Here is a 440,183-nt window from a genome sequence, read left to right on the forward strand (position 1 = left end):
TGATCCATTGCTGCCCGAAGGCAAGGTGCCGATGTTCATCGGTCACCCGGTGGCGATCCTGATCTGGAACGATTTCGAGCGTTTCCGTCGGGCCAAGAACCAACTCAAATTCAATGACAAAGCGATTCGTTACGGCGCCAAAGTGCCGTTCTACGAAGGTGATCCCTACGGCAGCTTCCGCTATGTGCGCGTCGGTGGCGCGACCTCGGCGGATGAAGACGAGTTCGCCAGCCTCAAGGATTCGATTCTGTTCCCGATGCTGAAGAACCGCCGTCCAGTGTGGAATGCATCGCCGAACCTGCATGGCAACCTCACCGAGCGCGGCCTGTTCTACGCTGACCGCATGAAGCAGGAGATCGACACGCCGCCAGACAACTGGCTGGTGTTCGATGAGCGCTACAAGACGCCGTCGATCGAACCGGCCGCCCTTGAGCCGGACAACGGCAACGGCTGGTACGACCCGAAAACCAAAACCCTGCATTTCGTCGTGGCGACGCAGTGCCCGCTGGAAGTCGCGACCGAGACTGCGAAGATGATCGGGCCGTCGCGTTTCGGCCTGGCCAACCTGAACATGCACCCGGGCTACACCGTCGGGTATGGCTCCAAAGACCACAACATTTTTGTCTACTACGCAGCCCTGGCCGCGCTGTACGGCGCCGGTGTGCCGGTGCGTCTGGCCAACGACCGCTATGAGCAATTCCAGAGCGGTATCAAGCGTCACCCGTTCGACATCCGCTACCAGTTGGCCGTGGACAAGAACGACTACACCTTCAAGATTTTCCGTGCAGAAATGAGCGTCGACGGCGGCGGTCGGGTCAACTACAGCCCATCGGTGGCAGCGGTTGGCGCCACGGCTGCGCAGTCGATCTACTACATGCCGCAGAACGATCTGCAGGTCACCGCCTATCACTCGCGCGCAGTCGAAGCGGGTTCGATGCGCGGTTACGGCACCCTGCAAAGCATGGCGGCGACCGAAATGATGGTCGACGAAATCGCTAATCGTCTGGGTGTCGACGCCATCGATTTGCGCCGCAGGAATGCACTGCGGTCCGGCATGAAAAACACCCAGGGCGCAATCCCGGCCGGTGCACTGCGCCTGCACGAAATTCTCGACAAGGCCTCGGTGCACGAAGTCTGGAAAAACCGTGACACGATCAAGCAACAACGTGAAGCGGCAGACCCGGATAACTGGTACGGCGTCGGTTTCGCCATTTGCCAGAAAGACTTCGGTACCGGCTCCGAAGCACCGATGGCCAGCATCGAATTCACCGCTGACGGGCGCATCACCCTGCGCCATATCGGTATCGAAATCGGCACCGGCATGTCCACTTCGCAAGCCTTGGTCGTCGCCGATTTCCTCGGCAGCCCGGCGCATGATGTGAAGACCGGAGAAACCGAGTGGCAGGAAATGCAGCTGATCACCAGCGGCAACCCGTACATCATGAGTCAGGCCGAGCAGGATAATCTGCTGCGCAACCCGCGCTGGGTCGGCAAGCTGGCGTCGGCGTCTTCGGCGACCAACTCCGCCTATTACTTCAGCCATGCAACCCGTGAGGCCGCGCGCGTGCTGTTCAACCATGGTTTGTGGCCCGCGGCGCTGGAGATATGGCGTCAGGGGCCGTACGGCGGCCAGGCCAACCCTTACGTGGTGCGTCGCGAAGATGCGCATTGGGTCGACGGCAAGCTGACCGCCAACGGCATGCAGCCGCTGAGTTTCGAAGAGCTGGCCAAGCGCGCCCACGAACGCGGGCTGGTGACGGGCGCCACGGTGCACGGTTTCAACCGTTGGAGCTGGGCCGAAGCCGAATACAGCATCGACGGCGTGCGCGAGCGCCTGCCGCTCGACGGTCTGGCGGTGAAATACGGCGATGGCGCGCCGCAAGCGAAGAAAGCGCAGATGAACAGCGCCGGTTTCCACTTGCTTGATCGGCAGAACGTCAACTACCCGGTAGTGCAGTTGAACAACGCTGCCGTGACCTATTACAGCCCGGTCGCCACGTTGGTCGAGCTGAAGGTCAACAAAGGCTCGGCGGAGGTTCAGGTGCTCAACCACCATTCTTGGATCGAGTGCGGGCGCGTGTTGGTTGAAGAGTTGGTCAAGGGCCAGCTCGAAGGCGGTATCGCCATGGGTATTGGTCATGCGCTGATGGAAGAAATGCCGTTGTACGAAGGCGGGCCGGGGGAGGGTGACTGGAACTTCAACCGTTATCGTCTGCCGATGGCCCGTCACGTTGCCGTGTGGAAGCAGACTGCGGAGATTCTGCCGCCGCTGTCGCCGAGCGATCCGTCCAAGGGCATCGCCGAAGTGGTGATGATCCCGATTGTCGGTGCCATCGGTAACGCCGTGGCGCATGCCATCGGCAAACGTGTTCGCGACCTGCCCATCACTGCTGCGCGCATCAAGGAGGCCCTCAATGGCTAACCGTCCGCTTCAACTGACCCTCAATGGTCAATCCGTCGGCCCGGTGGACATCCCTGATGACCTGCCGATGATCGACTATCTGCACGAATACAAAAACCTCACCGGCTCGCGGCTGGGCTGCGGTCAGGGGATCTGCCACGCCTGCGTGGTGATCGTCGATAACCCCGACGGTACCAGCGAAGAAGTGCGCACCTGCATCACCGGCGCGCACTACTTCGAGGGCAAGAAAGTCCGCACCATCGAAGGCCACGCCACTCGCGACGAGCAGGGCCAGGTCACTGAGCTCAATCCGATCCAGCAGCGCTTTGTCGACGAGTTTGCCTTCCAGTGCAGCTACTGCGCGCCAGGCTTCGTCAACGCCGCGACGGTGTTGGTCGAGAAGCTGCAGCGCCAGCCGATCGTCAAAAGTCAGCTGGAACAGGTGATCGAGGACAGCCTCGGCCATCACGTCTGCCGCTGCACCGGGTACGTGCGTTATTACAACGCCACGCGCAACGTGCTGACCGATCTTGGTCTGGTCAAGGAGGGTTGAGCATGAAGCGTTTACTGACCCGCCTGACTTTTGCGGTCGGACTGGCTGCGCCGTTTTTGGCGGTCCACGCCGATGATCAGGTCAAGCGCGGCGAATACCTCGCCCGCGCCGCTGACTGCATGGCCTGCCACACCGCACCGGGTGGCGCGCCCTATGCCGGCGGCCTGCCGATCGTGTCGCCGTTCGGCACGATCTACGGCACCAACATCACCCCGAGCAAAGAGCACGGCATCGGTCTGTACAACGATGACGAGTTCTTCGCTGCGCTGACCGAAGGCAAACGGCGCGACGGTGCGAATCTGTATCCGGCGATGCCGTACACCTCGTATCACCTGATGCCGCGCGCCGATTCCGATGCGATTCACGCGTATCTGAAAACCATCGAGCCGATCGAACGCGCCGCGCCGGTGACCAGCCTGAGCTTTCCGTTCAATGTGCGTCTGGGCCTGACCGGCTGGAACATGCTCTACGGCAAAGACGTCAAGCTGGAGCCCGCCGAAGGCAAAAGTGCGGCGTGGAAGCGTGGCCAGTATATGGTCGACGTCCTCGGCCATTGCGGTGAATGCCATACGCCACGCGGCCTGCCCGGCGCGATGCAAATGGACAAGCGCATGACCGGCGGCATCCTCAATGGTTATCTGGCGCCGAGCCTGCTGGCCACCGACCTGGCCGCGCGCGGCTGGAATCAGCAGGATCTGAGCACGTTTCTGAAGCATGGCATGAGCGCGCAAGGAACGATGTTCAACGAAATGTTCCCGGTGTTTCACAACAGCACTCAAGGTCTGAGCGATGCTGATCTGGCGGCAATGGCGACGTTCCTGCTTGGCGAGCAACCGCCACCAGCCAAAGAGCTCGTCGAAGTACCGCTGGACAAGCTCAGCGCGAGTGCTCAGCGCGGCCGTCAGGAATATCTGAACGTCTGCGCCGGTTGTCACGCGGCTGGCGGTGAAGGCAAACCGCACATCGCAGTGGCCATGCGCGGCAACACGACGTTGCGTCTGGAAGATCCGCGCAACCTGTTGCGAGTGATCGATGACGGCATCGGCGAACAGAAGTTCTCCGGGTTCGAGCACATGCAGCCGATGCCGGGTTTTGCTGAAAAGCTCAGTCCTGAGCAATTGACCGATCTGCTCAACTACCTGCGTCAGGGTTGGGGCGGCCAGAGCGCTGAGCTGGCAGTAAGTGAAGTGCAGAAGCTGCAAGCCGACGCGCCGAGCGTCGAGCACAAGGCCCACTGATATGCAGCATCTCGATCTGCAAGTGGTGCGTAAGGCGCTGGAATGGTCGGTGGCCGGGCAGCGAATCTGGCTGTGCACGGTGCTGACCACTTACGGCTCGGCACCGCGCGCGCCGGGTTCGCTGCTGGCGGTGAACGAAGGCGGGCAGTGGATCGGCTCGCTGTCAGGCGGTTGCGTTGAGGAGGATTTTCTTCAGCGCGTTGCCGAAGGTGCGTTTCTCGAAGCAGTAAGCGTCGTGCGTTACGGCGAAGGCGATGATCCGCGCTCGCGGGTCAGTCTGCCTTGCGGTGGCATTCTCGATGTGTTGGTGGAAAAACTTGACGCCGACTGCGCGGTGCAGGCGCATCTGCGTGAACTGGAATCAGCGCTGCTGGGTCAGCGTCGTCTGCTTCGCGAAGTTGATCTGGCCAGCGGTGCGCGCACTCTATTCGCTGACCGCGAGCAGGGTGCGCGGATCGAGCGTGAGATTGATCGGGTGCGCATTCGTATCGGTGCAGCACAGCGCTTGTTGCTCGCCGGCTACTCCAGTGTGGCGCAGGCCTGTGCCGAGTTCGCGGTAGGACTTGGCTTCGAAGTGATTCTCTGCGATCGGCGCGACGAGGTGCTGGAAGGTGTGGTGCTCAATGGCGTGGAAATTCGTCGACAGTTGCCTTCGGTGTTTATTGCCGACGGTGGTTGTCATCGCGATACGGCGGTAGTGGCGTTGACCCACGATCCGCGTATCGATGATCTGGCGATGATGGAGGCGGTGCGCACCAAGGCGTTTTACATCGGTGTGATGGGATCGCTGCAGACGTCGCAAAAACGCTTTGAGCGCTTACGTCGCATTGGTGGTTTGAGCGAGGCGGAGCTGGCGCGGATTCATGCGCCGATCGGCCTCAACCTCGGCAGCAAGACACCGGCGGAAATTGCGCTGGCGGTGCTGGCGGATATCCTGCGGATTCGCAGCGGGATCGCTCGGGATCAGCTCTGATCCTAAGCCTTGCTGAATCTACTGTGGCGAGGGGATTTATCCCCGGTTGGACTGCGCAGCAGTCCCCTCCTGCTCAAGAGGGGGCGCTTCGCACCCCCTACGGGGATAAATCCCTCGCCACAATGGTGTTTATAGACCGTACTTATCGCGCAGCCCGTAATACCAGGCCCCCAGCGCGGCAAACGGTGTGCGCAGCAATTGCCCGCCGGGGAAGGGGTAGTGGGGCAGGTCGGCAAAGGCATCGAAGCGCTCGGCCTGACCGCGCAACGCTTCGGCGAGGACTTTGCCAGCCAGGTGCGTGTAGGTGACGCCGTGGCCGCTGCAGCCCTGCGAGTAATAGATGTTGTCGCCCAGGCGCCCGACCTGCGGTAAGCGCGAAAGGGTCAGCAGGAAGTTGCCGGTCCAGGCGTAGTCGATCTTCACGTCCTTGAGTTGCGGGAAAGCTTTGAGCATCTTCGGGCGAATGATCGCTTCGATGTTCGCCGGATCGCGAGCGCCATAGACTACACCGCCGCCGAAGATCAGGCGTTTGTCGGCGGTCAGGCGATAGTAGTCGAGTAGATAGTTGCAATCCTCCACGCAGTAATCCTGCGGCAGCAATGCTTTCGCCAGCTCATCACCCAAGGGCTCGGTGGTGATCACCTGAGTGCCGCACGGCATCGATTTGGCCGCCAGTTCGGGCACCAGATTACCAAGATAGGCGTTGCCGGCGACGATGATGAACCTGGCCCTGACCTTGCCTTGCGGTGTATGCACAACCGGATTGGCCCCGCGCTCGATGCGCACGGCAGGTGATTGCTCATAGATGGTGCCGCCGAGAGACTCGACTGCCGCCGCTTCACCGAGTGCCAGATTCAGCGGATGGATGTGGCCGCCGCTCATATCGAGCATGCCACCGACGTATTGATCGCAACCCACCACTTCACGGATGCGGCGTTGGTCCATCAGTTCCAGCTGAGTGTGACCAAAGCGTTCCCACAACCGTTTCTGCGATTCAAGGTGGCCCATTTGTTTGGCGGAAAGGGCGGCGAATACACCACCGTCTTTCAGGTCGCACTGGATGTTGTATCTGGCCACGCGCTCGCGAATGATCCGGCCGCCTTCAAAGGCCATTTCGCCGAGCAATTGCGCCTGCTTGGGGCCGACGGTGCGTTCGATGACGTCAATGTCGCGGCTATAACTATTAACGATCTGCCCGCCGTTACGCCCCGAAGCGCCGAAACCGACCTTGGCCGCTTCCAGCACGGTTACACGAAATCCGTGCTCCAGCAGAAACAGAGCGGACGACAGCCCGGTATACCCGGCGCCGATCACACAGACGTCCGTCTCCACATCATCCTGCAGCACAGGGCGTGGTGGTACGGCATTGGCCGACGCAGCGTAATAAGACTCTGGGTATTGGGTGTTCGCCATCCTGCCGCCTCTGTTTAATATATTTTACGAGTGCGTCGATCCTACCCGAGTTGAAAAACCTCCGCCAGCCACCGGAAAATCTTCGTCGCTGAGGCGAAATTAAATATTTTGCATATTCATAGGGTTAGGTGAAAAAAAGGTGTTGACACCCCTCCGGAATTCCGTAGAATGCCGCCTCACAGCAGGCACGTAGCTCAGTTGGTTAGAGCACCACCTTGACATGGTGGGGGTCGTTGGTTCGAGTCCAATCGCGCCTACCAAACAAAATCCGCTCTGCTGGGCGGTCTAGAAGGGCTCACCGAAAGGTGGGCCCTTTTTTGTTGTCTGCGATTTGCAAAACTTTTGCAAAACTTTTGCAAAACCCCCACCTCAGAACGCCAGTTCGGCGCTCACCTCAACATAGTCGATCGTCTTGTCGCCGTGTCCCTCCTGGTAGTGCTTCGTCATCTTCTCATCCGCGTGGCCCAGCAGCGCCTGGATGTATTCCTGTGGGAAGTTTTGCTGCTCGTACAGCCATGCACCTAAAGCGCGGATCTCGTGAAAAGTGGGGCGCTCACCGGCCGGCACGTGGTCATAGGCGTGCGCGGCGTCGCGGGCCTTGCTGAACTCCTTGGTCAGATAATCCGGCGTTACCGAGGTCCAGTGGTCCTTCGCGTCGATTTGTTCACGGCGCCGCGCCTTCGGTTTGTAGTGGATCAGATAAGGCGACACCAACGGCGATCGCAGGCACTCGCCGACGACTTCACGCAGCGCGGCGCCCATGGTGATCTTCAGGTGAACGGGATTGTCGTAGCCCTGCGTCTTGCCCGGCGACACGGTCAGCGTGTTCTTGTCCATGTCGACCGCCGACTTCAGCCAGGTCACGATATCTTCGCGGCGCTGGAGGCTGGCCAGTGCTAGGCGGATTGCCCGCTTCAGCCAGGGCGGCGTGGTCGCCGCGCCGATGATCGTCTGTAGTCCTTCCAGCGTGTGCCGCTGGCGCTTCTTCTCGGCTTCCTTCTTGACCAGCGTCAGCTCGGCGCAATTGCGCTCGGCCAACCCCTTGGCCACGGCGAAAGCGAAGATCTGCACCCACAGCCCGCGATGCTTTGTGTAGGCGTTGTTGCTGAACTGGTCCAGGTATTCAGCCATGGCCAGCACGTCCATCTGCCCGATCAGGCGATCGCCGAGATCTTGCCGGTACCGCTCGAGCTTGAATTTGATCTCTTCCAGTGTCCGCGCCGCATAACCCTTGTCCACCAGCCATTCGTCATTGAACCGCTGCAGCAGGTTGCTCACCGTTGGCAACCGGTCGCCGGTCAGCAGGGTGAGCAGCGCCCCGTCATCGACGACCAGCGCCGCGACCTTGAGGTTTGCTGCGTGCGCGAGCTTGATTGCTTCCTCAAGTGGGCGGTTGATGCTGGTCATCAAGCCGGTAATGGGGTTCCGGTACCGAAAATATTTACCGTTCGGGTAAAGATTTGGCGGTAGCTTCCTGTTTTTGAGCGTGCGCGGCCGGGCAGCCATCAGCCTATCTCCAACATCTTGGCCAGCAGGGGATCATCTGACCCCATCACGGCCGCCTGCACATCCACGAAATACATCCCGCCTTTTACTTCTCCTACCACTTCGCCTTCCTCAATCCATTTTTTCAACTGCTGCAAACTCGGCTTGCCGCCGACGTAGCGGAGCTTTCTGTATTCGCCTGCCTCCATAAGGCGCGGCAACTTGACCGTGATCTGGGCCAGAATTTTTGCCATTGTGATGCTCCATGCCGCGCGTGGCGGCAGAAGGTGGTGATGGGTTACGCGGCTGGCGCTGAATCGTGAAACACGTCCATCTGCGCCGCACCGTCGAGCCAGGCAGCCGAGATCCGGCGTTCAGCCATGGCGGCATAGTCTGGGTTGAGTTCGCAGAGAATCGACTTGCGGCCCTCCTGCATGGCGACCACCGCTGTGGTACCGGCGCCGCCGAATGGGTCAAGCACCACACCACCGCGGGGAGCCCCGGCCAAAACGCATGGCCGGATCAGGTCGGGCGGGAAGGTGGCGAAGTGGGCGTCCTTGAAGCTATGGGTCGCCACAGTCCACACGCTGCGCTTGTTCCTCGTTGCCGTGTCCCAAGTGCTTTCCTTTCGGTCTGGTCGGTGCGTGCCTTTGTTCTGCCCCGGGATCACCTGCTCTCGCTTCGAATCCTCTCGCTTGAAACTATCGCGCCGTGCTCGCTCCGCACCTTCCTTGTGAAAAGCTCCGTGGCCACCGGCGCCAGTTGAGGTATCCCAGCCGGTCGGCACCGTTGCCCGCGGCTTCGTCACTGCGTCGAACCCGTGACCGAAACCGACGCCGGTTGGCGTGGCGCCATAAATCGCCGGCTCGCGTATCGCCTCCATGTCGCAGTGGTACCGGCGGGACTTGCTGAGCAGGAAGATGTATTCGTGGGCTTTGGTGCAACGATCGCGCGTCGACTCCGGCATCGGGTTCGGCTTGTGCCAGATGATGTCCTGACGCAGATACCAGCCATCGTCCTGCAGCGCGAAGGCCATTCGCCACGGCATGCCCATCAGATCTTTCGGCTTGAGGCCGGTGGCGGGAGTTCGGCGCCGATTCTTCACCACGGCCGCCATTGTTCCCTTGCCAATTGAAGGGCAAGACGTCGTGCCGCGAGAGCCGGTTTCGTCATAGCCGCCGGCGTTGCTGGCATAGCTGTCGCCCATATTCACCCAGGCCGTACCGTCGTCGCGGAGTACTCGACGCACTTCGCGGAACACTTCGACCAGTCGGGCAATGAACTCGCCCGGGGTTTCCTCCAGGCCGATCTGCCCGTCTACGCCGTAATCGCGCAGGCCGAAGTAAGGCGGGCTGGTAACGCAGGTGTGAACTGACTTATCCGGCAGGGTCCGCATCATGTCGATGCAGTCGCCGACCAGAATGCGGTGTTGTTCTGTCATCGCCACGGCCCCTTGTAGATTAGGTAGGCCATGTAGAGCGGGGCGAAGATCATGGCTGCTCTCCTCGATAAGCTCGAACGCTGGCGGAGATTGTTTCCCCGAAAATCAACCAGACTACGAACACCCCGAAGACGGCAAGCCACGCCCAGTCAGGTAGGAGATTCAGCAAAAGGATAATTGGCACCGCAACGACCGCGACCATCAGGCTGAATATCATCATTACGACGAATATTCCGGCTTCGCGCTTCGCGGATTGCCGAGCTGCTGACAATGCAGCTTTGATTTTGTTTTTCATCCGATCACCGCCTTTATGGTCAGTACCAATGGAAGCCAGAAGAAGAGGGTGCAGCCGAGTAAGCACTTGGTCACCATGGGGCAGCCTTCCTTACGTCCTCGACGGTGACGGTGTGGGGGATGACGTCCTTGATGGTGAAGAATTCAGGTTGGCAGTGCTTCCGCGCCCATGCCATGAGCGGCCGCATCGCCTGCACCAAGTCAGCCTTCGCGGCGGCGTCGAGCGTTGGGTAATTGTCGACCCACTCGCCGGCGTCGCTTTCGTAGGCGCGGTCGCACATGTGTTCGAGCAAATCGTCTTGGTCTGGCAGAAAGCTCGCCGGGTCGTCTTTACACTCGGTGCCGCGATAGACCGTATCGCCCTCGTATAGGCCGGGCCTGAAGCTGGCCGGGTGCCCGTCGCCGCAGCTGTCATGGCCGTAGTTGTCTTTGAGCAAGTCGGTCAGGCTGTCGTAATCCCACGAACCGTTCTCGCCGGTGAGCGACCACTTCTCGCCAGTTGCCGGAGCTTCATAGTCTGGAATCGAGTTCGCCGCAGCGATCGGTAGGGCCGCCCTGAACTGTTCGAGATATTCGGCTGGCTTCGATCCCCAGCGATTAAGCAGGCACTCGTCATCAACCGGCGCGCCTTCGTCTTCTGGCTCTCCTGACGGTTCGCCCGGCACCATGAAGAACTCACGCTCGACAGCCTGGAGAAGGTCGGAGAAGTGTTTGGTGTTTTCGATGTTGACCAACAGCGTCGACAGTTCGTGGTTGGAGCTGAGGCCGAACAGGTTGTAGATCCGGGCCAGCTCTGGCTTATGCTTGGGCATGACTTCGTCCTTGCCGCTATAGCGGCTAAAATATGTACAAGGGAATTGGAGCTGTAGAGGTATTGAAACCAGCCGTCCGTAACCGCTTCGGCGCCGTTGCGCTTCGTTCGATCAGGTCTATCTTTGGAGGAGTTTTAAGCCCCTATCAAGGAACAGGCAGGAGGGCGGTATGAGGCTTCGCGGCGACATTTTCTGGGCTTGGGCAGATCCCGAGATCCACAACCGAACACATGATGAAACTCTCAGTAATGGAACTCACATCGACGTGCAGGTCAGGCTATCTCGTACCGGCGAAACTCAAATGTTCATCGGTGTTTATGCTTCCGGTGGCATGGCGTTGCATGAAGAAACCGTTAACCCAAGTCCGGGTGAATCAATGACCAGAGCTATGGCTTGGGGCGTAAGCCGAGCTCGTCAGTTGGCTGCTGCTGGAAGTGCGAGTCCTAAGTCAGCGTCCTCGAAATAGCGGCTGACTTTGAAGGGGGAGGGAGTAATGTGGAGGGTGGAGTACGGATGTACTCCTATCGGGCAGTGGCGGACTTTTCCGCTTTCTTCTGCTGGCGAGCCCGGTGACGTTCGATTGGCCCATCAGGCAGAGCAGCGATTGCGTTGGCCGCCTTGATGAGCAAATTGCCTTGCTGCTCCAGCGCCTTTGGCGCGAAGTGTTTGAAGCGAGAGCCGGCCGGGTAATAGGTGTCGTACGCCATGCGGCTGCACACAGTGGATGCCTCATGGAGGCCATTATTGCGACCGTAGGCAATCAGGCTTTCGCGCTCTTGGGTCAGCTCATCAATCCGCTGATCCGCTGCGTTCAGGCGCTGCTGCAGGGACTCGATCTTTTCCCGGCCCGCCGCTTCACGCGCCAGAAAGATCGAGTAAGCCTCCTGCGAAACGCGCACCGAGCGCCCGTCGATCCCGAAGTCGACGCCACTGTCCGCCGCTTGCGAAGCTGGAAGCGTGGCCGGCACGGGAGTTGGCGCTTTGCCCGCGCCCAACCGACCAGGGCAATCAGGGGCATGACGTTCTGGCGCAGCTGAAAACCCAGCCGGGCAATCACAAAAGTTGAATCGGCTCATCCTGCAATCTCCATCGATACCAGATCATGGGCATTCACAACCTTCATGCCGAGCTCGCGGGCAATGTGCACTTCGAGCCGGGCGCCTTTCGAGTTCTCCCAGCCGGGCAGCACCGCGACCTGGCCGCAAAGTCCGAGGCGGGTCAGGTCGTAGGCCATGTAGTCGGCCCAGTCCGCACCGTCGACGACGCCGTGCTCTGCCGGGTTCTCGACGACGTAGCCCCGGGCGCGCAGCTCGGCGGCCATCTTGTTGAAGGCGGGGAAGTTGAAGTCTTCGAAGCCAGTCATCGGCCCGGCCAGGTACAAGCGGCTGGCGCGGCTGGACTGGAGCGTTACGACTAGCTCACCTGGCTGACTTCTACCGCTGAATGCCCATGCGGTAGGCCCCTGACACATCTCGCAAGCGAGGTTTCGCGTGATTTCGTCAATCGCTTCGCGATCAAGCTTCTTGCCGTAATGGTTTACCAACTCGTTGGCGATGGTGTGAACCATGGTGCCGAGACGGGTGGATTGTGGATCGAGACTGTCTTTGGTAGGCATACGCGTCCTATGCCGGGGCATGCCCGGGCGGTGGAGGGTGGTGGGTTGTTTCCCGGTAGGCTCTGCAGTTCGGCATAATCGCGACTCAACTCGGAGGATGCGGTCGTGATCAAGGACAAGGTGGTATGGGGTGGGTGTGTTGGTCTTTTTCTGACTGGCGCCTTGTTCGCTTATGGCTTCTCGGGAGAGAAAGCTGAAAGCTTCAAAATCGTTGACCTGTTCGCGATCATTTCTGCTGTCGCAACGGCCTTCGCCGCCTTCGCAGCATGGAGCGCAGCAAGCGCTGCTCAGAAGCAGTCTTTTGACGCCTCCATCTCAATACGACGCCAAACATACAGGATGCATTTTGAGTCATTTAACGAGTGGCTGGACGGGGTCGAGTCTTCGCTCAATATTGAGTTTTATCGCAGATACGAACTGTACGACACGATCTTCCCAGACAACCGAAATCCATCGCTGGGATTCAGCGAGGTCGGCGATCCCGAACTTGTTTCATGGCAGAAGGCTTTTAAACGTCTCGCCGATCTCGCATGCAAACCAATTCAACCAAGCAGGCGGGAGGTATCGACTTGGCTCGGCGATTTCGCGTCCCTTTCAGGGCACATGCATTACACGTTTCTAGAATCTGACAAGCTTCAGATATACCTTGGCGGCCATGTTCCATCCGGTATTTCGCCAGAGAACTTGAAGCGAGCACTACCTGTTATGGGTATGGTGTTGAGCGCGATTACGAAGTTTTCATACATCGAAGGCGATTCGTCTGCTCGAGGAATGTCGCTTGAGTTCGAGTACGGTTTCAATGAATTTATGGAAGCGATCATGGAAACCTCATGGCATCAGCATGAGTATAAAATGATGCCTATTTGAAGTCGGGCGCATTGTGCGAAGCTAGGTAAGCTAAGCTCGTTCGCCAAGATCCAAGCCGATCTGACTCACCCGATCGACACATGCCGTGCTCAGCCAGACGCACTCTGTTCGACTTGCAGTGCCGCGGCTGGCGCTGATCCGCGCCGAGGTGCTGTAGCACGCCCAGCCCGGCAGCATTTCTTCATACAGGTCGCTCGGGTATCCCGAAAGCACGACCATTCCTTCCAGCTCGAGCAAAACGCCAAGCAGTTCGCGGTGCGCCGCATCGTCCATTTCGTGCTTATAGTAACGGCCGCTCGATGCGCCTTTGTATCGGGTGTCATGCACGTAGGGCGGGTCGACGTAGTGCAATGTCTGCGACCCGTCGTGCGCCCTGATCACCTCGATCGCCGGACGGTTCTCAATCAGCACACCGCTCAGGCGCAGGCCAACTTCTGCCAACTGCTCAGGGTAGGTTGCCCAAAGTGATTGGGCTGTGCCGTATTGACGCTTCGTGTCGATGCGGAACCCCGAAACGCCCTTCGTTGCGCCGGCCGACCCGAACCCCATCTGGGCGCGGATGATTGTGCGCCTGGCTCGCTCGACTGGCTCGGCACTCGGCTCCCACGAAAGTTCGAACTCCTCGCGGGAGTAGGGCGTGAAGACCAAGCGCTCGGTGAGTCCCGATCGCGTAACCGGATCCTGCAAGACGCGGAACAGGTTGACGATGTCGCCGTCCAGGTCGTTGTAGACCTCAGCATACGATCGAGGTTTTTGCATCAGCACGCCGGCCGCGCCGCCAAACGATTCGACGTAGCAGGTGTGCGGTGGAAAATGTTGCAGCACCCACGGCGCAAGCCGGAACTTGGCACCGTGGTAGCGGATGACCGGTGCGGTGATGGTCATGAGTTATCTCCAGTCAGGCGCCGCCCTCCGTGACCGGTGGTGGCAATTTGGTTTGGGTTGGGGTATTACGGATGACCGGCATGGAGCCGGATCAAGGAGCGAAAATGCCAATTACGATCACATTCGATATTGAGAACGCGTCTGTCACCGACTCTAACGACCGCAACAGGATTTACGCAGCGTTTGAGAGGCTTGGCTGGGAAAATACTGGCGGATCAGCTTGGAGATACCCTGCGCTTGGTAGTGATAACCCTTCGGAAGACTGGTTTAACCATGTTGTGCCAGCCCTAATGTATTTCAGAAGTATGGTTGAACACGCTGGTTTGAATGTGACCACGTTTACAGTTGACGCGCATTCGGAAGCCGGTTTCCGAGGCAAACAACAGCCCACTATTGGCGCGCGGATCTTGCCGGCGACCCAAATTGAAATGTACGACACCACCGCAGACAAGCTATCGGAAGAGAGATTGAAGCGTTTTATATCCGATGCGGCTAACAGTCTTGCTTAGCGCTGTATAAGAGGCGGGATGACCTCATCGCCATGGTCGCCAGCCAGTTCAGCCATGCTCTCCTCATAAAACGAGCGCGACACCTTTTCTGATATCTCATAAGGTGTCGTGACACACTTGAGCATTTGGGCTTGGGTATCGAAGTCGGCGGCGATCAGGTTCATCAGCAGCAGCTGGTAAACCTCCCGCTGGTTGTTGATGCCATGCGCTGCCATGACCCGCTTGAGGTCTGGCTTGAACACGCCGGCCACCTCAACCGTAAACTTCTCGACGCCCAATGCAGCGTCCTTTGCTGCTGCCTTCTCGCGCTTCCTGCGCTGCTTCTTGGCTTCCTCCGTCAGTTCCTTTTCCTCGGCCATGGCCTACCTCTTCAATTCCGCTGGCCGGCAAGTCCAGCCAGGTCTGTTTGCGGCGCTGCTGCACCTGTTTGCTGATGCGCTTCATTTTTCGGCGAACGTAATGCCGTTCTCCTGGGCGATCAGCTTCACGCGGCTGATGCGCATGTCGAGCGCGATCGCGGCCATGGATGCGGTCTTGCCGGCTTCGGCCTGAGCCTTGACCTTCGGCGCGTCTTTGTCGCGCAGTGCACGCAGCTTCTTGCTGTGGGGCGTGGCACCGAACATTGGCACTTCAGCGCTGACGCCGGCCGGGATCTGTTGGGCGTGTTTTCCAGCGCCGAAGAAGTCCTCCAGCGCCCGGTTGATCTTTGCGGTTACCTCGTCGCGCGGATCAGGAAGTGGAACACCGATCACTGCACACCTCCCGCCGGCCGGTTGGCCTTCTCTTCGAATTGCATTGCGATGTCATACGCCGCCTTGAAGGTTTCACGGAAGGCGCGAGTCTTGCCGCTGCGCAGGTCAATGACCCGATACATCCCACCGCTTTCGCCGGACACTTGGAAGCGGACCTTCTTTGGCGGCATGACCTGGTCAACGCGTTTGAAGAACTCAAGCCGCGCGGCGTGGGTTTTCTGGAGCAGCACACCGAGTTCGTCGATGCGCTCTTGAAATGATGGATGCATGGCAGATGCCTCGGTGTGGGTTGCGTGTATTCGTCAGCACTCTGTGCCGCCTGCTCGTTGCCGTTGGGCGCAGGGGAGAGTGGTGACGGATAAAGGCGGGCGTAAAAAAGCCCGAGTCGCCCCGGGCTTTCGGTGGTGCCACGAAGACCTCCCTACGTGACAGCCTCCCAGGCTCGCTACTGGCGACAGCCTGGGTTTCAATCATCAGCGGTGACCTTGAGCTTGGGGTGGCCTACCGATTGCTCGGCCAGTGCGCGGTGACACCGACGGCCCAGATGTCCGCTGCCTGCTCATGGATTCTCGAGCGAATATGCAGGCTTTCTTCGCTACCCAATGTGAAACGTTCATCTATTTCATGATGGTTATCCTCCAGTGCGCGCCGTTGGCATCTTGGCGGGCGCTCGCCGTTCGCAGAGTGCTACTCTTGACACTCCTAAATTGAGCATCACAGAGGATGTGTATGAGTCAGGAGCGAAGCGGTACAGTAGAATCGATCGACACAGCAAGAGCGGTTGCAAACAAGCTCGCCCTGCATGGCGACTCAAAAGATGTGAAGGATGCTGCTACGGCAATCTTCTCTCTCTGCAACGTTGTAACAGTGCTTCTTGGCAGAATCGAAAAATTGGAAGCTGAGAAGTAAGGCAGCACCCTCGCCGCAGCGCTCGTGCTTCGGCGAGGAACTTGGTCATCGGCGCGTCGGCATATCCCGCTGAGGTCCGCCATTAATCGGTCCAGCTACTTCAGCAGCGCTTACGCCGGGACCGAGAATCTTGATTCGCCCTTCATCGAACCACTCGGACTTCATCACCTCGTTGGCATCCTTCCGGATTGGCGGAGCCAGGCAGTACTGGTCACATCCGGTGAGGTATTGCGCGCGGGCGGTGATCGTTCCGTAGAAGCCGGTGATTTTGTCTTCTGCCTTTTGTCCGAGTTCGATCATGGTTTTTCCTTCAGTGGTTATGCCGCGCGCTCAAGTGTTTCGGCGCGGCGTGTGATTCGTGTCTGGGCCATTCGAACGCTTGGTGGCCGGCGATCACGGCGGGCCGGTTCGACTGACTGGGTGTTGCTCACGGCGTTCACCGTCATCAGCGTTGCCAAGACGAAGCACATCGGCGATATGATCTGGCGCCGCATTGCTTCGGCGACCAGCGCCGCCCGCCGCGTAACGCCAAGCTTGAACATTGCGTTGGTGAGGCGTTTCGCGACGGTGGCGGGTGAGATGCCAGCTTCCCGAGCGATTTCCTTCGCGGTCAGGCCGAGGGCTACCGACAGCAGGAACTGAAGTTCTCGCGGTGCCAGTCCGCGTCCGAGGTGACCCTTCCATGCGCCGTTGACGATTTCGGATTCCATCGTTGTGACTCCCGGTTGTTTTCCCAATGCACCCGGCCAACCAGGTGCATCAGTGAAAATGTCCGTGTCCCTTCGGCGCTGCTGGCGCGGTACGGGCTCATTCAAATTGTTCACCTGGTCGCGGCTCAGCCCACCAGAACACTTTTTTTGATCGCTTTACGCTGCGCGCCTTGGGTAGTGGCCACCCATCTGAACCGTTGAGGCCGGCTCATCGCTGCCTTTCCATCTGGCCGGGTGTTATCCGGCGATGGGCAAAATATAGGGCAGCCTTTATTCTGCGTCAACAGGTATGCCTTTATTATTTAATTTTAGAGATGAAAAAAGTTGAGGCCCGCGGAATCATCGCTTTGGCGCGCAAAAAAAAGCCCAGCTTAAGCTGGGCTTTCGTCTGTGATGGACGACCTATTGGGTTGTGGAATCGCCGACCTTTTCAACTTTTGAAAATTTGAACAAGAAGTCAGGAGCAGTCATTTTCCCTCGCTCTGTCATGTTCTTCGGCTTGCCGATAGCCCCTGAGAACATGACAACGTTGCCCTCAGCCATCTCTGAAATCTGATCGTAGAGAGGTGTGCCGTTCTTTATGAGCGTGTTAGATCCTGAGTCTGACAAGCTGTTGTTCCACGTGCTGAATGTGATGTTGTCCACAAGGAGCTTGATTGTTATAAAGGCGTCGCCATCGCCGTTGGTGCCCAACTTTTCGATCGTGCCGTACCAGCCACTGATTTTTCTCGGGTCACCTTTAAGCTTTGACAGTGCGTCAAGGCGCTTCCTTGCAACTGTCGATTTCTTCAAGTCGTTAGGTGCCGCCTCGTACTGCGCGGAGTAATCCTGCACAGTCTCGATGAATCCCTTTTGAAAATCGCTGACCGTGACGGTCTTTGTTTCAGCGCTTGCCATGTTGCTGGCGGCCAGGAGAAGCAGGAGGCCTGCGATCTTCTTCATAATCATCTTCCATGTGGATGGTTCTGTGGGTGTCGCCTTACCAAAGTGCTGAAGACCAAAAGACTTTGCCTAAGACCACGATCTCTTTCTGAAGCATCTCTTGAATTGTGTACTCTTCATCCGGATGCTCATCACGGTTGAAGCTCCGCATGCGGATTCCCCCGCCAGCTAACCGATATAGAGTCTTCACCCTTAGTTGGCCGCCATGATCTAACGCGTACATTTTGCCGTCAGTAATATTTGTGCAGCCCCTGTCGACACCTACCGTGCTCCCGTGCGGAAGCACAGGCTCCATGCTATTTCCGGATACGCTCACGCAAACGGCATCTGATGGCTGTACACCTTGTCGACGCAATGTTGCTTTGCCAAATCTGAGCTTCTGTTTTGGAGACTGTTCAACGGCAGTGATTCCCGCGCCTGCGGACAGCTCTACTTCCTTGAGAAACGGCACGTACACCTCGTCGTCATCCAGCGGTGTGTCATCGTCCCACACATCCAATGGGCCGAGTAGTACCGCGTTTGATTCGATAGTCGAAGGCGCAATGCTGGCGTGAGGAGGGCGGTTGCCTTCTGGCGTGCCGGTCCCATCTGCAAGCCAGACAGGGTCAACCCCACAGATCTGGGCAAGCTTGATCAGGTGCCCTGATGTCCGAGTAAGACCGCGCTCGATCTCCGATACGGAGGCTTGTTTGATGCCTGCGCGCTCCGCCAATTCGACCTGGGTAAGGCCAGCGTTCTTGCGTGCGCGTTTCAATCTGTCTTTGAGTTCCATGCCCGACAATTTATAGGCCAGCCTTTAGAGTTGCAAAAAGGTATTCCTTTCCCTAATATAAAGGCATCCCTTTATCTGGGCGGAACATTGATGAACACCAATTTCAAAAAGCTCGTAGAGCATTTCGGTTCGCAGTCGGCGACCGCTGCCGCCCTGAACGTTAAACAAGGGTCAGTAAGCGGCTGGGTCAGAGGCCTTCACGGCTGCTCCGCTGAAGTCGCACTGCGCGCGGAGATCGTTACAGGAGGAAAAATTCGGGCTCGTGATTTGAGGCCGACTCTTCCGGACCAGGCTGCCTAACTGTCGAGCCAATTATCAGCTCATCGATGGGCAACGGCAGCACTCCGCGTTTAGCTGTTGATTCATCCAGTACATAAATGACAGACGCAAAAAAGCCGGTGGCTAGACCGGCTTCTTTAAAACGCACAACACTTGAGGGGCCATTATGAACACGAATATCACCCCCGGCAACACCCCCAGTGTCGCGACACATTTCAGTAACTCGCAAAACGTGTCGCGACACATGTCATCGCGTGAGATCGCCGAGGTTATCGGTAGCTCTCACGACAACGTGCTGAAAACCATCCGCTCGCTGGTTGCAAGGGGTGTCGTTTCTTCAAACGACACCCCCTATATCCATCCACAGAACGGTCAGGTCTATCGCGAGTTCCTGCTGTCTCAGCGTGACACTCTGGTTGTTGTATCCGGCTACAGCGTTGAGCTGCGCGCTCGCATTATCGACCGCTGGCAAGCGCTGGAAGCCCAGGCCGGCCAGTTCCAGATTCCGGCCACCTATGCCGAGGCGTTGCAAGCAGCAGCTGATCAGGCGAAGGACAACCAGACACTCCGACTGGTCATTCTCGATCAGGCGCCGAAGGTTGCGGCAATCAATCGCCTTGCAGCTGCCAGCGGTGCGATCTGCATCACCGACGCCGCAAAACATCTTCAGATCCAGCCTTCGAAGCTGTTCGCGTGGATGGAGCAGAACCGGTGGATCTTTCGCCGCCAAGGCTCGGGACGCTGGACTGCTTACCAGCCACGTATCACATCAGGTTGCATGGTCCACAAGGTGACTGCGCTGAAACCTAACCCAGAAACCGGCGTGGAACGCGCCGCTTTCGATCCTCTCGTTACCCCGAAGGGCCTTGCCCGTCTGGCCGAATTCAATATCGGAGCTTCGCTGTGAGCGTTCAAGCAATGTCATGGGCGCTCGGTTTGCCCACTCAAGTTCTCAAAGACTCCAGCGCTCGGCACGTGCTGCTGTGCCTGGCCAACTATGCCGGCTCGAACGGCACTGGTGCTTTCCCATCCGCTACCACCCTGGCCGACGACACCGGTCTGTCTGAGCGCACTGTGCGTTACAAACTGGACGATCTGGAGAAGTCCGGGCTGATCAAGAAGGGTAATCAGGCCATCGCCGCCGTACACATCGACCGTCATGACCGCCGCCCAGTCGTTTACGACCTTCAACTATCTCGGGGTGCAAATCCTGCACCCCGTTCTGATCGGGGTGCAAATGACGCAACGGGGTGCAACTCACAACAGAACGGGGTGCAGCCTGAGACAGAACGGGGTGCAGCGGCTGCACCCAATACGTCACTTAACCATCAGGTAACCGAAGAGCAGCTGCAGCAGCGCGAGATCGATTCCGCTGTCGTCGAGCAAGACCGGGCCGCCGTCGACTCGCAAGACGACCGCCAACGCTTCGCCATGTTCGCCACCTGGGCTCCGAACGAGAAGGCGCTGTCGGATCAGATCGCAATCGCCGGACTTCCTGCCGATGCGGTTCCTGACGCGGCGATCCGGGCGTTCATGGGGTTCTTCGTTGCCAAGCCATCGACCGTTGATACCTCGCCGGGCTGGTGCTACCGGCTGGTGCAGTGGGTCAAGCGCGAACGCGTCAAGGCTTCAGGTCAGGGCAAGACGCCTGACTTCGATGACACCAGCTGGGCGAACGATCTGGGGGACCTGTGATGGAAAACAACAAGCCACGCAGCACCGAACAACTGCTCAGCACGATGGGAAATTTGCCGCCGGTAGCGCTCGTTCAGCCGAAGCAGTTGCCGCCGGGCACCGCCGAGGTCGTGAACGCGCTGTTCAAGGAATTGCAGGCGATTTTCCCGGCTTGGAAACAGGCTTGGCCGGACGATGAAGCGCTGAAGGCTGCAAAACGCAGCTGGATCAAGGCATTCCTTGTGGCCGGGATCAATCAGCTGGAACAGATCCGCTACGGCCTGCAGAACTGCCGGCAGATCGGCGGCGACTTCGCCCCAAGCGTCGGCAAGTTCATCAAGTGGTGCCAGCCCACCCCCGAGATGCTCGGCATTCCATCGCATGACAAGGCGTTTCGCGAAGCGCTGGAGAATTCTCACCCGAGTCGTTTCGGCGCGCGCACCTGGTCCCACGCTGCGGTGCGCCATGCTGCGCTCCAGTGCGAGATGCACAACCTCGGGGATCTGATTCCGGAGAAGGCCAGCAAGGTTTTCGACCGCGCTTACGACATCACCATCCGCCGTCTCGTCCAAGGTCTGCCGCTCGAGGATATCGCCGTTGGCATTGGCCACGACGGCAGCAAGCCGCCGATCGAGCGGGCAAACGAACTCACCGAGCGAGTAGCGCAGGCGCAGGTGGCGCGAATGGGCATTCCGGCCAACGGCCAGGCTGCACGCGAGCAACTGCTTCGCCGTCTCGGTCTCACGCCATCGGATCGGGTCGTTGGGGGTGCTGCCAATGGCTGATTCCCGCCTTGCGCCGGTTGATCCTTCGGATTACCGCTACGCCGTCCACAGTTGCGGCTACAAGTGGGACCTGACGTGCCTGCCTGACCGCGCCGTCGCGCTGTTCGCTGATTCGGCCGCCGCCCTCCGGTTCGGTCAGTCGATGTGGCCATCCACTAGCGAAGTGATCGACATCACAACGGGGGAGCGGGTATGCGCGTGACCTCGAAGAAACTTCGCGCTTCGGCGAATGGGCAGGACTGCACGCTGCGCATGCCCGGTGTCTGCAACCACAACCCGGAAACCACCGTGCTCGCGCATCTGCCTTGCGGGCAGAAGGGCATGGGCATGAAGGGCTTCGACACAGTGGCGGTGTACGCGTGCAGCGCCTGCCATGACGTGATCGACGGCCGCGCCGCCGGACAGATCGATTGGCGGGACGTGCCGCGCGCGATCGCCGAAACCCATGAAGCCCTGATCAGGGCTGGAATTCTCACCGTGAAGGGGGCCGCATGATCGCCTTTCTGGAAAACAATCTGCTCCAATTCTATTTCGGTTCGCTTCTGATTCTGTTCGTCGCCTGCCTGTGGGGCATTTGGCGGTTGACCCGACGTGCACGCATGGTGCGTGGTGAGCGCGCATGAAGCCTGCTTCCATGAGGTTGTTCAAGACCAAGCCTGTGCGGGCCAAGCGGGTCGACCGTGAAGGTTTGGAGCAGGCCGCGCTGATCTCCGAGCTCCGCATTCGGATGCCGGAAATCGCCGACCTGATCTATCACGTTCCCAACGGTGGGCATCGCCTGAAGAAGGTGGCGGCTGATTTAAAAGGGCAGGGCGTCGCCGCGGGCGTTCCTGACCTAGTGCTGACCATGGCGCGGGGCGGCTACTTCGGCCTGTACATCGAATTCAAGGCGACACCGCCGAATGCCGCGCCCGTCTCCGACAGTCAGCACAAGTGGATTCGCAAACTGAACGATCAGGGATATCTCGCCATCGTCTGCCTTGGGCACTTCGACGCGATGGAGCAGATCCGCGCCTATCTTCGACTGGCACCTACAGTGGTGGCTGCATGAAGCTCGTTGACAATCAGCAGATTCAATCCGAAGCCCTCAAGCGGATTGGTTTTCCCAAAACCATGGATGCAGCCAGCCTGACAACCGCGAACTTCGACCGGTTGCTGCGGCAAATGGACGACCTGAAGGCTTCGGCCGGCCCGTTCCAAAATGTAGTGATCTGCGTGGATTGCCTGAAGATCCATGACTGCCCATTTGACGCCGAGTTTGAAAACTCGTTTTCCCATCGCCGGGTATGTGGACATTGCGGAAGTCGCGCCGGCTTTCGAGATGTTCTCGGGCGCTGGATATCGTTTGCGAGACCTTGGGCATTTTGGACTTGGGGTAGCGGCTGCTGGACGTTTGATTTCTGCACAGAGGTGAAACCATGAGCACCGCGGCTGTGAAGATCACCGAAGCCGAGATTAAACGCCAGGCCGCCGGCGGCGTGCATGACGTGCGCGACCTCGAAAACAAGGGCCTGTATCTGCGCTTCAACAAGGCCCGCACCGGTGGCTCGTGGTACCTGGTGTTGAAAGGCGAGTGGAACCAGATCGGCACCTTCCCCGAGCTGGCGCACAAGCAGGTGGTTGCCGCGCTACCGTCGATTCGCCTGCGTCTGGCGGCCGGCGAAGGCGCGAGCCTGTCGAAGTGGATCACCGTGGGCGAGCTGCTGGAGTGGTTCGCGGATCGCATGTCGCGCGATCGCAATCTGTCGACCAAACGCAAGAACACCGGCGCATCGATCATCAAGTGCCACCTGAAACCGCGCCTCGGTGAACTGCCGCTGATCGGCATCGACAAAGCTGCGCTCGACACCCTGTTGATGTGGCCGCTGCAGGAGACGGTTTCCATTGACTACGTGCGTTCGGCCTTCCAGTTGCTGGCCCTGGCATTCCGGCAGGCGGCCAAGCTGGGGATGATCACGTCCAACCCGATGGCCGCGATCCGGTTCAATGACTTCTCCAAGGCAAAGGTCGGCATCAAACCGTCCCGGCTGCGCGGTGTCCAGCTGGAAGGTCTGCTCGCGCAGTTGGCCGAGGTCATGGACAAGGCGCCGCTGGATTCGATGCTCGCGCTGATGATGCTTTGCCATGGCACGCGGATCGGCGAAACCCGGATGGCCCGCTGGTCGCACATCAGCCTGGCCGAACGTGAGTGGTTCATCCCGGCTGAGAACACGAAAACGGGTGTCGAGCATCACCTGCCCCTGACCGAGCAAGTGTGCGCGCTGCTGACCCGGTACCGCGAAGGCCAGTTCGCCCGAGGCTATGAGGGTCAATGCCTGTTCCCGGCGCGCAACGGTAAGGCGCTGGGTGAGGCTCAAGGTTGCGCTGTGTTCAGACGGCTGGGACAAGGCGAGTGGACCAGCCACGACCTGCGCAAGGTGGCGCGCACCGGTTGGGCAGACCTTGGCATCGATCACCTGATTGGTGAGCTGCTGATCAATCACGCGATGGGCCACAACGTGAAGGTGTACATCCAGTCGGACGTGATGAGCCGCAAGCGTGATGCCCTCGAGCAGTGGCACGCGCATCTAGATCAGAAAGGCTTTACGGCTATTCACGGATTGACCGGCTTTAGATTTGAAGATTCTGGTAATCCGCTGCAAGCCACAGAACATAAGGCCTGCAAGGCCATTGAAGAAACAACCATAGGCGAGGTTTAAAAATGGATAAAAAGCAGCATGGCCCCGCCTTTGTGCGCCGCCAGATCCCGCTCACCGACTGCCCGTCCTGTGCCGGGAAGGGGTTCGTCAAGGGCGTGTTTCATCAGCTCGACTGTATCGGCTGCCACGCTTCCGGCATGGTCCACGCTGAGACGTTGGAGCCGCTTCCGGTGGATGACCTGGTCGTTCAGCTCGGCATGCTGATCCGGCAAGAGCGCCACGTTGCGACGTTGCCGCGTGAGCCAATGACCATGGCGGATCTGTACCAGCAAACCAACCATCGCGGGCCTGGAGGCTCGGCCATTAAGGGGGATTGAGCATGCGAACCGCAGAACTGACAGAACACGAAGCGAAGGTCGCGCAGATGCTCGGCGATGCTTGGAACGAATACTTGAAGTTGCCCGTCGAGCATCCGATGGAGCGCCAAGAGTTTTGCACTGCTATTCACGCATGCCAGGACAAAGTTCTCGGGCGGGCTGGTCGCCATGCTTTTCATTCGGTGGCTTCTGCCGCCAAAGGGGATTGAGCCATGGCCTTCACACCGACATTTAAAGAACGTACCGCCGAGGATCTGCTGGAACATTGGGGCCGCTGGGTCGTGCTGGGCTCTGGCGTGTCCTGCTGCGCATCCCGCGAGAACACGATCCTGTCGCCGATGATCACCGATGACGACGCGCTCATGATTGACGGGCTGATGGGGCGCCTGCTGAAACGCTACCCAGAATGCGGTCAGGTGTTGATGCGCTATTACACCAGTCGTGACACCTCGCTGATGGAGGTGGGCAAGAAAATGAAGTTCGGCGAAGAGAAAACGCGTCAGCTCTGGAAGGCGGGTGTTGCGTGGATCGATGGGGCTTTAGATATTCGTCGCGAAGCCGCTTGACAGGGCCGGGGTCGATCTATAAATTTCAGTTACTTTGCGGTTTTTCCGCGTGCAAAGCCCGTCTCAGCGATGGGCTTTTTGCTTTCTAGAATTCACAGAGCCTCGGCATTTGCCGGGGCTTTTTCGTTTTCGGCTCCACCACACCCATTGCTCCGAGCTGGGAGTGCTGTTGGAGCTGACTTATTTCGCACGGTACCGCCAATGACTGAAGTCTCGCGCATTGCAGACAGCACCACGTTCAAGGTTGCTGTCCCAATACTGCAAACGATCCTGTCGGCTGGTGCCATTGGTGCGTTTGTCTATGTTGTTGGCTCACTTGGATCGCTTCAAGTGCAGCTTGCCGCTTATCAAACCAATCAGGCCTTGATCGGGCAGCGGGTTGACTCGTTGGAGCGATCGAGGGAGTCGAACGACAAGCTCGTCGACTCCCTTCGCGTCAGTACCCAGCGTCAGGAGTTCAAGATCGACCAAGTAGGGGAGAGCCTGAAGGCCCTCGTCCAAACAGGTAGACCCAAGTGAATCGCCTGCTGATCGTCCTCATTCTGCTCACAGGCTGTGCGCACAAGGAAACGATCCGCGAACCCCTGAAGGTTCAACGCACAACCGTGTATCGATACGTCAGCGAACAATGCCAGCCAGGCCAAGACGAGCGCCTACGTGAGGCCCTGAAAAGTGCCAAAGAGTGGAAGCGCTATGCCGAAAGCCTCGAAAAACTGCCAGCAGCGAAGTCAACCCATGAAATTAATCCCTGAATGGCGAAAGTTCTGGCGCATGACCAGTGTGCAGTTGGCAATCGCAGGCGCAGTGCTGAATGCCGCTGCGGCCGGTTGGTCTGTGTTTCAAGGCGCGGTGGACCCTCTGATTTTCGCCGTGGTGAATATGGGTTTAAGTATCGCCGTCGCTGTGGCCAGAGTGGTGCAGCAGTCAAAGCTGCATCAGCCAAGTGACGATCCAGCTCAGCCAGAATAGGTGAAGAGCAATGGTCAAAATCGATGCCAGCACCAATTTGGAAGAACTGTCGAAAGCTCTGCGTACATTGGGCGCAAAACAGCTGCCTTTTGCATATGCGCTGATGGCTACTCGACTGGCAGTGTTGGTGAAGAAAGGCGAACTCTCTGTCATGCGGCAGCGGCTGGATCGGCCGACCACAACCACCATGAATAGCCTCTATGTCCAGGTCGCCAAGAAGGGCAAGCCTGAGGCGAGGACCTTCTTCAAGGATGCGTGGACTACTGGCGTTCCCGCTGACACGTACCTTCAACAGGCAGTGAAGGGTGGTCGCCGACCACACAAACGTTTCGAGAAAGCTCTAATCGCGAAAGGCCTGATGAAGCCAGGTCAGTACGCAATACCGGCACCTTCAGCGCTCAACCAGTTCGGCAACGTCCCGCGCGGCACAATCATGAAGATTCTGTCCGGTCTTGGTGCAGCTGAGACAGTCAGCGGCGTGACGGCCAACGCCACGGGCAGTAAGCGCAGCAAGCGCAAGGGCAACGCGGACAAGTATTTCGCCGGCGATGTCGATGGAACGCAGGGTATCTGGGAGAAGCGGAAGACCGCGTTCGGTGATGCCGTCCGCCCTGTCTTTGTCTTCAGTGACAGCGAGCCGGGGTATCGAGTGATCATTCCGTTCTACAAGATCGCAGACAACATCGTGAAGGCGAACCGAGAGCGAGAGTTTGCCAGCGCGATGGATCAGGCGCTGTCGTCAGCCCGGGGCTGACCGGCAGGGCAAGGGGGTACCCCCCTTTGGGTCCTTCCCGGGCCCCCAACCCCATGCGGGTAATTCGGGCCCCGCCCATCAAATATGTATGACCTTTTTTCAGGGGTTGGTTGTTGTTTAATCATGGCCAAAAACGAAACAACCAAACAGCGCGGGTGGTTGAACAAATCCGAGATGGCTTCGAGCCTCGGGATTTCCCCGCAAGCCTTTGACAAATGGGGAGTTGCGCCCGTCGCACGCATAGGTCGCGAGGCGTTTTATACCGTGCAAAACGTGGTCGAAAACCGCGTTGAACACGCGCAACGGAAACAACAACCGGCGGGTGAGGGAACCGAAGGTGTCGATCCGATGATCGAGTACAAGCTGCTCGAAGAGCGCCGCGGTCTCACCGCCGCGCAGCGAATCGCCCAGGAGAAGAAGAACCTGGTCCTGGACAAGCAACTCGTTCCGGTCCCATTCGCCACATTCGCCCTCGCCAAAATTGCCGCACAGATCGGCTCGAAACTGGACACCGTCGGCAAGACCGTCACTCGGCGTCACCCGGAGGTTGACCCTCGGGTCATCGAGTCGGTCGAGCGGGAGATCGCGCTTGCTCGAAATATTGCCGCCAGCTTCGGTGAGCAACTTCCGGAATTATTAGATGAGTACGTTGAGTCCATGGCTGAATGATCTTCGCAAGTCGATCAAGCTAGGACTCCAGGCGCTCTACAAAGAACCACCGCAAACCGCCGTCGAATGGGCGGATACAAATTTCTACATGTCCGCCGAGTCCTCCTACAACGAGGGCAAATGGACGACCGAGCCGTTTCAAGTTGCGATCCTGAACAGCATGGGCAACGACCTGATCAACGTCGTCAACTTCATCAAGTCGGCGCGGATCGGTTACACCAAGCTGTTGATGGCGAACATCGGCTACAAGATCCAGCACAAGCGCCGCAACGTCATGATGTGGAGCCCGACGGATCCGGACGCCGAGGACATCAGCAAGAGCCACGTCAACGGCATGATCCGCGACGTGCCGGTGCTGGGCGACCTCGCTCCGTGGTTCGGTCGCAAGCACAGCGACAACACGCTCGACCAGAAGATCTTCGCGAACCGCCGGACGCTGTGGATCCGTGGCGGCAAGGCCTCGCGTAACTACCGTGAGAAATCCGCCGACGAGGTGATCTACGACGAGCTCTCCAACTTCGACGAAAGCGTTGAAGGCGAGGGCGCACCGATCACCTTGGGAGACAAGCGACTCAACGGCGCGATCTACCCGAAATCGATTCGAGGCTCGACACCGAAACGAGCTGGCTCCTGCCAGATCACCAAGGCCGTCGAAGAGTCGCCCTATTTGCTCAAGTTCCACATTAACTGCCCGCATTGCCGGCAGGAGCAGACACTCAAGTGGGGCGGCAAGGATTGCGAGTTCGGCCTGAAGTGGGAAAAGAACGCGCTCGGTGAGGCCGAAAAAGCCTGGTACGTGTGCGAGCACACTGCCTGCGTCATCTGGCACAACGAAATGGTTGAGGCATCGAAGACCGGCCGATGGATCTGCGAGCACACCGGTATCTGGACCCGCGACGGCATGGACTGGTTTGGTGTCGATGACGAAATCATCCGTACCCCGCGCTCGGTCAGCTTCAGTATCTGGGCGATCTACAGCACCTGGAGTACGTGGCTCAGCCTGGCTGAAGAATGGCTGAAGGTGAAAGGCGACGTCTCGAAGCTGATCACGTTCATCAACACCACGCGCGGCGAAACGTGGGACGACGATCAAGGCGAGAAGCTCGACTCCGAGGTCCTCTACGGTCGCCGCGAAGTTTATCCGCAGGTGCCGGCTCTCGGTTTGGTGCTTGTCGGCGGCATCGATACACAGGACGACCGCTTCGAGGGTCGCGTCTGGGCATTCGGTCCGGGCGAGGAGGCGTGGCTTGTTCACCGTTTCATCCTGATGGGCGATCCCGCAAGCGAAGAGCTGCGCCGCAAGGTTGGGCTGGAGCTGCACCGGCAGTTCACGCGAGTTGACGGCACCATCATGAAGGTGGAGCGCTGGACGTGGGACGCCGGCGGCCACTACGCCGACGAAGTTTATGCCGAGAGCCGCAAGCATGGAGTGCACTGGGTTGTTCCGATCCGTGGTGCGACCGTCTACGGCAAGCCGATCGCGAACTTCCCACGCACGAAGAACAAGGTACACAAGGTGTTCCTCACCGAGGTGGGTACCGACAACGCCAAAGAGTTGCTCTACAGCCGCATGGGTCTGCCGGTCGATACGGCCGCCTCTCAGGCGGGCGTGTCTCAGCCGGGCGTTGTTCACCTGCCAGCCAATGACGTGATCTGCGACGAATCGGAGGTCAAGCAACTCACCTCCGAAAAGAAAAAGGCAGCTATCTCCAAAGGCAAGCGCGTTATGCGCTGGGACAGCGGTGGCCGCCGAAACGAGGCGCTGGACTGCTTCGTTTACGCGCTCGCTGCGCTGCGGATCTGCCAGCAGAGGTTCGGGCTTGATCTCGATCTGTTGGTAGCTGCTGTCACTGGTGGCAATGAACCGGACATCAAAGAGCGGCCGCGCAAGAAATCAACCTTCTGGTAGCGAGACTTATGGCTTTCACAATCGAGCAGTATCAGGCCTTGCAGGCGGCCATCGCCGAAGGCGCGCTGTCCGTCCGCTACGCCGACAAAAGCGTCACCTACCGATCACTCGACGAGATGATTCGAATCCTCAAACTGATGGCGACCGAGCTCGGGCTGAATGCCTGCAACGATGGTGGTCGCCGATATACCTCCTTCTCTAAAGGACATTACCCATGAGCATGCTCGACAGCCTGTTTCCTGGGTACGCCGCCAAGCGATCAGATGCACGCCTTAAAAAGCTTCGCACTGAAATGACCATGGAGGTGATCAAGCGCCGCTTCGAGGGAGCGGCGGGCGGTCGACGAAATGACGGGTGGCGCGCCACCGGCACAGATGCCAATACCGAGAACGCGCCCGCGCTGGCGAAGCTTCGCAATCGCGCGCGGGATCAGCGTCGCAATAACCCGTTCGCCGAACGCGCCATCACAGGTATCGCTGACAACGTCGTGGGCGCGGGGATCGTCCCGCTGCCCTTGGCCAAGCGTGATCGAGACGGCGTGAGGTTGATGGACCTTTGGCAGGCGTGGGCTGAGACCACCGCCTGCGATGCTGACGGCCTGGAAGATTTCTACGGTCTGCAGCACATGATCATGGAGGCAGTCGCTGAGAGTGGTGAGTGCCTGATCCGTCGTCGACGCCGATTCAGCTCAGACGGGCTTCCTGTTCCAGTCCAGCTTCAGGTGCTCGAGGCTGATTTCCTTGACGAGTCAAAGGCAGCCATCGTCGGGCTCAACCGAATTATTCAAGGTATCGAGTTTGACGCCCTGGGCAAGCGGGTCGCCTATTGGTTGTTCGATGAACACCCCGGGGCAAACGTTGCGTGGGGGTCGCTTCAATCACGCCGCGTTCCCGCCGAAGACGTGATCCATGTGTTCTTCCGCAAGAGACCAGGGCAAGCCCGGGGCTACACGTGGCTGGCTCCGGTTATCCAGCGGATGCGCAACTTCGACGAAATGGAAGACGCCGTGATGGAGCAGGCAAAGATAGCTGCCTGTTTCGCTGGATTTATCACCAAGGATGCGGACAACGGCCCCCAGGGGCCCGCGAAAACTCCACCGCTGATTGAACGCATGGAACCTGGAATGCTTCAGGAACTGTCGATCGGGGAGGAGGTGAGTTTCGGTACTCCGCCGACATTCAACGGCTACGCGCCATATTCATTGCAGGCACTTCACGCAATCGCTGTGGGTCTTGGTGTTCCTTACGAGCTGCTCACCGGTGACCTTAAGGGAGTCAACTTTTCCAGCGGCCGGATGGGCTGGCTGAACTTCGCCCGCCGCGTCGATGTATGGCAGTGGCGAATGCTGATTCCCCAGCTTTGCGATCAGGTCTGGCGTTGGTTCATGGAGGCACAGGTGCTCCTGCCCGGCGGTGTAAACGACGACGTCAAGGCGTATTGGGTGCCGCCACGCCGCGACATGGTCGATCCCAAATCAGAAACAGAAAACGTCATAACCCGCGTGCGTAACGGCCTGACAACTTGGCCGGATGCTTTGCGCGAGCTCGGCATCACTGACCCAAAACGGCACGCCGAGCAGATCAAAAAAGCAAACGAAATGATCGACGAATACGGGTTGGTGCTGGATTGCGACCCGCGCCGAGTTGCGGCTGCCGGTTCTCCGAGCCAGCCACCAGCCACCGAAGAGAAACCAGACGATGCCAAAGCCGAATCAGGTGATGACGAGAAAGACGCATGAAACACCGGCGTTTAGCCTGCGCGCCGCAGTTCGACCGGAATCTGTCGACATTGAAAATCGCACCGTCGAGCTGACTTGGACGACAGGTGCGAAAGGCCGCCGATGGTCATGGGACGTCGGCAGTTACATGGAAGAACTCGAGGTCAGCGATAAAGCAGTACGCCTCGCCCGATTGAACAACGGCGCTCCATTGCTCGGCGTTCACAATCAATACGAGCTTCGCGCAGTGCTGGCTGTGGTGGAGCGAGCTTGGCTTGCTGACGGCGAGGGTCATGCACTGGTGCGCTTCAGTAAGCGTGAAGATGCCGACGTTGTGTTCAAGGATGTCGTTGACGGGATTCTGCGAAACGTCAGCGTCGGCTACGCCGTCCACCAGTACCAGCTGACAGAAGAGGAAGACGACAAGCTTCCGACCTACCGGGCTGTCGACTGGGAACCGCTGGAGATTTCGCTGGTTCCGATCGGCTTCGACGACGGCGCGAAAGTCCGAAGCGCCAAAACACCCGCCGAATATACCGGCGACCGTTTCAAAACCATTTTCGAAGTTCGGTCGGCCGTTGAGCCATCCGAAGAACCGGCCGCCGTGCCTACTATCCAAGAGGAAGATGCAATGACCGAAGAAGAGAAGCGCGCGGCCGAGGAAACACTTCGCCGTGAAGCGGCTGAAGGCGAGCGCCTGCGCAGTCTCACCATCCGCACCATGGCGCGCAAGGTGAAACTCGATGACGAGGTGTTCATCGAAGACCTGATCGCGCGAGGTGTTCCGGTGGCGGAAGCAAGCGCCGCTTTGATCGACAAGGTTGCCGAACGACAAGAGAGCACTCAGCCCAACACTCGCAACAGTCAACAGACTGTAGTGACCGGCGGCCAAGATCTCAGCGTTTTGAATGCCAAGCGCTCTGCCATGCAGAACGCACTGCTGCATCGTTGTGACTCGAACATCAAGCTGGAAGAAACCGGCCGTGAGTTTCGCGGTATGCGCCTGGTGGACATGGCTCGCGAGTTCGTCGAGATGGCTGGCGGTACCGCCCGCGGCATGACCCCGCAGGAGCTGGCACGTGCTGCACTGGGCTGCGATCGCCAAGCTGTCCGCGCCGCCGGCATGCACTCGACCAGCGATTTCCCGCTATTGCTGGGCAGCACTGTCAATCGCACCCTGCGCGATGCGTACACCAACGCTCCGCAGACCTGGCGTCCTCTGGGCCGCCAGACCACTGTGCCGGATTTCCGCGCAGTGACTCGCGCCGCGCTGGGCGACATCGCTGCGCTGGAGCAGGTCAAAGAACACGGTGAATACAAGTACGGCACCCTTTCCGAGGATGGTGCGCCGATCAAGGTCGCCAAGTTCGGCAAGATCATCGCCATCACCTGGGAAACCATCGTTAACGATGACCTGGGTGCGTTGACCCGCATCCCCGCTGCACTGGGTAATGCCGCTGCTGCCACCGAGTCGAATGTGGTGTGGGCGCTGCTGCTGGGCAACCCTAACTTCACCGATGGTGTGCCGTTCTACGACGCGAGTCACGGCAACGTGGCAGCAAGCGGCGGTGCGATCAACACCACCACCCTGGCCGCCGCGCGCTCTGCGCTGCGCAAACAGAAGTCCAAGGCCGGCGAGTTCCTCAACCTGTCGCCGGAGTTTCTGGTGGTGGGGCCGGACAAAGAGTTGGAAGCCTACCAGTTCACCAGCTCCAACTACGTGCCGGCCAAGAACGCTGACATCAACGACGTTCGCAACGCCTCGCTCACCGTCATCGTTGATGCGCGGATTACAGGCAATCAGTGGTACCTGTTCGCCGCGCCGGGCTCGATCGACACTTTCGAATACGCGTACCTCGAGGGTGAGCAGGGCGTGTTTACCGAAACCCGCGAAGGCTTCGAAGTCGACGGCATGGAAATCAAGGCGCGCCTGGTGTTCGGCGCGGGCTGGATCGACTACCGCGGTGCTTACAAAAACCCAGGCGCGTAATCCGTCTGCTCGACCAGAACCCAAAAGGACGCCGTGTGGCGTCCTTTTTGTTTTCCAGTTCCAGTCTCTGAAGGGGACCATGCATGAAAACTTTCATCCAGCACGGCGATTGCCTCACTGTTCCGGCTCCCGCGGGCGGCACCATCTCGGGCCAACTGTACAAGGTCGGCGCCATCGTCGGCGTAGCGGCCACCACTGAAGCCGCAGGTGACCCCGTTGTGCTTAAGCTCGAGGGTGTGTTCGGCCTGACCAAAACCAGCGCACAAGCGTGGGCTGTCGGTGATCTGTTGTACATGAACACCACCAGCCGCTCGCTGAGCAACGTTTCTACCACCGGCCTCGTGCTGGTAGGAATGGCTACCGAAGTGGCAGCCAACCCGTCCGCTACAGGCGCATGCCGCCTGAACGGTATCTCCGCGCCGGCGCCGGTGTAATGGGCTGGGCCTCAATGGCCCAGCGCATGCTCGGCGTGTCCATCCGAACCTTCAGCGAACCCACCGCCGCCGATGATCCTGACGGTGCGGTGTATTGGCTGACTGATGGTGTTACGCCGGGCGTGGCTCTGGCCCAGGCGGTGTTCGATACCGCGCACGTTTCGGTTGATCCTGAAACTGGCGCGCCGGTATCGACAAACAAACCGGTTCTCGGTGTGCGCCTGATCGATCTGCCGAACGAGCCGACCAACCGCGATCGCGTACGGGCCCGAGGCGTCTTGTACAAGATCAATGACGTGCAGCCCGACGGCGTCGCCGGCGTAACCATCATCCTTCAGAAGGCATGAGCATGGCTCACCCAAGAGAACTTATCCGCAAGCAGGCCGTTGCGGTCTTGATGGGTGCGACCGATGCGGGCGCAAGCGTTTATGCCAGCCGGGTAGCACCGCTGATTTCCAACGGATGGCAGAGCGAGTTGCCGGCGATCATCGTTTACACGATGGACGAAACGGGCGAAATCTTTAATCAGGCGCCGCGCGAATACCGGCGCCGCGTGGAGTTGGTAGTGGAGATCCATGCCGAAGGTAACGAGGCATTGGACGACACGCTCGATACGTTCGCTCGCCAAGTCGAGCGGCTGCTGCTGATGGACGACACGCTAGGCGCCACCGTCAACGACTTGCAATACGTGCGCTCGCGGATGGTGCTTCTTGATCAATCGGAGCATCTGACCGGCGCGTGCCGCCTGATTTTTGAAGCCGAATATTTTGACCGACACCCCGACGACCTCTTCAACGAAAGCCTGCCGAACCTGAACACGGTCACGACCGAGTACAGCCTAAACAATGCGCAGCCGGATTCAGCTGACCGCGCCAAAACCATCATCGAGGACCTGAACCAATGACCACGCGTGTGCTCGTGAAGCCGGCCGAGGGCCGCCTGGTGCGACATCCAGACACCTACGAACAGATCGAGCCAGCAGGCAAGACTGTAGAACTCAATAGTTACTGGCTGCGCAAGGAAAAAGCCGGTGACGTCTTTATCGAAAAGGCTGCAGTACCGGCCGAAACCAAGGGTGAAAAACAATGACCATTGGAATGGATACGATCCCTGGCGCCGGCGCCCTTCGCAAGCCTGGTGCCTACAGCGAGATCGATAACAGTAAGGCAGTTCGCGGGCCTCAGCCGGTCAGCTATCGCCGTTTGCTGATTGGCCAAAAGCTCGCTGGTGGTCTGGCCGCCGCCAATACCCTGATCCGCATCACCAGCAAGGACCAGGCAGATATTCAATTTGGCAAGGGTTCGATGTTGGCTGGCATGGTCCGCGCCGTGATGGCCATCGACACCTACACCGAACTGCAAGTGCTGCCGGTGATCGATAATCCCGCCGGCGTTGCTGCCGCTGCCACCGTGGCTTTCACCGGTCCAGCAACTGCATCGGGAACCATTGAGCTGATGATTGCCGGCCGCCGGGTGTCTGTTGGCGTGATCAGTGGCGATACTGCGACAGCTATCGCCACAGCCGTGGTCGCGGCAGTCACCGCTGCGGATGACATGCCGGTCACCGCAACCGCTGCGACTGGCACTGTCACACTCACCAGCCGCCACAAGGGCGAGGCCGGCAACAGCTTGAATGCCCGGGTGAACTACTACACCGGTCAGGTCTTGCCAACTGGTGTTGCTGTCACTATCAGCGCCTTCACCGGTGGCTCTGGTAATCCGGATCTGGGGACCGCACTGGCCGCCTTGGGTGATGAGTGGTTCCAGGTATGGGGCCTGCCTTATTCGGACGCTGCAACGCTGGCTACCGTGAAAGCTGAGCTCAACAGTCGATTCGCTTGGGATCGTGAAATCGAAGCGCATGCTTTCACCGCCGCCCGCGGCACTCAAGGCTCGCTCGGCACTCTCGGTGACAGCCATAACAACCAGCACTTGGTCATCATGATGGCCAACGATGAGCCGATGCCGGCTTATGAGAAGGCCGCCGAAACCATGGCAATTGCAGCGCTCTACGCCGCAATCGACCCAGCGCGCCCAATTCAGAACCTGCAGTACGCCTGGTGCTTGGCGCCGGCGGCGGCCGACAAGTTCACCAACCAAGAGCGCAATCTGCTGCTGTTCGATGGCATCGCAACCAGCAAGGTCAACAACGACGGCACGATGGTCGTTGAACGTCTGATCACGACCTACAAGACCAATACCGCAGGTGGCGCGGATATCAGCTACCTGGACAGCGAGACGCTGTTCACGCTGATGTACATCCGCCACGACTGGCGCGACTACATCCTGCGCAAATATGCACGCCACAAGCTGGCCAACGATGGCACCCGCTATGGCATTGGGCAGCCGGTGGTCACCCCTGTTCTGATGAAGGCAGAGGCCGTTTCGAAGTTCCGCGAGTGGGAGCGTTTGGGGTTGGTCGAAAACATGGCCGACTTCAAAGCAAACCTGATCGGCGAGCGAAACGAAAGCGACCCGAACCGGATGGATATGTTGCTACCTCCGGACCTGGTCAATCAATTGCGCATTGTCGCAAACAAAATTCAGTTCCGCCTGTAACGGCGAATCGCCAGGAGATAAACCATGGCAGGCAAAAACCGTATTGGCGGCACTATCGCCTTGAAGGTCAACGGCGACATCTACTTCGCCAAAGGCAACTTCACCTACAACCTCGGCAAGCCGAAACGTGAAGGTGTTATCGGCGCCGACACCGTCCACGGTTACAAGGAAACACCTCAGATCCCCTTCGTTGAGGGCGAGATCACTGACCGCAACGAGCTCAGCCTTGAGGACCTGGTCACGCTCGACGAGGCCACCATCACGCTGGAACTCGCCAACGGCAAGGTCATCGCTCTGAGCGAAGCCTGGTACGCGGGCGAGGGCACCGGCAACACTGAAGAAGGCAACATCGCTTGCCGTTTCGAAGGTATGTCTTGCGAGGAAGTGAAGTAATGGCAAAGGAAAAAGTTTTGACACTGGCCGGCCCGGTCGCGTTCGGCAAAGACACCTTCAGCGAACTGACCGTCACTCGAAAGCTGAAGTACCTGCGCGGCCACGCGCTTCGCGTTACATCCGACGGCAAAGGCAGTGGCGGAGTGGATATCGACTTTTCCACGCTAATTGATCTCGGCGCGAAGATGGTTGGTCAGCCGCCGGCATTCATCGAAGAGCTGAGCGAAGACGATCAGGCTGCCGTCATTCAGGAAGCTCGCGATTTTTTGCTGAAGCACCTCGGGGGTGGCAGTCAGGAGTGACTGTCGTCGTCAAGGTCATGAGCGTTCAGCCTTCGGAAGTCATGGAAATGGATTTCGAGGAATTGAACTGGTGGCTTGAGCGCACCGAGGAATGGGTTGAATGGCAGACAAAGGATACTCCCTAAGCTTAATCATCAAGGCGGTCGACCGAGTCACCGCCCCTTTGCGCGGGATTTTCGGCAAGGTCAAGGCCGCCAGCGCTGGTATTACTGGCGCACTCGATCGCGTCGGTCTGCCAGTCTTCACCAACAGCTTGAAGGGTGTGGGCGGCGCGGTTTCTGGCATTGGCAAGGCTGTTGACTCGAGCGCAAAGCGATTGCTTGCGCTGGGCGCTACGCTCGGTATTACGGGCGCGGCGCTGAACGGTTTCTTTCAGGGGTTCGCCGACGCGACTGGTGCAATTGGCGATACCGCCGAGCGCACCGGTATCAGTCGCGAACGATTCCAGGAACTCGGCTTCGCTGCGAAGCTCACGGGCTCGTCGGCGGAAACGCTGGGAGGTGCCTTACAGAAGATGCAGATCAACGTTGGCGCAGCCACGGCCGGTTCGAAAGAGCTGAAGGAAATGTTCAAAGGGCTGGGCATCAACATCAAGGATGCGTCCGGTAAACTGAAAAGTTCGGACGCGCTGTTCGATACCTTCGTCGATCGCATTTCGAAGATCAAAGACCCATCACTGCAGGCCCAGGCCGCGGTTAAGATCTTCGGGAAAAGCGCCACCGAGTTGCTGCCGCTGATCCGTGGCGGCAGCGCGGGACTCAAAGAAATGTCGGACGAGGCTCGCCGCCTCGGCTTGGTCATTTCCGATGATGCTGTGCGTGAGGGAGAAGCATTCGGCGATACGCTCGACACGATTCATGCAGCACTGACCGGCGTCGGCAATAGCATTGGTAGTGCCCTGATTCCTCAGTTGAACAAGCTCGGGGCTCAACTGATCGAAACCATCGTGAAGTACCGTCCACAGATCGAGGCATTTGCGACCTCGTTCGCAAAGAATCTCCCTGGCAACATCGAGAAGCTTGTCGGTTTTTTTGGTGATCTATACGACGGCGTGAAACCAGTGATCGATATTCTTCAGTCGCTGTCGGACACCTTCGGCGCAGCCAACCTCATCTTCACGGCGCTGGGTCTGTACATCGGAGGTGGCTTACTGATGGCTGTCCTGAATCTCGCGCTCGCCTTGAAAGGTTTAGGTGTGGCAATCGCCCTGACGCCTGTGGGCTGGTTCCTTGCCGCCGTAGTGGCGATCGCGGGCGCGGCCTACATTGTTTACAAGAACTGGGATGCTATTGCGAAGTTCTTCGAAGAGAAATGGGCGCGCGTCAAGGCAGCTTTCTCCGATGGCATAATCAACGGCATCGTGAAAGTTTGGCAAGAATACAACCCCGTCACGCTGATGATGGAGGCCTTCAACGGCCTGATCAAATATCTGACTGGATGGGATCTCGGCGCGATCCTTGGCGAGAAAATTACGGCGGCGGTTTCCGCTATAAAAAACGGCTTACCTGATTGGGCGAAGGAGCTTCTGGGGATTGATGGTGGGAGTGTCACCATCGAACGAGACGGCGCGCCGGGGGACGAAACTGGCAGACCTGGAAGCAATCAGGCGGCGCCCGGTACAGCTGCGGCAAACACAGACCTCGGTCGCCGTGCAGCACAGATCGGGCGCGATGCCGCACAGCAGATCGCAGCCCCGCCGCAGGCAGTCAGGGTGCAGGTCGACCTGAACAATGTGCCGGCAGGATCCAAGGTGAAAACCGAGGGAAGCCAGGGTGCAACGTTCGACACCGATATCGGCTTTTCGATGATGGCCCCATAACCGGAGTTCCCCCATGGCTTGGCGAGACAACTACCGCGCCGCGACTTTTCGCGGCGTGGGCTTTTTTGTGGCCACGGCGGACAGCAGTCATGGCCGGCGCCAGGCGGTACACGAAACAGCACAGCGAGATATTCCCTATACCGAAGACCTCGGTCGCAAGTCGCGGGAGTTCGGGATCACCGGCTATTTGTTGGGCAAGGAATACGATGTCGCCCGGGAAGAGCTGATCAAGGTTTGCGAACAAGCGGGCCCTGGCGTTCTAGTTCACCCGTATCGTGGCGAGCTGACGGTGGTTTGCCGTGGGCTGACAGTGAGCGAGTCGTCGGAAGAAGGCGGCAAGTGCACTCTCTCGATGACGTTCCTCGAGGCGGGCGAAGCATCCTATCCGTCGGCGAAGGTCGACAGCGTCAACGCTATCAGCGAGAAGGGCAATGAGGTCACAGAGGCTGGCAAGGCCAGCTTCGTGTCGGACTTTCTCACCAAGGGCTACCCGTCATTCGTAGCCGACGCGGCCACCACTCAGATCAAGGACCTGAGTGACTTCCTCAGCTCCCCTGAATTCATCGTCTCCAGCGATATACAGGCGGTCTCTGATTATTACGACAAGGTCAAAAGCATCGGCTCAGACGCTTTCGACCTGATCCAGGAGCCTTTCAACTTCGCGAGCCAGGTCGTGGACGCGATCGGCAGTATCCGCTCAGCTTTCGGCAGCAGCGCCTTCGGCATGCTGATCAATCTGTATGACCGCTACTTCCCGAACGACGGCAGTTCGGACAGCGATCCCGTTGGGGCTGCCACACCAAGCCGGCAGCAGGTGGTGAAAAACGCCACAGCTGTCGCAGGCGTGGTGCGCCACGCGGCAATTTCTCAAGCCGCGGTGGCGGCGGTCGTCACGCAGACGACCGAGGATGTTTCGAACGGCGGCACTAAAACTACATCGGCGCCGACGAAATATGACAGTTACGAGTCGGCGATTGTGGTTAGGACCGAGATTGCTGACCGTTTGGACGAAGAAAGCGAAGCGAGCAAAGACGACCTGGTGTACGTGGCGCTCACGGATTTGAGAACCGCCGTGGTACAGGCTGTACCGAATCCAGATCAGGACCTGCCGCGCCTTGCCACGTTCTCACCCCGGCAGACGCTCCCGTCTCTGGTCGTTGCCTATCAACTCTATGGGGACGCCGGGCGCGCCGATGACATCGTGGCGCGCAATGATCCGCGCAGGCCAGGTTTCCTGACTGGCGGCCAGGCGCTTGAGGTTCTTGCAAATGGATGACCTTGAGCTGCTGGTAAACGGCATGAACTACGGCGGCTGGACCCAGATCGGTGTCACCCGGGCGGTTGACGCATCGTCGGGCGCGTTCACTGTGACGCTGACTGAGCGCTGGGAAGGGCAGGACGGATCGGGCGCACAAACAGAGCCATGGCCAATTCTCCCAGGTGACCAGTGCGAAGTGAGGCTGGGCGGAATACCGATGGTGATCGGCTACGTCGACATCTTTAAGCCTTCGTTCAGTGCGACGGACCACTCCATCAACATTCAGGGGCGTGACCGAACGGCTGATCTGATCGATTGCAGCGCCGTGCACACCCCCGATGAGTGGAAGAACATCAACCTTCTGCGCCTTGCTCAGATTCTGGCCAAGCCTTTCGGGGTGGGGGTATCAGCGGACGTGCCGGTGGGCGAAGCCTTCTCGGTGTGCAAGCTGCAGCAGGGTGAAACGGCTTTCGAAGCGATCGAGCGATACGCGCGGCAGCGTCGCCTGTTGCTGATGCCTGACGGCGCCGGCGGCCTGCTGATCACGCGGGCAGGCAACAAGCGGGCGTCGATTGGTCTGGTCCAGGGCGAAAATATCCTCAGTGCATCGGGCAGCATCGACCACAGCCAGCGGTTCCGTAATTACTTGGTCAAGGGCCAGGCCGCATACAACCCGTACAGTGCCGGCGAGACCGAGGCTCACATCGAGGGCGGTGCCAGCGACAGCGGCATCAGGCGGTATCGACCAATGCTGATCGTTGCTGAATCAGGCAGTTCGTCCGGCAGCGCCCAGGAGCGCGCCACGTGGGAGGCCAACAGCCGGCTGGGCAAATCCGCTTCAGCGTCCATCACCGTGCAAGGCTGGCGCCAGAGCCCGGGCGGCCAACTGTGGGAGCCGGGTATGTTGGTGCAGGTCAAGTCGCCGTGGCTGCGCATGGATGGGCAGATGATCATCCGTCAGGCCACGTACGAACGCGGTGAGGGTGGAACCACAACGAAACTCGACATCGTGAGCCCACAGGCATTTTCGCCGGAGCCGCCTGATTCCAAGAAAGAGAAGAAGGGCAAAAAGGGCGGCCGAAACATCTGGGCGGAAACCATTGGGGAAGAGGATAAAAAGGATGGGTAACCTGGTAAGAGATCTCGGCAACCGCGTGATGATGATGTTCGGCCGTGGCGTCCTGCGCGGCGTCAACGATGCCAACGGCCGTCAGCAGCTGCAGGTCGAGTTGCTGAAAGACGAACTGCGCGATGGCGTCGAGCACATGCAGAACTATGGCTTCACCAGCCACCCCACCGGTGGTGATGTGGCAGTGGCGTTCATCGGTGGCAACCGTGAGCAGGGCATTGTCCTGGTGGTCGATGACCGCCGGTACCGTATCCCCTTGGAAGCCGGCGAGGTGGCCATCTACGACGACCAAGGCAACAAGATCGAATTGTTGCGCGACATGGTGAAGGTCACTGCGGTGCAGCACGTCGAAGTGGTGGCCCCGACCATCAAGCTGGTTGGGAATCTGGAGGTGGTCGGCAATATCACCAGCACCGGGACCGTCACCAACAACGGAAAAAACATCAGCAGTACCCACCAGCACAACGGCGTGACCGCCGGCAGTGGCAATTCGGGAGTGCCCATTTGATGGCCGATGCAGCGATGGTAATGACCGAATTTGGCGGCGACCTAGTGCTTTTTGGATTCGACCTTGAGCGTGATGACGGTCTGGAAACTTCTGTCATCATCAGCCTTTTCACCGACCGCCGCGCCAATGCAGAACAAATTCCCCCCGAGTACCAGCAGGACGACCTGCGTGGCTACTGGGGCGATATCACCAACGCATCTGCCTCCGATCAGACAGGTTCACTGCTCTGGCTGCTGGCGCGTGAAAAACAGCTTCCGCAAACCCTGAGTCGCGCCGAGCAGTACTGCCGGGAGGCGCTGGCCTGGATGATCGACGACCTGGTGTCGACGAGGATCGACGTCGCCGCGTCATACATCTCGCAGGGCTGGATGCAGCTGGTGATCGATATCCACCGGCCAACCGGGCAAGCGGTTCGATTCCAATACAACTACGAATGGTCGGCTCAGGCCGGCAAGAGGGCTGCCTGATGCCATTTGCTCGACCCACACTCCCGGAGCTAATCGACCGGGTCACCACCGATATCAGCGGGCGGGTGACCGGCGTTCAAAGCGCCGTGCTTCGCCGCTCACTGCTCGGCGTCCTGGCTCGCTCAGAGGCCGGCGCCGTACATATGCTGTACGGTTTTCTTGAGTGGGCAGCCAGGCAGGCGATCATTGATACATCCGAGAAGGAGTACCTCGAGCGCTGGGCCGCCATCTGGAAGGTGTTTCGCAAGGCCGCCGATTATGCGACGGGCGCGGCACTGCTCAATGGTGCCGTGGGCTCTACCGTGCTGGCCGGGACTATTCTTCAGCGACAGGACGGCGTTCAGTACCGCGTCTTGGCTGATGGGATTTTCGCCGGTTCGACGCTGCAGCCCACAGTTGTTGCCATTGAGGCTGGTGCAGCCGGCGATGCGCCGGCGGGTACCCCACTCTTTCTGCTGTCGCCGGTGGCTGGCGTGCAATCGACGGGATCTGCCGCAACAGATATAGAGGGTGGGCTCGATGTTGAAACTGATCCTCAACTGCTCAGTCGTCTGCTGAAGCGAATTCGACAACCACCGCATGGTGGCGCCGCCGCAGACTACGAGCTCTGGGCGCTCGAGGTACCTGGTGTAACGCGTGTCTGGGTGTATCCGCTGCAGATGGGCGCTGGTACGGTCACCGTGCTGTTTGTGTGCGACGGCGAGTCCAACATCATCCCGACCCCGGCCAAGGTTGCTGAGGTCCAGGACTACATCGATGCGAGGTGCCCTGTGACTGCCGAGGTATACGTAGTCGCTCCGGTAGCGGACGCGCTAAACATGACCGTGAAGCTTTCGCCGAACACTGCCGCCGTACAGGCTGCAGTTCGAGCCGAAGTCGCCGACCTGATCGTTCGAGATGCGAAGCCCGGTGATCCGATCCTTATCAGTCGCCTGCGTGAAGCTGTTTCCATTGCAGCTGGCGAATCAGACAACGCCATCGTGACCCCGACAGCTGACGTTTCGCACGCAGCTGGCCACATGGCGGTCCCTGGAACCATAACCTTCTCCAGCTTTTAAGGAGGCGTAATGCCGACAGCTGCCGACTATCTGGAGCAGCTGAAAACGCTGCTACCCCCCGGTCAGGCATTCCCTAGGGATGCCGGCACCACGCTGCATGACCTGCTGGATGGAATGTCGATCGAACTTGCCAGGGTTGATGCCCGCGGCGAGACACTCCCGATCGAGGCGAACCCAGCAACGACCAATGAGTTATTGAGCGATTGGGAGCGGGTTGCCGGCCTGCCAGACAAATGCTCTGGCGCTCTCGAAGAGACACAGCAGGGCCGTAAGAACGCGCTTCTCACCAAGCTCACAAGCACGGGCGGGCAATCTGTGGCGTACTTCATCGAGTTGGCCAGCGCGCTCGGGTACACCGTAACCATTGAAACGTTCCGACCCTTCCGCGCTGGCGCATCGCGTGCCGGGGATTTGCTCACCAATGGGGCCTGGGTCTTCACCTGGCTCATTCGTGCGCCAGAAACCTCAGTGATTTCGTTCAGAGCCGGTCGATCTACCGCAGGTGAGCGCCTGCGGACATGGGGTAACGACACCCTAGAATGCAAAATTAATCAATTGAAACCGGCGCACACGATCGCGCTCTTCGCCTACGGAGATTGAAGCATGCACAGAATTGACGGGCCTGGCGCCACGCTCGACAACAAGTTCACTGATGGCGATCCAGTGGGAGGCGTTCAGGCGACGCTTGTCACTGAAGATTGGCTGAATGACGTTCAGGAGGAAATAATTAGCGTTCTCGCCGATCAGTCGATCGCTCCGCTCAAAGGGGTTCAAACTCAGCTTCTTGCTGCAATTAAGTCAATTGCAGCAAATATTGTGCAAGCGACCGAGAGTATTCTGGGCGGCGCCAAGGTTTCAACGCAGTCGCAAATCAATGCCGGCACGGACGACGCGACTTTCGTAACCCCCAAGAAGCTTCGTGCAGGGTTTGCCAGCAACTTGGCGGCAACGGGATACATTGCTTTTCCTACCTGGCTGGGCGGATTTATAATTCAGTGGGGCGGGGCAACATTTCAGGTTGGAACGTCCATTACCCAAAGTAGTGGGATGCTTCCGATCGCTTTTCCCAATGCGCCATTTAGAATTTTTGGATATAGAACGTCCGAATTGCAGGCTTCAAATAGCCCCACGACAGATCACTATTTCACCGTAAATGGTACGTCATGGTTTGTAAACCACGTTCGAGCAGCCGGAAGTGTGTCGGTTCCTTTCGCTTATATTGCCATTGGTTGGTGAGGAGATTTTATCTATGATGTATTTCAATAATGGAACTGGTGGTTTTTACAATGATAAATTGGGAGGCGTTCCAGTTGGTTCCGTGAAGTTAACTGATGATGACTATCAGGAACTACTGTTGCTGGTAGAGGCAGGTAAGAAAATCACAATTGATAGTAATGGCTCGATCATTGGTGTTGACCCAGAACCGCCAGCGCCTCCTACGAGAGAAGAGGTCGAAGCTATGCGGCTCCGCGCATATGCCGATGCTGTAACTGGTTCCGATCGTTACTTTTCCGAGGCAGCGAGGATGCAAATAATGGGGGACGAGGGGTGGGAGCAGGTTCGTGACCAAGGCATTAGTCGGTACGCTGAGATCCAAAATGATCTCGCATGGCCGCAATAGATACTTAGGCTAAATATCGGTTGCTAGACAAGACAAATTCTCTTTATGTCGATAGGATGCGGAACAAAAATTTTTGAAGGGCAAGGAATGACCGTTAAAGAGAGAGATTTTTCCGTTGGAATCGACGTCGCAAGAGCGCTAGCGTGCCTCCTAGTGGTAGTGGTTCACATTTCTGCTACGGATTTTTACGCTTTCGGGCCTAGATGGTGGCCTGCTAATTTCTTCGATTCAATCGCTAGGATCGCGGTACCAGTCTTTTTCCTCATATCTGGTGCGCTAGTTCTCGTACCTGAGGAGCCTATTGGAACGTTCTATAAAAAGCGAATCGGTAGGGTGCTCCCGCCGTTGATTGTGTGGTCGGTTGTTTACGCAGCAGTGTATCGAACCCCAGGTGTCACTCCGATTGACTCGTTGCTCAACATAATTAAAGGGCTTTCCTCCGGACATCTCTGGTATTTTTACGCAATCATAGGGTTGTATTTGAGTGCGCCTTTCTTGGGGAAAATTTATAGGGCTTCCAGTCTTCTTGAAAAGCGACTGTTTTTGTTGTTCTGGGTTTTTGTGAATTGCGGTGTTCCATTGTTTCGCCCATTGCTGGACTCTTATTATGATCCGAGAGCGCCTTACCATCTTCAGATGTTTATAGGGTATTTTGGGTTTTTGTTTATGGGTGCCTATTTGTCTGAGAGGTCCGTTCAAAAGTCGTCGAGTTTAGAGGTTGCTAGTTATTTGTTCTTGTTTGTGTTTGGTTGTGCTATGACAATGTGGCTAACCTATACGTTTTCATTTAGGGTAGGTCAGCCTGTTCAAACTTTCTATGGGTACTTGTCATTGTTCGTTGTTGTTGCAGCGGCGGCATTCTTCAAGTTGTCTCTCATGATAATGGCACTTCCAAAAAATATTGGCAAGATTATAGCCTTGGTGTCAAGTTGCTCGTTAGGCGTATACTGTATCCATCCGCTTGTAATTGACGGTATTGAGAGCTTATTTGCGCTAGAGCATAGAATTAGTTCTACTTGGTTCAAGATACCAATTGTTGCGTTTATTGTGTTTGTGGTTTCAGTTGTAATAGTGTATTTCGCTAGGAAGATGGCGTTCATGCGGCGAATTATTTGAAGTCACAATTTGTTTTTTAAGACCCCGGATATCCGGGGTTTTTTTTGTCCTGGAGAAAAGCACATGCCTGTAACTGAAAAAGATCGCGACATTCTCGCGCGCACTATTTGGGGTGAGGCACGGGGCGAGGGAACAGCAGGGCAGATTGCTGTGGCCTGGACCATCCGCAACCGCGTGTTTGATGGAAAGGAAAAGTCGTGGTGGGGAGAGGGCTACGCCGGCGTCTGCCAGAAGCCTTACCAGTTCAGCTGCTGGAACAAGACCGATCCGAACTATCAGTTCCTGATCGGCGTGAAGCAGATCCCGTTCCGCGAACTGGCTCAATGCCGTATCGCTGCTGACCAGGTGATCGACGGAAAGGTGCCAGACCCGACTGGTGGTGCCACGCATTACTACGCGACCAGCATCAAGGCGCCGGCCTGGGCGTCGAAGGCCAAGCAGACACTGAAGCTCGGGCACCACGTATTCTTCAAGGACGTCCCGTGACAATCGCCGCGTGGCGCTTGATTGGCGTGATGGCGTTGGCGCTCGCCGGCTTCGGCAGCGCCTGGCAGTTTCAGGACTGGCGCTACGGCCGGCAGTTGGCCGAGCAGGCCAGACTGCACGGCGAGACGCTGAACCGACTTGCAATGGCCGGCGCACACGCGCAGAAGGCCGAGCAGGACAAGCGCCTGGCGCTCGAGCAGAGGCTGGCGGCCAGTGAGAAAACCCACTTCGAGAAAATGACCAATGCACAAAAAGATCAGGCTCGCTTGCGCGATCGCCTTGCCACTGCTGATCTGCGGCTGTCAGTCCTCATCGACGCGGATTCAGCCGGTAGCTGTGACGTGCCAAAAGCCACCGGCGCCGGCGGCGTGGATCATGCAGCCGTACGAGCCCGACTTGACCCAGCGCATGCTCAACGAATTATCGCCATCACCGACACCGGTGACCGCGGACTGATCGCGCTGCAGGCGTGCCAGGACTATGTGCGAAACTTGCAACATTGATGGCCCTCCGCCACGCTTGCAGGGCCTTTGGTCTTGAACCATCATTCCTTTTTGATGATGGCGATATGTACGTGGACAAGCGACTCGCAGGGCTTTCGTTTTTGATGACCCTCGTTTGGGTTACGGTCGTCCTGGCGGTGATGTATTGGATGTCGCAGTGAATACAAAGGGTGAATCGTTGTGGAAGGCGTAGTGATGGGCGACAAAATGCAGCGAGAGGCTGATCGCCTGCTGGCGCAGATCGTCCGGACGGATTCGATGATCACGGCGGTAAAGGCGGGAGCACGGGCAGAAGGCTTCGTGCTTGGGCTGGAAACCGCCGGCGCCCTGCGCGCTGGCGATGCTGAAAGGCTCTATATCATTTTCGAATCTGCGCTGGTGGAGCACCTGAAGACACTTTCTCAGCATTAAATCATTCAGCTTTTTCATCAATCGGATTGATCAATCCGCTTTGTTGATTGCGTACATTGCCCACGGCGCGATCGACCTTGAACCATTCGAAAGCCTCTGATGGCTCGCCCTCATGCAGCACCATCTGTTCGGCGCGCTCTTTGGGCGTGGCTGGGTCCAACCATTCCCGCGCGAGCTCTGGCGGAAGAGCGACCGGGCGGCGGTCGTGGATGTCGACCATGCCGCCGGCGCTGTCGGCGGTGATGATTACAAAGCCGTCGTGCTCGCCGGGGCCGTGCTCTTCGTTCGGGTACTGGCCGATCGCGGCGCAGAGGATCGGGGACTGGTCGCGATGCCTGATCAGGTAGGGCTGCTTCTTCGGCCCACCTTCGTCTACCCACTCGAACCAGTTGTTGATCGCGATGATTGCCCGGTGCGGCCAGATCGCGCGAAAGAAAGGGCCATGGGCGACTTTCTCGACGCGTGCATTGATTGGCGCGGCTCGGTCTTTTGCCCAATGCGGTCGCCATCCCCAGCGGACCATATCTGCATGCAGAAACTCGCCTTCCTGATGGAAGAGGGCGAGCTGAGTGGTTGGCGCGGCGTTGTACCGCTCAAAGGGTTGCTCGCCGGTCGAGTTGATGAGCGCGTTCGGCATGCTGAGCGCCGCCACGAAGTCGTGAATGCCGCTGTACTGGGAAAGTCGTCCGCACATTGCCATACCCTCGGCTGGATCTGATTCAGCGTAGACCCATAAGGGAAGGCTTCGTCACAAACCTTTTTCGGCGCAGCATTCGCAATGACCTGCGAATTCCCCCCGATCTCGAGCTTCTCTGAAAAGGCGCTGGTTTTCATTTAACAGATGGTTCCTGTTTGTGCTCGACGTCGGCGAATCGTCGCCTCTCGCTTAGCAAAGCCCCTTCGGCGTGCTGAAGCTTGGCCTTGAGAGAGTTTCTCTCCTCCGTGAGGGCGTCATTGTCTCTGACCAGTCCTTCGATATTCGCCAGCGCGCGAGCGAGCTTTAGGATGAGAGCCTCGAATTCGTTTTCATACATCCTGAGCTGGTGTCGGCAGGTTTCAAGCGGGGTCGGGTTGCCGAGCCAATCGTCGGTGTCTTCTATATAGAGGGGGTCCACGTGAGTGCCTTACTGGATACTGGTTGCATATACAGTAATCGAGAGGCGGAACATAGGCGAGGCTGCGGCGACGAACTGTCAGTCCGGCGCCATCAAAACAGCCAACGTCATTTTGATGAATTCTTCATTTCGATCGATCGCGGCGAGAGAGCTTCGGACGTTTTCGGCGACATCGGCGGATCCGCGCTGCTCGACCCATAAAGTGAGCTCCATGATGGCGGCTTCAAGGGCGAGCTGGTTTTCGTTGATTTTGAACAGTAGGGAAGGGAGCAGATCAGAGTTTGGCATTGGTTTCCTCCTTGGACGAAACCAGAATAGCAGAGAGAAATTTGATCGGCAGAACGCCGGAGAAGGGTAGAGCACTGTAGGAAAATACAGCGCTAAGTTGTTGATTCTTATAGCGGGTAAGGTCAGTTTTTGACCCTGCAAATTTCGGTGTGTTTCCTTTATGCATCAATGGGTTGCGTGTGTTTCGGGGTCACCTTGACATGGTGGGGGTCGTTGGTTCGAGTCCAATCGCGCCTACCAAACAAAATCCGCTCTGCTGGGCGGTCTAGAAGGGCTCACCGAAAGGTGGGCCCTTTTTTGTTGTCTGCGATTTGCGCAACGCCTGTTACCGGTCATTTCCGCTTCGCTCTGATCAGCTCTCCATTCATTACGGTTTGCGCAAAATGATCAAGCGCCATTTTGGTGCATTCTTCTTCCATTCTGTTGTTGAAAACACCTGAATATCCAAAGGCTTACAGCTTTTTTTCTCCAACCGGTTATCGAAAAAGCCTTGTTGCATGTTGGGAATTTAAGTAACATCCGTTCCGCGTTCACCACCACGGTTTATGCATTTTTAAATCCCAAGCTTCCATCAGCTGCTTGGGATTTTTTTTGCCTGCGATTTGGCGTTTGAGCGCCTGTCCCTCCATCACCTCCAAGCGAGGCGCGGTTTTTTCGTCTACTACTGACTGGCCGATTTTCAACTCTTTATAAGGGAGTGCGTCGATGCTGAGTCAGTGGTTCCTTGCCGCTATTCATCTATTCGCGTTTGCCTTGGCTTTCTGGGCGGCGCTGACGCGCGGCACAGCGCTCAGCCAGCTCGCGGCGGGTGCGGGAGAGGTCAAGCGCGTGCTGCTCGCGGATAACCTCTGGGGGCTTTCAGCTTTGACGCTGCTTATCACCGGAGCGATGCGCGCATTTGGTGGTTACGAGAAAGGCTCTGACTATTACCTGCATCAGCCGCTGTTTCATCTGAAGATGACGTTGTTAGTGCTGATCCTGCTGGTAGAACTTGCACCCATGATCACGCTGATCAAATGGCGCATCGCATCCTCGCGCGGGGTGGCGCTTGATAGCGGACGTGCGAAGTTGTACGCGCGAATCAGTCATCTTGAAGCGCTGCTGCTGATCCTGATGATGGTCGCGGCGACAGGCATGGCGCGTGGCGTGATATTCGCTTAGAAGGCGAAATTCGCCGTGCTCTATCGGAAACGTCCGACAGCCAGCTCCAGGAGTGAAAGGTAATATCGGCGCAAGAAAGGAGGGAGGGGCAAGTGAAAGGAGTCAGCATGCTTCAGGCGCCGTGCCCAGCGGGGTGAAATGCGGATGGCTAAACGGCGCGTGAATCTTTAGCCAGTCTTGCGCGACGGCAATAGGACTGGCTGCGTAATGCAAAGTGGCTCAGGGCGTTTGCGGCTTGTCCGGAGCGGTCAGGCCGGCCTGGATGCGTTGGTAAATTTCTTCACGGTGCACTGCCACGTTTTTCGGAGCGTTGATACCGATGCGGACTTGTTGGCCGCTGACTCCGAGGATGGTGATCGTGATGTCATCACCAATGTTTATGCTTTCACCGACTTTGCGGGTGAGTATCAGCATGGTCTTCTCCTTGATTGCTTTGTAGGGCACCTGATTCAGACAGTGCAGAGGTCGGTGGTATCTATAGATTAGTGCGAAGTCTCACGGTTTGGGTGCCTCTTTCTGACGCGCAGAAGCGGCATTAATTCCCAGGGCGTAACTATACAGAGGCTGCAATCATCATTCTCGTTGTTTTGTGCCCATTTTGCGGGGCTCGCGAAGTATTTTTGAATGATAAGATCGCCGCTTTACGAATTCCGAGGGAAGCGTTGTGCGCAAATTGGTTTGGCTGGTAGCGGCACTGGCATTGGCAGGCTGCGGTGAAGGCAAGAATGTAGATGCGCCGAAGCCTGAGACGAAGGTCGCGGCAGCGCCGGCGGCCGCCGCGCCACAGTGGGATCTGGAAGTGCGTGGCGAGACTCCTCAGGCCGTCAGTGACCTGAGCGGCTGGTTGATCGAGCATGCTTTCGTTCCGACGGTCGTGAAGGACGGCAACGGTAAAACACGAATTCTGATCGGTCCGTTCAACTCCCAGGCCGAGGCTGAGGCGCGCAAGGTGCAGGTGGATGCGGCGTTGGTAAAAGCCAAGAAACAAAATATCGGGTCGGTGGTGATTGAGCATCCGCTCACGCCATAAGCGAAGCGCCTTCAACACAGATTGAACGCCAGACATGAAAAAGGCCTCGAGCATAACGCTCGAGGCCTTTTTTTTGTGCTGCGATCAGCCGCAGGCTTTCAGATTTACCGAGCCGACAAACTCGTTGCCACGCCCCATCACGCACGCCATGCTCTGGTTGCGCTGACGTTCCCAGTCCTGCACTGGATAGGTCTTGTCCCACGCTTCGTACAACTGCCGATCTTGCTTCGACAGCCGCAGTCCGTATTGTTTGCTCATGTAAAAATACGTGCGGGCGATCATGCCGCGGATCGAAGGGCGGGGCATGACCTTCTTGGCCTTGAAGTCGACCTGCGTCAGGCAGGATCCATACTGACCGGACTGCACCGGCAACCAGCCGTAGCTGAAGTTGCTGCGATCACCGTTGACCTCACCGATGCTCGGTACCAGGTTGTGCAGGTCAGCTTCGGCCTTTTGATAAACCGGATCGTAACGCGTGCAATTCTTGCGTCCGCCTTGCTGCCAGCACTGCCGCTGATGCCCGATCTGCCACGCTGGCACGATGTGCTCCCACTCGATCCTCGATGCACGCTTGGCGTTCTTGCGCGGCACATAGCCGCAAGCCTTGAGATCGACGCGGTTGCCGGTGTACTTGCAGCCGCAGTAAAACTCCGTGGACTGCGGCGCATAAAGTTTCCATGCAGCTTTCTTGGCTTCGGAAAATGTACGTGGGGCGCCAGCCTGGGCGCCCACGGCGAAAAACAACAACAGCAAAGCAACACAGCGGACACTCATTGAATCAATCTTCCTTCGGCACAACCCAAAAAATCTGCACGCCACCGTCATCGCGATAGGCGAGGGTGACGTTATCGTTCTCGTCGATTTCCTCGAGCAAGCGCTCCCAGTCGTCCATCGGCTCATCCGGCAGACGGAAAATCAGTGCGGCTTTGGCTTTTTGTGCGGTGGGGGAATTGATGATTTTCTGAACGCGCATACCCATGCGTTCATAAGCGTCAGGAGCAGCAGGAGAGGTGGCCACGAGGTTATCCTTATTAAGCTGTACGTGCATACAGTATTTAACTGTAAGCGATTTCGCAACTGCTTAAAATTCAAGAAAATCCTCTGACAGCGGGTTTCCGATTTTGGTGTAGGACTTGTCGAGATTTTTGTGGGAAAAGTATTGGAAGGGTGTAAGCGGGGCACCACCTGTCAAGCTGACAGGTGATGCGCAATTGCCCGATCGAGAAGTGATCAGGCGATGTTCAATCAGTATTCCCAGAAACATCCGTTGCAGCTCTTTGCTGTCGTTGGTCTTGGTCAGTGCAACCATCGCCAGGATGCGGGCTTTCTGAGGGTTCAGGTCGTGAGCGACAACCCAGTCGTATTTGTCGTCGGGCTGTTCGGCGTTACGCAGGACAAAGCCGCCGGCGTTGACGTGGGACGAGCGAATGATCTGCACGCCATCCTTGCGCAGCGCTTGCAGGGATGGAACCACGCGGGAAGATACCGAACCGTTGCCAGTGCCGGCGTGGATGATGGCTTTGGCGCCGGCTTGAGCCAGTGCCTTGTAGGCGGTATCGCTGACGTTGCCGTAGGAGTAGGCAATTTCTACGTCAGGCAGGCTCTTGATGTCCTTGATGTCGAATTCCGAATCCATGGTGTGACGCTTGGCCGGCAGGCGGAACCAGTAGGATTTGCCTTCGACCACCATGCCCAGCGGACCCCAGGCGCTTTTGAATGCTTCGGTCTTGATGTTGATCATTTTGCTGACGTCGCGACCGGACTGGATCTCGTCGTTCATGGTCACCAGCACACCTTTGCCGCGTGCTTCTTTGCTGCTCGCCACGGCGACGGCGTTGTACAGGTTGAGCATGCCGTCTGCCGACATGGCAGTGCCCGGACGCATCGAACCTACGACGATGATCGGCTTGTCGGTCTTCTCGACAAGGTTCAGGAAGTAAGCGGTTTCTTCGAGGGTGTCGGTGCCGTGGGTGATAACGATGCCGTCCACGTCCTTGCTGTCAGCCAGTTCGGAAACGCGACGACCCAATTGCAGCAGGTTGTCGTTGGTGATGCTTTCCGAAGCGATCTGCATGACTTGTTCGCCACGCACGTTAGCCAGTTTGCTCAACTCGGGAATGCCGGCAATCAGTTGTTCGATGCCGACTTTTGCTGCCTGATAAGTGGCGCTGTTGGCCGCACTGGCGCCGGCGCCAGCGATGGTGCCGCCTGTGGCAAGGACGACGACGTTGGCCAGTTTCGTCTGGGTTTCGGCTTCTTTTGCCTGAAGGGCAGCAGGCAGGAGCAGGAGTAGGGCCAATGCGCCCGGAATCAAGGTATTGAAAGCAGATTTCATTATTTTTCTCTCTAGTCGTGAGACGGTGCTGATGCAGGTTCATCTAGATGCGCCCCAAGCCGATCTGAATGCTCGAGGTGCAAGGACGGGAGCAGGATTCATACCATGCGTAATGTGCTGGCGGAAAATGTTTAACCCAATGATTTAAATCAATATTTGTCGAGGGCTGGAGCATCGTTGAGGATCCATCCATCCGGGATTCCGAACGATAGGCGGATTCGTGTTCGGCTCGCCGATAGGCAATCTCTGAAAAGCCAGGCGGGTGACAAATCCTCGCTAAAGAAATGTGCTCTCAGGCCGATGCGTCCTCAAGGAAACCAAATCTTAGGAGTTCACATGTCACTGACGGTCGGTTTTGCCAATCCCGCTGCAGTCACCATTGGCGGTAAAACTGCAGCGACGATCAACAGCCTGAACGATGCGACCAATGAGACTTCGGCGCAGGCGCTGGGTACCGAAAAGACTGAGAAGAATCAGGTCAGAACCGGTGGCGGGCCTGTGCAGGAAAACAGTGAAACCGAGGCTGACAGCAATCTCAGCATCACCGTCAAGACGTTGCTCAAGCGGATGAAGGAATTGCAGAAGCAACTTCAGGAGCAGCAACAGCAACTGGCTGCGGCTCAGGCTGCAAGCTATCCGACTCCCGAAGCGAAGTCCCAGGCAGTGATGTCGATTCAGGGCCAGATCGCGCAAACCAGCGCCGCACTGGCAGAAGTGGCGGGTGCGTTGGTCAAGGAGATGTCGAAAAGCGCTACCAGCGGTGGCCTGGTCAACACGACCGCCTGAAGCGTCTGATGGCCGACTCAGCGATTCGGCCTACAACAAAAGACGATTTCTGATTGTTGACAAATGTCAGCGGGATTCTCATAGTTCGGTCTACGCAAACGTTTGCGCGACTTGGAAGGGCATCTGCTCCCGGAGTCGTGACGTAGCTTACGTCAGCGCAAACGTTGCTCACAATAATCATAAGATCGGAGTGAACCCATGAAGCTGCCATTCGCCGCACGTCTTCTTGCTGTCGCTATGCTGGCTGCCACAGCCGCCGCACTACCTGTCTCCTCGGCGTTCGCCGAATCTGCAGAAAAGCCCAAAGTCGCGCTGGTCATGAAATCCTTGGCCAACGAATTCTTCCTGACCATGGAAGACGGCGCCAAGGCCTACCAGAAAGAACACTCCGCCGATTTCGATCTGATCTCCAACGGTATCAAGGACGAAACCGACACTGCCGGCCAGACTCGCATCGTCGAACAGATGATCCTGGCCAAGGTGAATGCACTGGTGATCGCGCCTTCTGACTCCAAGGCCATGGTGCCTGTGATCAAGAAGGCCGTAGACGCCGGTATCACGGTGATCAACATCGACAACCAGCTTGATCCCGCCGTGGTCAAAAGCAAGAACATCAACGTGCCGTTCGTAGGTCCGGACAACCGTAAGGGTGCACGTCTGGTTGGCGAATATCTGGCCAAGCAACTGAAGGCGGGCGACGAGGTCGGCATCATCGAAGGCGTGTCCACCACCACCAACGCGCAGGCGCGCACGGCCGGTTTCAAGGACGCGATGGAAGCCGCGCAGATCAAAGTGGTCTCGCTGCAGTCCGGTGACTGGGAAATCGACAAGGGCAACAAGGTTGCGGCTTCGATCCTCAGTGAATACCCGGATGTCAAAGCACTGCTGGCCGGTAACGACAGCATGGCGGTCGGTGCCGTTTCCGCAGTCCGTGCCGCTGGTAAGGCAGGGCAGGTGAAAGTCGTCGGTTACGACAATATCAACGCGATCAAGCCAATGCTCAAGGACGGCCGCGTGCTGGCGACGGCTGACCAGTTTGCAGCCAAGCAGGCCGTGTTCGGCATCGAAACCGCGCTGAAGATCATCAAAGGCGAGAAAGTCGACAGCGGTGCCAACGGCGTGATCGAAACACCGGTCGAGCTGGTCACCCAGTAAGTCATCTGGCGACACAACGGCGCTCGTCCGTCCGGGCGAGCGCATGGAGATTTCTATGTCAGTTTCCGCCCCGAACGCTGTCCTCTCGGTCAGCGGTATCGGCAAGACCTATGCGCAACCGGTGCTCACCGGCATCGATCTGACGCTGATGCGCGGTGAAGTACTGGCGCTGACCGGCGAAAATGGTGCCGGCAAAAGTACCCTGTCGAAGATCATTGGTGGTTTGGTCACACCCACTACCGGCCAGATGCAATTCCACGGCAAGGACTATCGTCCGGGCAGCCGTACCCAGGCTGAAGAGCTTGGCGTGCGCATGGTCATGCAAGAACTCAATCTGTTGCCGACGCTGTCGGTGGCGGAAAACCTCTTTCTGGATAATCTGCCGAGCAGCGCGGGCTGGATCAGCCGCAAGCAGTTGCGCAAGGCCGCGATAGAAGCCATGGCGCAAGTCGGCCTCGATGCGATCGATCCGGACACGCTGGTCGGCGAACTCGGTATCGGCCATCAGCAGATGGTTGAAATCGCGCGCAACCTGATCGGCGACTGCCATGTGCTGATCCTTGATGAGCCGACCGCGATGCTCACGGCGCGCGAAGTCGAAATGCTCTTCGAGCAGATCAGCCGATTGCAGGCCCGCGGCGTTTCCATCATCTATATCTCTCACCGCCTCGAAGAACTGGCGCGGGTGGCGCAGCGTATTGCCGTGCTGCGTGACGGCAATCTGGTCTGCGTCGAGCCGATGGCCAACTACAACAGCGAGCAACTGGTCACCTTGATGGTCGGTCGCGAACTGGGCGAACACATCGACATGGGGCCGCGCAAGATCGGCGCTCCGGCGTTGACGGTCAAAGGGCTGACCCGCTCTGACAAAGTCCGCGACGTCTCTTTTGAGGTGCGTGCCGGGGAGATCTTCGGTATTTCCGGATTGATCGGGGCAGGGCGCACGGAATTGCTGCGGCTGATATTCGGTGCCGATGCTGCCGACAGCGGCACCATCGCGCTCGGCTCCCCGGCCAAGGTCGTGAGTGTTCGCTCGCCAGTCGATGCCGTACGCAATGGCATCGCGTTGATCACCGAAGATCGCAAGGGCGAAGGGCTGCTGCTCAGTCAGTCGATCAGCGCCAACATCGCCCTGGGTAACATGCCGGAAATCTCCAGTGGCGGTTTCGTTAACAACGGCGACGAAATCTCCCTGGCGCAGCGTCAGATCGAGGCCATGCGCATCCGCAGTTCGAGCCCGACGCAGTTGGTTTCGGAACTGTCCGGCGGCAATCAGCAGAAGGTCGTGATCGGTCGCTGGCTGGAACGTGACTGTTCGGTGCTGCTGTTCGATGAGCCTACTCGTGGAATCGATGTCGGTGCCAAGTTCGATATTTACGGTTTGCTCGGTGAGTTGACCCGCCAGGGCAAGGCATTGGTCGTGGTGTCCAGTGACTTGCGTGAGTTGATGCTGATCTGCGACCGGATCGGCGTGCTCTCGGCGGGACGTCTCATCGACACCTTCGAGCGCGACAGCTGGACCCAGGATGATTTGCTTGCCGCCGCATTCGCCGGCTACCAAAAACGTGATGCGTTGCTCAATGAGGCAGCGCCTAGGGATCTCCCATGAAAACTGCATCTTCTGCCAGTAAACGTAGTGGCAATTTCTTCGGCCTGGGCACATATCTGGGCCTGGCCGGTGCCTTGCTGGCGATGATTGCGCTGTTCTCGGTTCTGAGCAGCCATTTCCTCTCGTACAACACTTTCAGCACCCTGGCCAACCAGATTCCCGACTTGATGGTGCTGGCGGTGGGCATGACCTTTGTGCTGATCATCGGCGGCATCGATTTGTCCGTCGGCTCGGTGCTGGCGTTGGCCGCATCGACGGTCAGCGTTGCGATTCTCGGCTGGGGCTGGAGCGTTTTGCCAGCGGCGCTGCTCGGCATGGCGGTGGCGGCGCTAGCCGGGACCATCACTGGCTCGATCACCGTGGCCTGGCGGATTCCGTCGTTCATCGTCTCCCTCGGCGTGCTGGAAATGGCCCGTGGTGTGGCGTATCAGATGACCGGGTCGCGCACTGCCTACATTGGCGATGCGTTCGCCTGGCTGTCGAATCCGATCGCGTTCGGCATTTCCCCGTCGTTCATCATCGCTTTGCTGGTGATCTTCATCGCGCAGGCAGTTTTGACCCGCACTGTTTTCGGCCGCTACCTGATCGGCATCGGTACTAACGAAGAAGCCGTGCGACTTGCCGGGATCAATCCCAAGCCCTACAAGATTCTGGTGTTCAGCCTGATGGGGCTGCTGGCGGGCATCGCTGCGCTGTTTCAGATTTCGCGTCTGGAAGCGGCTGACCCGAACGCAGGTTCCGGCCTGGAACTGCAAGTGATCGCAGCGGTAGTAATCGGCGGCACCAGCCTGATGGGCGGGCGCGGTTCGGTGATCAGCACTTTCTTTGGTGTGCTGATCATTTCCGTGCTCGCGGCGGGTCTCGCGCAGATTGGTGCGACGGAGCCGACCAAGCGCATCATCACCGGTGCGGTAATCGTTATCGCTGTGGTGCTCGACACCTATCGCAGTCAACGCGCCAGTCGCCGGGGCTGAACCATGGCAACGATCAAGGATGTAGCGGCGCTTGCGGGTATTTCCTACACGACCGTGTCGCACGTGGTGAACAACACCCGCCCGGTGAGTCAAGAAGTGCGGCGCAAAGTCGAGGCGGCGATCAAGAGCCTCGACTACGTTCCCAGTGCCGTGGCGCGCTCGCTGAAAGCCAAAACCACGGCGACCATCGGCCTGCTGGTGCCTAACAGCCTCAACCCGTACTTCGCTGAATTGGCGCGCGGAATCGAGGATTACTGCGAGCGCAACGGTTACTGCGTGATCCTCTGTAACTCCGACGACAATCCGGACAAGCAGCGCAGTTATCTGCGCGTGTTGCTGGAAAAACGCATCGACGGTTTGATCGTCGCCTCCGCCGGCGGTGACAGTGGTCTGGCGCAAGGGCTGGCGGGCGTGAAGACGCCGATGGTCATCGTTGACCGGGGTCTGGAAGGTGTGAATGCCGATCTGGTGCGTATCGATCACGAATATGGCGCTTATCTGGCAACCCGTCACCTGCTCGAGTTGGGGCATCGCGACATCGCCACCATCGGCGGTCCGGCCAGTACCAGCGTGGCGCAAATGCGTCAGGCCGGTTATTGCCGAGCGCTGCGAGAAGCGGGAATCGAGGTGCGCGAGGAGCGTATGCTCGAAAGCGACTTCACCAGCACCGGCGGTTACAACGCCGCTGCCCGGCTGCTCGAAAGCAATCCCCCGAGCGCGATTTTTGCCGGTAACGACATGATTGGCATCGGTGTGCTGCGTGCGGCGGCTGAACGTAATGTCCGTGTGCCGGCCGAGCTGTCGGTGATCGGCTTCGATGACATTCAGATGAGCCGTTATGTCTATCCGGCGCTGACCACGGTCGGCCAGTCGATCCTGCAACTGGGCGAGATGGCCGCCGAAGTGCTGTTGCGCAGAATTGCTGCGCCCGATTCGGGCACCGATCAACGCATCGTGACCCCGAGCATTGTCCTGCGCGAATCGACCGCGCCGCTGTCCGGCGTGTTCACCGAATATCGCTGAAACCGAATTGATGAGTAGTGATGTATGCCAGCAAATGTAGTGGTAATAGGCAGCCTGAACATGGACCTGGTCACCCGGGCGCCACGGCTGCCACGCGGCGGTGAAACGCTGATTGGTCATTCCTTTGCCACGGTGTCTGGCGGCAAGGGCGCCAATCAGGCGGTTGCTGCTGCGCGCTTGGGCGCTAAGGTGGCAATGATCGGTTGCGTCGGAAATGACGACTACGGTGTGCGATTGCGTGATGCCTTGCTCGCCGAGCACATCGACTGCGAGGCTGTCAGTGTCGTAGAGGATTCCAGTGGCGTAGCGCTGATTGTGGTGGATGACAACAGCCAGAACGCCATCGTGATTGTCGCCGGTGCCAACGGCGCGATGACGCCGGCAGTGATCGACCGTTTTGATGCGGTTTTACAGGCCGCCGATGTAGTGATCTGTCAGCTCGAGATTCCCGATGCGACGGTCGGACATGCGCTCAAGCGTGCGCGTGAGCTGGGCAAAACCGTCATCCTCAACCCGGCGCCGGCCAGCCGTCCTTTGCCGGCTGACTGGTTTGCCGCCATCGACTATCTGATTCCCAACGAAAGCGAAGCCGCCGCATTGAGCGGGCTCGCTGTCGACTCGCTGCAGTCGGCAGAAACGGCTGCCACTCAGTTGATTGCCATGGGCGCGGGCAAAGTCATCGTCACGTTAGGCGCGCAAGGCTCATTGTTCGCCAACGGCAACGGCTTCGAACATTTCCCCGCGCCGACCGTGAAGGCGGTCGATACCACGGCGGCGGGCGACACTTTCGTCGGCGGTTTTGCCGCAGCGCTGGCCGATGGCAAGACTGAGGCCGAGGCGATTCGCTACGGGCAGATCGCCGCTGCACTGTCGGTTACCCGCGCCGGTGCGCAACCGTCGATTCCAACCATGTCCGAAGTACAGGCGTTCAAACCCGCATGAAAAAGACTCCTCTGCTTAACGTCGCGCTGTCGCGACTGATCGCTTCTCTTGGCCACGGTGACATGGTCGTGATTGGCGATGCCGGTTTGCCCGTGCCACCGGGTGTCGAGTTGATTGATCTGGCGCTGACCCATGGCATCCCTGATTTCGTCAGCACGCTGAAAGTTGTACTCAGCGAGATGCAGGTAGAAAGCCATGTGCTGGCCAAAGAGATCTTCGACAAACAACCCACGTCACTGGCCGATCTGGACGCGTTGAACGAAGAGGGCGCGCTGGGCCGTAGGGATCTGCTCACCCACGAGCAGTTCAAGGTGCTTAGCCGACAAGCCAGGGCGATCATTCGTACAGGAGAATGTCAGCCGTACTGCAACATCGTTCTGGTCGCCGGGGTTACATTCTGATTTCCGATATCACCTGCACAAGGAATGCGCTATGCAACGCTATGCTGAAAAACTCCATCAACTGCTTCGGGGTCTGCTGCTTTTGTCTGTGATAACTGCGACCGGCGTTAAGGCCGCTGAAAAAATCGATTTGATCATCGACACCGATCCAGGCGCTGACGACGTTGTCGCTTTGCTCTTCGCGCTGGCGTCGCCGGATGAATTGAATATCCGCGCGTTAACGACTGTCGCCGGCAACGTGCGCCTGGACAAGACTTCGCGTAACGCACGCCTGGCTCGCGAATGGGCAGGGCGCGAAGACGTGCCGGTTTACGCTGGCGCACCGAAGCCGCTGATGCGCACGCCGATCTACGCCGAGAACATTCATGGCAAGGAAGGTTTGTCAGGCGTCACGGTTCACGAACCGAAGAAAGGCTTGGCGAAAGGCAATGCGGTCAATTACCTGATCGACACTCTTAAATCGGCCAAACCGCACAGCATCACCATTGCCATGCTCGGTCCGCAGACCAACCTGGCTCTGGCATTGATCCAGGAGCCGGAAATCGTTCAGGGCATCAAGGAAGTGGTGATCATGGGCGGGGCGCATTTCAACGGTGGCAACATCACCCCTGTGGCTGAATTCAACTTGTTCGCCGATCCGCAGGCTGCCGAGGTGGTGCTCAAGAGCGGGGTGAAGCTCACCTATCTGCCGCTGGACGTGACCCACAAGGTCCTGACCAGCGATGCACGCCTGAAGCAGATCGCCGCGCTGAACAACAATGCGAGCAAGATCGTCGGCGACATTCTCAACGAGTACATCAAGGGCGACATGGAGCACTACGGCATTCCCGGCGGTCCGGTGCATGACGCGACGGTTGTGGCGTATCTGCTCAAGCCTGAGCTGTTCACCGGTCGGGCGGTCAACGTCGTAGTGGATAGCCGAGAAGGACCGACATTCGGCCAGACCATTGTCGACTGGTACGACGGCTTGAAAGCGCCTAAGAATGCATTCTGGGTCGAAAATGGCGACGCCCAGGGATTCTTTGATCTGCTGACCGAGCGCCTGAAACGCCTGAAATAAGTCGTCAACCCGCAGGCGGTTGCCTGCGGGTTTTCACTGCGGCTGTTCGGCCTGACCGATCGGATAGCGTTCGAATACCTGATTGATAAAATGCTGCGCCGCTTCTATCCCCAGCTCCTTGACCAGTAAATCAATGCCGATCAGCGCCAATTCTTCCGTCGTGCCGGGGCTGTAAGAGCTGTGTCCTTCGGCCCATTTGGCGTTGATGGCGGCGTCGATGCTTACACTGGTCATGGGAGGCTCGAAAGGTCAGGATGTCTGTTTTCGAGTTAACCATTTTGTGCGGCATTTGGCACTGCGACTTAGGCATGAGCGGAGCCCTATGCGACACTTGGTCTTTTCTGGCTTGCAAAGGACCCCGCTGTGCAGATTGATCTGAATACCCCTGACGGCCTCACACTCGAAGCAGTTCGCCAATTGCTTGCCTCGGGCAGTGACGACGTGCACAACCAATTGCGCGTGACCAAAGATGGCATTGCCTATCTGTCTACGGTGACCGGTGGGCAGGATATCGAGGGTCTGTTGTTTCGCCTGGAAACCTGGGCGAAGGGGTCGGGCTATGTGGGTAACGTCGCAGCCAGCGATGAAGTCTGGGTGATGCAGATTTTCAACGCACTCAAAGACAACTGGCCGAATCCGCCCTACGACTACATCGACGTTTATTGAGGTCGTTAATATTCAGTCACGAATGTTTGATGAGCCGGACAGGGCGGCTCAGGCACACTCGGCATTTTTCCGCTCGTGGGGCAGGGCATGGCTTGAGCCTTGAAACCAAACGCCGCATTGGCGGTCGCACGATCTCTGCTTAAACATTTGAAAACAAGGAGGCTTCATGCCTTTGAAGTTCGCGACACTGGGTGCACTTATGGCCGCTGCTTTCTTGGCTGGTTGCAGCACAACTTCCAGCGAGTCGGCAAAGGAGCCCGTGGCGGCTGAATCAGGAAATAGCCGCTGCGAAGCATCGGCGGCGCAATTTGCCATCGGCAAGAAGGCATCCCCTGAGTTGCTGGATCAGGCGCGTGCCAAGGCTGGGGCGCAAAATGCGCGCTTCCTCAAGCCGAACGACATGATCACCCTGGAATACCGCTCCGATCGCCTGAACCTGAACACCGACAACAACTTGGTGGTTACCCGCGTCAATTGCGGCTGAACACTTTGTTCAAGACATAAAAAACCCCGTCACTTGGACGGGGTTTTTTTAGTGCGCCGAGAAATTACTCTGGGCGAACCTGTGCAGCTTGCATACCCTTTTGGCCTTTCTCAGCCACGAAAGAGACGGTCTGGCCTTCTTTCAGGCTTTTGAAACCGTCGGATTCGATAGCTTTGAAGTGTACGAACAGGTCGTCACCGCCACCTTGAGGAGTGATGAAGCCGAAGCCTTTTTCATCGTTGAACCATTTAACGGTGCCGGTTTGGCGATTAGACATGGTGTATCTCCAAGAAACATATATTTTCAGTAGTGCTGTGCTGCTCAGGCCAACTGGGCACACCCGGGTATCATAGTCGAAATGTTCGCTTTGGTAGCCCCCCGGACGTGCTGTTTGCCAATCAGTCGTGTTTTCTTTACCACCTGGTTGCGCTGAAAGCCCCGGTTTGAAAGGCTTTCAGCGAAACGTAAAGACGATAAAAAAACCTGTAAAACCTGCATAAATCGTCTGAAAAGCCTCATTTCCAGCACTTTTTTCCGCCTTTCAGCCGATGTTAATGCCCGGTTTTCTTATTTTTTCGGGGCGGTATTTGCCTTGCATTTGGCGATCTGGCCAAGGGCTTTCTGTTGCAATTCAGGAGTCGCCTTGTTGTCCATCAGCGCCTGAATGTCACTGGCCGGATAGGACTTGATGGCGTCAGCTCCGCAAGCGCAGTGGGATTTCGCCGCGGCAGCACCGATTTGCTGGGTTGCAGCCTGAGTGCACTGGGCCATGTACTTCTCGCGCTCGCCTTTTGGCCAGTCGGCATGGGCGCTCAGTGGTAGCAGCAGAACGACGGGGGCGACGAGGGCGAATAAGCTTTTCAGACGCATGCGAGGATGCTCCTTGTGGGTCAATGTCTTGTTATCTGAGGGCGCAAAGGCCGATCAAGTTCAGCACTCTGGCATAAAAACGGACATTTGGCCTTCTGCCAAATCAGGGCGTAAGCGACCGCTCATCTGTGCTAGCATGCCGGGCTCAAGCGTTCTCAGGCTTCGGATGACCTTCAGTCCCGAAGCGGTCGGCGTGCGAATTTTTCCGATTTGAATCCCAGTCACTCTGGTTCGGTTTTCCGGTTGGCCGCAAGGCTCCTGCCGCTGTAAGGCAGGCGTTCGTCATTGAATGGCCTGGATCGGATCTTGTACTGGCTCATCCCAACCCACGTGACCTTTGGTAGGGGTCACCACTAGGAGAGGAGGCGCCATGCCAACTATTACTCTTCCCGACGGCAGTCAACGTTCATTCGATCACCCGGTTTCCGTAGCCGAGGTCGCCGCGTCCATTGGTGCAGGCCTGGCCAAAGCCACGCTCGCGGGCAAGGTCAATGGCCAACTGGTCGACGCCAGCGACATCATCAGCAGCGACGCGACCCTGCAAATCATTACGCCAAAGGATGAAGAGGGGCTGGAGATCATTCGCCACTCTTGCGCGCACCTGGTTGGCCACGCGGTCAAACAGCTGTACCCGACCGCGAAGATGGTCATCGGCCCGGTCATCGACGAAGGCTTCTATTACGACATCGCCTACGAGCGTCCTTTCACGCCGGAAGACATGGCGGCCATCGAGCAGCGCATGCAGCAGCTGATCGAGAAGGATTATGACGTCATCAAGAAAGTCACTCCGCGCGCGGAAGTGATCGAAGTGTTCAAGGCCCGCGGCGAAGATTACAAGCTGCGTCTGGTCGAAGACATGCCGAACGAGCAGGCCATGGGTCTGTACTATCACGAAGAATACGTCGACATGTGCCGCGGTCCGCACGTGCCGAACACGCGTTTCCTGAAATCCTTCAAGCTGACCAAGCTGTCGGGCGCCTACTGGCGTGGCGACGCCAAGAACGAGCAATTGCAGCGCGTCTACGGCACCGCTTGGGCGGACAAGAAACAGCTGGCGGCTTACATTCAGCGCATCGAAGAAGCCGAGAAGCGCGATCACCGCAAGATCGGCAAGCGTCTGGGCCTGTTCCACACTCAGGAAGAGTCGCCGGGCATGGTGTTCTGGCACCCGAATGGATGGACTCTATACCAGGTGCTCGAGCAGTACATGCGCAAGATCCAGCGCGACAACGGCTACCTTGAGATCAAGACTCCTCAAGTCGTCGACCGCAGCCTGTGGGAAAAATCCGGGCACTGGGCCAACTACGCCGACAACATGTTCACCACTCAGTCGGAAAACCGCGACTACGCCATCAAGCCGATGAACTGCCCATGCCACGTGCAGGTGTTCAATCAGGGCCTGAAAAGCTACCGCGAGTTGCCGATGCGTCTGGCCGAGTTCGGTGCTTGCCACCGTAACGAGCCGTCGGGTGCGTTGCATGGCATCATGCGCGTGCGAGCGTTTACTCAGGACGACGCGCATATCTTCTGCACCGAAGAGCAGATGCAGGCCGAGTCCGCTGCGTTCATCAAGCTGACCATGGATGTCTATCGCGATTTCGGCTTTACCGAAGTCGAGATGAAACTGTCCACTCGTCCGGAAAAACGCGTCGGCTCCGATGAGCTGTGGGATCGCGCTGAAGCTGCATTGGCTGCAGCCCTTGATTCTGCTGGCCTGCCGTACGATCTGCAGCCGGGCGAGGGTGCTTTCTACGGGCCGAAGATCGAGTTCTCGCTGAAAGATTGTCTCGGTCGAGTCTGGCAGTGTGGTACCTTGCAGCTCGATTTTAACCTGCCTGTCCGTTTGGGCGCTGAATACGTCTCTGAAGACAACAGCCGCAAACACCCGGTGATGTTGCACCGCGCGATCCTCGGTTCGTTCGAGCGTTTCGTCGGGATTCTGATCGAGCACTACGAAGGTGCTTTGCCTGCGTGGCTCGCGCCGACCCAGGCGGTGATCATGAATATCACTGATAAACAGGCAGATTTTGTTGCAGAGGTTGAAAAAACTCTCAACGAAAGCGGATTTCGTGCCAAGTCCGACTTGAGAAATGAAAAGATCGGCTTTAAAATCCGCGAGCATACTTTGCTCAAGGTTCCCTATCTTTTGGTTATCGGAGATAAGGAAGTCGAGATGCAGACTGTCGCTGTGCGTACTCGTGAAGGTGCTGACCTGGGCTCGATGCCCGTCGCCCAGTTCGCTGAGTTTCTCGCGCAAGCGGTTTCCCGGCGTGGTCGCCCAGATTCGGAGTAATTATTATTAAGCGTGAAATGAGACAAGATAAACGAGCTGCACCGAAAGCCCCGATCAACGAGAATATCTCGGCACGCGAGGTTCGGTTAATTGGCGCTGATGGCGAGCAGATTGGCATCGTCTCGATTGATGAAGCGCTTCGTATCGCTGAAGAAGCAAAGCTTGATCTGGTGGAAATTTCCGCAGATGCAGTCCCGCCTGTTTGCCGGGTGATGGACTACGGCAAATCGATCTTCGAGAAGAAGAAGCAGATTGCCGCGGCGAAGAAAAATCAGAAGCAGATTCAGGTTAAAGAAATCAAGTTTCGTCCAGGGACGGAGGAAGGGGATTACCAGGTAAAACTGCGCAACCTGGTACGTTTCCTGAGTGACGGGGACAGGGCCAAGGTATCCTTGCGATTCCGCGGCCGTGAGATGGCCCACCAGGAGCTGGGGATGGAACTCCTCAAGCGGGTTGAACAAGACCTGCTCGAGTACGGTTCGGTCGAACAGCATCCTAAGATGGAAGGACGCCAGCTGATCATGGTCATCGCCCCGAAAAAGAAGAAGTAATCAACAGGGCACGGCAGGCCTTCTGATTATGTTTATCAACTGAATGCGGAGTATCCGAACATGCCAAAAATGAAAACCAAAAGTGGTGCTGCCAAGCGGTTTCTGAAAACTGCTAACGGCATCAAGCACAAGCACGCTTTCAAGAGCCACATCCTGACTAAAATGTCGACCAAGCGTAAGCGTCAACTGCGCGGTAGCAGCTTGCTGCATCCGTCTGACGTGGCAAAAGTCGAGCGCATGCTGCGCCTTCGTTAATTTAGTCAAGAATAGAGGAAGTAACTCATGGCTCGTGTAAAGCGTGGCGTCATTGCCCGTAAGCGTCACAAAAAAATTCTGAAACTTGCTAAAGGCTACTACGGCGCACGCTCCCGCGTATTCCGTGTTGCCAAGCAAGCGGTAATCAAGGCAGGCCAATACGCCTACCGTGACCGTCGTCAGAAAAAACGTCAGTTCCGCGCTCTGTGGATCGCTCGTATCAACGCTGGTGCTCGTGTTAACGGTCTGTCCTACAGCCGTTTCATCGCTGGCCTGAAAAAAGCGTCCATCGAGATCGACCGTAAGGTTCTGGCTGATCTGGCAGTGAACGAAAAAGCGGCGTTTGCTGCGATTGTCGAGAAAGCTAAAGCCACCTTGGCTTAAGTACCCCCGACAGTCACCCGGCCTCACCTCTGTGGGGCCAGGTGTTAAACGTCATAAATAGGGGAAGAGCCTTCAAGCTCTTCCCCTATTTTGTATCTGGAGTCTGTACATGGAAAACCTGGATGCGCTGGTCTCTCAAGCACTAGAGGCTGTGCAAAGCGCTGAAGATATCAATGCCCTGGAGCAAATCCGGGTTCAATACCTTGGCAAGAAGGGCGAATTGACTCAGGTGATGAAGACCCTGGGGAATCTGCCGGCCGAAGAGCGTCCGCAAGTCGGTGCGCTGATCAACGTTGCCAAGGAACGTGTTACAGGCGTTCTCAATGCGCGCATGGCATTGTTTGAAGAAGCCGAACTGGCTGCCAAACTGTCTGCCGAATCCATCGACGTGACGTTGCCGGGCCGTGGCCAGACCTCTGGCGGTCTGCATCCGGTCACCCGGACTCTGGAGCGCGTCGAGCAGTTCTTCACCCACATTGGCTACGGCATCGCCGAAGGTCCTGAGGTCGAAGACGACTACCACAACTTTGAAGCGCTCAACATCCCAGGCCATCACCCGGCCCGGTCGATGCATGACACCTTCTATTTCAATGCCAACATGTTGCTGCGCACCCATACCTCGCCGGTACAGGTCCGCACCATGGAATCCAAGCAGCCGCCGATCCGCATCGTCTGCCCGGGCCGCGTCTATCGCAGCGACTCCGATATCACCCATTCGCCGATGTTCCACCAGGTCGAAGGCCTGCTGGTTGATCGCGATATCAATTTTGCCGATCTCAAAGGCACCATCGAAGAATTCCTGCGGGTGTTCTTCGAGAAAGAACTGGCCGTGCGTTTCCGTCCTTCGTATTTCCCCTTCACCGAGCCATCCGCTGAAGTCGATATGGAATGCGTGATGTGCAGCGGCAAAGGCTGCCGCGTCTGCAAGCAGACCGGCTGGCTGGAAGTGATGGGCTGCGGCATGGTTCACCCGAACGTGCTGCGCATGTCCGGCATCGATCCGGAAGAGTTCTCCGGATTTGCCTTCGGCATGGGTGTCGAGCGTCTGGCCATGCTCCGTTACGGCGTGAACGACTTGCGTCTGTTCTTCGACAACGACTTGCGGTTCCTCGCGCAATTTCGCTAGTCGTAACGAATTCTTAGGAGAGCAGGATGAAATTCAGTGAACAATGGCTGCGTGGCTGGGTCAGCCCGCAGGTAGATCGCGACGAGCTGGTTGCCCGTCTGTCGATGGCCGGTCTTGAGGTCGATAGCGTTACTCCGGCCGCCGGCGTATTCAGTGGTGTGGTGGTGGGTGAGGTGCTGAGCACCGAGCAGCATCCGGACGCCGATAAGTTGCGCGTATGCCAGGTCAGCAATGGCGCGGAAACCTTCCAGGTCGTGTGCGGAGCGCCAAACGTGCGCCCGGGCCTGAAGATTCCGTTCGCCATGATTGGCGCAGAGCTGCCGGGCGACTTCAAGATCAAGAAGGCCAAGCTGCGTGGCGTCGAGTCCAACGGCATGCTGTGCTCGCAGGCAGAGCTGCAGGTCGGTGAGGGCAACGACGGTCTGATGGAGTTGCCGGCCGATGCGCCGGTGGGCGAAGATTTCCGTGTGTATCTGGATCTGGAAGACGCCAGCATCGAGGTCGACCTGACCCCGAACCGTGGCGACTGCCTGTCCCTGGCCGGTCTGGCTCGTGAAGTCGGCGCGCTGTACGCCGTGCCGGTAACCCGTCCTGTGGTGGCTGCGGTTGCGGCGGTACACGACGAAGTCCGTTCGGTCGAGGTGCTGGCCCCGGCTGCCTGCCCACGTTACCTGGGTCGGGTCATCCGTAACGTCGACCTGTCCAAGCCAACCCCGCTGTGGATGGTTGAGCGTCTGCGTCGCGCCGACGTGCGCAGCATCGACGCTGCCGTCGACATCACCAACTACGTGATGCTCGAGCTCGGCCAGCCGCTGCACGCTTTCGATCTCGCTGAAATCAATGGCGGCATTCGTGTGCGCATGGCTGAAGAGGGCGAGAAGCTGGTTCTGCTTGATGGTCAGGAAGTCAGCCTGCGTAGCGATACGCTGGTCATCGCTGACCACACTCGTGCACTGGCGATCGCCGGCGTCATGGGTGGCGAGCACAGCGGTGTTTCCGCGACCACCCGTGATGTGTTCCTCGAATCTGCGTTCTTTGATCAGATTGCGGTTGCCGGCAAGGCACGTTCTTACGGCTTGCATACCGACGCTTCGCATCGCTACGAGCGTGGCGTTGACTGGCAACTCGCTCGTGAAGCCATGGAGCGCGCCACTGGCCTGCTGCTGGAAATCACTGGCGGCGAAGCTGGTCCGATCATCGAGACCGTCAGCGAACAACATCTGCCATCGATTGCACCGATCACTCTGCGCGCTCAGCGCATCACTCAGATGCTCGGCATGGAGATGGATTCGGCACAGGTCGAGCGCCTGCTCAGTGCCTTGGGCCTGAGCATTGCCGCTGACGGCGAAGGTCAATGGCGAGTTGAAGTGCCAAGCCACCGCTTCGATATCAGCCTGGAAGTCGACCTGATCGAAGAGCTGGCGCGTCTTTACGGTTACAACCGTTTGCCGGTTCGCTACCCGCAAGCGCGTCTGGCGCCGCAAGCCAAGGCCGAAGCGCGTAGTGATCTGCCTGAGCTGCGTCGTCTGCTGGTTGCTCGTGGTTATCAGGAAGCGATCACTTACAGCTTCATCGATCCGCGTCAGTTCGAACTGTTCAATCCAGGTGTCGAGCCGCTGTTGCTGGCCAATCCGATCTCCAACGATATGGCCGCCATGCGCTCGTCGTTGTGGCCAGGTCTGGTCAAGGCGTTGCAGCACAACCTCAACCGTCAGCAGGATCGCGTGCGTCTGTTCGAGAGCGGCCTGCGCTTCGTTGGTCAGCTTGAAGGCTTGAAGCAAGAACCGATGCTGTCCGGGGTTGTGTGCGGGAGTCGCTTGCCGGAAGGCTGGGCGCAGGGTCGGGATACCGTCGACTTCTTCGACGTAAAGGCTGACGTGGAGGCTGTACTGGGTTTTGCCGGTGCCCTGGATTCGTTCACCTTTGCTCCGGGCAAACACCCAGCGCTGCATCCGGGTCAAACCGCGCGCATCGAGCGTGAAGGTCGCGAGGTAGGCTATATCGGTGCAATTCACCCTGAGCTGTCGAAGGCGCTGGGGCTGGATCGTCCGGTGTTCGTCTTTGAGCTGGTTCTGGCGGAAGTGGCGCTCGGTAAAATGCCGAAATTCCACGAGTTGTCGCGCTTTCCTGAAGTGCGTCGTGACCTTGCACTGATCGCGCACAAAGACGTCGCGGCCTCGGCTGTACTGGACGTAATCCGTGAAAATGCAGGCGAATGGCTCACAGAGCTCAGGCTGTTTGACGTGTATCAGGGTAAAGGTATTGATCCTGATAGAAAAAGCCTTGCAGTCGGCTTGACCTGGCAGCATCCATCGCGCACTCTTAATGACGATGAGGTGAATTCGACGACGCAAAATATCCTCACCTCGCTCGAACAAAGGTTGAACGCCACGTTAAGGAAGTGACGTATGGGGGCTTTGACGAAAGCTGAGATGGCGGAACGTCTGTATGAAGAGCTGGGCCTGAACAAGCGGGAAGCCAAGGAATTGGTCGAACTGTTTTTCGAGGAAATCAGGCACGCTCTTGAAGACAACGAGCAGGTCAAATTGTCCGGTTTCGGCAATTTCGACCTTCGGGACAAACGCCAGCGGCCTGGCCGCAACCCGAAAACGGGGGAAGAAATCCCGATCACGGCTCGCCGTGTGGTCACCTTTCGTCCAGGGCAGAAGTTGAAGGCCCGAGTTGAGGCTTATGCTGGAACCAAGTCATAACGACGAACTACCCGTCATCCCGGGCAAACGCTACTTCACCATTGGTGAAGTCAGCGAGCTGTGTGCCGTAAAGCCACACGTGCTGCGCTACTGGGAGCAGGAGTTTCCTCAGCTCAACCCCGTCAAACGCCGCGGGAACCGCCGGTATTATCAGCGCCAGGACGTGCTGATGATCCGGCAGATCCGCGCGCTCCTTTACGATCAGGGTTTCACCATCGGCGGCGCACGTCTGCGTCTGTCCGGCGACGAAGCCAAAGATGACACCACACAGTACAAACAGATGATTCGGCAGATGATTGCTGAATTGGAAGATGTGCTGGTGGTACTCAAGAAATAAAAAGCTGCGTTTGAATACTTCCAGTTTTCAAAAGCTTGCGATATATTCTTGAGCGTTCTTCGAGGTGAAGAACGGGGTGCAACATCAGTCGGGGCGTAGCGCAGTCCGGTAGCGCACTAGCATGGGGTGCTAGGGGTCGAGTGTTCGAATCACTCCGTCCCGACCATATTTTTCAACGACTTAGCCGCTTTCGAGCGGCTTTGTTGTTTCTGCCATAGTGACTTTCTGAGTGACCTTGGCATTTTCGATCATGCTTCCCTCCTTTTCAGAATCGTCAGCGCTGGTGCGCGCGAGTCGGTTGCTGATACCTTATTTGCCGCCGCAATGAGCTGATCCAACTCCGCTGCCGAGTAGTGGCTGGTGATGCTCCCGTTCTTGTGGCCGAGCAGCGCTTTGCGATCCTCCTCAGTCACGCCAGCCGTACGCAGCCTTCTCCCAAAGGTGTGCTTCAAGTCGTGAATTCGGATTCTGGCAAAGCCGTCATGTGCCGGCCGCAAGAATTTCTCCTGCCACTTCTTCGCCGCTCGAATCCGCGCCTTCTTCCAGGCGGAGTCATTCATGCGGTGAACCGTCGTTTCATTCCCTTCACCATCTGGCTTGCCAAACGGGAAGACGTAGAGCGGATGCTTGCCGCGCTGCTTCTCGATCACTGACTTGGCAACGTCATTCGTCACGACCAGACGCTCGTCTCGGTTCTTCACGCCAGACCTGGCGCTCCTTCCCCCAAACCCCGCCGGTATCAAGAACACGCTCGTTCCCAGCTCCGGTACCGCAATCTCCCAATTCCACTGTAGCTTGCAAACTTCCTGCTCCCGGCAACCTGTGTTGACCTTGAACATGGCCATGGTCTGAAGGCGCGCCGGGAGTTCGGCGAACAGGATCGACTGCTCTTCCCATGAAAGCGGGTAGGGCTTTCGGCTGTTCGTCTTCTCGTCCAGCAGGGAAATCATCGGCACCACGTCCAGCAGCGGCCGTCGCTCTTCGTCACGCCACTTTCGCGCGCAAAGGTTCAACACGCGGATAACCCGCTGAAGCGCGATATTCACTGTCCGGTTCGTGACCGGTTTCCCTACCGCTGGATTCAGCTTCGACTGGATGTATGGCGCGAGTGCATCGTCGTCGATGTGGGTCAGCGGCATATCGCCAATGAACGGGTCGAGCTGCTCCATATAAGTGGCCGAGATGTGAATTGAAGCCTGATCCTTCACTTCCAGCAGGAAGCGAGTCGCCGCCTCCCGCCACGTCCTGACTCGCCGGACGCCGTACACCTTCTGCTGGCGCAACTGCTCCAGCTTGTGGATCAGGTACTGCTCTGCTTCGGCGCGGTTACAAGTGCCAGTACTCTCTTGAATTCGTTCTCCTCTGTACTTTTTGTCGATCTTCCAGATGCCGTTCGGCATTTGCTGGAGGCCGGTGATTGCTTTTTGGGCCACGGCGTTGCTCCTTTCTTCTTGCCCTGGCGCTCGCTGCGAGGGCGATTGTTGTCCTGATTGGCGGCCTTTTCAATTGCCATCGACTCGATGTAACGATCGGCCCACTCGTCCAGCTCGAGACGGTCGAAGCCGATGCCCTGTTTCCCGATTGGGAATTCGCGGACGTTTGGGCGCACCGTTTTGTTGAATTCGTCCCGGCACATGCCGAGGTAGCCGTATGCCTCGCCGGCGCGAATGAAGCGCGGGAGGATGGGCGCGACCTGGGCCGCGCTTCGATTTGACATGTGATGCTCCATGCCGCGCGTGGCGGAATTGCTATTGATATATAAGGCCGAGATAATTAATTGACTATATGGTTTTGTGGGCTAACTTTAATGATTCGCCCCACCAAAATCTGGTGGAATTTATGCACTACGTTTGGAGAGCAAAAAATGTCTACTACCGTAGAGCAATGGAAGGCTCAAATCGAAAGTGAAGTCCGTAACAATATTGAGAAATCTATCTCTTTGCCTGAAATTAGTAGTGCGGTTGCTTCTGCTGAATTATCTAGTAAGCCTATGGATTTCAAGACGTTGGGTCGTGACGCGAAATTGACCTTTGCATCTGATGAGGCGATTCAAAAATACCTAGATAATCCCAAAACATTCATGATTGATGGTCTGTGCTGTCTACTATGCATCGATACACCTCTGGTGAAAGCCTGCGCTTCACCTCACATGGGTGGTCCATGCAATATGTGCTAGGGTTGAGTGCGAATCGCGATATGTCTGAGCGTTATTTGTAATGGCGCTCGGACAAAAGCTATTCTTCAATTTCGATATATTAAAGTTGACCATTATTGCAATTAGCATGCCTTGCCTGCGAAGCGTTAAAGGAGTTCTCTACTTATTAATCTTTCTTGGCTCTCTAACTATCATTAAGTGAGAGTGAGGCGTTAAATCTGCGAGCGAGTGCTGCGGGCTTTGACCTAACACTGGACGTACAGCTCGCAGGCGCTCGTTAGGCACTGACCACTGACCATTGGCCATGCCGTGAAGAGGAGGGAAAGGGTGCAGCCGGCAATAATGGTGACGATCATGGCGTCACCCGCTTGAATTCAATGACCCAGACCCATGGATTGGCATCCCAGTTACCGCCGGTAGATCGCCACAGATCAATGAACTGATCGCGTGCGGATTCGCCGTCATCGGAGTAACCGCCATCGCCTGTCATACGCCACGCTCTAAGTCCTTCGGCTTTGGCCTGTTCCTCGCTGATGTCCTGCAGCCGCTCGACGCGCACGTCGGTAATCTCCAGCAGGATGCGGCAGGCCCAGCGAGGCATATGGACGCTTGGCTTCCACGTCGGCTGCTCTTGCTCGTAGGGAGCCAGTCCATCGGCGGCGTACACCAGAGTGCCGTCGTCGCGTGCCTCGCTCACATCCAAGTCGTCCGGTTTGAGATAGGGGCCGCGCATGACCTCGTTGTGATCGCAGTACCACGTTTCGCGCACCCAAAGCCGTTCGCCGATCTGGCCGAACGGGCAAAGCTCATTGGCTGAAAGCGCGACGAACTCCGGCACGAACTCTTCCAGCCATTTCAACGCTGAACCTTTCACCGGTCGCCGCGTTACTGTCTTCCGGCCATCCAGAATGGCGCGCACCATCGGCGCCGAGAATGATATAGGGCGTTGTTTCGTCATGCTACGCTCCATGAAAATACACAAAATGGGTGTGTGGGTATGACCGGCCAAGAAATGACCATTTCGGATTGGGTGATTGTTGCTGCCACGCTGCTGGGTCCCATACTCGCGGTACAAGCTCAGAAATGGATTGAGCGATCCAGAGAGAGTCGGGCAAGGGAACTTCAAGTTTTCCATGCGCTGATGGCAACGCGCGGAGCTCGTCTGTCCGCCGACCATGTCCGCGGGCTGAACATGATCGACCTGTCTTTTTATGGGTATGTGGCCTTCGGACGAAAGTGGACTACTGGGCGAGACCAAAACGTTCTTGATGCGTGGAAGGAGAACCACGATCATCTAAGTGACGTGGTCAATATGAATTCAATGAGCTCTGAAGCGCTCTTCGCTCAACGTGATGAGTTATTTTTGAACCTCCTTTTTGCGATGGGTCGTTCGCTGGGATATCAGTTCGATCGGGTCCAATTGAACAAAAGCTGGTATTCGCCAAATGCGCATGCTCAATACGAAACTCGAATGGAGAATCTTGTTACCGCCGCGACTGGAGTTCTCGAAGGTAGAAGTCCGATTCAAGTTATTCCGGGAGATTTTGACCGCCCCAGAGCCGGAAGTGCAAATGTGCCCCCACCTTGACCTCTATAGCGGCTGACTTTGAAGGGGAGGGTTCCCGCCAAGTAGCGATGTAGCGAAGGCGGTCGGAGTACAGGGCGCTATGCTAAAATATTGAATTTCGCATCTATGACGTCTTGGGGGGGTGGGTTTTATATGTCCAATTGGTTTTCAAATCATCCAATTACGAGCATTCTTGGGCATACATTTATTGTTGCTGCAGGTGTTTGGGCGTTTTCAGTTTTTGTACTTAATGACAATAAGATAAATTTATATAAGGCTCAGGTTGAAAACTCTAAAACAATAGCTGAACAATATATGCAAAAGGTCACAGGTTTAGAATCTGAAATCGCAAAATTGAAAGCGGAGAACGAACGATATTTAACGTGGCTGACATCGGAGCCAAAATCATTCCCTGCTCTTGCTTTGAAAATTAGCAGTCTGGAGCGCGATTTGACCGCGTTGAAACTGTCAAGTCAAATGCAGGAGCCAGGTGAAAAGGTGCCGGCCGTATCTCTTTACGAGTTTTCTAAGGGGTTTTCTAAGGGCGAATCTTTTAAGGATCCGCAGACCAAGGCGGTTATCGGTGTTTCCGATATTAATTCTAATTACACAGCAGTAGGCGTTGTTGCGTTGCCGGATGGTAAAAAAATCGAGATCAAAAATGCCAAGCCCGGGGACAGTTGGGAGTTTAACAAGTCAGGCAAGGAGTATCGGTTAACCCTGGACTCAGTAAACTGGATAAATAATTCTTTAAAAGCATCAGTCTCAGAGACTTCTGAGTAAGTCGCCTTGCGAGTGACGCAATTTACTGTAAAAGCGTTAGGTACAGCGCCACTCGCATCTGTTAAGCGGCCACCGCTTGCCGACCGATAGCGCGCCATGAATCGTTGGCCCGAGCCAGTGCAGCCATCGGTGGAGGGCTGACGCTGTTGCCGCACATATGGACCTGCTGGGTCTTGGTGAATGGCTTTCCGTCGGCGCCGTGGCTGATGATGTAGTCGGCAGGGAAGCCCTGAGCCTTATACAGCTCGGCCGGTTGCAGCATCCGCAGGCAGATGTCGACGATCACGTAGGGCGTGCCCTTGATGGTCACGGTGACCAGGCCCAGCCTATCCTTGGTGGTGATGGTTGGCGCTGGCGCGTCGGCGGCGCTCATGTTCTCGGTGCCGTAGTAGCTGATCAGGAATGCCGCGACTCGCAATGCACCGGCCTCAACCTCTGGCGAGAGCTGCAGCTCGACCAGCGAGCTCTTGCCGCCACCACCCGCCGTAATGGTCGGTGCCGGTTCGTCCACGCCTTGGCCGACGCTGGCGCCGAACTGACGCTCCATGAAGGCAGTGACCAACGCGTGATGCTGCCCGGTTGTGACTGTCGGTACCGGATTCGTCAGATCAGTTGCAGCGTGACCGGTGGTGTTGGTGATCAGCGTCGCCGTCACCAGCTGCTGCTGGCTGCCGGTGTTGGTCACCGTGGTCATCGGATCGTCGACGCTCTTGGCGTCGGTGGTGTTGAACCCGCCGTTCATCTGGGCCATGAATACGGTTGAGATACCCATGGCGTGAGCGGCTCCGGCTGGGCGCTGATAGTTGCCGCCACTGGTGATGGTCGGCAGTGGTTCGTCGAGCGCCTTGCCTTCATCCGAGAACCGGAATTTTACCAGGTGAGCCGCGGCGAGCGCGCGGTGGCCGCGCGTCATCAAGGTGCCGAGAGGCTTGTCCGCCGCTACTGGGTTTCCGGCATATACCGGGCCACCGGCGCCGACGAGCACCGGACTGATCAGCGTCAGCTCGCCGCGATTCGCACAGGTCACCGTCGGCAACGGGGCGTGTGGATCGTTGACACGATCGCTGCCCTGATGGGTTGCTGGCGCAATGATTGGGCTTGCCATGGCGAACGATCCGCCGCGCGGCCAGGACGTCACTGTGCGCAATGGCTCATTTGCAGACTGAACGCTTTCTCCCGACCAGTTCGCGATCGGCACGATGAATGGATCAGCCGCATCGATGACGAACTTCTTCATGCCCTTGGCGATTCGGCGCAGGGTTGCCGGTGCCAGCGGCTTTGCCCGGTCGAAGATGCTTTTGCTTGGGATGGTCCAGTCGATGCACTCGGCGGCGGTGCGCCACTTCTTTTGGCCCTTGGCCGGGTTCTTCGCGTGGGTTGGCTCTGGCCAAACGATCGGCTGGCCATCGCAGCGGGCAATCATAAACAGTCGCTCGCGGCTGGTCGGAGCGCCGAAGTCGCAGGCCTTGATCACCCGCCATTCAACGGCGTAGCCCAGGCGCTTCAGCTCGGCGACGAACACGGCCCATGTTTGCCCGCGACGTTTAGGATCAGGCACCAGGAACTGCTGGTGAACCGGTACGACTTCGCCAGGCTCGGCAATGGCGCCGCCCAACTTCATGACGCGGCCGGTCGATTTGCAGCGCTTGGCGATCAGCGGCCCCCACTGGAGGATCTGTTTCACGTTCTCCAAGCTGATGACGCGAGGTTTCTTCTTGCCGGCCCACTTCAGGCCGATCCACGACAGATTCCGGATCTCGCGCTTGCGCGGCTGTCCGCCGGCGGCTTGGCTGTGGTGCGTGCAGTCCGGTGACATGTGGAACCAGCCCACGGCCTTTCCGCCGCATTCGGTGTCGGGGTCACCATCGAACACATCGGTGGTGTAGTGCACGGCGCCCGGGTGATTCACGGTGTGCATGCTGATCGCTTGGGGGCTATGGTTCTTCGCGACATTCACCGCACGGCCCAGACCCATCTCCAGCCCCGTGCCGGCGCCGCCGCCCCCGCAGAAGAAATCGACAACGATCTCATCGTCCTGAGTGCTGAAGCCGAGTCCGTATTGAGTTTTGAAATCGAAGGGGTGTTTCTTCTGTTGTGCGGACATAGGGGATCCTCGCCGGGTCGGGCGTGTTGTCGAGTTGAGTAGAGTGTTCAGTTATCCCATTGCACCATTCAATCGAAGGGTGAACTTTCCAAGGGGACTCTGTAGAGTCAGGGATCAACGGTTACTATGGCGGAATGGCAATGTACGAAGATGTGTATCGAGCGAGAATCTCTGAGCTAAGATCGATGTTCTCTATTACAAAATCTATTCACCATAATGGGGAGAAGGGCTCTTTAAGAGAAGCTTTTTTAGTAAACCTTATCCAGCTTTTTTTACCGTTCAACTACGGGATAGGCTCTGGTATTGTTATTGACAGGTCCGGCAAACAAAGCGTGCAGGCAGACATAATTATTTACGATAAAAGGGCCATGCCTCCGCTCCTGGAGTCATCGGGTCGCGGCGTTTATCTTATAGACTCGGTAGTGCGGGTTATCGAGGTGAAAAGCAATATCAGGAAATCCTCTCTGGACCAGTTTGCTGAAATGATCGAGTGTTTTAATCCCGCGAATCCACAGGGTTTAAAACTGGCTAGCCACGGCAAGCTGCATGGAGGTGTTGGCTATTATCCGGTTTGTGCAATGTTTGGTTTTCAATCCGACTACCGCGGCTTTGCCGATGAGTGCGCGCGAAACCCTGTGATTGAAAAATCCCAGAGCCTTATATGCATAGATGGCGTGGGGCTCTGGACGCACAATCAAAATTATTCAGCGGAATTTAGTTTGCCTTATGATGGTAGGTATATAACTTTTGAGGATGATACATATGGGTTGCGAATGTTTATCGGGTTGCTCTTTGATCAAATTGATGCAACCGCGGGTTCAAGGACATATCGACCTATAGACTGGCTGTTGTAAAGAGCATTACCTAGACCTTCGTCGCAGGTACTCCTTTACCGGGGTGGCGTGATTTGTGGGTTGGGCTAATTATTTGCACTCAGCAAAAACCAGGCGGTAACTACGATGAGCACGAAAATCGATGTGGAAGCGATACGCCTGATAGGCGATGAGGTTGTCAGGCCGCTTAGCCTTCCCGAAGAAAGCCTTGAAGCCGAGGTGCGCCTGGGGCTCAAACTGATCGTCGACCTGGCACGGTGGCGTGACCTGGCCGGCCTATCGACTGCCGGGCCTGCTGGCACAGTTCGTTGATATGGGTTGTTACGGGCGACCGGCGTGGAGCCGGATCAAGGAGAGAATTATGATCATTGGTGAAAAGTTTATTTTTGAAATTGGCGATCCGGTCGTTGATCAATCCGCGACAGATCGCCGTGTCGGTATTGTCGTTGATATCGAAAGCAACGAGGGTGGAGAGAAAATTCTCGTTGTCGAAACTGACGGACAACCAGGTGAGATTTGGCGGGTTCTGGATGAAAATGCCGTACTCCCTTAGATAGCGATCTCAAGCTGCTTTTCCCGCAGCCAAATAGCTGAACTGTTGTGCGCCTCGATCCGGTCGGCGATCACATTTGCTCGCTGGCCAGCAGTGGGCGGGGCGTACATGCCGAATCGGCTGATGCTTCCGCCATTCACCGCAGCGTTCGTCGAGTCGGCTGATGCGAAAGGTAGGTGTTGGAAAATGGCCGGGTCGAGCATCCGCAACTCGTGCAGCCTGCACATCGGCCGGCCTTGGTCGTCGCAGACAGCGTCCATCGCGGCGCCCATCCGCTTCCACCATGGCCCAGTGCCCGGTGTACCCCATTGCCCAGAACTGCCAATGGCAACCGTTCGCCAACACCTCGCCAGCCGTTGCAGGCGCTCAGTCGATTCGTTTAAGTGCCAGACCGGCACACCGCGAAGCTCCTCTGGCCACTGCCGAATTAGGTCGTCGTTGGCCTCTTCGTCGCCGTCGATGACGTCCGGAATGAGTGCCCAAGTGAATCCTGGGTGCCGATGCCATTCTTCGACCCAACGGGTATAGCCGTCGACGTCTACCTGGCCACCTTTTTTCCAAACCGTGAACGCGCCGTTATCGAAAACAAACGATTTGCACACATCGGCGACAACCCCAAGATCGTCTTTGCGCGGAAACGGCACAAGCGCATGCCGGCCGGCCAGGAACTTTGCCGCATCCTCTCGCTTACCGCCGACAGGCGTGCCGTGGTAATGGATCATCCGCTGAGCCTCACTGTTTCGATCTCGACGCCCTGGTGCGTAGCGATGATGGTTTGATCGCCGCCCAAAAACTCCGACAGGCGATCGGCGATCTGTTCATGCCAGCCTTTTTTAATCAGCGCGGTGGCTGCCCGGATATGCTCGACATGGATCATCGACAAGGATTTCAACTCAAGGCGATAAACAATGGTCTCGCCGTCGGACGGGCAGACCGCAGCGAATGTGTGTCGATACGTGTTCATAGGGGCTCCTCGCCTGCCGGCGTGATTGGATTTAGGTGTCGAGGAAGTGGGGCGCAACAGCCGAGCGCGGTTGGGAGGGCCTGTAATAGCTTCTAGAGCGCCTTCTTGTTGGATAAATCTATTGGACAGATTCGCGATAGTCCGGTGTTCTATGTCGGCCGAAAGGCTTAACCGCTAGCTACTTTCTAAGTCGTTAGCCCGAAAAACAAACAAGTGGTGATGCAATGAATTGGATTACATCGAAAGGTCGGGTAGAAGGGATAGCCCGACAGGTACTGGAAGCAGAAAAGCGGTATGGCGCGGCGAACCCTGAAGTTACGGTGCGCAACTGGAACGATCGGTTCAGCTTCGTGAAAACCGAGGAAGAATTATCGCGCTTGGTTACCGCGGTTGAGTTGCAGATCCCAGTCATCCGTAACGAGAAGAACATTCCGCACGTGAGCAAGACCGCCTACGGAGTGTTCAACGCTGTGGCTCTGGTTGGGAAATTGGACGAAGACATTGAGGGGGTACTGCTCACCTGACTTCAGCATAATCAGGCGTTGGCTTACCTTGTAGGTCTCAACACTTCATCCCCTGGGTCTCGCTTCAGCTCGGCCAAACTCTCATTCCGAAACATCCGCGCCACGTTTTCGCTAATCACGATTTCGTGGCGCGGATAGTTCAAGAAGGCCGCAAGCTCGTCATCGGCCATCAAGTCCATCTTCATGATGGCGATCTGAAGAACCTAGCTTATTATTGGCACCTTGCCGCGCCGCCGGATTCGCTCCATTGCCTGCTCGATGCCGGGCCTTACCTTGTGTCGCAATTCTTCTCGGCGACCGCCAGCCGCTTCTGCGCAGCCTTGGCCGACCGTTCCTGTACTGATTTGGCCATGGCCTACTTCTTCAATTCCGCTGGCCGGCAAGTCCAGCCAGGTCTGTCGTTTGCGTTGTTGGGGGCGAAAACGTCTCACGCTGCGACCTTCACCTGATGCCAGGCGCCGGTGGCGTAGAACAGTTTCGCGGCTTGGGCTTCGTCCATTGATATCTCGTCGGGAATGGCGATCCAGCCTGAGGCAACCAGATGGTTCGGGTTCGCGCTGTTGCGCAGCTCCAGGTAGTAATGCTCGATGGCATCGGTGAGGCGCTCGACCTTGTAGATGCCCTCGGGTGAGATCTCCACCGACTTGATGTACTCGGCCCCGCGCTCGTCTCGACACATGACGGCGATGTAGATCGTCCAGCGGTAGGAGAAGTTGAAGATTGCGTTGGCGATCGCCAGACTGCGGATCTGCTTGCAGCTCTTCCAGTTCGCCATGATCTGGCTGCCGCTGGGATCGATGTTCACTACCGCGACGTGGTTGGTGCGCAGCAGCGCCCGGCAGCTGCGCTCAGCACGGGCGAAACCGTTGTTGGGTTTGCGTTTCGACTTCATAGCGCGTCCGCCATTTTTCGCAGTGCCCTGCGTTCGGCCGCCGATATTGGCTTCGGCCGCCGCTTGAGGACCGTTTCAGAGTCTATTTCTTCGAGCGAGGCGGTGGGAGCGGGTTGCGCGGCGGGCTTTTCAATTGGTCGATCCGCCCGCCGGCGGCCAGGTACTGCGCGATTCGTTCAGCGATCGACTCGGCGTCCGGTCGGTGCTGCTCGGCTGCAACGGAATAAGTGATTTGCCAAATGGATCTCGCAGTTGTATGAGATTTTCATGCCCGCTCGTCGAGCAGATCGCACTCCGAGGCTGCGGATTTTCTCTCATTAATATGCGCAGCCCCTGCGCCACTGACGGGAGAGAATGATGATCGACGACAACAACGGCCCTGAAGCGCCATATCCGGGACCAGACGAACAAACCCCTGATTCTGGCGAGGGTCATGATTCCGGCCTGGAGCAGGCTGATTCTGAGCCGAAGCAGGGCACCGACGAACGACCAGAGGACTGGAATCCGCCACCCGGCAATCCTGGCTCTGATCAGGACGCCCAGACGGGCCGAGATAATGGCGGCGCTAAGTAAGCCCGATCAATTGTAATAGTTCACGAGACCCGGCCATCGCGCCGGGTTTTTATTGCCGCCCAACCCTCTATCGACATCCTTGGGCGCAGACGGTTATTTGGGCGTGGGTGGGCGAAGCCGAGCGGCGCCGGCGGCTGGACGCTTCGATCCAGGCGCCGGCAACAAGCATGTTCACTCTACGATGCAGATCCAGCGATGGTTGTATCGATAGGGTGCGCGGGTGAAATGGACGTCTGAGACCATTTTCATGCCTCGCTCTTGGAGCGCTTCGGTCAGTTGTACGAGTGTCTCTGCCTGGATAGTCATTGCTGTCACCTCGTCAGATTTACTGCGTTCATAATTCTTGACCGAGAGATCAGGCGGCTAATTCATTTTTTCTACAGTCATCATTGAAGTAGTGCGATCAAGAGCGCTGTGCTTCACCTCGTGTCCACTAACTTGCCCCATTCAAGTCCGAACCGCGCCAGGTACTTCCTCAAGCGATCGGCATCATTAGGCTGCGCCTTGGCCTGCCGGGAAATACCGAACAGCTGTCGGCCTGCATCGGACAGGCTATCGGCCTGCCGGCACACCTCAATGACAGCCTTCAACTGCAAGCGATCGAACAAGTCCATGCTCTCGCCATCTCCCGGCAACTCAGTTGATATAGCAGTGGGTTGCGCCAAGCCCCATGCATATCGCAATCGATCGATCTCATCGTCTACCTGCGCTTCATCGATGCGTCCGCTTTCGGCCAAAGTTGCCATCCGGGTAATCGACGCGGACAGTTCGCGAAAGTTGCCCAGCCACGCTGCTTCACGTGAGCTGGCGAAGGCCAGGTAGCGTCGGCGTGCTTCGAGATTGAAGCGCGCGCGTTGCCCATGTTCGCGCGCGTGGCGTTCCAGTTCGAAATCGATGTTTGGCTCGATGTCCTCGCGGCGGCCGGCGAGGCCGGGCAGGTCGAATGTCCAGAGGTTGATCCTTGCGTACAGGTCCTCGCGAAAAAGGCCTTCGGCGACGCGGCTGCGCAGGTCGCGGTGGGTGCCGGCGATTATCAGAAAATCACTCTCGACTTCCTTGTCCGAGCCCAGCGGGAAGAAGCGTTTCTCTTCGATTGCCTTTAACAGCATCGCTTGTTCGTCCGCGCCGAGCTCACCGATTTCATCGAGAAACAGCATGCCGCCGTTTGCGGCGCGTAGCAGGCCATCGCGAGCGTTTTGCGCGCCGGTGAAGGCGCCTTTGACGTGGCCGAACAAGGCCGACATCGCGCCGTCGCCACGCAAGGTTGCACAGTTGACTTCGACAAAGCGTCCCTGCATTTGATGACGGTTACGTTTGAGTTCGTAGATGCGTCGCGCCAGGAAGGATTTGCCGGCGCCGGTCGGGCCGATCAGCAGCATGGGGGCTTTTGAGCGCAGGGCTACGCGCTCTATCTGTTCAATGGAGCGGTTGAAGGCCGGGTTGCGCGTGGCGATGCCGGACTTGAGAAATTCCAGGCCTTCAAGACGTTTGCTGGCGAAGCGTGAGGCAATCCGATCATAGCGCGACAGATCGAGATCGATCAGCGCATGAGTGCCGCAGGCGGGCTCGTTATCGTTCTTGCGCTTGGCGGGGGAGGTTTGGATCAATCGGGCCGGCAGATAGCGCGCCTCGGTGAGCAGAAACCAGCAGATCTGTGCGACGTGGGTGCCGGTGGTGATGTGGACGAGGTAATCCTCGTGCTCGGTGTCAAAATTGTACGCAGTGGTGAAGTCGTGCAGGGCGCCGTACACCTCCTCGAAATCCCAAGGGTTGCGCAGCGACATTGGATGCAGGCGCACTTCGGTGCTCGGAGAAATCTGCTGGATGTCCGCTCGGACACGCTCGGCGAGGCTGACGTCGCGCGCGTCGAGGCCATGAATCAATTCAAGTCGGTGGATAGGGAGGTCTGTTTGTTGGCACAGGCCTACGCTTGGTCGCCAATAATTCCATCGGCTGGCACCTTTGCCGACACGATCCAGGGTGGCTCCGATAAATCCGATGGCGACCGTGCGTTTGTTGGGCATGCTTATCTCATAAGATAAATGACGATATGCAATGATAATTTTGCTGGTCTGATTTGTCTTCCATAGATTATCGAGCCTCGTCCAATCAGAGATAAAAGTTATTAAAATCAAAAACATAGCAGAAACAACCATGGCCGCATCCAAAGCTGGCACAGCGGCTGCAATGCTGATGGAAACGAACATGGACACCAAGATATGAAAGACCAAACCTACCAGCTTCTCGAAGTCGCCAACGGCAAGCCCATCAAACTCTGGACCGAAGGCGTCCCGGTTGAAAACGAAGCCCGCGCACAGTTGATGAACACTGCGAAAATGCCCTTCATCTTCAAGCATCTGGCGGTGATGCCGGATGTGCACCTGGGCAAGGGGTCAACCATCGGCAGCGTTATTCCAACGGTCGGCGCGATCATTCCGGCGGCGGTGGGCGTCGACATCGGTTGTGGAATGATCGCTGCGCGTACATCGCTGATGGCTTCGGATCTGCCGGACAACCTCCAGGGACTGCGTAGCGCCATCGAGCAAGCGGTGCCACATGGCCGCAGTTCGAATCGTTTGCGGCGAGACAAAGGCGCCTGGGACGAGATTCCTCAGCAAGCCGATCAGGCCTGGGCGGGGTTGCAGCCGCGCTTCAAACTGATCACCGACAAGTATCCGAAACTGGCCAACACCAACAACCGTGGGCACTTGGGGACGCTCGGCAGTGGCAACCATTTCATCGAAGTGTGCCTGGACGAGGCCAATCGGGTGTGGTTCATGCTGCACAGCGGTTCGCGTGGCGTCGGCAACGCTATCGGCAACCTGTTCATCCAGATGGCCCAAGCCGATATGCGTCAGCACATTGCCAACCTGCCGGACCGTGACCTGGCCTATTTCGAAGAGGGCAGCCAGCATTTTGATGATTACGTGGAGGCGGTTGGCTGGGCGCAGGACTTCGCCAGACAGAACCGTGAACTGATGATGCGTGCGGTGGTTCAGGCCACGCGGCAGATCATCCGCAAGCCGTTCGAAGTGGCGCTGGAGGCGGTCAACTGCCACCACAATTACGTGCAGAAGGAACGGCATTTCGGTGAAGACGTGCTGATTACCCGCAAAGGCGCGGTGTCAGCGAAGAAGGGCGAGCTGGGGATTATTCCGGGCTCGATGGGCGCCAAGAGTTTCATTGTGCGCGGTCTGGGCAACGCAGAGTCGTTCAGTTCCTGCAGCCACGGCGCCGGCCGCACCATGAGCCGCACCAAGGCCAAGAATACCTTCACCGTCGCCGATCAGATCCGCGCCACTGCCCACGTGGAATGCCGCAAGGACGAAGCGGTGATTGACGAAATTCCGATGGCCTACAAGGACATCGACAAAGTCATGCACGCCCAGCGTGAGCTGGTGGAAGTGCTGCACACCCTGCGTCAGGTGGTGTGCGTCAAAGGATAAGGAGCTACAGCGCTGGCGAGAATTCTGCATCCGGCGCTGCCCCGGTTCATCGCGGCTGAGCTGAAGCGCGAATTATCAATATTGATCGTAACTCAGGAAGACCCACGACGGTTTAACGGTACCTCAGAGACACCGTCGGGCTATACGCGTAAGGATTTGCAATGAAAGAGATAATCGAACTGGACGGCGCCATCGGTGGCGGCCAGGTGTTGCGCAGTGCGTTGAGCTTGTCGATGGTGACAGGTCGGGCGTTTCGCATTAAACAGATTCGCGCCAGACGCAGTCGTCCGGGATTGCTGCGTCAGCATCTGACAGCCGTGATGGCGGCGGCCGAGGTTTGTGGTGCAGAGATATCTGGTGCGCATCTGGGGTCGCAAGGCCTGAGCTTCGAACCGGGCGAAATTCGCGGCGGCGACTTTCAGTTCGCTATCGGCACGGCCGGCAGCTGCACGCTGGTGCTGCAGACGTTGCTGCCAGCCTTGCTGCGGGCATCGAAGGCCAGTCGGGTGACGATCTCCGGTGGCACGCATAATCCGCTGGCGCCGCCGACGGATTTCCTGTCGCGCAGTTGGTTGCCGCTGCTGCGGCGCATGGGCGGCGATGTCGAGTTGGAGTTGCTGCGTCATGGTTTCGTACCGGCTGGCGGTGGCGAAATTGCGGTGAAGGTGCAGCCCTCGCGCCTCACGCGCCTGGACCTGTGTGAGCGCGGCGAGGCAGTCTCACGACGCGCATTGGCGCTGACCGCAGGTCTCGCACCCACTGTCGCTCAGCGAGAGCTGAGTCAGGTGGCCAAGCGTTTGAACTGGCCAGTGGAGGCGCTGCAACCTATGGCGCTTGACCCGGCACGCGGTCCGGGCAATGTGTTATTGCTGGAGTATGTTTTCGAGCATGTCACTGAGGTGTTCAGCGCATTTGGCCAAGTGTCGTTACGCGCCGAGAAGGTGGCCGATGCCGCAATCAATCAGGCCGTCGACTGGTTGTGCAGTAATGCTGCTGTCGCTGAGCATCTGGCCGATCAGTTGCTGTTGCCGATGGCGCTGGCCGGTGGCGGATCGTTCACCACGCCGCGCATGACTGATCATCTGCGCAGCAACATCGAAGTCATTCACCTGTTTTTGCCGGTCCGTATCGATTGCCGAGAGGAGGGCGGCGATCGCTTGCGGGTAGACGTTTTCCAAACCGATTAACAGCGGCCGGCAACCGGAAAGCAGTTGCACAACCTCATCGCAGGTGAGGCTAGCCTTCAGCCATTAGCACATCCGACCTAATTGCCCCCGGTCTGGCTCGACCTTAAAGTCCTTTCGCTTGGCAGGTTATTGCCAGTATTTCTCCGGTATGAAAATCAAAAAGGTCGATCTGCAATGAACTCATCAAGGACTATCCCGGTTCTCGCTTTATTCGCAACAATGGCGCTCGCAGTTACTGGATGCCAGACCGTCAAACCGGGAGAGAGTGATCTCAAGAATCGCGCACAGACCACCATCGGTAAACCCGTGATCAAGGTTTCAAATATCCGCAGCGACTTCAATACAACCTTCTACACCGCTCAAACCGAAAGTGGCGAATATACGTGCGAACTGCCGAGCGGCCCGATGGTTGCCCTGGGTTCCATGGGCATGGGACTGGGCGCTCAGTGCACCAAGCAATGACTAATCAATCTTTTCGAAGCTGAAATAAAAAGGCCAATGTCGATGACATTGGCCTTTTTCTTTAACCAATACTCGGCGCAGATCAGTTGGTTTTCGAGTTCAGCTTGCGCAGTTCTTCGTAGGTGGCCGATTGCACGAACCAGAAGCCAGAGACGATGCACCAGCCCAGGGTGCCGCCTACAAACATGCCGAGACCCGAAAGAAAGCTCTGGCTCATCATGAAGAGGGAAACGATCAGGATGACCGCCAGTGCGATGTAGAGAACGATGTTGTTGACGCCGATGACGAAATCTTTCATTTGCATTCCTTGGATGTATTTTCCTCTGGCCACCTTCTATGGTGGCCAGTGCGCGCATCATATTGATATCACCGTGGATTGCGCTAGTTCGGCGTCGGTATTTCGTTATGAATAGCAAAGTCCGTGGTTACTGAGCGGGTTTTTTCTCAAGATCTTCAGAGTCGCTCGACGTCGCCGCATCCTTCTCCGTCTCGTGCGGTTCTGAGCCCGCATTGGCGCCTGAAGACTCTTCACCTTTCTTGTTGGCCTTCTCATCATGGTCACTAGAGCTTTGTGCATGATTGACACCGGGCAGGGCGGTGGCGGGGGTGGCAGCGCCCGCTGTCGTTTCGGCTGCCCAAGCGTGGAGCGGGCCAATCAAGCACAGACTGAAAAACGACATTGCGAAGATTTTCTTGTTCATCACGTGGGCCTTCTACGCGGTGGTATGTACTGCTTTGGATAAGCCTGTCTGCCAAAGGTGCGCAGTACTGGACGAGCGGCGAAGCCTGATTGTATTCAGCCGGATCAAAAATCTCGCGACAGCAGGCAAATTGCTGGCCCCCATAGGTGTTTCGCACCGGCAAAATCGCCTTTTTTCAAAAGGTTAGGTTGGCTACATGCGCACGATTGTCATCACCGTTGTGACGCTCTCCCTGGCTTTGATCGCCTCGGGAGTGCAGGCAAAAGAGTTGAGCAAGGGCCATCGCTTTGCCTGCACCTGGGGCTCGGATATTGCTGCCGGTGCGCAGCGATCAAAACTGTCCGGGGTTTCGCTGTATGGCGCGCGCAAGCAATTGCAGGTTCGCCGATTCCAGCAACCCTGGATGCGCATGACAGCGATGGGGATTACCGAGCAGACCTACAACAGCAGTTCGAAGCTCAAACCGGCAGCGGTCAAGCAGACCTATTACGAACAATGCGTACGCCATGAGTTGGCTCGGCGCTGATGCCGGTTTCTCAGGACTGATTTACACAGCTCAGGAATCGCGAGAGCCCTTGGCCACTGCCGGCCCGGCAACCCGCGGCGCCGCTTTGGTCTGCATCAGTGCATCCAGAGCCTTGCGATAGCCCTGGCCGCCAAGCGCCATGCTGTTGTTGTGCGTCGCGCCGGGCACGAGCAGCAGGCGTTTGGGCTGCTCTGCGGCATTGAATAGCTGCTCGCTGAAGCGCGGCGGCACGAAGGCATCAGCCAGGCCATGCACCACCAGCAGTGGCATGTGAATGTCGGCGATCTTGTCGATGGAATCGAATTTCTGCGACAGGAGCCAACGCACAGGAAGCGAGGTGTTGGCCACGGCGGCAGCTACGTCGGCGAGAGAAGTGAAGGTAGATTCGATGACCAGACCGCGAACCGGCAGAGGTGTGTTGTTGCGCGCCGCGTTCTGTCCGAGCTCGGCCGCCAGATCAATCGCCACCGCACCGCCGAGAGAGTGGCCGTAGATCAGGCGCTTGTTCGGGTCCGGTTGCAGCAGCTGGAAGCGCTCCCAGGCCACGCGGGCATCTTCATAAACGCTGCTTTCGGATGGTAGAACACCCTTGCTTTGGCCGAACCCGCGATAATCGATGGCCAGCACCGAATAGCCCGCCGCGCGTAGTTGTTCTATGCGGAACAACTGTCCGGTGAGGTTCCAGCGCACGCCATGCAAATAAAGGATTGCCGGGGCATTGGCACGTTCCGCCGGCCACCACCAGGCATGGATGTTCTGCCCGGCCTTGAAACTCTTCGGTTGCAGATCGAGTTCCTGAACGCTGCCGGGCAGACCGCGATACCAGCCGGCGGTGCCCGGCTCGATGCGAAACAACAGTTTGCGCTCGGTGTGTTCCAGCACCGCACAACTCGTCGGCACGCCAATGATCAGCGCGGCCATCATGGCGAATGCCAAGCGGCGGCGTCGCAGGCGGGTCAGGAAGGACAGGAACATTAATCGTTTCACCACAGCGCAGACAAAGAACGCTTTTTACCAGATGCCTCGGTCTGCGCGTGACTGTTTTTCGACCACCGTGCACGCCCAACGATTACAAGATGCTGCAATCGATCACCCCACTTGCAGCACAATCTTGCCGATATGATCGCCGCCCTCCATGCGGGCATGGGCCTGAGCCGCGTCAGCCAGCGGGTAAACCTTGTCGATGATCGGCAGGCAGCGCCCGGCGCTGAGGGCAGGCCAAACGTGTTCTTGCAGTTGATCGGCGATGGCGGCTTTCTCCTCAGCGGTACGCGCGCGCAGCAGCGAGCCGGTGACCACCGCGCGTTTGCCGAGGATCGCCAACAGATCGATGTCGTTGGCGCGGGCGCCGCCGAGAAAGCCGAGCATCACCAGTCGGCCATCCATTGCCAGTGCGCTGATGTTGCCGTTCAGATACGAGCCACCCATGATGTCGAGAATCACGTTCACGCCTTGATCTGCGGTTTTCTGGGCAATGACCTCGGCGAAATCTTCCTCACGATAGTTGATCGGTTGCCCGCCAAGCTGACGGATCGCGTCGCATTTTTCAGCACTGCCTGCGGTAGCAAACGCCTCGATGCCAAATTCACGACAGAGCATCAGCGCGGTGGTACCGATACCGCTGGTGCCGCCGTGAATCAGCACGCGCTGGCCGGCCTTGGCACCGCCGAGGCCGAACAGGTTGGCCCAGACGGTGAAAAACGTTTCCGGAATCGCGGCGGCCTGGACCCAATCGACTCCATCCGGCACAGGCAAAGTCTGGCCGGCTGGTACCGCGCAATACTCGGCGTAACCGCCGCCATTGGTCAGCGCGCATACCCGATCGCCGACCGCGAAACGCGTTACTCCGGCGCCAACCGCGACCACTTCGCCAGCCACTTCCAGGCCGGGAATCGGGTCCATCCCGGGTTTCATCGGATATTTGCCGGCGCGCTGCAAGGCATCCGGACGATTGATGCCGGCAGCGTGAACGCGGATAAGCACTTGGCCTTCGCCAACGGTCGGCAGAGGCACACGCCTGGCTTGCAATACTTCAGGGCCGCCGGGTTCGGTGATTTCAATACGGGTCATTTCGTTGGGCAGTGACATTGTCGATTCCTGTGAAAAAGGTCGTGTAGATGGGAACGCTGGCAGCGCGCAATGATTCCCCTCAGTTCGCCGCGCAGCGCGTTTCATTAGCAGAGGGCAGCCAGCGCATGGCTAGCTCCAGCAGTAGAGCCACGACGATTGCGCCAGCGGCGATCACAAACAGCAGCGTGTGCTGGCCGCCCGAGGCACTGAACAATGCCGAATAGGCAAACCCGGCCAGCGCCTGAAAGGTTGCGAATGACACAGTGGCACGGCTCCAGGCGATCTGCTGACGGTGATGCGACGGCACCAGCTCATGCACGCGGGCCAAAGCCAGAGGCACGATGCCCGGCGGGAACGAGCCGAGAATCACCGCCAGTAAAGCCAGCGCCAGAAACGCATGGGAGACGGCGAGCAAACCGAGGGCAATGGCTTGAACTACCAGCACCACGCGAATGCCAGTGCGTGCACCAAGCTGGTCGGCCAGAAAACCGTACGTCACCGGCCCGACAATCGCTCCCAGGCCATACATCACCCAGACCATTGCGCCGATATGCGCCCCGGCGCCCAGTCCGCGAGCCACGTAATCCACCAGAAACACCATGGCAGGCACCAGCCCGGCGGCCATGAACGCGTATTGAGCAAACAACAGGTAGACGCCCGGCGGTGTCGGCTCATCAGCCGACGTTGCGTGCGCAGCCACGGGGTGCGCGGTATCCGCAGGCCAGCCGAACCAGCTCAACGCGGTCAGCAACAACGCCAGCGCGCCCAGCCCCAGCCATGTTGCCTGCAAGCCAAGAGTCAGCAGTGGCGGCACGATGGTGCCGGAGCCAGCAATCCCCAGGCCGATGCCCAGGAAGATTGCGCCACTGGCCAAGCCTCTGCGCGCCGCCGGAACGTGAGGCAGCACGGTTGCCGCCACCAGCACCATGATCGCGCCACCGGCAATGCCGGACAGCAAACGCCAGCCGAAGAACCAGCTCACCGAGAGCGGATAAGCACAGGCAAAAAATGCTCCCGTGACCGCGAGCATCATCAGGCGCAGGGCGTTGCGGTTACCCAGTCGATGGGCCATGGGCCGACCGAGCAGGGCGCCGATCAAGTAGCCAACCAGATTGGCCGCGCCGAGATAGACGACATCATTGGCGGAAAACCACTGTGCCTGAATCAGCGAAGGGATCAGCGGCGTGTAGGCGAAACGCGCCAGGCCAATGCTGACCAGGCTGGCGCAAAGCCCGGCGAAGATCGGCAGCCAGATGCCGGAGGAATTTGCAGTACGCATGATAGCGATCTCACAAGAGGTGTATGGCGCTCAGCTTATCGGCTATCTTGGCTGCGCATATGCAGCGATTAAGCGGCAGAGTGATGCAAAAATGCTTCGATGAGGATCAGCATGAATTGGGATGATGCGCGGGTTTTTCTGGCGGTCTGTCGCGAGTCCACCTTGCGCGGAGCTGCACGAGTTTTGGGCGTGGACCAGGCCACTGTCGGGCGGCGTATTACCGCGCTGGAAAAGTCTTTGAGCGCGACGCTGTTCCTGCGTACCTCCGATGGCTACGCGCTGACCAGTGTTGGTGAAGCGGCGCGTAAAAGTGTGGAAAAAATGGAACATTCGGCACTGGAACTGGAGCGGCACATCCACGGGCTGGACGATCGTCTGACCGGTAACGTACGGGTCAGCACCACCGACTCGATGGCCATCGACTTCATCATCCCGGCGATGGCGCGCCTGCATGACCAGCACCCCGACGTGCAGATTCAGCTGGATGCGTCGACGCAAATCCTCAGTCTGGCCAAGCGCGAAGCCGATATCGCGGTGCGCAATACTCGGCCGGATAACCCGGATCTCATCGCTCGGCGAATCGCCCGTTGGCCTGTAGGACTTTTCGCAGCACAGGCCTATGTCGAGCGCCATGGACAACCGCAGCCCGGCAACGCTTTCGAGGGCCATGATCTGGTGGTGTATCAGCCGTACTTACAGAGCAAAAAAGACCTAACGCTGGTCTCTGAACCGTTGACCCGCGGACGCATCGTCGCCACGCTCAGCTCCAGCCTTTTGGTGCGTCGAGCCCTTGCCGCAGGCCTCGGGATAGGCGAGATACCGGTATACATGGGCGAACGCGATGGCCTCGTCAGACTTTGGCCGGAGCGGACCCGGCCGCTGCCGTATGAAGTGTGGCTGGTCACCCACGCCGACCTGCGTCACACCGCGCGGGTACGGGCGGTCATCGAGCAGATCGTTGAGGCTTTTGCGCTGGAAAACGAATAAGTGGTTCAGGGTTTTGCCGAGGCTACAACTGCTGACGAAACAGCCTACGTCCGAGACAGAATGGGCCGGCTTGTTGTAGTCCGTGATGAGTTCTATTGTCACTGCAGCTCGATGCAGACCTCAGTGACGCATCGAAACGAAGAGCCAGGGAAGGCCGCGTAGCCGCAGAAAGGTGTCGAATTGAAAATCAGGGAAGTGAATCAATATGCAGTCACGGACAGATCGGACGCGGGGCGGAACAGGCAAATCATGAGCAGCATAAGTCGCGAAGAATTCGATGCCAGGATAGAAACCATCGAGACGAGGATGGATGGCCGCGTGGCAGAAATGCGCGCCGACATTCGCGGGTTCCTGGCTGCTCAGGCAGAGCGGGACAAGGTCTATCTTGAACGGGACAAGGCCCTGCAGGAACGGGACAAGCGTTATGACCTGATGTGGATGGGCGTGCAGAAAATCGCCGACGAATCGCGGGAAGCGATCAGACAGGCATCGACGGTAAAGGCCAATTACTGGGCTGCCACCACTGTGCATTTCCTCGGCGTGGCTTCCTTGCTGGTTGGCGCACATTTTGCCAATCAGGCGGCGGTGTTGACCACGATACAAACCACGCTGGCAGCGATTCAGATTGGCAAAGAGGTATCGTCACCCAAACCTGTCGTACAACCCTCAGCAGTGCCGCCGCAATAAGAAACGGCCTTCAGTGGAAGGCCGTTCTGCATCGCGCCAGATCATGGCATTTCCGGCAACTCCTGAGGCCGCAAGTCGAACACCAGCACTTCGGCATCGACCCCGTTGCTCAAGGTGAGCAGCTGTTCTTCACGAACCCGCACGCCGTCGCCTTCCTGCAAGGCTTGGCCATTGAGTTCGACGCTGCCACGCGCAACGTGCACGTAAGCGTAACGATTGGCCGGCAATTTCAGCGTGGCACTTTCCTCGCCGTCAAATAACCCGGCGTAGACCCGCGCATCCTGACGGACTTTCAGGGAGCCATTGCTACCGTCCGGCGAGATGATCAGTTGCAGGCGACCACGTTTTTTCTGCGCGCTGAAGTGTTCCTGTTGATAGCGCGGCTTGGCGCCGCTGACATCCGGCACGATCCAGATTTGCAGAAAGTGCACGGGCTTGGTGGCCGAGTGGTTGAACTCACTGTGCGCCACGCCGCTGCCGGCACTCATCAATTGCACGTCCCCGGGACGGATCACCGAGCCGGTACCGAGGGTGTCCTTGTGTTCCAGCGCGCCTTCGAGCACATAGGAAAAGATCTCCATGTCGCGGTGCGGGTGCTGGCCAAAGCCTTTGCCGGCGGCGACCCGGTCATCGTTGATCACCAGCAGATCGGAGAAACCCTGTTCACGCGGGTTGCGGTAGCTGGCGAAAGAAAAGGTGTGAAACGACTTCAACCAGCCGTGATTGGCGAGGCCGCGATCGGAGGCTTTGCGAAGAGTCAGCATGATGAAATCTCCTGGCGGGACGTGAATTCGTCCGAGTGAGGAGAAGGTTACTGGTTACCCGGTGAGGCAATAAGTAGATGGAAATTGAAAGACTGTCCGGCTCAGGTTGACAGTTTTGCGTTATGGTTCACCCATTCGATCACGCTCCTGAACACTCGGTCCGCCATAATGCCTTGGCTGAAGCGTGCGTATTGACCCTTGAATATGTGTGAAACCTCCCATGAAAACCGTGGCAATGGTGCTGTTCCCTGACTTTCTGATGCTCGACATGGCGGGGCCGCTGGAGGTGTTTTCAGTCGCCAACCGTTATCTGAAACCTGATCTGCACTATCAATTGACGACTCTCGGGACAGAGCGCGGCTTGCTGAGGGCGTCCAACGGCGTGCAGGTTCAGGCTGACTTGCACATCGACGAAGCGGCCGAGCGCTATGACCTGCTATTGGTGCCAGGCGGACCCGGCGCCTATAACCAGAGATTTCCCGAGCTGTTTGGCTGGTTGAAAAAAGCCGTGCCGCGCGCGGAGCGTTACGGTTCGATTTGCACTGGCGCATTCATCCTCGGCCACGCCTGCCTGCTTGATGGTTATCGCGTCACCACGCATTGGAACTACACCGAACGGCTGATCAAGGCTTTCCCGAAAACCACGGTGACCACCGATCAGATCTACGTCGAGGATCGTAATCTCATCACCTCCGGTGGCGTTACGGCCGGCATCGACCTGGCGCTGGCGGTGGTGGCCAGAGATCACGGCAAGAAAATCGCCCAGGACGTTGCCAAGGTCTTGTTGGTGGTCATGAAGCGCCAGGGCGGGCAAGCGCAGTTCAGCCCGTTGATGGCGGCAGTCTCACCGCAAGAAACGCCCATCACCCGCGCGCAGAATTACGTCCTTGAACATCTGGATGAAGCGTTCACCGTCGAGCGCATGGCCGGATTGGCGAACATGAGCGCACGGCACTTTGCTCGCCTGTTCGCCCGTGACGTCAATATGACGCCGATGGAGTTTTTGCAGAATGCCCGCATTGACTGCGCGCGAAACCTGTTGGAAACCGGCGATCTGCCGCTCAAGACCATCGCCTACAAAAGCGGCTTTGGCAGTGTCCGGCACATGCGCTCGTTGTTCGCCGAAAAGCTCGGTCTTACACCGTTACAATACCGCGAACAGTTCAGCTAGAGCGGTTCTGTCCGTCTGACGCAGTCGGATGTCCGTGCTGCGTCGGCTCTGGCGGTTGTATCGTCACGCGAGAGTGCCAAGATGTTTGGCATGAATAATCACAACGACACAAGCCACGGTTCAGTGCTGCGTTTCGGCCCCTACGCCTTTCATGTGCGCCAACGTCTGGTCCTTGAAGGAGAGCAGCCGTTGCGCATGGGCGGGCGCGCCATGGACATCCTTCAGGCGCTGCTCGAACACGCGGGTGAGGTGGTCAGCAAAGAGCAGTTGATTGCTCGGGTATGGCCGACCTCGGTCGTCGAAGAGATCAACCTGCGGGTGCACATTGCGGCGTTGCGCCGCGCACTGGGTGACGGCGTAAACGGGCAGCGTTTCATCATTCACGTGGCGCACTGCGGCTACAGTTTTGTCGCCCCGGTGGAGCAGGGCACCAGTGATGCGCTGACCATGCCCGCTGCCGCGCTCATGCCCCTGCACAATCTTCCGGCACGACTGACGCCAGTCAGTGGGCGCGACGCCCTGATTGGTAGTCTGGTTCGACAAATGCCGGTATGCCGCTTGATGACGATTACCGGTGCGCCGGGTGTTGGCAAGACCACAGTGGCATTGCGCGTGGCGGAATTGCTCCTGCAATACTTTCGCGATGGCGCCTGGTGGGTCGACCTTGCCAGCCTCGAAGATGACATTCCATTGCTCGAGCGCCTGTTGCACACCCTGAAGACAGACTTTTTCACACTGACCGGCCGGCACGCCTTGTTGATACTGGATAACTGCGACCACCAGCGCGACAGCTGTGCGGCACTGGTGGAAACGCTGTTGCATGCTGCGCCTCGCCTGTCGATTCTGGTCACCGGCCGCGAAGCCTTGCAAGTCGCGCAGGAGACCGTTCATTACGTGCCGCTGTTGGCGATTCCCAAGCGCTCGACATTGAACACCGTCGAAGAAGCCATGGGCTATCCGGCGGTGCAGTTGTTCGTCAATCGCGCGCGGGCACGGCAGCATGGCTTCTGTTTGCGTGAGCAGGATTTGCCAGGTGTGCGCGAGATCTGCCGTCAACTGGACGGTCTGCCGCTGGCGATCGAGCTCGCCGCTGCGCAGATCGACGCGCTGGGCTTGATCGGCTTGCAGGCACAGGTTGAAAACGGCCTGCAGTTGCTTGGCCAAGGCCGGCGCACCGCGGAACCGCGCCATCAGTCGATGGCCGCTGCGATCGATTGGAGCTTCCAGTACCTGACGGAGATGGAACAGCGTGTGCTGCTGCGTCTGTCGGTATTCAGCGCGGGCTTTACCCTGGAGGCCGCACTGAGTGTGATCAGCAGCGCGGATCTGGCGGGTTCCAGACTGTCCGCGATAATCGAAGGGTTGGCGCGCAAATCGTTGCTTGTTCGAGAACCCAACCGTGCGACGGCCCGCTATTGGATGCTCAACACCGTGCGCCGCTATGCTCGTGATCAGTTCGAGCGCAGTGACGACAAGTTCGAACTGAAACAGCGCCATGCGCGCTATCTCAGCAGAACGCGCAACGCTTCAGGCCGGGCACTGCTCGTGGAGGCTGTCGAGTAGCAGGCGGACCTTGCGCAAGTCCGGTGTGGCGTAGCCTTCGGTGAAGCGCTGGTAAATGGGGCTGAGCAAATCCCATGCTTCGCGATGGCGGGACTGGCGCTGCCATAATCGGGCGAGGTCCGTGGCGCTGCGCAGTTCCCAAGCGAGGGCGCCCTGGCTTCTGGCGATGGCCAGAGCTTGTTGCAGGGTTTGTTCGGCTTCTCGGGTTTCAGCGGTGTCTGAGCGGGCCGATTCGCGAGCAGGCTCGCTCCCACAGGATGAACCCTTCAACAATGCCGCCGCCCGCGCCCGCAATATCTCCGCTGCACTCCATCCCGCATCGCCATTGCGCGCGCGCTGCACCAGTGCATCATCGACAAAACGCTCATCCAGCGTAACCATCACTTCCCGAATCAGACCGCTGCTCTGTGCTGGTACGGGCACGGCATTATCCGGATCGATCACCTGCGCATACTGCCGGCCCCAGTTATTGAACAGCAGCACCGAGTGCTTCTGCGATTGTTCCAGCAGCAACTGCAGCAGCGCGCGGGCGTTTACATGGTCGCCGTTGTAATGAGCGATCAGACAACTGGCCAGCGCCAGGGTGTAACAGATCGATGTGCCGTGATTGATCTGCACGGCGATGTCCAGCGCCTGCCGTGCGGCGCGCCAGGCTTGCTCGGGCAGGCCCTGCAACCACAGCACTCGGGCCAGCACTGTCAGCGAAGCGACGCTCTGATCGTATTGCACGCCAAAACCATGGGTGAAACGATTGAGATGGCCGCTGTGGGCCATGCGTTGCAGCACCTGCTCGGCATGTACGCGTGCCTGCGGCTGGTCGCCGGCATAATGCAGGGCCAGCACGCGCAAGCGATGAGTGCTCAGTGACAGCAGCGGTTCGCCGTGCAGGCCGATGCGGTCGAATTGCTCACTCTGGGCCAAAGCCATGCGGTAATGCCCGCAACTCAGATTGACCGCCATGTGCCCCGACACTGCGCGCAGTTGCCCGGCCAGATCGCCGTGTTCCTCGGCCAATTGGCAGGCGTCGACGAAGGCCTGAATGGTTTGTGGCGTGCCGCCCCAGGTGTGATAGCTGGCGCTACCGAGCGCCAGTTTCAAGGCGATTTGCAGGCGAGGGCAGGGCGGTAGCAGCGAGTCTGCTGGCGAAGCCTCCAGCAGACTCAGTGCCCGGCGTACATAGCGGCTGTAATCGCGCAGCAACGACAGCTCCTGCCACAAAGGCGCCGACGCGGCTGCCAGTTGCACCCCCAGCTCATCCGGTCCCGGCCCGTTGAGGCTCCAGTCCAGCGCCGCGCGCAAATCCTCCAGACCCCGGGCATAGCGCTCCATCCACAATACAGTCGGAGTATTGTCCCAATCCGCCTGCGCCTGCTGCATCAGTGTCAGGCAGCGCTCGGCGTGGCGTTGGCGGGTTGCGTTGAGCTCGTCGGCCTGTTCGAGTTTTTCCAGTGCGTAGTGGCGGGTAGTGTCGAGCAAGCGATAGAAAACATCTTCGTCGCCCACTTCGACGCTCAGCAGGGATTTGGCCACCAATTGTGTGACGGCGGTGAACACCGCGCCGGGATCAATCTGTTGGCCGATGACCACCGCTGCCGCCGAGGCGAGGGTGAAGCTGCCGCGGAATATTCCCAGTCGCCGCAGACAGGTTTGCTCGCAGACGTTGAGCAGATTGAAGCTCCAGTCCATCGTTGCGCGCAGGGTCAGGTGGCGTTCGGCGCTGCTGTGGTGTCCGGCCGACAATGGCGGCAAACCCTCGCGCAAGTGCTTGAGCAATCCGTCCATGCCCAATTCGCTGACCTGCGCGGCGGCCAGTTCCAGTGCCAGCGGAATGCCGTCCAGGCGCTGGCAGATTTCGATCGCTTGCGGCAACTCGGCGTGGCTCAGTCGGAAGTTTTCCCTGGCTGCGGTGGCGCGCTCGACAAACAACTGCATCGCAGCAAAGCCCAGTGCTTGGGCCGGCTCCATCGGGGTCGACATGGACGGGCATTCGAGCGATTCCAGACGCTGCACAAATTCGCCCTCCGCGCGCAGGCTCTCGCGGCTGGTCGCCAGGATATGCACCTTTGGTGCCCCCCGCAGAATCTGCTCGCTGAGCGCGGCGACCGCATCAATCAAGTGCTCGCAGTTGTCGATCACCAACAACATTTGCTGTTCTCGCAGGCCGTCGACCAGACCAGCCTGCGCATCGCCTTCAGCTGCGGACAGATCAAGCAGCGTCGCCAGATGCGATCCGATCAGCGCGGGATCGGCGATGGGCGCCAGATCCACCAGGCGGATGCCGTCGCGATACTGGTCGAGCAATTGTTCGGCGACGCGCAGGGCGACGGTGGTCTTGCCAATGCCGCCGGGGCCGACCAGAGTGATGCAGCGTCGGCGCGGCAGTTGCGTAATCAAGTGATCGATCAGGGGTTGGCGACCAATCATCCGCGTACGACGCAGCGGCAGGTTGTGCCGGGGCGCGGCGACCGCAGGCGTTGCTTCGATGCTGTCGAGCACGAATGGTGCAACAAAGCTGTAGCCGCGCTGCGCCACGGTGACGATGTAGCGCTGGCCGTTCTGCCCGTCGCCAAGCGCTTTGCGCAGCGCCGCCATGTGCACGCGCAGGTTGATGTCTTCGACGACGCTGTCTGGCCAGACCCCGGCCATCAATTGCTGTTTGCTCACCACTTCACCGGCATGGGCCAGCAAAATCAGGAGGATGTCCATCGCCCGCCGTCCCAGGCGCAGAGGCTGTTGGCCTTCAAGTAGCAATCGTTGCCCGGGATGAATCCGATAGGGGCCAAACGCAATGGCCTGATTCGGGGAAAAACTCAACAGCGCGCTCCTGCGGTGATGCGGCGGACAGGGCGAATCAGTGCCTGGCGCATGCGCAGGCCGTCTGATCCGGGGTGTCCGGGCATAATCCTCAGGTTTGACCATCAGTGCAACGGGTGGCGTAACGGCAGCAGTCAAAACACCGCAGGCTGCGCTGCGGTGTTTTTCGGTTTATCCATGACTCGACAGCGCCAGGCGAAGGGATTGATGCCCTCGCTGCGGGTGAACATGTGGCAGAAGTGCGCCTGATCGCAGAAGCCGCATTCGAGGCTGATTTGCGTCAGGCTCAAGTCGGTGTGCTGGATCAGCAACTTGGCTCGAGCCAGGCGCTGGGCGCGGATCCAGTCCTGTGGCGACAGGCCGGTGCTGCACTTGAATGCGCGGGAGAAATGACTGCGTGACAGTGCACATGCCCGGGCCAGTTCAGCCACTTCGAGGCTTTCGCCCAAGCGATCCAGGATCAACTGTTTGATCTGGCGTTCGCGCTGCGGACTGAGTCCGCCAGTCGTGTTTTTACGCGGTTCGCTGGCAGGGGCGAGGGCGACGGATTGCTGTAGATAAGCCATGGCCAAGGTCCGTGTCGGTGGGGAAGGCACGGTCGGCGCATTCCCTCAGGTCAAAAAAGCAACGCTGCGCAGAGGGCTTCATTGTTGGGCGATGCCTTGAGACTGACGAGTTAATCGTTGTTAATTTCCTCGCTCAGGCTGGAACTCAGCACATCCTTGCAAGTCAGCGCCCGGCGCTTTGCGCGACGATGTCGACAAAGCACGGCCGCCGTTGGCCAGGTCCAAAGGGGAATGCAATGAAAAGCTTGGTGAAAGCGGCAACGACGCTGGCGGTCGTGCTGGCAATGTCCGGCGCCATGGCGCAGGCACCGCAGGTTGGCACTCAGGCGCCGGGTTATTTCCGGCTGGCTGTCGGCGATTACGAAGTCACCGCGTTGTTCGACGGTTACAACGATTTGTCGCCGAAGTTGTTGCAGGGCATGAGCCAGAGTCAGATTCGCGCGCTGCTTGCGCGCCGTTCGATTGAAACCCCTGGCGTGCAGACGGCGTTCAATGCCTTTCTGGTCAACACTGGCAAACAACTGATTTTGGTCGACACGGGCGCAGGGCAGTGCATCGGCGCCACCGCAGGCCAACTCTCGGCCAACATGCAGGCCGCCGGTTACAAGCCTGAACAGGTCGACACGATTCTGCTGACGCACCTGCACCTCGATCACGTCTGCGGTCTGGTCGACGCCGAAAAGAAACCGGTGTTCGCCAACGCCACCGTGTTTGCAGCCAAAGCCGAGGCCGACTACTGGCTCGATCCGGCAGCGCTGGCCAAGGCCCCGGCGGGCGCAAAAGAGTTTTTCAAGATAGCCCGGGACTCTACGGCGCCCTATGTTGCCGCCGGTCGCTTCAAGACGTTTGCCGCCGGGCAGTCGCCACTGCCGGGACTGGTCGAAGCAACCCTCGAAGCCGGCCACACGCCGGGCAGCACCACATATCGCTTCAATTCGCAGCAGCAGAGCATCGTGTTCATGGGCGATCTGGTGCATAACCTGGCGGTGCAGTTTTTGCACCCGGAAGTGTCGATCGGTTTCGACGTCAACAGTCAGCAAGCGATCAGCAGTCGTCAGGCAGTGTTCAGTGCTGCAGCAGCAAGCAAGACCTGGGTGACGGCAGCGCATCTGCCGTTCCCGGGCATCGGCCACATCAGCGCCGAGGGCAAACATTTCCAATGGGTGCCGGTGGAGTACGGCCCCTACAAACGCGCGGCGAAAGTGCCATTGATCGAGTAAAGTGCCCAACGCCTGTGGCAAAAAGCGTCTGACACCGATAAGGAAACCACACCCATGAACCGTAACGATCTGCGCCGCGTCGACATGAACCTGCTGGTGATTTTCGAAGCGCTGATGTTCGAAAAGAATCTGACCCGTGTGGCGGAAAAACTGTTCATGGGCCAGCCGGCGGTCAGTGCTGCGCTGGGGCGCTTGCGTGATCTGTTCGACGATCCGTTGCTGCTGCGCAACGGTCGCGGCATGGAGCCGACAGCGCGGGCGCTGGCGATCCTCAAGGAATTGCAACCGGCAATGGACGTGATTTCCGGCGCAGTCAGCCGCGCCAAGGAGTTCGAACCGGCCAGCAGTTGCGACGTATTTCGCATCGGTCTGTCGGACGACGCCGAGTTCGGTCTGTTTCCACCGCTGTTGCGCCAGCTTCAGCAGGAGGCGCCGGGGATCGTCGTGGTGGTGCGCCGCGCCAACTATCTGTTGATGCCGGCGCTGTTGGCCTCTGGAGAAATCTCCGTGGGTGTCAGCTACACCACGGATCTGCCGGCCAACGCCAAGCGCAAGAAGCTGCGTGATATTCCGTGCAAAGTGCTGCGCGGCGACGACCGTCCGGGGCCGTTGACCCTGGACGAATATTGCGAGCGTCCGCACGCGATGGTGTCGTTCTCCGGTGACCTGAGCGGCAATATCGATCTGGATCTGGCCAAGATCGGCCGTTGCCGCCGAGTCGTTCTCGGCGTACCGCAGTTCAGCGGTTTGCGCGCCTTGCTCGCCGGTACCGAGATGATCGCGACGGTGCCGGACTACGCCGCCTGTGCCTTGGTTGAAGGCTGCGCCCTGCGTGCCGAAGATCCGCCATTCCCGATCGATGCCGCGCAATTGTCCATGGCCTGGAGCGGGGTGCACGACAACGACCCGGCAGAGAAATGGCTGCGCTCGCGCATTAGCCAGTTCATGGCGGCGCCGCTGGATATTCCGGCGCTTTAACCGCCCTCGATTACACAAGCAGTTCTCCTGTGGCAGCGAGCCTGCTCGCGAAAGCGGTGTGTCAGTTAGTGTGGATGTGACTGGCCTGACGCCTTCGCGAGCAGGCTCGCTCCCACAGAGAAATTCGGGGCTGACCGGGCTTTGTGATTCGGCACATAGACTTGTGGGAGCTGGCTTGCCAGCGATTGCGGTGGGTCCGTCAAAGAAGGTGGTGGATGTGCCGACCAATCGCTGGCAAGCCAGCTCCCACAGGGATACGGGGTGGAATGAACATTGTTGGTCACCACAAAAACCTGTGGGAGCGAGCCTGCTCGCGAAAGCGGTGTGTCAGTCAATGTGGATGTGGCTGACCTGACACCTTCGCGAGCAAGCTCACTCCCACATTGTTTTGTGGCTGGCGGCAGAACATCAAAGACCTGAAAAGCAACTAAGCACACCCATCCAATTTCTCCCGCGCCGGCCTTGGCATGATTCCCGTCAATGACATTCAAAGGGTCGGGTCATGATTGCTACGAGGGATGAACAGGCGCGCGACATCGGGTTGCTGTTCCTGCGGGTCAGCGGCGGGTTGTTTCTGTTGTGGGTGCACGGCTTGCCGAAGTTGCTGGACTTCACCGCGCAGCTGCAACTGATCGAAGACCCGTTCCACCTCGGCGCCCACCTGACCCTGATCCTGGCGATTTTCGCCGAAGTCCTCTGCCCGTTGCTGATCGTCGCCGGTGTGCTGGCGCGATTGGCTTGTTTGCCTATTCTCTTTGTACTGCTCGTGGCGTTGCTGGTCGTGCATCCGCAATGGAGTGTGGCTGAGGGGCAGTTTGGCTGGTTGCTATTGATTCTTTTCACCACCGTCTTGATCGCCGGGCCGGGACGGCTGGCGATTCCTGTTCGTTTGCCCGGAGTGCTGCGTTATGCCTGAAGTCCTCAATTCACAAGCACCGGGGGCCGATGAGACCGTCACGTTGATCATCAAACACTCGGTCAAGGCCGGTTTCGAGTCGGCCTATGAAGCATGGCTGCGCAATATCGTGCGCGTCGCCGGGCAGCGCGAAGGGCATTTGGGTGTCGACGTGGTGCGCGGCAAGCGCGGGCGTCTGGATTTCTACACTTGCGTATTGCGCTTCAGCTCCACCGAAGCGATGCAGGGCTGGCTGGAGTCCTCCGAGCGTCAGGCGCTGGTGGCTGAAGCCGCACCGATGCTGGCCGACGGTGATCAGACCGAAGTCGCACCGGTCAATGAATTCTGGTTCACACCGCTGGCCGAGGCCGGCTCGCCGCCGCCGCGCTGGAAGCAGGCTGTCGTCACACTGTTGGTGATTCTGCCGCACACCCTGCTGGTGCCGCTGATCTGGGGCCCGCTGCTGGCGCTGCATCCGCTTCTGTCCAACTACGTGGTCGCCACGTTCCTGATCACCCTGACCATCGTCCTCTCGGTGGTCTACGTGGTGATGCCGCCGGTCACCCGTTTGTTTACCCCGTGGCTGGAAGCCAGTCAGGCCCACGAACACCTCGATTCCCAAGAAACCTCGCCGCGTTAAGCGGGGTTTGCTTCTTTTCACTTTCGCTTGAGGAACTGCGATGAGCGCCGATCTGATTTTATTCAATGGCCAATTTCATACCGTAGACCGGGAAAAACCACTGGCCAGTGCGGTGGCGATCAAGGATGGCCGCTTCGTCGCCGTCGGTAACGATGCCGAGGCCATGGCCCTCAAGGGCAGCGCCACACAAGTGGTCGACATGAAGGGCCGCTGCGTCATCCCTGGCCTCAACGACTCGCACTTGCACCTGATTCGCGGCGGTCTGAACTACAACCTCGAACTGCGCTGGGAAGGCGTGCCATCGCTCGCCGACGCGCTGCGCATGCTCAAGGATCAGGCCGATCGCACGCCCACCCCGCAGTGGGTGCGCGTGGTCGGTGGCTGGAACGAATTCCAGTTCGCCGAAAAACGCATGCCGACCCTGGAAGAAATCAACCAGGCCGCGCCGGACACCCCGGTGTTCATCCTGCACCTCTACGACCGTGCGCTGCTCAACCGCGCTGCCCTGCGCGTGGCCGGCTACACCCGCGACACGCCAAACCCGCCGGGTGGCGAAATCGTCCGCGACAGCAACGGCAACCCGACCGGCATGCTGGTCGCGCGGCCGAACGCGATGATCCTCTACTCGACACTGGCCAAGGGACCGAAGCTGCCGCTGGAATATCAGGTCAACTCGACCCGCCAGTTCATGCGCGAGCTCAATCGCCTGGGCCTGACCAGTGCAATCGACGCCGGGGGTGGTTTCCAGAATTACCCGGACGATTACCAAGTGATCGAGCAACTGGCCAAAGACGACCAGTTGACCGTACGCATCGCTTACAACTTGTTCACCCAGAAGCCGAAAGAAGAGCTGACCGATTTCCAGAACTGGACCGGCAGCGTCAAGTTGCATCAGGGCGACGACTACCTGCGCCACAACGGTGCTGGCGAAATGCTGGTGTTCTCCGCCGCCGACTTCGAGGATTTCCTCGAGCCGCGTCCAGACCTGCCGCAGACCATGGAACAGGAGCTGGAGCCGGTGGTACGCCACCTCGTTGAGCAGCGCTGGCCGTTCCGTCTGCACGCCACGTACAACGAATCGATCAGCCGTATGCTCGATGTGTTCGAGAAGGTCAACCGCGACATTCCGTTCAACGGTCTGCCGTGGTTCTTCGACCACGCTGAAACCATCACCCCGCAGAACATCGAGCGTGTGAAAGCGCTGGGCGGCGGTATCGCGATTCAGGATCGCATGGCGTTCCAGGGCGAATACTTTGTCGATCGCTATGGCAAACAAGCCGCCGAAGCCACACCACCGATCAAGCGCATGCTCGCCGAGGGCGTACCGGTTGGCGCTGGCACCGACGCCACCCGAGTGTCCAGTTACAACCCTTGGACTTCGCTGTACTGGATGGTCAGCGGCCGTACCGTTGGCGGTCTGGCGCTTTACGAAGAAGGCTTGCCACGCAGCACCGCGCTGGAACTGTTCACCCACGGCAGCGCCTGGTTCTCCTCGGAGCAGGGCAAGAAGGGCCAGATCCGCGTCGGCCAACTGGCAGACCTCGCGGCACTGAGCGCGGACTTCTTCAGCGTTGAGGAAGAAGCGATCAAGTGGATCGAGTCGGTGATGACCGTGGTCGGCGGCAAGATCGTCTACGCCGCCGGCGACTTCGAAGACCTCGGCCCGCGTTCGATTCCGGTGCTGCCGGACTGGTCGCCGGTAGTCAAAGTCCCGGGCCATTGGCGCCCGAACTCGCCACTGCAGGCGCAGGTTCACCAGTGCAGCGGGCCGTGCGCCGTGCACACCCACAGCCATGAAAAAGCGCGGATGTCGAATGCGCCGGTCAGCGATTTCGCCGGTTTCTGGGGCGCGTTCGGCTGTTCCTGCTTCGCGTTCTGAGTTTGAAAAAAGCGCCGGTCATCAGGGCCGGCGCTTCCCGCAACAACCATCCATCCAGGAGTTTTGCCATGAGCGTTCCTTACAAGCGTCTGAACAAAGATGATGCCGTCGTCCTGCTGGTCGATCACCAGACCGGTCTGATCTCGCTGGTGCAGGATTTCTCGCCGAACGAGTTCAAGAACAACGTGCTGGCACTGGGCGACATCGCCAAGTTCTTCAAGCTGCCGACCATTCTGACCACCAGCTTCGACGCCGGTCCCAACGGCCCGATCGTGCCTGAGCTGCTCGAGCAATTCCCTGACGCGCCGTTCATCCAGCGTCCAGGCCAGATCAACGCCTGGGACAACGAAGACTTCGTCAAAGCGATCAAGGCCACCGGCCGCAAGCAACTGATCATCGCCGGTGTAGTGACCGACGTTTGCGTAGCTTTCCCGACCCTGTCGGCGATTGCTGAAGGCTTCGAAGTGTTCGTCGTCACCGACTCGTCGGGTACTTTCAACACCACCGTGCAACAAGCGGCATGGGCGCGGATGTCGGCCGCCGGTGCACACCTGATGAACTGGTTCGCTGTGGCTTGCGAGCTGCAAGGCGACTGGCGCAACGACATGGAAGGTCTGGCGCATCTGCTGTCCGAGCGTCTGCCTAACTATCGCAACCTGATCAACAGCTACACCAAGTTCACTGCCAAGTAAGAAAATCGAAAGATCGCAGCCTTCGGCAGCTCCTGCATGGGAACGCATTCTCCCTGTAGGAGCCGCCGAAGGCTGCGATCTTTTGCTGTTAGCGTTTTTGCAACCAACCCAAGAAACCACCTTTTTTCACCGCCACCGGTTTGGCCATCAACGCGAGGCGACTGTTCTGCTGACGCACCGCCTGCAACTTGTTCAAGGCCCGGCCGACTTCGCTGCGCTTGTCCATGCACTCACGGGTCAACTGTTTGTCGAGACGATAGATGATGCTCGACGTCAGCGCTGTGAACGTCGCCTGCGACGGTGTATCGGCAAGAATGCTCTGTTCGCCCATGACTTCGCTCGGCCCCATGCGCCCGGCCTCGGTCTGGCCATTGCCGTCCGGCACCGTCGCGCTGACCACGCCCGTGGCGATCACGAACAGACTGTCCGGCACCTCGTCCAGATCCAGCACCACCTGACCGGCCGTGTACTGCTGCGCGACCATCGACTCAGCCAGGCGATCACGTTCCTCGCTGCTCAGCGAGCGGAAAATCTTCACCTCATCCAGCAACGCACGGGCGCGGCTCGACGGTTCGATCACGCCGTCGGGATGGCGCGAAATACCCGCCGCTTCGAGATGACGGTGGGCGAGGTCGAACAGTTGATTGCGCACTTCGCTCTTCTTGCCCAGCTCAGCGATGAAACCACTGGCAACGTATTCCGACATGGTTTCGCCGGCCTCTTTGAGTACGGCTTTCGGCGCCGGGCTGAGCAACAGCGAACTGCTGCCCTGCAAGGTGCGGTCAAGGGCATCCAATACCCGACGCGGACGAATGTGGTTCGGCACTTTGATACTGATCGAGACACCGTGCATGTTGCTCGGCCGGCTGAGATTGACGATTTTCGCCTTGGCCGCCACCGAGTTCGGTACTACGGCCATGGTGCCGGCGCTGGTCAGCAGGTGCGTGGCGCGCCAGTCGATATCGAAGACCTTGCCTTCGACGCCGTCGATCATCACCAGATCGTCTACCTGATACGGCTTGGTGGTGTTGAGGACGATGCCGGAAAACACATCGGCGAGGGTGCTTTGCAGCGCCAGACCGACCACGATGGCGACCACCCCGGAGGTGGCGAGCAGACCTTTGACTGGCAGTTCCAGCACGTAACCGGCCGCCGCGACAATCGCGACCAGAAACACCAGCGCGCCGATGACGTCCTGCAGCAAGCGCCCGCTGTGACCGATGCGGCGCATCAGCGCCAGGCCGATCACTTCGGTCAGCACCCGTGCTGCGTACAACCACCAGAGAATCCCCAGCGCCGTCGCCCCCAGTTGTGCCACGCGATCATCAGCGAAAAGCGGCGCCTGCAACGGGCTGACACCGGCGTTGATCACCAGCGCGCTGAACGCCAGAAACAGCGCCAGACGCACGCCGACTCGCGGCGCGCGATGGCTGAAGGGCGAGAAGTGCCAGAGTGCGGCGTCGAGCAGGAGCAGGACGGCGCTCCAGGACAGCAGGTGGGCGTAGAAAAGGGTCATGACCGGTACTCCGCGACGCTAGTGAGAAAAAAGATCGCAGCCTGCGGCAGCTCCTACAGGAAATGGTATTCCAGGGTAGGAGCTGCCGCAGGCTGCGATCTTTCGCTTTTATGGATTCAGATGAGTCTTCAGTTCAGCCGCCGCTTGACGCACCGCTGCTTTGACTTCCGGAATCTGGCTCAGGGGATTGAGCAGGCCGAAGTCATGAATCATCCCGTTGTAACGCACCGAAGTCACCGGCACGCCGGCCGCATCCAGGTGTCGCGCATAGCCTTCACCTTCATCACGCAGCACGTCGAACTCGGCGGTCTGCACCAGCGCAGCGGGCAGGCCCTTGAGCTGTTCGGCGCTGGCGTTAAGCGGCGAGGCATGGATCTGCGCACGCTCGGCCGGGTTGGTGGTGTAGTTGTCCCAGAACCACTGCATCATGCCCTTGGTAAGGAAGTGGCCCTCGGCAAATTGCTGGTACGACCCGTCGTCGAACTGCGCATTGGTCACCGGCCACATCAACAGCTGGAAGCGCAGGGCCGGGGCTTTCTGTTCCTTGGCCATCAAGGCGACGACTGCCGCCATGTTGCCGCCGACGCTGTTGCCGGCCACCGCCAGACGTTTGCCATCGACACCGATGTCCTTGCCGTGCTCGGCCACCCATTTCGTCGCGGCGTACGCCTGGTTGATCGCGGTCGGGTACTGCGCTTCCGGCGACGGCGTGTAATCGACATACACTGCAACGGCGCCAGAGCCGACCACCAGATCACGAATCAGGCGCTGGTGCGTCGGGAAGTCACCCAGCACCCAGCCGCCACCGTGGAAGAACATGAACACCGGCAACTCGCCCTTGACCTTGGCCGGGCGCACCACTTTCAGGTTGATGGTCTGGCCGTCGACCTTGATCGCCTTGTCGCTGACTTCCACGCCGGACAGATCAACCTTTACCGAAGCTTGGGCACCAGTCAGCACTGCACGGGCGTCCTTCGGGCTCAGTTGCTCCAGCGGACGACCACCGCCAGCGGCGAGGGCATCAAGGAACGCTTGGGTGTTGTGTTCGACGCCGGGGCTGCCTGCGGCAAATGCGCTGCTGACGGACAGGGCGAGGAGGGACGCGGCTAGGGTTTTCTTGACGATGTTCATGGTGGAAATCCTTTTAATGATTTTGATTTTTTTGCCTGAGTTGTGGGCTGCTGTGGCACTGGGTTTGCGGCCTCAGCAACACCGTGAGCACAGATTAATGGGCTGCTGAAAAGCGAAAAAGCGGCTATAAAGCGTTTAACTGTCCACCAGAGAGTGACAATGAACCCGTTCGAAGACATGCGTATTTTTTGCCAGGTCATGGACTCCGGCAGCTTCACCGCCGCGGCCGATCAGTTGGGGCTGTCCAAGCAGTTCGTCAGCCGCCGTTTGATGCAACTGGAAGAGCGCCTCGGTGTGCGCTTGTTGAATCGCTCGACCCGCCGCCTCGACGTCACCCCGCTGGGGCAGAGCTATTACGAATCGGCGTTGCGCTTGTTGGGTGAGGTGGAACAGGTCGAGCAGGGCATCGCCGGCGAAACCGCCGAGCCGCGCGGCACGATTCGCCTCAGCGCGCCGTTGTCGTTTGCCGTGGCGCATCTGGGTTGTCTGCTACCGCTATTCCTGCAGCGTTATCGCGAAGTCACCGTCGAAGTGGATCTGAGCGATCGCCCGGTCGACCTGCTCGGCGAAGGTTACGACCTGGCCCTGCGCATCGGCGTGCTGGAGGACTCGACATTGATCGCCCGACGTATCGCCAGCATCGAACGGGTCTACTGCGCCAGCCCGGCCTACCTCGCCGAACGCGGCACACCACTCAAACCCGAAGACCTGCACAGCCACGACTGCCTGCCTTACGGCCACGGGCGCTCGGTGCAATGGCGTTTCAACGAAGCGCCGGGCAAACCGCTACTTATCAACGTCACCGGCCGCATGCGCGTCAACAACGGCGAACTGCTGCGAGACGCGGCGGTGCAGGGGATGGGCATTACCTACCTGCCGACCTTTATCGTCGGCGCGGCACTGAAGGACGGGCGGCTGGTGCCAGTGCTGGATGAGTTGCGCCCGGAGCCACTGACCCTGTCAGCGGTTTATCCGCAGCATCGCCAGGCTTCGCGGCCGGTACAGGCGCTGGTGGAGTTTTTGCGTGAGCGGCTTAACCAGAGTCATGTGAATCTTTGATAGTGGGGCCTGCTGGGCAAACGGCGTGTTATCGATCGGGCGAACGTCCTACCGTTTTTTCCTGCGATGTCTTTATGGATATTCCTGTCGGGTATGCAAAACGCTAAGTATCTCGATTCGATCCGTCACCTCATAAATCACTACGTAGTTAGGATGTACAACGATTTCCCGGGTGCCGGGAGATCGACCTTTACGGTAGAGATGGGGATGAACGGAGAGTGAGGTTGTGGATTCTTCGATGGATTTCGAGAGACTCACTGCGGCTGCAAAGTTTCTCTCGCCAATGTATCTGAGGATGTTCGAAAGATCGGCCTTGGCTTCGGGCCGCCACTCAATCTGCATCGGCCTTTTTTCGCATGGATTCGATCAAGGCATGCATGTCCGCCATCACGTCCTCATGGGGGAGACTCGGATGGGGATCATCTCTGGACGCCTGCACCTTGGCTCGCAACCAGCGATCATGACTGGCAGCCTGCTCGTTGTTTTTAAACCCTGAATCGTCGGGAAAGATTTTGCCGTCCATAGTGCCTCCGGGATCAATGCCTGGCAGTCTATTCGGTACAGGGATTGCTGTCGTCGTTGTCTGGATGAACTGCATCTTGGTCGAGCTCCATGAGTACTTGTAGTTCGACAAATCCTAGACTGAGCGCTTCCGACGGCCAACCGACGGAAGATGTAGGAAAACGGTTGGGGTTTCCCGAGTTCCTTCCTTTTTCTGTAGGACTCGCTGAAGAGGACTGCGCAGTGTGATTACAACATTGGAACAACCGCCACCCCGCGTCTGTTCTACACTCACGCCGCTCAATCACGAGCTTCACCCGGAGTAGCGCCATGGAAGTGCCCAACCCCAAAACCGCCATCGAAAGCAATCGACAGGCGTGGAACGATTCCGCTCGCCATCATCAGGATTCACCGGACTGGCAGGCATTGCTCAGCGATGTTGCGCAGGGGGAGTTTTGCTGCCTCGATGACACCTTGCGCGGCTTGCTGAAAGTCGACGGCAAAGACGTGATTCAACTGGGCTGCAATAACGGTCGGGAGAGCCTGTCGCTGTTTGCGCTGGGTGCGCGCAGTGTCGTCGGCGTCGATCAATCCGCAGCGTTTCTTGAGCAGGCCCGCGAGCTCAACAGCCGCTCGCCGCACAATGCCGAATTCGTCGAGAGCGATATCCACCATCTGCCCGCATCGCTGCATAACCGCTTCGACGTCGCCCTGATCACCATCGGGGTACTCAACTGGATGCCTGACATCGGCGAATTCTTCCGTCATGCCGCGCAGGTGCTCAAGCCGGGCGGCAAACTGGTGATCTACGAAACCCATCCGTTTCTGGAAATGGTTGATCCACGGGCTGAAGATCCCTACCGCCTCGCCAGCTCGTATTTCCGTGCCGAGCCGTTTGTGCAGCAAGAGCCGATCGTTTACGTAGGTAAAGTCGAGCAGCCGGCGGCAAAGTCGTACTGGTTCGTGCATACGCTGGGCGCGATTTTCTGCGGCGCCATTGGAGCGGGGCTGAGCATTGTGGATTTTCAGGAATATGCGCATTCGAACCGGGAAGAGGTGTATGACTGCTACCTGAACCAGCAGGCGCAGCTGCCGATGTGCTTTAGCCTGGTGGCAAGCAAGGCCTGAGAACCTTTTTTGCGACGGCTGGCCTCTTCGCGAGCAGGCTCGCTCCCACAGGGAAACGCATTCCAGTGTGGCAGCGAGCCTGCTCGCGATGGCGGCCTTGCGACCGCCACATTTCACAAGGCCGGATCAAGCCTGCGCCGCGGCACTTACCACCGGCCGGCCCGGTTTGCGCAGCGGATCCAGGCGTGAGCCTTCATAGCGGGTTTCGCGGAAGAATTTCCAGCGGCCGAACAGGCAGTAAACGTGGGTTACCCGACCCTGTTCCTGATAACCCATGCGGATATGCAGTTTAAGCGCCGGGATGTTGTGGGTTTCGCAAACGTCGACCACCTTGGTGCAACCCTGCGCCGCCATCGCTTGCCACAGTGCAACCTGCACGTCCACCGACAGGCTGCTGCCGAAGTAGGCGCGGATCATTTCGCCGCCGAATTCGAAGAACTCGCCGGGTTTGACCGGGAAGGTGCAGCCGTAATAGTGGCGGTCGTGGTAGTCGCGAATGCTGCCCCAGATAAAGCCCACGGCGTGGCCATCGGCGTCCAGGTACATGTGCCCGGTGTGGCCCTCGGCAGCCAGTTCGGCCATGGTGCCGACACGGTCGCCGAAGTGTTTGCTGAACGCCACGGCGTTCTCCGGGGTGATGTCGACTTTGCGCAGGCCTTCATACGGGCGCAGTTTGTGTGGCGGCACCGGGCTGACCAGGTCGCGCTCCATCCACAGCAGTTCCCAGTGGAAGAACACGTAGCGTTTCCACAACGTGCCGACGGTGCGGCCCAGGCCTTTCTGTCTGATGCGATCTTGCACTTTGGTGATGATGCTCATGATGCCCCTCCAGGGTCTTTGCCCGGATGTTGTGGTGAGTGTCGTTACAGCCGTGATTCATTCGAGCGCCGTAGCGCCCTGCGCTTCCTCTCGATTGAGGTCGGCATACGAGACTCGCGCGACGCCTCTCAAACCCTGCTCAAGTACCTCGCTCAAAGAATCGCCGGAGTCGAGATAGGCATCACCGAAATCGACGCCGAGGCGGGTCGGGTGGGCGACGATTTCCAGCACGCCGTCGCTGGGGACGCTGGCATTGCGCAGGTCCACCGGGGTGCAGACGTAATCGGCGGTGACCCGCGCCAGACTCTGCAAACGGCCATTGAGCAAACCCTTGAATAGGCGCTTGGGCAACGTGAGGTTGTGCCCGAGGTTGCGCGCCAGCCGAATCGGTACGCCTTGCTCGGCGGCAAACTTCGCGACGACTTCGCCGATCGGCCAGATGTTGTGTACGTGCTGGTGCGAGTCGATATGGCTCGGGCGCATGCCGTGATCGACGCAGCGTTGCCACTGCGCCTGTAACTCGGCGCGCACCGCGTCACGGTCTGCGCGACTCAGCCACAGGCTGTGGCGGGGCAGGTTGAGGTCGAACACGCCGTTGCCATCGCAAAAGGTCCGCCGCCCCAGGATCGCCTGGCTCAGCGGGCGCCCGTAGGTCAGGTTGAAGTGCAGACCGATCCGACCTTGCAGCGTCGGATGGCGGGCCATGGTGCAGGCGGCTTCAAACGCCGGCATGTTGGCCATGGCCGTGGCCGAGCTGATCAGGCCGGCCTGGAAGGCAGCGAAGATCACTGCGTTTTCGTTGGCGCAGAGACCGAAGTCATCAGCGTTGACTATGACTTGGCGAGGCATGGCCGCCCTCCGGAGTGATTGCGACAGGTTGCACCAGTGCTGCAGATTTTTTGTTGGCGCGCCTGGTGCGCCACTGCTGCACGGCGGGCTTGCAGCGATACCAGATGCGCAGCGCCAGACCCAATGCCAGCCCACTTGGGCGCCACGAATAGAAACTCCAGCGCCAGTGTTCCAATTGCCCGGTCATGCGTTCGTGCAGTTGATGGCTGGAGTTTTCCAGGCTGACCCGCGAGGCATCGATCCAGCGCCAGTGCTCGTCCAGGCCCCAGCGAATCCATTCCTCCAGCAACACCCGGCCACTGCCCAGGTCGGCGTACTGCGGCAGGAAGGCGAGGTTGTAATCGTAGAGCCGGCCCTGTTCGAGCAGGCCGAGGCGATAGCTGATGCAGCGGCCGTTCAGCTCGAGCATCACCACGCGTACCAGGCCTTGGCCGGCGAGGGCGGTGAAGGCGCGTTCGATCCATTGGCGACTGCGCGGTGTGGCGAAAATCCCGACGCCTTCATCGCCTTTCCAGCTCACCGCCTCGACTTCGCTGATGGTCTGCAACAAGGCAGCCATGCTCAGCGCATCCGGGGTAATCCGGCGGATCTGCGCACCGCACGCGGCAATCCGTTTGCGTGCCCGGCGCAGTTTGTAGCGCGGGTCGCCGGAGACTTCCTGATGGTCGGCTTCGCTGATCAGATGCACTGGCACCCGGCAGCTCAGGCGTCGCTCGGCCGTGGAACTGCGCGCCATCCATGCGGTGACGGCACTTTCTTCACCCGCAGGCTCCGACAATTCATTGAGTTGCAGCAGCGCATGGGGCAGGCGCTGGCGAATCAACAGCAGCGCCTCGTGCATGTCCGCGCCGCCGAGCAACGACAGCAGGGCCAGACGATCAGCCAGCGGATAACCCAAGTGATGCAAGACCCGAAACGGCACGCCGGCGAAGCGCTCGCGGCTGGCTACCAGCGGCAGGCACAGGCGTAGTTCTGCGGCTTCCCAACCGAGCAGAATGTGCAGGCGCTGATCCTCACCCAGAGCCTGTTCCGCCGCACATAACCAGCCGAGATTGTTGAACGGCGTATGGTCGGTCACGCCCAGGCGCAGCGTTTCATACGCGGTTGCCGGGAAGTCGGCGGCGCACAGGGACGTGCGCCATTCGAATCGCATCACCATAGGTTCAGGCCGCCGTTGCGTTGACAGGTGGACGGGAAGTTTTACCCAGCGCCGCCAGGCGCGAACCGCTGTAGCGGGTTTCGCGATAGAAGCGCCAGCGGCCGAACAGCGTGTAGATATTCATGATCCGCCGTTGTTCGGTATAGCTCATGCGCAGATGCAGCTTGAGTGCCGGGATGTTGGTCGACTCACAGACATCGACCACTTTTCGGCAGCCCTGGGCGGCCATGGCTTCCCACAGGCGCAATTGCAGGTCCACCGACAGCTCTGTCCCCCAGTAGGCCCGGGCCAGTTCGCCGCCGAACTCGAAGAACTCGCCGGGCTTCACCGGGAATCGGCAGCCGTAGTAGTGCCGATCGAAATAACTGCGCGGCGTGCCCCAGATAAACGCCACGGCATCGCCTTGCTCGTCGACATGCATGTGCCCGGTGTGGCCTTCTTTGGCCAGCTCGGCCATCGTGCCGACACGGTCGCCAAAGTAACGCGCGAAAGCGCTGGCGTTGTCCGCGGTGATCCTGACCACGCGCAGCGGCGGATAGGGTTTGAGCTTGTGCGGCGGCACCGGGCTGACCAGGTCGCGCTCCATCCACAGCAGTTGCTGATGGGAAAAAATGTACAGTTTGCGGATCTTGCCCAAGGTCGCTCGCAGGCCTTTACGACGAATATGTCCGCTGAGTTTTTGCAAAACATCCATGGTCTCTTCTCCTGATGAGGGTGCCATGCGCGGCATCAAGCCCACGCGGCAGAGCATCGAAGGGCGGCTCATGAAGCGCTCCAGCTCAGGGCAAACAGGGTTTGTCCCGGCAGTTCGAAACGCACGCGCCCGTTGTCGCAGGCAAACGGTGCGTCGCGGCTGCGATTGTCGGCGCCGAAGTAACGCAGGGCGCCATGGTTGAGCGGGCATCGGGCGCCGCTCAGATCGACGCGTTGCAGGCGCGTACCTTTGTTCACTCCGAGCAACGTGCGCTGCTCGTCGCCGGCCATCGCCAGCACATCCACCTCAAAGGCATCGTTGTCCAGTTGCAGCACCTGGTGCAGCCAGTGGCGGGCGATGAATTGCTGGGCCAGGCCGACCGGTTTCAGCTCGAAGCGATCGTCGCCCAACACGCGCAACATGCCTTTGGGGTAATGCGGTTCGTCAGCGGCCTGAAACCAGTTGAGCATGCTCAGCAAACCGTCCTGCGAAGCGTTGATCACCACCGAGGCCCACCACAGCGAGGTGTAGTGGGTTTCCTGATCGTAGGGGCTGAGGCTGGAGCCGCTGGACAGGTTGGTCTGATCGAGCAGCAAGGCCTTGCGCGGCTGACCATTGGCGTCGCGGCCGACCAGTTCGGCGGCACGGCGCACGCTGTCGCGGTAGACGCGGGTGGCGAGCAGATCGCGAATCATCCATTCATGCCAGGCCAGTGCATCGACCTGATCGGCTGACTCGCTGAGCAGGCGCCGTGCCCAATCGATTCCGCGCTTGTCCGCCGCGTTATCGGCGAACGGGCCGTTGACCAGTCGCGAACTGGCCGGCATGGCGATGCGCACACCGGCGCGGGCATTCGCCGGGTCGCTGCGCACCTGACGGGCCATGCTGGTGAAAATCGCCTGATATTGCCCGTAGCTGGAATAGTTGAGATTGGGTTCGTCGGCAAAGCCGATGTAATGCGTGCCATTGCCGCCCAGCGCGCGGGTGCTCGCCAGCCAGGCGTCGAGGCCGCTGTTGCTCTGCACGTCGGCGCGCAGATCGGCCTGGCGCTGACTGCCGGCCAGCAGGGTGATGTCGTTGCGAATGCCGAAGCGCTGCTGATAGACCCGGCGGAATGCGTCTTCGAATTGCGGGTTCTGCGCCGTGACGTCGACGAAACTGTAATAGCTCGCCGCCGTCGGCTTCAGCGCATCGAGCAGCGCGTGGCTGGCTGCGGGCGGCATCACGTAGGGCAGGGCAATACCGAGATCCGGCGTGCGCCCGAGGACTTTGTCATGCAGCACCAGCCGGACATCTCCGACGTCTTCGCGCAGCGGTTGCAGTTGCTGCGGATTCTGCGCAAACAGATTAGTCGTGCCATCAAGCCAGAACGCCGCTTTGCCGCTGCCCTGCAGTTGCAGGCGCCAGACCTGCTCGCGGGGGCTGACTGGCAACGCGACCTGATCGAACTGCCAATAGGCGCGATAGGGCTTTAGTGCGAGAGTCAGCGCCTGGTGGTCGCCGATCCGCTGCGCCTGTAGCGCGGTGACGCCGCCGTGAAACTTGCCGGCGAGCACTGCATGCTCACCGGCCGCGAGTTTGAAATACAGCACGTCGCCATTTTTGCTTTCGGCACTGAAGTGCACTTTGGCCGGGGCAAACAGGGCAACGGTGCGTTCATCGTGTTCGATGCGGTAGTGGCGGAAGCTGTAGCCGGGAATTTCCAGTCGATAACTCGCCGCGCCGGGCAGCAGCGGCCAGGTCTGGCTGCCACGGGTTTCGCTGGCCTTGATCAAGCGTTCGCCGAGCAATTTGCCGCGACCGTCGAGCAGGTACAGTTGCTCTTCGTTGGCATCCGCTTGCCACGCCGGGGTCCAGCGCACGGTCACGCTGTCAGGCTGATCGGTTTGCAGAAACAGACTGCCGTCACGAATCTCGCCCCAGCGCATCGACGCCGCCAAAGCGTCCAGCGACAGGCCGAGACCGAACAGCAGGTACCAGCCTTTCATGCGGGTTTCCTCTGCAGCATCGACCACATCGGCAGCACGTCGCGGGGCAGGATGATCAGGGTTTGCCAGAACGGCACAGCGCTCAAACGGCAATACAGCACGAGCATGGCCACGGTCACCGCCAGATAGGCGATCGATGATGCGGCGGCGGCGCCGACGATGCCGTAGGCCGGAATCAGCACCAGGTTCAGCGCCAGATTGAGCAGCGCGCCCAGGCCCATCAACAACGACACCGAGCCGGGGCGATTCTTGCCCAGCAAGTCCAGGCGCAGAATGCTCGCGTAGCACAGACCCAACAGCCCCGGCAGCAACGCCAGCAGCGCCGGGTACGCCGGTTGGTAGGCAGCGCCAAACAGGGTAACGATCAACCACTCGCCGATCACGGCCATGCTCAAACAGGCGCCGAGCATCACCGTCGCGGTCAGGCGCAGCGCCAGCGGAGTGACCTTGTCCATGCCTTCATCCTGTTGCAGCAGGCGTTTCATCAGGGGCGTAGTCACCGCTTCGGGGACGATCAACAGCAATTCGGCAGCAGCGCTGGCCATGGCGTAATGGCCCAGCGCGGTGCTGCCGAGCAGGGCGCCAATGAACAGGTAATCGGAGCGCAAAATCACTTGCTGGAACAGCAGATCGGGATGGCTGCGCGCGCTGTAGCGCAGCAGCTCCTTCTGGCTGGCGCGATCCCATTGCAGCTGCAATGGCTGCGCCCGCTTCAGCCAGACCCAACCGGCGAGCACCACCAGACTGATACCGGCCAGCCAACTGATCAGCGCTGCCTCCAACGCCGCGCTCTGCCACATCCAGAACAGTGCGACGAACAGCAACAGCGGCGCCAGCGATTCGATCAGGCGCAAGACGTTGAACGCGACCACGCCACCCGAGGCGTTGTGCAGGGTCAGCAGGCCGCTTTTCAACACGGTCAACGGCACCGCCAGCAGCAACAGCCAGGCGAGCAGGCCCAGTTGCGTGGTCACGTCCAGTTGCGTGCCGAATTCGCGCACCAGCGCCACCACCAGCAAAGTCAGCAAACCGGCCAGCAAACAACCGAACACCAGCACCTGGCTGAGCAGCAAACCCATCGGCCGCTGCTTGGCCGCCTGATAACCGACCGCCGAATTCAAACCGCCGCTGGTGGCCGCGCTGATCAGGTCAGGCAGGGTGCTGAGCAGGGCGAACAGGCCGCGTTCGCTGGGGCCGAGAATCCGCGCGAGCAGGACGTTGCGCAGCAAACGCAAGGCGATCATCGCCAGCTTGGTGCCCATGCTCAACGCGAGGTGCTTGAGGTAGTTGCCTCGGCTCATGGCCGCGCTCCCCGGTAGATCCGCCACGACAGCAATTGCGGATGGCGCGCGGTGCGCTGGCTGACGCCGAAACGCGGCAGGTTCAGCGGATCGCCGTCGCCGCGATAGATCCCGGTGCCGGTGCCCAGCGCAAACGGGTAATCGTGGTCCGCGACCTGCTGGCGAACGCGATCATCGTTGTCGCCGTTGGGGTAGCAATAGACCGGTAGAGGTCGGTTGCAGCCGTTGTTCAATGCGTCGCGGCTGCGGCGGATTTCTTCGCTCAGGCGCGCATCATCGAGACCGGTGAGGATTGCGTGGCTGGCGCCGTGCGGGCCGAACCGCACCAGACCGGAGGCTTCCATTGCCCGCACCTGATGCCAGTCCAGTGCCTGTGGCAGCGAGTCCTTCGGGCATTCGTCGGTGAGTTCTTCCAGCTCCTGCGGAGCCAGGCTTTTCAGCCCTTGCAGGTAATGCAGCAGCGCCAGGCTGCGGCGCTCGACATCGATGTCATCAAGCAGCACCGGCAGCGGATGTTTGCGCGCATGCAGGCATTCGATCAGGTGCATGCGTGCTTTATCGCCATGGCTGCCCCATAGGGTTTCGCCAAGGCTTTCCCACCAGAAACGCTGGCGGCTGCCGATGAAATCGGTGGAGAGAAAAATGCTCGCCGGCACCTGGTGTTTCTGCAGCAACGGGAAGGCGTTGACGGCGTTGTCACGCCAGCCATCGTCAAAGGTCAGCGCCACCCGTGGGCGCTCGCTGCGCAGGGCGTTGGGCTGGAGAATTTCCATCAGCGGCACGCAGTCGAAATGCTTGCGCAGCCACACCAGCAAATGCTCGAACGCTTTCGGTCCGACGCACAGTTCATTGCGGTGCGGCAGGTCGGCGGCGCGGTCATTCGACAGCACGCGGTGCAGCATCAGAATCACCCCCGCGCCCTGCAACTGCTGACGGCCCACCGGCGAGTTGAGATAGAGCCAGCCACTGGTGCTTTTTATCAGTTGTTTGATCGCCATGGCTTCGGTCCTCTTAACGGTTCTGTTCCGGATTCCACTGGGCATACCGCTGACCGCGCAGGAACTGCCACAGGCCGAGACTCATCCCGGCGAGGGTGACCAGCAGAAACGCGGCGAGGCGGAACGGTTTCGGCAAGCGGTGTTGCGCATCCAGCAGCCCGGCAATTGCCACGCTGTAGCCGAACAGTTGCGCGATCAGGCTCAGGCGATAGAAAGCGTGCTCGTCCCACAGCCAGCAATTGCTCAGCAGCAATGGCAGCAGGAGTACCGGCGCCAGGCGGCGGATCAATTTGTGGCTGATCAACGCCAGGGAATACAGGCCATGCTTGAGCGGGTTGAGCAGCTCGCGGCGCTGGGCCAGGCTTTGCAGGCCGCCGACGGTGACGCGCTGACGGCGGCGAAACTGTTTGTCCGCCTCGTCGACGCCATGGTCGATCACTTGCGCTTCGGGAACGTAGACGATGCGCTTGCCGGCTACCGGCGCGCAGGTGCTGATAAAGAAGTCGTCGTTGACCTCGGCCGGTACGTTCTGGAACAGCTCGCGGCGCAGGGCGAGCAGGGCGCCGTCGGCCGAGACCATGCAACCGGTGCGGTTCTCGACCCGGCGCAACCAGCCTTCGTAATGCCGATAGAGGCTGTCGCCGACACTCAGACCGCCACCGGTGACCGGGATCACCATGTGCCCGGCGCAAGCGCCGACCTGTGGATCGCTCAGCGGCGCGAGCAAGTGACCGAGGGTGTCGCGTGACCATTGGTTGTCGGCATCGGTGAACACCAGAATGTCGCCGCTGCTCAGGGCCGCGCCGGCATTCAGCGTGGCGGCTTTGCCCTGACGCGGCAGGTCAAGCACGGTGATGCGCGGATCAATCACTTTGTGCGCGCAGGCCACGGTGTCATCGGTAGAGCCGTCGCTGGCGAGAATGATCTGCAGCGTTGCCGGTTGATAATCCTGGGCCAGCAGCGTGCGCAACTTGTGCTCGATATGCCGCGCCTCGTTGTGCGCGGCGATGACGATGCTGACGTTCAGCGGCGGCGCCGGCGTGTGTCGCCACGCTGGAAACAGCGGCGCGAGGATCGTCAGCAACAGCGGGTAGCCGACGTAGGCGTAGACGGGCAGCAACAGGCACATCCAGAAAATGAACTCAGCCACGGGCAGGCCTCCTTGCGTTCCATTGACACAGACTCAAAATGAACGCCGCGCCGGCCAGGTGCAGGCGCAGCCAGTGCAGGCCCCACAGTTGCAGGAGCAGAATCGGATCGCGGTGCTTGATGCTCTGGCGAACGCTCAGGACCAGACCGGGGATCACGGTCAGGGTGACCATCACCGCCGCGTGATGGGGAAAGCCGTCTAGCAGTGCGGAAATCGCCAGGAAATCGAGGATCCACACCAACAACGACAATATTGGAAAGCGCAGCAGGCGCATGCTCATGCCATGGGTGCGCAGCAGTTGCAGATGGCTGCCCTGGCGCCACATTTCCTTGCCCATCCATTCGCGCCAGTTCATCTCGTAACCCCAGTGCAGCGCGACCTTGTCATTGACCGACAGCAGACGCGCGCCCTGTTCGTGCAGGCGCAGGGTGAATTCCTTGTCTTCGCCAGTGCGCAGGGCCTCGTTGAAACCGCCGACCTTGTCGAACCAGTCGCGACGCATCAGCAGGTTGGAACTGGGCAGCCAATCGACACTGTGGCTGACGCGGTGCGACGGCTGCGAAGTGCGCCGCTGCCAGGCCGTGGCGAACCATGGCGCCTCGGCCGGCGTATGCAGGTCCAGCCCGAACACATCGGCCTGGCCACTGGCTTGGATGTCGAACAAGGGCTGCAACCAGGTTTCCGGCATTTCCACGTCGGCGTCGATGAAGGCCAGCCATTCCCCGCTGGCGATCGCCGTGCCGCGATTACGCAGCGCGCCGATCAACAGCCCCGGCAAGCTCAGCACGGTTGCGCCGAACTGCCGGGCAATCTGCGGACCCTGATCGGTCGAGCCGTTGTCGACCACGATCAGCTCGCACTCGACATTGGCCGCGTGTGCGGCTTTCTGCGCGGCGAGCAGGGTACGGCCAATGTGCCGCGCCTCGTTGTACATCGGGATGACGATGCTGATCCTCTTCATGCCTGCGTCTCCGGGGTCAGTGGCGCCTGCTCGGCCTTGATGCGCAGGACGCTGGTCAGCGCCAGCATGATCCACACGTATTTCTGGTTCGGCGCGCTGAGGAACATCAGGAACAGGGTCAGCGACAGAAAGCTCACCCCCATGTGGGTCATCATGTCCGCCCGATGTCCATCACCGCGCAGCATCCACGCCGCCCGCGCGCGAATCAGGTTGTACAGACCGAGCCCGAGCATGCCGACGAAGAACAGCCCGGCGGGCACGCCCAGTTCGCTGAAGATTTCCAGATAGGTGTTGTGGGCGCGGCGGTACAGATCGCCGATCTTGCGGTTGGCGGAAAACGCCTTGGCGTAACCGGTGGTCGCGTAATGCAACGGGAAGGTCCCGGGACCGGAGCCGAGCACCGGATGTTCGCGGATCATCTGGCCGCCGACGACGATGTAGGAAGCACGGCGGCCGAGGGATTCGTCCTGCGCCTTGGAGCCGGCGCTGAGGATGCTCAATGACTGGATCCGCGCCATGTAACCGGCCGGCATGGCGTAGATCGCCAGCGGAATCACGATGGCCGCACCGAGCATGACGAAACCCAGGTGCCGTGGGCGGATGTGGGTCAGTTGCGCGCGGTAGTGCCAAATGCCGATGAGCAGGCTCAACGCCAATACCACCAGACCTGAGCGCGATTCGGTCTTGGTCATGCCGCCCAGCAACAGCAGGCAGCAGGTGCCCCAGAACAAGCGGTGCAGCAGGTTCGGGCTGCGGATCACCAGCAGCAGACCCAGAGGAATGGCGAAGGCGATGAGCATAGCGAAGGCGTTGGGGTCTTCGAGCAGGCCGGCGGCGCGGCCCTGATCCTGAAACTTCGCCGAGAACATCGCCATGGCGCAGGTCGCGGTGACGGCGAGGGTCACCAGCCGGGCGAACAGGTCGAGGTTCAGTTCGCGGCCGATCAACAAGGTAATGACAAACAGCACCAGACCAACGCTGAGTTCGCGCAGATGCCCCAGCGACATGCCCATGTCATCGGTATTGAGCAGGCTGAGAAAATACAGAACCATGAAGCCGATCAGGCAGTGCCACAGGTTGCTGCGCAGGCGTTGCGACGGAATCTGGTGCAGCGCCAGTTGCAGCATCACGATTACCGCCAGGGAGGCGCCGAGCAACTTGCTTCCCGACACTGAACTGTCCTTGAAGAACCCTTCGAACGGCACCAGCGCGGCAATGCCGAGCAGGCCCCATGTCGGCTTGCGGTACAGGACGGTGAAACCGACCAGGCCAATCACAGCCCCCGGCGCCAGATACGGCCAGGGACTGGCCAGCAGACCGAGGCTGACCAGGGCGAACAGACTGACGATCGAGAGCGGGAAAATCATGCGCGTGTCTCCCGTGCCGTGTGGATGTACAGCTGCGACCAGCGTTCGGCCAAAGCCTTGAGGTCGTAGCGCTCCTGTTGGGTGCGTCTGGCGTTGTCGCGCAACTGCGCGGCCAGCTTCGGTTCGGCCAGCAAGGTGTCGAGCTGGCGGGCGAGGGCGGCGGTATCCGTCGGCGCCGCGAGCAGGCCGTTGTGACGGTCCTGCAGGACATCGGGAATACCGCCGACCGCGAACGCCACCACCGGCACGCCGGCCTGCATCGCTTCGAGCAGAATCATTGGCGTGCCCTCGGTGCGCGAGCTGATCACCAACGCATCGAGTTGCTGCCACCAGCCTTGCATCGCCGTCTGGTAGCCCGGCAGGCGAATCCGCTGCTGCAACCCGGCAGCATCGATACGCGCCTGAAGGGCCTCGCGTTCCGGTCCGTCACCGAGCATCACCGCGTCCAGTTGCGGATGCTGGTGACACAATGCGATCAGCGCATCGAGGAACAGGTCCGGGCCTTTCTCGCTGCTCAACCGCCCGACGTAACCGGCCAGCCAGCGTTGCCGCTCTGCCAGCGGCGGCGTCGCTGGCGCCGCTGGCAAACCGTTGGGAATCACCTGCAACTTCTCCGCGCGCACGCTGGCCTTCAGATGCAGCGTGGCGATGCTTTGCGCCACGCAAACCACCCGTTTTACCGATGCCGTGCGGCACAGTTGCAGGCTTAGCCAGGTGTAGAACTTCTGCTTGCGACTGCGTGGGGTGAAGCCGTGCTGAGTGATCACCAGCGGCAGGCGCAACAGCGTGGCGCCGACCCAGCCGAACAGCAGGCCTTTGAAGTTGTGGGTGTTGAGCAACGGTTTGTCGCCACGGCGCTGACGCAAGTGCCGCAACAGCTCGCCCGGCCCTGAACAAGCGCGAGCGTCCACCCCAGCCTCGCGAAAGCGCGAGATCAGCTCAGGCGGTGCGTCGAGGAACAGCACCTGGTGCTGCCCCGGCGTGGCCAGGCAATGATCCAGCAACATCCGCTCGGCCCCGTAGAAGCCGCCGCTGCTGAGCAAATGAATGATCGGCAGGGCGACGATTGGGGTGGACACCGCGTTCAATTGCGCACCCAGTGAACCAGGCTCGGCATGGTCCAGTTCTTGTGCGGATTGCCCGGCTGTGACGTTTCTTCGTTGAGTACCAACAAGACCGGCAGACCCAGCTCATGGCTGATTTGCGCCGGATGCTTGAAGCGGTGATCGAAGAACTCACGCACGTAGACGAACGCGATTGCCAGCAGCAGACCGGTGAACAGCCCGAACGGGATGATCAGCAGCGGTTTCGGGAACGCTGCCTCGGTCGGTTCGAACGGCGGGCTGAGTACCCGGGCGTTGGACAGGTCATCGTTGAGCGAGCGCGTTGTGCTGCTTTCGGCAAAACGCTGGGCATAGGTCGAGAACGCTGCGTGCAGCGCATCGATCTCGGTGTCCATCTGGCGCAGTTTGCTCTGGGTCTGCTGCAGGTCGCGGATGCGGTTCTTGAACTCGGCGATGCGCGCGGTTTTCTGCTCGATCACCTGCTTGACCACGGCCAGATCGGCGGTGCGTTCCTGGATGCGGTTGCTCACCACTTTGAGAAACTGCTGACGGGTGCGGGCGATCTGCTCGCGGGTCAACAGCATCGGTTCGCTGCCGGGCTGGAACACCGCCAGATCGTTCATGTAACGGCTGACCTGGCTGGTCAGTTGCTCGCCCATCTGTTTGATTTCCCGGTCCTCGAACGCCACGTTGTCGACGGTGGTGGTGAAGGTGTAGGGGAAGGTGTAGTCGTTGAGCTTGCTACTGCTGGCGGCGGCGAGCGCGGTTTTCAGATATTCGAGCCAGCGCTGGCTTTGCAGCAGGCGGTCCTGATACAGGTTCAGCGCCTGTTCTTCAGTGTTGATGGCGTTGAGGCGGAAGGTGATTTCCTCCTTCGGATCCGCTGCGCCGACATTTTCCAGCAGTGCTTGACGATTACCTTCCAGGCCATCGAGACGCACTTGATACTGGTGCTTTTTGGTCTCGTAGAACGACTGCGGCAAGTCGATCGATTGCAGGGCCTGACGGCTGACCAGATAGTTCTGCAGCAGGGCGCTGACAAACGTCGTGCCTTGCTGCGGATCCGGGAAGCTGTAGGTGATCGAGATCACGTTGGAACCGGGCAGGGTTTCGATTTTCAGGCTGTCGACGGCTTGCTGGGTCAGGGCGTCGAGGGTGGTGTCACGCACCGGATCGGTTTCCATGCCGAGCCCGTTGCGCAGCGGGTTGATGACGTACTCGCGCAGCGGTGTCGAGACGTAGCGCTTGAACGGTTCGCCAAGCAACTTGGCGAACACCCCGGGTGGCGGGCTGTATTCACCGTTGTCGCGCAGTTCGCTGATGGTCTGACGGATCAGTGCTGGCGAGCGGAGGATGTTGCTCTCGGTTTCCATGTCCGCCAGCGACGGCGGAATGAAGGTGGCGTTGTCCACCGTGAGCGACGTGGTGGCGTCGCCCTGAGAGAGTTTTTTCGACTGCACGATGACCTGCGCGGTGATATCGAAGCTCTGTTTGAGCAGCAACGGCAGGAGCAGGGCGATGACTGCAAAGGTCAGGAAGACGCGCTTCACCAACTGCTTGTTGGCGAAGAAAATCCTGAAGAACTCATGCAGGTAGTTTTCCTTTGGGTTCATGTCGGTCACCTGTGAGTTAGTTGTCACTGTCTTTGTTGTCGACGCGGTAGCCGAAGCTGAAACCGACGCCCTGGAACAGCACCACATCAGCCAGTTGGCGGGCGAGTTCGCCGGCGCTGGCCAGTTTGGTTTTTGGCACGTAGAGCATGTCGTCCGGTTGCAGGTAGGCGATTTGCGGGGCGTCGCCGGACAGCGCTTTTTCGACGTCGTAGCGCACGGCTTTCACCTGATTGCCGTTGCGCCGCATGATCACCACCGAATCCAGCCGCGCCTTGACGTTGGTACCGCGCGCCAGGGTCAGCGCCTCGAGGACCGATACCGGCCGGCGGATCGGATACGAGCCCGGTTGTGCGACTTCACCCAGCACGTAGATCTCGTTGCCGGCGGTTGACTTGAGCAACACGTCCACGGTCATGCGGCCCGGCAGTTGCGCGTACTTTTTGTTGAGGAAGGTTTCCAGTTGATTGACGGTCATGCCTTGCAGCGGTACGGCGCCGATTTCCGGAAAACTCGCGTAGCCGTCAGTGCCGACGGTGATCTCGCGGCTCATGCCGGTGGCCGGGTGATTGAGGGCGCTTTTCAGGTTCTGCTCGTTGCTCAGCGGGCTGATGATCTGCACGGTGAGCTGGTTGCGGTTGGGCTGGAACAGCTGTTTGCGCTGATACACGCGCTGGATTTCCTGGCGCGCTTCTTCGCTGGTCAGCCCGGCGATTTTCACCGAGGTGTTGGCGCCCGGCAGTTCGATGGTGCCGTCGGGCAGCACCAGTTGATTGCCGTTGAGCTGGCTGGCGGCGGTGAAATTCAGGCCGATCTGGTCGCCCGATTGCACGCGGTAAGCGTCCGAGCCGCTGGTGCTGATATGGAAGATCACGTCCAGCACATCCTGCGGGCGCAGGGTCTGCTCGATCTTCGGCATATCGGTCGCCTGGGCGTTGGCCGGGGAGGCGGTGAGAATATTCACCGGCATGTTCTGGGTGTCGGAAGTGCTGGAGCAGCCCGCAAGCGGCAGCAACAGCAGGACAAGCATTCTGGCGTTCATGGCGTCATCCTTTGCGTTCGCTTACAGGTTTTTGTAAAGCCATTTGGGCATGTAGTACTTGCGCCGGTTGAACACGCTGCCGACCACTTTCGCCCCGGCCTGAGTCAGGCGTTGCACAGCGGCCTGGGCGACTTCCCAGCGGGTGTCTTCGGCGCGCACGACAAACACCACGCCGTCGACCTGAGTACTGATGACCAGGGTGTCGGCGGCGGAATACACCGCGTCGCCGTCGATCACCACAAAGCGGTACTGGCTGCCCAACTGGTCGAGCAACGGGCTCAGGCGCTCGGCGGTCAGGTGTTCCAGCGTGCGGATCGGCCGGCCGTTGGGCAGCACATGGAAGGGCAGGCTCGAGACCTGCACCACGCAGTCCTGCAACAGCGGCGGGTTGCCCGGGTTGAACAGCAGGTCGCGCAGGCCGCGCTCCTTGCCGAGGTTCATCTGCTGGGTGAGGTTGTTCGCCGACTGGCTGGCGTCGACCAGCAGCACCTGGCCGCTGCTCATCTGCGCCAGCTGACTGGCCAGTGCCAGAGCGCTGGTGGTGGTGCCGGCGCCGGGGTTGGCGGCGGTCAGGAACAGAATGCGCAGATCGAGATCCAGCACGGTCGAAGTCAGATTCGATTCGCTGGGGCTGGCGATGCTCAGGCTTTTATTGGTTGAACCGTCCATTAGCTTGCTCCGTGGCCGCTGAATACTTTGAAGGGGGTTTTCAACAGAATCTTCAGATCAAGCAGAAGGCTCTGCTCGGCGATGTAGCTGAGGTCCAACTCAACGCGCTGGTCGAAGTCGATGTTGCTGCGTCCGGAGATCTGCCACAGACCGGTCATGCCGGGGTAGATCGCCAGACGCGCGAGGTGATTGTCCTTGTAGCGGTAGGCGTTGAACGAGGTCGGACGAGGGCCGACCAGGCGCATGTCGCCGGTCACTACGTTGATCAGATTGGGCAGCTCGTCGAGGCTGGTGCGCCGCAGAAAACTGCCGATGCCGGTGACGCGCGGGTCCTTGTCGATCTTGAAGTCGATGGCGTCAGCCCCGTGTTTGTTCAGGTGGCGCAGCGACTCTTTGAGTTCTTCGGCGTTGCTGACCATGGTGCGGAACTTGAACATGCCGAACTTGCGCCCGCGATAACCGGTGCGTTTCTGCACGAACAGCACCGGCCCCGGGCTGGTGAGCTTGATGGCCAGGGCCAGGCCCAGCAGCACTGGCGAGATCAGCACGAGAATCGTCAGCGCGCCGAGGCAGGCGACCACCCGGTTGGTCCGCGACAGCTGCCATGGGCGGCCGCCATCGCGGCCGCTGAGCCAGCCGCGACCCTGGCGGTGGATCGCTGCGTCGAGGCGCATGCGATGTTCCGGGTCGACGCGCTTGTCAGGGCGCATCTGTGCAATCGACACACTTCTTTCATGTCCAGTCATGGCGTCCTCCGCATTCAATCAGCCGCAAGCGGCGCACGGGCAGTGGGGTAGTAGTCGCGGAACCAGGCGATGAAGCGGCCCAGTCCTTCATCCAGTTCTATCCGGGGCTGGAATCCGGTGGCCTGGGCCAGATCGCTGGCCTCGGCGCAGGTGTTGAGCACGTCGCCCGGTTGCAGCGGCAGCAGCTCGACAATGGCTTGCCGATCGAGATGTTTTTCCATCAGCGCGAGGTAGGTTTTCAGTGCAACCGGCTGCTGCCCGCCAATGTTGAACAGACGCCACGGCGCCATGCTGCTGGCCGGGTCGGGCTGCTCGCGATCCCACTGCGGATTGGCTTGCGGTGGCTGATCGATGAGGCGTGCGATGCTTTCGATGATGTCGTCGATGTAGGTGAAATCGCGCTGGTGCTCGCCGTAATTGAACAGCTTCAGCGGCTCGCCTTCGCTGATCGCCCGGGCGAACTGGATCGGCGACATGTCCGGCCGACCCCAAGGCCCGTACACAGTGAAAAAGCGCAGGCCGGTGCAGGGAATGCCGAACAGATGGCTGTAGCTGTGCGCCATCAGTTCATTGGCTTTCTTGGTCGCGGCGTACAGCGACAGCGGATGGTTGACGCCATCCTTGACCGAGTAAGGCGTGTGTTGATTGGCGCCGTACACCGAACTCGACGAGGCGTAGATCAGGTGCTCGACCGGGTGGTGGCGGCAGCTCTCGAGAATGTTCAGGAAACCGTTGAGGTTGCTGTCCAGATACGCCCGTGGATTGTCCAGCGAATAACGCACCCCGGCCTGCGCAGCCAGATGGATCACCACTTGTGGCTGCTCGCGGGCAAACAGCGCATCGATCGCTGAAGCGTGGGCCAGATCCACCGTCGCCAGCGGAAAATCGCCGACCTGCTCGCGCACCCACTGCACGCGGTCGTGCTTGAGCTGCGGGTCGTAGTAGTGATTGAAATTGTCCAGGCCGACCACCGAATGCCCGTCGCGCAGCAAGCGCAGGACGCAATGGGCACCAATGAAACCGGCGGCACCGGTCACCAGAATTTTCATGGCCGCAGCCCTTCGGGGGCGATGTGGCGCAGGCCGATGCCGCTGTAATGCAGGCCGGCGGCGGCTACTTGTTCCGGGTTGTAGAGATTGCGCCCATCGATGATTACCTTCGAACGCAGCTTCTCGGCGAGCAGTTCGAAATCGACCACGCGGAAGTTTTTCCACTCGGTGCAGATCACCAGCGCGTCGGCGTCTTCAAGGGTGTCGTCGCGGGTCGCGCACAAGTGCAGGTCGTTGCGGTAGCCGTAGATGCGCCGGCACTCGGACATGGCTTCCGGATCATAAGCCTGCACGCTGGCGCCTTCGGCCCACAACGCGTCCATCAGGTAACGGCTGGGGGCTTCGCGCATGTCGTCGGTGTTCGGTTTGAACGCCAGGCCCCAGACGGCGATGGATTTGCCGGCCAGGCCTTGCGGAAACTGCGCGCGCAATTTGCTGAACAGGATGTGCCGTTGGCTGTCATTGACGTCGGTGACGCTGCGCAGCAGTTTCAGCGGCATGCCGTTGTGTTCGGCGGTGTGCAGCAAGGCCCGCAGATCCTTGGGAAAGCACGAGCCACCGAAGCCGCAGCCCGGATAGATGAAGTGATAGCCGATGCGCGGGTCGGAGCCGATGCCTTTGCGCACCGCTTCGATGTCGGCGCCGAGCAGCTCGGTGAGATTGGCCAGTTCGTTCATGAAACTGATGCGGGTGGCGAGCATCGCGTTGGCCGCGTACTTGGTCAGCTCGGCGCTGCGGTTGTCCATGAACATCAGTTTTTCGTGGTTGCGGCAGAACGGCGCGTACAGCTCGCTCATCTGCTCGCGGGCAGCGTCGTCGCGGGTGCCGATGATGATCCGGTCCGGGCGCATGCAGTCGGCGAGGGCGCTGCCTTCCTTGAGAAATTCCGGGTTGGATACCACGCGCACCTGCAGCTCGGTTTTGCCGCGCTGCAGCAATTCGTTGGTGGCCGTGGCCAGAACCTGATCGGCAGTCCCGACCGGCACTGTGGATTTGATGATCAGCGTGCGATCGGCCTCCATCAGGCCGGCGATCTGCCGGGCGACGTTGAGTACATGGCTGAGGTCGGCTGAGCCGTCTTCGTCCGCCGGGGTGCCGACGGCGATGAAAATCAGCTCGGCGTGAGTCACCGCATCACTGGCCTGGGTGCTGAACAACAAGCGCCCGGCCTTGATGTTTTCTTCAAGTGTTGCGGACAGGCCTGGTTCACTGATGGGCGGTACCGCTTGTTGCAGTTGTTTGATCTTGTTCGGATCAATATCAATGCATAAAACCCGATGACCGACATCGGCAAGTGCAGCGGCTTGTATAAGTCCGACATAGCCAGTGCCAAATACGCTCACGTCCATCTGCGCACCTCAATAAAACCAGAAAAGTTAACTACGGAATGAGATTGTTAAAGGGGTATAGCGCAGGGTTTGAAAAGCGTGTCAGCAAAATGACATGTTGCACGGGTATAACACTTGAGGCGTTTTTGGCGATTGGCCATCAAGTCATTGCTGCGATTGAATTTGTTCTTTCTTTGCAGATTTGTTCAGATTCAATTTAACCGACAGACGGTCTAAGTCCCCGAAATTAAAGGCTTTCATCCCCCCGGGTGTGTCAGATTTGAGTCACCGTTTTTTTGACGCTTTACCCGGCTATCAGTCATTTCTTGCGCTTTGATGGCCGGGTGCTAGTGTCAGGTTCTGACCGACAAAGCTTTGACAACCTCCCATTTCGGACGGCCGGTATCGCCATGTTCAAATACGCCAAGGAACTGCTTTTAGTTGCCTACTTATTGCTCTTTTCCGACTACTATCTGGACCGGTTAAATGCTATCGGGTGGGGTTTTAATGTACTTGTTTTTGGCGCGATGTTTTTGGCGCTTACTTTCGCGTTATATCTAACTGCCTATATACGTCAGGCTCTTGTTCGACATGCGTTCGCATTAACGCTGTTTGTGGCGGCGGTTTTTTTCGATGTCTATACCCGGGTCACGGCGGATTACCTGAGGTACAGCGATTTTGTCTCGCTGGTGTACTCCGGCGGCTTCATTCAGGAAGCGGCCTATCAGTACCGCGACGCGATCCTGCGCGCGCTGCTCAGTGGCTTGCTGCTGTTGTTCGGCATCGGGCTCAAGCCGCGTCATGCGCTGTTCATACCCAACACGTTGCGAGTAGCGGCTCCGGTCATCGGCGTGTTGATGCTCAGCGCTTTGCTGTTTTTACGTGCGGGTGAGGGCGCACGTGGTCTGCCGATCATGTACACGCCGCTGGCCTACCTCAACCTGTTTGCTTACGAAGCGTTGCATGACACCGTCGGCCCGCGTGAATCGGTGACGCTTGCGCGCGCCACGCCTGCCGTCGGCCACGATATCGTGCTGATCATCGACGAAAGCATTTCCGGCAATTACCTCGACATCAACGCGCCGTTCGGCGTGCACAGCAACCTCAAGCAAGCGCCGGCCGGGGTCGATGTCTTCAACTTCGGTTATGCCGCGTCCATTGCCAACTGCAGCGCCGACACCAACGTCACCTTGCGCTACGGCGGCACCCGCGCCGATTACAGGCGCATCAACAGCACGTTGCCGTCGATCTGGCAGTACGCGAAGAAGGCCGGGCTCGGCACGGTGTACATCGACGCCCAACGCACGGCCGGCAACCTGCAGAACCTGATGACCGCCGCCGAGAAAAACGACATCGACAGTTTCGTGCAATTCGACCAGACCAGCGTGCGCGACCGCGATATGGCGGCAGCGGCGAAGCTGATCGAATTGCTCAACGACGATCGCCCCGAGCTGATCGTGATCAATAAGGTCGGCGCGCATTTTCCGGTGCATGACAAATACCCGGACGCGTTCATGGCCTACCGGCCAACGCTGCCGCGCGGGCAGTTCACCGAAGTCGCCGACACTGGTGAACGCCCCGGTTTCAATGGCCAGCCAGATGACTGGGTGCTGTATCGCAACGCCTACAAGAACACGCTGTTGTGGAACGTTGGCGAGTTCTTCGCCCGGGTGTTTGCCCAGGCCAATCTGGACAATGCGCTGCTGATCTATACCTCCGATCATGGCCAGGATCTGCATGAGCGTGGCAACCCGGGCTTGAATACCCATTGCGGCGGCGACCCGGTGGAAGAGGAAGGGCTGGTGCCGCTGGTGGTGATTCAGGGCCGTGGATTGCAGGCGCCGGACTGGGCGGCGAATCTGCCGGCAAACAAGGACCGCTCCAGCCACTACAACATCTTTCCGACGCTGTTGCAGGTGATGGGTTATGACCTTGCGGGGATTGAAGCGGTATATGGCAAACCGCTGAGCGTGCCGACGGCGGATGAGTTCACTTTCAACTACCGCTTCAATGCGCGCTTGGGGGCCAAGCCTGAGTGGAAGCATATTGATCTGGGCAGCATCGTCACCCCTGAGCGGGCACCGGCGAGTGTGGCTGCGGGGCAGTGAGTTTTGGGTTGCTCGGGCGGGCCTCTTCGCTGGCAAGCCAGCTCCCACAGGGTTCGAGGTTGTTCACAAATCCTGTGTCAGCACTGGCCTCTGTGGGAGCTGGCTTGCCAGCGATGGGGCCAGCACTGACACCTGCCAATTCAAAGCTTCAGCCACCGCGCCCGATACTCCCCAGGCGCGCACCCCAGCCAGCGCGCGAAAGCCCGGTTGAATCCCTGCACATCGCTGTAACCCAACCGATCAGCCACTTCGACCAGCTCCAGCGCCCCGGATTGCAGCAGGTCCTCGGCACGATAGCGGCGATGCTCATCAAGCAGTTCGCTGAAAGTCCAGCCCAACGCCTTCAAACGCCTTGCCGCCGTGCGCTCAAGCAAATGCTGTGTAACACAGAACTGCTGCCAATCCGCTGTCGCCAGATCTTCGATCAGATAATCGCTGAGCTGTCCGAGCAAGGTCGATTCACTGAGACGTCGGGTCTGTTCCAGCAGATCGACAAGCGTTGTCTCCAATGCCGGATTGCCCAGTGTCAACGGCATCACGAACAGCTGCGGATCCAGATAAATCGCCGCGCATGACTGCTCTGCGCTCACCGGGGCGCGCAATGCCGATTGATGCTGCTTGCGGCTTGCCGATGCCAGTGCCACACCTAGCACCGGATCACGATTCACGCCGCTGGCGAGCAATTTGCGTCGTACCAGGCTGCACAGGCTGACAAGGATGTAATCGGTCAGCGCCGCTGGAGCACCCAGACTGCCGGCTTCGACCAGACGCAGTGTTACGCCGTCATCTTCACGCAGGATTTGCACACGGAAATGTCCGTTGAAAAACGCAAAGTACTCGGCGAAAAACGCACAGGCACGTTCCAGCGACACGGCGACATCGAACAGATAGGTCAGCCCGTTGGTGGCCGTCGAAACGAAACGTTCACCCGCCGCCAGACCGATCAGTGGATCCCCGCTCTGTTCCACGGCAAACGCCCAGAAGCGCCGCGACATCAGCAGCGGCATGCGCGTGAACGGCGTGCGCAGATCGAACAGGCTGCGGCGCAGCTGCGCTTCGATGGCGTCTTGGGTAACGCCGCGCGCGAGCAATTCTTCAATGGCCGGCAGCAGGGTCGGCGCGTAAAAAGCGTTGACGGGTTGCGGATCGATTTTGCTCATGTTGTGCGCGCGTCTCCCGTAGCTCCGTTAGCCGCCAGCAAACGCTGATCGACGCTGAGGATCGCCTCGATCATCGCCCGCGCTGCTGGCGTCAGGGTAAAACCGGCGCGGCTGACGATGCCGTAACCCAGTTGCAGCGCAGGCTCGTCATGGGGGACGTCGACAAAGTCGAGCAGCTCGATCAGGCCTCGATCAAGTTGTTCACGCAAGGCCTCAAGCGTGGCGAGCCCCACCGCGTCTGAACGCAGCACTACGCGCTGGATCGCGTCAAATTGTGCGCACTCGACGCTCGGGGTGAAGTCCTGCTCACCGAGGATATCGGCGAGCACCTTGCGGATCATCGGTGGAATGCGCGTGCCGACGATCGGGTAATCGAGCAGGGCGCGCAATCGCAGGTCTCGTTGCGCGAGGAGCGGATGGCCGGCGCGACAGAAAAACCGTCCCGGCCGCGTGCGCAGCAGGTGTACCTCATACTGCGGATCGCTGACGAAGTGCCGCGCATCGGCGACGAAAAACTCGATCTGCTGCTCGCGCAACCACAGCGTCAATTGCTGCCAGTCGCCCTGATGAAACCGCGTGCGAATCGCCGGATGCGCATCAATGAAGTCGGCCAGCGCTTCCGGCACCAGCACTTGCGCCGGATACGGACCGCAACCGAATTGCAGTTCGCCGCCGGTGAGGCCGTTGTATTGCGTCAATTCGTTGTGCAGCGCCTGACTGCCAGCGAGCAGGCGCCGCGCATGTTGCAGCACCAGTTGGCCTTGCCCGGTCAGGCGAAACTCACGGCTGCTGCGCTCGACCAGCTCGCAGTCAAGGTCACGCTCCAGAGTCTGGATGCTGCGGCTGAACGCCGGTTGGCTGAGGTTGATCGCCTCGGCGGCGCGACCGAAGTTGCGGTAATCAGCGAGGGCGACCAAGTGGCGAAGCTGGCGAAGATCCATCATGCGTCTCCTGCATTTTGTGAATACTTTTAATGCATTGGATCGATAGCACGTCCGCTGGCATAAGTACACGCCTGTTCTTCGATGGCCGCCTTCATGTCTCAGCCTCTGTTCGCCTCCAGCGCGTTCACCCGCACGATTCTCGCGCATGCTCGCCAGTCCGGGCTGTGCCCGCAACGCTTGATGACGCGCATCGGGATCTGCCCGTCTGTGCTCGCCGGGCAGCATCAATTGATCGCCGCACAAGCGCTTGAACGGTTGTGGCGTGAGTGTGAATGGGCCGGGGTAGCGCCGACGTTTGGCTGCGAACTGGCCGACGGGATGGCGACCGATTGCCTGCAAGGACTGAATATTCTGCTCGACTCGGCCGCGACCCTGCGGGCCAGTCTGAAGTGCTTCATCGACTGCTTGCCAAGGGTGATCAATTACGTTGCGGTGGAGTTGGACGAGGCAGGCGATTTCGCTCATTTGCGCCTGCGTTCGCAGCAGGGGCAGTTGCATCATTTCGCTCTGGATGCGGCAGTGATAACGCTGGTGCGCAACATTGCCCGTCGACTCGGCGGGGCGCCTGGAGATTTGTTTGTGAGTGTCAGCCTGCGCCCCGCGCAAATGGCCGGTGGCTGGCTGCGTGGAGTGGGTATCGCGGTCGAGCAGGGCGAGCATCTGTGCCTGACCTTGCCGCGCTCCAGGCTCGATCAGGCCTTGCTGGGCGCCAACCCGTTTCTGCACCAGAGCATGCTGCGCCACTGGCACGCTGCAACTTGCGCGCCTGCGCGTGAGGACAATCTGACGATGGCGCGGCACTGGCTGACGGCGGGCGATCAACCGATCGAGCGGATCGCTGAGCGGCTGGGTTATCGCCAGCCGAGCAACTTTATCCGCGCGTTTCGCAAACAGTTCGGGATTACGCCGAAGCAATTTAGATTGAATCCCGGTCAGGCATGAGGGGCGTTTGGCCTAAGGCGTGACGATATTGAACTGCGGCCCGAACGTATCCAGGCTGCCCATCAATAATCCGAATTTCTGACCATTGCCCTGCAACTTCACCAGCCCTTTTTGCATCGCCGTCGGGAAGTCCAATTGCTTCAGGCTGATCTTCTCCAGCGTATCGCGGCTCAGGCTGACGCTCGCATCCGCCGCCGGATTCAAGCCGGCGCGGTGAGTCAGCACGCCGTTGCGCAGGGTCAGGGTGAAATCCTTTTGCACATCGTCGAACGTCCAGTTCAGCGTCAGGTCATGGGCCACGGCTTTGTCGCTGTCCAGGCGTACCGCGAGGTAATCGAAGAACATTTCCGGACTCATCGCCCGGACCATGTCCACCGATACGGTATTGGCAGACTGCGGTGGTACGCCGTTGCGCAGTTCCATCGCACCGGTCAGGTACATGTTGCGCCAGGTGGCGTTCTCGCTTTGATAACCCAACTGCTCCAGCGTCTCGGCTTGAGCGTTGCGGGCATCCGCGTTGTCCGGATCGGCGAACAGCAACTGGTTGCCCAACTGCGCGGCCCATCGGTAGTCAGCGCTGGCCATCGCACTGCGCATTTTCTCCAGCACCGACGCGGCACCGCCCATGGCCTCGACCGAGCGTTTAGCCGCATCCACCGGCGGCAGCGGATTGAGGTTGGCCGGGTTGCCGTCGTAGAAACCCATGTAGCGCTGATACACCGCGCGCGTATTGAAACTCAGCGAGCCGTAATAACCACGGGTGTACCACTTCTGATCGAGTGAGCCGGGCAGTTTGTTGATTGCTTCGGCAATTTCCAGCGGCGTCAGGCCCTGGTTGAGCAAGTGCAGGGTTCGGTCGTTGATGAAGGCGTACATGTCGCGCTGATCGGCGAGCAAAGTACGAATGCGCTCACCACCCCAAGTCGGCCAGTTGTGTTGGGCGAACAGCACGTCGGCCTTGTCGCCGTAGCGGGCCAGGCTGTCATCGAGGTATTGCGACCAGGCTTTGGCGTCACGCACCTGCGCACCGCGCGGGGTGAGGATGTTGTGCATCATCTGCGTGGCGTTTTCGGCCATGCACAAGGCTTTCAGCTGCGGTAGATAAAGGTTCATTTCCGCGGGCGCTTCGGTGCCTGGGGTCAGCTGGAATTCGACTTGCAGGCCAGCGATGGTGCGGGTTTCCAACGGCTCGGCAATCAGATCGGTAGGCGCGATCAGTGTGACCGTGCCACCGCTGGGCGCGCTCTTGCCGAGGCCAGCGTCGACCTGGCCTTTTTCACTGCGCGGCAACAGGCTGCCGAACTGGTACTGCGCGCGGCGGCTCATGGCATTGCCGGCCATGACGTTCTCGCTCATCACGTGTTCCATGAAGCCCGCTGGCGCATACACCTTGACCTTGCCGGACTTGACATCGGCCTCGTCGATCACCCCGCGCACGCCGCCGAAATGATCGACATGAGTGTGGCTGTAGATCACCGCGACGACGGGTTTGCGCGGGCGATGGGCGTAGTACAGATCCAGCGCCGTCCTGGCGGTTTCGGCCATGGTCAGCGGATCGATGATGATCAGCCCGTCGTCACCTTCGATGATGGTCATGTTGGCGAGGTCGAGACCGCGTACCTGATACAGCTTGGGGCTGACCTCGAACAGACCGGCGTGGGCATTGAGTTGGGCCAGCCGCCACAGGCTCGGATTGACCGATTCCGGCGTCTTGTCTTTGGCGAGGAAATCATAGGCATTGACGTTCCAGATGACTTTGCCGGCGGCATCCTTGATCTGGCCCTTGAACGGTGCGATCAAGCCTTTGCTGACGGATTCGAAATCGGTGCGGTCGCTGAAAGGCAGGGTTTGCAGTACGGCAGCGTTGCTTGCGGCGGTTTGCACGCTCGGCGCCACCGGACCGTCAGCAGCGAGCAACGGCTGGCTCAGGCAAGCGGTGATCAGGCAGGTCAGCAGGCCGCGCGGGCTCAGGATGAAACGGGGCATGGGTGTCTCCGGTTTTATTATCGTTATGGCCGAACAGCCAGCAGCTTAAGGCGCGGCGCTGGGTTGACGATGATCATCAGCGGACAAAAACCATTCAGGGCCGCTATCCTAGGCCCAGGTTCACTGATCGGGTTTGCCCATGCTTGAGGTTCGCGACGTTTTCAAAAGCTATGCCACGCCACAGGGATTGTTGCCGGTGCTGCAAGGCGTCGACCTGACGCTTGAAGCAGGTGGCAGCCTGGCGCTGATGGGCGAATCGGGCAGTGGCAAAAGCACGCTGCTGCACCTGGTGGCGGGGCTGGACAAGGTCGACAGCGGCAGCATCCGCAGCGGTGAACATCGTCTGGAAGCCATGAGCGAAGCGCAACTGGCCAACTGGCGACGTACGGAAATCGGTCTGGTGTTTCAGCAGTTCAACCTGATCGGCAGTCTGCGCGTGGAAGACAATCTGGCCTTTCAGGCGCGCCTGGCCGGGCGCCATGAGCCGCGCTGGCAAGCGCATCTGGTGCAGCGTCTGGGTCTGGGCGATCTGCTCTCGCGGTATCCCGAGCAACTCTCCGGCGGTCAGCAGCAACGAGTCGCTTTGGGCCGAGCATTGGCTTCGCAGCCGAAATTGCTGTTGGCCGATGAACCCACCGGCAGCCTCGATGAAGCGACCAGCGATGAAGTGCTGCGGCTGTTGCTGGAATTGCTCGATGACACGCCGACGACCCTGCTGATGGTCACCCACAGTCAGCGCGTCGCGGCGCGATTGGCCCAGCGTGTGGTGTTGTCGAACGGGCGGGTCGCCTGATGATCTGGCGCCAAACCCTGCGCGCGCTGCTCAGCCACTGGCGGCGCCATCCAGTGCAGTTTTTCAGCGTGCTGACCGGGTTGTGGCTGGCCACCAGTCTGCTCACCGGCGTCGAGGCGCTGAACAGTCAGGCACGTGACAGCTACGCGCGGGCCAGCCAGATGATCGGCGGCGAACCGCAGGCCAGCCTCAGCACGCCGAATGGGGCGCTGTTTCCACAGCGCTGGTTTATCGAATTGCGCCGTCAGGGCTGGCCAGTGTCACCGGTGTTGCAGGGCCGGCTGACGCTCAAGGGCCAGGAAGATCAACGCATTCAAGTGATGGGGATCGAGCCGGTGTCGCTGCCGTCGGATTCGGCAGTAGCCGGGCAGGCGATGCCGATCGAGCGCATCGTCGAGTTTTTCAGCCCGCCGGGCAGCACCTGGATTTCCCCGGACACGATGCAAATGCTCGGCTTACGCGAAGGTGATACACCGCAAACCGTAAACGGCCAAACCCTGCCGCCACTGCTCGCGCAGAAGGACATGGCGCCGGGCCTGTTACTGGTCGACATCGGCGTAGCGCAACGCCTGCTCGAACAACCCGAGCAATTGTCGCGACTGCTGCTACCCAAGGACTTTCATCAAGAATTACCGGCCAGTTTCAATGATCGCTTGCAGCTCAAGAGTAGCGGCGAAGAAAACAACCTCGCGCGGCTGACCGAGAGCTTTCACCTCAATCTCGATGCCCTTGGATTTCTGTCGTTTCTGGTCGGCCTGTTCATCGTCCACGCCGCCATCGGCCTCGCTCTGGAACAGCGCCGAGGTTTGCTGCGCACCTTGCGCGCCTGTGGCGTCAGTGCACGAATGCTCATTGCGTGTCTGGTGGTTGAACTGGGTGTGCTGGCGCTGATCGGCGGATTGTTCGGTGTGATCAGCGGCTATTGGCTGGCCAGCGTGCTGCTGCCGGACGTCGCCGCCAGCCTGCGCGGTCTGTATGGCGCGGAAGTGGCGGGGCAGTTGCGTTTGAGTCCCTGGTGGTGGTTCAGCGGCATAGGGCTGAGCCTGCTCGGCGCGTTGCTGGCCGGGGCCAACAGTCTGCTGCGGGCGGCGCGCCTGCCGTTGCTGGCGGTGGCCGATCCGCAGGCGTGGCATCAACAGTATTCGCGCTGGTTGCGCCGACAGGGTTGGCTGGCGACAGCGCTGCTGACAATTGCGCTGGCAGCGCTGATCTGGGGCGACAGCCTGAGCAGCGGTTTCGTGCTCATGGCCGGGCTGTTGCTCGGTGCCGCTCTGGCCTTGCCGGTGTTGCTCAGCGCGTTGTTGAACCCGTTGCTCGGGCGCAGTCGTTCGGTGCTCGGCCAGTGGTTTCTCGCCGACTGCCGCCAGCAACTGCCAGCCCTGAGTCTGGCGCTGATGGCGCTGCTGTTGGCGCTCGCCGCCAATATCGGCGCCGGTAGCATGACCGCCGGTTTTCGCCAGACCTTCAACGACTGGCTCGAACAACGCCTGAGCGCCGAGTTGTACATCAACCCGGCCAATCCGGCGCAGGCCCGCGAGATGCACAGTTGGCTCAAGCAGCAGCCCGACGTGACCGCTGTGCTGCCCAACTGGCAGGTTTCGGTGACGCTGCAAGGCTGGCCGGCCGATGTCTACGGCATCATCGACCACTCCTACTATCGCCAGCATTGGCCGTTGCTCGACAGCAGTGGCAGCGATCCGTGGGGCAAACTGGCCACGGACGATGCGGTGATGCTCAGCGAACAACTGGCGCGACGCCTGAAAGTGAAGCCGGGCGAGCATCTGAACATTCCCACGCCGAACGGCACATGGTCGCCGCGCATCGTCGGCATCTACGCCGACTACGGCAATCCGAAGGGGCACGTGCTGATCAGCAGTGAGCACCTGCTGCGCGGCTGGCCGCAACTCACGCCGAACCGCTTCAATCTGCGTATCGACCCAGCGCAGATTCCGGCGCTGCTCAACGCCTTGCAGGCGCGGTTTGCGCTGGATGACAACCGCATCGTCGATCAGGCGCGGCTCAAGGGGTGGTCGGTCCAAGTCTTTGAACGCACATTTGCTGCGACAGCAGCTTTGAACAGCCTGACCCTGGCCGTGGCCGGTGTGGCGCTGTTCATCAGTCTGTTGACCCAGAGCCAGAGTCGCCTCAGTCAGCTCGCACCGCTGTGGGCGCTGGGCGTTACACGCAAACAATTGATGCTGCTCAACCTCGGTCAGACCTGGCTGCTTGCCGTATTGACGTTGCTGTTGGCGCTGCCGTTGGGCATCGCTTTGGCGTGGTGCCTCGATGCGGTGATCAACGTGCAGGCGTTCGGCTGGCGACTGCCGCTGCGGGTGTTCCCGTTGCAGTTGTTGCAACTGATGGGCCTGGCCTTGCTCGCGACTTTACTGGCTTCGGCATGGCCGCTGTATTCGCTGTACCGCACACAACCGGCGGACTTGCTGAGGACGTTTGCCCATGAGGACTAAATGGCTCGTGCTGATGATTGCGCTGCTGCTGGCTGGCTGCGATCAGCCTGCACCGGAGGAAAAGGGCTTTGCCGGCATGGGCGATCAGGCGCAATCGTTCACCCCGGTGGTGCCCGGACGGGTATTCTGCTTCCCGGCCGATCATGGCGCGCATGATGGTTTTCGCATTGAGTGGTGGTACGTCACCGCCAACCTCAAGGATCAGCAGGGCAATGATTTCGGCGTGCAATGGACGCTGTTTCGCAGCGCCCTGAAACCCGTCGCCGAGCAGGCCGGTTGGGGCAACCAAACGATCTGGCTGGGCCATGCGGCAGTCACTTCGCGCTCGGTGCATCATGCCGCCGAGCGCTACGCCCGGGGCGGAGTAGGCCAGGCCGGCGTGCGCTTGGCGCCGTTCGAGGCGTGGATCGATGACTGGATGTTTGCCAGTCAGGCGCAGGATCCGTTGAGCGATATGCAACTCAGTGCTCGTGACAAGAATTTCGCTTATCAACTGCGCCTTACCTCCAGCCGACCGCTGGTGCTGCAGGGCGACAACGGTTTCAGCCAAAAATCCGAAGAAGGCCAGGCGTCGTATTACTACAGCCAGCCATTTTTCCAGGCCAGCGGCACGCTGCAGATCGACGGCCAGGCCTACACCGTTAGCGGCCCGGCGTGGCTCGATCGCGAGTGGAGCAGTCAGCCACTCACCGCCAATCAAACTGGCTGGGACTGGTTCTCGCTGCATCTGGACAGCGGCGAACACGTGATGCTTTATCGCATGCGGCAGAAGACCGGCGCGCCTTATCTGACCGGCACCTGGATCGCCGCTGACGGGCAGATTCAGACGTTGCGCAGCGAGCAGATCAGCCTTGTGCCGCAGGACACGGCAAAGGTTGCCGATCGACCGATGCCGGTGAAATGGTCGATCCGCATTCCTGACAAGAAACTCGATATCAGCGTTGACGCGATCAACCGCAATGCGTGGATGGATTTGCGTATCCCGTACTGGGAAGGGCCGGTGAAGATTGATGGCAGCCATCCTGGCCAAGGCTATCTGGAAATGACCGGGTATTAACGGCGGCACCGCTTTCTTCCCTGTGGGAGCGAGCCTGCTCGCGAAAGCGTCAGCGCTGTGACCGCTGAGTTAACTGACTGGAACTCTCGCCAGCGCTCTCCGCTCTACCCAGAAACCCGCCATTTTCGGACTCACCCATGAGCGACGACCTGCAACCCCCAGACCTCGACACCTGGCAGCGCCTGTTCGACGATCAAGCCTACTGGCAGAACTCCCCTGACGCTCACTACCTCGATCTGCAACGCATCGCCGATGACCTGCTCGGCCAAGGCGCAATCGATCTTGAGCAATGGCAGTTGATGCGCGCCAAAGCCGACGATCTGCACAAGCAGTCACCCGAGGTCAACGTCGCCCGCGAACTCGAAGATCCCGAAGCCTGAGGACTCCTGCCATGAATACCACCAACAACCAGAACGACAACCCCGACGAGCCACGCCCGGCCGGCGAAACCGAGCGCGACAATGATGCCCTGCGCCCGACCGATCCCAAGCAGCGGCAGGACAGCGGCAAAGGCACGCCGGATGGCGAATCCACCGCCCAAGAGACTGCCAAGCCACATACCCGTGGGCCACAAACCCAAGTCAAGCCCTGAACAGCGTCTATGCTCACTGGCACGCCTGCTGCTGAAGTCGTTTCGGCGGTGGGCGTCGCCATTTCATCACAGGGAAAGTAATGCATATGAAGCTCGACGCTCTGGCCAAGGCCATCACTCTCGCAACGCTGCTTTCTGCTGCCAGTTTCGGCGCTTTAGCTGCCGACATTCCGTTATCCGCCGTCGTTGAGGCCGATTCCGTTACCACCAAAGTGCTCGCCGTCGACCCGGCCCATCACCAGGTCGTGCTGGAAGGCCCCGAGGGACGTCAGGTCCACGTTCAGCTCAGCGACAAAGCGAAAAATCTTGCCAATCTCAAAGTAGGGGACCTGGTGAAGATCGAGGTGCAGCGATCTGTCGCCGCTTATCTCGATACAGACGTGGATAAAGGTCTGCCAGGCACCACCGAACGTACCGGCGAACTGCGCAAGGCCCCGGGCAGCGATAACCCGGGCGGCGAGGCCTATCGTCAGGTTCAGGTGCAGCTGAAAATCAGCAAAATCGATTTGAAGACCAATCAGGTCACCCTCCAAGATCCGTCCGGACAATCGAAGACGCTCGATGTGAAGAAGCCGGAGATTCAGGCCAAGTTGAAAGATCTGAAAGTAGGGCAGAGCGTTATTGTCACTTACACCGATATCCTGAAAGTGACCAGTCAGCACGATAGTTGAGTATTAACTCTACAAGTTTATTGCTCTTGTATAACTTTATGTATGAGAGCAATCATATAAAGTTTTTTGTAAGACAATTCCCGGGATAAATCGGTAAAACACAGTTTTTAAATTTTCAGTGCAAAAATTTCATGTTTGCCCATGACGACAGGTCCACTTGTTTGAATTAAAATCCTCGGCGTTCGCCCAGTGTCAGGGCTCTTTACCGGTGCAAGGATTGCCAGGCCGTAACACTGGGCGAACTCCACTACTGACGAAAGTTGTATACAGAATCTGCAAACAAAAAGGGCGACTTTGCAGTCGCCCTTTTTTATTGTTTTCGATCAAGTCGAAGCTTGCATACCGGTTTTGCCATGCTGCCCCTGCAAGCGCTTGAGTGTCTGCTGGTACATTTTTGTACGGCGATGATCCTTGCCATATGTGCCTGCCGCCGCGACGGTGCCGGCCTGGATGTGATCCAGATAGCGGAAAATCTTCCGCGGCGAGAGGAACCTGACGCCATAGCCCAACCCGACCATTCGATCCTGAAGCGTGTAACCAGGCACCTCCTCATCCATGCAGAAGTGCAGCCCGAGCGACTTCATCAAACGCGCATTCCACAGCGTACAGAAACTTTTCAGATGCGTTTCTTTATACGGGCGTGGTGGTTTCGAACGCAGGCCGAAATGAACTTTTAGCCGACGAACATGATGTTTGCAGAACCGCGAAGTTAACCGCCAGGTATCACGCAGTAACCCACGATCAAGTTGCTCAACACAACCGACCGCCGCCATGTCCGCACTTTTCGTGCATTCGCGCATCATCATCGCGAACACTTCCATGTCGTAGACAAAGGTATCGGTGTGCAGCAGAAACAAATAATCGGTCTCAACTTTCGCCAAGGCCAGATCCAGCGCCTTGCCATGGGCAATATGCCCCATTTCCTTACCGGGCGACGGCCGCTCGATCAGATTGATCCAGTCCAGCGAACGCAAATAATCGAGGCTGGCATCCGCCGAATCGTTATCCACCACCCATACTGGAATGCCCTGCGCCTGAACATGCTCGCGCAACAGTTCCAGACACATGCGGGTGATGTCCGGGGTTTTGTAATTGACCAGAACAAGACTGAAGTCGGGATGCGGCTGGGTAGGCAGATCGAAGGCTTTCATGTCGGAGGGACTCATCCACGGCTCAAGACGACAGGTTGATGAGCCGGGATGCTAGCGGGGGAAGCTTAGGTGAAGCTTAATTTGCCGATCTGATTGGTTTGTGAAAACAAGCGGGATAATTCAGATCCGACATTGTTTTCCAATAGATGCAGCGACCATTTGGTTTTGTCGCTTGTCCTGAACGGCGGTCCATCCGCAAAACCTGTGGGAGCGAGCCTGCTCGCGAAGGCGTCTTTCCAGTCACATCATCGGCGACTGTTACACCGCTATCGCGAGCAGGCTCACTCCTACAGTAGAGCGGTGCAAAATTCAGGTGAGTTTGATCCGCAGCACTTCGGCACATTCCTCAATCGACCGCCGTTGCGTCTCGGCGTACAACCCCAACTCATCAATGGTCGAACGCTCCAGCGCCTGTTCGAAAGCATGTCGATTGGAGTGTTCGGCGTAATGCGCCTGTGCGGCATCCCCCAGGTTCGACTGAAAAATCCCCGCCGCGCTCACCGGCAGGAAATCTTCGTACACCAGCGGCTCCGCTTTCACGTAGCCATCGCGCAGCAAATCCTCCAGTGACGATTCGCCAAGTCCGTGCGCCGCGATGCCCTTTTCCGTAGCGAAATAACGAAAGTACGCCAGCCCCTGTTCGCGCATGCCCTCGATGCTGTCAGGAAATTCGGCAAAGTGCTGAGTCATCAGCGCGTCGTAGCGTGCGGCATTGGCTTCATTGGGGAAGTCGCCCAGTTCATCGCGAGCGGCATTCAACAAGCGGTCATACAGCGCGCGACCCTTGGGTGTCAGAGCTGCGCCGCGTTGTTCGATTTCGCCGAAGCGCGCGCTGTGGCTGCCACGGGTTTCGGGCTGATCGGTGAAGGCGATCGGCTCGTCCAGCGCCTTGAAACTGGTCTGGCGCAGCAGGATCGGGCAGTTGCGGCGTGGTGGACCTTCGATCACCGCTTTGGGTGTGATGCCATGGGCAGGCATCTGCTCCTGCACGGTGTCGATGTCCAGCGTGCGTGGGGTCAGGTGGTTGATGTGCGGGCCTTTGAACGCAACGACATCGGCGATCAAGCGGTGCTGAGCGCTGAGTTTTTGGTATTGCGCGGCACTGACGGTGGCGCTGTGGTGCCAGCGAAAAGTCTCCAGTGCCTGTCGGACGAATTCTGCGGCTTCGTCGTCATTCAGTCCGCCTGCCGTTTCCGCCTGTTCAATCAGGCGCAACGCCTCTTCAGTAAAAATCGAACGACGGGCCAGTACCGACTCGGCAAACGAACGCAATTCGGCGTCTTCAATCAGCTCCAGGCGCAGCAACGAGGTGAACACGCGAAACGGGCTGACCTGCAGCGCTTCTTCATGCACCGCGCGAAACGCCGTTGAATGCACCGGCACACCGGCCGGGGTCAGGTCGTAATAACCCACTGGTTGCATGCCCATCACCGCGAACAGGCGGGCGAGGGTAGCCAGTTCGCTCGCGGTGCCGACGCGAATGGCGCCGTGGCGTTCCATGTCCAGGCGTTCGATTTCGCCGGTGCGCTTGAGCTGTCCGGCGATGTCAGGCTGACGTGCCAGCACTTCGCGATTGGTTTTCTCCACCAGTTCCATCAGCGCGCCGTACAGCGGCACCTCTTCGCGGTACATGTCGGACATCGCTCGGGAGAAGCGTTGGCGGATCAGGTCGGGGCTGACGAACGGCTGCACGGTCATGAAAAAAATTCCTGCCACGGTGACGAAATGGATGCCGGAAAAGATCGCAGCCTTCGCCCACGCGGGCAAACGAAGAATCCTACGAACTTCATTCTGCCAACGACTGATCCACCAGCTCGATCCAGTGTCTGACCGGCGTGCGCCCGGCGCTCGCCAGATGGCTCTGACAGCCCACATTGGAAGTGACGATCAACTCAGGCCGGCCGCTTTCCAGAGCGTTGAGTCGCTGGTTACGCAGTTGCCGCGCCAGCACCGGTTGGGTCAGCGAGTAAGTGCCCGCCGAGCCGCAGCACAAATGGCCATCCGGTACCTGCGTGAGGTTGAAGCCGAGTCGGGTCAGCACGGCTTCCACGGCGCCGCCGAGTTTCAGTGCGTGCTGCAAAGTGCACGGGCAATGCACGGCGATGCGTCGTTCGCTGGCGGCGCACACTTGCTCCAGCGGTTCCTCGGCGATGATTTGCACCAGATCCCGAGTCATTTCGCTGATCCGGCGTGCTTTCGAGGCGTAGATCGGGTCGTCCGCAAGCAAATGCCCATAATCCTTGATGAACGCGCCACAACCGCTGGCCGTTTGCACGATGGCTTCGGCGCCATTCTGCAAGTGCGGCCACCAGGCGTCGATGTTCTGTCGAGCGCGGTCAAGACCTTTGGCCTGGGCGTCGAGGTGATAGTCGAGCGCACCGCAGCAACCGGCCTCGCTCACCGGAGTGACGCTGATGCCCAGACGATCGAGCACCCGCGCGGTCGCGTCATTGGTGTTCGGCGACAGACCCGGTTGCACGCAACCTTCGAGCAACAACACCCGGCGCGGATGCCGAGGAGCGGGGCGCGACCCCATAACACCCAAGTGTTGCGGCAGTTTGCTTTCCAGCAGGCGCGGCAGCAGCGGTCGAAAGGTCGCGCCCATGCGCAGCAAGCCTTTGAACACAGCCGGATTCGGCGCCAACGCACGCAAGCCTTCGCGCAGCAAGCGCTGAGCGGCCGGGCGCGGCACCGCGCTGTCGACTACCGCACGGCCGATGTCGAGCAGGTTGTGATAATCGACGCCGGACGGGCAGGTGGTTTCGCAGTTGCGACACGACAGGCAGCGGTCCAGATGCAGCTGCGTCTGCTCGGTGGCCGGTGCGCCTTCCAGCACTTGCTTGATCAGATAAATGCGTCCGCGCGGGCCATCGAGTTCATCGCCGAGCAATTGATAGGTCGGGCACGTAGCGTTGCAAAAGCCGCAATGCACGCAGGTGCGCAGGATCTTTTCCGCTTCGCCTGCGCGGGGCAGTTGGCGCGATTGCTCGCTGAGGGTGGTTTGCATGGCTAAACCTCCGCGTACATTCGCCCGGGGTTGAACAGCCCTTGCGGGTCGAGTTGTGCCTTGAGTTGCCGGTGGTAGCGCAACAGGGTTGGCGCCAAGGGTTGAAACGGCGAGTCGGTGGCACCGTGGGTAAAGCACGTTGCATGGCCGCCCAAGGAATGGGCGAGTGCGTGAATCTCAGAGCTTTCGGATTTCACCCAGCGTTGCGCGCCGGCCCAGTCGATCAGTTGCTCGCCGGGCAACTCGAGAGGGCCGAGATTGTTCGGCAATGACAGGCGCCACAGCGGCAAACCTTCGTCGAAAAAACTCAGGCGCTGTTCGTTGAGGTCGCGCCAGAAAACCGAGTCCAACGGCTCACCACCGAGCCGTTGATGCGCCGCCGTTACCGAACCTTCGCCGCCTTCCAGACGCAGATACAGACTCTGGCCATCGTGACATGCCGCGCTGATCGGCAGCGGTTGCTGGCCCCATTCGGCAAGTTTGCTCAAGGCCCGAGCGCAGTCGATATCGAGGCGAATGCTCAGGCACTGGCGCGGTTTCGGCAGGACTTTCAGCGACACTTCGGTGAGCACGCCGAGGCAACCGAAACTGCCGGCCATCAGTCGCGAAAGGTCATAACCGGCGACGTTTTTCATCACTTCGCCACCGAAGCGCAGATGCTGACCGAGGCCGGTGATCACCCGCGTGCCGAGAACGAAGTCGCGTACCGAGCCGGACCACGGCCGGCGAGGTCCGGACAGTCCCGTGGCGACCATGCCGCCGACCGTGGCGCTGTCGGCGAAGGACGGCGGTTCGCAGGGCAACATTTGCCCGGCCTCATCCAGCGCCGCAAGCAGCTCGGACAACGGCGTGCCGGCACGTGCGGTGACCACCAGTTCGGTCGGATCGTATTGAACGATGCCGCGATGAGCACGGGTGTCGAGCACTTCGCCGGCCACCTCGCGACCGAGAAAGGCCTTGCTGTTGCCGCCCTGAATCTTCAGCGGCGTGGCATTGGCCCGCGCGGCGTTGACCTGATCGAGCAGGGCGTTGGCGGCGTCGAAATCAGCCATCAGAATCGCTCCAGCTCGGGGAAGGGCAGTTGCCCGGCGTGAATGTGCATCGCGCCGAACTCGGCGCAGCGGTGCAGGGTCGGAATGTTCTTGCCGGGATTGAGCAGGCCCTGCGGATCGAACGCGGCTTTCACTGCATGAAACAGCAGTAACTCGTCGCTGTTGAACTGCGCGCACATCTGATTGATTTTTTCGCGGCCGACGCCGTGCTCGCCAGTGATGCTGCCGCCTACCTTCACGCACAGTTCGAGGATCTTGCCGCCCAATGCCTCGGCGCGATGCAGCTCCCCGGGCTGGTTGGCGTCGAACAGAATCAGCGGGTGCATATTGCCGTCGCCGGCGTGGAACACGTTGGCCACGCGCAAGCCATATTCCTCGCCGAGGCTGGCGATACCTTGCAGCACAGCGGGCAATTCGCGGCGCGGGATGGTGCCGTCCATGCAGTAATAATCCGGCGACAACCGGCCGATCGCCGGAAACGCATTTTTGCGCCCGGCCCAGAAACGCACGCGCTCGGCTTCGTCCTGGGCCTGGCGCACCTCGGTGGCGCCGGCCGCTGTCATGACTTCCCGTACGCGCTGGCAATCGTCGTGCACGTCGGCTTCGACACCGTCGAGTTCGCACAGCAGAATCGCCTCGGCGTCGACCGGGTAACCGGCGTGGATAAAATCTTCGGCGGCGCGAATGGCCAGGTTGTCCATCATTTCCAGGCCTCCGGGAATGATCCCGGCAGCGATGATTTCGGCAACCGCTCGGCCGGCCTTCTCGACTGAATCGAAACTGCCGAGCAGGACCTTGGCGACTTGCGGTTTGGGCAGCAGTTTCACCGTGACTTCGGTGATGATCCCCAGCAGGCCTTCGGAGCCGGTGAACAAGGCGAGCAGGTCAAAACCGGCTGAATCGAGCGCCTCGGAGCCCAGCGTCAGACGTTCGCCCTCGATGGTCAGTACTTCGATTTTCAACACGTTGTGCACGGTCAGGCCGTACTTGAGGCAATGCACGCCACCAGCGTTTTCCGCGACGTTGCCGCCGATCGAGCAGGCGATCTGCGATGACGGATCCGGTGCGTAATACAAGCCAAATGGGGCCGCCGCCTGGGAGATAGCAAGATTGCGCACCCCCGGCTGAACCCGCGCGATACGTGCAGCGGGGTCGATGTGCAGGATGTTGTTGAACCGCGCCATCACCAGCAGCAGGCCCTTTTCCAGTGGCAGCGCGCCGCCGGACAAGCCCGTACCGGCACCCCGCGCGACGACAGGCACGTTGCTTTGGTGGCAGAGTTTCAGCAGGGTTTGCACTTGTTCGAGTCGACGGGGCAGGGCGACCAGCATCGGCGTGGTGCGGTAGGCGGAGAGACCGTCGCATTCGTAGGGTTTGAGTTCATCTTCGCGCCAGAGGATGTCCAGGTCCGGCAGGGCTTGTTGCAGAGCCTTGAGCAATTCGCCCTTGTTCACCTCGGGCAACGGACCGTCGAGGCGTTCGTCGTAAAGGATGTTCATGGGAACGCCAACCTTCTGTCTCCGCTGATCGTTCCCACGCTCTGCGTGGGAATGTAGCCCGTGACGCTCTGCGTCACTGGACGCAGAGCGTCCCCTGAGGCATTCCCACGCAGAGCATGGGAACGATCAGTTGCGCAACCTGGGGCATTGCGAGTATCCATCTTCATCGCTGTCGTTCCAGAAACTCCCCGTACAGCCGCGCGGTATTTCCCGGCTGTTCGACCATCGGCATGTGCCCGACGTGATCCCACACATCCACTTCGAGATTGGCGATGCCTTTGCTCCACACCGGCACGCTGCTGACGTCGATCAGGCGATCCTTGCGCCCCCACAGCAACAGCGCCGGGCATTGGATCTCGGCCAGTTTCGGCTCCATCGGCGGGCTGGCGCGGAAGTCGCGGAAGATTTCTTCGAGCTCGTCACGTTGTTGCTCATAGCGCTGGGCGACGGCGTCCAGCACCAGCTTCGGCACCCACGGCGGCGACTCCATGGTCATCGCGTAGAAGCGCTGAAATTCTTCGCGGGAGTTGATCAGGAACGGATTGTGCCCGCGCGCCAGATGGCGCTCCATGTCGCTCGGCTCCGGTACGGTGACGCCGGCCGGGTCGATCAAGGCCAGCGAAGCGATTCGCTCCGGATAGGTCGCCGCCAGCCACGCGGCGATATAGCCGCCCATGGAATTGCCGATGACATGGACTTTCTCCACGCCGCAGACATCGAGCAGTTGAATCATGCGTTTGGCCTGAACCGCGATGTCATAACCGCCGCCAGCCTTGAAGCCAGTCTCACCGTGGCCGGCCAGATCCGGAATGATCACCCGATACTGACGGACGAAATGCCGGGCGCAGCGCAGCCAGAGGTTTTTATCGGCGCTGAAGCCGTGCAGCATCAGGATCGCGCTGGACGCCTCGTACGGCCCGCCTTGCCAGGTCGACACGGTCATCTCGGCGATCGGCACTTCGATCTTGTGCAATTTGTACAACCTGGCCTCGCTGGCCATGGCCAGGTTGTACAACCAATGGCCGACCGCCGGGTAACTCAACCAGCTCCAGGCCACGAAAACCGCGAGTGCGACAAACAGCAAAAGCATCGACGTCTTCCTTATACGTGTTCAGGACAAAATATGGTCGGCCGGTTTCAGCGCCCGGGTCAGCAGGTGATAGCTGAAACTGAAGCCGGGAAACATCGCGATCACATGACCGCTCTTGCTCTGGTACCAACTGTGGCAACCACCGGATTTCCACACCGTGCGCTGCATTTCCCGGTGGATCATTGCAGTGTAGGTACGTTCTGCGTCACGGCGCACTTCGATGCTGCTCAGGCCTTTGGCCCGTACGGTGCGGATGCAGTCGAGGATGTAGTTCATCTGCGATTCGATGATGAACAGTGCCGAGGTGTGGCCAATGCCGGTGTTCGGCCCGGTGACGATAAACAGGTTGGGGAAATCCGGCAGGCTGGTGCCGAGGTACGCGCGCGGGTATTCGGCCCAGACATCTCTGAGTTGCACCGCGTTTTTGCCGCTGACCGGGTAGGAAATCACCCCGTCGGTGGCGTCGTAACCGGTCGACCAGACGATCAGATCAACATCGAGATGCTCACCGTCCACGGTGTTGATCCCGCTTTCGTCGATCGAAGCGATGCCGTGCTCGCGACTGTGCAACGTGAGGTTGGCGCGGCTCAGCGCCGGGTAGTACGTGCTGGACACCAGCACCCGTTTGCAGCCGATGGTGAAGTCCGGGGTGAGTTTCTGCCGCAGTACCGGGTCCGGAACCTGGCGTTTGAGAAAACGCAGCGCATGTCGTTGGACCAGATGAATCGCCGGTCTCGAGTATTTGAAGGCGATCACCCGTGTTTCGAATTGCCAGTAGATCAGCCAGCGCAGCAGCTTGTACGCCGGCTTCAGACCGAGCAGCCAGCGCTGGAAACGGCCGAATTTGCGATTGGCACGCGGCAGCACCCAATGCGGCGTGCGCTGGAATACATGCAGGTGTTCGACTTGTGGCGCAATCGCCGGGATCACCTGCGCGGCGCTGGCACCACTGCCGACGATCGCGACGCGTTTACCGCGATAGTCGTAGCTGTGATCCCAATTGTTTGTGTGAAAAGTCTTGCCTTGAAAGCGATCCATCCCAGCAAAGTGCGGGATGACCGGCTGACTCAATGGCCCGGAAGCGTTGATCAAAAACTGCGTGTGAAAGATGCCTTTGGCGCGGGTGTGCACCGTCCAGTGTTTTTCCGCCTCGTCCCACTCGACGCGCTCGACATCCGCCCCCAGCTCCACGCGCTCGCGCAAACCGAACTGCTCGATCAGCTGTTCGGTGTAGCGACGCAATTCCGCCTGTTCGGCGAACATCTGCGACCAGCGGTAGGGCGCGAATGACAGCGAATACAGCGGCGACGGGACGTCCACCGCTGCGCCGGGGTAGGTGTTCTGGCACCAGGTGCCGCCGAAGAAGTCGCGTCGCTCAAGAATGCGAAAATCGTCGATTCCGGCCTTGAGCAGGTTGACCGCCGCGCACTGGCCGCCGAAACCGCTGCCGATGATCAACACAGCGTAGGTATGCATGTGCCCCCTTTTTATAGTTGTTTTTCTATTTCCCCTCTTTCATTTATAGCCAACTCTGGGCCGCGCGTGCGGCGCTGATAGCGCTCTATTCAGGCCGCTGGCCGGTGATGGCTATTTAGCGGCGCCCTGATAGACTCCGGACACATCCTTGTCGGGATGTAACCATGCATCGCGCGGTCGAGGCCCTTATGGGAAATACGCGAGGAAAGGGACTTTCACTGGCCAGGAGGCTGTACAGGTCGCGGGTGTTCGGGCTGCTGCTCGGGCTGATGTGTGTCAGCGTGGCGATGCATGCGCTCGATCCGCCGCTGTGGGTGTGGGGCCTGATGCTGTTCAACGGCCTGGTCTGGCCGCATCTGGCCTTTCAATGGGCGCGAAGCTCGAGCGTGCCGTTTCGCGCCGAACACCGCAATTTGCTGATCGATGCATTCATGGGCGGCTTCTGGGTCGCCGCCATGCAGTTTAATCCCTTGCCCAGCGCTACCACGATTTCGATGATGGCGATGAACAACGTCGCCATCGGTGGCGGGCGTTTTTTGCTGGCGGGCACGGCGGCACAGCTATTCGGTATGGGCGTGGGGCTGGTGGTGTTTGCTCCGGCGTTCATTCCACCGACATCGCCGCTGCAGCTGTACGCCTGTTTGCCGTTGCTGTTGCTGTATCCGCTGGCGCTGGGCTGGATCTGCTTTCGCCAGGCCTCTACCCTCGGTCGGCACAAGCGCGAGCTATTGGCGTTGAGTCGCACGGATAGCCTGACCGGCCTGCTCAATCACGGCGCGTGGAAGGATCAGCTGAACCTCGCGTTCCAGCGCTGCAAACGCCAGCAGCAGGGCGCGGCGATTGCGCTGATCGACATCGACCACTTCAAAGCGATCAATGACACCTATGGGCATGTCGCTGGCGATATCGTCCTGCGCCAGTTGAGCAAACTGCTCAAACAGAATCTGCGCGCCACGGATGTGGCGGGGCGCTATGGCGGGGACGAGTTCTGCGTGATTCTGCCGGAGCTGCCACTGTTCAACGCGGCTCAGGCCATGGAAGCCTTGCGCGAGCGTTTTGCGGTGATGGGCTACGAGCAGAACCCCGCGTTGAAGGTCAGTCTGAGCATTGGCCTGGCCGCGTACGACCCGAGCCATGCCGACGCCACGCGTTGGCTGGATGAGGCCGATCAGGCGTTGTACGAAGCCAAGGCCAGTGGGCGCAATCGGGTGATCTGCAACAGCGACAACAAGCCGAGGCAGGCGCTGCTGGATTCGGTCTGACGGGCGAGCTGATACCTGTGGGAGCGAGCCTGCTCGCGAAAGCGCTGGGTCAGGCGGTATCAATATCGTTTGCCACGACGCCTTCGCGAGCAGGCTCGCTCCCACCGGGGTATGTGTTGTCGGTTAGATCAGTGTCGCATCCGCTATAGAGCCTCGTGCCGATGTCGGTTACGGTTGAATCCCTCCGACACGAAACAAGGACTGCTTCATGACGTTCTCCTTTCCCCGCTCTCTGCTGGCCGCCAGCCTCGGTCTGTCCCTCGCATTCTCGGCCGCAAACGCTGCCGAACCGCACAAACAAGTGCTCGCCGATGCCGAGCAGTATCAGCCCGAAGCCCTGAAAATGTTGGAGCGACTGGTCAATATCGACTCCGGCTCAGGTTATGAGCCGGGCCTGAAACAGGTCAGCGACATGGCCATCGATGAGCTGAAAAAGCTCGGCGCAACTATCGAACTGGTGCCGAACACCCCGGAGAAATCCAACCACGTGCTAGCCACGCTCAAAGGCACGGGCAAAGCGAAAATCCTGCTGATGGCGCACATGGACACGGTGTTCAAGGAAGGCTCCGCCGCCGAGCGGCCTTTCCACATCAAGGACGGCCGCGCCTACGGGCCGGGTGTAATGGACGACAAGGGCGGCATCGTCGCCGGCATCTACGCATTGAAAGTGCTGAAGAACCTCGACTTCAAGGATTACGCGCAGATCACCTTCCTGCTGGATGCCAGCGAAGAAACCGGCTCGGACGTCGCCACCGACCTGATCAAGAAAACCGCCAAACAGCACGACGTCACCCTCAACCTCGAACCGGGGCGCCCGGCCGATGGCCTGGTGGTGTGGCGCAAGGGCAGTGCGACGGCGCTGGTCGAAGTCAAAGGCAAGGCCGCCCACGCCGGCGTCGCGCCAGAGTTGGGACGGAACGCGGCGATGGAAGCGGCGCATCAGATTCTGCAACTGGGCAAGCTCGGTGACGAGGCGAAGAAGACCACCATCAACTTCACCGTGCTCAAGGCCGGCGATCGCACCAACGTGATTCCTGATCAGGCCACGGCCAAGGCGGATGTGCGCGCGGCAGTGCCGGAGGAATTTGATCGCATCGAGAAGGATCTGGCGCGGGTCTCGCAGGACAAGTTGATTGCCGATACCGAAGTGAAAACGTCCTTGCAGCGCGGTTTGCCGCCGATGCCACAGACCGCTGAGTCGGATCGCCTGATGGCCATGGCCCAGGGAATTTACGGCGAGATTGGCCGCAAGCTGACTGAGGAGGGCAGTGGTGGCGCGGCGGATGCCAGTCTGTCCGCAGGCGTAGGGACGCCGACGCTGGATGGCTTCGGCATTGTCGGCGGCAATATTCACACGCCTGAGGAATATGCCGAGGTGGCGAGCGTGGCACCGCGGATTTACCTGTTGTCGCGGATGATAATGGAGTTGGCGAAGCCGCGGTGATGGGATTGGTGGTGTGAATGTTTGGGGCGGGGTGTCAGTTGACTCACCCCTCACCCTAGCCCTCTCCCCCAGGAGAGGGGACTGACCGTGTTGTTTATAGTCAATGCGGCAAGCTTAAGATTTTCTGCTGAATTCAATTTCGCATTCAACACGGTCCACCACGTCGGCGCAGATCCAGAGCATTCCCCAATCAGTCCCCTCTCCCTCTGGGAGAGGGCTAGGGTGAGGGGCTTTTGTGGGAAAAGTGGCAGTCGAGGACGGCGCACAAAAAATACCGAAAAGTCCGACAGAAGCTCTCGTTGCGGCCGTCGGGCGCGGCTCTTATAGTCTCGGTTCGCAGATAACCCTGCGACGATCTTGGCCGGTCGAATACAGAACCTGACCTTTCTGGAGTGAACTCTATGACCGACCAAGTAATGCCGCGCTATCTCCCCATCAATACCCACACTGAACTCAGCGACATGGCCGCCTGTGCGATGCACCGGTTTGTGGTCGTGCGCGATCTGGCCGACACTTTCGCCAGCCTCAACCTCAAGGGCATCTCCGATTGTGATCTGACGCGGGTGACCAGCGCGGTTCATCTGCTGATGCGCGAGGGCTGCGCGATTCTGAATGTGATTCAGGCGCGGGCGGCGCAGCGGTAGGAGGGGTATAAGACGCCGGTTTAGCGGTGCCGCAATAGACGCTTTCGCGAGCAGGCTCGCTCCCACAGGGGACCGCATTTCAACTGTGGGAGCGAGCCTGCTCGCGAAGGGGCCGGTGCAGCGTGTGCATCACTCCTTGACGCTCATGTACTCCTTGGCCCAGAGAATGTATTCCTCCGGCTGGGTATAGGTGTGGGTCAACTCGGTCGCGCTCAGATCGGAGGCCTGGGTGAAGATCTGCCGCTGTTCGCGCAGGCTGTCGTAGGTTGCTTTGATCGCGGCGAAGTAGGCGCCATGGCCGTCGATGGTCACGCGCACACCCAGTTCGGCCAGGCGTTTGTCGTCGCGCAGGGCGGGGTTGCCGTAGGTGACCAGCATCAGCGGCACGGTCAGATGCTCGGCGATCTGTTCCAGCTGATCGAAGTCCTGCACGCCGACCATGCAGATACCGTCAGCGCCCGCCGCCTGATATTGGCGGGTGCGGCTGATGATTTCCTGATTCGGCAGAATGCCGGCGTTGGTGCGGGCGATGATGGCCATCTCGGTGTCGACCCGGGCTTCCAGCGCCGCGCGGATCTTGCCGACGCCTTCGGCCACGGTGATCAGGTCGGTGGATTTGCGCCCGAATTGCGCGGGCAGCAGGGTATCTTCGATGGTCAGTGCAGCGACGCCCGCGCGTTCCAGTTCGACGATGGTGCGCATCACGTTAAGAGCGTTGCCGTAGCCGTGGTCGGCGTCGGCGATCACTGGCAATTGGGCGACGCGGCCAATGCGCGTGGCCTGTTCGGCGAATTCGCTAAGGGTGATCAGGGCGAAGTCCGGCGCGCCAAGCACCTGCAGGGAGGCCACGGAACCGCCGAGAATACCCACTTCAAAACCCAGGTCAGCGGCGATGCGGGCGGACATCGGGTCGAATACCGAAGCCGTGTGGTAGCAGGTGTCGGAGGCCAGCAGCTGACGGAAGTTACGGCGCAAATCTTGATGGGAAAGCCTGGTCATACGAGTTCCACCAATACATAAGGAATGGAAAGGCTTGAGCAAAGGTGTCAACGCCGAAGAGTGAAAAGGCTATCACGCGAATGGGTCAAGAATCATGACGAATTTGCGCGGCAGGACTGGCGGCTGAAAGGTTTAATCTCCCGTGCTGGAAATCAGGCCGCCACGGCATGTTGCTGTTGATGGGGCAGGAGCACTGCGCGCACTGAATTGCCCGGCTGAAGTTGCAGGCGTTTGGCAGTGAGACGATCGACAACCAGGCTGTTGCCCACCAGTCGACCGGGGGCCACGGTGATACGGCAGTTTTCCAGCCGGCGGTTGTGAATCAGCCATAGCGGCGCCTGCTCGTCCGGGGTGCCGAGGCTCAGGGTCAGTTCAAGACTGTCGCGCACCGTGCGGATGCTGCGGATCGGCGCTTCGATGACCGGGCCACCGTCGAAAATGTCGATATAGCCTTTGTGCGTGAAACCCTCGGCTTGAAGAATCTTCAACGCCGGCTGGGTGTTCGGGTGAGTCTGGCCTATCGCCGCCTGCGCCTGTTCGGTGAGCAGGCAGGTGTACAGCGGCTGGCGCGGCATCAGTTCGGCGATAAAGGCTTTGTTGCCCAGGCCGGACAAGTGATCGGCGTGGGTGAAATCCATCTGGAAGAAGTGCCGGCCGAGGCTGTCCCAAAATGGCGAGCAACCGTTTTCATCGGCACTGCCTCGCAGTTCGGCGATCATCTTCTCGCCAAACAGATGCGGAAATTCGGCGACGAACAGCAGACGACCCAGCGACAACAGGCGGCCATTGCTGCCGTTGCGCTGGTCATGGCGCAGGAACAGCGAGCACAGCTCCGATTGCCCGGTCAGTTCGTTGTTGAGGAACAACGTTGGGATCTGCCGCTGAATGCCCAGGTCCGGTGCCGAACTGACGGTCACCCCGAGCCGGTAGTTGTACCAGGGCTCGCGCAGGCCAACGGCGCCGGCCATCGCGCTGACACCGACCACGCGCTGCTCATCATCCTCGAGGACAAACAGGTAATCGGCATCGGCCCGTTCGACCTGTTCGGCGAACGCCCGTTGCGCCCAGCGCACCCGGTGCGCAAGTCGGTCCTCGTTGGCCGGAAGGGTGGTGAAACCTGGCCCGGCCTGTTCGACGAGGGTCATCAAGGCAGGCAGGTCGCTGACTTTTACCGGACGGACAATCATGCTCCAACTCCTTTGGCGTACCGATTCAGGCGCCGATGGCTAACGCGGCTCACAGAGCGACCAGCCGTATCGAGCTGCCTTCGCTGACTTTCAGTGCCGCGCAGATGGCGGGCGTCAGGGGCAGCGGTTGATCAGGGTGATAGTCGAGTTCGGTGACAATCGCGCGGTAGTCATGCAGGGCGTCGTTGCTGAGCAGGTAACGGCCACGGGCGTCGGTCGATACTTGTTGGCGGACAATGGCGGTCTGGCTGCCAGCGATCGAGCGAATGTTTGCGGTACGCGCATACAGGGTCGGGCCGGCGTCGAACAGGTCGATGTAGCTGTTGGTTTCGAAGCCTTCCCGCGCGAGGATGTCGAACGCTTCCTGGCCGTCCGGGTGCACGCGGCCGATGCAATCCTGCGCCGCTTGCGGCAGCATCGGCACGTAGATCGGGTATTGCGGCATCAGTTCGGCGAGAAACGTGCGGCTCTGCAACCCACACAGGCGCTCGGCTTCCGCGTACGGCAGGTCGAAAAAGTGCTTGCCCAGCGCATCCCAGAACGGCGAGTGACCCTGCTCGTCGCTGTAGCCGACGATTTCGGTGATCACCGCTTCGGAGAACCGCTGTGCATGCGCAGCAATGAACAGCAGGCGCGCTCGCGACAACAGTTCGGAAAACGGCGTACGCACCAGCGCGGCGTCAATGTGGAAACCGCGCAGCAAGGTATGCCCGCTGAGGTCATGGCACAGTGACAACGCCGGCACGCCGTGCTCGATGTTCAACTCCCGCGAAGTGCTGGTGAAATGGCGGTTGCGCAGGCTGTAGAACGGCTCCTTGAAGCCGGCGGTGGCAAGGATTTCCGAGCAGCCGACCAATTGCTGGCGTTCGAGATCTTCCAGTACAAAGAAATAGTTTTCCGGCCCCTGGGCTGTGGCGGCGCTGTCGAGAGACGCGCACGACGCGGCGATTTTTTCGCGCAGGTGTTCGCTGTCATCCGGCAGCGAAGTCACGCCGATCAGGCTCTCGCGGGCCAGGCGCTGTAGCTGGGGCAGATCATTCTGCTCGACTGGGCGTAAGACCAGCATGGATGTACTCCTGTATCAAAAGATTCGGCCCATTCGCCGAACCTGACTATCACTGTCGGTTTCCACGCGTTGAATCGGCGGTCGCCTGATTTGTTGTCAGACGCCGCTCTTTTTCTTGTCAGCCTTTGCTCGGATCGGGCAGCGCTGTACTGGCGCCGAGCTTGTTGAGAAAGAACAGGTACACAAGGCCAAGGGCAATCCAGATCAGGCCGAGTTTCTGCGCATCGACGCCCATGTTGTACATGATGGCGGCGACGATGATGAAGCCGATCACCGGGCAGAGCAGATGGCGCACAAACTGCCCCGACTTCTGCCGACGCCAGTAGTGGTTGATCACCGTCAGGTGCAGCAGCATGAAACCGCTGAGGGCGCCGAAGTTGATCAGCGAGGTGAGGATGTCGACCGCGTCGATGAACAGGTAGCAGATCAGCAGCGACAACACGGCCACCAGATAAATGCTCAGGTACGGCGTGTTGTGTTTCGGGTGGACCTTGGCCAGCACCTTCGGCAGCTTGCCGTCGCGGGCCATGCCGAACAGCAGACGCGAGACGGCGGCCTGCGAGGTGATTGCCACGGCCACGCCCCAGGCCAGCGCCGTGGCGACGGCGGTCAGGGTCGCCAGCCAGCTGCCAGCGGCGATTTCAGCGATTTCATAGAACGCGGTGTCGGCGGATTTGAAGCCCATGCCCGCCGCCAGATCGGTGGCAATCCACGTCTGTACGACGAAAATCGTGCCCATCACCGCCAGGGTGATCAGCGCTGCCTTGCCGACGCTGCGGCCCGGATCTTCCTTGATTTCTTCGGCGAGGGTGGAGATCGCGTCGAAGCCGAGGAACGACAGCACGGCGATCGACACCGCTTGCATCAGCAGAGCGAAGTTGAAGGTTTCCGGGTGATACAGCGGCGCCAGCGTCAGCTCACCGTTACCGCCACCGTTGTGCAGGGCGTTCCAGGCGTAGAACAGGAAGATGCCCAGCACGACCAGTTGTGCCAGCAGGAACAGCATGTTCATCCGCGCGGTGAAGGTGATGCCGCGCAGGTTGACGAATGTTGCGCTGACCAGAAACGCCAGGATGAAGCCGACCTTGGGAATGTCCGGGTACAAATGGTTGAGCGCCATCGCCGAATACAGGTACAGCAGCGGCGGAATCAGCAGGTAATCGAGCAGCATCAGCCAGCCAGCGATGAAGCCGACGTGTTGATTAAGGCCGCGTTGCGCGTAGGAATATACAGAGCCGGCAACCGGAAAGGCCTTGGCCATGCTGCCGTAACTCAGCGCGGTGAACAGCATTGCCACCATGCCGATGATGTACGCCAGCGGCACCATCCCCGGTGCTTCGGCGTTGACGTAGCCATACACACCGAACGGGGCGATGGGGATCATGAAGATCATCCCGTACACCACCAGATCGGTCAGCGTCAGGCTACGTTTCAACTCTTGCTTGTAGCCGAATTCTTCAATTTCCATGAAGCGCAACTCCTTGTCAGCCATCGGTCGGTTTATGTTTTATCGGTCCGTCATTTACAGCAAAGGTGCGAGGTAGCCGGCCCAGCGCGACACTGCTTCGGGGCTGCGCAGCAGATCGTTGCGCACCTCGATCAGCACCGCCTCAAGCCCCCGGGCATCGCCGTGCACCGGCACGGTCATGTCGCCCAAGGGATCAATTCTGTACGGCTGGTTGCCCGCCACCTTCAGCGGATGCACTTGCAGCCCGTCGAGCAAACGCAGGGCATAGTCTTTGGCCTGGCCGAACAACACGCCGACTTCCAGCGGTCGCGGCTGGCCGTAATACACCGGGGTGAAACTGTGAATGCCGACCACACGCACCGGCAGACCTTTGGCAATGCGCTCGTCGATCAACATCTGCAAGCGCGCATGAAACGGTTTGAACAGCGTTTGGCGCCGGTATTCGCGGGTCGCCTCATCCAGCTCGCGGTTGCCGGGTATCGGGTAGATCTCGCTCTGCAGCGGGATGCTGTCCGGAGCATGGCGCGGGCGGTTGAGGTCGATCAGCAGCCGTGAGTAATTGGCGCTGAGCAACGTGGCGCCAAGCTGTTCCGACAACTGTTCGGCCAGTTGCAGCGCGCCGATGTCCCAGGCGATATGTTCGCGTGCGGCCGCCTCGTCCAGGCCCAGATTGTTCAGGGCCTCGGGGATGTATCGACTGGCGTGTTCGCACACGAGGATCAACGGATTCGTCGAGTCCTCGCGGCTCAGGGTGTAGACCGGGCGGGTATACAACCCAAGCTCGGCGGATTCAGTACAGGCGTGCATAGTGCTCACACAGGTCAGCGGGCGAGAGCTGTTCCGTCAGCGCCAGTTCCTCGGTTTTCAGGGCGTAATACGTGTCGAGCAACGGCTTGGGCAGCCATTCGTTGAAGGCTGCACTGTCACGCAGGCAATCCAGCGCCTGGGCCAGCGAGGCGGGCAGGGCGACGATGCCCCGGGCCTTGCGTTGCTCGTCGTTGAGTGAATCGGGAATTTCATCGGTGATCGCGTTCAGCGCCAGACGTTGTTCGATGCCCAGCCGCCCGGCAATCAGCAGCGCGGCCATGGCCAGATGCGGCGAGGCGGTGGCGTCCATGGCGCGGAATTCCAGGTTGAACTGCTGCGCAGCTGATTTACCCCCCAAGGTCACGGTCGGGCAGATGCGTAACGCCGCTTCACGATTCTGCTGCCCCAGACACGCATAGGACGCGCTCCAGTGGTGCGGCTGCAACCGCTGGTAGGACAGCGGCGTCGGCGCAGTGAACGCGCACAGCGCCGGTAGAAAATGCAGGACTCCGGCAGCCCAATGCTGGCCGATGCTCGACAGGCCGTTGCTGGTGCCGGCGTCATAGAGCATCGGCTGGCCGGCCAGATCGAGCAGGCTGACGTGCAGGTGCACACCGTTGCACACCGCCTCGGCGGCAGTCTTCGGCGCAAAACTCAGGTCGAGGCCCATTTGCCGGGCGATTTCCCGGGTGATTTCGCGCACGTTGACCGCACGATCCGCCGCCGCTACGCCGAGAGTCGGGCGGCAGGTGATTTCGTATTGGTGCTTGCCGTATTCCGGCAGAAACATTTCCGGCTCGACCCCGCCGGCGCGCAGGGCACTGAGCAGCCAGCCGCCGAATTCGGCGCCCTGGCGCTGCGCTTCGAGAGAGAACGCCGCGTGTTCGGCAATGCCTGCGTGCAGGTTGAATTCATGTTCGAAGGCGGCGTTGACCTGCAACCCCAACTCATCGTGATAGCGCTCGATTTCATCGCGCAGCAATGTGCGTGGGCAGGCGCCCCAGGCCTGGCCGTCGGTCTCGCGAATATCGGCGTGGATGAAATCCAGCACCGGTGCATTGGCGTCCGGGCCGCTGCCGACAGTGACGCGGCTGCTCAGATCCGGAATCAGCCGCAGATCGCCGTACGCGCCCCACGGGCTGCTCGAGGCGATGATGTCCTGCGGCGTCAACGCGCTGTTGGCGGGGACCCAGCCGCAACCCGCCGCCTGGTAATGCTCCAGCTCATCGCTAGGAAACGAGCGGCCCCGGGTGATGCCGATCAGGTCAGTTGTCACCAGCGTGGTCATCGGTAAAGGCGTCAGGCGCGGGCTCATGGCTGCATCTCCCGCAGACGACCGAGCACGGTGTCGGTGTCGGTGATCCAGCAGTAACCCTTGATCGCGTTGAGGCAGGCGTGATGGCGTTCGGCGCTGTAAGTGGCGCAGGCGTCTTCTACCAGCGTCACCAGATAACCACGGTCGGCGGCGTCGCGCACGGCCATGTCCACACATTGGTCGGTGACGATGCCGGCGATGATCAGATGCCGGGTTTGCAGATTGCGCAGCACGTAATCGATGTTGGTCGAGTTGAACACCCCGGAGGAGGTCTTCGGCAGCACGATTTCGTTTTCGGTCGGGGTCAGTTCAGCGATGACCTGAGCCTGCACGCTGCCCTTGGGCAAGTGCATGTCAGACATTTTGTGATCCAGCGAGCGGTCGCGACCGTCGGCGGTCAGGCTTTCGATAATCGTGTGCAGCACGTTCTGCTGCGCCTGGCGAAAGGCGCCAAGCAGCCGTTGCTGATTGGGCACCACCTGGCTGCGCGTGCGCTGGAGAAAATATTCGGCATCCGCCTCGAGCAGGTGTGGGTCGAATTGCGGTTCGAGCCAGGCGCGCTGCATGTCCACCAGCAACAAAGCGGTGTGGTCGGTCGCAAACGGCAGGTCCCGTGGCGAGCGGTGGGGAAGGCTGAACATCCTTATTTGTCCTCCAGCAGGTGAGTCGCAAAATCGTTGCGCAGGGCATCGATGCCTTCCAGGCGATCGGCCGGGTCCGGCACGCGCAAGGTCAGGCAGGCAATCAACGCCTCGACCTGCGCCAGCGCCGGCACCATGGTGTCGAACGGCGACGCCGATTCCACCGGCGCGCTGATGATCAGGTCGGCCAATTCGCGCAGCGGCGAGGCGTAGACATCGGTGAACAACACCACTCGCGCGTTGTTGTTCTTCGCCGCCTGCGCAACGCGCAAAGCCTGGGTCTGGTAGCGCCGGTAGTCGAACACCAGCACCACGTCCTGACGTTGCAGATCGTACAAACGGTCGGGCAGCAGGGCGTTGTCTTCCAGGGCGAAGCAGCCGGGACGCAGCAGACGCAGGTGGTTGAGCAGGTAGTTGGCCAGCAGAATGCTGAAGCGGCCTCCGAAACAGTAGACCTGATGGCGGCTGTCGAGCAGCCATTCCAAGAGGATGCGCACGTCTTCAGGCTGGGTCAGGGCTTGGGTGTCGACCAGTAAACGCTGGCTGTCGGCGAGGTAATGCGCCCAGGCATCGTCCTTGTTCTGCTGCGAGCGCGGCTGCAACAGCGTGCGCGGTGAACGCAGGCGATGGTCCATGTCGCTGAGCAGGGCTTCCTGGAATTCGGCATAACCGCCGAAACCGAGCTTTTTCACCAGACGCACGATGGTCGGATCGCTGACACCGGCATGTTCGGCCAGTCGCGCCATAGGCCCGAGACCGTTGCGTGGATACTGATCAAGCAGGGCGCGAACGACTTTGCGCTCCGACGGCGTCAGGTCCAGGCCGGGATCGGTGATCAGGTCTCTGAGAGGGGGCATCCGGGCTCCTGCTGGATGGGGTGTCGAATTTGTTTCACATTCCGTTAAAAGAGTATTTATGTAATGGGTGCTACATGTCTAGCGAATTTTTGTACAGGTTTTTCGAGCACCAAAAGTGTGCAAGGTGCCCGTGTAATAAGGGCTACGTCGAAGTAACGCGCTGTTGTAGTCCTTTGCCGATTGCTGTGTCAGACATTGCCTATCCCAAGCTCAGCGACTGGCCGGTGACAACCCTGAACGCCGATGTTTTACGGCACAATGCGACGCGTATCGGCTGTGTGCCATTGTTTGTTTTATCTTTCGACCGAGAACCTGCTTGTGCCAAGTAGCCGTTTGACACTGATTTGCCATGCGCGAACCATCGCACAGAAACTGGCGCGTTTTCCTACGGACGAGCCTGTTGAAAATCTGGCTGTTCCGTCCGACGCGTTCAGGGCGCGATTGGCGGTAACACGGCGGCTGGTGTGTGCCCCGGAGTTGAGAACTCAGCAAACGGCAGCGTGGTTTGGCGTCGATGCGCAGATTGATCAAGCCCTGCGCGATTGCGATTGGGGACGCTGGCACGGCCAATCGATCAAGGATCTGCAAGCCAATGAAAACCAGGCTGTGCAAGCCTGGCTGGCCGATCCTGAAGCCGCACCCCATGGCGGCGAATCGGTCAGGCAACTGACGCAGCGGGTCTCAATGTGGCTGGACTCCATCGCCGAAACCCCAGTACATGTAGTGGCAGTCACGCATCCGTTCGTCATTCGCGCGGCGCTGATGCAGGTGCTGCAGGGCGCGGCGTTCCACGCAATCGACGTCGAGCCACTGGCGATGATCGACTTTCGCTTCAATGGCATCTGGCGGCTACGCTTGCCGGGCATGGCCCTTGACGAGGAATTCTGATGAAACAGCTGCTGGTCATCGGCATTGGCGCCGGCAATCCGGACTACATCACGATGCAGGCGGTGAAAGCGCTGAATCGGGTCGATGTGTTCTTTCTGCTGGATAAAGGCCAGAGCAAGCAGACGCTGATCGACCTGCGCCGGGAGATCTGCGAGCGCTACATCACTGACCACGCTTATCGCTTTGTCGAAGCCAGCAGCCCGGAGCGGGAGCGCGGCGATGTCGACTACACAGCGAGCGTCGATGCACTGAACCTCGCCAAGCAGCAGACCTTCGAACGGCTGATCAATGAAGAATTGTCCGACGGCCAGTGCGGCGGATTCCTGATCTGGGGCGATCCGGCGTTGTACGACAGCACACTGCGGATCCTTCAGGCGATTCAGGCATCAGGCCGCTGTGAATTCGACTATGAAGTCATCCCCGGGATTACCAGTGTTCAAGCCCTGGCTGCGCAGCACAAAATACCTTTGAACACGATTGGTCGCTCAGTAGAAATCACCACAGGCCGGCGATTGGCGGCGGGGCAGGTGAGTGAAGCGGACAGTCTGGTGGTAATGCTCGATGCCGAGGATTCGTACCAGCGGGTGGCGGATCGGCAGACCGAGATTTTCTGGGGCGCTTACCTGGGCACACCGGACGAGATTCTCCTCAGCGGCCGGCTGGCGGAAGTGGCCGATGAGATCGAACGGGTGCGCAAGGCGGCGCGAGCGGAGCATGGCTGGATCATGGATACCTATCTGTTGCGCAAGCCTTGAGTGGTTGGCGCCTGATCAAGCGCTTTCGCGAGCAGGCTCGCTCCCACAGGGAAATGCGTTGCAGAATGTGGGAGCGAGCCTGCTCGCGAAGGGGCCAGAACATTCACCACCGATTGTAGACAGGCAAAAAGAAACCCGGTGCAACGCAAATCGCACCGGGTTTTTTGTTGCCAGCCAACAGCGGATGTCGTGGATCCGCCGTCAACCTTGAACTCCGTATCAGCCGCGTTCCAGCGCCAAAGCCACGCCCTGACCGCCGCCGATGCACAAGGTCGCCAGACCTTTTTTCGCATCGCGCTTGAGCATTTCGTGCAGCAATGTCACCAGCACGCGGCAACCTGATGCGCCGATCGGGTGGCCGAGGGCGATGGCGCCGCCGTTGACGTTGACCTTGTCCAGATCCCATTGCAGGTCTTTGGCCACGGCCAGCGATTGCGCAGCGAACGCTTCGTTGGCTTCAATCAGGTCGAGCTGGTCGATGTTCCAGCCGGCCTTGTCCAGGCAGCGGCGGGTCGCCGATACCGGGCCGATGCCCATGATCGCCGGGTCGACGCCAGCGTTGGCGTACGCGGCAATCCTGGCCAGAACCGGCAGGCCCAGCGACTTGGCTTTCTCGGCACTCATCAGAATCACGGCGGCGGCACCGTCGTTCAGCGACGAGGCGTTGCCTGCGGTGACGCTGCCGTCCTTTTTGAACGCCGGACGCAGTTTCGCCAGAGATTGTGCGGTGGTATCGCCGCGTGGCTGCTCGTCGACCTTGAACGCGACCGGATCGCCTTTGCGCTGCGGGATCAGGATCGGCGTGATTTCATCAACGAAGCGCCCGGCCTCGATCGCAGCGGCAGCTTTCTGCTGGGAAGCGGCAGCGAAGGCGTCCTGCTGTTCGCGGCTGATCTGGTATTTGTCGACCAGATTCTCGGCAGTGATGCCCATGTGGTAATCGTTGAACGCATCCCACAGGCCATCGCTGATCATGGTGTCGACGATTTGCGCGTGGCCCATGCGCAGACCGGTGCGCGCACCCGGCATGATGTAGTTGGACAGGCTCATGTTTTCCTGACCGCCGGCGATGATCACCTCGGCGTCGCCGCAACGGATCGCTTGCGCGCCCAGGTGCAGAGCCTTGAGGCCGGAACCGCAAACCTTGTTCAGGGTCATGGCCGGTACGGCGTGGGGCAGGCCAGCCTTGATTGCGGCTTGACGTGCCGGGTTCTGGCCAGCGCCAGCGGTGAGCACCTGGCCCATGATCACTTCATCGACCTGCGCACCGTCGAGGCCGGTCTGCTCGAGCAACTGGCGGATCACCGCCGCGCCCAGGTCTACTGCGGATACATTGGCCAGGGAGCCCTGAAAACTGCCGATCGCAGTACGCGTGGCGGCAACAATGACGACGTCTTGCATTTTCGAATTCCTCACTGGGCAGCGAACTGCATTTCCGGTACGTGATCCGGGACGATCAGTTTACCAGCGGTTTTGGCGACGATTTCCTCAACACTGACGCCAGGTGCGCGTTCCTTGAGGACAAAAGCGCCATTTTCGATTTCCAGATACGCGAGGTCGGTCAGCACGCGCTTGATGCAGCCGGCACCGGTCAGCGGCAGGCTGCATTTGGCCAGCAGCTTGGACTCACCATCCTTCGAGGCGTGGGTCATGATGACAATGATGTTGTCGGCGCCGGCCACCAGATCCATCGCGCCGCCCATGCCCTTGACCAGTTTGCCGGGGATCATCCACGAAGCGATGTTGCCTTCGACGTCGACCTCGAACGCGCCGAGCACGGTCAGGTCGACATGGCCGCCGCGGATCATCGCGAAGGATTCGGCGGAATTGAAGATCGACGCGCCGATCCGCGCAGTCACCGTTTGTTTGCCGGCGTTGATCATGTCGGCATCGATGGTTTCTTCGGTCGGGAACGGGCCCATGCCGAGCAGGCCGTTTTCCGATTGCAGCATGACTTCCATGCCTTCGGGGATGTAGTTGGCGACCAGGGTCGGAATGCCGATGCCGAGGTTCACGTAGTAGCCGTCCTGCATTTCGCGGGCGACGCGCTGAGCCATTTGTTCGCGGGTAAGTGCCATGTTGTTGTTCTCCGAAGGCCTGAATTATTTGCGGATGGTGCGCTGTTCGATGCGTTTTTCGAACGTGCCGCAAATGACTCGATCGACGTAGATACCCGGGGTGTGGATCTGCGTCGGGTCGAGTTCGCCGGGCTCGACGATTTCTTCGACTTCGACCACGGTGATCTTGCCGGCGGTCGCGGCCAGCGGATTGAAGTTCTGCGCAGTGTGGCGGTAAACGACGTTACCGAAATGGTCCGCCTTCCAGCCTTTGACGATGGCGAAATCGCCGGTGATGGATTCTTCCATCAGGTATTTGCGGCCCTTGAACTCGCGCACTTCCTTGCCTTCAGCAACCGGGGTGCCAACGCCAGTGGCGGTGAAGAACGCCGGAATGCCGGCGCCGCCCGCGCGCATTTTTTCGGCGAGGGTGCCTTGCGGGGTAAGGATGACTTCGATATCGCCCTTGAGCAGTTGCTCTTCGAACAGCTTGTTTTCGCCGACGTACGAGGCGATGACTTTGCTGATCTGGCGGTCGGTGAGCAGCACGCCAAGGCCGAAACCATCGACGCCGCAGTTGTTGGAAACCACGGTGAGGTCACGGGTGCCCTTGCGCTTGATCTCGGCGATCAGGTTTTCCGGGATGCCGCACAGACCAAAGCCGCCGGCGATGACTGTCATGCCGTCTTCCAGCCCGGCCATCGCTTCCTCGTAGGAATACACACGCTTGTCGAAACCTGCCATAGGCACCTCTTTTATTATTTGCGGGCGGCTGGCTAGCCGAATGACTGGAGTGTCTCTCTGCTGGATATATTTGTTAAGTTGATTTTTAAGGTGGATTGATTGATAAATCTCACCAATACGCGTTCGGCGATGATCGTTCCCACGCAGGAGCGTGGGAACGATCAGGGCCATCGCATCACGGCTTGCAGCTTGACGCTTGCAGCTTGCAACTGGAGCAAAGCGACCATGACCATCAAACAGATCCGGGCCTTTCTCGCCGTGGCCCATAGCCTGAGCTTCGCTGTGGCCTGCGAGCGTCTGCATTTGTCGCAATCGGCGCTCAGCCTGACCATCAAGGCGCTGGAAGAGGGCCTGGGAGGGCGTCTGTTCAGCCGTAACACGCGTAACGTGGCGTTGACCCCGGAAGGCGAGTCCCTGCTGCCGCTGGCGCGCCGCTTGATCGCCGACTGGGACAATGCCGAAGACGAAATGCGCCAGCGTTTCAGCCTGCAGCGCGGACGCGTGACGCTGGCGGCGATGCCGTCGTTTGCCGGCAATCTGCTGCCGCCGATCCTCAAGAGCTTTCGCGCGCGTTATCCGAACGTCAACGTGACGGTCAACGACGTGATCAACGAGCAAGTGCTGGAAATGGTCCGCGATCGTCAGGTTGAACTCGGTGTGGCGTTCGCGCCGATGCAGAGCACGTCGATGACATTCACGCCTTTGTATGTCGATCGCTTTGTCGCCGTGGTGCCGGCCGATTCAGCGCTGGCCGGTCGCGCCGACATCGATTGGCAGACTTTGCTGCAGGAACCGTTCATCACCCTGCAGCGGCCATCGACCGTGCGGGTCATGCTCGAAGAGCATTTGCAGGCGCGCGGAATGAAGTTGCCGGTGGAGTTCGAGAGTCATCAATTGGCGACCGTTGGCCGAATGGTTGCCAGCGGGCTTGGGGTCAGCGCGGTGCCGGCATTGTGCGCCGGGCAAATGCGCGAGCTCGGTGCGCATTGCCTGACCTTGAATGATTCTGTGGAGCGGGCGATTGGTGTGTTGACCGAGCCGGGCAATGAACTGTCGGCGGCGGCGCAGGCGTTGTTCGAGATTCTCAAGGCTGAAGATTTGCAGCGCCAGTTCGATTTTCCCCTCACCCTGGGAGCGCGGAAACAGAGCGCCGAACGCTGATTCAGTGTGGGAGCGAGCCTGCTCGCGAAGAACGATAACGCGGTCTAAACCTTGGCCACGCGCCACAGATACCAGGCCGCAAGCGTCCGATAAGGTTTCCACGCCTGGCCAATCTCGATCATCTGTTTGCGCGTCGGCTGCACCTCCAGTCCCTTCAAGCGCCGATATCCCTCACGCACGCCAAAATCATCCGCCGGCAGGATGTCCATACGTTCCAGGCTGTAGATCAACAGCATCTCCACGGTCCAGCGGCCGACCCCGCGCAGGCTGGTCAGGCGTTCGATCAGGGTTTCATCGTCCATCGCCCGTGCAGTCGGGTAGTCGGGGACCACGCCGTCCAGCGAAGCCTGGGCGATCCCTTGAATCGTCGCAATCTTGCTCGCCGAAAAACCACAAGCACGCAGGCGCTCGACCTCGGTAGCCAGAATCTGCTGCGGACGCGGAAACGCCTGGCCGGGGAACAACTCCACCAAACGCCCAAGGATCGCATCGCCGGCCTTGGGGTGCAGTTGCTGATAGGCAATCGCCCGTACCAGCGATTCATACGGGTCGCGCGCTGGATGTGGCTGATGCCGACATGGCCCGACGGCGTTGATATGGCGTTGCCAGTCAGTGTCTATCGCGGCCAGAAAAGCGCTGGCCATCTCATACATGTCAGCCATGTTGCGGTGATTCGAACGTACTCATCGAAATCCCTGTTTGCCTGTTGGATCGCATGGCTCAAAAAGCCAATTGTTGAGTCATTTGCAGCGCGGCGTTTTCCAGTCTGAGCAGGAACGCCTTGCGCGGTTGTCCGCCACCATAACCGGTCAGCGAGCCGTCTGCGCCGATCACCCGGTGGCACGGGACCACAATCGACAGGCGATTGTGCCCATTGGCCAGGCCGACGGCACGGCTTGGCGCCGGGTTTGCCCAAGCCTGCCGCGATGGCGCCGTACGTGCTGGTGTGACCGTAGGGAATTTGCAGCAGCGCCGCCCACACCTCACGGGCGAAAGTGCTGCCGGGCAGGTGCAGCGGCACGCTGAACTGAGTGAGTTTGCCGGCGAAATAATCCGCCAGTTGCACCTCGATCTGCTGCAAGTGGGCGTTATGCCCCGGTGCAATCGCGTAGCCATAACGGTTCTGCAGCGCTTCGACTTCGCGGGTCAGCGCCGGTCGATCGAGAAACTCCAACAACACCAGCCCGCGCCGCTCGGCCATGGCGATCATCGGCCCCAACGGCGTGGTCAGGCGGGTGAACAGCAACGGCTCACTGTTGGCCGCACGGCCCGGGGTGATGTGGAAGGACTTCTGAAACGCATCGCGAAAACCGCTGAGCGACTCGTAGCCGGAGTCAAACGCCGCGTGATCGATCGACGTGCCTTGCCTGATCCCGCCCAAGGCCATGCCGAGGCGACGTGTGCGCAGCCAGGCGTGGAACGTCATACCGAAGTGCTGCTTGAACCAGCGTCGCAGTTTCAGCGGTTCGATGCCCTCGGCGAGCAATTGCGCATCGCTCCAGCGCCGTTCGGGATCGGCGTCCACCGCATTGAGCAGGCGCTGCACCCAGTCCGGGGCAATGGCTGCCGCGTCCAGCGGTTTGCAGCGCAGGCAGGCGCGATAACCGGCGCACAGGCACTCGTCGGCGTGGGCGAAGAATTCGACGTTTTCCGGTTTCGGCTTGCGCGCCGTGCAACTGGGGCGGCAAAAGATCCCGGTGGTTTTCACGGCGGTGAAGAACACGCCTTCATAGGCAGTGTCGCGCTCGAGCATGGCGCGAACCATTTCGGCGTGGGGCGGCAGGACAGCGGCTGGTATGTTCATGACGTGAGAGTAAATCCGCTTTGTCGATGGCTCCACCGAAAAATCGACAGTGAATTTTTTCCCTTGTGCAGCACAATGGGCGGGTCGCCGCTTTCGAGGAAGCCAACCCATGCATCCGTTTTCCATTCAGCGCATCGATCACATCGTTCTGCGCGTCGCCGACCTGCAACGCAGCATCGATTTCTACGCCAGGGTGTTCGGCGCCGAAGTGGTCAGGCATAACCAGCCGCTGGGGCTGGTGCACCTGCGGGCCGGTACGTCGATGATCGATCTCGTCGATTTGGCGGGCGAACTCGGGCGCAAGGGCGGTGGCGCGGCGCAGGCGCAGCGACGCAATGTCGACCACTTCTGCCTGCGCATCGAACCGTTCGACGAAGCCGCGCTCATCGCCCATCTGCAATCGTTCGGGCTGACCGTTGCACAAGCCGCCAGGCGTTTTGGCGCCGAGGGTTACGGCTTGTCGCTGTACTGTTTTGACCCGGACGGCAATCAGGTCGAACTCAAAGGCCCGTCCGAGAGCGATCAGCCAGCGGTTTCCTGAAGCAGCAGCTCGGCCACTTGCCCGAGGGCCGAACGGCCGTTTTGCGCTTGTTCAGACGCCAGATTGAACAGCGCCAGTTGCCGATCGGCGCTGGTGCCGCTGTCGATGATCGTCCGCGCACGCTCGAACAACTGCGCCGCGCCCAATACCTGTGCCGTTTCGGCAAAACGCTGCTCGGCCAGTTCCAGCCATTGCGCGAGCGAACAGTCGCCGTCGATGCCTTCGACCAAATAGCGCCCATGAATTCCCAAGCGTTTGGCCCGCCAGCGATTTTCCTCCAGCATCGAACGTGCGGTCTGGTCATAGAGCAATCCTGGCCGCCGCTGCGCACTGGCGTGAGCCACCAGAACGCGAAAGAACGCCGCAAGGGTCAGCGCATCCTCGACCCGAGGGCAAGCGTCAGTCATACGCAGTTCCAGGGTCGGAAAACGCGCTGCCGGGCGCACGCCCCACCAACACTCGCCGGGCTGGCTGATCGCGCCGATACGCATGAGAAACGCCAAGTGTTCGTCGTAATGGCGCTGATCGACAAACAGCGGCGGGATGCCCATGCGTGGCCATTCGTCACTCGCGGTCTGCCGATAGCTCATGAAACCGCTGGCGGCGCCATCCCAGATCGGCGACGAACAACTCAGCGCCAACAGCAGCGGCGTCCACGGCAGGATTTCGTTCATCACGGCGATGCGATCCAGCGGCTCGATCACCTCGACGTGCACATGCAGCCCCGACAACACGCTGCGGCGGACAACATGGCCGTAGCGCTCGAACAGATGATGGAAATGTTCCTCGTCGGTCGGAACCTGCTCGCGCCAGTCGGCCAGCGGATGACTGCCGGCGCTGAGCACGCCCAGAGCAAACGGTTCAAGGGCTGCACCCAAGGGCTGACGGCTGCCACGGAGAAAATCGCCAGCGTGCACAAAGTCGCTGAACACCGGCGAAGCCACTTCGATCTGGCCCTGAAACATCTCCGTGGCAAACCACACACCCAGCGCCGCCCTGCAAGCCTCGATGGCCTGTGGGGGCGGACTGCCGACCATGCGCAGGCTCTGCAGGTCAGTGAGAAAGTACTCTTCCTCAATGCCGAATCGCGGCTGGCTCATGACGGTGCTCGAGCAAGTGGTTCTCTTGAGAACCGTGCGCCGTTGCGGTGGTTCACGCCAGGCGACCAGTGCCCCGCGAATGCACCGTTGGTCTTGTCCATTGCACTTGAGCGGCCGAGGCGTTTCCAAACAAGTCCGATCAACGTGTTCTGGAGGCAGACATGAGCAACCCATCCAGCAACGACAAAGCGCTTGAGCAAACCGTCAATGCCAACGACGACGGCTTCGCCATCGGCACGGCCGGGCGCGATGAAGACCCCAACGCCACCACCGACTGGGATGTCAGCCGCGATAACGAGGATGTCATGACGCCGGACGATACTCGCGGTCTGCCCGGTTATCCCGGCGCCGAAAAAAACAATCCTTCGAAACCCGTTGCCGACAGCAGCGTACCGGCCAACGGCGATCCATCGGTGCAGAACGACGGCGCTGATTGAGGTGGTCAGCAGTGGCAGGATAATGGCGTCGGTCGAACTTTTCTGATCCGGCGCCACTCTGAACCTGTCATAGGGTCGCAGTTCGACAGAAAAAACGCTTCGGCAGGCAGAAAAAGCCGCGTGGCGTGATAAATTCCCCCCACGTCGAGCCCACCCAGAATGGCCCCTGCCGGGTCCCACCAAGAGCGATCTACATGCAAGCAAAGGCCCGTGAGGTTTATGTGCCACCGGTGCTGCAAGATCTGCGGGCCGGCACAGCCGAACTGCACATCGCACTGGAAAAACGCCTTCCTTTTTTTACCGATACCCTCGATACCCCCGCATTCGAGCGCTTGATGGCGGCCTATTACGGTTTTTATCAGCCGCTGGAACGGGCGTTGCTCGCCAGTGGCGCTGTCCCGGATGATTTCGATCTGACGCCTCGTTTGAAGGCCGAGACCTTGCACGCCGACCTGCGCGCGCTGGGCGCGACGACCAATGATTTGCCGCTGTGCGAGGACTTGCCGGTGATCGACTCCAGCGCCGCCAGTCTCGGTGTTTTGTACGTGCTCGAAGGCGCCACTCTCGGCGGGCAGATCCTGCGTCGGGAGATCGCCGCGCGGCTGAATCTGGACGCCGACAATGGCGCTGCCTTCCTCGACGTCTACGGCGCGGCCACCGGGCGGCGCTGGCGTGAGTTCATCGAATACCTGAGCAACCGGCCCATGGCGGCCAGCGAACGCGCGGCCGTGGTCAGCGCAGCACAAACCACATTCAGCTGTTTCGAGCAGTGGCTCGAGCGCCAGGAGGTACTGGCATGAACCCGCAAGACCCACAAGCCTTTGAAGAACTGCTGGCCAACTGTGCCGACGAGCCGATCCGCTTTCCTGGCGCGATCCAGCCCCATGGTTTGCTGCTGACCCTGACCGAGCCTGCGCTGCAGATCATTCAGGTCAGCGCCAACGTCGAAACCCTGCTGGCCCGCGCGCCCGAATCGCTGATCGGCCAGCCGCTGCACAGCCTGATCGGCGCCGAACACACCGCGCACGTGCTTGAAGCCTTGCAGCAGACAGCGTTTTCCGAGGCGGCGCCGCTACGATTCGAGCTCAACGGCACTGAATTCGAAGGTTTGCTGCACCGCCATCAGGGCGTGCTGATTCTCGAGCTGGAAATCCATGTGAAGAATTTCCAGCCGCGCAACGTCGCCGGCGTCAATACCCACCTGGGCCGCATGCTCCAGCGCCTGCAAGCGGCGACCACGCTGCAGGCCCTGTACGACATCAGCGTCAAGGAAATCCAGGCGATGACCGGTTACGACCGGGTGCTGATCTATCGCTTCGAGGAAGAGGGCCACGGTCAGGTCATCGCCGAAGCGTCCGATCCGTCGATGGAAGTGTTCAACGGCCTGTTCTTCCCGGCTTCGGACATTCCCGAGCAGGCGCGCGAGCTGTACCGCACCAATTGGCTGCGGATCATCCCCAACGCCGATTATCAGCCAGTGCCACTGGTGCCGAAGCTGCGCCCGGACACGCAAACGCCGCTGGACCTCAGTTTCGCCACGCTGCGCAGCGTCTCGCCGATTCATTGCCAGTACATGAAGAACATGGGCGTGCTGTCGTCGATGAGCATTTCCCTGCTCAAGGGCGACAAGCTCTGGGGCCTGATCAGCTGCGGCAATCGCCAGCCGCTGCACGTGCCGCATGAATTGCGCATGGCTTGCCAGACCATCGGCCAGGTCCTGTCGTTGCAGATCAGTGCCATGGAAACCCTTGAACTGACCCGCCAGCGTGAAGAGAAGGTCGAAGCGCTGGCGCGGCTCAATCAGGCGATGGTCGATTCGCCGCAAAATGTTTTCGACGGCCTCGCCCAGCAGCCAGCGACGCTGATGGCGCTGGTCAATGCCGGCGGCATCGCGATCATCGAAGACAAGCAGTTGCACCGTTACGGCAACTGCCCGGCGCCGGAAGAAATTCGCGCGCTGCACAAGTGGTTGCAGGCGCGCGGCGAGCCGGTGTTCGCCAGCCATCACCTGTCCAGCGTTTACCCGCCGGCGGCGCAGTATCAGTCTGTGGCCAGCGGTGTGCTCGCCATGAGCCTGCCCAAACCGGTGGACAACGGCGTGCTGTGGTTCCGTCCGGAAGTGAAGGAAAACATCAACTGGAGTGGCGATCCGCGCAAACCGCTGGATCTGGAAACCTCCGATGCCGGGATGCGCCTGCGTCCGCGTACCTCGTTCGAAATCTGGAAAGTCGAGATGGCCGGGATTTCCACCAAGTGGAGCCACGGTGACCGGTTCGCCGCCAATGATCTGCGCCGTTCAGCGCTGGAAAACGATCTGGCCCGTCAGGTACGTCGCGAGCAGGCGGCTGTGCAGGCGCGCGATGATCTGGTGGCGGTGGTTTCCCACGACCTGCGCAACCCGATGACGGTGATTTCGATGCTCTGCGGCATGATGCAGAAAGCCTTCAGCTCGGAAGGCGCGCACACTTCGCGGCGTATCTCCACTGCAATCGACACCATGCAGCAGGCCACGGCGCGGATGAACACGCTGCTGGAGGACCTGCTCGATACCTCGAAAATCGATGCCGGGCGTTACTCGATCACCCCGCAGGCGCTGGAGGTCGGGCACATCTTTGAAGAGGCCCAAGCGTTGCTGTCGCCGCTGGCCCATGACAAGGACATCAGCATTTCCTTCCAGGCCGATCCTGACCTGCGCATCCACGCCGACCCCGAGCGGCTGTTTCAAGTGCTGTCGAACCTGGTGGGCAACGCCATCAAGTTCACCCCGCGCATGGGCACCGTCGGCGTACACGCGAAATCGGTGGGCGACGAGATCGTGTTCATCGTGCGTGACAGTGGTGAAGGCATTCCCAAGGAGCACTTGCCGCATGTGTTTGATCGCTACTGGACGATAAAGGAAGGCAACCCGACCGGCACTGGCCTTGGTTTGTACATCACTCAAGGCATCGTCGAAGCCCACGGCGGCCAGATCGTCGCCGAGAGCGAGCCGGGGCAGGGCAGCGAATTCCGCTTCACCGTGCCGCGCCTGGCCTGAGTGCCCCCTGTAGGTTTTGATCGTTCCCATGCTCTGCGTGGGAATGCCTCTACGGACGCTCTGCGTTCGGCTCTGAATGGGACGCAGAGCGTCCCGGGCTGCATTCCCACGCAGAGCGTGGGAACGATCAGATCAGATTCGCAGCCTCAGGGTCATTTTCTTCAATACCGCAAATCCCCCGCCCGCTACCGTAGCCACCTCGTTCCTCGTTTGAAGCAGGTGTGCAATGAGTCTGATTCTTTCCATGGCGGCGTTTGCCCTCGCCGCATCCATCACCCCCGGGCCGGTCAATATCGTCGCCTTGAGTTCCGGCGCGCAGTACGGTTTCCGCGCCAGCCAGCGGCACGTGGCCGGGGCGACGTTGGGGTTTGTGCTGTTGCTGGTGCTGATGGGGCTGGGCCTGCATGAGGTGCTGCAACTGTGGCCATTCATGACCCGCGTGGTGCAATGGGCCGGGGTGGCGTTTCTGTTGTTCATGGCCTGGAAACTGGCCAGCGATGACGGCCAACTGAACACCAGCGAGTCCGGCCGTGCGCCGTCGATGCTCTATGGCGCGGTGATGCAATGGCTCAACCCCAAGGCCTGGCTGGCATGCGTGGCCGGCATGGGCGCGTTTGTCGCCGACGGCGAGGCGCGGCTGGTCTGGCAGTTTGCGGCGGTGTATCTGGTGATCTGCTATCTGTCGGTGGGCTGCTGGGCGTATGCCGGGACGTTTTTGCGCGGTTATCTGAGCAATGCCGCCGGGATGCGCTGGTTCAATCGGTTGATGGCGTTGTTGCTGGCGGTGAGTGCGCTTTATTTGCTGTTCACTTGATTGACAGGCCCACCACAACCCCCTGTGGGAGCGAGCCTGCTCGCGAACGCGGTGTGTCATTCAACACTTCACTGACTGATCCACCGCATTCGCGAGCAGGCTCGCTCCCACAAGGGGGGCAGTGTTCAACTTTGAGTATGAAGTCAGCCGCGATACTGCCCCGGCGTTGCCGCCAGATGTTGTTTGAACGCTCGCTGAAAATGCGCCTGATCGGCAAACCCGGCCTGGAGCGCGACATCGGCAATCAATTGGCCGCTGCGCAAGCGCTCGCGGGCGAACTGGATGCGCTGGTTGACCACGAACGCATGGGGCGTCATCCCGTAGCGCTGCTTGAACGCGCGAATCAGGTATGACGGCGACAGCTGCGCCGCCGCGCAAATCGCCTCGAGGCTGAGCACTTCGGTGCAATGTCCACGGATGAAATCAGCGGCGCGTTCCAGCTTGAAATTCGGCTCATCGACGGGCTCATCCGCCGGATTGAGGCGGACCTGCAAATCACTGAAAAACTCTACCGCCGCGCTGTGTTTCGCCAGCGCCTCCATTTGGTCGTCGAGCAAAACCTCATACAACCCCATCAATTTGCCGAACAGCTCGGCATCAGCCAGATGCGTGTCGGAAAATCGCCGGAATTCCAGCTCCCCGGCAAACCCCAATTGATGCTGCAAATCCGTCAGCCACGGCGTTTCGACATACAACATCACGTACGACCAAGGCTGATCATCGATCGGATTGCAGGCGTGTACATCGCCGGGATTCATCAGCACCACGGTGCCGGCCGCCACCTCAAATTGCGCCTGCTCATGCACATAGGTACTGCGCCCGGCGGTGATTGCGCCTATGGAAAAGTGCGCATGGGAATGCCGCGCATAACAGACTTCACGCCCATCCGCGATGGCCCGCGCTTCGATGAAGGGCAGGGCGTCGTCGCGCCAGAAGCGCGGGGCTTTCTCGGGGTTTTTCGCTGTGGCGTGTTTCATCGTGATCGTCCCGGCAGGTCAGCGTCCGAGTGTATTAGCTCTGGCCGGCGAATGCCCGTTGCAGTGCGGCAACATTGAGTTCTTTCATCTGAAACATCGTCTGCATTGCAGCGCCGACTGTTATAGGCTCTGGGGGCGTGACACCACGAGCGCGATGGAGATTTCTGCCCGCGCTGTGGCTCGTAAGTGTTCAACCGCAGTGGTGATGAGGTCGAGGTGAACCTCGGCGCGCGGGATGCGCCGGATCAGTTGAAGCCGACCTATGAGAGCTGGATTGTGCGGCGTGAATCGTGGCTGCCGGATTTTCCGCTGGCCAGGCATTACCGTGGTGATCGTGAAGGCGAAGGGCGGGCAGAGGGGTAGGGGATTGATTCAGCCTTCAGCACGCTTGCGATTTCTGTGGGGGCGAGTCTGCTCGCTAAGGCTTTTTGTCAGGCGGTGGTTTTTTTTGAGTGGGTACATATCCATTGCTGCGGTAACGGCTGCTTAGGGTTCCGCCCTTACGGCGGGTCACTTTTTCCAAACGCCGAAAAAGTAACCAAAAAGGCTTGCTCCTGCGTTCGGCCCTCGCAGGCTCGGGTTCCTTCGCTCCGGGACTGATCCGGGCGCAGCGGCTCCGGTTTGCTTCGCTGCACCTCCTTCCGCTGTGTCTGGCTGCGCCAGACGGTCGCTGCGCTCCCACGCCCGGATCAATCCCTCCACTCAGCCTTCCGACGTCGCCGGTGGATCAAGATCAAAAGCAGGCGAGCTGACACTCGGCCTAAGGCGAACGCGGAGACTGTAGGAGCTGCCGAAGGCTGCGATCTTTTGCTCTTGCTCTTGCTCTTGCTCTTGCTCTTGCTCTTGTAGGAGTGAGCCTGCTCGCGATAGCTATCTCAAAGATACGAATGAGCAGCGGACCTGCCCTGATCCCTGTGGGAGCTGGCTTGCCAGCGATGGCGGCCTTGTAGCCGACCAGTCTCTGACGGATATACCCAATCCCAACTGTGGGAGCTGGCTTGCCAGCGATGGCGGCCTTATAGCCGACCAGTCTCTGGCGGATATACCCAATTCCAACTGTGGGAGCTGGCTTGCCAGCGATGGCGGCCTTATAGCCGACCAGTCTCTGGCGGATATACCCAATTCCAACTGTGGGAGCTGGCTTGCCAGCGATGGCGGCCTTATAGCCGACCAGTCTCTGGCGGATATACCCAATTCCAACTGTGGGAGCTGGCTTGCCAGCGATGGCGGCCTTATAGCCGACCAGTCTCTGGCGGATGTACCCAATTCCAACTGTGGGAGCTGGCTTGCCAGCGATGGCGGCCTTGTAGCCGACCAGTCTCTGACGGATATACCCAATCCCAACTGTGGGAGCGAGCCTGCTCGCGAAAGCGGAGTGTCATTCGCAGATAATTGGACTGGAGAGACGCCTCGCGGGCAAGCCCGCTCCCACAGGGGATCAGTGTTTGCCAATTGCAGTAAGCCTGATTGAGGCGGTTACCCGCGAATAAACGCCAACAAATCCGCATTGATGGTTTCAGCCTGCGTGGTCGGCATGCCATGCGGAAATCCTGGGTACGACTTCAGTGTGCCGTTGGGCAGCAGTTTCGCCGATAACGGTGCGGAGTTGGCGTAAGGCACGATCTGGTCATCCTCGCCGTGCATGACCAGCACCGGCACGGTGACTTTTTTCAGGTCTTCGGTGAAGTCGGTCTGCGAGAAGGCGATGATGCCGTCGTAATGCGCCTTGGCCCCGCCGATCATGCCCTGGCGCCACCAGTTGGCGATGATCCCTTCCGCCGACTCGGCGCCCGGGCGGTTGTAGCCGTAGAAAGGTCCGCTCGGCACATCGCGATAGAACTGCGCGCGATTCGCCGCCAACTGCGCCTGAAAGCCATCGAACACCGATTTCGGCAAACCGCCCGGGTTGCTTTCGGTCTGCACCATCAACGGTGGCACGGCGCTGATCAACACCGCTTTGCTGACCTTGTCCTGACCATGCCGGGCGATGTAATGGATCACTTCGCCGCCGCCGGTGGAATGGCCGACGTGGACAACGTCGCGCGTACCCAGATGATTAACCACTGCCAGCACATCGTCGGCGTAGTGATCCATGTCGTGGCCGTCCCAGACCTGGCTTGAGCGGCCATGTCCGCGTCGATCATGAGCAATCACCCGAAAGCCCTGTGCCAGGAAAAACAGCATCTGCGCGTCCCAGTCATCCGAGCTGAGCGGCCAGCCGTGGTGGAAGTGGATCACCGGCGCGTCGCGCGGCCCCCAGTCCTTGTAGAAGATGTCGACGCCGTCTCGAGTGGTGACAAAGCCCATATTCGTTACTCCTGACCTGTGATGGACAACCGCGAGGTTCGCGGACCGGTTGCGCAGAGATACGACGACTCAGTGCGAGCCGTTATCAACTGTAGGAGCAAAGCCGGGGTCTGCATGACCGCTGGTCACAACGTGTGGCTTGCTGCGCAAATTAGGCTTTGCTGAAAGGGATAAGCGCGGGCGTCCGTAGGTTTTTGCGACCACAGCGACGCCCCTTTGCAATACGTGAGTTTGAGGAAATCACCCGATGCTGACCCTGAATATCAATGGCAAGGACCAAGAGCTCGATGTCCCCGCCGACATGCCGCTGCTCTGGGTTCTGCGCGATGTCGCGCACCTGACCGGGACCAAGTTCGGTTGCGGCATGGCCCAGTGCGGCGCCTGCACCGTGCACGTCGACGGCGCGCCATTACGCTCCTGCATTACCCCGGCGACTGCCGTCGCCCATGGGCAGAAAATCCTCACCATCGAGGGCTTGTCCACCGATGGCTCGCACCCGGTGCAGCAGGCCTGGGCCGAGCTGGACGTGGTGCAGTGCGGTTATTGCCAGTCCGGGCAGATCATGTCCGCCGCCGCATTGCTGGCGAAAATTCCCAAGCCCACCGACAGCGATATCGATCAGGCGCTCTCCGGCAATATCTGCCGCTGCGGCACCTATCCGCGCATTCGCGCTGCGGTCAAACGCGCCGCCGAAATCGGCTGAGTCATTCTCTGGGAGAGGAACGATGAACAGTCCTGTATCGCGTCGCGGGTTTCTCAAGGGCAGCGCACTGTTAAGCGGCGGCCTGATGGTGGCGTTTGTGGTGCCCGGGGCCAACCGCTTTGCCCGGGCGGCAGAAAATCAGAACAAGACCTTCGCACCCAACGCGTTTCTGCGCATCGCGGCGGACAACAGCGTCACCGTGCTGCTCGGTCATTCGGAAATGGGCCAGGGCATCTGGACCGGCCTGACCATGCTGATCGCCGAAGAACTGGACGCCGACTGGTCGAAAATCCGCGTCGAGCACTCGCCAGCCTCGGCGGCGGATTACGGGTTGCCGGCATTTGGCGGCATGCAGATCACCGGTGGCTCGACGTCGACCTGGATGGAATTCGACCGCTATCGACTCGCCGGGGCGACGGCGCGGCAGATGCTGGTGGAAGCGGCGGCGAAACGCTTCGACGTCGCCCCGTCGACGATTCGCACGGAGTCCGGCGTGGTCATCGCCGGGGACCAACGCGCGACCTACGGCGAACTGGCCGATGCCGCCGGGCAACTGCCGGTGCCGGACCAGAAAACCATCACTTTCAAGGAAGCCAAGGACTGGAAAGTCATCGGCAAACCGACCAAGCGCCTCGATACCCCGGAGAAGATCACCGGCCGCGCCAAGTTCGGCATGGACGTGCAGTTTGAAGGCCTGATGACCGCGATGGTCGCCCGCGCCCCGGTGTTCGGTGCCACGGTGAAATCCTTCGAAGGCGCCGCAGCGCTGGCCATTCCCGGCGTACACAAGGTTGTGCAGGTGCCCAGCGGCGTAGCGGTGGTGGCCGAGCATTTCTGGGCGGCGAAGCTGGGCCGTGATGCGCTGAAGGTCGATTGGGACCTTGGGCCGTTGGCCGACATGAGCAGTGAAAAGCTGCTGGAGAGTTTCCGCAAACTGGCGGCGACGCCGGGCACCTCGGCCACGCAGGCTGGAGATGCCAAGGCCAATTTCGGCAAAGCCGCGAAAAAAATCGAGGTCGAATACAGCGTGCCGTATCTGGCCCACGCGCCGATGGAACCGCTCAATTGCACGGTGAAAATCAGCGCCGGAAAATGCGAGATCTGGACCGGCACGCAATTTCAGACGCTGGACCAAATGGTCGCCAGCAAGATCACCGGGCTCAAGCCCGAACAGGTCGAAATTCACACGGAATTTCTCGGCGGTGGCTTCGGTCGCCGTGCCAATCCGACTTCGGACTTCGTCGCCGAAGCGGTGCAAGTGGCGAAAGCGGCGGACCTGCCGGTGAAAACCGTGTGGGCGCGCGAAGATGACATTCGCGGCGGCTACTATCGTTCGATGTACCTGCACAAGGCGCAGGTCGGGCTGGGCGCTGATGGTTTGCCGATGAGCTGGCAGCATGTGCTGGTCGGCCAGTCGATCATGGCCGGGACGATGCTCGAGGCAGCGATGGTCAAGAACGGCATCGATGCCACCTCGGTCGAGGGCGTGGCCGACAGTCCGTACATCAAGGATCTGCCTCATCATCAGGTCGAGCTGCATTCGCCGCAGACTGGCATCAATGTGTTGTGGCTGCGTTCGGTGGGCCATACCCACACGGGTTTTGTCATGGAATCGCTGATCGATGAACTGGCGACGGCGGCGGGCAAGGATCCGGTGGAGTACCGACGAACGCTGCTCAAGGCGCACCCGCGCCACCTCGGCGTGCTCAATCTGGCGGTGGAGAAGGCCAACTGGGGCGCGCCGTTGCCGGACGGGCATGCTCTGGGCGTGGCGGTGCACGAGTCGTTCGGCAGCTATGTGGCGCAGGTTGCCGAGGTGTCGCAGGACAATCTGGCGATCCGCGTGCATCGGGTGGTCTGCGCGGTGGACTGCGGCATTGCAGTGAATCCGCAGAGCGTCGCCGCGCAGATGGAATCGTGCATCACCTTCGGTCTCGGCATGGCGTTGCACAGCAAGCTCACCGTCAAGGACGGCGGCGTCGTGCAGTCCAACTATCACGATTATCAGGTGCTGCGGCTCAACGAAATGCCGGTGGTGGAAGTGCACATCGTCCCCAGCAGCGAAAAACCCGGCGGCATTGGCGAACCCGGCGTGCCACCGACCGCGCCGGCCGTGGCCAACGCCGTGTTCGCCTTGACCGGGCAACGCCTGCGCGAACTGCCACTGCAACTGTCGGGGGTCTGAGATGAAACGACATCTTGTGTTGGGCACCGTCGTGTTGCTCGGTCTTGGTGGCTATGCCTCGGACCTGTTTGCCGAGGATCAGGAAGCTCTGAAAGCCTTTGGCACGGTGCAGAAAGTCTTTCAGAGCCCGCGCTGCCAGAACTGCCACATTCCCGGCGATTCGCCGTTGCAGTTCGACGCTGGCATCCCTCACGCGATGAATGTAGTGCGCGGCATGGATGGCAAGGGCGCCGCCGGTTTGCCCTGCGCCACCTGTCACGCTGAAAGCAATCCGCCGGCCAGTTATGGCCCCCATGCGCCGCCGGGTGCGCCGCACTGGAGCCTGCCGCCAGCGGCACACAAAATGGCCTGGATCGGCCTGCCCTCGGACAAGCTCTGCGCGATGATCAAGGACCGCGCGAGCAACGGCGATCGGGATTTTGCCGCGCTGTTAAAACACGTCAGCGAAGACAAACTGGTGCTCTGGGGCTGGAATCCCGGGGCAGGGCGCGCACCGGTGCCAGTGCCGCACGATATCTTCGTCGCGCAATTCAAACTCTGGGCCGATGCCGGCGGGCCGTGTCCGGTGGCGCAAATGTGATGCCCCGACGATTAAGCGCTACGCTGAACGCATGACTGTCTACGGAGTGTGCGCATGCTGGTGCCCGGAAAACCTGCCAATGAAGCTGCACGTATCGACGCGCTGCATGGCCTCAACCTCGACTCGGCCCCTGAAGAGCGTTTCGATCGTCTGACGCGCCTGGCCAAGCGCCTGTTCAACGTGCCGATCGCCCTGGTCACGCTGGTCGACAAGGATCGCCAGTGGTTCAAGTCCTGTGTGGGTCTGGATGTCAGCGAGACGTCCCGCGATGTCTCGTTCTGCGGCCATGCGATTTTGCAAAACGAGCTGATGCTGGTGCCCGATGCGCTGGAAGATTTGCGCTTTCATGACAACCCGTTGGTCACCGGCGCACCGAATATTCGCTTTTACGCCGGTTATCCGCTGACCGTACCGGACGGTAACAAAATGGGCACCTTGTGCCTGATCGATACCAAACCCCGCCATCTCGACGACGAAGAGCGAGCCTTGTTGCGCGACCTCGCGGAGATGGCCGAGCAAGAGCTGACGGCGGTGCAGATGGCAAGCATGGATGAACTGACGCTGCTGTCCAATCGCCGTGGTTTCAAGCAACTGGCCCAGCATGCGCTGGATGCCTGCGCACGTTTGAACCGACCGGCGACGCTGTTGTTTTTCGATCTCAACGACTTCAAGCAGATCAACGATCTGTACGGGCATGCCGAAGGTGACAGTGCGCTGAAGACCTTCGCCGATGTGTTGCGCATTGCCTTTCGCGAGAGCGATGTGGTGGGGCGCTTGGGCGGTGATGAGTTCGTCGCGTTGCTGACCGGCTCGAGCCACGTTGAAACCACGCGGATCATGGCGCGGCTCAAGGAAATCCTCGAAGAGCGCAACGCCACGCTGCACCGTGGTTACGCGATTCGTTTCAGCGTCGGCCAGATCGAATACGACCCCACACGCCACGAAACCGTTGATCGCCTGCTCGCCGATGCGGATGGCGCGATGTATGCGCACAAGCAAGCTCTGAAAGGCTGTTAGTAACGGCCCCATCGCTGGCAAGCCAGCTCCCACAGAGTCCAGTGACGTTAATGAGGTGTGAGTTCACCTTGAATTCCTGTGGGAGCGGGCTTGCCCGCGATGGCGGTGGGTCAGGCAATTTGATGCTGGCTGATGGAATGTCTTTGCGAGCAGGCTCGCTCCCACAGGTCTCGATGGCGCGGAGGATTTTTTCAGTTCAGCACCATCTATGTGGGAGCGAGCCTGCTCGCGAAGGCGTCAGTCGATCTATCGCCGGATTCGCCAGTGCTCAGCGCTTGGGCGGGCTCAGCTTCTGGTAAAACGCCAGCCATTTCTCGTCACTGGCAGCGGCATCCTCGAGTTCGGGCACGCGCAATGCGTCTTGCAAGGCTTGCGCTTTGAAAGCATCGAACAGATGCCTGACGGCAGTGCTGGCGATGGCGTTGACTGTGTTGGAGGCGAAGGTATCGGGCACGGCGGCGCGCTCCTGTTGCGCCAGGGGTGCGCCCTGAATATCGAGGCGAGTAATGAACGCGTTACAAGTGGCATTCAAGCGAGGCTGGGAGCCGTGCCTGTAGGCTTCGGCGTCGACGGGCAGCGATTTCGCCGCATCATTTGCCCCCGATGGTTTGAGTAATGCAAGGTCGATATCGCGACGCAGCACCACTTCATTCCTGCCAGTGAAAATCTCGAAGACTCTGGCTGGACTCCCACGCAGCAGCGCCAAGATGCCGAATGGCGCAGTGCTGGCGTCAGCCAGCTTGTCCGTGGCTGCCGATACTGGCCGCAGGGCGAGCAGTTCCAGCTCGTGGTCTTCGATGTCGATTCGCTGCGCGAACGGCAAGCGACAGAACGCTTCCTTGAGAAATGCGATATGTGCGTCCTTCATTTGCCTCAGGCGTGCGCTCAGTGCCGCATGGAAGTAGGTCGCCACATTGTGCAGTCTGGGCAACGAGGCAAGCATGGGGGCCAGTTGCAACTGTGCATTGCTCGATTGCCATCCCGCCAGCTTCCCTGTCAGCTTGCCGGCGACATGCAATTCGCTCAACGAGTAATGCGCTGAAGAGGTCTTCGGGTTGGCGTCTGCAACAAACAGCGCCTTCTCCGTGAGGTAGGGGGAATCGCTGAACACCTTGCGCAGATCGGCCAGGGCAACCGTGACGGGAGTGGGCGGTGCCGAGAGGAACGCCCGCCGATAAAGATCGTTCAACAGGCGATTGTGGTTGCGGAACAGGACATCGGCCTGCTTCAGCGTCGTGGCGTCATAAACAGTCACCGGAAATTCGGCGTTGCGCTGGATCAGCCCTCTGGCAACCGCCCAGTCAACGACCAGTGAGGCACAGGAATCCTCGCGCAGGAATTTGTAGAAGTGCGTGGGGGCCGGGCCTTTGGTCAGTTGGTTCAGTTGCTCATAGCTCATCAGGCGTGCCACACCCGGCATTTGGCTTTCGATATACAGCACGACCTGCTTCAGCCTGACCCAACGCGAACAGCTCATGTAACAGAGTGATGGCGGAATATGCCGGGTCAGAAACTCCGGCGCTATACCGGACAACAACAGATGGGTGGCCAACGTCTTGTTTTTGACCGATGCAAGAGCGGGCTGCCGATCAATGAAGCGGCGTACCTCGTCATAGCTGTCGCCCCAGAAATCACGCCCCTCCAGACGTTGCACGGCAATACGGTTCAAATCCTCACCCGCGTTCGGCTCCAGGCTGAGAATCAATGCAGCGAGCAACAGGCGATCGCGGTTGGTGGCCAGCAGGCGTTTCTCCTGCGCCGGAGCACCCAGAATCTTCACCAGCAGATTGCCCAGCGTTTGCGCGCGCGGTGTGATCAGAATTCGGCTGATCAGGTAGTCGGCTTTTGCCTGGAGCGTTTTGAGCGGCAGATCGGTATCGACACCCTCACTGAGGTAGTCGATCAACGGCGGCGAGTCTACGGGTAAAAACGCCTGTGTGGTGTCGATGATGCTCTGACGCTGTTGCGCCGTGAACCGTTCGGTTTGTGTCCACGGCTGGCCGAGCAGATACCAGTGATTCATATGCCCGGGGCGGGTGTGCAGATTGATCCTGAACCATTTCACCAGCGCGAGGGCTTGCTCGACAGTATTCGGCAAAAGCAGATTGTAGAAGCGCAGCATTTGCCCAAGGGTGACTTTACCGCTCGAGCGCAGGGCGCCGCCGGCTTTGCTTGCCTTGGCCTTGAGCTGGTCGCGAAAGAGTTTCAGATCAGCCTGTTTTTCCACCTGCGCCGTCAGGGTGACCCAGCCCTTTACGCTGGCAGTACCGACATGACCGGATTCGGTGACGAGCAATTGACTGTCGGCAGGCAGTCCGTGCTGCTGCAGGATGGCTTGAAAATCCTCATCGGCGCTGAGTGTCTGCAATTGACGCTGGCCATACTTCATCCGTCCCGCCAGCGCGGAATCCGGATGGAGCTCGCTGATTTCCTCGTAATCGATCTTGGCCTTGGGCGCTTTGTTCCAGCTCAGCGCTTCAAGGCGTCGCACGATGTGCCGGTTATCTTCCAGAGCGCCAAATTCTTCACGATAACTGCGGATGGGGTCGTTGCTTTGCACGTAATCGCTGACGTAGGGCAGCGCCGGCCAGCTTTGCTGGCGCAGGCGTTGCGCAAGTGCCTTGGCTTCGCGGGCATCTTGCGGCAACGCAAACTCATAGCGGCCCAGAAGCTCGCCCAGTTTGAGGCGCGGCCCTCTGGCGGGTGCAGAAACAGAGGCCGAAGTGAGGGTTACCGGCGTGTCGAGAAAGCCTCGCTGCTCGAAAGGGTCGCTCGCCAGCAACACTTCATCGATTCGATCGGCGATCGCCCGAAAGTCTTCCAGTTGCGCGTTGCGTTCCTTCACTAGCGCCGACGTGCTCTGGCCGTTTTCATCGATGGCCGCCAGCCCGGTTTTCTTCAGCTCGGCGAGGATGACTCGGGCCTGAATCTGGTTTTGCGGTTCCGGGTAACCGTAGAACGCCAGCACCACTTGCCGTGGAAACCGATACAGCGGATTGGCGGATTTACCGCCGATGTAGGGCAGGCCCAGCCCCGCAGGATCGATACGCTGGGAAATCGACAGCAGCATCGGCGCCATCTGCCACCAGCCCGAATCATCTTCCAGCGTGAACGTGCGGACATCGCTGGAGCCGTTCGAGGGTGTCTGCGCTTGCAGGGTATCGCCCTTGATCTGCAGGGTATCCAGATCGATGTTAAAGCCACTGGCCCAATCGAGAAATTCAGGGCGTTCGAGGGCGCTCCAGTAAAGCTCCATCCATTCGCGCAGCCGGCATGCACGGGGAACCTCCAGCGTGCGCGCCGGTGTGGCGGCGCTGACCACCGGTACGGCGGTCAATTCTGCGATGAGATTGTGAATCAGCGTCTGTTCGTGTACCGGTGTGTCGTCCATCTGCGCCTCCCTGGCGGCTGATAAGCATCGAGCGCCGAGTATCAAAGGCAGGGCAGGGTGGTTGGCGGTACATATGTAGTTGGACGAGCTTTTCTGCAGGCATAAAAAAACCCGCCGGATCCGGCGGGTTTTTCTATTGGCTACAGGAAGATCACTCTTCGATGTTGCCCATCGCGGTGGTGTTGAAGCCGCCGTCGACGTACATGATTTCACCGCTGATGCCCGACGCCAGGTCGGAGCACAGGAAGGCGCCGGCGTTGCCGACCTCTTCGATGGTGACGTTGCGGCGCAGCGGAGTCTGCGCTTCGTTGGCGGCCAGCATCTTGCGGAAGTTCTTGATGCCGGATGCGGCCAGGGTGCGGATCGGGCCAGCCGATACGCAGTTGACGCGGGTGCCGTCCGGACCGAGGGAACCGGCCAGGTAACGGACGCCGGCTTCCAGCGAAGCCTTGGCCATGCCCATCACGTTGTAGTTCGGCATGGTGCGCTCGGCGCCCAGGTACGACAGGGTCAGCAGGCTGCCGTTGCGGCCTTTCATCATTTCGCGACCGGCCTTGGCCAGGGCCACGAAGCTGTAGGCGCTGATGTCGTGAGCAATGCGGAAACCTTCACGGGTGGTGGCTTCGGTGAAGTCGCCGTCCAGTTGGTCGCCCGGGGCGAAGCCGACGGAGTGCACGATGCAGTCCAGGCCGTCCCACTTCTTGCTCAGCTCTTCGAAGACCTTGGCGATTTCTTCATCGCTGGCCACGTCGCACGGGAAGCACAGCTCAGGGCTCGAACCCCAGCCTTGTGCGAATTCTTCGACGCGACCCTTGAGTTTGTCGTTCTGATAAGTGAAGGCAAGCTCAGCGCCCTCGCGATGCATGGCGGCAGCGATGCCGGATGCGATGGACAGCTTGCTGGCGACACCGACGATCAGTACGCGCTTACCGGCGAGAAAACCCATGTGTTGCTCCTCTTTCAGGTTATTGCGCAGTGGCTGGTGCCAGAAAAGCGGCCTCCAGCAACTGCTGTGTATACGGATGTTGGGGGGCGGCAAAGATACTTTGCGCGTCTCCCTGTTCGACCACTTGGCCATGCTTGACCACCATCAGCTGGTGGCTCAGCGCTTTGACGACAGCCAGGTCATGGCTGATGAACAAATACGTCAGGTTGTACTTGGCTTGCAGTGAACGCAACAGCTCCACCACTTGCCGCTGCACCGTCCGGTCGAGCGCCGAAGTCGGCTCGTCCAGCAGGATCAGCGCCGGTTTCAGCACCAAGGCCCGGGCAATGGCGATTCGCTGCCGTTGCCCACCGGAAAATTCGTGGGGGTAGCGGTGCCGGGTTTCCGGATCCAGACCTACCTCCTTCAATGCCGCAATGATCGCCGCTTCCTGTTCGGCTGCGGTGCCCATTCTGTGTATCCGCAGGCCTTCGCCAACGATGTCGTTGACGCACATGCGCGGGCTCAGGCTGCCGAACGGGTCCTGAAACACCACCTGCATCTCCCGCCGCAGCGGGCGAATCTCGTTCTGCGTCAGGCATTCTAGCTGCTTGCCTTCAAAGCGGATCGCGCCTTTGCTGCCGATCAGCCGCAAAATCGCCAGACCGAGGGTGGATTTGCCGGAACCGCTTTCGCCGACGATCCCCAGGGTCTGGCCCTGAGGCAGGCTGAAATTGATGCCGTCCACTGCCTTGACGTAATCCACCGTGCGTTTGAGCAGGCCTTTCTTGATCGGGAACCAGACTTTGAGGTCCTCGACTTCGAGCAGCGGCGCGCCGATTTCATTGCTCGCCGGGCCGCCGCTGGGCTCCGCGCCGAGCAATTCCCGAGTGTACGGATGCTGCGGCGAACGGAACAGCTCTGCGCACGATGCCTGTTCGACGATGCAACCGCGCTGCATGACACATACGCGATGCGCAATTCTTCGCACCAGGTTCAAATCGTGACTGATCAGTAGCAGCGACATGCCCAATCGGGCCTGAAGATCCTTGAGCAAATCGAGGATTTTCAGCTGAACGGTCACGTCCAGCGCGGTGGTCGGTTCGTCGGCAATCAGCAATTCCGGCTCGTTGGCCAGGGCCATGGCGATCATCACCCGCTGCCGCTGGCCGCCGGACAATTCATGGGGCAGCGCCTTGAGCCGCTTGTGCGGCTCGGGAATGCCGACCATTTCCAGCAGCTCCAGCGTGCGCCTGGTCGCCACTTTGCCACTCAGGCCCTTGTGGATGCCGAGCACTTCGTTGATCTGCTTCTCGATCGAATGCAGCGGATTGAGCGAAGTCATCGGCTCCTGAAAGATCATGGCGATGCGGTTGCCACGAATATGGCGGATGGTCTTCTCGCTCAAATCCAGCAGGTTCTGCCCGGCGTAATTGATGCTGCCGGCCGGATGCCGCGCCATGGGGTAGGGCAGCAGGCGCAGGATTGAATGCGCCGTTACCGATTTGCCCGAGCCCGATTCGCCGACCAGTGCCAGGGTCTCGCCGCGCTTGATATCGAAGCTCACGCCCTCGACCACACGGTGTACTCGCTCGCCGAAACCGAATTCGACGGCGAGGTCGCGCACTTCGATCAGATTGTCCTGATTCATTTCACTTCCTCGGGTCGAAGGCATCGCGAGCGGACTCGCCGATAAACACCAGCAGGCTCAACATCAGTGCCAGTACGGCAAACGCGCTCATGCCCAGCCATGGCGCCTGCAGGTTGGATTTGCCTTGGGCAACCAGTTCGCCCAGCGACGGACTGCCGGCCGGCAAGCCGAAGCCGAGGAAGTCCAGCGCGGTCAGGGTGCCGATGGCGCCGGTAAGGATGAACGGCATGAAAGTCATGGTCGAGACCATGGCGTTGGGCAAGATGTGGCGGAACATGATCGCGCCGTTCTGCATGCCCAGCGCGCGGGCGGCGCGCACGTATTCCAGATTGCGGCCACGGAGGAACTCGGCGCGCACCACATCGACCAGGCTCATCCACGAGAACAGCAGCATGATGCCCAGCAACCACCAGAAATTCGGCTGGACGAAACTGGCAAGGATGATCAGCAGATACAGCACCGGCAGCCCCGACCAGATCTCGAGAAAACGCTGCCCGGCGAGATCGACCCAGCCGCCATAAAAGCCCTGTAGCGCCCCGGCAATCACGCCGATGATCGAACTCAGCACGGTCAGCGTCAGCGCAAACAACACGGAAATGCGGAAACCGTAGATCACCCGCGCCAACACGTCGCGGCCCTGATCGTCGGTGCCCAGCAGGTTGTCCGCCGAGGGTGGCGCCGGGGCCGGGACTTTCAGGTCGTAGTTGATGCTCTGGTAGCTGTAGGGGATCGGCGCCCACAGAATCCACGCGTCCTTGGCCTTGAGCAGTTCGCGAATGTACGGACTCTTGTAGTTGGCTTCCAGCGGGAATTCGCCGCCGAACGCGGTTTCCGGATAGCGCTTGATCGCCGGGAAATACCAGTTGTTGTCGTAATGCACGACCAGCGGCTTGTCGTTGGCAATCAGCTCGGCGCCCAGGCTCAGGCCGAACAGGATCAGAAACAGCCACAGCGACCACCAGCCACGCTTGTTGGCCTTGAACAGTTCGAAGCGCCGGCGGTTGAGAGGGGACAGGTTCATCTCAATGCTCCCGGCTGGCGAAGTCGATACGCGGATCGACAAAGGTGTAGGTCAGATCGCCGATCAGTTTCACCACCAGCCCGAGCAGGGTGAAGATGAACAGCGTGCCGAACACCACCGGGTAATCGCGATTGATCGCCGCCTCGAAACTCATCAGGCCGAGACCATCGAGAGAGAAGATCACTTCCACCAGCAACGAGCCGGTGAAGAAGATACCGATGAATGCCGACGGGAAACCGGCAATCACCAGCAGCATGGCGTTGCGGAATACATGCCCGTAGAGCACGCGATGGCGAGTCAGGCCTTTGGCCTTGGCGGTGACCACATACTGCTTGTTGATCTCGTCGAGAAAGCTGTTCTTGGTCAACAGAGTCATGGTCGCGAAGTTGCCGATCACCAGCGCGGTGACCGGCAATGCCAGGTGCCAGAAGTAATCGAGGATCTTGCCGCCCAGGCTCAGCTCATCGAAGTTGTTCGAAGTCAGCCCGCGCAGGGGGAACCAGTCCAGATAACTGCCGCCGGCAAATACCACGATCAGCAGGATCGCAAACAGAAACGCCGGGATCGCATAGCCGACGATGATCGCCGAACTGGTCCAGACGTCGAAGTGGCTGCCGTGCCGCGTGGCCTTGGCGATGCCCAGCGGGATCGACACCAGATACATGATCAGCGTGCTCCACAGCCCCAGCGAGATCGACACCGGCATCTTTTCCTTGATCAGGTCGATGACCTTGGCGTCGCGGAAGAAACTGTCGCCGAAATCCAGCTGCGCATAGTTCTTGACCAAGATCCACAGACGTTCCGGGGCCGATTTGTCGAACCCGTACATGTGCTCGATTTCCTTGATCAGCGCCGGATCCAGCCCCTGCGCGCCACGGTAGGACGAGCCGGCTACCGCCACTTCGGCACCGCCGCCGGCAATCCGGCTGGTGGCGCCTTCGAAGCCTTCGAGCTTGGCGATCATCTGCTCGACCGGCCCGCCGGGCGCGGCCTGGATGATCACGAAGTTGATCAGCAGAATGCCGAACAGGGTCGGGATGATCAGCAGCAGTCGCCGAAAGATATACGCCAGCATCTGATTACTCCGTGCCCGCAGGGTCGGCTTGCAGTTGGGTTTCGACTTCTACGGCAGGCTTGGCGTCAGGCTTGACCCACCAGGTATTGATGCCGATGTCGTACTTGGGCGAGGTTTTCGGGTGGCCTATATGATTCCAGTAGGCCACGCGCCAGCTCTTGATGTGCCAGTTGGGCACCACGTAGTAGCCCCATTGCAGAACACGATCCAGCGCACGGGCGTGGGCCACCAGACTCTTGCGCGAGTCGGCGTTGATCAGGCTTTCCACCAGTTGGTCAACGGTCGGATCCTTCAGACCCATGCTGTTGCGGCTGCTCGGCTTGTCGGCGGCGGCGCTCATCCAGTATTCGCGCTGCTCGTTACCCGGCGAATTGGACTGCGGAAAGCTGCCGACCATCATGTCGAAGTCCCGCGAGCGCACGCGGTTGATGTACTGCGAGACGTCGACGCGGCGGATCACCAGATCGATGCCGAGGTCGCTGAGGTTGCGCTTGAACGGCAGCAGCACCCGTTCGAACTCGGTCTGGGCGAGGAGGAATTCGATCACCACCGGTTTGCCGGTGGCGTCGACCATTTTGTCGTCGACGATTTTCCAGCCGGCCTCTTGCAGCAGTTGATACGCCTCGCGCTGCTGGGTGCGGATCATGCCGCTGGCGTCGGTCTTGGGATTTTCGAAGGCTTCGCTGAACACCTGGGCCGGCAGTTTGCTGCGGAACGGTTCGAGGATCGTCCGTTGCTCTGCGTCGGGCAGGCCGGTGGCGGCCATTTCCGAGTTCTCGAAGTAACTGCGGGTGCGCACGTAGGCGCCGTTGAACAATTGCTTGTTGGTCCATTCGAAGTCGAACAGCAGCCCCAGCGCCTGACGCACGCGCACATCCTGGAACACCGGGCGGCGCAGGTTGAAGACGAAGCCCTGCATGCCGGTCGGGTTGCTGTTGGGGATCAGTTCCTTGATCAAACGCCCCTCGGTGACCGCCGGAACGTTATAGGCGCTGGCCCAGTTCTTCGCGGTCATCTCCAGCCAGTAATCGAACTGCCCGGCCTTCAGCGCTTCGAGGGCGACGGTGTTGTCGCGGTAATAGTCGGTGGTCATCGTGTCGAAGTTGTAGAAGCCACGGTTGACCGGCAAGTCCTTGCCCCAGTAATCCTTGACCCGCTCGTAACGTACCGACCGGCCGGCCTTCACTTGGGTGACCTTGTACGGGCCGCTGCCCAGCGGGATTTCCAGATTGCCCTTGTTGAAGTCGCGACTGGCCCACCAGTGTTTCGGCAGGACCGGCAACTGGCCGAGGATCAGCGGCAGCTCGCGGTTGTTGCTGTGCTTGAACTTGAACAAGACTTTCAACGGGTCTTCGGCGATGGCTTCGGCGACGTCGTTGTAGTAGCCGCGAAACATCGGCGAGCCTTCCTTGGTCAACGTCTCGAAGCTGAACACCACGTCTTCGGCGCGCACCGGGTGGCCGTCGTGGAAGCGTGCTTCCGGGCGCAGGTAGAAACGCACCCAACTGTTGTCGTCGGCTTTCTCGATCTTGCTGGCAATCAGGCCGTATTCGGTGAACGGCTCGTCGAGGCTGTGTTTGGTCAGGGTGTCGTAGATCTGGCCGATGTCATCGGCCGGCACGCCTTTGTTGATGAACGGGTTGAGGCTATCGAAGCCGCCGAAACCGGCTTGGCGGAACACGCCGCCCTTGGGCGCATCGGGATTGACGTAGTCGAAGTGCTTGAAATCGGCCGGGTATTTCGGCGGCTCGTTGTACAGGGTCACGGCGTGTTGCGGGGCGGCCCAGGCCAGCCCGGCGAACAGCAAGCCGCCGGCCTGCACGAGCAGGGTGCGAACAGCGTTCATCGATCTTTCTCCGAAGACTTCAGCCACCATGCGCTCAGGCCCAGGGTGTAGGGCGGCGTGGTGACAAAGGCCAACCGGTTGCGGTAGGCCAGACGGTGATAATTGAGGTACCAGTTGGGAATGCTGTAGTGCTGCCAGAGCAGCACGCGGTCGAGCGCTTTGCCGGCGGCGACCTGCTCGTCGCGGGTGCGAGCGGCGAGCAACTGTTCGAGCAGGTGATCGACCACCGGATTGGCGATGCCCGCGTAATTCTTGCTGCCCTTGACGTTCACCTGGCTGGAGTGGAAGTACTGCCACTGCTCAAGGCCCGGGCTCAGGGTCTGGCCCAGTGTCATCGAGATCATGTCGAAATCGAATTGGTCGAGGCGCTGTTTGTACTGGGCGCGATCGACGGTACGCAGGCGCGCGTCGATGCCGATGCTGTTGAGGTTTTCGATGTACGGCTGATAGAGCCGCTCCAGGCTCGGGTTGACCAGCAGCAGTTCGAAGCGCAGCGGTTGGCCGTCTTTGTCTTGCAGGCGCTGGCCGTGGAGCTTCCAACCGGCCTCGGCGAGCAGGGCGAGGGCTTTGCGCATAGTCTCGCGCGGAATGCCACGGCCGTCGGTTTTCGGCAGGGTGAACGGCTCGGTAAACAGCCTGGCCGGCAGTTGCTCCTTGTAGGGTTTGAGCATCAGCCATTCATGGCCGACCGGCAGGCCGGACGCAGTGAATTCGCTGTTGGGGTAGTAGCTGCTGGTGCGTTTATAGGCATCGCTGAACAGCGCGCGGTTGGTCCATTCGAAGTCAAACATCAGACCCAACGCTTCGCGCGTCCTGACATCGGCGAAGGTCGCGCGGCGGCTGTTCATGAACAGGCCCTGAGTCTGGGTCGGGATCTGATGCGGGATCTGCACCTTGATCACTTCGCCACGACGTACAGCAGGGAAGTTGTAGCCGTTGACCCAGTTCTTCGCCTGATGCTCGATGAAGATGTCGAACTCACCGGCCTTGAACGCTTCGAAGGCGACATCGCTGTCGCGGTAGAACTCGACTTCCATGCGATCGAAATTGTACTTGCCGCGATTGACCGGTAGGTCCTTGCCCCAGTAATCCTTGACCCGCTCGAACATCAGCTGCCGCCCCGGCGTGACCGAAGTGATGCGGTAAGGCCCGCTGCCCAGCGGTGGTTCGAAGGTGGTGGCCTTGAAGTCGCGGTCTTTCCAGTAATGCTGCGGCAGCACCGGCAACTCGCCCAGGCGCAGGATCAGCAGCGGATTGCCCGAGCGCTTGAACACAAAGCGAATGCGCTGTTTGTTGAGGATGTCGACCCGCAGCACTTCCTGCAGGGCCGTGCGATACAGCGGATGACCGTCCTTGAGCAGCAGGCGATAGGAGAACGCCACGTCGTAGGCGGTGATCGGTGCGCCGTCATGGAACCGCGCCTCGGGGCGCAAATTGAAGACGACCCAGCTGCGATCTTCGCTGTACTCCACCGATTGTGCGATCAAACCGTAGCTCGACGCCGGCTCGTCTCCGGACGGCGAATACTGTCCGGTACCGACCATCAGCGGCTCGTTGAGCTCGTTGATGCCGTACTGGAGAAAATTGGCGGTGGTAACCGGGCTGGTGCCCTTGAATGTGTACGGATTGACCGTATCGAAGGTGCCGAACGCCATCACCCGCAACGTACCGCCCTTGGGCGCTTGCGGGTTGACCCAATCAAAATGGGTAAATCTGGCCGGGTACTTGAGCGTGCCGAACTGCGCATAACCATGACTTTCGGTAATCGTCGCGCTTGCGGGTGAGCTCAAGGCCAGGCTGATCAGGAGCAGGGAGAGGGCACGCTTCAAGTCAGATCCGATCCAGCGGCTTGGGCTTTGTGGGCCGTACAGTAACAGCTTGTCTGGACAGGAAAAAGATGCGGGTTAATGCCGGGTTAATCGTTTGCGCGAAGAGCCCCTCACCCTAACCCTCTCCCGGAGGGAGAGGGGACTGATCGTGGTGGCTGGGCGAATTGCACCGACGTGCGATACCGAGTCGAAGTCAGTTTCTGAAAAGCCCCCGATCGGCTCCATTTTCCCCTCTCCCCCCTGGGGGAGAGGGCTGGGATGGATCTAAAGCACACCACAAAAACTTCATCCAAAAAAAGCCCCTGAAATATCAGGGGCTCTTCAATCAGTGCGGCTGATAAACCGTAAGCATCTGCCCCGGCTTCAACGCCTTGCCAGCACCCGGATTCCAGCGCTTGAGATGTTGCATCTCAACGTTGAAGCGCTTGGCCACCACGTACAGGGTGTCGCCGCGCTTGACCTTGTACTGGGTCTGCTGCTTGCTCTCGTCCTTGCCTTTGGTCTTGGTATTCGCCGCGACCACGGTGTTGACCCGGCCGGACTTGCGCGCCGGGGCACGCTTGGTGTTGTCCTGCATGACCAGGGTCTGGCCGACCTTGAGATTCTTGCCGGTCAGCTTGTTCCAGCGCTGCAGATCCTTGACTTCGACCTTGTTGGCCTTGGCGATGGAGCCGAGGTTGTCGCCACGCTTGACCCGATAAGCACGTTTGAGCTGCGCCACTTCCGACGGATCGGCGCCTTCGAACACCGGTTTCAGCGAGCGCGGGCTGATCAGTTCGTCCGGGCGCATGGTCTGCAGACTGGCGGTCAGCAGTTGCGCCTTGGACGTCGGCACCAGCAAGTGCTGCGGACCGTCGATGGTGGTGCGCTGTTTGAACGCGGGGTTGAGCTGGAACAGTTCGTCTTCATCGATGTTCGCCACCGCAGCGACCTTGGACAGGTCCATGCGCTGGTTGATTTCGACGACCTGGAAGTACGGTTCGTTGGCGATCGGATTGAGGTTGACGCCATAGGCTTCCGGCGCCAGCACCACTTGCGACAGCGCCAGCAACTTCGGCACATAGGCCTGGGTTTCCGCCGGCAGCGGCAGGTTCCAGTAGTCAGTGGGCAGGCCAAGCTTTTCGTTGCGCTCGATCGCCCGGCTGACCGTGCCTTCACCGGCGTTGTAGGCCGCCAGAGCCAGCAGCCAGTCGCCGTTGAACATGTCGTGCAGGCGGGTCAGATAATCCATCGCGGCCGTGGTCGAGGCTGTAATGTCGCGACGACCATCATAAAAACGCGTCTGGCGCAGGTTGAAGTAACGCCCGGTGGACGGAATGAACTGCCACAGGCCCACCGCATCGGCGCGGGAATAGGCCATCGGGTTGTACGCGCTCTCGATCACCGGCAGCAGGGCCAGTTCCAGCGGCATGTTGCGCTCTTCGAGGCGTTCGACAATGTAATGAATGTAGAGGCTGCCGCGTTCGCCGGCATTCTCGAGAAAAGAGGGGTTACTGGCGAACCACAGGCGCTGTTGCTCGATGCGCGGATTGACGCCAAGGCCTTCCTGCAACTGGAAGCCCTGACGCATGCGTTCCCAGATGTCCTGGGGCGCCACTGGAGTGGGCTTCTCGGTCAGCCAGATCGGCTTCTGCTTGGCTCGCGCAGCAATGTTCGGCGTATGCGTCGCTTCAGTCTGCGGAGCGTGGCTGGAGCAACCCGCCAGCGTGGCGGACACAGCCACCGCGATGGCTTGTGCCAGGCGGGTCAAAGCATCTGAATTGACGGACTTACGTATGGATGACGACATTGGCTGGAAGTAAGTTCCGGGCAAAAATGTCGGGCGATTCTAGAAAGCGCACCCCCTGCGGTCAACCATTGAGAATTTTTGCCCCGGCCGGCGCGCTTGTCAGAACTTGTCTTTCCATGCCCGCAGAGCCGCAAATACCTCGCTCGGCTCCCGGTTTTGAGCGCCTTCCCGTTCGTCCACTTTTTGTGTAACCAATGTTTCAGAAGTGCGTAAAAACGGATTGGTCAGCTTTTCCAGGGCCAAAGTCGACGGCAATGTCATCACGCCGTTCTGCCGTTGCTGCGTGACCTTTTCCAGACGGGCGGCGACTTCCGGGTTGCCCGGCTCGACGGCGGCGGCAAATTTCAGATTGCTCAAGGTGTATTCATGGGTGCAGTAGACCAGCGTATCTTCCGGCAGGGCCGCAAGACGGCTGAGCGAGCGGTACATCTGCTCGGGTGTGCCTTCGAACAGCCGGCCGCAACCGGCGGCGAACAGGGTGTCGCCGCAGAACAGCAGACCATGGTGGTAATAGGCGATGTGCCCCAGGGTGTGACCGGGTACCGCATAGACGTCGAAGTCCCAGCCGAGCACGCTGACGCTGTCGTTGTCCTTGAGCGCTACGTCGCGCGCCGGGATGCTTTCGCTGGCCGGGCCGTAGACCTTGGCGCCGGTCGCGGCTTTCAGGCGCTCGACGCCGCCGACATGGTCATGGTGATGGTGAGTGATCAGAATATCGCTGAGCACCCAGCCCGGATGCGCGTCAAGCCACGCCTGCACCGGGGTGGCGTCGCCCGGATCGACCACCGCGCAACGCTGGGTCTGGTGATCCTGTAACAACCAGATGTAGTTGTCGGTGAACGCGGGCAGGGCACTGATCTGTATCATCGTCGGAATTCGCCAAGCAGAAAACATTGGCGCATCTTAGTAGTTCCTGGCGCGTTGGAGAATGACATGACCGATAAAGCGTTCGCTCAGGCCGATCCCGACTGGCTGGCATTGATCAGCGCCGCCCGCGAATGGCTGTCGGGGCCGCTCGGGCAATTTCTGCTGGATGAAGAGCGGCGCATGCTCGATGACGAGCTCGGCCGCTTCTTCGGCGGTTATCTGGTGCATTACGGGCCGTCCGCCGAAACCCCGCCGGCCGCGCCGCAAGTGCAGCGCAACGTGCGTCTCGGCGCACCGTTGCCCGGGGTCGAGATCGTTTGCGAAGAGCAGGCCTGGCCGTTGAGCGAGCACGCTGCCGACGTGGTGGTGATGCAGCATGGCCTGGATTTCTGCCTGTCGCCCCACGGCTTGCTGCGTGAAGCGGCGAGCAGCGTGCGCCCCGGCGGGCATCTGCTGATCATCGGCATCAACCCCTGGAGCACCTGGGGGCTGCGGCATTTCTTCGCCAATGATGCCCTGCGCAAGGCGCGCTGCATCTCGCCGTCGCGGGTCGCCGACTGGCTCAATCTGCTCGGCTTTGCGCTGGAGAAACGCCGCTTCGGGTGCTATCGTCCGCCGCTCGCGTCACCCAAGTGGCAGAACCGCCTGGCCGGCTGGGAACGCAAGGCCGGTGACTGGCAATTGTCTGGCGGTGGCTTCTATCTGCTGGTGGCGCGCAAGATCGTGGTGGGTCTCAGGCCGTTGCGCCAGGAACGCCGCGAGCCGATGGGCAAGCTGATTCCGCTGCCGATGGCCAAGGTCAACCGCCGCCGCATCGAACCGTAAATCTTCTTTTATTTGTGGCCGGGCTTGTCCCGGCCGCGGTCATTGTCGATCCGTGATTGGCAGGACAGGCATTTTTTCTGGAAAGACTGGCATGAGCGAAAGCGTGGAAAGCGTCGATACCGTAGAACTGTTCACCGACGGCGCCTGCAAGGGCAACCCCGGCCCCGGCGGCTGGGGCGCGCTGCTGGTGTGCAAGGGCGTCGAAAAGGAACTGTGGGGCGGCGAGGCCAACACCACCAACAATCGCATGGAGCTGCTCGGCGCGATTCGTGGCCTCGAAGCGCTCAAGCGCCCCTGCGAAGTGCTGCTGGTCACCGACTCGCAATACGTGATGAAAGGCATCAACGAGTGGATGGCCAACTGGAAGAAGCGCGGCTGGAAAACGGCTGCGAAAGAGCCGGTGAAGAATGCCGATCTGTGGAAAGAGCTGGACGAGCAGGTCAACCGCCACAAAGTCACCTGGAAATGGGTGCGCGGGCACATTGGCCATCACGGTAACGAGCGGGCTGACCAACTGGCCAATCGTGGCGTTGACGAAGTGCGTGGTTACAAGCAGAGCTGATTTCGCTTCTAACCGTGGCGTAGCCATTCGCGAGCAGGCTCGCTCCCACAGGGAAATGTATTCCAGGCCTTGAATTGGAATGCATTCCAATGTGGGAGCGAGCCTGCTCGCGAAGGACCCGGCACGGTCTGACTGAAACACCCCGCCGAGCGTGTTAACATCCGCGCCTTTGCCCGATTGACCCGTTGAGAGCTGAGCACTGATGGCCACCAGATCCGTTGTACTCGATACCGAAACCACCGGCATGCCGGTGACCGATGGTCACCGGATCATTGAAATCGGTTGCGTCGAACTGATCGGTCGGCGCCTGACGGGCCGGCACTTTCACGTTTATCTGCAACCGGATCGCGAGAGCGACGAAGGCGCGATCGGTGTGCACGGCATCACCAACGAATTCCTCGTCGGCAAGCCGCGCTTTGCCGAAGTCGCCGACGAGTTCTTCGAGTTCATCCAGGGCGCGCAGCTGATCATCCACAACGCGGCGTTCGACGTTGGCTTCATCAACAACGAATTTGCCTTGATGGGCCAGCACGATCGCGCCGATATCACCCAGCATTGCACCATCCTCGATACCCTGATGATGGCCCGGGAACGTCACCCGGGGCAGCGCAACAGCCTCGACGCGTTGTGCAAACGTTACGGCGTCGACAACTCCGGCCGTGAACTGCACGGCGCCTTGCTCGACTCGGAGATTCTCGCCGACGTCTACCTGACCATGACCGGCGGCCAGACCAGCCTGTCGCTGGCTGGCAACGCGTCCGACGGCAATGGCACGGGCGAGGGCGCCGACAACTCGGCTACCGAAATCCGCCGCCTGCCGGTCGATCGCCAGCCAGCACGCATCATCCGGGCGACCGAAGAAGAACTGGCGGCGCATCTGGTGCGGCTGGAAATCATCGCCAAATCGGCGGGAGCGCCGGCGTTGTGGACGCAGATTGCCGAGGCTGATGCGCAGGTCTGAAAAATCAAAAGATCAGAAGATCAAAAGATCGCAGCCTTCGGCAGCTCCTACGGGGAATGCATTCCATAGTGGGGACCAGGAAGGCAGCGATTTTTTGCGTTTGGCGACATGGAGCCAAGTTGCCACCCTCGCCACATTCGCCGCAACCCTCTACCCTGAGTGCACTGGTCAGGTGCAAATCTGCCGCCTCAGGACACTGAGCCTCATGTACAAAGAGTTGAAATTTGCGCTGGCAATCATCCATCGCGACGGTAAGGTCGACACCGTCGGCTGCGTCAAGGAATGAGGACTTTTCCCAGTATGCAACCGGTCATGAATCCGAAATACCCAGGGTTGTCGGTGCGTGTAGCCGACGAAGGTTTTGCGCCGTATATCTGGGGCAGCGACTTCAGTTTCGAGGTCGCGGCCTACGGCGCTGCCGTGATCGGCAAACCGGTCGAGCAGTGGCCGGTGACGCCGATCGTGCCGTACCGCAAGTGCTACGGTATTGATCCCGAAGAATTCAGCGCCTTTCACAACGCGCCCGACAGCGCGATTTTCATGGCGTACCTGGACGACGAGCCGGTCGGTCACCTGGTGATCAGCACCAACTGGAACGGCTTTGCCCACATCGATGAGCTGGCGGTGCATGCCCCGGCCCGTCGCCACGGCGTGGCCAAGGCGTTGCTTGATGTCGCGCAGTTCTGGAGTCGCAAGAAGAAGCTGCCGGGCATCATGCTCGAAACCCAAAACAACAATCTCGGCGCCTGTCGTCTGTATGAGCGTTGCGGCTATGTGATCGGCGGCATCGACCAGTTGCGCTATCGCGGCATCGATCCGCATACCGCTGAAGTCGCGTTGTTCTGGTATCGCCTGTTCGATAATCCGCTGGAAAAACCACTCAGCTCGACAACATCGCCTCGGCTTGTTCCGTGACGATCGCCAGCAAGGTCTGAATCGCCGCCGACGGCGCGGCATGTTTGAAGGTCAGGGCGTAGAGGCTGATCGGCACCGCCGGTGACAATGGGCAGACGTCCAGGCCACCGGCGCGGGCGCCCAGAGCGGTGAACGGATCGACGGTGGCCAGACCCTCGCCGGCCTCGACCATGCTGCGCATCATCTGATGGGTCTGCACGCGGGTCTGAATGCTCGGTGCCGGGCGCAAGGCCTGGAGTTTGTTTTCCAGCGCCGGGCTCAGCGGATCCTGACCTTCGAGACCGACCATGGCCTGACCGGCCAGATCCGCGAGGGAAATGTATTTCTGTTTCGGCTGCAGCCAGCCGTGCGGAGCGAGCAATTGCAGCTTGCCCTGGGCCAGCGGCTGGCAGTGGATATCGGGGTGTTCGGGATCGTGCAGGCTCAGGCCCAGATCGCTTTCGCGCAATAACAGGCTGCGGACGATGTCGCGAGTCGGCGCGCTGAGCAGGCTGCACGGTGCGTCGGGCAGGCGTCGACGCAGGGTCGCAAGGCTTTGTGGCAGTAATTGTTGAGCCAGCGGCGGGGTGCCGATGATGCGCAGGGGCGGGGCGAGGTATTGCTTGAGGCTGTTGGCCAGACGCTGCACCGGCTCAAGTGCCTCATAAATGTGCTCGATTTCCGCTTGCAGGGCGCGCGCTTCGGGCGTCGATTGCAGCCGACCGCGAACGCTGGCGAACAACATGAACCCCAACTGACTCTCGGCTTCGCGCAAACGCTCTTCGACCTCGGTCACCGGCAGTTGCAGCCATTCGGCGGCGGTGCCCAGGTGACCGGTCTGCAAGAGCGCCTGAATCACTTCGATGTGGCGTAAACGCATGCGTGAAGTCCATGTTCAGCAGGTGGGGTCAGACGCTGAATCCTACCCCAAGTCCGCTCGCATGACTTCTGCTCATAACGCTAGGTTATTGAGCGACGGTTGGCTCAGGTTCGCGGATCAGGGTAATGCCTGATTGCACCAGGAGAAACTCGCTGTCACTGACCTTGTTGACCCGATCGCCAATGGCGAGTTTGTAAATGGGCTCCGAGCCAGTGGATCCGTCTGCAGACGGGTTCGATTCCTGGAATTCATGCACGGAATAAACGCGGCCTTCCGCATCTCTTGCATGAAACTGACCGACGAGTACTGCTGCCATCTGCTTAGAACCTCTGGAGATAAAACGCTTGATTTGCGGCTTTGTAGACCGTCAGCAAGCTCGGTAAGTTTTCCTACAGGAAAAAAATATTCCTCGCGCAGGAAAAACCAATGACCACTGGTGAAAATGTCACTGGATCATCTATAACTAGCGACTCTTCCCACGGACCATCGAGAGTCATCCATGAGCAATGTCTACAACGTCGCTGTAGTGGTCGGTAGCCTGCGCAAAGCATCGATCAATCGCAAAGTCGCACTGGCCCTCGCCGAACTGGCACCGGCCAATCTCAAGCTCGAGATTGTCGAAATCGGTGAACTGCCGCTGTACAACGAAGACATCGACGGCGATTCTCCGCCGGCAGCCTACAGCACTTTCCGTCAGAAAGTGGCGTCATCCGACGCGGTGCTGTTTGTTACCCCCGAGTACAACCGCTCGATCCCGGCACCGTTGAAGAACGCCATCGACGTCGGTTCGCGCCCTTATGGCCAGAGCGCGTGGAGCGGCAAACCCGGCGCGGTGATCAGCGTATCGCCAGGCGCCATCGGTGGCTTCGGCGCCAACCAGCACCTGCGCCAGACCTTTGTTTTCCTCGATATCCATTGCCTGCAACAGCCGGAAGCCTATCTGGGCGGCGCGGGCAACGCGTTTGATGAAGCGGGCAAGCTGAGCGACTCGGTGAAACCGTTCCTGCAGAAATTCATCGATGCGTACGGCCAGTTCGTCGAGCAACACAAGAAATAAACTTACCGAAACTCACTGTGGGAGCGAGCCTGCTCGCGAAGGCGGACTGTCAGATAACAATTTCTAGTCTGACACACCGCTTTCGCGAGCAGACTCGCTCCCACATTTGTTCGATTTCCACCCGTTTCGCTATTTGAAGGCTTCTGCGAATGCTCGCTGCGTCACTGATTTTCCTGCTGACCATCACCCTCGTCATCTGGCAACCCAAGGGGCTCGGCGTCGGCTGGAGTGCAACGTTGGGCGCCGTGCTGGCGTTGATTTTTGGCGTCGTTCACCTCACGGACATCCCGCTGGTCTGGCAGATCATCTGGAATGCGACCGGCACCTTCGTCGCGCTGATCATCATCAGCCTGTTGCTCGACGAGGCTGGCTTCTTTAATTGGGCAGCGCTGCACGTGGCGCGCTGGGGGCGGGGCAGTGGGCGCAAACTGTTTGCCTTCATGGTGCTGCTCGGCGCGCTGGTCTCGGCGCTGTTCGCCAATGACGGTGCGGCGCTGATTCTCACGCCGATCGTGATTTCAATGCTGCTGGCGCTGCGCTTTTCACCGGCGGCGACGCTGGCCTTCGTCATGGGCGCCGGGTTTATCGCCGATACGGCGAGCCTGCCGCTGGTGGTGTCGAACCTGGTCAACATCGTTTCTGCGGACTTCTTCAATATCGGCTTCAACCGTTATGCAGCGGTCATGGTGCCGGTGAACTTCGTCAGCGTGGCGGCGACGTTGGGCATGTTGCTGTGGTTTTTTCGCCGCGACATCCCGGCCGCTTACGATCCGGAACAGCTGGAAAACCCGCACACCGCGATCCACGACAAAGCGACGTTCTACGCCGGTTGGGCGGTGTTGGTGATCCTGTTGATCGGCTGCTTTGCCCTCGAACCGCTGGGCATTCCGATCAGCGCAATTTCGGCGGTGTGCGCCGCGCTGCTGCTGGGTATTGCCGCGCGCGGCCACAAAATCTCCACGCGCAAAGTGATGAAAGAAGCGCCGTGGCAAATCGTGATTTTCTCGTTGGGCATGTACCTGGTGGTGTACGGCCTGCGCAATGCCGGACTCACCGGTTACCTCGCCGGGTGGCTGGATGTATTCGCCGGCCACGGCGTGTGGGGCGCGGCGATGGGCACCGGGGTGCTGACGGCGCTGCTGTCGTCGATCATGAACAATCTGCCAACGGTACTGATCGGCTTGCTGTCGATCGACGCCAGTCAGGCCAGCGGCGTGATCAAAGAAGCGATGATCTACGCCAACGTGATCGGCAGCGACCTGGGGCCGAAGATCACTCCGATCGGCAGTCTGGCAACGTTGTTGTGGCTGCATGTGCTGGAGCGCAAAGGCATCCATATTGGCTGGGGCTATTACTTCCGTGTCGGGATTGTGTTGACCGTGCCGGTGTTGCTGGTGACGTTGGCGGCACTGGCGGTGCGGCTATCCATATAGACCGAGTTGCTCTTTTCGCGAGCAGGCTCGCTCCCACAGTGATCGCATTCCACATTTGAAATGCATTCTCTGTGGGAGCGAGCCTGCTCGCGAATTGGGTCGGACACTACAAATCTCAGGTTTGGCCGGGGACATTCGGCCAAAGATCCGCCACCAGAAACAACCGCTCCGCCTCTTCCCATTCGCCCTGGGCATTCTCGGTCAGGCGTACCATCAACTGCGCCGGGGCCAGTGCTGGCAGGTCTGCCAGCCACAAACGCAGGTGCTCATCTGTCCAGACCTGATCCGCCGGGTAATGCGCCGGCGCCAGCCACGCATGGCGGGGCAGGGGTTGCCAGCGGCCCGGCGGGCGCTGTGCGACAAACGCCGGCCAGTCCTTCTGATGCAGCCAGCTGCCACGCAGATGTTGTGGATGCGCGCCGTTCGGTGAGTCGGCGTGCCCGGGCCACGGATATAGCAGATAACCGCCCAGCCACAACTGCGCGCTGAAGGTTTCGATATCCAGCGCCGCGAGCACCTCGCGGCTTTCCGGGCGCGCCGAGATCGGCAATTGATGCTCGGCCAGATGTGCCAGTTTGCGATCCAGCCGGTCATGACAACCCGGCCCCAGCCACTGCGCGGGATCGCGGCCATCGCCATCCTGCGGGCCAAGGTAGAGCTTGATCGCCAGTTCCAGATGATGCACGCCGTCGCGGTCACGCAGCAGCATGTCGAGTTCGCCGAGGGTGTGCCCGGCGCGGCGAATCGGCAGGTTGGCGGCGATCAGTTCGATGCCCGGCGCATGCGAGACGGCGAACTGCCAAAGACGCTCGTAATACAGACCCAGACGCCGGGTGCGCGCCTGCGACAGCCATTGCAGCAGGCCGTAACTGTCGCGGTCGAGCTGGTGCAGCCAATGTTCGAGGCGCTGCGGGTCGTGCACCCAGTCGCTGCCGGCAAGCGGATGGCGCTGGGGCCACGGCGTGGCGGCGAGCATCGGCGGCGCGAGGATCACCCACGCCAGGTCCCGCACTTCGGGATGGCGTAATCGATGGGGCAATTGCAACAAGTCGGGGAACAGGATCATCTTGCGAGCATAGCCTTAAACCTGATCGCACCCTTGAGGCTGAAAGGATTTTGTCTATCTGGCGCTTTCGCCCATAATCGGGTTTTCGCGTTTTCGATTGTCCGCAGAGGTCCCATGGAGCAATTTCGTAATATCGGCATCATCGGTCGCCTGGGCAGTTCCCAGGTGCTGGATACCGTCCGCCGACTGAAACGCTTTCTGCTCGACCGTCACCTGCATGTGATCCTCGAAGACACCATCGCTGAAGTCCTGCCCGGCCATGGCCTGCAAACCTCGTCGCGCAAGATGCTCGGCGAAGTTTGTGACATGGTCATCGTCGTCGGCGGTGACGGCAGCCTGCTCGGCGCCGCGCGGGCGCTGGCCAGGCACAATATTCCGGTGCTGGGCATCAACCGCGGGAGCCTTGGCTTCCTCACCGACATTCGCCCCGACGAGCTGGAAATCAAGGTCGCCGAAGTGCTCGACGGCCACTATCTGGTAGAAAACCGCTTCCTGCTGCAAGCCGAAGTGCGTCGCCATGGCGAGGCCATCGGCCAGGGCGATGCGCTCAACGATGTGGTGCTGCACCCGGGCAAATCGACGCGGATGATCGAATTCGAGCTGTACATCGACGGCCAGTTCGTCTGCAGCCAGAAGGCCGACGGCCTGATCGTCGCGACGCCGACCGGCTCCACTGCCTACGCGTTGTCTGCCGGCGGGCCGATCATGCATCCCAAGCTCGACGCTATTGTGATTGTGCCGATGTACCCCCATACCTTGTCGGGACGGCCGATCGTGGTCGATGGCAACAGTGAGCTGAAAATCGTCGTGTCCAAAGATATGCAGATCTACCCGCAGGTGTCCTGCGACGGCCAGAACCACTTCACCTGCGCACCGGGCGACACCATTACCGTGAGCAAGAAAGCGCAGAAGCTGCGCCTGATTCATCCGCTCGATCACAATTACTACGAGGTGTGCCGCACCAAGCTTGGCTGGGGCAGCAAGCTGGGGGGCGGAGGCGACTGATGCTCGATCCCGCGCGCAGTTACGACCTGATCGGTGACGTGCACGGATGCGCCATGACCCTCGAACACTTGCTGGACCGTCTCGGTTATCACAAGCAGGGCGGGGTCTGGCGGCATCCGTCGCGCATGGCAGTGTTCGTCGGCGACATCATCGACCGTGGCCCGCGCATTCGCGAGGCGCTGCACATCGTTCACGACATGGTCGAGGCGAGGCAGGCGCTGTGCATCATGGGCAACCACGAATTCAACGCGCTCGGCTGGGTCACCCCGGCGCCACCGGGTAGCGGCAAGCAGTTCGTGCGCGAACACACCAAGCGCCATGCGCGGCTGTTGCAGGAAACCCTGAGCCAATTCGAGGACCATCCCGGTGACTGGCATGACTTCCAGCAGTGGTTCTACGAGCTGCCGCTGTTCGTCGATGCCGGTCGTTTCCGCGTGGTGCATGCGTGCTGGGACGCCGGGCTGATCGAGCCGCTGCGGGCGTTGTTCCCCAATGGCTGCGTCGATGAACACTTTCTCCAGGCCTCGGCCGTTCCCGGCAGCTTCGCCTGCACTGTGTTCGATCGCTTGCTGCGTGGTACCGACATGCGTCTGCCGGGCGGCCTGACCATGACCAGCGGCGACGGTCTGGTGCGTTCGTTCTTCCGCACCAAGTTCTGGGAAGACGACCCGAAAACCTACGGCGACATCGTGTTCCAGCCCGATGCACTGCCGGAACCTGTCGCGCAGACGCCGCTGACGTCCACTGAAAAGAATTCCTTGCTGCGCTACGGCGTCGACGAGCCGTTGCTGTTCGTCGGCCACTACTGGCGCAGCGGCAAACCGGCGCCGATCCGCCCGAACCTCGCGTGCCTGGATTACAGCGCCGTGCTCTACGGCAAACTGGTGGCCTATCGTCTGGATCAGGAAACGCGCCTGGATCCGCAAAAATTTGTCTGGGTCGATGTCGAGCGGCCGGAGGTGCTGCAATGAGTGCGGTAGCGGTATTGCGCCTGCCGTTGGCGGTGGATCTGAGCGGTTTCGTCAAACTGCTGCAACGCATGCAAGTGCCCCATCGCGTCAGCGAAGAGGCGGGCAAACAGGTGCTGTGGGCACCAGAAGAAATCAGCGAAGACGTGCGTTCCTTGTACGAGCGCTTCCCGGCCGGCGACCCGGATCAGCAACTGGATGTACCCATGGGCCAGACCTTCAAGCGCCCGAGCTTCGCCGAGCAGCTGAAACACGCCAAAGCCACCGGATTGATTCTGCTGTTGAGCCTGATCGTCGGTGGTCTGACCTTCCTCGGCGAAAACCTCGAGACCTTGCGCTGGCTGACCTTCCTCGATTTCCGCGTGATCGGTGAGTACATCCACTTCACGCCGCTGGCCGACAGCCTCGCGGCGGGGCAGTGGTGGCGGCTGGTGACGCCGATGCTGATCCACTTCGGCATCCTCCATCTGGCCATGAACGGTATGTGGTACTGGGAGCTGGGGCGGCGCATCGAGTCGCGCCAGGGCAGCATCAACCTGATCGGCCTGACGCTGTTGTTCAGTCTGGTGTCCAACTACGCCCAGTTCGTCTGGAGCGGCCCGAGCCTGTTCGGCGGTCTGTCTGGTGTGCTTTACGGCTTGCTCGGGCATTGCTGGATCTTCCAGTTGCTGGCGCCGAACCCGGCCTATCGTCTGCCGCGCGGCGTGCTGGTGATGATGCTGGTATGGCTGGTGGTGTGCATGTCCGGGCTGATCTCGCTGATCGGTTTCGGCCAGATCGCCAACGCCGCGCACCTGAGCGGGTTACTCATCGGATGCTTTACCGGTTTGTTGGGCGGTTTGTATAACCGCCGTAAACTGGCCGTCTAACATTTTTGTTTCAGCAAAGAGCACGGAGACCCTGATGTCCTCTTTCAACGACATGATCAACAACATCACCCCGGACATCTACGAAAGCCTGAAACTGGCCGTGGAAATCGGTAAATGGTCCGACGGCAACAAACTCACTGCCGAACAGCGCGAGCTGTCGTTGCAGGCGATGATTGCCTGGGAAATCCAGAACCTGCCGGAAGACCAGCGCACTGGCTACATGGGCCCGCAAGAGTGTGCGTCGAAGTCGATCGAAGTGCCGAACATCCTGTTCAAGTCGGATGCCATCCATTGATCGAGATTGGCCGCGGTGCAATCAGCAAAATGTCGGCGCGTCTGGACGGGTCGAACGTGCAGTACGCGTTTCGTCTGGATGACGTCGAGGTGCCGGTCAATCCGTTGATCGGCAGCACGCTGCGTCTGGAGTTTTTGGGGGCGATTCACTGCACCCATTGCGGGCGCAAAACCAAAACCAGTTTCAGTCAGGGCTATTGCTACCCGTGCATGACCAAACTGGCGCAGTGCGACCTGTGCATCATGAGCCCGGAACGCTGCCACTTCGACGCCGGCACCTGCCGTGATCCGGTGTGGGGCCAGCAGTTCTGCATGACCGACCATGTGGTTTACCTGGCCAATTCGTCAGGCATCAAGGTTGGCATCACCCGTGCTACGCAGTTGCCGACCCGCTGGCTCGACCAGGGTGCGAGTCAAGCCTTGCCAATCATGCGTGTATCGACACGCCAGCAATCGGGGTTTGTCGAGGACCTGTTCCGCAGCCAGGTGGCGGACAAGACCAACTGGCGCGCGCTGCTCAAAGGTGATGCGGCGGCGGTGGATCTGGCGCAGGTGCGCGATCAGTTGTTCGAAAGCTGCGCCGAAGGCCTGCAAGGGTTGCAGGAGCGATTCGGCCTACAGGCGATTCAGACGATTGCCGATGTCGAACCGCTGGAAATCCGCTATCCCGTCGAGCAATACCCGGCGAAAATCGTCAGCTTCAACCTGGACAAGAACCCGATTGCCGAAGGCACGCTGCTGGGGATCAAGGGCCAGTACCTGATCTTCGACACCGGCGTGATCAACATTCGTAAATACACGGCGTACCAGCTCGCCGTGCATCAATAAGGATTCCAGCATGCGCACCGAACAACCGAAGATGATTTACCTCAAGGACTATCAGGCACCCGAGTACCTGATCGACGAAACCCACCTGACCTTCGAGTTGTTCGAGGACCACAGCCTGGTTCACGCGCAACTGGTGATGCGCCGCAACCCGGAACGCGGCGCCGGCCTGCCGCCGCTGGTGCTCGACGGCCAGCAACTGGAGCTGCTGTCGGTGACGCTGGCGGACCAGGAGCTGAGCGCCGCTGACTATCAAGTCTCGGACAGCCACCTGACTCTGCAGCCAACCAGTGAAACCTTCACCCTCGACACCAGCGTGCGCATCCATCCGGAAACCAATACCGCGCTGGAAGGCCTGTACAAGTCCGGCACGATGTTCTGCACTCAGTGCGAGGCCGAAGGATTCCGCAAGATCACCTATTACCTCGACCGCCCGGACGTGATGAGCAAGTTCACCACCACCGTCGTGGCCGAACAGCACAGCTACCCGGTGTTGCTCTCCAACGGTAACCCGATCGCTTCCGGCCCCGGCGAAGACGGCCGGCACTGGGCGACCTGGGAAGATCCGTTCAAGAAACCGGCGTACCTGTTTGCGCTGGTCGCCGGTGATCTGTGGTGCGTCGAAGACACCTTCACCACCATGAGCCAGCGCAATGTCGCGCTGCGCATTTATGTCGAGCCGGAAAACATCGACAAGTGCCAGCACGCGATGAACAGCCTGAAGAAATCCATGCGCTGGGACGAAGAGGTGTACGGTCGCGAGTACGATCTGGACATCTTCATGATCGTCGCCGTCAACGATTTCAACATGGGCGCGATGGAGAACAAGGGCCTAAACATTTTCAACTCCAGCGCCGTGCTGGCCCGCGCTGAAACCGCCACCGACGCCGCGCACCAGCGGGTCGAGGCGATCGTCGCCCACGAATACTTCCACAACTGGTCGGGCAACCGCGTGACCTGCCGTGACTGGTTCCAGTTGTCGCTCAAGGAAGGCTTCACGGTGTTCCGCGATGCCGGTTTCTCCTCGGACATGAACTCGGCGACGGTCAAGCGCATTCAGGACGTGGCGTACCTGCGTACTCACCAGTTCGCCGAAGATGCCGGGCCGATGGCCCACGCCGTGCGTCCGGACAGCTTCATCGAGATTTCCAACTTCTACACCCTGACCGTGTACGAAAAGGGTTCGGAAGTGGTCGGCATGATCCACACCCTGCTGGGCGCCGAAGGCTTCCGTAAGGGCAGCGATCTGTATTTCGAACGCCACGACGGTCAGGCCGTGACCTGCGACGACTTCGTCAAGGCCATGGAAGATGCCAATGGCGTTGATCTCAGCCAGTTCAAACGCTGGTACAGCCAGGCCGGCACACCGCGTCTGGCCGTCAGCGAGTCCTACGACGCTGCGGCGAAAACCTACAGCCTGACCTTCCGCCAGAGCTGCCCGCCGACCCCGGACAAGGTAGAAAAACTGCCGTTCGTGATTCCGGTCGAGCTCGGGCTGCTTGATAGCCAGGGCAACGAAATCGCCCTGCGTCTGGCTGGTGAAGCCTCGGCACAAGGCACCACTCGGGTGATTTCGGTGACCGAAGCCGAGCAGACCTTCACCTTCGTCGACATCAACGAACAGCCGCTGCCATCGCTGCTGCGTGGCTTCTCGGCGCCGGTGAAACTGAGCTTCCCGTACAACCGCGATCAACTGATGTTCCTGATGCAGCACGACAGCGACGGTTTCAATCGCTGGGATGCCGGTCAGCAACTGTCGGTGCAAGTGCTTCAAGAGTTGATCGGCCAGCATCAGAAAGGCGAGAGCCTGAAGCTCGATCCGCGTTTGGTGTCGGCGCTGCGCACGGTGCTGTCCGACGACTCGCTGGATCAGGCGATGGTTGCCGAAATGCTCTCGCTGCCGGGTGAGGCTTATCTCACCGAGATCAGCGAAGTGGCCGACGTCGAGGCGATTCATGTCGCGCGCGAATTCGCCCGCAAGCAACTCGCCGAAGGTTTGTTCGAAGCGCTGTGGCTGCGTTATCAGGCCAACCGCGATCTGTCGAAGAAAACTCCGTACGTGGCTGAGGCCGAGCACTTCGCCCGTCGCGCCTTGCAGAACATCGCCCTGTCGTACCTGATGCTCAGCGGCAAGCCGGAAGTGTTGGCAGCGGCGCTGGAGCAATTCGAGGCTGCCGACAACATGACCGAGCGCCTGACCGCGCTGGCGGTGCTGGTCAACTCGCCGTTCGAAGAGCAGAAGGCCCTGGCACTGGCCAGCTTCGCCGAGCACTTCAAGGACAATCCGCTGGTCATGGACCAGTGGTTCAGCGTGCAGGCCGGCAGCACCTTGCCGGGCGGTTTGGAGCGGGTGAAGGCGTTGATGCAGCACCCGGCGTTCAACATCAAGAACCCGAACAAGGTGCGGGCACTGATCGGCGCGTTCGCCGGGCAGAACCTGATCAACTTCCACGCGGCGGACGGTTCCGGTTATCGCTTCCTTGCCGATCTGGTGATCGAACTGAACGGCTTCAACCCGCAGATCGCCTCGCGCCAACTGGCCCCGCTGACCCGCTGGCGCAAATACGACAGCGCGCGCCAGGCGTTGATGAAGGCTGAACTGGAGCGGATTCTGGCGTCCGGGGCGCTGTCTAGTGATGTGTATGAAGTGGTGAGCAAAAGCCTGGCGTAACGCCGATTAAATGTTGGGGCCTTTAATTGATCGTTCCCATGCTCTGCGTGGGAATGCCTCTCTCCACGCTCTGCATCGGCTTTGGGACGCAGAGCGTCCCACGCGGAGCGTGGGAACGATCAACAAAAAAATGCCGCTCAACGAGCGGCATTTTTATTGGCACAACAAACAGCTATTTACGCAGATCAAACCGATCCAGATTCATCACCTTCGTCCATGCCTTGACGAAATCGTTGACGAACTGCGCCTTCGCGTCGGAACTGGCGTACACCTCGGCCAAGGCGCGCAATTGCGCATTGGAGCCGAACACCAGATCCACCCGCGTCGCCGTCCACTTTGGCGCCCCGGTCTTGCGGTCACGGCCTTCAAACTCATCGGCATCCCGTGACGTTGGGGTCCACTCAACTCCCATGTCCAGCAGGTGGGTGAAAAAGTCATTGCTCAGCGTTTCGGTTTTATCGGTGAACACGCCATGCCGGGTCTGGCCGACATTGGTGTTCAATACCCGCAAACCACCCAGCAGCACGGTCATTTCCGGTGCCGTGAGCGTCAGCAACTGCGCCTTGTCGATCAGCAGCGTTTCCGCCGCAACCGTGTATTTGCCTTTGCTGTAATTGCGGAAACCATCGGCGATCGGTTCGAGGAAGCCGAACGATTCAACATCGGTCTGCTCCTGCGAAGCATCGACGCGGCCTGGCGAGAACGGCACCGACACTGAATGCCCGGCGTTCTGCGCGGCTTTTTCCACTCCGGCATTACCGGCCAGGACGATCAGGTCCGCCAGCGAGATTTTCTTGCCACCGGCGGCGCCGTTGTTGAACTCGCTCTGAATGCTTTCCAGCGTGCTCAGCACTTTGTCCAGTTGTTCGGGCTGGTTGGCCTGCCAGAACTTCTGCGGGGCCAGACGCAAGCGTCCGCCGTTGGCGCCACCGCGCTTGTCCGAACCGCGGAAGGTCGATGCTGCAGCCCACGCGGTCGAAACCAGTTGCGACACTGACAGTCCTGAATTCAGCACCTTGGTTTTCAGCGCCGCAGCGTCGCTGTCGTCAATCAGCGGGTGCGTCACGTCGGGCAGCGGGTCTTGCCAGAGCAGCTCCTCTTGCGGCATTTCCGGGCCGAGGTAGCGAGAGAGCGGACCCATGTCACGATGGATCAGCTTGTACCAGGCGCGGGCGAATGCGTCGGCGAGCTGATCGGGATTGGCCAGGAAACGCCGGGAAATCTGCTCGTATGCAGGATCGAAGCGCAACGCCAGGTCGGAGGTGAGCATGGTCGGCGAGAGCTTCTTGTTCGGATCGTGAGCGTGGGGAACGGTGCCTGCACCCGCGCCGTTTTTCGGTTGCCACTGATTGGCGCCCGCCGGGCTTTTGGTCAGCTCCCACTCGAAGCCGAACAGGTTTTCCAGATAGTTGTTGCTCCACTGCGTTGGCGTGGTGGTCCAGGTCACTTCCAGACCACTGGTGATGGTGTCGGCGCCTTTACCGGTGCCGAAGGCGTTTTTCCAGCCCAGACCCTGTTGCTCCAGACCGGCCGCTTCCGGTTCGGGGCCGACATTGTCAGCCGGGCCGGCGCCATGGGTCTTGCCGAACGCGTGGCCGCCGGCGATCAGCGCCACGGTTTCTTCGTCGTTCATGGCCATGCGGCCGAAGGTTTCGCGAATGTCCTTGGCCGAGGCCACCGGATCCGGGTTGCCTTCCGGGCCTTCAGGGTTGACGTAGATCAGGCCCATCTGCACGGCGGCGAGGGGATTTTCCAGATTGCGTTCGCCCTGATCGGTGCGGCTTTCTTCACGGCCATGCAAATCGGGCTCAGCCACCAGCGTGCCGTCACCGGGCTCTTGCACTGGGCCATTACTCTTGCCGTAACGGTTGTCGCCGCCCAGCCACTCGGTTTCCGAACCCCAGTACACGTCTTCATCCGGTTCCCAGACATCGGCGCGGCCCCCGGAAAAACCGAAGGTCTTGAAGCCCATGGATTCAAGGGCGACGTTGCCGGTGAGCACGATCAGGTCGGCCCAGGAAATGTTGCGGCCGTATTTCTGCTTGATCGGCCACAGCAGACGGCGGGCCTTGTCGAGGCTGACGTTGTCCGGCCAGCTGTTGAGCGGGGCGAAGCGTTGCTGACCGGAGCCGGCGCCGCCACGGCCGTCGGCGGTGCGATAGGTCCCGGCGCTGTGCCAGGCCATGCGCACGAACAGTGGGCCGTAATGGCCGAAATCGGCTGGCCACCAGTCCTGGGAATCAGTCATCAGTGCTTTGATGTCTTGTTTCAGCGCCTGGAAGTCGAGGCTTTTGAAGGCTTTGGCGTAGTCGAAGTCCTGGCCCAGCGGATCGGACTTGGGGGAATGCTGGCTGAGGATTTTTAGATTGAGTTGATTCGGCCACCAGTCACGGTTCGTCGTACCTCCACCGGCGGCGTGGTTGAACGGGCATTTCGATTCGTTTGCCATGTTCGGATCCCTATCAGGTCTGCGGCCGGCTCGTGCCGACTTCGGACTGGTAAGGCTAGACCCGAGTTGGCAAGTCGGCTAATAGCCGCAGTCTTGGCAGGCGATAGGCAGGCTCTTTTGCTACCTCGATATCGTGATGCAAAAGCGGCGTTATTTCGAAGCGATCTTAAAAACTGTCAGCTTTGACAGTGGTTGATACCACGCAATCACAATATGTTGGAGTCAACGCAACGTCACCTTCACCTCAAGGGAATATCGACATGTCTCAGGACGAAACAAGTGACCTTCTGAACAAACGAAATGCTACCGGTAGCTTTGTCGCGTTTCTCGATGACGTTAAATTTTTGGAGAGCAAGTTATGTGTTTATGCAGAGACCGAGACGGAATTTATCATCATCGGAACTGACGATTTTATACACACGGTCGAGTTGTCTGTGCCGAATGCGTTGGAGGGAGATGGTCCTCACACAGTGACTTTTCCAACCATGGGACGGTATTGGAAGGTTGTGATCAATCATTTTGACCAACCTATTATTGAGGGTGAACTCATCGTCACCTTTGCCAATTTTCGCAAAAACGTAGCAGGCACTTTTGCTCTGGATCTGGGAAAAGCCAGGAAAGTGACAGGCAAATTCGATCTTACACTCGATACCCCGAAGCAAAGTGACAGGCGAGTGCAGCCTTTATAAATAAAGACGTCAACTCGATTGCGCGGTGTCGTCCTCGGGCACGTCATCAAGAATGTCATCCTGCCCAGGCAGTTCAGTGATCACGCTGAAGTCCGATACTTCAACCGCGCCATTGCCGTAGCCCAGCAAATGAAACGAGAAGGCTTTGCGCGGCTGCGGGTTTTCAAAGCTGAAATCCATCTCCAGCGGCTGATCCGCCGTGGCGACCATTTCTGCTGGCAGGCCCAGTTGCACGTCCCGTTCAAATTCCTTGGCCTTGAGCTGAATGTACGCCGCCTGCTGCGGATCGACCGAGCGCACGGTCAGGCGCACGCGGGTGTGCGAGCCTTTGGGCATTTCCAGGTATTGCGCGCCGATCAGGTTGTCGGCCCAGTCATCCTTTATCTGCGCTTGCAGAGGGATGATGTTGTTGCTGCCGAACTGGTAGCGATGATTGAGCGGTGTGCGCAGCAAGGACAGGTCCAGCGCATCGGCGCGCGCGGCGATTTGCCGGGCCGGGTGGCCGCTGTAGGTGCCTTTGTATGTGGCACTTTCGGCGATGAAGCCGGTGCTTTGGTAATAGCGGCAGCGGCGCGGCAGATCGCACTCGGAGAAGATGCCCTGACCGTTGTGGTAGCGCAGTTTGCCGTTGGTGAACGACATGATTTCTCGCCCCGAATCGTAGTCGCGAAACAGCGACCGCCCGCTCAGCGCAGTCGGCACCGGCAGGTCGAAATAGTCGAGGATCGAGGTGCTCAGATCGACGTGGCCGTAGACCCCGGCATTCAGACGCGGCAGTTGCGCCTGCTCCGGTGCCAGCGTCAGGTTGAAACCCCACGAGGAGGCCAGCCGCACGCCGTCGATGCCATGGGATTCATCCGAGGTGATCACCACCAGTGTGTCCTTGAGAACGCCCTGGCGCTCCAGCCCTGAAAGAAACTGATCCAGCGCATCGTCGAGATAACCGACGGCAGCCTGCTTGGGCGTCTCATAACGCTGCAGATAATCCTCCGGTGCGGAGTAGGGCTGATGGGTGCCGACCGTCAGCAGAGTCAACATCCACGGCTGCTTTTGCTTTTTCAACTGGCCGACGTAATCCAGCGCACCTTCAAAAAACGCCTTGTCATCCTTGCCCCACGGGAACTCCAGATAGTTGCTGTTGCTGAACCATTCCAGGCCGTGGGTCGCATCGAAACCGATGTGCGGCATGATCTTGTCTTTGGCCATGAAGCGCAGGCCGGCGCCCTGCAAATAATGAGTGCTGAAGCCGTGTTCGCGCAGCTGCGCCGGCAGGCAGGCCTGATTGCGTTCGTTGAGGGTGAGCATTTCCACGCCTTTGGGCGTGCCGTTGTTGAGCTTGTCGTAGTCACCGCACAGCATGGCGTACAGACCGCGAATGGTCTGATGGGTGTGCAGCACGTAATCCGGAGTGTTCATGCCGCGCTCGGCCCAGCGGCTGAGGTTGGGCATCAGGTCTTCCTGGTAATGACTGCCGATCGCTTCGCGGTTGGCGCGGATGTAGGCGCCGGGGATTCCTTCCAGGGCAATGATCAACACATTGCGCGCCTGACCCGGCGCGGCGAGCAGCTTCTGGCCAATGAGATCGACATCGGTGAGCCCGGCCATCGCCGGTGTCGGTTCTTCGACGTCGCCGTCCAGCCACTCCTCGGCCTGGATCTGCAAGTCGGCCACTTCGCTAGCGAGCAATTGATGCGGCAGGTTGTACAGGCGCCAGGCGTCGCCGTCATTCGGCCACAGGTTTAGCGCGCCCCAGTGCGCGGCGAACAAAACGATCGGCGCTGCCCAGGCCGCGCGCGGCAATGCCGGACGAGCCAGACCGCGCCCCACAAATTGGGCCAGCAGCCAGAACACCAACGCACCCAGCAAGGCAATGGCCAGGGCAGGGTGCGCAAGTCCGCCGCCAGTGGAGTTCTCGACGAACTGCGGGTCGATCAGGTAGTGAACATCCGAAGGCGTCGGCAGGCGGCCGACGGCGCTGACCAATTCTGCCGTGGCGATCGCCAGCAGCGCCCAAATCACCAGCACCGGCAAGGCCAGCCACCACGTACGGCGATGCAGCGCTACCACCAGCAGACTACCCACGGCCAGATCCGACAAAAAGCCCAGCGGTGTCGACCAGCCCAACGCTGCACGCAGGCACACCGGCACGATCATTACCAAAACGATTAGAGAAAGAAGGCGGGCATTCGGCCGCCGCAGCCAGTTGAAAAGAGCGCTCACAAAAAAGGCCTGCTTGTCATCAAAGGGTCAAAAAAGTGTGGGTGATGATACCAAGGGCAGGAAGGCTGATCGGCTTTTTAAAACCTGCGGCCGGCGATCCCCGAAACGGCGCGTGCCCATAGCGGGCGTGGGTTGTGGGGCGCAGTGCCATTTTTCCCGAGGGCAGTTTTTTGTTTCAGACTGTTGTAGGTTCATCCACTGCTCCTGAATTCCAGCAGCAGACGTCAAATCGCTCAGTGCTATCGATATGCGATAAGGATATTTAATTTCTATTTTTTATAGCTATAAAGTCAGGCCTTTCAGCCCACCCCCCATGCTGCGAGGTTGTCATGGCCACACCGTTCAAACGTTCTGCGCTGACTCTGTTGGCCGCTACTCTGGCAGCGGGTGCGCTGTTCAGTAGCGGCGCCCAAGCCGAGGGCAGGATCAGCATCGCCCAGCAATTCGGCATTGGTTATCTAATCCTTGATGTCGTGCGCGATCAACAACTGATCGAGAAGCACGGCAAGGCTCAGGGGCTGGACATCAAGGTCGACTGGAACAGCATTTCTGGCGCCACGGCCATGAATGAGGCGCTGCTCACCGGAGCGCTGGACGTCGTCTCGGCCGGCGTGCCGCCTATGCTCACAGTGTGGGACCGCACCAAGGGCAAGCAGAACGTCAAAGCCATCGCCGCGCTGGGGTCGATGCCCAATTACCTGCTGACCAACAACCCGAACATCAAAACCCTCAAGGACTTCAGCGACAAGGACCGTATCGCCGTGCCGGCCGCAGGCGTAGGTTTTCAGTCGCGCACCCTGCAAATTGAAACCGCGAAAGAATTCGGCGACGACCAGTTCAAGAAATTCGACAACATTTCGGTCAGCCTGCCGCACCCTGACGCCACCGCCGCGCTGATCGCCGGCGGCTCGGAAATCAATTCGCATTTCTCCAGCCCACCGTTTCAGTACCAGGCTCTGCAAAACCCCAACGTGCACAAAGTGCTGAGTTCCTACGACATCCTCGGCGGCCCGGCGACGTTCAACGTGCTCTACACCACAGAAAAATTTCACGATGAAAACCCGAAAACCTACAAGGCGTGCTACGACGCACTGGCCGAAGCCGAGCAGATCATCAAGGCCGACAAACCCGCCGCTGCCCAGGCCTATATCCGCGCAGAGCAATCGAAACTGCCCCTGGCTCTGGTCGAGCAAATCGTCAAAGACCCGGAGATCGACTTCACCGTCGTACCGCAACGCACGTTCATCTATGCCGAGAAACTGCAGGAACTGGGTGTGTTGAAAAACAAGGCGGCGAGCTGGAAGGATTACTTCTTTGAAGAAGCGCATGGTGGTGCGGGGAGTTGAGGGAATGGGCATCAGCCGGAACTACTGTAGGAGTGAGCTTGCTCGCGAAAGCGGAGTTTCAGCCACAGATGAGTTGACTGACCTGACGCCTTCGCGAGCAGGCTCGCTCCCACAGGTTTAGCGGCGTAAGCCTTCTTCCGGCCAATAAAAAACGGGGCGGCCCGATCATCGATCAGGCCGCCCCGTTTTTCTGTCAGGCGAACAGTCTTTCCGTCAGCGATCAATGCATCTTGCTGTGATCGTGGCCGCCCATGTTGGTCAGCGCGCGGACTGGTGCCTTGACCTCAATGGTTTCTTTCTCGCCCTTGGCGTTTTCCACTGTCAGGGTCAGCGGCACGCTGTCGCCTTCCTTCAACTGACCGCTCAGGCCCATCAGCATGACGTGGTAGCCGTTCGGGTCGAAGCTCACGGCTTTGCCGGCAGGCAGCTCAACGGACTTCACCGGGCCCATGGTCATCACATCGTTCTTCATGCTCATTTCATGAATCTGAACGTCCTTGGCCACTGGCGAGGCAACGCTGAGCAGCTTGCTGTCGGTGTCGGCAGTGACGGTCATGAACGCGCCGCTGGCGGACTGGGTCGGCACGGTGGCACGGACCCAGGCATCGTCGACTTTGGTCTGCGCCGACACCTGGAAGGCCAGGCCGAGCAGGGACAGTGCACATACGGTGCGTTTGAGGTGATTCAGAACGGGATGCATCAGCAGACCTCCATAACAGTAAGCAAATCTTCCGTGCACTCTTGGGCTGTCAGCGAAGTGGACAGGCCCAGGCGCAACTCACCACGCGAGTCGTAGACGTAGCTGGTGGACGTATGGGAGATGGTGTAGGTGTCGCCGGCCGGGACTTTCTCGTAGAACACGTCGAATTCCTTGGCGGTGGCCTTGGTTTCCTCAAGTGTGCCGTACAGCGCGACGAAGCTCGGATCGAAGGCTTTGACGTAGGCGTCGAGGATCTGCGGTGTGTCGCGCTCAGGGTCGAGGGTGATGAACACCACTTGCAGACGGTCGCCGTCGCGGCCCATGAGTTTCTTGATCTGCGCGGCGCGGGCCAGGGTGGTGGGGCAAACGGCCGGGCATTGGGTGAAGCCGAAGAAGATCATCGGCATCATCCCGCGAAAGCTCGACAGCGACATGGTTTCGCCTTCGGGGTTCTTCAGCTTGAAGGTGCGTCCGAGGATCTTGTCGCTCAGATCCTTGCCGTACTTGTACGACAGTTGGCCACGGGTGTCGCAACCGGCGAGCAGGCCGAGCCCGAGCACGCCCATTCCCGCAAGTACCTTGCGGCGAGTCAACAAAGCCGTCATCTAATACCGCCTTTTGCAGCCCGCGAGTCGGCAGGACTGGCGGGGGGTTAACCGTAAAAGCGCCGCATGATAGCAAACTGAGGCTGATCGCCGGCTGCCGATCGCCGCGCGGTGCGGGATCGGACGACAAAAGGTGTAAGAAGAAATGACGAATAAGCGATGCGTTCGCCGCGACCAAACTTGATTTAAATAGTATGACGATTGGACGCGAGCGCAGAAACACGTACTCTTGCCGCTGCGCTGCAAAGACCAAAACAACAACAGGAGTCTGTAATGCAACCGATTCGTCTCGGCCTGGTGGGCTACGGCAAGATCGCCCAGGATCAACACGTTCCCGCCATCCTCGCCAATCCGGCGTTCCAGTTGGTGGCGGTCGCTACCCAGGGCAAACCTTGCGCCGGGGTGGAGAACTTCCAGTCGCTGGGCGAACTGCTCGAAAACGGCCCGACTGTCGACGCAATTGCGTTCTGCACGCCGCCACAGGGGCGCTTCGCACTGGTGCAACAGGCGTTGGCGGCCGGCAAGCACGTGCTGGTGGAAAAACCGCCCTGTGCGACATTGGGCGAGGCCATGGCCCTGGTCGATCAAGTCGCCGAACAAGGCGTCAGCGCTTTGTTCGCCTGGCACTCGCGCTACGCACCGGGCATCGCCGCCGCCCGCGACTGGCTTGCCAGCCGCACCCTGCAAAGCGTGCAGATCGACTGGAAGGAAGACGTACGCAAGTGGCATCCGGGTCAGGCATGGATCTGGCAACCGGGCGGCCTCGGCGTGTTCGATCCGGGCATCAACGCTTTGTCGATCATCACCCACTTGCTGGCGCTGCCGCTGTTTGTCGAAGCCGCCGAACTGCGCGTGCCGAGCAACTGCCAGTCGCCGATTGCCGCCTCTATCAAAATGTCCGATGCGCGTCGGCTCGACGTGCGTGCCGAGTTCGATTTCGACCATGGCCACGATGAACTGTGGAGCATCGAAATTCGCTGCGTCGAAGGCGTCCTGCGTCTGGACAATGGCGGCGCGGTGCTAAGCATCGACGGCGTGAAGCAAAGCGTGTCGGAGGAGGGCGAGTACGCAGCGGTCTACCGCCACTTCCAGCAATTGATCAGCGACAAGGCCAGCGACCTCGATCTGCAACCGTTGCGCCTGGTGGCGGACAGTTTCTTTGTCGGCAGCCGGGCGTTGGTTGAGCCGTTTTACGATTGAAGTGGATTGTCCGGTTTGAGTGGACGGTGAAACGCTTTTCAGCCGATTTATCCTTTTGCTGTGCGTCAGTAATCTGTACCCAACTTGAACGCAACAACAAAACTCCAAACTTGAAAAGGGACGCACACCATGACCACTCCAACCTACAACCGCCTGAACAAAGACGACGCTATCGTGCTGCTGGTTGATCACCAGACCGGTCTGATCTCGCTGGTGCAGGACTTCTCGCCGAACGAGTTCAAGAACAACGTGCTGGCGCTGGCGGATCTGGCCAAGTTCTTCGACCTGCCGACAATCCTCACCACCAGCTTCGAACAAGGCCCGAACGGCCCGCTGGTACCGGAGTTGAAAGAGATGTTCCCGGACGCGCCGTACATCGCTCGCCCAGGTCAGATCAACGCTTGGGACAACGAAGACTTCGTCAAGGCAATCAAGGCCACCGGGCGCAAGCAGATCATCATTGCCGGTGTCGTGACGGATGTGTGTGTAGCGTTCCCGACCCTGTCGGCGCTGGCGGAAGGTTTTGATGTGTTCGTGGTGACTGATGCGTCCGGCACTTTCAACACCACCGTGCAGCAAGCCGCATGGAGCCGCATGACTCAGGCTGGCGCGCAGATGATGAACTGGTTCTCTGTAGCCTGTGAGCTGCACCGCGACTGGCGCAACGATATTGAAGGTCTGGGTAACCTGCTGTCGCAGCGTATTCCCAACTACCGCAACCTGATGAACAGCTACTCGGCGCTGACGCAGCAGAAGTAAGCCTCCTACACAACGCAAAAGCCTGCTTTAAACAGCAGGTTTTTTGCGTTCAGGGCCGGCCGGCGAGTCACCGTTCGTCCATTGCCGGGCACTTGTCACGCGCCGGCATTTCACACGTTCAGGTATCTATCGCTGAATCACATCGGAGACCGACATGGACATTGATGAAAACGCACCGGGCAACCAGTCGCAACAAGCCGTGACGCGCACCACCGACAACGAGACCGGGCACGATCCCAAGCGGGAAAATCCCGAGGTGCCTTTGCCGCCGGACGATGAGGCACCGGTCGAGGAAGATATGTCAGATGTGGATGCGGCCAACTCGGTGTCAACCGAACATCCGCCGTCACGCTGATCGAGCGATTTAATCGATGCCTCCCACTCTGGAATTAGAGTGAGAGGCTCTCCCGCGGACCCTGATGCAGTTCAGTCACCGACATCGTGAAAACCAGTATCGACCGGCCAGGGTTGGAATATCCGTGCGCTAAATCCCCGGTGGGAGCGAGCCTGCTCGCGAATGCGGCGGCACATTCAACATCTTTGCCGACTGACCCAGCGCATTCGCGAGCAGGCTCGCTCCCACAATGTTCCGTGTTGACCATTGATTTGATTGCGCCACAAAACCCTGTGGGAGCGGGCTTGCCCGCGAAGGCGGCGGCACATTCAACATCTTCGCCGACTGACCCAGCGCTTTCGCGAGCAGGCTCGCTCCCACAGATTCACTCCTGGCCTCAGTAAGGGCTCGCGGTCGGGCGCACGATCAGTTCGCTGACGTCGACATCCGCCGGTTGTTCGACGGCATACGCAATCGCGCGGGCGATGGCTTCGGCGGGGATGGCGATCTTGCGGAATGACTTCATCTCTTCGCGACCGCCTTCATCGGAAATGCTCTCGGCCAGTTCCGATTCGGTCACGCCCGGTGCGATGACGGTGACGCGGATATCGCCGCCCACCTCCTGACGCAAGCCTTCGGAAATCGCCCGTACGGCGTATTTGGTCGCGCAGTACACCGCTGCGGTGGGGCTGACGGCGTAGGCGCCGATCGAGGCGATGTTGATGATCTGCCCGGCGCGCTGGCGCTGCATCAACGGCAGACTGGCGGCGATGCCGTGGAGCACGCCACGGATGTTGACGTCGATCATGCGGTTCCACTCATCGACCTTCAGCGCGTCCAGCCGCGACAACGGCATGACCCCGGCGTTGTTGACCAGCACATCGACACGGCCGTAATGCTCCACGGCAAAATCGACGAAGCGCTGCACATCCTGCTGATCGGTGACGTCCAGTGCGCGGAACTGCGCTTGGCCACCGGCGCCGTTGATCTCTTCGGCAATCACGGCCAGACGCTCGGTGCGCCGTGCGCCCAACACCACTTTGGCGCCACGTTCGGCGAGCAGGCGTGCGGTGGCTTCGCCGATGCCGCTGCTGGCGCCGGTAATCACGATCACTTTGTCTTGAATGTTCAGCATGATGTCGTCCTCTTCAATGTGCCCGTGAGTGGGCTTGGAAGAAGATTAAGTGCTGGGGCTCATGGGTTATTAATCGATTCCTCCACGGGATTTGCCCAATTCTGCTGCATCGCTTTTCGACAGGTTTCAGGCCCCACGTGGCGCATCGCGGTAGGCACTAGGCGTGACGCCGACTTCACGGCGGAACACCTGGGAAAAGTGGCTGGGGCTGGAGTAGCCGACTTCCAGGCCAATGTCGATCACGCTGCGTGCGGTCTCCAGCAACAGATGACGCGCGCGGCTGATGCGCAGGCGGATGAAGTATTGCGAGGGCGATAAACCGGTAGCGCGTTTGAAGGTGCGGCTGAAGTGGTAGTCGCTCAGCCCGGCGATGGCGGCCAGATGACTGAGACTGAAATCCCCCGCCAGATGCGCATTCATGGCTTCGATCACCCGGCGCAGTTTGTAGGCGGGCAGGGCGTTGTCGCGGCGTGGGTTGCTGTCGGGGTCGAGGTAATCACGCAGCAGATGGATCGCCAACGCCTGAGCCAGGCTGTGCACCAGCAGTGCACTGGGCTGGCGCTGTTCGGTCAGTTCGACGCGCAGTTGCTCAAGAATGAAGCTGACCTGCTCGTCACGCGCACCGGACACATCGACAAACGTCACCGCACCGGCCTGTTCGCCGAACGCTTCGCGCGCCGCTTTTTCGATCAGGCCCAGACCGAGGTAGAGGTGCATGACTTCGAAGACCTCGCAACCTTCGGTCTGCCAGCGCATTTCGTAGGGTTCCCGGGTGTTGGTCAGGAAAAAATCGCCCGCCGTGACCTGGCTCGCCTGCCACTCTCCGCCCAACGAACGTTCTTCGACCCGGGCAGTGCCGGCCAGTACCAGCACCAGCAGCGGTTCGGCCACGCACGGCACGCGGATCGGCTCAAGCAGGGTTTGATGGCGGAACAGCTGCACCACCGCATCCTTGATCTGCGGCCGCGGCGTGGTCGTTTCCGCAACACCGGGCAGATGCTCCGGCATGGCTTCGGCGGCGATGCGCGCGGGCTGGCTGATTGTCGGTGTAGCGGGGCTGGAAGAGGGCACAGGACGCTCCATGAAAAGCTTCGGCTGCGAATGATTTTGAAGGTTAGGGCGGGCGAACGAGAAACTCCAGCGCAAAACTCCGACAGTCCCGGCAATCGCCCGAAAGCCCGGCGGCGGCCAGTGCGCGACAGTGAAGCCGTGTTCACGACCGCGCCATCAGGCGCAACACCGATTCGCTATCGAGGAGTTAAAACCATGACTGATTTCAACCACAACCTGCCCCAAGAAGTCGCCGGTAAAGTTGCACTGGTCACTGGCGCGGCCAGTGGTATCGGCAAAGCGATTGCGCTGATGCTGCACGCTCGCGGCGCCAAGGTGATTGCCGAAGACCTCAACCCGGCTGTCGAAGAACTGGCTCGTCCCGATCTGGTGCCGCTGGTGGCGGACATCACCGAGGACGGCGCCGCCGAACGCGCAGTAGGCCTTGCCGTCGAGCAGTTCGGGCGCCTGGATATTCTGGTCAACAACGCCGGGATCATCATCAACAAAGCCGTGATCGACATGAGCCGCGACGACTGGGAAAAGATCCAGGCAGTGAATGCCACGGCAGCCTTCCTGCACTGTCGCGAAGCGGTGAAAGCGATGATCCCGAACAAGTCCGGTGCAATCGTCAATATCGCCTCCTATGCCTCGTACTTTGCCTTCCCGACCATCGCCGCCTACACCGCTTCCAAAGGTGCGCTGGCACAACTGACCCGCACGCTGGCCCTGGAAGTCATCGAGCACGGCATTCGCGTCAACGCGATCGGCGTCGGCGATGTGGTGACCAATATTCTCAACGATGTGGTCGAGGACGGCCCGGGCTTCCTCGCGCAGCACGGCGAAGCAGCGCCAATCGGTCGGGCGGCGCAGCCGGAAGAGATCGCCGAGATAGTGACCTTTCTGGCCTCCGACCGCGCCAGTTTCATGGTCGGCTCGGTAGTCATGGCCGATGGCGGCATGACGGTAACGGCAGGCTGATAGCAGTGCGGCAAACCATGGGCACGTCAGATGATGTGCCCATGGTTTACCCCGATCTGACCGACGCAGAATCAGGCAAATCTGCAGCATCTTTGATCTAGTCGCCGCTGGGTAAAACTGGCTAATCTTCCTGGGCAGTTGACCTACCTTCGTCTGCTTTCGAGGCCCTTTGCATGGATAACCACGACGCTTCCATCCTCCACGACACGGCGGTGTATCGCGCCGAGCTGGTGCGCTTGCTGACTCAGCGCTTCGATGCGCCAGGCACCTACGAAACCGCGATTGCGCCGCTGCACGTGATCCGTCTCGATGGGCCGTCCGAGCTGATCCATGTCGTGCACCGCCCGGCGCTGTGCCTGATCGTGCAGGGCCGCAAGGAAGTCGGGCTGGGCGACGAACGTTTCCTCTACGACCCGTTGAATTACCTGGTGGTGTCGGTGACGTTGCCGGTGTCGGGACGGGTGATTGAAGCCTCACCCGAGGCGCCGTATTTTTGCGTACGGCTGGACTTCGATCCCGCGCAACTGACGCAACTGATTGCCGAGTCGCCGCTGACCGGCATGCCGCAAGACGCCGGGCGCGGCATGTTTCTCGACAAGATCGACGTGACCCTGCTCGACACCATGTTGCGTCTGGTGCGCCTGCTGGATAATCCGCGCGACATCGGCATGCTCGCACCGATGGTGTTGCGTGAGCTGTATTACCGCCTGCTGCGCGGCCAGCACGGGCATCTGCTGTATGAAATCGCCGTCAGCGATTCGCAGACCCATCGGGTCACGCGGGCCATCGACTGGCTGAACAAGAATTTCACTGAACCGCTGCGCATCGACGCGCTGGCGCAGGTGGCCAATCTGAGCAATTCGGCGCTGCATCACCGCTTCAAAGCCGTCACCGCCATGAGCCCGCTGCAATATCAAAAACAGCTGCGCCTGCAAGAGGCGCGGCGGCTGATCATCAATGAAGGGCTGGACGTCTCCAGCGCCTGCTACCGCGTCGGCTACGAAAGCGCTTCGCAGTTCAGCCGCGAATACAACCGCCAGTTCGGCTGCCCGCCGTCCAAGGAACTCAGCCGCCTGCGCCAGACCGGTTGACGCCCTGTTTAGCGCGCGGGTTCCGCCCATTCCTCACGAAACCCCAGCAGAAAATCCACAAATGCCCGCACCCGTTGCGGCACATAGCGGCCGTGCGGGTAGAGCAGGGTGTAGGGGCGCGAACGTCCGGCGTACGGCTGCAGCACTTCAATCAGGCGGCCATCGGCGAGTTCCTGCTCGACGATGAACCGGTAAGTCTGAAACAGCCCGGCGCCGTGCTTGGCCAGCGTCACGCCGCCGAGCACATCGTCGGAACAGGAATAGCCACCGTCGGAAATCACTTCCAGGTCCCGGCCGTTTTCCTGAAACAGCCAGGAAATCCGCCGCCCGCTGCTGGGCAATTCGAACTGGATGCACTCATGCGCAATGAGATCGTCGAGGGTCTGCGGCGTGCCGGCTCTATGCAGATATTCGGGGGCGGCGACCACCACCAGGGCGGCGTCTTCCAGCAAGCGCGCGATCAGGGTCGAGTCCGGTTGCGCGCGTACGCGTATCGCCAGGTCGTAGCCTTCTTCAACGAAGTCGATATTGCGATTGCCCAAGTGCACGTCGACCGTGACCTCGGGGTACAACGCGCGAAATTTCGGCAGCAGCGGCAGGATGCGGTGATGCCCGTACGTGGTCGGCAGGCTGATGCGCAGTCGACCCGACGGCGAAGTCTGTGCGCCCATGACTTCCTGCTGCGCTTCGACCAGTTGCGTCAGCGCCTGGCTGCATTGTTCGAAGAAGCTGCGTCCGGCGTCGGTGAGGCGGATGCTGCGCGTGGTGCGCGCGAACAGTCGCGAACCCAGGCGTTGCTCCAGACGCAGAATCGACCGGCTCACCGCAGCGGGCGTGACCCCGGCCAGTTGCGCGGCGGCGGTGAAGCTGCCGGCTTCGGCGGCCAGGCAGAACAGTTCGATACTGCCTAACTGCAAATCTTCAAAATGGCGTTTCATTGTGGCTCGCACCGAGGATCGACGGACGTTCATCCTCTGTGTACCACAACCAACGACGCCGCCGGTATCCACCGGCGGCGTTGCAGGGTTTCGATCAATGGCCGGCGCTCTGGCCACCGTCGACATGCAGGATCTCGCCAGTGACGAAATTCGCCCCGTCGAGGTAGAGGATCGCTTGCACGATGTCGTCGATTTCCCCCATGTGGCCGACCGGGTGCAGGCTGCCCAGCGCCTGATGGGTTTCCTCGGCGTGCATCGGCGTTTTGATGATGCCCGGCGATACCGCGTTGACCCGAATGCCACGCTTGGCGTACTCGATCGCCAGGGATTTGGTCGCGGCGTTGATGCCACCTTTGGTCAGCGACGCCAATACCGAAGGCACGCCGTCGATTGCATGATCGACCAGGCTGGTGGTCACGCTGACGACGTGGCCGTTGCCGTGTTTTTCCATCTCGGCGATGGCCAGTTGCGAGATGTAGAAGAAGCCGCTCATGTTGGTCGCCACGACCTGGGCATAGTCCGCCTGGCTGTAAGCGGTGAACGGCTTGGCCAGAAAGATCCCGGCATTGTTGACCAGCGTATCGACGCGACCGAAGCGGGCAACGGCGGCACGAATCACGCGCTCGGCGGTTTGCGGATCGGCAATGTCGCCGGCAACGGTCAGGACATCCGGGTCACTCGACTCTTTGATCGAGCGCGAGGTTGCGACCACTTGATGGCCAAGGGCGCGAAAGCCTTCGACCAGACCTGCACCAATGCCTTGCGAGGCGCCGGTGATGACAACTACTTTTTTCGATGTGCTCATGATGATTTCCTCTGTCGCTGGCCCGTCAGGATGGCGGGTGGCTGTTGGAGAGGACTTTAGGAAGTTGCGCGGAGTTGATAAATGGGGGCTGAGGTACATCATTTGTACTTCGGTGTATCTAATCAGAACGGCCTGCACGCGCTTTTTTAGGAGTGAGCCGTTTTCGATTGTCCTGTTCAGGTGGACGGTGAAACGCTTTTCAGCCGATTTATCCCTTTGCTGTGCGTCAGTAATCTGTACCCAACTTGAACGCAACAACAAAACTCCAAACTTGAAAAGGGACGCACACCATGACCACTCCAACCTACAACCGCCTGAACAAAGACGACGCTATCGTGCTGCTGGTTGACCACCAGACCGGTCTGATCTCGCTGGTGCAGGACTTCTCGCCGAACGAGTTCAAGAACAACGTGCTGGCGCTGGCGGATCTGGCCAAGTTCTTCGACCTGCCAACCATCCTCACCACCAGCTTCGAACAAGGCCCGAACGGCCCGCTGGTGCCGGAGCTGAAAGAGATGTTCCCGGACGCGCCATACATCGCTCGTCCAGGCCAGATCAACGCCTGGGACAACGAGGACTTCGTCAAGGCGATCAAGGCCACCGGGCGCAAGCAGATCATCATTGCCGGTGTGGTAACGGATGTGTGCGTAGCGTTCCCGACCCTGTCGGCACTGGCGGAAGGTTTTGATGTGTTCGTGGTCACCGATGCGTCCGGCACCTTCAACACCACCGTGCAGCAAGCCGCATGGAGCCGCATGACTCAGGCTGGCGCGCAGATGATGAACTGGTTCTCTGTAGCCTGTGAGCTGCACCGCGACTGGCGCAACGACATCGAAGGCCTGGGCAATCTGCTGTCGCAGCGCATTCCCAACTACCGCAACCTGATGAACAGCTACTCAGCGCTGACGCAGCAGAAGTAAGTTCACCACCCACGAAAAAGCCTGCTTTTAACAGCAGGCTTTTTTTTTCCGACGGCTGCGGCCAACTTGGTTGCTGTGTAGCTTGCCACACCGCTTTCGCGAGCAGGCTCGCTCCCACAGTTGACCGTGTTCCCTCAGGAGAAATGCAATTTCCTGTGGGAGCGAGCCTGCTCGCGAAGACGGCGGCACAGTCACCCGAGCAATTCACTGATCCACTGCATCTCTTGCTTCAGCGCAAGAATTTTGTCCTCCGGCAACGTCTGTTGCGCTCTCGTAAACTGCCCCAACGTCTTTTGCCGCTGCTTCAGCCTGCGTTGCCATTTGTGCAGAAATGCCGAGCCGCGCGCCTGCAGATGCAGCGGTCCGAAAAACAGTTCCCTGGCATCGTAAGTCACCGGATCAGAACCGCGCTCGGCAACGATAATTTCGTAGTCGAAGCGATTCTCGTGCAGCACCTCTTCACAGACGATGCGGTAGCCGTTATCCATCAACCACTGCCGCAGCGCTTGCTCGCCGCCGTTGGGTTGCAGGATCAAGCGTTCGTGGCCGCTGAGATGGGCTTTACCACTGTCGAAAATATCGCGAATGGTTTCGCCACCCATGCCGCACAGGGTGATGGCGCTGATGGCGTCGCCAGGTTTGATTGCCGCCAGACCATCGGCCAGGCGCACGCTGATCTGGCCGTGCAGGTCGTTGTCATTGACAGTGCGTTGCGCCGCGTGGAACGGCGTCAACGCGACCTCGCCAGCGACCGCTGCTGTTATCAGGCCCCGGCGCAGCAAGGCCACCGGCAGGTAAGCATGATCGGAGCCGATATCGGCCAGTCTCGCGCCAAGCGGCACATGGGCGGCGACGCGCTCAAGACGCATGGACAATGTTTGTTGGTTCAACGCAAACCCCTGTTCACCCTGCGGTGGAAAAAAGGGGTGCGACTCTGGCGAGCAACGCTGGCGCTGTCAATTACGCGATGGAATTACTCGAACCATCGGCAGCACGGCGCTGCCGATGGGCGCTTGCGCTTAGCCGGCGAGCGTTGCGTTGTCGATGACGAAGCGGTATTTCACATCGCCCTTGAGCATGCGCTCGTAGGACTCGTTGATCTGATCGGCGCGGATCAACTCGATGTCGGAGACGATGCCGTGCTCGGCGCAGAAATCCAGCATTTCCTGGGTTTCAGGGATGCCGCCGATCATTGAGCCGGCAATGGTGCGCCGCTTGGTGATCAGGTTGAACACGTTTGGCGACGGATGCGGCGAGGCGGGCGCGCCGACCAGGGTCAACGCGCCGTCGCGCTTGAGCAGGACGAGGAAGGCGTCGAGATCGTGCGGGGCTGCGACGGTATTGAGGATGAAGTCGAAGCTCTTGGTGTGTGCCGCCATTTCCTCGGCATTGCGCGACACCACCACTTCGTCCGCGCCCAGTGCCTTGGCCGCTTCGCGCTTGGATTCGGAGGTGGTGAAGGCGACCACGTGGGCGCCCATGGCGTGGGCCAGTTTGATGCCCATGTGGCCGAGGCCACCGATGCCGACCACGCCGACTTTCTTGCCGGGGCCAGCATGCCACTGACGCAGCGGCGAGTAGGTGGTAATGCCGGCGCAGAGTAGCGGTGCGACGGCGGCCAATTGCGCCTCGGGATGACGGATGCGCAGCACATAGCGCTCGTGCACGACGATATTTTGCGAGTAACCACCGAGGGTCCAGCCCGGTGCGTCCGGGGTCGGGAAATTGTAGGTGCCGATCATGCCGTCGCAGTAATTTTCCAGGCCGGATTCGCAGTCATCGCAGTGCTGGCAGCTGTCGACGATGCAGCCGACACCGACCAGATCGCCGACCTTGTAGTCCTTGACGTGATCGCCGACCGCCGAGACGCGGCCGACGATTTCGTGGCCCGGGACGCAAGGGAATTGCGTGCCGGCCCATTCCGCGCGCACCTGGTGCAGGTCGGAATGGCAGATGCCGCAGAAGGCGATATCGATCTGCACGTCGTGCGCCGCCGGAGCACGGCGGTTGATCTGCATGGGCTCAAGGGGTTTGTCGCCAGCGTGGGCGCCGTAGGCTTGTACGAGCATGTGAGCATCCTCCATGGGGTTGTCGGACGCCCATTGTTGCGCCTGGGTCGGAGCGCGAAGTAGTGCATTTCTGTGAAATGCTTGCCTGATTCTGCTGTTGATTGCGCAACCGAAAGGCAGCCGTATGGCTGCCGTTTCAGGCTCAACGCGGATTGGGCTGGTCGTCCATCTCGGCGTTATCGGTTTCCTGACGTACACGCTCCGGATCCAGGCCGGTACTGTCATCGTCCAGCGGGATTTCGCCTTCATTGTCGGGCAGTTCGTCGATGCCGCGTTCCTTCATCGGATCGACCTCGGTACGCCCCGGACTCAGCGGGTCGGGCGTGGTTGGGAGCGGATCGTCACCTTGCTTGCCTTGATCGTTATTCATCTCACACCTCGTCATGGCCGTTTTCTAAGGCTTGTGCAGGTTGGAGGTGCGGATGATTTTCGCCGTTCGATTTTTTTGCCTGCCTTCGGTCGCCTCGCAAAAATGCGGAATTTCTCCGACGCGCGCGGCTCCATAAACCAACAGCCAGAGGCGAGGACGCAATGATGAGCAGCTCATTCAAAGTCGGCGATGCGGTGCGCTGGAATTCCGAGGCCGGCGAGATTCAAGGCAAAGTGGTCAAGGTGCACACCCGCGATACCGAATTCATGGGCCGCCACCGCCCGGCCTCGAAAGATGCGCCGCAGTACGAGGTCAAGAGCGACAAGACCGGCCACCTGGCCATGCATCACGGCGACGCGCTGAAGCACGTTTAGAAACGCGCCAGTCGGTAGGCGTCGGCATTCGGCAACTCGCCGGCCGCGCCTGAGACCATCTGCCCGATCATCTCCGCCGTCACCGCCGCCTGCGTCAGGCCCAGATGCTGATGACCGAAGGCAAGCAAGACCTTGCCGGCGCAAACCTGATCGATCACCGGCAGCGAATCCGGCAGCGACGGGCGAAAGCCCATCCACGGTGTCGCGCCATCAGCGTTCAGATCCTTGCGAAACAGGCCTTGGCTCAGGCGCTGCAACTGCCAGGCGCGTGCCATGTTTGCTGGCCGCTCCAGCCCGGCGAACTCGACCGTGCCGGCCAGGCGCAGCCCATCGCGCATCGGCGTCATAATGAATTTGCGTTCCAGCGAGGTGACGGGGAAGGGCAGGCGATCATGTTCGTGCGGCAGCATCAGGTGATAGCCACGTTCGGTGTCCAACGGTACCTGCTTGCCGGTCAGAGCGGCGGTGAGTTTTGCCGAATGCGCACCGCAGGCCAGTAACGCTCGAGCGGCTGTCACGCCGCCATTGCCGGTGACTAACAGCACACCGTTTTCCTGCACGTAGCCGCCCTGAACCTGCTGCTGGAGAAAACTCACGCCGCTGCTGCGAGCCGCTTCGACCAGTGCGCAGACCACCCGATAGGGATCAAGGAAATGCCCGGTTCGCGGGAAAAACAGCCCGCCCTGAATTTGCTCGCTGAGCTGCGGCGCCGTTTCGCGGATCGCCCCCGCTTGCCAATAGTCCACCGGCACCTGCTGCTGATGCAGTCGTGCCTGCAAGGCTTCGATGGCCTGACGGGATTCAGGTTTTTCGAAGACTAGTAACGAGCCGTCAACCTTGAGCAGATCCGGGCGCTGGATATCGCTGAGCAAGCGCTGCCACGCGTCGAGGCTGCTTTCATTGAGCGCGCGCAGGCCGGCGACGGTTTCCTGAAAAGGCTCGGGCCGCAGATTCAGCAGCAAGCGGGTGAACCACGGCAGGGCGCGCGGCAGGTATTTCCAGTCCAGACGCAGCGGCCCCATCGGGTCCATGAGCATGGCCGGCAAACGCTTGAGGATCGAAACATCAGCAATCGGAAACACCTGCTCGGTGGCCAGATGTCCGGCGTTGCCGAACGAAGCGCCATGCCCCGGTTCCTGCTGATCGATGACCACCACCCGCAAACCCTGACGCGCCAGGCGCAGTGCGCAAGCTACGCCAATGATTCCGGCGCCGACCACGGCGATGTCGTGCGAAGGATTATTCGCCATGGCGTGTCGCTTCCCGTTGGCCATCGAGCAAGCGCCGAAGGCTGAGCGGATTGGTCTGTTGCAGCGCCGTCGGCAGCAAGCTGTCGGGGAAATCCTGATAGCACACCGGCCGCAGGAAACGCAGGATCGCCGCAGTGCCCACCGAGGTGCTGCGCGCATCCGAGGTTGCCGGGTAAGGCCCGCCATGCACCATTGCATCGCAGACTTCCACGCCGGTCGGCCAGCCATTGACCAGCAAGCGCCCGGCCTTGCGCTCGAGGGTTGGCAACAACGTGCGCGCCAGTGCAAGGTCGGCGTCATCCATGTGCAGGGTCGCGGTCAGTTGGCCTTCCAGATGTTGGCAGACCTGACGGATTTCTTCGTCACTGCTGCATTGCACGATCAGCGCTGTCGCGCCGAAGACCTCGGCTTGCAAGCTTTGATCGGCAAGAAAATCCGCTGCATCGGTGCTGAAGACATGCGTCTGACACTGATTCGGGGCGCCGCCGACTTGGCCAACCGCTACCGCGCGTGCACGGGGATTGCCTTGCAGAGCGGTCACGCCTGCTTGATAGGCGGCGAAGATGCCGGGCGTGAGCATGGTTTGCGCCGCGCTGCGCGGGATCAGTTCCGCTACCGCGCCGAGAAACCCGTCGAGCGCCGGGCCTTTGCGGGCAATCAACAATCCCGGGTTGGTGCAGAACTGCCCGGCGCCCAGTGTCAGCGACGCGACAAATCCTTCGGCCAACGCCTGCGCCCGATTTTCCAGCGCGGCGGGAAACAGCACTACCGGGTTGATCGAGCTCATTTCCGCATACACCGGAATCGGCTCGGGCCGCGCTTGCGCGGCTTTGATCAAGGCCAGTCCACCAGCCCGCGAGCCGGTGAAACCAGCGGCTTTGATGCGCCAGTCGCTGACCAGTGCGATACCCACTTCGTACCCCGAATCGAACAACAAGGAAAACACGCCTTCGGGCAGAGCGCAGGCCCTGACCGCTTGCGCGACTGCGCGGCCGACCAGTTCGCTGGTGCCGGGATGCGCGCTGTGCGCCTTGACGATCACCGGGCAACCAGCCGCCAATGCCGCAGCGGTGTCGCCACCGGCCACGGAAAATGCCAGGGGAAAGTTGCTCGCACCAAACACCGCGACCGGCCCCAAGGCAATCTGCCGCTGGCGCAGGTCGGAGCGCGGCAGTGGCTGGCGTTGCGGTTGCGCACTGTCGACGCGCACATCCAGCCATTCACCCGCGCGCACCGTACGGGCGAACAGGCGCAATTGCGAGCAGGTGCGGCCACGCTCGCCTTGAAGGCGTGCAGGCGGCAGACCAGTTTCGGCGTGGGCGCGTTCGATCAGTTCATCGCCAAGGTTTTCGATGTGCTCGGCAATGCTTTCGAGAAATGCCGCACGGCTGCTCAGGCTGGTTTCGCGATATTCGTCTTGTGCTGCCCAGGCCAGGGCGCAGGCCTGTTCCACCTGTTCGGCTGACGCCCCGGCATACTGCGGTTCAAGTGCCTGGCTGGTCGCCGGATCGATCCCGTGAATGGCCGGACGATGGCCCGTCACGGGTTGTTGGCCGATCAGCATGTTGCCCGTCAGAGTCATGGTGTCTTCCTGTGAAATGAGCGAGGCCTGCCGCGAATCGTGATGACTCGCAGCAGGTGGTGGTCAGGCGAAATTCTGTTCGGCAGACCAGTTTTCATACCAGTGACGGAACAGCGAATACTGCTTCTCGGCATAGCGCCGTTGCGAGTCGCTCAGCGCATCGGTTTCGTTGAAGTGCAGGGTGTATTCCTTGTCGCCGTTGAGCACCATCAAGTGCTTGTAATACAGCACCAGATCACAGCCTTCGTCGAACGATGACAGCACTGCCAATGCCGATTCCAGCTCCCGCGCCTGACGTCGGGCCTTGGCATCGCCTTGCGCGGCCTGCTTGCTCAGCGCGACCAGTTGCAGCACTTCGCGAGGAAGGGCGTTGCCGATACCGGTGATGGCGCCGGTAGCGTTGCAGTTGACGAAACCGTGCACCACTTGCGTGTCGACACCGACCATCAGGGTCACGTCATCGTCCTTGGAGGTGATGTTCTCAGCCGCGTAGCGCAGGTCTGCGCCCCCACCAAATTCCTTGAAGCCGATCAGGTTCGGGTATTCGCGACGCAGTTCGAAAAACAGATCGGCGCGGGTGGCGAAGCCGTAGTAAGGGCTGTTGTAAATCACCGCCGGCAAGTTCGGTGCGGCTTGCAGGATGGCAGCGAAGTGGGCCTTTTGCGCCGTCGCCGAAGCACCACGGGACAGCACGCGCGGAATGACCATCAAGCCTTGCGCGCCGACTTTCGCCGCATGCGCTGCGTGGGAAACCGCTTCACGGGTATTCACCGCACCAGTGCCGACGATGGTCGGCACCCCGGCGGCGACCAGGCGCGCCACACCTTCCTGACGCTCGGCTTCAGTCAGCAGCGGCCAGTCGCCCATCGAGCCGCAATAGACCACGGCGCTCATGCCGATATCAATCAGCTCGCGCCCCTTGCTCACCAGCGCATCGAAGTCCGGTTTGCGCTGGGCGGTGCACGGGGTCATCAGGGCCGGCATGCAACCGGTGAAGATGTTGTCGCTCATGGTTCAACTCCTTGGCATTTCGTTTGATTCGAAGTGAAAAATCGGCGTGGCGGCTCAGATGCCCCACGCGAACGGGTCGCTGTCGTCGATCAGCAAGGTGCTGTCGGCGGTCATGTAGGCGCGGCCGGTGATGAACGGGCGAATGCGTTCACCTTCCCATTCGAAGCGGCCTTCGAACTGGCTGCCGGTGATGCTCGCCTGGATCCACGGTGCGCCCGGTTGCAGCTTGTCGTCGGCTGCCAGGCAGGCAAGTTTGGCGCTGGTGCCGGTGCCGCACGGTGAGCGGTCATAGGCTTTGCCGGGGCACATGACGAAGTTGCGGCTGTCGGCCTGATCGTCATCGGCGAACAATTCGATGTGGTCGATGACCGCACTGTCTTCGCCGAAGATGCCCTGATCTTCCAGCGCCTTGAGCATCGCCCAGGTGTACGCCGTCAGGTGTTCGACGTTGTCCATGGTCAGGGTCTGGCCATGCTCGGAAACCAGAAAAAACCAGTTGCCGCCGTAGGCGATATCACCGACTACGCGACCAAAACCGGGCACGTCCACTGGTACCTGTTTGCGATAACGGTAAGCGGGCACGTTGCCCAGAGTGACCGAGCCATCGTCGTGCAGCGTCGCGCTGACTTGCCCCACCGGTGTGTCGATCTTGTGCACGCCCGGCTGGATTTTCCCCAGATGCTGCAACGAATTGATCAGGCCAATGGTGCCGTGGCCGCACATGCCCAGGTAGCCGGCGTTGTTAAAGAAGATCACTCCGCAGGTGGCATCAGGCGAGACCGGCGGGCAATACAGCGCGCCGACCAGCACATCGTTGCCGCGTGGCTCGAGCAGACAGGCGCGCCGCCACTGGTCATGCTGGTTGCGCAAGGCATCGCGTTTCTCGACCATGCTGTTGCCGGACAACTCGGGGAAGCCGCTCATCACCAGCCGTGTCGGTTCGCCGCCGGTGTGGGAATCAATGACGTGTACTCGTTTCATGGAGAGATCCCGTTGGATGATTTCAGTAGGCGCCGGCAGGGCGGGCGGTGACGGTGGACGAGGGCGTAGGGCTTTCGCTTTCTTCGTCCTCGTCGTCCAGGCGCAGCAGATGGGCAGGCACGCCGGTTGCTGCACCCCAGTAGTAAATGCCGGTGGCGCAAGCAGCGACGACGATCGTGTCGAACGGATGGGCGAGGATGCCCAGGCCACCGAAGGTGCCGAGTTTCGACAGCACGATGGTCACCGCGTAGAAGGCGATCAGCCACGCCGATGAACGCACCTGACGCGCCAGACTCAGATGGGCGGTGGGCACAAAGCGGCCACAGAACAGGTAGATGACAAACATCAGGATCTGCAGGCCGAGCAGCCACGACACGGTGTTCCAGCCCGACCAGTAGACGATCAGCGCGGCGATGATGAACGACACCGGCCCAAGCAGGCCCATGCTCCTGACCCGAAACGGGCGCGGCATGTCCGGCGCATTGCGCCGCAGCGCCGCAACCGATACGGGCGCCACCGCATAGCTCAACACCAGCGCGGCGGACACCACGTTGATCAGCGCTTCCCACGACGGGAATGGCAGGGTCCAGAACACCGACAGGGCGAAAGTCAGCCACAGCGCCGGACGCGGGATGCCGGACTTTTCATCGATGTGGGTGAAGACCTTGAAGAAGGTGCCGGTCTGCGCCCAGCCGTAGATCACTCGCGGCGTGGCGTTCATGTAGATGTTGCCGCAGCCGCTCGGCGAAATGACCGCATCGGCAACCACCAGATACGCCAGCCAGCCGACACCGAGCGCCAGGGCGATGTCGCGATAGGGCAGGGCGAATTCCTTGCTGATACCGGCCCAGCCGTTGGCGAGCATTTCCGTCGGGATGCTGCCGAGAAAAGCCATTTGCAGCAGCACGTAAATCAAGGTCGACAGCAGTACCGAAAGAATCAGCGCGATGGGAATGGTGCGCTGTGGATTCTTCACTTCGCTGGCGACGGAAATGATCGGCGTCAGGCCCAGATAGGCAAAGATGATCCCGCCGGCGGAGACCGCCATCTCCACGCCGGACAGGCCGAATGGAGCGAATCCCTGAACCTGGAAGTTCTCCGGTTTGAAGAAGGTGAACAGCACCGCGATGACCAGCAGCGGCACGATGAATTTGAACACGCTGACCAGATTGTTGGCCTTGGCGAAGGTCTTCACGCTGCGGTAGTTGAGCAGGAAAAATATGCAGAGCAGGCCGAACTGCACCAGCCAGCCGAGGATCGTCGGATCGCCACTGCCAGCCTTGGTCAGACCGGGAAACCATGCCGCCGCGTATTGGCGCGAGGCGACCACTTCGATCGCCACCAGACTGGAAAACGCAATCAGCGTAATGAAACCCATCAGGTAGCCGAGCAGCGGACCGTGGGAATAAACCGGGTAGCGCACCACGCCGCCGGCACGGGGTAATGCGGCGCCCAGTTCGCAGTAGACGATACCCAGCAGCAACACGGCGAAACCGCCCAGCAGCCAGGAAAAAATCCCCGCCGGACCGGCAATCGCCGAGACATGGCTGGCGGCGAACAACCAGCCGGAGCCGAAGATCGCGCCGAGTCCGATAAAGGTGAGGTCGATCAATGAAAGCTGTTTTTTGAACTTGCCTTGGCCTGACATGGCATCGCCTTCTTGTGAGTTATTGGATAGGCAGTTGTGTCACGGGGACGAGCAGACTTTGCACGGGTCGACGGCGGCGGCGATTGATGTTTTATGCAGGGATCGATGACGAATTCAGCACAATGGCGCTGGCGATTGCTGGGCCTCGACAGGGCCGTGACGTTGCTGCACTCTGCTCGCGGACAGCTTTTCTGGCGGTTCATCTCGAGGGGGAAGTGTTTGATGCAGTCAGCGTTTTCGATCCTGTGCCAGGGCACTGACGGCCTGCGTCCGCAGACCCTCGAAGCGATGGTCGCCGGTGCCGCGCAGCTGTTGCCGATACTCGATGTGATCCCCAATGCGGCGATCTTCATCAAGGATCTGCAAGCGCGTTATGTGCTGGCCAACCGTACGCTGGTGCAGCGTTGTGGCTTGAAGGACCTGCGCCCGTTGCTCGGCAAAACCAGTGCGCAGGTGTTCCCGGCGCAGTTGGGGCCGGGTTACACCGAGCAGGATCGCAAAGTGCTGGAGGAAGGTTTCGTGTTGGAGGATCAGCTCGAACTGCACCTGTATGGCAGTCGCGAACCGGGCTGGTGCCTGACCCACAAGCGGCCGATCTACAACCGTGACGGGACGATCATCGGCCTGGTGGGGATCTCGGTGGATCTGCAGTCAGCCAGCGAAACCCATCCGGCTTTCGAGCGCCTGGCGGCGGTCGATGAATACATTCGCGGCAATTTCAACCGGCGGGTGACGCTGGGTGAACTGACGCGGATCGCCGGGATATCCGTGGCGCAACTGGAGCGCTATTGCAAACGCGTTTTCCACCTGACACCACGGCAGATGATTCAGAAAGTCCGCCTGGAACATGCGCATCGATTGCTGCACAGCGACTTGCCGATCACCGAGGTGGCGCTGCAATGCGGTTACACCGATCACAGCGCTTTCACCCGTCAGTTCAAAGCCTCGACCGGGTTTACACCACGCGAATACCGGCAAGCCACCGGGCATTAGACCAACACGGCCAGCCAGGCCGAGAGCAGCAGAAGAAGGGCCAGTGCCGCGTTCATGCGCTTGAACGCTTGCGGTGAGCTGAGCAACCGCGCGCTGCCAACGCCGAGAAGTGCCCAGAGCGTCATGCACGGCAACGACACCAGCAGAAACGCCAGCGACAACACCAACAGGCGCAACGTCTTGTCGCCGCCGCCGACGAATACGCTGACCACCGCCACGGCCATCATCCATACCTTGGGGTTGACCAGTTGCAGCAGCGCCGCGCCGAATACGCTCAAGCTTTGTTCCTGCGATTTCGGGTCCAGGGATGGCGGCGGGCTGCGAAAGATCTGCCCCGCCAGCCAGCTCAACCAGAGCACGCCAGCCCAGGCCATCGCTTGCTGCACGCGCGGAAAGCGCAGCAGGGTTTCACCAGCACCGAGCCCGACCACCAGCACGATCAGCGCCGCCGCCGCGCAGGCGCCGAAAATGATCGGCAGCGTGGCGATCAACCCGCGCCGCGAACTGTGGCTCAACACAAGAATATTGGTCGGCCCCGGCGTGATCGAAGCGACGAAAGCAAACAGCAGAAAGGGCAGTAAAGAAGCCATGGTGAAAATCCTGAAAGTCGAAACAGGGCACCATGATCGTCAGCGGGCGGGTCTCAGTCTGGAAGATTTGAGCAGCGTTTGCGGTAGTCCGCAGGGGTCAATTGATAGGCGCGGCGGAACCAGCGACCGAGATGACTTTGATCGGCAAAACCGAGCACGCTGGCGACCTGCGCTGGCGTCTCGCCGCGTGCGAGCAATTGCCGCGCCTTGGCCAGGCGCAACTGGATCAGGTAAGCGTGCGGTGCCAGACCGAACGCCGCCTTGAACGCGCGTGTCAGGCGAAAGCGATCAACGCCACAGGCTTGCGCTAGGTCGTCGAGGCCGATGTCTTCATAGGTGTGGGCATGCAGATAGTCCCGCGCAACCTGGGCAACCAGTGGCAGGCGCGGATCGAAGTCCTGACGCTTGCGCCAGTCGAGGTGGCGGGTGAGGGACGCCAGCAGGCCATCCAGCGCAGTCTGCCGGACGATGCGCAGATCGCCGTCATGTAACGCGTGGAAGGCTTGCACGATCGCAGTCGACAGGCGCGGATCGTGGCTCAGGGTGTCGGCAAAGCCTGGCTGACTGTCGGCGGGCGCCTCTTCGAACAGCGCGTGCAGTTCGCGCTCCAGCCAGTGCGGATCCAGATACAGCATCGAATAGGTAAAGCCGTCCTCGGTCGGCGCATGGCCATCGTGGATTTCTCCCGGCTCGAGCAGAAACACATGCCCCGGCGTACTGCGATGACGCACCCGGCGACAGTTGAATTGCTGGACGCCTTGCTCGGTAACGCCGACGAGAAAGCTGTCATGCCAGTGCGGATCGTAGGCATGTCCTCGGAAATGCGCACGAATCGACTCGATCCCGGTATCGACATCCTGGGACAGGGAGATCCAGTTGCGTTTGTCCATGGGAGGATTCCATAGGGCGGTTGAGCTTGGGCGTTTTTAAAATACCGCGTGGGGGAGAAGAGTGTTTAGAAGATTTGTGCAGGGGCGCAGGGGGATCGAGTCAGGCAATATGTCCTGGATGGGGTGGGACCAGAAAACGCAGACGAAAAAAAACCGCCTTCGCGGGGCGGTTTTTCAATCCTCGGTTTGGAGCCGAGGCCATGTGCTTCACTAGCCACACCAACATGTCCGCGCATGGTATTGAGTTTCTCCCGTCAGTGCAACGTAGGTTTAGCGTGATGTGCGAGGTTTTTTCGGAACGTCCAACGCATGTAACTGAATTCAGGTCTGTCAATAAACATTGTCAGAAATAAGATTTTACAAAGGTTCAGGCGTAGCCGCAGGATAACCTTGGGTACTCGGGTTTTCTCTTCTGATTTCTGCGTTAAGATGCCTGCGCTCATCTTGTTGGTAGAGCAGTGAGGTTTGGCTGGGGGGCGCAAAAGGTTTCACGCCCTCTGACGCGGATTCGCACCCGCGCCGGAATGTTGTCTCGGAGGGATTTCAACCGGCCGCCTCACTAGCCACACCAGCATGTAGGCTGAAGGCACGCATGGTCCGGTAAGTTTGCTGGAGGTTTGGCCGCCAGCCCTGGAGGCCAAAACGTATGAAGCTTTTGCTGCGTACGCTGAGCCTTGTATGGAGATTGTTGAAAGCTTTGCGCTTTTACGAGTTCCTGCGAGATCACTTTGACGACTTGAAATAAGGGTCGTCTGAGTGGGAAAGACCCGTTTCGGTTTTTATCGATTCGGGTCTTTTTTTTGCTTGCGTAAAGCTGTCAAAAATACGATTGGTCAGTTTTGTGCCTTGGACGTTGTAGGGCGTTTCGTTTGGACCCGTAAGTAACAGCTTAAAGGTTAGATAAGCAGCTACTTTTGCTTAGCTCGATCATTGATTGCGTCAATAACGACCATTAAGTCAATGAAGTTCTCATATCCATAGCGCGGCGTAAGATCGACTCCATACCCAATCACTGCACCTCGGAGCACACCATCATGAAACGCCAGACTATCCTCGGTATCGCTTTCTCGGTTTTTGCACTGAACGCCTTCGCCGCCACCGAAACCGACCCACTGTTCAGCGACGCGGTGGCCGCTACTCAAACTGATCGTCTGTTCAGCGACGCAGTAGCCGCCACCGAAACCGACCCGCTATTCAGCGACGCAGTTGCCGCCACCGAAACCGATCCACTGTTCAGCGATGCAGTGGCCTCTGATGGCTCCGATCATCTGCAAGGCAATCGGGTTGCCGAAGGTGGCGCAGACCGTCTGCTCGAACGTCGCACCGCTTGAGCGCAACCATGAGCATCGATAGCGAATGCCGCCTGAACCACAGGCGGCATTCGTTCTGTTCATGCATTAGAACTCTGCTCTAAACCGCAGTCGGCAACACAGCCTTGTCCCGATCGCGGCCCTTGAACGTCGCCCAGAAACACAGCAGCACCGCCACGGAAAAACCGGCTGGAAATAGCCAGATACTTCTCCAGTCATGGCCCGCACTCGAAGTGAAGTGGTCAGTAATCCGTCCCGCAATCCAGAAGCCAATCAACATGCCCAACCCGTACGTGGCCAAGGTGATCAGACCTTGCGCCGAACTGCGGAAGCGTTCCGGTGCTTTTGCATCGGTGTAGATCTGCCCGGACACGAAGAAGAAGTCATAGCACACGCCGTGCAGGGCAATGCCGATCAGCAGCATGAATGCCTGATCGTCGTTATTGCCGAAGGCAAACAGCACGTAACGCAACGCCCAGGCAGCCATGCCGACCAGCAGGGCGATCTTGATGCCGAAACGATGGATGAACAGCGGCAACAGCAACATGAACAGCACTTCCGAGACCTGACCGATGGCCATCTTCGCTGTCGGGTTGGTCACGCCGATCTCCGCGAGAAACGGGTTGGCATTCTGGTAATAGAAGGCCAGCGGAATGCAGATCAGGATCGAGGCGAGGAAGAACACCAGATAGCTGCGATCCTTGAGCAAACCCCACGCATCGACGCCGAGCATCTGCTTGAGGCTTGATGAGCCCGCTGCGCTTTTCAGCGGCGCAGTGTTCGGCAGACTGAAGCTGTAAAGCCCCAACAACAGCGACGCGACGGCGGACATCAGGAACGTATTGCGCAAGCCTCCCGCCGCGATGCTTTGTTGCGAGTCCCAGGCGAACACGAAGCTGATCACCACACCGGCGACAATCCAGCCCACTGTGCCCCATACGCGGATGCGCGAGAACTCCAGCGCCGGGTCTTTGATCTGGCGGAACGCCACTGCGTTGACCAGCGCCAATGTCGGCATGTAGACCATCATGTAGGCGAGCACATAGGGATAAAACGCGCTGAAGTCTGCGGCGCGATAGAGCTGATAGAGCAGCACCGCGCCCAGCAGATGGAGCACCGCCAGGATGCGTTCGGCATTGAAAAACCGGTCGGCAATCAAGCCAATGACAAACGGCGCCAGAATCGCACCCCATGATTGCGTGGCGAAGGCCATGCCGACTTGGCCGCCGCTGGCAGCGAGCGTGGTGGCCAGAAAAGTGCCGAGGGTGACGAACCAGCCACCCCAGATAAAGAACTGCAAAAACATCATCACGCTGAGTCGCGCATTCATTACGTTCATTTCAGATCACCGTATTGTTTTTATGTCGGTAACGCGGATGAATCAGTCGTCGGTCAGGCCGAGCAGGCGCCGGTTGGAAGCGGCATCGGCGCTGACCCCGGCGAAATCGTCGAAGGCCTTGGCGGTCTTGCGGATCATGTGTCGCTCGATGAACGCCGCGCCTTCCGCCGCGCCCTGTGCAGAGTCTTTCAGGCAGCATTCCCACTCCAGCACGGCCCAGCCGTTGAAGTCGTATTGGCACAGTTTGCTGAAGATCGATTTGAAATCGATCTGGCCGTCGCCCAGCGAGCGGAAGCGCCCGGGACGCTCGACCCAGCCCTGATAGCCGCCGTAGACGCCGGAGCGCGCATCGGGGCGGAACTCGGCATCCTTGACGTGGAACATGCGGATGCGTTGGTGGTAACGGTCGATGAAGCCGAGGTAATCCATTTGCTGCAGCAGCAGGTGGCTCGGGTCATAGAGAATTGCGGCGCGGGGGTGATGATTCACCGCCTCAAGAAACTGCTCGAACGACGCGCCGTCATGCAAGTCTTCGCCGGGATGGATTTCGTAGCACAGATCAACGCCGGCCTCTTCGAAGCAATCGAGGATCGGCAGCCAGCGCTTGCCCAGTTCGGCGAAACCTTGCTCGACCAAACCGGCCGGACGTTGCGGCCATGGATAGACGTAGGGCCAGAGCAGGGCGCCGGAGAAGGTCGCATGGGCCTTGAGTCCGAGACGCTGGCTGGCACGGGCCGCCAGTTTCAACTGCTCGATGGCCCACTCGGTGCGCTCCTGCGGCTTGCCGCGCAGCGCTGGCGGGGCGAAGTCGTCGAACAGACTGTCGAACGCCGGATGCACAGCGACCAATTGCCCTTGCAGGTGCGTCGACAGCTCACTGATCACCACACCGGCGCGGGCGCAGACGGCGATGAGTTCGTCGCAGTAATCCTGGCTTTCAGCGGCGCGCTGCAAATCGATGAACCGCGTGCCGAGGGTCGGTACCTGAATGGCTTTATAGCCTTGCGAGGCTGCCCACTCGGCGATGTTGGCGAGGGAGTCGAAAGGCGCTTCGTCGGCGATGAATTGCGCGAGGAAAATCCCCGGACCTTTCAGGCCAGTCAAATTTTGCTGATCACTGTTCATTGTGCTGGGCTCCTGTCAGTGGGCCGGGTATCTCGCTCCACTTTTCATTGCCAAGGTGATTGGCGATGGCGGTTTCAATGAAGGCCATGCCGCGCAGGCCGGTCTCGATGCCCGGTATGCCCGGGGCCTGATGGCCTTCGACGCCTTGAACAATCGCCTCGGCGAGATCGCCGTACAGGTTGGCCATCGCTTCCAGATAACCCTCGGGATGCCCGGCGGGCAGGCGCATGCGCTGACTGGCAGCGTCACACAACCACGGCTGACCGACTCCGGATCGCAGAATACGCATCGGTTCATTCAACGGTCGATGAATCAGACTGGCCGGCTCTTCCTGACGCCATTCCAGCCCACCCTTGTCACCGTAGACGCGGATCTTCAGCGGGTTTTCCTCACCGGCGCAGACCTGGCTGGCGAGCAATACACCACTTGCGCCGTCGCTCATTTTGAACAGCATCGCCACATCGTCATCCAGTTGCCGACCCTCGACATGCGAACCGAGCATTGCGCTGATGAACTGGATCGACTGGCCGGCAACGAACTCGGCGAGGGAAAACGCATGGGTGCCGATGTCGCCAATGCAGCCGCCGATCCCGGATTGCGCCGGATCGTCGCGCCAGCCGGCCTGCTTGTTGCCTTGCCCGGCGACATCGGTGCTGAGCCAGCCTTGCGGGTACTCGACGATGACTTTGCGCACGTGCCCGAGCACGCCGCTGGCGACCATTTCGCGGGCCTGCCAGACCATCGCGTAACCGAGGTAGGTGTGCGCCAGCCCGTAAATTCGCTGGCTGTTGATCACCACCGAATGCAGCGCCTGCACCTCGGCGAGATTCAGCGCCGCGGGTTTCTCGCTGAACACGTGAAAACCGGCGCTCAATGCCTCACGGGCAATCGGTGCGTGCAGATGATTGGGGGTGACAATGACCAGCAGTTGCATGCGTTGCTCGGCGGGCAGGGCGGCCTCGCGAGCGAGCAGGGTTTGCCAGTCGCCGTAACAACGTTCGGCGGACACTCCCAGGGTCGCAGCGGTGCGCTGATTATTCTCTGAGTCGCGGCTGAACGCGCCACAGACCAGTTCGAAGCGTCCGTCGAGGCCGGCGGCTTGCCGGTGGGCACGGGCAATGAATGAACCTTCACCGCCTCCAACAAAACCCATTCTTATTTTTGCGGCAGCGTACATGGCAGTCGTCTCGGTAGCTGGATGCAATGCTGATGAGTGATGTAACCGGTTACATCGTGGGCGAAATCTAGGCTTGAATTAGCCGGGTGTCAAATGCCAGCGGATGATCGACAGCGTTTCGATCGCTCGTCGCCTGCGGTAAGCTCCGCGCCTGATCGGCATGAAACAACGAGGTGGTTTTGTCCAATATCCGCGAAGTGGCTCGGCTGGCTGGCGTTTCCGTGGCGACGGTTTCGAGGACTTTGAAATCGCCCGAGCGTGTGCTCGCGCCAACCCGTGAGCGCGTCATGGCGGCCGTGGAGCAGGCCGGCTATCGGCCGAACCTGATGGCCGTGCAGTTTCGCTCGCGGCGCACCGGCAATCTGGTGATTCTGGTGCCGACCATCGCCAACACCTTTTTTGCCCGGGTCATCAGCGGCGCGCAGCAAGCGGCGCAGGCGGCTGGCTATCGCTTGCTGCTCTGCGACACTCAGGGCCGGGAAGAACTGGAGCGACAATTCGCCGAGCTGGTGTACGCCTATCAGGCCGACGGGGTGATTCAGTTGCGCGCCTACGATCCTTTCGAAAACGCTCCGGCCGACGCCGATGTGCCGCCGATCGTGAACGCCTGCGAAGTGCTCAAGGCCGGGCGTTATCCAACCATCAGCCTGGACAACGTCGCCGCCGCCAAAGCCATGACCGACCACCTGATCGCATTGGGACACCGACGCATCGGCCTGATCAAGGGCTCGAAAAACAGCCCGCTGACCCTGGATCGACTGGCGGGTTACGAAGCGGCATTGCGCGAAGCCGGGATTGCCATCGATGAAGCACTGATCTGCCATGGCAATTTCAGCCTCGAGGCCGGTTTTGCCGGCGCGCAAAAGATGCTCGCATTGGCCGAGCGACCGAGTGCGCTGTTCTGTGAAAACGATGAAATGGCCATTGGCGCACTCAAGCGCATCCGGCAGGCTGGGCTGCGTGTGCCCGAGGATATTTCAGTGGTGGGTTTCGATGACATTCCCATGGCTGCGTTCTGCGATCCGCCGCTGACCACCATCTCGCAACCAGCCGAGGCCTTCGGGGCCAAGGCGGTCGAGATGCTGATTGCCCTGATCGAAAAGCGGCCGCTGGCAGAAAGGCATGTCGTCCTGCCGTTCGAGCTGACACCACGCAGCAGCACGGCCCGCATCGACAACTCGGGCAAGCGCTAACCTGATCACGCCGCTGGCGGCTTCGCCAGCGCAATCCCCGCCGCGCCCAACCGCTTCAACACTTCAAACAACAAATCGCTCTTGGTCAGCCCGACAATCCTCGGGCTGCCCACATAGCCGGTGACCGTGAGGGTTATGCCGTCCGGCGACAACTTGCTGAAACGCACGAATGGCGCCGGTTTATCGAGGATGGTTTCGTTCTCGTGATATGCATCCAGCAGCAGTTGTTTGACCTCCTCAGGATCGATATCCAGCGGAAACACCAGCTCCAGCGATGCTACGCCCTGAGCGCTGCCGCCGAGGGTAACGTTGCGCAGGTTCTGCGAGATCAGTTGCGAGTTGGGCACGATCACGATCGAGCGGTCGCTGAGCTGGATCTCCGTGGCGCGCACGTTGATCCGGCGGATGTCGCCCTCGACGCCGCTGATGCTGATCAGGTCGCCGACCTTGACCGGGCGCTCGGTGAGCAGAATCAGGCCGGAGACGAAGTTCTTGACGATCTCCTGCAAGCCAAAGCCGATACCCACTGACAGCGCACTGACGATCCACGCCAGATTGGTCCACTGCACGCCCAGCGACGACAGCGTCAGCAAAATCACGAAGGCGTAGCCGATATTGGAAAACAGCGTGCTCAGCGACGCGCACATGCCCGGGTCCATGTCGGTCTTGGGCAGGAATTCGTTGTCGAGCCAGCGGCTCAATGTACGGATCAGCCAGATGCCGATCAGCAGCGCCAACAGCGCATTGAGCAGGTGCCCGGGGACGATATTCAGCTTGCGCAAACCGGCGCCGCCAAGAATCGACATGATGTTGGTGACCAGTTGGCCGAGCGTGGTGCCGATGCCGCCGACAAACAACGAAATCAGCGCCATCAGCATCAGGCCGGCGCGGCTGACGCCGGACAACAGGATCGACGTTTGCTCAAGGCGTCGATCGCTGACCCCGAGCAATTGCTTGAGCGCCTGGCCGCTCGCGTGTTTCGGTGAAAACAGGTGTTCACAGGCGTCCTTGACCAACTGAATGAGCAAATAGAAACCCGACAGCACGACGTAGCTCCACACCAGTTCATAACTGATGAACCGCGCCAGCGAAACATAGCCGGCAAGCAGGGCAATGGCCGTGACAAACATCGAGACGCTGGCGACGCTGTAGATCAGCCCGGCGAACACGCTGTTCGTCGCCGAAGCGTCGTTGGCGGCGACCAAGGCCTTGCGCACTTTGCCCACGCGCACCAGCATCGTGCCGATGATCGCCAGCACCACCATGGAAATCACGCCGCGCCCGGCCATCACGATGTGGCTGCTCATGCCTGTGGCATTGGCGACTTGCACCAGCGTCACCAACACCAGCAACGCGCAGGCGAGGATTCGCGGATAAGGCTTGAGGGCCAGCGCCACTGGATCAGCAATTGCCGGCAGGCGCCACGACGGGTGCTCGGTGGACAGCAATGCACGGCTGAGCCCGGTGATCAGCACGCAGGCATAGACGACTTTTTCGAACTCTTCGGAGAAGGTTTCCAGCACCGGCGGCAGGGCGTCGTGGCGGGTGCAGGCGTAGAACAGCAGCTTCAGGGCGATGGCGGTGGTGATGAATGTCGCTATGGCTGAGGCGAAGGCCAAGGCACTGCGGCGCAGTCGGCCCTCCGCCACGCGATGAATGCAGAACCAGGTCAGCCCGCGCTCAGCCAGACGTCGGCCGAAGGTCCAGATCAGCAGCGCCAGCAGCACCAGTACGCAGGTGTAAAACCGCTCGCCCGGCGCCCAGACCGTGGCCCATACGTCAGCCACCTGCTCGACGAACAGTCGCAGGCGCTGGCGGTCGTCCTCGCTTGGATTGATCAGTGGCGCCCAGAACTGCGGACTCAACACACTGCGCGTGCTCAGGGTCAGTTCGCTTTCCAGTAGCGTGCGGCGGATGCCGGCGATTTGCGTGATCAGGTCGGCGGCATTCTGTTTCAGTGCGGCGAGGCTTTTCAGGGTGCCGTCGACCTTGCTTTTCTGTTCCGCCAGCGCAGCCCGTTGCGCGACGATATCGGCTTGCTCGGCAGCCACCTCAGCGTCTGGAGCGGTGCCGAGCACGCCCAGTTGCACCGCCAGTTGCGCCTGTTGCGGCAACAGCGCTGCCGACAACCGATCGACATCGAGAATGAACGCCTGCACCCGATCCTGCGGGCCTTCGAGCTGGTTGTAATTGTTCGCTGCCGAGATCTGCTGCTTGAGCCCGTCGAGGCGTTGTTGCAGGGCTTGCAGATCGCTTTGCGAAATCACAGGTAGCGGCGCTGCGCCTGAGTTCGCCGGCGCGGCAAGGTCCGCTGCCCACGGCGCAGCGCTGCCCTGCATCAGCAGCAGCAACAGAACCAAAAACAACGACTTGAATGAACAGCGCATGGGGGCGGCGGGCTCGAGTGGATCACACAGTCTATGAGGGTAGGTGATCGTGCCGAACAGGGCGGAAAACTTTCACTGGAAGAGGCGGGTATACGCTCATCCAGTCCAGCGGAATGATCCGCACAGCGAGCGGTCAACCGGCAATAACAGCTTCGAGAGCGTGCCATGTCCATCGCCAAGGAAACGATTGAATACCTGCGCCAACATTCGCTGATCATCACCACCGCCGAATCCTGCACGGCCGGGGAAATCGTCATGTTGCTGTCGGAAGTGCCCGGCAGCGGCGAGCTGATCGAATGCGGCTACGTGGTCTATTCGCCGCAAGCCAAGCAGCGCTTGCTCCACGTCAGCCCGGCGACCATGGAAACCTTCAATCTGACCAGCGTGGAAGTGGCCAGTGAAATGGCCATCGGTGCGTTGCGCGACAGCACGGCCAACGTCGCCGTCGCCACCACCGGCATTCTCGGCCCCGACGATATGGATGGCATCAAGGCCGGCACGGTGTGTTTCGCCTGGGCATTCCAGTTCGATGACCAACATTTTCTGTTCAGCACCCGGCAATGGTTTGCCGGGTCGCGCAGTGAAGTGCAGACCCTGGCCTGTGAATTCGCCTTGCAGCAGTTGCCGGCCTATCACCGTCGCGCCTTGCGCGGCGAGGGAGGGTGGCGCCGATGAAGCCTGACGCTGAGCATCCCGATCTGCAAAGCCGACGATTCCCGGTGCAGGAGGACATGCCCTATCAGTTGAAGGTCTGGCGCTTCGAGCGCATCGGTTGGTATCTACTGGTGCTGTGCATGCTGCTGGGTCTGTTGGGGCTGTTTTCCCGGGGCGTGCTCAGTTCGCAGGACGCCCGCAGCGACGATGGCAAAGTCCAGGTCGAGTACGAGATGTTCCACCGCAACGGCTCGACCAACCCGCTGAAACTCAGCGTGCACGCGACGCCTGAAGCTACCGTCGAATTGGACATCGGCGGCGAGATGCTCGATGGCTTCAGCATCGAAACCATGCAGCCGGCGCTGGTGCGTATGCGCAGCTCAGCGCAGGGCATGCGTTTGTGGTTGCAGGCGGATACGCAGGGCCAGGCAACGCTTTATCTGACCCTGCGCGGCGACGGACTGGGGCTGTTTCGCAGCCATATCCGCGCGCCGGGCTCGAGCGAAGTGAAGCTCATTCAATTCATTTATCCATAGGTGACCCATGGACTCGGTGTTGCGTGCACTCGCGATGTATCTGGCACTGATGGTGCTGTTCAAAATTGCCGGTCGGCGTTCGTTGGCCGAGCTGACGACGTTTGATTTCGTCTTGCTGATGATCATCGGTGAAGCCACCCAGCAAGCGCTGCTTGGTGATGATTTTTCCCTGACCAATGCGTTTCTGGTGATCATCACCCTGATCGCCATCGACGTTGGGTTCTCTTTGCTCAAGCAGCGGTCCAGCTGGATCTCGCGGCTGATCGATGGTGAACCAACGATCATTGTCGAGAACGGCAAGCTGTTGCAGCGGCGTCTGCGCCATGCGCGGCTGGTCGAGGCGGATGTCATGGAGGCGGCGCGCTCCAGTCAGGGCATTGAAACCATCGACCAGATCAAGTTCGCGATCATCGAGCGCAACGGCAAGATTTCCGTGATCCGCCAGGATGCGGAAGGCGGCTGAGCCTTTGGCGCCGCGCACGCGCAATTTTTTTGAACGCTGAAAAAGCCCCGCAGCCCAATGCTTACAAGTCATCGGAGGATTGCGAAATGAACGAGGCAGCGAGTTACTTCTCCATCGCCGTGGCGGTGATCATTCTGCTGGTCGACCTGTGGGCGATTGTCAGCGTGTTTCGCAGCAACAAGAGCGTCGGCGTCAAAGCCGCCTGGGCGATCGGCTTGATCGTCTTCCCGGTGCTCGGCCTGATCGTGTGGGGCATCGCCGGCCCGCGCGGCGTCAAGGAAGGGCCTTCGTCGCCGGAGCACAGTAAGGGCTGAGAGCCCGATGCAGTCCTGCAATGAATTTGCGCACATCCCGGAAGAAGGTAAACGATGCTAGGTCAAGCTTGAACCGGGTAGCAATACCACTGCTGAAAGGAGATTGTCATGAAGAAAATCTGCGTATGTCTGGGGTTCTGCTCAATGTTTCTGTTGAGCGGCTGCTTCGATTCCAACGATGCACCCAACAAGGACGGCGACAAGAGCAAACCGTCGGTGCAGATGCAGACCGAGAAGCCCGAGGACGGCAAGTAACTGCTGGCGAATAATCCCTGTGGGAGCGAGTCTGCTCGCGAAGGCGTCAGGTCAGACAATTCGCTGCTGACTGATGCTTAGTCTTCGCGAGCAGGCTCGCTCCCACATTGGTTCAGTCGTGTGAATATACGTACTCCAGCCACACCCAATACATCAGCGCCACAGCACTGATCCCGCCTCCGAGAAAACACACCGCCACCCAGCCAGAGTGCGCATAGGTATACGTCGCCGCGATGGCGCCCAGACCACTGCCCACCGAGTAAAAACACATATACGCACCGACCAGTCGGCTCTGCGCATCGGGCCGTGCGGCGAAGATCAGGCTTTGGTTGGTGACGTGCACCGCTTGCACGGCGAAGTCGAGGAGGATCACTCCGACGGCCATCGCCAGCAGCGAACTGTCGACAAATGCGATGGGTAGCCAGGACAGCGTCAACAGCGCCAGAGCGATGCCGGTGGTGCGATTGCCCAAGCCGCGATCGGCCAGGCGCCCAGCCCGTGCGGCGGCGAGCGCGCCCGCTACCCCGGCCAGTCCGAACAGGCCGATCTGCGTGTGGGACAACGACAGGGGCGCGGCGCTGAGCGGCAGCACCATCGACGTCCACAACACACTGAACGCGGCGAAAATCAGCAGGGCGAAGATGCCTCTGATGCGCAATACCCGCTCAGTCAAAAAAAGTTGGAACATCGAGCGCAGCAATTGCCGATAGCTGCCCTGTGCGGGCGGTTTTGCCGAGGCGGGCAGGGTGCGCCAAAGCACCAAAGCCATACCGACCATCGTGACTGCCGAGACAAAATACACGCCGCGCCATCCGGCCAGATCAGCCACTACGCCGGAAACGAAACGCGCCAGCAAAATGCCCAGTACCACGCCACTGGTGACGGTGCCCACCGCGGCGCCGCGTTGCTCCGGGCGAGCAAGGCTGGCGGTGCAGGCGACCACCACTTGCACCACCACCGCCAGCAGACCCACCAGCATCATGGCGCCGAGCAACACTCCCCAGCTCTCGGACAGGCCCACGGCACACAGCGCCGTTGCAGACAAAAGCAGTTGGCTCACGATGAGTTTCTTGCGATCGAGCAGATCACCCAGCGGCACAATGAACAGCAGCCCGACCGCATACCCGGCTTGCGTGGCCGTGACCACAACGCCGATTGCACCGGGTGAAACGCCGAGGCTGGCGGCCATCGATTCCAACAATGGCTGTGCGAAATAAACATTGGCCACTGCCATCGCGCAGGTGATTGCAAAGAGAAAAGTCTGCAAACGACTCAGCCCGGTCGTTGCGCTGTCAGCTGCGGCTTGCGCATTGATCAGGGTTTGCGTCTGACACGGCATCCTTGCTTCCTCGTAGTGTGGTTTTGAATTGAAACCGATACGTTGATCTTTATTCATTCGGGTTGTTAAATGCAACCACATTCAATAGCCGATCCATCAGGAATCACATGGCCCGACAACAAACATTGGCGCAGAGCGAATGCCCGGTGGCCCGAACCCTCGAAGCCATTGGCGATCGCTGGGCCTTGATGATCATTCGCGATGCGTTCGATGACGTGCGCCGTTTCAGTGAATTCCAGAAACGTCTGGGCTTGGCCAAGAACATCCTCACGGTCAAACTGAAAATGCTCGTCGAGCTCGGCGTGTTGCAGATTCAGCCCGCGTCCGATGGCAGCGCCTACAAGGAATACGTGCTCACCGACATGGGCCGGGCGGTGTTCCCCATCGTCGTCAGCCTGCGGCAGTGGGGCGAGCGTTTTCTGTTTGTCGAGGGGGAGGAGCACTCGATCCTGCTCGACAACGAACGGGCCGAGCCCGTTGAAACCATTGTCGTACGCTCCAGAGCCGGTGCCGTGCTGAGCCCGGAGGATTGTCACCGACAGGTTGTCAGGCGCGGGCAGTGAAACCGGGCGGATAGCCGTGGCGCGTATCGATAGCCGCGCCTTCTCGTGACATGTCGGGTCGGCGTCTGGCGGGTTTTTGATCTAGGCTGTTTTCGATCCTCGATCAGCAGCGGTGCGCCGTTGCCAGATTGGTTTAATCAACGCGGTTGCCGGAGTGCCTGATGAGTCTTTCGCCTTTCCACCTCGCCATCCCGGTTTACGATCTTGCCGCTTGCCGCCGTTTTTACGGTGAAGTGTTCGGTCTGGACGAGGGCCGATCCAGCGCGCAGTGGGTCGATTTCAATTTTTACGGCCACCAATTGGTCATCCATGAACAGCCGCAGACAGCTGCCCAGGAAAGCGTTCACAGCAACCCGGTCGACGGCCACGACGTACCGGTCCCGCACTTCGGCATCATTTTAGAGTGGCAGCAATGGGAAGCACTGGCCGAGCGACTGAAGTCATTCGGCACGCAATTCGTGATCGAGCCCTACATTCGATTCAAGGGTCAGGTCGGCGAACAGGCGACCATGTTTCTGCTCGACCCCTGCGGTAATGCGCTGGAATTCAAGGCGTTCAAGGACATGGGCCAGGTGTTCGCCAAGTAATCACAGCGTAGTGGTCTGACCGTTGCGATCGCGTTCATAAACCTTGTTGGCCTGGAGCTTTTCCTTAAGCCAGCGCTCGGCCGTCCCTAGTGGCCGTTGGCGTGCCCATAACAGGTCGACGCCGATTTGCCAGTCGGTATGCGGGTACGCCGACAGCTGCAACTCGACCAGTTCGCCATTGCCCAGTTCACGCTGGATCAGCTGGCGCGGCAGGGTCGCCCAGCCGAGGCCGGCGCGGACCATTTCGAGCAGGGCCAGATAGCTTTCCGCTTGCCACAGTTGCGTCGAACGCAGGTATTCACTGCTCGGCAGTTTGCTGGCGTGCGCACTGAACGCCAGGCGCCGATGCACGTGCAAATCGTCGAACGTGACGTTGTCCAGTTGCGCCAGCGGATGATCGGGATGACAGACGTGCAGCATGATCAGTTTGCCCAGTTGCTGGAACGCCAGTTCCCGGGGATAGCCCGGCTGCGAAAACGCCACGCCCAGCACCGCCTCGCCACTGCTGACCAGTTCGCTGACATCGCCGTAGACCGGGTGGCGAATGATCAGATCGACAAACGGAAAGGCCTGCTCGAACGCTTGCAGCACCGGCATGATCGGGCCGTACGGCGTTTCAATCGCCAGGGTCAGGCTCGGTTCGACGCTATCGGAAAGGCAATCGGCGTGGGCCTCGAAGGTCATGCAGCGCTCCAGTACCGCCTCTGCCTGGACCAGCAATTTATGCCCGCTGGCGGTGAGGGCAGGGCTGCGATTGCTGCGGTCGAACAACTCGACGCCAACGTCGGTTTCCAGATTGGCGATCGCCGCGCTGATGGTCGATTGCGTCTTGCCCAGCTTGCGCCCGGCGGCGGAGAACGAGCCGCTTTTCACCACTTGGACGAACATCAGCAACTGATCGAGTGAGAAGCGCACGCGGTGTACTCCGAGGTTGAGCGAGATGGCGATTGTGCCGCGTCTTTGCCATCGAAAAAAGCGATGGTTGCCAATTTGTTTCATCGTTAAAAACATTCAAGGATGACCCCGCGTCTTCGAACGCCGGGGCCGATTCTGTTTGTGCGTCTGTCCCTGAGCGCCCGCGATTACAACCAACGCTGCCCCTTCAGGAGCTTGTGCCATGACTACACAACGCGTTCACCCGGTCGACGAGGTGTTGCCCCTGCGGCAGCTTTTCACCTTCGGTCTGCAGCATGTTCTGGTGATGTATGCGGGAGCGGTGGCGGTGCCGCTGATTCTCGGCAGCGCGATGGGGCTGACGTCGGCTCAGGTGGTTTTACTGATCAACGCCAACCTGCTGACGTCCGGTGTGGCGACGTTGATTCAGACCCTCGGCTTCTGGAAGTTCGGCGCGCGTTTACCATTGATTCAGGGCTGCTCGTTCATTGCGCTGGCGCCGATGATCATGATCGGCAAAGAATTTGGCCTCAGCCAGATCTTCGGGGCGGTGATCGCCGCCGGCTTCCTGACCATCGCACTGGCGCCGGTGTTCAGCCGCTTGCTGCGATTCTTTCCGCCCGTGGTGATTGGCAGCCTGATCACCATCATCGGTATTTCACTGATGCCGGCGGCGGCAATCTGGCTGGGTGGTGGCAATCCCGATTCGCCTGACTTCGGTCGCCCGGCCAATCTGCTGCTGGGCCTGGCCACGGTCAGTGTGACGCTGGTGATTTATGCGAAATTCAGCGGCTTCATCGGTAACCTCAGTGTGCTCATCGGCTTGTTTGTCGGCAGCCTGATCGCTGCCGCCTGCGGCATGACGCACTTCAATCGGGTCAGCGAGGCGGCGTGGTTCGAGTTGAGCGCGCCAATGACGTTCGGTCCGCCGGAATTTTCTCTGGTACCGATTCTGATCATGACCCTGGCGATGCTGGTGATCATGGCCGAGACCACTGGCAACTGCCTGGCCATTGGCAAACTGGTCGGCAAACCCACCACCCAGCAAACCCTTGGCAACGCGTTCCGCGCCGACGGCTTGTCGACCATGCTCGGTGGCTTGTTCAACAGTTTTCCCTATAACGCCTTCACGCAAAACACCGGCCTGATTGCGCTTTCCAGCATCAAGAGCCGCTTCGTCGTTGCGGCCGCTGGCGCGATCATGGTGTTGATGGGCTTGTTCCCCAAGCTCGGCGCGCTGATTGCGGCGGTGCCGACGCCGGTGCTGGGCGGCTGCGCGATCGTCATGTTCGGCATGACCACGGTGGCGGGCATTCAGGAACTGTCACGGGTGCAGTTCGAGGGCACACGCAACGCCATTATTGTTGCGGTGTCGGTCAGCGTCGGCGTCCTGCCAATGTCGTTTCCGGCCCTGTTCGAACATGTCGGCCCGACGCTGAAACTGGTGCTCGACAGCGGCATTTTCCTCGGTGCGATCACCGCCATTCTGCTCAACCTCTTGCTCAACAAACAAAAACCATCGACCGACGCCGTCGGCGCTTCCACGGCCGAACTGGCCGACTGACTTTTGTCTTTTCTCACTGCCCAGGAGTTACCCATGAATCAATTCACTCAGCTTGTTCCGGCCGGCGTCAGCGATCTGGACCTGGCATTGTTGCGCCAGACCATCGCTCTGTCGCAGGCGTCGAAGCAACGGGGCCGGCACCCGTTTGCGGCGCTGGTGGCGGACCGCTTCGGCAACGTCATTGCCGAAGCGGGCAACAATTCGATGCCGCCGGAAGGTGATCCCACCCAGCATGCCGAACTGGTCGCGGTGGCTGCGGCGGCGAAGCGGTTGTCGCCCACGGAGCTGGAGGCGTGCACGCTGTACACCAGCGCCGAACCTTGCTGCATGTGCGCTGGCGCGGTGTATTGGACCGGTGTCGGGCGAGTGGTGTACGCGTTATCGGAACATGCTTTGCTCGGGCTGACCGGCGATCATCCCGAGAACCCGACGTTCTCGTTGCCGTGTCGCGAAGTGTTTGCCAGAGGGCAGCGCACGGTGAGCGTTTTCGGGCCGATGCTGGAGGAAGAGGCGGCTGAGCCGCATAAAGGGTTCTGGTCTTAGTTGTTATTGATCGTTCCCACGCGGAGCGTGAGGAACGATCAGTTTCGCGCGGTCAGGTACTGGTCACTTCACCGGGACGATAACCGCACATTCCCCAGCGGAATGCCCTCCATGGTCTGTTGTGGGTCGCCTGGCTGACGTGCAAGCTCAGCCAGGCGACCCGATTTGCCTAAGCCTCCGTCCAGTCCAGCGCTGCGGTCTCGCGCCACTTCACCTCCGTAATCCCATAGCGCTCGGCCTGGGGTTTGGAAACCACTTTCAACGGTGGTTTACCCGGTTTCGGAATCGGCGCAATACCGGCGTCACAGCTCGCCCAATGCCAAGCGTCGGCGTTGCGCATACTCTTGGCGCGGATGACGAATGATTTTGGCTGGTCGTGATGTTTGTATTCGATGACGAAAATATCGGTGCTACGCATGAGTTCCTCCTTACGCTCATACGTAAATGATTTTGTCCGACAAGAAAAATTCAAAGGATTTTCTGGCCAGATGATCAGCGTCACTCAGCGCTCTGGAACGCGGTTCTTCATGAAGCCGCGCAGGTTCATCAGGAACAGGCAAAGCTGCAGAACGATCAGCGCGTAAGCCCCGGCATGGACGCCCCAGATCACCCACAGCAAATTGCTCAGACTGAAACAAACGAAGCCGCTCATGCGCCGTTGCGGTCGTTGCGAACCGATCAGCCAGGCGGCCAGAACGGTGACCAGCATCGCCGGCCATTGCACCCAATCCAGATATGCCAACACCCTGTCCTCTGCATGGATTTGCCTGATGCAGAAAGGGTACACAGCAACCGATTTCGGGTCACCGCTGAGCCTTGGATCTTGTCCCAAAAAAAACCACTTGGATCAGAAACCCAAGTGGTCGGAAGTATTCGGCGCTGTCATCAAGCCACCGGAATAGGATTTTCCAGCAGCGACAGGTTGAACTGCTCGATCAACCCGTGCTCGTTCGCGCCCTGATTGGCTCGCAGCGGCAGCACTCGGTCGACCAGCACTTCGGTGGTGGCGGTTTCCAGCTTGATCAGGGTTTCCTCGATGAACTCGTCCAGCGGCATGGCGCGCTCGTCGCCGCTCTTGTGGATCAGGTCGGTATCGACCCAAGGTGGCGCGATTTCCAGGACCTTGACGCTGGTGTCGCGCAGCATGAAACGTTGCGACAGCGAGTAGGAATGGATCGCCGCTTTGGTCGCCGAATACAGCGCCGTGGTCGCCAGCGGCAGGTAGGCCAGCACCGAGCTGTTGTTGATGATGTAGGCCTCGGGCTGGCGCTTGAGGTGTTCGACGAACGCGGCGCTGACGCGCACCGGGCCGAGCAGGTTGGTCTGCAACAGACCTACTGCCTGCTCATCGTCGTAGTCGCCGGAACCCGCGTTGTCGAAGGGCATGATCCCGGCGTTGTTGATGATTACGTTCAACGACGGATGGCGGCGGATGACTTCGGCGGCGACGTCGTTGATCTGCTGCGCATCGTTGATGTCCAGCTGCACGGTATCGATGCCCGGGTTGGCCTGGGCAATCTCTGCCAGCAGGGCCTGGCGACGGCCAGCGATGATGACCTTGTTGCCGCGCTGATGCAGGGCCTCGGCCAGTGCGCGGCCGATGCCGGAAGTGCCGCCGGTGATGAAGATCGTGTTGGCTTCAAGTTTCATGAGCTGCGTCCCGCAAGTGGATTGATTGGCATGTGAACCATGATGGAGAAAACCTGCTCCGACCTGAATGACGTATGTGGTAGTGTTTCAGGACATTCAACAAACGGAGCGCGACCATGCATCGAGTCGGCTATCTGCTCACGGAAGGTTTTCAGGTCATGGCGCTGGCGACCCAGTCGGTGTTCGAGTTCGCCAACATCGTCACCGGCAAAGCCGTGTACAAGGTGCAGAACTTTTCCCAGGCCGGCGGCATCGTCAGCTCCTCGCTGGGCTTGCACGTCGATACGTTGCCGCTGACGCAAGCGGGGCTGGCCGACAGTTGGCTGGTGGCGGGAACGCTGACACCGATGACGCCGCCCGATGCTGACGTGCTGCACAGCGTGCGCGGGCTCGCCGACGGCGCACGCCGCGTGGCCGGCATCTGCACCGGCTCGTTCGTACTGGCGCAGGCCGGTGTACTGGATAATCGCCGCGTGACCACGCACTGGGCGTTCGCCCCGGCGCTGCGCAGGATGCATCCCTCGGTGAATGTCGAGGACGACCGGATCTTTATTATCGACGGCCCGGTGTGGACGTCGGCGGGCATGACCGCTGGTGTCGACATGGCGTTGGGCATGGTTGAAAAAGATCTGGGCAGCGACATTGCGCGCTCGGTGGCCCATCGGCTGGTGATGCATCAGCGCCGCTCGGGCGGGCAGTCGCAGCACTCGGAATTGCTGTCGCTGTCACCCAAATCCGATCGCATTCAGAGTGCACTGGATTACGCGCGCAAGCACCTCAATCGCCCGCTGAGTGTCGAAGAACTGGCCGAAGTGGTGCACCTGAGTCCGCGGCAATTCACCCGGGTGTTCACCGCCGAAACCGGCCAGTCTCCGGCCAAGGCGATAGAGAGCCTAAGGCTGGAAGCAGCGCGTTTGCTGATCGAGCAAAGCAGTCACAGTCTGGATGTGGTCGCCAGAGAAACCGGGTTTCGTGACCGCCGGCACATGCGCGAGGTTTTCATGCGCGGGTTTGGCGTGCCGCCGCAGGCAGTACGGCGGGATTCGCGGCGGATGGTATGACGTGACCAGGGTCTACGAAAAAATGTTGACCCCCATTCTGCCGATCAGGAATACGAGCAGAATCAGGAAAAAAACTCTGATGAAACTGCTTCCATACCGTAATGCCAAGAAGACACCGGTCAGTGCACCGGCCATATTGCATAAAGCAACTATGCCGCCAATCGCCCACAAGACATTACCGGAGGGGATAAAAAATATGAGCGCAGCGCTGAACGTCCCCAGATTAACCAGTTTTGCAGAGGCTGATGCATTGAGGAAATCAAAGCCAAAGACCTTGACGAAGATAAACAGCAGCAGGCTGCCACTGCCCGGTCCGAAGACACCATCGTAGAAACCGATCAGGCTGCCGAAGAACACTCCAAGGCAAATGTCTTTCGTTCCGAAGTGGCGGTCTTTGCCTGCCAAACCAAGTTTTTTTTCCATAAACGTGTAGATAGCCATGACTATCAATATGAAAAAGACAACGATCTCCATCAATCTTTTAGGGACAAGGGATACTGAGAGAGCTCCGAGAAAAGAAAATAAAAAAGCGGCGAGCATGGTCGGAAGCATTAAATTCCAGCGGATTTTTATGCGCTTCAGGTAACCCGATATTGATGAAATATTGCCTGCCAGAACGGCCAGTTTGTTGGTGCCGAAAATGGTGGCAAGGCTGTACTGGGGTAGGGCATGTAGAAGTGCCGGCACCTGTACCAGGCCTCCGCCACCGACCGCAGCGTCTATCAGGCCACCACAAAACGCGAAGAAACCCAATGCAAGAACAGCGTGTTCAACATCCATGCGATAGATCCCTGCGGAACGTCATTTGGCCGGAAGGTTCATGAGTCGCTCGTGGTTTGGTTTAAATGTCGTCAAAACATGCCGATCATTCTCCAAGCTCACATTATGAGAGTTCATCGGCATGCTTCGTTAATCAATAGAGATCAACAGGTCATAATCCGATGCATGGCGGAGAATGCATTGCCGACTCTTTCATTGTAATTGAGCATGATGCCCTTGTTGGATAGGAAGTCCGCGAAGTCATTGCATTCAGCAATTTTGAATTGTTCTTCAACCCAGGCTGATGCACCAAAAGCTGCGGTCATGTAGTTGTACATTCCGTTATGGCCCTGATGTCCTAAACCGAAATCATCTTTCGCCACTTCATGCTATGCGCCATGACATTGTGGTAACCCTCACGTCTGTCGGGAGATACCGATATCGCATCCGCCGACAGGCGCATGATGATTTTTGCCGAAACAATGCTGGTGGTTTTATGGGTTTCATTCCACCCATTGAAAAAGCTCAATACCGACGAGTCTATTACTGGCTTTTCGAGGAACGCCCTGAATGCGCTTTCAGCCGCCAGTTGCGCGTCTTGCGTGATGGAATGATTGAGTACCTCAAGCATGGCGTCCTGTACCTCAGCAACGTTCCCGACGCAGGCCAGCAACGGTTGACGCCGTTGGTTTTCTTCTAAGGTACGTCCGGGAATTTTCAAGTTGCGTATGTGCTTGGGCAGGGCCTGGATAAATGTCTCGCCAAATTCTTGCATGGATTTATGTTCAAGCGGTTCCAAACGACTCTGTGGCGATGCTGAGCTCATGATGTGTCCTTCTCCCTAAAGACCTATGAAATGTTTGGTTTTAACGCACTTTCTTGCCTTGCAGCGGCGAAATTAGCCCGATTTGTTGACCTGCGACAAGTGACTTATACTGACCCAATCATTCATTTTTAATGAGCGTTTACATGGAGTTTTCGCAACTGGTCATGTTCAAGGCAGTAGCCGATCTGGGCAGTATCGTCCGTGCCTCGGAGCGATTGCACTGCGTGCCGTCCAACATCACCAACCGCATCAAGCTTCTGGAACGTGAGCTTGGAGTTGACCTGTTTATTAGGAAAGGCAGAGGATTGATCATCAGCCCTTCAGGTCGGCTTTTTCTCGGCTATACCAACAAAATCCTGTCTTTGTGCGAAGAATCGCAACGAGCGCTTGATCCGTCGTCAGCTCCTTCGGGAGAACTCAGGATTGGTGCCATAGAATCATCCGCTACCGGCCGGTTACCCAAAGTGCTATCCAGGTTTCATCAACTTTATCCGGCTGTACAAATGCAATTCAGCACTGGCGATTGGTCACAATTATCCGCAGAAGTGGTCAACTACACGTTGGACGGGGCAATAATTGCCGTCAGGCCAGAACATCCGGACATCGAGAGTCTGGAGATCTATGAAGAGGATCTAGTGGTGATTGCCTCGCCGTCCGTGGGGGTGATAAACCAGCCAGAGGATCTGCGCGGTGTGGATTTATTCATGTGGCCTGAAGGATGTCCCTACAGAAAGGCTTTGTTAACCTGGCTGGAGCGGTACAAAGTTTTCAACCCGATAACAAGCATAGCCAGTTATGGCACCATCCTTGGCTGCGTAAGTTCAGGCGCCGGGATATCGTTGGTGCCGAGAGGCATGTTTGAACAGTTCCGCCAGCTCGGCGGTATTCAAGGATTCTTCTTCAATGACTTAAAGCCTGTGCAGAATTATTTTATCTGGAACAGGCACGTTGAATCTCATCGCGCAAAAGACAAGTTTGCCGATTTGCTCAAGGAAGAGTTCAAGGTTTGAGAAGTGGGCGGCAGTTGGCCCTATCCTGCAAAGTTCGCCTGCACTCGTCATTCAGCACAAGGGACCGAGCGCTTACAGAGACCACTGATAGGCTCTCGCAACCATGGTCATTGGATTGAAATAAATGAATCTGGAAGCGCAACTGCGGGATCTGATTGCTGAAGATCTCGTCCGCATGCACATCTTGCGCATAGTCAGGGATCTCAACTTGCCGGACTGCTGGGTTGCCGCAGGTTTTGTGCGCAGCCTGGTTTGGGATCATCTGCATCAGCGCCAACCTTCGCCGTTGCCCGAGGACATTGATGTCATATGGTTTGACAGAACACGTCCCGGTGATCAAACGGATTTGGCCTTGGAGGTCGAGCTTGCAGCACTGTGCAGTGACTTGAAGTGGTCGGTGAAAAACCAGGCACGCATGCACCAGCGGAACGCCGATGCGCCTTATGGGGCGGCTGCGGATGCAATGACGTTCTGGCCGGAAACTGCTACGGCAGTAGGTGTCAGGCTTGATCGGCATGGTGCGATAGAGGTTTCGGCGCCGTTGGGGCTGGAGGATTTGTTTGCGCTGAAAGTGCGGCCAACCGCCCGATTTGAAAGTGATAAATACGTGGTGTTTCTGGAGCGCCTGCAGTCGAAGAGATGGCTCGAGATCTGGCCGAAATTGACGCTCGTAACGCAGGGTTGATGCCGCCCCGATTGATCGTTTAAACCGATAAGGAAATCTTTATGCATCCCGACCTTTCGTAGAGCGCTCGGGTTTTTGATTGAGGCTTTGAAGTACCAGGGACAACTAGCGGCACACGACCGAGGAGCAAAATGGAGATTGACCCGCTGCTTAAGAAGCGACAGTTGAATGTGCAGGAGCAGAATGCTGTGACTGCCCATCGCCTGATCCCCTTGTAGGAGTGAGCCTGTTCGCGATGACGCCAGCCCATTCACCGCCACATAAACAGAAAACCCTTAGCCCGTTTAAACAGTAAATCAAGCATTAAGCAAACGGCTACAACGCCTTGCGCCATTCCCTACGACTACGCCAGAATCCGCCGGCTTGTGCGTCTGCCGTTCCCTCCGTAACTTGATTCCTGTCACTGCTCATCAGTGATCGGGTCTGCAAGCCCGTCGGAAATCAGTCGCATACCCCTGCCAAAGGACATTCGTTCGTGTCCGCTCAATGGCGGCTTTGTGCGGGAGACCTTCGGGTCTGCCGGGTTCCTGATTTCCCGGTCTTGCAGACCCGCGCACAGCTGCCACCCATCATCTGCAAGTGATGTTGGCAGCTCCAGACGAATAATCAGGAGTTTCACCATGTTCAAGGTCACACCCAATCCCCCAACCACCGACCCCGCATCCCCCTACGAATCAAGTGCATCGAAAAAACTACACGAAGCCGCCGAACGCGCCCTCGATCACTACCTCGGCCCGGCAGACATCCTGGCCAGCACCAACACCCCGGAACAGATGTTCCTCGCCAACCCGAAATACGACACCGAGTCCCTGCTGGCCAACGCCAGCGAATCCATCGGCTCGGCCACCACCATGCTCTACGACTTCGCCGCGCTGCTCGACAACCTGCGCCGCAAGACGCTGCTGGGCATTGCCCAGGTCGCCATGCTCGGCGAAATCGCGGTAAATCAGGCGTTGGATAAAGTCGAAATAGCCAAATAACCCGCAATGCGACGAGCGCAAAACCTCGTCGCAACACCCGGGCGCACCACGGCTGGCAGACGGCCACGGCTTGCACCACCCGGCCTCGACTGTCACCCTTCGGTCCGTTCTTCAAGGATCAGAACAAGGAATCAAGGATTGAGTGGCTACGTTCCAAACCCGCCGAAAAACTACCGCTACGAACAAGCCAAACCCGTCGACCTGCACGCCCAGCACTGGGCCGAATATGAGAAGCACGGGAAAGAGCCCGCGCGCGAGCCTGAGAAGATAGGCATTGCGTTGAGGATCGGGGTTTTCTTTGATGGCACTGGCAACAATGCGAACAACTCTGCTGCGGGGTTGTTGTGTGGTGCTCAGCATCCGATTGCGCCTGAGGATATACCAGCTAGCTGCATGCCTTATATGAGTGACCCGGATAGTAGTTATGGCGCCGGGCCTACGAATATCAAGAAATTGTTTTCTCTGTATAAAAAGACCCAGAAAGCCGAAGGCGATGGCTTTCTTAAGTTCGTCTCAAGCCCAATATATGTCGAAGGTATAGGCACTGAAAGCGATCAGATGGATAGCGCTGTAGGTGCTGGAACGGGGCGAGGTGAGACTGGTGTTACGAGTCGCGTACAAGCGTCCTTCACGCAGATAAAACAAGCTATCGAAGAGGCACTGCAAGAGAACCCCGACAGTGAAATTGCGTCCCTGACGTTCGATACATTTGGCTTCAGTCGTGGGGCTGCTGCTGCACGGCACTTCGCAAATGAAGTGGTGCGGGGTAAGCAAGGAGCTTTAGGAGATCTCCTAAACCGGAACGCCGCAGATTTCAGTCGCACCTTTGATAATAAATACGGAAACGGCATCAAAATGGGTTTCATCGGGCTCTTTGACACGGTGCCCTCAATTGCTGGCTTCACCAATCTTGGCCGGGTGAAAAGTCCTATAGCTCCCGGTGTGAGGCTTTACCTGGACCGTCAATACTTCACGGATGTCGTACATCTCGTAGCGCGTGATGAGTGTCGCGCTAATTTTGCGCTCAGCCGAGTGAAGCCCGCGCACCCTGAGTACACTCTTCCCGGGGTTCATTCGGATATTGGCGGCAGCTATCTTGATGAAGTAGAGGAACGCGTGCTTGTCAGTCCGATGCAAACTCTCGATGTACCTCGGTACGTAGACGTTTCAACGACGTCGATTTATCACGACGCCGCGCGCGTAAAAAGCGAGTGGCTTGCTAAAGGATGGCCTGCGCATCTGCTGGATATTGTCACCCCGGCTGCCTTCGAAATTCCGCAGGAGCATCAAGACAGGCTTTCACCGGGGCAGAAGCGCGTATATGCCGCTCTACAATTGAAACGTCCGGTGAGTGGAAAACTTTCGAGAGTTTATTTAAGAGTCATGTATCAGCTGGCAAAAGAAAAGGGTGTTCAATTCATTGATATACCGGAAGATGACGAATACTCCGTGCCGGCAGAGCTGCAACCTCTTTGTGACCGATTTCTCACCGGAAACTACAGAACAACTGCAGAAGAAGAGGCTTTGCTCAAGCTGAAGTACATTCATACCTCTGCAAACTGGAATCATCCCCTTGGAAGAAGAGACGGGAGCGGTATTGATGCTGTTTACATCAACGCCCCGACGGAAGACGCGATCCGTGTACAACATCCTCACGTAGCTGATTGGAAGCTCTGGTAATGAAGTCTGTAATCGCTCTGCTTGTCGCCTTATTGTTAATAGGCTGCCAGAAAGGAGGTTTCGAAAGTGGAGAAAATGACCCCAAGTCTCCTTGGTGGCAAATAGGATTCGTTGAGCCGAATTACATGAAGATCTGGGTTGAGGACAGCTCGGTGCTGGATATCAATAACAGAATGTTTTTCAGAGTCGGTGGAAAATCCGCTCCCGGAGGCGAACCAGAAGATGGGACGGAGTCTGCCCGTGGTTGGGGAACAGTCGGTGGTTCTGGAGTTTTGGTTACCGGTGCTGACCTTCCTCGAATGATTTTTGTCCGTTGGCAGTCGATATCGGAGCAGAAAACCTATAAAGGCTTCATAGAGATTCCAGAAGAAGCGAGGCAACTGATGGTGCAGTCCACACATCAGCGGTGCCCGAAGACTCCCGAAAGAACCGCACGTTACTCCGCAACGCTGCTTGTGGGGCTCGCCCCGGGGGGAGTGCTTCAAGCGTGGGTCAGGGACTCCTGCCACCGCCCGATAAAAGTCTCCCATGCTCAAGGCGAACTCGAACCTCTCGGCCCGGAGCAGGGCAAGCATGGCGGGCGCTATGCCTATCCCGTGAGTGAGAAGGCCAAGCGTTACATTGATAAGTTCGGCATCCCGTACGGTAGCTGGTAAATGACGTGGATGGAGCAGCATCTACTTTTCAGGCGCCAGACCGTTTCAATTTCGCTGAGTCGAATTAGCGGGGCGGCGTCTTGAGAATAGTAAACGCCGACCGTTTCGATGATGTCGACTACGGCGCAGGCTATGAGTATCGAGGTTTCAATTACCTGATTCTGGATGGTGTCGATGAGTTTCTCGTCAGAATTTACGATGACCAACCCGGTGGCGCGACGGTTGTGCGCCTTGCCATGACCACAAGCACCAGACTCAGGACGCTAGCGGAATTCTTACGAACGGAGCTGGAGGTAACTGCGATTTATCTCTACAAGGGTGAAATAGGAAGCTATGTCCAGGTAGACCTCGAGAGCCTGCAATTCTGCTGATCCGGTATCGAGCCGGGGGCGATAAGCAGGACTCGCCAACCAAGAGTCCCGCCACCACACCCCCTCAAACCTCAGCCTTCACCCCAACCTTCACCGCCGCTTTGCGATACGTCAGCAAAACAATCCCGCTCACTACAATTACTCCACCCACGATCTGCCCTCTGCTGAGCATTTGATCCAGCACAATCCAGCCCATCAACAACGTCGCCAATGGCTCAATGTTCATCACCGGTGCGTTGCGTGGCATGTCCAGCCTGGGCACGGAAATGAACAACACAATGAAGCCGGTCCCATAGAGCACGACAAGCGTGGCAAGGGCCAGCCAGCCGGTTGAGGTGGCGGGGAGGTTGAGTCCGCCGGGGAGGGCGCCGGTCAGGCCGGCCAGGTTGACGCTGCTGAAGACGATGGAGATGGTCAGCAGGCTGCGCACCGAGCCGCGCACTTGCGACAGTTTGTGGTCGGTGATCCACAGCGCGCAGGCGAATACGCTGGCGGCGCAGAAGGCGAGTGCGACGCCCAGTAGCCATTCCGGGCCGACGCTGGCGCTGTCTGACAGACGTCCGGGGACGTCCAGTACGAACACCAATCCCATGAGAATCAAGCCCATCAACATCGCGGTGCGCGCGCTTGGTCGTGGGCCGCCCAGCGCCCAGGTCAGCAAGGCGAGCAGGATCGGAAACACGTTGGCCACCAGCAGGGCCAAAGCGACCGGGACCCGCGCGACAGCGGAGTACAGACATAGGCTCTGCGCGGTGATCAACAGCCCCAACAGTAATTGCCAACGCCAAGCGCCCGCCGGCAGACGCAGACTTTGCCGCTGCCACAGGACGAGAATGGCCAGCACCAGCAAGGTCCCGCCCGAGCGCATCAGAATCGCCAGCAACACGCCCGCGCCATCATCAAAAGCGACCCGTGCCGCGACGTGGTTGCCGGCGAACGCACAACCCATGCACAACAGAATGATCACGGCGAGATAACGGGGGAAGGGCGGCGGTACGGTTGGCGCAAACTCAGGACGGGACATGGCAGATCTCAAAAATGATAGCCACTCGGGGTGGCTCAGGTTTTTATTATGTTGTCGTACAACTGCCAGATTTGTACCGTAATCGAGCGGGGCCGGCAAGCTTGAAAGGCTTGTAAAATCGCTTGGTTGTGGTGCTGCTTAGATCTTAGAGGTCGTATAACTTGCTCGTTAAACCCGAGCATCGAGTCGAATTGCCCACCCATCCTCTCGAGCCTGACCGACCAGAAAATCCACAAAAGCCCGGGTTTTTGCTGGCAATAGTTTCTGGCTGGAAAAGTACAAATAGATCTGCCCTGCATCGACATACCAATCGGGCAAAACCCTTTCCAGCGTACCGTCCTGCAGATACGGCAGCACATCCGGAACCGCCAACAGCGCAACCCCTAATCCCAAGCGCGCGCACTGACACAGCGCCTGCGGATCGTTGACCAACAGGCGCGGCGTCAACTCGAGGGGCGCTCGTTGCCCGTCGGGGCCTTGCAGCATCCAGCTACGCACCTTGCCGGTCTGCACCGAGCGCATGGCCAGGTGATTCAGCGTCGACAGCTCTTCAATGCGCTGGACGCGCGGGCGCCCCGACAGATACTCCCGCGAGGCCACCAGAATCAGATGCGCCGGGGCGATGGCTCTGGCGACCACACCTTGCGCGAGTTCGATGCCGCCGCCGATAGCCGCATCAAAGCCGTCCGCGATGAGATCGACCTGGCGATTGTCGACATGCCATTCGGGGATCACGGCGGGATATCGATTGAGAAATTCCGGCATCAGCGGCAGCAGGAAATCCCTGGCAAAACCCGGTGCCGCACTTAGACGCAGGGTGCCGGAAGGCTCTCCGGCATTGCCGGCCACATCGGCGATCGCCGCTTGAACACTTTCCAGTCCTGAACCGACATTGGCCAGAAAGCGTTCTCCCGCTTCGGTCAGCGTGAGTTTGCGCGTGCTGCGCTGAAACAAGCGTACGCCGAGGTTAGCCTCCAATTGCGCGACATTGCGGCTGACCGCCGCGGGTGTCAGGCCCAGGCGGCGCCCCGCCGCAGAGAAGCTTCCTGCCTCGGCGCTGCGCACGAATGAGAGCAAATTACCCAACGTTTCCATCCGCGCACCTTCAACTAATGATTGAAAGTGATTCTAGTTGTCTTCCACTACTGGTGGAAGATCAAAAAGCGTCTCATAGCCTCATCAACTTCAACCACCCAGAGGCTCGACCATGAACACATCCACGCTTCCACTGACCGGCAAAATCGCCATCGTTACCGGTGGCTCACGCAGCATCGGCGCAGCCATCGCCAAACGGCTCGCGGCAGATGGCGCAACCGTCGCTATCACCTACAACGCATCGCCAGATCGCGCCGCAGCGGTCGTGCAGGAAATCGTTGCGGCGGGCGGCCAGGCTGTGGCGCTGGCGGCCGATGCGGGCAATCCCGAGGCTGTACGTGCAGCGATTGCCGAGGTTGCACAGCGTTTTGGCAAGATCGACATTCTGGTGAACAACGCTGGTATCAGCCTGCTCGGTGCCCCCGAGGACATCGCCTTTGAGGACTTTCAACGCATCCTTGCGGTGAACGTGACCGGCGTCTTCGTCGCCACTCAGCAAGCGCTCAAACACATGGGGCAGGGCGGCCGCATCATTCACATCGGCAGCTCGATGGTGCAATACGCTGCGTTCGCTACCGCCTCCGTCTACACCCTGAGCAAAGGTGCGCTGACCGGTTTCAGTCGTGGACTGGTGCGCGATCTGGGGCCGCGCGGCATCACTGTGAACACCGTCCATCCCGGCCCGACCGACAGCGACATGAACCCGGCCGACGGGCCTATTGCGGACTTCCTACGCCCGAACATCGCCATGGGGCGGTACGGAGAGGGCAAGGATGTCGCCAGTGCGGTGGCGTACCTGGCCAGTGCAGAGGCAGGGTTTGTCACCGGCGCAGAATTAATCGTCGACGGCGGCTTCACCGCGTAAGGAGAGCATCATGACTATCAGCATCATTGGTACAGGCTCCATCGGCACCGCCATCGCTCGGTTGCTCGTCAACGCAGGCCTGCCGGTCAGCCTGGCCAACAGCCGCGGGCCGCAGAGCCTTGCCGGTTTGGTCGACGAATTGGGTCCACTCGCACAAGCGGTGACGGCTCAGCAAGCAAGCCAGGCGGACATCGTTTTTCTGGCGGTGAACTGGTCGAAAATCCCTGACGCGGTGCGCGATCTCGGGCCTTGGGATGGGCGCATCGTGATCGATGCCAACAACCCCATTGAAGCGCCGCTGTTCAAGCCTTTCGATCTGGGCGGCCAGCCGTCTTCGCAAGTGGTGGCGCAGATGCTGCCCGGTGCGCACGTGGTCAAGGCCTTCAACCACCTGCTCGCGGCTCTGCTGAGCGATCCCACCGCCGAGGGCGGCAAGCGTGTGCTGTTTTATTCCGGTGAAGATGCCGCGAGCAAAACCCAAGTTGCAGAGCTGATTGATCAATTGGGTTTTTACGGCATCGATCTCGGCGGTGTGCAGCAGGGAATGCTTGCGCAGTTTCCGGGCGGACCGCTGCCAGCCTTGAACCTGGTCAAACATGGTTAATCGCTGAGCCCGGGCAACCGGGCTTCACACACAAATCGAGGAATCAAAAATGGCTGGCTCAGATTCGCGAAATACTGATGAAGTTGAAAACTACGACGCCTTGCTACGGGCCAATCTGCAGCGGGTGTTCAACCAACGCGATGCACAAAGGCGCTTGGCGGCGGTGCAGGAGCTTTTTGCAGAAGCACCGACGATGTATGAACCGGCTGGCATCGTCACCGGGCAAGCGGCGATTTCGGCAGTGGCCGGTGCGTTGCTGGATCAGTTCGGGCCGGACTTCGCTTTTGTTGCGGAGGGAACTGCAGTTGGGCATCACGGCTTGGGTTATCTGCGCTGGCACGCCGGCCCGGGCGATGGGCAGGTCATCGTCAGCGGCGTCGATGTGGCAGAAATCAGCGAAGGGAAAATCGTGCGGTTGTGGGTGTTGCTGGATGCGCCCCAAGGCTGAGCTGTCCGGCAGGGCGGCAGATCGGGTTCCATTGCCGCCTGTCGCCGACTGTCAATCAGATCGATATCCCGCATTGACATATCGAATAATCTCGATATCCTCGGCGCATGGAACTGATCGAAATCTTCAAAGCCCTCTCGAACCCGACGCGCCTCAAGATCCTTGAAGGCCTGAAGGATCCCGTGAAGAACTTCCCCCCGCAGGATGAGGGTGACGTTCTCGTTGAGGGTGTCTGCGTCAGCAGTATCCAGGAAGGTATCGGCCTGTCGCAGTCGACGGTGTCGAGTTATCTGGCCACTTTGCAGCGGGTGGGGCTGGTGGAAGTGCGGCGCATCGGTCAATGGACCTACTACAAACGCAATGAGGCAGCAATCAGCGCGCTTGCAGAGATCATAGGGAAAGAGCTGTAAATTTTTTTACTCTAGGATATCGAGAAATCTCGATATCCCTCTTTATCGATACGAGGTTTTGCCATGAAAGCGATGATTCTGAAATCCTTCGGCGGTCCTGATTCGTTCGAACTCAGCGAAGTGCCCAAACCGGTTCCGCAAGCGGGCCAAGTGCTGGTCCGAGTGCACGCCACTTCCATCAATCCGCTGGATTACCAGGTTCGGCGCGGTGACTATCCCGACCTGGTGCCGCTGCCAGCCATTACCGGTCACGACGTGTCGGGCGTGGTTGAAGCCATCGGGCCGGGCGTCAGCGCTTTCGAGCCGGGCGACGAAGTCTGGTACACCCCGCAGATATTCGACGGGCAGGGCAGCTATGCCGAGTACCACGTGGCTGCTGAAAGCATCATCGCCAGAAAGCCTGCATCGCTGAGCCACCTTGAGGCGGCCAGTCTGAGTCTGGTCGGCGGTACGGTTTGGGAAGCGCTGACCGTGCGCGCCGTGCTCCGCGTTGGCGAAAGCATTCTGATCCACGGCGGCGCGGGCGGCGTCGGCCATGTGGCGATTCAGGTGGCCAAAGCCATGGGCGCCAAGGTCTTTACGACCGTGCGCGAGGCCAACGCCGATTTCGTCCGCAGCCTGGGCGCTGACGTGGTGATCGATTACACCCAAGAGGACTACGTCGAAGCGATCATGCGCGAAACCGCCGGGCATGGCGTTGATGTGGTGTTCGACACCATCGGCGGCGATACCCTGTCCCGCAGCGCCGACGTGCTCGCTCAGCTTGGCCGCGTGGTCTCGATCGTCGACATCGCGCAGCCACAAAACCTCGTCCAGGCCTGGGGCAAGAACGCCAGCTACCACTTCGTCTTCACCCGGCAGAATCGCGGCAAGCTCGATGAATTGAGCGCGTTGGTCGAGCGCGGCCAGTTGCGGCCACATGTGGGCGCCGTCTATTCGCTCGCCGACATCCCGCTCGCCCACGCTCGACTGGAGAGCGCCAACAACGGTCTGCTGGGAAAAATCGCCATCGCCGTCGAGCCTTCGCTCATCGTCTGAATCTGCTCACTGATTTTGGAGAAGCATCATGGTTTATGAAATCGCAGTCCTGCCCGTTCACCCGCAACAGACTGAAGCCTTTCGACGGGCATTTGCCGAAGTCGAACCGTTGCTGACCCGCGCCAAGGGATACGGCGGCCACTTGCTGGCGCAAGGTATTGAAACTCCCGAGCAGTTCAATCTGATCGTGCGCTGGCAGTCACTTGAGGATCACTCGCCGGGGTTTGAGCAGAGTGAAGACCACCAGCGGTTCATGCTGGGGTTGGAGGATTATTTTTCCGCAGAGCCGAGCGTGTATCACATTGAGGGTGGTGCTTTTCCGGCTGGCGACTTGAGCGTTCCGGACAGTGGCTCAAGTACAGGTAGCTGAGTGTTCTGATGGCTTTCGTCACAAGTGGCTGTTGCCGATTTTCCTCCCGCGTTGAACCAATGCAATGATGTTAGGCTGCACGAGGTCAGCCGTACCTTCTGTACTCCTGAGTTTGTTCTTTTACTGTCTGCGCCGGCGCGCCTGTCGGCGCAGATGGATTTCCCCTGCGGACCACAGCCATGCGCCTGCCAGATTTCATTCTCGAAAACCTAGAGCCGATCCTGCAGGCCTGGGAAGATTTCGCCCGCACCATCGAGACACCAGGTGCGGAACTCGATAACGCTGCGCTGCGCGATCACGCCGAGCAGATGTTGCACGCCATCGTCATCGATCTGCGGAGCAAGCAGACCATCAGCGAGCAAATTGCCAAGGCCCAGGGGCATGCGCCGCGCGACGATGAAGAAACGGCTGCGGAAACCCACGCCGTGACGCGGCTGATGGCCGGTTTCACCATTGATCAGATGGTTTCCGAGTATCGCGCGCTGCGCACCAGCGTGCTGAGCCAGTGGCTGCGTCAGGTCAAGGATGGCAAATCGGTGAATGTCGACGACATGACGCGCTTCCACGAAGCCATCGATCAGGCGCTCGCCGAGTCGATTGCCAGCTACTCGCGCGCCGTCGAGGCGTCGCGCAACGTGTTTCTGGGGATTCTCGGCCATGACTTGCGCACGCCACTGGGGGCGATTCTGCTTGGTGCGGATATGTTGCGGCGTACAGAGACTGCCGACCCGCGCACCAGCAAGGTGGCCCGGCAGATCTACGCCAGCGTGCAGCGCGCCAGCGAGATCGTTGGCGACCTGCTGGATCTGACGCGCTGCCAGATGGGGCCGGGCATTCCGGTGAAAAAATCCCTGATCGATCTCAGCCCTGTATGCGAGCGGGTGATCGAGGAAATCCGCGCCTTTCATCCGCAGGCCAACGTGCGGTTCGATGCGAAGGAAGCGGTGATGGGAGCCTTCGATGGCGCCAGGATGGAACAGGTCTTTTCCAACATCATCAGCAATGCGGTGACCCACGGCGACAATCGGTTTGCGGTGACGGTCGAGTTGCAGGCCCGCGAGGATTGCGCAGTGTTCACGGTGCACAACGGCGGCGAGCCGATTCCTGAAGATGTGTTGCCGTTCATTTTCAACCCAATGGGACGGTTCTCGCAGCGCTCCGTAGTTGATCACGGACCTGTCGCTGGGCTTGGACTCGGCCTGTTTATCGCTTCGGAAATCGTCGCCTCGCATGCCGGCTCGATCGAGGTCAGCTCTGACCTGGAAGGCGGAACCGTGTTTCGCGTAAAGCTTCCGGTTAATGCAGAAAGCCCCGTCACCATCTAGGCCAATCGATGGAGGGCCGGCCCCGGCCCTCCAGCCTGATCACTCCTCCATCACCTCAACCAAACCGCGATCCTCACCGAGGAACCCGCCGCTCTGGTGTTGCCACAGCCGCGCATAGGTGCCGTTCTTCTCGAGCAATTGCGCGTGGGTGCCTTGCTCGATGATGCGGCCTTCGTCCATGACGATCAGCCGGTCCATCGCCGCAATGGTCGACAAGCGGTGGGCGATGGCGATCACGGTTTTGCCCTGCATCATTTCATCGAGGCTTTCCTGGATCGCCACTTCGACTTCCGAGTCCAGTGCGCTGGTGGCTTCGTCGAGCAACAGGATCGGTGCGTTCTTCAGCATCACCCGGGCGATGGCGATGCGTTGGCGCTGGCCGCCGGAGAGCTTGATGCCGCGTTCGCCGACCAGCGTGTCGTAACCGCTGTGGCCCTGCTTGTCGCTCAACTGGCTGATGAAACCATCGGCCTGGGCGTTCACCGCAGCGCGGTGGATGTCTTCGTCGGTGGCGTCCGGGCGTCCGTAGGCAATGTTGTCGCGGATCGAACGGTGCAACAGCGACGTGTCCTGGGTGACCATGCCGATCACGCTGCGCAAGCTGTCCTGGGTGACCTCGGCGATGTTCTGCCCATCGATGCGGATCTCTCCGCGATCAACGTCATAGAAGCGCAGCAGCAGGTTGATCAGCGTCGACTTGCCTGCACCGGAGCGGCCGACCAGGCCGATTTTTTCGCCGGGGCGAATGTGCAGGGTCAAGCCGTCGAGCACTTGGCGTTCGCCGTTGTAGTTGAAGCTGACATTGTCGAAAACCACTTCGCCACCGGCAGGCTCAAGCACCTTGGCATCCGGCGCGTCCTGGACTTTCGGGCCGCTGGTCAGGGTGGCCATGCCGTCCTGCACGGTGCCGATGTTCTCGAACAGCGACGTCATCTGCCACATTATCCAGTGCGACATGCCATTGATGCGCAACGCCATGGCGGTGATCGCCGCAACAGCGCCGGTGCCGACTTCGCCCTGATGCCACAGCCACAATGCATAACCGCCAGCGCCGAGAATCAACGCGACCACCAGCGCCTGATTGACGATTTCGAACTGGCTCACCAGACGCATCTGGCGGAACCCGGTTAGCTTGAAATCTTCCATCGCCGCACGGGCAAAATGCGCTTCACGCTTGGAGTGCGAGAACAGTTTGACCGTGGTGATGTTGGTGTAGGCGTCGGCAATCCGCCCGGTCATCGAGGAGCGTGCATCGGCCTGTTCCTGGCCGACCTTGCCCAGACGCGGGACGAAATACACCATCGCCAGCCCGAACAAAACGATCCACGCCAGGAACGGCAGCATCAACTTCAATGCAAAGCCACCAGCCAGCGCAATGATCGCGATGAAGTACACGCCAATGCCGGGGAGAATTTCGATCAAGGTGAACAGCACCTCGCGCACCGACAACGCAGTCTGCATGACCTTGGTCGTGACCCGGCCGGAGAACTCGTCGGAGAAAAACGACAAGCTTTGCCGCAGCATCAACCGGTGAAAGTCCCAGCGCAGGCGCAGCGGCAGATTGATCGCGAGGATCTGGTGCTGGACCATCGTGCGTAGCGCCACCAGCCCGATGCTGACTACCAGCACAATGCCGATGCCCCACAACACGCGGCTTTCCTCGTCACCAGCAGCGCCGCCAGATTGCCAGGTCGAGAGCAGATCCACCACTTGCCCGAGGAACGAAAACAGCCATGCCTCGTAGATCGACACGCTGGCGCTGAGCAGGGCGAAGGCCAGGATGTAACCGCGCGCGCCCCGGGTGCAGGCCCACAGAAATCGCATCAGGCCGACTGGCGGTGGCGGCGCCTCGTCGGGCGGGAAGGGGTCGAGCCTTTCTTCAAACAGGCGAAGCATTGCGGTCTCCGAAGTGATCAGGGTGTGGGGATTCTGCCATCTATCGGCGGCGTTGAGGGTTTCACTGCCATCATCTGGATGAAACCCCGTGCCTTGTCTTGACCGCAGACCGGCGCAGAAGCTCAACACAATCCTGCCAAGCGCAACCTTTCGTCACTGATCCAGACCTGATGTCGCACGCTCATCAACCTCTTTGAACTCTCGCGCAAGCTGCTCCGTCATCTCCTATGTGGGGGCTCGAGGCAATGTTGCCGTGTAGCTCCGTTTTTGCGTTTTCAGTGAGAAGGCGAGGGGCGACATGAATACTTCAGACAGCAGGTCAGGGTATGAATCAGGTGATCCCAACGGCAAGCCTGAGCAAAGTTTTGATCATTTGAAGGACAACGTCAGCGAAGCACTGGGCGGTGCGCGGCAGCAGGCCGATGCGCAATTCGGCCAGTATCGCGACACGGCGGCCGAGCAGATCGAAGCCTTGGCGCAAGGGGCGAAAAGCTTTGTCTCGGAGCTGCAGGACAAGGACACGCTGGGTATGTCCGACTACCTGACCGACATGGCGGACTCCATGACCGGGCTGGCAGGCAATCTGCGTGGCAAGAGTGCCGAACAGTTGCTGCACGATGCAGCGGATCTGGCGCGCAGCAATCCGGGATTGTTCATCGCCGGCAGCATTGCCATCGGTTTTGGCCTGTCGCGGTTTCTCAAAGCAGGCACCTCTGCAGCAGCGACGGTCAGTGCCGAACACGATCCAGCGGCGGGCTCCACCTCGACGCCACCGCCAGCCGATTACGGCGCGCAGCGGCCCTATGAATCGTCAGTGCCGCCATCGGCCCACGCCAATCCGGGACTGGCCACCGGCATCACCCCGACCTCGCCCAGTGACAGCGATCACCCCTCTGATTTTGCCGCGGCTTCCGTACCGCACGCACCCGACGCCAAAGGAGAACTGTGATGAACAGAGATGAATCTGATCTGAGCGGGGCAAGGCCCCTCGGCCAAACGGATGACGCCTCCGTGGTCGGCCTGTTGCGGCAACTGTCGCGCGAGGTACCGGCCTTGTTCACCAAGGAACTGGCACTGGCAAAAGCCGAACTGCACAACAGCCTCAGCACGCTGAAGGCGGGCATCGCTGCGGTGGCCGGCGGCGCGATCGTGTTCCTCGCCGGCTTCATCATTCTGCTGATGTCGGCGGTGTACGGCCTGAGCATGTTCATGGCGCCATGGCTGGCCGCGCTGATCGTCGGCGTGGTGGTGATGATCATCGGCTTCGCCATGCTGCAATCCGGGAAAAAGCAATTCGAGCCATCTCACTTCAAACCTGATCGCACCCTCGACGCCTTGAACAAGGATCAGGAAGCGCTGCGGAGGAAAGTCTCATGAAAAGCGAACTGGATATCGAAGCGGAAAAAAGCCCGGAGCAAATCGAGCGCGAAATCGATGCGCAGCGCGCCAGCATCGGCAACATCGTCGATCAACTGGAGAGCAAGTTCACCCCCGGGCAGATGATCGATCAGGCCTGGGGGATGATGCAGAGCAACGGCTCGACATTCTTCACCAATCTCGGCACCAGCGTGCGCAATAATCCGGTGCCAGCGGTGCTGACTTCCGTGGGCCTGCTCTGGCTGATGATCAGCCAGAATCGCCCACCGGTGCCGCAGCCGACCTATCGCAGCGGGCCGGACCAAGACAAGGCCGGCGAATGGGCCGATGGTTTGGCCGACGGCATCGACAGTGCGCGCGCGCATTTGCATTCGACCACTGACTCGCTGAAGGACGGCTACCAGTCGCTGAAAGGCAAGGCCAGCCACCTCGGGGAAAACGTCGGTGCGGCGAAGGAAAACCTCAGCCATGCGATGCATGACGCCAGTGATCGACTGTCGCGTAATTCGCAAGTGCTCGGCCAGCAGTTCAGTCACATGCTCAAGGAGCAACCGCTGATGGTGGCTGCCGCTGGGGTTGCGCTCGGCGCATTGCTCGGCGCGGCGTTGCCGACTACCTCCACTGAACAGCGCTACATGGGCCGCACCAGCGCTGGCATGGTCGACAAAGCCAAGCAAAAAGCTCAGGAAGGGTATGAAACCGTGCGTGACACCGTGACCCGAACCACTGAACAAACCGAAGTCGAAACCAAACCGGAACCGGCGCGGCCGTCTTCTTCGGATCTGTCGCAGGGTCTGGGTACATCCTGACGGGGAGAAACGAGGGAGGCCTGCAATGGGCCTCCCTTCGTCGTTGTACGGCGGTGATTCGGTGCGCCGCTGTGGTGAGCCAGCCTGTGAAAACGTAGCCTTGACCCGGATCACTGTGGGAGCGAGCCTACTCACGAAGCGGTGTGTCATTCAATGTGGATGTATCTGATCTGGCGCCTTCGCGAGCAGGCTCGCTCCCACAGGGATTTTGGTTGCGCTGAAGATTGTGGCCTTGCCCCGGACCATTGTGGGAGCGAGCCTGCTCGCGAAAGCGCTGGGTCAGGCGATGATGAGGTTAAATGTGCCGACGCCTTCGCGGGCAAGCCCGCTCCCACAGGGATTTGGCTTGGATTGAAGAGTTGCGTTTGTCAGCGGTTGTATTTCAGTGCTTCGACAAACGCTGCAAACGCTGCCGAGCCTTGGCGCCGGTTCGGGTAGTACAGGTGATAGCCCTGAAACGTCGGGCACCACTCTTCCATGACTTCCACCAGTCGTCCGTCCGCCAGATACGGCGCGACCAATTGCTCGGGCACGTACGCCACGCCGATGCCATCCACGGCGGCATTGAGCACGTGCATGATGCTGTTGAACACCAACTGCCCGTCGACCTTTACGCTGAAATCCTGACCCTTGTGCGCAAACTCCCAGGCGTATATCGCGCCGGCCGGTTGGTGGCGAATGTTGATGCAGGCGTGCTCCGTCAACTGATGTGGCGTGGCGGGTTTCGGGTGGCGAGCGAAGTAATCCGGCGAGGCCACCACGGCCAGGCGCCAGTCCGGGCCGATGCGCACGGCGATCATGTCTTTGCTGATCGACTCACCGAGACGGATACCAGCGTCGAAGCGCTCCTTGACCACATTGGTGAAACCATAATCGACGTAAAACTCCAAGGTGATGTCCGGATAGTCCTGCAAAAACTTTGTAAGCATCGGCCGAATGCACAACTCAATCTGATCGTCCGTGCAGGAAATCCGGATCGTACCGCTGGGCTTGTCGCGCAATTCGCCAAGGGCTTCGAGCTCGGCGCTGATCTGCTCGAACAGCGGCGCAATCGAACGCATCAAGCGTTCGCCAGCCTCGGTCGGCGAGACATTGCGCGTTGTGCGAGCCAGCAAGCGGATACCCAGACGCTGCTCCAGCGCGCGGACCGTATGACTCAACGCAGAAGGCGTGACGCCGAGGCGAGCAGCGGCTTTGGTGAAGCTTTGATCCTGGGCCACCGCCAGAAAGGCCTGCAGGTCATTGACTTTGGCGTTGCTCATTGCTGAATTTTTCTCAAAAGCACATGAAGATTACCGCTACTAATCAAGTTAAGCCCGATCCGTCAAGCTTTGCAGCCTGAGTAACGGGGCAGAAGTGCCTCGACCATTGGTTCCTCCAAACAGGTTTTTGCATGACGGCCCAAGCAATCGACAACCCGACAAACCAGCCCATGGGCGTGTCCACTGCCGGCGAGCAACCGGCGTACTGGAGCGGCGTGTTCGCCATGACCCTGTGTGTCTTCGCGCTGATCGCCTCCGAGTTCATGCCGGTCAGTCTGCTCACGCCCATGGCCACGGACTTGCACATCAGCGAAGGCCTGGCCGGCTACGGCATCGCCATCTCCGGCGCGTTCGCGGTGCTGACCAGCCTGACGATCACCAGGCTTGCCGGTTCGATGGATCGCAAGCGCCTGTTGCTGCTGTTGACGGCGCTGATGTGCGCGTCCGGGCTGGTGGTGGGCCTGGCGCCCAACTACACGGTTTACATGATCGGTCGCGCATTGATCGGCGTGGTGATTGGCGGCTTCTGGTCGATGTCGGCAGCGTTGGCCATGCGTCTGGTGCCCTCCGCCAGCGTGCCCAAGGCATTGGCAATTTTTAACGGCGGCAATGCTTTGGCTACGGTGGTAGCGGCGCCGCTGGGCAGTTATCTCGGCAGTGTGATTGGCTGGCGCGGGGCGTTTTTCTGCCTGATACCGGTGGCGTTGATTGCGCTGCTCTGGCAATGGATCAGCTTGCCCGCGCTCCCCGCCGCGCCACGCAAAGCCAGCGCAGCCAACGGCTTTGCGTTGTTCAAAAGCCGTCGGGTGGCGTTGGGCATGCTCGGCGCAGGTCTGTTCTTCATGGGCCAGTTTGTGCTGTTCACTTACCTGCGACCGTTTCTGGAAACCGTGACCCGGGTCGATGTTTCGGTGCTGTCGATGATTTTACTGGTCATTGGTGTGGCCGGCTTTATCGGCACCGTGGTCATCGGTTCCGTGTTGAAGAAGGGGCTGTATCGCGTGGTGATCGCCATCCCGCTGTTGATGGCGATGATCGCAGTGGCGCTCATTGGGATGGGCAGTTCAGTGGTCGCGACGTTCGTGTTGCTGGGCGTGTGGGGATTGATCGCCACGGCGGCGCCGGTGGGCTGGTGGTCGTGGCTGGCGCGCACGCTGCCCGACGATGCCGAAGCGGGCGGTGGGCTGATGGTGGCGGTGGTGCAGTTGTCGATCGCTTCGGGGTCGACCGTCGGTGGTCTGCTGTTCGACGGCAGTGGCTATCGGCTGACCTTCTTCGCCAGCGCGGCATTGCTGGTGCTGGCGGCGCTGATGACGTGGCTGACGTCGCGGCAGAAAGCCTGACTCAGCTCTCGGTATTTTCCACTGAAGCCTGCGCGGCTTCGGCTTCCAGCTTCAGGCGATTAGCCTTGCAGATGTATTTGGGCTTTTTCGGCGCCAGTTTGGCGTTGGCCTTTTTGGCTTTTTCCTTGAACAACTGCTGCAGCTTCTTTTGACGATTCATGTTTTTTCGATCGCGGGTGGAGAGGGTGGGAATCCTGACGCAAGGCCGAGTGGTCAGCAAGGAGAAATCCACTAAGCTGAGCACATTCCCCCCAACTCAAGCCCCCCCAAACCGAAGGAATCGCACATGAGAAAAGCTCGCAGATTGATTGTCGCGCTGTCTTGCCTCGCGCTTGTAGTCGGCAGCACGACGGCACTGGCCGACCCCGGCAATGGCAAGGGCCAGGGCGGCCAGGGCAACGGCAAGGGCAAACCGCAGAACATGCAGGATCATGGTAAACAGGGTGGGGGCGGTCAGGGCAATGGCAATAAAGGCCAGCAACACTCTGGCAATGGCGGCGGTGCTCCGAGCATTGATCGCGGCAATATTCTCGGCATCGTCGACGGCTATCGCGGCGAATACTGGAATCCGGGGCCAGCGCTGCCGCCTGGCGTTCAGAAGAATTTGGCGCGGGGCAAACCGCTGCCACCAGGCATCGCCAAGAAGCTGGACGGGCGTCTGCTCGGCCATTTGCCTCATTACGACGGCTACGAATGGCAACAGGTTGGCACCGACCTGATCCTCGTCGCGCTGGCTACCGGGCTGATCTACGAGGTGCTCAACGGCGCGTTCGATTGATTCTGCAAAGAGGAGTGGCAGCACCTGCCGCTCCTTTTTTATTCATGCATAGCTGCATCATATGCAGCAATGAACTGCATTCAGGCTGGGTTGTTCGTTGACTACTGAGCTTTCAGACTGAGCTCAACGCTTAACAAATCAATGGAGATGACCATGGCCAACGCAATTCGCTTCACCGCAACCGGCGCACCGGACGTCCTGCAACTGCACACTGTCAGCGAACAGACCCCCGGGGCTGGCGAGGTCTGGCTGGAGCAAGCGGCGGTGGGCGTCAATTACCTCGATGTCAGCCAGCGCAAAGGTGCAGTGCCGGTGGCGTTGCCTTCGGGGTTGGGTCTGGAAGGCGCGGGTCGGGTGGCGGCGGTCGGTGCCGGTGTGAGCAATGTGCGCGTCGGTGATCGGGTCGCTTACGCCACCGGCCCCTTGGGCGGTTATGCCTCGGCGCGGCTGTTTCCGGCAGAGCGCCTGGTGAAGATCCCCGATGAGTTGTCGTTCGAAGATGCGGCGGCGGTGTTGTTCAAAGGCATCACCGCGCAGTATTTGCTGAAGGCGACTTATCCGGTCGGGCCGGGCACGACGATGCTGCTTTACGGCGTCGCGGGTGGTCTGGGGGAAATCATGGTGCCATGGGCCAAACACCTTGGCGCAACGGTGATCGGTGTGGTGTCGAAGCAGGCCAGTGTCGACAAGGCTCGCGCGTCCGGTTGTGACGAAGTACTGGTGTTCGATGCCGAAACCCTCGCAGCCGACGTGTTGCGTATCACCGAGGGGCGCAAGGTCGATGTGGTGTATGACCCGATTGGTCGGGTGTCTTTTCAGGCCTCGCTGGACAGCTTGCGCCCACGCGGGCTGATGGTCTCGTTCGGCGCGCAGACCGGCGCGCCGGCAGCGGTGGAAATAGCCACGCTGAACGCCAAGGGCTCGCTGTTCCTGACCCGTCCATCGCTGGCCGCGCACACTGCCACGACAGCCGAATATCAGGAGCGCGCGCAAGACGTGCTGGCTGCGGTGGCCGCCGGTATCATCACGCCGCAAATTCGCGCGCGTTATTCATTGGCTGACGCGGCACAAGCGCATGCCGATCTCGAGGCAGGCCGATCATCAGGGGCGATCATTTTAAAACCATGATTCTGGATGTTCTGAGCAACCCGCACAGCGATGAAATCGCTGCTTTCCTGGCCGTCGCCGCGCAAGGCTCGTTTGTCGCGGCGGGGCGTTTGTTGCAGCGCCATCCGACCATTGTTTCCAAGCGCCTGGCGGCGATGGAGAAGCGACTGGGCGTGCGATTGGTGGAGCGCTCGACGCGACACGTGCGCATCACCGAGGCCGGCCTGCAACTTGAACAACGCTTGCGCGCGGCCGTCGAGTTGATGAACGAAGCGCAGCAACAAGCGGTGCAGGGCGCCAGCGAAGTGCGCGGCACGTTGCGTCTGGCTTTGCCGGCGGCGATGGGGCGCTTGTGGCTGGGACCGCTGCTGCCGGAGTTTCTCAAGGCTCATCCGCATGTTTCGGTAATCGCCGATTACAGCGAAGGCCTGGTCGACATCATCGAGCAGGGTTTCGACGCGGCTATCCGCATCGGCGAGCTTGAGGACAATCGGCTGATTGCAAAAAAGCTCAGTGACCATCGGCGGATTCTTTGCGCATCACCCACGTACATCGAGGCCCATGGCATGCCGCAGACACCACAGGATCTGCTGCAGCACAATTGCCTGCGCTTCAGTGGGCTGGCGTCGTTCCCGCTGTGGCGCCTGCATCGCGGCAACGAGGTGCAGACCATCACGCCCCACGGCAACCTGACTGCCAGCGACAGCGAATCCCTGCTCGCCGCCGCCCGCGCCGACGCCGGCATACTCGGTGCTGGCGACTGGCTGATGAGCCGCGATCTGGCGGCAGGTCGGTTGATTCACGTGCTGCCCGACTGGCATCTGGATTCGGCGGGCGGCGTTTATCTGGTCAGGCCGTCATCGCGGTTTCCAGCGGCGGCGGTGGTGGTGTTCAAGGAGTGGATTGAAGGGAAATTCGATCCGGCGCCACCTTGGGCGGTTTGATCACAACCTGCATCAAGACCGACACTGACCCTGTGGGAGCGAGCCTGCTCGCGAAAGCGCAGTGTCAGTCATAGATGATCTGGCTGACCTGACGCCTTCGCGAGCAGGCTCGCTCCCACAGGTTTCGTGGCTTGCTCAGGAATTGCCGAACATACGTATATCCAATGTGGGAGCGTGGGCCAGTTTGGGCGCACAAAAAAAGCCCGGCATTGCCGCCGGGCTTCGGTGTCTTCAACACTTCAAGCGGCGATTTTGTTGGCCGCCATTTCCTTTTTGTGGCTCGCCTTCATGGCTTCCATTTGCGCGCCCAGTTCCTCGAGCTTGGCCTTGCCCAGAAGCTTCTGCGCTTTCGGGAACATTTCCTCTTCTTCCTCCTCGATGTGGTGCTCCAGCAGTTCCTTGACCACTTTGACCCGACCGGCAAATTCCGGGCTGCCCGGATCGGTTTCCTTCAAATCAGGCAGCACCAGCGAATCCACGGTGCGGTGCTCTTCCTTGGCTTCGTAGTACATGATGTCTTCTTCCTTGCTACCGGCTTCCTTGAACGCAGGGTAGAGAATCTCTTCTTCGAGGCGGGTGTGGATGGTGATTTCCATTTCCAGTTTGCCCAGCAACTCGACGCGTTTTTTCAGCGCGCGGTCGGTGGATTCACTCAGTTGGCTGAGGATGGCTTTGACTTTTTCATGGTCGGCTTTGAGAAGGTCGATGGCATTCATTTTTTGAGGCCTCTGCTTTTCACGGATTGAACACAGCGTTCTTTTTCGCGCTGCTGTGTATTCAGGAAGAGGCTATCGCAGGACTCATGCCAACTCGCCGATCAAGCGCAACCCTTCTAAATCAAGGGCTGGCATCGAAGCAGGCACAATGCTTTCGTGCAGCCTGCAAGAAATCCGCGTGGCGGGCATTGCATATAACAAGCCCGGCAAAAGCCGGGCTGTGGTGATACTTGAGACGGGCCTGCGCCCGTGGGTCACCGGTTAGCCTGGGAAGGCGAAATGCGACCGACATGCTTGGGTCCCGCCAGTGCCCAGGCGATCAGGCCGAACAGCGGCACGAACACGATCAGCACGATCCACACGCCTTTACTACTGGATTTCCCCTCGCTTTTACGCACCCGGTTAATGGCCCAAAGCTCGATCAGCACAAGAATGACCGCCAATACGATCCACACGGTTTCGATTTGCATAGGCTTAGCTCCTGATGGTCTGTGCGTTAGGCGACGAGAGGGGCGTTGGGTTCATTCTTTTTGCCTTGGACAAGCGGACGGGGTGATACCCGGTTGCAAAATAAATGTCTGATCGCCGCTGCGGCCTATATCCTCTGCGCCATACGTTTAGGCTGGAACAGGGACAGGGCAATGGCATTCAGGGTGATGGTCGTCGGTGGTTACGGCAATTTCGGCAGCATCGTGTGTCGGCATCTGGCGCTCATGCCAGAGATTGAACTGCTGTTGTCGGGCCGCGATGCGCGCAAGTTGCAGGGCAAGGTCGCTGAGCTGCAAGCGCAATCAGGCCGTCCGTGCGATGGCTGGTGCGGCGATGCGCTGGGCGCGGATTTTCAGGCGGCGTTGCGTGAGTTCAATGTTCAGTTGGTGGTGCACACCGGCGGGCCGTTTCAGGGGCAATCCTACGCAGTTGCTGAAAGCTGCATCGGCGCCGGTGTGAATTATTGCGATCTGGCTGACTGCCGCACCTTCGTCAACGGCATTGATGTGCTCGACGCCCGCGCCAGGGAGGCTGGTGTGGCCGTGCTCAGCGGTTGCAGTTCGGTGCCGACCTTGTCTTCGGCGATCATCGATCAGCAGCGCTCACGTTTTGCGCGAATCGACTCGATCGAGCATGGCATTTCCTCCTCGGCGAAGATGCCGGGGCTGTCCACGGTCGAAGGCGTGCTCGCTTATGCCGGCAAACCGATCAGGCAGTTGAAAAACGGCCAGGTTCACGAAGTATTGGGTTGGCTCGACCTAACCCTGCGCAGCATGCCGCAACTGGGCAAGCGGGTGCTGGCCAATATCGATGTACCGGACATGGATATATTTGCCCGCCGCTATGGTGCGCACACACTGCGCTTCAAGGCTGGCGCTGGCCTGAAGCTCGGCGGTGTCGCCAATGCCTTGCTGGCGCAAGCCTTGCGCTTCGGTCTGGTGCGCGATCATGTGCGCTGGGCGGCGCGCCTGCATCGCCTGGGTACGTGGTTCGAACATTTCGGTGATGGCAAGAGCGCGATGTACATCGATGTTCAGGGCATCGGAGTTGACGACCAGCCGCTGAGCCTGACCGCGCAACTCACCGCGCTGAATGACAAAGGCCCGGAAATCCCCAGCTGCGCCGCCGTCGCCCTGGCAATCAAAATGGCGCGGGGTTATGCACCGCAACCTGGCGCGAGGCCGTGTGTTGGCGAAATCAGCGTCGATGAATATCTGGCGGCGATCAACGATCCGGCCAACTTGAGCCTGTCGGTTCAATTCTCCGATGGACAGCGTTGAGATGCTCTATCTCTGCCTGAAGTACCTGCATGTAATCGCGGCGATTTTCCTCTTCGGTTTCGGCATGGGCTCCTACCTCTACCTGATCGCCGCCAGCCGCAGCGGCAACCCGCAAGTGATCGCCCATGTCGCAAGGATGGTGGTGCGTTTCGATACGTGGATCACCACGCCGGCAGGGATTGTGCAGGTCATCACCGGCTATCTGCTGATGCGGCTTTCCGGGCTTTCGATGAGCAGTGAGTGGCTGCTGACGTCGCTGATCATTTTCTTCTGCGTAGGCGCACTGTGGCTGCCTGTACTGGTATTGCAAAAGCGTCTGCAGAAGATGGCGCTGAGCGCGGGCGAGGGCGGCCTGCCTCTGGATGATCGCTTTGCAAGCACTTACCGCTGGTGGTTCTGGATGGGCATCGCCGGGTTCGCCGGGATGTTTGTCATCGTGCTGATGATGGTGACGAAGATGACACCGGTGCAACTGGTCGGGTTAACCGTGGGCTTTTAGAAAGCGGCTTTCATGATCCGCTGTTGGCAGCAGGCAAGTGTCGTACTTGCCGAACAGCCGATAGCGGTTCAGCGCGATTCGATCGTAAGCCCAGTCACGCAGGCGGCGCGGGAAAATCCGCAGCAGTTTCAGCGGCTGCCAGCGCATCGGCAGTTGCCCGACCACTTCAAGGAATGCATCTGATCGCTCCCAATAATTGCGGTCGCGGATCACCGCCATGGTGTCGAACTCATCCAGGGGCAAGCCGGCCCACGCCAGCAAGGCCTGGCCTTCGGGCGATTGCACGGTCGCCAGACGCACATGGCGCTGATGGTCATGGCGAATCAGAAAGCGCGCCCAGCCGTTGCACAGTTTGCACACACCGTCGAACAGCACCACGGTTTCGCCTGGCTTGAGCAATGGCGCGGGGGTAGGGCGGGTTTTCATGGCAGGCATCAGCGGATGTCCCTGGCGGCAATTGTCGCGATCATAACCTTGATCATTGGGCTACAGGAGTGGATCGCGGCGGTATTGGCCCGGCGATATGCCGTGCACGCGGCGGAAGGCCGCGCCAAACGCCGCGTCGGACAGATAGCCCAGTGAAGCAGCAATGGTCGCCACAGTGTCCCGGCCATTGCGCAAGCGAAACGCGGCCACGCGCATCCGCCAGCGCGTGGCATATTCGACCGGCGCTACACCCATACAAGTTTTGAATAACGCGGCGAAACCCGATCGCGACATGCAGGCAATCTCGGCCATTTGCGTCAGGCGCCAAGGTTTTTCCGGGGCACCGTGAACGGCGCGCAAGACGCCGGCAATCGCCGGTTCCCGCAGTCCGCCCAGCCAAGACAATTGTTCGGCATCCGCGCTGTTGATGTGATGGCGCAGCGCATGGATGAAGATCAGTCGCAGCAAGTCGTTGCACATCGCCTGCGAGCCGGCCTGGTGTGATGGCCACTCGCGCTCCAGTTCATCCAGCAGCCAACCGAACGACGAGGCACCTGTGGCCTCGGCGCGAATGATCAGCGAGGTCGGCAGCACGTCGAGCAGTTCGGTTGCGCCGGGTCCCGATAGCGACACGCTGCCGCCCAGCAGCTCGACTTCCTCGCCGACGCCAAAGGTCGCCGAGGCGCCGTCATGGGCAAAAACATCCGCTGCATTCACCGCCTCGACGTCGGCGCCGCTGGCCAGAATGAACGGCGTGCGCGACACCACAAAACAGTCGCCGGCCCGTAGCAACTGCGCCGGCAAGCCCTGCATGCGCAGCCAGCATTCGCCTCGTCGCACCACGTTGAATTTCAGTTCGGTGGGTTGAAATCGCAGCGCCCAGACGCCGCCTGCCTGCAAACGCACCGAGCAGGCTGCTTGCAACTCGGAGAGCGCCAATACGGCAGAAAGCGGATCGCCAGCAGGATTTTGGATGATCACGACAGAAACCTGGATTTATCAGACTGGTTCGTCCCGAGAGCTTAGCCAAGAATGAAGGCCTTCGATAGCTCACTCAGGATTAAGGCTCATGGCTACGTTCCAACAACCTGTGCAATCACCGTTCAACGCCGCCAGCACAGCGGCTGAAGTCATGGCCGGCATCGATCTGCGCGGGCAGCTCGCAGTGGTCACCGGCGGCTATTCCGGCCTGGGTCTGCTGACGGTGAAAAGCCTCGCGGCGGCGGGCGCGCAAGTCCTCGTGCCGGCCAGAGATACGGCGCGGGCAGAGGTGGCATTGGCCGGTGTTGAAGGTGTCCGCGTGACGCCCATGGACCTGATGCAGGCTGAATCGGTGGCGGCGTTCAGCCACAGCGTGGTCAGCGCGGGTCAGCCGGTGTCTTTGCTGATCAACTGCGCCGGAGTCATGGCCGCGCCGTTGCTGCGCGATGCCGATGGCCATGAAAGCCAGTTCGCGACCAATCACTTGGGCCACTATCGCCTGACCTGCGGCCTTTGGCCGGCGCTGGTCAAAGCTGGACAGGCGCGGGTGGTGTCAGTGTCATCGCGCGGGCACCAGATTGCCGGGATCGACTTTGACGACATTGATTTCCTGCAACGGCCGTATGACAAATGGGTCGCGTATGGTCAGTCGAAAACGGCCAATGCCTTGTTCGCCATGGCGCTCGATCGTCGCGGGCGCAGTCATGGCGTTCGTGCGTTCTCATTGCATCCGGGGCAGATTCTGACGGATCTGGCACGGCACCTCAGCACAGCGGAACTTGCCGCATTCGATGCGCTGGATGAGCAGGGCCGGCCACGGCTGGATGCCCACAACGGTCTGAAAACGCTGGAGCAGGGCGCCGCGACGGGATTGTGGTGTGCGACCAGTGCATTGCTTGCGGATTTGGGTGGCGTGTATTGCGAAGACTGCAATGTTGCGCCGATCAATCAACCTGAAGCGGGCCGCAAGGGCGTTGCGCAATGGGCGGCGGATGCTGAGCTGGCTGAGCGACTTTGGGCGGTTTCGGAGCAATGGACGGGGCTCACGGTGGCATAAATCGAGTCAAAGGACAAAAGCCCCTCACCCTAACCCTCTCCCGAAGGGAGAGGGGACTGACCGAGGTGTTTAGTAGAAATTCGCCGACCTGAAATACCGGGTCGAACTCAGTTCTTGAACAGCACCCGAATCGGCTCCCTCTCCCTCGGGAGAGGGCTGGGGTGAGGGGCTGCTCGATAGAGTTACTCTCCCAGCTTCGCCCAGAATTCCTCCGCCGAAGGGCTGATCGGCGCGGTCGGGCGAGTCAGGTGTATTTCCAGTGGAATGTCCCAACTGTCATCCAGCGCCCTGACCAGACGCCCGTCGGCCATTTCCTGTTCGGTCAGGCTTTTCGGCAGCCAGGCGACGCCTTTGCTTTCCAGCGCCATCGACATCAGCACTGCCGCCAGATGGCTGCTGAACAGCGGTTTCAAATGCAGATAATCGGCCTTGCCGTGTAGCCTGTGGGCGACGATTCGGCCCAGGCCGGATTCGTGGGTGTAGGCCAGATAGGGCAGGGTTTCAGGCGACGTGCCGAACTGGGCTGAAGCACTCGCCAGCGGCACAAGTACGTCCTCGCCGACCTTCTTGCCAATGAACTGATCAGGCGCCAGCAACGGCGGAACGTCGGGGTGGCGATGGCACAACAGAAATTGCACCTGACCATGAATCAGCATCTGTTCGCACACGGCCATGCTGTCGGAATGCAGGCGAACTGCATCGATCGGCGCGCCACTTTCGGCACTGCGCAACCAGCGTGGGAAGAAGGTGAATGACAGCGAGTGAGTGGCAGCAAACTGCAAGGTTTTCGCCGCCATGCCAGCCACTTCCTGAGCCTCGGAGCGCATGCGGTACAGGCGTCTGGCCGCTTCCTGAGCGCTGGGCAAAATCTGCCTGCCGGCCTCGGTCAGCGTCGCGCCCTGCGGAGTGCGCACGAACAATTCCACGCCCATCCAGTTCTCCAGTGAACGCACCCGACGACTGAATGCCGGCTGCGTCACATGGCGCGCTTCAGCGGCCCGGACGAAGCTGCCGTATTCGGCCAGCGCTGAAAAATCCTCAAGCCAAACCAGTTCCAAGGGCAATGCCTCCTGTGCATAGGGCGCGGCATTAATAGCATTGGTCGGGTGTCGTCGCAACGCATAACGTTGGCCCACCACAACAAGAGGAACCCGTCATGCGTATCGTCGATATCCGTGAAAAAACCGTCTCCATTGCTTCCCCGATCGCCAATGCCTACATCGACTTTTCGAAGATGACCTGCTCGGTCGTCGCGGTCATTACCGACGTGATCCGCGACGGCAAACCGGTCATCGGTTACGGCTTCAACTCCAACGGTCGCTACGGCCAGGGCGCGTTGATGCGCGATCGTTTTCTGGCGCGGATCACCGAGGCCGATCCGGAAACCCTGATCGATCACGAGAACAATAACCTCGATCCGTTCGCCATCTGGAAAACCCTGATGACCAACGAAAAACCGGGCGGGCATGGCGAGCGTTCAGTAGCGGTCGGCACCATCGATATGGCGGTGTGGGATGCGGTAGCGAAGATCGAAGGCAAGCCGCTGTATCGCCTGCTTGCCGATCGTTATCGCAACGGCGTCGCCGATGACAAAGTCTGGGTGTATGCGGCGGGTGGCTATTACTACCCGGGCAAGGACCAGACCAAGCTCAAGGCCGAAATGCAGAGCTATCTGGATCGTGGCTATGACGTGGTCAAGATGAAGATTGGCGCGGTGCCGCTGGACGAAGATATCCGCCGCATTGAGGCGGTGCTCGAAGTGGTGGGCGACGGCCAGCGCCTGGCGGTCGATGCCAACGGCCGCTTCGATCTGCAGACCGGTATCGCGTACGCCGAAGCGATCAAGAAGTACAACCTGTTCTGGTACGAAGAAGTCGGCGACCCGCTGGATTATGCGCTCCAGGCCGAGCTGGCCAATCACTACGAACTGCCGATGGCCACCGGCGAAAACCTCTTCTCCCATCAGGATGCCCGCAATCTGTTGCGCCACGGCGGCATGCGCCCGGACCGCGACTACCTGCAATTCGACTGCGCGCTGTCCTACGGTCTCGTCGAGTACATGCGCACCCTGAAAGTGATGGAAGAGCTGGGTTGGTCTTCGCGTCGCGTGGTACCGCATGGTGGTCACCAGATGTCGCTGAACATCGCCGCCGGTCTGCACCTGGGCGGCAACGAATCGTACCCGGACGTGTTCCAGCCCTTCGGCGGTTTTGCCGATGGCATCCGCGTAGAAAACGGCTACGTCGGGCTGCCGGAAATTCCGGGCGTCGGCTTCGAAGCCAAATCTGCGCTGTATGCCGTCATGCGCGAACTGGGCGAGGGCTGATTCGGTTTTATCTGCGGCCTCGATTTCCGAGGCCGCACCTTCAGGCGTCATCCTCGACGCCAAAGCCACATGCCCACCACAACAATAAAATGAGGTGCTTCCGTGGAAACTTCAAAATCACGCTGGTACAGCCAGCTCTATGTGCAAGTGCTGATCGGCATCGTCATCGGCGCTGCCATCGGATACTTCGTGCCGGACATCGGCGCCAAGCTGCAGCCGTTTGCCGACGGTTTCATCAAACTGATCAAGATGCTCCTGGCGCCGATCATTTTCGGCACGGTGGTGGTCGGTATCGCCAAGATGGGCAGTATCAAGGAGGTCGGACGGATCGGTGTGAAAGCGCTGATCTACTTCGAGATTCTTTCCACCATCGCTCTGGTGGTCGGCCTGATCGTAGTCAACGTGGTCAAGCCCGGCGCCGGCATGAACATCAACGCCGGCACCCTCGATGGCAGCGCTGTCAACAAGTACAGCCAGGCGGCGAGCGAGCAGGGCGGCCTCGTCGAATTCTTCCTCAATATCATTCCGCATACCTTCCTCGGCGCCTTCTCCAATGGCGTGATGCTGCAGGTGATTCTGTTGTCGGTGCTGATGGGCGTCGCCTTGGTGCAAATGGGCGAAACCAGCAAACCGCTGATCAACACCATCGACCTGTTCCTGCAAGGCCTGTTCAAAATCATCGCGATGGTCATGCGTCTGGCGCCGTTGGGCGCGGGGGCTGGCATGGCATTCACCATCGGCAAATACGGCATCGGCACTCTGCTGTCGCTGGGGCAGTTGCTGGTCGCGCTGTACATCACCACGCTGATCTTCATCGTCGTGGTACTGGGCGCGGTGGCGCGATGGTCGGGCATGCCGCTGATGCAGTTTCTGCGTTATTTCAAAGATGAAATCCTGATCACCCTGGGCACCTGTTCGACCGAAGCGGTACTGCCGCGAATGATGGTCAAACTGGAAAAGCTCGGCTGCAAGAAATCCGTGGTCGGCATGGTCCTGCCGACGGGCTACACCTTCAACGCGGACGGCACCTGCATTTACCTGACCATGGCGGCGATCTTCATCGCCCAGGCGACCAACACGCCGCTGACCTTCATGGATCAGATGATTCTGCTTGGCGTATTTCTACTCACGTCCAAGGGCTCGGCCGGGGTGGCGGGAGCAGGGTTCGTGACCCTGGCGGCCACGCTCACCACCATTCACTCCATACCTCTGGTGGGCCTGGTGTTGCTGTTGGGCATCGACCGCTTCCTCAACGAGGCGCGAGCGGTGACCAACCTGATCGGCAACGGCATCGGCACCATTGCCATTGCCAAGTGGGACAACTCCTTCGATGTCGAAGCGTGCGAGCGGGAAATCGCCGCCATGAAGCAGGACAAGGCAGCGCGCAAGTCGCTGCTTGTGCATAAGTGATTCGGGCAACGTGAGCGCTTGATTGGCCTGCCGACGCGTACAGGTTTCAAGTCAGTTCAAAGGTTATGGACTGGGGGCGGGACGATGAGAATTGGCGCACTGACGAAAACCAGTCGGTGCTGGCACGCCACCAATCCCCAGCCATGCCAAAAAACCTGTGGGAGCGAGCTTGCTCGCGAAGGGGCCAGAACGGTCAACACGGATGGCGACCGGCAGAGCGCTTTCGCGAGCAAGCCAGTTTCCACAGTAGGTTGCGCGATTGCTGTCACAACAGTTGGCGATGTTCTTTCGCACCGGACAGTACAAGCAGTGGATTGCAAAACGTTCGCTATGAACCGTCAGGCCGGACCTGAACCCTCTACGTACGTCTGGATGACCTCATCCCAAGGCGGCGTTGCAGGGAACAACTCAAGCAAAAACGCCGTGAACGCTTTGACATTCGGGCTACCGCGACGGCTCTCCGGCCACAACGCGGTAATGGCGAAGCGTTCGACGGTGAACTGTGGCAGCACCGGGACCAGTTCGCCCCGACGAACATACGCCGCCGCTACGTAGTGCGGCGAAATACCGATGCCGCCGCCGGCAGCCAGCACCGCCGCGACCGCATCGCTGGCATCAACGGTGAAGGCCGCGTCGGGTGCCAGTTCCAACTGTCTGTCACCGGCTAGATACGGCCAGCGCAAACTCTGCCCGGTGCTTTGATAGCGGAAATTCACGCACTCATGCTCGGCGAGATCCTCGGCCGTAAGCGGAGTACCCTTGCGCTGCAGATAGTCCGGTGATGCGAACGCACCGATTCGATGCGGGCCCAGCGGGCGAGAAATCAGTCGCGAATCCGCAAGATTGCCAACCCGAACCGCGACGTCGATGCCTTGTTCGATGAGGTCGGCATACTGATCGCCGAGTCGTAGATCGATCGTCACCTTTGGATATTGCTCGCGAAATCTCGGCAGGGCCGGCGCGAGGATATTCAGTCCAATCGGCAACGGCGCGGTGACCTTCAATACGCCCGATGGCTCAGCGCGTGAAGCAACGGCGGCCTGATCGATGTCTTCGACTTCGCGCAGAATCCGCAGCGCCCGTTCGTATAGATCACGGCCCTCCGGGGTGAGTACCAGCGAGCGCGTGGTGCGAGTAAACAGCATCAGGCCGAAATGCTCTTCGAGCCGTTGCACGCTTTTGCTGATGGCCGACGGCGACACCGACAGTGCCCGAGCGGCAGCCGTGTAGCTGCCCAGCGAAGCCGCCCGTGCAAAGGCGATGAGCCCGGTTAAACGATCCAATCCAATTTGTGCCTTCATGGCACTAGTAAAGCGACTTCTGGCCCAATTATCAATGTGGCTTCCAAAACGTAGTCTTTGCCCATCGAACTCCATTCAGGTGTTCCAGACGGAGACTCAGCATGAACATCAGCCAAACCCTGCCTTCCACACTCACCGACAAAACCGTGGTCATTTTCGGCGGCACCTCCGGCATCGGCCTGGCCGCTGCGGTGCAAGCGAAAGCCGCTGGCGCCAAGGTCATCGTCATCGGCTCGAACGCTGCACGTGCCGAGCAGGCCGCCAGCGAGCACGGGCTCGATGGCTGGCGCGCGGCCGACGTGACCGATAGCCAGGCTCTCGATACTGCACTGGCCGATATCCTTCAGGTCGATCACCTCGTTCTGCTCGCCGGCACGTTTGTCGCTGGCACCGTGCGCGCGGCTGATCTCGATTATCTGCACCGCGCGTTCGACGAACGCATCTGGGCATCGATCAATGCGATTCGGGTCCTTGGCGACAGGCTGGCAAAAGACGGCTCGATCACGTTTATCTCCGGTTCTCTCGCTGATCGCCCGAATGCCTACGGCACCGCCGTACTCGCCGCCGCCTCGGCAGCCATGGAAGCACTGGCTCGCGGTCTGGCCCTTGAGTTGGCACCGGTGCGAGTCAACACGCTTTCGCCCGGCCCGATCAACACCCCGATTCTGGGCAAGGCACTGGGCGAGGGGCGGGATGCATTTGTCGCTTCTCTTGAGCAGGTGCTGCCCCTGCATCGCCTCGGCACAGCTGCAGAAGCGGGCGCGGCAGTGGTTTTCCTGATGAGCAACACCTTCATGAACGGCGCCGTGCTCAACATCGACGGCGGCGCACGCCTGGTTTGATCCTGCCCACCTTTTTGAGAGCCTGAACATGACATCGTTATTTGATTCCGTGCGCCTCGGCGCGCTCGATTTGCCCAACCGCATCCTGATGGCACCGATGACCCGCGCGCGCGGCACTCGCGAGCACGTCCCGACCGAGATGATGGTCGAGTATTACCGCCAGCGCGCCAGTGCCGGCCTGATCATTTCCGAAGCGATCGGCATCAGCCAGCAAGGTCTGGGCTGGCCGTATGCGACAGGCATTTGGTCGGCCGAACAGGTCGCCGGCTGGCGCAAGGTCACCGATGCCGTGCATGGCGCTGGCGGCCGGATCATCGCGCAGCTCTGGCACATGGGCCGGGTCGTGCACCCGAGTTTCCTTGGCGGCGGCCAGCCGGTTTCCGCATCGGTCACCACCGCGCCGGGACAGGCGCATACGTACGCCGGCAAGCAGCCGTATACACCGGCGCGTGCGTTGCCGCTGGAAGAAATTCCCGCACTGCTGGAAGACTTTCGTCAGGCCACTCGCAACGCAATCGAGGCGGGTTTCGATGGCGTGCAGATCCACGCCGCCAACGGCTATCTGCTCGACCAGTTCCTGCGCGACAGCGACAATTTTCGCACCGATGCGTACGGCGGCTCGATCAACAACCGTATCCGCTTGCTCAAGGAAGTGACCGAGGCGGTGGCCGAAGTCATCGGCGCCGACCGCACTGGCGTGCGCTTGACTCCAAGCAGCTACGAGCAGGGCATCCGCGACAGCGATCCCGAAGCGCTGTTCATCCGCGCCGCCGAAGTGCTGTCAGCGATTGGCATCGCTCATCTGGAAGTCCGCGAACCACCGCTGGACGGCACCTTCGGCAAGTCCGAACGCCCGCCACTGGCCGGGATGATTCGCGACGTGTTCAAAGGCGTGCTGATCCTCAATTCGGACTACGGTTTCGCCAGGGCACAAGCGCAACTGGATGCCGGGCTCGCCGATGCGATTGCGTTTGGACGGCCGTTTATAGCCAATCCGGATCTGCCGCTGAGATTCGCTCGGCAGTTGCCATTGGCGGAAAGCGAAATGAGCACTTGGTTCAGCCAGGGTTGGGAAGGGTATGGGGATTATCCGGCGGTGGATGGCGTTTGAATGTAGCGTCGGTGCCAGCCGCCGTGGCAGTGGATGCCCTGACGGGCTGGCCAGAACCCGGAAAAGCACGCTTAAGCCAGTCGCAAGAGACGGTTCACGCCGTTGATAGGAAAAAGTGAGGCCTGTGATCAGGCCTCATTTGCGTTTTACCAACTCACCTGCAACGTTTCAACGCCGCGCCGTGCGCGTGCTCACATCCACCCAGACCGCCAGCACCAGAATGCTGCCCTTGACGATCATCTGCCAGTAACTGTCGACGTCGAGCATCGACATGCCGTTATCCAGGCTGGTGATCACCAGTGCGCCGAGGAGGGCGCCGTAGACGGTGCCGGAGCCGCCGCGCATGGAGGTGCCGCCGATGAAGCAGGCGGCGATGGCGTCGAGTTCGCCCATGCTGCCGGCGGACGGTGAGCCGGCGGCGAGGCGTGCGGTGTTGACCACGCCGGCGAGGGCGCACATCACGCCCATGATGCCGAAGATCCACAGCTTGACCGCTTGCACATTGATGCCCGACAGGCGCGTCGCTTCCATGTTGCTGCCGACCGAATAGACCCGGCGGCCGAACACAGTCTGGCTGGTGACGTAACTGAACACGCCGAGCAGAATCAGCAACAGCAGCACCGGCACGGGAATGCCGTCATAGCTGTTGAGGGTCTGGACGAAACCGGCCAGCACCGCGCCGATCACCAGCACGCGCACAACATCACGCACCAGCGAATGCGCCGCCAGGCCATGCAGGGCGCGGTTGCGTCGTTGTTTCCAGGTCAGAAAAACCGTCAGCACAAACAGCAGCACACCCAGGCCGGTGCCGATCGCGTGAGGCAGATATCCTTGGCCGACGTAGACCAGCTCCGGCGAAACCGGGGCGATGGTGGTGCCGCCGGTGATCCCCAGCAAAATCCCGCGAAACGCCAACATGCCGCCCAGGCCGACAATGAATGAGGGGATGCGCAAGTACGCCGCCATGTAGCCGTTGGCAAGCCCGATGACCAGACCGCACAGGGCAACCAGACTGAGATTCGCCAGCAGCGGAATGTGATAGACCACGTCGAGTATCGCCGCGAGGCCGCCGAGCAGACCGAGTAATGAACCCACCGACAAATCGATCTCGCCGCTGATAATCACCAGCACCATGCCGCAGGCGAGAATTCCGGTGATCGACATCTGCCGCAGCAGGTTGGACAGGTTGCGCGGGGTGAGGAAGCCGCCCTCGGTCTGCCAGCTGAAGAACAGCCAGATCAGCACCACGGCAAATACCAGCGCGAGCATCTTGTAGCGGGTGAACAGTTGTTTGACCTGATTCATTTACGCGGTTTTCCGATCATTATTGTTATGGCTGCCCGGCTGGCTGAGGGCGGCGGCGAGTACCTGTTCCTGGGTCAGCTCATGGTTGACGAAGTCACCGCGCAACTGGCCTTCGCCGATCACCAGCACGCGGTCGGAGACGCCGAGCACTTCGGCCAGTTCCGACGAAACCATGATGATCGACACGCCTTCGGCGGCCAGCGCGCCCATCAATTTGTAGATCTCGTACTTGGCGCCGACGTCCACGCCTCGGGTCGGCTCGTCGAGAATCAGTACGCGCGGTTTGGCCAGCAGCATTTTCGCCAGCACGGCTTTCTGCTGATTGCCGCCCGACAGGCTGGTGATCGGCAGGGACGGACTTGCGGTCTTCAGATGCAGACGGGAGATTTCCCGGTCGATGCAGCCCAGCTCGGCTTCGGCATCGATGCGGGTCATTTTCGAATAGCTCTCGAGCACGGCGAGGGTGATGTTCTGGCCCACGCCGAGGTCGGGAATGATGCCTTGGCGCTTGCGATCTTCAGGCACCAGGCACAGGCCGGCGCGGATCGCTTTCAGCGGCGTGCGCGTGTCGATCGGCTGGCCGTCCAGCCAGACTTCGCCCTCGTGGCGGCCGGGGTAAGCGCCGAACAATGCGGTGACCAGTTCGGTGCGGCCGGCTCCGACCAGCCCGGCAATGCCGAGAATCTCGCCGCGCTTGAGGCTGAAGGAAATGTCGTCAACCCGTTTGCGCTTGTGGTTGTCGACGTCGTAGCAAGTGATGTGGCGCGCCTCGAAAATCACCTCGCCAATCTCGTGCGGCTCGCTGGGGTAGAGGTTGCTCATTTCGCGGCCGACCATCTGCGTGATGATCTGTGGAATGTCCATGTCGGCCATGGCGGTGGTGGCGATGTGTTTGCCGTCGCGGATCACTGAAATCGTGTCGCACACGGCGGCGACTTCATCGAGCTTGTGCGAGATGTAGACGCAGGCGACGCCCTTGGCTTTGAGGTCGCGGATGATGTCCAGCAGCACTTCGATTTCCGAGCGGCTCAGGGCCGAGGAGGGCTCGTCGAGAATCAGCAGGCGCGCCTGTTTGTTCAGGGCCTTGGCGATTTCCACCAGTTGCTGATAGCCGCCGCCGTACTGCGAAACCGGCAGCGAAACATTCATGTCCGGCACTTTCAATTCACGCATCAACGCTTCGGCGCGGTGGATCATCGCCGGGTAGTTCATGCGCCCGCCGGGCAGCGTCAGCTCATGGCCCATGAAGATGTTTTCCGCCACCGACAGATCCGGAACCAGGGTCAGTTCCTGATGGATGATGACGATGCCGGCGGCCTCGGTTTCGCTGATCGATTGCGCCCGGAGCGGTTGCCCGTCCCAGAGGATTTCACCGTCCCAGGTGCCATAGGGATAGACCGCCGAGAGGATCTTCATCAGCGTCGACTTGCCGGCGCCATTCTCGCCGCACAGGCCCACGCATTCACCGGGCCGGACCTTGATGTCGATGCCGTTGAGCGCTTTGACACCGCCGAAGGTTTTGACGATGCCGTTCATTTGCAGCAGATAGTCGGACATGGAAAAGGCTCGTATACCAGGGACTCAAACACCACTGAACCTGTGTGGGAGCGAGCCTGCTCGCGAAGGGGCCTCTTCAGACAGAGCTTTACTGACTGACACTCCGCTTTCGCGAGCAGGCTCGCTCCCACAGGTCTGATCAAGATTTACGACCGGATCACTGCCCGGCAATCTGCGCCTTGGTGTAGAAGCCGTCCTGTTCGAGCAAGTCGATGTTGTCCTTGGTCAACGGCGTTGGCGTGAGCAGGATGGTGTCGACCTTTTTGCTGCCGTTGTCGTACTGCGAGGTGTAGGCCGGTTTTTCGTTGCGTGCCAGTTGCACCGAGAGCTTCGCCGCTTCGGACGCAATGAGTTTCAGCGGTTTGTACACGGTCATGGTTTGCGTGCCGGCGATTACGCGTTTGACTGCTGCGAGGTCAGCGTCCTGGCCGGAAATCGGCACCTTGCCGGCCAGCTGCTGCGCGGCCAGTGCCTGAATGGCGCCGCCAGCGGTGGCGTCGTTGGAGGCGACGATGCCGTCGATTTTGTTGTTGTTACGGGTCAGGGCATTTTCGACAATACTCAGCGCTTCGGTGGGGTTCCATTCCTTGACCCACTGCTGGCCGACGATCTTGATATCGCCCTTGTCGATGGCCGGTTGCAGCACCTTCATCTGGCCTTCACGGAGGATCTTGGCGTTGTTGTCGGTGGGCGCGCCACCCAGCAAGAAGTAATTGCCCTTGGGCGCCGCTTTCAGCACGCCGCCGGCCTGCATCTCGCCGACCTTTTCGTTATCGAAGGAGATATAGGCGTCGACATCGGCGTTGAGAATCAGCCGGTCGTAAGACACCACTTTGATCCCGGCTTTCTTCGCCTCGGCCACGGCGTTGGTCAGCACTGTCGCGTTGAACGGTACGATGACAATCACATCGACGCCGCGAGAGATAAGGTTTTCGATCTGCGAAATCTGCTTCTGCTCGTTGGCGTCCGCCGATTGCACGAAGACTTTGGCGTCCATTTTTTCCGCCGCCGCGACGAAGTAATCGCGGTCGCGCGACCAGCGTTCCAGACGCAGATCGTCAATGGAGAAACCGATTTTCGGGTGGGTTGCGTCGGCCATTACCGGCAGGGCCAACAACGCCAGGGCACTGGCCAACAGCGTACGTTTCAAGTTCTTCATGGTGGTGCGTCCTTTTATTTTTGTTGGAAAGACACGGCCTGACGATGAATCGGGCTGGTAGAACTGTAGAGAATCTGCCGACGCAGCAGGCACAGAATTGTCGTGCAATTGTCACAGCGTCGTTGCGTCGGCAGAGGGTCTCGGCGATCAGCGATAGAGATAGCGGTTGACGATGTTTTCGAGCATTTCCTGACGGCCACTGACGGCTTGCGGGTTCAGTTCGTTGGTGAACGCGTGCTCGGCCAGCGACTCAAGATTGAAGTCGCCCGCCATCACCGCTTGCCCGAACGGCTGACGCCAGCCGGCGTAGCGTTGATCCTTGAGCACTTGCAGTTGATCGTTCTCAACCATCGCAGCGGCGCGTTCCAGCGACAAGGCCAGAACGTCCATGGCGCCGACGTGGCCGTGGAACAGGTCGATCTCGTCGAGGCTCTGCCGGCGCACCTTGGAGTCGAAATTGAACCCGCCATTCTTGAAACCGCCGGCCTTGAGGATTTCATAGGTCGCCAGGGTCATTTCTTCGACGCTGTTGGGGAATTGGTCGGTGTCCCAGCCGTTCTGCGGATCGCCACGGTTGGCATCGATGCTGCCGAAAATCCCCAGCGAGGCAGCCGTGGCAATTTCGTGATGAAAGCTGTGGCCGGCCAGGGTCGCGTGGTTGGCCTCGATGTTGACCTTGATTTCCTTTTCCAGGCCGTACTGCTGGAGAAAGCCGAACACCGTGGCGCTGTCATAATCGTATTGGTGCTTGGTCGGCTCCTGCGGCTTGGGTTCGATCAGCAGGTCGCCGGTGAAACCGATCTTGTGCTTGTGCTCGACCACCATGCGCATGAAGCGCCCGAGTTGTTCGCGCTCACGTTTCAGATCGGTGTTGAGCAGGGTTTCGTAGCCTTCGCGACCGCCCCACAGCACGTAGTTGGAGCCCTTGAGGCGATGGGTTGCGTTTATCGCGCTGAACACTTGCGCGGCGGCGCAGGCGAACACTTCCGGATCGGGATTGCTCGCAGCGCCGGCGGCAAAACGAGGATTGCTGAAGCAGTTGGCGGTGCCCCAGAGCAACTTGATGCCGCTTTGTTCCTGATGCTGTTCGAGGCGGTCGACCATTTGCGCGAAGTGTTCGCGGTACTCCTTCAGCGAGTTGCCTTCGGGGGCGACGTCCGTGTCGTGAAAGCAGTAGTAATCGATGCCCAGTTTGCTGAAGAACTCGAATGCGGCTTGAGCCTTGTCGATGGCCAGTTGCATCGGCTCGCCGCTGCGTTGCCAGGGGCGTTTGAAGGTGCCGGCGCCGAACACATCGGAGCCCGGCCAGACGAAGGTGTGCCAGTAGCAGGCGGCCATGCGCAGGTGTTCGCGCATGGGTTTGCCGAGGATCAGTTTGTCGGCGTCGTAGTGACGAAAAGCGAGGGGCGAATCACTGTTCGGGCCTTCGTAGCGAACCGGCTCGATATTGGGGAAATACTGCATGGACCTTGTCCTTGTTGTTCTTGGCGGTGTCTCGATACTAGCAACGCCCCCGTGCCCGCTGATTATGAAAAGCCTCAACCGTGAGTGCGATTTTGCGTATTGAGCTTCAGCGCTCGCAGGCCTAGTCTGTGTCCATCGTCGCCGCAACATGGCGGCCCGGAACAGTACAAAAACAATTTGAGGCCGCTTTCGCGAGCAGGCTCGCTCCCACATTTGATTCGTGTCGTGCACAAAACCGTGTGGGAGCGAGCCTGCTCGCGAATGGCTTTACGCAAAATCCGGATACTGAATGAAAAGCCTACCGCCCGTGCACCGCATCGCCCTGTTGTTCAACGGCAGCAAGATCTACGACCGTGGAATCATCAGCGGCATCGGCAACTACCTGAGCAGCACCCGCGCTTCCTGGGACCTGTTTCTGGAAGAGGACTTTCTTTGCCGCTTGAAGGGCATCGAGCGTTGGCAGGGTGACGGCATCATTGCTGACTTCGACGATCCGCTGATCGGCGAGGCGCTGGCCGACATTCATTTGCCGGTGGTGGCGGTCGGCGGTTCTTACGAGGATGCTCGCGCTTATCCGAAAGCGATCCCCTACGTTGCCACTGATAACAACGCACTGATCACTCTGGCTTATTCGCATCTGGTCGAGGCGGGGTTGCAGCGCTTTGCCTGTTTCAGCCTGCCGGAAGCGCAGGCCAATCGCTGGGCGCAGGAGCGGGAAAAAGCCTTTCGCAAACTGATGCAACGAGACGGCCTGCACGCCGAGATCTATCGCGGCATGGGCACCAGCGCGCCGCTGTGGGACAGCGCCGTCGAACAACTGATCGCCTGGCTGCACAGCCTGCCGAAACCGATCGGCATCATCGCCGTCAGCGACGCCCGCGCCCGCCAGTTGCTGCAAGCCTGCCTGACCGCCGGCATCGCCGTGCCGGAGCAGGTCGCGCTGATCGGCATCGACAACGACCCGCTGACCCGCAGCCTGACGCGTGTACCGCTGAGTTCGGTGATTCAGGGCACCGAAACCATGGGCCGCACCGCTGCGCAATTGCTGCACCAGATGCTCCACGGCATGCCGTCCACCGGCACGCAAATCCTGATTCCGCCTGATGCGGTCAATGTGCAGGTGTCGAGCCTGCACCAACCGCTGGGCAATCCCTACGTCATGCAAGCGCTGCTGTTCATCCGCCAATATGCCTGTCAGGGCATCAAGACCGCGCAAGTGGCGGCGTATGTCGGCGTGTCGCGCTCATCGCTGGAAGCGCATTTCCGCGCCGAGCGCGGTTGCAGCGTGCATGACGAGATTCTGCGTTTCAAACTGGCGGCGGCTACCAGCGGTTTGAAGAACACCGATGCTGCGATTGCCGACATTGCCCAGGCCTGCGGCTTCAAATCGGCGCAGTACCTGCACACGGTGTTCCGTCGCGAGTTCGGCTGCACGCCCCGCGAGTATCAGCAGGGCGGGGCGTAGCGCTGCGAAGACTTACGCCAGCGCAGCGGCACTGGCTCTGGAGCGCCAGGCGAACGTCAGCACCATCAGCAACCCCAGACCAGCCATCGCCGCGCCGGCCAGGGAAATCGCCGGATAACCCAGCCCGGCATTGATCACCGCGCCACCCAGCGCCGCGCCGATCGCGTTGCCGAAATTGAAGGCACCGATGTTCACCGCCGAAGCCAGATTCGGCGCGTCCTTGGCCGCTTCCATCACGCGCATTTGCAGCGGTGGCACCAGGGCGAAACTGGCGATACCCCAGATCAGAATGGCCACGGCGGCCGGCAGCGGCCAGCGCATCAGCACCGTGAACGCCAGCAACACCACAATCAATGCGCTCAGCGACACGATCAGGGTGCGGTCGATCGAACGGTCGGCAGCCTTGCCACCCCACATGTTGCCCAGCGTCAAACCGATTCCGAACAACACCAGCATGGCGGTGATGAACGCGGCGGAGGCATGGGTCTCGCTGCTGAGGATCGGCGCGATGTAGGTGAATACGGTGAACATCGCACTTGAGCCGACCACGGTCAGGGCCAGCGCGGCCAACACCGGACCGCGGCCCAATACCCGTATTTCTGCCAGCGCACCCGCGCCTTGCTCTGCTTTCAGATTGGGCAGGGCGAACCACAAGGCGATCATGGTCAGCACACCGAGGCCGGTAATGCCCCAGAACGCCGTGCGCCAGCCGAACAGCTCACCGAACCAGGCTGCCAGCGGCACACCGCCAATGGTCGCCAGGGTCAGGCCCATGAACATCGCCGCGACTGCGCCGGCGCGTTTTTCCGGCGCGACCACGCTGGCGGCGACCACAGAGCCCACTCCGAAGAATGCGCCGTGATTGAGCGAGGTGATCACTCGGGCGACCATCAGGCTGGAGTAATCGGTGGCCAGCGCCGACATCAGGTTACCCAGGGTGAAAATCGCCATCAGCCCGATCAGCAGATAGCGCCGGGGGATCTTGCCAGTGGTCAGGGTCATCAGCGGCGCGCCGAGCAGCACGCCCAAGGCGTAGGCACTGACCAGCAACCCCGCAGCGGGAATGGAAACGCCGAGATCGGCGGCGATGCCGGGCAACATGCCCATCGGCGCGAACTCGGTGACGCCGATGCCAAAGGCGCCGACAGCGAGTGCAACAAGTGGTGGATTGATACGCATGGAAAGTCTCCTCATCTATGCCGCCAATGCTACGATCCATGGTTTCCAGGCGGTAGATGGCGATTTTGGCAATCACCTTTGCGCAAGAGGCACGAATGGACTTCAACGGCAGGTCAGGGGAAATGAGCGTGTTCGTCACCGTGGCGCAGGAGGGCAGCCTCTCAGCTGCTGCGCGTGCGCTGGGGCTGACGCCTTCGGCGGTCAGTCGGATCATCGCCCGCGCCGAACAGCGACTCGGCACTCGTCTGTTGCTGCGCACCACCCGCGCGCTGACGTTTACCGCCGAGGGCGAAGCCTTTCTGCGCGGTGCCCGGCGGATTCTCGCCGACATGGATGAAGTGGAAGGGGCCATCACCGATCAAGGCGTACCCAAGGGCCGCTTGCGCGTCAGTGCCGCCCTTGGCCATGGACGGCTGACCATTGTGCCGCTGGTCGCAGCCTTCACCGCCCGTTACCCGAACATCGTGGTCGACCTCAGCCTTGGCGACGAAGTCGTTGACATCCTCGCCGGCCAGGCGGACGTCGCCATCCGCTTCGGCCATCTGCCCGACAGCCCGTTGACCGCACGCCGGCTCGGCCACACCGGCCAAGTGGTCGTGGCATCGCCCGACTATCTGGAACGTCATGGCACGCCTCAGCAACCCGAAGACCTGCTCAAGCACAACTGCCTGCGCTTCAACTTCCGCCGCGCCGAAGCCAACTGGCCGTTCATCCGCGACGGCAAGGAGTTCTCGCTGAAAGTCAGCGGCAACATCGAATGCAGCAGCGGCGAAGCACTGGCCCAGTTCGCCAGACTCGGCGCCGGAATTGCGCGGATTGGCGAGTTCACCGTCAGGGAAGACTTGCAGTGCGGCGCGCTGATCCCGCTGCTGCAAGCGTTCAACCCGGGCGATGAGGAACCGATTCATGCGGTGTTCGTCGGCGGCGCGGCGATGCCGGTGCGGGTGCGCTTGTTTGTGGATTTTTTGCTGGAGCAGCATCGGATGTAGACGTGCTGTGCGGATTCTGCGGGTCGTCCATGACCCGCAGACTGGCGGCTAAATGGTCGGGATGGTGCCGCCGTCGATCACAAATTCACTCCCGGTGATCGACGCTGCTCGCGGCGATGCCAGGAACCCGATCAGCTCAGCCACTTCAACTGGCGTCGACGGGCGGCCGAGCGGGATACCGCCCAGGGCCTGCATGATGATGTCCTTGCCACCTTGATAGTCAGTGCCTGCCTCCTGCGCGAGTCGCTCGGCGAATGCCACCGACGCTTCGGTTTCAACCCAGCCCGGCGATACCCGCACGACGCGAACCCCCTTGGGTGACACTTCTTTCGACAGGCTTTTGCTGTAGGTCGACAGCGCAGCCTTGGCCGCCGCGTACGCCGTCGTTGATTCCGGCAGTGGCAGCCTACTCTGGATGGATGTGACATGGATCACCACGCCATTACGACGCTCGAGCATGTCCGGCAGCAGGGCGCGATCAAGGCGCACCGCCGGCAGCAGATTCAGGTTGAGCTCGCGTTGCCACTGTTCCTCGTCCAGCGCCGCAAAACCACCACCGGGGGCCGACGAGCCACCCAGGACATGGATCACTATGTCGACGCCGCCCAGTTGCTGTTCGACCGCAGCGATGAGTGCGTCACAACCTTCCCGGGTCGAAAGATCAGCCGCGACCAGCAGTGCGCCCGGCATTTGGACGTCCACTTGCCGAGCCGAGGTGATGACTTTCGCGCCCTCGGCTACGAACCAATCCACAACGGCTCTGCCGATTCCCTTGGTGCCGCCGGTGACGAGCACCCGCTTGCCAGTCAATCCTGAATTCAGCATGGCGAGATCTCCAGCGCGAGGAATTGATGGATTGCGTCGGAGATTTTTTTCTCGTCGGTGACCGTGAGATACGTTTGCACGACGTTGGAAAGTTGAAGGTTCATTGCCTGACTCCTGATTGATGGTCTGGAGTCATCTTGCTGCGCTGCAGATAGTTTGTTCAACTGGGACAAATCGTAATGACCCATCCCGGAAAACAGGACAATCCATGGCCCAGGATCGCTTAGCCCTTAATGAACTGGATGCCGTTATAGCGGTGGCACGCAGGGGGTCGTTCCGCCAGGCTGCCATTGATCTCGACGTTTCGACCACCGCGCTGAGCAACACCATTGCGCAACTCGAAGCGCGCCTCGAATCGCGCCTGTTCAACCGCACCACCCGCAGCGTCGCCATCACCGAAGCGGGCAGGGTGTTTCTCGAGCAAGTGGGGCCAGCCTTGCACGACTTGCGCGCCGCACTGGATGCAGTGCGATCGCAGAATGCCGGACCCTCGGGAACGCTGCGCATCAACGCATTCGCCAGCGCTGCTCGTTCGGCGCTGCTCCCACTGGTGATCGAGTTTTTGCAGCAGCATCCGAAAGTCCACATTGACCTTGTGACCGAAGGGCGCCTGGTGGATATCGTGGCTGACGGCTTCGATTTCGGCGTGCGCTCGGCAGGCCTGGTGCCCAACGATGTGATTGTGGTGCCAGTCGGGCCGCCGCAACGGTACGCGGTGGTCGGTTCGCCGGGGTATTTTGCACAACACGACAAACCGCGCTCGCCGTCCGATCTGCCCGGGCATCGATGCATCCGTGTGCGACTGCCGAACGGGGCGATTTTCCCTTGGTATTTCGAGCGCGACGGCGAAGTCATTCGTCTGGATGTGAACGGGCCGCTGACCCTGGATGAATCGAGCGTGGTCAAGGTGGCGGTGCAGGCGGATATGGGGCTGGGCTTTTTCATGGAGCAGGACGTTCGTGACGAAATCCGCAGCGGCGAGTTCGTGCAGGTACTCAAGGACTGGACCCCGCCCCGAGACAGGTTGTGCCTGTACTACCCGAACCGCCGCAATCCCTCTGCGGCCGCCAGGGCATTCATCGAACTGGCTCGCGCCAGGCAGGCTGATCAGGCTTGACCCGGCGCAGGGCTCAGGCGATCAAGCCCAGTGTCAGCCCCTTCAGAGTGGCGGCTGCACGGGTCGAGCATTGCAATTTGCGAAAGATGCTTTCCATGTGCGTGCGTACCGTGCTCGGACTGATATCCAACAGTTGCGCGACTTGTTTGTTGCTGGCGCCACGGCTGATCTCCAGAAGAATGCGGCACTCACGGGCTGTCAGCAGCGAAGGCTTGGGTTGCCGCAGGCGGCGCTCGCCACTGGCGGCGGCAATGACCGCTTCGCAGACATCGTTGTCGAACAGACCACGGCCAGCATCCTGTTTGAGTAGCGTGGCGGCTGCGGCTTCGTCGTGAGCTGTTCGCCATGGCCGGGCTTGCCTCAACGCTACCCAGGCGACCGAGGTGGCGAACAGCCGATGTTCGGCATTCAGTGCATCACCGGCCACGCCGCGAAAATAGCCGCTGCCATCGAGCCGTTCATACGCGTGGGTGGCTATCTCGGCGGGCGCGGCCAGTTCAGGTACCGGTCGGAGCGCCTGTTGCGTCCAGTAAGGCACCAGGCGAATTCGCTCCGCCGCCCCATAGGGCAGCGGCCCTGGGCTATTCCATAGGTGATTGGAAACGGCTGCGCGGCCGAGACCGTAAATGAGTGCAGACTTGCCAATGTTTGCCAAAGCCGGCTCACTCAGCCCCCACAGGCGTGCCGCTTCCACGGCAACATGCGCGACCTGACGCGAATGCCCGGCCAGCCATGGCAGCTTCAAGTCAATGACGTCTCCGACCAAAGTCAGCGAGACACGACGCTGCTCAGGCGCGGGTTCAACTTTTGTGCAAAGCGTTTCCAGATCCGCCAGCCAGGCCTTGGCATTAGCCACCAGCAACGACACCAGCGACGCGGGATAGCGCCGATCCGACTGCTCGTTGATCCAGCGCAACGCCGCGTCCAGGCCGTGAGCGCGAGTGAGAATATCCAGATCACCGGCCATGACCACCTGATAGGCCACCTCCGGGATATGTTCATGCGCCACGCCGAGCGGTCGGCCAGTGCCGTCGTAGGTTTCGAACACCCGACACAGGCCCGCTTCGACGGCGGTTCCGAGCTGGAGGGTTTTGGCGATTGCACCGGACACTTCACAGTGCACCACGGCCAGCGGGGTTGCCTGATGCACCGCGTTCATCTGCTCACTGCCCAAGGTCAGATCGAGCATTGCGCGGCGACCATCGACGTCGTCGCCGAGCAGGTCGGCAAAGCCTTCGGCGTTGGCCGTGCACCCAGACCAGCGCAGCAAGGCAATCTGCTCTGCAACCTGCAGATGCTCACCGGCGCCGTGGCATGCCTGCGCGAGCATCCGCGCCAAAGCGGCAACGCGCCGGGAGTGACCGAGCGGTTGCCCCATGCTGAGGTCACCGACCTGGGCGATGGTTGCCAGTGCGCCGTCCAGTGAGATGTCCAGTTGCAAGCCACTATCCATGAAAAATGCCCCGGGGTCGGATAATTGACCGATGCCCACATCGCAGGCCGGCCAGCACACTCTGAACTCCCGAACAGGAGCTCATCCAATGAAAACAATCAAATCGAAATTCGCCACCGTCGCCTTTGCCCTGGCCAGTACCTTCATGGCCGGCGCCAGCCACGCGCAGGATACAACGCCTTCGGTGGTGATCGTACACGGCGCCTTCGCCGACGGTTCCGACTGGGCCAAAGTGGTGCCACTGCTGCAAGCCAAAGGCGTGGCCGTTACCGTTGTGCAAAACCCGCTCACCTCGCTGGCCGATGACGTTGCCGCCACGCGCCGCGCGCTGAACAACCAGCAGGGCAAGGTGGTGCTGGTCGGTCACTCCTGGGGCGGCACGGTGATCACCGAAGCCGGCAACGACCAGAAAGTGAGCGCTCTGGTGTACGTCGCCGCCTTCGCGCCAGAGGCCGGGCAAACCAGCGGCGAGCAGGGTAAAGGCGCGCCGACGCCGCCGGGCATCAGTCAGATCAAGGCCGACGGTAACGGCTTCCTCTATCTGACCGCTGAAGGCATGGCCAAGGATTTCGCTCAGGATCTGCCGGCCGCGCAGACCGCCGTCATGACCGCCACACAGGGGCCGATCAAGGCCTCGGCTTTCGAAGATAAAACCACCGTTTCGGCCTGGAAAACCAAGCCGTCCTGGTACCTGCTCGCTACCGAAGACCGGATGATTCATCCCGACGTCCAGCGGTCTGCCGCCAAGCGCATCGGTGCGACCCTCGCCGAGGTGAAGTCCAGCCATGTCCCGCAGCAGTCGCAGCCGGCGCAAGTCGCGGCGGTGATTCTCAAAGCCGTGCACAGCGTTGCTGAGCAGTGATCGCGGCATCGAAGGGGAGCGGGCATATGAACCCTCGAAGCGCTCACGACTATGATTTCATTGTCTGTGGTGCCGGCACGTCGGGCTGCGTGGTCGCTGCGCGGCTTGCCGATCAGTCAGGCGCACGGGTTCTGCTGATTGAAGCCGGCGAAGGTTACTCAGGCCCCGAGGTGACCGAACCGGCGCAATGGCCGCTGAACCTCGGCTCCGCGCGCGACTGGGCATTCGAGGGGCAATCCGATCCACGCCTCAACGGTCGACGGCTCCCGCTGAGCATGGGCAAGGGGCTCGGTGGAGGTTCGAGCATCAACGTGATGGTCTGGTCGCGCGGCCATCGCGCCGATTGGGAGCATTTTGCTGCCGAGTCTGGCGACCCGGCCTGGGGCTACGCATCGGTTCTCGATTACTACCGCAGGATCGAAAACTGGCAAGGCAGCCCGGACGCCACTCGGCGTGGTTCAGGTGGGCCGGTACATGTCGAACAGCCGGCCACGCCTCAACCCCTTGCGTGGGCAACGCTGGAGGCGGCCAGCGATCTGGGCATCCCCCGATTCGACAGTCCCAATGGCGAGATGATGGAAGGCGCAGGTGGGATCGCTGTCACCGACCTGCGCATCAAACAGGGCAAGCGCGAATCGGTTTACGACGCCTACATCCAGCCACGCTTGCAATGTCCAAATCTGACGGTGCTGACCGGAGCCTTAGTGACCCGCGTGTTGCTGGTCGGCACCCGGGCCGTCGGTGTCGAAGTGTTGATCGCCGGCGAGCGGCGCTGCTTTCATGCCGCAGCTGAAGTCATCCTGTCCATGGGCGCGGTGCAATCACCGAAAGTGCTCATGCAGTCGGGCATCGGCCCGGCGGATGAACTGCGAAAACACGGCATCGCACCGGTCGTTCATCTACCCGGTGTGGGCGAGAATTTGCAGGATCATCTGGCGTTCGCTTGCACGTGGGAGTATCGACAACCCCAGGCCGTCGCTGGCAGCGGATGCGAAACCACCTTGTACTGGAAAAGCGACAGCCGCCTGGAAGCCCCGGACCTGTTGCAGTGCCAGTTGGCATTCGCGGTACCGTCTCCGCCTGAGGTCGCCATCGAGCCGCCGGAGCATGGCTGGACCATGTTCGCCGGGCTGGCCAGACCGGCCAGTCGTGGGCGCTTGCGGTTGTCGGGTGCTGGGCCGCTGGATGCGCCGATCATTGAGCCGAACTCCCTGAGCGAGCCCGAGGACATGGCCGCAGCCCATGCGTCGATCGAACTGTGCCGCGCACTCGGCAACAGCCAGGCCTTCAATGCGCTGATCAAGCGCGAAGTCGTGCCCGGTCCCAGAGAGCGTCGCGCTATGGAGCAGTTCATCCGCAATTCGGCCGTGACCTACTGGCACCTGTCGTGCACGGCAAAAATGGGCCGCGATGCGCTGTCGGTGGTTGACCACCAATTACGCGTGTACGGGATCGACGGGCTGCGCGTTGCAGATGCCTCGATCATGCCGCGCATTACCGTTGGCAACACGATGGCGCCGTGTGTCGTTATTGGTGAGCGGGCGGCGGATATGCTTCTGGCTGCGTATGGGGTGACGATGGCGAACACAATGCCTTGAAGGTAATGGCCGTGCGGGCGGGGCGGCAAATCCCGGCCTGCCGTCCAGGTGGGACGATGAGTCGAGTCAGTCGATTCAATTCATCGGCACGGCGAACACGGCACTGGCGCGCGCAACCGTTCGCTCACCGACGTGCAGACTGACGCCAGCAAACGCCAGTTGGCGGCCCTTTCTGGAGTGCTCAAGGCGCACTTCGAGCCATTCGTTGATTTGCACTGCACCGAGATAATCCAGGGTCATGCTCGCCGTGATCAACGGCTGCGGCGGATCGCTGGAAAAGGCCATGGCGTAACCCATGCCCACGTCCGCTAGTGTCGCCAATACACCGCCATGCAAAGTGCCACGGCCGTTGGCGTGGCGGGAGTCGGTCAGTAAACCCAATTCCAAGTGCAGCCCCTGACCCCTGGCGTAGATCGGGCCGAGCAGATCCAGCAACGGACTGCTGCGGGTCAATGGAGTGAAACCTTCGGGAATGGCCGTGGTGTTCATGTTCCCATCCTGATGCAGGCGACTGACCTGCATGATTGGGCGAGGAAACGCAGGAGGGGGCAAGCACTATGCGAACGGGGAATTTGCTGCAATAAATGCGCGGAGCGTGGCACTGAAAATCAGTGCGACGACACAAACGGCGAAGCACTCGTCGGTGCCGGCAGCGCATAGGCCGTTTTCATCCACGCCACTTCCGCTAGCGGTGTGCGGCCGAAGAGGCGTTTGAAGTCGCGGCTGAATTGCGAGGCGCTTTCGTAACCGACCAGAAACGCAGATTTTGCCGCGGTCAGGTCGTTACGCAGCATCAGCAATCGCGCCTGGTGCAGCCGCGTCGACTTCAGATACTGCATCGGCGAGGAATCGGTAACCTTGCGAAAGTGCAGATGAAAATTCGGCACACTCATCTGCGCTTCCTCGGCCAGGGTTTCTACGTCGAGATGCTGGTTATAGCAACTGTGGATCTTGTGGATGGCGCGGGTCACTTTGCCGAACTGGCCTTGTTGGGCAATGGCGGCGCGCAGGGTGCCACCTTGTTCGCCGGTGAGGATACGGTAGTAGAGCTCGCGCAGCATCGCCGGGCCGAGGATTTGCGCGTCGGCATCGTTGCTCATCACTTCAAGAAAGCGCAGGGTCGATTGGCGTAGCGGTTCGTCGAGAGGCGAGGCGTACATGCCCATCGGTTGCGCTGTGGGAAATTCCCACCGCTCATCCACTTGCTGAATCAGCTCGCCGGCCAGGGCGAAATCCAGACGTACGTACACCGCGAGCATTGGCTCGGCTTCGCTGGCGTCGGTTTCCATGGTGAAAGGTACCGGCACTGACACCACCAGATAGTGCTGAGCGTCGTAGACGTAGATTTCATCGCCGAGATAGCCGCGTTTGCGCCCCTGACAGAGGATGACGATGCCCGGTTCATACAGCACCGGCGTGCGGGTCAGCGGTCGGTTGGAACGCAGGAAACGTACATCGTCCAGCGGGCTCAGGTTGTAGCCCTCCAGCGGGGCGAGCTGGCTCATTAGCTGGACCATGCGCGCGGTGATTGGGTCTTTCGGTTTCGGCATGGGCTGTGGGTTTCCTTGTGAAAAGGCGCGTTCGAACCTGTCTGGCTGATTGGCGGAGTGTCAGACAGAGCCCTCACCCTAGCCCTCTCCCAGAGGGAGAGGGGACTGACCGTGGTGTTAGATCGGGATCTGCCGACCTGAAATATCGCGCCGAATGCTGACCGCGCTGTTCTAGCGTAATAAGCCCTGCGGAAATCTTCGAGGCAGGCTCAGGAGTTGAATCCACCCGCGATCGGCTCCCTCTCCCAGAGGGAGAGGGGACTGACCGTGGTGTTTGATCGGGATCTGCCGACCTGAAATATCGCGCCGAATGCTGACCGCGCTGTTCTAGCGCAATAAGCCCTGCGGAAATCTTCGAGGCAGGCTCAGGAGTTGAATCCACCCGCGATCGGCTCCCTCTCCCAGAGGGAGAGGGGACTGACCGTGGTGTTTGATCGGGATCTGCCGACCTCAAATATCGCGCCGAATGCTGACCGCGCTGTTCTAGCGTAATAAGCCCTGCGGAAATCTTCGAGGCAGGCTCAGGAGTTGAATCCACCCGCGATCGGCTCCCTCTCCCAGAGGGAGAGGGGACTGACCGTGGTGTTTGATCGGGATCTGCCGACCTGAAATATCGCGCCGAATGCTGACCGCGCTGTTCTAGCGCAATAAGCCCTGCGGAAATCTTCGAGGCAGGCTCAGGAGTTGAATCCACCCGCGATCGGCTCCCTCTCCCAGAGGGAGAGGGGACTGACCGTGGTGTTTGATCGGGATCTGCCGACCTGAAATATCGCGCCGAATGCTGACCGCGCTGTTCTAGCGCAATAAGCCCTGCGGAAATCTTCGAGGCAGGCTCAGGAGTTGAATCCACCCGCGATCGGCTCCCTCTCCCTCCGGGAGAGGGCTGGGGTGAGGGTGCTTTTGATCTTTCAGCCATCCGTCGAACGACTAAGCGCTGCCCATTGCTCAATACTCTCCGCGGTCTGCTGCAACTTGTCACGCACCAGCGCCAGCGCATCACTGCCCAATAGCAGGTGAGCCGGCGGGTTTGGACTGTCGATGATCGTCAGCATGACCCGTGCAGCTTTCTGCGGATCGCCCAACTGATGGCCACTTTTCTCCTCCCGGGCCTTGCGCACCGGATCGAAGCTTGCGTCGTAGTCACTGATGCTACGCCGCGTGCGTTGCATCGAGCGGCCCGCCCAGTCGGTGCGAAATGACCCCGGCGCCACAGCGGTGACAAAAATATTGAAGGGTGCAAGCTCCTTGCTCAAGGTGTCGGAGATGCCCTCAAGCGCAAACTTGCTGCCGCAGTAATACGCGATCCCGGGCATGGTGATATGGCCCCCCATCGACGTGATATTAAGAACATGCCCCGCGCGGCGCTGGCGAAAATACGGGACGAACGCCTTGGCCACCGCCACCGCGCCGAACACGTTGACGTCGAACTGGCGGCGCATTTCCTGCAGCGACGACTCTTCAAAAATCCCCTCGTGGCCATAACCTGCGTTGTTGACCAGCACGTCCACCGGGCCGTGGCGATCCTCCACTGCCGCAACCACCCCATCGATGGCATCGAAATCGGTAACGTCCAGCACCACCCCATGAGCGCGTTCGGGCGACAGCGCTTCGAAGGCTGCCAGCGCGGATTCGCTGCGCACTGTGCCGATGATCTTATGGCCCTGGGCAAGTGCTTCCTTGGCCAGCGCCTGGCCGAAGCCGCTGCTGACACCGGTGATGAAAAGAGTCTTCATGGATTTGTACTCCAGCAGGCAATTGGAGAGGCCATGCTAGGGCGGATAACGCTGGCGGACGATGCCGAATCGGATCGAAGTATTGCCTGTTCCTATCAATTGAGTTTTCGATCAGGTCTTGCCTCAAAAGACGGAAAAGTCCTGCAGGTCTCAAACCCGCAGGACTTGTCCTGTCTCGGCAACACGCGCTTAAGCTGCGCGACGACCCGGTGTGCGGTCCGATCCATCAGCGGCCAGGGCCTCACCCAATGGGGTGCGGTCTGAACCGTCGGCAGCGATGGCCTGGCCTTGTGGGGTCTTGTCATAACCGTCCTCCGCCAGGCCTTTTTCCTCGAGGCGATTGCGGCCGTTTTCAGCCAGAGCCTGACCCTGCGGCGTACGTTCCGAGCCATCGGCAGCAACAGTCTGCTGTGGTTCGTTGACCTGGGTGAAGAAACGATCTTCCTGATTGCTCGGTACGGCGAATGCGCTGGCGCTGAGGGCGAAAGTGGCGACGGCGATCAGTTGGCTTACAGTTTTCATGGCGGTGACTCCGGTCAAGTTGAGATTGAGGTCCGGGTCGTTCAGATCCGTATCTGGTTAACCCGTTGCAGTGGTGTGTTCTGCATGGGTTCAGATTAGGGGGCAGGGCGGTGTCGGCGTTAGGCGGATACTGTTGGCGACTTGCCTGATTCTGCTCGCTGAAGATGATTTACAGGCTAGCGACCTTATGGCTTCACGGCGCCGCGAGCAATCAGGTTCCGCCAGTGAGATAGCTTTGCACTTGCTTGACTACATCCCGGGCGGTGCGGGTTACGCCGATCAATGTGGCAGAAGCGAGCCCCGTCCAGTCGCCATAACCCACCAGCCACAGTTCGGGCATCGCAATGCTTCGGCTTTCGTCCACAATCACTTTGCCATCCCGGCCTACAACGCCCAGGCTGTTCAGGTGGTCGAGCGCCGGAGCAAAACCCGTGCACCAGATGACAGCGTCCACCTTTGTCTCGATCCCCGATGACCACACAACCCCCGTCGAAGTAAAACGCGTGAACGGCCGTACTGCGTTCAGTACACCGCGTTCGCGAGCTTCCTTCACCGGCGGCACCATGACGATGTCGCCCAGCCCTCCAACGGGCTGTTGAGGCTCCACGCCATCCTGCTGCGCCTTCAGTCGAGCAGTAGCGCGTTCGAACAGGACGCGTCCATCCACCTCATCAGGTAAGAACGTTGGGGCCTGTTGCGTGACCCAGGTTGCCTGCGCCACTTTGGAGACCTCGGCGTAAATCTGGGCGCCGGAGTTGCCGCCACCGACGACAAGGACGGTTTTACCCGCAAACCCGTTCGGCCCGACGTAATGAGCGGAATGAAGCTGCCTGCCTGCAAACAACGCCTGGCCGGGATAGTCCGGTACGAACGGGCGGCTCCAGGTGCCTGTCGCACTGATAACCGCTTTGGCGTCCCAGTAATTGTCCTTTGAGATAACACGCAACCCGCCTTCGATTTTCTCGACACCGGTCACCCGCGTGGAGCGGATGATGGGGAAGTCATACCGGCGCTCGTACTGAGTCAGGTATTCGACAACATCGTCTCGCCCGGGCGTCCCCTCGGTTATGGCCGGCATCGGCCAGCCTGCAATCGAGCTCCATGCCGACGGCGAGAAGAGCCGCAGCGAATCCCAGCCATGCCGCCAGGCGCCTCCCGGTCCCGGCTCGGCATCGAGCAGCACGTAAGACAAGCCTGTGCGCTTCAAAAAATAAGCGACAGTCAGCGCGGATTGGCCACCACCAATGACCACAACATCAAGTGTCGAATTCTGACTCACCAGCATCCTCCCGGCGCAAAGGCCTCAACGTGTGAAAAATCGGGGTCCGGCCATACCGTTGTCCCACTCAGGCATCAAATGGAACGCTGGTTGACTCGTCTGGACAGCTCTTCGGCGGATTCCTTGCGCTCGGAATAACGGTCGACCAGGTAATCCTGACGATCGCGCAAGAGCAGCGTGAACTTCATCAATTCTTCCATCACATCCACCAAGCGGTCGTAGTACGAAGAAGGCTTCATGCGACCCGCTTCATCGAACTCGGTGAACGCCTTGGCCACGGAAGACTGGTTCGGGATGGTGAACATCCGCATCCAGCGGCCAAGTACCCGCAACTGATTGACCACGTTGAAGGACTGCGAGCCGCCGCAGACCTGCATCACAGCAAGGGTTTTGCCTTGCGTAGGTCGTACAGCGCCCAGCGCCAGCGGAACCCAGTCGATCTGCGCTTTGAACACGGCACTCATGGAGCCGTGACGCTCAGGAGAGCACCACACCTGACCCTCTGACCATTGCATCAGCTCGCGCAACTCCGCGACTTTGGGATGAGTGTCGGGGGCGTCATCAGGCAGCGGTAGACCCGAGGGGTCGAAAATTTTGGTTTCGGCGCCAAACTCATTCAGCAGGCGTGCCGCTTCTTGCGTGACCAGACGACTGAATGAGCGCTCTCGCGTCGATCCGTATAGCAGCAAAATGCGAGGTTTGTGGGGCGAAGGATTACGCGGAGACAGCTGCTCCAGCGTAGGAATGTCGATCAGGTCGGCGTGTACGTTTGGCAATGTGTCTTGCATATGAACTCCTGCGGCGGCACCTGGAGGGGGGGCGCCTCGGTTGATCTTCAAAGCGAACCGATGCGGTTCAGTTCAGCTTGCAGTTGGTCAGGGCTCATGGTCTTGAGCGGCAGTGCGAGAAACGCACTCACGCGTTCCTGGATTTTGGCCAGTGTGGTTGCAAACGCTGCGGTGATCTCGGCTTCCGACCCGCTAGCCTCAGACGGGTCGGCCAGCCCCCAATGCGCCTTCAAGGCTGGGCCGAAAAAGATCGGGCATGCTTCTCCCGCAGCCCGATCACAGACGGTGATCACGATGTCCGGAGGCGAGCCCTCAAAAGCATCCGAAGCCTTGCTGCTCAAGCCCACTGTGGAAATACCCGCCGCCTCCAGCGTTTGCAGTGCCCGTTGATTCACCCGGCCACTGGGAAAGCTGCCTGAGCTGACAGCGTCTACGCCCTCGGGCGCCAAATGGTTGAAAAGCGCCTCGGACAGGATGCTGCGGCAGCTGTTGTGGGTGCACATGAACAAGATTTTCATCAGACGATTCCTTCATTCAGAAACTGAGGCGCAGTGCCAGGGTGGTTGATCCGGTGAGCGCGAATCAGCTGCACATGGCCTGATTGATCGGTCGGTCGCTCATGCAGCACAGGCGCTTGGCCTCGGTTTCCAGCCATGGCTGATTGGCGTCTGCCACTTCCTTCAGAACTGCTGCCACCCACGCGGGCACATCAGGATTCAGCCGGTAGTACACCCATTGACCCTGGCGACGATCCAGCAGCAAACCGGCGGAGCGCAGCAGCGCCAAGTGGCGAGAAATCTTCGGCTGACTGAGGTCGAGTGCTGCCGTCAGCTCGCATACACACAATTCGCCTTCGCGCACGACAAGCAGGGAAATTTTGGCCCGGGTGTCATCGGCCAGACACTTGAACAAGGTGGTGGGGGTCATGGGTTCTGTCATACGTCCTCCAGAAGCTTGTGTCTTGACCAAAACGAAGAGCCTGATGCGCTTGCGGATGTCGTGACGCGTAGGGTGAAAGGCGGCGGGATGATTGCCGAGCAATGGATACGGATAGCCGAATATACGCATAGTCATATATCTGGTAAAGCGAATATAACAGCGGTTGAACCGTCGAGACTGATAGCAACGGACCGCGCGGATAGTGCCCGCGATTTGTCTGATTCCAACTGATTGAAAATAGCCATTGACTTAGAGCACGCTCAAACCTTTACGGTGATGACATGAATCCAGAACTGACAATTTCACAGTTGGCCAAGCGCCTTGATTTGAGCGCTCACACGATCCGCTATTACGAGCGCATCGGGCTGTTCGACCCGGTTGGGCGCGGTGGCAATGGCCACCGGGTGTACGCCGAGAAGGATGTGCTGTGGGCCGAGTTTCTGCTCCGGTTGAAGGCGACCGGAATGCCGATCCAGCAAATGCTGCGGTATGCCGAACTGCGCCGATCAGGCGACTCGACCCTGGCAGAACGCCGCGAGCTTCTCGAGCAGCATCGCCGGGACGTGCAAGCGCAGATCAGCCAGTTGAGCCAGTCCCTGGAGGTTCTGGATAACAAGATTCAGATCTATCACCAACTCGAGCAAAAGGAGCATCACCATGATCCGTAAACTTCCCGGTTTCAACCGCTTGCTGTCCGCCACATTGATTGGCGCAAGCGTGACCAGTGTGGCAGCGCCCGTGGACATGACTGATCGTCGAGCGCGCGGAGAAGCCGCTCTGACGCAGATTACTGGCGGACCTGGTCAGGCAGTGGTCGATTCATTGAAGGATACTGCTCCAGAGCTTGCAGACTGGATTCTGAGTTTTGCCTATGGCGATGTTTTTGCCCGCCCCGGGCTCGATCACTGCACTCGTGAGCTGGCAACCGTTGCGGCACTGACCGCACTGGGCAATGCACAGCCACAACTGAAAGTGCATATCGGCGGCGCCCTGAACGTCGGGTGCACACCGGAGGCGGTGGTCGATGTGATCTTGCAAATGACCGTATACGCAGGATTTCCCAGCGCCTTGAACGGTATAACGGCTGCGCGTGAAGTCTTTGCTGCTCGCGGGATCAGTGTTAAATCCTAGGTGCGCACGCTGCAGAAACTGCGGGATAAAGCCAGATTCAACCTACCACCCACCCCCCATGCAACTGCACAAACCGCACCTGCAGCCATTCGATAAACACCTGCACCTGCGCCGGCAAATGCGTGCGGCTCGGGTACAAAAGCGTCACTGGCCGAGGCAGCGGGCGCAGCGGTTGCAGAATTTCCACCAGAGCACCGTTAGCCAGATGCTCTGCCACCGCGATACCCGGTGCCTGAATAATGCCGAAGCCCGACACGCCACACTGCACGTAGGCGTTCGACTCGGTGACGGTAATACCTTGGCGGCTGACGTAGGATTTCTGTTTGCCCTCAACTGAAAACTGCCAGGGCAAGGTGCGGTTGTTCTGGCCCGAGAGAAAGTTCACGCCTTGATGGTTCGCCAGATCTCCAAGCGTTTCCGGTGTGCCGTGCTCGCGCAGGTATTCGGGCGCGGCGCAGGTGACCATGGTCGCCAAGGCGATAGGGCGGGCGATCAGGGTTGAGTCGGGCAGCTCGCCGATGCGCAGCGCGCAGTCGATGCCTTCGCCGACCAGATCAACCGCACGATCGGTGACGCCCAGCACCATATCGATGCCGGGGTAGGTGTCGGTGAATTCGCGCAGGCTTTTGATGAATTCCAGCTGCGCGAACGCCGTGGGAATGTCGATGCGCAGGCGGCCGGACAGCGTGGCTCCGGTGCGATCGAACATTGTGGTGGCGGCGGTGATCTCGGCCAGAATTTCCTGGACCCGCTGATAGAAAAGTTCACCCTCGGCGGTGAGTGCGACTTTCCTCGTAGTGCGCTGGAAGAGGCGCACGCCCAGCGATGTTTCCAGTTCCTGAATATAGCGAGTGACCTGCGGCCGGCCGATGTCCAGCGACTCAGCGGCTTTGGTGAAACTGCCCAGCTCCGCCAGTCGGGCGAACAGGCGCATCGATTGCAGTAATTCCATGACTTTTCCGGTGAGTTTCAGTATCTGGATTTGTTGCCTGAGAATAGAACAATCATGTCTGTTTCCAAGCATTTATTGCGCTGATGTAAAAGCCAATCATGGCCCCAAGGCAAGCCCGCTGAGGGTTTGCGGCCAATAATGCATTTGGAGACACATCATGAAAGCGTGGTTACTGAAAGATTTCGGGCTCGACAATCTGCAACTGGGCGAGACGCAAACCCCGCAGCCCAAGGCTGGCGAGCTGCTGGTCAAGGTCGGCGCGGTCTCGCTGAATTTTCGCGACAAGGCCATCGTTGACGGTATCTACGAGCCGCACCTGGTGCCGAAACCGCTGATTCCGGTGAGCGATGCCGCCGGTACCGTAGTTGCAATCGGCGCCGGTGTTACTCGTTTCAAGGTTGGCGACCGCGTCAATTCACATCTGTACTCGCGCTGGTTGGATGGCGAGCCGGGGCCGAGCGAGCCGGATTATTGCTTCGGTTCGCCGCTGCCCGGTGGCCTCGCCGAGTACATGATCATTCATCAGGACAGCGCCGTCGGCGCGCCGGCCAACATGAGCGATGAAGAGGCGGCGACACTGCCGATCGCCGCACTGACTGCGTGGTATGCGCTGGTGGATTTCGGCGCTATTCAACCGGGCCAGACTGTGTTGGTGCAGGGTACCGGCGGCGTATCGATTTTCGCCGTGCAGATCGCCACCGCGCTGGGCGCCAAAGTCATCGCTACCTCAAGCAGCGATGAAAACCTGCACGCGGTAAAACGTCTGGGCGCGGTCGCCGGTATCAACTACCGCAGCACGCCGAACTGGGCGGACGAGGTGCTGAAACTCACCGAGGGCAAGGGTGTGGACCTGCTGCTCGATGTGGCGGGAGGCAATGGCATCAATCAGTCGGTAGCAGCGACCAAGGCCTCGGGGCGGATAGCGCAGATTGGCTTTCTGACAGGGCAGACCGTCGAGCTGAACCTGATGCCGCTGATCTTCCGCCAGACCACCATTCGCGGCATTGCGGTGGCACCGCGTTCATCGTTCGACCGGATGAACGTGTTCCTCGCCGAGCACGACATTCGCCCGGTGATCGACCATGTCTATCCATTCGAACAGGCGCGCGAGGCCTATGAGCATCTGGCGAAAGGAGCGTTTGGCAAGGTTGTGATCAAGGTGGGCTGATCAGCGGAAACGTCAGACAAACCAAGGCCAGTCAGCTCAACTGACTGGCCTTTTCTTACGTCTGTTTTAGCGCAAATCCTCCGGCTGCATCGTCAGAATAATCTTCCCGACATTCTGCGAAGACTCCATCCGCCGATGGGCATCGGCTGCGCGGGACAGCGGGAAGGTGCTGTCCACCACCGGTTCCAGACTCGCAGCGCCGGCGAAGCGTTTCAGCCAGTGGTCGCGAAAGCGCTGGATCATCGCGTGCTTCTCCGGCTGGGTGCGTGACTTCATCACCGTGCCGATGATTTGCAGGTGCCGGTAGAGGATGTGCTCCAGCTCCACGTCGACCTTGCCGCCGCCGCCAAGAATGCCGACCTGCACCAAGCGGCCACCGTGGGCCAGCGAGGCGATGTTGCGGGCGAAGTAGGGCGCGCCAATGAAATCAATGATCACGTCGACCCCGCGACCTTGGGTTTTGTCGGCGATGACTGCGGCGAAATCCTCGTTTTTGTAGTCGATGGCCACGTCGGCGCCCAGGTGTTCGACGCGCGACAGCTTGCTGCCTTCGGTGGTCGCGTACACCGTGGCGCCCGTGGCAAAGGCCAGTTGCACGGCAGCGGAACCGACGCCGCCGGCGGCGGCATGGATCAGCACCGAGTCACCTGACTGGAGTCGGGCCAGGTGCAGCATCGCTTCGTGGGCGGTGACGAACACTTCGGGAATCGCCGCGGCGTGCACATAGTCGAGCTGCGCCGGAATCGGCATGGCCATGCGGTAGTCGATGCGCGCCAGTTCGGCGTAGGCGCCGCCGCCGACGACGCCCATCACCCGGTCGCCGACGGCGAATCCACTCACCTCGCTGCCGGTCTCGATCACTTCCCCGGCAATCTCCAGACCGATGATCAGCGAGTCGCCGAAGTTCGCATGGCCGTAGCCGCCGGTTCGGTGGGTCAGGTCGGCACGGTTCACGCCGGCCGCATAGACACGCACCAGCAGGTCGGTCGCGCGCACTTCAGGGTTGGGCGCTTCACCGAGTTGCAGCACTTCTGCCGAACCGAATGCTTTCAGGTTGATGGCTTTCATCTCAGCGTTGCTCCGTGTCGGCAAGCGTGGCATTGGCGATGGCCGAGGCGGTGATGGCGCCCGGAAAACCGACGTAAAAGGCCAGGTGCGTGATCGCCGCCGCCAACTCTTCATGGCTCACGCCATTGCCGGCGGCACGGCGCAGATGTGCGGGCAATTCTTCGCAGTGGCCTCCGGCAATCAGCGCAGCGACAGTGATCAGGCTGCGCTCGCGGGGTGCCAATGCGGGGTCACTCCAGATCTGCGGGTACAGCGTTGAGTCAACGAATTGCGCCAGTTTCGGGGTGAAGGCGCGGGCGGCTTCGCGTGGGCTGCTGAAATCGATAGTCGACATGGAAATCCCCTTAAACCTGGCTGATGAATTTGTTAGTGAGGTAGTGCTCGATGCCTTCGATGCCGCCTTCGGAACCGTGGCCGCTTTCCTTCATGCCGCCGAAGGGCAGCTCGGTGGCGACGATGCGGTACTGGTTGATGCCGATCATTCCGGCTTCCAGGCCATCGGCGACGTCGATCGCGGTGCGCGCATTGGAAGTGAACGCGTAGGCCGAGAGGCCATAGGGCAGGCGGTTGGCTTCTTGCAGGCCGTCGCTCAGTTCATCGAAAGGCATCAGTATCGCGATGGGGCCAAAGGGTTCTTCGTGCATGATTCGCGCACTCATCGGCACATCGGCCAATACGGTGGGCTGAAAGAAGAAGCCTGCGCCCGGCAACGCTTCACCGCCGGCCAGCACCCGTGCACCTTTCTCCACGGCGTCGGCGATCAGTTGCTCCATCTTCGCCAGTTGCCGTGGGTTCGCCAGAGGGCCGACCTGGGTTTGCGGATCCATGCCGTCGCCGATTTTCAACGCTTGGGTGGCCGCGACGAAGTGCTCGACAAACTCGGCGTAGGCCTCACGCTGGATAAGAAAACGAGTCGATGAAATGCACACCTGGCCGGTGCCGCGAAAGCGATTGGCGACGCCTTCCACAGCAGCCTCTTCGATGTCGGCGTCGGCAAACACCAGCACCGGGCCGTGGCCGCCCAGTTCCAGAGTGATCGGCTTGACGCCTTCGGCAGCGCGGGCCGAGAGCAGCCGACCGATCGGCACCGAACCGGTGAAGGTCACTTTGCGAACGATCGGTGAGGCAATCAAATGGCTGGACACTTGATCCGGCACACCGAACACCACTTGCAGCACGCCTTTGGGCAAGCCGGCATCGTCCAGCGCCCGGGCCAGGGCCAGCGCGGTGGAAGGGCTTTCCTCGCCGGGCTTGAGCACCACGCTGCAACCGGCGGCCAGCGCTGCCGAGAGCTTGCGCGCCGGGGTGATGGCCGGGAAATTCCACGGTGTGAACGCTGCCACAGGGCCGATCGCCTGACGTTTGACCAGTTGCAGTACACCCGGACGATTGGCCGGTACGACACGGCCGTCGATGCGTCGTGCGCTTTCGGCGAACCACTCGAAATATTCCGCCGCACGGGTCACTTCATCGAGGCTTTCGCGCAGTGGCTTGCCTTCTTCCAGCGTCATTTGCGCAGCGATGTGCGGGGCGCGTTCGAGGATCAGGTCGGCGGCGCGCTTGAGGATTTTTGCGCGCTGGTCCGGCACGGTCTGACGCCATTGGTCGAAGCTCAGTCGAGCCACTTCGAGGGCGTGATCCAGGTCTTGGGCGGTGGCGAGTGGCACCTGGCCGATTTCCTCGCCGGTTGCCGGGTTGACCACGGCGGCGGTCGCGCGGTCCTGGGCGGTGAGCCATTGACCACCGATGAAGAGATAGAGCGGATCGTAAGGAGTGTTCATGGATGTCGCCTTCATGGTTGAGGATTCATTCGGCGCCTTGTACGCAGTGGTTCAGGCGTCCCGTGGAATCCAGTCTATGGAAGGCGTGCCGTTTGATTTAGCCGGCCACGAGGGAATCATTGTTGTCCCAGAAGGTAATATCGAGCGCAGGAGCGAGCGTGTAGCATCCGACGTTATCCGCAGTGAGTGGCAGGTCTACAGGACGATCAGGATGGACAAACTTTCAAACATGTCGGTGTACATCAAGGTAGTCGAGATGGGCAGTTTCACTGCCGTGGCCAACCATCTCGACTCCACCGTTGGTAACGTATCGCGTGCGGTTTCGGCGTTGGAAAACGTGCTCGACACCCGCCTTTTGCAGCGCTCGACCCGGCGTCTCTCGGTGACCGACGCGGGCCGGCGGTTTTATGAACGCTGCGTGAAGATTCTCGCTGACCTGGAAAGCGCCGAAGCCGAGGCGAGCAATGCCGCCTTGCAACCACGAGGGACGTTACGGGTGCACTGCGTGCCCGGACTGGCCCGGCAACTGGTGACCGGCGCGGTGCTGGAGTATCGCCAGGCGTTTCCCGAAGTGACCGTCGATTTGATGCTCTCCCAACGCATGCCCAATCTGCTTGAGGATCAGTTGGACGTGTCCATTCTGATCGCGCGAACGCTGCCGGATTCGGCGTATGTCAGCCAGAAGATCGGCGTCAGTCACTGTGTACTGGTGGCCTCCCCGGAATACCTGGCGCGGCATGGCGCACCCGAAACGCCGGAGCAGCTTTGCGATCATCAATGCCTGCTGCTCGGTACCGTGGATTACGTGCGCGATGAATGGCAGCTCAAAAGCAAGGCGGGCGACGCGACGTTCATCCCGAGCGGGCCGAGTTTCAGCGTGAACGATATGGACGCAATGGCCGTGGCCATTCGCGAAGGGGCGGGGATTGGTCTGTTGGCAGGCTTCACGGCGATCGACGATTTGCGTGCCGGCAGGTTGGTGCGGGTGCTGCCCGATTACCACACCTACGAGCGCAATGTTTACGCGGTCTACACGTCTCGCCAGTTTGTCGATGCGAAGATCACGCGATTCATCGATACCTTGAAAACCCGGGTCGGCGCGCAGTTGGCGAGCACTGCTCAGGCGCTTATCGATTGAAGCGGTAAAGGCATTTGCGTCTCAGCGAGCCAACTCTGAGACGCAATGGGTGTGCGAGGTATTGGCCTGATCAACCGTTGCTGCAGCCGCTGCCCATGACCTCGTATTGCAGGATGTGCTGTTTGCCTTGGGAATCCTGATAAGTCATGTGCACCGGCACTACGGCGCAGACATCCGGCACTGGATCTTCCGAGATGATTTTGGCGACGTCGAGGTGACTGGCGTAGGTGTATTGCTCGACGGGTGGCGTGGTAGTCGAGTCCTGAGCCATGACCACCGAGCTGAAGCCGAAGAGTGCGAGGACGAGCATTGAGACTTTCATGGGTATTTTCCTTTGCTGGTTGAGTGTGCTGCTGGAACAAACTCTATGCGGCGGCTGGCGGGGGAAACAGGCGCGGATCGGGTAAAGACTGTTTACGGTTTGAGCCACAATCGGCATGGGGTGAACGATCGCGCAGGGTTCAGCGCAAACAAAAAAAGGCGCCGGTGAAGGCGCCTTTTGTTTGTCTCGTTTCTTTATGGCTCGCCATGCAATCGGCAGCTACGAAAACGCCGGGCTGATTTCGGCGGATTTCACTGAGTAGCTTGCCACTCGCGCCGAAATCCACTTGCGGCTGTAAGCCAGCACATGGTCAGCAGTGGCGGTCGGGAAGTGAATGAAGCCATGCGGACACTCTGGCAGCACGTACATCTCCACCGGCGCCGCTTGCTGCCAGCGCTCAGCGATGAGCCGCGTGTCATCCAGCAGCGGATCGAGGTCGCCGGCAAACAGCAGCGCTGGTGGCAGTCCGCTGAAATCGCCATACAGCGGCGACAGCGGTGGCTGGCGTCGTTGTTCGTCGCGGATATCCGGCGTGAGCAGGCGCAACGCTTCGACCATGCCGGGGCCGTCGAGCACCAAGGTATCGGCTGGCGCGGCGCGCACGCTGGGCGTGCCGGTCAGGTCGTAGACGCCGTAATACAGCAGCGCGCCGCAGATCCGTTGCAGCAGTTGCGGCGAAGATTTGAGGGCGAGCAGGGTGGCCGCCGCCAGATGCCCACCGGCCGATTCACCGACGACGACCACGGGCAGTCCGGCAAATTCGCCATCGTTCAAGATGCCGCGAGTGGCGCGCAGACAGTCTTCCAGCAAGCCCTCGATTGGCGTCGACACCGCCAGCCGATAATCCACCGACAGCACCGCCACGTCGCAAGTGTTGACGATGGCGATGTTGAAGTTGTCGTTCATCTGCGCATTGCCGATCACCCAGCCGCCACCATGGAAATCCAGCACCACGCCTCTGGCTTTGCCCTTGGGACGGATGATGCGTACCGGCACCGTGTCGATGATCTTGCATTCGGCGCTCAGCCCATGCTGGCGCAGCTTGCCAGCGCCGCCGAGCTGACCCGCCCGCAGCAACGCCTGAATCAGCCGTGGGGTGAGGCGATTGCGGATCTTGAAACGCGGCAGCCAGGCGAGCTTTTTGTTAAGCGCGCGAACCTGTGCCAGCTCACGCTCGCCTTGCGGCCATGGAAAATCGCTCACAGGCGATTCTTCATCAGGATCGAGCAGTTCAGCGCCGCCGCAACGCACAGCCACGCCAGGTACGGGAACAGAATCAGCCCGGTGACCACGTCCAGTTGCAGGGCGAGCACGACCATCACCGCGACCACCACCCACAGCACCGCCAGAATCACCAGCGCCGCCAGCACCTGATGCGCGCCGAAGAACACCGGCGTCCACAGCGTGTTCAGGGCGATTTGCGCGGCCCACAAGGCCAGCACCGTTTGGCTGCCGGGGATCAGGCTCAGGCGATAACCGGCCCAGGCCAGCAGCAGGTAGATGATCGTCCACGCTACGGGAAAGGCCCAGTTGGGCGGGGTGAAGGAGGGTTTGGTCAGCGATTCGTACCACGGGCCGGGTTTGAACATCACGCCAGTGGTTGCCGCCGCCGCGCAGGCCAAGAGGAAGATGAAAAAGGTCATTGCCAGTCCTTAGCTGTGATCAGCTGTTGTGGAGAGTTAAGAAGAGGACGCTTCGCTGCGCAAAAAGTTTGTTCGCAAATGCAATTTGGCAGTCAGGTTGAACTAAAAGCTGACCGCTGCGTCAGGATAAACAGTGCCTTTTCCCACCGACGCGGACGACAACATGTACACCTATCACATCGAATACCGTTTCAACGGCGAGCCTCGTACTTATCTGCTCGAACTCAAGGAAGCGCAACTGGCCGAGCACGACGCGGCGATGCATCTGCTCGAACTGCATCTGGGCGATGCCGAAAACAGCCTGGTCATGCCCACGGCGGATTCGACGCCAGAGCAGATTCTCGAGCAGGCTGAGCGGGTAGGGATTACGCATATCCGGGTGGTCAGCCGGACCAATTGACGCCCGCATGCGGCGCAGGCGTTAGCAGAATGTGCTCTGAATTCAGGCCATGCGCCGCAATACCAGCACCATCCCCGCGCCCACGAGGCCCATGCAGGCGATCAGCACGGGAAAGGACATCCACCATGGGACGCCGGACGTCATCATGCTGAACTCCGACATGCCACCGATGCCGGCGATCAGGTTCAAAGGAAGGAATACGACGTTGATCAGTGTCAGCTTGCGCAGGGCCCGGTTCATGCTGTTGTTGGCAAGGTTGCCATGGGATTCGATGAGGTTGGCGAACACCTTGGCGTGAATTCTGGCCTGCTGAAAGCTTTGTTCGTTTTCCACGATCAGATCGTTCAGCGCAGCCAGTTGACTGTCGCTGAAGCCCTGACGCTGGCCGTGGTTGCGCAGCAGCGTCAGCACCGCACCGTTACTTTGAATCGCATTGACGTAGTACACGAGGCTTTCGCTCAGGTTGTACATCTGCGCCAATTGCTGATTGTCCATTGCCCGCGTGAATTGCTGTTGAATCTCCCGGGCGATCTGTTTGACCACGCGCAAATGCCCGAGATAGTGATGAACGCTTTCAGCGAGTAACGCCATCAGCACGTCCAGCGGCCCGGTCATTTGCGCATCGTGCTCAAGACCCGAAAGCAGCGAGTTGCTCGCGCAAATGACCACCAGGCGTTTTTCGCTCAGCACCACTCCGAAGGACGAAACGTTGAATGCGCGCCCGTCGAAGCTTTCCGGACGCTTCCAGATCAGGAACAGGTGATCTGGCTTGACCTCGATGCGGGCCACTTCATCTGGGTCCAGCGACGACTCTATCGCTTGTGCGCCAATGCCCAGGCGTCTGTGCAAATCCAGTTGCTCGGCTGCGTCCGGGGCGACACACAGCCAGACAGTCGCCTGGTCCTCCGATGTCCTGTGCAGGGCGCCGCAATCAATGCAATAGCCTTCAATCATTGCTCACCACGCTTGGCCACGGTGTTTGAGCTCAAGCCTTTGGGTAAAAGCCTGTAATACGCGCCGGTACAATTCGTCGCCCAGCACCGCATCTTCGATGCCGGCGTCGAGGTTGGGGTTGTCGTTCACTTCGATCACCAGTACCCGATCGCCCGCCTGCTTGAGGTCGACGCCGTAGAGGCCGTCGCCGATCAGCCGCGCCGTCTGTACGGCGAGCTGCACGACTGCGGGCGGCGCTTGCTCGACCGGCACCGCCTCGCACATTCCGTTGATCTCGCCGGGCAGCGCCTTGTGGTTGTAAATCTGCCAATGCCCCTTGGACATGAAGTATCGGCAGGCATACAGCGCTTCGCCATTGAGCACCCCGACGCGCCAATCGTATTCGGTGTAGCAATACTCTTGCGCCAGCAGCAACACCGAGTGTTCGAATAACTCCTGCGCGGCCGTGGCCAGCGCTTGTGCATCGGCGACCTTGATCACACCCCGTGAAAAACAGCCATCGGGGATTTTCAATACCAAGGGAAAACCGAGGCGACGCCCTGCGTTTTCGAGTTCCTGCGGACGATCCTTGTAGAGTATTTCCGTTGCCGGCATGCCCAGCCCGCGACGCTTCAGCAAATCGGCCAGATAAACCTTGTTGGTGCAGCGCAGGATGGACGACGGATCGTCAATCACCACAAGGCCTTCGCTTTCAGCCTTTTTCGCGAACCGATAGGTGTGATCATCCACTCGCGTTGTTTCGCGGATGAACAGCGCGTCGAATTCGGCGAGACGTGCGTAGTCCTTTTTCTCGATCAGTTCGACATCGATACCCAGCTGTTCGCCCGCAGCGATGAAACGCTGCAATGCCTCGGGATTAGAAGGCGGCAGGGCTTCGTCAGGATCATGCAGGATGGCCAGGTCGTAGCGGGCCACACGTTTGGAGGCGGGCTGACGCCATGTCCTGCGATTGAACGCGTCCAGTGCATCAGCGAAAACATGCTGCTGTTCATCGCGAAGTTTGTGCAGTGCACCGGCCTTGATGCCTGCGATCTGCCAGCTCTCACCACGCCGGAATTCCACCAGCAGGATAGGGCAGGGGAACGCCTCGAACAACTGACGGCCGATCTCTTGCAGCGGCTCGATCGAGGCCTTGCCGAAGTACAGCGACAGCGTGAAGGCTTCGGTTTCGCCGTATGGATGGTTGGCCAGCGCCCGCTCCAGGGTGCGCTCCAGATCATTCAGCCCGACCCCGTAAAGCGCTTTGCGCGCCAGCTCGCTGACGGTGCGTACCGAGGGGAAAACCTTGTGTCCGCGCGCTTCGGCCAGCAATGAGCAGTAATAGCCCTGACCGAGGTATTTGTAATTGCGGCAGAGGTTTATGACCTGGGTGCGATGAGGAAAATCATCGCTGTGTTCAAGGTAATCCTGAGCCAGCATCAGGCTCTCGCTGGGCAGGTAATCAGCCCAGTCATCCTTGCGTTCGACCAGTATGAGCAATCGACTTCCCGAGGGCTTGATACTGGGAGGTTCCTCGCTGAGGGAGATTGTCGAATGCTCGGTTTTGTCTAATACTTCGTTCACGTTGGCTTGCACCGCTGACATGAGTAATGAATCCCTGTTGAAGAAGACGCCGCTTCAATAAATCACGGGCCTTTCGGTCTGTCCCGGTTCGTTACTCAAACTTTACGGTGCGGTCATGTCTTTTGATTTTCGCTTTGCATCCATGGACGATATCGACGATCTGGTCGAATTGGAGCGGGTGTGTTTTACCCTCGACCGGTTGAATCAGCGCAACTTCAGCTGGATGCTCAGTCGAGCCAATGCCGCGCTGATTGTCGTCACCTCGGGCGCAACACTTTGCGGTTACGCGCTGGTGCTTTTTAACCGTGGCACCTCACTTGGACGCCTGTATTCGATTGCGGTCAGCCCCGCATGGCGCGGACATGAGCTTGGCCAGCGTCTGCTGGAACAGGCCCAGGCCTGCGCATTGGCGCGCAACTGCGCATGGCTGCGCCTGGAGGTGCGCGCTGACAATACCGCTGCCATCCGCCTCTACGAAGCCAATGGCTATCAGCGCTTTGCCAGCGTCGAGGACTACTACGAAGACCACTGCGAGGCGTTGCGCTACGAGAAACGCATCCTGCGCGAAACACCTGCCCCCGCCCGGCAAGTGCCGTATTACCAGCAGACCACCGAGTTCACCTGCGGCGCCGCGTGCCTGCTGATGGCCATGTCTGCCATCGACGCGAGCCGTGCCATGACCCGAGCGGAGGAAATCCAGCTGTGGCGCGAGGCAACCACCATTTTCATGACGGCGGGGCACGGTGGCTGTAGTCCTCAGGGTCTGGCATTGGCGGCCTGGCGGCGCGGCTTCGATGTGCGCCTTGAGGTCAGTCACCCGGGCTCGCTTTTTCTTCACGGCGTACGCAGCACGGAGAAGAAGTCGATCATGAAACTGGTCGAGGACGGGTTTGCCCAGGAACTGGCTGCCACGCAAGTCGAGCAGGTTCTGGGTGATTATCTGCAGATCGGCGCTGCGTTGGCGGCCGGATACAAACCGCTGGTGCTGATCAGCAGCTACCGATTCACCCGCTTGAAAGCGCCGCATTGGGTCATCATCACCGGGTGTGACGAGGACTTCGTCTACTTGCATGATCCTGATGTTGACCACAGCAAACTCAAGCGCGGCCTGGACTGCCAGCACTTGCCGGTCAGTCACCAGGAATTCCTGCGCATGACGGTGTTTGGCGTACAGCGGGTTCGCGCAGCCGTGATGCTGCGCTCCCGTTGAAGAGGGGTGGCTAGGCGCCGAGCACTTCCTCGCCGATACAGTAGCGATCCCTGCCTTTCTGCTTCGCGGCATACAGCATTTTGTCAGCCGACTCGATAAGAGTGGCGGGGCTCACTTCATGTTCGGCCGGTTTGCCAACCGCAATACCTGCACTGGCGGTGACGTGACCCAGCGGATGGGCTCTGTGCTCCATCCGCAAGGATCGAATGGCCTCAAGAATTTCCTCAGCCACAAGCGCCGCCCCGCGAATATCGGTGTTGGGCAGCAACACGGAAAACTCCTCGCCGCCATAGCGCACAGCCAGATCACCCGGTCGCTTTACCGCCTGCGCAATCGCCTGGCCGACTGCGCTCAGGCAATCATCACCTGCCGCGTGCCCGTAGCTGTCGTTGTAGAGCTTGAAGTGATCGACATCGATCATGATCAGTGAGATCGGCGAACCCTGGCGTCTGGCCAGACGAATTTCGTCAATCAAGGCAGTGTCCAGTCGCCGACGGTTGGCCAGCCCGGTCAGGCTGTCGGTCAAGGCCATGTCCTTCATGGCCTGGTGTGCCTTGCGCAAATCCTTTTCCATCACCATCCGTTGGCGCAGTTGCCTCAAGACGATCAGTCCGAAGACCGTGAACGCGGTGATCACCGACATCAACACAAAGCCGGTTTTGATCAGGTCCCAGCGCCACGGCGCAATGATCGATTCGCGGGAAAGTCCGGTTTCGACTACCAACGGATAGGTGCTCAAAGCTCTGTAACCGTACAGACGCTGGGTGCCGTCGACGACGGCTCGGACCTCGGCGATCCCTTGATTGGAAAACGGCAGGTAGTTCTTGAACACCTCGCTGTCGGCGAGGCTCTGACCGATTACCGAAGCGATGAAAGGACGACGCACGAGAATGGTTCCATTGCGCAACGCCAGCACCAGTGCACCCTTGTCGTCGATCTTGAAATCGCCGTAATAGTCGACGAAATAACTGACCTTGATCGTCCCCAGCAGCACGCCGGCGAAGGAGCCGTCCGGGTTATTCAAGCGGCGGGAAATCGGAATGATCAGGTCGTCCGTGGATTTGCTTTTGACGACATCACCGATACGCACGTTTCGATCGGTGTTGGCGCGGTGATACTGGAAGTAGTCGCGGTCGGCGTTGTTCGCCGGGTCCGGGATCATTTCCTTGTCGGTGACGATCCATTTGCCGTCCGGGCCGTAGATAAACAGCCCATGCAACTGCGGCATCAATTTGGCCTGCTGCACCAGCAAGTTGTGGATGCGCGGTACGTCAATGTTCTGCAAACCATCACCTTCGACGCGCTCGCCCAGGGCGGCGGTCAACACATCGACCTGGCGGATGGCGTCTTCAGCGTGTTGTGCGGTTGCCCGCGCGAGGTTGGTGACCGAATCACGCGCCGACGAGAAGGCTGCATGATAGTCACGCCAGGTTCGCCATCCCTCCACGCCGAGAAACGCCAGAATGACCGTCAGCATGAAGATGACTGTCAGGCGAAAAGCGGCGATCTCGCTGGCAGCTTTGATGGGAGCGGTTTGTGCGGCGTCATGCCCCTTGGTTTTGGGCATCTTACGACCGAGCATTTGAGGGTCCTTATGCTTGTCATCTCTCATCTCTTGAAAGATGACCATCCTTTTCCACCTGGAATTCAATTTACTGCCTTGGCCAGGCGGTTGCGATTGGATCGTTCCAAGCCGTGCCGGGTCAACATCTGTAATTGAAGCGCGCCTTGAGGTGAGACTTGTGAGCGAAATCATCACCGCCGGTGACTTGAACATCGACCTGCACAATGCCAGCGAAACCGGCCTGTTCAAATGGCTGCTGGCGAGTTTTCTGATGGGCAAGAGGATTCAGGGCGCCATCGCCGCCAAGGCGTATCAGGTCATAGTAGAGCAGCATCACAACGACACCCCGCAAAAGCTCGCGCAGTGTACGCACCGTCAACTGGTGTCGATGCTGGGGCAGGCGCGTTACGTTCGTTACGATGAAAGCACGGCGTCGCGACTGCTCGCGCTGGCCAACAAGCTCAACAGCGAGTACGCCGGTAAGGTGAGTAACATCGTGGCGGCGAGCGCGGATCGTAAGGCGCTGGAGAAGCGCCTGTCCGAGTTCGAGGGGATAGGGCCGAAGACCGTCGAGATCTTCATGAGGGAAGCTGCGTCGGTACTTTTCTGAACGCCCGGTTCTGCATTGAAGACGGTGGCAACACTCGGCTCACAGAGCAGCAAGTCTTCCCGCCAGTTCGCGGTCAATGGATGGCTGCCACCTCCGATTGCTGGACTGTGGCTTGATCGGCAAAATTATTCGGGAGAAGGGTGCCCAAGCCGAATACATTCACCGCCATGCTGACTTTCAATCCTCGACAGGCCTGTTTGCAGTCCAGCTCAAAACCGGCGTATGCGTGCTCCATCAAACGTTGAAAATGTTCAGAGGTCAGTGCCAGGACTTTGCTGCTTTTCATGTGGTTTTCCTTGAGCAAGTGGCGACCCCGGTCCGGGGCCGCCGGACGGGTTCAGACATCTTTGCCTTGTACATAACCGGAGCCCAGATCAGCACCGGTCACCGGCTCGCTGAGTGGGTCAGAGGCTGTACGAGTCTTCATCGCTTCCAGCACCTGTTCGTCTTCGGCCGGAAGGCTGACGGTCGCCAGACCATCGCCGCCGTCGACCGCAGGCTCTGGGTTTTCCACGTACTCCCACGCACCGCCCTCGTTCCAAGGGCCGCGCACATTAGGCTCGCCAGACATGTTGAAGTACTTGTTGGTGAACTCCGGCATCCCCGGCAGCTTGCCCTGCGGAAAGTTCGGCTGGATCGAATGCAGGGCTTTTTCGAAGGACTGTTGATGGGCGATTTCCCGCGTCATCAAAAAGCCAAGCGCCTCTTTGACGCCCGGATCATCGGTGATGTTGATCAAGCGTTCGTAGAGGATTTTCGCCCGCGCTTCGGCTGCGATGTTCGAACGAAAGTCGGCAGTAGGCTCAGTGATCGAATCCACATACGCCGCCGTCCAAGGTACGCCAGCGGAATTGACCAGAGGCGCGCCTGCGCCGTACAGCAGGCTGGTGATGTGCGAGTCATTACCGGCGCCATTCAGCGCACGGTACAGCTCGCCTTCCTCCTGAACGCCCTCGGCGAGTTGACCCTTGGCACCTCTGTTGAGCATGACGATGATCGAGCCGACCACCTCCAGATGGCTCAATTCTTCGGTGGCAATGTCCAGCAGAAGGTCTTTGCGCCCCGGATCTTCCTCGGCCAAGGCTTGGGTGAAATAGCGCGCTGCTGCGGCCAGTTCGCCATTGGCGCCCCCGAATTGTTCCAACAGCAGATTGGCCAGGCCAGGGTTGGGCTCGGCCACGCGAACGGTGTACTGAAGTCGCTTGTTATGTATGAACATTCAAATTTTCCTCAGACCAGGCTATCGCGCTTTTGCCCTGATGGGCGTTAGCGCATGCATAGTTGTGAGGAGTGGGTGGAGCGGAAATTTCGTTTATTGCAGGCCGGCTGGACGGACGGCAGAGGGCGGAAAGTTCCGGAAACAGGACGGTTGGCTTGACCCTGTTCCACGACCAATGTGGGAGCGAGCCTGCTCGCGAATGCGGTACGTCAGTTACCGATTTGGCGGCTGATCCAGCGCTTTCGCGAGCAGGCTCGCTCCCACAATGGTTCGTTGGCAATCAAGCTATCTTCAACGCCCTCAGCACCACCAGCGTCTGCTCGGCGAAGACCTGCGCCTGTGCGGTCAGCGCGGCGATATTGGCTTCGGCAGTGAGCAGCGGCTGGCCGTTCTCTACCAGCACTTCACCTTGTTCGCTGATCACACTCCACGCCAGTTGCGCCCACTCGGCTGGCTGCTGTTTGCCTTGCTTGATCGAAATCAGGAACAGCTGCTGGAAGCGGCTGACCGTCACGCCACCACCGGTGACCGGGCTGGCCAGGGTCTGGATGTTGGCGCCGTACAGCGAGCGTTTGCACAGTTGCAGATTGAGCGCGGCGCAGCGACCGCTGACCTGCGACTCGGCGGCCTCGCTCTGGCACGGAGCGACCGCGCCCATACCGATCAGCACGGCCAGGGCTTGTTCGAGGTCGTCGTAAGCCAGCGCAGTCTCGGACAGCAATTGGCGCATGGATTTGGCCGCATAGTTTTGCGCCGCCAAGGCATCGAGCACCGGGCCGTAGATTTCCGCTTGCAGGGTCGCTTCGCCGGCAGGACCGGTGACCGAACCCGCGACAGTTTCCCAGGGTTGCAGCAACGCGAAACGGCTGTGCAGCATTCTCGCCCGGCGTTCGGCAGCGGACAGGCGGGTCGCGCCACGTACGTACAGGTCGCGGCGGAAGTGCTGGTTGACGAAGTAGTCCCGCGCTTGCTCGCGCATGATCGGATGTTCGATGGTTTCCAGAAAGTCCATGCCTTCAGCGCTCAGGTTGAGCGGGGCGACCGAATCCAGCGGCACTGCCGTGGTGGCGTAGTCGAGCTTGGCCGGGGCCAGCGCGTCGACCATGTCGGCGAAGTACATGCAGTTCCAGTCGCGGTTGAAATACTCGTGGGCGACGTAGTGACGATCCTGACCCTTGATGCTCTGCAGCCGCGCGCCGAGACTCGGCGCCGCAGCGGCATACTTCGGATTGGCCGCGAGCAGTGCTTCGGAAAATTGCAGCGCGGCGTCGATGCGCTGGTCGGAGCGCGACGAGGCATTGGCAAAGCGGTCATGCAGGCTGAACAGATTGCGCAGCGGCGCCGACGGCGACCAGCCGGGGAAGCAGTTGTAGCTGACGTAGAGCATGCCGCCCGGTTTAAGGTGACGGCGGGCGAATTCGACGATCAGTTTCTGATTGTCGCGGCTGACCCAGGTCCAGATGCCATGCAGGCTGATGCTGTCGAACTGCGGCAGATCATTGCGCGCCAGCAGCTGTTCGAAGCTGTCGTCATACAGACGCGCGCCATTGTTGGCGGCAGTCGCGAGTTCGATGGCATGGGCCGCCATACCCGGGTGAAAGTCCGTACCGACAAACGAACCCGGGTTGGCGGTGGCGTGGATGTTGATCGACACGCCCTGACCGAAGCCCAGTTCGCAGTGCACGCCGTCGTTGCTTTCCAGCGTGGCGAACCCGCGCAACAACAGGCAGTAACGCAGGAACACCGGATTGATCTCCCGGCTATAGCTGTAGGTGTAGCCTTCGTCGGTGAAATAACCTTCGTTCCAGGCGTTGCTCATGAGGGCGGTCTCTTGTTCTTGAAAGTGATGGCAGTCTTATAAGGGGTTGTCGCTGCGCGCGACAAATTGAAAAAACGGATACTTCCCCAAACCCTGTGGGAGCGAGCCTGCTCGCGAAAGCTTTTTTTCAGTTTGAATATAATCGGCTGACACGCCGCTTTCATGAGCAGGCTCGCTGCCACAGGGATCTTCAACACATCCAAGCAGGATTGATGGACCGATCACGCACCCCACGGCCCATTCGCGCAGGCATTTTGTAGCCAGCCGAAACTGTCATATTCCCTCCCACTCGTCTGCCCATAGTGACCAGCCCAACGCTGATTTCATGAGGCTGCACTGTGTTCCAACGTCTTCTGTGTTCGCTGTCCGTTCTGAGCCTGTCCATCGCCGCTGCCCACGCGGCCGAGCCTGTCAGCCTCGACACGCCGCGCTTGAGCGGCATCGACAACTTTCGCGACATCGCCGGCATCACCACCGCGTACTCCACCGCCCACGACGGCGTTATGCGCAGCGGCGTGTTCTACCGTTCCAACGCACTGACGCCGTCGACGGCGGATCTGGCGACACTCAATGGGCTTGGCATCAAAGCCATTTACGACCTGCGCACGCCCAGCGAAATTGCCGCTACGCCCGACACGATGATCACGGGCGCGGCCTATCGCAATATCGACATCATCGGTAGCACCACCTCGGGTGCGGACATCACCAATATCTCCTTCCACAGCGCCGCCGAGGCAGTGGCGATGATGGAGGAAACCAACCGCGCCTTCGTCAGCGATGCCGGCATGCGCGGGCAGTTCGGCCAGTTGTTCAATGAGCTGGCAAGTGTCGACGCCGCGCAGTTGTTTCACTGCACCGCCGGCAAAGACCGCACTGGCTGGACCGCCGCCGTGTTGCAGAGCATCGCTGGTGTCGATGAGGCGACGATCATGGCCAACTACTTGGCGACCAACGACTACACCGCCGCCCGAGTTGCCGCGACCTTGAAAGCCTTGCCGCCGAGCATGGCCGCTGTCTACGAGCCGCTGCTCGGGGTGCAGGCCAGTTATTTGCAGGCCGGTCTCGACCAGGTCGCCGCTGAGTACGGCAGCATGGACAACTACCTCAAGCAGGGCCTCGGTCTGTCCCAGGAAACCATCTATGTGCTGCGCGGAAAATTGGTGGAGTACAACAGCTTGCCGGGTCAGGCCGGGCTGATCGGCAATGCCGCCGCTGGTGCCGAGTTGCTGCGCCAGCTGCAGAACTCCGAGCTGTCCGGCACCTACAGCGCCTACAACTACTACCTGCAATCGGCGATCGACGCCGGCAGTCTGGGCGGTGTCGAATCTCAAGTCGGCGGTCAGGTCCACGCTGATGCGGCCAGCTACCTGCTGCGGCAGAACGCGATGATCGAACAAGCCGCCGCACCGTTTGCCAGCGGCAGCGATTTGAAGGTCGGCCAATACCGCCTCTGGAGTACCGCGCTTGCCGGCTACCTCGGCACTGACGGCTCGACCCATGCCGAGAGCAGCAACGAACACAGCCAGGGCCTGATGCTCGGCATTACCCAGCGCTTCAACGAACAACTCAGCGCGCGCGGCGGCTTTGGCTACAGCAAGGGCAGCGTGGGCGGCGCGGGTGGCGAGGCCAATACAGACTTCACCTTCCTCAACCTCGGCGCGCGTTACGGCCTGACCAGCCTTGAACGCGGCATGTTTGTCGATGCCAACGCCAGCGCCGGATACGTCGACTACGACAGCAAACGCGAGCTTGGCGGTGGTCTCGGCACTGCCAAGGGCGACACTCACGGCAATCTCACCGGCGCGACCGTGGCGTTGGGTTATCGCCTGCCGCTGAGCAGCGTGATTGTCGAACCGAACCTGGGCTTTCGCGTCAGTCATCTCGACTTGCAAGGTTTCAAAGAGAAGGGCAGTGAACTGGCGCTCGACGTCGACGGCATCAAGCAAACCCGCCGCAGCGCGGTGGCTAATCTCGACGTGTCATTCGCCCCAGTGGCCGTGGGTGCGTGGCAGTTGGTCCCGGGCGTTCGCGTGGGCTATGAACGTGCGCTCGGCGATCAGCAAGTCGACAGCGAAGGCCACCTGCTGGGGCTGGATATCGAGCAGCGCGCGGCGTTCGACAATCGCGACCAGTTCAGCGGCGGCATCAACTTGATGGCCAACCTCGGCGCCCTGAGTGTAGGCGCTGAGGTCGGCGCCAACGGTGGCGGTGACAGCCACGGTATCAATGGCGGGCTGAAGGCCAGTTACGCGTTTTGAACACAGCGAGCCCGGCAAATTGCCGGGCTCTTGCGCTCAAGCATGCTGCGCACGCGAAGGTTGCTGTGTGCGTGCCGGTGGCGCGGTGGGTTCGGGCAGCGAGGCGACATGCACGGTGCGCGCCGGGAAGGCGAACGTCGCGTCCAGCTCGGCCACCGCTTCCATGATTGCCAGATTTATGCGTTGCTGCACGTCCATGTAGACGTTGTAGCTGGCGTCCAGAACGATATATACCGTCTCGAATTCCAGCGCGCTCTCACCAAAACTGCGGAAATGGCAGCGGTCGAAGCGCGCCTGTTTTTCGTTCTTGATGATGCTTTCAACGCGTTGAGTGATCTGGCGGATCTGTTCGCTGGTGCACTCGTAAGTCAGACGAAACTCGAACACCACTCGACGTTCTTGCAAGCGTTTGTAGTTCTGAATGGTGCTGCCGATCATGTCGGCGTTGGCCATGACGATCTGCTCACCGCCGAGACTGCGGATGCGTGTGGTCTTCAGGCCGACGTGCTCGACCGTACCGGCCAGCGTGCCGACGACGATGAAATCGCCCACCTCAAACGGCTTGTCGACGGCAATCGACAGCGAGGCGAACACGTCGCCGAGAATGTTCTGCACCGCCAGCGCCACCGCGATACCGCCGACACCCAGGCTGGCGACGAATGCAGTGATGTTGACGCCCAGGTTCGACAGCATCGCCAGCAGAATCACCGCCCACAGCAATACCTTGACGCCCCACAGGCTCAGGGTCGCCAAGGCGCTCGCTTGAAAGGAGCCGGTCGCGTTATGCCGCGAGAAATAGCGATGCAGCCCCAGTGCCAGCGCGCGGTTGGTCCACAGGCCGACCTGCAACGCCGCCACCACGAACCACAAACTGCTGACACGCCCGAGCCAGCGCTCGGGCAAATCCAGCAAACCGATGCCGACCAGAATCGATGCCAACAGCAGCAACGTGGTGCTGGTCGCCGCCAGCACTTCGCTGGCCATGTACGTCAGATGCCCATTGCCGGCAGTGGCCCGCGCCTGCACCTTGCGGAAAACGAAGCGGATCGCCGTGGTGGTCAGCAGATAACTGAGCGTTGCGGCGAGCAACGCCAAGACCCAGTTCGCCAGTGAAATTCCCAGAAGTGTGTGCGTCGTGAAAAAGCCGATGAAATCCTCAGTCATTGAAACCCCCTTGCGAAGCCTGCGACGACGCTGGCGCAGAAGCGCAGCGTCGGCCGCAGCCAGGTAAACGCCGCCTGAATCGGCTATGCCGTCAAGCGACCTGTCTGGGGTTAGTCGCCCTGAGATTCCTGCTGTTCAATCAAATGCAGGTTTCGCCGGACCGAATGGTCAACGCCTGGCCTTCAACTCCGCTGGGCTTACGCCGTAAGCGCTTTGAAAATACTGACAAAAGCGCCCGACATTACTGAAGCCAAAGCTCAACGCCACCTCCGTCACAGAGCCTGCATGCCCGCGCACCAACGCCTCATAGGCGCGCTGCAAACGCACCTGCCGCTGATACGCCACGATCGACATCCCGACAAAACGCCGAAAACCTTCCTGCAAGGCGCGCTGGCTGACATGGCTCAACCGCGCCAGATCCACGCCACTGACCAACTGCTGCGGATGCGCCTGAATAAACTCCATCGCCACCTTCACATGTCGTGGCGCCACACACGGCGCCGGCCCCCGTAATGCCTCGGTGAAATTGTGCGGCCACGCCTCCAGCACCGCATCGATCAACATCTCGCGCAACCGTGACGGCATCAACGTGCCGCTGTTGATCAAGGCATCGAACTCAGTGCCCGTGGCCAGATCGATCAACGCCTTGAGGCCCTGAAATGCCGGGGTATTCAGATCCACGCTTGGCTCAAACACGATCTTCTGCACGACCGGTTTCTCCAGCAGCGCCGACAACCGCTCGGTGAGCTGCTGACGATTGATCGAAATGCCGTGATGCGCGTGATCGTCAACAAAACGCATCGAACGGATATCCGCCTTGTCGATCGCCAGACCGATGTGCGCCATGCCGATGGATTCAGTGACGTGGTTGAAAACGATCTTGCCGGCGGTGGGGATGACGAAGGTGATTTCGTTCTGCGGATCGGGGAGGGCGACGCTGAAGTCGCCGTGGTAATGCATACGCCGAAAACTCACGCCGTCGTGCCGCCCGTAGACACCGCCGATGATGATGCTGGAAGGTGGCGGCGGAGTATCGGCGTAGCGGTTGCCGAAGAGCCTGGAGAACAGGGCGCCGAAGTCGGAAGAGCTGAGGTTGTCGGAGCGCAGGATGATTTTTTGCCGGGATGGGGATGCAGTTGCGATGGGCGGCATTTTGGAATGCGGGCTCTTGGGGCGACGGTGGGGATGGGAAGATTAGTGAATTGGCGTGACTGTCTGGTGACAAGGCTTTGGAGCATCGTTTGCTTTCGACTTCAGCGGTGACTTCTGATGAATCGCCAATTCGGCGCCAGCACTACATGGTTAAGTTGAATGGTGTGAGTTCGCAAAATTGAATGGCGGCGACGCTACCGAACTAAATCGAATTGTGTCCGATTGCTTTACAGTTTGGGGATGGATAGGTGGGAGTGCTATTGGCTTTATAGTAATCGAATATATTGTCGATCCGTTCCGTGTCTAATATAAGTCCGGTACTTCTATAGCGTTTCAATAAGCGAAAAGGTGATAGTTATGAAAAAGCTCCTTTTTTGTGCGCTTGCCATGCTATTTATGATTGGCTGCGCTTCGTCCGGTAATCAAGCTGCGCTCGAAGCCCATGCGGACGCGCCGGCGACCGCAAAGCAGCTAACGGGCAGCGAAATAAAAACTACGGTCATAGGCCGAAAATATTCCAGCGTAACGTCCACTGGTTATCCTTTCTCGCAAGTATTAAGCGCTGACGGAACTGCACAAATTCAAATCTCCAGCGAGTCCATGCAGTCAGGAAGTTGGGTGATTACGGGGGATGTGATCTGCGTTGCCTATCAAAAATACGGTAAGGAATGCAGCAAAGTGTTAACAGATGGGGGCTCGATTTGGTTCGTTGACAGTACGACGAATAAAACCAACAACAAATTTATCGCCAACTAGAGCGGACATCATTTTGAGAGCGGGTAGCGGCTGCTTCACGCCTGGTTCATATCAGGTATTGAAAGAACGACGCCACTGACTGGGCGTAGCCTTTTCCACCTGCCGAAAGGCCCGATAGTAAGAGTTGACGTCGTCATAACCCAGAAGATACGCCACCTCTTTGAGCTCCAGGCTCGTATCAGCCAGCAGCTGCAACCCAACTTGACGCCTCGCCTCGTTGAGCAGTGCGTTGAAGGTCGTGCCCTCGGACGCCAAACGGCGCTGCAAGGTTCGCTCGCTCTGCAACAGTTCTCTGGCGAGGTGTTGCAAACTTGGCCGTCCGTTCGCCAGCGTGCGCTTGAATATTTCAATGACCTGCTCACAGAAGCCAACCGGCGCCTCGATTGCGCGTAATGCGGCATCGAGGCCGGGGCTCATCATGTGCAGCACCTGCGCATTGTGTTGCAGAAACGGCCGGTCAAGATCAGAGGCGCTCAAGATCATCTCGTCATGGCTGGCACCGCAGTTGATGGGACAGGCGAAATAATCCGAATGAGTTTCCAGCGGTGGCTTCGGCCGCCGCAAGCTCAATGACATTGGCGTGATGTGTTTTCCGGTGCCTCGTCGACCGAGCTCCAGTACCAAGGCAAAACACGCCTCCACTGAAAGATAGGGCGCAGGCCCCGTGCCGGATGGCCACTGAATCGTGAATGACACAGTGTTCTGGCGCTCGACCATGGATAATTTGTCGGGACTGCACAGGCGCTGCAAGCGCGCCAACCGCGCAAGTCCGTCGCGATAATCAGCAGCATATAACGCCGTGATGAACGCCATTTTGTGCTTCGCACTGGGCGTGTCGCGAACCATTTTTATCGCAAAAGCCGGATCCGCCGAAAGCGCCTCAATGGCGTTCCAGACAGCGAACAACTGCCGTGTGCTGACAAAGGTCGATTCGTTCAGATGAAGGTCATGGGGCAGTTGAGCATGTTGCTCAATCAACGAGGGATCCAGTCCCAGCTGCGCTATTGATTCCCAGAATACCCTGGGAAATTTACACCGCTCGGTGCTGGTGTGAAGGTGCGGCATTTCCAGACTCCGAACTGCAGGATAGCGGTGATGCGTGATGCAATGCGCCGCAAATGGCGCGTTCTGCAAGTATTCTGGCGGAAGGCGCCCACAGGCTCATACCGCTTCGCTTTTACCATTGTCGTCAACACACTGAGCCAAAAGGAGCTCACGATGACAATGACTTTCTATACCAACCCCAATTCTCGCGGGCGCATGGTGCGCTGGATGCTCGAAGAAATCGGCTGCGCGTATGAGACGGTGATCATGGATTACCAGTCGAGCAGTCAGGCTGACCGTTGGGGCGGTGCTGCGCTGGCAGTGCCAACGATGGCCGATGCTGATGATCGGCGTGTCGGCTTTTTTCGCGACGTGAACCCGATGGGGAAGATCCCGGCCCTGGTGCATAACGGGCAAACCATAACAGAAACTGCCGCCATCTGTGCGTACCTGGCGGAGGCATTTCCCGAAGCCGGGCTGGTCCCGGTGGCAGCGGAGCGCGCCGCTTATTACCGGTGGATGTTTTTCGCTGCGGGGCCGCTGGAGCAGGCGGTCACCAACTACCGCGCCAGTTTCAACCCGACGCCGGATCAGGAGTTTTTCTTTGGCTACGGAAGCTATGAGCGCACGGTCGATCAGCTTGAGCGCGCGGTATTGGCGCATCCGTTTATCGCCGGGGAACGCTTCACCGCTGCAGACGTTTATGTTGGCTCCCACATTGGCTGGGGGTTAGGCTTGCAAACCTTGCCGCCCAGGCCTGCGTTTCTCGCCTATGCCCAGAAGTTGACCAGCCGCGACGCCTACAAACGTGCGGTGGCGAAGGATGAAGCGCTGTTGGGGGCCAGATGACTGATGTGCCTGCCATGATTTTTCGCAAAACTCAGGGAATTTGATAATGCCGCTCAACCGACTCGACTTCACCACACGCTTGCTGATCGATGCGGGCATTGGTGAAGGGATGCGAATCCTGGACGTAGGTTGCGGTTCGGGTGATGTTTCGTTTTTGCTGTGTGATCTCGTGGGAAGAGACGGGGAGATCATCGGCGTTGATCACGATGCCGCTGCCATTGCCGTTGCACGCCAGCGCACCGCAGGACATGCGCCGACCTTTCTTGAGGGAGACCTCTTGGAATTGCCAGACTCTATCGGCAGTTTTGACGCCATCGTCGGCAGGCGCGTTCTGATGTATCAACCGGATGCGGTGGCGACGATCCGAGCGCTGTCGAGATGTCTGCGTCCCGGCGGGATCATGATCTTCCAGGAACACGATACGACGATGGCGCCCGCCAGCGTCGAGCCTTTCCCTTTGCATGAAAAAGCGCAACGCTGGTTACAGCAAATGCTTGCTTGCGAAGGAGCGGATTTGCACATCGGGTTCAACCTGCACGGCATTTTCACCCGGGCAGGCTTGACCGTTGAAAGCGTGCGAGCTGAGTGCCTGGTGCAAACGCCTGATGCGCCCTACAGCCTTGGCGCCATCGTTCGAGCGTGCTTGCCGCGAATCATTGCGTTAGGGGTGGCCAGTACAGAAGAGGTAGAGATTGAAACATTGCAGGAGCGTCTGGATCAGGAGCGTTCAGCTTCTTCGGGCATCTACGTCGGTGATGTGATGTTTGGGAGTTGGGCTCGGAAAAGTTGACGTTTTGAGAGGAGGATATACCGGGGATGCGGTGGGAAAGTGCGACGCTTGGAACGACCCCCTGTGCCCGCTAGTCGTACCTGTCTACGAACATTTTTACAGGTACGGCGCAATGGATAAGACAATCACCGTGGATCAACTGGCAACCACTGATCTTGGCTCAATCAACGAGATATGGCTCGGCGGGACCCATACCCAGTTATGCCTATGGCGTGCTGAACAAGTCTTCACCCACGAAATGCTCAGCGAGGGAACCCATGATCAGAATGTCCGACGCCTGTGCTTGCAGTTGGTTGACCCTGACGATCGAGATGCAGTGGCCCGTGTTGAGGCGGTAGCGCGCGAACGACTCGAAGAAATGGGCAAGCAGGGCGAGTTTTACCCGGCCGAGGAGGCGGACACTCGTCAATAGCCGCTCCGCATCTGATGAAAAGCGCTGCTGCTAGAGCTGCGCCTCAAGCGGGCTCCTCAAGCCTGCGCACATCCCCCAACGAATCACGCTGCATCGACTGCAAATTCTTTTCGATGGTTTCGCACAGCGCTTCCATTTGAATCTGGTGTTCGCTGTGGCGGAACGGACTCTGCAGATCGGTGCCGATACGTTCGATGGCCAGCAGCATGAACCCGACCACGGTCGACGCCAGCGGCGTGAACCAGCCGAGGGATTCCACCAGTCCTATCGGGACGATCAGGCAGAACAGCGAAATGAACAGCCGTGGGAAATATACATAAGGGTAGGGCAGCGGGGTATTGGCGATCCGCTCCATTCCGCCTTGGCTGTTGGACAAGTCCACCAGGGTCGACTCGAGCCGCGCCAGGCGAATACTGTCCAGATGCCCGGCCTTGTATTCGCGAGCGAGCAGAGTCGCCGAGCCGGTGAGGATATCGTTGGCAAAGTTATTGGTCGTGCCGCTGCGGGCAAATTCTTCGGCGGGAATAAACGCTCGCACCTCGTCGGGACATGGCTGGCCCTGTAGGTGCGCGGCGAGGCAATTCACGTAGGCCACGTGGCGGCGCAACAGCGTGGATTTGACCGGGTTCACCTCGCCACCAGCGTCGTCCAGCAGCGTCAGCACCTGCCTGGCGAAGCTGCGGGAATTGTTGATCATCGACCCCCACAGCGTCCGCGCCTCCCACCAGCGGTTGTAAGCGCTGCTGTTGCGAAAACTGATCAACACGATCAACGCCGAACCGAGCAAGGTCAGCGGCATCAACGGCAGGTTCAGCTTGGCGTTGAGAAATAGCATGAAGTCGACGGTGACGGCGATGTCCCAGAGCAGCAACCAGAACAAAGACCAGCCCACGTAACCCAGGGTCTTGATGATCAGACGGTATTTTTTGACGATGGCAGCTTTCAAACGGAAACCTCGTGGCGAGCAGTTTGCTTAAACGCTTAAGCTCGGACGATGCCAGGCACCCGCAGTTCCCTGGTGGGGCGGTCAGCCGTCAGTCAGTCTGCAAAGTCTGGCCCTGTGCAGGGCGAATGCTTTCGAGAAAAATCCTCGTCTCTCGATTCGACCGCGCTACGCTGGGTTTTGCCGCGCTCCCGCCACACTGGCTCGGCGGTCCGCCCGTTCGCCGAGTCGCCATCCCAGCAGACCCCACAGCAGTGCACACAACGCGCCGACCAATGCCGCCATGCCTGCACCTTGGCTGAGTGCGTCCAGCGCGCTTTTCGCCCAGGCACTGATGGCGTCGCCGGCGCGGTAGACCACGGTGTCGATGAAGTTCTTTGCCTTGTACTTGCTTTCGGCATCGAGCGGGGCGAACAGCATCTCCCGGCCTGGGCGCACGAAGGCGTATTCACCGATGCGGCGCACGATCATCAGCGCGGCGATCAGGCCAAAACTGGGCGCGAAGATCAGCCCGATAAAACCCGCGCACATGACCAGCGGCACCATGGCCAACAGCACGCCGACGCCGAGCTTTTGGGCGAGGCGCCCTGTGATGAACAGCTGACAGAGCAGGGCGCCCGCCTGCACGACAAAGTCGATGATGCCGAACACGCGCACCTGCGCCTCGCGGTCCGGGAAGTGTTCGGCGACGACGCGTGCCTGCTCGAAGTAAAGGAAGGTGGAGACTGTCGCCAGCAGCACCACAAAACCGCAGATGCCGAGCAGATAGGGTGATTTCAGAACGGCCGTCATACCGCTGAACGGATTGCCCGGCAACGGCCTGCGAGGGCTTTCGCTCGGCGCGGCATCGGGGCGTCCTGCGCCACCCCTTTCACGCCAGTGCATCAGCTGGCGCTTGAACCACATCGCAGCGCCCAGCAGAACAGCGGCCAGCAGCATCAGGCCGGACTCGCCCAGCGAACCGATCAGCAAGGCGCTCAGCGCAGGGCCACAAAGGCCGCCGACGCTGGCGCCCGCCGCGATGAAAGCGAACAGGCGTTTGGCCTGGGCACTGTCGAATACATCGGCCATCAGGCTCCAGGCGACCGATACGACAAACAGGTTGTAGACCGATATCCACACGTAAAACACGCGCGCCAGCCACGGGCTTTCCTCGCCGAGGAACAAGGCGGCGAACAACAGCAGGTTGGTGCAGAAGAATCCGTATACCCAGTCCACGAAATGCAGGCGCGGTACGTGTGCGCTGAGCCAGGCGAACAGCGGCACGGCCGCCAGCATGACCAGGAAGGTCGCGGTGAACAGCCACTGCAAGTTCTCGACGCCGGCAGTGATGCCCATCGATTCGCGGATCGGACGGAGCATGAAATAGCCGGCGAACAGGCAAACGAACAGCAGAAAACCGTTGAGCGCAGGGCGCAGCTCGTGAGCCTCGGCATTGATGATGGCGCCGGCGCGGTGGGCGAGAAGAGACGTATCCATGTTGCGCTCCTGTGGGAGTGGCGGGGCAATGGCACGGAGCCTGCCCGTGCCAGCGGGCTCAGCGGTAGGTGACGCCGGTCAGTCGCTCGGAGAGTTGCCACAGTGTGGCCGAATTCGAGCGATCGGCAGCGGCCGGCGGCATCTTGGCGAAGCCCAGCGGCCCGCGCTTCTCGTTATCACCGGTGGGGCCGTAGTAGGCGCCGCCCACCGCCTCCAGCGCCGTCGCCGCATACAGCGTGGGCAGCGCGCCCTGCGCTGCGGAATGATACATGTCCCGCTCTACAGCCCATTGTTTGCCGAATTCACTGTCCAGGCCAGGCCCACGGGCGATCAGTTCGGTCACGGCAACGCCGGGGTGAGCGGCGATGCTGCGTATTCCCCAACCGGCGGCATCGCTGCGCTGCTGCAGCTCGATACTCCACTTGAGTATCGCCAGTTTCGATTGGCTGTAGCTGGCAAAAGGGTCGTAACTGCGCTCAGCCTGCAGGTCATCAAAATTAAGGGTCGCGCGCCCGGCGGCGATGCTCGACAGGCTGACCACCCGACCATCGTCGCTTTTGCGTAGCAGGGGCATCAGCAGGCCGGTCAGGGCGAAATGCCCCAGGTAATTGGTCGCCAGTTGCATCTCGTAGCCATCGGCGGAAACGCCTCGAACAGGCGGCGACATGATCGCGGCATTGTTAATCAGCACGTCGAGCCTCGGCAGGTGCCCTTGCAGACGGTTGGCGAGGTCGCGCACCGATTGCAGATTGGCAAGGTCCAGCGTTTCGAATTGCACGCGCGCCTCAGGCACGGCTTGCTTGATGTTTGCGATCGCCTCGCGGCCGCGCTCGGCGTTGCGTGCGGCGATGATCACCTCGGCACCGGCGCGCGTCAGGGCCAGCGCGTCTTCATAGCCCATGCCGCTGGTTCCTCCGGTCACCAGCACGATGCGGCCTTTCTGGCTGGGCATATCGTGGGTTGACCAGTCCGGCTTCGGCTCCGTTCGGGGAGTCGCCTGTGCAGCCAGTGTGCCGGCCATCGCGGAAATGGCGAACAGCATTCGGGCGGCCTTGAGAAGGCGTTGGGTCGCGGTATTGCTCGGCGTAGCGGGTGAATGGCTCATCGGAGAATCTCATTCGCGTGACAGGTTCCCGGTTGGCGGGGCGAGTGAGCAGTATCGGTGTACGAATGCCCGAGGATAAGTCGGGCATTGGTGGATGGCCCGTACGCTATGGCGTACAGTCAGTCGCTTGCGGAGGAAGCGTCCATGCGTAAACCAAACCTTACCGATGTGTCGATATTTGCTGCGGTGGTCGAGGCGGGGGGATTTCGTGCTGCCGCGCAAAAGCGGGGCTTGTCCGCCTCATCGCTGAGCGATTGCATGCGTCGGCTGGAAAGCGACCTGGGTGTGCGCCTGCTCAATCGAACCACGCGCAGCGTCACGCCGACGGCCGCCGGCGAGCGACTGCTCGAGCGCCTGCGCCCGGCCTTGCAAGAAATCGACGCCGCTTTCAACGATCTGGACGACGACGCTCAGCGCCCGGTCGGCACGCTCAAACTCAATGTGCCAGTGCCGGTGGCACGCTTTCTGTTGCCCGACCTGCTGGCGCGTTTTCTGCGCCTTTATCCAGGGATCAGTGTCGAAGTCGTCATGGACAACACCTTTGTCGACGTCAACGCTGGCGGGTATGACGCCGGCGTGCGCTATGAAGAGAGCCTGGCCAAAGACATGATCGCCGTGCCCATCGGCCCGCGTCGCCAACGCTTCGTTGCAGCCGCCGCCCCGCGCTATCTGGCTGAACGAGGGACACCCACTCATCCCGAAGAACTGCCAGGCCATGACCTGCTTGGCCATCGGTTCGAGAGTGGCAAAGTCGGCGTATTCGAGTTCCATCGAGACGGCCGTATCGTGCGTATCCCGCCTCAGGGGCAACTGCTGACGTCGTCGCACGATCTGAAAATTCGCTCGGCCATCAACGGACTGGGCATCGTCTATACCTTCGAGGACTTCCTGCGCGAGCCGCTCTCCGATGGTCGACTGGTGCCGATTCTCGAGGACTGGTGGCAGGACTTCGACGGCCCGTTTCTGTATTACCACGGCCGCCGCCACATGCCTTCGCCGCTGAGGGCGTTTGTGGATTTTTTGCGGGGGGAAGGGCGGGTTGCGGAGAGTTCAAGTGTCTTTAGCATCGTTTCGTAAGGCCAATCAGCCCTCAATCGAACTCTGCTCAAACCCCAATGCCCCAATCTGGGGTACATATGGTTGGCGACCCTTCTTTTATGCCAGAATTCCTCTGATTCTAATTTTACAAGGATGTTAAAGATGTCAGGCAAACCTGCCGCTCGCGTTACCGATCCTACTTCTTGCCCTCTGCCTGGTCATGGCGTTAATCCAATTGCCTCTGGGTCTCCAGACGTTTTCTTCGATGGGTTAGCTGCCGCTCGGCAAACTGATAAGAGCGCATGTGGCAGCCCTATCGTCGGAGATGTAGCTTCGACGGTGCTCATCAATGGATTACCTGCAGCAACCGTTGGTAGCACTGGCGCCCATGGGAATAACGTCATCACTGGCTCCAGTACCGTAATAATTGGTAACTCGCATACTCCAGCGGATTTCACACCTCCTTCCGCAATGCCGCTTTGGGCACTGGTCTTCGATGAGCAGTTTCGTATCGTTGGTACTGATGGTCAGCCATTAGCTAACGTTCCCTACCACATCAAAGATGAGTCAGGAATGGTCTATACCGGGTTTTCAGATGAGTCAGGACGTACTCCGAGAATTGCTACGAGCAAACAAGAAACTCTGGAAATTACTACAGGAGTTGCGGCCCTTGAAAAGTGGGGTGAAGCATGACGGAGTTTTCTTGCAAAGTACCCACAAACAAGGAAGCCGGCTCGGTAAGTAACGTACCTGGCTATGCGATGCCGGCGAATATTCATCTTTTCGTGGCAGTCGATGAAATTGGAAAGGATGGATTTTTAGTTAGAAAAATTTACTCGTCTCCGGACAATCCTCATCTTGTTGCAAAAAATTTACCGGAATTCCAGATGAAACACGAAGTCTGGCCCGAAAAATATGGTATGCGCCCCGTCGCTCCGAACTCAAATGCCACCGTAGCAGAACACGTATTCAGCAGCAGGAAATATCCATCAAGCTATCTTTCAACAAGCTCCGAGTTTCCCGGTGGCTCTCCAAGGTTCGACGGAAAAGTTGTCTATATCGACATTGAGAAAGCGAAGGCGGCTGGAGCAAAGTTAGTTACGACGGAGGAAATTCTTAAGTCGTTGGAAGACTATAAAAAAGTAGCTCCGAAGAACTCGGCGAGAATCGACCAGATTGCTAGCTGGGTGAGAGATATCGACAAAGAAGTACTGGTGAAAGCAGAGAAAGTACCAGCTAATGCGATTTTCACACCAAGGTCTTATCAAGTGACCAATACGCTCATGAAGGGTGCAAGAGTCGTAAGGGTTTTCGCCATTGGATTTACTGCGTATGACCTAAAATTAGCCACAGAAGAATCAATTAAGCAGAAAAGCGTTAAACCTATTTCTGTCGAAGTGGTGAAACAAGCAGGCGGCTGGGGAGGCGCGATGGCCGGTGCAAGGATAGGGTTCGTTGCAGGTGCTGCGGTTGGTATAGAAACCGGACCTGGTGCATTTGTAAGTGGTGCAATCGGTGGAATAATATTTGGCACTGCAGGATACCTGGGCGCGACCTGGCTCGCTGACTACCTACAAGAGTGAAAAAGTATATGAGCTGGTTAGGTCGTATGAAGAAGGTGTTCAAGACTACCCCTGAGGAGCAAATCGTAGGTTATTCGGTTGTAGAGTTAAAATCTATATTTGGAATCACGATCACTGAGGCTGTAGCAGGGCATCGAAATTACCCTGTTTACTCAGCGTTGACTCCTGCAGGAATACAAGCCTATTACTCAAGTTTTGTCATCGACAAAGCTGAGGTGGCTGGTGTTGAGAACCTTATTAACGAACGGTTCTCACCCGTCAATGAAAGAGTGTTCAATGGATTGGTCGTAACCCGCTTTCAACATCGACTGAGTGGTGAGCAGCTTATATTTTCTATTTCATATAAAGAATTCAATAGCGCTACGATTCGGCTGGTCACCAACAGTTCTGAGCTATTGTCCCTGTTAAGCGAAACAAAAATTGCGGCTCCTCCTCCGTGGTTGGTCTTCGATGGATACGAGGCGTCTTGGTGGGGAGGTGACATGCAGGGTGCCCAAGGTTTTTACAACGACAATTATTTCTTTCCGTTTTTCTCATCGCTAAGTCCAGCAGAAAGAACCGCTTATTACGCAAGATACTCCGCATCTGAGGACTGGATCAGGAGCCTAGAGTTGACTCTGGATCTCGAATAGCGATAGAGATAGCTATAGCTCTGCTTCGGCCGAAAGTGGGGTACAGTTCGATGGATGCTTTCTGTCATTCGAGGTTGTTCGGCCTTGCGTGATAAAGGCGACACAGCGACCTTTCGACGTTGCAGCTTACACATCTGCAGACACCTTTCTTCATCAGGATCATTGCCCTTTCAATTAATGTTTCAGGTAGGAGAACAAAGTGAGTCACAAGATTTTCTTGAGTCATAATCATGCGGACAAGCCAATCGTAGAACCTGTCGCCGTTAGATTGGCAGAGATTTTTGGCATTGATCAGGTTTTCTACGACTCATGGTCCATCCGTCCAGGTGACGGGATCATTGACCAGATGAATAAAGGGCTTGAAGCACCAGAGTATGTATTCTTTTTTGTCTCGGCAAAAAGTTTAGCAAGCCAAATGGTCAAGTTGGAGTGGCAAAACGCTTTGCATGCTGCGACACGCGGAAAAACTCGAATGATCCCTATTAGAGTTGACGGTAGCCCGACGCCTGCTTTGCTTACTCAGACGCTATACATTGACATGTTCACCGTCGGCCTCGAAGCGGCAATCGCTCAGATTGTAAGTGTGGCGCAAGGAAGCGCCTCGTTTACACCTCAACATCAGGGATTTTCAAATCTAACTTTCTCAACGGTACCCGGAGCTGATGGATCCATCGCCGTAACAGTCCAAGCATCCCATTTGATGGAGCCAAATCCCAGTTTTCTCCTACTGACTAAAAATTCGGAAGAAGAGATTTCTTGGACCCATGGTAGTAATGAAGCTTTTTTTGGTGGCTACAACAAAAATGCCTTCACGAGCTCCAACGGCGAGTTCATTCACGCCATTCTTTTCAAAACAATGGGCGGGGCGATAACACCTAGACACCCGCTTCAAATCAACCTAAGCAAGCGAACGGATGCGCCTCTAGTATTGCTGGAGGTGAGGCACGAGGCGGGCAAAAATGTCTGGGAGCCGATTCCCTATAAAGCCTGATCAGAGACAGAAAAAGGGGACTGATTTATTTTCTGAGAAACAAATCAGGCCCCTTTTTGCTTTGGCCGAAAGCCGACATCGGGTGACATGTCCACCTGCGCAACATCTTGAGGCCTCCCGCAGGCAGATCCTCAAGTTGATCTTGGCAGGCTTATCTATTCCAAATCTCCCGCTTTAACCGGAATTCGCCTGATAACGTCGTCGTAAGGCACCAGATCGAGAAAGGCTGTGACCTCAACTGCCTGCAGATTTCGCATGCGCATGATCCATACGTAGCTGTTGCGATAAGGCGCGCCGTCGGCTGCGGTGGCGGTGCCGTTCCAGTGCACAACGACGTCATCGCCTTCAGCCCAGATATCCGTCACCGTCGGGCGAACGGGCGAGGCGAGCCGTTTTGCGAAGGGTTGGACTGCGCGTTTCAGGAAGTCATCTCGGCCGCGATAAGTACCCGCCGAAGGGCTCGTTCCCTTGATTGTCCAGATCACATCGGGGGCCAGGACATCTGTGAAGAACGTCCGGTCGCCTTGAGCCCACTGGTTGAACGCTTGCGCAATGAATTGGCGATTGCGTTCCGTAGTTGGTTCGCTGGCCACGGCGGGCGCCGGCCCTGCAATGAGTGTGGTGAGGACCAGTGCTAGCGCTGTAGAGAGGTGTTGAAAAAACGTCATTTCCTGTGCTCCTTGATCTGTCCGACGAGCCCCGTCGAGTTGGGTGGGCCGTTGTTGTTATCTGAGAGCCGCTAGTTGCGTTCCCACACGCCGTTGTTCTATATGAGGCATTGGCAAGAACCGGCGCGGGTTTGGCCGGCAGTACCTCTGGGCTTCATCTGAAGTGTGACTTATGAGCGGAGGAGGGCTGTTGCAGGATCGTCCTGATTTCTTGCTTGATCATCCGATACCAGATGCCTATCCGCCGCATCGTCACGTTATGGAGTTGTGTTTGAATTCCCTTTCAAAGCTTGTCGATATCATTGGTCGTCACGTCCGGGATGACGGCATTCACAGCACCGCGATCCCGGGTATCAGCCTGATTCGCTCGGCTACGCCCACGATGCCTATGCCGGTGGTGTACGAGCCAACACTCTGCCTTGTCGCTCAGGGACGTAAACAAGCGATGCTGGGTACTACCGTCTATGTTTACGATCCGGCCAAGTACCTGATTGCATCGGTAGACCTTCCGGTGATGGGCTCGGTCATCGAGGCGAGTGAGGCTGTTCCCTATCTGTGCCTGGCGCTGGATCTCGATACCGCTGTGTTGAGTGAACTTGCGCTGCGCCATCCGCTAAGAGAAGAGAGCGTCAGTGCACCGCCGGCAGGCATTACGCTCAACGATACGACTCCAGAACTGTTGGATGCAGCGGTTCGACTCGCGGGGCTGCTCGACAGACCGCGGGATATCGAAGCGCTCGCTCCGCTGGTGATCCGCGAAATGCTTTATCGCCTTCTAACCGAAAACGGCAACAGCATCATCAGGCAGATGGCACAAGCAGACAGCCGCTTGAACCAGATCGCCAAGGCTATTGCCTGGCTGCGCAGCCACTACAACGAAGCGTGTCGAATAGATGAACTCGTCGAAATCGCCGGCATGAGCCGTTCTTCTTTTCATACGCATTTCAAGGCGATCACCTCGATGAGCCCGCTGGAATTTCGTAACCAGTTGCGGCTACAGGAAGCACGCCGGCTGATGGTCACTGAAGCAGTGGATGCCGCAGAGGCGGGATATGCAGTCGGTTATGAAAGTCCCTCGCAGTTCAGTCGAGACTACGCCCGTCTGTTCGGCATGCCACCAGCGAAAGACGCCTGGCGGCTGCGCACGGACATTTGTGGAATTTGAATCCAGCACTTTTCTTCGCGCAGAAAAAAACGAGGCCGCATTTGCGGCCTCGTTTTCAATGTGTTCCGGACTACTGTTTGACGCTCAGGTAATCGCCGGTCGTGGCTGGATGACGACTCTTCGCCGTGAGCATGATGGACGTCCTGAGCGATCTCCCAGGCTGGCTGCCCCGAAGTGACTGACAACGAATAGCTATGCCCGACCCAGGCCATGAACATGGCGAGAGCAAGCGCGATTACTGCCGTCGTTGTCAGTGTTTTGCTGTACATGGCGTTAAAGGTTTCAACTCGTCGACAGGGCGCTCAAGCGATTTGCCTAATCCCCCCTGGGGGGATACGATGCCAGCGTAATTCATCGAGCCCTGAGACTCAACTCATGAGTGAGCACGAACACGACCACAGCCATCCCCACACCCACCAAAGTCATGAGGCGATCATCAAACGCCTCAAACGGGCGGACGGGCATTTGCGCGGCATCATCACCATGATCGAAGAAGGGCGTCAGTGTGTGGATATCGCCCAGCAGCTTCATGCGGTAGAGAAAGCGATCTGCCAGGCCAAACGCACGCTCATCCAGGATCACATCGACCACTGCCTCGAAGATACCGTTTCGGCGCTAGGCAATGGCGAGCGCGCACCGCTGGAAGCCTTCAAACAAATCACCAAGTACCTTTAGGTCTGACATGCCCGATTTCGCTGAACTGTTGCAGCAAGGCGGGGCTCACGCCTGGCTGTATTTCCCGAGCGCGATTCTGCTCGGTGCCTTGCATGGGCTTGAACCAGGTCATTCGAAAACCATGATGGCGGCCTTCATCGTGGCCATCCGTGGCTCGGTCAAACAGGCTGTTTTGTTGGGGTTGGCCGCAACGCTTTCGCACACCGCCGTGGTGTGGCTGGTCGCCATCGGCGGCATGTACCTGGGCAAAGGTCTGGACGCTGAAACCACTGAGCCGTATTTCCAGCTTGCGTCTGCTGCACTGATCATCGCGATTGCCCTGTGGATGCTGTGGCGTACCTGGTGCGGTGAGCAGATGTTCAAGTTCGAGCAAAGCGATGATCACCATCACGGCGAACACGACCATGGTCATCATGATGAAACGCACCGAATAGATACCGGCCATGGCCGTGTTGAACTGTCGATCTTCGAGGAAGGCCTGCCACCGCACTGGCGCTTGAAGACCTTGAGCGGACACGCCTGGGCAGCCTCGGATGTTCGCCTGACCACGACGCGTCCGGACGGCAGCAGCCAATCGTTCGCGTTCGTCGAGCGTGAAGGCTTTCTGCAGTCGACGGTGGATATTCCGGAACCGCACGAGTTCAGCGCTCGCTTGAGCCTTGGACATGCCGGGCATTCGCATGATTACGACCTGACGTTCCAGGAGCATGATCACGGGCATGCGCATTCCGAACTCGAAGGCCTGGAGCTGTCGATTGATGGCTATCAGGATGCGCACGAACGTGCTCATGCCAACGACATCCGTAAGCGCTTCACCAACCGCGAAGTGACCACGGGTCAGATCGTCATGTTCGGGCTGACTGGCGGCCTGATTCCCTGTCCGGCTGCCATCACTGTCCTGTTGCTGTGCCTGCAAGTCAAAGAGGTCGCGCTCGGCGGCATGCTCGTCCTGTGTTTCAGCATCGGCCTGGCGCTGACTTTGGTCACTGTCGGTGCCGCAGCAGCCGTTGGCGCCAGACAGGCTTCCAATCGCTGGCCGTGGCTGGGAACCGTAGCGCGCCGCGCTCCTTACCTGTCCAGCGTGCTGATCATTGGCGTTGGCCTGTATGTCGGCTTTCATGGCTGGATTGGCCTGAGCGCATAAGGCGGGAGTGTTGGTGCTTTTCGTTGCGGCACTCAGTCCGCCACCTGCCACCATAACCAGCCCGACAAACGACCCCGTGTGGCTTATGTTCGCGCCCAGTGACCCAGCCATCGTAAGCAATCGACCTTTGATCGAATCCTCGGAGAAGTCGCTTGCTCAATGAAGGCACCTGGCCATACGCTGCTCCGCGTGAGACATCTCACAAAGAATAACAACACGAGCATGGAGCAAGCCCTGATGAAACTGTCCGCCATTCTGATTGCCGCAATATTATCGATTACATCCGTTGCTGCCTTTGCGCACAGCGGTGGCACTGATTCAAAGGGTTGCCATCGCAACCATAAAACCAACGACTACCACTGCCACTAAACGGCAAAAGCCCAGCGCAAGGCTGGGCTTTTGAGACGAGCGCGATAGGGGGCGAGACATTAGCCCACGCCAACGCTCACCGCTGGTCTTTGAAACTTCGTACCTCACCAGCGACAGGGAGTTTGCGCTTACTCCACCGGCACGACGTTATCCAACGCCTGATTAACTGCGAGCTCGCCAAGCATCACCACTTGCGCGATACCTTGCAGTGTCTTGCGCGCAGATCCTTCAACCATCCCGATCACATCACTCAACATCACCGAAGCCGAGCCCAGCGATTCGCTGGCGTTGACCAGCAGTTCTTCAGTGGCGGTTTTCGGGTTGGCGAGGAACATGCTGCTGGTCTGGTAGGGCGTGGTTTTGAGGGTGTCGGTGGGTTTGAGGTAGTGGTCGAGGGCGCGGTCGGCAGCTTCGTGGAGTTTTTTTGAGTCGAGGGATTCGTAGGGGGAGGTTGCGTCCGACGCTGGCGGGTTAGGCGTTACTTTGAACATGGTGAAGCTCCATATGTGACCAAGGGAGCCATCACTCTCGCTACCAAACGAAGGGTGGTGGCCATACGAAGGTTGGTAGACCGGCCCACATGGAAAAACCGGCGCGCTCGAAAACGCCCTGCGCATGGCCACCATAAAACCGATGCGAAAGCATCTGCATAGGATGACGTTATGCGCCATGTGGAAAGCGGGCTACCAAACCCGATCACTGTTTTTCAGTGACCAGCCAACGATAGAACCCCGGCCCGAGGCGCACAAGCCGGCGGATTCTGGCGTAGTCGTAGGCAATGGCGCAAGGCGTTGTAGCTTGCTGGAATAGTCTGGATATCGCTTTTAAACGCGGCGTTTAGGGAATTGGTTTTGGCTGAGGTTTCGTGTTGATCGGGCTGGCGTCTTCGCGAGCAAGCTCGCTCCCACAAGTGACGAGTGGGCAATGTTTATAACGCCGTGCCAAGCGGCCCCATCACACATTTTGAACTTTGCTTTCCGCGCCATTTCCATTGTTTGAGGTGACAACCCTCCAGCTCCTCCACACCTGAATCAAGGAATGACCGTGACGGCTCCCACTCATAAACCTGCTCTGCGCAGAGCAATTACTTTCCCGATGCTGTTTCTGTTTATTCTCGGCGATGTACTCGGCGCGGGTGTTTACGCACTCGCCGGAACGATCGCGGGGGAGGTGGGCGGCGCGATTTGGGTGCCGCTGCTGATCGCATTGTTCTTCGCCATGTTGACGGCGGGTTCCTACGCGGAGCTGGTGACCAAATATCCCCACGCCGGCGCGGCTTCGGTATTCGCGGAAAAAGCCTTCAAGTCACCGCTCATTTCCTTCCTGGTCGGTTTTTGCATGCTGGCGGCTGCAGTCACCAGTGCAGCGGGTTTGTCGCTGGCGTTTGCCGGTGATTACCTCAACGCCTTTGTCGAGGTATCGCCGCAGATTGCAGCGCTGGTGTTTCTTCTGGCAATCGGCCTGCTCAACGCGCGGGGGATCAAGGAGTCGCTTGGGGCAAACCTGGTGATGACCGTGATTGAACTGTCCGGGCTGATTCTGGTGATCGTCGCCGCTGTCTGGTATTTCCGCACAGGCGATGCGGACCTGGGACGGACCCTCACGTTCAAACCGGGCGTCAGTCCCATGCTGGCGGTGTTGGGGGCGGCGTTGCTCGCGTTCTATTCTTTCGTCGGTTTCGAAACTTCGGCCAATCTGGCCGAGGAAATCAAAGACGTGCGCAAGGTCTACCCGCGCGCCTTGTTCGCGGCTTTGCTCACCGCTGGCGTGGTTTACATGGCGGTGGGCGTGGCGGCTTCTTCGGTGTTGCCTACCGAGAAGTTGGTGGCGACGTCAGCGCCTTTGCTCGAAGTTGTCCGCGCATCGACCCTCGCAATCCCGCCGGCGCTGTTCTCTTTTATTGCGCTGATTGCTGTGGCCAACGGTGCGCTATTAACCATGATCATGGCCAGTCGATTGACTTATGGCATGGCCAACCTGGGGCTGTTGCCGGGTGTCTTGGGTGCGGTTCTGCCTGAACGAAAAACTCCATGGGCTGCCATTGTCGCAACCACCGTGGTCGCTATTGCCCTGACACTCACAGGCACGCTGGCAACGCTGGCAGAGACGGTGGTGTTGCTGTTGCTGTTCGTTTTTCTGAGTACCAATGTGGCGGTGCTGGTACTTCGGCGGGACAGGGTAGAGGAAGACCACTTTCGCGTGCCGACCTTCGTTCCGGTGCTTGCAATCGTGTCGTGTCTGGTGCTGCTCAGTCAGCAGGGGTGGGAAACGTGGTTGCGGGCGGGGGCGCTGATCATTGTCGGGATGTTGCTGCATGGCTGTTCTCGCATCAGATTTTCCGCGATCAGTAAGGCCGGGTAGTGCGCCGGTTTGGGGGATTGGTGTCGTTTGGGCGGGTGTCATTTCGAGCAGGCTCGCTCCCACAGTGGATGGGTGGTGGTATTCAAAATGTGTCACACGTTGTCAGTCGGCGGGCGGGTGAGTAAGCTGCCGACATGAATCAGTCCTCAGTTTCCCCATCCTTCCCCGGCCCGCGTGGGCCAGTCGATCACGACATTCGTGATCAGATTGTCGCGGCGGCCAACGAGCATTTCAGCCAGTACGGCTACGCCAAGACCACGGTGTCCGATCTGGCCAAGGCCATCGGTTTCTCCAAGGCGTACATCTACAAATTCTTCGATTCCAAGCAGGCGATTGGCGAAGCCATCTGCGCGAACTGTCTGGGGCAGATCGTTGCGGCGGTCGAGGAGGCGATAAACGAGGAAGAACTAACGCCCACCGAGCGTTTCCGCCGGTTGGTGAAAACTGTGATCGCCACGGGTGTGAATCTGTTCTTCAACGATCGCAAACTCTATGACATTGCCGCGTTTGCAGCGGGTGAGAACTGGCCAAGTGCGCAGCGTTACGATGCGCAGATCAAGCGCTTTATCACCGACATTGTCCGCGAAGGGCGCGAGGCCGGTGAGTTCGAGCGCAGGACGCCGCTGGACGAGACGGTCGAATCGATCCACTTGGCGCTGCGGCCCTTCGTCAATCCACTGATGCTGCAACACAACCTCGACTTTATCGAAGTGGCGCCCACGCTGACTTCGAACCTCATCTTGCGCAGCTTGATGCCTTGACCCTCTGCTGATCCGAATACTCGGATCAGTCGCCCTCTGATCTCGCCTCGCCTGTACAGGGCAGAGGATGAATTGCCCAAGTCGTGACTATTGACTGATATGGTCACTCGGATAACATGGCCGCCGCTGTTCAGGTATTCCATTTCCGAGTCACCCATAGAGTCCACACAATGAAAAAAACAATGCTCAAGCGCCCGGTGGGGCTGGCTGTCGTTCTTGCCTCGTCGAATGTTCTTGCGGGTGGTTTTGCGCTCAATGAGCAAAGCGTCAGCGGCATGGGATCGGGCTTTGCCGGTCGCTCTTCCTCGGCGGAAGACGCCAGCACCGTTTTTGGCAACCCGGCGGGCATGGCGCGGCTCAAGCGCGAGCAGGCGAGCGTGGGGCAGGCGACGCTGTTTGCGAAGTCTGATATCAGCCAGACCCGCAGCACGTTCGGCGGCAAGGAAGACGGCGACATGGTGCCGACCACCACGGTACCGATGGGTTATTACGTCAAACCGATCGACGAGCATTGGGCGTTCGGCGTGGGGTTCTACGTGCCGTTTGGCCTGATCACCGACTACGGCAGTGGTTTCGCTGGCCGCTATTACGCCAACAAAAGCGAAGTCACCACGCTGACGTTCCAGCCGACCATCAGTTATGCCTTCAATGACAAGGTGTCGATCGGCTTCGGCCCGACCATCAACCGCATCAGCGGCGAGCTATCGGGGATGGTCGCCAATCCGCTGAGCCCCGGGCGCAATGACGGCAAAGTCAAAAGCACGGGCGACGATACCGCGCTGGGCTTCAACGCCGGGGTCATGATGCAGGCGACCGAGCAGACCCGCCTGGGCCTGACCTATCACTCAAAAGTCAGTTACCACCTCGACGCGAAAAGCAAACTCAGCGATGGCATCTTCAACGTGCTCGGCGTCAGCGGCCGCAGCTTTGACGCGTCGCTGGACGTCGACACCCCGGAATCGGTGGATTTCTCGGTCACCCATCAACTGAACAACGACTGGACGCTGTATGCCGGCAGCACCTGGACGCGCTGGAGCCGTTTTAAAGAGCTGACCATCGAAAACAGCGGATTGCCGCCACTGCTCGCCGGTCAGTTGGGCACGATCAGCGAAGAACAGAACTGGCATGACACCTGGGCTCACGCCATCGGCGCGGCGTACCGGTTGAACAACCAATGGGTGCTGCGCACCGGGTTCTCGGTTGATCAATCGCCGGCGAACAACACCAATCGCGGGCCGCGTATTCCAACGGGCGATCGCAAGGTGTTCAGCGTCGGCGCCGGTTGGACGCCTGCGGAAAATGTCACCATCGACGTCGCCTATTCCTATCTCTGGGAAGAGAGCGTCGGGATCAACGACACCTCGGCAGGCAAGGGTTCGTACAGCGCGAAATACAAGAACAGCGCCAGCGGCCTAGGCAATTCCGTCAGTTACCGCTTCTGATTCAGCGCGGAAAATCGGGTCGGCGATTTGGTGACGGTTGACGATATCGGTCACAAGACTGAGAATATGATGATCATCCTATTTTCAGTAAAGGCATTCCATGCGCCGGCTCCGACCTTTCCCCCTCGCGGTATGTTTGTTGCCCTTGGCCCTGACGGCGTGCGGGGATTCTTCCACCGCGCAGGATCCGCGTACCTTGGCGCCCTTTGTCAGGTCGGCGGCGGTGCAGCCTGCAGAAGACGGCTCCCGATCGTTCACCGGTGTCGTGGCGGCGCGAGTGCAGGGCGACCTGGGCTTTCGCGTTTCGGGCAAGGTGCTCGAGCGTCTGGTTGATACCGGTCAGACGGTCAAGCGCGGCCAGCCACTGATGCGCCTCGACCCCATCGACCTCGGCCTTCAGGCGCGAGCCCAGCAAGAAGCGGTGAGCGCCGCTCGCGCCCGAGCCATACAGACTGCCGGTGACGAAGCGCGCAATCGCAAACTCGTCGCCGCCGGCGCTATTTCGGCATCGGCCTACGATCAGTTCAAAGCCGCAGCCGACACCGCCAGGGCGCAGCTCAATGCCGCTGTGGCGCAAGCGGACGTAGCGCGCAACGCCTCGGGTTACGCGGTTTTGCTGGCGGACGCTGATGGCGTGGTGGTGGAAACCCTCGCCGAACCCGGGCAAGTCGTCAGCCCGGGACAACCGGTGGTGCGGCTGGCGCGGGCCGGTCAGCGGGAGGCCATCGTCCATCTGCCCGAGACCTTGCGCCCCGCGCCGGGCTCGACCGCTCAGGCAAAATTGTATGGCGATAAGTCGGCTACCGTGAGCGCAAAACTGCGTCTGCTTTCCGACTCGGCCGACCGCACGACTCGCACCTTTGAAGCGCGCTATGTACTTGAAGGCAAACTGGCCAATGCGCCGATCGGTTCGACAGTCACCCTTGATATCGCCCAAGGTTCTGCGCCAAAACAGGCGCTGACGGTGCCCGTCGCCGCGATCTACGACCCGGGCAAAGGCCCCGGCGTGTGGGTCATCGCCGGCACACCGGCGACAGTGAGCTGGCGCCCGGTGGAGGTCCTGGGCTTGAGCGATGACTCGGCCCGTGTCGCTGGCCAGCTCAACGTCGGTGAACCGATTGTCGCGCTGGGCGCGCATCTGCTGCGCGATGGCGAAGAAGTACGCTTGCTTGCCCGCGACGATGGCCAGATTGCCGGGAGTCGTCCATGAGCGAGGGCCGGTTCAACCTTTCAGCTATCGCCGTGCGCCAGCGCGCAATCACGGTGTTTCTGATTTTTCTCATCGCCGTTGCCGGCGTCCTGTCGTTCTTCAAATTGGGCCGGGCGGAAGACCCACCGTTCACGGTCAAGCAGCTAACGGTGATTACTGCGTGGCCGGGGGCGACCGCGCAGGAGATGCAGGATCAGGTTGCCGAACCCCTGGAGAAACGTTTGCAGGAACTGAAGTGGTACGACCGCTCGGAAACCTACACGCGTCCGGGACTGGCATTCACCGTGGTCTCGTTGCTCGACAGCACACCGCCATCGCAGGTGCAGGAAGACTTCTACCAGGCACGCAAGAAGCTCGACGATGAAGCGATCAGGCTGCCGGCGGGTGTCATCGGGCCGATGGTCAACGACGAGTTTTCCGACGTGACCTTCGCGCTGTTCGCCTTGAAAGCCAGGGGCGAGCCACAGCGCTTGCTGGTGCGTGATGCGGAGAGGTTACGCCAGCGGCTGTTGCATGTGCCTGGCGTGAAGAAGGTCAACATCATCGGCGAGCAGGCCGAGCGGATATTCGTTTCGTTTTCCCATGATCGGCTGGCGACGCTGGGCTTGTCGCCGCAGGACATCTTCGCCGCACTGAACAATCAAAACGTGCTGACCCCCGCCGGATCGGTCGAAACCAAAGGGCCGGAGGTATTTTTGCGCGTCGATGGCGCGTTCGACACGTTACAGAAAATCCGTGACACGCCTGTTGTCGCCCAAGGCCGAACACTCAAGCTGTCTGACGTGGCCACGGTCGAGCGCGGCTACGAAGACCCGGCGACCTTCCTGGTGCGCAACGACGGCGAAGAAGCGTTATTGCTCGGCGTGATCATGCGCGAGGGCTGGAACGGTCTCGATCTGGGCAAGGCGCTGGATGCCGAGACGGCCAGGATCAACGGGGAAATGCCGTTGGGCATGACGCTGTCGAAAGTCACCGATCAGGCGGTGAATATCGACTCGGCCGTCGGTGAGTTCATGGTCAAGTTCTTTGTCGCGCTGCTGGTGGTCATGCTGGTGTGTTTTCTCAGCATGGGCTGGCGTGTCGGCGTGGTCGTCGCAGCGGCGGTGCCATTGACCCTGGCGATCGTGTTTGTGGTGATGGCGGCCACCGGCAAGAACTTTGACCGGATCACCCTCGGTTCGCTGATTCTGGCGCTCGGCTTGCTGGTCGATGACGCGATCATCGCCATTGAAATGATGGTGGTGAAGATGGAGGAGGGCTACGACCGCATCAAGGCCTCGGCCTATGCCTGGAGTCATACGGCAGCGCCGATGCTGGCCGGCACGCTGGTCACGGCGATTGGCTTTCTGCCCAACGGATTCGCGCAATCAACGGCGGGCGAATACACCAGCAACATGTTCTGGATTGTCGGCATCGCGCTCATTGCTTCGTGGGTCGTCGCCGTGGCTTTCACGCCGTACCTGGGCGTGAAGCTGTTGCCCGACATCAAGAAAGTCGAAGGCGGGCACGCGGCGATCTACGACACGCCACGCTACAACCGCTTTCGCCGGATTTTGACGTGGGTGATTACCCGGAAATGGCTGGTGGCCGGTGCGGTGGTCGCGCTGTTTGCTGTTGCGATCCCAGGCATGGGGCTGGTGAAGAAGCAGTTCTTTCCAACCTCGGACCGCCCCGAAGTGATGATCGAAGTGCAGATGCCTTACGGCACGTCCATCGAGCAGACCAGCGCGGCGGCGGCCAAAGTCGAAGCCTGGCTGCACAAGCAGGAAGAGGCCAAAATCGTCACCGCCTATATCGGCCAGGGTGCGCCTCGGTTTTTCCTGGCGATGGCGCCGGAGTTACCGGATCCATCGTTCGCCAAAATCGTCGTGCTGACCGACAGCCAGGACGCCCGCGAAACTCTGAAGTTGCGTTTGCGCGAAGCGGTGGCCGAAGGGCTTGCTCCAGAGGCGCGGGTTCGGGCGACGCAGATCGTGTTCGGTCCGTATTCGCCATTCCCGGTGGCCTACCGGGTGATGGGGCCTGATCCGGCGAAGCTGCGCGACATCGCCGAGCAGGTCAGGGCGGTGATGCAGGACAGCCCGATGATGAGAACCGTCAACACTGACTGGGGACCGCTGACGCCCACGCTGCATTTCAACCTGGATCAGGACCGCTTGCAGGCAGTGGGGCTGACGTCCAGCGCAGTCGCCCAGCAGTTGCAATTTCTGCTCAGCGGCGTGCCGATCACGGCGGTGCGCGAAGACATCCGTTCTGTGCAGGTCGTCGGTCGTGCGGCGGGCAATATCCGCCTGAACCCGGCGCAGATCGAAGGCTTCACCCTGGTCGGTGCGGCGGGGCAGCGCATCCCGTTGTCGCAGATCGGCGAGGTCGAAGTGCGCATGGAAGACCCGATCCTGCGGCGCCGCGATCGCACGCCGACCATTACCGTGCGTGGCGACATCGCCGAAGGCTTGCAGCCGCCGGACGTTTCCGGCGCGATCATCCAGCAGTTGCAGCCGATCCTCGAAAACCTGCCTTCCGGCTACCGGATTGAACAGGCGGGCGCCATCGAAGAGTCCGGCAAGGCGGGCAAGGCGATTCTGCCGTTGCTGCCAATCATGATCGCCATGACGCTGCTCATCATCATCGTCCAGGTACGCTCGATTTCGGCGATGATCATGGTCTTTCTCACCTCGCCATTAGGCTTGATCGGTGTGGTGCCGACGCTGCTGATCTTCAACCAGCCTTTCGGCATCAATGCGCTGGTCGGGCTGATTGCGCTGTCGGGGATTCTGATGCGCAACACGCTGATTCTGATCGGGCAGATCCATCACAACGAGCAGGAAGGGCTGGCGCCGTTCCATGCCGTGGTCGAAGCGACAGTGCAACGGGCGCGGCCGGTGTTGTTGACCGCGCTGGCGGCGATTCTCGCGTTCATTCCGCTGACCCACTCGGTGTTCTGGGGCACGCTCGCGTACACGCTGATCGGCGGCACGTTTGTTGGCACCATCATCACGCTGGTGTTTCTGCCGGCGATGTATGCGATCTGGTTCAGGATTCGGCCTGAGCGCTGACATCGAGCACGATTTTTCCCCGGGTGTGTCCGGCCCAGCTTTGTTTAACCGCGTCGACAACTTCTGTCAGCGGTACCACTTGAGCCTCAAGGCTGAGCTTGCCGGATGTGAACAGCGCGGCAATCTCGGCCAATTGGCTGCCATCGGAGCGGGTGGCGAAATTTTTGCCACTCACACGGTGCTCGCTTGCCTTCTGTGCAGAGGGTGCGCTTACGGGGGAAACCAGAACGCCCCCGCGCTTGATCACACTCCATGAGCGGTTCTGAGTTTCGCCGCCGACCAGATCAATGACCGCATCGAGGTCAGCAACGCTGTCTTCGAATTTAGCCGTGGTGTAGTCAATCACCTCATCGGCGCCAAGTGAACGCAGATAGTCGTGGTTCTTCGCAGAGCTGGTCGCGATCACATAAGCACCGGCAAGGCGGGCGAGTTGGATTGCGAAGCTGCCCACGCCACCTGAGCCGCCGTGAATGAGGACTTTTTGACCAGCCTGAATCCCGGCGTGTTCATGCAAGGCTTGCCAAGCAGTCAGTGCTGCCGCCGGCACGCCGCCGGCCTCTTGCAACGACAGGGTTGTCGGCGTGTGGGCCAGACGATCTGGCGTTGAGAGGGCCTGGGTAGCATATCCGCCGGTAATCCCGATAAACCCGAACACCTTGTCGCCAACGACAAAGTCTCTGACATTCCTGCCCACCGCGGCGACTGTGCCTGAGACTTCCACGCCAGGCGTGTAGGGCAGTGGCAGAGGAATGAATTGCTGCATGGCACCGGAGAGGATTTTCCAATCGATTGGATTGATCCCACTACCGGCAACATTGATTAACACCTGATCGTCATTGGGTTTCAGATCCGCAAGTTCTTTGAGCTCCAGCGCTTCTGCCTGGCCGTACTGCGCGACTTGGATCGCTTTCATGATTCTCTCCGTTGTGATGGTCAAGGCTCGTCGGAAGGAATGGACGTGCCGGCGATTCGATTAGTGGCGACGTGCGTCGAGGCTGAAACGCCCTGCGCCGAAAGAAACGATCTGCAAGAGCCCACCGGCCATGGCGATATTCTTGAAGAAGTGAATGAACTGATTCTGGTCCGCCAGGGCGTTATGGAAAATCAGTGCGGTCAGTACGCTGAAAATCGCCAACAGCGCTGCGGTGGTACGTGTGCGATAACCGGCGATCAACGCTACGCCGCCGAGAACCTCGACAGCAATCGCCACGCCCAACGCCAGTTCGGGAAAAGGCAACCCGACAGAGCCGATGTAGCCAATCATCATGGCCGGTGCCGCGATTTTCGACAGGCCCGAAAGAATGAAGATCGCGCTCAGAAGAATCCGCCCGATCAAGGAAACGGTGCTGTTGAGGTTGGAAGACGTTGAAGCAGTGACGCTGGAAATTGTGGCTGCGTGGGACATGACGTGGATTCCGCTGATTTCAGCGCTTCACCATGAAGCGCCGTTGTGGAGCAGATGATGTCATCGCGAGGCTTTGCGCAATAGCCGACAAGTTTCGATGATCAGGTTCGAAAAACTAGAAATGCAGCAGAAATCGAAGTGGGCCTTCCACTGTGGTCAGCGACGTGTGTTGGGGAGCAGGATCAGGCAAATGTCGCGGATTAATCGGATAACAGTGGCGGGGCGGATTCGGTACGTTGGTCTCGAACGCGGTTCAGCCGAATCCTGAACCGCCGCTATCTAGAGGAGTACTGCAATGAACGAGACTAAGGTTTGGTTGGTTACAGGCTGTTCCACCGGGTTCGGTCGCCACATCGCCACGGCGCTGCTGAATGAGGGTGAGCGTGTGGTGGTCACGGCGCGCAACACACAGCAGATCGAGGATCTGGCCGCCCTCGGCGACGCTTTGATTCTGCCTCTGGACGTGACCGATCCGGCGCAGGCGATGCAGGTCGTACAGGCGGCCGAGCATCGCTTCGGGCGAGTGGACGTGCTGATCAATAACGCCGGCGTCGGCTATTTCTCATCGATAGAAGACAGCGACGATGGGGCTGTTCGGCGGATGTTCGAGGTCAACTACTTCGGCACGGCCCATATGATTCGCGCGGTACTGCCTGGCATGCGCAAGCGGCGCACCGGCATGATCGTCAACCTCACATCGGTAGGCGGTCTGGTCGGGTTCGAAGCGGTCGGCCACTACTGCGCGACGAAGTTCGCCGTTGAGGGCCTGTCGGAAAGTCTGCGCGCCGAAGTTGCGCCACTGGGTATCGGCGTGATGACCGTTCAGCCCAGCGCCTTCAGAACCCAATGGGCGGGGTCTTCGGGCGCTGCGCAAACGGTGGCCGAGGATTATCAGGCAACCGCCGGCGCTGCGATGCGCGCGTACCAGCAATCTGTTGGCAATCAAGCTGGCGACCCAGACAGGGCGGCAGCGGCGATCTACGCCGCGGTTACCTGCGCAGCGCCGCCGGCGCGCCTGCTGTTGGGCAATGAAGCCTATGAGGCAGCGCAGGCGAAGCTTGCCGCCATGGGCCGCGAGTTCAGCGCATGGGAGTCTACCGCCCGTGGCGCGGACTTCCCGACGGCCTGACAGGCGAAGCCCGCACTGATGGCATGGACGCTACAGAATCAGGCAAACACCTGAGAGGAGTGAGTTAACGGGGACGACGCGGTGCGGGAAAAACTGGGCGAGTGAGTTGACTCGCCCAATTTTGAACGGCATTTACCGAGGAGTATTTGTATGAATTCGTCGTCCCCGTCCCGACCTTTCATGTGGCTCTGCGCATTCGCAGCGGGGGCCATGATCGCTAATCTCTATTATCTGCAGCCGATCCTGTCGTTGGTAACGGGGGCATTTGGTATTCCGCTTGCCACGTCCGGCCTGCTGGTGAGTTGCGCTCAACTTGGCTACACGCTGGGCATTGTGCTGGTCGTCCCGCTCGGTGACGTCCTCGAAAGAAGAGCGCTTCTGAGCCGGATGTTTACCATCAACGCATTAGCGCTGCTTGTGGCTGCGGCCAGCCCGAATTTCTTGCTGTTCTGCGCCGCAGTGTTGATCAGTGGAGTCACGGCATCCGCTGCCATGTTGATTGTGCCGTATGTAGCGTCCATCGCAGCCGAGCATCGGCGCGGTCAAGTGATCGGCGTGGTGATGACCGGGGCCTTGCTCGCGATACCGCTGTCGTGGCTGGTCTCCGGCGGTATCGGCAACGCGGCAGGTTGGCGCTTGGTGTACGCCAGCGCCGGGTGCGCGGCGCTGATCCTGCTCATGCTGCTCAGAATCACCTTGCCAACCGAGCCCGAGCGCCGAGGCCAGCCCGTGCGTTATGAGCAGTTGATGCGCTCGTTGTGGCAACTCATCCTCGAGTACCCAGCGCTTGCTCGCCGGGCGCTTTACGGTGCGCTGGGAATGGCCAGCTTCAGCATGTTGTGGACTGGATTACCAATACTGTTGTCGCAACCGCCGTTCAATTTTTCGACTTCGAGCATCGGACTGATCGGGCTCACGGGAGTGACTGGCGCGTTGATTCCCGGTGTGGTTGGCCGGCTCTGTGATCATGGCTACCGGCACGCGCTGGCATTCGGGTTGGCCTCGTTGATGATACTGGCCTGGGCAGTGCTGAGCTTTGCGGCGACAGGGCTCTGGATAATTATCGCTGCCGCAATGGCCTTGAACGTTGGCGTAATGGGCTTGCAGATCACCCATCAATCGGTCATCTACAAACTGGCCCCCGCAGCCAACTCACGGATTACCGCGGTGTTTATCAGTATCAACTTTGTTGGCGGCGCTATTGGCTCCGCAGTTGCAAGTTTCGGTATTCGGTATGTCGGCTGGGAAGGGCTGTGCCTACTGGGCGCTGCTTTGCCCGCGGCTCTTGTGCTGGCCTATGCATTGAAGGAACGGCCCTTTGCCCGCGTTGCGGTTCAATGAACATGCAAATGGGCGGCGAGGAAATCCATCAGGGCTCTTACGCGTGCGGGCAGATGTCCGCCTTGGCCGACGTAAATCGCATGAATCTCCGTGACGCTTGCAGGCACGAATGGTTGCAGGACGCAAACCAACCTTCCGGCAGCCAGGTCATCTGCAACCTGGCAGAACCCCAGCCTGGCTAGCCCTGCGCCCAGCACCGTCAATTCACGCAAGGCGTCGCCATCGCTGACGCGCAGATTGCCTTTTACCGGGTACATACGTTGCTCGCCGCTCTCGTCGAGCAAGGCCCACTCCATGGCGGGAGGCGAAAAGGTGAAACCCAGACAGTTGTGATCGGCAAGGTCTTGAGGCACCAGCGGAGTGCCCTTGGCCGCCAGGTAGTCAGGAGATCCTACGATCAGCCCTCTGGATTGCCCGAGTCGTTTCGCCACAAGGTTGGAGTTCTTGAGCGCTCCGGTGCGTATGGCGATATCCGCACGTGCTTCGATGAGATCGACCACCTCATCGGTGAGGAAAAGTTCGACGCTGACCCCAGGATGTTGATTCATGAACAAGTTGATGATGGGAAGAAAAAGCTGGCGGCCGATACCCACATTAGAGCTGATTCTGACCACTCCCTGCGGTGCAGAACTGGCAGATGCTTCGCGTTCCGCTTCGTCAAGATCGGCCAGTATGGCAACGCTGCGTTCGTAAAAAGCCATTCCTTCTGGCGTCAGCAGTTGCTTGCGCGTGGACCTGTTCAGCAAACGTGCGCCAAGACGGCTTTCCAGGCGCGTCATGAGCTTGCTCACGGCAGAGGGGGTTATCGCGCAAGCTCTTGCGGCCGCTGAATAACCTCCGCGTTCCACCACTTTAACGAACACGCTCATCTCGGCGAAGCAATTGATATCCAGTCGTCGCATGTGAACTCACGTCATAAATCGTGTGCCTGGGCACGGGCTGTTTATCTACCATTTCGCGCGCCTAATATTTTGCCAACGCGATATGGAACGGTTGCCGACTTTGCAAGCAAAGAAGTGGCCACTTCCAACCATCGCGCTCTTGCTGTCACGTTGTTTTCTCTAACCGTAGAACATTGCCAAGTTGATAGCTGCTCGGAGGCTGAAATGACTCACACACTGCAATTAGTACTGATCCATAACAGCAACCAGTCCAACGGCGTAGACACGGCGTTGGTGCAATGGATTACCGCCGTGGTGCAAGACCGCAGCGAATTTGCGTTGAGCGTGGTAGAGCCGTTTGACCTGAGATTTATAGACGATTTTTCGGAACAACCCGGTCGTCGAGTGTGCTTGAGAGCGCTAGCGGCAGCAGATGCCTATATCGTCTTGGTGCCCGCACGTCACCTTGGTTACCAGCATGGATTGAAAGTCTTGATGGCGCGCTGGCCTGAACACCTCCAGGGACGACCTTGTTCATTTGTTGGTTATGGCACCACGACCGGCGGGGAGGATGAGGTCGACGAGCTTGGATGCGAGTTGTTGAAGCTGCAGGCCATGCCTGTTGGTGGCTATGTGAAGTTCGCTGAGATTGCCGAGCGTCTCGAACAAGGCCTCGGACTGGAGCACTTTGCGCAAGCACGGGTTTCGATGGCGCAGTTGTTGATCCAGCTGGCCTGGTGGGCACGGGCGCTGAAAGATGCGCGGGCCTTCTCTCCTTTGCAGAAGTTCGCGTAGTCCTTCGCTTAGACGTTCTGCGAGCGCCTGGAGCATTGGGCAAAACCTGCGCAGGAATTGCATAACGGCACCGCGCCGCGACTTTTTACTCTTGCTTCAAATCCTGCTGAACGGCAGGAAACTATGATCTGAAAACAGGAGTTCTAAAATGTCCGATGTCGAAATTCGCGTAACCCCTGATGCGCAAGAAAACGCCACGGCAAATCCAGCCGGCGATCAGGGCAAGTACGTTGGCATGTGGGTGACAGCCGACGGTCATATTCGCCATGAGTTGCTGCCAGGAGGGCGATATGACGAGGCTCGCGGTCGGCAAAAAAGCGCTTATCAAGGGCGCTACTGGCTGGAAGGCGACCACATCGAGTATGTGGACGATACTGGCTTTACCGCAGACGGAGAGTTTCGAGATAACGTGCTGTACCACGCGGGCATGGTGTTATATCCCGAGCGCTGACGCATAAGCCGGAATGAACATTCCGGCTTTTTTATTAGTGTCGTATTACAGATTCTGTGGGCGGAATTGATCGCGCAAATCCAGGGTTTCGCCCGCCACCATAAATTTCCCCTGCCCGCGGTAATGCAGGGTTTTGGGGTTTTTCACCGACGTAGCCACATGCGCCTTGACCACTTCCCACACGAACAGACCGTACTCGCCGATAAGATTGGAGTCGAACAGCTTGCACTCGAAATTGGCGTAGCACTCTTTGATCAACGGGGCCTTTACCCGTTCTGCGGGGGCGGCTGTGAGGTCAAATTGGGCAAACTTGTCGATGGCGCCACCGCTGCTGTTGCCGACGGCAACAACCTGGTCCACCAATTCGACGGTGGGCACGTTGATGACGCACTGCTGGCTGTTGTGGATCAGCTCGTAGCTGTGGTTTGCACTCCAGATGTAGCAGCCAAACAGGGCGGGGGAGAACTGCATCATCATGTGCCAACCCATGGTCATTATGTTGGTTTCACCTTGCCAGGCGGAGGTCACCAGGACGATGGGGCCGGTTTCCAGATGCTGGCGAACCTCGCTCAAAGGGAAGTCGGATTTTCGAAATGCGGTCATGGCGCCTCCGGGGATCAAAAGAGGATAAACAGTTGTTGTCAGTCGCTTTCGACAATTCAACTTTCCTGCTTTTTGACATGCATCTCTCCGGCAGCCTTGCTCAGGCTGTCGGATTTTTGCTCTTTTCCCTGAATTGCTTACGTCGGCAAGAGCTGTTCGCCGAACCGCTTGATCAGCCACTGCCCAGCCGGACCGGGCGGCGAGTCGGTTCGATAAATCGCATCGAAGGCATAGGTGCCGCCTTTACAGTCGGGCATATCAAGCTCGACCAGGCGTCCTTCGTCCAGGTCAGACTGAACCATGGGCACCGGCATATTCCCCCATCCGATGCCCTCTTTGAGAAGCATGTGTTTGGCGCCCAGATCCGCCAGTCGCCAAGTGCGAGTGCTCACGACGGCAAAGTCCTTGTCACCCGTAAGCGTTGAACGATCCGATAGCACCAATTGAACAAACTCTCTGGCAGCGCCAGGGGATTTGGAACACTCGGTTGCAAGCGGGTGTGCAGGCGCGGCGACCGGTATCAATTGAACACTGCCCACGCCGATGCGCTCGATGCCGTCCAGGCCAATGTCCAGCGGACCGCTGATGCCGACTCCAGCTTTCTTCTCCATCACCAGTTGGGTCACTGCCCCCAAGGCTTCCATGTGCAAGTGCAGAGTGACTGTGGGAAATTCTTCCCTGAAGGTCCTCAACGCATCGACTACTCGCTCGGCAGGGAGCATTACATCGAGCGCGAGGTGAACTTCTGCTTCAAGCCCATGCAGCAAACCGGAGACTTTTGCGCGCAGCCCATTTACGCCGTTGGTAATAGTGCGTGCTTCAGCCAGGACGGTTCGACCTGCCTCCGTCAGTTGCGGTTTGCGCGTGGTTTTGCGGTCAAACAGTGAAACCCCGAGCTGCATCTCCAGATTGGAAATGGAGTAACTCACCACCGATGTCGCGCGATGCAGTTTTCTGGCCGCAGCGGCAAAACTGCCCACTTCTACAACCGTCAGAAATACTTTCAGTTGATCAAGCGTTGGTGTTCCTGGATCGGAGATCATTTCTACTGTCTCGAACGTTTGGGGAGTACTCGTCCTGATTTTGCAGACAGCAGCATATACGCAAGATTGAGCACTTGATCGGCTCTAACAATCAATTGACCGGTTTGTTTCTTCGGCAAGCCATTCGCTGCGCGTGATCTCCCACACCTCCACCGGCATCGGCCCCGACACAAACTGGCCGTCCCGTGTTTCAGCCATCCGCATGCCTTCATCTTCGGAAATCTTGCGCGAAGCGCGGTTGGCGGCGGCCTTGGGCACCTGCATCAATGGGCGCATCAACGTATCGAACCAGTAGGCATTGATCACCTTGCAGGCCTCGCGCATGTAGCCGTTGCCCTGAAACTGTGGGGCGAGCCAGAAGCCTCGATGGTTACCCGGTTGATCAAACAGGCTGATACTGCCGATGCAGCTCTCGGGCTGAACGCGGGTGCGGATCATCCAGTGCCATTCCTTTGCGGCAGCCATCGCGGGCAGCGCGACATCGCGGACGTAAACAAGCGCGCCGTCGTCCGGATACGGCCACGGAACGCGGCTGTCGAGATAGCGCACGACCTCCCATTGCGGAAACAATTGTTGCACCGCCGCTGCATCACTCAGTTGCAGCGGCGTGAGGATCAAGCGGCGGGTGTAAAGCGTGGGGATGCAATCCATGGCAATCAATCCTTGCGAGCAGTGGCGGGCAGCACCGGTACTCTCTCAAACGAGCAGTTCAAGTGTCGAGTGACCTGTGCGCCGTCTCACTCAAGTAGTTCGATCAACTCCCCACCGTCCTCTTTCAATCGCTGCAAAAACACCTGTGCCTCCAGCAACTGATACGGAAAATACAGCCCCGGCCTTACCGGCACTTGCCCATCCAGCCCAACCAGTCGCTCCAGCAGCATGGCCACGCTGAGCCCGGTCAACGCCGCTGCACCTGCGCGGTGAACTACGGCGTGGCGGGTGCGCAATGGCTGGCCATCGTGATCCGTGCCTTCAAGTTCGATGAGTATTTCCGTCGACATCGGCCGGCCCTGACGCCGGGTCGAGCTGACGCCGCTGGCGAGGTTGAACTCGACGTTCGGGGCGTCGGTGGCGACGGCCAGGCCGGTGACGTCGATCGAGGAAAAGCCGGCGCCCTGCAGGGTCGTGCCGTCGACGGCGCGGAAGCTGACCTTGGCGTCGTCGCCTTCACGCCAGATGAATTCGCCGTCACGGCGGGTCAGCGCGGCGGGCAGCATTTTGTTCAGGTGTTCGAAATCGACGGCCACGGTCGGGCCGCCGCCGTCCTGTTCGTCGACCAGTGCATGGATGTGGATGTCGTGCACGCGGGCGAATGCCTTGGCGAGGTGCAGCGTTGCCACGGTGGTGGCACCGACCATCCATTCGTAGCCGAGGACAATGGGCGACGCGTCAGGCGTGTGCATGAAACTGGCGATCTGCGGGGCGATTTCGAACACGCCGGAAGAGATGCTCAAGTGCGGCACCTTGCGCTTTTGCGCAAAGCGCAGCCCGGCGAGGGCGTGGTCCATGTAGAACAGGGCGATGGCGCTGACCGGGCGATCACCCAGCCCCAGATCATCTGCGCGAGCATCGATGACCACACCCTGGGCATTGCCGATTTGCTCGGCGGTTTGCTCAGCCTTGGCGAGGTCGCGTCCGCCGATCAGCAAGGGGACGTCGGGATGCGCCGCGCGCAATGCGCGGGCCGTCTGATGGCCGATGGCGCCGGAGCCGCCCATGAACAGAATGGGATGAAGTGGCATGAATCCTCCTCATTTTTCCTGGATTGAAACGTGCTTGGGCTAGACACCCTAGCACGCACTTTCCGGATTGCCCGTGCGGTCCTCAGGCGCACCGACGAACGTTCATTTGAGCAAGTACGAAGCGTGGGCCGGATCACAGCGCCACACCGGCTCTGACAGATGCTCGGCAAAGAAGTCGGACAGCGCGCGGATTTTCGCTGGCCGACTGCGTGCAGACGGCGTCACGAAATACAGGCCGCCGCGCGTCATGTGCCACTCCGGCAGCAACACTTCCAGCCGCCCATCGGCCAGGTATTCGCTGGCGATGAATTCCGGTAGTTCGGCGATCGCCAGCCCTTCGAGCAACACCGGCAGCAGCGCATCGGAATTGGTCACGCGCAACGGGCCTTTCGGCACGACATCTTCCTCGACGCCGCTCTCGTGGGTGAAGCGCCAGACTTGTGTACGCGCACGGTAGGCGTAACTCAGGCACGAACGCGTCGCCAGATCACGCGGGTGCGCGGGGCGTCCATGAGTTTCCAGGTAGCCGGGAGACGCCACCAGCAACTGGCTCACGGCGCACAGTCGACGCGCGACCAGCGATGAATCGGGCAGGGCGGCGATACGCAACGCGGCGTCGAAACCCTCGGCGATCAGGTCGACCGAGGCGTCGTGCAAATGCAGGTCGACAAACAGCTCGGGGAATCGGCGCAGCAGTTCGGGCAACAACGGCGCGATCCAGCGCAAACCGAAAGACATGGGCACGGCGAGGCGCACTTGTCCGCGCGGCTGCACCGAGAGGTCCTGGGCTTCACTCTCGACTTCCTCGGCCTGCCGGTAAATGTCCCCGGCTTTGGCCGCCATGCTCGAACCGAACTCAGTCAGTGCCAATTGCCGCGAGGTGCGGTTGAACAGGCGACCGCCGAGGCGCTCTTCGAGCCGCGCTATCGCGCGCGACACCGTCGGTACCGAAACACCCATGACCCGTGCGGCAGAAGCGAACGAACCTTCCTCCGCGACTTTGGCGAACATCGCCAGACCTTCAAAATCAGGCAGTTTGCTCATTTCAATTCTGCAACGATGAGTTTCAGACAAGTCTATTTTGAAAGGTCTACAGCGTCGATAAGCTTTGCCCAACGCGCAACCCAACGCTGACTGGCTGTATTCACGTTCTGGAGAAGACTTATGACTGGCAAACTTCAAGGCAAAATCGCACTGGTTACCGGCGGCACCACTGGTATTGGCCTTGCCACGGCCAAGCGCTTCGCCGAAGAAGGCGCTTACGTTTACATTACCGGCCGTCGTCAGGCTGAGCTCGATGCCGCCGTTGCCCTGGTCGGCAACGCCAAAGGCGTTCAGGTTGACTCGACGAACCTCGAACAGCTCGATGCGCTGTACCAGCAAATCGGTGCCGAGAAAGGCTACCTCGATGTGCTTGTCGCCAACGCCGGCGGTGGGTCGATGCTTCCATTGGGCGAGATCACTGAGGCGCACTACGACGATACCTTTGATCGCAACGTCAAAGGCGTGCTGTTCACCGTGCAGAAAGCCCTGCCGCTGCTGGCCAAAGGCGCATCGGTGATTCTCACAGGTTCCACAGCGGGCAGTTCCGGCACGGCGGCGTTCAGTGTGTATTCCGCGTCGAAGGCGGCTGTCAGGGCATTTGTGCGCAGCTGGATTCTCGACTTGAAGGGTCGCAACGTGCGCATCAACACACTCAGTCCCGGCGCAACCAAAACCCCGGGGCTGGTGGGGCTGGCCGGTCCGGACGCTGAACAGCAACAGGGTTTGCTCGATTACATGGCGTCGCAGATACCGATGGGGCGTGTCGGCGAGCCGGGAGAAATCGCCGCTGCCGCTGTGTTCCTCGCCTCGGACGACTCGAGCTTTGTGAACGGTATCGAGCTGTTTGTCGACGGTGGTCAGGCGCAAATCTGACTCTGAGAGGGGACGATGACGACCATCGCCCCAACCTCGCTACTTGGATCCAATCATTAACTCACTATATCGCACGCCGACAAGCGGTAGGCTGAGCCTATTGCTAAAAGTGATGGCGCAATGACATATTGCAGCACCTTTCCTCACCTCAAGATGTACCGAAAATGCGCCCCCTCAAGTCACTTGTTGCAGCGTCGTTGCTGCTCAGCGGGTGCAATGGAATGCCAGTCGCTTATGTTCAGGATCCTGTTTTAGACCAAGCCTTTGTCGTCCACTCCGGCGCGCCTTTGCCTTACGTGCTGATGGGTTCGGCTGTGCAATGGAATGAAGACTTCGCCGTGACGGTGAAGCACATTCCTTACTTGTCGGGCACGGTTTTCCAAGGGCAGGCAGACGTACAGTTCTTCCGCCACAAGGCCAATAGCGTGCCGGCATGGCGCGGCTACAAGCCGGGCGAAGAGCTGACTTCGGTGGGCTTCAATTCGCTGTACATGTCGGTCAAGGGCACCGGCCAGGCGTTGCCGGCCATGGTTCGCCTCGACGTCAAAGAGGGCAATGTGCTTTACGGCACCCACAATGGCGCGCTGGCCAAAGGCATGTCCGGCGGGCCGGTGTTTTCTGCCGATGGCAAAGTGGTTGGCATCAACGTGGCGTTTCTCACCCGCGATGATGTCAGCCGCCTCAAGCGCAAGGACTTGCTCGATCAACCGCGCGTAAGCATCTTTTTGCCGTACGCGGAGATCAATCGCGAGTGGTCGCGCTATCAGGCCAGCATCACCCCCACAGCGCCACCAGCGACCAAACTGGCCAGCCGCTGATCAGCGTTCGCGCAACGCTTCGCGGGCGCGGTTGAGTGGTTTGATCAGGTAGTCGAGCACGGTTTTCTCGCCGGTACGAATGTCCACCGTGGCGATCATCCCGGGGACGATGGCGAAGCGTTTGCCGGCCTTGTTGCGCAGTTCATCCGAAGCGGTACGGATGAACACGCGGTAGTAGAAGATCTCCGGCTTGGCTTCGTCCTGAATCGTGTCCGGCGAGATCGTCACCACCTCGCCGTCGAGGCTGCCGTAGATCGAATAGTCATAGGCGGTGATTTTCACTTTCGCCGCCTGGCCTGGGTGAATGAAGGCGATGTCGCGCGGCGAGATACGCGTCTCGATCAGCAGTTGTTCATCGAGCGGTACGATCTGCATGACCTGGCCGTTGGGCGCAATGACGCCGCCAATCGTGCTGACCTCGATGTCCTTGACGATGCCGCGCACCGGCGAGCGCAGGGTCAGGCGCGACAGTGAATCGGTGCGCCCACGGATCACCGCTTCGAGCATTTGCGCTTCGGCGTTGGCCTTGGCCAGGTCTTCGCGGGCGCGGACCATGTAATCGGAGCGGGCTTCGGTGGCCTTCAATTCCAGCTCCGAGCGTTGACGGGTCAGGCGCAGCACTTCGACCCGGCTCGAGGCACCGATCTTCGCCAGATTCTCGGTGATCGCCAGTTCGCTACGTACAAGTTTCAGCGAGCTCTGAATGCCGTCGAGGGTTTCCGCCAGACCTTTGCGCCGGGTCTGGTAGAGCTCGGTTTCGGCGCGGATCAGATCAGGAAACTCTTGCAGCGAGGCGTCAAACGTCAGGGGCTTTTCGCTGACCTCGGCCTGCAAGCGGTTGACGCTGGCCAGCGCCGCGCGGTACTTGGCCGCGCTTTCGCCGACGTTGGACTGGTTCTTCACTGGGTCCAGTTGCGCGAGGATCTGCCCGCGCTCGACCAAAGCGCCTTCGCTGACATTGAGCTGCTCGAGAATGCCGCCCTCCATCGACTGAATCACCTGCTCGCGCGAGCTCGGCACGACTTTGCCGGTACCGGTCGAAACCTCGACGATCTCGAACCACGCCGCCCAGGCAATGAAGCAGGCGAGCATCAGCGCGCAACCCCAGATCACCTTTGCGCCACCGGCAAGAGCGCGCTCATCGCGGCCATCGAGGTAGGACGTCGGATCCGGCACGTCGGTCATCATCGGCTTCATACCGCCACTCCTTTGCCCGGTGCGCGCAGCCGCGCGAGTGCCGCGTCGCGATGGTCGTCAATGACGATGCGGCCGTTGTCGAGGACGATGATCCGCTCGACCAGTTGCAACACACTGACCCGGTGCGTGGCGACCACCAGCGTTCGGCCCTGGGTCCAGGTCGCGAGTTTTTCCAGCAGCAAACGCTCGGTGACGTCATCGAGCGCGGCTGTCGGTTCATCGAGCAACAGCACTTGTGGCTGACGGATCAACAAGCGTGACAGCAACAGGCTTTGACGCTGACCTCCGGACAAACCCAGGCCGCCCTCAAGCACCAGGTGATCCATGCCTTTGGGCAGCTGCCGAACGAAGTCCAGCGCACCGGTGACAGTCAACGCGGCGATGATTTCCTGATCGCTGGCCTGACCGGCGCCGAGGGTGATGTTGTCGCGCAAGGTGCCGTGAAACAGTCGCGCCTGTTGCGACAACAAGCCCACATCGCGGCGCAGGTCGGCCGGATCCAGATGTGCCAGGGCGATGCCGTCCAGAGTGGTTTCACCGCTGCTCAGATCCATCGCGCCGCCCAGTGCTTGCAGCAACGTTGACTTGCCGGCGCCGTTGCGGCCGAGCAGAGCGATGCGCTCGCCGGGCCGGATGCTCAGGTCGATGTTGTTGAGCGCCGGGGACGATTCCTCGCTGTAACGAAAACTGGCCTGACGCATGCGGTAGTCGCCGCGAATCGCCGGCAAGTGCACGCGCTGACTGCCTTCGGGATGATCCACCGGCATCTGCATGATCCGGTTCAAGCCTTCGAGCGCGACCTTGGCCTGCTGCCATCGCGTGAGCACGTGGGTTAGTTGCGCCATCGGCCCCATCATCCGCGACGACAGAATCGACGCGGCGACCAGACTGCCGGTGGTCAGGTCGCCGGCAATCACCATCGGCGCGCCGAACACAATGACCACCGCGAACACTCCGCCCTGTACGTTCTGCGTCCACGCCACCAGGCTGTTGGTCAAGGTGCGCAGGCGCAGGCTGCTGTCCGCCGAGGCGGCGTTGTACTGATTCCACTGTTGCTGGAAACGCTGCTCGGCCTGCAGCGCCTTGATGTCGTCGAGGCCCTGAATGCTTTCCACCAGCATGGCGTTGCGCAGCGCCGCTTCACGCATCGACGCATTGGCGAGTCGCGCCAGACGCGGTTGCGCGATGATCCCGGGGAGCAACATGAACACCAACGCCACCAGTGGAATCAACACAAGTGGCCCGCCGATCAAATAGAACACCAGCAGGAACAGCAGAAAAAACGGCATGTCCGCCAGCGCCGTGGCGGTGCTGGAGGTGATCAGGTCGCGGATCTGCTCCAGCTCGCGCAACTGTGAAATGAACGAGCCGGTGGATTTCGGCCGCGCGGAATTGCGCAGGCGCAGGGCGTGGCCGAAGACCAGATCGGAGACGCGCAAATCGGCGCGCTTGCCCAGCACATCGGTGATGCGCAGACGCAGAATGCGCATGACGAAATCGAACAGCAGCGCCAGCATCACCCCGCCGAACAACACGTACAGGGTCGGCAGCGACTCGGCCGGAATCACCCGGTCGTACACCTGCATGGAAAACAGCACCCCGGCCATGCCCAGCAGGTTGGCCACCAGTGAGGCGATCATCACTTGGCTGTAGGGCCGCAGATCGGTGAGGACGATGCGCCGGAACCAGTGCTCGTCGTAGGGCTTGATGTAATCGTTGGTGCGCACGTCCGCCACCGGTTGCGTCGGACGCAGAATCACCGTGCGCAGGGCTTGCTCGGCGAGCGCGGTGGCGTCCATGCGGCTCTGCAAACCCTGGTCGCCACTGAAGCAGATGCCCAGCTCGCCGGTCTCGCCGATGCTTTCGAGCACGCCGACCTGACCATCGCGCAGTTGCACCACCAGCGGCGTGCGCCAGCGGCTCAGGCTCTTGTTGTCGAAAACCGCGAACTTCACGCTTAAACCGGCCTGCCGCGCCATGTGCCGAACCACTTCTTCGACGCGGCCTTCGCTGTGCACCGAAGCCAGGCGCACGCTTTCCGGCGAGACGTCGAGGCGATAGTGGCGGGCGACCTTGAGCACCGCTTCCAGCCATGGCGAATAATCTTCGCGAGCTTCGGCAGCGGCGGGTTCGGGGACAGTGATGCTGACATCGGTCATGGCAGGATCTCGACATTCTGGATGGCGCTGTGGTCGATGCCGAAGACCCGGCGAATCGCACCGCTGTTGTAGAAGCAGTCGATCTGCAGACGTTGCAGATCAGCCTGGGTGTTGACCAGATCGAAGCGCGACTGGTGGATTTCCTGCTCGGCGTTGAGCAGGTCGAGCAGCGGTCGCGTGCCCAGTTCCAGGTACTGGCGGCCATACAACATGCGCGCCTCGGTGATGCTGGTCTGGCGAAATTCCAGCGAGCGCAGCCGCCGGTTCAGACCCGAGGTTTGCGCCTGGGCTTCGGCCAGACCCTGGCGCGCTTGCAGACGGGCGAAGTCTTCGGCCGAGTCCGCTGCGGTCAGCGCATGCCCGGCGGCGCGGCTGCGCGCACTGATCGCACCGCCCTGGTAGATCGGCACTTCGAGATTGAGAAAGATCCCGACCTGAGTGCGATCGGCTCGCGAGTTCTGATCGTCGTAATGGTCGTCCAGATATTGGTTGACCGACGGTTGCAGCGACAGGGTCGGGTAGGCCTCGGCTTTGGCCTGGGCCAGCTCGGCCTGGGCCTGAGTGCGTTGCGCGGCGGCCTGGAGGACGGCGGGCAGGGTGTCGGAGATCTGCGAGGCGTCGCAGGCCTGGGTTAGCGTAGGCGCGGCGGCGTCGCTGACTGCTGGCGGCGTGCGTCGTCCGAGCAGACTGGTCAGGGTCGCTTGCCAGCGTGCGTATTGCGCCTTGAATTCCTGCAACGTCGCCGTCGCGCCTTCTGCGCGGGATTGCGCCTGGACCATATCGGAGCGGGTGCTGGCGCCCATGTCGCTGCGCTGTCTGGCCAAGTCAACGATGCCGCCGATGCCCTGAATCTGCTCGCGCGCAACCTCCAGCAGACGCTGATAACGCTGCACTTCGATGTACGCTCTGGCGGTGTCGCGGGCGATGTCGTCGATCGCCAGCAGAATCCCGGCCTGACTGCGCGCCACCCGGGCGCGGGCGGCGTCGACCGAACTGGAAACCTTGCCGAAGTCATACAGCATCTGTTTGAGGGAAATGTTCACCGACTGGCTGCCGGCATCGCTGCCGTAACCGCTGGTGTAGCCACCCTTGATGCCGCCGGTGACCTGCGGGTAATAGCCGGACTCGGCGACGTTGACCCCTTCGCCTTGCTGGAACAGGGTGCCGATGGCTTCGCCGATGCGTGGGTGCCAGTCCACGGCGAGCCTGACCGCTTGTTCCAGCCCCAACGTATCTGCGTTGGCGGCCGTTTTTGAAGCAGGGGCAGGGCGCTGACGATTGTCATTGCCTGCAGGTTGTTGCAGTTGCGACGGGCTGATGCTGCGCAAGCTGCTGTCGAGGTTGTCGTCAGCGCGAACGCCGACGGTGAAAGCGGGGTAGAGGCCGATGGTCAACAGGACCACCGGCCATTTCTGGCGAAAAACTGACTCCACAGACTTCCCTTACTGTTGAGAGACCGACGTTTGATGTCTTGTTTCAAACCACTTGAATGCCGTTCTGCACCCACAAGTGGTGGCTCGGATCCTCCTGTGCCGTGTATTGAACATAGTCGATGCCGTCGGCCTGTTGCGTGCCATCGGCGACCCAGCCATCGGTCATGTGCACGCTGTCCCTGTCGTCACCCTTGATCAGCAGGGTGTTGTTGTCCGAAGAGGTAATCGCCAGCAGATCGCCGAGATTCAATGTCAGCGCAACCGCACTGGAATGGTTGAGGTCGAGGATTTCGACGTTGTGGATCTTGCTCTGCAGATCGCCGAGGTTGATCGACACATCGCCACCGGCCCAGAGCAGGGTGTCGGTGCCGCTGCCGCCGTCCACCGAGGTGAACTGCTGATCGGCGATGATCAGCGTGTCGTCGCCACCGCCACCTTGCAGCGTGACGGCGCCACCGTGCGAGCCGTCGAGGGTGTCGTTGCCCTCGGTGCCCTGGATCAAGTCACTGCCAGTGGCGTGGGCCAGACCGAGGTCATCGCTGGCCAGTGCCGAGAACGCGGTGCTGGCGAATGCGCCGGCATTGTTCAGGTCGATGGTCAGCGTCGCAGTATCCACGGTGCCGTTGGGGTGGGTGAGTTGGTAAGTGAAGGTGTCTTCCTGGCCGATCACCGCATCGGTCAGGCCGGCCTTGAGCGTGTAGGTGTAGTTGCCGTTGGCCTGGACCACCAGGGTGCCGTAGTTACCGACCAGCGAGACGCCGTTGTACCCCGGCGCGACGTAACTGCCAGCGACCAGCACGCTGAGCAAGGTGTAGACCGAGCCCAACACATCGGCGCCGCCGCCAGCGGTGTCGGTGAGCAGGTTGCCCGACACCGGTGTGTAGCTGCCGACCACGAACTGATTGTTGTAGGTCGCGACGTTGATCAGGCTGGTGTTGACGCTGGTCAGCAGGCCGAGGCCGCCCACTGCCACCCGCACCTGATAACTGCCGGCGGTCTGGTCGTCGAACTTGATCCCGTAGTTGCCGCCGCCGAGATTGACCAGCGCGTTGCCGCCGTAACTCTTGACCAGCACGTACTGGTTGGTGGCGGTGTTGAGCTTGTACAGGCCCACCGTCATCGAACCGAGCAGCGCCAACAGGTTGCTCGAATTGACCACCACGGTCAGGTCACTGACGGTATCGGCCGCGACCACGGTGTTGTAGTTACCGCTGCCGCCGCCCAGCAGCACATTGAACGTGCCAAGGGCAGAGTTGGTGGTGACTTCGCGGTTGATCAGGGTGACGTCAGTCGAGGCGATGTCCGCTGTGGCATCAACCACCAGTGCCGGGCTGCCAAGGTTGGCGTCATTCCACACTTCGCTGGCTTGCGGGCTGTCGATGCGCACGTACAGATTGGCGGTGTCGCTCAAGCCGTTCGGGTGCACCAGTTGATAGTTGAACACGTCGACTTTGCCGACGCTGCCGACACTGCCGTTCGGTTTGTAGCTGTAGTTGCCGTTGGCGTCGATGGTCAGCGTGCCGTACAACCCTTGCACCGTGGTGCCGGCGCCGGCGCTGACCCAGGCGCCGTTCTTGAAGATCTGCAACTGCGCGCCGTTGTCCGGGCCGGTCTGATCGGCCGTGCCATCGACGCCGACGTTGGTGATGACGTTGCCGGTCACCGCTGGCCCGGCAATGCCGTTGAACTGGGTCAGGCTGCTGACATCCAGTTGCAGCTGGGTATTGACCGTGGTCAGCACGCCGATGCCGGTGCTCGACACCGTCAGTCGATAATCACCTGACAGCAGGTTACCGATGTCGACCCGCACGCCTTGGCCGGCGAGCGCGATCAGGTCGAGCAGGCCGCCGCTGCCGTTGACATCCAGAGTGACCCAGTTGCCGCTGGCATCCTTCACTTGCAGGGTGTAGACCACGCCATCGATCAGCGAAATCAGGCTACTGGTGGTCAGCGTCAGGGTCGGATCAAGACGCGTGCCGCCGGCGACGGTGAAAGTGAAGGTTTTCGAGAATCCGGCCAGCAGCGTGGTGAACGAGTCGTTGAAGGTCTGCGAGGCGGTGACCGGGGCCAGCGTGACGGTGCCGACGGCGAGGTTATCGCTGGCGATCACTGGCGCGTTGACGTCGACGTCCGGCGCAATGACGTTGGCGGCCACCGAAACGTTGCCGCGTGCGTCGCTGAGGTTGACGGTGAGGTTTTCACCGTTGATCTGCGCACTGCTCAGGGTGACGGTAAACACGCCGAGGTTGTTGACCGTAGCGGTGCCCAGGACGGTGCCGCTGGCCGACTTGATGGTCACGGTTGCGCCGGCTTCGCCGGTACCGGTGACGGTCAGGCCGTCGGCGCCGACCAGCAGCGCGGTGGCCGCCGCTGGAGGCGTCAGGTCTGGCGCCGTCGCGTTCGCCGCAGCCGATACGTTGCCGCTCGGATCGGCCTGGGTGACGCTGAGCACCTGGCTGTTGATCTGCGCCGATGCCAGTACTACCGAAAAGCTGCCGTTGGCGGCAACGGTCGCGGTGCCGAGCACCACACCGCCGACGCCGCGTACGCTGATGGTCGAACCGGGCACACCGACGCCAGTGAGCACGGTGCCGCTGCCATTGACGCTGACGCCGGTCGGCGCGCCGGGCGCGGTAATGTCCGGCGCTGTCAGGCTGGCGTTGGGCGACAGATTGCCGGCCGGGTCGACCAGACGCACGGTCAACAGCTGCCCGTCGAGTTGTGCGGTGTTCAGGTTGAAGCTGAACGTGCCGCCACTGCCCACGGTGGTAGTGCCAATCAGCGCGCCGCCCGGGCCGTAGACGTTGACCGTCGCACCGGCTTCGCCCGTACCGCTCAAAGTCAGACCGTTGGCAGCGAGCGTCAGACCGCTGGCTGCAATCGGCGCCTGCACGTCAGGGGCCGTCAGATTGAAGACCTGCGACAGATTGCCCGTCGGGTCGGCCTGTTGGACGTTGAGCTGTTGGCCGTTAAGTTGCGCGCTGGACAGTTGCACGGTGAAGGTGCCGCCAGCATTGACCACGGCGGTGCCGAGGACGGTACCAGCCGCATTGGTCACGCTGACGGTCGCGCCGGCTTCACCCGTGCCGCTGACCGCCAGGCCGGTGCCGTTCAGGCTGACATTGCTCAGCGGCGCCGGCGCTGTGGTATCGGCGACGCTGAGGTTGGTAACCGGCGAAACGTTGCCCGCCGCATCACTCTGCGTGACGCTGAGTTGCTGGCCGTTGAGTTGCGCGGAGGACAAGGTCACCGAGAACGAGCCATTGCCCGCCACCGTCGCCGTGCCCAGCACCGCGCCACCCGCACCGCGAACAGTGACGGTGGCGCCGGCTTCACCGAGCCCGCCGAGCACCAGACCGGCACCGCTGAGGACCAGCGCCGTCGGAGCGGCCGGGGGAGTGATGTCGGGCGCGGTTACGTTAAGGCCGGATGAGGTGTTGTTGGACGCATCGGTCTGAGTCGCATTGAGCACCTGGCCATTGACCTGCGGCGTATTGAGCTGTGCGCTGAAAGTGCCATTGGCGCCAACCGTCGCATTGCCCAGCACGACGCCGCCAGCGCCGGTGATGGTCACCGACGCGCCGACTTCGCCGCGACCGGTAACCAAAGTGCCGTTGGCGTTGACCGCCAGATCGCTGAGTGGCGCCGGCGCCGAGGTGTCACCTGCGGTGATTTCAGTCGGCAGCGAGGCGCCACCCAACGCAGTGTTGGCGGTGACTTCGAGGCTTTGGCCGTTGGTTTGCGCGGGCGTCAGCAACACGCTGAACGTGCCATCTCCGCCGGTGACGCCGGTGCCGATCAGACTGTTGTCAGGCCCATAAACATTGATGGTGGTGCCGATCGCCGCTGTGCCGGTCAGCGTCACGCCGTCGGCTGTCAGCACAAGATTGTCCGGCGCAGCCGGGGCTGGCACTGCCGGAACAGTCAGGTCGGCGTCTGCAGACACGTTGGTCGCGACATCTGTTTGCTTCACGGTCAGCACTTGGCCGGCGGTGATGCCCGGGTCCAGATCGATCAGGAATGTGCCGTTGGCCGCGACCGTGCCGGTGCCGACAACATCGCCCAGCGCATCGGTCACTTCGACACTCGCGCCGGCTTCGCCGCGACCGGCGAGCTGGGTCAGATCACCGCTGATGGTCAGGCCGGTAACGGCATCGGGAGGAGTGATGTCAGGTGCCGGGAAGAGGAATGTCGGCGATGAGTTTTGCGCCTCGTCCGTCGCGATCACCGACAACAACTGACCGTTGGCCTGGGCTGGATTCAGCGTAACGGTGTAGGTGCCGTCGCCCAGTGCCACCGCTGTGCCGAGCACGGTGCCGGTGGCGGACAGCACAGTCACGGTGCTGCCGGCTTCGGCGGTACCGGCGAGCAGGGTGCCGGCGCCGGTCAGCGATGTGACTGTCGGTGCGATCGGTGCGGTGCTGTCCGGTGCGTCGACCAGTACGGGCTCGGACTGGTTGTTTTGTGCGTCGGCCTGCACGACCGACAGTGCACGACCATCGAGTTGCGCAGCCGACAACGTCACGCTGAAACTGCCGTCTGCGGCCACGGTCGCTGTGCCGAGCACCACCGTGCCGTCACGCACGGTGACGATCGCCTCGGGCTCACCGGTACCCGTCACGGTCAAGCCGTCCTGGCTGACATTGAGGTCGGCCACTTCCAGCGGATCAGTGCTGTCGCCTGCCTGTAGGGGCGCGGCTGGCGAAGTGTTCGACGCCAGATCGGTCTGATTGACGCTCAACAGCTCGCCGTTCACTTGCGGCGGATTGAGAGTCACGCTGAACGAGCCATTGGCGGCCACGGTTGCCGAGCCCAGTACCGTGCCAGTCGCGCTCAGCACGCGCACCGTGGCGCCGGCTTCACCGGTACCGGTCAGCGTCACGCCATCGGGCGTGAGGGCAAGACTGGCAGGCGCGACAGGCACGGTGGTGTCCGGTGCAGTGACCGGCACGATAGGCGAGGGATTGCCCGCCGCATCGCGCTGGATCACCGACAAGGCTTCACCGTTGAGCAGCGGTTGATCCAGAGTCACGCTGAAGCTGCCATCGGCCGCGACGGTGCCGGTGCCGACGATGGTGCCCACCGCGTTAGTGACGATCACTTGCGAGCCAGCCGCGCCGGAACCAGTAATCAGGCTGCCGCTGGCGTCGATATCGACATCGGTCAGCGCGGCAGGAGGCGTGCTGTCCGGCGCGGTCAGGGTGCCGGCAGGCGAGGCATTGCCGGCCGCATCCGCCAATACCACAAACAGCGCTTGGCCATTGGTCTGCACCGGGGTCACGGTGATCTGGAAACGACCATCGCTGCCCACGGTGCCGGTGCCCAGTTCGGTGCCATCGGCCGACGTCACACGGACAGTGGCGCCGACTTCGCCGGTACCGGTGAGCAGGCCGCCATCGGCATTCAGTTGCAGATCGGCCGGCGTCGCTGGCGGGGTCAGATCCGGGGCGGTGACCGTGACCGGGGCGCTGACGTTGCCGGGTGGATCGGCCTGCTGCACGCTGAGAATCTGTTCGTTGATCTGCGGCGGATTGAGGGTGACGCTGAACGTGCCGTCGCCGAGTACCACGCTGGTGCCGAGCAAAGTGCCGTTGGCATCGCGCACGGTCACGGTCGCGCCGGGTTCGCCAGTACCGATGACCAGCGCGCCGGACGAGTTGATATCGACGTTGTCCAGTGGATCAGGTGGGGTGAAGTCCGGCGTGGTCAGGTTCACTGCCGGCGAGTCGTTGCCCGCTGCGTCGGCCTGGACCACGGTGATCACTTCGGCATTGGTCAACGCCGGGTTCAGTGGCAGCGTGAAGGTACCGGTCGCGCTGACCACGGCGGTGCCAAGCACGTTGCCGTCACTGTCGATGACGCGCACCTGCGCGCCCGGTTCGCCGCGCCCGGTCAGGCTTGCGCCGTCGCCGCCGATGCTCAGTTGCGAAACGGCCGCTGGCGGTGTGCTGTCGACCGAAGTGAACGGCGTGGCTGCCGAGGTGTTGCCCGCTGCATCCGTCAGCGACACAGTCAGCGCCTGGCCGTTGGCTTGCGGTGTGGTCAGGGTGATCGCAAAGGTGCCGTCGATGCTCACGGTGCCGGTCCCGACCAGCGATCCGGCAGCGTTGTACACGTTGACCGTGGTGCCGGCCTCACCGGTGCCCGACAGCAAGGTGCCGTCAGCGCTCGCCACCAGCGCCGCCGGCGGATTGGGCGCGATTAGATCCGGGGCGATCAGGTTGACGCTGTTGGATTCGTTGCCGGCGGTGTCGGCCTGGCTCAGGCTCAAAGTCTGACCAGAGGTCTGTGCCGGGCTGAGGGTGACGCTGAACGTGCCATTGGCCGCCACCACGGCGCTGCCGAGAACCACTCCGCCGGTGCCGAGCACGGTCACCGTGGCGCCGGCTTCACCGCGCCCGGTCAGGGCCGTGCCGTTCGGTGCCAGGCTCAGTTCGCTGAGCGGCGTTGGCGCGGCGATATCGGCAGCGGTGTAGTCGGTCGGGGATGAATTGATACCGGTGCTCGACGTCGCCACGGCAGACAGCTGTTCGCCGTTGAGTTGCGCGGCGTTGAGGGTGACGCTGAAAGTGCCATTGGCCGCCACCAGCGCGCTGCCGAGCAACACGCCCGAGGCATTGCGAATGCTCACGGTGCTGCCGGCGGTGGCCGAGCCGGTCAGGGTCAGGCCGTCAGCGCTGAGGGCCAGATTGGTCGGTGCACTTTCCGCCAGATTGCCCGGTGCAGTCACCGGCGCCGCCGGTCCGGTGTTGCCGGCAGCATCGATCTGCACCACGGAAAGATTCGATCCAGCCACGGCAGCCGGGGACAACGTGACGCTGAAATTGCCGTTGCTGGCAACGGTCGCGGTACCCAGCAAAACACCGCCGGCATCGCGAACTTCCACGCTGGCGCCGACCTCACCAATGCCGGTCAGGGTGGCACCACTGGCGCTCACCGCCAGATCGCTCGCCAACAACGGCGCCGTGCTATCGACGGCATTGACGATTGCCGGGGCTGACGGATTGCCTGCCGCATCGGTGGCTGTCACGTTGAGTGCCTGGCCATTGGTTTGCGGGCTGTTGAGGGTAATCTGGAAAGTGCCGTTCGCGGGCGCCGTGGTGGTGCCGAGGATATTGCCCTGGCTGTCGCGCACGGTCACGGTACTGCCGGCCTCGGCGTTACCCGACAGTTGCACGCCGGCAGCATTGAGGGTCAATGCGCTCGGAATCGCCGGCGCAGTCAAATCCACGGCGGTGACTTCAACCGCAGTCGACACATTGCCCGGCGGATCCTCCTGAGTAACGGTCAGCACCTCAGCATTCAGTTGTGCTGCGTTGAGGGTGACCGTGAACGCGCCGCCGCTGCCGACCTGTGCGGTGCCGAGCAAGGTGCCGTCGGCGCTGCGCACAGACACGGTGGCGCCGGGCTCGCCGTGGCCGGTGACGGTGACACCGTCAGCATTCACCGCAACCTGGGTCAGTGCCGCCGGCGGGCTGATGTCGGGGGCGTTGACACTGGTCGATGGCGAGACGTTGCCGGCAGGGTCGGTCTGGCTGATCGCGAGCGCCTCACCATTGCTCTGCGCTGGCGCCAGGGTCACGCTGAACGAGCCGTCCGCGCCAACTACGGCGCTGCCTAGCACGATGCCGTTGGCGGTGGTGACATTGACGGTTGCGCCAGCTTCACCCGTGCCGCTGAGGGTGCTGCCATCGGCGCTGATCAGCGGATTCTGCACGGCGGCCGGCGGGGTGCCGTCGACGGTGACCACGCCAGTGGAAATCGAGGCGTTGCCGTTGGCGTCGGTCAGAGTGACCTGCAGGGTTTCGCCGGTGTTCTGCGCGTTGGGCAGGGTGACCTGGAAATTGCCGCTCTGGTCGACCACGCCGGTGGCCAGAACATTGCCGGCGGCATCGCGCACGGTCACGGTGCTGCCGGCTTCTCCCTGGCCTTTGACCACGGTGCCGACGTCATTGATCGTAACGCCAGTCGCTGCGGCTGGCGGTTGCAGATCGGTGGCGATGATGCCGGCGGGTTGCGACAGGTTGCCGGCGGCATCGCTCTGGATCGCGGTAAGTGCCTGGCCATTAAGTTGTGCCGGCGTCAGCGTCAGGCTGAACGTGCCGTTGCTGGCGACCAGTGCAGTGCCGATCACGGTGCCGGTAGCGTCGGTGACAGTGACCGTCGCCCCGGCCTCTCCGCGCCCAGTGAGTGTCGTGCCGTTGGCATTCAGCGCCAGATTGGTCACCGCGTCCGGCGCCGTGCCATCGATCGCCGTCACCGTGCCCGGAATCGACACGTCACCGTCGGGACTGGTGGCCGTCACTTGGAGAACTTGCGCGTTGATCTGTTTGCTGCTGAGCAACAGGGTGAAGCGGCCGAAACTGTTGATCAGCCCGGAGCCGAGCACAGCGCCGCTGCTGCTGGTCACCGTCACGGTGCAACCGGGCGTTCCGGCGCCGGTCAGGGTGAAACCGTCGGCACTCAAGGCCAGATCGGTCGGGGTCGCGACCTGGGTACCGTCCAGTCCTGCCAGCGGCACAACGGGCGAATCATTGCCGCCGCCGTCAGTGCTGATGACTTCCAGATTGCCGCCAGGCTCGGCCGGTGGACTGAGGGTCACGACGAAGCGGCCGTCCGCATCGGCCGTCGCGGTGCCCAGCACAGCGCCACCGCCGGCAATGCTGACGGTGACCGTGGTGCCCGGTTCGGCAAGGCCAGAGACCTGCGTGCCGGCGGGATTGAGCGCGAGATCGCTGACTGGCGCCGGCGGGGTGCTGTCCGGAGCAGTGACGCTGCCGGGAAGCGAACTGTTGGTGCCGTCCGACACCACGACTTGCAAGGCTTCGCCATTGGTCTGCGCAGTATCGAGGTTGACCGTGAAGGCGCCCGTGCCGTCAGCGGTCGCGGTGCCGATGACGTTGCCGTCGGCATCCAGCACCTGCACCGTGTTATTGGGCTGCGTGGTGCCGGTGACCGTGGCACCCGCCGGATCGATGAGCAGACCGCTCGGTGCAGGTGGGGCGGTGATGTCCGGTGCGGTGACCGGTGTGGCGGGCGAGGGCAGGGCGCTCGCATCGGTCTGGATCACACTCAACACCTGACCGTCGAGCTGAGCCGGGCTCAGGTTGACGCTGAAATTGCCATCGCTGGCGACCACCGTAGTGCCGAGCACCGTGCCGTCCGCTGCGCTCACCGTTACGGTACTGCCGGCTTGTCCGGTGCCGGTCAACGTCACGCCGTTGCTGGCGAGCACGAGATTGTCCGGCGCCAGCGGCGCGGTGGTGTCCGCTGCCGTCAGCGGCGTGTTGGGGGAGACGTTCACGCCATCGGATTGGCTCACTTGCAGTTGTTGGCCATCGATCTGCGGGCTGTTCAGCGGCACTGTAAAGGCGCCGGTGCCGTCGACGATCGCGGTGCCCAGCACATTGCCGGCCGAATCCTTGACCGACACCGTGGCACCGGGTTCGCCGGTGCCGCTCAGTTCAGTGCCGCCTGCATTCAGCGCCAGATTGGAAGGGGCAGTGGGGGCCTGGATATCCGGCGCTTCAACTGGAACTGCCGGCGAGCCAGTGGGCGAGCCATCGGTCTGCACAACGCTGAGGTTCTGGCCGTTGGTTTGTGGCGAGGACAGGGTGACTTCGAACCGGCCGTTGCTGCCGACCAAAGCTGTTCCCAGCACGGTCCCGTTGGTGTCAGTGACAGTAACGGTGGCGCCGATCTGACCCGCGCCGGAGACTACGGCGCCATTGGCGGAAATGCTCACATCGGTCACGGCGACCGGCGTGGTCAGATCGGGTGCGGTGACGTTGACCGGCGCCGAAGGATTGCCTTCCGCGTCGGTCTGGATCACTTGCAGTTGTTGCGCATCGGTCTGTGGTGTGGAAAGTGGAACGGTAAAATTGCCATCGGCATCCACCGTGCCCGTGCCGATGATGTTGCCGGCCGGATCGCGCACAGTGACCGACGCACCCAACTCACCCTTACCGGTGAGCGTCTGCCCCTGAGCGTCGAGCGCAAGATCGGAGACGGCCGTCGGCCCTTGGGTGTCAGGCGTCACGTAGTTCAGTGGTGCGGAAGTGTTGCCAGCGGCGTCGCTGGCACTGATCTGCAGTGTTTCGCCATTGTTCTGCGGACTGCTCAGTTGCAGGCTGAACGTGCCGTCCGCCGCCACCACGGCCGTGCCGAGCACATTGCCGTTGGCGTCGCGCACCGTCACGGTCGAACCGACCTGGCCGCGTCCACTCAACTGCGTGCCATCGATGCTCACCGCGATGTCGCTCGGTTGAGTCAGGCCATCGAGATCAATGGCGATAACGGTCGCTGCTGGCGAAGGGTTGCCGGCGGCGTCGGTGACCAGCACGCTCAGCGCCTCACCATCGATTTGCGCGGCATTGAGTTGCACGGTGAACGAGCCATCGGCTGCCACCTGCGCTGTGCCGAGCAGCGTACCTTGCGCATTGGTGACGCTGACCGTGCTGCCGGGTTCGCCACGGCCGGTCACCGAAAGGCCATCGCTGCTCACGGCCAGATCCGTTGCAGCGGTGGGGCCGGTGATGTCTGGTGCATTGAAGGTGACGGCCGGCGATTGCGCACCGGCGCTGTTGACCGCCACGATACTGAAGGTTTCACCGTTGGCCTGCGCACGAACCAGCGTCAGCAGGAAAGTGCCATCAGCGGCCACCGCCGCGCGCCCGAGCAGTTCGCCATTGGCGGCACGGACTTCAATCGTGGTGCCGGCCCGGGCGGTGCCGGTCAGTTGGCTGCCGTCGCTGCTCAAATCGAGATTGCCTGGCGTCGTCGGTTCGACGATCTCCGGCGCGCTGACCGTTGCGCCGGTCGAGATATTGCCAGCCGCATCGGTGGCATTCACGGTCAGCGGCTGGCCGCCGGTTTGCGCGGGGCTGAGGGCGACGCTGAAAGTGCCATCCGCCGCCACCACAGCGCTACCGAGCAGAGTGCCACCGGCGGCGCGCACCTGGATGGTCGAGCCGGCTTCACCGGTGCCGCCGAGTTGCGTGCCATCGGGGCTCACGCTGAGATTGCCTGGTGCGGTCGGCGCGGTGGTATCCGGCGCAGTGACCGTACCCGGTGTCGAAACGTTGCCCGCAGGGTCGGTGAGCGTGACGTCGAGCGGCTGGCCATTGTTCTGCGGCGTACCCAGGTCGACCTGGAAACTGCCATCGGCGCCAACGGTTCCGGAACCCAAAATGTTGCCGGCTGCATCGCGTACCTGAACGACACTGCCAGCTTCGCCAAAACCACTCAGCACCCGGCCATCGGCCGACAAAGTTAATCCGGTCGCAGGCGCAGGAGGCGTCGCGTCTCCACCGCCACCACCGCCGCCGCCACCGCCACCGCCACCACTTCCGCCCGCAGCGGCCGCCGCACCACCCGCGCCCAACAGGCCCAGCCCGGCAATCGCCCAGGCCGGCGTCGCGCCATCCACCACACCGACGCCAGCGATCAGCTCGTCCAGCGAATTGATTTCGTCAAAGGTAAAGCCGTTGAACGGTTCGGCGCTGTAGCGCGCCTGCCACAGCGTCGCGTCGTCACCCTGAAAGACAATGTCATTGGGCACGCCGTCAGGGCTGGTGACAAAGAAATTGGAGATTTTGATTTGCTCGCCAGACTTCAGATTGACGATCAAATCCTGACCGCTGCGACTGGTCGACGCCAATTGATCGGGCCGAACCGGCATTTGTACAACTGAAGGCTGACTGAGCTGAACATTGCCCCAGTTCTGGGCAGTGAGCTGAGAATTGGCTTTGTCGGCAATGACGATGTTGTCCATTACTACTCCCTGTAAATGGGTGGGGCGGACGTCCACGGGTGGTTTTAAAACCATAGATAGGGAGTGTCGGATGGGGCTGCCTGATTTTTGACGAGCGTATGGATGGGCCATTTGCCCACGTTTATCTCTTTGAAAATCTGTTCTATTCAGGTCGTTACCGTTTGTCGGGACGTTGGATCCAAGCAGTTTTTGGGTGCAACAAAATGTGTCGTTTTCGACATTATCCAAAGACACCTCGGAATAAGTCCGGGCGGAATCGACGAGGGTGATGGCTAAGCGATATTGAATTTCTCAAAGCGCACGCCACCCTCCGCAGCTGCCTGTCTGCGAAGGTATTAATCAATAAGCGTAGAAGGGGGGGGAAGGCTTTGTATAAGAAATCCTGTTTTACCGTTTCAGCGGTTCTTTCTATCCCTCAGCAGTTAATGCGCTAGCTATCGATCGCCGAAGTGATCGGACGATATCCAGCGCAGACTGATCGCTAACACTGCCGGGGCACTGATCAAACATATGTGGCGCCCCAGGGTAGACATGCAGTTCGACGGCAGCCCCGGCGCGCGACAGACGCATGGCAAATGCAACGTCCTCTTCCAGAAACAGATCCAGCGCCCCGACGGCCATAAACGTCGGTGGCAAGTCACGCAGATCGTCCTGCAGGGCCGGCGAAAACCAGCCAATTGGCAGATCATCCAGCGCTTGGTCAGCGCGCAGGCACTCCCAACAGAACTGGTTGGCTTGCGCCGGCCAGCCAATCACTCCGGTCGTGCTGTTCTGGTGAGGCGAGGCCGGGCTGCCCGAACGGTAATCGAGCATCGGATAAACCAGCACCTGGCTGGCGATGGAATATTCGCCGCGATTCCGCGCCACGATGGCCAGCGCTGCTGCCAGACCTGCACCGGCACTGTGACCCATGACGATCACGTTGTCGGCGTCCATGTTGAGCGTTTGCCGGTGGGCGAAAACCCAGCCGAGGGCGGTGTAGCAATCTTCCAGGGGAATAGGGAAGGGGTGCTCTGGCGCGAGACGGTAATCGACAGCGACGATGATCGCCTGAAGTTCTTCGGCGAGGTTAGCCAGATAGTCATCGGCCATTTCGGGGCAACCAAGGACGAAACCTCCACCGTGGATGTACAGGATCACCGCAAAATTACCGCCCGGTGCCCCGGCGGCAGGCCGGTAAAGACACAGGCGCAAATCCTCACCGTCGTGGGCCTTGGTCCATAGGCTTTCACCGCGCGCTTGTTCTCGGGATTTGAATGTCGCATGGACACGCTTCCTGATCGCGGGCAGCGTCTCCAACGTCCAGGCTTGTGCGCCGGGGGTTAAAAAGCTTTTGAAGTCGGGATCCAGCAGTTCATGTGCTTTCACGTTCTGCCTCCTGTTCTCGAATGAGCGAGCGCCTCTGATCGAAGCGCCGCCCACGGTGGAGTTACAGCCAGGCTTTGATCTGCGCGCAGACAGCCGGCGTCGAAATGCCGTAGCGATCATGCAGCGTCGGCAGGGCACCGGCGTCGAGGAAGGCGTCGGGCAACGCGATCTGTCTGAAGGTGGGCGTCACGCCATTGCGCAACAACAACCCGGCAACCGCCTCGCCCAAACCGCCGATGATCGAGCTGTTCTCGGCTGTGACCACCAGACGCCCGGATTTACGCGCTTCGGCGAGAATGGTTTGCTCATCCAGCGGCTTGATGGTCGGCACGTGCAGCACAGCCACATCAATGCCGTCGGCCTGCAATTGCTTGGCAGCTTCCAGTGAGCGCATGGTCATCAGCCCGGTGGAGATGATCAGCACGTCGTTGCCCGTGCGCAGAGTCTTGGCCTTGCCGATTTCGAATTTATAACCGTACTCGTCCAGCACCAACGGCACATTGCCGCGCAGCAAACGCATGTAGACCGGGCCTTGGTGAGCGGCGATGGCCGGCACGGCCTGTTCGATTTCCAGCGCATCGCACGGGTCGACAATCATCAGATTGGGCATGGCGCGAAAAATAGCCAGGTCATCGGTGGCCTGGTGGCTCGGCCCGTAACCCGTGGTGAGGCCGGGCAAACCGCAGACGATTTTGACGTTAAGGTTTTCCTCGGCGATGGCCATGCAGATGAAGTCGTAAGCACGCCGCGAGGCGAACACCGCGTAGGTGGTGGCGAAGGGTACGAAACCCTCACGCGCCATGCCCGCCGCAGCGCTCATCAGCAACTGTTCGGCCATGCCCATTTGATAGAAACGCTCCGGATGCGCCTTGGCGAAAATGTGCAGGTCGGTGTACTTGGACAGGTCAGCCGAGAGACCGACGATGTCCGCGCGCTGGTCTGCCAGCGCTGCGAGCGCATGGCCGAACGGTGCCGAACGGGTCGCCTGGCCCTCGGAGGCAATCGAGGCAATCATCGCCGAGGTGGTCAGGCGCTTTTTCACCGGCGCGCCAGTAGCAGTCGAAGGCGCAGTGTTGGCGGCGTTGCTCATTGGTCTTTTCCTTCTTCAAGGTTGCTCAGTGCCAGGTCCCATTCGTGCTCTTCGACGCGAATGAAGTGGGTCTTTTCCCGGTTCTCCAGAAACGGCACGCCTTTGCCCATTTTCGTGTCGCAGATGATCACGCGGGGTTGAGTACCTGGATGATTGCGGGCGGCATCGAATGCAGCGACCAGGGCGTCGAGGTCATTGCCGTCGACGCGCTGGGTGAACCAGCCAAAGGCTTGCCAGCGATCGACAATGGGTTCGAACGAAAGAATCTCGCTGGAGTAACCGTCGGCCTGCTGGTTGTTGACGTCGACGATGGCGATCAGGTTGTCGAGCTGCCAGTGCGAAGCCGACATCACCGCTTCCCAGGTCGAGCCTTCATTGAGTTCGCCATCGGACAGCAGGTTGTAGACGAACGAGGCCGAGCCTTTGCGCTTGAGGCCCAGGCAGGCGCCGACTGCGATGCCCAGGCCCTGACCCAGCGAACCGCCGGTGATCTCCATCCCCGGGGTGTAGGCGGCCATGCCCGACATCGGCAGGCGGCTGTCATCCGAGCCGTAGGTTTCCAGCTCGTCGAGCGGAATGATCTCGGCTTCGATCAGCGCTGCGTACAGCGCAATGGCGTAGTGGCCGATGGAGAGATAGAAGCGATCGCGCTGCTCCCATTCGGGATCTGTCGGGCGATGGTTCATTGCATGAAAGTAAGACACCGCCAGCAGGTCAGCTGCGCCGAGGGCCTGGCCCACATAGCCCTGGCCCTGAACCTGGCCCATGCGCAATGCATGGCGGCGAATGTTGTGCGCGCGCTGGGTCAGGCTCAGCGATGCAGCGTGTGCAAGATTAGTCGTCATGATGAAACTCCGTTGACTCAACGATTGACCAAAGCGGCGGGAATACGCAGGACCAGGCTCGCGCCGAGGAACAGCACCCCGGTGATGAGGTACATGCCGATGGCGCTGGAACCGGTCAGGGTAGTGATCCAGCCGATCAGATAGGGCGAGCAAAACCCGGCGAGGTTGGCGAAGCTGTTGACCGCCGCGATGCCGGCCGCCGCAGACACCCCGCCAAGCAGCGTTGTGGGCAGCATCCAGAACAACGAGGTGGCGGAGAGAATGCCGGAGGCGGCCAGGCACAGGCTGAGGATCGACAAGGTCGGATTGCCGCCCATCATCGCTGCCAGGCTCAAGCCGATCGCACCGGCGATCATCGGCACGATCAGGTGCCAGCGGCGCTCGCGATGTTTGTCGCCACTGCGGCCGACCAGGAGCATGGCGGCGATGGCGCACAGGTAAGGCAGGCTGGTCAGGAACCCGATGTGCAGCGGGTCGGAAACCCCTGCGTTACGCACCAGTGTCGGCAGCCAAAAGGTGATCGCGTATTGGCCCATCACCACACAGAAGTAGATCGCCGCCAGCAGCCACAAGCGCCGGTCGCGGATGAACTCGCCGACCGAGGCATGGGTGACCTTTTGCTGGTCGTCTTCGGCCAGTTCGCGAGTGATCAGCGCTTTTTCCTCGTCATTGAGCCAGGTCGCCTGATGCACGCCGTCTTTCAGATAACTCAGTACCAGCAGGCCGACGACCACGGTGGGCACCGCTTCCAAAACGAACATCCACTGCCAGCCGGCCCAGCCGTGCACACCGGCAAAGTGGTTCATGATCCAGCCCGAAAGCGGGCCACCGACCATGCCTGACAGCGGAATGGCGATAAACCACAACACCGTCATGCGCGCCCGCCGATAGGACGGAAACCAGTAGGTGAGGTAGAGCAGCAGGCCCGGCGCCAGACCGGCTTCGGCAATCCCCAGCAGAAAGCGCAGCGCGTAGAACTGCCAGGCGGTTTCGACGAAGGCGAACAGCGCCGAGACGATGCCCCAGGTGATCATGATCCGCGCAATCCACACCCGTGCGCCGACCTTGTGCAGGATGATGTTGCTGGGCACTTCGCAAAGGAAATAGCCGATGAAAAACACCCCGGCGCCCAGTCCGTAGACCGTTTCGCTGAGGGCCAGATCATTCATCATTTGCAGCTTGGCGAAACCGACGTTGACCCGGTCCAGATAGGCGCACAGGTAGCACAGCATCAGGAACGGCATCAGGCGCCACGCCGTTTTGCGATAGGCAGAAGAACGCACGGTCGAAACCGCTTCGAGCGACAGGGTAGTCATGATGGTCTGATCTCTTGTTTTTATTGACCGCCAGGCCATCAGGCCCGGCTGCGTCATCGATCCAGAACCGCACGGGCCACGCAGGCCCGCCCAGAGTTACTCAGTGAATCAGCATGCCGCCGTTCACATCGAGGGTGATGCCGGTCAGATAAGCGGACAGGTCGCTGGCCAGAAACAGCGCGGCGTTGGCGACGTCCTGCGCTTGACCCAGGCGCCCCAGCGGAATGCCTTCGATGATGGCGTGGCGGCGGTCATCCTGCATCAGGCCGCCGGTGATGTCGGTGTGAATCAGGCCCGGGGCGATGGAGTTGACGCGGATATTGTCCGGCCCCAATTCCCGCGCCATGGCCTTGCCCAGCCCCAGCACACCGGCCTTGGCCGCGCTGTAATGCGGGCCACCGAAGATGCCGCCGCCGCGCTGGGCAGACACCGACGACATGCAGACGATGCTGCCGGAAGACTGTTGGCGCATCAGCGGAATCACCGCCTGGGACATGAGCAAAGTGCCGCGCAGGCTGACGTCCAGCACCTTGTCGTAGTCCGAAGGGCGAATATCCAGAGTCTTCAGTGGCTGGGTAATGCCGGCGTTGTTGACGAGGATATCGATGCGCCCGAAGTGCTCGATGATGGCGGCGACAGCTTGCTGAACCTGCGCTTCGTCGGCCACGTTGGCCGCCAGGCCCAGATGACCTTCGCCCAGTGCTGCGGCGGCGTCACGTGCTGCGGATGCATCCAGATCGAGGATGACCACGCGAGCGCCGTGTTGCGCAAATGTGCTGGCGGTAGCGCGGCCAATGCCACGGGCAGATGCGGCACCGGTAATGATTGCGACTTTGCCTTGAAGAAGCATGGAGGATTCCCTCGAATTGTTTTTATTGGGTCGGTGTGTAAGTAACCGATGACTCAGCTTGTCCTCCGGGGCGAGCGTGAGCAATAACGCGGAAGTCACTCAATGCTGAAAAAAATTCAGCACTCGTCAGGCCGTTTCGCAAATGCTTGAATGAAACCGGTCCGTACATCACAAGAAATCACCACGGAGTCCCCATGCGCTCAGACACTGAGGCATCGATCATCCTGCCACCGCTGAAAGCAATTCAGGCCTTCGAACAAACCGCGCGCTTCGGCAACGTCGCCAGAGCGGCGGAAGTGCTGGACCTGACACCCTCGGCAGTCAGCCATCAACTGGCGAAACTGGAAGGGATGATCGGCCGGCAATTATTCGTCCGTGCTGCCCGTGGCGTCTCGCTGACGCCGGTCGGCGAGCAATACCTCAAGGAAGTTTCCGGGATTTTGCACAGTCTCGCCGTTGCCACCGAACGTGCTGCCAGCGATGTCAGCCTCGATTGCCTGCGCTTGCACTCGTCGCCAAGCTTCGGCCTGCTCTGGCTGATGCCGCGCCTGGAAGCGTTTCGCGCCAGTCACCCGGACATACAGATCAATCTGTCGTGCTCCTATGAATCGCTGCACTTCAGTCGCGACAAGATCGACGTCGATATCCGCCATGGTCTGCCGAACTGGCCAAGCTATGAGGTGCGCACGGTCAGGAACGAGACGTTCGCGGTGCTGACCTCACCGAAACTGCTCGCGCAACGCCGGGTGCGCGGCGCTGCGGATCTGCTGGAGTGCGATCTGATTCTGTCGGAAGCCACCCTGCTCAAATGGCCGCAATGGTTTGCCCAGCATGGCTTGGCGCGTCCGGAACGGCCTTATGCATTGAGCTTCGATCGTTCCTACATGTCGCTGGAAGCGGCGAGTCATGGCTTGGGTTTCGCGCTGGAAAGCACATTGCTGGCGCAGAAGTATCTGGCCGCGGGCACGCTGGTTGAAGTAGCGCCTGAATCACTGAGTGCTGCGGTGGCGGCGCACCATTTGGTATTCCCCAAGGCGCACTCCAGCTTTCCACGGGTGAGGCGTTTTCTGGCGTGGATGGAGAGCGAATTGGGCCACGAGTTCGCGTATTGAGTGGGGATTAATTCTTTCAAACTCTCTGAACCGCTCAAGGTCAATCCATTATCGGTCTTGATCATTCACGCAAGAACGCACTTTCCCGCGCGCTGCCGATCCGCGAAAAACCAAAGGCTGAGCAGGCTGTTGTTTTCTGTGTTCATCGTTTCTTTAGAAGGGGCTGATTTATGGTCATCACATGTCTGGGATGGGGATCACTGATCTGTAAGCCGGGGAAGCGATGAGCACCCGCAGCCAAGCGCAGATTGCCGCGATCTTTGATCAGCTGTTGGCACTGCGAGAAAGCGTGGACATTCTTCAACACGTGGAGAGCGCTAGCGTCGAGTCGCTGCGTGGCCATCAGACCGTGGACGCTCCCGAGTCGCTGGATCTGGTGTTTCAAAAGCTGCATGAAGACATCGCCAGCATGGAGGAAACCTTGGCGACGATTGCCGAGGCTACCGGGGATGTGTCGAAGTTGTGAGGGTGTCGCGGGGCTGGCATGCAGAGATGATTTGCCTGGTCTGGCGTCTTCGCGAGCAGGCTCGCTCCCACAATGGATTTGTGAATCGACTGATTTCCGGGATCTGACGCAACCCCCTGTGGGAGCGAGCCTGCTCGCGAAAGCGCTGGGTCAGGCACTTACTCTGTTGGATGTGCCGACGCTATCGCGAGCAGGCTCGCTCCTACAACGGGGCTGGATCTCTCACCACGCGCAACGCATCCACCACCAGTGAAAACGCCGGCGACGGTTGGCGGCGGCTGGGGTAGTAGAGGTGGAAGCCACCGAACGGTTCGCACCAGTCTTCCAGCACTCTGACCAAACGCCCTTCAGCCAGATGCGTACCGAACTCGTCTTCAGGCAGGTAGGCAATCCCTAACCCGTTCACAGCCGCGTCGGCGATGTGCACGGTGGAGTTGAACACCAGTTGCCCGTCGACTCGCACTTTCAACTTTTTGCCCTGACGCTCGAATTCCCATGCATCGACGCCGTCGTAGGTCGGAAAGCGGATGTCGATGCAGCGGTGCGCCGCCAGATCGCGCGGATGTTGCGGGGCGGGGTGCTGGGCGAAGTAGCTGGGCGAAGCGACCACTGCCATGCGCAGTGGCGGGCCGATCGGTACGGCGATCATGTCCTGGGCGACGGTATCGCTGAAACGCACGCCGGCATCGAAGCGGTCGGCCACGATGTCGCGGAAACCGTAGTTGATATCGAACTCGAGCTTGATGTCCGGATATTGCAGCAATAGTGGCGTCAGCTTGGGCAGCAGGGTGGTCTTGATGATGTTGTCGCCGCAGGTGATGCGCACCGTGCCAGCGGGCTTGTCGCGCAACTCGGTCAGGGCGTCCAGCTCGGCTTCAATTTCATCGAAACGGTGCCCGACGGTGTGCAACAGGCGTTCGCCGGCCGCGGTCAGTGACACGCTGCGCGTAGTGCGGGTCAGCAAGCGAATTTTCAGACGTGCCTCCAGCGCCGAGACTACCTGGCTCACCGCCGATTGCGTCACGCCCAGTTGCACCGCCGCGCGGGTGAAGCTGCCGCTGCGGGCAACCGTGACGAAGGCGAGCAGGTCGTTGAAATTGGGTTTGGCCATGGGCGCGCGCTCGGGTTTATTGATTAGCAGAGTTTATAACCGCATTAAGCACTCATTAGCTAATCAAAGTCTCGAGCGTGCGCAACAATACCTTCATCCCGGCCACGACTGGCTTCTCGATCAAGGACGCCCCCATGAAACGACTGTTCATACTGCTCGGGTTTCTCCTGAGTTCATTCACTGCATTCGGAGCTGACATGTCCCACGGTGCTGACAATTTTTTCAAGAGCGATAAGGTGACCGTGCAGAAGGTCAGCTTCAAAAATCAATATCAACTCACCGTGGTCGGCAACCTGTTTGTCCCTAAAGGACTCGACCCGGCAGCGCGTAGCGCGGCGATTATCGTTGGTCATCCGATGGGCGCGGTAAAGGAGCAGAGCGCCAATCTGTACGCACAGAAACTGGCGGAGCAGGGCTTTGTCACCTTGTCGCTGGATCTGTCGTTCTGGGGCGAAAGCGAGGGCGCGCCGCGCAATGCCGTGCTGCCGGACATGTATGCCGAAGACTTCAGCGCGGCCGTCGATTACCTCGGCACACGGCCATTCATCGACCGCGAGCGCATCGGCGTGTTGGGCATTTGCGGTAGTGGCAGCTTCGTGATCAGCGCGGCGAAAATCGACCCGCGCATGAAAGCCATCGCCACGGTCAGCATGTACGACATGGGCGCCGCCAACCGTGACGGCCTAAAGCATTCGCAAAGCCTTGAGCAGCGCAAGCAGATCATTGCGCAAGCGGCCGAGCAGCGTTACGCCGAGTTTACTGGCGGCAAGGTCGAATACACCGGCGGCACGGTGCTGGAACTGAAGGCCGACACCCATCCGATCCAGCGTGAATTCTTCGATTTCTACCGCACCCCGCGCGGCGAATTCACCCCGGCCAGCTCGACGCCGCAACAGACCACGCGCCCGACGCTGAGCAGCAACACCAAGTTCATGAACTTCTATCCATTCGTCGATATCGAGAGCATCTCGCCGCGCCCGATGTTGTTTATTGCCGGTGCCGATGCGCACTCCCGTGAGTTCAGCGAAGAGGCGTTCCGGTTGGCGGGGCAGCCGAAAGAACTGGTGATTGTGCCGAATGCCGGTCATGTCGATCTGTACGACCGGGCCGAGCTGATTCCTTTTGCCAAGCTGACGCAGTTCTTCAAGAGCAACCTGAAGTAACTTTCAACGCGACGGAGCAAAGCGATGCGGATTTTTGCCAACGGCTGGAAGGGATTCGTACTGATGGCATGGCTGCCCTTTGCTCAGTCTGCTGCTAACCCGGAGGAGACCACGATGTGGATGACCGTCGGAGAACACCGTTTTGCCATTGCTCTTGAGGACAACCCGAGCACTCGGCAATTGCTCACGCGATTGCCGCTGAGCCTGAACATGGTCGACCTGCACAGCAACGAAAAATACGCCACCGTGCAGCCGCCCTTGCCCACGCAGCCCTATCGGCCGGGCACGATCCACAACGGCGATTTCCTTTTGTATGGCGACGATACGTTGGTGGTCTTCTACAAAACCTTCGATTCGTCTTACCGCTATTCGCGCCTTGGTCGCATCGACCGGCCGCAGGACTTGGCCGAGACCTTGGGGCGTGGCGATGTGCGGGTGACGTTCACGCTGGATGAGTGAGGAGATTCATTGATGAAGCTGAAAAACCTGCATCAGCCGCGCCTTCTGCGCATTGTGGCTCTCGGCTGCGCGGTCCTCGCCAGCGCAGCCTGCGTGAATCCTCTGTGCGCCAATCCTTCCCGATCACCGGAGAAACCGATCATGCAAGAACAACCTCTGACGCTTAAGCAACTGGCGATCGCCCCGATTGCCGCCAACGCTGCAATCGGCGACATGCCGCGTTTGCACGACGCACTCAATCGCGGCCTCGATGCCGGGTTGAGCATCAGCGAAACCAAGGAAGTTCTGGTGCAGCTGTACGCCTACGCCGGGTTCCCACGCAGCCTCAACGCCTTGTCCTTGCTAATGAAGGTTGTGCAGGAACGCGCCGCGCGGGGCATTGAAGACGCGCCCGGACTAGAGCCCGGCCCGGTTCCGTCGGGGTATGCACTTACCGAACTCGGCACCGACAATCAGACCCGTCTGGTCGGCGCGCCAGTGTCCGGCCCACTGTTCGAATTCGCCCCGGCGATCGATCAGTTCCTGAAAGTGCACTTGTTCGGCGACATCTTCGCCCGCGACAACCTGGCATGGACGGATCGGGAACTGGCGACGGTTGGCGCGCTGGCGGCAATGGCTGGGGTGGAGTCGCAACTGGAGTCGCATTTGAAGATCAGTCTGAATGTGGGGTTCACGGTTGAGCAGTTGCGGCAAGTGGCGCAGGAGTTGGAGGCGCGTGGGGATTTGCAGGCTGCTGAGCGGGTGGGCGCGGGGCTGGGGAAATTGGGGGGCTGAAGTCGACAGGGATACCGGCACCATTATTTCTCACCAATGACTGAACCTGCTTGCTGCATCTCCAAGATCGCCGCTTTATTTTCACGAAGCGGTGGCTTGGGGCATGTTGAGCGCAAACCGTCTATGTGCTCCATCAAGCTATCGGGAATGCTCTGCCACATCGGATCAAGGATGAAGTCCACACCTTCTCGCCTTGCCATTTTTGCGGCTGGAACGAAGTCTGCGTCGCCTGCTATCAATACTATCTGGTCGACCTGCTGTTTAAATGACAGCGACGCGACATCAATGCCGATCCGCATATCGACACCTTTTTGGCGGGTTTCGATACTGACATCATTTTCCATAAGGTCAGTCATCTGGATTTTTCCTTTCAACAGCTCAGCGATTTTGACGGGCTCGATGGTCCATCTGACATCCTTCGACAAATGCCCAAGTCGTAATGCCAACTTACGTTTACTTCGCAGCCTGGAATGCAGCTCTTTGCGAAATGCCGCCTCCCTGGATTTCGAAAAATCCACAGCTTTTTTGCTTATGGGGTTGTGCTATTTAGTGTCCAGTGGGGGGCAGTCATAGAAGAAGATTCGGTAGAGCTCTTTCCTCGCTCGTTGTCGTAGCTCTCGGATGGGCCCCGTTGGACGGGTCAAGGTTTTATTAAGGAGGTGGGCGGTTGCCCATCGATGGACCAGAGCGGCCGCGCGTTCAGCGTTGAAGGCGTTTTGAGGTTCGATTCGTCGAAAGCGTTTGATGAAAAAGGCGCCATCGACCAACACCGCAGTGGGCATGTTTTTTTACCTGAAAAAACGCCCAAGGGTTTGGCACGTTCTGGATGATTAGAACGGCGTACTGCCTTGGGCGGGATGGGACCGAGATTAGGAGGGAGTGACGGATACGTCAACAACCCCTTTTTCGTCTGACCTGTTTATATAAAGTTGAATGTGCCCAGCGCTTTCAAATTTCAGGTGGCGAAGGGGAAACGATAAATTGCGGATGGTAAGCGGGCAAGACAGCGACTTCCGTAAGATTTGTAGGCAAAAGCGCTGTATCTCGTAGGCTCGGTTATCCGTGAGCCGGTGAGCGCGGGGCTGGGCAGAATCCGGGGGAGGCACAGAATGAGAGCGGCTCTGTTACGGCGATTCTCGTCTTCAGCGCTGGCGCCGACTCGCTCCCGGTGAGCTTCCCGTTATCCGCTTGAACGCACGACTGAACGCCGCTTGGGAGGTGTAGCCCAAGCGCTGCGCCACTTCTTCGATCGGCAGTCTTTCCAGTGTCAGCCACTGACTGGCCAGGCGCATGCGCAGTTCGGTGGCGTAGCGCAGCGGCGGGGTGCCGAGGGTGGTCTGGAAGCGTTCGGCGAAGACCGAGCGTGAGGTGTTGCACAGCGTTGCCAGCTCGGCGACGCTCCAGTCGCGCCCCGGTTGTTGGTGCAGGGCCAGCAAAGCTTTCGCCAGACGAGGGTCGCGCAGGGCTGCGACGAGACCGGAGGCATTGCCGCAAGCGCATTCGACCCAGCCACGAACAATCATTGCCGCCACTACGTCGGCAAGGCGAGCGAGAATGCCGGCGAAGCCGATGCGCGCTGCGCTGACTTCGCGTTCCATGGTCGCAAGAATCGGCATGAGTCCCGGATAACGCTGGCCGCCGGCGTCGATCAGCATCAGTCCCGGCATCAGCCGACCGAGGCCCTGCAGGCTGCCGAGCTCGAACTCCATACAGCCACTGAAGAGCAGGGCGCTATCGGGCGAAACGGCGCTGTGACCGACCTGCACCGCGCAGACCGTATCGCCGAGTGGCGCGGCGACGGCGCTGTCAATGTCCTGCACTTCGGCGTTTGGGTGTGACAGCAACTGGTGCGCGGCACCATGGGCAATGAATACCGCATTGCCCGCCGCCAACTCGTAAAGGCTGCCGTCCTCCAGTCGCAACACCGTCGATCCAGCGGCAACGAAGTGGAAATACGCATGGCCGGATTTGTCGCTGAAACCCAGACCATACGGCGGACTGGCGTGGATCCGCCGATACTGCACGCCACGCAGACGCATGCTGCGCAGCAATTCTGTGATCAGGTCTGATGACAGTGAAAAGGAATCAGTGCTGCTCATGTTCGGGGTTTCGATCAAAAGTTCAAGACTGCGCATCATAGATCATCCGGTTTGCCGTCAATAGACTGCCCTCTCGAAATGTCCGAGGGAGTCTGGAAATGAATGAACGTGTAGGTGATGGGCGAGCTGAAGAGGAGCCGATGGTTCCTGCGTGGATGGCGGTTTTCTCACTGGCGATGGGTGTGTTCGGTTTACTCACCGCAGAATATCTGCCGGCCAGCCTGCTGACGCCGATGGCGCTCGACCTTGGCGTCAGCGAAGCCCTGGCCGGGCAAGCAGTGACGGTGACCGCAGTGGTGGCGCTCTTTGCCGGATTGCTCGTACCTGGATTGACGCGCAGTCTTGATCGGCGGCTGGTCTTGCTCGGTTTCTCGGTACTGATGATCGCGTCGAATCTGCTGGTGGCGCTGTCGTCGAGCCTCGCAGTGTTGCTGATCATGCGCATCCTTTTGGGCATAGCTCTGGGCGGATTCTGGAGCATGGCGGCGGCCGTGGCGATGCGCCTGGTGCCGGCGGCGGTGCTGCCACGGGCGCTGTCGATTATCTTCAGCGGGATCGCCGTGGGGACCGTGGTCGCGGTGCCATTGGGCAGCTATCTCGGCGGCCAGTTTGGCTGGCGCAGTGCGTTTTTCGCAGCTGCGGCGGTTGGCGTGGTGACGCTGGTCTTTCAAATGTTCACGTTACCGAGTCTGGCGCCGCATCGACCGTCACGCCTGCGTACGGTGCTTGAGGTTTTGCTGCGACCGGGCATTGCCATTGGCATGTTCGGCTGTGTATTGGTGCACACCGGCCACTTCGCGTTGTTCACCTATATCAGGCCATTTCTGGAAAGCACCACCGGAGTCGGCCCGCAGACGCTGGCGCTGATGCTGCTCGGTTTCGGCGTGGCGAACTTTGCCGGCACGCTGTTCGCTGGCTGGCTGTTGCAGCGCAATCCACGCGCAACACTGGTGCTGATGCCGGTGTTGGTGGGCGTTGCTGCTCTGGCGTTGGTCGGGTTACCGGCGTCGCTCACCGGGCAGGCGTTGCTTCTGGCTCTGTGGGGGATGGCCTTCGGTGGCGTGCCGGTGGCATGGTCGAACTGGGTGGCGCGATCGATACCCGATCAGGCCGAAAGCGCAGGCGGCATGGTCGTCGCATCGGTGCAGTCGGCGATTGCCGCAGGCGCCGCCGCCGGCGGTTCGGTGTTCAGTTTCAGCGGCATCAATGGCGTGTTTGTAGCAGCTGGAATTCTGATGTTGCTGGCCGCGCTGCTGATTGCCCTGAAGGTCAATGTCGATGTGCCGGAGCCGGGTTCGGCGCCGGTGGCACCGGTGCATTTGTGATTTGATCAATCCGCCTTACGCGTGGCGGCAATGTCCCAGGTTTGCATGACCTGAGTGATGGCAGCATCAATGTTATCCAGCGCGGTGTTGTCTCTGGCGAGGATGGATATGCCCTGCAGGAAACTGTCGAATACCGTCGCCATCGCCGCCGCACTTGTGCCGCTGGCCAGCTCGCCGGCATTCACAGCACGTTCGACGCAGGCTTGAATGCCGGCACGGGTGCGCTGCCGGGAGTGGGTCAGGGCTTGCGCCACATGGGCGGTTTCCGGGCTCGGTGCGCTCATGACGCCGAGGGTAACCATGCAGCCCTTGGGGTGTGTGTCGTCGCACTGCATGCGTGCCGACTGGCGCAAAGCGGTCTCGATCGCCTGGCGTGGTGGCAGGCTGTCGTCCCACAGGCACTCGGTGACTTGCGCGTAGGTGGTTAAATAACGCTGCACGCATTCATCGAACAACGCTTCCTTGGAACCGAACGCGGCGTAGAAGCTAGGCGCAGAGATACCGCCACCCAGGCCTGCCTTCAATTGGGCGAGCGATGTCGCGTCGTAGCCGTGTTGCCAGAACAGTTGCAAAGCCTGATCGACGGCGTCGTCGCGATCAAACTGACGGGGGCGACCGGTTCTCGCCATGACCTGACTCCTCATTGATTTAATATAAAGACTAGTCGATACAGAAATTGTTGACAACGCTGCGCATGCACCCTCAGGATCTAGATCGATCGGTATTTAAATCTGAGTCGGTTTTTTCGAGGAGCTTCCAGTGACACCTTCAATCACGTTAACGGCTACGCCAAAAGGTCTGCCCATCGGCGCTTTGCTGGCGCTGGCCATGACTGGCTTCATCTGCATCGTCACCGAAACCCTGCCGGCGGGCCTGCTACCTTTGATCAGTGAAGGCCTGGCGATTTCGCCGTCCATGGCCGGGCAAATGGTTACCGCGTACGCATTGGGTTCCGTACTGGCGGTGATCCCGATGACCATCGCCACCCGGGGCTGGCGGCGCCGCAACGTGCTGCTGCTGACGATTGTCGGTTTCCTGCTGTTCAATTCGATTACCGCGCTGTCGTCGCACTACGGCGTGACGCTGGTCGCGCGGTTCTTCGCCGGGGTTGCGGCGGGTCTGGCATGGAGTCTGTTGGCCGGCTATGCGCGACGCATGGTTGAGCCCGAACAGCAGGGCAAGGCGTTGGCGCTGGCGATGGTCGGCACACCGATTGCGTTGTCGCTGGGCGTGCCTCTGGGTACGTGGCTCGGTGGGCTGGTCGGTTGGCGCACTACATTCGGTCTGATGTCGGCGCTGACCTTGGTACTGATCGTCTGGGTACTGGTGAAAGTGCCCGACTACCCGCCGCAGCCGGCCCATCAACGCCTATCGCTGAGCAAAGTCCTGACTACCCCGGGCGTGCGTCCTGTGCTAGCAGTGGTGATCAGCTGGATGCTGGCGCACAACATTCTCTACACCTATATCGCTCCGTTCGTGGCGCCGGCGGGCATGGCCGAGCGGGTGGATGTGGTGTTGTTGAGCTTCGGCATCGCCGCGCTGGTCGGGATATGGCTGACGGCGAAGCTGGTCGAGCCGCTGCTGCGCTCGACGGTTCTGCTGAGTTTGGCGACCTTTGCCGCCGTCTGCGTGGCGCTGGGATTTGGCGGAGGCAACCCAGAGGTGATTTATCTCGGCGTGGCGGCATGGGGTTTGACCTTTGGCGGCGCAGCGACGCTGTTGCAAACGGCGCTGGCTGATGCGGCGGGCGACGGAGCGGATGTTGCCTTGTCGTTGAACGTAGTGGCGTGGAACAGCGCGATCGCTGGCAGCGGTGTCGTCGGCGGCGTGCTGCTCGATCAGTGGGGCGTTACCTCATTTCCGTGGGCCATGCTGGCACTGGTCGCTATCGCCTTCGCCATTGCCTGGGGTGCCCGGGCCCACGGTTTCAGGTCAGGCCCGCGCTCCGTAGGAGCTTCGGTGGTGGCGGGGCATTGAACCCAGCCAAGCAGTTTCTTCAACCGCGCTTCGGCAGTTTCCAGTTCGGCCGGATGAAGTGGCAGGTGTAACCGTTCGGAATCCGCTCCAGGTAATCCTGATGCTCGGGTTCCGCTTCCCAGAACGGGCCGGCCGGTTCTATTTCCGTAACCACTCGGCCCGGCCACAACTTCGATGCGTCTACATCGGCGGCGGTGTCTTCAGCGACGGCACGCTGCTCGTCGTTGAGGTAGTAGATCGCCGAGCGGTAGCTCGGGCCAAGATCGTTGCCCTGACGGTTAGGCGTGCTCGGGTCGTGGATCTGGAAGAAGAACTCAAGGATCTGCCGGTAGCTGATCACGGCCGGATCAAACTCGATTTCGATGGCTTCGGCGTGGTTGCCGTGGTTGCGATAGGTCGCATTCGGCACATCGCCGCCGGTATAGCCGACGCGGGTTTTCAGCACACCCGGATAGCGGCGCAACAGATCCTGCATGCCCCAGAAGCAGCCGCCGGCGAGAATGGCAGTTTCGGTTTGAGTGGTCATGGTGTGTGCTTCCTCTCGAGACGATGGGGGGATACCCACTGTTATGAGGGCGGGTTGAGAGAATCCAAGGTCACGCTCATGAGAATCGACCACTGGCCTGCTGATCAAGCGACATGCAGGCGACTGCGATTTTCATCAGATCGTATTCGACCAAAGCCAAAGAACGAACGCAGCTTGCTCGGTGACTTGCGCTCGTAGAACGGTTTGGTCTCCCTGAGGAAGTAATCACTCAGCCCGGCTTGTCCCGTCAGCACGCGGCAAAAATCAACCGGCCCGCCATCAGGGGCTGTGTCCGCAGCGACATTGCCGGCTTCGCGCATGACCTGTTCGATATCGCCATCCGCTTCGATGCCGACGATCAAGTGCGGTTTTTCATCAACCGAGGGGTCGTGCATCAGCGCCAGGAACGCGCGTTTCACATTGGCGTGTTTGGCCAGCAGTTGCGAGAGCGAATGGACCATCGTCGATGGGTAGTCCGAAGGCTGTCCAAGCAAGACGTTGGTTTCTTTTTCAACGGTACGCTGCGTGGCGGGCCGGCCGATTTCGCCTGAGAGCAGGCGTTGCACTTCCTCCGGAAAGAATTCCTTGCCGTACGGCGACTTCGGATTGAGAAAGAGCAGCGCGCCCAGCGTGATTTCGAACAATGATCGGGCAGGGATTTCTACATAGCTCTGCTCGCTGTCGATGGATTGTTGCAGCGTTGGCAGCGAGGAGAAGAACGGAATGACCGGCGTGCCATCGGGCTTCTGCCAATGGGCGATGCTGATGTTGCTGCCGGCTTCGAGATTGACATGACCTTGCGCCGCACCGGCGGTGCCGAGGATGTAGACAGTGGAATCCAGCAGGGTGCGATAGAACTCAGGGCGATGCGCGGGTTCGTCCGCGGCCAGCCGGAGTGATGTTTCCAATGGGTTTTCTTGGGAAGTATCCATGAGGTCAGTCCGTTATTTTCAATGGAGAGCGATGGTTGTCTGATCAGTTCGAGGAGACCTGCTGTCACGATGATTCTCGAACAGAGATTTGAATCCTGCGCCCTTCTAACCAGCACCACAAAGCAAAATGTGGGAGCGAGCCTGCTCGCGAAGGCGTCGTGTCAGTCGAATAATTCACGACTGGTACACCGTTTTCGCGAGCAGGCTCGCTCCCACATTTGAATTTCGCGTTGGGTCTTATAGCAAACTCCACGAAACCCCAACATAAACCCCCATCCCTTCACCCGGCGTCGACCGCGCGGCGTCCACTCCCTTGTCGTCATACCCCGGCGTGACCGTCGCCGCGTAGCGCTTGCCGGTCAGGTTGCGCATGTCCACCCAACCTTGCCAGTCGCCCTTCGGGGCGTTGTAGCCCAGGGTGGCGCCGAACAGGGCGTAGGGATCGGCGTAGTAGCTGTTGGCGTAGTCCACGGCAACTTTGGACACCAGTTGCGTGTTCACGGCGGCAAAGAAGCCCTGCGGCCAGTCGTAACGCAGTTCGCCCTGGTAATAATGCATCGGCAGGCCCGGCAAGCGGTTGTCGCCGAAGCGCTCATCGTCGCGGTAGTGGAAGTCGCTGAAGGTGTAGGCCTGGCGCAAGCTCAACTGGCGGCCGTCGGCGGCGGTCCAGAGTTTGTTGTTGAGGCTGGCCTCGATGCCCTGGTGCACGGTCGGGCTGGCGTTGAGTTCGTAGGGCGTGACGGCGTTGGCGTCCGGCAGTACCGAGAGCAGTTCGTGACGAACTTGCGCGTAGTACCAGGCCAGGCTCCATTCGCCCAAATGGCTGTCGCCACGGCCGCCGAGTTCCAGAGTGGTAGCGGTTTGGTTTTGCAGTTCGACCGGGTCGCGCTGGGTGCCGGTGGCGGCGCCGTTGCCGCCAGGGAAGCGCACGTTGGAGCTGTAGATCAGCGACCACGGGTGCGGTGCTTCGACGGAGCGGCTGAGGTTGCCGAACACTTGCACGTCCGGGGTGATCTGGTAGCGCAGGCCGATGCGCGGTGCATAGTCCCAGTCGCTGAGACTGGTCTTGCCGCCGCCCTGCGGATAGGTCACGGCGCTTTCGCGGCGGGTGTAGATCGCGGCGAGGCCGGTGGTCAGCCAGAGGTCGTCGGCAATTTCCAGGTCATTGCCGAAATGCAGAACGGTGTCCGAGCCCTGATAAGTGAAGTTGCGCATCCGCGTGCCCGGGGCATAGCTGGCGGTGTTGCCACTCGGGATGCGCACGAACTCGCTGGCGCCATCGTTGGGCAGGTGCTTGGTCACGCGCAGGCCGACGTTGCTGCGGCTTTCCATCCCGAACAAAGTGTCGCGGCGTTTGTAGTCGAAGGTGCCGCTGACGTCGGTATAAGCCACCTTCAGCCGGTTCGGGCCTTCGCGCAAATCCATTGGGTAGTCGTGGTAGGCGAGGCCGGTCTGGATGCTCGAATCGTCATCGAGGTAGAACGTGGTCTTGTTGCCGATGAAGGTACTGCCGGGCTGCTTGCGGCTGTCATCGCGCGCCACATACGCCGGGTTGGCTGCCCGTGGGCTGTGTTCGATGGAATGCTTGGTCACGCGACCGGCGAGGTCGTTATCGGTTTCGCGATAGCGGAAGTAGAAGCGGGTTTCCAGATTCGGGTTGAAGCGATAGCCGAAGTTGGCGACCAGGCCTTTGCTCTCGCTGGCGGTGTGGTCCTGATAGCCGTCGGCGTTGGCATCGGTCAGGGACACGTAGTAATCGAAATCTCCCAGCACTTGCCCGGAGCTGACCTGGCGCTGCTGATAGCCATGGCTGCCGGTGGCGTAGCGCACGTGCAGCTTTGGCGCGGTGTAACCGGTGTGGCTGACGTAATCGATAGCGCCGCCCAGTGCCAGCGCGCCGCGATCGAAGCCGTTGGCGCCGCGCAGCACTTCGACATGGTCGACCCACAACGGCTCGAGCAATTCATAAGGTGTGCCGCCGGGGCCGGTCAGCGGCAAGCCATCCAGCATCGTGTAGAGCCCCGAGGCGTGGGCGCCGGGTGCGCGGTTGATGCCTGAACCACGGATGGAAATCTTCACGCCTTCGTTGCCCGCCGACTGTGCATACACCCCCGGCTGATAGGCCAGCACATCCTGATTGCTGGCAACGCGGCCCTGCAACGGCTGGCGCATGTCGACCACGTTGGTGCCGCCGGGAACCTGCTCAAGGCGTTCCCGCGCTTCTTCGACCGCTGCATCGCTGCCACTGCGCTCATCTGCCGAAATCAGCACTTGCCCCAGCTCCAGACCTTGGGTCTCGGCCATCGCCGGGCAGGCCAGGGCCAGACCGAGCAGGGCAGTGGGCAATGATTTGGACGACGGCATCGAAAAAACTCCAGCAAACAGGGGATCGGGCAATGAACAGTGCGACGTCGGAACAACCTCAGGAAACACATGGCGACAGGGCTTTTTTGCCCGGCAATGGCAAACAACCGGGCGTGAACTAACCTCACGGATCAGGCCCTTCGGGTCAATAAACAAATTCAGCGGGCTGTTGAAGCGCGAGGACAGGTTCATGGCGAAAGACAAGAAGAAACCTGCAAAGGCAATCGAACGTCCGCGCTTGAAAAACAAGGACTATCTCGAACAGCTGCGCAAGCTCCACGTTGAGCTGGTCAAGCTGCAGGAGTGGGTCATCGCCAAAGGTGTCAAGGTTTGTATTGTTTTCGAAGGGCGCGACGGTGCGGGCAAGGGCGGGGTGATCAAGGCGATCACGGAGCGCGTCAGCCCACGGGTGTTCCGCGTGATGGCATTACCGGCGCCAACCGATCGAGAAAAAAGTCAGATGCATGTACAGCGCTATCTGCCGCATCTGCCGGCGGGCGGCGAGGTGGTGATTTTCGACCGCAGTTGGTACAACCGCGCCGGTGTCGAACGGGTCATGGGTTTTTGTACGGAGGAGCAGGCCGACAAGTTTCTCAAGTCGATCCCGTGGGTGGAAAACGCCATCGTCGATTCGGGGGTGATCCTGCTCAAGTACTGGCTTGAGGTCAGTCCGGAGGAACAGACCCGCCGGCTCGAAGCGCGAATCAATGACGGGCGCAAGATCTGGAAACTGACACCCATGGATCTGAAGTCCTACAGCCGCTGGTATGACTACTCACGGGCGCGGGACGAAATGTTCAAGCACACCGACACCGATTGGGCGCCGTGGAGGGTTGCCGACTCGAATGACAAACGTCGTGCGCGGCTGAACATCATCACTGATCTGCTCAGTCGCATCCCCTATGAAGAGGTGAAGCGCGACAAGGTCGAGTTGCCGAAACGGCAGAAGCCGGGCAAGTACCGGGAGCCGGATTATGCGTACAAGCGGGTGGCGGAGCGGTTTTGACATTTGCGGGTTTTTTGGGCGTGGCGGCCTTTGGGCCGACCAGGCTCTTGGGGTTTTGGGTGTATATCCGTTTTTTCGGGTGTTGCGGCTGGCGGTTCCGCTCTTACAGCGGGTCACTTTTGCAGACGCCCAAAAGTAACCAAAACGCTTTGCTCCTGCGTTCGGCCCTCGCAGGCTCGGGTTCCTTCGCTCCGGGATCGATCCTGGCGCAGCGGCTCCGGTTTGCTTCGCTGCACCTACACTCGCTGTGTACGACTGCGTCGTACGGTCGCTGCGCTCCCACGCCCGGATCAATCCCTCCACTCAGCCTTCCGACGTCGCTGGTGGATCAAGATCAAAAGCGGTACTCGAGCTTGCGCTCATTGTTGAGTGGTGCGGCTTCGCCGCGGGCAGCTGCGCTGCTTTGCGTTTGCTTTGTAGGCGAGCCTGCTCGCGAAGGCGGCCTGACAGCCGACCTGTTCTTGAGGTGGTACGCGATCCAACTGTAGGAGCTGCCGAAGGCTGCGATCTTTTGATTTTGCTTTTCTGTGGGCGTGAGCCTGCTCGCGATGACGGAGGAACATTCAAATTTAATTTGACAGATATACCGCTATCGCGAGCAGGCTCACTCCGAGAAGGTTTTGCGCATCAACCGTCCATCCGTCGTCTGCCCTGAACCTCTCTCGCGCTGTTTTTTCTACCGGGTAAGTCCCTCAGGAGATACCCGTATGTTCGATCAGCAAAAGAAGGCATCACTGGCGGCATGGCGCAAGATGGCGGAGCAGGCCGAGGGCGATCTGGATCCGGAACAGCAATATGACGAGCTGCTCAAGGCTGCGGATCAGATGGAGGAGCAAGGCCTGATCACCAGTGCCGAATGGCGCCAGTTGGTGCGTGACGCCGGCAACGTTTTCACCTTGAACCAAGAACAGCCACAGCGCTGACAGCTGTCATCGGAGGACGTCCCATGCTCAGTTATCTGTTTATCGGCGCCAACGACGTCGAGCGTTCGGCAGCTTTTTACAAGGCGATCCTGACGCCGCTCGGCTACCGGCATGATCGCGAAGAACACTACTGTTTTTACCTGCCCGATTGCATCGACAAGTCCAACGGCCCCGGCAGTGTGCACATCTCGCAACCGTTCAATGGTGAGCCGGCGACACCCGGCAACGGCATGATGCCGGCGTTTCGCGCCGACTCGCGGCATAAGGTCGATCAGGTGCACAAGGCCGGGCTCGACCATGGCGGCAGCGACGAAGGCGCGCCCGGCACTCGCGAGGCCTATACGCCGGACTTTTACGTGGCCTATCTGCGCGACCCCGAAGGCAACAAGCTGGCTGTGTTCTACAGCGGCTGATGGATGGAGCCCGTTGATTCGGCCCTGATGGCGGCCCGCGCTCAGTTCGCAATCACGATCAGCTTTCACATCGTGCTGGCGGCGTTCAGCATCGGTCTGGCGAATTTCCTCATGGTGCTGGAAGCGTTGTGGATGAAAACCGGGCGCCAGGTTTATCTGGATGTTTATCGTTACTGGCTCAAGGTATTCGCCCTCAACGTTGCGGTGGGCACGGCGTCGGGATTGATTCTGGAGTATCAGTTCGGTCTCAACTGGTCCCGGCTATCGGTGCAGGCCGGCGATGTCCTCGGTCCGCTGATGTTCTATGAAGTGATGGCGGCGTTTTTCATCGAAGCGGGTTTCCTTGGCATCATGCTGTTCGGCCTGAAGAAGGTTGGCCCGCGTCTGCATTTTTTCGCCACGTGTGCGGTGGCGGTGGGCTCGCTGATCAGCGCGTTCTGGATTCTTTCCGCCAACTCATGGATGCAAACCCCCGCCGGCTATTCGATTGGCGCGGGCGGGCGTTTCCTTGCCGAGGACTGGTGGGCAATCATCTTCAATCCTTCGTTTCCCTATCGCTTGGCGCACATGCTGCTCGCCGTGTTCATCGGCAGCGCGACGCTGATTGCCGGGATCAGCGCCTGGCAATTGCGCAAGGCCCCGAAAAACCCGCGCGCTCGCCTGCAATTTTCCATGGCGCTGTGGGTGATTGCGCTGCTGATGCCGGTGCAGATTGTCGTCGGGGACTTGCATGGCCGGCACAGTTTGCAAGCCCAGCCGCAGAAAGTGGCGGCCATCGAAGGCTCATGGACGCGCCCGGACCAAGGGGCAGGGGAGCCACTGCGGCTGTTCGCATGGCCGGATATGCAAGAGCGCCGCAACCACTGGGAGGTGGCGATTCCGCGCATTGGTTCCCTGTACCTGCAGCATGACCTGACCAGCACCATCGCCGCGCTTGATGAATTTCCGGCTGAGGACATCCCGCCCGTGGCGCCGGTGTTTTTCGCGTTCCGGCTGATGGTCGGGCTGGGGCTGTTGATGCTTGGGCAGGGTGTGGTCAGCCTGATCCTGCGCCGACGGAATCGCCTGTACACGGCGCGGCGCTGGCTGGGCGCGTGCGTGCTGCTGGCACCGGCCGGATTTCTGGCAATGCTCAGCGGCTGGGTTGTCACCGAAGTGGGGCGACAGCCGTTTACGGTTTACGGATTGATGCGCACGGCGGACAGTCTGTCGTCGGTGTCCAGGGCTCAAGTCGTCGGGTCGACGTGGCTGATTCTGCTGTTTTATCTGCTGATCTTCGGCATCGGTCTGTGGGTGTTGCTGCGCCTGTTGCGCGAGCCGCCACAGCAGGATCAACCCGGGCCGCAGCCCACCCTTGCCGACGAAACCGGGCACTGAGGAATAGCAGACATGGACACGGACTGGCTGACTCTGTTGTGCGCCGCCGCACTGGCGTTCTCGGTCATGAACTACGTGGTGCTCGACGGCACCGATCTGGGCGTCGGCATGCTCATGGGCCTCACGGATTGCAAACACCAGCGACGAGCCATGGCGGTGTCGATTCTGCCGGTGTGGGACGCCAACGAAACCTGGCTGGTGCTCGGCGGCGGCGGGCTGCTGGCGTTGTTTCCGCTGGCGTACGCGATCTTGCTGCCGGCCTTGTACGTGCCTTTTATCGTGATGTTCCTCGCCTTGATCGCGCGGGCCATGGTGCTGGAGTTTCGCGATTACGCACCGAACGAGCGACGCAAGCGCATCGTCGACGGCGTGCTGGCCCTGGCTTCGCTGCTGACCGGGTTGGTCCAGGGCATGGTGCTCGGCACTCTCGTGCAAGGCGTTGCGCATCAGGGCGGTCAATACATTGGCGATGGCCGCGACTGGCTGAATCCGTTCCCGGTATTTTGCGGTTCGGTGCTGGTGCTCGGTTACGTCTGGCTGGGGACGTGCTGGTTGTACTGGCGGACCCTGGATGAATTGCAGCAGCACTCGGCCCGCCAGGCCCGCGTCTTGGCGCTGGTCGTCGTGGCGTTATTGCTGGTGCTGATCGCATGGACGGCGACGTTGCAGCCGCAATACGCCCGGCGGCTTGCCGAAATTCGGCTGTGGTTGCCAGCAGGGGTCATCCTCTGTGCTCTAGGATGGATATTCAGCAAAGGCTTTCACAGCCGCTTCGACTTCATCCCGCTGTTCGCCGCGCTGGGCGTTTTTGTGCTGGCTTTCGCGGTGATGCTGGTCGCGCTATTTCCCTTCATCATTCCGCCGGATCTGACCTTGAGCGACGCCGCATCCAGCCCGAACAGCCAGATCTTCATGCTGGTCGGATTCGCCGTGCTGATCCCCATCACGCTGGCCTACAACACGTTCGGTTTCCGCGTGTTCAGCGGCAAAGTGCGCGTTGCCAGCGATGGCTGATATTCACGTTACCCGACCTTTTTTGCTCACCAGCGACAGGCGCGAAGCCCGTAGCAGATCAGCAAAAGCCGCCTTGTCGATTGGCCGACTCATGAAATAACCCTGCACCTCGTTGCATTGATCCTTGCCGAGAATCGCCAGTTGCTCCTCGGTCTCGACGCCTTCGGCGGTCACCGTCAGCCCCATGGCTTTGCCCAGACCGATGATCGCCTGCACCACGGCACGGTCGTTGGCGCCGCTGCTGATCGAGGCGATAAAGCGTTTGTCGATCTTGATCCCGTCGAATGGATAGGCGCGTAGGTAACCGAGCGACGAATAACCGGTGCCGAAGTCGTCCATGTTAAGGCGTACGCCGAGCTCCTTGAGCTGATTCATGGTAGTCAGCGCGCCATCGGTGTCGTTGAGCATCACGTTTTCGGTGATCTCCAGCTCCAGACGGCTGGCCGGGAAACGCGTATCCACCAGCACTTCACGAACATCCTCGACGACGTCGCTGAGAGCGAACTGCGCAGGCGAGAGGTTGACCGACAGCAGAATGTCATGGGGCCATTCCAGCGCGGTTTCACAGGCTTCGCGCAACACCCAGCGGCCCAGCGGTACGATCAGGTCGGTCTGTTCGGCCAGCGGAATGAACACGTCCGGCCCGAGCAGGCCCTGGGTCGGATGCTGCCAGCGCACCAGCGCCTCCACCGAAACGATGTGCTTGCCATCAACCTTGTAGCGCGGCTGATAGTGCAGGACGAATTCGTTGTGCTTGAGCGCATGGCGCAGGTCATCTTCCATTTGCCGGCGCGTCTGGATCTGGTCGCTCATGTGCGCTTCGAAGAAGCACCAGGTGTTCTTGCCGTCGGATTTGGCCTGATATAGCGCGATGTCGGCGTAGCGGATCAGATCGCTGGCGGCAAAACCGTGTCGACGACTCAGGGCGATGCCGATGCTGGCGCCGATGTGCAGCGGATGTTGTTCGTAATTGATCGGTTGATGCAGGCTGCCGATCAGCCGTGTGCAGAATTTGTCGATCTCGTTATGGCTGTCCATGCCGTTGAGCACCACGACGAATTCATCACCACCGAGACGGGCGACGATGTCGTGCTCGCGGGTGCATTCGCGCAGGCGCGTGGCGACTTCCTGGAGAACCGCGTCACCGGCAGGATGGCCGAGGGAATCGTTGATCGGCTTGAAGTTGTCCAGATCGATCATCAGCAGCGACAGCGGCGGCGCGTGTTCCTTCAATACCAGGACGTCGTCGAGATAACGCGCCAGTTTGTTGCGGTTGGGCAGGCCGGTCAGGGCGTCATGCATCGACAGGTGCTGGATCTGCGCATGGGCGGCGACTTCGTCGGTGATGTCGCTGGCAGTGCCGCGATAGCCGACGACGCTGTTCTTGTCGAAAATCGGCCGCGCCGAGAGCCGGCAGTGGCGCGGCTGCCCGGAGTGATCGCGATAAGTGCAGCGCAAATCGCTGGCGCTGTTTTCTTCGCTGAGTTTGCGCAGCCACAGCTCCAGTGGTGTGGTGTCGCAAGTCAGTAATTCGCCGATGTCCTGGCCCAGCCACAGAGCTTGCGGGTAACCGGTGACTTCGCTGAAGCGCGCCGACAGATAGGTCAGCGCCAACTGATCATCAACTTCCCAGATCCAGTCCGACGCCGCTTCGGCCACGGCGCGAAAGCGTTCTTCACTGGCTTCGAGGGCATGATTGGCTTTCTCGAGTGCCTGATTCGAGGCCTGCATGGCATGAATGCTGTTGTCGACGTATTGCGATGAGCGCAATGCATGGCGGAAAAAATAGGCGGTGAGCAGCATCAGCACCAGAAACGTCGCGCCGAGCGGCGGCACCAGCGTCCACAACAATTGCTGACCGGGCCGTTGCAGGTCGGCGACCAGACTGTAGCCGGTGCTGTCGAGGGGCACCCTTGGATGGCCTTTCTCAATGGTTTCATCCGGGACCAGGGTCAGGTTCGTCAGGCCATAACCGCTGCCGATCTTGCGCAGTTTGGTCGGGGTCAGCTTGTCGACGAACACCAGCACCGAGGTGTTTCTCAATTCATCCAGCGGGCGCTCGTCATTGGGAATGATCGCGGCAGCGGTGATCAGCGCCGGCCAGCCTTCGAACAATGAATAACTGCTGATCGGCTTGGTCAGATCAGGCTGGCTCAGCACCTGCTCGACCAGCGCCGAGGCGGGCGCTTGCAGTACGCTGGATACGTCGGTTTCAACCATCTGCCCGCGAATCACCGCGTACTTGGTGCGATTGCGATCAAGGACGAACACGCCGTCGTAGCCGTCGCTGGTGAACAGCGTCTTGCCCATGTTCTGTTCGGTGTAGGCCCAGTTGACGTCGATCGGCCCGCTCAAGGCCTCGTAGGCGCGGGTCCAGTAGGCATAACTGGTGATGTAGTTTTTCGACGCGGTGATGCGGTTTTCCACGGCGCGCACGGAATAGAACTGGTTCTGTTCCAGATCCTTCGCGTCAAGGGTATTGGCGATCCCAAGCAAGGTGCTGATCGCGGCGATGACACCCGCAACAAACAGTGCGCCAACGGCGATGGCCAGGCGCCGGGTCACAGCGCGTTGCGGGGTGGGGATTGGCTGCGCAGGGAGAGTAACGGCCATGTGCTCGTCCTTGATCCGGTGTCTTCTGAATCTAGAACAATGGCGAGCGCACAATGTTCAGATTGTTGTTATTGGTATCGCCTGGATTTTTTCAAAGTGTAGCGAATCTGCCGGAATTTCCAGCAGCGCCGGCCAGCGGCGAATCCCGAAAGGGCGAGACTTCCCGCACAAAAACCGGATAATGGCCGCCATTCGTTTAGCCGTATTCTGGTAATCCCGCATGGAAATCAAGGTCAACTTTCTCGACAACCTTCGACTTGAAGCCAAGTTCGACGACTTCACGGTGATCGCCGATCAGCCAATTCGCTACAAGGGTGATGGTTCGGCACCGGGGCCGTTCGACTACTTCCTGGCGTCGTCGGCCTTGTGCGCGGCTTACTTCGTCAAGCTGTACTGCGACACCCGCAATATTCCGACAGAGAACATTCGCCTGTCGCAGAACAACATCGTCGACCCGGAAAACCGCTACAACCAGATCTTCAAGATCCAGGTCGAATTGCCCGCCGATATTTCGGACAAGGATCGCCAGGGCATCCTGCGTTCCATCGACCGTTGCACCGTGAAGAAAGTGGTGCAGACCGGCCCCGAGTTCATCATCGAAGAAGTCGACAACCTCGACGCCGATGCCCAGGCCTTGTTGATGCCGCAGTCCGATTCCCAGGCAGGCACCTACATCGCCGGCAAGGACCTGCCGCTGGAACAGACCATTGCCAACATGTCGAAGATCCTCGCCGACCTCGGCATGAAGATCGAAATCGCCTCGTGGCGCAACATCGTGCCCAACGTCTGGTCGCTGCACATTCGCGACGCGCATTCGCCGATGTGCTTCACCAACGGCAAGGGCGCGACCAAGGAAGGCGCACTGGCGTCGGCGCTGGGCGAGTTCATCGAGCGCCTCAATTGCAACTTCTTCTATAACGACCAGTTCTGGGGCGAAGACATCGCCAATGCCGAATTCGTCCATTATCCGGACGAGAAGTGGTTCAAGCCGGGTCCGAAAGACGAATTGCCAAGCGAAATTCTCGACGACTACACCCTCGGCATTTACAACCGCGACGGCGAACTGCGTGGCTCGCACCTTTACGACACCAACTCCGGCAACACTCAGCGCGGCATCTGCTCGCTGCCGTTCGTGCGCCAGTCGGACGGTGAAGTGGTGTACTTCCCGTCGAACCTGATCGAAAACCTCTACCTGAGCAACGGCATGAGTGCCGGCAACACCTTGGCCGAAGCGCAGGTGCAGTGCCTGTCGGAGATTTTCGAACGCGCGGTCAAACGCGAGATTCTCGAAGGCGAAATGGCCCTGCCGGATGTGCCGCAGCACGTGCTGGAGAAATACCCGAGCATCCTCGCCGGCATCAAAGGCCTTGAAGAGCAGGGTTTCCCTGTGCTGGTCAAGGACGCCTCGCTGGGCGGTGAATTCCCGGTGATGTGCGTGACCCTGATGAATCCGCGCACTGGCGGCGTCTTCGCCTCGTTCGGCGCGCACCCGAGCCTGGAAGTCGCGCTGGAACGCAGCCTGACCGAACTGCTCCAGGGCCGCAGCTTCGAAGGCCTCAATGACTTGCCGCAGCCGACGTTCTCGGGGCAGGCAGTGACCGAACCGAACAACTTTGTCGAGCACTTCATCGATTCCAGCGGTGTGGTGTCGTGGCGCTTCTTCAGTGCCAAGCCAGATTTCGAATTCGTCGAATGGGACTTCTCAGGCCAAGGCAAAAACTCCAACGCCGAAGAAGCCGCGACCCTGTTCGGCATCCTCGAAGACATGGGCAAGGAAGTCTACATGGCGGTCTACGAGCACATCGGCGCCAAAGCCTGCCGCATCCTCGTGCCGGACTACTCGGAGATCTACCCGATCGAAGACCTGATCTGGGACAACACCAACAAAGCCCTGCAATTCCGTGCCGACATCCTCAATCTGCACAACCTCAGCAAGGTTGGCCTGCGCAATCTGGTCCAAGGCCTGGAACGCAGCGAGCAGGATGACTACACCGATATCACCACGCTGATCGGCATTGAGTTCGATGACAACACGCCGTGGGGCAAGCTGACGATTCTGGAACTGCGCCTGCTGATCTACCTCGCACTGCAGAAGTTTGACGAGGCCAAGGATCTGGTTGAGGCGTTCCTGCAATACAACGACAACACCGTAGAGCGCGGCTTGTTCTATCAGGCAGTGAATGTGGTGCTGGAGATGGAGCTGGACGAGGATCTCGAGCTTGAGGATTACGAAGCCAATTTCCGCCGGATGTTTGGTGACGAGCGTATGGATGCGGCGATTGGGTCGGTGAATGGCAGTGTGCGTTTTTACGGTTTGACGCCAACGAGCATGAAGCTGGAAGGGCTGGATCGGCATTTGCGCTTGATCGAAAGCTATAAAAAGCTGCACGCGGCGCGGGCTGGTGTGGTGGCTTTGTCGCGTTGAAGAGCTGGCTCAGAACGTTTCGCTTTCGGCTTGAGTGTGGCTGCGTGGCTTGAACCGCAGCCCCTCACCCCAGCCCTCTCCCGAGGGAGAGGGAGCCGATTTTCAAGCTTTTCAGAATTTGTGTTCGACTCGGTTTCCCAGGTCGGCGTATTTCCACCAAGCACCTCGGTCAGTTCCCTCTCCCTCTGGGAGAGGGCTAGGGTGGGGGTTTTTTCAAGATTTGAGTTCGGCTCGGTTTCCCAGGTCGGCGTATCTGCACCAAGCACCTCGGTCAGTTCCCTCTCCCTTTGGGAGAGGGCTAGGGTGAGGGGCTTTGGCTTTTGCGGCCATGCGCTGCATCCGCCAACTGCCCCGTATCCACCCGCACAAACACCGAATCACCCACCGCCGTGAGCACTTCCCCGGCATACACCTCGCAAATCACCCGGGTCTTGCGCCCGACTTCACCTTCGACTCGCGCGCGCAAGAGCAGCGGCACGCCCATCGGTGTGGGTTTGATGAATTTGATCCCAAGGTTACCGGTGACGCAGTCGATGCGCGGCAGACTGCCGGCTTCGCGGTTTTCTGCGCGGTAGTGCCAGGCCATGGCGGTCCAGTTGGAGTGACAGTCGACGAGCATGGCAATCAGCCCGCCGTAAACCAGATCCGGCCAGCCGCAATATTGAGCTTCGGGCAGATGCTCGGCGATGACGTGGTTGCCGTCCTCATCCCACCGACTTTTCACGTGCAGGCCTTGCGGATTGCGGCCGCCGCAGCCGTAACAAACGCCTTCGGGGGCGGCGAGGTCTTGCAGCGGGGTGGCGTGGCTGGACATGGCTGGGGTCATCCTGGAGTGGCGAGGCCGGACAGGCGCAAGCGGTTGCGGCCGCCGCGTTTGGACTCATAGAGCGCGGCATCGCCAAGTTCGATCAGCGCCGCGAGACTGGCCGGCGGTTTGTCGAACAGGGTGGCGCCGATGCTCAAGGTCACCGCAGCGGACGTGGGATAGGTGTGCGACGCCAAGGCCAGAAACTGTTCGCGCAAGGCGTTGCCCAGTTCAAGGATAGCTTCGGCTGACGCGTTGTTGAGCAGCATCAGAAACTCATCGCCACCCAGCCGCGCCGTCAACGCATTGGCCGGAAGCTGGGCACGGATCATTTCGCTCAAGGCAATCAGCAAGCGGTCGCCGGCGATATGCCCATACTGATCGTTGACCAGTTTGAAGTTGTCGATATCGATCAACAGCAGCGCCCCTGGTTTTTGCGCGGAAACGCCGGCCAGCAGGCGTGGCGTACGCTTTTCCAAGGCGCGGCGGTTGTAGAGGGCCGTGAGCGGATCGCGCTCGGCGAGGCGGGCGATCTGCTTTTCCCGGCGATAACGCTCGGTGCCGGTCATCGACAGGGCGATCAACATGATCGCCATCGCGCCTTCGACCAGCGAGATCTGAATGATCTCGCCGCGAAATGCCGCCAGATCGATCAGTGTGCCGGGGATCACCACGGTCAGGGCCTTGGCCACATAAAAGATGCCATGGCCGAGCAGCACATAACGCAATTGCACCGCGCCCACGCTCAACGACTTGCCGTGCGGGCGCAGCAGCGAACTGGCCTTGAGTGTCGGGATCGCCACCAGCAGCGAGTTGGCTACCAGCATGGCCTTGGACCACAGCGGCCCGTCCGGCAACGTCAACATGATCAGCCAGGTTGCGAAAATCAGGTACCACGCCGGCGATAGTCGGGTCTGGGTGAAGCGCGCCACACCGAGCAGGAAAAAGAAATGCGCGGTCACCAGCAGGCCGTTGGCGAACCAGATGCCCAGCAGCAGAAAACCGCTGCTGCGCAGCAGCGCGAGGGTGGAACCGATGGTGATGGTGGCGAAACCGGCGCTCCAGAACAGTAGCGAAGGCTCACGGATGCTGCGCCACTCGACCGCCAGGTACAGCGCGGCAGCGGCTGCGAGGGCGATCGTGATGGTCAGCATCGTTGGCGGGTCGAGCGGCATTTCCGGGCAGGCCTGTCTGTATGGCAATAGGCCTGCGATTGTAAGCGTTTGGTCAGGTTTTTCGCAGGGGGCGTGTTGCCGGGCAGACCACTGGCGCTTCAGCGGTCACTCTTGCGGGCTTAGCCAGGTGTCTACCACGCGGCGATCGAGCTCTTCCCAATAGGCCATGCCCAGCACCCGCGTGGTGTTGAGCCCGCGCAGGTAACCGCGCAGTTGCTGGGCGGTATCGCGGATCAATTGCGCATCGCGGGTGGTTTTGTCCAGCAGGACGCTTTCGTATTGCACCAGGTATTCGGCTACTCGGTCGCGATATTCGGGCAGCACGGCGTCACGGATCAGATCAAACGTTCTCAAGGCGAGACCCTCATCATTTTTCTTGAATGTGCTCAGTGTGCATCAGTCTGCGCGACGCGCAACTATTGCTGGAAGTAATAGTGACCATCAAGAAACGCAAGTTCTGCTTTGCCGGCGATCGGCGGAAAATCGCCTCCATCGAAGACGCAGCTCAAGGAAATTGCGCGATGAACATTCTGACTCGACTGGCAATGATCGCCCTGCTGATGGGCGGGGTAGTTACCGCACCGGCTTACGCAGACGACTCCCGGTCGTGTCACCTGCAACCCATCGCCGCCAGCGCATCGGCCTTGCAGCACACGCAGACCGTGGGTGTGTTGTTGAGCGAAAACACACTGCAGAACCTGCAATATCTGGAGCGCTACCACGACATGGCGCTGAACGGCGCCAAAGACGCACTGGACTCGCGAATCCGCGACGCCTTTGTCGGCAGCTCCGACCCAGAACTGGCCCTCGACTGGCTGGTGAGTTCGCTGCAGCGACAGTTCGTCTCGGTGACCGTTTACGACAATCTGGATGCGCTGGTTCAGGCCCATCCGGATGTGGTGGTCAAGCTCGATACCTTCAATCGCTTGCTGACCCAGCGCAACAGTCTGGTCGAGGCGCGCTTCTCTGCACGGTTCTACGACGCCGACCTGCAATACATCGGCAAGGCCGAGGGGGCAATCGAGCAGGAGCTGCCTTCGGTCTGGGTGCATGACCGGGCGGCGCCGCAGATCGCGGCACAGATCAATCAGCAGCGTGATCTGCAACTCAATGCGCTGAAGCAATTCGATGTGTCGCTCAAGGCCCTGGTGGCGTCGAGCTGATTCTCCAAAAAATTGAATGGCAGCGGCGATCCCGTGAAGTCGAACCGTTGCCGGTTGAACCGAACCTTTATTTTCAGGATTTACCTCGATGCGTCCCTTATTCGTACCAGCCATGGCTTTCTTTTCTCTGATGCTCGCCGGTTGCGCTTCGGCGCCGAACGATCCGACCCTGACCTTGCAGACCAGCAAGACGCCGGCGCAGTACGCCGAGTGCGTGGTGCCGAAGTTGCAGGGCAGTGCGTTGAATCCGACGGTTTCGCAGAGTCAGCGCAGTTATCGGATTGTGGTGCCGAGCAAGGTGGCGGCGGACAACGTGCTGGAGGCGTACAAGGCGGGGAAGGGCGGCAAGGTGTTCATTTATGAGCGGCATTTGCTGGCGTCGAATTTGTTGCCTTCGAGTTTTGAGCGGGCGGCTCAGGAGTGTATTTGATCTGAGTGCTTGACGGGTTTAGACAGAGCTCCTTTGGTTGGCCGCAACCAACCAATTTTTTCGCCCCACACTGGTTTTCGGTTGTGGGGTTTTTTTTTGGACTTGGCGGCCTTTGGGCCGACCATGCTCTTCGGGTTTTGGGTGTATATCCGTTTCTGCGGGTGTGGCTGATTACGGTTCCGCTCTTACAGCGGGTCACTTTTTCAAACGCCGGAATGCCGGCCCAGCAAAAAGTAACCAAAAGGCTGCGCCCTGACGTTCGGCCCGCTCGCTTAGGCTCGGGGTTCCTTCGCTGCGGGACTGATCCTGGCGCAGCGGCTACGGTTTGCTTCGCTGCACCTCCTTCCGCTGTGTACGACTGCGTCGTACGGTCGCTGCGCTCCCACGCCCGGATCAATCCCTCCACTCAGCCTGCCGACGGGCTCCAGATCAAGAGCCACTCGAGCTTGCGCTCATTGTATTGAGTGGTGAAAAGCGATGGGGTCTGCTTTTGCTTTTCTGTGTGAGCTAGCCTGCTCGCGAAGGCGGCCTGACAGCCGACCGTTTTCTCAGTGAATGCACGCAATCAAACTGTAAGAGCGAGCCTGCTCGCGATGGCTGTGTATCAGGCAACACGATGATGATTGGGGAGTGTTGTTTTGTCTTGCGATCCGGTTTCTCCAGGGACGGCCCTCACCCTAACCCTCTCCCAGAGGGAGAGGGGACTTGGTCGAGGTGTTTGTTGAAGATGCGCCGACCTGAGACTCTGCGTCGAGCTCGTTCTTGAATTCAACGAAGATCGGCTCCCTTCCCCCTCGCCCCCCGGGGTTGTATGTACCGGGGACTTGGTCGAGGTGTTTGTTGAAGATGCGCCGACCTGAGACTCTGCGTCGAGCTCGTTCTTGAATTCAACGAAGATCGGCTCCCTTCCCCCTCGCCCCCCGGGGTTGTATGTACCGGGGACTTGGTCGAGGTGTTTGTTGAAGATGCGCCGACCTGAGACTCTGCGTCGAGCTCGTTCTTGAATTCAACGAAGATCGGCTCCCTTCCCCCTCGCCCCCCGGGGTTGTATGTACCGGGGACTTGGTCGAGGTGTTTGTCGAAGATGCGCCGACCTGAGACTCTGCGTCGAGCTCGTTCTTGAATTCAACGAAGATCGGCTCCCTTTCCCCCTCGCCCCCTGGGGGGAGAGGGCTGGGGTGAGGGGGCTGGGTTTCACTGACTCAACGCAATCTGCAGCCTATCCCAAACAACCATTCACCCCGTCACACACCCAACCGGCACTTTCCCCGCAAACGTATCTACCAGACTCGCCACAACCATTTCCCCCATCCGCGTGCGTGTCTGAAGCGTGGCGCTGGCCCGATGCGGTTGCAGCACCACGTGTTCATTACCAAACAACGCTTCCGGCACATTCGGTTCATCGACAAACACATCCAGCCCAGCCCCGGCAATCTCGCCAGCCGCAAGCGCGGCCACCAGATCCGCCTCATTCACCAGTTTGCCCCGGGCGACGTTGATCAGATAACCGTCCTTGCCCAGCGCTTGCAGCACTTGCGCGTCGATGATCGCTTCGCCCTTGTCCGCCGCGGCGGCGAGGATCAGGGCGTCGCTGTCGCGGGCGAGTTGTTTGAGGTCGGCGACGAAGGTGTGGGGGACGTCGCTCATCGGTTGCAGGTCGGTGTAGCTGATCGGGCAGCCGAAGGCGGCGGCGCGGGTGGCGATGGCGCGGCCGACGCGGCCCATGCCGACGATGCCGATGCGCATGCCGGAGACTTGTCGGGCCAAGGGCAGCGGGGCGAGTGGGGTCGGGCTTTGTGGCCATTGGCCGGAGCGCACGTAGCGGTCGCTGGTGCACAAACCGCGACAGACCGAGATGAGCAGGCCGATGGCGAGGTCGGCGACGTCTTCGGTGAGGGCGCCGATGGTGGCGGTGACGCGGATGCCGCGGTCGCGGGCGTAGGCCAGATCGACGGCGTCGGTGCCGACGCCGTTGACCGCGACGACTTCCAGGTTCGGCAGTTGCGCCATCAGCGCCTGGCTGATGCCGGTGTGGCCGCCGGTGATGACGCCACGGATGTTGGCGCCGTGTTCGTTTATGTAGGCGGGTTTGTCCGCTTGCTGGTAGTAGCGGCGTACGGTGAACAGTTCGTCCAGACGCGCGTTGATTGCCGGGATCAGGATCGGGCTCAGTTGCAGGATTTCTGGCTTCATGGCTACCTCGTTACGCAATAAAAAGGCCGGCTCAACCGCGGCCGGCAAACGGCATGGCGCTGGCCATGACGGTCATGTTCAGGACGTTGGCCGACAGCGGCAAAGCGGCGATGTAGCGCACCGCATCGGCGACGTGTTTGACGTCGACCATCGGTTCGACGGCGATGCTGCCGTTGGCCTGGCGTACGCCTTTGGTCATGCGCACCGACATTTCCGTCAGGGCATTGCCGATGTCGATCTGGCTGCAGGCAATGTTGAATTCACGGCCGTCCAGCGCCAGGGATTTGGTCAGGCCGAGCACGGCGTGTTTGCTCGCGGTGTAGGCGCTGCTGAACGGGCGCGGCGTGTGTGCGGAAATCGAGCCGTTGTTGATGATTCGTCCGCCCTGCGGCTGTTGTTTGCGCATCAGCCCAAACGCGCCGCGAGCGCAGAGAAAGACACCGTTGAGGTTGGTGTCGATCACGTTGCGCCACTGCTCGAAGGTCAGCTCGTCCAGCGGCACGGCGGGGGCGTTGACGCCGGCGTTGTTGAAGACCACATCGAGGCGCCCGTAGACCTCGGCAATGGTCGCGAACAGCACGTCGACACTGGCCGGATCACGCACGTCGGTGGGTACCGCCAGCGCTGGGTGACCCTGGCTCTGCGCCAGTTCGACCAGCGCTTGCAAGGGCTCGGGCCGGCGTCCGGCGAGCACAAGGGTAAAGCCGTCGGCCATCAGGCCGAGTGCCACGGCGCGGCCGATGCCACTGCCGGCGCCGGTCACCAGCGCGACTTTCAAAGAGGTCGTCATATTGTTGTTCTCCTTTTTTCTTAATCCGCAGGATCAGGGCCGTGGGCCGACGCGCATTTCCAGGTGGCCGATGCCGTCGATGCCAGCGCTGATCACATCGCCGGGTTGCAGACTGTCAACGCCGGCGGGGCTGCCGGTCATGATCAGGTCGCCGGCGCGCAGGGCCACGGATTGCGAGATGCGGGCGATCACTTCGCTGACCGACCAGATCTGGCTGTCGAGGTTGTCGCGCTGGCGTTCTTCGCCGTTGACGTTCAGCCACAACTCACCCTCGGGATGGCCGCAGCGGCTCACCGGGACAACGGCAGTCATCGGCGCGGCGCCGTCGAACACCTTGGCGCCTTCCCACGGCAAGCCGTTGCTCTTGGCTGCGCGTTGAACATCGCGGCGGGTCAGGTCGAGGCCGGCAGCGTAGCCCCAGACGTAGGCCAGAGCCTGATCTTCAGGGATATGGGCGCCGCCTTCACCGATGGCCACGACCAGTTCGATTTCGTGAACGAAGTCCTCGCACACTGAGGGGAAGGCGACGTCGCCGACGGCATCGACCACGCAGCTTGCCGGTTTCATGAAAAACACCGGCGGCTGGCGCGACTGGCCTTGAGAGTCCGGCCATGGGTAGTTGCGGCCGACACAGAACACCCGGCCGACGGGGAAGCGCTGCTCGGTGCCGAGGACCGGCAAGGTCACGGGCAGATCCGGGGTAAAGACGTATTCGGTCATGTTCATCCTGCGGGTCATCCTGTTTGAAAGGGCAGCGTACGGCGGCTGGCGTCGGCGAAGTTGGACGAAAGCCGCCTGCGTTTGGACAAATCCGGGCTTTTCGCCTCAGCGCACCTTCAGCTCGATGCGGTACAGACGTCCGAGCAACAACGAATAGGAGAGCGTGCCGATCAGCGCGACGCCGCCAATAAACCAGAAGGCATAGGCGAAGGTGCCGGTGGCGTGGACGATGGCGCCGATCACGATCGGCGTGACGATGCCGCCGATGTTCGCCGCCAGGCTGGTAATGCCGCCGGTGAGGCCGATCAGCTCTTTTGGCGCCACTTCCGATACCGCCGCCCACGATGAGGACGCGATGCCCTGGGCGAAGAAGGCGATGGTCAGCACGGCGATGCAGATCAGGTTGGAATCGGTGAAATTCACCAGCACGATCGACATGCCCAGCATCGAGCCAACCACCAGCGGCAACTTGCGCGCAAAGGACATCGAGTAGCCGCGACGGATCAGCAGGTCGGAAACGATGCCGGCCAGCAGAATCCCCACCGTGGCACCGACGAAGGGCAGCACGGCGAAGATCCCGGCCTTGATCATGGTCAGTTTGCGTTCTTCGATCAGGTAGGTCGGGAACCAGGTGAGGAAGAAGTACAGCGCCGAGGTGCTGGCGAATTTGCCGATGCAGATCGCCCAGATCTGCCGGTAGCTGAACAGCTCGGCGATCTGCCGCCAGTTGAAGCGGGTGCGTTCCTGGCTGCTCTTGACCAGGCCGCCGCCGGTTTCGATGTACTTCAATTCTTCCTGGCTGACTTTCTTGCAGTTCAGCGGATCGCGATACAGGTACAGCCACAGCACACCGAAGACGATGCCGAGTGCGCCGGTGCTGTAGAACACGTGGCGCCAGTCGAAGGTGGTCGCCAGCCACAGCAGCGCGCCGGTGAACAGCGCCGTGCCGAGGTACTGACCGCACACGTAAATGCTGCTGGCCATCCCACGTTCCCGCGCCGGGAACCACACCGTCACGGCGCGGCTGTTGGCCGGGAAAGCCGGGGCTTCCATGGCGCCGACCGCCAGGCGCAGGCCAAACAGCGAGGCAAATCCCGTGGCGAAACCTTGGCAAACGGTGACGGTCGACCAACTGATCAGCGATACGCCGTAGGTGAAACGCGAGCCAAATCGATCAGCGATGAAGCCGGCCGGCACCAGCGCCAAGGCATAGGTCCAGGCGAACGCGGAGAAGATCAGGCCCATCTCGATCTTGTCCAGGCCCAAATCCTTGGCCATGAACGGCGCGGCGATCGAGATGTTCACCCGGTCGATGTAATTGATGATCGTCGCAATCAGCAGCAACGACAGCATGAACCAGCGCCGCCGGGTAGGCAGACGCTGCGCCGAAACAGCATCGCGTGCGCCGGCAATCACCGGCGGCACCGTGGCACTGGAAGGATGGGAGTTGGACATGCGGAGACCTCGTTATTGTTAGAAGAGTCGAGATTTTTCGAGCAGCCGATGCCGTTGCCCGCAACGTGTGGGGCAAGGCAATCGAACGGGTTGCAGCGCGGTTTTCAGACGTTCAGGAACGTCTTTCTGCGACTGATTTCAAGGGGAGGTCGGGCGGGGCGGCGAGGGGAAATAGCAGGATCATGACGTGCGCACCTTTGATTGTTTTTGAAAGAGGTTGGGCTGCGTTGGTCATTACAGTGGTCGTACAACGGTTCTAAATCAACCGATGGGTTAGAACGTTTTTTCTTGAAAAAAGTGGGTTTGGCGAACGTGTCCAAAAAGATAAATACGATTTGTCTTGAGAATAAAGATCAGGTTTAAATCTCAAGCGTCTGAAAAACAACGACTATCTGTATTTTCACAGTAATGCGGTTTTTGGACAGGCTCATAGCGAGGCTTTTTTCAAAAAAGACAACGTCATCGTATGACTCGTTGCCGCCCACCGCACAACCCTGCAAGATGACGGGCGCCACCTCACTGCCCGGAGGACCTCCCGCCCATGTCTTCACCCAGCCGTATCCCGACCTACGTCATGCAGCAACGCAGCGAATTGACCGATTTCTACATTCGCGACAAAAAGGGTCGGCGCGCCGAAACCGCGCCTCACCGGCATGAGTATTTTCAAATCCAGATCAACCTCGGTGGCGACACCGTGCAGCACATCGGCAGCGTGCAGCGGCCGTTCCCGCGCAACACTCTGGCGTTCATCCTGCCTCATCGGGTGCATGTGATTCCGCATCCCGCAGACAGCAATTTCATCGTCATCAATTTTTCCCAGACGTTCCTCTTGCCGCATCTACAGTGCGACCCGATGGATCTGGAAGAGGTGTCAATCCTGCTCGCGCCTGAACTGTCGCCGTTCCGCTTTCAGGAGCATCTGGATTTCATTTTGGGCGATGAGGATTTCGCTCAGGTCTGCGGCCTGATCGAGCAGATGCGCAGCCTTGATGAGAACCGTCAGTTCGGCACACGGGAAATGCTCAAGGGCTTGTTGCTGCAGATGATCGGCAGCGTGTGTTTTCTTTACGCCGAGCCGCTCAAGCGCCTGGCGGAAGAGAATGCCGCCGAGAACAGCCGTCGCGACGCCTTGAGCCGAATGTTCGAGTACTTGCGGAAGAACATCGCCGATCCTGATCTCAACCTGATCAAAGTCGCCGCTGCGACCTATCTGTCACCGACTTACCTGACGCACTGGCTGCGCAAGGAGATCGGCAAGACGTTCACCGAGCTGGTGCTGGAGCGGCGCATGCACGCGGCGCGCAATTTCCTCCTCAACAGCACGCGCTCGGTGGGCGAGGTCGCGCGGCTGTGTGGATTTGCTGATGAGGCCTATTTCTCTCGGCGTTTTCGCCAGATTCATGGCCAGCCACCGGGGCAGTTTCGTCGCCGCCAGCTCAACCCGGACACGCCGCAGACGCCACTGAATATTTAGAGCAGCGCTCAGACCCACTTGAAGCGGGCAGGGAAGCGCGCCACGAAACAGGTGCCTGCCTCGCTGTCGGACGTCACGGTCAAGGTGCCGTTGTGCGCATTGGCAATTTGCCCGGCAATGTACAAGCCCAGCCCCAGCCCTTCGTTGCGCTGACCGGCTTCGGAACGTGAGAACGGTTCAAACAGCAGCGGCATCAGCGCGGGTGGAATCGGCGCGCCCTGGTTGGTCAGCGAAATCACCATCTCGTCGCCCTCGGCAAACGCCTTGAGCACGATCGGTTCGGCCGTAGAACCGTGGGTCACCGCGTTGCCCAGCAGATTCGACAACAACTGACTGATCCGCAGCGGGTCGCAATAGACCCCGGTCGGTACCTCAAGCGAATCAATAAACTTCGCCTGCGGGTACGCCACCTGGATTTCTTCCAGGGTCTGGCGCAGCGTTTGCTGCAAGTCATCGACCAGTTTGCGCTGCACCGGGATGCCACTGCCGAGCCGACCCCGGGCGAAGTCGAGGATGTTTTCGATCAGCACGCCCATGCGCACCGAACTGGTACGGATCGCCGATAGCAGCGTATGCGAGCGCTTGTCTTCGGCTTTGCTTTGCAGCAGATCGGCACTCATGCGAATGGCGCTGAGCGGCGTACGCAAGTCATGGCCCAGCACCGCGATGAATTGCTCGCGCAGACGGCCCATTTCGTTGGCATCAGCCAGCGCGGTTTTGGTCGCGTGCAAATGGCCTTGGGTATCCAGGCTCATCGCAATCAGCTGGGCGAAGAGGGTGAGGGTCTTTTCGATGGCCGGGTCGTCGAGGTTCGCCGGAACCGAATCAATGGCGCAGAGTGTGCCGAAAAACTCGCCATCGGCCTTGATGATCGGAATCGAAATGTAGCTTTCCAGACCATAGGTTTTCGGCGTGTGGTGCGTGGAGAAAACCGGGTGCTGGCTGGCATGGCCGAAGATCACCGGCTGATGGTGCTGACGGATCTCATGACAAATCGTCGATTCGAGCACCAGTTCGCCGCCGGGCAACAGGCCGAAGTCAATCGAATCATCCACGGCGCAAGCGATCCACTTGCTCTCGGTGACCCGCGCTACGGCGGCGAAGCGCATGCCGGTGATGTGCTTGACCATACTCAGGATCACCGGCACAGCGTCAATGCTGCCGATGGCTTGGAGGTCGGAAGAGAAATCTGTCTGGGGCATGGCCGGCGCTTCGCGAAAGTGTCGCCAGAGACTATCGGTAATTGCCGGCCATGCCTAATGAACCTGCAAAAAGGGCGCCGGGAAAACTCCCGACGCCCTGTGCGGTGCTTGCTGAGCGCTATCGCCTCAGAACTTGTACTTGGCCGTCATCATGTAGCTGCGCGGGGTGCCGTAGTTGTCGGTCGAGCCCCAAGTCACGTCAGTACCGATCGAGGAATAGTACTTGCGGTCAAAGATGTTGTTGGCGTTGACCTGCAGGTCGAGGTGCTTGTTGACCTCGTAACCGGCCATCAGGTCGGTGACCGCGTAGCCGCCCTGTTCGAGGCGATAGCTGCCGCCATTGGCCAGAGCGATGTCGTTGTACATGCGGCTCTGCCAGTAGACGTTGCCGCCCACGCGCAGTTTTTCAAGCGGGCCTTTGAAACGATACACGGTGGAGACCTTGAACAGGTGCTCGGGCATGTCGGTGTCGAATTTCTGGTTATCGTTGGCCGGGTTTTCGTCCTTGATGTAGTGGGCGCGGGTGTAGGTGTAGCCGGCGCCGACTTGCCATTGCTCGGTCAGTGCCCCTTGCAGTTCCATATCCACGCCCTGAGCGCGGACTTTGCCAGAGGTTTCGTAGCAGGTCAGTTCCGGGCAGCCGAGCTGAGTCGCCGCCTGGGTGGCGCGGTTGGTCTGGTCCATCTGGAACACCGCCACGCTGCCGTTCAGCGCCCCGTCGAAATATTCGCCCTTGATTCCGACTTCGTAGTTTTCACCGACGATTGGCTCGAGCACTTTGCCGCCGAGGTCCTTCTGGGTTTGCGGGGTGAAGATATCGGTGTAGCTGGCGTAGACCGAATGATGGTCATCGAGTTTGTAGATCAGGCCGGCGTAACGGGTCAGGTTGCGCGTGACCTTGAAGTCACCGTCGGCACTGCGATCGTCGTAGTCATACCAGTCCAGGCGGCTGCCGAGGATCAACGTCAGCGGGTCGGCCAGGCTCAAGCGCGTGGTCAGGTAAACCGCGTCCTGGGTGGTGACATTGCGCGATTTGCCGCTACGGACGAAGTCAGGTTTTGGCGCGGCGATCGGCAGGCCGGTGTCGTAAGGCGAGTATTCCTTGGTGGTGGCGTCGTACACGCGGTTGCTGGCGCCGACTACCAGTTCGTGGGTGCGGCCGAACGCTTCGAACGGGCCGCTGGCGAAACCGTCGAAGGCGCGTTGCTTGTCGGTGTGGTGCGATTGGTAGGCGGTGGTTTCCAGCGGGCCGTCGTAGCGCGACAGGTACGTGCCGGAGAATTCACCCTCGAGGGTCGACGTCGAGCCGCCGAGGTGCAGTTTCCAGTCGTTGTCGAAACGGTGTTCGACTTCACCGAACACGGTGTCGACCTGCAGCTTGCGGTTTTCCCAATCGGTGCCCGGGTAGGTGGAGCGGGGCAGGTCGAGGTGGTGGCCGTTTTCGCCGATCGGCAGGCCGCCCCAGAAATAGTTGGTCTGATCGTTTTGCCGCGAGAAACCGAGGGTCGCCGTGGTGCTGTCGCTCAGGTCGGCTTCAGCGATGGCGTAGAACAGGCCGTGATCGTTTTCTTCCTTGTCGCGGAAACTGTCCGCGCCCTGATACGACGTCACTACCCGGCCACGCAGGGTGCCGCTTTCGTTCAGCGGGCTGGAGGCATCGACTTCACCACGGTAGTCATCCCAGCTGCCGGCGGCGCCGGTGAGGGTCACGCGCTGATCGGCGGTTGGACGCTTGCGCACCATGTTGATCGCCGCCGACGGGTTGCCGGCACCGGTGACCAGGCCGGTCGCACCACGGACGATTTCCACCCGGTCGAACATCGCCAGGTTCGGCTGCACCGCCAGGGTGAACGGCGAATACGAGCTGGGCAGGCCGTCGTACATGATGTTGTCGATGTCGAAACCGCGCGCCTTGTAAGTCTGCCGGCCCGGACCGCTGGCCTCGCTGAGGAAAAGCCCCGGCGTACCGCGCACCACGTCGTTGACGCTGGTCATGTTCTGGTCGTCCATGCGCTGGCGAGTGATCACCGTCACCGCCTGCGGCGTTTCGCGCATGGTCAGCGACAGCTTGGTCGCGGTCTGCATCGGGCCGGTGGTGTAGGACTGCGTGTCTTCGGTGGTGCTGCTCATCTGCGTAGCGCCGATTTCGGTCGCTTGCAGTTCCAGCGGGCCATTGGCTGGCGCAGTGGCTGCGGTTTCTTCAGCCAACGCAGGAGCGATGCTGGCCATGCCGATGGCGAGTGCGAGGAGGTTAGGTGAAAGGTTCGAGCGGCGGTGAATGGTGTGAAACGACATCTATCTGCTTCCCCAAGATTTACCCAAACGAAACTAATGCGAGTGAATGTAAGAATTATTCGCATTAGTATGTCGGAAGTTTCCGGGGGAATAAACCCGTACGAGTCAGTTAGTTAATGATTTTTTCACAATTGGATTGATGGCCTTCGGACGCAAATGTGGGAGCGAGCCTGCTCGCGAAGGCGGTGTGTCATTCAACAGAAGCGTTGTCTGATACGACGCTTTCGCGAGCAGGCTCGCTCCCACAGGGTTATGCGGTTTTTGCTATCAGTCCAGATCCTTCGCCTCATGCCGCTCCGGCACCTGACTGTCTTCATCACCCCAGGTGCGATTCACTCGCTGCCCACGCATGACCGCTGGCCGCTTGGCGATTTCTTCTGCCCAGCGCTGCACATGGGTGTACTCGTGCGCGGCGAGAAATTCCGCCGCCGAGTAAACGTTGTTGCGCACCAGTTGCCCGTACCAGGGCCACACGGCAATGTCGGCGATGGTGTAATCGTCGCCGGACAGATAGGCGTTGTCGGCGAGACGGCGGTTGAGCACATCCAGCTGCCGTTTGGCTTCCATGGTGAAGCGGTTGATCGGGTATTCGAGCTTCTCCGGCGCATACGCGTAGAAATGCCCGAAACCGCCGCCCAGGTACGGCGCCGAGCCCATTTGCCAGAACAGCCAGTTGAGGGTTTCGGTGCGACCGGCCGGATCCTTGGGCAGCAAGGCGCCGAACTTTTCCGCGAGATACAGCAGGATCGAGCCGGACTCGAACACCCGGATCGGCGGCTCGACGCTGCGGTCCAGCAGCGCCGGGATTTTCGAGTTCGGGTTGACCTCGACAAAGCCGCTGGAGAACTGATCGCCTTCGCCAATGCGGATCAGCCACGCATCGTATTCGGCCTCGCTGTGCCCGAGTGCGAGCAACTCTTCGAGCATGATGGTGACCTTGACGCCGTTGGGCGTGGCCAGCGAATACAGCTGCAACGGATGCTTGCCGACCGGCAGTTCCTTGTCGTGGGTCGGCCCGGCGATCGGCCGGTTGATGCTGGCGAAGTGGCCGCCGGACGGGGCTTCGTGTTTCCAGACCTTGGGCGGAACGTAAGACGCATTGCTCATGAAACGGACCTCGTCGATGCTGGGAGAGAACAGGTAGACACCGTAGGGAAAATTTCCGGCGGGTGCCAGCGGTGAGTGCGGTTATTCATATTGAATGATGTAAACCGATCTGCCGC

Annotated in this window: 443 protein-coding genes, 3 tRNA genes and 4 pseudogenes (1 of these 450 only partly in view); 236 read left to right on the forward strand and 214 right to left on the reverse strand. The window is 60.0% G+C overall.

Translation table 11 applies throughout. The features are described from left to right. The 4 genes in view from ACZ9BE_RS07305 to ACZ9BE_RS07320 are tightly spaced (at most 2 nt apart) and all read left to right on the forward strand, a layout consistent with a single transcriptional unit that may run on beyond the window. Positions 1–2,422, forward strand: partial view of a xanthine dehydrogenase family protein molybdopterin-binding subunit gene (locus ACZ9BE_RS07305; protein ID WP_056784400.1) — the 3' portion only. Its footprint begins 410 nt before the window's first position; the window shows 2,422 of its 2,832 coding nt (coding positions 411–2,832); the start codon falls outside the window, past its left edge; it ends in the stop codon at positions 2,420–2,422. Next, a complete protein-coding gene (locus ACZ9BE_RS07310; RefSeq protein ID WP_016773947.1) occupies positions 2,415–2,954 on the forward strand; it encodes a (2Fe-2S)-binding protein in 540 nt (179 codons plus the stop codon). Before ACZ9BE_RS07305 ends, ACZ9BE_RS07310 begins: the two co-directional genes overlap by 8 nt. Positions 2,955–2,956: 2 nt before the next feature. Beyond that, entirely contained in the window at positions 2,957–4,192 is a 1,236-nt protein-coding gene (locus ACZ9BE_RS07315) for a c-type cytochrome (protein WP_095179500.1), read from the forward strand. Between the two features lies 1 nt (position 4,193). Beyond that, positions 4,194–5,165 (forward strand): XdhC family protein, encoded by a 972-nt coding sequence (locus tag ACZ9BE_RS07320; protein WP_476249125.1) that lies wholly within the window; start codon positions 4,194–4,196, stop codon positions 5,163–5,165. Between the two features lie 129 nt (positions 5,166–5,294). On the opposite strand, the gene ACZ9BE_RS07325 is transcribed toward ACZ9BE_RS07320, so the two are convergent. Then, positions 5,295–6,578, reverse strand: coding sequence for an NAD(P)/FAD-dependent oxidoreductase (locus ACZ9BE_RS07325; protein WP_122706904.1), 1,284 nt, complete (start codon positions 6,576–6,578; stop codon positions 5,295–5,297). 183 nt (positions 6,579–6,761) lie between these two features. On the opposite strand from ACZ9BE_RS07325, the gene ACZ9BE_RS07330 reads away from it, so the two are divergent. Then, positions 6,762–6,838, forward strand: a tRNA-Val gene (locus ACZ9BE_RS07330). 109 nt (positions 6,839–6,947) lie between these two features. Here ACZ9BE_RS07330 and ACZ9BE_RS07335 read toward each other — a convergent pair. From ACZ9BE_RS07335 to ACZ9BE_RS07355, 5 genes are all read right to left on the reverse strand, one after another. Continuing rightward, a complete protein-coding gene (locus ACZ9BE_RS07335; protein ID WP_071171664.1) occupies positions 6,948–8,084 on the reverse strand; it encodes a tyrosine-type recombinase/integrase in 1,137 nt (378 codons plus the stop codon). Next, positions 8,084–8,317, reverse strand: a complete 234-nt coding sequence (locus tag ACZ9BE_RS07340) for a hypothetical protein (protein ID WP_016773953.1) — start codon at positions 8,315–8,317, stop codon at positions 8,084–8,086. Before ACZ9BE_RS07340 ends, ACZ9BE_RS07335 begins: the two co-directional genes overlap by 1 nt. Positions 8,318–8,361: 44 nt before the next feature. Further along, positions 8,362–9,504 (reverse strand): DNA-methyltransferase, encoded by a 1,143-nt coding sequence (locus ACZ9BE_RS07345; protein WP_476249126.1) that lies wholly within the window; start codon positions 9,502–9,504, stop codon positions 8,362–8,364. 49 nt (positions 9,505–9,553) lie between these two features. Beyond that, positions 9,554–9,799: a hypothetical protein gene (locus tag ACZ9BE_RS07350; RefSeq protein WP_476249127.1), complete on the reverse strand. Its 246-nt coding sequence runs from the start codon at positions 9,797–9,799 to the stop codon at positions 9,554–9,556. Positions 9,800–9,869: 70 nt separating this feature from the next. Then, positions 9,870–10,610: a hypothetical protein gene (locus ACZ9BE_RS07355; protein WP_476249128.1), complete on the reverse strand. Its 741-nt coding sequence runs from the start codon at positions 10,608–10,610 to the stop codon at positions 9,870–9,872. Positions 10,611–10,779: 169 nt separating this feature from the next. On the opposite strand from ACZ9BE_RS07355, the gene ACZ9BE_RS07360 reads away from it, so the two are divergent. After that, positions 10,780–11,076, forward strand: a complete 297-nt coding sequence (locus ACZ9BE_RS07360; protein WP_083386928.1) for a hypothetical protein — start codon at positions 10,780–10,782, stop codon at positions 11,074–11,076. A gap of 55 nt (positions 11,077–11,131) precedes the next feature. On the opposite strand, the gene ACZ9BE_RS07365 is transcribed toward ACZ9BE_RS07360, so the two are convergent. Then, positions 11,132–11,578 (reverse strand): hypothetical protein, encoded by a 447-nt coding sequence (locus ACZ9BE_RS07365; RefSeq protein ID WP_476249129.1) that lies wholly within the window; start codon positions 11,576–11,578, stop codon positions 11,132–11,134. Between the two features lie 104 nt (positions 11,579–11,682). Next, the gene (locus tag ACZ9BE_RS07370; RefSeq protein WP_476249130.1) at positions 11,683–12,225 is read right to left on the reverse strand and encodes a DUF4406 domain-containing protein; all 543 of its coding nucleotides are present in this window, start codon (positions 12,223–12,225) and stop codon (positions 11,683–11,685) included. Between the two features lie 105 nt (positions 12,226–12,330). On the opposite strand from ACZ9BE_RS07370, the gene ACZ9BE_RS07375 reads away from it, so the two are divergent. Beyond that, on the forward strand, positions 12,331–13,092 hold the full coding sequence (locus tag ACZ9BE_RS07375; protein WP_476249131.1) for a hypothetical protein: 762 nt from the start codon (positions 12,331–12,333) through the stop codon (positions 13,090–13,092). A 30-nt stretch (positions 13,093–13,122) separates the two neighbouring features. Here the strand turns inward: ACZ9BE_RS07375 and ACZ9BE_RS07380 are convergent, their stop codons facing one another. Further along, complete coding sequence (locus ACZ9BE_RS07380; protein WP_476249132.1) at positions 13,123–13,977, reverse strand: DNA adenine methylase; 855 nt, start codon at positions 13,975–13,977, stop codon at positions 13,123–13,125. Positions 13,978–14,081: 104 nt separating this feature from the next. On the opposite strand from ACZ9BE_RS07380, the gene ACZ9BE_RS07385 reads away from it, so the two are divergent. Further along, a complete protein-coding gene (locus ACZ9BE_RS07385; protein ID WP_476249133.1) occupies positions 14,082–14,486 on the forward strand; it encodes a hypothetical protein in 405 nt (134 codons plus the stop codon). On the opposite strand, the gene ACZ9BE_RS07390 is transcribed toward ACZ9BE_RS07385, so the two are convergent. From ACZ9BE_RS07390 to ACZ9BE_RS07400, 3 genes are all read right to left on the reverse strand, one after another. Beyond that, complete coding sequence (locus ACZ9BE_RS07390; protein ID WP_476249134.1) at positions 14,483–14,845, reverse strand: hypothetical protein; 363 nt, start codon at positions 14,843–14,845, stop codon at positions 14,483–14,485. The two genes, ACZ9BE_RS07385 and ACZ9BE_RS07390, sit on opposite strands and share 4 nt — an antisense overlap. 81 nt (positions 14,846–14,926) lie before the next feature. Continuing rightward, positions 14,927–15,238: a hypothetical protein gene (locus ACZ9BE_RS07395; protein WP_476249135.1), complete on the reverse strand. Its 312-nt coding sequence runs from the start codon at positions 15,236–15,238 to the stop codon at positions 14,927–14,929. Beyond that, positions 15,235–15,507 (reverse strand): hypothetical protein, encoded by a 273-nt coding sequence (locus ACZ9BE_RS07400; RefSeq protein ID WP_476249136.1) that lies wholly within the window; start codon positions 15,505–15,507, stop codon positions 15,235–15,237. Before ACZ9BE_RS07400 ends, ACZ9BE_RS07395 begins: the two co-directional genes overlap by 4 nt. 460 nt (positions 15,508–15,967) lie before the next feature. On the opposite strand from ACZ9BE_RS07400, the gene ACZ9BE_RS07405 reads away from it, so the two are divergent. Further along, positions 15,968–16,147: a hypothetical protein gene (locus ACZ9BE_RS07405; protein ID WP_476249137.1), complete on the forward strand. Its 180-nt coding sequence runs from the start codon at positions 15,968–15,970 to the stop codon at positions 16,145–16,147. A gap of 45 nt (positions 16,148–16,192) precedes the next feature. On the opposite strand, the gene ACZ9BE_RS07410 is transcribed toward ACZ9BE_RS07405, so the two are convergent. The 4 genes from ACZ9BE_RS07410 to ACZ9BE_RS07425 form a co-directional block, all read right to left on the reverse strand. Further along, the gene (locus ACZ9BE_RS07410) at positions 16,193–16,447 is read right to left on the reverse strand and encodes a hypothetical protein (protein ID WP_476249138.1); all 255 of its coding nucleotides are present in this window, start codon (positions 16,445–16,447) and stop codon (positions 16,193–16,195) included. A gap of 17 nt (positions 16,448–16,464) precedes the next feature. Next, complete coding sequence (locus ACZ9BE_RS07415; RefSeq protein ID WP_476249139.1) at positions 16,465–16,857, reverse strand: response regulator transcription factor; 393 nt, start codon at positions 16,855–16,857, stop codon at positions 16,465–16,467. Positions 16,858–17,259: 402 nt separating this feature from the next. Then, a complete protein-coding gene (locus ACZ9BE_RS07420; protein ID WP_476249140.1) occupies positions 17,260–17,799 on the reverse strand; it encodes a hypothetical protein in 540 nt (179 codons plus the stop codon). Positions 17,800–17,836: 37 nt separating this feature from the next. Beyond that, positions 17,837–18,571: an XRE family transcriptional regulator gene (locus ACZ9BE_RS07425; RefSeq protein WP_476249141.1), complete on the reverse strand. Its 735-nt coding sequence runs from the start codon at positions 18,569–18,571 to the stop codon at positions 17,837–17,839. Positions 18,572–18,661: 90 nt separating this feature from the next. Here ACZ9BE_RS07425 and ACZ9BE_RS07430 point away from each other — a divergent pair, with 90 nt between their 5' ends. The 42 genes from ACZ9BE_RS07430 (at position 18,662) to ACZ9BE_RS07635 (ending at position 46,962) form a co-directional block, all read left to right on the forward strand. After that, positions 18,662–18,871, forward strand: coding sequence for a Cro/CI family transcriptional regulator (locus ACZ9BE_RS07430; RefSeq protein ID WP_476249142.1), 210 nt, complete (start codon positions 18,662–18,664; stop codon positions 18,869–18,871). Between the two features lie 223 nt (positions 18,872–19,094). After that, the gene (locus tag ACZ9BE_RS07435; protein ID WP_476250126.1) at positions 19,095–19,757 is read left to right on the forward strand and encodes a phage antirepressor KilAC domain-containing protein; all 663 of its coding nucleotides are present in this window, start codon (positions 19,095–19,097) and stop codon (positions 19,755–19,757) included. A gap of 11 nt (positions 19,758–19,768) precedes the next feature. Continuing rightward, positions 19,769–20,545 (forward strand): helix-turn-helix domain-containing protein, encoded by a 777-nt coding sequence (locus tag ACZ9BE_RS07440; RefSeq protein WP_476250127.1) that lies wholly within the window; start codon positions 19,769–19,771, stop codon positions 20,543–20,545. Next, a complete protein-coding gene (locus ACZ9BE_RS07445) occupies positions 20,545–21,309 on the forward strand; it encodes a replication protein P (RefSeq protein ID WP_476249143.1) in 765 nt (254 codons plus the stop codon). The genes ACZ9BE_RS07440 and ACZ9BE_RS07445 overlap by 1 nt, the downstream gene beginning before the upstream one ends. Next, positions 21,302–21,511: a hypothetical protein gene (locus ACZ9BE_RS07450; protein ID WP_476249144.1), complete on the forward strand. Its 210-nt coding sequence runs from the start codon at positions 21,302–21,304 to the stop codon at positions 21,509–21,511. Before ACZ9BE_RS07445 ends, ACZ9BE_RS07450 begins: the two co-directional genes overlap by 8 nt. Beyond that, entirely contained in the window at positions 21,502–21,804 is a 303-nt protein-coding gene (locus ACZ9BE_RS07455) for a nuclease domain-containing protein (protein ID WP_476249145.1), read from the forward strand. Before ACZ9BE_RS07450 ends, ACZ9BE_RS07455 begins: the two co-directional genes overlap by 10 nt. Next, positions 21,801–21,932 (forward strand): hypothetical protein, encoded by a 132-nt coding sequence (locus ACZ9BE_RS07460; protein ID WP_476249146.1) that lies wholly within the window; start codon positions 21,801–21,803, stop codon positions 21,930–21,932. Before ACZ9BE_RS07455 ends, ACZ9BE_RS07460 begins: the two co-directional genes overlap by 4 nt. Further along, positions 21,929–22,360, forward strand: coding sequence for a VRR-NUC domain-containing protein (locus tag ACZ9BE_RS07465; RefSeq protein ID WP_476249147.1), 432 nt, complete (start codon positions 21,929–21,931; stop codon positions 22,358–22,360). Before ACZ9BE_RS07460 ends, ACZ9BE_RS07465 begins: the two co-directional genes overlap by 4 nt. Then, a complete protein-coding gene (locus ACZ9BE_RS07470; protein ID WP_476249148.1) occupies positions 22,357–22,731 on the forward strand; it encodes a hypothetical protein in 375 nt (124 codons plus the stop codon). The genes ACZ9BE_RS07465 and ACZ9BE_RS07470 overlap by 4 nt, the downstream gene beginning before the upstream one ends. Beyond that, entirely contained in the window at positions 22,728–24,008 is a 1,281-nt protein-coding gene (locus tag ACZ9BE_RS07475; protein WP_476249149.1) for a tyrosine-type recombinase/integrase, read from the forward strand. Before ACZ9BE_RS07470 ends, ACZ9BE_RS07475 begins: the two co-directional genes overlap by 4 nt. Before the next feature lie 2 nt (positions 24,009–24,010). Beyond that, on the forward strand, positions 24,011–24,325 hold the full coding sequence (locus ACZ9BE_RS07480; RefSeq protein ID WP_476249150.1) for a hypothetical protein: 315 nt from the start codon (positions 24,011–24,013) through the stop codon (positions 24,323–24,325). A gap of 2 nt (positions 24,326–24,327) precedes the next feature. Beyond that, positions 24,328–24,534, forward strand: a complete 207-nt coding sequence (locus ACZ9BE_RS07485) for a hypothetical protein (RefSeq protein WP_476249151.1) — start codon at positions 24,328–24,330, stop codon at positions 24,532–24,534. 3 nt (positions 24,535–24,537) lie between these two features. Then, complete coding sequence (locus tag ACZ9BE_RS07490) at positions 24,538–24,891, forward strand: antiterminator Q family protein (RefSeq protein WP_092272550.1); 354 nt, start codon at positions 24,538–24,540, stop codon at positions 24,889–24,891. 201 nt (positions 24,892–25,092) lie between these two features. Beyond that, on the forward strand, positions 25,093–25,410 hold the full coding sequence (locus ACZ9BE_RS07495) for a hypothetical protein (protein ID WP_122597380.1): 318 nt from the start codon (positions 25,093–25,095) through the stop codon (positions 25,408–25,410). Further along, entirely contained in the window at positions 25,407–25,643 is a 237-nt protein-coding gene (locus ACZ9BE_RS07500; protein ID WP_122747186.1) for a hypothetical protein, read from the forward strand. Before ACZ9BE_RS07495 ends, ACZ9BE_RS07500 begins: the two co-directional genes overlap by 4 nt. Before the next feature lie 19 nt (positions 25,644–25,662). Next, positions 25,663–25,860 carry a DUF7940 domain-containing protein gene (locus tag ACZ9BE_RS07505; RefSeq protein WP_476249152.1) on the forward strand — a complete coding sequence of 66 codons (198 nt, stop codon included), beginning with the start codon at positions 25,663–25,665 and terminating at the stop codon, positions 25,858–25,860. Between the two features lie 10 nt (positions 25,861–25,870). Further along, positions 25,871–26,614, forward strand: a complete 744-nt coding sequence (locus tag ACZ9BE_RS07510; protein WP_476249153.1) for a hypothetical protein — start codon at positions 25,871–25,873, stop codon at positions 26,612–26,614. Between the two features lie 123 nt (positions 26,615–26,737). Beyond that, complete coding sequence (locus tag ACZ9BE_RS07515) at positions 26,738–27,283, forward strand: terminase small subunit (protein ID WP_476249154.1); 546 nt, start codon at positions 26,738–26,740, stop codon at positions 27,281–27,283. Continuing rightward, positions 27,255–29,192, forward strand: a complete 1,938-nt coding sequence (locus ACZ9BE_RS07520) for a phage terminase large subunit family protein (protein ID WP_476249155.1) — start codon at positions 27,255–27,257, stop codon at positions 29,190–29,192. The genes ACZ9BE_RS07515 and ACZ9BE_RS07520 overlap by 29 nt, the downstream gene beginning before the upstream one ends. An 8-nt stretch (positions 29,193–29,200) precedes the next feature. Next, on the forward strand, positions 29,201–29,410 hold the full coding sequence (locus tag ACZ9BE_RS07525) for a phage head-tail joining protein (RefSeq protein WP_476249156.1): 210 nt from the start codon (positions 29,201–29,203) through the stop codon (positions 29,408–29,410). Beyond that, positions 29,407–30,930 carry a phage portal protein gene (locus tag ACZ9BE_RS07530; protein WP_476249157.1) on the forward strand — a complete coding sequence of 508 codons (1,524 nt, stop codon included), beginning with the start codon at positions 29,407–29,409 and terminating at the stop codon, positions 30,928–30,930. Before ACZ9BE_RS07525 ends, ACZ9BE_RS07530 begins: the two co-directional genes overlap by 4 nt. Next, on the forward strand, positions 30,836–32,899 hold the full coding sequence (locus tag ACZ9BE_RS07535; protein WP_476249158.1) for a prohead protease/major capsid protein fusion protein: 2,064 nt from the start codon (positions 30,836–30,838) through the stop codon (positions 32,897–32,899). Before ACZ9BE_RS07530 ends, ACZ9BE_RS07535 begins: the two co-directional genes overlap by 95 nt. Positions 32,900–32,982: 83 nt before the next feature. Further along, positions 32,983–33,333, forward strand: a complete 351-nt coding sequence (locus ACZ9BE_RS07540) for a DUF2190 family protein (RefSeq protein WP_476249159.1) — start codon at positions 32,983–32,985, stop codon at positions 33,331–33,333. After that, positions 33,333–33,680 (forward strand): head-tail joining protein, encoded by a 348-nt coding sequence (locus tag ACZ9BE_RS07545; protein WP_476249160.1) that lies wholly within the window; start codon positions 33,333–33,335, stop codon positions 33,678–33,680. Before ACZ9BE_RS07540 ends, ACZ9BE_RS07545 begins: the two co-directional genes overlap by 1 nt. A gap of 2 nt (positions 33,681–33,682) precedes the next feature. Beyond that, positions 33,683–34,237 carry a hypothetical protein gene (locus ACZ9BE_RS07550; protein ID WP_476249161.1) on the forward strand — a complete coding sequence of 185 codons (555 nt, stop codon included), beginning with the start codon at positions 33,683–33,685 and terminating at the stop codon, positions 34,235–34,237. Next, positions 34,234–34,422, forward strand: coding sequence for a DUF2635 domain-containing protein (locus ACZ9BE_RS07555; protein ID WP_476249162.1), 189 nt, complete (start codon positions 34,234–34,236; stop codon positions 34,420–34,422). Before ACZ9BE_RS07550 ends, ACZ9BE_RS07555 begins: the two co-directional genes overlap by 4 nt. Beyond that, positions 34,419–35,891 (forward strand): phage tail sheath subtilisin-like domain-containing protein, encoded by a 1,473-nt coding sequence (locus ACZ9BE_RS07560; protein ID WP_476249163.1) that lies wholly within the window; start codon positions 34,419–34,421, stop codon positions 35,889–35,891. The genes ACZ9BE_RS07555 and ACZ9BE_RS07560 overlap by 4 nt, the downstream gene beginning before the upstream one ends. Before the next feature lie 24 nt (positions 35,892–35,915). Further along, positions 35,916–36,284, forward strand: a complete 369-nt coding sequence (locus ACZ9BE_RS07565; protein ID WP_476249164.1) for a phage tail tube protein — start codon at positions 35,916–35,918, stop codon at positions 36,282–36,284. Further along, positions 36,284–36,586: a hypothetical protein gene (locus tag ACZ9BE_RS07570; protein WP_476249165.1), complete on the forward strand. Its 303-nt coding sequence runs from the start codon at positions 36,284–36,286 to the stop codon at positions 36,584–36,586. Before ACZ9BE_RS07565 ends, ACZ9BE_RS07570 begins: the two co-directional genes overlap by 1 nt. 100 nt (positions 36,587–36,686) lie before the next feature. Then, on the forward strand, positions 36,687–38,405 hold the full coding sequence (locus ACZ9BE_RS07575) for a phage tail tape measure protein (protein WP_476249166.1): 1,719 nt from the start codon (positions 36,687–36,689) through the stop codon (positions 38,403–38,405). A 13-nt stretch (positions 38,406–38,418) separates the two neighbouring features. Further along, positions 38,419–39,681: a DNA circularization protein gene (locus tag ACZ9BE_RS07580; protein ID WP_476249167.1), complete on the forward strand. Its 1,263-nt coding sequence runs from the start codon at positions 38,419–38,421 to the stop codon at positions 39,679–39,681. After that, complete coding sequence (locus ACZ9BE_RS07585) at positions 39,674–40,792, forward strand: phage baseplate assembly protein (protein WP_476249168.1); 1,119 nt, start codon at positions 39,674–39,676, stop codon at positions 40,790–40,792. Before ACZ9BE_RS07580 ends, ACZ9BE_RS07585 begins: the two co-directional genes overlap by 8 nt. Continuing rightward, positions 40,785–41,300 (forward strand): phage baseplate assembly protein V, encoded by a 516-nt coding sequence (locus ACZ9BE_RS07590; protein ID WP_476249169.1) that lies wholly within the window; start codon positions 40,785–40,787, stop codon positions 41,298–41,300. Before ACZ9BE_RS07585 ends, ACZ9BE_RS07590 begins: the two co-directional genes overlap by 8 nt. Further along, positions 41,300–41,767, forward strand: coding sequence for a phage GP46 family protein (locus ACZ9BE_RS07595; RefSeq protein WP_476249170.1), 468 nt, complete (start codon positions 41,300–41,302; stop codon positions 41,765–41,767). Before ACZ9BE_RS07590 ends, ACZ9BE_RS07595 begins: the two co-directional genes overlap by 1 nt. After that, positions 41,767–42,825, forward strand: a complete 1,059-nt coding sequence (locus ACZ9BE_RS07600; protein ID WP_476249171.1) for a baseplate J/gp47 family protein — start codon at positions 41,767–41,769, stop codon at positions 42,823–42,825. Before ACZ9BE_RS07595 ends, ACZ9BE_RS07600 begins: the two co-directional genes overlap by 1 nt. A 9-nt stretch (positions 42,826–42,834) precedes the next feature. Then, positions 42,835–43,425, forward strand: a complete 591-nt coding sequence (locus ACZ9BE_RS07605) for a YmfQ family protein (protein ID WP_476249172.1) — start codon at positions 42,835–42,837, stop codon at positions 43,423–43,425. 3 nt (positions 43,426–43,428) lie between these two features. Continuing rightward, a complete protein-coding gene (locus tag ACZ9BE_RS07610; RefSeq protein ID WP_052742391.1) occupies positions 43,429–44,061 on the forward strand; it encodes a gp53-like domain-containing protein in 633 nt (210 codons plus the stop codon). A gap of 13 nt (positions 44,062–44,074) precedes the next feature. Beyond that, the gene (locus ACZ9BE_RS07615; protein WP_039594415.1) at positions 44,075–44,446 is read left to right on the forward strand and encodes a hypothetical protein; all 372 of its coding nucleotides are present in this window, start codon (positions 44,075–44,077) and stop codon (positions 44,444–44,446) included. An 87-nt stretch (positions 44,447–44,533) separates the two neighbouring features. Next, positions 44,534–45,562 (forward strand): acyltransferase, encoded by a 1,029-nt coding sequence (locus tag ACZ9BE_RS07620; protein WP_039594416.1) that lies wholly within the window; start codon positions 44,534–44,536, stop codon positions 45,560–45,562. 63 nt (positions 45,563–45,625) lie between these two features. After that, positions 45,626–46,048 carry a cell wall hydrolase gene (locus ACZ9BE_RS07625; RefSeq protein WP_039594417.1) on the forward strand — a complete coding sequence of 141 codons (423 nt, stop codon included), beginning with the start codon at positions 45,626–45,628 and terminating at the stop codon, positions 46,046–46,048. A 29-nt stretch (positions 46,049–46,077) separates the two neighbouring features. Next, complete coding sequence (locus ACZ9BE_RS07630) at positions 46,078–46,551, forward strand: lysis system i-spanin subunit Rz (protein WP_476250128.1); 474 nt, start codon at positions 46,078–46,080, stop codon at positions 46,549–46,551. Positions 46,552–46,746: 195 nt separating this feature from the next. Next, positions 46,747–46,962 (forward strand): hypothetical protein, encoded by a 216-nt coding sequence (locus ACZ9BE_RS07635; RefSeq protein ID WP_221264806.1) that lies wholly within the window; start codon positions 46,747–46,749, stop codon positions 46,960–46,962. Between the two features lies 1 nt (position 46,963). Here ACZ9BE_RS07635 and ACZ9BE_RS07640 read toward each other — a convergent pair whose 3' ends face one another. From ACZ9BE_RS07640 to ACZ9BE_RS07650, 3 genes are all read right to left on the reverse strand, one after another. Continuing rightward, positions 46,964–47,656: an SOS response-associated peptidase family protein gene (locus tag ACZ9BE_RS07640; RefSeq protein WP_041481024.1), complete on the reverse strand. Its 693-nt coding sequence runs from the start codon at positions 47,654–47,656 to the stop codon at positions 46,964–46,966. A gap of 136 nt (positions 47,657–47,792) precedes the next feature. Beyond that, complete coding sequence (locus ACZ9BE_RS07645; protein ID WP_476249173.1) at positions 47,793–48,077, reverse strand: hypothetical protein; 285 nt, start codon at positions 48,075–48,077, stop codon at positions 47,793–47,795. A 78-nt stretch (positions 48,078–48,155) separates the two neighbouring features. Next, positions 48,156–48,365: a hypothetical protein gene (locus tag ACZ9BE_RS07650; protein WP_041481023.1), complete on the reverse strand. Its 210-nt coding sequence runs from the start codon at positions 48,363–48,365 to the stop codon at positions 48,156–48,158. A 145-nt stretch (positions 48,366–48,510) separates the two neighbouring features. Here ACZ9BE_RS07650 and ACZ9BE_RS07655 point away from each other — a divergent pair. Together ACZ9BE_RS07655 and ACZ9BE_RS07660 are read left to right on the forward strand one after the other, a co-directional pair. Then, a tRNA-Val gene (locus tag ACZ9BE_RS07655) sits at positions 48,511–48,605 on the forward strand. Between the two features lie 465 nt (positions 48,606–49,070). Next, positions 49,071–49,526: a DUF2214 family protein gene (locus ACZ9BE_RS07660; protein ID WP_476249174.1), complete on the forward strand. Its 456-nt coding sequence runs from the start codon at positions 49,071–49,073 to the stop codon at positions 49,524–49,526. Between the two features lie 219 nt (positions 49,527–49,745). Here ACZ9BE_RS07660 and csrA read toward each other — a convergent pair whose 3' ends face one another. Then, positions 49,746–49,940 (reverse strand): carbon storage regulator CsrA, encoded by a 195-nt coding sequence (csrA, locus tag ACZ9BE_RS07665; protein WP_003179932.1) that lies wholly within the window; start codon positions 49,938–49,940, stop codon positions 49,746–49,748. 250 nt (positions 49,941–50,190) lie between these two features. On the opposite strand from csrA, the gene ACZ9BE_RS07670 reads away from it, so the two are divergent. Then, positions 50,191–50,556: an SPOR domain-containing protein gene (locus ACZ9BE_RS07670; protein ID WP_476249175.1), complete on the forward strand. Its 366-nt coding sequence runs from the start codon at positions 50,191–50,193 to the stop codon at positions 50,554–50,556. A gap of 84 nt (positions 50,557–50,640) precedes the next feature. Here ACZ9BE_RS07670 and ACZ9BE_RS07675 read toward each other — a convergent pair whose 3' ends face one another. The 3 genes and pseudogenes from ACZ9BE_RS07675 to ACZ9BE_RS07685 form a co-directional block, all read right to left on the reverse strand. After that, positions 50,641–51,330 (reverse strand): endonuclease, encoded by a 690-nt coding sequence (locus ACZ9BE_RS07675; protein ID WP_476249176.1) that lies wholly within the window; start codon positions 51,328–51,330, stop codon positions 50,641–50,643. Between the two features lie 4 nt (positions 51,331–51,334). Continuing rightward, positions 51,335–51,604: a DUF1654 domain-containing protein gene (locus tag ACZ9BE_RS07680; RefSeq protein WP_016774035.1), complete on the reverse strand. Its 270-nt coding sequence runs from the start codon at positions 51,602–51,604 to the stop codon at positions 51,335–51,337. Positions 51,605–51,801: 197 nt separating this feature from the next. Continuing rightward, positions 51,802–52,891 (reverse strand): annotated as a pseudogene (locus ACZ9BE_RS07685) (asparaginase). A gap of 336 nt (positions 52,892–53,227) precedes the next feature. Here ACZ9BE_RS07685 and ACZ9BE_RS07690 point away from each other — a divergent pair. The 8 genes from ACZ9BE_RS07690 (at position 53,228) to ACZ9BE_RS07725 (ending at position 60,841) form a co-directional block, all read left to right on the forward strand. Further along, entirely contained in the window at positions 53,228–53,677 is a 450-nt protein-coding gene (locus ACZ9BE_RS07690; protein WP_041478549.1) for a hypothetical protein, read from the forward strand. Between the two features lie 198 nt (positions 53,678–53,875). Next, positions 53,876–54,832, forward strand: coding sequence for a sugar ABC transporter substrate-binding protein (locus ACZ9BE_RS07695; protein ID WP_024012403.1), 957 nt, complete (start codon positions 53,876–53,878; stop codon positions 54,830–54,832). Between the two features lie 55 nt (positions 54,833–54,887). Next, entirely contained in the window at positions 54,888–56,441 is a 1,554-nt protein-coding gene (locus ACZ9BE_RS07700) for a sugar ABC transporter ATP-binding protein (RefSeq protein WP_041478550.1), read from the forward strand. Further along, entirely contained in the window at positions 56,438–57,415 is a 978-nt protein-coding gene (locus tag ACZ9BE_RS07705; RefSeq protein ID WP_016774040.1) for an ABC transporter permease, read from the forward strand. Before ACZ9BE_RS07700 ends, ACZ9BE_RS07705 begins: the two co-directional genes overlap by 4 nt. 3 nt (positions 57,416–57,418) lie before the next feature. Further along, positions 57,419–58,438, forward strand: coding sequence for a LacI family DNA-binding transcriptional regulator (locus tag ACZ9BE_RS07710; protein ID WP_076567153.1), 1,020 nt, complete (start codon positions 57,419–57,421; stop codon positions 58,436–58,438). A gap of 24 nt (positions 58,439–58,462) precedes the next feature. Then, entirely contained in the window at positions 58,463–59,380 is a 918-nt protein-coding gene (rbsK, locus tag ACZ9BE_RS07715) for a ribokinase (protein WP_056784430.1), read from the forward strand. Further along, a complete protein-coding gene (gene rbsD, locus ACZ9BE_RS07720) occupies positions 59,377–59,781 on the forward strand; it encodes a D-ribose pyranase (protein ID WP_476249177.1) in 405 nt (134 codons plus the stop codon). The genes rbsK and rbsD overlap by 4 nt, the downstream gene beginning before the upstream one ends. A 31-nt stretch (positions 59,782–59,812) precedes the next feature. Then, the gene (locus tag ACZ9BE_RS07725) at positions 59,813–60,841 is read left to right on the forward strand and encodes a nucleoside hydrolase (protein ID WP_476249178.1); all 1,029 of its coding nucleotides are present in this window, start codon (positions 59,813–59,815) and stop codon (positions 60,839–60,841) included. A 33-nt stretch (positions 60,842–60,874) separates the two neighbouring features. On the opposite strand, the gene ACZ9BE_RS07730 is transcribed toward ACZ9BE_RS07725, so the two are convergent. Further along, positions 60,875–61,075: a hypothetical protein gene (locus tag ACZ9BE_RS07730; protein ID WP_016774045.1), complete on the reverse strand. Its 201-nt coding sequence runs from the start codon at positions 61,073–61,075 to the stop codon at positions 60,875–60,877. Positions 61,076–61,204: 129 nt separating this feature from the next. Between ACZ9BE_RS07730 and ACZ9BE_RS07735 the strand changes: the two genes are divergently transcribed. Further along, positions 61,205–61,507 (forward strand): hypothetical protein, encoded by a 303-nt coding sequence (locus ACZ9BE_RS07735; RefSeq protein WP_056784439.1) that lies wholly within the window; start codon positions 61,205–61,207, stop codon positions 61,505–61,507. Between the two features lie 166 nt (positions 61,508–61,673). After that, a complete protein-coding gene (locus tag ACZ9BE_RS07740; protein ID WP_476249179.1) occupies positions 61,674–61,991 on the forward strand; it encodes an I78 family peptidase inhibitor in 318 nt (105 codons plus the stop codon). Between the two features lie 64 nt (positions 61,992–62,055). On the opposite strand, the gene ACZ9BE_RS07745 is transcribed toward ACZ9BE_RS07740, so the two are convergent. Together ACZ9BE_RS07745 and ACZ9BE_RS07750 are read right to left on the reverse strand one after the other, a co-directional pair. Further along, positions 62,056–62,268, reverse strand: a complete 213-nt coding sequence (locus ACZ9BE_RS07745; protein ID WP_003179963.1) for a cold-shock protein — start codon at positions 62,266–62,268, stop codon at positions 62,056–62,058. Positions 62,269–62,558: 290 nt separating this feature from the next. After that, positions 62,559–62,861, reverse strand: a complete 303-nt coding sequence (locus ACZ9BE_RS07750; protein ID WP_041478556.1) for a hypothetical protein — start codon at positions 62,859–62,861, stop codon at positions 62,559–62,561. Positions 62,862–63,231: 370 nt separating this feature from the next. On the opposite strand from ACZ9BE_RS07750, the gene thrS reads away from it, so the two are divergent. The 9 genes from thrS (at position 63,232) to ACZ9BE_RS07795 (ending at position 70,684) form a co-directional block, all read left to right on the forward strand. Continuing rightward, entirely contained in the window at positions 63,232–65,154 is a 1,923-nt protein-coding gene (thrS, locus tag ACZ9BE_RS07755; protein ID WP_476249180.1) for a threonine--tRNA ligase, read from the forward strand. Further along, the gene (infC, locus tag ACZ9BE_RS07760) at positions 65,154–65,705 is read left to right on the forward strand and encodes a translation initiation factor IF-3 (protein WP_169432615.1); all 552 of its coding nucleotides are present in this window, start codon (positions 65,154–65,156) and stop codon (positions 65,703–65,705) included. Before thrS ends, infC begins: the two co-directional genes overlap by 1 nt. Positions 65,706–65,765: 60 nt before the next feature. Continuing rightward, a complete protein-coding gene (gene rpmI, locus ACZ9BE_RS07765; RefSeq protein ID WP_002553160.1) occupies positions 65,766–65,960 on the forward strand; it encodes a 50S ribosomal protein L35 in 195 nt (64 codons plus the stop codon). A gap of 27 nt (positions 65,961–65,987) precedes the next feature. Continuing rightward, positions 65,988–66,344, forward strand: a complete 357-nt coding sequence (rplT, locus tag ACZ9BE_RS07770) for a 50S ribosomal protein L20 (RefSeq protein ID WP_002553161.1) — start codon at positions 65,988–65,990, stop codon at positions 66,342–66,344. A gap of 109 nt (positions 66,345–66,453) precedes the next feature. After that, the gene (gene pheS / locus ACZ9BE_RS07775) at positions 66,454–67,470 is read left to right on the forward strand and encodes a phenylalanine--tRNA ligase subunit alpha (protein ID WP_105708849.1); all 1,017 of its coding nucleotides are present in this window, start codon (positions 66,454–66,456) and stop codon (positions 67,468–67,470) included. Between the two features lie 26 nt (positions 67,471–67,496). Beyond that, positions 67,497–69,875 (forward strand): phenylalanine--tRNA ligase subunit beta, encoded by a 2,379-nt coding sequence (gene pheT / locus ACZ9BE_RS07780; RefSeq protein ID WP_476249181.1) that lies wholly within the window; start codon positions 67,497–67,499, stop codon positions 69,873–69,875. 3 nt (positions 69,876–69,878) lie between these two features. Next, positions 69,879–70,181, forward strand: coding sequence for an integration host factor subunit alpha (gene ihfA / locus ACZ9BE_RS07785; protein ID WP_002553164.1), 303 nt, complete (start codon positions 69,879–69,881; stop codon positions 70,179–70,181). Continuing rightward, entirely contained in the window at positions 70,162–70,518 is a 357-nt protein-coding gene (locus ACZ9BE_RS07790) for a MerR family transcriptional regulator (RefSeq protein WP_003179985.1), read from the forward strand. The genes ihfA and ACZ9BE_RS07790 overlap by 20 nt, the downstream gene beginning before the upstream one ends. 89 nt (positions 70,519–70,607) lie before the next feature. Continuing rightward, a tRNA-Pro gene (locus tag ACZ9BE_RS07795) sits at positions 70,608–70,684 on the forward strand. Positions 70,685–70,766: 82 nt separating this feature from the next. Here ACZ9BE_RS07795 and ACZ9BE_RS07800 read toward each other — a convergent pair. After that, the gene (locus ACZ9BE_RS07800; protein WP_476250129.1) at positions 70,767–71,918 is read right to left on the reverse strand and encodes a tyrosine-type recombinase/integrase; all 1,152 of its coding nucleotides are present in this window, start codon (positions 71,916–71,918) and stop codon (positions 70,767–70,769) included. Beyond that, positions 71,819–72,235, reverse strand: a complete 417-nt coding sequence (locus tag ACZ9BE_RS07805) for a hypothetical protein (RefSeq protein ID WP_397478964.1) — start codon at positions 72,233–72,235, stop codon at positions 71,819–71,821. Before ACZ9BE_RS07805 ends, ACZ9BE_RS07800 begins: the two co-directional genes overlap by 100 nt. Before the next feature lie 147 nt (positions 72,236–72,382). On the opposite strand from ACZ9BE_RS07805, the gene ACZ9BE_RS07810 reads away from it, so the two are divergent. After that, positions 72,383–72,694 carry a hypothetical protein gene (locus ACZ9BE_RS07810; protein ID WP_476249182.1) on the forward strand — a complete coding sequence of 104 codons (312 nt, stop codon included), beginning with the start codon at positions 72,383–72,385 and terminating at the stop codon, positions 72,692–72,694. A 331-nt stretch (positions 72,695–73,025) separates the two neighbouring features. Here ACZ9BE_RS07810 and ACZ9BE_RS07815 read toward each other — a convergent pair whose 3' ends face one another. Then, entirely contained in the window at positions 73,026–73,631 is a 606-nt protein-coding gene (locus ACZ9BE_RS07815) for a hypothetical protein (protein ID WP_310215468.1), read from the reverse strand. Positions 73,632–73,670: 39 nt separating this feature from the next. Between ACZ9BE_RS07815 and ACZ9BE_RS07820 the strand changes: the two genes are divergently transcribed. Further along, a complete protein-coding gene (locus ACZ9BE_RS07820) occupies positions 73,671–74,261 on the forward strand; it encodes a DUF6680 family protein (RefSeq protein WP_476249183.1) in 591 nt (196 codons plus the stop codon). Between the two features lie 132 nt (positions 74,262–74,393). Next, a complete protein-coding gene (locus ACZ9BE_RS07825) occupies positions 74,394–75,023 on the forward strand; it encodes a hypothetical protein (RefSeq protein WP_476249184.1) in 630 nt (209 codons plus the stop codon). Between the two features lie 61 nt (positions 75,024–75,084). On the opposite strand, the gene ACZ9BE_RS07830 is transcribed toward ACZ9BE_RS07825, so the two are convergent. Continuing rightward, positions 75,085–77,127: a DNA cytosine methyltransferase gene (locus ACZ9BE_RS07830; RefSeq protein ID WP_310215476.1), complete on the reverse strand. Its 2,043-nt coding sequence runs from the start codon at positions 77,125–77,127 to the stop codon at positions 75,085–75,087. 140 nt (positions 77,128–77,267) lie between these two features. Here ACZ9BE_RS07830 and ACZ9BE_RS07835 point away from each other — a divergent pair, with 140 nt between their 5' ends. The 3 genes from ACZ9BE_RS07835 to ACZ9BE_RS07845 all read left to right on the forward strand — a co-directional run bounded on the left by ACZ9BE_RS07835 (position 77,268) and on the right by ACZ9BE_RS07845 (position 78,513). Further along, positions 77,268–77,981, forward strand: a complete 714-nt coding sequence (locus tag ACZ9BE_RS07835; RefSeq protein WP_476249185.1) for a DUF6602 domain-containing protein — start codon at positions 77,268–77,270, stop codon at positions 77,979–77,981. Positions 77,982–78,086: 105 nt separating this feature from the next. Next, complete coding sequence (locus ACZ9BE_RS07840) at positions 78,087–78,272, forward strand: hypothetical protein (RefSeq protein WP_310215481.1); 186 nt, start codon at positions 78,087–78,089, stop codon at positions 78,270–78,272. 49 nt (positions 78,273–78,321) lie between these two features. Continuing rightward, positions 78,322–78,513: a hypothetical protein gene (locus ACZ9BE_RS07845; RefSeq protein ID WP_476249186.1), complete on the forward strand. Its 192-nt coding sequence runs from the start codon at positions 78,322–78,324 to the stop codon at positions 78,511–78,513. On the opposite strand, the gene ACZ9BE_RS07850 is transcribed toward ACZ9BE_RS07845, so the two are convergent. Then, a complete protein-coding gene (locus ACZ9BE_RS07850; protein WP_476249187.1) occupies positions 78,510–79,235 on the reverse strand; it encodes a hypothetical protein in 726 nt (241 codons plus the stop codon). The genes ACZ9BE_RS07845 and ACZ9BE_RS07850 overlap by 4 nt on opposite strands. Continuing rightward, a complete protein-coding gene (locus ACZ9BE_RS07855; protein WP_476249188.1) occupies positions 79,232–79,477 on the reverse strand; it encodes a hypothetical protein in 246 nt (81 codons plus the stop codon). Before ACZ9BE_RS07855 ends, ACZ9BE_RS07850 begins: the two co-directional genes overlap by 4 nt. A 224-nt stretch (positions 79,478–79,701) precedes the next feature. On the opposite strand from ACZ9BE_RS07855, the gene ACZ9BE_RS07860 reads away from it, so the two are divergent. Next, positions 79,702–80,001, forward strand: a complete 300-nt coding sequence (locus ACZ9BE_RS07860; RefSeq protein ID WP_310215489.1) for a hypothetical protein — start codon at positions 79,702–79,704, stop codon at positions 79,999–80,001. Between the two features lie 23 nt (positions 80,002–80,024). Here the strand turns inward: ACZ9BE_RS07860 and ACZ9BE_RS07865 are convergent. Together ACZ9BE_RS07865 and ACZ9BE_RS07870 are read right to left on the reverse strand one after the other, a co-directional pair. After that, positions 80,025–80,353 (reverse strand): annotated as a pseudogene (locus tag ACZ9BE_RS07865) (hypothetical protein). Positions 80,354–80,428: 75 nt separating this feature from the next. Further along, positions 80,429–80,893, reverse strand: a complete 465-nt coding sequence (locus tag ACZ9BE_RS07870) for a hypothetical protein (protein ID WP_476249189.1) — start codon at positions 80,891–80,893, stop codon at positions 80,429–80,431. A 357-nt stretch (positions 80,894–81,250) separates the two neighbouring features. On the opposite strand from ACZ9BE_RS07870, the gene ACZ9BE_RS07875 reads away from it, so the two are divergent. Further along, the gene (locus ACZ9BE_RS07875; RefSeq protein ID WP_076567342.1) at positions 81,251–81,466 is read left to right on the forward strand and encodes a hypothetical protein; all 216 of its coding nucleotides are present in this window, start codon (positions 81,251–81,253) and stop codon (positions 81,464–81,466) included. Positions 81,467–81,885: 419 nt separating this feature from the next. Here the strand turns inward: ACZ9BE_RS07875 and rtcR are convergent, their stop codons facing one another. Further along, positions 81,886–83,490: an RNA repair transcriptional activator RtcR gene (gene rtcR / locus ACZ9BE_RS07880; protein ID WP_476250130.1), complete on the reverse strand. Its 1,605-nt coding sequence runs from the start codon at positions 83,488–83,490 to the stop codon at positions 81,886–81,888. Between the two features lie 195 nt (positions 83,491–83,685). Between rtcR and ACZ9BE_RS07885 the strand changes: the two genes are divergently transcribed. The 3 genes from ACZ9BE_RS07885 (at position 83,686) to ACZ9BE_RS07895 (ending at position 86,561) form a co-directional block, all read left to right on the forward strand. Then, a complete protein-coding gene (locus ACZ9BE_RS07885; protein ID WP_252877822.1) occupies positions 83,686–84,912 on the forward strand; it encodes an RtcB family protein in 1,227 nt (408 codons plus the stop codon). A gap of 161 nt (positions 84,913–85,073) precedes the next feature. Further along, positions 85,074–86,099, forward strand: a complete 1,026-nt coding sequence (rtcA, locus tag ACZ9BE_RS07890; RefSeq protein WP_476249190.1) for an RNA 3'-terminal phosphate cyclase — start codon at positions 85,074–85,076, stop codon at positions 86,097–86,099. Positions 86,100–86,273: 174 nt separating this feature from the next. Further along, positions 86,274–86,561, forward strand: a complete 288-nt coding sequence (locus ACZ9BE_RS07895) for a hypothetical protein (protein ID WP_041478565.1) — start codon at positions 86,274–86,276, stop codon at positions 86,559–86,561. A gap of 82 nt (positions 86,562–86,643) precedes the next feature. Here the strand turns inward: ACZ9BE_RS07895 and ACZ9BE_RS07900 are convergent, their stop codons facing one another. Next, positions 86,644–86,859 (reverse strand): hypothetical protein, encoded by a 216-nt coding sequence (locus tag ACZ9BE_RS07900; protein WP_016774063.1) that lies wholly within the window; start codon positions 86,857–86,859, stop codon positions 86,644–86,646. A 127-nt stretch (positions 86,860–86,986) separates the two neighbouring features. After that, on the reverse strand, positions 86,987–87,262 hold the full coding sequence (locus tag ACZ9BE_RS07905) for a hypothetical protein (protein WP_041478567.1): 276 nt from the start codon (positions 87,260–87,262) through the stop codon (positions 86,987–86,989). 196 nt (positions 87,263–87,458) lie between these two features. On the opposite strand from ACZ9BE_RS07905, the gene ACZ9BE_RS07910 reads away from it, so the two are divergent. After that, positions 87,459–87,788 (forward strand): hypothetical protein, encoded by a 330-nt coding sequence (locus tag ACZ9BE_RS07910; RefSeq protein WP_041478568.1) that lies wholly within the window; start codon positions 87,459–87,461, stop codon positions 87,786–87,788. A gap of 30 nt (positions 87,789–87,818) precedes the next feature. Here the strand turns inward: ACZ9BE_RS07910 and ACZ9BE_RS07915 are convergent, their stop codons facing one another. The 3 genes from ACZ9BE_RS07915 to ACZ9BE_RS07925 form a co-directional block, all read right to left on the reverse strand. Further along, positions 87,819–88,763, reverse strand: a complete 945-nt coding sequence (locus ACZ9BE_RS07915) for an alpha/beta hydrolase (protein WP_476249191.1) — start codon at positions 88,761–88,763, stop codon at positions 87,819–87,821. Positions 88,764–88,877: 114 nt separating this feature from the next. Further along, positions 88,878–89,876 carry an NAD(P)H-quinone oxidoreductase gene (locus ACZ9BE_RS07920; RefSeq protein ID WP_476249192.1) on the reverse strand — a complete coding sequence of 333 codons (999 nt, stop codon included), beginning with the start codon at positions 89,874–89,876 and terminating at the stop codon, positions 88,878–88,880. Between the two features lie 61 nt (positions 89,877–89,937). Continuing rightward, the gene (locus ACZ9BE_RS07925; RefSeq protein WP_476249193.1) at positions 89,938–91,137 is read right to left on the reverse strand and encodes a YbfB/YjiJ family MFS transporter; all 1,200 of its coding nucleotides are present in this window, start codon (positions 91,135–91,137) and stop codon (positions 89,938–89,940) included. Positions 91,138–91,248: 111 nt separating this feature from the next. On the opposite strand from ACZ9BE_RS07925, the gene ACZ9BE_RS07930 reads away from it, so the two are divergent. Together ACZ9BE_RS07930 and ACZ9BE_RS07935 are read left to right on the forward strand one after the other, a co-directional pair. Further along, positions 91,249–92,124 (forward strand): LysR family transcriptional regulator, encoded by an 876-nt coding sequence (locus tag ACZ9BE_RS07930; RefSeq protein ID WP_095179517.1) that lies wholly within the window; start codon positions 91,249–91,251, stop codon positions 92,122–92,124. 180 nt (positions 92,125–92,304) lie between these two features. After that, positions 92,305–92,811 (forward strand): hypothetical protein, encoded by a 507-nt coding sequence (locus ACZ9BE_RS07935; RefSeq protein WP_375123403.1) that lies wholly within the window; start codon positions 92,305–92,307, stop codon positions 92,809–92,811. 41 nt (positions 92,812–92,852) lie between these two features. On the opposite strand, the gene ACZ9BE_RS07940 is transcribed toward ACZ9BE_RS07935, so the two are convergent. Further along, a complete protein-coding gene (locus ACZ9BE_RS07940) occupies positions 92,853–93,575 on the reverse strand; it encodes a pirin family protein (protein WP_056784475.1) in 723 nt (240 codons plus the stop codon). Between the two features lie 220 nt (positions 93,576–93,795). Between ACZ9BE_RS07940 and ACZ9BE_RS07945 the strand changes: the two genes are divergently transcribed. Both ACZ9BE_RS07945 and ACZ9BE_RS07950 read left to right on the forward strand, forming a co-directional pair. Further along, a complete protein-coding gene (locus ACZ9BE_RS07945) occupies positions 93,796–94,746 on the forward strand; it encodes a GlxA family transcriptional regulator (RefSeq protein WP_095179519.1) in 951 nt (316 codons plus the stop codon). 90 nt (positions 94,747–94,836) lie between these two features. Continuing rightward, a complete protein-coding gene (locus ACZ9BE_RS07950; RefSeq protein ID WP_095179520.1) occupies positions 94,837–96,309 on the forward strand; it encodes an ATP-binding protein in 1,473 nt (490 codons plus the stop codon). Here the strand turns inward: ACZ9BE_RS07950 and ACZ9BE_RS07955 are convergent. After that, positions 96,274–99,123 carry an ATP-binding protein gene (locus ACZ9BE_RS07955; protein ID WP_476249194.1) on the reverse strand — a complete coding sequence of 950 codons (2,850 nt, stop codon included), beginning with the start codon at positions 99,121–99,123 and terminating at the stop codon, positions 96,274–96,276. The two genes, ACZ9BE_RS07950 and ACZ9BE_RS07955, sit on opposite strands and share 36 nt — an antisense overlap. A 134-nt stretch (positions 99,124–99,257) precedes the next feature. Further along, positions 99,258–99,689 (reverse strand): helix-turn-helix domain-containing protein, encoded by a 432-nt coding sequence (locus ACZ9BE_RS07960; protein WP_041478577.1) that lies wholly within the window; start codon positions 99,687–99,689, stop codon positions 99,258–99,260. A gap of 236 nt (positions 99,690–99,925) precedes the next feature. Between ACZ9BE_RS07960 and ACZ9BE_RS07965 the strand changes: the two genes are divergently transcribed. The 6 genes from ACZ9BE_RS07965 to ycaC (ACZ9BE_RS07990) all read left to right on the forward strand — a co-directional run bounded on the left by ACZ9BE_RS07965 (position 99,926) and on the right by ycaC (ACZ9BE_RS07990) (position 105,993). Continuing rightward, positions 99,926–100,909 carry an MBL fold metallo-hydrolase gene (locus tag ACZ9BE_RS07965; protein WP_476249195.1) on the forward strand — a complete coding sequence of 328 codons (984 nt, stop codon included), beginning with the start codon at positions 99,926–99,928 and terminating at the stop codon, positions 100,907–100,909. A gap of 54 nt (positions 100,910–100,963) precedes the next feature. Beyond that, on the forward strand, positions 100,964–101,887 hold the full coding sequence (locus ACZ9BE_RS07970; RefSeq protein ID WP_039762138.1) for a LysR family transcriptional regulator: 924 nt from the start codon (positions 100,964–100,966) through the stop codon (positions 101,885–101,887). Between the two features lie 502 nt (positions 101,888–102,389). Further along, a complete protein-coding gene (locus tag ACZ9BE_RS07975) occupies positions 102,390–102,803 on the forward strand; it encodes a DoxX family protein (protein WP_024012430.1) in 414 nt (137 codons plus the stop codon). Then, a complete protein-coding gene (locus ACZ9BE_RS07980; protein WP_041478579.1) occupies positions 102,796–103,422 on the forward strand; it encodes an antibiotic biosynthesis monooxygenase in 627 nt (208 codons plus the stop codon). The genes ACZ9BE_RS07975 and ACZ9BE_RS07980 overlap by 8 nt, the downstream gene beginning before the upstream one ends. Before the next feature lie 40 nt (positions 103,423–103,462). Further along, positions 103,463–105,301 carry an amidohydrolase gene (locus tag ACZ9BE_RS07985; RefSeq protein ID WP_042609477.1) on the forward strand — a complete coding sequence of 613 codons (1,839 nt, stop codon included), beginning with the start codon at positions 103,463–103,465 and terminating at the stop codon, positions 105,299–105,301. A gap of 68 nt (positions 105,302–105,369) precedes the next feature. Further along, positions 105,370–105,993 (forward strand): isochorismate family cysteine hydrolase YcaC, encoded by a 624-nt coding sequence (gene ycaC / locus ACZ9BE_RS07990; protein ID WP_016774080.1) that lies wholly within the window; start codon positions 105,370–105,372, stop codon positions 105,991–105,993. Positions 105,994–106,081: 88 nt separating this feature from the next. On the opposite strand, the gene ACZ9BE_RS07995 is transcribed toward ycaC (ACZ9BE_RS07990), so the two are convergent. Both ACZ9BE_RS07995 and ACZ9BE_RS08000 read right to left on the reverse strand, forming a co-directional pair. Continuing rightward, a complete protein-coding gene (locus ACZ9BE_RS07995) occupies positions 106,082–107,509 on the reverse strand; it encodes a mechanosensitive ion channel family protein (RefSeq protein ID WP_073474277.1) in 1,428 nt (475 codons plus the stop codon). 108 nt (positions 107,510–107,617) lie between these two features. After that, positions 107,618–108,640 carry an alpha/beta hydrolase gene (locus ACZ9BE_RS08000; protein ID WP_476249196.1) on the reverse strand — a complete coding sequence of 341 codons (1,023 nt, stop codon included), beginning with the start codon at positions 108,638–108,640 and terminating at the stop codon, positions 107,618–107,620. Positions 108,641–108,799: 159 nt separating this feature from the next. Between ACZ9BE_RS08000 and ACZ9BE_RS08005 the strand changes: the two genes are divergently transcribed. Further along, entirely contained in the window at positions 108,800–109,699 is a 900-nt protein-coding gene (locus tag ACZ9BE_RS08005) for a LysR family transcriptional regulator (protein ID WP_056784501.1), read from the forward strand. Between the two features lie 72 nt (positions 109,700–109,771). Here the strand turns inward: ACZ9BE_RS08005 and ACZ9BE_RS08010 are convergent, their stop codons facing one another. Further along, the gene (locus ACZ9BE_RS08010) at positions 109,772–110,041 is read right to left on the reverse strand and encodes a type II toxin-antitoxin system RelE/ParE family toxin (RefSeq protein WP_082228561.1); all 270 of its coding nucleotides are present in this window, start codon (positions 110,039–110,041) and stop codon (positions 109,772–109,774) included. Further along, complete coding sequence (relB, locus tag ACZ9BE_RS08015) at positions 110,031–110,222, reverse strand: type II toxin-antitoxin system RelB family antitoxin (protein WP_129999094.1); 192 nt, start codon at positions 110,220–110,222, stop codon at positions 110,031–110,033. The genes ACZ9BE_RS08010 and relB overlap by 11 nt, the downstream gene beginning before the upstream one ends. Before the next feature lie 308 nt (positions 110,223–110,530). On the opposite strand from relB, the gene ACZ9BE_RS08020 reads away from it, so the two are divergent. Continuing rightward, entirely contained in the window at positions 110,531–111,328 is a 798-nt protein-coding gene (locus tag ACZ9BE_RS08020; RefSeq protein ID WP_476249197.1) for a class I SAM-dependent methyltransferase, read from the forward strand. Between the two features lie 126 nt (positions 111,329–111,454). On the opposite strand, the gene ACZ9BE_RS08025 is transcribed toward ACZ9BE_RS08020, so the two are convergent. From ACZ9BE_RS08025 to ACZ9BE_RS08105, 17 genes are all read right to left on the reverse strand, one after another. Beyond that, positions 111,455–112,147, reverse strand: a complete 693-nt coding sequence (locus ACZ9BE_RS08025; RefSeq protein WP_041478587.1) for a GNAT family N-acetyltransferase — start codon at positions 112,145–112,147, stop codon at positions 111,455–111,457. A gap of 57 nt (positions 112,148–112,204) precedes the next feature. Beyond that, a complete protein-coding gene (locus ACZ9BE_RS08030; RefSeq protein WP_476249198.1) occupies positions 112,205–112,996 on the reverse strand; it encodes a carbohydrate deacetylase in 792 nt (263 codons plus the stop codon). Beyond that, entirely contained in the window at positions 112,968–114,155 is a 1,188-nt protein-coding gene (locus tag ACZ9BE_RS08035) for a GNAT family N-acetyltransferase (protein WP_041478589.1), read from the reverse strand. The genes ACZ9BE_RS08030 and ACZ9BE_RS08035 overlap by 29 nt, the downstream gene beginning before the upstream one ends. A gap of 4 nt (positions 114,156–114,159) precedes the next feature. Then, entirely contained in the window at positions 114,160–114,849 is a 690-nt protein-coding gene (locus tag ACZ9BE_RS08040; protein WP_095179528.1) for a GNAT family N-acetyltransferase, read from the reverse strand. 68 nt (positions 114,850–114,917) lie between these two features. Further along, entirely contained in the window at positions 114,918–116,837 is a 1,920-nt protein-coding gene (locus ACZ9BE_RS08045; RefSeq protein WP_476249199.1) for a hypothetical protein, read from the reverse strand. Continuing rightward, positions 116,834–118,138: an oligosaccharide flippase family protein gene (locus tag ACZ9BE_RS08050; RefSeq protein WP_130899478.1), complete on the reverse strand. Its 1,305-nt coding sequence runs from the start codon at positions 118,136–118,138 to the stop codon at positions 116,834–116,836. Before ACZ9BE_RS08050 ends, ACZ9BE_RS08045 begins: the two co-directional genes overlap by 4 nt. Next, positions 118,135–119,136, reverse strand: a complete 1,002-nt coding sequence (locus tag ACZ9BE_RS08055; RefSeq protein WP_041478593.1) for a polysaccharide deacetylase family protein — start codon at positions 119,134–119,136, stop codon at positions 118,135–118,137. Before ACZ9BE_RS08055 ends, ACZ9BE_RS08050 begins: the two co-directional genes overlap by 4 nt. Positions 119,137–119,149: 13 nt before the next feature. Then, positions 119,150–120,286: a glycosyltransferase family 2 protein gene (locus ACZ9BE_RS08060; RefSeq protein WP_150635726.1), complete on the reverse strand. Its 1,137-nt coding sequence runs from the start codon at positions 120,284–120,286 to the stop codon at positions 119,150–119,152. Continuing rightward, positions 120,279–121,247 (reverse strand): glycosyltransferase family 2 protein, encoded by a 969-nt coding sequence (locus ACZ9BE_RS08065; RefSeq protein ID WP_476249200.1) that lies wholly within the window; start codon positions 121,245–121,247, stop codon positions 120,279–120,281. Before ACZ9BE_RS08065 ends, ACZ9BE_RS08060 begins: the two co-directional genes overlap by 8 nt. After that, a complete protein-coding gene (locus ACZ9BE_RS08070) occupies positions 121,244–122,614 on the reverse strand; it encodes an O-antigen ligase family protein (RefSeq protein ID WP_095179533.1) in 1,371 nt (456 codons plus the stop codon). The genes ACZ9BE_RS08065 and ACZ9BE_RS08070 overlap by 4 nt, the downstream gene beginning before the upstream one ends. Beyond that, positions 122,611–123,702 (reverse strand): glycosyltransferase family 4 protein, encoded by a 1,092-nt coding sequence (locus tag ACZ9BE_RS08075; RefSeq protein ID WP_476249201.1) that lies wholly within the window; start codon positions 123,700–123,702, stop codon positions 122,611–122,613. The genes ACZ9BE_RS08070 and ACZ9BE_RS08075 overlap by 4 nt, the downstream gene beginning before the upstream one ends. Further along, positions 123,699–125,291 carry a GumC family protein gene (locus tag ACZ9BE_RS08080; RefSeq protein ID WP_041478598.1) on the reverse strand — a complete coding sequence of 531 codons (1,593 nt, stop codon included), beginning with the start codon at positions 125,289–125,291 and terminating at the stop codon, positions 123,699–123,701. Before ACZ9BE_RS08080 ends, ACZ9BE_RS08075 begins: the two co-directional genes overlap by 4 nt. Positions 125,292–125,307: 16 nt before the next feature. Next, a complete protein-coding gene (locus tag ACZ9BE_RS08085) occupies positions 125,308–126,330 on the reverse strand; it encodes a polysaccharide biosynthesis/export family protein (RefSeq protein ID WP_041478599.1) in 1,023 nt (340 codons plus the stop codon). 21 nt (positions 126,331–126,351) lie between these two features. After that, positions 126,352–126,999 carry a CpsD/CapB family tyrosine-protein kinase gene (locus ACZ9BE_RS08090; RefSeq protein WP_024012451.1) on the reverse strand — a complete coding sequence of 216 codons (648 nt, stop codon included), beginning with the start codon at positions 126,997–126,999 and terminating at the stop codon, positions 126,352–126,354. Beyond that, a complete protein-coding gene (locus tag ACZ9BE_RS08095; protein ID WP_016774101.1) occupies positions 126,999–127,745 on the reverse strand; it encodes a sugar transferase in 747 nt (248 codons plus the stop codon). The genes ACZ9BE_RS08090 and ACZ9BE_RS08095 overlap by 1 nt, the downstream gene beginning before the upstream one ends. A gap of 14 nt (positions 127,746–127,759) precedes the next feature. Continuing rightward, positions 127,760–128,794: an NAD-dependent epimerase gene (locus ACZ9BE_RS08100; protein ID WP_041478601.1), complete on the reverse strand. Its 1,035-nt coding sequence runs from the start codon at positions 128,792–128,794 to the stop codon at positions 127,760–127,762. Beyond that, entirely contained in the window at positions 128,791–130,143 is a 1,353-nt protein-coding gene (locus ACZ9BE_RS08105; RefSeq protein ID WP_252869170.1) for a UDP-glucose dehydrogenase family protein, read from the reverse strand. Before ACZ9BE_RS08105 ends, ACZ9BE_RS08100 begins: the two co-directional genes overlap by 4 nt. A 389-nt stretch (positions 130,144–130,532) precedes the next feature. On the opposite strand from ACZ9BE_RS08105, the gene ACZ9BE_RS08110 reads away from it, so the two are divergent. Then, positions 130,533–132,230 carry a sulfatase-like hydrolase/transferase gene (locus ACZ9BE_RS08110; protein WP_476249202.1) on the forward strand — a complete coding sequence of 566 codons (1,698 nt, stop codon included), beginning with the start codon at positions 130,533–130,535 and terminating at the stop codon, positions 132,228–132,230. 140 nt (positions 132,231–132,370) lie between these two features. Here the strand turns inward: ACZ9BE_RS08110 and ACZ9BE_RS08115 are convergent, their stop codons facing one another. After that, positions 132,371–133,390, reverse strand: coding sequence for an AraC family transcriptional regulator (locus ACZ9BE_RS08115; RefSeq protein ID WP_476249203.1), 1,020 nt, complete (start codon positions 133,388–133,390; stop codon positions 132,371–132,373). After that, positions 133,387–134,331: a LysR family transcriptional regulator gene (locus ACZ9BE_RS08120; RefSeq protein ID WP_476249204.1), complete on the reverse strand. Its 945-nt coding sequence runs from the start codon at positions 134,329–134,331 to the stop codon at positions 133,387–133,389. The genes ACZ9BE_RS08115 and ACZ9BE_RS08120 overlap by 4 nt, the downstream gene beginning before the upstream one ends. A 96-nt stretch (positions 134,332–134,427) precedes the next feature. Here ACZ9BE_RS08120 and ACZ9BE_RS08125 point away from each other — a divergent pair, with 96 nt between their 5' ends. Then, complete coding sequence (locus tag ACZ9BE_RS08125) at positions 134,428–135,276, forward strand: helix-turn-helix domain-containing protein (RefSeq protein ID WP_476249205.1); 849 nt, start codon at positions 134,428–134,430, stop codon at positions 135,274–135,276. Positions 135,277–135,288: 12 nt separating this feature from the next. Here ACZ9BE_RS08125 and ACZ9BE_RS08130 read toward each other — a convergent pair whose 3' ends face one another. Next, positions 135,289–137,262, reverse strand: coding sequence for an alkyl/aryl-sulfatase (locus ACZ9BE_RS08130; RefSeq protein ID WP_476249206.1), 1,974 nt, complete (start codon positions 137,260–137,262; stop codon positions 135,289–135,291). Positions 137,263–137,401: 139 nt separating this feature from the next. Between ACZ9BE_RS08130 and ACZ9BE_RS08135 the strand changes: the two genes are divergently transcribed. From ACZ9BE_RS08135 to ACZ9BE_RS08160, 6 genes are all read left to right on the forward strand, one after another. Further along, the gene (locus ACZ9BE_RS08135) at positions 137,402–138,055 is read left to right on the forward strand and encodes an ABC transporter ATP-binding protein (RefSeq protein ID WP_016774109.1); all 654 of its coding nucleotides are present in this window, start codon (positions 137,402–137,404) and stop codon (positions 138,053–138,055) included. Next, complete coding sequence (locus tag ACZ9BE_RS08140; RefSeq protein ID WP_476249207.1) at positions 138,055–140,523, forward strand: ABC transporter permease; 2,469 nt, start codon at positions 138,055–138,057, stop codon at positions 140,521–140,523. Before ACZ9BE_RS08135 ends, ACZ9BE_RS08140 begins: the two co-directional genes overlap by 1 nt. Next, positions 140,513–141,580 carry a lipocalin-like domain-containing protein gene (locus tag ACZ9BE_RS08145; RefSeq protein ID WP_476249208.1) on the forward strand — a complete coding sequence of 356 codons (1,068 nt, stop codon included), beginning with the start codon at positions 140,513–140,515 and terminating at the stop codon, positions 141,578–141,580. The genes ACZ9BE_RS08140 and ACZ9BE_RS08145 overlap by 11 nt, the downstream gene beginning before the upstream one ends. A 137-nt stretch (positions 141,581–141,717) precedes the next feature. Continuing rightward, positions 141,718–141,960 (forward strand): hypothetical protein, encoded by a 243-nt coding sequence (locus ACZ9BE_RS08150; protein WP_056784562.1) that lies wholly within the window; start codon positions 141,718–141,720, stop codon positions 141,958–141,960. A gap of 11 nt (positions 141,961–141,971) precedes the next feature. Beyond that, positions 141,972–142,172: a hypothetical protein gene (locus tag ACZ9BE_RS08155; RefSeq protein ID WP_150635715.1), complete on the forward strand. Its 201-nt coding sequence runs from the start codon at positions 141,972–141,974 to the stop codon at positions 142,170–142,172. 86 nt (positions 142,173–142,258) lie between these two features. Continuing rightward, positions 142,259–142,843 (forward strand): hypothetical protein, encoded by a 585-nt coding sequence (locus ACZ9BE_RS08160; RefSeq protein WP_056784570.1) that lies wholly within the window; start codon positions 142,259–142,261, stop codon positions 142,841–142,843. 323 nt (positions 142,844–143,166) lie between these two features. On the opposite strand, the gene ACZ9BE_RS08165 is transcribed toward ACZ9BE_RS08160, so the two are convergent. The 7 genes from ACZ9BE_RS08165 to ACZ9BE_RS08195 form a co-directional block, all read right to left on the reverse strand. Beyond that, complete coding sequence (locus ACZ9BE_RS08165) at positions 143,167–143,994, reverse strand: glycosyltransferase family 2 protein (RefSeq protein ID WP_056784574.1); 828 nt, start codon at positions 143,992–143,994, stop codon at positions 143,167–143,169. 309 nt (positions 143,995–144,303) lie between these two features. Then, the gene (hglS, locus tag ACZ9BE_RS08170) at positions 144,304–145,692 is read right to left on the reverse strand and encodes a 2-oxoadipate dioxygenase/decarboxylase HglS (protein ID WP_476249209.1); all 1,389 of its coding nucleotides are present in this window, start codon (positions 145,690–145,692) and stop codon (positions 144,304–144,306) included. An 88-nt stretch (positions 145,693–145,780) separates the two neighbouring features. Next, entirely contained in the window at positions 145,781–147,001 is a 1,221-nt protein-coding gene (glcF, locus tag ACZ9BE_RS08175) for a glycolate oxidase subunit GlcF (RefSeq protein WP_476249210.1), read from the reverse strand. 2 nt (positions 147,002–147,003) lie between these two features. Then, positions 147,004–148,053: a glycolate oxidase subunit GlcE gene (gene glcE / locus ACZ9BE_RS08180; protein WP_252877848.1), complete on the reverse strand. Its 1,050-nt coding sequence runs from the start codon at positions 148,051–148,053 to the stop codon at positions 147,004–147,006. Further along, complete coding sequence (glcD, locus tag ACZ9BE_RS08185; RefSeq protein WP_252879848.1) at positions 148,053–149,552, reverse strand: glycolate oxidase subunit GlcD; 1,500 nt, start codon at positions 149,550–149,552, stop codon at positions 148,053–148,055. The genes glcE and glcD overlap by 1 nt, the downstream gene beginning before the upstream one ends. Before the next feature lie 163 nt (positions 149,553–149,715). After that, positions 149,716–150,642, reverse strand: a complete 927-nt coding sequence (locus ACZ9BE_RS08190) for an alpha/beta fold hydrolase (RefSeq protein WP_476249211.1) — start codon at positions 150,640–150,642, stop codon at positions 149,716–149,718. Positions 150,643–150,663: 21 nt separating this feature from the next. Then, entirely contained in the window at positions 150,664–152,118 is a 1,455-nt protein-coding gene (locus tag ACZ9BE_RS08195; protein WP_476249212.1) for a flavin-containing monooxygenase, read from the reverse strand. A gap of 188 nt (positions 152,119–152,306) precedes the next feature. On the opposite strand from ACZ9BE_RS08195, the gene ACZ9BE_RS08200 reads away from it, so the two are divergent. The 3 genes from ACZ9BE_RS08200 (at position 152,307) to ACZ9BE_RS08210 (ending at position 155,468) form a co-directional block, all read left to right on the forward strand. Continuing rightward, the gene (locus ACZ9BE_RS08200) at positions 152,307–153,380 is read left to right on the forward strand and encodes a diguanylate cyclase (protein WP_150635710.1); all 1,074 of its coding nucleotides are present in this window, start codon (positions 152,307–152,309) and stop codon (positions 153,378–153,380) included. 208 nt (positions 153,381–153,588) lie between these two features. Next, positions 153,589–154,824, forward strand: a complete 1,236-nt coding sequence (locus ACZ9BE_RS08205) for a M20/M25/M40 family metallo-hydrolase (protein WP_476249213.1) — start codon at positions 153,589–153,591, stop codon at positions 154,822–154,824. Between the two features lie 401 nt (positions 154,825–155,225). Then, positions 155,226–155,468, forward strand: coding sequence for a hypothetical protein (locus ACZ9BE_RS08210; protein ID WP_476249214.1), 243 nt, complete (start codon positions 155,226–155,228; stop codon positions 155,466–155,468). A 129-nt stretch (positions 155,469–155,597) separates the two neighbouring features. Here ACZ9BE_RS08210 and ACZ9BE_RS08215 read toward each other — a convergent pair whose 3' ends face one another. From ACZ9BE_RS08215 to ACZ9BE_RS08250, 8 genes are all read right to left on the reverse strand, one after another. Next, a complete protein-coding gene (locus ACZ9BE_RS08215) occupies positions 155,598–156,467 on the reverse strand; it encodes an isocitrate lyase/PEP mutase family protein (protein WP_016774123.1) in 870 nt (289 codons plus the stop codon). 152 nt (positions 156,468–156,619) lie between these two features. Continuing rightward, positions 156,620–157,654 (reverse strand): arginine N-succinyltransferase, encoded by a 1,035-nt coding sequence (astA, locus tag ACZ9BE_RS08220; RefSeq protein ID WP_041478621.1) that lies wholly within the window; start codon positions 157,652–157,654, stop codon positions 156,620–156,622. A 49-nt stretch (positions 157,655–157,703) separates the two neighbouring features. Further along, complete coding sequence (locus ACZ9BE_RS08225; protein ID WP_460160612.1) at positions 157,704–158,720, reverse strand: arginine N-succinyltransferase; 1,017 nt, start codon at positions 158,718–158,720, stop codon at positions 157,704–157,706. A gap of 118 nt (positions 158,721–158,838) precedes the next feature. After that, positions 158,839–160,188 (reverse strand): APC family permease, encoded by a 1,350-nt coding sequence (locus tag ACZ9BE_RS08230; protein ID WP_076567476.1) that lies wholly within the window; start codon positions 160,186–160,188, stop codon positions 158,839–158,841. Between the two features lie 54 nt (positions 160,189–160,242). Next, positions 160,243–160,995, reverse strand: coding sequence for an N-formylglutamate amidohydrolase (locus tag ACZ9BE_RS08235; protein ID WP_476249215.1), 753 nt, complete (start codon positions 160,993–160,995; stop codon positions 160,243–160,245). Further along, positions 160,979–162,310: a type I glutamate--ammonia ligase gene (locus ACZ9BE_RS08240; protein ID WP_041478625.1), complete on the reverse strand. Its 1,332-nt coding sequence runs from the start codon at positions 162,308–162,310 to the stop codon at positions 160,979–160,981. Before ACZ9BE_RS08240 ends, ACZ9BE_RS08235 begins: the two co-directional genes overlap by 17 nt. Next, a complete protein-coding gene (locus tag ACZ9BE_RS08245) occupies positions 162,307–162,951 on the reverse strand; it encodes a cysteine hydrolase family protein (protein WP_476249216.1) in 645 nt (214 codons plus the stop codon). The genes ACZ9BE_RS08240 and ACZ9BE_RS08245 overlap by 4 nt, the downstream gene beginning before the upstream one ends. 2 nt (positions 162,952–162,953) lie before the next feature. Then, positions 162,954–163,808, reverse strand: a complete 855-nt coding sequence (locus ACZ9BE_RS08250; protein WP_041478627.1) for a MurR/RpiR family transcriptional regulator — start codon at positions 163,806–163,808, stop codon at positions 162,954–162,956. A gap of 477 nt (positions 163,809–164,285) precedes the next feature. Here ACZ9BE_RS08250 and ACZ9BE_RS08255 point away from each other — a divergent pair, with 477 nt between their 5' ends. Together ACZ9BE_RS08255 and cobF are read left to right on the forward strand one after the other, a co-directional pair. Continuing rightward, positions 164,286–164,696 (forward strand): histidine phosphatase family protein, encoded by a 411-nt coding sequence (locus tag ACZ9BE_RS08255; RefSeq protein WP_476249217.1) that lies wholly within the window; start codon positions 164,286–164,288, stop codon positions 164,694–164,696. Then, positions 164,696–165,451 (forward strand): precorrin-6A synthase (deacetylating), encoded by a 756-nt coding sequence (gene cobF, locus ACZ9BE_RS08260; RefSeq protein ID WP_056784616.1) that lies wholly within the window; start codon positions 164,696–164,698, stop codon positions 165,449–165,451. The genes ACZ9BE_RS08255 and cobF overlap by 1 nt, the downstream gene beginning before the upstream one ends. Before the next feature lie 219 nt (positions 165,452–165,670). Here the strand turns inward: cobF and ACZ9BE_RS08265 are convergent, their stop codons facing one another. From ACZ9BE_RS08265 to ACZ9BE_RS08275, 3 genes are read right to left on the reverse strand one after another with little or no spacing between them, the layout of a single operon-like run. Next, the gene (locus ACZ9BE_RS08265; RefSeq protein WP_252869193.1) at positions 165,671–166,852 is read right to left on the reverse strand and encodes an acetyl-CoA C-acetyltransferase; all 1,182 of its coding nucleotides are present in this window, start codon (positions 166,850–166,852) and stop codon (positions 165,671–165,673) included. A gap of 11 nt (positions 166,853–166,863) precedes the next feature. Further along, positions 166,864–167,529, reverse strand: coding sequence for a CoA transferase subunit B (locus ACZ9BE_RS08270; protein WP_016774134.1), 666 nt, complete (start codon positions 167,527–167,529; stop codon positions 166,864–166,866). Between the two features lie 24 nt (positions 167,530–167,553). After that, on the reverse strand, positions 167,554–168,252 hold the full coding sequence (locus tag ACZ9BE_RS08275; protein ID WP_076567492.1) for a CoA transferase subunit A: 699 nt from the start codon (positions 168,250–168,252) through the stop codon (positions 167,554–167,556). A 225-nt stretch (positions 168,253–168,477) separates the two neighbouring features. Between ACZ9BE_RS08275 and ACZ9BE_RS08280 the strand changes: the two genes are divergently transcribed. Next, entirely contained in the window at positions 168,478–169,413 is a 936-nt protein-coding gene (locus ACZ9BE_RS08280; RefSeq protein ID WP_460143010.1) for a LysR family transcriptional regulator, read from the forward strand. A gap of 44 nt (positions 169,414–169,457) precedes the next feature. Here ACZ9BE_RS08280 and ACZ9BE_RS08285 read toward each other — a convergent pair whose 3' ends face one another. Then, complete coding sequence (locus tag ACZ9BE_RS08285; RefSeq protein WP_476249218.1) at positions 169,458–170,075, reverse strand: DNA-3-methyladenine glycosylase family protein; 618 nt, start codon at positions 170,073–170,075, stop codon at positions 169,458–169,460. A gap of 58 nt (positions 170,076–170,133) precedes the next feature. After that, a pseudogene (locus tag ACZ9BE_RS08290) lies at positions 170,134–171,217 on the reverse strand (bifunctional transcriptional activator/DNA repair enzyme AdaA). Between the two features lie 109 nt (positions 171,218–171,326). On the opposite strand from ACZ9BE_RS08290, the gene ACZ9BE_RS08295 reads away from it, so the two are divergent. Then, a complete protein-coding gene (locus ACZ9BE_RS08295; protein WP_476249219.1) occupies positions 171,327–171,758 on the forward strand; it encodes a VOC family protein in 432 nt (143 codons plus the stop codon). Here ACZ9BE_RS08295 and ACZ9BE_RS08300 read toward each other — a convergent pair. After that, positions 171,740–172,858, reverse strand: a complete 1,119-nt coding sequence (locus ACZ9BE_RS08300; protein ID WP_476249220.1) for a carboxylate-amine ligase — start codon at positions 172,856–172,858, stop codon at positions 171,740–171,742. The genes ACZ9BE_RS08295 and ACZ9BE_RS08300 overlap by 19 nt on opposite strands. Before the next feature lie 161 nt (positions 172,859–173,019). Between ACZ9BE_RS08300 and ACZ9BE_RS08305 the strand changes: the two genes are divergently transcribed. The 4 genes from ACZ9BE_RS08305 to ACZ9BE_RS08320 all read left to right on the forward strand — a co-directional run bounded on the left by ACZ9BE_RS08305 (position 173,020) and on the right by ACZ9BE_RS08320 (position 177,143). Then, a complete protein-coding gene (locus ACZ9BE_RS08305; RefSeq protein WP_423523379.1) occupies positions 173,020–173,295 on the forward strand; it encodes a hypothetical protein in 276 nt (91 codons plus the stop codon). Positions 173,296–173,489: 194 nt separating this feature from the next. Then, a complete protein-coding gene (locus ACZ9BE_RS08310) occupies positions 173,490–174,095 on the forward strand; it encodes a biliverdin-producing heme oxygenase (protein ID WP_041478637.1) in 606 nt (201 codons plus the stop codon). Further along, a complete protein-coding gene (locus tag ACZ9BE_RS08315) occupies positions 174,092–176,329 on the forward strand; it encodes an ATP-binding protein (RefSeq protein WP_041478638.1) in 2,238 nt (745 codons plus the stop codon). Before ACZ9BE_RS08310 ends, ACZ9BE_RS08315 begins: the two co-directional genes overlap by 4 nt. A gap of 226 nt (positions 176,330–176,555) precedes the next feature. Then, positions 176,556–177,143: a LysE family translocator gene (locus ACZ9BE_RS08320; RefSeq protein ID WP_122750638.1), complete on the forward strand. Its 588-nt coding sequence runs from the start codon at positions 176,556–176,558 to the stop codon at positions 177,141–177,143. 143 nt (positions 177,144–177,286) lie between these two features. Here ACZ9BE_RS08320 and ACZ9BE_RS08325 read toward each other — a convergent pair whose 3' ends face one another. After that, positions 177,287–178,120 (reverse strand): AraC family transcriptional regulator, encoded by an 834-nt coding sequence (locus tag ACZ9BE_RS08325; protein ID WP_476249221.1) that lies wholly within the window; start codon positions 178,118–178,120, stop codon positions 177,287–177,289. A 162-nt stretch (positions 178,121–178,282) separates the two neighbouring features. On the opposite strand from ACZ9BE_RS08325, the pseudogene ACZ9BE_RS08330 reads away from it, so the two are divergent. Next, positions 178,283–178,483 (forward strand): annotated as a pseudogene (locus tag ACZ9BE_RS08330) (GFA family protein); the annotation flags it as partial. 1,113 nt (positions 178,484–179,596) lie between these two features. Here the strand turns inward: ACZ9BE_RS08330 and ACZ9BE_RS08335 are convergent. Next, the gene (locus ACZ9BE_RS08335) at positions 179,597–180,427 is read right to left on the reverse strand and encodes an alpha/beta fold hydrolase (protein WP_150635694.1); all 831 of its coding nucleotides are present in this window, start codon (positions 180,425–180,427) and stop codon (positions 179,597–179,599) included. 247 nt (positions 180,428–180,674) lie between these two features. On the opposite strand from ACZ9BE_RS08335, the gene ACZ9BE_RS08340 reads away from it, so the two are divergent. Genes ACZ9BE_RS08340 through ACZ9BE_RS08355 form a run of 4 tightly spaced genes read left to right on the forward strand, consistent with a single transcriptional unit; the run spans position 180,675 to position 184,912 of the window. Beyond that, positions 180,675–181,130 carry a (2Fe-2S)-binding protein gene (locus ACZ9BE_RS08340; protein WP_010459764.1) on the forward strand — a complete coding sequence of 152 codons (456 nt, stop codon included), beginning with the start codon at positions 180,675–180,677 and terminating at the stop codon, positions 181,128–181,130. 22 nt (positions 181,131–181,152) lie between these two features. Next, a complete protein-coding gene (locus tag ACZ9BE_RS08345; RefSeq protein WP_476249222.1) occupies positions 181,153–183,315 on the forward strand; it encodes a xanthine dehydrogenase family protein molybdopterin-binding subunit in 2,163 nt (720 codons plus the stop codon). Between the two features lies 1 nt (position 183,316). Further along, positions 183,317–183,895 (forward strand): hypothetical protein, encoded by a 579-nt coding sequence (locus tag ACZ9BE_RS08350; protein WP_016774149.1) that lies wholly within the window; start codon positions 183,317–183,319, stop codon positions 183,893–183,895. Positions 183,896–183,949: 54 nt separating this feature from the next. Continuing rightward, a complete protein-coding gene (locus tag ACZ9BE_RS08355; protein ID WP_252883563.1) occupies positions 183,950–184,912 on the forward strand; it encodes a sensor domain-containing diguanylate cyclase in 963 nt (320 codons plus the stop codon). Between the two features lie 268 nt (positions 184,913–185,180). Here ACZ9BE_RS08355 and ACZ9BE_RS08360 read toward each other — a convergent pair whose 3' ends face one another. The 9 genes from ACZ9BE_RS08360 to gloB form a co-directional block, all read right to left on the reverse strand. Beyond that, positions 185,181–188,303 (reverse strand): hypothetical protein, encoded by a 3,123-nt coding sequence (locus ACZ9BE_RS08360; RefSeq protein WP_476249223.1) that lies wholly within the window; start codon positions 188,301–188,303, stop codon positions 185,181–185,183. Between the two features lie 151 nt (positions 188,304–188,454). After that, the gene (gene fabI, locus ACZ9BE_RS08365; RefSeq protein WP_003202751.1) at positions 188,455–189,249 is read right to left on the reverse strand and encodes an enoyl-ACP reductase FabI; all 795 of its coding nucleotides are present in this window, start codon (positions 189,247–189,249) and stop codon (positions 188,455–188,457) included. Positions 189,250–189,268: 19 nt separating this feature from the next. Then, on the reverse strand, positions 189,269–190,879 hold the full coding sequence (locus tag ACZ9BE_RS08370) for an ABC transporter ATP-binding protein (RefSeq protein WP_476249224.1): 1,611 nt from the start codon (positions 190,877–190,879) through the stop codon (positions 189,269–189,271). A gap of 1 nt (position 190,880) precedes the next feature. After that, positions 190,881–191,900, reverse strand: coding sequence for an ABC transporter permease (locus tag ACZ9BE_RS08375; protein WP_016774153.1), 1,020 nt, complete (start codon positions 191,898–191,900; stop codon positions 190,881–190,883). A 1-nt stretch (position 191,901) separates the two neighbouring features. Beyond that, on the reverse strand, positions 191,902–192,975 hold the full coding sequence (locus tag ACZ9BE_RS08380) for a microcin C ABC transporter permease YejB (protein WP_476249225.1): 1,074 nt from the start codon (positions 192,973–192,975) through the stop codon (positions 191,902–191,904). 4 nt (positions 192,976–192,979) lie between these two features. Beyond that, complete coding sequence (locus ACZ9BE_RS08385) at positions 192,980–194,821, reverse strand: extracellular solute-binding protein (protein WP_056784665.1); 1,842 nt, start codon at positions 194,819–194,821, stop codon at positions 192,980–192,982. After that, entirely contained in the window at positions 194,818–196,650 is a 1,833-nt protein-coding gene (locus ACZ9BE_RS08390) for an extracellular solute-binding protein (protein WP_476249226.1), read from the reverse strand. Before ACZ9BE_RS08390 ends, ACZ9BE_RS08385 begins: the two co-directional genes overlap by 4 nt. Positions 196,651–196,975: 325 nt before the next feature. After that, entirely contained in the window at positions 196,976–198,439 is a 1,464-nt protein-coding gene (locus ACZ9BE_RS08395; RefSeq protein ID WP_041480626.1) for a transglycosylase SLT domain-containing protein, read from the reverse strand. 99 nt (positions 198,440–198,538) lie between these two features. Beyond that, positions 198,539–199,306 carry a hydroxyacylglutathione hydrolase gene (gene gloB, locus ACZ9BE_RS08400; RefSeq protein WP_305382666.1) on the reverse strand — a complete coding sequence of 256 codons (768 nt, stop codon included), beginning with the start codon at positions 199,304–199,306 and terminating at the stop codon, positions 198,539–198,541. 66 nt (positions 199,307–199,372) lie between these two features. Between gloB and ACZ9BE_RS08405 the strand changes: the two genes are divergently transcribed. The 5 genes from ACZ9BE_RS08405 (at position 199,373) to ACZ9BE_RS08425 (ending at position 202,569) form a co-directional block, all read left to right on the forward strand. Continuing rightward, positions 199,373–200,131 (forward strand): class I SAM-dependent methyltransferase, encoded by a 759-nt coding sequence (locus ACZ9BE_RS08405; protein ID WP_041480625.1) that lies wholly within the window; start codon positions 199,373–199,375, stop codon positions 200,129–200,131. A gap of 91 nt (positions 200,132–200,222) precedes the next feature. Then, on the forward strand, positions 200,223–200,693 hold the full coding sequence (rnhA, locus tag ACZ9BE_RS08410) for a ribonuclease HI (RefSeq protein ID WP_007910572.1): 471 nt from the start codon (positions 200,223–200,225) through the stop codon (positions 200,691–200,693). 202 nt (positions 200,694–200,895) lie between these two features. Continuing rightward, positions 200,896–201,654: a DNA polymerase III subunit epsilon gene (gene dnaQ, locus ACZ9BE_RS08415; RefSeq protein ID WP_041480624.1), complete on the forward strand. Its 759-nt coding sequence runs from the start codon at positions 200,896–200,898 to the stop codon at positions 201,652–201,654. Further along, entirely contained in the window at positions 201,641–201,940 is a 300-nt protein-coding gene (locus ACZ9BE_RS08420) for a hypothetical protein (protein WP_305382668.1), read from the forward strand. The genes dnaQ and ACZ9BE_RS08420 overlap by 14 nt, the downstream gene beginning before the upstream one ends. 14 nt (positions 201,941–201,954) lie before the next feature. Then, the gene (locus tag ACZ9BE_RS08425; protein ID WP_016774208.1) at positions 201,955–202,569 is read left to right on the forward strand and encodes a GNAT family N-acetyltransferase; all 615 of its coding nucleotides are present in this window, start codon (positions 201,955–201,957) and stop codon (positions 202,567–202,569) included. On the opposite strand, the gene ACZ9BE_RS08430 is transcribed toward ACZ9BE_RS08425, so the two are convergent. Both ACZ9BE_RS08430 and ACZ9BE_RS08435 read right to left on the reverse strand, forming a co-directional pair. After that, complete coding sequence (locus ACZ9BE_RS08430; protein WP_476249227.1) at positions 202,535–203,428, reverse strand: LysR family transcriptional regulator; 894 nt, start codon at positions 203,426–203,428, stop codon at positions 202,535–202,537. The two genes, ACZ9BE_RS08425 and ACZ9BE_RS08430, sit on opposite strands and share 35 nt — an antisense overlap. 85 nt (positions 203,429–203,513) lie before the next feature. Beyond that, positions 203,514–203,744: a hypothetical protein gene (locus ACZ9BE_RS08435; RefSeq protein WP_071171849.1), complete on the reverse strand. Its 231-nt coding sequence runs from the start codon at positions 203,742–203,744 to the stop codon at positions 203,514–203,516. Between the two features lie 183 nt (positions 203,745–203,927). Here ACZ9BE_RS08435 and ACZ9BE_RS08440 point away from each other — a divergent pair, with 183 nt between their 5' ends. Together ACZ9BE_RS08440 and ACZ9BE_RS08445 are read left to right on the forward strand one after the other, a co-directional pair. Then, positions 203,928–204,485, forward strand: a complete 558-nt coding sequence (locus ACZ9BE_RS08440; RefSeq protein WP_039763234.1) for an NADPH-dependent FMN reductase — start codon at positions 203,928–203,930, stop codon at positions 204,483–204,485. A gap of 149 nt (positions 204,486–204,634) precedes the next feature. Then, positions 204,635–205,918 (forward strand): arsenic transporter, encoded by a 1,284-nt coding sequence (locus tag ACZ9BE_RS08445; RefSeq protein ID WP_476249228.1) that lies wholly within the window; start codon positions 204,635–204,637, stop codon positions 205,916–205,918. Between the two features lie 115 nt (positions 205,919–206,033). On the opposite strand, the gene ACZ9BE_RS08450 is transcribed toward ACZ9BE_RS08445, so the two are convergent. Beyond that, complete coding sequence (locus ACZ9BE_RS08450) at positions 206,034–206,984, reverse strand: DUF1853 family protein (protein WP_476249229.1); 951 nt, start codon at positions 206,982–206,984, stop codon at positions 206,034–206,036. A 114-nt stretch (positions 206,985–207,098) separates the two neighbouring features. Between ACZ9BE_RS08450 and ACZ9BE_RS08455 the strand changes: the two genes are divergently transcribed. The 6 genes from ACZ9BE_RS08455 to pepN are packed head-to-tail and all read left to right on the forward strand — an operon-like array spanning position 207,099 to position 213,616. Beyond that, positions 207,099–207,989 (forward strand): NAD(+) kinase, encoded by an 891-nt coding sequence (locus ACZ9BE_RS08455; RefSeq protein ID WP_041480619.1) that lies wholly within the window; start codon positions 207,099–207,101, stop codon positions 207,987–207,989. Next, on the forward strand, positions 207,989–208,960 hold the full coding sequence (locus ACZ9BE_RS08460; RefSeq protein WP_476249230.1) for a metallophosphoesterase: 972 nt from the start codon (positions 207,989–207,991) through the stop codon (positions 208,958–208,960). Before ACZ9BE_RS08455 ends, ACZ9BE_RS08460 begins: the two co-directional genes overlap by 1 nt. Next, positions 208,957–209,826 carry a rhomboid family intramembrane serine protease gene (locus ACZ9BE_RS08465; RefSeq protein ID WP_476249231.1) on the forward strand — a complete coding sequence of 290 codons (870 nt, stop codon included), beginning with the start codon at positions 208,957–208,959 and terminating at the stop codon, positions 209,824–209,826. The genes ACZ9BE_RS08460 and ACZ9BE_RS08465 overlap by 4 nt, the downstream gene beginning before the upstream one ends. 34 nt (positions 209,827–209,860) lie before the next feature. Next, entirely contained in the window at positions 209,861–210,121 is a 261-nt protein-coding gene (locus ACZ9BE_RS08470) for a YeaC family protein (RefSeq protein ID WP_016774215.1), read from the forward strand. Then, positions 210,118–210,948, forward strand: coding sequence for a DUF2797 domain-containing protein (locus tag ACZ9BE_RS08475; protein WP_016774216.1), 831 nt, complete (start codon positions 210,118–210,120; stop codon positions 210,946–210,948). Before ACZ9BE_RS08470 ends, ACZ9BE_RS08475 begins: the two co-directional genes overlap by 4 nt. Positions 210,949–210,958: 10 nt before the next feature. Continuing rightward, positions 210,959–213,616 carry an aminopeptidase N gene (gene pepN / locus ACZ9BE_RS08480; protein ID WP_476249232.1) on the forward strand — a complete coding sequence of 886 codons (2,658 nt, stop codon included), beginning with the start codon at positions 210,959–210,961 and terminating at the stop codon, positions 213,614–213,616. Positions 213,617–213,788: 172 nt separating this feature from the next. On the opposite strand, the gene katG is transcribed toward pepN, so the two are convergent. Further along, the gene (gene katG, locus ACZ9BE_RS08485) at positions 213,789–216,065 is read right to left on the reverse strand and encodes a catalase/peroxidase HPI (protein WP_476249233.1); all 2,277 of its coding nucleotides are present in this window, start codon (positions 216,063–216,065) and stop codon (positions 213,789–213,791) included. 260 nt (positions 216,066–216,325) lie between these two features. Here katG and ACZ9BE_RS08490 point away from each other — a divergent pair, with 260 nt between their 5' ends. Then, a complete protein-coding gene (locus ACZ9BE_RS08490) occupies positions 216,326–216,754 on the forward strand; it encodes a hypothetical protein (protein WP_460137897.1) in 429 nt (142 codons plus the stop codon). 9 nt (positions 216,755–216,763) lie between these two features. On the opposite strand, the gene ACZ9BE_RS08495 is transcribed toward ACZ9BE_RS08490, so the two are convergent. Further along, positions 216,764–218,974: an LTA synthase family protein gene (locus tag ACZ9BE_RS08495; protein ID WP_476249234.1), complete on the reverse strand. Its 2,211-nt coding sequence runs from the start codon at positions 218,972–218,974 to the stop codon at positions 216,764–216,766. Positions 218,975–219,303: 329 nt separating this feature from the next. Here ACZ9BE_RS08495 and ACZ9BE_RS08500 point away from each other — a divergent pair, with 329 nt between their 5' ends. After that, entirely contained in the window at positions 219,304–220,320 is a 1,017-nt protein-coding gene (locus ACZ9BE_RS08500) for an ABC transporter substrate-binding protein (protein ID WP_476249235.1), read from the forward strand. Between the two features lie 220 nt (positions 220,321–220,540). Here the strand turns inward: ACZ9BE_RS08500 and ACZ9BE_RS08505 are convergent, their stop codons facing one another. Both ACZ9BE_RS08505 and ACZ9BE_RS08510 read right to left on the reverse strand, forming a co-directional pair. Beyond that, positions 220,541–221,020, reverse strand: a complete 480-nt coding sequence (locus ACZ9BE_RS08505; RefSeq protein ID WP_150742723.1) for a copper chaperone PCu(A)C — start codon at positions 221,018–221,020, stop codon at positions 220,541–220,543. Further along, the gene (locus ACZ9BE_RS08510; protein ID WP_016774221.1) at positions 221,020–221,625 is read right to left on the reverse strand and encodes an SCO family protein; all 606 of its coding nucleotides are present in this window, start codon (positions 221,623–221,625) and stop codon (positions 221,020–221,022) included. The genes ACZ9BE_RS08505 and ACZ9BE_RS08510 overlap by 1 nt, the downstream gene beginning before the upstream one ends. Positions 221,626–221,898: 273 nt before the next feature. On the opposite strand from ACZ9BE_RS08510, the gene ACZ9BE_RS08515 reads away from it, so the two are divergent. The 3 genes from ACZ9BE_RS08515 (at position 221,899) to ACZ9BE_RS08525 (ending at position 223,939) form a co-directional block, all read left to right on the forward strand. Continuing rightward, entirely contained in the window at positions 221,899–222,825 is a 927-nt protein-coding gene (locus ACZ9BE_RS08515; protein WP_476249236.1) for a Gfo/Idh/MocA family protein, read from the forward strand. Between the two features lie 129 nt (positions 222,826–222,954). After that, positions 222,955–223,584, forward strand: coding sequence for an isochorismate family cysteine hydrolase YcaC (gene ycaC, locus ACZ9BE_RS08520; RefSeq protein ID WP_016774235.1), 630 nt, complete (start codon positions 222,955–222,957; stop codon positions 223,582–223,584). A 154-nt stretch (positions 223,585–223,738) separates the two neighbouring features. Further along, on the forward strand, positions 223,739–223,939 hold the full coding sequence (locus ACZ9BE_RS08525; RefSeq protein ID WP_016774226.1) for a hypothetical protein: 201 nt from the start codon (positions 223,739–223,741) through the stop codon (positions 223,937–223,939). 376 nt (positions 223,940–224,315) lie between these two features. Here the strand turns inward: ACZ9BE_RS08525 and ACZ9BE_RS08530 are convergent, their stop codons facing one another. Further along, positions 224,316–225,053 carry an SDR family oxidoreductase gene (locus ACZ9BE_RS08530; RefSeq protein ID WP_353189038.1) on the reverse strand — a complete coding sequence of 246 codons (738 nt, stop codon included), beginning with the start codon at positions 225,051–225,053 and terminating at the stop codon, positions 224,316–224,318. A gap of 126 nt (positions 225,054–225,179) precedes the next feature. Next, positions 225,180–226,061 (reverse strand): helix-turn-helix domain-containing protein, encoded by an 882-nt coding sequence (locus ACZ9BE_RS08535; RefSeq protein ID WP_476250131.1) that lies wholly within the window; start codon positions 226,059–226,061, stop codon positions 225,180–225,182. Between the two features lie 258 nt (positions 226,062–226,319). On the opposite strand from ACZ9BE_RS08535, the gene ACZ9BE_RS08540 reads away from it, so the two are divergent. After that, the gene (locus ACZ9BE_RS08540) at positions 226,320–227,084 is read left to right on the forward strand and encodes an SDR family NAD(P)-dependent oxidoreductase (protein ID WP_150635675.1); all 765 of its coding nucleotides are present in this window, start codon (positions 226,320–226,322) and stop codon (positions 227,082–227,084) included. Between the two features lie 173 nt (positions 227,085–227,257). Further along, positions 227,258–228,175: an AraC family transcriptional regulator gene (locus tag ACZ9BE_RS08545; RefSeq protein WP_095179591.1), complete on the forward strand. Its 918-nt coding sequence runs from the start codon at positions 227,258–227,260 to the stop codon at positions 228,173–228,175. 8 nt (positions 228,176–228,183) lie between these two features. Here the strand turns inward: ACZ9BE_RS08545 and ACZ9BE_RS08550 are convergent, their stop codons facing one another. Beyond that, entirely contained in the window at positions 228,184–229,113 is a 930-nt protein-coding gene (locus ACZ9BE_RS08550) for a LysR family transcriptional regulator (RefSeq protein ID WP_236169551.1), read from the reverse strand. A gap of 94 nt (positions 229,114–229,207) precedes the next feature. Further along, a complete protein-coding gene (locus tag ACZ9BE_RS08555; protein WP_041480604.1) occupies positions 229,208–229,918 on the reverse strand; it encodes an SDR family NAD(P)-dependent oxidoreductase in 711 nt (236 codons plus the stop codon). 290 nt (positions 229,919–230,208) lie between these two features. On the opposite strand from ACZ9BE_RS08555, the gene ycaC (ACZ9BE_RS08560) reads away from it, so the two are divergent. After that, positions 230,209–230,838, forward strand: a complete 630-nt coding sequence (ycaC, locus tag ACZ9BE_RS08560; protein ID WP_016774235.1) for an isochorismate family cysteine hydrolase YcaC — start codon at positions 230,209–230,211, stop codon at positions 230,836–230,838. A gap of 191 nt (positions 230,839–231,029) precedes the next feature. Here ycaC (ACZ9BE_RS08560) and ACZ9BE_RS08565 read toward each other — a convergent pair whose 3' ends face one another. The 3 genes from ACZ9BE_RS08565 to ACZ9BE_RS08575 all read right to left on the reverse strand — a co-directional run bounded on the left by ACZ9BE_RS08565 (position 231,030) and on the right by ACZ9BE_RS08575 (position 233,277). Then, the gene (locus ACZ9BE_RS08565) at positions 231,030–231,728 is read right to left on the reverse strand and encodes a tRNA (adenine(22)-N(1))-methyltransferase (protein ID WP_476249237.1); all 699 of its coding nucleotides are present in this window, start codon (positions 231,726–231,728) and stop codon (positions 231,030–231,032) included. Between the two features lie 129 nt (positions 231,729–231,857). Then, positions 231,858–232,907, reverse strand: coding sequence for an NAD(P)-dependent alcohol dehydrogenase (locus ACZ9BE_RS08570; RefSeq protein WP_056784726.1), 1,050 nt, complete (start codon positions 232,905–232,907; stop codon positions 231,858–231,860). Positions 232,908–233,049: 142 nt separating this feature from the next. Then, positions 233,050–233,277, reverse strand: coding sequence for a hypothetical protein (locus tag ACZ9BE_RS08575; RefSeq protein WP_056784730.1), 228 nt, complete (start codon positions 233,275–233,277; stop codon positions 233,050–233,052). A gap of 164 nt (positions 233,278–233,441) precedes the next feature. Here ACZ9BE_RS08575 and ACZ9BE_RS08580 point away from each other — a divergent pair, with 164 nt between their 5' ends. After that, a complete protein-coding gene (locus ACZ9BE_RS08580; protein WP_476249238.1) occupies positions 233,442–233,651 on the forward strand; it encodes a hypervirulence associated TUDOR domain-containing protein in 210 nt (69 codons plus the stop codon). Here ACZ9BE_RS08580 and ACZ9BE_RS08585 read toward each other — a convergent pair. From ACZ9BE_RS08585 to ACZ9BE_RS08605, 5 genes are all read right to left on the reverse strand, one after another. Then, positions 233,648–234,901: an NAD(P)/FAD-dependent oxidoreductase gene (locus tag ACZ9BE_RS08585; protein WP_476249239.1), complete on the reverse strand. Its 1,254-nt coding sequence runs from the start codon at positions 234,899–234,901 to the stop codon at positions 233,648–233,650. The genes ACZ9BE_RS08580 and ACZ9BE_RS08585 overlap by 4 nt on opposite strands. Next, on the reverse strand, positions 234,891–236,483 hold the full coding sequence (locus ACZ9BE_RS08590) for an aldehyde dehydrogenase (NADP(+)) (RefSeq protein ID WP_476249240.1): 1,593 nt from the start codon (positions 236,481–236,483) through the stop codon (positions 234,891–234,893). The genes ACZ9BE_RS08585 and ACZ9BE_RS08590 overlap by 11 nt, the downstream gene beginning before the upstream one ends. A 63-nt stretch (positions 236,484–236,546) precedes the next feature. Beyond that, positions 236,547–237,494, reverse strand: coding sequence for a dihydrodipicolinate synthase family protein (locus tag ACZ9BE_RS08595; protein WP_056784739.1), 948 nt, complete (start codon positions 237,492–237,494; stop codon positions 236,547–236,549). A 54-nt stretch (positions 237,495–237,548) separates the two neighbouring features. After that, the gene (locus ACZ9BE_RS08600; protein WP_056784741.1) at positions 237,549–238,475 is read right to left on the reverse strand and encodes a 4-hydroxyproline epimerase; all 927 of its coding nucleotides are present in this window, start codon (positions 238,473–238,475) and stop codon (positions 237,549–237,551) included. Positions 238,476–238,497: 22 nt separating this feature from the next. Further along, positions 238,498–240,123, reverse strand: a complete 1,626-nt coding sequence (locus tag ACZ9BE_RS08605) for an APC family permease (protein WP_476249241.1) — start codon at positions 240,121–240,123, stop codon at positions 238,498–238,500. A gap of 222 nt (positions 240,124–240,345) precedes the next feature. Between ACZ9BE_RS08605 and ACZ9BE_RS08610 the strand changes: the two genes are divergently transcribed. Continuing rightward, positions 240,346–241,116 (forward strand): AraC family transcriptional regulator, encoded by a 771-nt coding sequence (locus ACZ9BE_RS08610; RefSeq protein ID WP_160768876.1) that lies wholly within the window; start codon positions 240,346–240,348, stop codon positions 241,114–241,116. Here ACZ9BE_RS08610 and ACZ9BE_RS08615 read toward each other — a convergent pair. After that, on the reverse strand, positions 241,113–241,706 hold the full coding sequence (locus ACZ9BE_RS08615) for a LysE family translocator (protein ID WP_095179598.1): 594 nt from the start codon (positions 241,704–241,706) through the stop codon (positions 241,113–241,115). The genes ACZ9BE_RS08610 and ACZ9BE_RS08615 overlap by 4 nt on opposite strands. 53 nt (positions 241,707–241,759) lie before the next feature. After that, complete coding sequence (locus ACZ9BE_RS08620; RefSeq protein ID WP_095179599.1) at positions 241,760–242,596, reverse strand: AraC family transcriptional regulator; 837 nt, start codon at positions 242,594–242,596, stop codon at positions 241,760–241,762. Between the two features lie 1,034 nt (positions 242,597–243,630). On the opposite strand from ACZ9BE_RS08620, the gene ACZ9BE_RS08625 reads away from it, so the two are divergent. Then, complete coding sequence (locus tag ACZ9BE_RS08625) at positions 243,631–243,927, forward strand: hypothetical protein (RefSeq protein WP_042609596.1); 297 nt, start codon at positions 243,631–243,633, stop codon at positions 243,925–243,927. 79 nt (positions 243,928–244,006) lie between these two features. Here ACZ9BE_RS08625 and ACZ9BE_RS08630 read toward each other — a convergent pair whose 3' ends face one another. Genes ACZ9BE_RS08630 through ACZ9BE_RS08640 form a run of 3 tightly spaced genes read right to left on the reverse strand, consistent with a single transcriptional unit; the run spans position 244,007 to position 247,523 of the window. Beyond that, positions 244,007–245,245 (reverse strand): nucleoside permease, encoded by a 1,239-nt coding sequence (locus ACZ9BE_RS08630; protein WP_252869226.1) that lies wholly within the window; start codon positions 245,243–245,245, stop codon positions 244,007–244,009. Positions 245,246–245,287: 42 nt separating this feature from the next. Beyond that, entirely contained in the window at positions 245,288–246,370 is a 1,083-nt protein-coding gene (locus tag ACZ9BE_RS08635) for a sugar phosphate isomerase/epimerase family protein (RefSeq protein ID WP_056784758.1), read from the reverse strand. Continuing rightward, complete coding sequence (locus tag ACZ9BE_RS08640) at positions 246,360–247,523, reverse strand: Gfo/Idh/MocA family protein (protein ID WP_252887703.1); 1,164 nt, start codon at positions 247,521–247,523, stop codon at positions 246,360–246,362. The genes ACZ9BE_RS08635 and ACZ9BE_RS08640 overlap by 11 nt, the downstream gene beginning before the upstream one ends. A gap of 203 nt (positions 247,524–247,726) precedes the next feature. On the opposite strand from ACZ9BE_RS08640, the gene ACZ9BE_RS08645 reads away from it, so the two are divergent. Then, positions 247,727–248,740 carry a LacI family DNA-binding transcriptional regulator gene (locus tag ACZ9BE_RS08645; protein WP_150635665.1) on the forward strand — a complete coding sequence of 338 codons (1,014 nt, stop codon included), beginning with the start codon at positions 247,727–247,729 and terminating at the stop codon, positions 248,738–248,740. A gap of 5 nt (positions 248,741–248,745) precedes the next feature. On the opposite strand, the gene ACZ9BE_RS08650 is transcribed toward ACZ9BE_RS08645, so the two are convergent. Beyond that, positions 248,746–251,127, reverse strand: a complete 2,382-nt coding sequence (locus ACZ9BE_RS08650; RefSeq protein WP_476249242.1) for a DUF3772 domain-containing protein — start codon at positions 251,125–251,127, stop codon at positions 248,746–248,748. 165 nt (positions 251,128–251,292) lie between these two features. On the opposite strand from ACZ9BE_RS08650, the gene ACZ9BE_RS08655 reads away from it, so the two are divergent. From ACZ9BE_RS08655 to ACZ9BE_RS08675, 5 genes are all read left to right on the forward strand, one after another. Then, entirely contained in the window at positions 251,293–251,802 is a 510-nt protein-coding gene (locus ACZ9BE_RS08655) for a CinA family protein (RefSeq protein ID WP_305382698.1), read from the forward strand. Next, a complete protein-coding gene (locus ACZ9BE_RS08660) occupies positions 251,799–252,317 on the forward strand; it encodes a hypothetical protein (protein WP_476249243.1) in 519 nt (172 codons plus the stop codon). Before ACZ9BE_RS08655 ends, ACZ9BE_RS08660 begins: the two co-directional genes overlap by 4 nt. Positions 252,318–252,324: 7 nt before the next feature. Next, the gene (locus ACZ9BE_RS08665) at positions 252,325–252,780 is read left to right on the forward strand and encodes a DUF421 domain-containing protein (RefSeq protein WP_236169562.1); all 456 of its coding nucleotides are present in this window, start codon (positions 252,325–252,327) and stop codon (positions 252,778–252,780) included. Positions 252,781–252,866: 86 nt separating this feature from the next. Further along, a complete protein-coding gene (locus ACZ9BE_RS08670; RefSeq protein WP_024012535.1) occupies positions 252,867–253,094 on the forward strand; it encodes a PLD nuclease N-terminal domain-containing protein in 228 nt (75 codons plus the stop codon). A 108-nt stretch (positions 253,095–253,202) separates the two neighbouring features. Next, the gene (locus ACZ9BE_RS08675; RefSeq protein ID WP_177434183.1) at positions 253,203–253,349 is read left to right on the forward strand and encodes a hypothetical protein; all 147 of its coding nucleotides are present in this window, start codon (positions 253,203–253,205) and stop codon (positions 253,347–253,349) included. Between the two features lie 112 nt (positions 253,350–253,461). On the opposite strand, the gene ACZ9BE_RS08680 is transcribed toward ACZ9BE_RS08675, so the two are convergent. After that, complete coding sequence (locus tag ACZ9BE_RS08680; RefSeq protein WP_460060688.1) at positions 253,462–254,688, reverse strand: MFS transporter; 1,227 nt, start codon at positions 254,686–254,688, stop codon at positions 253,462–253,464. A 107-nt stretch (positions 254,689–254,795) separates the two neighbouring features. Here ACZ9BE_RS08680 and ACZ9BE_RS08685 point away from each other — a divergent pair, with 107 nt between their 5' ends. Together ACZ9BE_RS08685 and ACZ9BE_RS08690 are read left to right on the forward strand one after the other, a co-directional pair. Further along, positions 254,796–255,251, forward strand: coding sequence for a winged helix-turn-helix transcriptional regulator (locus ACZ9BE_RS08685; RefSeq protein ID WP_476249244.1), 456 nt, complete (start codon positions 254,796–254,798; stop codon positions 255,249–255,251). Between the two features lie 161 nt (positions 255,252–255,412). After that, complete coding sequence (locus ACZ9BE_RS08690; protein ID WP_150635660.1) at positions 255,413–255,838, forward strand: VOC family protein; 426 nt, start codon at positions 255,413–255,415, stop codon at positions 255,836–255,838. Here the strand turns inward: ACZ9BE_RS08690 and ACZ9BE_RS08695 are convergent, their stop codons facing one another. Continuing rightward, a complete protein-coding gene (locus tag ACZ9BE_RS08695) occupies positions 255,839–256,753 on the reverse strand; it encodes a LysR family transcriptional regulator (RefSeq protein ID WP_256808833.1) in 915 nt (304 codons plus the stop codon). A 202-nt stretch (positions 256,754–256,955) separates the two neighbouring features. On the opposite strand from ACZ9BE_RS08695, the gene ACZ9BE_RS08700 reads away from it, so the two are divergent. Next, positions 256,956–258,296: a nucleobase:cation symporter-2 family protein gene (locus tag ACZ9BE_RS08700; protein WP_476249245.1), complete on the forward strand. Its 1,341-nt coding sequence runs from the start codon at positions 256,956–256,958 to the stop codon at positions 258,294–258,296. A gap of 33 nt (positions 258,297–258,329) precedes the next feature. Further along, complete coding sequence (locus ACZ9BE_RS08705; RefSeq protein ID WP_476249246.1) at positions 258,330–258,839, forward strand: nucleoside deaminase; 510 nt, start codon at positions 258,330–258,332, stop codon at positions 258,837–258,839. Between the two features lie 169 nt (positions 258,840–259,008). Here ACZ9BE_RS08705 and ACZ9BE_RS08710 read toward each other — a convergent pair whose 3' ends face one another. From ACZ9BE_RS08710 to ACZ9BE_RS08720, 3 genes are all read right to left on the reverse strand, one after another. After that, on the reverse strand, positions 259,009–259,257 hold the full coding sequence (locus ACZ9BE_RS08710) for a DUF6555 family protein (protein ID WP_041480580.1): 249 nt from the start codon (positions 259,255–259,257) through the stop codon (positions 259,009–259,011). A gap of 84 nt (positions 259,258–259,341) precedes the next feature. Next, positions 259,342–259,548 carry a hypothetical protein gene (locus ACZ9BE_RS08715; RefSeq protein ID WP_371924020.1) on the reverse strand — a complete coding sequence of 69 codons (207 nt, stop codon included), beginning with the start codon at positions 259,546–259,548 and terminating at the stop codon, positions 259,342–259,344. 176 nt (positions 259,549–259,724) lie between these two features. Beyond that, a complete protein-coding gene (locus tag ACZ9BE_RS08720; protein WP_095179612.1) occupies positions 259,725–260,489 on the reverse strand; it encodes an SDR family oxidoreductase in 765 nt (254 codons plus the stop codon). A gap of 116 nt (positions 260,490–260,605) precedes the next feature. Here ACZ9BE_RS08720 and ACZ9BE_RS08725 point away from each other — a divergent pair, with 116 nt between their 5' ends. Beyond that, positions 260,606–261,550, forward strand: a complete 945-nt coding sequence (locus ACZ9BE_RS08725) for a GlxA family transcriptional regulator (protein ID WP_095179613.1) — start codon at positions 260,606–260,608, stop codon at positions 261,548–261,550. Positions 261,551–261,562: 12 nt separating this feature from the next. On the opposite strand, the gene ACZ9BE_RS08730 is transcribed toward ACZ9BE_RS08725, so the two are convergent. The 3 genes from ACZ9BE_RS08730 to ACZ9BE_RS08740 form a co-directional block, all read right to left on the reverse strand. Continuing rightward, positions 261,563–262,330, reverse strand: a complete 768-nt coding sequence (locus ACZ9BE_RS08730) for a sulfite exporter TauE/SafE family protein (RefSeq protein WP_056784810.1) — start codon at positions 262,328–262,330, stop codon at positions 261,563–261,565. 143 nt (positions 262,331–262,473) lie between these two features. Continuing rightward, positions 262,474–262,635 (reverse strand): hypothetical protein, encoded by a 162-nt coding sequence (locus tag ACZ9BE_RS08735; RefSeq protein WP_236169166.1) that lies wholly within the window; start codon positions 262,633–262,635, stop codon positions 262,474–262,476. 32 nt (positions 262,636–262,667) lie between these two features. Next, positions 262,668–263,135, reverse strand: coding sequence for a hypothetical protein (locus tag ACZ9BE_RS08740; protein WP_236169167.1), 468 nt, complete (start codon positions 263,133–263,135; stop codon positions 262,668–262,670). A gap of 143 nt (positions 263,136–263,278) precedes the next feature. Between ACZ9BE_RS08740 and ACZ9BE_RS08745 the strand changes: the two genes are divergently transcribed. From ACZ9BE_RS08745 to ACZ9BE_RS08765, 5 genes are all read left to right on the forward strand, one after another. Then, on the forward strand, positions 263,279–264,145 hold the full coding sequence (locus ACZ9BE_RS08745) for a LysR family transcriptional regulator (RefSeq protein WP_236169168.1): 867 nt from the start codon (positions 263,279–263,281) through the stop codon (positions 264,143–264,145). 124 nt (positions 264,146–264,269) lie between these two features. Further along, positions 264,270–264,830, forward strand: coding sequence for a nucleotidyltransferase family protein (locus ACZ9BE_RS08750; RefSeq protein WP_305382704.1), 561 nt, complete (start codon positions 264,270–264,272; stop codon positions 264,828–264,830). Positions 264,831–265,450: 620 nt separating this feature from the next. After that, the gene (locus tag ACZ9BE_RS08755) at positions 265,451–265,810 is read left to right on the forward strand and encodes a DUF6124 family protein (RefSeq protein ID WP_476249247.1); all 360 of its coding nucleotides are present in this window, start codon (positions 265,451–265,453) and stop codon (positions 265,808–265,810) included. Between the two features lie 138 nt (positions 265,811–265,948). Further along, on the forward strand, positions 265,949–267,490 hold the full coding sequence (locus tag ACZ9BE_RS08760; RefSeq protein ID WP_476249248.1) for a T6SS phospholipase effector Tle1-like catalytic domain-containing protein: 1,542 nt from the start codon (positions 265,949–265,951) through the stop codon (positions 267,488–267,490). Further along, positions 267,490–268,146 carry a DUF2931 family protein gene (locus ACZ9BE_RS08765; protein WP_457263503.1) on the forward strand — a complete coding sequence of 219 codons (657 nt, stop codon included), beginning with the start codon at positions 267,490–267,492 and terminating at the stop codon, positions 268,144–268,146. The genes ACZ9BE_RS08760 and ACZ9BE_RS08765 overlap by 1 nt, the downstream gene beginning before the upstream one ends. 435 nt (positions 268,147–268,581) lie before the next feature. On the opposite strand, the gene ACZ9BE_RS08770 is transcribed toward ACZ9BE_RS08765, so the two are convergent. Further along, entirely contained in the window at positions 268,582–269,541 is a 960-nt protein-coding gene (locus ACZ9BE_RS08770) for an EamA family transporter (RefSeq protein WP_252869240.1), read from the reverse strand. 168 nt (positions 269,542–269,709) lie between these two features. Beyond that, complete coding sequence (locus ACZ9BE_RS08775; RefSeq protein ID WP_095179622.1) at positions 269,710–270,636, reverse strand: LysR family transcriptional regulator; 927 nt, start codon at positions 270,634–270,636, stop codon at positions 269,710–269,712. Positions 270,637–270,748: 112 nt separating this feature from the next. Here ACZ9BE_RS08775 and ACZ9BE_RS08780 point away from each other — a divergent pair, with 112 nt between their 5' ends. The 7 genes from ACZ9BE_RS08780 (at position 270,749) to ACZ9BE_RS08810 (ending at position 275,696) form a co-directional block, all read left to right on the forward strand. Beyond that, positions 270,749–271,501, forward strand: a complete 753-nt coding sequence (locus ACZ9BE_RS08780) for a 3-oxoacyl-ACP reductase family protein (protein ID WP_041480567.1) — start codon at positions 270,749–270,751, stop codon at positions 271,499–271,501. 7 nt (positions 271,502–271,508) lie between these two features. Continuing rightward, complete coding sequence (locus ACZ9BE_RS08785) at positions 271,509–272,105, forward strand: NADPH-dependent F420 reductase (RefSeq protein ID WP_236169241.1); 597 nt, start codon at positions 271,509–271,511, stop codon at positions 272,103–272,105. 49 nt (positions 272,106–272,154) lie between these two features. Then, a complete protein-coding gene (locus tag ACZ9BE_RS08790) occupies positions 272,155–272,553 on the forward strand; it encodes a nuclear transport factor 2 family protein (RefSeq protein ID WP_353188056.1) in 399 nt (132 codons plus the stop codon). A gap of 107 nt (positions 272,554–272,660) precedes the next feature. Then, entirely contained in the window at positions 272,661–272,963 is a 303-nt protein-coding gene (locus ACZ9BE_RS08795; RefSeq protein ID WP_024012559.1) for an ArsR/SmtB family transcription factor, read from the forward strand. Between the two features lie 63 nt (positions 272,964–273,026). Further along, on the forward strand, positions 273,027–274,001 hold the full coding sequence (locus ACZ9BE_RS08800; protein WP_476249249.1) for a zinc-dependent alcohol dehydrogenase family protein: 975 nt from the start codon (positions 273,027–273,029) through the stop codon (positions 273,999–274,001). Between the two features lie 28 nt (positions 274,002–274,029). Further along, the gene (locus tag ACZ9BE_RS08805) at positions 274,030–274,371 is read left to right on the forward strand and encodes an antibiotic biosynthesis monooxygenase family protein (RefSeq protein ID WP_476249250.1); all 342 of its coding nucleotides are present in this window, start codon (positions 274,030–274,032) and stop codon (positions 274,369–274,371) included. A 179-nt stretch (positions 274,372–274,550) separates the two neighbouring features. Beyond that, a complete protein-coding gene (locus tag ACZ9BE_RS08810; RefSeq protein ID WP_476249251.1) occupies positions 274,551–275,696 on the forward strand; it encodes an ATP-binding protein in 1,146 nt (381 codons plus the stop codon). Between the two features lie 39 nt (positions 275,697–275,735). Here ACZ9BE_RS08810 and ACZ9BE_RS08815 read toward each other — a convergent pair whose 3' ends face one another. After that, complete coding sequence (locus ACZ9BE_RS08815) at positions 275,736–277,592, reverse strand: ABC transporter ATP-binding protein (protein WP_056784851.1); 1,857 nt, start codon at positions 277,590–277,592, stop codon at positions 275,736–275,738. Between the two features lie 298 nt (positions 277,593–277,890). On the opposite strand from ACZ9BE_RS08815, the gene ACZ9BE_RS08820 reads away from it, so the two are divergent. The 3 genes from ACZ9BE_RS08820 to ACZ9BE_RS08830 are packed head-to-tail and all read left to right on the forward strand — an operon-like array spanning position 277,891 to position 279,778. Then, positions 277,891–278,541, forward strand: a complete 651-nt coding sequence (locus tag ACZ9BE_RS08820) for a hypothetical protein (protein WP_258707978.1) — start codon at positions 277,891–277,893, stop codon at positions 278,539–278,541. Further along, positions 278,541–278,969: a phage holin family protein gene (locus ACZ9BE_RS08825; protein WP_052392217.1), complete on the forward strand. Its 429-nt coding sequence runs from the start codon at positions 278,541–278,543 to the stop codon at positions 278,967–278,969. The genes ACZ9BE_RS08820 and ACZ9BE_RS08825 overlap by 1 nt, the downstream gene beginning before the upstream one ends. Continuing rightward, entirely contained in the window at positions 278,966–279,778 is an 813-nt protein-coding gene (locus ACZ9BE_RS08830) for a DUF3618 domain-containing protein (protein ID WP_476249252.1), read from the forward strand. Before ACZ9BE_RS08825 ends, ACZ9BE_RS08830 begins: the two co-directional genes overlap by 4 nt. A gap of 368 nt (positions 279,779–280,146) precedes the next feature. Here ACZ9BE_RS08830 and ACZ9BE_RS08835 read toward each other — a convergent pair whose 3' ends face one another. Further along, complete coding sequence (locus tag ACZ9BE_RS08835) at positions 280,147–281,040, reverse strand: LysR family transcriptional regulator (RefSeq protein ID WP_236169186.1); 894 nt, start codon at positions 281,038–281,040, stop codon at positions 280,147–280,149. Between the two features lie 131 nt (positions 281,041–281,171). Here ACZ9BE_RS08835 and ACZ9BE_RS08840 point away from each other — a divergent pair, with 131 nt between their 5' ends. Then, the gene (locus tag ACZ9BE_RS08840; protein ID WP_476249253.1) at positions 281,172–282,383 is read left to right on the forward strand and encodes an MFS transporter; all 1,212 of its coding nucleotides are present in this window, start codon (positions 281,172–281,174) and stop codon (positions 282,381–282,383) included. 1 nt (position 282,384) lies between these two features. Here the strand turns inward: ACZ9BE_RS08840 and ACZ9BE_RS08845 are convergent, their stop codons facing one another. Beyond that, positions 282,385–282,543, reverse strand: a complete 159-nt coding sequence (locus tag ACZ9BE_RS08845; protein ID WP_476249254.1) for a DUF2986 domain-containing protein — start codon at positions 282,541–282,543, stop codon at positions 282,385–282,387. Positions 282,544–282,669: 126 nt separating this feature from the next. On the opposite strand from ACZ9BE_RS08845, the gene ACZ9BE_RS08850 reads away from it, so the two are divergent. From ACZ9BE_RS08850 to ACZ9BE_RS08860, 3 genes are all read left to right on the forward strand, one after another. Next, positions 282,670–283,161, forward strand: coding sequence for an anti-virulence regulator CigR family protein (locus ACZ9BE_RS08850; protein WP_056784860.1), 492 nt, complete (start codon positions 282,670–282,672; stop codon positions 283,159–283,161). A 153-nt stretch (positions 283,162–283,314) separates the two neighbouring features. Further along, positions 283,315–284,289 (forward strand): zinc-binding dehydrogenase, encoded by a 975-nt coding sequence (locus ACZ9BE_RS08855; RefSeq protein ID WP_315435639.1) that lies wholly within the window; start codon positions 283,315–283,317, stop codon positions 284,287–284,289. Beyond that, positions 284,286–285,212 (forward strand): LysR family transcriptional regulator, encoded by a 927-nt coding sequence (locus tag ACZ9BE_RS08860; RefSeq protein WP_476249255.1) that lies wholly within the window; start codon positions 284,286–284,288, stop codon positions 285,210–285,212. The genes ACZ9BE_RS08855 and ACZ9BE_RS08860 overlap by 4 nt, the downstream gene beginning before the upstream one ends. Positions 285,213–285,451: 239 nt before the next feature. On the opposite strand, the gene ACZ9BE_RS08865 is transcribed toward ACZ9BE_RS08860, so the two are convergent. Next, complete coding sequence (locus ACZ9BE_RS08865; RefSeq protein WP_016774305.1) at positions 285,452–285,928, reverse strand: hemerythrin domain-containing protein; 477 nt, start codon at positions 285,926–285,928, stop codon at positions 285,452–285,454. Positions 285,929–286,182: 254 nt separating this feature from the next. Further along, positions 286,183–286,398 (reverse strand): PLD nuclease N-terminal domain-containing protein, encoded by a 216-nt coding sequence (locus ACZ9BE_RS08870; protein WP_041480553.1) that lies wholly within the window; start codon positions 286,396–286,398, stop codon positions 286,183–286,185. 171 nt (positions 286,399–286,569) lie between these two features. Here ACZ9BE_RS08870 and ACZ9BE_RS08875 point away from each other — a divergent pair, with 171 nt between their 5' ends. Continuing rightward, positions 286,570–287,697 carry a saccharopine dehydrogenase family protein gene (locus ACZ9BE_RS08875; RefSeq protein WP_476249256.1) on the forward strand — a complete coding sequence of 376 codons (1,128 nt, stop codon included), beginning with the start codon at positions 286,570–286,572 and terminating at the stop codon, positions 287,695–287,697. Position 287,698: 1 nt separating this feature from the next. Continuing rightward, positions 287,699–288,196: a DUF2269 family protein gene (locus ACZ9BE_RS08880; RefSeq protein WP_252877912.1), complete on the forward strand. Its 498-nt coding sequence runs from the start codon at positions 287,699–287,701 to the stop codon at positions 288,194–288,196. On the opposite strand, the gene ACZ9BE_RS08885 is transcribed toward ACZ9BE_RS08880, so the two are convergent. Then, complete coding sequence (locus ACZ9BE_RS08885; RefSeq protein ID WP_056784876.1) at positions 288,179–288,631, reverse strand: thiol-disulfide oxidoreductase DCC family protein; 453 nt, start codon at positions 288,629–288,631, stop codon at positions 288,179–288,181. The genes ACZ9BE_RS08880 and ACZ9BE_RS08885 overlap by 18 nt on opposite strands. Before the next feature lie 51 nt (positions 288,632–288,682). After that, positions 288,683–289,603, reverse strand: coding sequence for an AraC family transcriptional regulator (locus ACZ9BE_RS08890; RefSeq protein WP_476249257.1), 921 nt, complete (start codon positions 289,601–289,603; stop codon positions 288,683–288,685). An 88-nt stretch (positions 289,604–289,691) separates the two neighbouring features. On the opposite strand from ACZ9BE_RS08890, the gene ACZ9BE_RS08895 reads away from it, so the two are divergent. Beyond that, on the forward strand, positions 289,692–290,660 hold the full coding sequence (locus ACZ9BE_RS08895) for an oxidoreductase (protein ID WP_476249258.1): 969 nt from the start codon (positions 289,692–289,694) through the stop codon (positions 290,658–290,660). A 182-nt stretch (positions 290,661–290,842) separates the two neighbouring features. Here ACZ9BE_RS08895 and ACZ9BE_RS08900 read toward each other — a convergent pair whose 3' ends face one another. Next, complete coding sequence (locus tag ACZ9BE_RS08900; protein ID WP_056784881.1) at positions 290,843–291,718, reverse strand: LysR family transcriptional regulator; 876 nt, start codon at positions 291,716–291,718, stop codon at positions 290,843–290,845. Between the two features lie 98 nt (positions 291,719–291,816). On the opposite strand from ACZ9BE_RS08900, the gene ACZ9BE_RS08905 reads away from it, so the two are divergent. Together ACZ9BE_RS08905 and dctA are read left to right on the forward strand one after the other, a co-directional pair. Beyond that, a complete protein-coding gene (locus ACZ9BE_RS08905) occupies positions 291,817–292,986 on the forward strand; it encodes a mandelate racemase/muconate lactonizing enzyme family protein (RefSeq protein ID WP_476249259.1) in 1,170 nt (389 codons plus the stop codon). A 102-nt stretch (positions 292,987–293,088) separates the two neighbouring features. After that, complete coding sequence (gene dctA / locus ACZ9BE_RS08910) at positions 293,089–294,396, forward strand: C4-dicarboxylate transporter DctA (protein WP_476249260.1); 1,308 nt, start codon at positions 293,089–293,091, stop codon at positions 294,394–294,396. Positions 294,397–294,734: 338 nt separating this feature from the next. On the opposite strand, the gene ACZ9BE_RS08915 is transcribed toward dctA, so the two are convergent. Beyond that, positions 294,735–295,679 (reverse strand): LysR family transcriptional regulator, encoded by a 945-nt coding sequence (locus ACZ9BE_RS08915; protein ID WP_256808770.1) that lies wholly within the window; start codon positions 295,677–295,679, stop codon positions 294,735–294,737. A 119-nt stretch (positions 295,680–295,798) separates the two neighbouring features. Between ACZ9BE_RS08915 and ACZ9BE_RS08920 the strand changes: the two genes are divergently transcribed. Both ACZ9BE_RS08920 and ACZ9BE_RS08925 read left to right on the forward strand, forming a co-directional pair. Next, positions 295,799–296,539 carry an SDR family oxidoreductase gene (locus ACZ9BE_RS08920; RefSeq protein ID WP_056784894.1) on the forward strand — a complete coding sequence of 247 codons (741 nt, stop codon included), beginning with the start codon at positions 295,799–295,801 and terminating at the stop codon, positions 296,537–296,539. Positions 296,540–296,567: 28 nt separating this feature from the next. Then, entirely contained in the window at positions 296,568–297,650 is a 1,083-nt protein-coding gene (locus ACZ9BE_RS08925) for an alkene reductase (RefSeq protein ID WP_150635635.1), read from the forward strand. A gap of 168 nt (positions 297,651–297,818) precedes the next feature. On the opposite strand, the gene ACZ9BE_RS08930 is transcribed toward ACZ9BE_RS08925, so the two are convergent. The 4 genes from ACZ9BE_RS08930 to xylA form a co-directional block, all read right to left on the reverse strand. Next, on the reverse strand, positions 297,819–298,955 hold the full coding sequence (locus ACZ9BE_RS08930; protein WP_076563313.1) for a sugar ABC transporter permease: 1,137 nt from the start codon (positions 298,953–298,955) through the stop codon (positions 297,819–297,821). Continuing rightward, a complete protein-coding gene (xylG, locus tag ACZ9BE_RS08935) occupies positions 298,956–300,512 on the reverse strand; it encodes a D-xylose ABC transporter ATP-binding protein (RefSeq protein WP_476249261.1) in 1,557 nt (518 codons plus the stop codon). It abuts the gene before it with no gap. A gap of 157 nt (positions 300,513–300,669) precedes the next feature. Then, positions 300,670–301,671: a D-xylose ABC transporter substrate-binding protein gene (xylF, locus tag ACZ9BE_RS08940; RefSeq protein ID WP_016774327.1), complete on the reverse strand. Its 1,002-nt coding sequence runs from the start codon at positions 301,669–301,671 to the stop codon at positions 300,670–300,672. Positions 301,672–301,818: 147 nt separating this feature from the next. Beyond that, entirely contained in the window at positions 301,819–303,135 is a 1,317-nt protein-coding gene (gene xylA / locus ACZ9BE_RS08945; RefSeq protein ID WP_476249262.1) for a xylose isomerase, read from the reverse strand. 289 nt (positions 303,136–303,424) lie between these two features. Between xylA and ACZ9BE_RS08950 the strand changes: the two genes are divergently transcribed. Then, positions 303,425–304,600, forward strand: coding sequence for a XylR family transcriptional regulator (locus ACZ9BE_RS08950; RefSeq protein ID WP_016774329.1), 1,176 nt, complete (start codon positions 303,425–303,427; stop codon positions 304,598–304,600). A 12-nt stretch (positions 304,601–304,612) separates the two neighbouring features. Here ACZ9BE_RS08950 and ACZ9BE_RS08955 read toward each other — a convergent pair whose 3' ends face one another. After that, positions 304,613–305,779, reverse strand: a complete 1,167-nt coding sequence (locus ACZ9BE_RS08955; protein ID WP_041480537.1) for an MFS transporter — start codon at positions 305,777–305,779, stop codon at positions 304,613–304,615. A 95-nt stretch (positions 305,780–305,874) separates the two neighbouring features. On the opposite strand from ACZ9BE_RS08955, the gene ACZ9BE_RS08960 reads away from it, so the two are divergent. Further along, entirely contained in the window at positions 305,875–306,768 is an 894-nt protein-coding gene (locus tag ACZ9BE_RS08960; protein ID WP_095179644.1) for a LysR family transcriptional regulator, read from the forward strand. A 48-nt stretch (positions 306,769–306,816) separates the two neighbouring features. On the opposite strand, the gene ACZ9BE_RS08965 is transcribed toward ACZ9BE_RS08960, so the two are convergent. Then, on the reverse strand, positions 306,817–307,593 hold the full coding sequence (locus tag ACZ9BE_RS08965; RefSeq protein WP_236169200.1) for an SDR family oxidoreductase: 777 nt from the start codon (positions 307,591–307,593) through the stop codon (positions 306,817–306,819). Between the two features lie 208 nt (positions 307,594–307,801). Here ACZ9BE_RS08965 and ACZ9BE_RS08970 point away from each other — a divergent pair, with 208 nt between their 5' ends. Further along, on the forward strand, positions 307,802–308,710 hold the full coding sequence (locus ACZ9BE_RS08970) for a LysR family transcriptional regulator (protein ID WP_476249263.1): 909 nt from the start codon (positions 307,802–307,804) through the stop codon (positions 308,708–308,710). Between the two features lie 13 nt (positions 308,711–308,723). On the opposite strand, the gene ACZ9BE_RS08975 is transcribed toward ACZ9BE_RS08970, so the two are convergent. Further along, positions 308,724–310,163 (reverse strand): HD domain-containing phosphohydrolase, encoded by a 1,440-nt coding sequence (locus ACZ9BE_RS08975; protein ID WP_476249264.1) that lies wholly within the window; start codon positions 310,161–310,163, stop codon positions 308,724–308,726. A gap of 88 nt (positions 310,164–310,251) precedes the next feature. On the opposite strand from ACZ9BE_RS08975, the gene ACZ9BE_RS08980 reads away from it, so the two are divergent. After that, positions 310,252–311,025 (forward strand): alpha/beta fold hydrolase, encoded by a 774-nt coding sequence (locus ACZ9BE_RS08980; protein ID WP_476249265.1) that lies wholly within the window; start codon positions 310,252–310,254, stop codon positions 311,023–311,025. A gap of 26 nt (positions 311,026–311,051) precedes the next feature. Continuing rightward, complete coding sequence (locus tag ACZ9BE_RS08985; RefSeq protein ID WP_252887736.1) at positions 311,052–312,623, forward strand: GMC family oxidoreductase; 1,572 nt, start codon at positions 311,052–311,054, stop codon at positions 312,621–312,623. Between the two features lie 75 nt (positions 312,624–312,698). On the opposite strand, the gene ACZ9BE_RS08990 is transcribed toward ACZ9BE_RS08985, so the two are convergent. From ACZ9BE_RS08990 to ACZ9BE_RS09025, 8 genes are all read right to left on the reverse strand, one after another. Further along, entirely contained in the window at positions 312,699–313,112 is a 414-nt protein-coding gene (locus tag ACZ9BE_RS08990; protein WP_041480531.1) for a PaaI family thioesterase, read from the reverse strand. Between the two features lie 119 nt (positions 313,113–313,231). After that, on the reverse strand, positions 313,232–314,173 hold the full coding sequence (locus tag ACZ9BE_RS08995) for an AraC family transcriptional regulator (RefSeq protein WP_476249266.1): 942 nt from the start codon (positions 314,171–314,173) through the stop codon (positions 313,232–313,234). Between the two features lie 908 nt (positions 314,174–315,081). Continuing rightward, positions 315,082–315,906, reverse strand: a complete 825-nt coding sequence (locus tag ACZ9BE_RS09000) for an oxidoreductase (protein ID WP_476249267.1) — start codon at positions 315,904–315,906, stop codon at positions 315,082–315,084. Positions 315,907–316,095: 189 nt separating this feature from the next. Beyond that, on the reverse strand, positions 316,096–316,428 hold the full coding sequence (locus ACZ9BE_RS09005) for a hypothetical protein (RefSeq protein WP_252869268.1): 333 nt from the start codon (positions 316,426–316,428) through the stop codon (positions 316,096–316,098). Positions 316,429–316,639: 211 nt separating this feature from the next. Then, positions 316,640–317,713, reverse strand: coding sequence for an ArsO family NAD(P)H-dependent flavin-containing monooxygenase (locus ACZ9BE_RS09010; RefSeq protein WP_476249268.1), 1,074 nt, complete (start codon positions 317,711–317,713; stop codon positions 316,640–316,642). A gap of 68 nt (positions 317,714–317,781) precedes the next feature. Continuing rightward, on the reverse strand, positions 317,782–318,495 hold the full coding sequence (gene arsH / locus ACZ9BE_RS09015) for an arsenical resistance protein ArsH (protein ID WP_476249269.1): 714 nt from the start codon (positions 318,493–318,495) through the stop codon (positions 317,782–317,784). Between the two features lie 47 nt (positions 318,496–318,542). Then, a complete protein-coding gene (locus ACZ9BE_RS09020) occupies positions 318,543–319,013 on the reverse strand; it encodes an arsenate reductase ArsC (RefSeq protein ID WP_095179654.1) in 471 nt (156 codons plus the stop codon). A gap of 64 nt (positions 319,014–319,077) precedes the next feature. Next, complete coding sequence (locus tag ACZ9BE_RS09025; RefSeq protein ID WP_056784934.1) at positions 319,078–319,434, reverse strand: metalloregulator ArsR/SmtB family transcription factor; 357 nt, start codon at positions 319,432–319,434, stop codon at positions 319,078–319,080. A gap of 281 nt (positions 319,435–319,715) precedes the next feature. Here ACZ9BE_RS09025 and ACZ9BE_RS09030 point away from each other — a divergent pair, with 281 nt between their 5' ends. Both ACZ9BE_RS09030 and ACZ9BE_RS09035 read left to right on the forward strand, forming a co-directional pair. Beyond that, positions 319,716–320,102, forward strand: coding sequence for a MerR family transcriptional regulator (locus tag ACZ9BE_RS09030; RefSeq protein ID WP_056784936.1), 387 nt, complete (start codon positions 319,716–319,718; stop codon positions 320,100–320,102). Between the two features lie 70 nt (positions 320,103–320,172). Continuing rightward, positions 320,173–320,565, forward strand: a complete 393-nt coding sequence (locus ACZ9BE_RS09035; protein ID WP_370593534.1) for a carboxymuconolactone decarboxylase family protein — start codon at positions 320,173–320,175, stop codon at positions 320,563–320,565. A gap of 37 nt (positions 320,566–320,602) precedes the next feature. Here ACZ9BE_RS09035 and ACZ9BE_RS09040 read toward each other — a convergent pair whose 3' ends face one another. After that, positions 320,603–321,517 (reverse strand): LysR family transcriptional regulator, encoded by a 915-nt coding sequence (locus tag ACZ9BE_RS09040; protein WP_056784938.1) that lies wholly within the window; start codon positions 321,515–321,517, stop codon positions 320,603–320,605. A gap of 157 nt (positions 321,518–321,674) precedes the next feature. Between ACZ9BE_RS09040 and ACZ9BE_RS09045 the strand changes: the two genes are divergently transcribed. Continuing rightward, positions 321,675–322,685, forward strand: coding sequence for a zinc-dependent alcohol dehydrogenase family protein (locus tag ACZ9BE_RS09045; RefSeq protein WP_310219514.1), 1,011 nt, complete (start codon positions 321,675–321,677; stop codon positions 322,683–322,685). Between the two features lie 66 nt (positions 322,686–322,751). Here the strand turns inward: ACZ9BE_RS09045 and ACZ9BE_RS09050 are convergent, their stop codons facing one another. The 3 genes from ACZ9BE_RS09050 to ACZ9BE_RS09060 are packed head-to-tail and all read right to left on the reverse strand — an operon-like array spanning position 322,752 to position 325,534. Then, positions 322,752–323,753 (reverse strand): NAD(P)H-quinone oxidoreductase, encoded by a 1,002-nt coding sequence (locus ACZ9BE_RS09050; protein ID WP_150635621.1) that lies wholly within the window; start codon positions 323,751–323,753, stop codon positions 322,752–322,754. 1 nt (position 323,754) lies between these two features. Then, positions 323,755–324,087: a carboxymuconolactone decarboxylase family protein gene (locus ACZ9BE_RS09055; protein WP_150635620.1), complete on the reverse strand. Its 333-nt coding sequence runs from the start codon at positions 324,085–324,087 to the stop codon at positions 323,755–323,757. A 10-nt stretch (positions 324,088–324,097) separates the two neighbouring features. Beyond that, positions 324,098–325,534 (reverse strand): NAD-dependent succinate-semialdehyde dehydrogenase, encoded by a 1,437-nt coding sequence (locus ACZ9BE_RS09060; protein ID WP_150635619.1) that lies wholly within the window; start codon positions 325,532–325,534, stop codon positions 324,098–324,100. A gap of 211 nt (positions 325,535–325,745) precedes the next feature. Between ACZ9BE_RS09060 and ACZ9BE_RS09065 the strand changes: the two genes are divergently transcribed. After that, positions 325,746–326,672, forward strand: coding sequence for a LysR family transcriptional regulator (locus tag ACZ9BE_RS09065; protein WP_076563297.1), 927 nt, complete (start codon positions 325,746–325,748; stop codon positions 326,670–326,672). A gap of 70 nt (positions 326,673–326,742) precedes the next feature. On the opposite strand, the gene ACZ9BE_RS09070 is transcribed toward ACZ9BE_RS09065, so the two are convergent. The 3 genes from ACZ9BE_RS09070 to tspO form a co-directional block, all read right to left on the reverse strand. Next, positions 326,743–326,994, reverse strand: a complete 252-nt coding sequence (locus ACZ9BE_RS09070) for a DUF2790 domain-containing protein (protein ID WP_039758903.1) — start codon at positions 326,992–326,994, stop codon at positions 326,743–326,745. A 219-nt stretch (positions 326,995–327,213) separates the two neighbouring features. Continuing rightward, positions 327,214–328,197 (reverse strand): alpha/beta hydrolase, encoded by a 984-nt coding sequence (locus tag ACZ9BE_RS09075; protein ID WP_476249270.1) that lies wholly within the window; start codon positions 328,195–328,197, stop codon positions 327,214–327,216. Further along, positions 328,194–328,637 (reverse strand): tryptophan-rich sensory protein TspO, encoded by a 444-nt coding sequence (tspO, locus tag ACZ9BE_RS09080; RefSeq protein WP_041480509.1) that lies wholly within the window; start codon positions 328,635–328,637, stop codon positions 328,194–328,196. Before tspO ends, ACZ9BE_RS09075 begins: the two co-directional genes overlap by 4 nt. Positions 328,638–328,770: 133 nt before the next feature. Here tspO and ACZ9BE_RS09085 point away from each other — a divergent pair, with 133 nt between their 5' ends. Further along, complete coding sequence (locus ACZ9BE_RS09085) at positions 328,771–329,037, forward strand: hypothetical protein (RefSeq protein WP_041480507.1); 267 nt, start codon at positions 328,771–328,773, stop codon at positions 329,035–329,037. A 42-nt stretch (positions 329,038–329,079) separates the two neighbouring features. On the opposite strand, the gene ACZ9BE_RS09090 is transcribed toward ACZ9BE_RS09085, so the two are convergent. Together ACZ9BE_RS09090 and ACZ9BE_RS09095 are read right to left on the reverse strand one after the other, a co-directional pair. Further along, positions 329,080–329,991: a magnesium transporter CorA family protein gene (locus ACZ9BE_RS09090; protein WP_150742655.1), complete on the reverse strand. Its 912-nt coding sequence runs from the start codon at positions 329,989–329,991 to the stop codon at positions 329,080–329,082. Positions 329,992–329,994: 3 nt separating this feature from the next. Next, positions 329,995–331,575 (reverse strand): RimK family protein, encoded by a 1,581-nt coding sequence (locus ACZ9BE_RS09095; RefSeq protein WP_056784954.1) that lies wholly within the window; start codon positions 331,573–331,575, stop codon positions 329,995–329,997. Between the two features lie 94 nt (positions 331,576–331,669). Here ACZ9BE_RS09095 and ACZ9BE_RS09100 point away from each other — a divergent pair, with 94 nt between their 5' ends. Beyond that, complete coding sequence (locus ACZ9BE_RS09100) at positions 331,670–332,764, forward strand: GNAT family N-acetyltransferase/peptidase C39 family protein (protein WP_476249271.1); 1,095 nt, start codon at positions 331,670–331,672, stop codon at positions 332,762–332,764. Between the two features lie 10 nt (positions 332,765–332,774). Here ACZ9BE_RS09100 and ACZ9BE_RS09105 read toward each other — a convergent pair whose 3' ends face one another. Further along, positions 332,775–334,346 (reverse strand): sensor domain-containing diguanylate cyclase, encoded by a 1,572-nt coding sequence (locus ACZ9BE_RS09105; RefSeq protein WP_476249272.1) that lies wholly within the window; start codon positions 334,344–334,346, stop codon positions 332,775–332,777. Between the two features lie 160 nt (positions 334,347–334,506). On the opposite strand from ACZ9BE_RS09105, the gene ACZ9BE_RS09110 reads away from it, so the two are divergent. After that, positions 334,507–334,938: an HhH-GDP family DNA glycosylase gene (locus ACZ9BE_RS09110; protein WP_150635612.1), complete on the forward strand. Its 432-nt coding sequence runs from the start codon at positions 334,507–334,509 to the stop codon at positions 334,936–334,938. 73 nt (positions 334,939–335,011) lie between these two features. Here the strand turns inward: ACZ9BE_RS09110 and ACZ9BE_RS09115 are convergent, their stop codons facing one another. The 3 genes from ACZ9BE_RS09115 to ACZ9BE_RS09125 all read right to left on the reverse strand — a co-directional run bounded on the left by ACZ9BE_RS09115 (position 335,012) and on the right by ACZ9BE_RS09125 (position 337,976). Continuing rightward, positions 335,012–335,224 (reverse strand): hypothetical protein, encoded by a 213-nt coding sequence (locus ACZ9BE_RS09115; RefSeq protein WP_095179668.1) that lies wholly within the window; start codon positions 335,222–335,224, stop codon positions 335,012–335,014. Between the two features lie 51 nt (positions 335,225–335,275). Further along, positions 335,276–336,157: a manganese catalase family protein gene (locus ACZ9BE_RS09120; RefSeq protein WP_041480494.1), complete on the reverse strand. Its 882-nt coding sequence runs from the start codon at positions 336,155–336,157 to the stop codon at positions 335,276–335,278. A 280-nt stretch (positions 336,158–336,437) separates the two neighbouring features. Further along, positions 336,438–337,976, reverse strand: coding sequence for a methyltransferase regulatory domain-containing protein (locus tag ACZ9BE_RS09125; RefSeq protein WP_476249273.1), 1,539 nt, complete (start codon positions 337,974–337,976; stop codon positions 336,438–336,440). A gap of 338 nt (positions 337,977–338,314) precedes the next feature. Here ACZ9BE_RS09125 and ACZ9BE_RS09130 point away from each other — a divergent pair, with 338 nt between their 5' ends. Continuing rightward, complete coding sequence (locus tag ACZ9BE_RS09130) at positions 338,315–340,234, forward strand: tyrosine-protein phosphatase (RefSeq protein ID WP_476249274.1); 1,920 nt, start codon at positions 338,315–338,317, stop codon at positions 340,232–340,234. A 36-nt stretch (positions 340,235–340,270) separates the two neighbouring features. Here the strand turns inward: ACZ9BE_RS09130 and ACZ9BE_RS09135 are convergent, their stop codons facing one another. Both ACZ9BE_RS09135 and ACZ9BE_RS09140 read right to left on the reverse strand, forming a co-directional pair. After that, positions 340,271–341,398 (reverse strand): mechanosensitive ion channel family protein, encoded by a 1,128-nt coding sequence (locus ACZ9BE_RS09135; RefSeq protein WP_041480489.1) that lies wholly within the window; start codon positions 341,396–341,398, stop codon positions 340,271–340,273. Positions 341,399–341,566: 168 nt separating this feature from the next. Next, positions 341,567–342,550: a helix-turn-helix transcriptional regulator gene (locus ACZ9BE_RS09140; protein WP_476249275.1), complete on the reverse strand. Its 984-nt coding sequence runs from the start codon at positions 342,548–342,550 to the stop codon at positions 341,567–341,569. Between the two features lie 357 nt (positions 342,551–342,907). Between ACZ9BE_RS09140 and ACZ9BE_RS09145 the strand changes: the two genes are divergently transcribed. Then, positions 342,908–343,306: a hypothetical protein gene (locus tag ACZ9BE_RS09145; RefSeq protein ID WP_056784974.1), complete on the forward strand. Its 399-nt coding sequence runs from the start codon at positions 342,908–342,910 to the stop codon at positions 343,304–343,306. A 51-nt stretch (positions 343,307–343,357) separates the two neighbouring features. Here ACZ9BE_RS09145 and ACZ9BE_RS09150 read toward each other — a convergent pair whose 3' ends face one another. Beyond that, entirely contained in the window at positions 343,358–344,371 is a 1,014-nt protein-coding gene (locus ACZ9BE_RS09150; RefSeq protein WP_476249276.1) for an AraC family transcriptional regulator, read from the reverse strand. Between the two features lie 30 nt (positions 344,372–344,401). Here ACZ9BE_RS09150 and ACZ9BE_RS09155 point away from each other — a divergent pair, with 30 nt between their 5' ends. The 3 genes from ACZ9BE_RS09155 (at position 344,402) to ACZ9BE_RS09165 (ending at position 346,401) form a co-directional block, all read left to right on the forward strand. Further along, entirely contained in the window at positions 344,402–345,199 is a 798-nt protein-coding gene (locus ACZ9BE_RS09155) for a glutathione S-transferase family protein (RefSeq protein WP_201783054.1), read from the forward strand. A 46-nt stretch (positions 345,200–345,245) separates the two neighbouring features. Further along, a complete protein-coding gene (locus ACZ9BE_RS09160) occupies positions 345,246–345,989 on the forward strand; it encodes a methyltransferase domain-containing protein (protein ID WP_476249277.1) in 744 nt (247 codons plus the stop codon). Positions 345,990–346,101: 112 nt separating this feature from the next. After that, a complete protein-coding gene (locus tag ACZ9BE_RS09165; RefSeq protein WP_236169219.1) occupies positions 346,102–346,401 on the forward strand; it encodes a hypothetical protein in 300 nt (99 codons plus the stop codon). Between the two features lie 43 nt (positions 346,402–346,444). On the opposite strand, the gene ACZ9BE_RS09170 is transcribed toward ACZ9BE_RS09165, so the two are convergent. The 3 genes from ACZ9BE_RS09170 to ACZ9BE_RS09180 form a co-directional block, all read right to left on the reverse strand. Then, positions 346,445–347,347: a bestrophin family protein gene (locus tag ACZ9BE_RS09170; RefSeq protein WP_123442716.1), complete on the reverse strand. Its 903-nt coding sequence runs from the start codon at positions 347,345–347,347 to the stop codon at positions 346,445–346,447. A gap of 165 nt (positions 347,348–347,512) precedes the next feature. Continuing rightward, positions 347,513–348,823, reverse strand: coding sequence for an NTP/NDP exchange transporter (locus tag ACZ9BE_RS09175; protein WP_476249278.1), 1,311 nt, complete (start codon positions 348,821–348,823; stop codon positions 347,513–347,515). Positions 348,824–348,881: 58 nt separating this feature from the next. After that, positions 348,882–349,928, reverse strand: a complete 1,047-nt coding sequence (locus ACZ9BE_RS09180) for an SDR family oxidoreductase (protein ID WP_476249279.1) — start codon at positions 349,926–349,928, stop codon at positions 348,882–348,884. A 144-nt stretch (positions 349,929–350,072) separates the two neighbouring features. Between ACZ9BE_RS09180 and ACZ9BE_RS09185 the strand changes: the two genes are divergently transcribed. The 5 genes from ACZ9BE_RS09185 (at position 350,073) to ACZ9BE_RS09205 (ending at position 354,172) form a co-directional block, all read left to right on the forward strand. Further along, positions 350,073–351,005, forward strand: coding sequence for a LysR family transcriptional regulator (locus tag ACZ9BE_RS09185; RefSeq protein ID WP_476249280.1), 933 nt, complete (start codon positions 350,073–350,075; stop codon positions 351,003–351,005). A gap of 123 nt (positions 351,006–351,128) precedes the next feature. Beyond that, a complete protein-coding gene (locus ACZ9BE_RS09190) occupies positions 351,129–351,659 on the forward strand; it encodes a PAAR domain-containing protein (RefSeq protein WP_080769371.1) in 531 nt (176 codons plus the stop codon). After that, complete coding sequence (locus ACZ9BE_RS09195) at positions 351,656–352,549, forward strand: hypothetical protein (protein WP_039758853.1); 894 nt, start codon at positions 351,656–351,658, stop codon at positions 352,547–352,549. Before ACZ9BE_RS09190 ends, ACZ9BE_RS09195 begins: the two co-directional genes overlap by 4 nt. 26 nt (positions 352,550–352,575) lie before the next feature. Continuing rightward, on the forward strand, positions 352,576–353,181 hold the full coding sequence (locus ACZ9BE_RS09200; protein ID WP_150742641.1) for a hypothetical protein: 606 nt from the start codon (positions 352,576–352,578) through the stop codon (positions 353,179–353,181). A gap of 199 nt (positions 353,182–353,380) precedes the next feature. Continuing rightward, the gene (locus ACZ9BE_RS09205) at positions 353,381–354,172 is read left to right on the forward strand and encodes a toll/interleukin-1 receptor domain-containing protein (RefSeq protein ID WP_476249281.1); all 792 of its coding nucleotides are present in this window, start codon (positions 353,381–353,383) and stop codon (positions 354,170–354,172) included. A gap of 155 nt (positions 354,173–354,327) precedes the next feature. Here the strand turns inward: ACZ9BE_RS09205 and ACZ9BE_RS09210 are convergent, their stop codons facing one another. After that, the gene (locus tag ACZ9BE_RS09210) at positions 354,328–354,840 is read right to left on the reverse strand and encodes a nuclear transport factor 2 family protein (protein WP_476249282.1); all 513 of its coding nucleotides are present in this window, start codon (positions 354,838–354,840) and stop codon (positions 354,328–354,330) included. Positions 354,841–355,030: 190 nt separating this feature from the next. Between ACZ9BE_RS09210 and ACZ9BE_RS09215 the strand changes: the two genes are divergently transcribed. The 4 genes from ACZ9BE_RS09215 (at position 355,031) to ACZ9BE_RS09230 (ending at position 358,193) form a co-directional block, all read left to right on the forward strand. After that, the gene (locus tag ACZ9BE_RS09215; protein WP_305382778.1) at positions 355,031–356,005 is read left to right on the forward strand and encodes an AraC family transcriptional regulator; all 975 of its coding nucleotides are present in this window, start codon (positions 355,031–355,033) and stop codon (positions 356,003–356,005) included. Between the two features lie 375 nt (positions 356,006–356,380). Next, complete coding sequence (locus tag ACZ9BE_RS09220; protein WP_016774379.1) at positions 356,381–356,680, forward strand: metal-sensing transcriptional repressor; 300 nt, start codon at positions 356,381–356,383, stop codon at positions 356,678–356,680. 7 nt (positions 356,681–356,687) lie between these two features. Continuing rightward, complete coding sequence (locus tag ACZ9BE_RS09225; protein WP_476249283.1) at positions 356,688–357,824, forward strand: nickel/cobalt efflux transporter; 1,137 nt, start codon at positions 356,688–356,690, stop codon at positions 357,822–357,824. 237 nt (positions 357,825–358,061) lie between these two features. Beyond that, positions 358,062–358,193, forward strand: coding sequence for a YHYH domain-containing protein (locus ACZ9BE_RS09230; protein WP_116657708.1), 132 nt, complete (start codon positions 358,062–358,064; stop codon positions 358,191–358,193). A 128-nt stretch (positions 358,194–358,321) separates the two neighbouring features. On the opposite strand, the gene ACZ9BE_RS09235 is transcribed toward ACZ9BE_RS09230, so the two are convergent. Further along, positions 358,322–358,684 carry a DUF6124 family protein gene (locus ACZ9BE_RS09235; RefSeq protein WP_041480468.1) on the reverse strand — a complete coding sequence of 121 codons (363 nt, stop codon included), beginning with the start codon at positions 358,682–358,684 and terminating at the stop codon, positions 358,322–358,324. 547 nt (positions 358,685–359,231) lie between these two features. Here ACZ9BE_RS09235 and ACZ9BE_RS09240 point away from each other — a divergent pair. From ACZ9BE_RS09240 to ACZ9BE_RS09260, 5 genes are all read left to right on the forward strand, one after another. Further along, a complete protein-coding gene (locus tag ACZ9BE_RS09240) occupies positions 359,232–360,554 on the forward strand; it encodes an APC family permease (protein WP_150742635.1) in 1,323 nt (440 codons plus the stop codon). 134 nt (positions 360,555–360,688) lie between these two features. Continuing rightward, complete coding sequence (locus tag ACZ9BE_RS09245) at positions 360,689–361,315, forward strand: TetR/AcrR family transcriptional regulator (protein WP_122507016.1); 627 nt, start codon at positions 360,689–360,691, stop codon at positions 361,313–361,315. A gap of 170 nt (positions 361,316–361,485) precedes the next feature. Further along, on the forward strand, positions 361,486–362,757 hold the full coding sequence (locus ACZ9BE_RS09250; protein WP_476249284.1) for an OmpP1/FadL family transporter: 1,272 nt from the start codon (positions 361,486–361,488) through the stop codon (positions 362,755–362,757). A gap of 100 nt (positions 362,758–362,857) precedes the next feature. Further along, a complete protein-coding gene (locus ACZ9BE_RS09255) occupies positions 362,858–363,967 on the forward strand; it encodes an efflux RND transporter periplasmic adaptor subunit (RefSeq protein ID WP_460095534.1) in 1,110 nt (369 codons plus the stop codon). Next, positions 363,964–367,023: an efflux RND transporter permease subunit gene (locus ACZ9BE_RS09260; RefSeq protein WP_476249285.1), complete on the forward strand. Its 3,060-nt coding sequence runs from the start codon at positions 363,964–363,966 to the stop codon at positions 367,021–367,023. Before ACZ9BE_RS09255 ends, ACZ9BE_RS09260 begins: the two co-directional genes overlap by 4 nt. Here the strand turns inward: ACZ9BE_RS09260 and ACZ9BE_RS09265 are convergent. After that, on the reverse strand, positions 367,001–367,936 hold the full coding sequence (locus tag ACZ9BE_RS09265; protein WP_252887764.1) for an NADP-dependent oxidoreductase: 936 nt from the start codon (positions 367,934–367,936) through the stop codon (positions 367,001–367,003). The two genes, ACZ9BE_RS09260 and ACZ9BE_RS09265, sit on opposite strands and share 23 nt — an antisense overlap. A gap of 60 nt (positions 367,937–367,996) precedes the next feature. Further along, positions 367,997–368,428: a DoxX family protein gene (locus tag ACZ9BE_RS09270; protein WP_082228565.1), complete on the reverse strand. Its 432-nt coding sequence runs from the start codon at positions 368,426–368,428 to the stop codon at positions 367,997–367,999. Positions 368,429–368,723: 295 nt separating this feature from the next. On the opposite strand from ACZ9BE_RS09270, the gene ACZ9BE_RS09275 reads away from it, so the two are divergent. Together ACZ9BE_RS09275 and ACZ9BE_RS09280 are read left to right on the forward strand one after the other, a co-directional pair. Next, positions 368,724–369,557: an oxidoreductase gene (locus ACZ9BE_RS09275; RefSeq protein ID WP_056785051.1), complete on the forward strand. Its 834-nt coding sequence runs from the start codon at positions 368,724–368,726 to the stop codon at positions 369,555–369,557. 180 nt (positions 369,558–369,737) lie between these two features. Continuing rightward, the gene (locus ACZ9BE_RS09280; RefSeq protein ID WP_290127650.1) at positions 369,738–370,898 is read left to right on the forward strand and encodes an MFS transporter; all 1,161 of its coding nucleotides are present in this window, start codon (positions 369,738–369,740) and stop codon (positions 370,896–370,898) included. Here ACZ9BE_RS09280 and ACZ9BE_RS09285 read toward each other — a convergent pair. Beyond that, positions 370,892–371,800 carry a LysR family transcriptional regulator gene (locus ACZ9BE_RS09285; RefSeq protein ID WP_056785056.1) on the reverse strand — a complete coding sequence of 303 codons (909 nt, stop codon included), beginning with the start codon at positions 371,798–371,800 and terminating at the stop codon, positions 370,892–370,894. The two genes, ACZ9BE_RS09280 and ACZ9BE_RS09285, sit on opposite strands and share 7 nt — an antisense overlap. Positions 371,801–372,004: 204 nt before the next feature. On the opposite strand from ACZ9BE_RS09285, the gene ACZ9BE_RS09290 reads away from it, so the two are divergent. Continuing rightward, positions 372,005–372,574 (forward strand): NAD(P)H-dependent oxidoreductase, encoded by a 570-nt coding sequence (locus ACZ9BE_RS09290; protein WP_016774391.1) that lies wholly within the window; start codon positions 372,005–372,007, stop codon positions 372,572–372,574. A gap of 235 nt (positions 372,575–372,809) precedes the next feature. Next, complete coding sequence (locus ACZ9BE_RS09295) at positions 372,810–373,025, forward strand: Atu4866 domain-containing protein (RefSeq protein ID WP_056786820.1); 216 nt, start codon at positions 372,810–372,812, stop codon at positions 373,023–373,025. 45 nt (positions 373,026–373,070) lie between these two features. Here the strand turns inward: ACZ9BE_RS09295 and ACZ9BE_RS09300 are convergent, their stop codons facing one another. From ACZ9BE_RS09300 to ACZ9BE_RS09320, 5 genes are all read right to left on the reverse strand, one after another. Next, positions 373,071–373,628 (reverse strand): flavin reductase family protein, encoded by a 558-nt coding sequence (locus tag ACZ9BE_RS09300; RefSeq protein WP_056785061.1) that lies wholly within the window; start codon positions 373,626–373,628, stop codon positions 373,071–373,073. Positions 373,629–373,765: 137 nt separating this feature from the next. Next, positions 373,766–374,671: a LysR family transcriptional regulator gene (locus ACZ9BE_RS09305; RefSeq protein ID WP_024012654.1), complete on the reverse strand. Its 906-nt coding sequence runs from the start codon at positions 374,669–374,671 to the stop codon at positions 373,766–373,768. An 84-nt stretch (positions 374,672–374,755) separates the two neighbouring features. Continuing rightward, on the reverse strand, positions 374,756–375,322 hold the full coding sequence (locus tag ACZ9BE_RS09310) for a GNAT family N-acetyltransferase (RefSeq protein WP_252877954.1): 567 nt from the start codon (positions 375,320–375,322) through the stop codon (positions 374,756–374,758). Positions 375,323–375,408: 86 nt separating this feature from the next. Continuing rightward, on the reverse strand, positions 375,409–376,413 hold the full coding sequence (locus ACZ9BE_RS09315; RefSeq protein WP_476249286.1) for an NAD(P)-dependent oxidoreductase: 1,005 nt from the start codon (positions 376,411–376,413) through the stop codon (positions 375,409–375,411). Between the two features lie 102 nt (positions 376,414–376,515). Beyond that, positions 376,516–377,457 (reverse strand): LysR family transcriptional regulator, encoded by a 942-nt coding sequence (locus ACZ9BE_RS09320; protein WP_150635584.1) that lies wholly within the window; start codon positions 377,455–377,457, stop codon positions 376,516–376,518. A gap of 120 nt (positions 377,458–377,577) precedes the next feature. On the opposite strand from ACZ9BE_RS09320, the gene ACZ9BE_RS09325 reads away from it, so the two are divergent. After that, a complete protein-coding gene (locus ACZ9BE_RS09325; RefSeq protein ID WP_460160682.1) occupies positions 377,578–378,330 on the forward strand; it encodes an SDR family NAD(P)-dependent oxidoreductase in 753 nt (250 codons plus the stop codon). A 221-nt stretch (positions 378,331–378,551) separates the two neighbouring features. Next, complete coding sequence (locus tag ACZ9BE_RS09330; protein WP_150742630.1) at positions 378,552–379,148, forward strand: trypsin-like peptidase domain-containing protein; 597 nt, start codon at positions 378,552–378,554, stop codon at positions 379,146–379,148. Here the strand turns inward: ACZ9BE_RS09330 and ACZ9BE_RS09335 are convergent, their stop codons facing one another. The 9 genes from ACZ9BE_RS09335 to ACZ9BE_RS09375 form a co-directional block, all read right to left on the reverse strand. After that, complete coding sequence (locus ACZ9BE_RS09335) at positions 379,149–380,345, reverse strand: HlyD family type I secretion periplasmic adaptor subunit (protein ID WP_442101727.1); 1,197 nt, start codon at positions 380,343–380,345, stop codon at positions 379,149–379,151. Beyond that, on the reverse strand, positions 380,342–382,504 hold the full coding sequence (locus ACZ9BE_RS09340; RefSeq protein WP_315435535.1) for a type I secretion system permease/ATPase: 2,163 nt from the start codon (positions 382,502–382,504) through the stop codon (positions 380,342–380,344). The genes ACZ9BE_RS09335 and ACZ9BE_RS09340 overlap by 4 nt, the downstream gene beginning before the upstream one ends. Next, positions 382,501–383,937 carry a TolC family outer membrane protein gene (locus tag ACZ9BE_RS09345; RefSeq protein WP_110645707.1) on the reverse strand — a complete coding sequence of 479 codons (1,437 nt, stop codon included), beginning with the start codon at positions 383,935–383,937 and terminating at the stop codon, positions 382,501–382,503. The genes ACZ9BE_RS09340 and ACZ9BE_RS09345 overlap by 4 nt, the downstream gene beginning before the upstream one ends. A 43-nt stretch (positions 383,938–383,980) precedes the next feature. Continuing rightward, entirely contained in the window at positions 383,981–395,710 is an 11,730-nt protein-coding gene (locus tag ACZ9BE_RS09350; RefSeq protein ID WP_476249287.1) for a BapA/Bap/LapF family large adhesin, read from the reverse strand. Between the two features lie 408 nt (positions 395,711–396,118). After that, entirely contained in the window at positions 396,119–397,078 is a 960-nt protein-coding gene (locus tag ACZ9BE_RS09355) for an alpha/beta hydrolase (protein ID WP_476249288.1), read from the reverse strand. A gap of 61 nt (positions 397,079–397,139) precedes the next feature. Continuing rightward, positions 397,140–398,168, reverse strand: coding sequence for a transketolase family protein (locus tag ACZ9BE_RS09360; protein WP_071171997.1), 1,029 nt, complete (start codon positions 398,166–398,168; stop codon positions 397,140–397,142). Next, positions 398,165–399,013, reverse strand: coding sequence for a transketolase (locus tag ACZ9BE_RS09365; RefSeq protein ID WP_476249289.1), 849 nt, complete (start codon positions 399,011–399,013; stop codon positions 398,165–398,167). The genes ACZ9BE_RS09360 and ACZ9BE_RS09365 overlap by 4 nt, the downstream gene beginning before the upstream one ends. 17 nt (positions 399,014–399,030) lie before the next feature. Then, entirely contained in the window at positions 399,031–400,329 is a 1,299-nt protein-coding gene (locus ACZ9BE_RS09370; RefSeq protein WP_123442684.1) for an MFS transporter, read from the reverse strand. A 100-nt stretch (positions 400,330–400,429) separates the two neighbouring features. Further along, positions 400,430–401,179: an SDR family NAD(P)-dependent oxidoreductase gene (locus ACZ9BE_RS09375; RefSeq protein WP_073474913.1), complete on the reverse strand. Its 750-nt coding sequence runs from the start codon at positions 401,177–401,179 to the stop codon at positions 400,430–400,432. Positions 401,180–401,373: 194 nt separating this feature from the next. On the opposite strand from ACZ9BE_RS09375, the gene ACZ9BE_RS09380 reads away from it, so the two are divergent. Next, positions 401,374–402,291 (forward strand): LysR substrate-binding domain-containing protein, encoded by a 918-nt coding sequence (locus ACZ9BE_RS09380; RefSeq protein WP_457263405.1) that lies wholly within the window; start codon positions 401,374–401,376, stop codon positions 402,289–402,291. A gap of 223 nt (positions 402,292–402,514) precedes the next feature. Then, positions 402,515–402,757 carry a hypothetical protein gene (locus ACZ9BE_RS09385; protein ID WP_110645864.1) on the forward strand — a complete coding sequence of 81 codons (243 nt, stop codon included), beginning with the start codon at positions 402,515–402,517 and terminating at the stop codon, positions 402,755–402,757. Positions 402,758–402,959: 202 nt separating this feature from the next. Here the strand turns inward: ACZ9BE_RS09385 and ACZ9BE_RS09390 are convergent, their stop codons facing one another. Then, entirely contained in the window at positions 402,960–403,868 is a 909-nt protein-coding gene (locus ACZ9BE_RS09390; protein ID WP_095179691.1) for a LysR family transcriptional regulator, read from the reverse strand. 134 nt (positions 403,869–404,002) lie between these two features. On the opposite strand from ACZ9BE_RS09390, the gene ACZ9BE_RS09395 reads away from it, so the two are divergent. The 3 genes from ACZ9BE_RS09395 (at position 404,003) to ACZ9BE_RS09405 (ending at position 406,264) form a co-directional block, all read left to right on the forward strand. After that, the gene (locus ACZ9BE_RS09395; RefSeq protein ID WP_095179692.1) at positions 404,003–405,031 is read left to right on the forward strand and encodes an alpha/beta hydrolase; all 1,029 of its coding nucleotides are present in this window, start codon (positions 404,003–404,005) and stop codon (positions 405,029–405,031) included. A 24-nt stretch (positions 405,032–405,055) separates the two neighbouring features. Next, positions 405,056–405,490, forward strand: a complete 435-nt coding sequence (locus tag ACZ9BE_RS09400) for a cyclophilin-like fold protein (protein ID WP_224787240.1) — start codon at positions 405,056–405,058, stop codon at positions 405,488–405,490. Positions 405,491–405,631: 141 nt separating this feature from the next. Next, positions 405,632–406,264 carry a carboxymuconolactone decarboxylase family protein gene (locus tag ACZ9BE_RS09405; protein WP_476249290.1) on the forward strand — a complete coding sequence of 211 codons (633 nt, stop codon included), beginning with the start codon at positions 405,632–405,634 and terminating at the stop codon, positions 406,262–406,264. A gap of 23 nt (positions 406,265–406,287) precedes the next feature. On the opposite strand, the gene ACZ9BE_RS09410 is transcribed toward ACZ9BE_RS09405, so the two are convergent. Then, positions 406,288–406,782 carry an NYN domain-containing protein gene (locus ACZ9BE_RS09410; protein ID WP_476249291.1) on the reverse strand — a complete coding sequence of 165 codons (495 nt, stop codon included), beginning with the start codon at positions 406,780–406,782 and terminating at the stop codon, positions 406,288–406,290. A 159-nt stretch (positions 406,783–406,941) separates the two neighbouring features. Here ACZ9BE_RS09410 and ACZ9BE_RS09415 point away from each other — a divergent pair, with 159 nt between their 5' ends. Then, positions 406,942–407,094 carry a hypothetical protein gene (locus tag ACZ9BE_RS09415; protein ID WP_476249292.1) on the forward strand — a complete coding sequence of 51 codons (153 nt, stop codon included), beginning with the start codon at positions 406,942–406,944 and terminating at the stop codon, positions 407,092–407,094. A gap of 312 nt (positions 407,095–407,406) precedes the next feature. Here ACZ9BE_RS09415 and ACZ9BE_RS09420 read toward each other — a convergent pair whose 3' ends face one another. Beyond that, positions 407,407–408,399 carry a cupin domain-containing protein gene (locus tag ACZ9BE_RS09420; RefSeq protein ID WP_476249293.1) on the reverse strand — a complete coding sequence of 331 codons (993 nt, stop codon included), beginning with the start codon at positions 408,397–408,399 and terminating at the stop codon, positions 407,407–407,409. Between the two features lie 62 nt (positions 408,400–408,461). Here ACZ9BE_RS09420 and ACZ9BE_RS09425 point away from each other — a divergent pair, with 62 nt between their 5' ends. Then, positions 408,462–409,688 (forward strand): MFS transporter, encoded by a 1,227-nt coding sequence (locus tag ACZ9BE_RS09425; protein ID WP_442101730.1) that lies wholly within the window; start codon positions 408,462–408,464, stop codon positions 409,686–409,688. 5 nt (positions 409,689–409,693) lie between these two features. Here the strand turns inward: ACZ9BE_RS09425 and ACZ9BE_RS09430 are convergent, their stop codons facing one another. Beyond that, positions 409,694–410,317, reverse strand: coding sequence for a TetR/AcrR family transcriptional regulator (locus ACZ9BE_RS09430; RefSeq protein WP_150635571.1), 624 nt, complete (start codon positions 410,315–410,317; stop codon positions 409,694–409,696). A 130-nt stretch (positions 410,318–410,447) separates the two neighbouring features. On the opposite strand from ACZ9BE_RS09430, the gene ACZ9BE_RS09435 reads away from it, so the two are divergent. Beyond that, entirely contained in the window at positions 410,448–411,665 is a 1,218-nt protein-coding gene (locus ACZ9BE_RS09435) for an MFS transporter (protein WP_150742617.1), read from the forward strand. Between the two features lie 19 nt (positions 411,666–411,684). Here the strand turns inward: ACZ9BE_RS09435 and msrA are convergent, their stop codons facing one another. The 3 genes from msrA to ACZ9BE_RS09450 all read right to left on the reverse strand — a co-directional run bounded on the left by msrA (position 411,685) and on the right by ACZ9BE_RS09450 (position 415,487). Further along, complete coding sequence (msrA, locus tag ACZ9BE_RS09440; protein ID WP_016774420.1) at positions 411,685–412,191, reverse strand: peptide-methionine (S)-S-oxide reductase MsrA; 507 nt, start codon at positions 412,189–412,191, stop codon at positions 411,685–411,687. Between the two features lie 104 nt (positions 412,192–412,295). Further along, positions 412,296–413,123: an enhanced serine sensitivity protein SseB gene (gene sseB, locus ACZ9BE_RS09445; RefSeq protein WP_476249294.1), complete on the reverse strand. Its 828-nt coding sequence runs from the start codon at positions 413,121–413,123 to the stop codon at positions 412,296–412,298. 237 nt (positions 413,124–413,360) lie between these two features. Further along, positions 413,361–415,487 (reverse strand): TonB-dependent receptor family protein, encoded by a 2,127-nt coding sequence (locus ACZ9BE_RS09450; RefSeq protein WP_476249295.1) that lies wholly within the window; start codon positions 415,485–415,487, stop codon positions 413,361–413,363. 190 nt (positions 415,488–415,677) lie between these two features. Here ACZ9BE_RS09450 and ppk2 point away from each other — a divergent pair, with 190 nt between their 5' ends. From ppk2 to cydB, 5 genes are all read left to right on the forward strand, one after another. After that, positions 415,678–416,493 carry a polyphosphate kinase 2 gene (ppk2, locus tag ACZ9BE_RS09455; RefSeq protein WP_056785103.1) on the forward strand — a complete coding sequence of 272 codons (816 nt, stop codon included), beginning with the start codon at positions 415,678–415,680 and terminating at the stop codon, positions 416,491–416,493. Positions 416,494–417,200: 707 nt separating this feature from the next. Beyond that, positions 417,201–417,416, forward strand: a complete 216-nt coding sequence (locus ACZ9BE_RS09460) for a hypothetical protein (RefSeq protein WP_041480440.1) — start codon at positions 417,201–417,203, stop codon at positions 417,414–417,416. 23 nt (positions 417,417–417,439) lie between these two features. Continuing rightward, a complete protein-coding gene (locus ACZ9BE_RS09465) occupies positions 417,440–417,829 on the forward strand; it encodes a VOC family protein (RefSeq protein WP_041480439.1) in 390 nt (129 codons plus the stop codon). A gap of 3 nt (positions 417,830–417,832) precedes the next feature. Further along, a complete protein-coding gene (locus ACZ9BE_RS09470; protein WP_476249296.1) occupies positions 417,833–419,206 on the forward strand; it encodes a cytochrome ubiquinol oxidase subunit I in 1,374 nt (457 codons plus the stop codon). Between the two features lie 12 nt (positions 419,207–419,218). Continuing rightward, positions 419,219–420,220 (forward strand): cytochrome d ubiquinol oxidase subunit II, encoded by a 1,002-nt coding sequence (gene cydB, locus ACZ9BE_RS09475; protein ID WP_476249297.1) that lies wholly within the window; start codon positions 419,219–419,221, stop codon positions 420,218–420,220. Positions 420,221–420,223: 3 nt separating this feature from the next. On the opposite strand, the gene ACZ9BE_RS09480 is transcribed toward cydB, so the two are convergent. Continuing rightward, on the reverse strand, positions 420,224–422,833 hold the full coding sequence (locus tag ACZ9BE_RS09480) for a bifunctional diguanylate cyclase/phosphodiesterase (RefSeq protein WP_476249298.1): 2,610 nt from the start codon (positions 422,831–422,833) through the stop codon (positions 420,224–420,226). A 220-nt stretch (positions 422,834–423,053) separates the two neighbouring features. Here ACZ9BE_RS09480 and ACZ9BE_RS09485 point away from each other — a divergent pair, with 220 nt between their 5' ends. Further along, entirely contained in the window at positions 423,054–425,258 is a 2,205-nt protein-coding gene (locus ACZ9BE_RS09485) for an OsmC domain/YcaO domain-containing protein (RefSeq protein ID WP_476249299.1), read from the forward strand. Between the two features lie 298 nt (positions 425,259–425,556). On the opposite strand, the gene ACZ9BE_RS09490 is transcribed toward ACZ9BE_RS09485, so the two are convergent. The 3 genes from ACZ9BE_RS09490 to ACZ9BE_RS09500 all read right to left on the reverse strand — a co-directional run bounded on the left by ACZ9BE_RS09490 (position 425,557) and on the right by ACZ9BE_RS09500 (position 427,592). Then, the gene (locus tag ACZ9BE_RS09490; protein ID WP_476249300.1) at positions 425,557–426,072 is read right to left on the reverse strand and encodes a PaaI family thioesterase; all 516 of its coding nucleotides are present in this window, start codon (positions 426,070–426,072) and stop codon (positions 425,557–425,559) included. 8 nt (positions 426,073–426,080) lie between these two features. Beyond that, on the reverse strand, positions 426,081–427,238 hold the full coding sequence (locus ACZ9BE_RS09495; RefSeq protein WP_130901283.1) for a GGDEF domain-containing protein: 1,158 nt from the start codon (positions 427,236–427,238) through the stop codon (positions 426,081–426,083). A gap of 105 nt (positions 427,239–427,343) precedes the next feature. Further along, positions 427,344–427,592: a hypothetical protein gene (locus ACZ9BE_RS09500; protein WP_041480432.1), complete on the reverse strand. Its 249-nt coding sequence runs from the start codon at positions 427,590–427,592 to the stop codon at positions 427,344–427,346. Between the two features lie 167 nt (positions 427,593–427,759). On the opposite strand from ACZ9BE_RS09500, the gene ACZ9BE_RS09505 reads away from it, so the two are divergent. Together ACZ9BE_RS09505 and ACZ9BE_RS09510 are read left to right on the forward strand one after the other, a co-directional pair. After that, entirely contained in the window at positions 427,760–428,401 is a 642-nt protein-coding gene (locus tag ACZ9BE_RS09505; protein ID WP_476250132.1) for an ATPase, read from the forward strand. A gap of 88 nt (positions 428,402–428,489) precedes the next feature. Then, positions 428,490–428,831, forward strand: coding sequence for a YajG family lipoprotein (locus ACZ9BE_RS09510; RefSeq protein WP_252885876.1), 342 nt, complete (start codon positions 428,490–428,492; stop codon positions 428,829–428,831). Positions 428,832–430,067: 1,236 nt separating this feature from the next. Here the strand turns inward: ACZ9BE_RS09510 and ACZ9BE_RS09515 are convergent. The 4 genes from ACZ9BE_RS09515 to ACZ9BE_RS09530 form a co-directional block, all read right to left on the reverse strand. Next, positions 430,068–431,024 carry a 2-hydroxyacid dehydrogenase gene (locus tag ACZ9BE_RS09515; RefSeq protein ID WP_476249301.1) on the reverse strand — a complete coding sequence of 319 codons (957 nt, stop codon included), beginning with the start codon at positions 431,022–431,024 and terminating at the stop codon, positions 430,068–430,070. Between the two features lie 31 nt (positions 431,025–431,055). Then, the gene (locus tag ACZ9BE_RS09520; RefSeq protein WP_252885878.1) at positions 431,056–431,814 is read right to left on the reverse strand and encodes an SDR family oxidoreductase; all 759 of its coding nucleotides are present in this window, start codon (positions 431,812–431,814) and stop codon (positions 431,056–431,058) included. Between the two features lie 33 nt (positions 431,815–431,847). After that, positions 431,848–432,540 (reverse strand): fumarylacetoacetate hydrolase family protein, encoded by a 693-nt coding sequence (locus ACZ9BE_RS09525; RefSeq protein WP_095179706.1) that lies wholly within the window; start codon positions 432,538–432,540, stop codon positions 431,848–431,850. Between the two features lie 99 nt (positions 432,541–432,639). Then, positions 432,640–433,989 (reverse strand): MFS transporter, encoded by a 1,350-nt coding sequence (locus ACZ9BE_RS09530; RefSeq protein WP_336352813.1) that lies wholly within the window; start codon positions 433,987–433,989, stop codon positions 432,640–432,642. A gap of 541 nt (positions 433,990–434,530) precedes the next feature. Here ACZ9BE_RS09530 and ACZ9BE_RS09535 point away from each other — a divergent pair. After that, positions 434,531–435,463, forward strand: coding sequence for a helix-turn-helix transcriptional regulator (locus ACZ9BE_RS09535; protein WP_150742602.1), 933 nt, complete (start codon positions 434,531–434,533; stop codon positions 435,461–435,463). 8 nt (positions 435,464–435,471) lie between these two features. On the opposite strand, the gene ACZ9BE_RS09540 is transcribed toward ACZ9BE_RS09535, so the two are convergent. The 3 genes from ACZ9BE_RS09540 to yghU form a co-directional block, all read right to left on the reverse strand. Then, the gene (locus tag ACZ9BE_RS09540; protein WP_476249302.1) at positions 435,472–436,665 is read right to left on the reverse strand and encodes a GAF domain-containing sensor histidine kinase; all 1,194 of its coding nucleotides are present in this window, start codon (positions 436,663–436,665) and stop codon (positions 435,472–435,474) included. A gap of 126 nt (positions 436,666–436,791) precedes the next feature. Continuing rightward, positions 436,792–438,960, reverse strand: a complete 2,169-nt coding sequence (locus ACZ9BE_RS09545; protein ID WP_476249303.1) for a TonB-dependent siderophore receptor — start codon at positions 438,958–438,960, stop codon at positions 436,792–436,794. A gap of 267 nt (positions 438,961–439,227) precedes the next feature. Then, on the reverse strand, positions 439,228–440,067 hold the full coding sequence (yghU, locus tag ACZ9BE_RS09550) for a glutathione-dependent disulfide-bond oxidoreductase (RefSeq protein WP_476249304.1): 840 nt from the start codon (positions 440,065–440,067) through the stop codon (positions 439,228–439,230). Between the last annotated feature and the right edge of the window lie 116 nt (positions 440,068–440,183).

It is taken from the genome of Pseudomonas sp. TE9122, from assembly GCF_056278925.1.

What these genes read in the sequence shown, in the direction of transcription:
- ACZ9BE_RS07310 (WP_016773947.1), top strand. Translation starts at nt 2,415, where the DNA reads ATGGCTAACCGTCCGCTTCAACTGACCCTCAATGGTCAATCCGTCGGC.
- ACZ9BE_RS07315 (WP_095179500.1), top strand. Translation starts at nt 2,957, where the DNA reads ATGAAGCGTTTACTGACCCGCCTGACTTTTGCGGTCGGACTGGCTGCG.
- ACZ9BE_RS07320 (WP_476249125.1), top strand. Translation starts at nt 4,194, where the DNA reads ATGCAGCATCTCGATCTGCAAGTGGTGCGTAAGGCGCTGGAATGGTCG.
- ACZ9BE_RS07325 (WP_122706904.1), bottom strand. Translation starts at nt 6,578, where the DNA reads ATGGCGAACACCCAATACCCAGAGTCTTATTACGCTGCGTCGGCCAAT.
- ACZ9BE_RS07335 (WP_071171664.1), bottom strand. Translation starts at nt 8,084, where the DNA reads ATGGCTGCCCGGCCGCGCACGCTCAAAAACAGGAAGCTACCGCCAAAT.
- ACZ9BE_RS07340 (WP_016773953.1), bottom strand. Translation starts at nt 8,317, where the DNA reads ATGGCAAAAATTCTGGCCCAGATCACGGTCAAGTTGCCGCGCCTTATG.
- ACZ9BE_RS07345 (WP_476249126.1), bottom strand. Translation starts at nt 9,504, where the DNA reads ATGACAGAACAACACCGCATTCTGGTCGGCGACTGCATCGACATGATG.
- ACZ9BE_RS07350 (WP_476249127.1), bottom strand. Translation starts at nt 9,799, where the DNA reads ATGAAAAACAAAATCAAAGCTGCATTGTCAGCAGCTCGGCAATCCGCG.
- ACZ9BE_RS07355 (WP_476249128.1), bottom strand. Translation starts at nt 10,610, where the DNA reads ATGCCCAAGCATAAGCCAGAGCTGGCCCGGATCTACAACCTGTTCGGC.
- ACZ9BE_RS07360 (WP_083386928.1), top strand. Translation starts at nt 10,780, where the DNA reads ATGAGGCTTCGCGGCGACATTTTCTGGGCTTGGGCAGATCCCGAGATC.
- ACZ9BE_RS07370 (WP_476249130.1), bottom strand. Translation starts at nt 12,225, where the DNA reads ATGCCTACCAAAGACAGTCTCGATCCACAATCCACCCGTCTCGGCACC.
- ACZ9BE_RS07380 (WP_476249132.1), bottom strand. Translation starts at nt 13,977, where the DNA reads ATGACCATCACCGCACCGGTCATCCGCTACCACGGTGCCAAGTTCCGG.
- ACZ9BE_RS07385 (WP_476249133.1), top strand. Translation starts at nt 14,082, where the DNA reads ATGCCAATTACGATCACATTCGATATTGAGAACGCGTCTGTCACCGAC.
- ACZ9BE_RS07390 (WP_476249134.1), bottom strand. Translation starts at nt 14,845, where the DNA reads ATGGCCGAGGAAAAGGAACTGACGGAGGAAGCCAAGAAGCAGCGCAGG.
- ACZ9BE_RS07400 (WP_476249136.1), bottom strand. Translation starts at nt 15,507, where the DNA reads ATGCATCCATCATTTCAAGAGCGCATCGACGAACTCGGTGTGCTGCTC.
- ACZ9BE_RS07405 (WP_476249137.1), top strand. Translation starts at nt 15,968, where the DNA reads ATGAGTCAGGAGCGAAGCGGTACAGTAGAATCGATCGACACAGCAAGA.
- ACZ9BE_RS07410 (WP_476249138.1), bottom strand. Translation starts at nt 16,447, where the DNA reads ATGATCGAACTCGGACAAAAGGCAGAAGACAAAATCACCGGCTTCTAC.
- ACZ9BE_RS07415 (WP_476249139.1), bottom strand. Translation starts at nt 16,857, where the DNA reads ATGGAATCCGAAATCGTCAACGGCGCATGGAAGGGTCACCTCGGACGC.
- ACZ9BE_RS07420 (WP_476249140.1), bottom strand. Translation starts at nt 17,799, where the DNA reads ATGAAGAAGATCGCAGGCCTCCTGCTTCTCCTGGCCGCCAGCAACATG.
- ACZ9BE_RS07425 (WP_476249141.1), bottom strand. Translation starts at nt 18,571, where the DNA reads ATGGAACTCAAAGACAGATTGAAACGCGCACGCAAGAACGCTGGCCTT.
- ACZ9BE_RS07430 (WP_476249142.1), top strand. Translation starts at nt 18,662, where the DNA reads ATGAACACCAATTTCAAAAAGCTCGTAGAGCATTTCGGTTCGCAGTCG.
- ACZ9BE_RS07435 (WP_476250126.1), top strand. Translation starts at nt 19,095, where the DNA reads ATGTCATCGCGTGAGATCGCCGAGGTTATCGGTAGCTCTCACGACAAC.
- ACZ9BE_RS07440 (WP_476250127.1), top strand. Translation starts at nt 19,769, where the DNA reads ATGTCATGGGCGCTCGGTTTGCCCACTCAAGTTCTCAAAGACTCCAGC.
- ACZ9BE_RS07445 (WP_476249143.1), top strand. Translation starts at nt 20,545, where the DNA reads ATGGAAAACAACAAGCCACGCAGCACCGAACAACTGCTCAGCACGATG.
- ACZ9BE_RS07450 (WP_476249144.1), top strand. Translation starts at nt 21,302, where the DNA reads ATGGCTGATTCCCGCCTTGCGCCGGTTGATCCTTCGGATTACCGCTAC.
- ACZ9BE_RS07455 (WP_476249145.1), top strand. Translation starts at nt 21,502, where the DNA reads ATGCGCGTGACCTCGAAGAAACTTCGCGCTTCGGCGAATGGGCAGGAC.
- ACZ9BE_RS07460 (WP_476249146.1), top strand. Translation starts at nt 21,801, where the DNA reads ATGATCGCCTTTCTGGAAAACAATCTGCTCCAATTCTATTTCGGTTCG.
- ACZ9BE_RS07465 (WP_476249147.1), top strand. Translation starts at nt 21,929, where the DNA reads ATGAAGCCTGCTTCCATGAGGTTGTTCAAGACCAAGCCTGTGCGGGCC.
- ACZ9BE_RS07470 (WP_476249148.1), top strand. Translation starts at nt 22,357, where the DNA reads ATGAAGCTCGTTGACAATCAGCAGATTCAATCCGAAGCCCTCAAGCGG.
- ACZ9BE_RS07475 (WP_476249149.1), top strand. Translation starts at nt 22,728, where the DNA reads ATGAGCACCGCGGCTGTGAAGATCACCGAAGCCGAGATTAAACGCCAG.
- ACZ9BE_RS07480 (WP_476249150.1), top strand. Translation starts at nt 24,011, where the DNA reads ATGGATAAAAAGCAGCATGGCCCCGCCTTTGTGCGCCGCCAGATCCCG.
- ACZ9BE_RS07485 (WP_476249151.1), top strand. Translation starts at nt 24,328, where the DNA reads ATGCGAACCGCAGAACTGACAGAACACGAAGCGAAGGTCGCGCAGATG.
- ACZ9BE_RS07490 (WP_092272550.1), top strand. Translation starts at nt 24,538, where the DNA reads ATGGCCTTCACACCGACATTTAAAGAACGTACCGCCGAGGATCTGCTG.
- ACZ9BE_RS07495 (WP_122597380.1), top strand. Translation starts at nt 25,093, where the DNA reads ATGACTGAAGTCTCGCGCATTGCAGACAGCACCACGTTCAAGGTTGCT.
- ACZ9BE_RS07505 (WP_476249152.1), top strand. Translation starts at nt 25,663, where the DNA reads ATGACCAGTGTGCAGTTGGCAATCGCAGGCGCAGTGCTGAATGCCGCT.
- ACZ9BE_RS07510 (WP_476249153.1), top strand. Translation starts at nt 25,871, where the DNA reads ATGGTCAAAATCGATGCCAGCACCAATTTGGAAGAACTGTCGAAAGCT.
- ACZ9BE_RS07515 (WP_476249154.1), top strand. Translation starts at nt 26,738, where the DNA reads ATGGCCAAAAACGAAACAACCAAACAGCGCGGGTGGTTGAACAAATCC.
- ACZ9BE_RS07520 (WP_476249155.1), top strand. Translation starts at nt 27,255, where the DNA reads ATGAGTACGTTGAGTCCATGGCTGAATGATCTTCGCAAGTCGATCAAG.
- ACZ9BE_RS07525 (WP_476249156.1), top strand. Translation starts at nt 29,201, where the DNA reads ATGGCTTTCACAATCGAGCAGTATCAGGCCTTGCAGGCGGCCATCGCC.
- ACZ9BE_RS07530 (WP_476249157.1), top strand. Translation starts at nt 29,407, where the DNA reads ATGAGCATGCTCGACAGCCTGTTTCCTGGGTACGCCGCCAAGCGATCA.
- ACZ9BE_RS07540 (WP_476249159.1), top strand. Translation starts at nt 32,983, where the DNA reads ATGAAAACTTTCATCCAGCACGGCGATTGCCTCACTGTTCCGGCTCCC.
- ACZ9BE_RS07545 (WP_476249160.1), top strand. Translation starts at nt 33,333, where the DNA reads ATGGGCTGGGCCTCAATGGCCCAGCGCATGCTCGGCGTGTCCATCCGA.
- ACZ9BE_RS07550 (WP_476249161.1), top strand. Translation starts at nt 33,683, where the DNA reads ATGGCTCACCCAAGAGAACTTATCCGCAAGCAGGCCGTTGCGGTCTTG.
- ACZ9BE_RS07555 (WP_476249162.1), top strand. Translation starts at nt 34,234, where the DNA reads ATGACCACGCGTGTGCTCGTGAAGCCGGCCGAGGGCCGCCTGGTGCGA.
- ACZ9BE_RS07560 (WP_476249163.1), top strand. Translation starts at nt 34,419, where the DNA reads ATGACCATTGGAATGGATACGATCCCTGGCGCCGGCGCCCTTCGCAAG.
- ACZ9BE_RS07565 (WP_476249164.1), top strand. Translation starts at nt 35,916, where the DNA reads ATGGCAGGCAAAAACCGTATTGGCGGCACTATCGCCTTGAAGGTCAAC.
- ACZ9BE_RS07570 (WP_476249165.1), top strand. Translation starts at nt 36,284, where the DNA reads ATGGCAAAGGAAAAAGTTTTGACACTGGCCGGCCCGGTCGCGTTCGGC.
- ACZ9BE_RS07575 (WP_476249166.1), top strand. Translation starts at nt 36,687, where the DNA reads ATGGCAGACAAAGGATACTCCCTAAGCTTAATCATCAAGGCGGTCGAC.
- ACZ9BE_RS07580 (WP_476249167.1), top strand. Translation starts at nt 38,419, where the DNA reads ATGGCTTGGCGAGACAACTACCGCGCCGCGACTTTTCGCGGCGTGGGC.
- ACZ9BE_RS07585 (WP_476249168.1), top strand. Translation starts at nt 39,674, where the DNA reads ATGGATGACCTTGAGCTGCTGGTAAACGGCATGAACTACGGCGGCTGG.
- ACZ9BE_RS07590 (WP_476249169.1), top strand. Translation starts at nt 40,785, where the DNA reads ATGGGTAACCTGGTAAGAGATCTCGGCAACCGCGTGATGATGATGTTC.
- ACZ9BE_RS07595 (WP_476249170.1), top strand. Translation starts at nt 41,300, where the DNA reads ATGGCCGATGCAGCGATGGTAATGACCGAATTTGGCGGCGACCTAGTG.
- ACZ9BE_RS07600 (WP_476249171.1), top strand. Translation starts at nt 41,767, where the DNA reads ATGCCATTTGCTCGACCCACACTCCCGGAGCTAATCGACCGGGTCACC.
- ACZ9BE_RS07605 (WP_476249172.1), top strand. Translation starts at nt 42,835, where the DNA reads ATGCCGACAGCTGCCGACTATCTGGAGCAGCTGAAAACGCTGCTACCC.
- ACZ9BE_RS07610 (WP_052742391.1), top strand. Translation starts at nt 43,429, where the DNA reads ATGCACAGAATTGACGGGCCTGGCGCCACGCTCGACAACAAGTTCACT.
- ACZ9BE_RS07615 (WP_039594415.1), top strand. Translation starts at nt 44,075, where the DNA reads ATGATGTATTTCAATAATGGAACTGGTGGTTTTTACAATGATAAATTG.
- ACZ9BE_RS07620 (WP_039594416.1), top strand. Translation starts at nt 44,534, where the DNA reads ATGACCGTTAAAGAGAGAGATTTTTCCGTTGGAATCGACGTCGCAAGA.
- ACZ9BE_RS07625 (WP_039594417.1), top strand. Translation starts at nt 45,626, where the DNA reads ATGCCTGTAACTGAAAAAGATCGCGACATTCTCGCGCGCACTATTTGG.
- ACZ9BE_RS07630 (WP_476250128.1), top strand. Translation starts at nt 46,078, where the DNA reads ATGGCGTTGGCGCTCGCCGGCTTCGGCAGCGCCTGGCAGTTTCAGGAC.
- ACZ9BE_RS07635 (WP_221264806.1), top strand. Translation starts at nt 46,747, where the DNA reads ATGGGCGACAAAATGCAGCGAGAGGCTGATCGCCTGCTGGCGCAGATC.
- ACZ9BE_RS07640 (WP_041481024.1), bottom strand. Translation starts at nt 47,656, where the DNA reads ATGTGCGGACGACTTTCCCAGTACAGCGGCATTCACGACTTCGTGGCG.
- ACZ9BE_RS07650 (WP_041481023.1), bottom strand. Translation starts at nt 48,365, where the DNA reads ATGCCAAACTCTGATCTGCTCCCTTCCCTACTGTTCAAAATCAACGAA.
- ACZ9BE_RS07660 (WP_476249174.1), top strand. Translation starts at nt 49,071, where the DNA reads ATGCTGAGTCAGTGGTTCCTTGCCGCTATTCATCTATTCGCGTTTGCC.
- csrA (WP_003179932.1), bottom strand. Translation starts at nt 49,940, where the DNA reads ATGCTGATACTCACCCGCAAAGTCGGTGAAAGCATAAACATTGGTGAT.
- ACZ9BE_RS07675 (WP_476249176.1), bottom strand. Translation starts at nt 51,330, where the DNA reads ATGAGTGTCCGCTGTGTTGCTTTGCTGTTGTTGTTTTTCGCCGTGGGC.
- ACZ9BE_RS07680 (WP_016774035.1), bottom strand. Translation starts at nt 51,604, where the DNA reads ATGCACGTACAGCTTAATAAGGATAACCTCGTGGCCACCTCTCCTGCT.
- ACZ9BE_RS07690 (WP_041478549.1), top strand. Translation starts at nt 53,228, where the DNA reads ATGTCACTGACGGTCGGTTTTGCCAATCCCGCTGCAGTCACCATTGGC.
- ACZ9BE_RS07695 (WP_024012403.1), top strand. Translation starts at nt 53,876, where the DNA reads ATGAAGCTGCCATTCGCCGCACGTCTTCTTGCTGTCGCTATGCTGGCT.
- ACZ9BE_RS07700 (WP_041478550.1), top strand. Translation starts at nt 54,888, where the DNA reads ATGTCAGTTTCCGCCCCGAACGCTGTCCTCTCGGTCAGCGGTATCGGC.
- ACZ9BE_RS07705 (WP_016774040.1), top strand. Translation starts at nt 56,438, where the DNA reads ATGAAAACTGCATCTTCTGCCAGTAAACGTAGTGGCAATTTCTTCGGC.
- ACZ9BE_RS07710 (WP_076567153.1), top strand. Translation starts at nt 57,419, where the DNA reads ATGGCAACGATCAAGGATGTAGCGGCGCTTGCGGGTATTTCCTACACG.
- rbsK (WP_056784430.1), top strand. Translation starts at nt 58,463, where the DNA reads ATGCCAGCAAATGTAGTGGTAATAGGCAGCCTGAACATGGACCTGGTC.
- rbsD (WP_476249177.1), top strand. Translation starts at nt 59,377, where the DNA reads ATGAAAAAGACTCCTCTGCTTAACGTCGCGCTGTCGCGACTGATCGCT.
- ACZ9BE_RS07725 (WP_476249178.1), top strand. Translation starts at nt 59,813, where the DNA reads ATGCAACGCTATGCTGAAAAACTCCATCAACTGCTTCGGGGTCTGCTG.
- ACZ9BE_RS07730 (WP_016774045.1), bottom strand. Translation starts at nt 61,075, where the DNA reads ATGACCAGTGTAAGCATCGACGCCGCCATCAACGCCAAATGGGCCGAA.
- ACZ9BE_RS07740 (WP_476249179.1), top strand. Translation starts at nt 61,674, where the DNA reads ATGCCTTTGAAGTTCGCGACACTGGGTGCACTTATGGCCGCTGCTTTC.
- ACZ9BE_RS07745 (WP_003179963.1), bottom strand. Translation starts at nt 62,268, where the DNA reads ATGTCTAATCGCCAAACCGGCACCGTTAAATGGTTCAACGATGAAAAA.
- ACZ9BE_RS07750 (WP_041478556.1), bottom strand. Translation starts at nt 62,861, where the DNA reads ATGCGTCTGAAAAGCTTATTCGCCCTCGTCGCCCCCGTCGTTCTGCTG.
- thrS (WP_476249180.1), top strand. Translation starts at nt 63,232, where the DNA reads ATGCCAACTATTACTCTTCCCGACGGCAGTCAACGTTCATTCGATCAC.
- rpmI (WP_002553160.1), top strand. Translation starts at nt 65,766, where the DNA reads ATGCCAAAAATGAAAACCAAAAGTGGTGCTGCCAAGCGGTTTCTGAAA.
- rplT (WP_002553161.1), top strand. Translation starts at nt 65,988, where the DNA reads ATGGCTCGTGTAAAGCGTGGCGTCATTGCCCGTAAGCGTCACAAAAAA.
- pheS (WP_105708849.1), top strand. Translation starts at nt 66,454, where the DNA reads ATGGAAAACCTGGATGCGCTGGTCTCTCAAGCACTAGAGGCTGTGCAA.
- pheT (WP_476249181.1), top strand. Translation starts at nt 67,497, where the DNA reads ATGAAATTCAGTGAACAATGGCTGCGTGGCTGGGTCAGCCCGCAGGTA.
- ihfA (WP_002553164.1), top strand. Translation starts at nt 69,879, where the DNA reads ATGGGGGCTTTGACGAAAGCTGAGATGGCGGAACGTCTGTATGAAGAG.
- ACZ9BE_RS07790 (WP_003179985.1), top strand. Translation starts at nt 70,162, where the DNA reads ATGCTGGAACCAAGTCATAACGACGAACTACCCGTCATCCCGGGCAAA.
- ACZ9BE_RS07800 (WP_476250129.1), bottom strand. Translation starts at nt 71,918, where the DNA reads ATGCCGAACGGCATCTGGAAGATCGACAAAAAGTACAGAGGAGAACGA.
- ACZ9BE_RS07805 (WP_397478964.1), bottom strand. Translation starts at nt 72,235, where the DNA reads ATGTCAAATCGAAGCGCGGCCCAGGTCGCGCCCATCCTCCCGCGCTTC.
- ACZ9BE_RS07810 (WP_476249182.1), top strand. Translation starts at nt 72,383, where the DNA reads ATGTCTACTACCGTAGAGCAATGGAAGGCTCAAATCGAAAGTGAAGTC.
- ACZ9BE_RS07815 (WP_310215468.1), bottom strand. Translation starts at nt 73,631, where the DNA reads ATGACGAAACAACGCCCTATATCATTCTCGGCGCCGATGGTGCGCGCC.
- ACZ9BE_RS07820 (WP_476249183.1), top strand. Translation starts at nt 73,671, where the DNA reads ATGACCGGCCAAGAAATGACCATTTCGGATTGGGTGATTGTTGCTGCC.
- ACZ9BE_RS07825 (WP_476249184.1), top strand. Translation starts at nt 74,394, where the DNA reads ATGTCCAATTGGTTTTCAAATCATCCAATTACGAGCATTCTTGGGCAT.
- ACZ9BE_RS07830 (WP_310215476.1), bottom strand. Translation starts at nt 77,127, where the DNA reads ATGTCCGCACAACAGAAGAAACACCCCTTCGATTTCAAAACTCAATAC.
- ACZ9BE_RS07835 (WP_476249185.1), top strand. Translation starts at nt 77,268, where the DNA reads ATGTACGAAGATGTGTATCGAGCGAGAATCTCTGAGCTAAGATCGATG.
- ACZ9BE_RS07840 (WP_310215481.1), top strand. Translation starts at nt 78,087, where the DNA reads ATGAGCACGAAAATCGATGTGGAAGCGATACGCCTGATAGGCGATGAG.
- ACZ9BE_RS07845 (WP_476249186.1), top strand. Translation starts at nt 78,322, where the DNA reads ATGATCATTGGTGAAAAGTTTATTTTTGAAATTGGCGATCCGGTCGTT.
- ACZ9BE_RS07850 (WP_476249187.1), bottom strand. Translation starts at nt 79,235, where the DNA reads ATGATCCATTACCACGGCACGCCTGTCGGCGGTAAGCGAGAGGATGCG.
- ACZ9BE_RS07855 (WP_476249188.1), bottom strand. Translation starts at nt 79,477, where the DNA reads ATGAACACGTATCGACACACATTCGCTGCGGTCTGCCCGTCCGACGGC.
- ACZ9BE_RS07860 (WP_310215489.1), top strand. Translation starts at nt 79,702, where the DNA reads ATGAATTGGATTACATCGAAAGGTCGGGTAGAAGGGATAGCCCGACAG.
- ACZ9BE_RS07870 (WP_476249189.1), bottom strand. Translation starts at nt 80,893, where the DNA reads ATGAAGTCGAAACGCAAACCCAACAACGGTTTCGCCCGTGCTGAGCGC.
- ACZ9BE_RS07875 (WP_076567342.1), top strand. Translation starts at nt 81,251, where the DNA reads ATGATCGACGACAACAACGGCCCTGAAGCGCCATATCCGGGACCAGAC.
- rtcR (WP_476250130.1), bottom strand. Translation starts at nt 83,490, where the DNA reads ATGCCCAACAAACGCACGGTCGCCATCGGATTTATCGGAGCCACCCTG.
- ACZ9BE_RS07885 (WP_252877822.1), top strand. Translation starts at nt 83,686, where the DNA reads ATGAAAGACCAAACCTACCAGCTTCTCGAAGTCGCCAACGGCAAGCCC.
- rtcA (WP_476249190.1), top strand. Translation starts at nt 85,074, where the DNA reads ATGAAAGAGATAATCGAACTGGACGGCGCCATCGGTGGCGGCCAGGTG.
- ACZ9BE_RS07895 (WP_041478565.1), top strand. Translation starts at nt 86,274, where the DNA reads ATGAACTCATCAAGGACTATCCCGGTTCTCGCTTTATTCGCAACAATG.
- ACZ9BE_RS07900 (WP_016774063.1), bottom strand. Translation starts at nt 86,859, where the DNA reads ATGAAAGATTTCGTCATCGGCGTCAACAACATCGTTCTCTACATCGCA.
- ACZ9BE_RS07905 (WP_041478567.1), bottom strand. Translation starts at nt 87,262, where the DNA reads ATGAACAAGAAAATCTTCGCAATGTCGTTTTTCAGTCTGTGCTTGATT.
- ACZ9BE_RS07910 (WP_041478568.1), top strand. Translation starts at nt 87,459, where the DNA reads ATGCGCACGATTGTCATCACCGTTGTGACGCTCTCCCTGGCTTTGATC.
- ACZ9BE_RS07915 (WP_476249191.1), bottom strand. Translation starts at nt 88,763, where the DNA reads ATGTTCCTGTCCTTCCTGACCCGCCTGCGACGCCGCCGCTTGGCATTC.
- ACZ9BE_RS07920 (WP_476249192.1), bottom strand. Translation starts at nt 89,876, where the DNA reads ATGTCACTGCCCAACGAAATGACCCGTATTGAAATCACCGAACCCGGC.
- ACZ9BE_RS07925 (WP_476249193.1), bottom strand. Translation starts at nt 91,137, where the DNA reads ATGCGTACTGCAAATTCCTCCGGCATCTGGCTGCCGATCTTCGCCGGG.
- ACZ9BE_RS07930 (WP_095179517.1), top strand. Translation starts at nt 91,249, where the DNA reads ATGAATTGGGATGATGCGCGGGTTTTTCTGGCGGTCTGTCGCGAGTCC.
- ACZ9BE_RS07940 (WP_056784475.1), bottom strand. Translation starts at nt 93,575, where the DNA reads ATGCTGACTCTTCGCAAAGCCTCCGATCGCGGCCTCGCCAATCACGGC.
- ACZ9BE_RS07945 (WP_095179519.1), top strand. Translation starts at nt 93,796, where the DNA reads ATGAAAACCGTGGCAATGGTGCTGTTCCCTGACTTTCTGATGCTCGAC.
- ACZ9BE_RS07950 (WP_095179520.1), top strand. Translation starts at nt 94,837, where the DNA reads ATGAATAATCACAACGACACAAGCCACGGTTCAGTGCTGCGTTTCGGC.
- ACZ9BE_RS07960 (WP_041478577.1), bottom strand. Translation starts at nt 99,689, where the DNA reads ATGGCTTATCTACAGCAATCCGTCGCCCTCGCCCCTGCCAGCGAACCG.
- ACZ9BE_RS07965 (WP_476249195.1), top strand. Translation starts at nt 99,926, where the DNA reads ATGAAAAGCTTGGTGAAAGCGGCAACGACGCTGGCGGTCGTGCTGGCA.
- ACZ9BE_RS07970 (WP_039762138.1), top strand. Translation starts at nt 100,964, where the DNA reads ATGAACCGTAACGATCTGCGCCGCGTCGACATGAACCTGCTGGTGATT.
- ACZ9BE_RS07975 (WP_024012430.1), top strand. Translation starts at nt 102,390, where the DNA reads ATGATTGCTACGAGGGATGAACAGGCGCGCGACATCGGGTTGCTGTTC.
- ACZ9BE_RS07980 (WP_041478579.1), top strand. Translation starts at nt 102,796, where the DNA reads ATGCCTGAAGTCCTCAATTCACAAGCACCGGGGGCCGATGAGACCGTC.
- ACZ9BE_RS07985 (WP_042609477.1), top strand. Translation starts at nt 103,463, where the DNA reads ATGAGCGCCGATCTGATTTTATTCAATGGCCAATTTCATACCGTAGAC.
- ycaC (WP_016774080.1), top strand. Translation starts at nt 105,370, where the DNA reads ATGAGCGTTCCTTACAAGCGTCTGAACAAAGATGATGCCGTCGTCCTG.
- ACZ9BE_RS07995 (WP_073474277.1), bottom strand. Translation starts at nt 107,509, where the DNA reads ATGACCCTTTTCTACGCCCACCTGCTGTCCTGGAGCGCCGTCCTGCTC.
- ACZ9BE_RS08000 (WP_476249196.1), bottom strand. Translation starts at nt 108,640, where the DNA reads ATGAACATCGTCAAGAAAACCCTAGCCGCGTCCCTCCTCGCCCTGTCC.
- ACZ9BE_RS08005 (WP_056784501.1), top strand. Translation starts at nt 108,800, where the DNA reads ATGAACCCGTTCGAAGACATGCGTATTTTTTGCCAGGTCATGGACTCC.
- ACZ9BE_RS08010 (WP_082228561.1), bottom strand. Translation starts at nt 110,041, where the DNA reads ATGCAGATTGAGTGGCGGCCCGAAGCCAAGGCCGATCTTTCGAACATC.
- relB (WP_129999094.1), bottom strand. Translation starts at nt 110,222, where the DNA reads ATGGACGGCAAAATCTTTCCCGACGATTCAGGGTTTAAAAACAACGAG.
- ACZ9BE_RS08020 (WP_476249197.1), top strand. Translation starts at nt 110,531, where the DNA reads ATGGAAGTGCCCAACCCCAAAACCGCCATCGAAAGCAATCGACAGGCG.
- ACZ9BE_RS08025 (WP_041478587.1), bottom strand. Translation starts at nt 112,147, where the DNA reads ATGAGCATCATCACCAAAGTGCAAGATCGCATCAGACAGAAAGGCCTG.
- ACZ9BE_RS08030 (WP_476249198.1), bottom strand. Translation starts at nt 112,996, where the DNA reads ATGCCTCGCCAAGTCATAGTCAACGCTGATGACTTCGGTCTCTGCGCC.
- ACZ9BE_RS08035 (WP_041478589.1), bottom strand. Translation starts at nt 114,155, where the DNA reads ATGGTGATGCGATTCGAATGGCGCACGTCCCTGTGCGCCGCCGACTTC.
- ACZ9BE_RS08040 (WP_095179528.1), bottom strand. Translation starts at nt 114,849, where the DNA reads ATGGATGTTTTGCAAAAACTCAGCGGACATATTCGTCGTAAAGGCCTG.
- ACZ9BE_RS08045 (WP_476249199.1), bottom strand. Translation starts at nt 116,837, where the DNA reads ATGAAAGGCTGGTACCTGCTGTTCGGTCTCGGCCTGTCGCTGGACGCT.
- ACZ9BE_RS08050 (WP_130899478.1), bottom strand. Translation starts at nt 118,138, where the DNA reads ATGAGCCGAGGCAACTACCTCAAGCACCTCGCGTTGAGCATGGGCACC.
- ACZ9BE_RS08055 (WP_041478593.1), bottom strand. Translation starts at nt 119,136, where the DNA reads ATGGCGATCAAACAACTGATAAAAAGCACCAGTGGCTGGCTCTATCTC.
- ACZ9BE_RS08065 (WP_476249200.1), bottom strand. Translation starts at nt 121,247, where the DNA reads ATGAAGAGGATCAGCATCGTCATCCCGATGTACAACGAGGCGCGGCAC.
- ACZ9BE_RS08070 (WP_095179533.1), bottom strand. Translation starts at nt 122,614, where the DNA reads ATGATTTTCCCGCTCTCGATCGTCAGTCTGTTCGCCCTGGTCAGCCTC.
- ACZ9BE_RS08080 (WP_041478598.1), bottom strand. Translation starts at nt 125,291, where the DNA reads ATGAACCCAAAGGAAAACTACCTGCATGAGTTCTTCAGGATTTTCTTC.
- ACZ9BE_RS08085 (WP_041478599.1), bottom strand. Translation starts at nt 126,330, where the DNA reads ATGAACGCCAGAATGCTTGTCCTGCTGTTGCTGCCGCTTGCGGGCTGC.
- ACZ9BE_RS08090 (WP_024012451.1), bottom strand. Translation starts at nt 126,999, where the DNA reads ATGGACGGTTCAACCAATAAAAGCCTGAGCATCGCCAGCCCCAGCGAA.
- ACZ9BE_RS08095 (WP_016774101.1), bottom strand. Translation starts at nt 127,745, where the DNA reads ATGACTGGACATGAAAGAAGTGTGTCGATTGCACAGATGCGCCCTGAC.
- ACZ9BE_RS08100 (WP_041478601.1), bottom strand. Translation starts at nt 128,794, where the DNA reads ATGAAAATTCTGGTGACCGGTGCCGCCGGTTTCATTGGTGCCCATTGC.
- ACZ9BE_RS08105 (WP_252869170.1), bottom strand. Translation starts at nt 130,143, where the DNA reads ATGGACGTGAGCGTATTTGGCACTGGCTATGTCGGACTTATACAAGCC.
- ACZ9BE_RS08110 (WP_476249202.1), top strand. Translation starts at nt 130,533, where the DNA reads ATGTTCAAATACGCCAAGGAACTGCTTTTAGTTGCCTACTTATTGCTC.
- ACZ9BE_RS08115 (WP_476249203.1), bottom strand. Translation starts at nt 133,390, where the DNA reads ATGAGCAAAATCGATCCGCAACCCGTCAACGCTTTTTACGCGCCGACC.
- ACZ9BE_RS08120 (WP_476249204.1), bottom strand. Translation starts at nt 134,331, where the DNA reads ATGGATCTTCGCCAGCTTCGCCACTTGGTCGCCCTCGCTGATTACCGC.
- ACZ9BE_RS08125 (WP_476249205.1), top strand. Translation starts at nt 134,428, where the DNA reads ATGTCTCAGCCTCTGTTCGCCTCCAGCGCGTTCACCCGCACGATTCTC.
- ACZ9BE_RS08130 (WP_476249206.1), bottom strand. Translation starts at nt 137,262, where the DNA reads ATGCCCCGTTTCATCCTGAGCCCGCGCGGCCTGCTGACCTGCCTGATC.
- ACZ9BE_RS08135 (WP_016774109.1), top strand. Translation starts at nt 137,402, where the DNA reads ATGCTTGAGGTTCGCGACGTTTTCAAAAGCTATGCCACGCCACAGGGA.
- ACZ9BE_RS08140 (WP_476249207.1), top strand. Translation starts at nt 138,055, where the DNA reads ATGATCTGGCGCCAAACCCTGCGCGCGCTGCTCAGCCACTGGCGGCGC.
- ACZ9BE_RS08145 (WP_476249208.1), top strand. Translation starts at nt 140,513, where the DNA reads ATGAGGACTAAATGGCTCGTGCTGATGATTGCGCTGCTGCTGGCTGGC.
- ACZ9BE_RS08150 (WP_056784562.1), top strand. Translation starts at nt 141,718, where the DNA reads ATGAGCGACGACCTGCAACCCCCAGACCTCGACACCTGGCAGCGCCTG.
- ACZ9BE_RS08155 (WP_150635715.1), top strand. Translation starts at nt 141,972, where the DNA reads ATGAATACCACCAACAACCAGAACGACAACCCCGACGAGCCACGCCCG.
- ACZ9BE_RS08160 (WP_056784570.1), top strand. Translation starts at nt 142,259, where the DNA reads ATGAAGCTCGACGCTCTGGCCAAGGCCATCACTCTCGCAACGCTGCTT.
- ACZ9BE_RS08165 (WP_056784574.1), bottom strand. Translation starts at nt 143,994, where the DNA reads ATGAAAGCCTTCGATCTGCCTACCCAGCCGCATCCCGACTTCAGTCTT.
- hglS (WP_476249209.1), bottom strand. Translation starts at nt 145,692, where the DNA reads ATGACCGTGCAGCCGTTCGTCAGCCCCGACCTGATCCGCCAACGCTTC.
- glcF (WP_476249210.1), bottom strand. Translation starts at nt 147,001, where the DNA reads ATGCAAACCACCCTCAGCGAGCAATCGCGCCAACTGCCCCGCGCAGGC.
- glcE (WP_252877848.1), bottom strand. Translation starts at nt 148,053, where the DNA reads ATGGCTGATTTCGACGCCGCCAACGCCCTGCTCGATCAGGTCAACGCC.
- glcD (WP_252879848.1), bottom strand. Translation starts at nt 149,552, where the DNA reads ATGAACATCCTTTACGACGAACGCCTCGACGGTCCGTTGCCCGAGGTG.
- ACZ9BE_RS08190 (WP_476249211.1), bottom strand. Translation starts at nt 150,642, where the DNA reads ATGCTTTTGCTGTTTGTCGCACTCGCGGTTTTCGTGGCCTGGAGCTGG.
- ACZ9BE_RS08195 (WP_476249212.1), bottom strand. Translation starts at nt 152,118, where the DNA reads ATGCATACCTACGCTGTGTTGATCATCGGCAGCGGTTTCGGCGGCCAG.
- ACZ9BE_RS08200 (WP_150635710.1), top strand. Translation starts at nt 152,307, where the DNA reads ATGGGAAATACGCGAGGAAAGGGACTTTCACTGGCCAGGAGGCTGTAC.
- ACZ9BE_RS08205 (WP_476249213.1), top strand. Translation starts at nt 153,589, where the DNA reads ATGACGTTCTCCTTTCCCCGCTCTCTGCTGGCCGCCAGCCTCGGTCTG.
- ACZ9BE_RS08210 (WP_476249214.1), top strand. Translation starts at nt 155,226, where the DNA reads ATGACCGACCAAGTAATGCCGCGCTATCTCCCCATCAATACCCACACT.
- ACZ9BE_RS08215 (WP_016774123.1), bottom strand. Translation starts at nt 156,467, where the DNA reads ATGACCAGGCTTTCCCATCAAGATTTGCGCCGTAACTTCCGTCAGCTG.
- astA (WP_041478621.1), bottom strand. Translation starts at nt 157,654, where the DNA reads ATGATTGTCCGTCCGGTAAAAGTCAGCGACCTGCCTGCCTTGATGACC.
- ACZ9BE_RS08225 (WP_460160612.1), bottom strand. Translation starts at nt 158,720, where the DNA reads ATGCTGGTCTTACGCCCAGTCGAGCAGAATGATCTGCCCCAGCTACAG.
- ACZ9BE_RS08230 (WP_076567476.1), bottom strand. Translation starts at nt 160,188, where the DNA reads ATGGAAATTGAAGAATTCGGCTACAAGCAAGAGTTGAAACGTAGCCTG.
- ACZ9BE_RS08235 (WP_476249215.1), bottom strand. Translation starts at nt 160,995, where the DNA reads ATGCACGCCTGTACTGAATCCGCCGAGCTTGGGTTGTATACCCGCCCG.
- ACZ9BE_RS08240 (WP_041478625.1), bottom strand. Translation starts at nt 162,310, where the DNA reads ATGAGCCCGCGCCTGACGCCTTTACCGATGACCACGCTGGTGACAACT.
- ACZ9BE_RS08245 (WP_476249216.1), bottom strand. Translation starts at nt 162,951, where the DNA reads ATGTTCAGCCTTCCCCACCGCTCGCCACGGGACCTGCCGTTTGCGACC.
- ACZ9BE_RS08250 (WP_041478627.1), bottom strand. Translation starts at nt 163,808, where the DNA reads ATGCCCCCTCTCAGAGACCTGATCACCGATCCCGGCCTGGACCTGACG.
- cobF (WP_056784616.1), top strand. Translation starts at nt 164,696, where the DNA reads ATGAAACAGCTGCTGGTCATCGGCATTGGCGCCGGCAATCCGGACTAC.
- ACZ9BE_RS08265 (WP_252869193.1), bottom strand. Translation starts at nt 166,852, where the DNA reads ATGCAAGACGTCGTCATTGTTGCCGCCACGCGTACTGCGATCGGCAGT.
- ACZ9BE_RS08270 (WP_016774134.1), bottom strand. Translation starts at nt 167,529, where the DNA reads ATGGCACTTACCCGCGAACAAATGGCTCAGCGCGTCGCCCGCGAAATG.
- ACZ9BE_RS08275 (WP_076567492.1), bottom strand. Translation starts at nt 168,252, where the DNA reads ATGGCAGGTTTCGACAAGCGTGTGTATTCCTACGAGGAAGCGATGGCC.
- ACZ9BE_RS08280 (WP_460143010.1), top strand. Translation starts at nt 168,478, where the DNA reads ATGACCATCAAACAGATCCGGGCCTTTCTCGCCGTGGCCCATAGCCTG.
- ACZ9BE_RS08285 (WP_476249218.1), bottom strand. Translation starts at nt 170,075, where the DNA reads ATGGCTGACATGTATGAGATGGCCAGCGCTTTTCTGGCCGCGATAGAC.
- ACZ9BE_RS08295 (WP_476249219.1), top strand. Translation starts at nt 171,327, where the DNA reads ATGCATCCGTTTTCCATTCAGCGCATCGATCACATCGTTCTGCGCGTC.
- ACZ9BE_RS08300 (WP_476249220.1), bottom strand. Translation starts at nt 172,858, where the DNA reads ATGAGCCAGCCGCGATTCGGCATTGAGGAAGAGTACTTTCTCACTGAC.
- ACZ9BE_RS08305 (WP_423523379.1), top strand. Translation starts at nt 173,020, where the DNA reads ATGAGCAACCCATCCAGCAACGACAAAGCGCTTGAGCAAACCGTCAAT.
- ACZ9BE_RS08310 (WP_041478637.1), top strand. Translation starts at nt 173,490, where the DNA reads ATGCAAGCAAAGGCCCGTGAGGTTTATGTGCCACCGGTGCTGCAAGAT.
- ACZ9BE_RS08315 (WP_041478638.1), top strand. Translation starts at nt 174,092, where the DNA reads ATGAACCCGCAAGACCCACAAGCCTTTGAAGAACTGCTGGCCAACTGT.
- ACZ9BE_RS08320 (WP_122750638.1), top strand. Translation starts at nt 176,556, where the DNA reads ATGAGTCTGATTCTTTCCATGGCGGCGTTTGCCCTCGCCGCATCCATC.
- ACZ9BE_RS08325 (WP_476249221.1), bottom strand. Translation starts at nt 178,120, where the DNA reads ATGAAACACGCCACAGCGAAAAACCCCGAGAAAGCCCCGCGCTTCTGG.
- ACZ9BE_RS08335 (WP_150635694.1), bottom strand. Translation starts at nt 180,427, where the DNA reads ATGGGCTTTGTCACCACTCGAGACGGCGTCGACATCTTCTACAAGGAC.
- ACZ9BE_RS08340 (WP_010459764.1), top strand. Translation starts at nt 180,675, where the DNA reads ATGCTGACCCTGAATATCAATGGCAAGGACCAAGAGCTCGATGTCCCC.
- ACZ9BE_RS08345 (WP_476249222.1), top strand. Translation starts at nt 181,153, where the DNA reads ATGAACAGTCCTGTATCGCGTCGCGGGTTTCTCAAGGGCAGCGCACTG.
- ACZ9BE_RS08350 (WP_016774149.1), top strand. Translation starts at nt 183,317, where the DNA reads ATGAAACGACATCTTGTGTTGGGCACCGTCGTGTTGCTCGGTCTTGGT.
- ACZ9BE_RS08355 (WP_252883563.1), top strand. Translation starts at nt 183,950, where the DNA reads ATGCTGGTGCCCGGAAAACCTGCCAATGAAGCTGCACGTATCGACGCG.
- ACZ9BE_RS08360 (WP_476249223.1), bottom strand. Translation starts at nt 188,303, where the DNA reads ATGGACGACACACCGGTACACGAACAGACGCTGATTCACAATCTCATC.
- fabI (WP_003202751.1), bottom strand. Translation starts at nt 189,249, where the DNA reads ATGGGTTTTCTCGCCGGTAAGCGCGTACTGATCGTCGGTGTCGCCAGC.
- ACZ9BE_RS08370 (WP_476249224.1), bottom strand. Translation starts at nt 190,879, where the DNA reads ATGAATCAGGACAATCTGATCGAAGTGCGCGACCTCGCCGTCGAATTC.
- ACZ9BE_RS08375 (WP_016774153.1), bottom strand. Translation starts at nt 191,900, where the DNA reads ATGAACCTGTCCCCTCTCAACCGCCGGCGCTTCGAACTGTTCAAGGCC.
- ACZ9BE_RS08380 (WP_476249225.1), bottom strand. Translation starts at nt 192,975, where the DNA reads ATGCTGGCGTATATCTTTCGGCGACTGCTGCTGATCATCCCGACCCTG.
- ACZ9BE_RS08385 (WP_056784665.1), bottom strand. Translation starts at nt 194,821, where the DNA reads ATGAACGCTGTTCGCACCCTGCTCGTGCAGGCCGGCGGCTTGCTGTTC.
- ACZ9BE_RS08395 (WP_041480626.1), bottom strand. Translation starts at nt 198,439, where the DNA reads ATGTCGTCATCCATACGTAAGTCCGTCAATTCAGATGCTTTGACCCGC.
- gloB (WP_305382666.1), bottom strand. Translation starts at nt 199,306, where the DNA reads ATGATACAGATCAGTGCCCTGCCCGCGTTCACCGACAACTACATCTGG.
- ACZ9BE_RS08405 (WP_041480625.1), top strand. Translation starts at nt 199,373, where the DNA reads ATGACCGATAAAGCGTTCGCTCAGGCCGATCCCGACTGGCTGGCATTG.
- rnhA (WP_007910572.1), top strand. Translation starts at nt 200,223, where the DNA reads ATGAGCGAAAGCGTGGAAAGCGTCGATACCGTAGAACTGTTCACCGAC.
- dnaQ (WP_041480624.1), top strand. Translation starts at nt 200,896, where the DNA reads ATGGCCACCAGATCCGTTGTACTCGATACCGAAACCACCGGCATGCCG.
- ACZ9BE_RS08420 (WP_305382668.1), top strand. Translation starts at nt 201,641, where the DNA reads ATGCGCAGGTCTGAAAAATCAAAAGATCAGAAGATCAAAAGATCGCAG.
- ACZ9BE_RS08425 (WP_016774208.1), top strand. Translation starts at nt 201,955, where the DNA reads ATGCAACCGGTCATGAATCCGAAATACCCAGGGTTGTCGGTGCGTGTA.
- ACZ9BE_RS08430 (WP_476249227.1), bottom strand. Translation starts at nt 203,428, where the DNA reads ATGCGTTTACGCCACATCGAAGTGATTCAGGCGCTCTTGCAGACCGGT.
- ACZ9BE_RS08435 (WP_071171849.1), bottom strand. Translation starts at nt 203,744, where the DNA reads ATGGCAGCAGTACTCGTCGGTCAGTTTCATGCAAGAGATGCGGAAGGC.
- ACZ9BE_RS08440 (WP_039763234.1), top strand. Translation starts at nt 203,928, where the DNA reads ATGAGCAATGTCTACAACGTCGCTGTAGTGGTCGGTAGCCTGCGCAAA.
- ACZ9BE_RS08445 (WP_476249228.1), top strand. Translation starts at nt 204,635, where the DNA reads ATGCTCGCTGCGTCACTGATTTTCCTGCTGACCATCACCCTCGTCATC.
- ACZ9BE_RS08450 (WP_476249229.1), bottom strand. Translation starts at nt 206,984, where the DNA reads ATGATCCTGTTCCCCGACTTGTTGCAATTGCCCCATCGATTACGCCAT.
- ACZ9BE_RS08455 (WP_041480619.1), top strand. Translation starts at nt 207,099, where the DNA reads ATGGAGCAATTTCGTAATATCGGCATCATCGGTCGCCTGGGCAGTTCC.
- ACZ9BE_RS08460 (WP_476249230.1), top strand. Translation starts at nt 207,989, where the DNA reads ATGCTCGATCCCGCGCGCAGTTACGACCTGATCGGTGACGTGCACGGA.
- ACZ9BE_RS08465 (WP_476249231.1), top strand. Translation starts at nt 208,957, where the DNA reads ATGAGTGCGGTAGCGGTATTGCGCCTGCCGTTGGCGGTGGATCTGAGC.
- ACZ9BE_RS08470 (WP_016774215.1), top strand. Translation starts at nt 209,861, where the DNA reads ATGTCCTCTTTCAACGACATGATCAACAACATCACCCCGGACATCTAC.
- pepN (WP_476249232.1), top strand. Translation starts at nt 210,959, where the DNA reads ATGCGCACCGAACAACCGAAGATGATTTACCTCAAGGACTATCAGGCA.
- katG (WP_476249233.1), bottom strand. Translation starts at nt 216,065, where the DNA reads ATGGCAAACGAATCGAAATGCCCGTTCAACCACGCCGCCGGTGGAGGT.
- ACZ9BE_RS08490 (WP_460137897.1), top strand. Translation starts at nt 216,326, where the DNA reads ATGTCTCAGGACGAAACAAGTGACCTTCTGAACAAACGAAATGCTACC.
- ACZ9BE_RS08500 (WP_476249235.1), top strand. Translation starts at nt 219,304, where the DNA reads ATGGCCACACCGTTCAAACGTTCTGCGCTGACTCTGTTGGCCGCTACT.
- ACZ9BE_RS08505 (WP_150742723.1), bottom strand. Translation starts at nt 221,020, where the DNA reads ATGCATCCCGTTCTGAATCACCTCAAACGCACCGTATGTGCACTGTCC.
- ACZ9BE_RS08510 (WP_016774221.1), bottom strand. Translation starts at nt 221,625, where the DNA reads ATGACGGCTTTGTTGACTCGCCGCAAGGTACTTGCGGGAATGGGCGTG.
- ACZ9BE_RS08515 (WP_476249236.1), top strand. Translation starts at nt 221,899, where the DNA reads ATGCAACCGATTCGTCTCGGCCTGGTGGGCTACGGCAAGATCGCCCAG.
- ycaC (WP_016774235.1), top strand. Translation starts at nt 222,955, where the DNA reads ATGACCACTCCAACCTACAACCGCCTGAACAAAGACGACGCTATCGTG.
- ACZ9BE_RS08525 (WP_016774226.1), top strand. Translation starts at nt 223,739, where the DNA reads ATGGACATTGATGAAAACGCACCGGGCAACCAGTCGCAACAAGCCGTG.
- ACZ9BE_RS08530 (WP_353189038.1), bottom strand. Translation starts at nt 225,053, where the DNA reads ATGCTGAACATTCAAGACAAAGTGATCGTGATTACCGGCGCCAGCAGC.
- ACZ9BE_RS08535 (WP_476250131.1), bottom strand. Translation starts at nt 226,061, where the DNA reads ATGCCGGAGCATCTGCCCGGTGTTGCGGAAACGACCACGCCGCGGCCG.
- ACZ9BE_RS08540 (WP_150635675.1), top strand. Translation starts at nt 226,320, where the DNA reads ATGACTGATTTCAACCACAACCTGCCCCAAGAAGTCGCCGGTAAAGTT.
- ACZ9BE_RS08545 (WP_095179591.1), top strand. Translation starts at nt 227,258, where the DNA reads ATGGATAACCACGACGCTTCCATCCTCCACGACACGGCGGTGTATCGC.
- ACZ9BE_RS08550 (WP_236169551.1), bottom strand. Translation starts at nt 229,113, where the DNA reads ATGAAACGCCATTTTGAAGATTTGCAGTTAGGCAGTATCGAACTGTTC.
- ACZ9BE_RS08555 (WP_041480604.1), bottom strand. Translation starts at nt 229,918, where the DNA reads ATGAGCACATCGAAAAAAGTAGTTGTCATCACCGGCGCCTCGCAAGGC.
- ycaC (WP_016774235.1), top strand. Translation starts at nt 230,209, where the DNA reads ATGACCACTCCAACCTACAACCGCCTGAACAAAGACGACGCTATCGTG.
- ACZ9BE_RS08570 (WP_056784726.1), bottom strand. Translation starts at nt 232,907, where the DNA reads ATGCTCGTACAAGCCTACGGCGCCCACGCTGGCGACAAACCCCTTGAG.
- ACZ9BE_RS08575 (WP_056784730.1), bottom strand. Translation starts at nt 233,277, where the DNA reads ATGAATAACGATCAAGGCAAGCAAGGTGACGATCCGCTCCCAACCACG.
- ACZ9BE_RS08580 (WP_476249238.1), top strand. Translation starts at nt 233,442, where the DNA reads ATGAGCAGCTCATTCAAAGTCGGCGATGCGGTGCGCTGGAATTCCGAG.
- ACZ9BE_RS08585 (WP_476249239.1), bottom strand. Translation starts at nt 234,901, where the DNA reads ATGGCGAATAATCCTTCGCACGACATCGCCGTGGTCGGCGCCGGAATC.
- ACZ9BE_RS08590 (WP_476249240.1), bottom strand. Translation starts at nt 236,483, where the DNA reads ATGACTCTGACGGGCAACATGCTGATCGGCCAACAACCCGTGACGGGC.
- ACZ9BE_RS08595 (WP_056784739.1), bottom strand. Translation starts at nt 237,494, where the DNA reads ATGAGCGACAACATCTTCACCGGTTGCATGCCGGCCCTGATGACCCCG.
- ACZ9BE_RS08600 (WP_056784741.1), bottom strand. Translation starts at nt 238,475, where the DNA reads ATGAAACGAGTACACGTCATTGATTCCCACACCGGCGGCGAACCGACA.
- ACZ9BE_RS08605 (WP_476249241.1), bottom strand. Translation starts at nt 240,123, where the DNA reads ATGTCAGGCCAAGGCAAGTTCAAAAAACAGCTTTCATTGATCGACCTC.
- ACZ9BE_RS08610 (WP_160768876.1), top strand. Translation starts at nt 240,346, where the DNA reads ATGCAGTCAGCGTTTTCGATCCTGTGCCAGGGCACTGACGGCCTGCGT.
- ACZ9BE_RS08615 (WP_095179598.1), bottom strand. Translation starts at nt 241,706, where the DNA reads ATGGCTTCTTTACTGCCCTTTCTGCTGTTTGCTTTCGTCGCTTCGATC.
- ACZ9BE_RS08620 (WP_095179599.1), bottom strand. Translation starts at nt 242,596, where the DNA reads ATGGACAAACGCAACTGGATCTCCCTGTCCCAGGATGTCGATACCGGG.
- ACZ9BE_RS08625 (WP_042609596.1), top strand. Translation starts at nt 243,631, where the DNA reads ATGAAACGCCAGACTATCCTCGGTATCGCTTTCTCGGTTTTTGCACTG.
- ACZ9BE_RS08630 (WP_252869226.1), bottom strand. Translation starts at nt 245,245, where the DNA reads ATGAACGTAATGAATGCGCGACTCAGCGTGATGATGTTTTTGCAGTTC.
- ACZ9BE_RS08635 (WP_056784758.1), bottom strand. Translation starts at nt 246,370, where the DNA reads ATGAACAGTGATCAGCAAAATTTGACTGGCCTGAAAGGTCCGGGGATT.
- ACZ9BE_RS08640 (WP_252887703.1), bottom strand. Translation starts at nt 247,523, where the DNA reads ATGGGTTTTGTTGGAGGCGGTGAAGGTTCATTCATTGCCCGTGCCCAC.
- ACZ9BE_RS08650 (WP_476249242.1), bottom strand. Translation starts at nt 251,127, where the DNA reads ATGCGCTGTTCATTCAAGTCGTTGTTTTTGGTTCTGTTGCTGCTGCTG.
- ACZ9BE_RS08655 (WP_305382698.1), top strand. Translation starts at nt 251,293, where the DNA reads ATGTCCATCGCCAAGGAAACGATTGAATACCTGCGCCAACATTCGCTG.
- ACZ9BE_RS08660 (WP_476249243.1), top strand. Translation starts at nt 251,799, where the DNA reads ATGAAGCCTGACGCTGAGCATCCCGATCTGCAAAGCCGACGATTCCCG.
- ACZ9BE_RS08665 (WP_236169562.1), top strand. Translation starts at nt 252,325, where the DNA reads ATGGACTCGGTGTTGCGTGCACTCGCGATGTATCTGGCACTGATGGTG.
- ACZ9BE_RS08670 (WP_024012535.1), top strand. Translation starts at nt 252,867, where the DNA reads ATGAACGAGGCAGCGAGTTACTTCTCCATCGCCGTGGCGGTGATCATT.
- ACZ9BE_RS08675 (WP_177434183.1), top strand. Translation starts at nt 253,203, where the DNA reads ATGAAGAAAATCTGCGTATGTCTGGGGTTCTGCTCAATGTTTCTGTTG.
- ACZ9BE_RS08680 (WP_460060688.1), bottom strand. Translation starts at nt 254,688, where the DNA reads ATGCCGTGTCAGACGCAAACCCTGATCAATGCGCAAGCCGCAGCTGAC.
- ACZ9BE_RS08685 (WP_476249244.1), top strand. Translation starts at nt 254,796, where the DNA reads ATGGCCCGACAACAAACATTGGCGCAGAGCGAATGCCCGGTGGCCCGA.
- ACZ9BE_RS08690 (WP_150635660.1), top strand. Translation starts at nt 255,413, where the DNA reads ATGAGTCTTTCGCCTTTCCACCTCGCCATCCCGGTTTACGATCTTGCC.
- ACZ9BE_RS08700 (WP_476249245.1), top strand. Translation starts at nt 256,956, where the DNA reads ATGACTACACAACGCGTTCACCCGGTCGACGAGGTGTTGCCCCTGCGG.
- ACZ9BE_RS08705 (WP_476249246.1), top strand. Translation starts at nt 258,330, where the DNA reads ATGAATCAATTCACTCAGCTTGTTCCGGCCGGCGTCAGCGATCTGGAC.
- ACZ9BE_RS08710 (WP_041480580.1), bottom strand. Translation starts at nt 259,257, where the DNA reads ATGCGTAGCACCGATATTTTCGTCATCGAATACAAACATCACGACCAG.
- ACZ9BE_RS08715 (WP_371924020.1), bottom strand. Translation starts at nt 259,548, where the DNA reads ATGCTGGTCACCGTTCTGGCCGCCTGGCTGATCGGTTCGCAACGACCG.
- ACZ9BE_RS08720 (WP_095179612.1), bottom strand. Translation starts at nt 260,489, where the DNA reads ATGAAACTTGAAGCCAACACGATCTTCATCACCGGCGGCACTTCCGGC.
- ACZ9BE_RS08725 (WP_095179613.1), top strand. Translation starts at nt 260,606, where the DNA reads ATGCATCGAGTCGGCTATCTGCTCACGGAAGGTTTTCAGGTCATGGCG.
- ACZ9BE_RS08730 (WP_056784810.1), bottom strand. Translation starts at nt 262,330, where the DNA reads ATGGATGTTGAACACGCTGTTCTTGCATTGGGTTTCTTCGCGTTTTGT.
- ACZ9BE_RS08735 (WP_236169166.1), bottom strand. Translation starts at nt 262,635, where the DNA reads ATGACCGCAGCTTTTGGTGCATCAGCCTGGGTTGAAGAACAATTCAAA.
- ACZ9BE_RS08740 (WP_236169167.1), bottom strand. Translation starts at nt 263,135, where the DNA reads ATGAGCTCAGCATCGCCACAGAGTCGTTTGGAACCGCTTGAACATAAA.
- ACZ9BE_RS08745 (WP_236169168.1), top strand. Translation starts at nt 263,279, where the DNA reads ATGGAGTTTTCGCAACTGGTCATGTTCAAGGCAGTAGCCGATCTGGGC.
- ACZ9BE_RS08750 (WP_305382704.1), top strand. Translation starts at nt 264,270, where the DNA reads ATGAATCTGGAAGCGCAACTGCGGGATCTGATTGCTGAAGATCTCGTC.
- ACZ9BE_RS08755 (WP_476249247.1), top strand. Translation starts at nt 265,451, where the DNA reads ATGTTCAAGGTCACACCCAATCCCCCAACCACCGACCCCGCATCCCCC.
- ACZ9BE_RS08765 (WP_457263503.1), top strand. Translation starts at nt 267,490, where the DNA reads ATGAAGTCTGTAATCGCTCTGCTTGTCGCCTTATTGTTAATAGGCTGC.
- ACZ9BE_RS08770 (WP_252869240.1), bottom strand. Translation starts at nt 269,541, where the DNA reads ATGTCCCGTCCTGAGTTTGCGCCAACCGTACCGCCGCCCTTCCCCCGT.
- ACZ9BE_RS08775 (WP_095179622.1), bottom strand. Translation starts at nt 270,636, where the DNA reads ATGGAAACGTTGGGTAATTTGCTCTCATTCGTGCGCAGCGCCGAGGCA.
- ACZ9BE_RS08780 (WP_041480567.1), top strand. Translation starts at nt 270,749, where the DNA reads ATGAACACATCCACGCTTCCACTGACCGGCAAAATCGCCATCGTTACC.
- ACZ9BE_RS08790 (WP_353188056.1), top strand. Translation starts at nt 272,155, where the DNA reads ATGGCTGGCTCAGATTCGCGAAATACTGATGAAGTTGAAAACTACGAC.
- ACZ9BE_RS08795 (WP_024012559.1), top strand. Translation starts at nt 272,661, where the DNA reads ATGGAACTGATCGAAATCTTCAAAGCCCTCTCGAACCCGACGCGCCTC.
- ACZ9BE_RS08800 (WP_476249249.1), top strand. Translation starts at nt 273,027, where the DNA reads ATGAAAGCGATGATTCTGAAATCCTTCGGCGGTCCTGATTCGTTCGAA.
- ACZ9BE_RS08805 (WP_476249250.1), top strand. Translation starts at nt 274,030, where the DNA reads ATGGTTTATGAAATCGCAGTCCTGCCCGTTCACCCGCAACAGACTGAA.
- ACZ9BE_RS08810 (WP_476249251.1), top strand. Translation starts at nt 274,551, where the DNA reads ATGCGCCTGCCAGATTTCATTCTCGAAAACCTAGAGCCGATCCTGCAG.
- ACZ9BE_RS08815 (WP_056784851.1), bottom strand. Translation starts at nt 277,592, where the DNA reads ATGCTTCGCCTGTTTGAAGAAAGGCTCGACCCCTTCCCGCCCGACGAG.
- ACZ9BE_RS08820 (WP_258707978.1), top strand. Translation starts at nt 277,891, where the DNA reads ATGAATACTTCAGACAGCAGGTCAGGGTATGAATCAGGTGATCCCAAC.
- ACZ9BE_RS08825 (WP_052392217.1), top strand. Translation starts at nt 278,541, where the DNA reads ATGAACAGAGATGAATCTGATCTGAGCGGGGCAAGGCCCCTCGGCCAA.
- ACZ9BE_RS08830 (WP_476249252.1), top strand. Translation starts at nt 278,966, where the DNA reads ATGAAAAGCGAACTGGATATCGAAGCGGAAAAAAGCCCGGAGCAAATC.
- ACZ9BE_RS08835 (WP_236169186.1), bottom strand. Translation starts at nt 281,040, where the DNA reads ATGAGCAACGCCAAAGTCAATGACCTGCAGGCCTTTCTGGCGGTGGCC.
- ACZ9BE_RS08840 (WP_476249253.1), top strand. Translation starts at nt 281,172, where the DNA reads ATGACGGCCCAAGCAATCGACAACCCGACAAACCAGCCCATGGGCGTG.
- ACZ9BE_RS08845 (WP_476249254.1), bottom strand. Translation starts at nt 282,543, where the DNA reads ATGAATCGTCAAAAGAAGCTGCAGCAGTTGTTCAAGGAAAAAGCCAAA.
- ACZ9BE_RS08850 (WP_056784860.1), top strand. Translation starts at nt 282,670, where the DNA reads ATGAGAAAAGCTCGCAGATTGATTGTCGCGCTGTCTTGCCTCGCGCTT.
- ACZ9BE_RS08855 (WP_315435639.1), top strand. Translation starts at nt 283,315, where the DNA reads ATGGCCAACGCAATTCGCTTCACCGCAACCGGCGCACCGGACGTCCTG.
- ACZ9BE_RS08860 (WP_476249255.1), top strand. Translation starts at nt 284,286, where the DNA reads ATGATTCTGGATGTTCTGAGCAACCCGCACAGCGATGAAATCGCTGCT.
- ACZ9BE_RS08865 (WP_016774305.1), bottom strand. Translation starts at nt 285,928, where the DNA reads ATGAATGCCATCGACCTTCTCAAAGCCGACCATGAAAAAGTCAAAGCC.
- ACZ9BE_RS08870 (WP_041480553.1), bottom strand. Translation starts at nt 286,398, where the DNA reads ATGCAAATCGAAACCGTGTGGATCGTATTGGCGGTCATTCTTGTGCTG.
- ACZ9BE_RS08875 (WP_476249256.1), top strand. Translation starts at nt 286,570, where the DNA reads ATGGCATTCAGGGTGATGGTCGTCGGTGGTTACGGCAATTTCGGCAGC.
- ACZ9BE_RS08880 (WP_252877912.1), top strand. Translation starts at nt 287,699, where the DNA reads ATGCTCTATCTCTGCCTGAAGTACCTGCATGTAATCGCGGCGATTTTC.
- ACZ9BE_RS08885 (WP_056784876.1), bottom strand. Translation starts at nt 288,631, where the DNA reads ATGCCTGCCATGAAAACCCGCCCTACCCCCGCGCCATTGCTCAAGCCA.
- ACZ9BE_RS08895 (WP_476249258.1), top strand. Translation starts at nt 289,692, where the DNA reads ATGGCTACGTTCCAACAACCTGTGCAATCACCGTTCAACGCCGCCAGC.
- ACZ9BE_RS08905 (WP_476249259.1), top strand. Translation starts at nt 291,817, where the DNA reads ATGCGTATCGTCGATATCCGTGAAAAAACCGTCTCCATTGCTTCCCCG.
- ACZ9BE_RS08920 (WP_056784894.1), top strand. Translation starts at nt 295,799, where the DNA reads ATGAACATCAGCCAAACCCTGCCTTCCACACTCACCGACAAAACCGTG.
- ACZ9BE_RS08925 (WP_150635635.1), top strand. Translation starts at nt 296,568, where the DNA reads ATGACATCGTTATTTGATTCCGTGCGCCTCGGCGCGCTCGATTTGCCC.
- ACZ9BE_RS08930 (WP_076563313.1), bottom strand. Translation starts at nt 298,955, where the DNA reads ATGAATCAGGTCAAACAACTGTTCACCCGCTACAAGATGCTCGCGCTG.
- xylG (WP_476249261.1), bottom strand. Translation starts at nt 300,512, where the DNA reads ATGTCCGACTATCTGCTGCAAATGAACGGCATCGTCAAAACCTTCGGC.
- xylF (WP_016774327.1), bottom strand. Translation starts at nt 301,671, where the DNA reads ATGAAGAACTTGAAACGTACGCTGTTGGCCAGTGCCCTGGCGTTGTTG.
- xylA (WP_476249262.1), bottom strand. Translation starts at nt 303,135, where the DNA reads ATGCAGTATTTCCCCAATATCGAGCCGGTTCGCTACGAAGGCCCGAAC.
- ACZ9BE_RS08950 (WP_016774329.1), top strand. Translation starts at nt 303,425, where the DNA reads ATGAAAAGCCTACCGCCCGTGCACCGCATCGCCCTGTTGTTCAACGGC.
- ACZ9BE_RS08955 (WP_041480537.1), bottom strand. Translation starts at nt 305,779, where the DNA reads ATGCGTATCAATCCACCACTTGTTGCACTCGCTGTCGGCGCCTTTGGC.
- ACZ9BE_RS08960 (WP_095179644.1), top strand. Translation starts at nt 305,875, where the DNA reads ATGGACTTCAACGGCAGGTCAGGGGAAATGAGCGTGTTCGTCACCGTG.
- ACZ9BE_RS08965 (WP_236169200.1), bottom strand. Translation starts at nt 307,593, where the DNA reads ATGCTGAATTCAGGATTGACTGGCAAGCGGGTGCTCGTCACCGGCGGC.
- ACZ9BE_RS08970 (WP_476249263.1), top strand. Translation starts at nt 307,802, where the DNA reads ATGGCCCAGGATCGCTTAGCCCTTAATGAACTGGATGCCGTTATAGCG.
- ACZ9BE_RS08975 (WP_476249264.1), bottom strand. Translation starts at nt 310,163, where the DNA reads ATGGATAGTGGCTTGCAACTGGACATCTCACTGGACGGCGCACTGGCA.
- ACZ9BE_RS08980 (WP_476249265.1), top strand. Translation starts at nt 310,252, where the DNA reads ATGAAAACAATCAAATCGAAATTCGCCACCGTCGCCTTTGCCCTGGCC.
- ACZ9BE_RS08985 (WP_252887736.1), top strand. Translation starts at nt 311,052, where the DNA reads ATGAACCCTCGAAGCGCTCACGACTATGATTTCATTGTCTGTGGTGCC.
- ACZ9BE_RS08990 (WP_041480531.1), bottom strand. Translation starts at nt 313,112, where the DNA reads ATGAACACCACGGCCATTCCCGAAGGTTTCACTCCATTGACCCGCAGC.
- ACZ9BE_RS08995 (WP_476249266.1), bottom strand. Translation starts at nt 314,173, where the DNA reads ATGCCGAAACCGAAAGACCCAATCACCGCGCGCATGGTCCAGCTAATG.
- ACZ9BE_RS09000 (WP_476249267.1), bottom strand. Translation starts at nt 315,906, where the DNA reads ATGAAGACTCTTTTCATCACCGGTGTCAGCAGCGGCTTCGGCCAGGCG.
- ACZ9BE_RS09005 (WP_252869268.1), bottom strand. Translation starts at nt 316,428, where the DNA reads ATGAAAACTGTAAGCCAACTGATCGCCGTCGCCACTTTCGCCCTCAGC.
- ACZ9BE_RS09010 (WP_476249268.1), bottom strand. Translation starts at nt 317,713, where the DNA reads ATGCTGGTGAGTCAGAATTCGACACTTGATGTTGTGGTCATTGGTGGT.
- arsH (WP_476249269.1), bottom strand. Translation starts at nt 318,495, where the DNA reads ATGCAAGACACATTGCCAAACGTACACGCCGACCTGATCGACATTCCT.
- ACZ9BE_RS09020 (WP_095179654.1), bottom strand. Translation starts at nt 319,013, where the DNA reads ATGAAAATCTTGTTCATGTGCACCCACAACAGCTGCCGCAGCATCCTG.
- ACZ9BE_RS09025 (WP_056784934.1), bottom strand. Translation starts at nt 319,434, where the DNA reads ATGACAGAACCCATGACCCCCACCACCTTGTTCAAGTGTCTGGCCGAT.
- ACZ9BE_RS09030 (WP_056784936.1), top strand. Translation starts at nt 319,716, where the DNA reads ATGAATCCAGAACTGACAATTTCACAGTTGGCCAAGCGCCTTGATTTG.
- ACZ9BE_RS09040 (WP_056784938.1), bottom strand. Translation starts at nt 321,517, where the DNA reads ATGGAATTACTGCAATCGATGCGCCTGTTCGCCCGACTGGCGGAGCTG.
- ACZ9BE_RS09045 (WP_310219514.1), top strand. Translation starts at nt 321,675, where the DNA reads ATGAAAGCGTGGTTACTGAAAGATTTCGGGCTCGACAATCTGCAACTG.
- ACZ9BE_RS09050 (WP_150635621.1), bottom strand. Translation starts at nt 323,753, where the DNA reads ATGAAAGCCATCAACCTGAAAGCATTCGGTTCGGCAGAAGTGCTGCAA.
- ACZ9BE_RS09055 (WP_150635620.1), bottom strand. Translation starts at nt 324,087, where the DNA reads ATGTCGACTATCGATTTCAGCAGCCCACGCGAAGCCGCCCGCGCCTTC.
- ACZ9BE_RS09060 (WP_150635619.1), bottom strand. Translation starts at nt 325,534, where the DNA reads ATGAACACTCCTTACGATCCGCTCTATCTCTTCATCGGTGGTCAATGG.
- ACZ9BE_RS09065 (WP_076563297.1), top strand. Translation starts at nt 325,746, where the DNA reads ATGGACAAACTTTCAAACATGTCGGTGTACATCAAGGTAGTCGAGATG.
- ACZ9BE_RS09070 (WP_039758903.1), bottom strand. Translation starts at nt 326,994, where the DNA reads ATGAAAGTCTCAATGCTCGTCCTCGCACTCTTCGGCTTCAGCTCGGTG.
- tspO (WP_041480509.1), bottom strand. Translation starts at nt 328,637, where the DNA reads ATGACCTTTTTCATCTTCCTCTTGGCCTGCGCGGCGGCGGCAACCACT.
- ACZ9BE_RS09090 (WP_150742655.1), bottom strand. Translation starts at nt 329,991, where the DNA reads ATGATTGAAGGCTATTGCATTGATTGCGGCGCCCTGCACAGGACATCG.
- ACZ9BE_RS09095 (WP_056784954.1), bottom strand. Translation starts at nt 331,575, where the DNA reads ATGTCAGCGGTGCAAGCCAACGTGAACGAAGTATTAGACAAAACCGAG.
- ACZ9BE_RS09100 (WP_476249271.1), top strand. Translation starts at nt 331,670, where the DNA reads ATGTCTTTTGATTTTCGCTTTGCATCCATGGACGATATCGACGATCTG.
- ACZ9BE_RS09105 (WP_476249272.1), bottom strand. Translation starts at nt 334,346, where the DNA reads ATGCTCGGTCGTAAGATGCCCAAAACCAAGGGGCATGACGCCGCACAA.
- ACZ9BE_RS09115 (WP_095179668.1), bottom strand. Translation starts at nt 335,224, where the DNA reads ATGAAAAGCAGCAAAGTCCTGGCACTGACCTCTGAACATTTTCAACGT.
- ACZ9BE_RS09120 (WP_041480494.1), bottom strand. Translation starts at nt 336,157, where the DNA reads ATGTTCATACATAACAAGCGACTTCAGTACACCGTTCGCGTGGCCGAG.
- ACZ9BE_RS09125 (WP_476249273.1), bottom strand. Translation starts at nt 337,976, where the DNA reads ATGAGCAACGCCTGGAACGAAGGTTATTTCACCGACGAAGGCTACACC.
- ACZ9BE_RS09135 (WP_041480489.1), bottom strand. Translation starts at nt 341,398, where the DNA reads ATGACTGAGGATTTCATCGGCTTTTTCACGACGCACACACTTCTGGGA.
- ACZ9BE_RS09140 (WP_476249275.1), bottom strand. Translation starts at nt 342,550, where the DNA reads ATGCCGCCCATCGCAACTGCATCCCCATCCCGGCAAAAAATCATCCTG.
- ACZ9BE_RS09145 (WP_056784974.1), top strand. Translation starts at nt 342,908, where the DNA reads ATGAAAAAGCTCCTTTTTTGTGCGCTTGCCATGCTATTTATGATTGGC.
- ACZ9BE_RS09150 (WP_476249276.1), bottom strand. Translation starts at nt 344,371, where the DNA reads ATGCCGCACCTTCACACCAGCACCGAGCGGTGTAAATTTCCCAGGGTA.
- ACZ9BE_RS09155 (WP_201783054.1), top strand. Translation starts at nt 344,402, where the DNA reads ATGCGTGATGCAATGCGCCGCAAATGGCGCGTTCTGCAAGTATTCTGG.
- ACZ9BE_RS09160 (WP_476249277.1), top strand. Translation starts at nt 345,246, where the DNA reads ATGCCGCTCAACCGACTCGACTTCACCACACGCTTGCTGATCGATGCG.
- ACZ9BE_RS09165 (WP_236169219.1), top strand. Translation starts at nt 346,102, where the DNA reads ATGGATAAGACAATCACCGTGGATCAACTGGCAACCACTGATCTTGGC.
- ACZ9BE_RS09175 (WP_476249278.1), bottom strand. Translation starts at nt 348,823, where the DNA reads ATGGATACGTCTCTTCTCGCCCACCGCGCCGGCGCCATCATCAATGCC.
- ACZ9BE_RS09180 (WP_476249279.1), bottom strand. Translation starts at nt 349,928, where the DNA reads ATGAGCCATTCACCCGCTACGCCGAGCAATACCGCGACCCAACGCCTT.
- ACZ9BE_RS09185 (WP_476249280.1), top strand. Translation starts at nt 350,073, where the DNA reads ATGCGTAAACCAAACCTTACCGATGTGTCGATATTTGCTGCGGTGGTC.
- ACZ9BE_RS09190 (WP_080769371.1), top strand. Translation starts at nt 351,129, where the DNA reads ATGTCAGGCAAACCTGCCGCTCGCGTTACCGATCCTACTTCTTGCCCT.
- ACZ9BE_RS09195 (WP_039758853.1), top strand. Translation starts at nt 351,656, where the DNA reads ATGACGGAGTTTTCTTGCAAAGTACCCACAAACAAGGAAGCCGGCTCG.
- ACZ9BE_RS09200 (WP_150742641.1), top strand. Translation starts at nt 352,576, where the DNA reads ATGAAGAAGGTGTTCAAGACTACCCCTGAGGAGCAAATCGTAGGTTAT.
- ACZ9BE_RS09210 (WP_476249282.1), bottom strand. Translation starts at nt 354,840, where the DNA reads ATGACGTTTTTTCAACACCTCTCTACAGCGCTAGCACTGGTCCTCACC.
- ACZ9BE_RS09220 (WP_016774379.1), top strand. Translation starts at nt 356,381, where the DNA reads ATGAGTGAGCACGAACACGACCACAGCCATCCCCACACCCACCAAAGT.
- ACZ9BE_RS09225 (WP_476249283.1), top strand. Translation starts at nt 356,688, where the DNA reads ATGCCCGATTTCGCTGAACTGTTGCAGCAAGGCGGGGCTCACGCCTGG.
- ACZ9BE_RS09230 (WP_116657708.1), top strand. Translation starts at nt 358,062, where the DNA reads ATGAAACTGTCCGCCATTCTGATTGCCGCAATATTATCGATTACATCC.
- ACZ9BE_RS09235 (WP_041480468.1), bottom strand. Translation starts at nt 358,684, where the DNA reads ATGTTCAAAGTAACGCCTAACCCGCCAGCGTCGGACGCAACCTCCCCC.
- ACZ9BE_RS09240 (WP_150742635.1), top strand. Translation starts at nt 359,232, where the DNA reads ATGACCGTGACGGCTCCCACTCATAAACCTGCTCTGCGCAGAGCAATT.
- ACZ9BE_RS09245 (WP_122507016.1), top strand. Translation starts at nt 360,689, where the DNA reads ATGAATCAGTCCTCAGTTTCCCCATCCTTCCCCGGCCCGCGTGGGCCA.
- ACZ9BE_RS09250 (WP_476249284.1), top strand. Translation starts at nt 361,486, where the DNA reads ATGAAAAAAACAATGCTCAAGCGCCCGGTGGGGCTGGCTGTCGTTCTT.
- ACZ9BE_RS09255 (WP_460095534.1), top strand. Translation starts at nt 362,858, where the DNA reads ATGCGCCGGCTCCGACCTTTCCCCCTCGCGGTATGTTTGTTGCCCTTG.
- ACZ9BE_RS09260 (WP_476249285.1), top strand. Translation starts at nt 363,964, where the DNA reads ATGAGCGAGGGCCGGTTCAACCTTTCAGCTATCGCCGTGCGCCAGCGC.
- ACZ9BE_RS09265 (WP_252887764.1), bottom strand. Translation starts at nt 367,936, where the DNA reads ATGAAAGCGATCCAAGTCGCGCAGTACGGCCAGGCAGAAGCGCTGGAG.
- ACZ9BE_RS09270 (WP_082228565.1), bottom strand. Translation starts at nt 368,428, where the DNA reads ATGTCCCACGCAGCCACAATTTCCAGCGTCACTGCTTCAACGTCTTCC.
- ACZ9BE_RS09275 (WP_056785051.1), top strand. Translation starts at nt 368,724, where the DNA reads ATGAACGAGACTAAGGTTTGGTTGGTTACAGGCTGTTCCACCGGGTTC.
- ACZ9BE_RS09280 (WP_290127650.1), top strand. Translation starts at nt 369,738, where the DNA reads ATGTGGCTCTGCGCATTCGCAGCGGGGGCCATGATCGCTAATCTCTAT.
- ACZ9BE_RS09285 (WP_056785056.1), bottom strand. Translation starts at nt 371,800, where the DNA reads ATGCGACGACTGGATATCAATTGCTTCGCCGAGATGAGCGTGTTCGTT.
- ACZ9BE_RS09290 (WP_016774391.1), top strand. Translation starts at nt 372,005, where the DNA reads ATGACTCACACACTGCAATTAGTACTGATCCATAACAGCAACCAGTCC.
- ACZ9BE_RS09295 (WP_056786820.1), top strand. Translation starts at nt 372,810, where the DNA reads ATGTGGGTGACAGCCGACGGTCATATTCGCCATGAGTTGCTGCCAGGA.
- ACZ9BE_RS09300 (WP_056785061.1), bottom strand. Translation starts at nt 373,628, where the DNA reads ATGACCGCATTTCGAAAATCCGACTTCCCTTTGAGCGAGGTTCGCCAG.
- ACZ9BE_RS09305 (WP_024012654.1), bottom strand. Translation starts at nt 374,671, where the DNA reads ATGATCTCCGATCCAGGAACACCAACGCTTGATCAACTGAAAGTATTT.
- ACZ9BE_RS09310 (WP_252877954.1), bottom strand. Translation starts at nt 375,322, where the DNA reads ATGGATTGCATCCCCACGCTTTACACCCGCCGCTTGATCCTCACGCCG.
- ACZ9BE_RS09315 (WP_476249286.1), bottom strand. Translation starts at nt 376,413, where the DNA reads ATGCCACTTCATCCCATTCTGTTCATGGGCGGCTCCGGCGCCATCGGC.
- ACZ9BE_RS09320 (WP_150635584.1), bottom strand. Translation starts at nt 377,457, where the DNA reads ATGAGCAAACTGCCTGATTTTGAAGGTCTGGCGATGTTCGCCAAAGTC.
- ACZ9BE_RS09325 (WP_460160682.1), top strand. Translation starts at nt 377,578, where the DNA reads ATGACTGGCAAACTTCAAGGCAAAATCGCACTGGTTACCGGCGGCACC.
- ACZ9BE_RS09330 (WP_150742630.1), top strand. Translation starts at nt 378,552, where the DNA reads ATGCCAGTCGCTTATGTTCAGGATCCTGTTTTAGACCAAGCCTTTGTC.
- ACZ9BE_RS09335 (WP_442101727.1), bottom strand. Translation starts at nt 380,345, where the DNA reads ATGAAGCCGATGATGACCGACGTGCCGGATCCGACGTCCTACCTCGAT.
- ACZ9BE_RS09340 (WP_315435535.1), bottom strand. Translation starts at nt 382,504, where the DNA reads ATGACCGATGTCAGCATCACTGTCCCCGAACCCGCCGCTGCCGAAGCT.
- ACZ9BE_RS09350 (WP_476249287.1), bottom strand. Translation starts at nt 395,710, where the DNA reads ATGGACAACATCGTCATTGCCGACAAAGCCAATTCTCAGCTCACTGCC.
- ACZ9BE_RS09360 (WP_071171997.1), bottom strand. Translation starts at nt 398,168, where the DNA reads ATGAGCAACGCCGCCAACACTGCGCCTTCGACTGCTACTGGCGCGCCG.
- ACZ9BE_RS09365 (WP_476249289.1), bottom strand. Translation starts at nt 399,013, where the DNA reads ATGACGACTAATCTTGCACACGCTGCATCGCTGAGCCTGACCCAGCGC.
- ACZ9BE_RS09370 (WP_123442684.1), bottom strand. Translation starts at nt 400,329, where the DNA reads ATGACTACCCTGTCGCTCGAAGCGGTTTCGACCGTGCGTTCTTCTGCC.
- ACZ9BE_RS09375 (WP_073474913.1), bottom strand. Translation starts at nt 401,179, where the DNA reads ATGCTTCTTCAAGGCAAAGTCGCAATCATTACCGGTGCCGCATCTGCC.
- ACZ9BE_RS09380 (WP_457263405.1), top strand. Translation starts at nt 401,374, where the DNA reads ATGCGCTCAGACACTGAGGCATCGATCATCCTGCCACCGCTGAAAGCA.
- ACZ9BE_RS09385 (WP_110645864.1), top strand. Translation starts at nt 402,515, where the DNA reads ATGAGCACCCGCAGCCAAGCGCAGATTGCCGCGATCTTTGATCAGCTG.
- ACZ9BE_RS09390 (WP_095179691.1), bottom strand. Translation starts at nt 403,868, where the DNA reads ATGGCCAAACCCAATTTCAACGACCTGCTCGCCTTCGTCACGGTTGCC.
- ACZ9BE_RS09395 (WP_095179692.1), top strand. Translation starts at nt 404,003, where the DNA reads ATGAAACGACTGTTCATACTGCTCGGGTTTCTCCTGAGTTCATTCACT.
- ACZ9BE_RS09400 (WP_224787240.1), top strand. Translation starts at nt 405,056, where the DNA reads ATGCGGATTTTTGCCAACGGCTGGAAGGGATTCGTACTGATGGCATGG.
- ACZ9BE_RS09405 (WP_476249290.1), top strand. Translation starts at nt 405,632, where the DNA reads ATGCAAGAACAACCTCTGACGCTTAAGCAACTGGCGATCGCCCCGATT.
- ACZ9BE_RS09415 (WP_476249292.1), top strand. Translation starts at nt 406,942, where the DNA reads ATGGACCAGAGCGGCCGCGCGTTCAGCGTTGAAGGCGTTTTGAGGTTC.
- ACZ9BE_RS09420 (WP_476249293.1), bottom strand. Translation starts at nt 408,399, where the DNA reads ATGCGCAGTCTTGAACTTTTGATCGAAACCCCGAACATGAGCAGCACT.
- ACZ9BE_RS09425 (WP_442101730.1), top strand. Translation starts at nt 408,462, where the DNA reads ATGAATGAACGTGTAGGTGATGGGCGAGCTGAAGAGGAGCCGATGGTT.
- ACZ9BE_RS09430 (WP_150635571.1), bottom strand. Translation starts at nt 410,317, where the DNA reads ATGGCGAGAACCGGTCGCCCCCGTCAGTTTGATCGCGACGACGCCGTC.
- msrA (WP_016774420.1), bottom strand. Translation starts at nt 412,191, where the DNA reads ATGACCACTCAAACCGAAACTGCCATTCTCGCCGGCGGCTGCTTCTGG.
- sseB (WP_476249294.1), bottom strand. Translation starts at nt 413,123, where the DNA reads ATGGATACTTCCCAAGAAAACCCATTGGAAACATCACTCCGGCTGGCC.
- ACZ9BE_RS09450 (WP_476249295.1), bottom strand. Translation starts at nt 415,487, where the DNA reads ATGCCGTCGTCCAAATCATTGCCCACTGCCCTGCTCGGTCTGGCCCTG.
- ppk2 (WP_056785103.1), top strand. Translation starts at nt 415,678, where the DNA reads ATGGCGAAAGACAAGAAGAAACCTGCAAAGGCAATCGAACGTCCGCGC.
- ACZ9BE_RS09460 (WP_041480440.1), top strand. Translation starts at nt 417,201, where the DNA reads ATGTTCGATCAGCAAAAGAAGGCATCACTGGCGGCATGGCGCAAGATG.
- ACZ9BE_RS09465 (WP_041480439.1), top strand. Translation starts at nt 417,440, where the DNA reads ATGCTCAGTTATCTGTTTATCGGCGCCAACGACGTCGAGCGTTCGGCA.
- ACZ9BE_RS09470 (WP_476249296.1), top strand. Translation starts at nt 417,833, where the DNA reads ATGGAGCCCGTTGATTCGGCCCTGATGGCGGCCCGCGCTCAGTTCGCA.
- cydB (WP_476249297.1), top strand. Translation starts at nt 419,219, where the DNA reads ATGGACACGGACTGGCTGACTCTGTTGTGCGCCGCCGCACTGGCGTTC.
- ACZ9BE_RS09480 (WP_476249298.1), bottom strand. Translation starts at nt 422,833, where the DNA reads ATGGCCGTTACTCTCCCTGCGCAGCCAATCCCCACCCCGCAACGCGCT.
- ACZ9BE_RS09485 (WP_476249299.1), top strand. Translation starts at nt 423,054, where the DNA reads ATGGAAATCAAGGTCAACTTTCTCGACAACCTTCGACTTGAAGCCAAG.
- ACZ9BE_RS09490 (WP_476249300.1), bottom strand. Translation starts at nt 426,072, where the DNA reads ATGTCCAGCCACGCCACCCCGCTGCAAGACCTCGCCGCCCCCGAAGGC.
- ACZ9BE_RS09495 (WP_130901283.1), bottom strand. Translation starts at nt 427,238, where the DNA reads ATGCCGCTCGACCCGCCAACGATGCTGACCATCACGATCGCCCTCGCA.
- ACZ9BE_RS09505 (WP_476250132.1), top strand. Translation starts at nt 427,760, where the DNA reads ATGAACATTCTGACTCGACTGGCAATGATCGCCCTGCTGATGGGCGGG.
- ACZ9BE_RS09510 (WP_252885876.1), top strand. Translation starts at nt 428,490, where the DNA reads ATGCGTCCCTTATTCGTACCAGCCATGGCTTTCTTTTCTCTGATGCTC.
- ACZ9BE_RS09515 (WP_476249301.1), bottom strand. Translation starts at nt 431,024, where the DNA reads ATGAAGCCAGAAATCCTGCAACTGAGCCCGATCCTGATCCCGGCAATC.
- ACZ9BE_RS09520 (WP_252885878.1), bottom strand. Translation starts at nt 431,814, where the DNA reads ATGACGACCTCTTTGAAAGTCGCGCTGGTGACCGGCGCCGGCAGTGGC.
- ACZ9BE_RS09525 (WP_095179706.1), bottom strand. Translation starts at nt 432,540, where the DNA reads ATGAACATGACCGAATACGTCTTTACCCCGGATCTGCCCGTGACCTTG.
- ACZ9BE_RS09530 (WP_336352813.1), bottom strand. Translation starts at nt 433,989, where the DNA reads ATGTCCAACTCCCATCCTTCCAGTGCCACGGTGCCGCCGGTGATTGCC.
- ACZ9BE_RS09535 (WP_150742602.1), top strand. Translation starts at nt 434,531, where the DNA reads ATGTCTTCACCCAGCCGTATCCCGACCTACGTCATGCAGCAACGCAGC.
- ACZ9BE_RS09540 (WP_476249302.1), bottom strand. Translation starts at nt 436,665, where the DNA reads ATGCCCCAGACAGATTTCTCTTCCGACCTCCAAGCCATCGGCAGCATT.
- ACZ9BE_RS09545 (WP_476249303.1), bottom strand. Translation starts at nt 438,960, where the DNA reads ATGTCGTTTCACACCATTCACCGCCGCTCGAACCTTTCACCTAACCTC.
- yghU (WP_476249304.1), bottom strand. Translation starts at nt 440,067, where the DNA reads ATGAGCAATGCGTCTTACGTTCCGCCCAAGGTCTGGAAACACGAAGCC.